The organism is Endozoicomonas sp. ALD068, from assembly GCF_049310145.1.
Taxonomy (GTDB): Bacteria; Pseudomonadota; Gammaproteobacteria; order Pseudomonadales; family Endozoicomonadaceae; genus Endozoicomonas_A.
In genome coordinates, this window is sequence record NZ_JBLYNU010000004.1 from 576,714 (window position 1) to 1,038,086 (window position 461,373).

Annotated in this window: 256 protein-coding genes, 10 tRNA genes, 1 other RNA gene and 1 CRISPR repeat array (2 of these 268 running past the window's edge); of the genes, 144 read left to right on the top strand and 123 right to left on the bottom strand. The window is 47.9% G+C overall.

The window, feature by feature from the left end; translation table 11 throughout:
* From ACO6V5_RS01795 to ACO6V5_RS02045, 51 genes are all read right to left on the bottom strand, one after another.
* A protein-coding gene (locus ACO6V5_RS01795) for a hypothetical protein (RefSeq protein ID WP_422409619.1) crosses the window boundary here: on the bottom strand, window positions 1–3,508 show its 5' portion. Its footprint begins 2,006 nt before the window's first position; the window shows 3,508 of its 5,514 coding nt (coding positions 1–3,508); the start codon lies at window positions 3,506–3,508; the stop codon falls past the left edge of the window.
* A gap of 123 nt (window positions 3,509–3,631) precedes the next feature.
* Entirely contained in the window at window positions 3,632–8,947 is a 5,316-nt protein-coding gene (locus ACO6V5_RS01800; RefSeq protein ID WP_422409617.1) for a hypothetical protein, read from the bottom strand.
* A 150-nt stretch (window positions 8,948–9,097) separates the two neighbouring features.
* Window positions 9,098–15,511, bottom strand: coding sequence for a hypothetical protein (locus tag ACO6V5_RS01805; RefSeq protein ID WP_422409615.1), 6,414 nt, complete (start codon window positions 15,509–15,511; stop codon window positions 9,098–9,100).
* A 266-nt stretch (window positions 15,512–15,777) separates the two neighbouring features.
* Complete coding sequence (locus ACO6V5_RS01810; RefSeq protein WP_422409614.1) at window positions 15,778–19,155, bottom strand: hypothetical protein; 3,378 nt, start codon at window positions 19,153–19,155, stop codon at window positions 15,778–15,780.
* Window positions 19,156–19,238: 83 nt separating this feature from the next.
* Window positions 19,239–25,361, bottom strand: coding sequence for a hypothetical protein (locus tag ACO6V5_RS01815; protein WP_422409612.1), 6,123 nt, complete (start codon window positions 25,359–25,361; stop codon window positions 19,239–19,241).
* A gap of 89 nt (window positions 25,362–25,450) precedes the next feature.
* Complete coding sequence (locus ACO6V5_RS01820) at window positions 25,451–31,282, bottom strand: hypothetical protein (protein WP_422409610.1); 5,832 nt, start codon at window positions 31,280–31,282, stop codon at window positions 25,451–25,453.
* 124 nt (window positions 31,283–31,406) lie between these two features.
* Window positions 31,407–37,832: a hypothetical protein gene (locus ACO6V5_RS01825; protein ID WP_422409608.1), complete on the bottom strand. Its 6,426-nt coding sequence runs from the start codon at window positions 37,830–37,832 to the stop codon at window positions 31,407–31,409.
* Window positions 37,833–37,918: 86 nt separating this feature from the next.
* Window positions 37,919–43,678 carry a hypothetical protein gene (locus ACO6V5_RS01830; protein WP_422409606.1) on the bottom strand — a complete coding sequence of 1,920 codons (5,760 nt, stop codon included), beginning with the start codon at window positions 43,676–43,678 and terminating at the stop codon, window positions 37,919–37,921.
* A 262-nt stretch (window positions 43,679–43,940) separates the two neighbouring features.
* Window positions 43,941–50,579, bottom strand: coding sequence for a hypothetical protein (locus tag ACO6V5_RS01835; RefSeq protein ID WP_422409604.1), 6,639 nt, complete (start codon window positions 50,577–50,579; stop codon window positions 43,941–43,943).
* A gap of 88 nt (window positions 50,580–50,667) precedes the next feature.
* Complete coding sequence (locus tag ACO6V5_RS01840; protein WP_422409602.1) at window positions 50,668–55,677, bottom strand: hypothetical protein; 5,010 nt, start codon at window positions 55,675–55,677, stop codon at window positions 50,668–50,670.
* Window positions 55,678–55,763: 86 nt separating this feature from the next.
* Window positions 55,764–62,075 (bottom strand): hypothetical protein, encoded by a 6,312-nt coding sequence (locus tag ACO6V5_RS01845; protein ID WP_422441914.1) that lies wholly within the window; start codon window positions 62,073–62,075, stop codon window positions 55,764–55,766.
* 81 nt (window positions 62,076–62,156) lie between these two features.
* The gene (locus tag ACO6V5_RS01850) at window positions 62,157–68,474 is read right to left on the bottom strand and encodes a hypothetical protein (RefSeq protein ID WP_422441912.1); all 6,318 of its coding nucleotides are present in this window, start codon (window positions 68,472–68,474) and stop codon (window positions 62,157–62,159) included.
* A gap of 168 nt (window positions 68,475–68,642) precedes the next feature.
* On the bottom strand, window positions 68,643–73,043 hold the full coding sequence (locus tag ACO6V5_RS01855; RefSeq protein WP_422134617.1) for a hypothetical protein: 4,401 nt from the start codon (window positions 73,041–73,043) through the stop codon (window positions 68,643–68,645).
* 9 nt (window positions 73,044–73,052) lie between these two features.
* Window positions 73,053–78,317 carry a hypothetical protein gene (locus tag ACO6V5_RS01860; RefSeq protein ID WP_422409853.1) on the bottom strand — a complete coding sequence of 1,755 codons (5,265 nt, stop codon included), beginning with the start codon at window positions 78,315–78,317 and terminating at the stop codon, window positions 73,053–73,055.
* A gap of 9 nt (window positions 78,318–78,326) precedes the next feature.
* Window positions 78,327–83,657: a hypothetical protein gene (locus tag ACO6V5_RS01865; protein WP_422409851.1), complete on the bottom strand. Its 5,331-nt coding sequence runs from the start codon at window positions 83,655–83,657 to the stop codon at window positions 78,327–78,329.
* A 248-nt stretch (window positions 83,658–83,905) separates the two neighbouring features.
* Window positions 83,906–90,514 carry a hypothetical protein gene (locus ACO6V5_RS01870; protein ID WP_422409849.1) on the bottom strand — a complete coding sequence of 2,203 codons (6,609 nt, stop codon included), beginning with the start codon at window positions 90,512–90,514 and terminating at the stop codon, window positions 83,906–83,908.
* 87 nt (window positions 90,515–90,601) lie between these two features.
* Window positions 90,602–95,965: a hypothetical protein gene (locus tag ACO6V5_RS01875; protein ID WP_422409847.1), complete on the bottom strand. Its 5,364-nt coding sequence runs from the start codon at window positions 95,963–95,965 to the stop codon at window positions 90,602–90,604.
* An 88-nt stretch (window positions 95,966–96,053) separates the two neighbouring features.
* A complete protein-coding gene (locus ACO6V5_RS01880) occupies window positions 96,054–101,972 on the bottom strand; it encodes a hypothetical protein (RefSeq protein ID WP_422409845.1) in 5,919 nt (1,972 codons plus the stop codon).
* A 96-nt stretch (window positions 101,973–102,068) separates the two neighbouring features.
* The gene (locus ACO6V5_RS01885) at window positions 102,069–108,284 is read right to left on the bottom strand and encodes a hypothetical protein (RefSeq protein WP_422409843.1); all 6,216 of its coding nucleotides are present in this window, start codon (window positions 108,282–108,284) and stop codon (window positions 102,069–102,071) included.
* A 290-nt stretch (window positions 108,285–108,574) separates the two neighbouring features.
* Window positions 108,575–115,471 (bottom strand): hypothetical protein, encoded by a 6,897-nt coding sequence (locus ACO6V5_RS01890; RefSeq protein WP_422409841.1) that lies wholly within the window; start codon window positions 115,469–115,471, stop codon window positions 108,575–108,577.
* Window positions 115,472–115,542: 71 nt separating this feature from the next.
* Window positions 115,543–120,333 (bottom strand): hypothetical protein, encoded by a 4,791-nt coding sequence (locus tag ACO6V5_RS01895; protein WP_422409839.1) that lies wholly within the window; start codon window positions 120,331–120,333, stop codon window positions 115,543–115,545.
* Window positions 120,334–120,513: 180 nt separating this feature from the next.
* Window positions 120,514–120,894 (bottom strand): hypothetical protein, encoded by a 381-nt coding sequence (locus tag ACO6V5_RS01900; RefSeq protein WP_422134608.1) that lies wholly within the window; start codon window positions 120,892–120,894, stop codon window positions 120,514–120,516.
* 121 nt (window positions 120,895–121,015) lie between these two features.
* Window positions 121,016–129,490 (bottom strand): hypothetical protein, encoded by an 8,475-nt coding sequence (locus ACO6V5_RS01905; RefSeq protein WP_422441910.1) that lies wholly within the window; start codon window positions 129,488–129,490, stop codon window positions 121,016–121,018.
* A 324-nt stretch (window positions 129,491–129,814) separates the two neighbouring features.
* Window positions 129,815–135,577, bottom strand: coding sequence for a hypothetical protein (locus ACO6V5_RS01910; protein ID WP_422411097.1), 5,763 nt, complete (start codon window positions 135,575–135,577; stop codon window positions 129,815–129,817).
* 152 nt (window positions 135,578–135,729) lie between these two features.
* Complete coding sequence (locus ACO6V5_RS01915; RefSeq protein ID WP_422411095.1) at window positions 135,730–143,610, bottom strand: hypothetical protein; 7,881 nt, start codon at window positions 143,608–143,610, stop codon at window positions 135,730–135,732.
* A gap of 477 nt (window positions 143,611–144,087) precedes the next feature.
* A complete protein-coding gene (locus ACO6V5_RS01920; protein ID WP_422411093.1) occupies window positions 144,088–145,947 on the bottom strand; it encodes a V-type ATP synthase subunit A in 1,860 nt (619 codons plus the stop codon).
* Window positions 145,948–146,037: 90 nt separating this feature from the next.
* A complete protein-coding gene (locus ACO6V5_RS01925; RefSeq protein WP_422134603.1) occupies window positions 146,038–146,739 on the bottom strand; it encodes a DUF2764 family protein in 702 nt (233 codons plus the stop codon).
* Window positions 146,740–146,801: 62 nt separating this feature from the next.
* Window positions 146,802–147,488, bottom strand: coding sequence for an ATPase (locus ACO6V5_RS01930; protein WP_422134602.1), 687 nt, complete (start codon window positions 147,486–147,488; stop codon window positions 146,802–146,804).
* Between the two features lie 51 nt (window positions 147,489–147,539).
* Window positions 147,540–147,989 carry an ATP synthase subunit C gene (locus ACO6V5_RS01935; RefSeq protein ID WP_317145793.1) on the bottom strand — a complete coding sequence of 150 codons (450 nt, stop codon included), beginning with the start codon at window positions 147,987–147,989 and terminating at the stop codon, window positions 147,540–147,542.
* 2 nt (window positions 147,990–147,991) lie between these two features.
* A complete protein-coding gene (locus ACO6V5_RS01940) occupies window positions 147,992–149,800 on the bottom strand; it encodes a V-type ATP synthase subunit I (RefSeq protein ID WP_422134601.1) in 1,809 nt (602 codons plus the stop codon).
* Window positions 149,790–150,446 (bottom strand): V-type ATP synthase subunit D, encoded by a 657-nt coding sequence (locus tag ACO6V5_RS01945; RefSeq protein WP_422134600.1) that lies wholly within the window; start codon window positions 150,444–150,446, stop codon window positions 149,790–149,792. The genes ACO6V5_RS01940 and ACO6V5_RS01945 overlap by 11 nt, the downstream gene beginning before the upstream one ends.
* Window positions 150,447–150,449: 3 nt before the next feature.
* Window positions 150,450–151,853: a V-type ATP synthase subunit B gene (locus ACO6V5_RS01950; RefSeq protein ID WP_422138529.1), complete on the bottom strand. Its 1,404-nt coding sequence runs from the start codon at window positions 151,851–151,853 to the stop codon at window positions 150,450–150,452.
* Between the two features lie 537 nt (window positions 151,854–152,390).
* Window positions 152,391–153,392 (bottom strand): ornithine carbamoyltransferase, encoded by a 1,002-nt coding sequence (gene argF / locus ACO6V5_RS01955; RefSeq protein ID WP_422134598.1) that lies wholly within the window; start codon window positions 153,390–153,392, stop codon window positions 152,391–152,393.
* 512 nt (window positions 153,393–153,904) lie between these two features.
* Window positions 153,905–156,028 carry a hypothetical protein gene (locus ACO6V5_RS01960; RefSeq protein WP_422134597.1) on the bottom strand — a complete coding sequence of 708 codons (2,124 nt, stop codon included), beginning with the start codon at window positions 156,026–156,028 and terminating at the stop codon, window positions 153,905–153,907.
* A 19-nt stretch (window positions 156,029–156,047) separates the two neighbouring features.
* Window positions 156,048–157,964, bottom strand: a complete 1,917-nt coding sequence (locus ACO6V5_RS01965; RefSeq protein WP_422411089.1) for a hypothetical protein — start codon at window positions 157,962–157,964, stop codon at window positions 156,048–156,050.
* Between the two features lie 70 nt (window positions 157,965–158,034).
* The gene (locus tag ACO6V5_RS01970) at window positions 158,035–160,149 is read right to left on the bottom strand and encodes a hypothetical protein (RefSeq protein WP_422411087.1); all 2,115 of its coding nucleotides are present in this window, start codon (window positions 160,147–160,149) and stop codon (window positions 158,035–158,037) included.
* 49 nt (window positions 160,150–160,198) lie between these two features.
* A complete protein-coding gene (locus ACO6V5_RS01975; RefSeq protein ID WP_422411085.1) occupies window positions 160,199–162,241 on the bottom strand; it encodes a hypothetical protein in 2,043 nt (680 codons plus the stop codon).
* 321 nt (window positions 162,242–162,562) lie between these two features.
* Window positions 162,563–164,695 (bottom strand): tetratricopeptide repeat protein, encoded by a 2,133-nt coding sequence (locus ACO6V5_RS01980; RefSeq protein ID WP_422411083.1) that lies wholly within the window; start codon window positions 164,693–164,695, stop codon window positions 162,563–162,565.
* A 66-nt stretch (window positions 164,696–164,761) separates the two neighbouring features.
* Window positions 164,762–166,918, bottom strand: coding sequence for a tetratricopeptide repeat protein (locus tag ACO6V5_RS01985; RefSeq protein ID WP_422441909.1), 2,157 nt, complete (start codon window positions 166,916–166,918; stop codon window positions 164,762–164,764).
* 102 nt (window positions 166,919–167,020) lie between these two features.
* On the bottom strand, window positions 167,021–169,324 hold the full coding sequence (locus ACO6V5_RS01990; RefSeq protein ID WP_422492051.1) for a hypothetical protein: 2,304 nt from the start codon (window positions 169,322–169,324) through the stop codon (window positions 167,021–167,023).
* Between the two features lie 595 nt (window positions 169,325–169,919).
* Window positions 169,920–170,903 carry a transposase gene (locus ACO6V5_RS01995; protein WP_422441907.1) on the bottom strand — a complete coding sequence of 328 codons (984 nt, stop codon included), beginning with the start codon at window positions 170,901–170,903 and terminating at the stop codon, window positions 169,920–169,922.
* A 4-nt stretch (window positions 170,904–170,907) separates the two neighbouring features.
* The gene (locus ACO6V5_RS02000) at window positions 170,908–171,084 is read right to left on the bottom strand and encodes a hypothetical protein (protein ID WP_422492053.1); all 177 of its coding nucleotides are present in this window, start codon (window positions 171,082–171,084) and stop codon (window positions 170,908–170,910) included.
* A complete protein-coding gene (locus ACO6V5_RS02005) occupies window positions 171,060–171,266 on the bottom strand; it encodes a hypothetical protein (RefSeq protein WP_422441905.1) in 207 nt (68 codons plus the stop codon). The genes ACO6V5_RS02000 and ACO6V5_RS02005 overlap by 25 nt, the downstream gene beginning before the upstream one ends.
* Before the next feature lie 93 nt (window positions 171,267–171,359).
* Window positions 171,360–173,783 (bottom strand): hypothetical protein, encoded by a 2,424-nt coding sequence (locus tag ACO6V5_RS02010; protein WP_422412517.1) that lies wholly within the window; start codon window positions 173,781–173,783, stop codon window positions 171,360–171,362.
* A gap of 94 nt (window positions 173,784–173,877) precedes the next feature.
* Window positions 173,878–175,869, bottom strand: coding sequence for a hypothetical protein (locus tag ACO6V5_RS02015; RefSeq protein WP_422412515.1), 1,992 nt, complete (start codon window positions 175,867–175,869; stop codon window positions 173,878–173,880).
* Window positions 175,870–175,936: 67 nt separating this feature from the next.
* Window positions 175,937–178,627, bottom strand: coding sequence for a tetratricopeptide repeat protein (locus tag ACO6V5_RS02020; protein ID WP_422412513.1), 2,691 nt, complete (start codon window positions 178,625–178,627; stop codon window positions 175,937–175,939).
* A gap of 62 nt (window positions 178,628–178,689) precedes the next feature.
* Complete coding sequence (locus tag ACO6V5_RS02025) at window positions 178,690–180,810, bottom strand: hypothetical protein (protein ID WP_422412511.1); 2,121 nt, start codon at window positions 180,808–180,810, stop codon at window positions 178,690–178,692.
* 56 nt (window positions 180,811–180,866) lie between these two features.
* Complete coding sequence (locus ACO6V5_RS02030) at window positions 180,867–183,002, bottom strand: hypothetical protein (protein WP_422412509.1); 2,136 nt, start codon at window positions 183,000–183,002, stop codon at window positions 180,867–180,869.
* Between the two features lie 67 nt (window positions 183,003–183,069).
* Window positions 183,070–185,346, bottom strand: a complete 2,277-nt coding sequence (locus ACO6V5_RS02035) for a tetratricopeptide repeat protein (RefSeq protein ID WP_422412507.1) — start codon at window positions 185,344–185,346, stop codon at window positions 183,070–183,072.
* Between the two features lie 234 nt (window positions 185,347–185,580).
* Window positions 185,581–188,046, bottom strand: a complete 2,466-nt coding sequence (locus ACO6V5_RS02040; RefSeq protein WP_422138516.1) for a hypothetical protein — start codon at window positions 188,044–188,046, stop codon at window positions 185,581–185,583.
* Between the two features lie 69 nt (window positions 188,047–188,115).
* Entirely contained in the window at window positions 188,116–190,209 is a 2,094-nt protein-coding gene (locus ACO6V5_RS02045) for a hypothetical protein (RefSeq protein WP_422412505.1), read from the bottom strand.
* A gap of 272 nt (window positions 190,210–190,481) precedes the next feature.
* Between ACO6V5_RS02045 and ACO6V5_RS02050 the strand changes: the two genes are divergently transcribed.
* Together ACO6V5_RS02050 and ACO6V5_RS02055 are read left to right on the top strand one after the other, a co-directional pair.
* The gene (locus ACO6V5_RS02050) at window positions 190,482–190,685 is read left to right on the top strand and encodes a hypothetical protein (protein WP_422412503.1); all 204 of its coding nucleotides are present in this window, start codon (window positions 190,482–190,484) and stop codon (window positions 190,683–190,685) included.
* 212 nt (window positions 190,686–190,897) lie between these two features.
* The gene (locus tag ACO6V5_RS02055) at window positions 190,898–191,032 is read left to right on the top strand and encodes a hypothetical protein (protein WP_422132603.1); all 135 of its coding nucleotides are present in this window, start codon (window positions 190,898–190,900) and stop codon (window positions 191,030–191,032) included.
* Window positions 191,033–191,077: 45 nt separating this feature from the next.
* On the opposite strand, the gene ACO6V5_RS02060 is transcribed toward ACO6V5_RS02055, so the two are convergent.
* The 6 genes from ACO6V5_RS02060 to ACO6V5_RS02085 all read right to left on the bottom strand — a co-directional run bounded on the left by ACO6V5_RS02060 (window position 191,078) and on the right by ACO6V5_RS02085 (window position 206,416).
* Window positions 191,078–193,036 carry a tetratricopeptide repeat protein gene (locus ACO6V5_RS02060; protein WP_422441903.1) on the bottom strand — a complete coding sequence of 653 codons (1,959 nt, stop codon included), beginning with the start codon at window positions 193,034–193,036 and terminating at the stop codon, window positions 191,078–191,080.
* 740 nt (window positions 193,037–193,776) lie between these two features.
* A complete protein-coding gene (locus ACO6V5_RS02065; protein ID WP_422134580.1) occupies window positions 193,777–196,239 on the bottom strand; it encodes a tetratricopeptide repeat protein in 2,463 nt (820 codons plus the stop codon).
* 79 nt (window positions 196,240–196,318) lie between these two features.
* Entirely contained in the window at window positions 196,319–198,787 is a 2,469-nt protein-coding gene (locus ACO6V5_RS02070) for a tetratricopeptide repeat protein (RefSeq protein ID WP_422413712.1), read from the bottom strand.
* 78 nt (window positions 198,788–198,865) lie between these two features.
* Window positions 198,866–201,307, bottom strand: a complete 2,442-nt coding sequence (locus ACO6V5_RS02075; RefSeq protein WP_422413714.1) for a hypothetical protein — start codon at window positions 201,305–201,307, stop codon at window positions 198,866–198,868.
* 234 nt (window positions 201,308–201,541) lie between these two features.
* A complete protein-coding gene (locus ACO6V5_RS02080; protein ID WP_422411462.1) occupies window positions 201,542–203,800 on the bottom strand; it encodes a hypothetical protein in 2,259 nt (752 codons plus the stop codon).
* Between the two features lie 42 nt (window positions 203,801–203,842).
* A complete protein-coding gene (locus ACO6V5_RS02085) occupies window positions 203,843–206,416 on the bottom strand; it encodes a hypothetical protein (RefSeq protein ID WP_422411464.1) in 2,574 nt (857 codons plus the stop codon).
* Window positions 206,417–206,471: 55 nt separating this feature from the next.
* Between ACO6V5_RS02085 and ACO6V5_RS02090 the strand changes: the two genes are divergently transcribed.
* Window positions 206,472–206,819 carry a hypothetical protein gene (locus tag ACO6V5_RS02090; RefSeq protein WP_422411466.1) on the top strand — a complete coding sequence of 116 codons (348 nt, stop codon included), beginning with the start codon at window positions 206,472–206,474 and terminating at the stop codon, window positions 206,817–206,819.
* Between the two features lie 27 nt (window positions 206,820–206,846).
* Here the strand turns inward: ACO6V5_RS02090 and ACO6V5_RS02095 are convergent, their stop codons facing one another.
* The 5 genes from ACO6V5_RS02095 to ACO6V5_RS02115 form a co-directional block, all read right to left on the bottom strand.
* On the bottom strand, window positions 206,847–209,342 hold the full coding sequence (locus tag ACO6V5_RS02095; RefSeq protein WP_422411468.1) for a PABP-interacting PAM2 motif-containing protein: 2,496 nt from the start codon (window positions 209,340–209,342) through the stop codon (window positions 206,847–206,849).
* A gap of 188 nt (window positions 209,343–209,530) precedes the next feature.
* The gene (locus ACO6V5_RS02100) at window positions 209,531–212,158 is read right to left on the bottom strand and encodes a hypothetical protein (RefSeq protein ID WP_422411470.1); all 2,628 of its coding nucleotides are present in this window, start codon (window positions 212,156–212,158) and stop codon (window positions 209,531–209,533) included.
* Between the two features lie 7 nt (window positions 212,159–212,165).
* A complete protein-coding gene (locus tag ACO6V5_RS02105) occupies window positions 212,166–212,327 on the bottom strand; it encodes a hypothetical protein (protein ID WP_422134572.1) in 162 nt (53 codons plus the stop codon).
* A gap of 20 nt (window positions 212,328–212,347) precedes the next feature.
* Window positions 212,348–214,894 (bottom strand): hypothetical protein, encoded by a 2,547-nt coding sequence (locus tag ACO6V5_RS02110; RefSeq protein ID WP_422411472.1) that lies wholly within the window; start codon window positions 214,892–214,894, stop codon window positions 212,348–212,350.
* 119 nt (window positions 214,895–215,013) lie between these two features.
* The gene (locus ACO6V5_RS02115; protein WP_422134570.1) at window positions 215,014–215,904 is read right to left on the bottom strand and encodes a LysR family transcriptional regulator; all 891 of its coding nucleotides are present in this window, start codon (window positions 215,902–215,904) and stop codon (window positions 215,014–215,016) included.
* A gap of 153 nt (window positions 215,905–216,057) precedes the next feature.
* On the opposite strand from ACO6V5_RS02115, the gene ACO6V5_RS02120 reads away from it, so the two are divergent.
* Complete coding sequence (locus ACO6V5_RS02120; RefSeq protein ID WP_422411475.1) at window positions 216,058–217,956, top strand: amidohydrolase; 1,899 nt, start codon at window positions 216,058–216,060, stop codon at window positions 217,954–217,956.
* Between the two features lie 104 nt (window positions 217,957–218,060).
* On the opposite strand, the gene ACO6V5_RS02125 is transcribed toward ACO6V5_RS02120, so the two are convergent.
* Window positions 218,061–218,924 carry a hypothetical protein gene (locus ACO6V5_RS02125; RefSeq protein WP_422134568.1) on the bottom strand — a complete coding sequence of 288 codons (864 nt, stop codon included), beginning with the start codon at window positions 218,922–218,924 and terminating at the stop codon, window positions 218,061–218,063.
* 406 nt (window positions 218,925–219,330) lie between these two features.
* Here ACO6V5_RS02125 and cas3 point away from each other — a divergent pair, with 406 nt between their 5' ends.
* The 3 genes from cas3 to ACO6V5_RS02140 all read left to right on the top strand — a co-directional run bounded on the left by cas3 (window position 219,331) and on the right by ACO6V5_RS02140 (window position 224,465).
* Window positions 219,331–222,027, top strand: coding sequence for a CRISPR-associated helicase/endonuclease Cas3 (cas3, locus tag ACO6V5_RS02130; protein ID WP_422411477.1), 2,697 nt, complete (start codon window positions 219,331–219,333; stop codon window positions 222,025–222,027).
* A 368-nt stretch (window positions 222,028–222,395) separates the two neighbouring features.
* Window positions 222,396–223,769: an AAA family ATPase gene (locus ACO6V5_RS02135; protein WP_422411479.1), complete on the top strand. Its 1,374-nt coding sequence runs from the start codon at window positions 222,396–222,398 to the stop codon at window positions 223,767–223,769.
* Window positions 223,770–223,772: 3 nt separating this feature from the next.
* On the top strand, window positions 223,773–224,465 hold the full coding sequence (locus ACO6V5_RS02140) for an HNH endonuclease (protein ID WP_422134565.1): 693 nt from the start codon (window positions 223,773–223,775) through the stop codon (window positions 224,463–224,465).
* A 62-nt stretch (window positions 224,466–224,527) separates the two neighbouring features.
* On the opposite strand, the gene ACO6V5_RS02145 is transcribed toward ACO6V5_RS02140, so the two are convergent.
* On the bottom strand, window positions 224,528–224,740 hold the full coding sequence (locus tag ACO6V5_RS02145) for a hypothetical protein (protein ID WP_422137148.1): 213 nt from the start codon (window positions 224,738–224,740) through the stop codon (window positions 224,528–224,530).
* Between ACO6V5_RS02145 and casA the strand changes: the two genes are divergently transcribed.
* From casA to ACO6V5_RS02185, 8 genes are all read left to right on the top strand, one after another.
* A complete protein-coding gene (casA, locus tag ACO6V5_RS02150) occupies window positions 224,683–226,227 on the top strand; it encodes a type I-E CRISPR-associated protein Cse1/CasA (RefSeq protein ID WP_422411482.1) in 1,545 nt (514 codons plus the stop codon). The two genes, ACO6V5_RS02145 and casA, sit on opposite strands and share 58 nt — an antisense overlap.
* On the top strand, window positions 226,228–226,677 hold the full coding sequence (casB, locus tag ACO6V5_RS02155; protein ID WP_422134563.1) for a type I-E CRISPR-associated protein Cse2/CasB: 450 nt from the start codon (window positions 226,228–226,230) through the stop codon (window positions 226,675–226,677).
* 39 nt (window positions 226,678–226,716) lie between these two features.
* A complete protein-coding gene (gene cas7e, locus ACO6V5_RS02160) occupies window positions 226,717–227,808 on the top strand; it encodes a type I-E CRISPR-associated protein Cas7/Cse4/CasC (protein ID WP_422134562.1) in 1,092 nt (363 codons plus the stop codon).
* A gap of 2 nt (window positions 227,809–227,810) precedes the next feature.
* Window positions 227,811–228,476: a type I-E CRISPR-associated protein Cas5/CasD gene (gene cas5e, locus ACO6V5_RS02165; RefSeq protein WP_422134561.1), complete on the top strand. Its 666-nt coding sequence runs from the start codon at window positions 227,811–227,813 to the stop codon at window positions 228,474–228,476.
* A complete protein-coding gene (gene cas6e / locus ACO6V5_RS02170; protein ID WP_422138500.1) occupies window positions 228,463–229,083 on the top strand; it encodes a type I-E CRISPR-associated protein Cas6/Cse3/CasE in 621 nt (206 codons plus the stop codon). The genes cas5e and cas6e overlap by 14 nt, the downstream gene beginning before the upstream one ends.
* Before the next feature lie 31 nt (window positions 229,084–229,114).
* Complete coding sequence (gene cas1e / locus ACO6V5_RS02175; RefSeq protein ID WP_422411486.1) at window positions 229,115–230,035, top strand: type I-E CRISPR-associated endonuclease Cas1e; 921 nt, start codon at window positions 229,115–229,117, stop codon at window positions 230,033–230,035.
* 1 nt (window position 230,036) lies between these two features.
* On the top strand, window positions 230,037–230,324 hold the full coding sequence (cas2e, locus tag ACO6V5_RS02180; protein ID WP_422134558.1) for a type I-E CRISPR-associated endoribonuclease Cas2e: 288 nt from the start codon (window positions 230,037–230,039) through the stop codon (window positions 230,322–230,324).
* Between the two features lie 107 nt (window positions 230,325–230,431).
* A CRISPR array of direct repeats spans window positions 230,432–233,698; the repeat unit is 29 nt; unit sequence GTGTTCCCTGCGCCCGCAGGGATGAACCG.
* A gap of 413 nt (window positions 233,699–234,111) precedes the next feature.
* Window positions 234,112–235,302, top strand: a complete 1,191-nt coding sequence (locus ACO6V5_RS02185) for a Fic family protein (RefSeq protein ID WP_422411488.1) — start codon at window positions 234,112–234,114, stop codon at window positions 235,300–235,302.
* A gap of 470 nt (window positions 235,303–235,772) precedes the next feature.
* On the opposite strand, the gene ACO6V5_RS02190 is transcribed toward ACO6V5_RS02185, so the two are convergent.
* From ACO6V5_RS02190 to ACO6V5_RS02205, 4 genes are all read right to left on the bottom strand, one after another.
* Window positions 235,773–237,032, bottom strand: coding sequence for a hypothetical protein (locus ACO6V5_RS02190; protein ID WP_422413002.1), 1,260 nt, complete (start codon window positions 237,030–237,032; stop codon window positions 235,773–235,775).
* 224 nt (window positions 237,033–237,256) lie between these two features.
* Window positions 237,257–239,500, bottom strand: a complete 2,244-nt coding sequence (locus ACO6V5_RS02195; RefSeq protein WP_422413000.1) for a PABP-interacting PAM2 motif-containing protein — start codon at window positions 239,498–239,500, stop codon at window positions 237,257–237,259.
* 54 nt (window positions 239,501–239,554) lie between these two features.
* Window positions 239,555–241,792: a hypothetical protein gene (locus tag ACO6V5_RS02200; protein ID WP_422134554.1), complete on the bottom strand. Its 2,238-nt coding sequence runs from the start codon at window positions 241,790–241,792 to the stop codon at window positions 239,555–239,557.
* Window positions 241,793–241,982: 190 nt separating this feature from the next.
* Complete coding sequence (locus ACO6V5_RS02205; protein WP_422138494.1) at window positions 241,983–243,842, bottom strand: tetratricopeptide repeat protein; 1,860 nt, start codon at window positions 243,840–243,842, stop codon at window positions 241,983–241,985.
* Window positions 243,843–244,503: 661 nt separating this feature from the next.
* Here ACO6V5_RS02205 and ACO6V5_RS02210 point away from each other — a divergent pair.
* Window positions 244,504–245,034, top strand: coding sequence for a hypothetical protein (locus ACO6V5_RS02210; RefSeq protein WP_422134552.1), 531 nt, complete (start codon window positions 244,504–244,506; stop codon window positions 245,032–245,034).
* A 13-nt stretch (window positions 245,035–245,047) separates the two neighbouring features.
* On the opposite strand, the gene ACO6V5_RS02215 is transcribed toward ACO6V5_RS02210, so the two are convergent.
* The 9 genes from ACO6V5_RS02215 to hpaR form a co-directional block, all read right to left on the bottom strand.
* A tRNA-Pro gene (locus ACO6V5_RS02215) sits at window positions 245,048–245,124 on the bottom strand.
* A 126-nt stretch (window positions 245,125–245,250) separates the two neighbouring features.
* Window positions 245,251–245,589, bottom strand: a complete 339-nt coding sequence (locus ACO6V5_RS02220; protein WP_422134551.1) for a hypothetical protein — start codon at window positions 245,587–245,589, stop codon at window positions 245,251–245,253.
* 71 nt (window positions 245,590–245,660) lie between these two features.
* Window positions 245,661–248,957, bottom strand: a complete 3,297-nt coding sequence (locus ACO6V5_RS02225; RefSeq protein WP_422134550.1) for a PAS domain S-box protein — start codon at window positions 248,955–248,957, stop codon at window positions 245,661–245,663.
* A gap of 81 nt (window positions 248,958–249,038) precedes the next feature.
* Complete coding sequence (locus ACO6V5_RS02230; RefSeq protein ID WP_422138493.1) at window positions 249,039–254,237, bottom strand: hypothetical protein; 5,199 nt, start codon at window positions 254,235–254,237, stop codon at window positions 249,039–249,041.
* Window positions 254,238–254,720: 483 nt separating this feature from the next.
* Complete coding sequence (locus ACO6V5_RS02235) at window positions 254,721–255,827, bottom strand: acyl-CoA desaturase (protein WP_422409373.1); 1,107 nt, start codon at window positions 255,825–255,827, stop codon at window positions 254,721–254,723.
* Window positions 255,828–255,926: 99 nt separating this feature from the next.
* Window positions 255,927–256,901: a formimidoylglutamase gene (gene hutG / locus ACO6V5_RS02240; protein WP_422134547.1), complete on the bottom strand. Its 975-nt coding sequence runs from the start codon at window positions 256,899–256,901 to the stop codon at window positions 255,927–255,929.
* Between the two features lie 941 nt (window positions 256,902–257,842).
* Window positions 257,843–259,369, bottom strand: a complete 1,527-nt coding sequence (locus tag ACO6V5_RS02245) for a Na+/H+ antiporter NhaC family protein (protein ID WP_422134546.1) — start codon at window positions 259,367–259,369, stop codon at window positions 257,843–257,845.
* 276 nt (window positions 259,370–259,645) lie between these two features.
* Window positions 259,646–260,077, bottom strand: a complete 432-nt coding sequence (locus tag ACO6V5_RS02250; protein ID WP_422134545.1) for a cupin domain-containing protein — start codon at window positions 260,075–260,077, stop codon at window positions 259,646–259,648.
* 234 nt (window positions 260,078–260,311) lie between these two features.
* A complete protein-coding gene (gene hpaR, locus ACO6V5_RS02255; protein WP_422134544.1) occupies window positions 260,312–260,734 on the bottom strand; it encodes a homoprotocatechuate degradation operon regulator HpaR in 423 nt (140 codons plus the stop codon).
* A gap of 422 nt (window positions 260,735–261,156) precedes the next feature.
* Here hpaR and mmsB point away from each other — a divergent pair, with 422 nt between their 5' ends.
* Window positions 261,157–262,056, top strand: coding sequence for a 3-hydroxyisobutyrate dehydrogenase (gene mmsB / locus ACO6V5_RS02260; RefSeq protein ID WP_422138491.1), 900 nt, complete (start codon window positions 261,157–261,159; stop codon window positions 262,054–262,056).
* On the opposite strand, the gene ACO6V5_RS02265 is transcribed toward mmsB, so the two are convergent.
* Both ACO6V5_RS02265 and ACO6V5_RS02270 read right to left on the bottom strand, forming a co-directional pair.
* On the bottom strand, window positions 262,057–262,908 hold the full coding sequence (locus tag ACO6V5_RS02265; RefSeq protein WP_422409370.1) for a S1 RNA-binding domain-containing protein: 852 nt from the start codon (window positions 262,906–262,908) through the stop codon (window positions 262,057–262,059).
* Between the two features lie 29 nt (window positions 262,909–262,937).
* Window positions 262,938–263,417: a GNAT family N-acetyltransferase gene (locus tag ACO6V5_RS02270; RefSeq protein WP_422409368.1), complete on the bottom strand. Its 480-nt coding sequence runs from the start codon at window positions 263,415–263,417 to the stop codon at window positions 262,938–262,940.
* Between the two features lie 211 nt (window positions 263,418–263,628).
* On the opposite strand from ACO6V5_RS02270, the gene ACO6V5_RS02275 reads away from it, so the two are divergent.
* The 8 genes from ACO6V5_RS02275 to ACO6V5_RS02310 all read left to right on the top strand — a co-directional run bounded on the left by ACO6V5_RS02275 (window position 263,629) and on the right by ACO6V5_RS02310 (window position 271,938).
* On the top strand, window positions 263,629–265,413 hold the full coding sequence (locus ACO6V5_RS02275) for a hypothetical protein (RefSeq protein WP_422409366.1): 1,785 nt from the start codon (window positions 263,629–263,631) through the stop codon (window positions 265,411–265,413).
* Window positions 265,414–265,681: 268 nt separating this feature from the next.
* Window positions 265,682–266,404: a sulfite exporter TauE/SafE family protein gene (locus tag ACO6V5_RS02280; RefSeq protein WP_422134539.1), complete on the top strand. Its 723-nt coding sequence runs from the start codon at window positions 265,682–265,684 to the stop codon at window positions 266,402–266,404.
* Between the two features lie 382 nt (window positions 266,405–266,786).
* Window positions 266,787–267,818 (top strand): methionine ABC transporter ATP-binding protein, encoded by a 1,032-nt coding sequence (locus tag ACO6V5_RS02285; RefSeq protein WP_422409377.1) that lies wholly within the window; start codon window positions 266,787–266,789, stop codon window positions 267,816–267,818.
* The gene (locus tag ACO6V5_RS02290) at window positions 267,808–268,464 is read left to right on the top strand and encodes a methionine ABC transporter permease (RefSeq protein ID WP_422134538.1); all 657 of its coding nucleotides are present in this window, start codon (window positions 267,808–267,810) and stop codon (window positions 268,462–268,464) included. The genes ACO6V5_RS02285 and ACO6V5_RS02290 overlap by 11 nt, the downstream gene beginning before the upstream one ends.
* A gap of 79 nt (window positions 268,465–268,543) precedes the next feature.
* Entirely contained in the window at window positions 268,544–269,362 is an 819-nt protein-coding gene (locus ACO6V5_RS02295; protein WP_422134537.1) for a MetQ/NlpA family ABC transporter substrate-binding protein, read from the top strand.
* A 286-nt stretch (window positions 269,363–269,648) separates the two neighbouring features.
* Window positions 269,649–270,284 carry a glutathione S-transferase N-terminal domain-containing protein gene (locus ACO6V5_RS02300; RefSeq protein WP_422134536.1) on the top strand — a complete coding sequence of 212 codons (636 nt, stop codon included), beginning with the start codon at window positions 269,649–269,651 and terminating at the stop codon, window positions 270,282–270,284.
* A 326-nt stretch (window positions 270,285–270,610) separates the two neighbouring features.
* Complete coding sequence (locus ACO6V5_RS02305; protein WP_422134535.1) at window positions 270,611–271,075, top strand: ClpXP protease specificity-enhancing factor; 465 nt, start codon at window positions 270,611–270,613, stop codon at window positions 271,073–271,075.
* 260 nt (window positions 271,076–271,335) lie between these two features.
* The gene (locus ACO6V5_RS02310) at window positions 271,336–271,938 is read left to right on the top strand and encodes an NADPH-dependent FMN reductase (RefSeq protein WP_422134534.1); all 603 of its coding nucleotides are present in this window, start codon (window positions 271,336–271,338) and stop codon (window positions 271,936–271,938) included.
* A gap of 326 nt (window positions 271,939–272,264) precedes the next feature.
* On the opposite strand, the gene ACO6V5_RS02315 is transcribed toward ACO6V5_RS02310, so the two are convergent.
* The 5 genes from ACO6V5_RS02315 to ACO6V5_RS02335 all read right to left on the bottom strand — a co-directional run bounded on the left by ACO6V5_RS02315 (window position 272,265) and on the right by ACO6V5_RS02335 (window position 276,702).
* A complete protein-coding gene (locus tag ACO6V5_RS02315; protein WP_422134533.1) occupies window positions 272,265–272,867 on the bottom strand; it encodes a glutamine amidotransferase-related protein in 603 nt (200 codons plus the stop codon).
* Between the two features lie 137 nt (window positions 272,868–273,004).
* Complete coding sequence (locus tag ACO6V5_RS02320) at window positions 273,005–273,577, bottom strand: BON domain-containing protein (protein WP_422134532.1); 573 nt, start codon at window positions 273,575–273,577, stop codon at window positions 273,005–273,007.
* Between the two features lie 71 nt (window positions 273,578–273,648).
* Window positions 273,649–274,233, bottom strand: a complete 585-nt coding sequence (locus ACO6V5_RS02325) for a phosphoheptose isomerase (protein ID WP_422134531.1) — start codon at window positions 274,231–274,233, stop codon at window positions 273,649–273,651.
* Window positions 274,234–274,469: 236 nt separating this feature from the next.
* Window positions 274,470–274,856, bottom strand: coding sequence for a YraN family protein (locus tag ACO6V5_RS02330; protein ID WP_422134530.1), 387 nt, complete (start codon window positions 274,854–274,856; stop codon window positions 274,470–274,472).
* On the bottom strand, window positions 274,828–276,702 hold the full coding sequence (locus ACO6V5_RS02335) for a penicillin-binding protein activator (protein ID WP_422409361.1): 1,875 nt from the start codon (window positions 276,700–276,702) through the stop codon (window positions 274,828–274,830). The genes ACO6V5_RS02330 and ACO6V5_RS02335 overlap by 29 nt, the downstream gene beginning before the upstream one ends.
* Window positions 276,703–276,912: 210 nt before the next feature.
* Here ACO6V5_RS02335 and rsmI point away from each other — a divergent pair, with 210 nt between their 5' ends.
* From rsmI to ACO6V5_RS02455, 24 genes are all read left to right on the top strand, one after another.
* Entirely contained in the window at window positions 276,913–277,749 is an 837-nt protein-coding gene (rsmI, locus tag ACO6V5_RS02340; RefSeq protein ID WP_422409359.1) for a 16S rRNA (cytidine(1402)-2'-O)-methyltransferase, read from the top strand.
* Between the two features lie 79 nt (window positions 277,750–277,828).
* An RNA gene (rnpB, locus tag ACO6V5_RS02345) (RNase P RNA component class A) lies at window positions 277,829–278,207 on the top strand.
* A 435-nt stretch (window positions 278,208–278,642) separates the two neighbouring features.
* Window positions 278,643–279,098 carry a division/cell wall cluster transcriptional repressor MraZ gene (gene mraZ / locus ACO6V5_RS02350; protein WP_422134527.1) on the top strand — a complete coding sequence of 152 codons (456 nt, stop codon included), beginning with the start codon at window positions 278,643–278,645 and terminating at the stop codon, window positions 279,096–279,098.
* Window positions 279,099–279,122: 24 nt separating this feature from the next.
* On the top strand, window positions 279,123–280,055 hold the full coding sequence (gene rsmH, locus ACO6V5_RS02355; RefSeq protein WP_422409357.1) for a 16S rRNA (cytosine(1402)-N(4))-methyltransferase RsmH: 933 nt from the start codon (window positions 279,123–279,125) through the stop codon (window positions 280,053–280,055).
* A gap of 13 nt (window positions 280,056–280,068) precedes the next feature.
* Window positions 280,069–280,365 carry a cell division protein FtsL gene (gene ftsL / locus ACO6V5_RS02360; RefSeq protein ID WP_422134525.1) on the top strand — a complete coding sequence of 99 codons (297 nt, stop codon included), beginning with the start codon at window positions 280,069–280,071 and terminating at the stop codon, window positions 280,363–280,365.
* Window positions 280,362–282,143, top strand: coding sequence for a peptidoglycan D,D-transpeptidase FtsI family protein (locus ACO6V5_RS02365; RefSeq protein WP_422134524.1), 1,782 nt, complete (start codon window positions 280,362–280,364; stop codon window positions 282,141–282,143). The genes ftsL and ACO6V5_RS02365 overlap by 4 nt, the downstream gene beginning before the upstream one ends.
* Before the next feature lie 11 nt (window positions 282,144–282,154).
* The gene (locus ACO6V5_RS02370; RefSeq protein ID WP_422441897.1) at window positions 282,155–283,666 is read left to right on the top strand and encodes a UDP-N-acetylmuramoyl-L-alanyl-D-glutamate--2,6-diaminopimelate ligase; all 1,512 of its coding nucleotides are present in this window, start codon (window positions 282,155–282,157) and stop codon (window positions 283,664–283,666) included.
* The gene (locus ACO6V5_RS02375) at window positions 283,663–285,120 is read left to right on the top strand and encodes a UDP-N-acetylmuramoyl-tripeptide--D-alanyl-D-alanine ligase (protein WP_422409352.1); all 1,458 of its coding nucleotides are present in this window, start codon (window positions 283,663–283,665) and stop codon (window positions 285,118–285,120) included. Before ACO6V5_RS02370 ends, ACO6V5_RS02375 begins: the two co-directional genes overlap by 4 nt.
* Entirely contained in the window at window positions 285,120–286,202 is a 1,083-nt protein-coding gene (gene mraY, locus ACO6V5_RS02380) for a phospho-N-acetylmuramoyl-pentapeptide-transferase (protein WP_422134521.1), read from the top strand. Before ACO6V5_RS02375 ends, mraY begins: the two co-directional genes overlap by 1 nt.
* Before the next feature lie 26 nt (window positions 286,203–286,228).
* Window positions 286,229–287,584, top strand: coding sequence for a UDP-N-acetylmuramoyl-L-alanine--D-glutamate ligase (murD, locus tag ACO6V5_RS02385; RefSeq protein ID WP_422409349.1), 1,356 nt, complete (start codon window positions 286,229–286,231; stop codon window positions 287,582–287,584).
* Window positions 287,581–288,768, top strand: a complete 1,188-nt coding sequence (gene ftsW / locus ACO6V5_RS02390) for a putative lipid II flippase FtsW (RefSeq protein ID WP_422134519.1) — start codon at window positions 287,581–287,583, stop codon at window positions 288,766–288,768. The genes murD and ftsW overlap by 4 nt, the downstream gene beginning before the upstream one ends.
* Window positions 288,765–289,853 carry an undecaprenyldiphospho-muramoylpentapeptide beta-N-acetylglucosaminyltransferase gene (gene murG / locus ACO6V5_RS02395; protein ID WP_422134518.1) on the top strand — a complete coding sequence of 363 codons (1,089 nt, stop codon included), beginning with the start codon at window positions 288,765–288,767 and terminating at the stop codon, window positions 289,851–289,853. The genes ftsW and murG overlap by 4 nt, the downstream gene beginning before the upstream one ends.
* On the top strand, window positions 289,843–291,315 hold the full coding sequence (gene murC, locus ACO6V5_RS02400; protein ID WP_422138480.1) for a UDP-N-acetylmuramate--L-alanine ligase: 1,473 nt from the start codon (window positions 289,843–289,845) through the stop codon (window positions 291,313–291,315). The genes murG and murC overlap by 11 nt, the downstream gene beginning before the upstream one ends.
* 2 nt (window positions 291,316–291,317) lie before the next feature.
* The gene (locus tag ACO6V5_RS02405; protein ID WP_422409347.1) at window positions 291,318–292,346 is read left to right on the top strand and encodes a D-alanine--D-alanine ligase; all 1,029 of its coding nucleotides are present in this window, start codon (window positions 291,318–291,320) and stop codon (window positions 292,344–292,346) included.
* Window positions 292,318–293,091, top strand: a complete 774-nt coding sequence (locus ACO6V5_RS02410; RefSeq protein WP_422138478.1) for a cell division protein FtsQ/DivIB — start codon at window positions 292,318–292,320, stop codon at window positions 293,089–293,091. Before ACO6V5_RS02405 ends, ACO6V5_RS02410 begins: the two co-directional genes overlap by 29 nt.
* Window positions 293,092–293,188: 97 nt before the next feature.
* Complete coding sequence (gene ftsA, locus ACO6V5_RS02415; RefSeq protein ID WP_422137126.1) at window positions 293,189–294,427, top strand: cell division protein FtsA; 1,239 nt, start codon at window positions 293,189–293,191, stop codon at window positions 294,425–294,427.
* Window positions 294,428–294,602: 175 nt separating this feature from the next.
* The gene (ftsZ, locus tag ACO6V5_RS02420; protein ID WP_422134514.1) at window positions 294,603–295,796 is read left to right on the top strand and encodes a cell division protein FtsZ; all 1,194 of its coding nucleotides are present in this window, start codon (window positions 294,603–294,605) and stop codon (window positions 295,794–295,796) included.
* 93 nt (window positions 295,797–295,889) lie between these two features.
* A complete protein-coding gene (gene lpxC, locus ACO6V5_RS02425) occupies window positions 295,890–296,804 on the top strand; it encodes a UDP-3-O-acyl-N-acetylglucosamine deacetylase (RefSeq protein WP_422134513.1) in 915 nt (304 codons plus the stop codon).
* Between the two features lie 348 nt (window positions 296,805–297,152).
* Window positions 297,153–298,088: a M23 family metallopeptidase gene (locus ACO6V5_RS02430; RefSeq protein WP_422134512.1), complete on the top strand. Its 936-nt coding sequence runs from the start codon at window positions 297,153–297,155 to the stop codon at window positions 298,086–298,088.
* Window positions 298,089–298,536: 448 nt separating this feature from the next.
* Window positions 298,537–301,266 carry a preprotein translocase subunit SecA gene (gene secA / locus ACO6V5_RS02435; RefSeq protein ID WP_422409343.1) on the top strand — a complete coding sequence of 910 codons (2,730 nt, stop codon included), beginning with the start codon at window positions 298,537–298,539 and terminating at the stop codon, window positions 301,264–301,266.
* A gap of 136 nt (window positions 301,267–301,402) precedes the next feature.
* On the top strand, window positions 301,403–302,680 hold the full coding sequence (aroA, locus tag ACO6V5_RS02440; protein WP_422409341.1) for a 3-phosphoshikimate 1-carboxyvinyltransferase: 1,278 nt from the start codon (window positions 301,403–301,405) through the stop codon (window positions 302,678–302,680).
* Between the two features lie 179 nt (window positions 302,681–302,859).
* The gene (argJ, locus tag ACO6V5_RS02445; RefSeq protein ID WP_422409339.1) at window positions 302,860–304,077 is read left to right on the top strand and encodes a bifunctional glutamate N-acetyltransferase/amino-acid acetyltransferase ArgJ; all 1,218 of its coding nucleotides are present in this window, start codon (window positions 302,860–302,862) and stop codon (window positions 304,075–304,077) included.
* A 17-nt stretch (window positions 304,078–304,094) separates the two neighbouring features.
* Window positions 304,095–305,075, top strand: a complete 981-nt coding sequence (locus tag ACO6V5_RS02450) for a Nudix family hydrolase (RefSeq protein ID WP_422409337.1) — start codon at window positions 304,095–304,097, stop codon at window positions 305,073–305,075.
* Between the two features lie 51 nt (window positions 305,076–305,126).
* A complete protein-coding gene (locus tag ACO6V5_RS02455; RefSeq protein ID WP_422409335.1) occupies window positions 305,127–306,347 on the top strand; it encodes a hypothetical protein in 1,221 nt (406 codons plus the stop codon).
* Here the strand turns inward: ACO6V5_RS02455 and yacG are convergent.
* Window positions 306,336–306,533 (bottom strand): DNA gyrase inhibitor YacG, encoded by a 198-nt coding sequence (yacG, locus tag ACO6V5_RS02460; RefSeq protein ID WP_422134506.1) that lies wholly within the window; start codon window positions 306,531–306,533, stop codon window positions 306,336–306,338. The two genes, ACO6V5_RS02455 and yacG, sit on opposite strands and share 12 nt — an antisense overlap.
* Before the next feature lie 52 nt (window positions 306,534–306,585).
* Window positions 306,586–307,506, bottom strand: coding sequence for an outer membrane protein assembly factor BamD (locus tag ACO6V5_RS02465; RefSeq protein ID WP_422134505.1), 921 nt, complete (start codon window positions 307,504–307,506; stop codon window positions 306,586–306,588).
* Between the two features lie 346 nt (window positions 307,507–307,852).
* Between ACO6V5_RS02465 and rluD the strand changes: the two genes are divergently transcribed.
* Both rluD and pgeF read left to right on the top strand, forming a co-directional pair.
* Complete coding sequence (gene rluD, locus ACO6V5_RS02470) at window positions 307,853–308,809, top strand: 23S rRNA pseudouridine(1911/1915/1917) synthase RluD (RefSeq protein WP_422409333.1); 957 nt, start codon at window positions 307,853–307,855, stop codon at window positions 308,807–308,809.
* Between the two features lie 64 nt (window positions 308,810–308,873).
* Window positions 308,874–309,614, top strand: a complete 741-nt coding sequence (gene pgeF / locus ACO6V5_RS02475) for a peptidoglycan editing factor PgeF (RefSeq protein ID WP_422138470.1) — start codon at window positions 308,874–308,876, stop codon at window positions 309,612–309,614.
* A gap of 42 nt (window positions 309,615–309,656) precedes the next feature.
* On the opposite strand, the gene ACO6V5_RS02480 is transcribed toward pgeF, so the two are convergent.
* Complete coding sequence (locus ACO6V5_RS02480) at window positions 309,657–311,297, bottom strand: alkaline phosphatase D family protein (RefSeq protein ID WP_422134502.1); 1,641 nt, start codon at window positions 311,295–311,297, stop codon at window positions 309,657–309,659.
* A gap of 215 nt (window positions 311,298–311,512) precedes the next feature.
* Here ACO6V5_RS02480 and ACO6V5_RS02485 point away from each other — a divergent pair, with 215 nt between their 5' ends.
* Entirely contained in the window at window positions 311,513–312,052 is a 540-nt protein-coding gene (locus tag ACO6V5_RS02485) for an MOSC domain-containing protein (RefSeq protein WP_422134501.1), read from the top strand.
* Between the two features lie 100 nt (window positions 312,053–312,152).
* Here the strand turns inward: ACO6V5_RS02485 and ACO6V5_RS02490 are convergent, their stop codons facing one another.
* The gene (locus ACO6V5_RS02490; RefSeq protein ID WP_422138469.1) at window positions 312,153–312,905 is read right to left on the bottom strand and encodes a hypothetical protein; all 753 of its coding nucleotides are present in this window, start codon (window positions 312,903–312,905) and stop codon (window positions 312,153–312,155) included.
* Between the two features lie 173 nt (window positions 312,906–313,078).
* Here ACO6V5_RS02490 and clpB point away from each other — a divergent pair, with 173 nt between their 5' ends.
* The 5 genes from clpB to ACO6V5_RS02515 all read left to right on the top strand — a co-directional run bounded on the left by clpB (window position 313,079) and on the right by ACO6V5_RS02515 (window position 322,856).
* Window positions 313,079–315,649 carry an ATP-dependent chaperone ClpB gene (clpB, locus tag ACO6V5_RS02495; protein ID WP_422409328.1) on the top strand — a complete coding sequence of 857 codons (2,571 nt, stop codon included), beginning with the start codon at window positions 313,079–313,081 and terminating at the stop codon, window positions 315,647–315,649.
* Between the two features lie 243 nt (window positions 315,650–315,892).
* On the top strand, window positions 315,893–316,696 hold the full coding sequence (locus ACO6V5_RS02500; protein ID WP_422138467.1) for a Cof-type HAD-IIB family hydrolase: 804 nt from the start codon (window positions 315,893–315,895) through the stop codon (window positions 316,694–316,696).
* A 284-nt stretch (window positions 316,697–316,980) separates the two neighbouring features.
* Window positions 316,981–318,720, top strand: coding sequence for a hypothetical protein (locus ACO6V5_RS02505; protein WP_422134497.1), 1,740 nt, complete (start codon window positions 316,981–316,983; stop codon window positions 318,718–318,720).
* 337 nt (window positions 318,721–319,057) lie between these two features.
* The gene (locus ACO6V5_RS02510) at window positions 319,058–320,788 is read left to right on the top strand and encodes a hypothetical protein (RefSeq protein WP_422138466.1); all 1,731 of its coding nucleotides are present in this window, start codon (window positions 319,058–319,060) and stop codon (window positions 320,786–320,788) included.
* Window positions 320,789–321,623: 835 nt separating this feature from the next.
* Window positions 321,624–322,856, top strand: a complete 1,233-nt coding sequence (locus ACO6V5_RS02515) for a hypothetical protein (RefSeq protein WP_422134495.1) — start codon at window positions 321,624–321,626, stop codon at window positions 322,854–322,856.
* A 127-nt stretch (window positions 322,857–322,983) separates the two neighbouring features.
* Here the strand turns inward: ACO6V5_RS02515 and rnt are convergent, their stop codons facing one another.
* Both rnt and pyrC read right to left on the bottom strand, forming a co-directional pair.
* Window positions 322,984–323,583, bottom strand: coding sequence for a ribonuclease T (rnt, locus tag ACO6V5_RS02520; protein WP_317146564.1), 600 nt, complete (start codon window positions 323,581–323,583; stop codon window positions 322,984–322,986).
* 92 nt (window positions 323,584–323,675) lie between these two features.
* Window positions 323,676–324,728, bottom strand: coding sequence for a dihydroorotase (gene pyrC, locus ACO6V5_RS02525; protein WP_422134494.1), 1,053 nt, complete (start codon window positions 324,726–324,728; stop codon window positions 323,676–323,678).
* Window positions 324,729–325,284: 556 nt separating this feature from the next.
* On the opposite strand from pyrC, the gene ACO6V5_RS02530 reads away from it, so the two are divergent.
* The gene (locus ACO6V5_RS02530) at window positions 325,285–326,499 is read left to right on the top strand and encodes an argininosuccinate synthase (RefSeq protein WP_422409325.1); all 1,215 of its coding nucleotides are present in this window, start codon (window positions 325,285–325,287) and stop codon (window positions 326,497–326,499) included.
* Between the two features lie 256 nt (window positions 326,500–326,755).
* On the opposite strand, the gene ACO6V5_RS02535 is transcribed toward ACO6V5_RS02530, so the two are convergent.
* The 8 genes from ACO6V5_RS02535 to purM form a co-directional block, all read right to left on the bottom strand.
* The gene (locus ACO6V5_RS02535) at window positions 326,756–329,326 is read right to left on the bottom strand and encodes a hypothetical protein (RefSeq protein ID WP_422409323.1); all 2,571 of its coding nucleotides are present in this window, start codon (window positions 329,324–329,326) and stop codon (window positions 326,756–326,758) included.
* Window positions 329,327–329,374: 48 nt separating this feature from the next.
* Window positions 329,375–330,658: a hypothetical protein gene (locus ACO6V5_RS02540; RefSeq protein ID WP_422409321.1), complete on the bottom strand. Its 1,284-nt coding sequence runs from the start codon at window positions 330,656–330,658 to the stop codon at window positions 329,375–329,377.
* Window positions 330,659–330,771: 113 nt separating this feature from the next.
* Window positions 330,772–332,076, bottom strand: a complete 1,305-nt coding sequence (locus tag ACO6V5_RS02545; protein ID WP_422409319.1) for a hypothetical protein — start codon at window positions 332,074–332,076, stop codon at window positions 330,772–330,774.
* Between the two features lie 98 nt (window positions 332,077–332,174).
* A complete protein-coding gene (gene mltC, locus ACO6V5_RS02550; protein WP_422138462.1) occupies window positions 332,175–333,350 on the bottom strand; it encodes a membrane-bound lytic murein transglycosylase MltC in 1,176 nt (391 codons plus the stop codon).
* Between the two features lie 29 nt (window positions 333,351–333,379).
* Window positions 333,380–333,787, bottom strand: a complete 408-nt coding sequence (gloA, locus tag ACO6V5_RS02555) for a lactoylglutathione lyase (protein ID WP_422134488.1) — start codon at window positions 333,785–333,787, stop codon at window positions 333,380–333,382.
* Between the two features lie 162 nt (window positions 333,788–333,949).
* Window positions 333,950–334,702 (bottom strand): DUF3108 domain-containing protein, encoded by a 753-nt coding sequence (locus ACO6V5_RS02560; protein WP_422409317.1) that lies wholly within the window; start codon window positions 334,700–334,702, stop codon window positions 333,950–333,952.
* Between the two features lie 123 nt (window positions 334,703–334,825).
* Complete coding sequence (gene purN / locus ACO6V5_RS02565) at window positions 334,826–335,491, bottom strand: phosphoribosylglycinamide formyltransferase (protein WP_422134486.1); 666 nt, start codon at window positions 335,489–335,491, stop codon at window positions 334,826–334,828.
* A gap of 406 nt (window positions 335,492–335,897) precedes the next feature.
* Window positions 335,898–336,953 (bottom strand): phosphoribosylformylglycinamidine cyclo-ligase, encoded by a 1,056-nt coding sequence (gene purM / locus ACO6V5_RS02570; protein ID WP_422134485.1) that lies wholly within the window; start codon window positions 336,951–336,953, stop codon window positions 335,898–335,900.
* Window positions 336,954–337,379: 426 nt separating this feature from the next.
* On the opposite strand from purM, the gene ACO6V5_RS02575 reads away from it, so the two are divergent.
* The 5 genes from ACO6V5_RS02575 (at window position 337,380) to ACO6V5_RS02595 (ending at window position 342,494) form a co-directional block, all read left to right on the top strand.
* On the top strand, window positions 337,380–338,354 hold the full coding sequence (locus ACO6V5_RS02575) for a DUF2066 domain-containing protein (RefSeq protein ID WP_422492054.1): 975 nt from the start codon (window positions 337,380–337,382) through the stop codon (window positions 338,352–338,354).
* Window positions 338,355–338,431: 77 nt separating this feature from the next.
* Window positions 338,432–339,499 carry an AI-2E family transporter gene (locus ACO6V5_RS02580; protein ID WP_422134483.1) on the top strand — a complete coding sequence of 356 codons (1,068 nt, stop codon included), beginning with the start codon at window positions 338,432–338,434 and terminating at the stop codon, window positions 339,497–339,499.
* A 66-nt stretch (window positions 339,500–339,565) separates the two neighbouring features.
* On the top strand, window positions 339,566–339,706 hold the full coding sequence (locus ACO6V5_RS02585; RefSeq protein ID WP_422134482.1) for a hypothetical protein: 141 nt from the start codon (window positions 339,566–339,568) through the stop codon (window positions 339,704–339,706).
* Window positions 339,706–340,422, top strand: coding sequence for a DnaA regulatory inactivator Hda (hda, locus tag ACO6V5_RS02590; RefSeq protein ID WP_422411389.1), 717 nt, complete (start codon window positions 339,706–339,708; stop codon window positions 340,420–340,422). The genes ACO6V5_RS02585 and hda overlap by 1 nt, the downstream gene beginning before the upstream one ends.
* A gap of 14 nt (window positions 340,423–340,436) precedes the next feature.
* Entirely contained in the window at window positions 340,437–342,494 is a 2,058-nt protein-coding gene (locus tag ACO6V5_RS02595; RefSeq protein WP_422134480.1) for a hypothetical protein, read from the top strand.
* An 82-nt stretch (window positions 342,495–342,576) separates the two neighbouring features.
* On the opposite strand, the gene ACO6V5_RS02600 is transcribed toward ACO6V5_RS02595, so the two are convergent.
* Window positions 342,577–342,945 (bottom strand): DUF2069 domain-containing protein, encoded by a 369-nt coding sequence (locus ACO6V5_RS02600; RefSeq protein WP_422134479.1) that lies wholly within the window; start codon window positions 342,943–342,945, stop codon window positions 342,577–342,579.
* A 2-nt stretch (window positions 342,946–342,947) separates the two neighbouring features.
* Entirely contained in the window at window positions 342,948–343,292 is a 345-nt protein-coding gene (gene arsC, locus ACO6V5_RS02605; RefSeq protein ID WP_422134478.1) for an arsenate reductase (glutaredoxin), read from the bottom strand.
* 396 nt (window positions 343,293–343,688) lie between these two features.
* On the opposite strand from arsC, the gene ACO6V5_RS02610 reads away from it, so the two are divergent.
* The 3 genes from ACO6V5_RS02610 (at window position 343,689) to ACO6V5_RS02620 (ending at window position 345,927) form a co-directional block, all read left to right on the top strand.
* Window positions 343,689–344,945: a YihY family inner membrane protein gene (locus ACO6V5_RS02610; RefSeq protein ID WP_422134477.1), complete on the top strand. Its 1,257-nt coding sequence runs from the start codon at window positions 343,689–343,691 to the stop codon at window positions 344,943–344,945.
* A gap of 243 nt (window positions 344,946–345,188) precedes the next feature.
* Entirely contained in the window at window positions 345,189–345,662 is a 474-nt protein-coding gene (locus tag ACO6V5_RS02615; protein ID WP_422134476.1) for a TlpA family protein disulfide reductase, read from the top strand.
* Window positions 345,655–345,927, top strand: coding sequence for an acylphosphatase (locus ACO6V5_RS02620; RefSeq protein WP_422134475.1), 273 nt, complete (start codon window positions 345,655–345,657; stop codon window positions 345,925–345,927). Before ACO6V5_RS02615 ends, ACO6V5_RS02620 begins: the two co-directional genes overlap by 8 nt.
* Before the next feature lie 32 nt (window positions 345,928–345,959).
* On the opposite strand, the gene ACO6V5_RS02625 is transcribed toward ACO6V5_RS02620, so the two are convergent.
* Together ACO6V5_RS02625 and ACO6V5_RS02630 are read right to left on the bottom strand one after the other, a co-directional pair.
* Window positions 345,960–346,460 carry a lytic transglycosylase domain-containing protein gene (locus ACO6V5_RS02625; protein ID WP_422134474.1) on the bottom strand — a complete coding sequence of 167 codons (501 nt, stop codon included), beginning with the start codon at window positions 346,458–346,460 and terminating at the stop codon, window positions 345,960–345,962.
* Window positions 346,461–346,563: 103 nt separating this feature from the next.
* Window positions 346,564–348,279, bottom strand: coding sequence for a proline--tRNA ligase (locus ACO6V5_RS02630; protein WP_422411393.1), 1,716 nt, complete (start codon window positions 348,277–348,279; stop codon window positions 346,564–346,566).
* Between the two features lie 157 nt (window positions 348,280–348,436).
* Here ACO6V5_RS02630 and ACO6V5_RS02635 point away from each other — a divergent pair, with 157 nt between their 5' ends.
* A complete protein-coding gene (locus ACO6V5_RS02635; RefSeq protein ID WP_422134472.1) occupies window positions 348,437–348,853 on the top strand; it encodes an HIT domain-containing protein in 417 nt (138 codons plus the stop codon).
* Entirely contained in the window at window positions 348,850–349,068 is a 219-nt protein-coding gene (locus ACO6V5_RS02640) for a SlyX family protein (RefSeq protein ID WP_422134471.1), read from the top strand. The genes ACO6V5_RS02635 and ACO6V5_RS02640 overlap by 4 nt, the downstream gene beginning before the upstream one ends.
* 58 nt (window positions 349,069–349,126) lie before the next feature.
* Here ACO6V5_RS02640 and ACO6V5_RS02645 read toward each other — a convergent pair whose 3' ends face one another.
* Window positions 349,127–349,720 carry a cold-shock protein gene (locus ACO6V5_RS02645; protein WP_422134470.1) on the bottom strand — a complete coding sequence of 198 codons (594 nt, stop codon included), beginning with the start codon at window positions 349,718–349,720 and terminating at the stop codon, window positions 349,127–349,129.
* Between the two features lie 532 nt (window positions 349,721–350,252).
* On the opposite strand from ACO6V5_RS02645, the gene ACO6V5_RS02650 reads away from it, so the two are divergent.
* A complete protein-coding gene (locus ACO6V5_RS02650; RefSeq protein ID WP_317142335.1) occupies window positions 350,253–350,594 on the top strand; it encodes an HU family DNA-binding protein in 342 nt (113 codons plus the stop codon).
* Window positions 350,595–350,792: 198 nt separating this feature from the next.
* Here ACO6V5_RS02650 and ACO6V5_RS02655 read toward each other — a convergent pair whose 3' ends face one another.
* Window positions 350,793–352,052: an OprD family outer membrane porin gene (locus ACO6V5_RS02655; RefSeq protein WP_422411398.1), complete on the bottom strand. Its 1,260-nt coding sequence runs from the start codon at window positions 352,050–352,052 to the stop codon at window positions 350,793–350,795.
* A gap of 689 nt (window positions 352,053–352,741) precedes the next feature.
* Here ACO6V5_RS02655 and ACO6V5_RS02660 point away from each other — a divergent pair.
* From ACO6V5_RS02660 to ACO6V5_RS02680, 5 genes are all read left to right on the top strand, one after another.
* Complete coding sequence (locus ACO6V5_RS02660) at window positions 352,742–353,227, top strand: hypothetical protein (RefSeq protein ID WP_422411400.1); 486 nt, start codon at window positions 352,742–352,744, stop codon at window positions 353,225–353,227.
* Window positions 353,228–353,229: 2 nt separating this feature from the next.
* Entirely contained in the window at window positions 353,230–354,726 is a 1,497-nt protein-coding gene (locus ACO6V5_RS02665; protein WP_422411402.1) for a hypothetical protein, read from the top strand.
* A 177-nt stretch (window positions 354,727–354,903) separates the two neighbouring features.
* Window positions 354,904–355,164 (top strand): FmdB family zinc ribbon protein, encoded by a 261-nt coding sequence (locus tag ACO6V5_RS02670; protein WP_422134466.1) that lies wholly within the window; start codon window positions 354,904–354,906, stop codon window positions 355,162–355,164.
* Window positions 355,165–355,286: 122 nt separating this feature from the next.
* On the top strand, window positions 355,287–357,068 hold the full coding sequence (gene aspS, locus ACO6V5_RS02675) for an aspartate--tRNA ligase (protein WP_422134465.1): 1,782 nt from the start codon (window positions 355,287–355,289) through the stop codon (window positions 357,066–357,068).
* A gap of 98 nt (window positions 357,069–357,166) precedes the next feature.
* Window positions 357,167–357,913 (top strand): YebC/PmpR family DNA-binding transcriptional regulator, encoded by a 747-nt coding sequence (locus ACO6V5_RS02680; protein ID WP_422134464.1) that lies wholly within the window; start codon window positions 357,167–357,169, stop codon window positions 357,911–357,913.
* Here ACO6V5_RS02680 and ACO6V5_RS02685 read toward each other — a convergent pair.
* Window positions 357,910–358,095, bottom strand: a complete 186-nt coding sequence (locus ACO6V5_RS02685; RefSeq protein ID WP_422138450.1) for a hypothetical protein — start codon at window positions 358,093–358,095, stop codon at window positions 357,910–357,912. The genes ACO6V5_RS02680 and ACO6V5_RS02685 overlap by 4 nt on opposite strands.
* Before the next feature lie 340 nt (window positions 358,096–358,435).
* On the opposite strand from ACO6V5_RS02685, the gene ruvC reads away from it, so the two are divergent.
* A complete protein-coding gene (gene ruvC, locus ACO6V5_RS02690; RefSeq protein ID WP_317142327.1) occupies window positions 358,436–358,963 on the top strand; it encodes a crossover junction endodeoxyribonuclease RuvC in 528 nt (175 codons plus the stop codon).
* Here the strand turns inward: ruvC and ACO6V5_RS02695 are convergent.
* Entirely contained in the window at window positions 358,960–359,505 is a 546-nt protein-coding gene (locus ACO6V5_RS02695; protein ID WP_422134462.1) for a carboxymuconolactone decarboxylase family protein, read from the bottom strand. The genes ruvC and ACO6V5_RS02695 overlap by 4 nt on opposite strands.
* A gap of 138 nt (window positions 359,506–359,643) precedes the next feature.
* Here ACO6V5_RS02695 and ruvA point away from each other — a divergent pair, with 138 nt between their 5' ends.
* The gene (gene ruvA, locus ACO6V5_RS02700; protein ID WP_422134461.1) at window positions 359,644–360,255 is read left to right on the top strand and encodes a Holliday junction branch migration protein RuvA; all 612 of its coding nucleotides are present in this window, start codon (window positions 359,644–359,646) and stop codon (window positions 360,253–360,255) included.
* A gap of 63 nt (window positions 360,256–360,318) precedes the next feature.
* Here ruvA and rarD read toward each other — a convergent pair whose 3' ends face one another.
* Entirely contained in the window at window positions 360,319–361,194 is an 876-nt protein-coding gene (rarD, locus tag ACO6V5_RS02705; RefSeq protein ID WP_422134460.1) for an EamA family transporter RarD, read from the bottom strand.
* Window positions 361,195–361,418: 224 nt separating this feature from the next.
* Between rarD and ruvB the strand changes: the two genes are divergently transcribed.
* The 11 genes from ruvB (at window position 361,419) to queC (ending at window position 370,515) form a co-directional block, all read left to right on the top strand.
* Entirely contained in the window at window positions 361,419–362,429 is a 1,011-nt protein-coding gene (gene ruvB, locus ACO6V5_RS02710) for a Holliday junction branch migration DNA helicase RuvB (RefSeq protein ID WP_422134459.1), read from the top strand.
* A 60-nt stretch (window positions 362,430–362,489) separates the two neighbouring features.
* Window positions 362,490–362,954, top strand: coding sequence for a hypothetical protein (locus ACO6V5_RS02715; protein WP_422441893.1), 465 nt, complete (start codon window positions 362,490–362,492; stop codon window positions 362,952–362,954).
* A gap of 63 nt (window positions 362,955–363,017) precedes the next feature.
* Window positions 363,018–363,431 (top strand): tol-pal system-associated acyl-CoA thioesterase, encoded by a 414-nt coding sequence (ybgC, locus tag ACO6V5_RS02720; RefSeq protein WP_422134457.1) that lies wholly within the window; start codon window positions 363,018–363,020, stop codon window positions 363,429–363,431.
* 142 nt (window positions 363,432–363,573) lie between these two features.
* Window positions 363,574–364,248, top strand: coding sequence for a protein TolQ (tolQ, locus tag ACO6V5_RS02725; protein WP_422134456.1), 675 nt, complete (start codon window positions 363,574–363,576; stop codon window positions 364,246–364,248).
* 19 nt (window positions 364,249–364,267) lie between these two features.
* A complete protein-coding gene (gene tolR, locus ACO6V5_RS02730; RefSeq protein WP_422134455.1) occupies window positions 364,268–364,714 on the top strand; it encodes a protein TolR in 447 nt (148 codons plus the stop codon).
* 79 nt (window positions 364,715–364,793) lie between these two features.
* Window positions 364,794–365,615: an energy transducer TonB gene (locus ACO6V5_RS02735; RefSeq protein WP_422134454.1), complete on the top strand. Its 822-nt coding sequence runs from the start codon at window positions 364,794–364,796 to the stop codon at window positions 365,613–365,615.
* The gene (gene tolB, locus ACO6V5_RS02740) at window positions 365,612–367,081 is read left to right on the top strand and encodes a Tol-Pal system beta propeller repeat protein TolB (RefSeq protein WP_422134453.1); all 1,470 of its coding nucleotides are present in this window, start codon (window positions 365,612–365,614) and stop codon (window positions 367,079–367,081) included. The genes ACO6V5_RS02735 and tolB overlap by 4 nt, the downstream gene beginning before the upstream one ends.
* 288 nt (window positions 367,082–367,369) lie before the next feature.
* Entirely contained in the window at window positions 367,370–367,930 is a 561-nt protein-coding gene (locus tag ACO6V5_RS02745; protein ID WP_422134452.1) for an OmpA family protein, read from the top strand.
* A gap of 119 nt (window positions 367,931–368,049) precedes the next feature.
* Window positions 368,050–368,847: a tol-pal system protein YbgF gene (gene ybgF / locus ACO6V5_RS02750; RefSeq protein WP_422138446.1), complete on the top strand. Its 798-nt coding sequence runs from the start codon at window positions 368,050–368,052 to the stop codon at window positions 368,845–368,847.
* Window positions 368,848–369,015: 168 nt separating this feature from the next.
* The gene (gene queE / locus ACO6V5_RS02755; protein WP_422134450.1) at window positions 369,016–369,666 is read left to right on the top strand and encodes a 7-carboxy-7-deazaguanine synthase QueE; all 651 of its coding nucleotides are present in this window, start codon (window positions 369,016–369,018) and stop codon (window positions 369,664–369,666) included.
* Between the two features lie 171 nt (window positions 369,667–369,837).
* Window positions 369,838–370,515 carry a 7-cyano-7-deazaguanine synthase QueC gene (gene queC / locus ACO6V5_RS02760; protein ID WP_422134449.1) on the top strand — a complete coding sequence of 226 codons (678 nt, stop codon included), beginning with the start codon at window positions 369,838–369,840 and terminating at the stop codon, window positions 370,513–370,515.
* A gap of 90 nt (window positions 370,516–370,605) precedes the next feature.
* Here the strand turns inward: queC and ACO6V5_RS02765 are convergent, their stop codons facing one another.
* A complete protein-coding gene (locus ACO6V5_RS02765; RefSeq protein WP_422134448.1) occupies window positions 370,606–371,967 on the bottom strand; it encodes an esterase-like activity of phytase family protein in 1,362 nt (453 codons plus the stop codon).
* Between the two features lie 234 nt (window positions 371,968–372,201).
* Here ACO6V5_RS02765 and ACO6V5_RS02770 point away from each other — a divergent pair.
* Window positions 372,202–372,277 (top strand) — tRNA-Lys (locus tag ACO6V5_RS02770).
* 101 nt (window positions 372,278–372,378) lie between these two features.
* A complete protein-coding gene (gene nadA, locus ACO6V5_RS02775) occupies window positions 372,379–373,425 on the top strand; it encodes a quinolinate synthase NadA (protein WP_422134447.1) in 1,047 nt (348 codons plus the stop codon).
* Window positions 373,426–373,458: 33 nt separating this feature from the next.
* On the opposite strand, the gene ACO6V5_RS02780 is transcribed toward nadA, so the two are convergent.
* The gene (locus ACO6V5_RS02780; RefSeq protein WP_422134446.1) at window positions 373,459–374,913 is read right to left on the bottom strand and encodes a M48 family metalloprotease; all 1,455 of its coding nucleotides are present in this window, start codon (window positions 374,911–374,913) and stop codon (window positions 373,459–373,461) included.
* 387 nt (window positions 374,914–375,300) lie between these two features.
* Here ACO6V5_RS02780 and ACO6V5_RS02785 point away from each other — a divergent pair, with 387 nt between their 5' ends.
* Both ACO6V5_RS02785 and ACO6V5_RS02790 read left to right on the top strand, forming a co-directional pair.
* A complete protein-coding gene (locus ACO6V5_RS02785; protein WP_422134445.1) occupies window positions 375,301–375,543 on the top strand; it encodes a sulfurtransferase TusA family protein in 243 nt (80 codons plus the stop codon).
* An 80-nt stretch (window positions 375,544–375,623) separates the two neighbouring features.
* Window positions 375,624–376,691, top strand: a complete 1,068-nt coding sequence (locus ACO6V5_RS02790; RefSeq protein ID WP_422134444.1) for an AI-2E family transporter — start codon at window positions 375,624–375,626, stop codon at window positions 376,689–376,691.
* Window positions 376,692–376,781: 90 nt separating this feature from the next.
* Here ACO6V5_RS02790 and ACO6V5_RS02795 read toward each other — a convergent pair whose 3' ends face one another.
* A complete protein-coding gene (locus ACO6V5_RS02795; RefSeq protein WP_422134443.1) occupies window positions 376,782–377,249 on the bottom strand; it encodes a peroxiredoxin in 468 nt (155 codons plus the stop codon).
* 286 nt (window positions 377,250–377,535) lie between these two features.
* Here ACO6V5_RS02795 and dapA point away from each other — a divergent pair, with 286 nt between their 5' ends.
* The 4 genes from dapA (at window position 377,536) to ACO6V5_RS02815 (ending at window position 382,239) form a co-directional block, all read left to right on the top strand.
* Window positions 377,536–378,411 (top strand): 4-hydroxy-tetrahydrodipicolinate synthase, encoded by an 876-nt coding sequence (gene dapA / locus ACO6V5_RS02800; RefSeq protein ID WP_422134442.1) that lies wholly within the window; start codon window positions 377,536–377,538, stop codon window positions 378,409–378,411.
* A gap of 113 nt (window positions 378,412–378,524) precedes the next feature.
* Window positions 378,525–379,667 carry an outer membrane protein assembly factor BamC gene (gene bamC, locus ACO6V5_RS02805; RefSeq protein WP_422412284.1) on the top strand — a complete coding sequence of 381 codons (1,143 nt, stop codon included), beginning with the start codon at window positions 378,525–378,527 and terminating at the stop codon, window positions 379,665–379,667.
* A 135-nt stretch (window positions 379,668–379,802) separates the two neighbouring features.
* Window positions 379,803–380,906: a phosphoribosylaminoimidazolesuccinocarboxamide synthase gene (locus tag ACO6V5_RS02810; protein ID WP_422134440.1), complete on the top strand. Its 1,104-nt coding sequence runs from the start codon at window positions 379,803–379,805 to the stop codon at window positions 380,904–380,906.
* A gap of 472 nt (window positions 380,907–381,378) precedes the next feature.
* Window positions 381,379–382,239 (top strand): tetratricopeptide repeat protein, encoded by an 861-nt coding sequence (locus tag ACO6V5_RS02815; protein WP_422134439.1) that lies wholly within the window; start codon window positions 381,379–381,381, stop codon window positions 382,237–382,239.
* A gap of 77 nt (window positions 382,240–382,316) precedes the next feature.
* Here the strand turns inward: ACO6V5_RS02815 and rdgC are convergent, their stop codons facing one another.
* A complete protein-coding gene (gene rdgC / locus ACO6V5_RS02820) occupies window positions 382,317–383,240 on the bottom strand; it encodes a recombination-associated protein RdgC (RefSeq protein ID WP_422138438.1) in 924 nt (307 codons plus the stop codon).
* A gap of 254 nt (window positions 383,241–383,494) precedes the next feature.
* Between rdgC and ACO6V5_RS02825 the strand changes: the two genes are divergently transcribed.
* The 8 genes from ACO6V5_RS02825 (at window position 383,495) to ACO6V5_RS02860 (ending at window position 384,566) form a co-directional block, all read left to right on the top strand.
* Window positions 383,495–383,570, top strand: a tRNA-Val gene (locus tag ACO6V5_RS02825).
* A 47-nt stretch (window positions 383,571–383,617) separates the two neighbouring features.
* A tRNA-Asp gene (locus tag ACO6V5_RS02830) sits at window positions 383,618–383,694 on the top strand.
* 127 nt (window positions 383,695–383,821) lie between these two features.
* Window positions 383,822–383,897, top strand: a tRNA-Val gene (locus tag ACO6V5_RS02835).
* A 48-nt stretch (window positions 383,898–383,945) separates the two neighbouring features.
* A tRNA-Asp gene (locus ACO6V5_RS02840) sits at window positions 383,946–384,022 on the top strand.
* Between the two features lie 70 nt (window positions 384,023–384,092).
* Window positions 384,093–384,168 (top strand) — tRNA-Val (locus tag ACO6V5_RS02845).
* A gap of 49 nt (window positions 384,169–384,217) precedes the next feature.
* Window positions 384,218–384,294 (top strand) — tRNA-Asp (locus tag ACO6V5_RS02850).
* Window positions 384,295–384,364: 70 nt separating this feature from the next.
* Window positions 384,365–384,440 (top strand) — tRNA-Val (locus ACO6V5_RS02855).
* Between the two features lie 49 nt (window positions 384,441–384,489).
* Window positions 384,490–384,566: transfer RNA gene (locus tag ACO6V5_RS02860), tRNA-Asp, on the top strand.
* 230 nt (window positions 384,567–384,796) lie between these two features.
* Here the strand turns inward: ACO6V5_RS02860 and ACO6V5_RS02865 are convergent.
* Window positions 384,797–385,051, bottom strand: a complete 255-nt coding sequence (locus tag ACO6V5_RS02865) for a type II toxin-antitoxin system Phd/YefM family antitoxin (protein ID WP_422412287.1) — start codon at window positions 385,049–385,051, stop codon at window positions 384,797–384,799.
* 74 nt (window positions 385,052–385,125) lie between these two features.
* Between ACO6V5_RS02865 and ACO6V5_RS02870 the strand changes: the two genes are divergently transcribed.
* A complete protein-coding gene (locus tag ACO6V5_RS02870; RefSeq protein ID WP_422412289.1) occupies window positions 385,126–385,749 on the top strand; it encodes a phage terminase large subunit family protein in 624 nt (207 codons plus the stop codon).
* Here the strand turns inward: ACO6V5_RS02870 and ACO6V5_RS02875 are convergent.
* Window positions 385,746–386,129, bottom strand: a complete 384-nt coding sequence (locus ACO6V5_RS02875) for a DUF2237 family protein (protein WP_422134435.1) — start codon at window positions 386,127–386,129, stop codon at window positions 385,746–385,748. The two genes, ACO6V5_RS02870 and ACO6V5_RS02875, sit on opposite strands and share 4 nt — an antisense overlap.
* Window positions 386,130–386,179: 50 nt before the next feature.
* Between ACO6V5_RS02875 and ACO6V5_RS02880 the strand changes: the two genes are divergently transcribed.
* Complete coding sequence (locus ACO6V5_RS02880) at window positions 386,180–386,578, top strand: hypothetical protein (protein WP_422134434.1); 399 nt, start codon at window positions 386,180–386,182, stop codon at window positions 386,576–386,578.
* Window positions 386,579–387,194: 616 nt separating this feature from the next.
* Here ACO6V5_RS02880 and ACO6V5_RS02885 read toward each other — a convergent pair.
* Window positions 387,195–387,629 carry an RNA recognition motif domain-containing protein gene (locus tag ACO6V5_RS02885; protein ID WP_422134428.1) on the bottom strand — a complete coding sequence of 145 codons (435 nt, stop codon included), beginning with the start codon at window positions 387,627–387,629 and terminating at the stop codon, window positions 387,195–387,197.
* 127 nt (window positions 387,630–387,756) lie between these two features.
* On the opposite strand from ACO6V5_RS02885, the gene ACO6V5_RS02890 reads away from it, so the two are divergent.
* Window positions 387,757–388,680: a 1-aminocyclopropane-1-carboxylate deaminase/D-cysteine desulfhydrase gene (locus ACO6V5_RS02890; protein ID WP_422412292.1), complete on the top strand. Its 924-nt coding sequence runs from the start codon at window positions 387,757–387,759 to the stop codon at window positions 388,678–388,680.
* On the opposite strand, the gene ACO6V5_RS02895 is transcribed toward ACO6V5_RS02890, so the two are convergent.
* Window positions 388,673–389,182 carry a DUF2780 domain-containing protein gene (locus tag ACO6V5_RS02895; RefSeq protein WP_422138435.1) on the bottom strand — a complete coding sequence of 170 codons (510 nt, stop codon included), beginning with the start codon at window positions 389,180–389,182 and terminating at the stop codon, window positions 388,673–388,675. The genes ACO6V5_RS02890 and ACO6V5_RS02895 overlap by 8 nt on opposite strands.
* Window positions 389,183–389,287: 105 nt before the next feature.
* Complete coding sequence (locus ACO6V5_RS02900; RefSeq protein ID WP_422412294.1) at window positions 389,288–390,217, bottom strand: DUF1853 family protein; 930 nt, start codon at window positions 390,215–390,217, stop codon at window positions 389,288–389,290.
* A 208-nt stretch (window positions 390,218–390,425) separates the two neighbouring features.
* Between ACO6V5_RS02900 and ACO6V5_RS02905 the strand changes: the two genes are divergently transcribed.
* Both ACO6V5_RS02905 and ACO6V5_RS02910 read left to right on the top strand, forming a co-directional pair.
* Window positions 390,426–391,310 carry an NAD(+) kinase gene (locus ACO6V5_RS02905; RefSeq protein ID WP_422134424.1) on the top strand — a complete coding sequence of 295 codons (885 nt, stop codon included), beginning with the start codon at window positions 390,426–390,428 and terminating at the stop codon, window positions 391,308–391,310.
* A gap of 45 nt (window positions 391,311–391,355) precedes the next feature.
* Window positions 391,356–392,225: a rhomboid family intramembrane serine protease gene (locus ACO6V5_RS02910; RefSeq protein ID WP_422134423.1), complete on the top strand. Its 870-nt coding sequence runs from the start codon at window positions 391,356–391,358 to the stop codon at window positions 392,223–392,225.
* Between the two features lie 3 nt (window positions 392,226–392,228).
* Here the strand turns inward: ACO6V5_RS02910 and ACO6V5_RS02915 are convergent, their stop codons facing one another.
* Both ACO6V5_RS02915 and ACO6V5_RS02920 read right to left on the bottom strand, forming a co-directional pair.
* Window positions 392,229–392,441, bottom strand: a complete 213-nt coding sequence (locus ACO6V5_RS02915) for a hypothetical protein (RefSeq protein WP_422412297.1) — start codon at window positions 392,439–392,441, stop codon at window positions 392,229–392,231.
* 90 nt (window positions 392,442–392,531) lie between these two features.
* Window positions 392,532–392,999, bottom strand: a complete 468-nt coding sequence (locus tag ACO6V5_RS02920; RefSeq protein WP_422138433.1) for a hypothetical protein — start codon at window positions 392,997–392,999, stop codon at window positions 392,532–392,534.
* Window positions 393,000–393,274: 275 nt separating this feature from the next.
* Between ACO6V5_RS02920 and ACO6V5_RS02925 the strand changes: the two genes are divergently transcribed.
* A complete protein-coding gene (locus tag ACO6V5_RS02925) occupies window positions 393,275–393,514 on the top strand; it encodes a hypothetical protein (protein WP_422134421.1) in 240 nt (79 codons plus the stop codon).
* Between the two features lie 362 nt (window positions 393,515–393,876).
* The gene (gene rhuM, locus ACO6V5_RS02930) at window positions 393,877–394,851 is read left to right on the top strand and encodes a RhuM family protein (protein ID WP_422410997.1); all 975 of its coding nucleotides are present in this window, start codon (window positions 393,877–393,879) and stop codon (window positions 394,849–394,851) included.
* 142 nt (window positions 394,852–394,993) lie between these two features.
* Here rhuM and ACO6V5_RS02935 read toward each other — a convergent pair whose 3' ends face one another.
* A complete protein-coding gene (locus ACO6V5_RS02935) occupies window positions 394,994–396,760 on the bottom strand; it encodes a trans-sulfuration enzyme family protein (protein ID WP_422410995.1) in 1,767 nt (588 codons plus the stop codon).
* Window positions 396,761–397,029: 269 nt separating this feature from the next.
* Between ACO6V5_RS02935 and ACO6V5_RS02940 the strand changes: the two genes are divergently transcribed.
* The 5 genes from ACO6V5_RS02940 (at window position 397,030) to ACO6V5_RS02960 (ending at window position 403,419) form a co-directional block, all read left to right on the top strand.
* The gene (locus ACO6V5_RS02940; protein WP_422411001.1) at window positions 397,030–397,284 is read left to right on the top strand and encodes a YeaC family protein; all 255 of its coding nucleotides are present in this window, start codon (window positions 397,030–397,032) and stop codon (window positions 397,282–397,284) included.
* Between the two features lie 10 nt (window positions 397,285–397,294).
* Complete coding sequence (locus tag ACO6V5_RS02945) at window positions 397,295–398,134, top strand: DUF2797 domain-containing protein (RefSeq protein WP_422410993.1); 840 nt, start codon at window positions 397,295–397,297, stop codon at window positions 398,132–398,134.
* 87 nt (window positions 398,135–398,221) lie between these two features.
* Window positions 398,222–400,858 carry an aminopeptidase N gene (gene pepN, locus ACO6V5_RS02950; protein ID WP_422410991.1) on the top strand — a complete coding sequence of 879 codons (2,637 nt, stop codon included), beginning with the start codon at window positions 398,222–398,224 and terminating at the stop codon, window positions 400,856–400,858.
* A gap of 197 nt (window positions 400,859–401,055) precedes the next feature.
* Window positions 401,056–402,120 carry a ShET2/EspL2 family type III secretion system effector toxin gene (locus ACO6V5_RS02955; protein WP_422138427.1) on the top strand — a complete coding sequence of 355 codons (1,065 nt, stop codon included), beginning with the start codon at window positions 401,056–401,058 and terminating at the stop codon, window positions 402,118–402,120.
* 240 nt (window positions 402,121–402,360) lie between these two features.
* Entirely contained in the window at window positions 402,361–403,419 is a 1,059-nt protein-coding gene (locus ACO6V5_RS02960) for a ShET2/EspL2 family type III secretion system effector toxin (RefSeq protein ID WP_422410989.1), read from the top strand.
* A 78-nt stretch (window positions 403,420–403,497) separates the two neighbouring features.
* On the opposite strand, the gene ACO6V5_RS02965 is transcribed toward ACO6V5_RS02960, so the two are convergent.
* The gene (locus ACO6V5_RS02965) at window positions 403,498–404,682 is read right to left on the bottom strand and encodes an RING finger domain-containing protein (RefSeq protein WP_422410987.1); all 1,185 of its coding nucleotides are present in this window, start codon (window positions 404,680–404,682) and stop codon (window positions 403,498–403,500) included.
* A 226-nt stretch (window positions 404,683–404,908) separates the two neighbouring features.
* Here ACO6V5_RS02965 and ACO6V5_RS02970 point away from each other — a divergent pair, with 226 nt between their 5' ends.
* Both ACO6V5_RS02970 and ACO6V5_RS02975 read left to right on the top strand, forming a co-directional pair.
* A complete protein-coding gene (locus ACO6V5_RS02970; protein WP_422134411.1) occupies window positions 404,909–405,229 on the top strand; it encodes a WD40 repeat domain-containing protein in 321 nt (106 codons plus the stop codon).
* Window positions 405,230–405,491: 262 nt separating this feature from the next.
* On the top strand, window positions 405,492–407,303 hold the full coding sequence (locus ACO6V5_RS02975; RefSeq protein WP_422410985.1) for an F-box/WD repeat-containing protein: 1,812 nt from the start codon (window positions 405,492–405,494) through the stop codon (window positions 407,301–407,303).
* A gap of 124 nt (window positions 407,304–407,427) precedes the next feature.
* Here the strand turns inward: ACO6V5_RS02975 and ACO6V5_RS02980 are convergent, their stop codons facing one another.
* On the bottom strand, window positions 407,428–407,991 hold the full coding sequence (locus tag ACO6V5_RS02980; protein ID WP_422134409.1) for a hypothetical protein: 564 nt from the start codon (window positions 407,989–407,991) through the stop codon (window positions 407,428–407,430).
* A 1,089-nt stretch (window positions 407,992–409,080) separates the two neighbouring features.
* Here ACO6V5_RS02980 and ACO6V5_RS02985 point away from each other — a divergent pair.
* The 10 genes from ACO6V5_RS02985 (at window position 409,081) to ACO6V5_RS03030 (ending at window position 427,134) form a co-directional block, all read left to right on the top strand.
* Window positions 409,081–410,880 carry an F-box/WD repeat-containing protein gene (locus ACO6V5_RS02985; protein WP_422410999.1) on the top strand — a complete coding sequence of 600 codons (1,800 nt, stop codon included), beginning with the start codon at window positions 409,081–409,083 and terminating at the stop codon, window positions 410,878–410,880.
* 165 nt (window positions 410,881–411,045) lie between these two features.
* A complete protein-coding gene (locus ACO6V5_RS02990; protein WP_422134408.1) occupies window positions 411,046–412,857 on the top strand; it encodes an F-box/WD repeat-containing protein in 1,812 nt (603 codons plus the stop codon).
* A gap of 146 nt (window positions 412,858–413,003) precedes the next feature.
* On the top strand, window positions 413,004–414,806 hold the full coding sequence (locus tag ACO6V5_RS02995; RefSeq protein WP_422410982.1) for an F-box/WD repeat-containing protein: 1,803 nt from the start codon (window positions 413,004–413,006) through the stop codon (window positions 414,804–414,806).
* A gap of 166 nt (window positions 414,807–414,972) precedes the next feature.
* Window positions 414,973–416,781, top strand: a complete 1,809-nt coding sequence (locus ACO6V5_RS03000) for an F-box/WD repeat-containing protein (protein ID WP_422134406.1) — start codon at window positions 414,973–414,975, stop codon at window positions 416,779–416,781.
* Between the two features lie 56 nt (window positions 416,782–416,837).
* Complete coding sequence (locus ACO6V5_RS03005) at window positions 416,838–417,137, top strand: hypothetical protein (RefSeq protein WP_422134405.1); 300 nt, start codon at window positions 416,838–416,840, stop codon at window positions 417,135–417,137.
* 188 nt (window positions 417,138–417,325) lie between these two features.
* A complete protein-coding gene (locus ACO6V5_RS03010) occupies window positions 417,326–419,146 on the top strand; it encodes an F-box/WD repeat-containing protein (RefSeq protein ID WP_422410980.1) in 1,821 nt (606 codons plus the stop codon).
* A gap of 178 nt (window positions 419,147–419,324) precedes the next feature.
* The gene (locus ACO6V5_RS03015) at window positions 419,325–421,139 is read left to right on the top strand and encodes an F-box/WD repeat-containing protein (protein ID WP_422410978.1); all 1,815 of its coding nucleotides are present in this window, start codon (window positions 419,325–419,327) and stop codon (window positions 421,137–421,139) included.
* Window positions 421,140–421,401: 262 nt separating this feature from the next.
* Window positions 421,402–423,222: an F-box/WD repeat-containing protein gene (locus ACO6V5_RS03020; RefSeq protein WP_422410975.1), complete on the top strand. Its 1,821-nt coding sequence runs from the start codon at window positions 421,402–421,404 to the stop codon at window positions 423,220–423,222.
* 103 nt (window positions 423,223–423,325) lie between these two features.
* Entirely contained in the window at window positions 423,326–425,122 is a 1,797-nt protein-coding gene (locus ACO6V5_RS03025) for a WD40 repeat domain-containing protein (protein WP_422410973.1), read from the top strand.
* Between the two features lie 167 nt (window positions 425,123–425,289).
* A complete protein-coding gene (locus tag ACO6V5_RS03030; protein ID WP_422410971.1) occupies window positions 425,290–427,134 on the top strand; it encodes an F-box/WD repeat-containing protein in 1,845 nt (614 codons plus the stop codon).
* A 133-nt stretch (window positions 427,135–427,267) separates the two neighbouring features.
* Here the strand turns inward: ACO6V5_RS03030 and ACO6V5_RS03035 are convergent, their stop codons facing one another.
* On the bottom strand, window positions 427,268–427,879 hold the full coding sequence (locus ACO6V5_RS03035) for a hypothetical protein (RefSeq protein ID WP_422134399.1): 612 nt from the start codon (window positions 427,877–427,879) through the stop codon (window positions 427,268–427,270).
* Between the two features lie 321 nt (window positions 427,880–428,200).
* Between ACO6V5_RS03035 and ACO6V5_RS03040 the strand changes: the two genes are divergently transcribed.
* The 14 genes from ACO6V5_RS03040 (at window position 428,201) to ACO6V5_RS03105 (ending at window position 456,632) form a co-directional block, all read left to right on the top strand.
* Window positions 428,201–429,994 (top strand): F-box/WD repeat-containing protein, encoded by a 1,794-nt coding sequence (locus ACO6V5_RS03040; RefSeq protein WP_422410968.1) that lies wholly within the window; start codon window positions 428,201–428,203, stop codon window positions 429,992–429,994.
* Between the two features lie 166 nt (window positions 429,995–430,160).
* Window positions 430,161–432,005, top strand: a complete 1,845-nt coding sequence (locus ACO6V5_RS03045; RefSeq protein ID WP_422410966.1) for an F-box/WD repeat-containing protein — start codon at window positions 430,161–430,163, stop codon at window positions 432,003–432,005.
* Between the two features lie 132 nt (window positions 432,006–432,137).
* Window positions 432,138–433,946 (top strand): F-box/WD repeat-containing protein, encoded by a 1,809-nt coding sequence (locus ACO6V5_RS03050; RefSeq protein ID WP_422410964.1) that lies wholly within the window; start codon window positions 432,138–432,140, stop codon window positions 433,944–433,946.
* A 314-nt stretch (window positions 433,947–434,260) separates the two neighbouring features.
* Entirely contained in the window at window positions 434,261–436,093 is a 1,833-nt protein-coding gene (locus ACO6V5_RS03055) for an F-box/WD repeat-containing protein (RefSeq protein WP_422410962.1), read from the top strand.
* On the top strand, window positions 436,083–437,882 hold the full coding sequence (locus ACO6V5_RS03060) for an F-box/WD repeat-containing protein (RefSeq protein ID WP_422441891.1): 1,800 nt from the start codon (window positions 436,083–436,085) through the stop codon (window positions 437,880–437,882). Before ACO6V5_RS03055 ends, ACO6V5_RS03060 begins: the two co-directional genes overlap by 11 nt.
* A gap of 340 nt (window positions 437,883–438,222) precedes the next feature.
* On the top strand, window positions 438,223–440,022 hold the full coding sequence (locus tag ACO6V5_RS03065; protein WP_422441889.1) for an F-box/WD repeat-containing protein: 1,800 nt from the start codon (window positions 438,223–438,225) through the stop codon (window positions 440,020–440,022).
* A 340-nt stretch (window positions 440,023–440,362) separates the two neighbouring features.
* Window positions 440,363–442,165, top strand: a complete 1,803-nt coding sequence (locus ACO6V5_RS03070; RefSeq protein WP_422138412.1) for an F-box/WD repeat-containing protein — start codon at window positions 440,363–440,365, stop codon at window positions 442,163–442,165.
* Window positions 442,166–442,342: 177 nt separating this feature from the next.
* Entirely contained in the window at window positions 442,343–444,148 is a 1,806-nt protein-coding gene (locus tag ACO6V5_RS03075; protein ID WP_422412735.1) for an F-box/WD repeat-containing protein, read from the top strand.
* Window positions 444,149–444,326: 178 nt separating this feature from the next.
* Window positions 444,327–446,129, top strand: a complete 1,803-nt coding sequence (locus tag ACO6V5_RS03080) for an F-box/WD repeat-containing protein (RefSeq protein WP_422134390.1) — start codon at window positions 444,327–444,329, stop codon at window positions 446,127–446,129.
* Between the two features lie 178 nt (window positions 446,130–446,307).
* Window positions 446,308–448,110 (top strand): F-box/WD repeat-containing protein, encoded by a 1,803-nt coding sequence (locus ACO6V5_RS03085; protein WP_422412737.1) that lies wholly within the window; start codon window positions 446,308–446,310, stop codon window positions 448,108–448,110.
* Window positions 448,111–448,613: 503 nt separating this feature from the next.
* Window positions 448,614–450,416, top strand: coding sequence for an F-box/WD repeat-containing protein (locus ACO6V5_RS03090; protein WP_422134388.1), 1,803 nt, complete (start codon window positions 448,614–448,616; stop codon window positions 450,414–450,416).
* Window positions 450,417–450,798: 382 nt separating this feature from the next.
* Complete coding sequence (locus ACO6V5_RS03095; protein ID WP_422412739.1) at window positions 450,799–452,472, top strand: F-box/WD repeat-containing protein; 1,674 nt, start codon at window positions 450,799–450,801, stop codon at window positions 452,470–452,472.
* A gap of 384 nt (window positions 452,473–452,856) precedes the next feature.
* A complete protein-coding gene (locus tag ACO6V5_RS03100; protein WP_422412741.1) occupies window positions 452,857–454,656 on the top strand; it encodes an F-box/WD repeat-containing protein in 1,800 nt (599 codons plus the stop codon).
* A gap of 176 nt (window positions 454,657–454,832) precedes the next feature.
* Entirely contained in the window at window positions 454,833–456,632 is a 1,800-nt protein-coding gene (locus ACO6V5_RS03105; protein ID WP_422412743.1) for an F-box/WD repeat-containing protein, read from the top strand.
* A 179-nt stretch (window positions 456,633–456,811) separates the two neighbouring features.
* Here ACO6V5_RS03105 and ACO6V5_RS03110 read toward each other — a convergent pair whose 3' ends face one another.
* Window positions 456,812–457,087, bottom strand: coding sequence for a hypothetical protein (locus ACO6V5_RS03110; protein ID WP_422441887.1), 276 nt, complete (start codon window positions 457,085–457,087; stop codon window positions 456,812–456,814).
* A 161-nt stretch (window positions 457,088–457,248) separates the two neighbouring features.
* Here ACO6V5_RS03110 and ACO6V5_RS03115 point away from each other — a divergent pair, with 161 nt between their 5' ends.
* The 3 genes from ACO6V5_RS03115 to ACO6V5_RS03125 all read left to right on the top strand — a co-directional run.
* Window positions 457,249–459,057: an F-box/WD repeat-containing protein gene (locus ACO6V5_RS03115; RefSeq protein WP_422134383.1), complete on the top strand. Its 1,809-nt coding sequence runs from the start codon at window positions 457,249–457,251 to the stop codon at window positions 459,055–459,057.
* Window positions 459,058–459,236: 179 nt separating this feature from the next.
* Window positions 459,237–461,081, top strand: coding sequence for an F-box/WD repeat-containing protein (locus ACO6V5_RS03120; RefSeq protein ID WP_422413351.1), 1,845 nt, complete (start codon window positions 459,237–459,239; stop codon window positions 461,079–461,081).
* On the top strand, window positions 461,071–461,373 hold the 5' portion of the coding sequence (locus ACO6V5_RS03125) for an F-box protein (protein ID WP_422413349.1). The gene runs 1,503 nt beyond the window's last position; 303 of the gene's 1,806 nt are visible here — the first part of the coding sequence; its start codon is at window positions 461,071–461,073; its stop codon lies off the right edge, out of view. The genes ACO6V5_RS03120 and ACO6V5_RS03125 overlap by 11 nt, the downstream gene beginning before the upstream one ends.

Below are 461,373 nucleotides of genomic sequence, written 5' to 3' on the forward strand. Positions count from 1 at the left end.
CATCATTTTCGACGGCTCTCCCGGCTGCCTCAAGGGCATCTTTCATTCTCTCAATGTCTGCTTTCCTGACTTCAATCTCAGCTTTCAGACGGGCCTGTTCCCGGGTCTTGCTGCCAGTACTGTCATCACCGTCCGGTTGTAACATAGCCTCCAGTTTTTGATGAGCAGTTTCCAGCTCACTTTCAGCTTCTTCTATTACCCGACTGGCTCTGGCTAGCTCACGATCAAGAACGAATCGGGGTTTAGGTCCCAGGTGAGCCATGTGCTTGTCAAGCTCATCTTCTATGGCTGCGATACGCTCATTAACGGTAGGCTGACCGGCAAGGTAAACTTCATCATTCAGCTCTCGGAGTTTTAGTCCAATCAGACTTTGCTGGTAGATGAGATCTTCATCTTCTTCATAACCCTCGATGTTGAGTGGACGAGCAATTTCATTGTTTGTATCTTTTCTGGAACCTCTATTGTCACAGAAGCCTTCTACTATGTCCCTTAATGCCCGGATTTTTTCTCTCACGGCATTCTTCTGGTCATCCAGGCTGGTATCTTTTTTTAATTCCAGTTTCAGATCATCGGCCAGTTTAGCAACGAAATGCTTGCCTCTTTCTATAGCAGCAGTGTTTTCCCTGATGTCGATGTTCAGCTTGTTCTCTACAGCTCTAAGTATCTCTTTCTGTTCTTCTATGGCTCGCTCATCCACTTCTTCGACAAAAAAGGCGAGAGTCCCATCAATTCCCTCGACTTTTACTCCTCTTATTTGGTACATAGCATCTTCCCAGATGGAATTACCTTTCAGCGTTTTTTCAGTGATTTCATCGTCCTTAAGCCTGGCACGAATCCTGTCAACTCTTTCTGTGTTGTCATCACCTTCATTGGCTTTTATGTTGACTGCTTCTTCTAATTCTTCCAGTATCTCCAGTGCCTCTTTCTCTGCCGCCTGACTGGCCTTTGTCATAGATGTCTGAATTGCCTTGGAAATGGCGTCACGACGGTAATAGACATCGCCCTTACTATTGAGGTCATCCATCTCCAGGGCTTTTTCCACGGCCGCCAGCTTCTCAAGTACTAACGGCATGGCTTTGGGGTGGCCTGGTGTTCTGATGTCTGCCAGTTCCTGTTTCAAATCTGCAAGACTCTGATGCATTGCTTCTATCTGTGGAATGTGTTTTGCCAATGAGTCGTCTTTACTCATTACGATACGCAAAATCGCTGCGATACCGTCTTGCATGAATTTGACGTCGGGTTTTTTCATACCGCCATCATCATTCAGTGTCTGGATTTTCTGAAGCAAACTTTCTTGAATCGGGTTGAGTGGAGCATTCGTTGACTGCAGTTTGTTAAGCAGGTGTTTTTGTTCGTCATTCAGTCTATAAGCATGCTGTATTTCGGCAGTCAGTGACTCAATTCTCTGAAGCAGATGGTCTTCTTGAACGTCAATGTCTGCGTTGTTATCAAAATCCTTAATGTTTAAATGAATAGCGAGGGTTGCATAACGGGCTTTTATTTCAGCTTCGCTGTCAGCCTCTTTTCTGGTGCTCTGTTGCTGAAGGTGTTGGGTCTGGTGGCGGGCTTGCAGATCAGCTTTGTTGATTGGGGCGAGCTGACTTTTAATGGAAGCCGGATCACAGATATCATCAATTTTCTTCAAGAGGCTTTCGACTTGTTCAACTTCTGGTTGGGTGTCATCCCAGTCATCCATGCCAAGTTTTGTTGCTATTTTAGAATGGCGAGCATTTATGGCTTTTAAATTGGCATTAGAAACTTGTTGTTCCAGCAGAGGGAATTGCCTGACCTCCTGCATAAGTGTCTTTACCAGAGTTTTCTGATCTTGCAGCTTAGCAAGAGTCCATGCATGTTTAGCCTTAACTTTCTGATAAATTTGTTGCCATTCCAGTTTTTTCTCATCACTGGCATCGGCTCTATCCGATTCAATCTCTAATTTATATTTGAGCACGAGGAGCTCGGCTTCTGCACTATATAGTTCATCCAGCTTGCTGAACATCTCAGCCATCTGTCTGGCCCTTTCACCCAGAACTTTGGAAACAAACTGTTCGTCGTCGTATAAACCGTCAGTCTTTAATTTGACGACAACGGGTATATGATCGACAATCTTCTGAACAAAATGCTGATTAGTCAGAAGATCTCTGAGTACGGGTTTGAAGCCGAAATGTTTTTCAAGTTGATTGTGCATCCAGATGGGTGTAATGAACGACGAAGCGACTCTGAGGTCTTCCAGTGTGACTTCAAACTCCCTTATTCTATGTTTTTTATCTGGAGTGGCACTGACCAATGCCTGATCGAGAGATTCATAGAATGCAAGCGCACGCATCGCCCGTTTATCATTGTTTGAAAGTGTCGTCGGTTGATCCTGATTGAATACAGCATTCTGCCGCGCAGCAAACTCCTCCAGCACTGTCATCTGCCTGCTTCGAATGACGTACTGGTAGGCTCTGACCTGATGGGTTTTAACTTTTGTTAATACTGCAGGGGAGGGTAGGGGACCCTCAGCTTCCTGCCATAGGTCATAGAGCTTTTCTACAAAAACGACATCATCCGGATTCAGCCTCTGACCATGGAAAACAATCACCTCCCCCGGAGCTTCTGCTACTTCCAGCTTCGGATAACCCACAGGCACAGGATAAGCCCGTGAGCCATCCTTGACGTGTACAACGTAGCCAACGGGTTTGTTGTGTGCCAGCAGTTCATTAAGAGCTTGCTGTTGTAACGCTTCTCCCAGGACATGAACCTGGATATAGGCAGAAGTCGCTGCTGCCAGGAGAGCATCATCATTGACAAAGAGTGAATGGCCCAGACGCTTCAGTTCAGGTGGCCGATCACCCCCTGAGACAAGACGCATGAAGGTACGCCCACCCACTAAAACCTTGTCTACTTCAATGCTGGCCAGGGTAACATAGTGATCACTTTTGCCCAGGTTTCCCGCTCTCTTCTCAGCACCTTCCAGCAGCCAGAGCAGTTGCGCGGATCTGGCGATTTTCGTTAACGGTTCCAATGATTCCATGCCAGTCAATTGAAAACGGACAGCCGCAACTGAATCCGGATCGGTCATTCCGCTTCTGACTTCAATGACCAGTTCTTTTTCTTCAAGATTATGGGTAAACCTGAAGATTTCCTCATCACCCAGCTTCAGGACTTTGGTGTATTTCTGAGCAACGTCATTTTCGCCTGTTTCAAACAGATCAACACTGGAAACACCCCCACAGAAATGAGAAGCAAAACCTATAAAACTTTTAGCCGGCATGGCATAGCCTGCACTGACATCAGTGTAATAAGAGTAGGTGGTCGTAAAAGATCCGGGTATTGGCTGCTGGTCATCACCTAACGTTGGCCGAACAATGATCTCACTCTGGGTAAACTCCACATGTTCATTGTCTTTAATATCGACAGCTTTTGTCTGCAGCCTGCGATCGGCCAGTGTCTGGGTACTAATGATGAAAGAACTGATCGCAACAGCCACTGCAAGGCTTAATGCATTGGGACAAAACTTACTCATTCTACTACCTCAGAGCTGAGAATTTTTATAACGGTGAGCTGTGATTGCCATTGCAGGCGAAGAAGCGACTTTTAATCGCTCGTGGCCGTCAGAGGGCCACGTTTGCAGGTAGAAATATTTCTCTTAATGATCATGAACTTTCTGAATATCGCCTTTTTGCCACTCATAGAAGGCACCCAGAGTGTAGGAGTAAGTGACGCTTTCTGCATGGGAGAACGACCATTTAGGTACATTTTCCCTGAAGTATTTTTCCCAACCATTGTCAAACAGTTTCATGGTGCGATCACGGCGTTCACGAAACTGCAGATAATTTTCGTGTCGAGTCCAGCCATACATACTGTTGTTTGCTTTAACACGACTAGCGTATTCTTCATCCGTTTCACTAAAGCCTTGTGGCAAAGCAATAGCGGTACGTTGCAAATACTCATCGTCCGTTTCACCCACGCCCCGCCAGCGATTAATTTTGTCAAGACTACGTCCAAGAGGTCCACCCAGCCATTGAGTGAGCATCTTGTTGTCGTTCATAAAAAAGTCGAAAGCGAGACTCGACGCCAGTGCGAATCCGAAGGTTTGAGCGTAGGTGAATCCAGATATAAGACTATGAGCGTATGCTCCAACAGTAGCTACCGGACCCAGCACGAGTCCGGCGGTGGCAGAAGCCAGAGTTTTCACTTTTTGTGGCGTCGCCCTGTGCAGCAGCGCTACCTGAATCCCTTGTCCGGACCCCATGGACTTCACTATTTCGGGCACCAGACGGACAATGCTGCGATACCTGTGTGGGTTGGCGTTGACCTGTCTGGCAAACAGCATAGAGCCGGTTTTCAGCAGAATGACTGAGGACGCGGCTTTGCCCAATGGCATGGCCAGTCCGCCCACTTCAGAGATTTGTTCAATACCCCTGTGGTAGGCATATTGCCCGGTTCGGTCAAGATCAACACTATAGCGTTCCAGCCAGTGCTGGAAAGGTGTCAGCATTCTGTGCAGATAATCCCCCCTGTTGGTAAGGTCCAGCAGATAGAGGTACGACATGTTCGAGAGGGACAGCGCGTTAGCCTGCGAGACAGTGTGAGTCGCCAGTAGCGGTTTGTAGCTGGAGAAGTACCAGGTGACAGCCTGTACCAGGAAGGCTGAAGGTTTGACCCAGTATTCCTTTAGCTGCCACTCAACTGTTGCGGCATGAGCCTGCATCAGGGTGTCATGGATAGCCTTGATCAGGTCTGATTCAGACAGGCCGGCAGCACTGGCATAAGGTGTCAGGGTGTCCTGAATATTAGTCAGGAAGGCTGCCGTCCTGCGGCCATTTTCAAAGGCAATATCGTCAAGCACGTAGTTGGCGACGACTGCGGCTGCGTACTCCTTCATGCCGACAATCGACTCTTTCATACCCGCCGGGCCTGTTGCCGTTACGGTCACAGGAGCAAAGACACTTTGCATGAATGCCTCGGCACTCTCATCGGACAGCATCTGGACAACCTTCCTGAATTCAGGCACCTTGACGCCGTGTTTATTACCAAGGAAGTGCTCAAATTCAGCCACTGTCTGATAACCGCCGACACCTCTGACGGTCTTCATATAGTTTTCAAGTTCAACCTTGCTGATCAGGCCTTCACGAAGCAAAACCATGATTTTGTTACCACTGGCAGAACGGGTAGCGAAGTATTCAGAGAAGCTTTTGAGGTCCTCCGGTTCATGCTCAATGAAGTGAATGGCTCTTTTTCCCATACCACGAATTTCGTCGTCGTATTGTTGAGCGCCTTTGCCGATCTCATTTCTGGCCTTGTACACCAGTCTCTGGATTTCTATCAGGGCACCCTGATGCCAATCGACTTTCGTCCTCAGGCTCTTGAAGATTGCCACAATCCGACTGGCCTGATTAAACATCAGATTGTCTCCGGCCATTGCCTGCAAGCGAATCGGTGCAAATTCATCGCCAAAATCGAAAGTTGTAATGTCGCGTATTACCTTACCGCTTTTTGCCGCTGACTCTGCCAGAGCTATTCCGGCTTCCAGAGCTTGTTGCATGAAAGGGTGCTGCTGTATGAAGGCTTCCATAGCGGCCCGAACTTCTGCCTGTTCCGGCGTGTACTGGAAGGAACCGCCGTCATTTTCGACGGCTTTCTCTGCAGCCCTGAGGACTTCCCTCATTCTCTCAATGTTTGCTTTTCTGGTTTCAATCTCACCTTTCAGACGGGTTGATTCCTGATTTGCTGGTGCAGCAGCCCCTCCAGGCATTGCATCGGTTTCATCCATACCTTCCCTGTCGTGCTCACGCAGGAATTCTGTGATCTGAACGTATTTTTTTCTGGCTAACGGCAGTTCACCCGATGCGTTATCGACTTCATTGTGACCATGAGCAGCCAGCCTGCGATAAACTGTCTCTAGCTCAGCTATAGCGTCTTCTATCTCCCGTTTGGCAGTGGCTACCTCTCGATCAAGAACGTATCTGGGTTTAGGACCCATTTGAGCCATTTGCCAGTCAAGCTCATTCTCAATGGCTGCAATGCGCTCGTTAACGTCAGGCAGACCTGCATTCATAACTGCTTCATCCAGCTGTCCGAGTTTTTTTTCAATCAGACTGTTCTGGTCGTCGATAATGGCATCTTCTTCATAATCCTCAATGTTGAGTTGATAAGCCATGTCATTGTTTCTGGCTCTTCTGACACCTTCGTCGTCGCCGGTCTGGTATAGCTCTTCTATTAATGCCTCAATTTTTTCTCTTAGTGCCTCACTCTGTTCAGCAAGGCTGTCATCCTCTGCAAATGCTACATTCAGATCTCGGGCCAGTTTAGCAGTGAAAGCCTTGCCTCTTTCCCAGGCAGCAAGATTTTCACGAGGATGGATGTACAGCTTTTTCTCTACAGCTTGAAGCAGACCTGTCTGTCGTTTTTTGACTTGCTTATCAAGGTACGAATCTTCGACTTTATAGTTAAGAATTGCACAAAGCTTCCTGATTCTGAGATCCTTCTTGTTCAGGGCTGTGCTTTCTTCTTGCCACAGGGCCTGATCTATCTGATCCAGCAAGTGTTCAGGAAGATCTTCGCTGTCAAGTATTGCATGAACCCGGGCAAGTCTTGCTATCTGGCCGTCCTCTTCATAGCTTTTTAGGTTGAGTGCTTTTTCTGCGGCTTCCAGCAGGTCGGCCCGTTGTTTTCTGGCAGGCTTATTCGGGTCGGGGTTTTCGGCTTTATAGTGAAGGTTCGCATGAAGCTTGATGAGTTTGAGATCCTTCATGTCCAGCATTCTGCGTTCACGGTACAAGATAATGGTTTCTATCCCAAACAAAATTCTGTCCAGTATCCTGTTTGAGAGATCACCCTTGTTAAGTACTTTAACAATCCTGGTGAGTCTTGTTTTACTGTAATCCTCTTCATTGGCTTTGATGTTGAGTTCTTTTTCAACCACATCCAGCATGTCCCGGGCCTCTTCCTCTGCCCTCTGTCTGGCGTCTTTGATATATTTCTGGATGTCTTCAGAAATGTACTGACGATGAAGATAGACATCGTCGTTTTGATCAAAATCAGGCATTTTCAGAGCTTTGTGCACGGCACTCAGTGTCTCAATGACTTCAGACCTGATCCTGGGATAGTCTGGTGTTCTGATGTCATCCAGTTCTTTTTTCAGAGCAACTTTTCTGGCACTGATTTGAGAATCTACTAAATTGATCTGAGCCTTCGCTGCCTGAAGACTGCGAATCAGTTGTCCTTCTTGCTCATTCAATGCCTTGTATTTCAGAAGCAGAAGCTCTTGCGGAACGTCAATATCCTCATTGCTATCAAAATTCTCAATGTTTGCAAATCGGGCTTTGCCTGCAACTTCTTTTTCAGCCACTTCGTCAAACTGTTCTGTTACGGCCTCCGCCTGGTGGGTGTCATGAATTTTTAATTTTTCGTTTAGCTCGGCGAGTTGTGCCTCTTTTGCCTGTTTTTCTGCCAGTGCGCAGTCAAATTCAACCCGCTGCCTGAGTGACATGTCGTTGATGACTTTTGAGGCAAACTGTTCGTCTTCACCGGGATTAGCGACCTGCGCCCGGTAGTTATCGCTGATATCGGGGATCTCTTTCTGAATATTCTTAACTAAGTGCGGGTTACTCAGAATATTTCTGAGTATGGGGTTGAAGCCGAAGTTTTTCAGGAGATGATCATAGATCCAGAATGGCGTGATGAGCGACGAAGCGACTCTGATGTGTCCTAACGTTAATTCAAATTCATCGCCATTATCCGGACTGGCACTGATCAATGCCTGCTGGAGAGATTCATAGTATGCAAGCATACACAGTTGAAGCTCCAGCACTATTTCGTTAAATTCAGCACCGGGATTTGCAGCCATGGCCTCGAGCAATTCCATCTGCCTGTTTCGAGTGACGTACAGGTAGCTTTTGACCTTGTCTTTTTTTACCTGTGTTGATACATCAGGGGGAGGGTCGGCATAAAAAACAGGTTCATACCAGTGCTCATAGAGTCCTCTTACAACGGCGATCTCGGTCGGATTCTCCTTCTGACCACGGAAAACAATCTTCTCCCCCGAAGCTTCAGTCACTTCCAGTTTTGGATAACCGATAGGCACCGGGTAAACCTGCCTGTCATCCTCAACGTGTACGATATAGCCGACGGGTTTATGGTACGACAACAGTTTGTTGAGAGCTTTATGTTGTAAATCTTCCCCCAGAATATGAACCTGAGCATAAGCAGAAGTGGCTGCTGCCAAAAGCGCCTCATCATTGACAAACAGCGATTGCCCCAGACGCTGGAGTTCAGGGGGGTGATCGCCCGAAGCAATAAGACGCATGAAGGTGCGCCCGTTCACTGCAACTTTTTTTACTTCAATGGTGGCAAGGGAAACATAGTTATCGCTTGCGCCAAGGTTTCCAGCTCTGCCATGGGCAGCTCTCAGCACTGCGGCCAATTGCTCGGGACTGGCGACTTTCGTTAAGGGTTCTAATGGCTGGATATTGCCTGATTGAGAACGAACTGCCGCAATTGAATCCTGGTCGGTCATACCGCCTCTGACTTCAATGACCAGTTCATATTCTTCAAGGTTATGGGTGAACCTGAAGATCCCTTCATCACCCACCTTCAGGATTTTGGTGTATTTCTGAGCAACGTCATTTTCGTCGGTTTCAAACAGATCAACACTGGAAACACCACCCTCAATGCTGGAAAGAACATCCGTAAAGCCTTCAGAAGGAACCTCATAGCCCGCTCTTGCCTGAGTCTGATCGGGGTAAGTGGTTGTAAAGGATTTAGGTATTGGCTGCTGGTCATGACCTAAAGTTGGCCGAACCATAACCTCACTATGAGTAAACTCCTCATGACTGATGCTCGAAACATCGACAGATTTTGTCTGCAGCCTGCGATCGGCCAGCGCCTGTGTAGCAAGGATGGAAGAGCTGATTGCTACGGCCACTGCCAGGCTAAATGCATTGAGGGGAGCAGTTGTCATTCTACTACCTCAGAGCTGAGTGTTTTTATTGCCGTGAAAAGAGGTTGCTTCACCGTGCGGGGAAGCAACTTTTAAAATCGCTCATGGCTATTCCGGCAAGCTGAAAGGTTCACCAGCCACAGTGGTCTGCTGAGGTTGCAGTGGAAAGCTTTATTGAGAGGCATTTCTCGTATCATGACCGTGAACGTTTTGATCATCGCTCTTTTGCGATTCGTAAAGGGCTCCAAGAGTGTAGAAGTAAGGAATACTTTCTGCGTGGGAGAATGACCATTTGGGCAGTTTTTCCCTGAAGTATTTCTCCCAGCCATTCTCAAACAGCTTTATGGTGCGATCACGGCGTTCACGGAACTGCAGATAATTTTCGTGTCGAGTCCAGCCATACAGGGTGTTGTTTGCTTTAACACGACTAGCGTATTCTTCATCGGTTTCACTGAAGCCCTGAGGCGAAGCAATGGCGGTACGTTGCAAATACTCATCGTCCGTTTCCCCCACGCCTGTCCAGCGATTAATCTTGTCAAGACTCCGGCCCAGAGGTCCACCCAGCCACTGAGTGAGCATCTTGTTGTCGTTCATAAAAAAGTCGAAAGTGAGACTTGACGCCAGTGCGAATCCGAAGGTTTGAGCATAGGTGAACCCGGATATAAGGCCGTGGGCGTATGCTCCAACAGTAGCTACCGGCCCCAGTACAAGCCCGGCGGTGGCAGAAGCCAGAGTTTTCACTTTTTGTGGCGTCGCTCTGTGCAGCAGCGGTACTTGAATCCCTTGTCCGGACCCCATGGACTTCACCAATTCGGGCACCAGACGAACAATGCTGCGATACTTATGTGGGTTGGCATTGTGCTGTCTGGCAAACAGCGCAGAGCCGGTTTTCAACAGAATGACAGAGGACGCAGCTTTACCCAATGGCATGGCCAGTCCGCCCACTTCAGAGATTTGTTCAATGCCACTGTGGTAGGCATATTGCCCGGTTCGCTCAAGATCAACACGGTAGCGTTCCAGCCAGTGCTGAAAAGGTGTGAGCATTCTGTGCAGATAATCCCCCCTGTTGGTCAGGTCCAGCAGATAGAGGTACGACATATTCGAGAGGGACTGAGCGGTGGCCTGCGAGACGGTGTGAGTCGCCAGTAGCGGTTTGTAGCTGGAGAAGTACCAGGTGACCGCCTGTACCAGGAAGGCTGAAGGTTTGACCCAGTATTCCTTCAGCTGCCACTCAACTGCTGCAGCATGAGCCTGCATCAGGGTGTCATGGACAACCTTGATCAGTTCTGATTCAGACAGACCGACAGCACTGGCATAGGGTGTCAGGGTGTCCTGAATATTAGTCAGGAAGGCTGCTGTCCTGCGGCCGTTTTCAAAGGCAATATCGTCAAGCACGTAGTTGGCGATGACTGCGGCTGCATACTCCTTCATGCCGACGACCGACTCTTTCATACCCGCCGGGCCTGTTGCCGTTACGGTCACAGGAGCAAAGACACTGTACATGAATGCCTCGGCACTCTCATCGGACAGCATCTGGACAACCTTCCTGAACTCAGGCACCCTGACCCCGTGTTTATAACCAAGGAAGTGCTCAAATTCAGCCACTGTCTCATAACCGTCGACACCTCTGACAGCCTTCATGTAGTTTTCAAGTTCAACTTTGCTGATCAGGCCATCACGGAGCAAAGCCATGATTTTGTTAGCACTGGCAGAATGGCTCGCGAAGTATTCCGGTAAGCTTTTCAGGTGCCACGGCTGATGCTCGGAAATGCCTGCCGTCCCGGTCACTGAAGCAAAGATATTCTTGATGAACGCCTCAGCATCCTCATTGGTCAGCATCCGGACAACATGCCTGAATTCAAACAGCCCTACGCCCAGTTTATAACCAAGGAAGTACTCAAATTTATCCGATATCTGATAACCTTTGACACCTCTGACGGCCTTTATGTAGTTTTCAAGTTCAACATTTTTGATCAGGCCTTCACGCAGCATAGCTCTGATCTTTTTAGCACCGGCAAAACCGGTAGCGCAGAATTTCGAGAAGCTTTTCTGGTTCTCGGATACATGCTCGACAAAGAGAACGCCCGCTGAGCTTATGCTATGAATTTCGTCGTCGTATTGCTGAGATGCGGTTTTTATCTCATTCCTGGCCCTTTGCACCAGAATCTGAACTTTTTCAATGGCTTTCCGAAATTGATACTCCGCAAGCTTGAAGGGACGTTTCCGGAAGATCGTCTCCAGGCTCTTGAAAACTTCCACAATATGACTGGCCTGCTTAAACGTCAGTTGGTCTCCGGCCAATGCCTGCAAGCGAATCGGTGCAAATTCATCGTTAAAATCGAAAGTCTTGAGGCAGGGTATTGTGTTACCGCTTTCTACTGCTGATTCTGCCAGACCCATCGCTGCTTCCAGGGCTTGTTTTTTAAGGAAGTGCTGATCAGTGAATGTGTGTATAGCTTTCAGAACTTTTGCCTGTTTCGGTGTGTACTGGAAGGGTTCGCCAGAATTTTTGACGGCTTCTTCGGCAGCCTTCAGGACTTTTTCCATTCTCTCAACCTCTGCTCTGGAGGCTGCAATTTTTGCTATCCAGTCTGCATTTTCAGCTGCCTCTCGGGCTTCTTGCTGAAGCAGTTGCCCGATTTTTCCGCCAGTGCCATCATTACCGCCCAGTTGTAACTGTTTGTCTCTCAGGGCATTAATCCGTTGCTCTCTGCTGTCAGAAGTGCCTGGTTTAAGACCGAGGGATATTTCAGTGGGTTCAAGAAGCGCGTCATGATCCTCCAGGTCTTGTTTTGCATTTGATACCGTTTCACTTTTATCATTCAGGTCTGAATTCAGCGGATCCATGTCGATCTTGTTTGAGGTTGCAGACTTCTCATTGACGTCTCCTGATTCGAACAGCTCCTGTTCTTTACGAGCCAGAGTCTCTCGTGCAATAACCTCTGCAGTCATCGCATTGGCTAAATCCGTAGCTTTCTTGTCGTGCTCAAGCAGGAATTCCGTGACCTGACTGTACTTTTCACGGGTAAAAGGCAGCCCACCCCACGCTCTATCGTCTTCAACCGTTGCGTCCCGACCAGGCACTGGATAGGTTTGAATAGAAAAAGTTGCTTCCACCGAATCGGGGTAGCATTGTATCCAGACATTCAGATTTGTTTTGGCTTCCAGTTCCTTAATGATTTCAGCTCGTGCTTCTACACTGTATTCCAGCAGGTTATTTACGATGTCCCTTTTTCGCTCCTGATCGGTTTGCTTGTCACCTGCAGACAGACCCAGGCCGATCTGAAATTGTTTCAATGCCAGATTGAGGGGCGTTTCTTCATCCGGGATATACCGGAGATCAGAAAGGCTACCCACTTTTTTTTGAAAAATAGCTTCGTGCTCAGTTTCAGCTTCTTCTAATGCTCGCCTGGCTGTGGCTACCTCACGATCAAGAACGTATCGGGGTTTAGGTTCCAGGCGAGCCATTTGCCTGTCAAGCTCATTCTCAATGGCTGCAATACGCTCATTAAGGTCAGGCAGACCTGCTCTGAAAAGTTCATCATCCAGCTGTTCAAGTTTTGCCTTAATCAGACTGTTCTGTTCGTCTGTGCCGACATGATCCTCATAGTCCTTCATATTGAGTTGACCTGCAATCTGATGGTTTAAGGTTCTTTTGACGGCTTCATCGCTATATTTTGCGACTACTTTTATCCGTAATTCCTGAATTTTGTTTCTCAGAACCTTCTTCTGGTGAGACAGGTCGGCATCGTCTTCAAACCCTACCTGCAGATCACTGGCCAGTTTAGTTATGAAAGTTTTGCCTCTTTCTTTAGCAGCAGGGTTTTTATAAAGGTCGATATTTAGCTTCTGCTCCAGAGCAATAAGATACTCTTCCTGTCGTATTCTGGCGCGCTGATCCGATTGTTCGATTTTAAAGGTAATACCGTGACGAATACCTGAGAGCACCTGATCCGTCTCCAGCAGACCTCTCTCCAGATCTTCTTTCAGATCTCGCACCACGTCTGGTCTTTCACCTTCCCATAACAGGATCTTGTCCATCTGATCCAGCACGTGATTCGAGATATCACCGCCATCAAATCTGGCACGAACCCTATTCAGTCTTGCTGCTTTGTTATCACCTTGATTGATTTCGATGTTGAGTAATCGTTCCAGGGATTGCAGTATGGCCAGGGCTTCTTCCTCTGACTGCTCTCCGATTGCTCCGATGTGTGCCCGCATTTTTTCAGAAATGGCCTGACGATGGAAATACACATCTTCCTCTTCGGGGAGGGGGTCTTCCTCCAGAGCGCTTTCCACGGCAAGAAGTGTCTCGAATACTTCAGGCAAGACTTTGGGGTGGCCTGGTGTTCTGATGTCTTTCAGTTCATTTTCCAGCTTTGAAAGATCGAAGAGTTTGTTATGCAGCATTGATTCCAGGTTGGTTGGGTCTTCCAGATCTATACCAAGAGTCTCAGCCAGAACGGCTTTTGTCGCCTTGATGAAAGCCTGCTGTATATCGAGTTGATCACCCATTGTCTTAATTTGTTGACGTTGAACTGCCTGTTGAGCGTGCATTGCCATAAGTTTTTCAAGCAGGCATTTTTCCTGATCGTCGACAGCTGCATTGATATCAAAATCCGGAATGTTCAAATGTAAGGCCATGTTTGCATAACGGGCTTTGATGTGTGCTGTTTTTTTGGCCTCTGAGCTGGTGCTTTGTTGCGATTCTTCCAGAGCTTGTTTTTGAAACTCTGTTGTTGCGGCGACCAATCCGTAAATTTCATTAATTCTTTTGCTGATGAGTCTGGCTTGCTCTTCCAGAGGCTGGGTATCATCCCAGTTATCAATACCAAGCTCTGTTGCCGTTTGCGTGTTGCGAGCTTTTGTGGCATCTGTTCTGGCATCATGAACTTGTTTTTTTAGCAATGGAATTTGATCGACATCCCGTTGCAGCGTCTCTATCTGGGTTACCAGAGCATTTATCTTGCCATGAACCTCCGCAAGCTGATCCTCAACATACTGATTTAGTTCCTCCATTCTCAATTCACTTTGTTTTACCAGCACGGCCTCTATTGTCCTGAGCTTCTCCAGCTCGCTTTCCATCTCCAGCAGCTGCCCGATAAAGTCGCCAATGACTTTGGGTTCAAAGCCTTCGTCATGGCCAGAAGAGTCACTAAAAGGTTCATTGTTGGGAGCACCATAATGACTGTTGGGAAAGAGTGAAGTTTCATGAATATCCTGAACAAAGTGCTGGTTAGTCAGAAGATTTCTAAGTACAGGTCTGAAGCCGAAGTGTCTTAACAGTTGAATATGCACCCAGGTTGGCGAGATGTACGCCGAAGTGAATTCAACGTGTTTGAATTTGAATTCAACTTCCTCTGATCCATATGAAGTAGCACTGGCCAGTGCATGCAGAAGATTTTCATAGTATTCAAGCTCGACCACACTATCATCGTACTCTTCACCGAAGTTGAGTCCGGTATCGTGTTTTGCAGCTAAATCCTCCAGTATTGTCATCTGAATGTTTCGAATGATGTGCCGGTAGCTTTTGACCTTGTCTTTTTTAACCCGTGCAGTTGTCTTATGATCATCACCGCCTCCTCCCCAAAAGACCATATAGAGGCGTTCCACAAGAGCCATATCGCTGGGGTTCTGTTTCTGACCACGGAAAACAACAACATCCCCCGGAGTGTCAGTCACTTCCAGTTTTGGATAACCATCAGGGACAGGATAAACCTGTGTCTCATCCTCGACGTGTACAACATAGCCGATGGGTTTATGGTCTGACAGCAGATCTTCCAGGTTTCTCTGTTGTATATCTTTCCCGAGAACATGCACCCGGGTATAGGCAGTGGTGGCCGCTACCAAAAGCGGCTCTTCATCAACAAAAAGTGACTGACCCAGACGCTGCAGCTCAGGAGGCCGGTCGCCTGCGGCGATAAGGCGCATGAAGGTGCGCCCGTCCACCTCAATCTTGTCTACTTCAAGGGTGGCAAGGGCAACATAGTTATCGGCTTCGCCTGGGTTTCCTGCTCTTTCATGCGCACCTCTCAGCACTCCCACCAGATGACCGGGGCTGGCCATTCCGGTAAAGGGTTCCAATGCCCAGGCGACCCCTGATTGACTGCGAACAGCCTGAATTGAATCCTGACGGGTCATACTGTCTCTGACTTCGATGAGCAGTTTCTCTTCTGCAAGGTTATGGGTAAACCTGAAGACCCCCTTATTACCCACCTTGAGGATTTTGGTGTACTTCCGGGCAACGTCATTCTCGTCTGTCTCAAACTGATCAACAATGGCAACGCCACCCTCGATGCCGGAAAGAACGTCTGTGAAGCCTTCAGAAGGAATGTCATAGCCCGCTCTGATTTCAGTCTGATCAGGGAAGGTGGTGGTAAAGGATTTGGCTATTGGCTGCGAGTCATCATCCAACGTTGGCTTAACAATGACCTCGCTACGGATAAACTCCACCTGTTCACTGCCCGAAATATCAACAGATTTTGTCTGCAGCCTGCGGTTGGCCAGTGCGTCTGTAGCAATGATGGAAGAGCTGATGGCAAGGGCCACGGCAAGGCTTAATGCATTGGGGCGGATATTTCTCATTCTGTTACCTCGAAGCTAAGTATTTTTATTACTGTAAAAAGTGATTGCTACGGCAAACGAAATGACAACTCCCAATCGCTTATGGCTGTCAATCACTTATTCGAGTGGCTTCAAGGCTCTTTTACGTTAACGGAGAAATGTCTGTGGGCTCAGAAGGTAAGCTTACACATGTCTCCATAACCGGTGTTTTGTCACTGCTGTGACAATGCTGGTGGTTGTTTGTTGTCTGATTTATTCACCGGCGCTTTCTTATTATTGCCCTGTTGCTACTCGTAGAAGGCTCCAAGAGTGTAGAAGTAAGGAATGCTTTCTGCATGGGAGAATGACCATTTGGGCAAATTTTCCCTGAAGTATTTCTCCCAGCCATCCTCATACAGTTTCATGGTGCGATCCCGGCGTTCGCGGAACTGCAGGTAATTTTCGTGTCGAGTCCAGCCATACAGAGTGTTGTTTGCTTTAACACCGTTTGCATAGTCTGTATCGGTTTCATCGAAGCTTTGAGGCCTGGCAATAGTCGTACGTTTCACATATTCATCTGTCGTTTCCCCCACGCCTGTCCAGCGATTAATCCTGTCAAGACTGCGGCCCAGTGGCCCACCCAGCCATTGAGTGAGCATCTTGTTGTCGTTCATAAAGAAGTCGAAAGTCAGGCTCGACGCCAGCGCGAATCCGAAGGTTTGGGCATAGGTGAATCCTGATAAAAGGCCATGGGCGTATGTTCCGATCGTGGCTACCGGACCCAATACGAGACCGGCTGTGGCCGAAGCCAGGGTTTTCACTTTTTGTGGTGTCACCCTTTGCAGCAGCGGTATCTGAACTCCCTGACCGGAACCCATGGATTTGACTATTTCCGGCACCAGACGGGAAATGCTTCGATACATCTGCGGGTTGGCGTTGTACTGTAGGGCAAACAGCATAGAGCCGGTTTTCAGCAGAATGACGGAGGAAGCGGCTTTACCCAATGGCATGGCCAGCCCGCCCAGTTCAGAGATTTGTTCAATGCCACGGTGATAGGCATATTGACCGGTTCGGTCAAGATCAACACCATAAGTTTCCAGCCAATGCTGGAAAGGTGTCAGCATCCGGTGCAGGAAATCAGCTCTGATGGTCAGATCCAGAAGATAGAGGAATGCTATGTTTGAGAGAGATAGCCCGGCGGCCTGCCGGGAGGTGTGGGTCGCCAGCAGGGGTTTGTAGCTGGAGTAGTACCAGGTCACAGCCTGCAACAGGAAGGCTGAGGGTTTGATCCAGTAATCCAGTAGCTGTCGTGCAACCGTTGCGGCACGGGCCTGCATTAATGTGCCATGGATAATCTTGATGAAGTCTGATTCAGATAGTCCGGCAACATTGGCATAAGGTGTCAGGGTATCCTGAATATTGGTCAGGAATGTTGCCGTCCTGTGGCCATTGTCAAAAGCAATATCATCAAGAACGTAGTTGGCGATCACTGCAGCTGCGAACTCTTTCATGCCGGTAACAGACTCTTTCATACCTGCCGGGCGCGGGGCAGTATCACCCCCGCCCGGCTCTGCCTGCCTGTTTCTCGGGGCATTAATCCGTTGTTTATTGGTTTCAGAAGCGTCTGATTTTAGTCCCACAGACTCTTCAGTCGCTGCTTTTTCAGCGTCTGTAACGGTTGTCTGAAGGTGTCGCTTGACCAGAGCTTCCTGCTGTTCGAGGTGTTTCAGAATGGCCTGTTGACGAGCCTCCGGGGCATCTTCTTCGTCAGAGATCAGGCCGAGCTCAGTTTCCATGTTGTCCAGTCTCTGCGGAGTCTCCTCGTCGTCCAGTTCTGTCTTATACCTTATATGCTGTTGAACAGACTGAAGGCGGGCAACAAGATTATTTTCATTGTCTGGAGCAATACCGAACAGGTCCTCAAGGCCTTCCAGTTTTGTAGTGATAATTCCATAGTCAGGTTGTTCTGTTGCAGCAAGGGTTGTGGCCGTTGCCCGCTTGATTTCCTGAATTTTCTTGCTGATGATTCTGACTTGTTCTCTGGGCAGAAGGTTAGCCCAGTTCTCAATACCAAGCTCTTCTGCCGTTACGCGAAGTAATTTTCTGTTCAGATTCTTGAATTTGGTCTTTTTTGCCCGTTGCTGCTCCAGGTTGTTGTGTAACTCAAGCAGCTGTCTGGCCATGTCAATCATGACTTTGGAAGTAAACTCCTGGTCTTTTCCGGAATCGATCTGCGCTTCATTGATATCGCCGATGATGGGTATCGCCTTGCGAATAATCTGAAAAAAGTGCGGGTTTTTAAGAAGATTTCTAAGTACGGGTTTGAAGTCAAACTGTTTTGCGAGTTGATTACACATCTGGGTTGGCGTGATGACTAATGAAGCGATTCTGATGTGCTCCAGTGTGAACTCAAATTCTTCTGTTCCATATGTTTTATCTGGAGTAGCCAGTGCCAATGCCTGCTGGAGAGATTCATAGAATGCAAGTGAACGCGCCGCCAGTTTATCTTCGCGGGAAAGGATCGTCGGTTGAACTTTGTTAACGCCAGCATTGCGCCGCGCAACAAACTTCTCCAGCAGTGCCATCTGCCTGTTTCGAATGACGAACTCGTAACTTCTGATCTTATATCTTCTAAGCATTGTGATTACTGCAGGGGCGGGGTTATTACCTCCGGACTGTACCCAGAGTTTATAGAGGTTTTCTACAAAAGCGACATCATGGGGATTCAACATCTGACCATGAAAAACAATACCCTCCCCCAGAGCTTCTGTTATCTCCAACTTTGGATAACCCGCAGGCACAGGATAAACCTGTGTGTTATCCTCGAAGTGCTCAACATAGCCGACGGGTTTGTTGTTTGCCAATAGTTCGTTCAGAGCCTGCTGTTGTATATCCTCTCCCAGGATATGAACCTGGATGTAGGCAGAGGCGGCAGCTGCCAGAAGAGCCTCATCATTGACAAAGAGTGATTGACCCAGACGATGCCGCTCAGGGGGCTGGTCGCCCGAAGCGATAAGGCGCATGAAGGTGCGTCCATCCACTGCAACTTTTTCGACTTCGATGGTAGCAAGGGCAAGATAGTGATCACTTGAGCCGAGGATTCCTGTCCTGGTACTGGCAGCTTCCAACAGATCAGCCAGTTGCATGGGGGTGGCGATTTTCGTTAAGGGTTCAAATGGTGGCCTGATATCTAAATGTTCACGAACAAACGCAACTGAATCCTGCTCGGTCATTCCGCCTCTGACTTCAATGACCAGTTCCTCTTCTGCAAGGTTATGGGTGAACCTGAAGATTCCCTCACCATCTACCTTAAGGACTTTGGTATATTTCTGAGCAACGTCATTCTCGCCTGTTTCAAACTGATCAACACTGGCAACGCCCTCATTACCGATACCATAAAGAGCTTCTGTAAAACTTATACCTATAGTGGGACGAGAATAGTCGTCATTTTCTGAAGGCGCGTAGGGATAGGTGGTGGTAAAAGATTTGAGTACTGGTTGCTGGTCATCACCTAAAGTTGGCTGAACCATGACCTCACTGCGGGTATCCTCAGAACCTCCATTGTCCAGAAGCCAGGCATATTTTGTCTGCAGTTTGCGAGCGGCCAGTGCCTCTGTATTAATGATGCAAGAGCTGATTGCAACGGTCACTGCAAGGCTTAATACATTGTGACGGGTATTGCTCATCGATTTTCCTACTTGTCCCACTTCTCATCAGTTTCAAGCTGATCGCCTGAGGCGGCAGTTCGAAAGCTTGATTGATGGGCATTTCACTTCTCAGGAACAGGCACTTTTTTATTATTGTCCTGTTGCCACTTGTAGAAGGCTCCAAAAGTGTAGAAGTAAGGAATGCTTTGTGCATTGGAGAAGGACCATTTAGGCATATTTTCCCTGAAGTATTTCTCCCAGCCATTCTCAAACAGTTTCATGGTGCGATCCCGGCGTTCGCGAAAATGCAGGTAATTTTCGTGCCGCGTCCAGCCATACAGGGTGTTATTTGTTGTAACAAGGTTTGCGTAGGCTTCATCGGTTTCATCGAAGCGTTGGGGCCTGGCAATAGTCGTACGTTTCACATATTCATCTGTCGTTTCCCCCACGCCTATCCAGCGATTAATCCTGTCAAGACTGCGGCCCAGTGGCCCACCCAGCCATTGAGTGAGCATCTTGTTGTCGTTCATAAAGAAGTCGAAAGTCAGGCTCGACGCCAGCGCGAATCCGAAGGTTTGGGCATAGGTGAATCCTGATAAAAGACCATGGGCGTATGTTCCGGCAGTGGCTACCGGACCCAATACGAGACCGGCTGTGGCAGAGGCCAGGGTTTTCACTTTTTGTGGTGTCAGCCTGTGCAGCAGCGGTATCTGAACTCCCTGTCCGGAACTCATGGATTGCACTATTTCCGGCACCAGACGGGAAATACTGCGATACATCTGCGGGTTGGCGTTGTACTGTCTGGCAAACAGCATAGAGCCGGTTTTCAGCAGGATGACGGAGGAGGCGGCTTTACCCAACGGCATGGCCAGCCCGCCCACTTCAGAGATTTGTTCAATGCCGCTGTGATAGGCATATTGGCCAGTTCGGTCAGGATCAACACCGTAGCCTTCCAGCCAGTGCTGGAAAGGTGTCAGCATCCGGTGCAGGTAATCACCCCTGTTGGTCAGATCGAGAAGATAGAGGAACGACATGTTCGAGAGGGACAGCGCGGTGGCCTGCCCGGCGGTATGGGCCGCCAGCAGGGGTTTGTAGCTGCAGAAGTACCAGGTGACAGCCTGTACCAGAAAGGCTGAAGGCTTGACCCAGTAATCCAGTAGCTGTCGTTCAACCGCTGCGGCATGGGCCTGTATTAATGTGCCATGTACAGTTTCGATCAGGGCTGACTCAGATATTCCGGCAGCATGGGCATAAGGTGTCAGGGTATCCTGAACATTGGCCAGGAGGGCTGCCGTCCTGCGGCCATTGTCAAAGGCAATATCGTCAAGAACGTAGTTGGCGATGACTGCAGCTGCGTACTCTTTCATGCCGGTAACAGACTCTTTCATACCTGCCGGGCCTGAGGCGGTAGAGGGCACAGGAGTAAAGGCACTTTGCATGAATTCATCAGCACCCTGATCGGACAGCATCTGGACAACCTTCCTGAACTCAGGCACCCTGACGCCGTGTTGGTAGCCAAGGAAGTGTTCAAACTCAGCCACTGTCTGATAACCGTCGACATTTCTGACGGCTTTTATATAGTTCTCAAGTTCAACCTTGCTGATCAGACCTTCACGCAGCAGACTTATGATCTTGTTACCGCTGGCAGAATGGGTAGCGAAGTATTCCGGGAAGCTTTTCAGGTACCCTGATTGATGCTTAATGAAGTGAACGGCTGCTTTGCCCATGCTGCGAATTTCGTGGTCGTATTCCAGAGCCCCCTTTTTCATCTCGTACCTGGCCCTGCGAACAAGCCTGTCCATTTCTATCAGGTCATTCCCGGGCCGATCTCCAACAGGCTGGAAGGAGGATTCCGGGAAGGTCTTCTTCAGGCTCTTGAAAACTTCCACAATCCCACCGGCCTGTTTAAACGTCAGTTTGTCTCCGACCAGTGCCTGCAAGTAAATCGGTGCAAATTCATCGTCAAAATCGAAAGTCGAAAGGTGTGGTATTTTCTTACCGCTTTCCAGTGCTAACTGTGCCAGACCCATTGTCGTTTCCAGAGCTTGCTTTTTGAGAGAGTGCTGCTCTGCGAAAGCGTTTATAGCGGTCCGAACTTTTACCTGTCCCGGCGAATACTGGAAGGGACCTCCGTCATTTTCGACGGCCTGTTCTGCAGTCTCAAGGACCTCCTTCAATCGCTCAATGTCTGCGTTTCTGATTTCAATTTCATCTTCCAGATAGGCCTGTTCCTGAACCGGATGCCGGACCTTGCCGACAGTACCCTCATTCCTGCCCGTGACTTGAGAGGACTTTTCCCCGGTTAAAAGGAGTTCACCCCCGACTTCATGGGATTCGCTCCAACCATGGGCATTTGCGTAGTCTTGATTGCTACGAAGCCTATTCAGTCTGCCATGAAAAACTTCCAGCTCACTTTCAGCTTCTGCTAATAACCACCTGGCTCTGGCTGCATCACGGTCAAGCAGGTATCGTGGTTTAGTTCCCAGGCGAGCGAGTTGCCTGTCAAGCTCATTATCAATGGCTGCGATACGCGCATTAACGTCAGGCTGATCCGCTTTGAAAACTTCTTCATCCAGCTGTTGGAGTTTTGCTGTGAAACTTTTGCCTCTCTCTTTAGCAGCAGGGTTTTCATGGGGGTGGATATTTAGCTTGTTCTCCAGAACGATAAGGTGACTTTCCTGTTGTTTTCTGGCTCGCTGATCCGATGCTTCGACGATATGATTAAGACGATCACGAATCGTCGTGCGTTTGATATTCACCTCCAAAGGGTTTCCCTCCAGATCTTCCCAGTCTGGCCTGTTATCCCACCAGAGCACCTTGCGCATCTCGTCCAGCTCGTAATTGGAGATATCATCGGCATCAAGCCTTGTTAGAATCCTTTCCAGTCTTACTGTTTTGTAATCAGCTTCATTAATTTTGATGTTGAGTAATCTTTCCACATGGTCCAGTCTGACCCGGACCTCTTCCTCCGACTGCCGTCTGGCCTCTCTGATGTAAAACCGAATATGTTCAGAAATATACTGACGAAGGACATACACACTGTCCATTTGGTTGAAGTAAATGTGCCCCTGGAGGGCCCTTAATGTGTCACGAAATGTCGCCAATACCTCAGGCATGAGTTTGGGATGGCCTGGTGTTTTGATGTCTTCCAGTTCAATTTTCAGCCTTGAAAGCTCAAAGAACCTGTCATTTACCTTTGATTCCAGACTGGTGCGGTCTTGCAGACGGGTGTCTTCGGACGGATCAATACCGAGAACCACTGGCAGAGTGTCTTTTCTGGCTTTGGTGTAAGAATCCTCCCTATTGAGCTTATGACTCATTGCCTTAAGTTGCTGACGCAGACTGTCTTGTTGAGCGTTGATTGCCTCAAGATTTTGAATCAGTTGTTCTTGGAGAACGTCAGGATCTGCATTGCTATCAAAATCCTGAATGTTTAAATATGCGGCAATGTTTGAATAGCGGATTTGCTTTTCTGCGTCTCTTTCAGCATTTGTTCTGGTGTTCTGTTGTTGAATAAGTTGTTGAGCGATCAGGGCCTGGCGTTGATTAAGCTGTTGCTGAATGGTCTGGTGACGGTCTTCCAGATCCTTGCCATTGTCCTGGGGCAGACCGAGCTGACTTTCAATGCTGGTCAGTACACTCTGGATTACCACATTGTTCAGTTCTGCCTTTTGTTGCAGCTGCTGTTGCATGGACTGATAGTAAGCATACAGATCGTTTTCATTGTTCAGTGTAATACCGAGCATGCTTTCCATGGGCGCCAGTCTGGCTTTTACCGCTTCTTCCCATGGCTGCACTGCTGCGGCATCTGTTGCGCCATCTGTTGCAGCAACCGATCTCTTGATTTCAAGAATTTTCTCTCTGATGGCGCTGGCTTGTTTATCCAGGGGCTGGGTATCGTCCCAGTTATCAATACCAAGCTCTGCTGCCACTTGAGTGTTGATATCTGCTCTTTTTTCTGCTTCGGCATCACGAACGTTTTTGTTCATCGTTGTAATCAGATTGATCATCTGCTGCAGTTTCTGTAAGTGGTTTTTCTGTGCTTTCAGGTTTTGTTGATATTGACGCCGAGGTTGTTGTTGACTGACCCGAGGCAATTCCAATCGCAGAAAAAGTTCCTCCAGAATGATCTTTTGACGGGCTTCGGGGTCATCATTGCTATTCGTAACCAAACCGAGTTGACCTTCAACGAAAGCCAGTTGATTCAGGAATACCTCACTGGACTGATCTGCCTGTTGCTGCAGATGATCCAGAATGGACTGAGAGCGGCCACCCAGATTGTTTTCATTGTCCGGAACAATGCCGAGCTGGCCTTCAATTGCTGCCAGTGTTGCTTTCAAATCCTGTTCCCAAGGCTGACCTGATGCAATATAATAGGTTGATTGGCCGGTTTCATGAATTTTTTTTTCCAGAAGTCCGGCTTGTTCTTCTGGTGCCAGAGTATCATCCCAGCCATCAATACCAAGCTTTGCTGCCGCATGGGCGCTGCGAACTTTTGCGACTTCTGCCAGGGCATCTCTGACCTGTTTTTGCAGTTCAGGGATTCGTTTGAGCTCCTGCCGAAGCTGATCTATCATGTTTTTCGTCGTCAGGAAATCTTGACGAAGCCGTTCAGACTCATGCTCAAGTGTCTGTTCGGTTCGCTTCAGTTTCTGTTTTTCCTCATCGCTGGCAATGATCATTGCCGTCAGCCTGTCTTCTAATTTTTTGGCCCTCAGGATGAGTTCGGTCTTACTTGCCTTCAGCTCTTCCTGCGTACTTACTATCTCAAGCATCTGTTCGCTAATGTCGGCCAGGACTTTAGAGGAAAAGGAAGAAAACCTTGTTTCTTCGGCATCAGCAAAGAGATTCATCATTCTGTTGGCGAAGGATATAAAGTTGTGCAAATTCTGAAAAAAATTATAGTTAGTCAGAAGATTTTTAAGTACGGGTTTGAAGCTGAAGTTTTTTATGAGTTGCAACTGCATCCAGATTGGCGTGATGAGCGATGTAGTGATTCTGATGTATCCTGTTGTGAACTCAAATTCATCGGTTCCATCCGGAGTAGCAGCGGTTAAAGCCTGCTGAAAGGCTTCATAGTAGGCAAGCTTAGCCAGTTTATCTTCGTTAAGTTTGACATCGTGCTGTGCAGCCAAATCAGCAGCAAACTCTTCCAACAGGGCCATTTGACTGCTTCTGATGACGTGCCTGTAGCTTCTGATGCTGGCTTTTTTAACCTCGGCAGTGAGCTCCAGAAACTGATGCTGTTCCCAGGGGATATGCTGGCTTTCCACAAAAGCGATATTGGTTGGATTCTGTTTCTGACCACGGAAAACAACTACCTCTTCCGAAGCCTGATCCACTTCCAGCTTTGGATAACCAGCAGGCGCAGGATAAGCCTGTGTGTGATCCTCGACGTGTACAACATAGCCGACGGGTTTATGGTACGACAAGAGTTTGTCGAGCGCTTCCTGTTGTATATCTTCCCCCAGAACATGAACCTGGGCGTAAGCAGAGGTGGCGGCTGCCAGAAGCGCCTCATCGTTAATAAAGAGCGATTGACCCAGACGCTGCATTTCAGGGGGCTGATCGCCCGAAACGATATGACGCATAAAGCTGCGCCCGTTCACTGCAACTTTCTCTACTTCGATGGTTGCAAGGGCAACATAGTCATCAGCTTCGCCAAGACTTCCTGCTCTTTCGCTGGCACCTTTGAGCACTCCGGTCAGTTGTTCGCGATTGGCGATTTTTGTTAAGGGTTCTAATGGTTGAATGTCACCTGATTGAGCACGAACAGCCGCAATTGAATTCTGATCGGTCATTCCTTTTCTGACTTCAATGACCAGTTCCTCCTCTGCAAGGTTATGAGTGAACCTGAAGACACCCTCATCGCCGACCTTGAGAACTTTAGTGTACTTCTGAGCAACGTCATTGTCGTCGGTTTCAAACAGATCAACACTGGCAACGCCAGCCCCGATGCCAGAGAGAACGTCTGTGAAGCCTTCAGAAGGAACCTCATAACCTGCTCTGATTTCAGTTTGATCAGGGTAGCTAGTGGTAAAGGATTTCGGGATAGGCTGCTGATCATGACCTAAGGTTGGCTGAACCATGACTTCACTTTGGGTAAACTCCACCTGTTCATTGACCTGAATATCGACAGACTTTATTTGCAGCCTGCGATCGGCCAGCGTCTGTGTAGCAATGATGGAGGAGCTGATTGTAACGGCCATTGCAAGGCTTAATGCATCGGGGCGGGCATTTGTCATTCTGCTACCTCAAAGTCGAGTACTTTTATTACCGTTATTACCGTGAAAGGTGATTGCAACGACAGGCGAGGATGCAGCTTTTGGTTAAGTTAGTTTGCTGGGGCCGCAGGTAGAAAGTTTGCTTGAGGGGCATTTCTCTTATCATGACCGTGAACTTTCTGATCATCGCCCTTTTGCCATTCGTAGAAGGCTCCAAGAGTGTAGAAGTAAGGAATGCTTTCTGCATGGGAGAAGGACCATTTAGGCACATTTTCCCTGAAGTATTTCTCCCAGCCATTCTCAAACAGTTTCATGGTGCGATCGCGGCGTTCACGGAACTGCAGGTAATTTTCGTGTCGGGTCCAGCCATGCATCCTGTCACTTGCTTTAACGCGGTTTGCATAGGCTGCATCGGTTTCACTGAAGCCTTGAGGCGAAGCAATAGCCGTACGTTGCACATATGCATCCCGGGTTTCACCCACGGCTATCCAGCGATTAATCCTGTCAAGGCTTCGGCCCAGAGGTCCACCCAGCCATTGAGTGAGCATCTTGTTGTCGTTCATAAAGAAGTCAAAAGTGAGGCTCGACGCCAGGGCAAATCCGAACGTCTGAGCATAGGTAAACCCGGATATAAGGCTGTGGGCGTATACACCGGCAGTGGCAATAGGGCCCAGTACGAAACCGGCTGTAACAGAAGCCAGGGTTTTCACTTTTTGTGGTGTCACCCGGTTCAGCAGTGGTACCTGAATCCCTTGTCCGGAACCCATGGATTTCATTATTTCGGGCGCCAGACGGGAAATACTGCGATACCTGTGGGGATTGGCATAGTGCTGTCTGGCAAACAGCATAGAGCCGGTTTTCAACAGAATGCCTGAGGAAGCGGCTTTACCCAGTGGCATGGTCAGTCCGCCCACTTCGGAGATTCGTTCAATGCCACTGTGGTAGGCATATTGTCCGGTTCGGTCAAGATCAACACTATAGCGTTCCAGCCAGTGCTGGAAAGGTGTGAGCATTCTGTGCAGATAATCACCCCTGTTGGTCAGGTCCAGCAGATAGAGGAATGACATGTTTGAGAGGGACAGTCTGGCAGCCTGCGAGAGGGTGTGAGTCACCAGGAGAGGTTTGTAGCTGGAGTAGTACCAGGTCACAGCCTGTACCAGAAAGGCTGAAGGTTTGAACCAGTAATCACTTAACTGATGCTCAACCGCTGCGGTATGGGCCTGTATTAATGTGTTATGGATAGCCTTGATCAGGTCTGATTCGTGCAGGCCAGCAGCAGCGGCATAAGGCGTCAGGGTATCTTGAATATTGGCCAGAAACGCTGCTGTCCTGCGGCCATTTTCAAAGGCAATATCGTCAAGAACATAGTTGGCGATGATAGCAACTGCATACTCTTTCATGCCGGCAACAGACTCTTTCATACCTGCCGGGCCGGTGGCAGTCACGGTTACAGAATTAAAGGCACATTGTATGAATTCCTCAGCACCCTTGTCGGACAGTAACTGGACAACCTTCCTGAACTCAGGCACCTTGATACCCTGTTTGTAGCCAAGTAAGTGCTCAAATTCATCCACTGTATGGTAATCGTCGACCCCTCTGACGGCCTTTATGTAGTTCTCGAGTTCGTCCTTGCTGATCAGACCTTCACGAAGCAAAGCCGTGATTTTGTTACCACTGGCAGAACGGGCAGCGAAGTATTCCGGGAAGCTTTTCAGGCTACCCGGTTCATGTTCGATAAAGTGAATGGCTCTTTTGCCCATGCCATGAATTTCGTCGTCGTATTGTTGAGCCCCACTTCCCATCTCATTTCTGGCCCTGGACACAAGTCTGTAGACTTCTTCCAGGACATTCAGAGGCTGATCTTCTGAAGCCTTGAGAACGGGTTCCGGGAAGCTCGTCTTCAGCCTTGTGAAGATTTCCACAATCCGACTGGCCTGATTAAAAGTCAGGTTGTCTCCAACCATCGCCCGCAAATGAATGGGGGCCAATTCATCGTCAAAATCGAAAGTCGTAATCCAGTGCACTGTCTTACCGCTTTCTGATGCTAATTGTGCCAGACCCAGGGCAGCATCCAGTGCCTGTTGTTTGAGAGAGTGCTGTTCTGTGAAAGCATCCATAGTGGCCCGAACTTTTGCCTGTTCCGGCGTGTACTGGAATGGACCACCGTCATTTTCGACAGCTTCCCTTGCAGCCTTCAGGACTCGCTTTATTTTCTTAATGTCTGCTTCCCTGACATCCATCTCAGCTTCCAGACGGGCCTGTTGAATCAGTTGCCAGATCTTGCCGCCATTACCATCATCACCACCCAGTTTTAGCTGTTTTTTTCTCAGGGCATTAACCCGGTCTTTATAGCTGTCAGATGCCTCTGGTTTGAGACCTGCGGCTTCTTCAGCGGCGTCAAGAGCCGCTCTATGATAATCCCTCAGAGCGTTTTCTGCTTTTGAGACAGCCTGACTTTTCTGCTCAAGGACTAAATCCGGCAGATCGCTGCCTCCAACATTGATCATCTCTTGTCTTTTTCGGTCCAGATCCTCTTGTGCATTCGTCTGTTCAAGCCGGGCATTGGTGAATTCCATACTTCTCCTGTCGTGCTCATGCAGGAATTCCGTGATCTGAGTGTATTTTTTTCTGGTTACAGACAGTTCATCCTCAACTTCATTGGTTTTGTCCAGGGCATGGGTATCCGCATAGGCTGAAATGGCAATATAGTAATCATCTTCTTCCAGTAAACCGAGGTCACTTTTAATCCGAATGTTATGAGCTTTTACGACAGCATGCAGTTTATCAAAGATTTCTTTTCGTCTATTTGCACTGTCTCGTCGCAGAATGCGTTTAATGTCGTCTATTTGCTCTCGAATGGTTTGCTCGCTATCTGCAGGCAGGCCTAATTCAAGCTGAATTTCTTTTATTGCCTGAATGAGAAGCTTTGCGTCTTCATCCACGCTAGCAGTACCGACGTCAGGATGAGCCAGAATTACCATTTTTTTTCGGCAAAGAACGCTCAGTTTGCTGCGAACACCTGCCAGCATTCTTTCAGCTTCTTTTAATATCTTTCTGGCATAGGCAAGATTACGATCAAGGACGTATCGGGGTTCAGGGCCCAGACGAGCCATTAGCTTGTCAAGCTCAATTTCAATGGCTTCAATACGCTCATCAACGTCAGGCCAGCCTGCATTGAAAACTTCGTTATCCAGCTGTTGGAGTTTTGTTCCAATCAGATTGTTCTGGTCGTCTATAGTGGCGTCTTCTTCATAATCCTTAATATCGAGTTGATGAGCCATTTCATTGTTTATGGCTCTTTTGATACCTTCATCAAAAACATTGTGTAGCTTATCCATGGATGTCTGAATTTCGGTTCTTAGAACCTCCTTCTGATCTGACAGGTTATCATTCTCTTCAAATACTATATTCAGATCTTTGGCCAGTTTGGCAATGGAAGCCCGGCCTCTTTTTTTGGCGGCAACGTTTTCATGAGGACAGATACCCAGCTCGAACTCTATAGCGTCGAGCAGATTTATCTGATTTTCTTTGGCTTGTTCATCCAGGTACAAATCTTCAACATTATAGGCAAGACTCGCATGAAGCATCTTTAGTTTGAGACCCCTGTCGTCCAGAGTTGTCCTGGCTTCTTTCCAGAGGGTTTGATGTATCTGATCCAGAATGGATTCCGGTATATTATCGTCATCAATTGCTGCAAGAATCCAGGTAAGTCTTGCTGCCTGGTCATTCTCTTCATTGAACCTGATGTTGAGTATTTCTTCTATTGCTTCCAGCAGTTCCGGTTGTTCTATGGCTCGCTCACCCGGGCCCGATTTTCCAAATTTGTAGCGAAGATGTGCGACAAGCTTTATGAATTTGAGGTCCTTCTCGTCCATAGCTTCGCTTTGATAGGTCCAGAGGGTATTATCTATCTCATCCAGGATGTCATCGGAGAGGTCATCGCCGTCAAGTATTCTACGAACCTTGGTCAATCTTGTTATTTTGTCATCCTCTTCACTGATTTTGATGTTGAGTACTTCTGCTGTGGCTTTCAGAAGGTCCAGAGCAAATTCCTCTAACCGCTGTCTGGCGTTACTGATGAATCTATGCATGTCTTCAGAAATCCCATGGCGACGGATATAAACATCGTTGTTTTCATCAAGATCACTCATCTCAAGGGCTTTTTCCACGTCACTCAGTGTCTCAAGTACCTCCGGCATGGCTTTGGGGTGGCCTGGTGTTCTGATGTCATCCAGCTCTTTCTCCAGCTCTGCAAGTCTGAAGAGCCTGGAATGTAAGGTTGACTCCAGGGCGACGCGTTCTTCTGGTGTGTTATCTTCATTCAGTTCAATACCCAGAGCCGCTGTCAGAACAGATTTTGTGGCTCCGATGAAAGAATCCTCTGTTGCGATCCTGGCCTCTATTGTCTTCAGCTTTTCCAGCTTGCTTTCCATCTCAAGCAGCTCCCCGGCAAAATCGCCAATGAGCCTGGAGGCAAATCTATCGCCTTTGTCAAAAGAATCGCTGGACGGCTCATTATAAAAATAATCGCTATTGGCTTTGTTGAAAACGGGTATTACTTCGTGAGTATCCTGAACAAAATGCTGACTGGTCAGAAAATTTCTAAGCGCAGGTTTGAAGCCGAAGTGTTTAGCGAACTGAATATGCATCCAGGTTGGCATGATGTACAGCGAGGTGAATCCGACGTGTGGCATTGTTAATTCAAATTCATCTGCTCCAATTGAAGTAGCACTGGTCAGTGCCTGCTGAAGATATTCGAAGAATGCAAGCGTCCCCAGTTTCTCATCGTATCCTTCACCCGAGTCAAGTCCGGCATTGTACCGTTCAGCGAACTCCTCCAGCATTGCCATCTGCCTGCTTCGAATAACGTACTGGTAGCTTTTGGCCTTGTCTTTTTTAACCCGTACTGTTGTTTGAGGAGTGGGGGCATTGCAGTCATATTTATCCCAGATGTCATAGAGACCTTCCACAAAAGCGACATCGGTCGGGTTTTGTTTCTGACCTCGGAAAACAATAATCTTTCCCGGAGTCTCAGTCACTTCCAGTTTTGGATAACCAGCAGGCACTGGATAAACCTGTGTCTCATCCTCGACATGTACGACATAGCCTACGGGTTTCTGGTATGACAACAGAGCGTCCAGAGTATCCTGTTGTAAATCATTCCCCAGAACATGGACCTGGATATAAGCAGAGGTGGTAGCTGCTAAAAGCGCTTCATCATTGACAAAGAGCGATTGGCCCAGACGCTGCAGTTTGGGAGGCTGATTGCCTCCGGCGATAAGGCGCATGAAGGAACGCCCGCTCACATCAACTTCGCCTACTTCAATAGTGACGAGGTCAATATAGTTATCAGCTTCGCCAAGGTTTCCCGCTCTTTCATGTGCACCTCTGAGCACTCCGGCCAGTTGTTCGGGACTGGCGATTTTTGTCAGGGGTTCTAATTGCAGGTTGTCACCCAGTTGAGCACGAACCGCCGCAATTGAATCCTGATCGGTCATTCCTTTTCTGACTGCAATGACCAGTTTCTTTTCTGCAAGACTATGGGTGATCCTGAAGACTTCCTCATCAGAGACCTTCAGGACTTTGGTGTACTTCTGAGCAACGTTATTCTCACCTGTTGCAAACAGATCAACGCTGGAAACGCCACCATCAATACCGGGAAAAACGTCCGTGAAACCTTCAGAGGGAACGACATAGCCCGCTCTGGCCTGAGTCTGATCAGGGTAGGTGGTTGTGAAGGATTTGGGTATTGGCTGCCGGTTATGACCTAAAGTGGGTCCAACCATGACCTCACTCTGGGTAAACTCCACATGTCCATTGTCCGAAATATCGACAGATTTTGTCTGCAGTCTGCGACCAGCCACTGCGTCTGCAGCAATGATCGAAGAGCTGATTACAACGGCTACAGCAAGGCCTAACGCATTGAGGTGAGCATTTGTCATTCTACAACCATAGAGCTGAGTACTTTTATTAACGTGAAAAGTGATTGTCACACACACAGAGGAATCAGCTTTTAAGTACTTAATTAAGGTAGTCTGCTGAGGTTGCAGGTGGAAATGAACTTTCTCATCGCCAGTCGCAGAAGGCACTCAGAGTGTAGGAGTATGGAATACTTTCTGCGTGGGAAAATGACCATTTAGGCACATTTTCCCTGAAGTATTTTTCCCAGCCATTCTCAAACAGTTTCGTGGTGCGATCCCGGCGTTCACGGAACTGCAGATAATTTTCGTGCCGGGTCCAGCCATGCATCATGTCACTTGCTTCAACGCGGCCTGCATACTCTGCGTCGGTTTCATTGAAGCGTTGAGGTGTAGCAACAGACGCACGTTTCACATATTCATCGTCCGTTTCACCCAGGCCTGCCCAGCGACTGATCTTGTCAAGAGTTCGGCCCAGAGGCCCACCCAGCCATTGAGTGAGCATCTTGTTGTCGTTCATAAAGAAGTCGTAAGTAAGACTCGACGCCAGAGCGAAGCCGAAGGTTTGAGCATAGCTAAATCCGGATACCAGACCCTGGGCGTATGCTCCAACAGTGGCAATCGGGCCCAGAGCGAGAGCAGCTGTGGCAGAAGTCAGCGTTTTCACTTTTTGTGGTGTTACCCGGTGCAACAGTGTTACCTGAACCCCTTGACCGGAAGCCATGGACTTCACTATTTCGGGCACCAGACGGAGAATACTGTGGTACATATGCGGGTTAGCGTTGTACTGTCTGGCAAACAACATGGAGCCGGTTCTCAGCAGAATGACTGAGGAAGCGGCTTTACCCAATGGCATGGCCAGCCCGCCCACTTCAGAGACTCGTTCAATGCCAATGTGGTTTGCGTATTGGCTGGTTCGGTTAAGATCAATACCATAGCCTTCCAGCCAGTGCTGGAAAGGTGTGAGCATCCGGTGCAGGTAATCACCCCTGTTGGTCAGATCCAGAAGATAGAGAAATGAAACGTTCGAGAGGGATAGCTCGACAGCCTGCCAGGTGGTGTGGGTCGCCAGCAGGGGAGTGTAGCTGGAGAAGTACCAGGTGACAGCCTGTACCAGAAAAGCTGAAGGTTTGACCCAGTAATCATTCAGTTGGTGCTCAACTGCTGCGGCATGGGCCTGCATCAAGGTGCTATCGATAGCTTTGACCAGGTCTGATTCAGCCAGGCCGACAGCATGAGCATAAGGTGTCAGGGTATCCTGAACTTTGCTCAGGAAGGCTGCCATTTTGTGGCCGTTTTCAAAGGCAATATCGTCGAGAACATAGTTGGCGATGACCGCAGCAGCGTAGTCTTTCATGCCAGCAACAGACTCTTTTATACCCGCCGGATCAGAAGCAGTCACGGTCACAGGAGTAAAGGCACTCTGCATGAATTCATCAACCCCTTCATCGGAGAGCACCTGGACAATGGCTCTGAAGCGAGGCAGGTTGACGCCGTGTTTGTAGCCAAGGAAGTGTTCAAATTCATTCACTGTCTGATAACCTTCAACACCTCTGACAGCCTTAATGTGGTTCTCAAGTTCAATCTTGCTGATCAGACCCTCACGCAGCAAAGCTATGATTTTGTTACCACTGGCAGAATGGACAGATAAGTATTCCGAAAAGTCTTTCAGGTCCCGCTCGACATAGTGAATACCTGCCAAGCCCAAGCCGCGAATTTCGTCGTCGTATTCTTGTGCCCCATTTTCTATCTCAGACAATGCCTGGTGCGTCAGAATCCGGACTTCTTCGAAGGCATTCAGGGGTTGACCTTCTTCAGGCTCGGGAGAGGATTCCGGAAAGGTCGTCTTCAAGCTCCTGAAAACTTCCACAATCCGGCTGGCCTGCATAAACGTCAGTTTGTCTCCGGTCAGTGCCTGCAAGCGAATCGGTGCATATTCATTGTCAAAATCGAAAGTCGCAAGAGATGGTGTTGCCTTACCGTTTTCTTTTGCTGCTTTTGTCAGGCCAATGGCGGCTTCCAGAGCTTGTTTTTTGAGAGGATGCTGCTGCGAAAATCTGTGGATAGAATTCAGAACTTTTGCCTGCTTTGGCGAGTACTGGAAGGGGCTACCATCATTTTCGACGGTTTTCTCTGCCGCCTTCAGGACTTCCTTTATTCTCTCAATGTCTGCTTTCCTGGCTTCAATCTCATCTTCCAGACGGACCTGTTCCTGAGTCAGTTGCCGGATCTTGCCGCCGTTACCGTCATGTCCGCCCAGCTGTACCAGTTTGCTTCTCAGGGCATTAACCCGGTGTTCACTGGTGTCAGTGGGGTCTGGTTTAAGACCCACTGCTTTTTCTAAAGGGTCAAGAAACGCTTTATGAAAATCTATCAGGTCTTCTTCTGCTTTTGATAACGCTTTACTTTTCTGCTCCAGGGCTAAATTCAGCAGGGCTATTTCGTTCTTATGGAGGGTTTCAGCGGACTCATCGGTGTTAAGCTCCTCCTTTTTAAGGTCCAGCCTCTGTTGTGTATTCCTCTCGTCAAGCCGTGCATTGCTCACCTTCATGCTTTCTCTGTCGTGAATACGAAGAAATTGCAAAATCTGAGCGTACTTGTCCCGGGTTAAAGGCAGTTCACCCAATGCTTCATACAGTTCATCGTTATTGTCCAGGCTACCAGTATGTTTATTGTCTGCAACGACAGCAGAGTAATCAGCTTCTGCCAGTAAACTGAGGTCGTCTCCATCTGTCAGGATATTGGCATTGGTCAGGGTTTTCAGTTGCTCAAGGATTTCATCTCGTTTTTCTTCGCTGTATTCCCGCAGGTAATGTTTGACGTCCTCCATCCGCTCTTCGGGAACTTGTGCGTCATTTGCAGTCAGACCCAGGTCGGTCTGAAGTTTTTTCATTGCCTGATTGACAATCGTGTTGTCTTCATCAGGGATAGGTTGCAGCTCAGCACGGCTCCCTGCAAATACCACGCGTTTGCCACGCAGCCTGTTCAGTTTGCGATGAACATTTGTCAGCTCACTTTCAGCCTCTTTCAGTGCCCGTCTGGCCCTGGCTGCATCACGATCAAGAACGAATCGTGGCTTAGCTCCCAGACGAGCCATTTGCCTGTCAAGTTCATGATCAATGGCGGCGATACGCTCATTGACGTCAGGCAGGCCGACATTGACAACTTCTTCGTCCAGCCGCTGGAGTTTTGTTTCAATCAGACTGTTCTGGTCTTCGAGGGTGGCATCATCTTTATAGTCCTCAATGTTGAGTCGAAAAGCTATTTCATTGTTCCAGACTCTTCTGGCGGCTTCATCGTCGTAAAGTGCGTTTGATTTTGCGATTAATTCCTGAATTTTGGTTCTCAGGGTATCCTTTCGGTCAGACAGGTTGACATCCATGTCAAATGCTATATCCAGATCTTTGGCCAGTTTGACAGTGAAAACCTGACCTCTTTTTTGAGCGGCAGAGTTTTCGCTAATGTCGATGTTTAGCTTGTCCTCTATAGTTTTTAGCATAGAAGTCTGTTGTCTTATGGCTCGTTCATACGCATCTTCGAAAAAAAAGTTAAGACATCTCTGAAGCCTCCCGGGTCTTGTTTCTCTTTGTTCGTAAGCAGGTGAAATGTCTCCTTTCCAGTAAGGGGAGTCTATGTCATCCAGCATTTTTTCGGTGATATCTTCGTCCTCAAGTCTGGTAAGAATCCTGCCGAGTCTTTCCTGGTTGTCATCATCGTCAATGGCATCGATCTTGAGTATTTCTTCCAGGGTTTCCAGTACGTCCAGCGCCTCTTCTTCTACCTGCTGTCTGACTTGTTCAATGTATGACCGAATTTCCCTGGCAATGGCGTCACGACGATAATACATATCGTCCTCACTACCCTGAATATTCATCGCCAGGGCGTTTTCCAGATCAGTGAGTTTCCTGAGCACTTCAGGCATGGCTATGGGGTGCCCTGGTGTTCTGATGTCTTCCAGTTCTGTTTCCAAATCTGCGAGACTGAATAACCTGTTACGTGTTGCTTCTATCTGTGTGTTGCGTTGTTCTATTGTGCTGCCTTCTTCCATAGGGTCATAAAAGTCTGTCACATAATCTCCAATGAGTTTGGCGTCAATGTCTTCTATGCCCCTTTGAGCAGGCAGTGCCCGGATACTCTGAAAGATATATTCCTGGTGTTCGTCTGGTGAATTGTCCTGATTATCAAGTCTGTCAGGCAGGTCTGCCTGCCGAAGATTCAGTCTGTTAATCTTCCCTAGTTCAGTGTTCAGTGACTGAATTCTCCGAACCAGGCGTTTTTGTTGAACGGCAATATCTGCATTGCTATCAAAATCCTTAATATTTAAATGTACGGCAATGGCGGCATAATGGGCTTTCATTGCAGCTCTTTTTCCAGCCTCTGTACTGGTCTTCTGAAGATGCTGTCGGAATAGAGTTCCCTGCTGATTAAGGTGCTTCAGAATGGCCTGGTGACGAGCTTCCGGTCTAGCTTCACTGAAGCGCACCAGACCGAGCTGACTTTCAACGATAGCCAGCTTGTGGCGGGCCTCGACATTGGTGGCTGCTGCATTTTGTTGCATACAATGTTGAATGGACTGAAAGCGTGCACTCAGATCGTTTTCATTGATCGGAATGATATCGAGCGGGCCTTCCATCGCTGCCAGTTTTACTTTTGCTGCTTCTTCGTCAAACTGTTCTGTTGCGGCCATCACCTGGTTGATTTCATCCAGTTTTATTGAGATGAGTCTGGCTTGTTCTTTTGCTGGTCGGGTATCATCCCAGTTATCAATACCAAGTTTTTCTGCCAGTTGAGCTTTGTAAGCCTTGTTGGCTTCTGCTCTGACATCACGGGCATGTCGTTCCAGGTGCGGGATTCGTCTGACTTCGTGTTGAAGTTTCCGAAGCAGGTTTTCCAGTTCTTCCTGCTCGGCATGAAAATGTAAAAGCTTATTCTCAAGTTGCCGATGGAGATAGATTGCTCTCTGTTTCTCCCTTTCACTGATAGTGACTTCTTCTGATACCAGCCTTAGCAGGCTTACAACCCGGGCGAGTTCGGCTTCTGTTGCCAGATGATCTTCCAGCATGAGTTCCCTCTCAATCAGTTGTCTGGCCATATCGCTCAGGACTTTGGAAACAAACGGGTCGTCGCGAAAAATATCGGTCAGTGGTTCGGAGACACCGGTTATAAGGTTCAGCATGCTCTGAACAAAACGCTGTTTAGTCAGGAGATCTCTCAGCTGGGGTCTGAAGCTGAAATGTTTTGTGAGTTGAATCTGCAGCCAGGTCGGTGTGATGGCTGTCAAAACCACTCTGATGTGTTCCAGTGTAAGCTCAAATTCATCGTTTCCATAAATGCCATAGGGAGTAGCACTGGCTAATGCCTGCTGGAGAGATTCATAGTATGTAAGTGCATGTATCATCCGTTGATCTTCGTCTGCAAGTGTCTTCGGTTGCTCTTTGTTAGCGGTAGCACCATGTCTCGCAACAAACCTCTCCAGCACTGTCATCTGCATGCTTCGAATGACGTACTGGTAGCTTTTGACCTTATATTTTTTAACCTTTGTTACCACTCCGGGGGAGGGGGGATTAACTTCAGCTTTTTTCCAGAGGTCATAGAGGTTTTCTACAAAAGCGATATCATGGGGGTTCAGCCTCTGACCATGAAAAACAATCACCTCCCCCGTAGCTTCTGTCACTTCCAGCTTTGGATAACCCGCAGGCACAGGATAAACCTGTGTGTCATCCTCGACGTTGACAACGTAGCCGACGGGTTTGCTGTGTGCCAGAAGTTCATTAAGGGCCTTTTGTTGTAAGTCCTCTTCCAGCACGTGAACCTGGATATAGGCAGATGCGGCTGCTGCCAGGAGAACATCATCATTGACAAAGAGTGATTGTCCCAGACGTTGTCGGTCAGGAGGCTGATCGCCAGCAGCGAGAAGACGCATGAAAGTACGCCCATTCACTTCAACTTCTTCTACTTGAAGGGTGGCAAGGGGAACATAGTGATGATTTGCGCCGAGGTTTCCTGCCACATAATTGACAGCTTTAAGCAAATTAGCCAGTTGTCCGGGGCTGGCGATTTTCGTTAACGGTTCTAATTCGCTGTTAACTAATTGGTAACGAACAGCCTCAACTGAATACTGATCGGTCATTCCACTTCTGACTTCAATGACCAGATTCTTTTCTTTAAGATTATGGGTGAACCTGAAGGCTGCCTCATTACCCACTTTCAGGACTTTGGTGTATTTTTGAGCAACGCCATTTTCGCCTGTTTCAAACAGATCAACACTGGAAACGCAGCCATCAACATCAGCAAGAACTTCTGTGAAGCCTTTAGAAGGAAAGGCATAGATTGCCCTGTAATCAGTCTTGTCACGATAGGTGGTTGTATAGGATTTGGGTATTGGCTGCTGGTCCTGATCCAGGGTTGGCCGAACCATGACCTCACTGTGGGTAAACTTCACATGTCCATTATTTATAATATCGACGGACTTTGTCTGCAGCTTGCGATCGGCCAGTGCCTGTGGAGCAATGATGGAAGAACTGATTGCAAAAGTCAGAGCAAGGCTTAACGTATTGGGGTGAGCTTTTGTCATTCTACTACCTCAGAGCTGAGTACTGTTTACCGTGAAAAGTGATTTTTACCTCAAGTGGAGAAACGGTTTCTAATCGCTCATGGCTGTCAGTTGCTCATGAAGGCACCCAGGGTGTAAGAGTAAGGAATACTTTCTGCGTGGGAGAACGACCATTTAGGTACATTTTCCCTGAAGTATTTCTCCCAGCCATTCTCGAATAGCATCATGGTGCGATCACGGCGTTCACGGAACTGCAGATAATTTTCGTGTCGAGTCCAGCCATACAGGGTGTTGTTTGCTTTAACACGGCTTGCATATTCTTCATCGGTCTCACTGAAGCCCTGAGGTGAAGCAATAGCGTCAGGTTGCAAATACTCATCGTCCGTTTCCCCCGCGCCTGTCCAGCGATTAATCTTGTCAAGACTTCGGCCCAGAGGTCCACCCAGCCATTGAGTGAGCATCTTGTTGTCGTTCATAAAAAAGTCGAAAGTGAGACTTGACGCCAGTGCGAATCCGAAGGTTTGTGCATAAGTGAATCCGGATATAAGGCTATTAGCGTATGCTCCGAAAGTGGCTACCGGACCCAGCACAAGTCCGACAGTGGCAGAAGCCAGAGTTTTTACTTTTTGTGGTGTCATTCTGTGCAGCAGCGGTACCTGAACCCCTTGTCCGGAACCCATGGACTTCATCATTTCGGGCACCAGACGGACAATGCTGCGATACTTGTGGGGGTTGGCGTTGTGCTGTCTGGCAAAGAGCGCAGAGCCGGTTTTCAACAGAATGACTGAGGACGCGGCTTTACCCAATGGCATGGCCAGTCCGCCCAGTTCAGAGATTTGTTCAATGCCACTGTGGTAGGCATATTGTCCGGTTCGGTCAAGATCAATACGGTAGCGTTCCAGCCAGTGCTGGAAAGGTGTGAGCATTCTGTGCGGATAATCCCCTCTGTTGGTCAGGTCCAGCAGATAGAGGAACGCCATGTTTGAGAGGGACAGTGCCTTAGCCTGTGAGACGGTATGAGTCGCCAGTAGCGGTTTGTAGCTGGAGAAGTACCAGGTGACAGCCTGTACCAGGAAGGCTGAAGGTTTGACCCAGTATTCCTTCAGCTGCCACTCAACCGCTGTGGCATGAGCCTGCATCAAGGTGTCATGGATAGCCTTGATCAGGTCTGATTCAGACAGGCCGACAGCATTGGCATAAGGTGTCAGGGTATCCTGAACATTGTCCAGGAAAGCCGCTGTCCTGTGGCCATTATCAAAGGCAATATCATCAAGCACGTAATTGGCGATGACTGCGGCTGCATACTCCTTCATGCCGACAACCGACTCTTTCATAGCCGCCGGACCCGTTGCCGTTAGAGTCACTGGAGCAAAGACACTCTGCATGAAAGCCTCGGTACTCTCATCGGACAGCATCTGGACAACCTTCCTGAACTCAGGCACCCTGACGCCGTGTTTATAACCAAGGACGTGTTCAAATTCAGCCACTGTCTGATAACCGTCGACACCTCTGACGGCCTTCATGTAGTTTTCAAGTTCAACCTTGCTGATCAGCCCTTCACTCAGCAAAGCCATGATCTTGTTAGCACTGGCAGAACGGGCAGCGAAGTATTCCGGGAAGCTTTTCAGGTCCCCGGGAACATGCTCGATAAAGTGAATGCCCGTTGAGCCTATGTCACGAATTTCGTTGTCGTATTGTTGAGACGCGGTTTTTATTTCATTCCTGGCTCTTCGCACCAGAATCTGAGCTTCTTCAATGGCATTCCGAAAATGATACTCCGCAGGCTTGAAGGGATAATCCCGGAAGATCGTCTTCAGACTCTTGAAAACTTCCACAATCCGACTGGCCTGTGTAAACGTCAGTTCGTCTCCGGCCATTGCCTGTAAGCGAATTGGTGCAAATTCATCATTAAAATCGAAAGTCTTGAGGCAGGGTATTGTCTTACCGCTTTCTACTGCAGATTCTGCCAGACTCATCGCGACTCCCAGAGCTTGTTTTTTCAGAAGGTGCTGCTGAGTGAATGTGTGTATAGCGTCCAGAACCTTTGCCTGTTTCGGTGTGTACTGGAAGGGACCAGCATCATTTTTGACAGCTTCTTCGGCAGCCTCCAGGACTTTTTTCAGTCTCTCAATATCTGCTCCGGAGGCTTCAATTCCAGCTTTCGGGCGGGCCTGTTCCTGAATCAGTTGTTGGATCTTGTTGCCCAATCCTGCATCGACTTCATCAGTTGCGTCCCGGGCATAAGTATCTGAATGGTCTTTAATAGCAATAGTGTAATGAGCTGCTTCCAGCGAAGCGGGGTCGCCAGATATCCGGACGTCCAGATTTGTTTTGGTTCTCAGTTCCGCAACGATTTGATCTCGTATTTCGACACTGAATTCCAGCAGGAAATTTATAATGTCTTCTGCTCGCTCTCTATTAGTTTGCTCCTCACCTGCAGACAGACCCAGTTCGGTCTGATAATGTTTCATTGCCCGATTGAACGTCGTATCGTCTTTTTCTGAAGTATCTTTGAAGTCAGTATGGCTACCCAAAGGTACCAACTGTTTGCGACGAATAGCATCCAGATTGTGATTAGCAGCCTCCAGCTCACTTCCAGCTTCTTCGACTGCCCGCCTGGCTGTCGCTAACTCACGATCAAGAACGTATCGGGGTTTGGGTCCCAGGCGAGCCATTTGCCTGTCAAGAGCATTCTCAATGGCTGCAATACGCTCATTGATGTCAGGCTGACCCACTTTGAAAACTTCTTCATTCAGCTGTTGAAGCTTTTCTCTAATCAGGCTCTTTTGTTCGTTTATGCTGGCATCATTTCTGTAGCCATTAATGTTGAGTTGATCAGCAATTTTATTGTTACTGACCCTTTTAACACCTTTATTGTTATAAGTTTTCTCTACTTCTTTCATTAATTCCTGAAGTCTTTCTCTCAGGGTATCCTTCTGGTCAGACAGGTCGGCATCGTCTTCAAACCCTATACGCAGTTCATTGGCCAGTTTAGCTATGAAAGTTTTTTCTCTTTCCTGAGCAGCAGGGTTTTCATGAGGGTCAATATCCAGCTTGTCCTCCAGAGCGATAAGGTAATCTGCCTGTCGTTCTCTGGCCTGCAGATCCGATTCTTCGACTTTGAAGGTAAGGCCATCACGAATACTGTGGAGTACCACATCCATCCGCACCAGACCCCGCTCCAGATCTTTCTCCAGATCTCCCATCAGATCTGGCCCTTTATCTTCCCACCCGAGGATCTTGTCCATCTGACCCAGCTCGTGATTTGAGATATCACCGCCATCAAGCCTCGAGAGAACCCTTGCCAGTCGTGCTGCTTTGTCATCACCTTCATTGATGTGGATGCTGAGTAACCCTTCCATAGATTTCAGTACGGTCAGGGCCTCTTCCTCTGACCGCTGTCGGGCTTCTCTGATGTATATCCGGATAGCTTCAGAAATGACCTGACGATGGTAATACACATCGTTCTCTTCACGGAGGTTTTCTTTCTCAAAAACGCTTTCCACGGCAAGAAGGGTCCTGGATACTTCAGGCATGACTTTGGGGTGGCCCGGTGTTCTGATGTCTTCCAGTTCGTCTTCCAGCTTTGAAAGCTCGAAGAGCTTGTCATGTACCATTAACTCCAGGTTGGTGCGGTCTTCCAGACTTCTGTCTTCATTCAGATCAATACCCAGAACTGCTGCCAGAGAAATTTGTCTGAGCCCGGTGTAATAATCCTCCATATTGAGCTGCTCACCCATTTTCATAAGTGTTTGAATCAGATGTTCTTGCTGATCGTCAATATCTGTATGGCTATCAAAATCCCTGATGTTTAAATATGCGGCAATAGTCGTAAAGCGTTTTTTTATTTCTGCTACTTTTTTAGCCTCTGAGCTGGTGATTTGTTGCCGGAAGGCTTGCTGATGAGGCTCCAGGTCGTCTTCATTAAGTGGAACAATAATCAGCTTGGCGCCAATTGCCGCCAGATGTTCCTCCAGAGCCTGTTTTTGTGACTGTGCTGTTGCGGCTACCAATCTGAAGATTTCATTAATTTTTCTGCTGATCAGCCTGGCTTGCTCTTCCAGTGGTTGGGTATCATCCCAGTCCTCAATACCAAGCTCTGCTGCTGTTTGAGCGTTGCGAGATTTTGTGGCATCTGTTCTGGCATCATGAACTTGTTTTTTTAGCAATGGAATTTGATTGGCTTCCCGTTGCAGCGTCACTATCCGGTTTGTCAGAGCATCTACCCTGCCATGAATCTTCGCAAGCTCATCCACAAGTTGCTGATTTAACTCCTCCATTCTCAAGTTTTGCCCGATACCTTGAGCGGCTGATGCCAAAAAGCGATCGGTTAATTCACTTTGTTTTGCCAGCAAGGCCTCTATTGTCCTGAGCTTCTTCAACGCGCTTTCCATCTCAAGCAGTTGCCCGACAAAGTCACCAATGACTCTGGCAGTAAAGCCTTCGCCCAGGTCAGGAGAATCATCAGAAAAATCATGCGAACTGGCGAGAAAGATTAAATCATTATGAATATTCTGAACAAATAGCCCGTTAGCCAGAAAATTTCTAAGTACAGGTTTGAAGCCGAAGTGTCTTAACAGTTGAATATGCACCCAGGTTGGCGTGATCAACGGCGAAGTGAATTTGACGTGTTGTGAAGTGAATTCAACTTCATCTGCTCCATCTGAAGTAGCACTGGCCAATGCCTGCTGAAGCCCTTCAAAGTCTGCAAGCTCCTCCACCTCATCATCGACTTCTTCAACGAAGTTGAGTCCGGCATGGTGCTTTGCGGCCAAATCCTCCAGTGTTGTCATCTGCCTGCTTCGAATGATGTACCGGTAGCTTTTGACTTTGTCTTTTTTAACCTGTGCAGTGTCCTTGTTAAAATAATCGGTAAAGCGATAGAGATTTTGCACAAGGGCGATATCGGTGGGGTTCTGTTTCTGACCATGGAAGACAATAATCTCCCCCGGAGTCTCAGTTACTTCCAGTTTTGGATAACCAGCAGGGACAGGATAAGCCCGAGTCTCATCCTCGACATGCACAACATAGCCGACGGGTTTATGGTATGACAGCAGATTTTCCAGGGCATCCTGTTGTATCTCTTTCCCAAGAACATGCACCTGGGTATAGGCAGAGGTGGCTGCTGCCAAAAGCACCTCATCATTGACAAAAAGTGACTGACCCAGACGTTGCAGCTCAGGGGGCTGATCACCCGCAGCGACAAGGCGCATGAAGGTGCGCCCGTCCACCTCAACCTCGTCTACTTCAAGGGTGGCAAGGGCAACATAGTTATCGGCTTCGCCCAGGTTTCCTGCTCTTTCGTGCGCACCTTTCAGTACCCTCACCAGATGATCGGGGCTGGCCATTTCAGTAGAGGGTTCCAATGTCCAGGCGACCCCTGATTGAGCGCGAACAGCCCGAATTAAATCCTGATGGGTCATACTGTCTCTGACTTCGATAAGCAGTTTCTCTTCTGCAAGGTTATGGGTGAACCTGAAGATCCCCTCATTACCCACCTTCAGCACTTTGGTGTACTTCTGAGCAACGTTATTCTCGTCTGTCTCAAACTGATCAACACTGGAAACGCCACCCTCGATGCCAGAAAGAACGTCTGTGAAGCCTTCAGAAGGAATGTCATAGCCCGATCTGACTTCAGTCTGATCAGGGTAGGTGGTGGTGAAGGATTTGGGTATTGGCTGCGAGTCATCATCCAACGTTGGCTTAACGATGACCTCGCTCTGGGTAAACTCCACTTGTTCATTGCCCGAAATATCAACAGATTTTGTCTGCAGCCTGCGATTGGCCAGTGCGTCTGTAGCAATGATGGAAGAGCTGATGGCAACGGCCACGGCAAGGCTTAATGCATTGGGGCGGATATTTCTCATTCAACTACCTCGAAGCTGAGTATTTTTATTACTGTAAAAAGTGATTGTTACGCCAAACGGGATGGCAACTTCCAATCGCTTATGGCTGTAATCACTTATTCGAGTGGCTTCAAGGCTTTTTTACTTTAACGGAGAAATGTCTGTGGGCTGAGAAGGAGAACTCACAGACGGCACCATCACCGATGTTTTGTCACCGGTGTGGTTCTTATGGTAGTTGCTTGTTGCGTGATTAATTCACCGGCACTTTCTTATTGCCCCGTTGCTACTCGTAGAAGGCTCCAAGAGTGTAGAAGTAAGGAATACTTTCTGCATGGGAGAACGACCATTTGGGCACATTCTCCCTGAAGTATTTCTCCCAGCCATTCTCATACAGTTTCATAGTGCGATCCCGGCGTTCGCGGAACTGCAGGTAATTTTCGTGTCGTGTCCAGCCATACATAGTGTTGTTTGCTTTAACACGTTTTGCATAGTCTGTATCGGTTTCACTGAAGCGTTGAGGCTTGGCAATAGCCGTACGCTTTACATATTCAGCTGACGTTTCCCCCACGCCTGTCCAGCGATTAATCCTGTCAAGACTGCGGCCCAGCGGTCCAGCCAGCCATTGAGTGAGCATCTTGTTGTCGTTCATAAAGAAGTCGAAAGTGAGGCTCGACGCCAGCGCGAACCCGAAGGTTTGGGCATAGGTGAATCCTGATAAAAGGCCATGGGCGTATGTTCCGACAGTGGCTATCGGACCCAATACGAGACCGGCTGTGGCCGAGGCCAGTGTTTTCACTTTTTGTGGTGTCACCCTGTGCAGCAGCGGTATCTGAACTCCCTGTCCGGAACCCATGGATTTCAGTATCTCCGGCACCAGACGGGAAATGCTGCGATACATCTGCGGGTTGGCGTTGTACTGTCGGGCAAACAGCATAGAGCCGGTTTTCAGCATAATGACGGAGGAAGCGGCTTTACCCAATGGCATGACCAGCCCGCCCACCTCAGAGATTTGTTCAATTTCATGGTGATAGGCATATTGCCCGGTTCGATCAGGATCAACACCATAAGATTCCAGCCAATGCTGGAAAGGTGTCAGCATCCGATGCAGGTAATCACCTCTGTTGGTCAGGTCCAGAAGATAGAGGAACGACATGTTCGAGAGGGATAGCTCAGCAGCCTGCCAGGTGGTTTGGGTAGCCAGCAGGGGTTTGTAGCTGGAGAAGTACCAGGTGACAGCCTGTACCAGAAAGGCCGAAGGCTTGACCCAGTAATCCGGTAGCTGTCGTTCAACCGCTGAGGCATGGGCCTGCATTAATGTGCCATGAACAGTTTCGATCAGGTCTGATTCAGATATTCCGGCAGCCTGGGCATAAGGTGTCAGGGTATCCCGAACATTGCTCAGGAAGGCTGCCGTCCTGCGGCCATTGTCAAAGGCAATATCATCAAGAACGTAGTTGGCGATGACCGCAGCTGCATACTCTTTCATGCCGACAACAGATTCTTTCATACCCGTCGGGCCAGTGGCTGTGACAGCTACAGGGTCAAAGGCACTTTGCATGAATTCCTCAACAGCCTTGTCGGACAACATCCGGACAACCTCCTTGAAGTTGAGTATATGGACGCCGTGTTTGTAGCCAAGGAAGTGTCCAAATTCATCCACTGTCTGATAACCGTCGACACCTCTGACGGCCTTCATGTAGTTCTCAAGCTCGATTTTGCTGATCAGTCCTTCCCGCAGCAGGGCCATGATCTTGTTGCCACTGGCAGAATGGCTGGCAAAGTATTCCGAGAAGCCTTTCAGATCCTCTGATTCATGTTCGACGAAGTAAATGGCTTTTTTGCCCATGCTGTGTATTCCATCGTCGTATTGTTGAGCCCCGGTTGCCATCTCATTCCGGGCCCTGCCTGCCAGAGCCTGGACTTGTTCAATGACATTCTGAGGCTGATCTTCTGCGGACTCGACAGGGGAGGGCGGGATGTTCGTCTTCAGGCTTTTGAAGACTTCCACCATCTGACTGGCCTGATAAAACGTCAGATCGTCTCCGACCGCCTGCAGGCGAATCGTTGCAAATTCATCGTTAAAATCGAAAGTCGCAAGGCAGGGTATTGGTTTACCGTTTTTGACTGCCGATTCTGCCAGGCCCACTGCGGCATCCAGAGCCTGTTGCCTCAGAGGGTGCTGCCGTATGAAGGTGTCCATATCGGTCAGAACTTTTGCCTGTCTCGGCGTTAGCTGGAAGGGACCGCCATTATTTTCGACGGCTTCTTCTGCTGCCCTCAGGACTTTCTTCATTCTCCCAATGTCTGTTTTCCTGGCTTCAATCTCACTTCTCAGGTCAGCCCATTCCTGGATCAGTTGATTGATCTTGCCGCCACTACCATCATGCCCGCCCAGTTCTATCTTTTTTATTCTCAGGGCGCAAATCCGCTGTTCAAAGGTGTCAGTGGCGTCTGGTTTGAGACCCGCAGCCTCTTCAGCGGCGTCAAGCGCCGCTTGATGATCCACCAGAGCTTTTTGTGCTTTTGATACAGCATCATTTGCCTGCTTCAATATTAAGCCCAGCCTGTCCATTTCGTTCATATACAGGGTTTTAGCTGTCTGATCGATGTCGCCAGCATCAATCATCTCCTTTTCTTTACGATCCAGCTTCTCTTTTGCACTCCACTCTCTAATCAGTGCATTCCCCAATTCAGTGCTTTTTATGAGTTCCTGATTCACGTATTTGTCGATTTGAAGGTACTTTTTCCTGGTTAAAAGCAGTTCACCCAATACTTCATTGTCTTCGTCCTGACCAAGAGAATCTACAGAGGCTGCAATGCCAATAAAGTCATCAGCATCTGCCACTGAACCGAAGTCATCCTTTATCTGGATGACCAGACCTGTTTTGGCCTTCAGCTCATTAAAGATTTCATCCCGTCGTTCTCTACTGCATCCCCTCAGGAAATGCCTGAAGTCCTTTAATTGCTCCTCGGTGGTCTGTTTGTCACCAGCAGCCAGATCCAACTCGATCTGAACTTGTTTCATTGCCTGATTGAGAGTCATGTTCTCTTCATCCGAGAGATCCTGGATGTCAGCAGTGTGTCCCGCAAAAAATATCCGTTTACCACGAAGAGTCATCAGCCTGCGACGAGCGGCTGCCAGTTCACTTTCAGTTTTTTGTATTGTTTGCCTGGCCCTGGCTAGCTCGCGATCAAGAACATATCGGGGTTTAGGCCCCAGCCGGGCCATTTGCCTGTCAAGCTCACTCTCAATGACTGTGATACGCTCATAAATGGTAGGCCGACCTGCTATGCAGAATCCTTCATCTATCTCCCGGAGTTTTTCTTTAATCAGGTTTTTCTGCTCATCCAAAGAAACAGTAACCTTATATTCACCAATATTAAGTTGATGAGCCATTTCATTGTTTGTAGCCACTGTGAAATCTTCACTGTCAAGGAAGTCGCCTACATTTACTCTTAATGCCTGAATTTTGTCTCTTAGTGCATTCTTCTGGTCATTGAGGCTGACACCTTTTTCAAATTCAACTTTTAGATCCCTGGCTCTTGCGGAAATATAATTCTTGAGTCTTTCTCTGGCAGAAGGGTTTTCACTCGTGTAGATGTTCAGCTCCTGCTCTACAGCTTCAAGCATCTTCCTCTGTTGGCCTGAGATACGGGCATCCAAATCCGGGGTGTGGATATGAATGGCAAGACGCTCCATAAGTTTCAAGATTCTGGTTGCACTTTTTTTGCCTGCAGGCGAGACGTTTTCTTTCCAGAGGGTATTTTCCATCTCATCCAGCATGGATTCTGAGAAATCTCCGTCCTTCAGTTTTGCATAAACATTCCCATACCTTGTTGCTTTGTGAAGATCTTTGTTGACCTCGATTTTGAATATTTTTTCTACCGTTTCCAGTATTTTCAGGGCTTCTCTCTCTGCCTCCTGTCTCGCGTTTGTGATGTATGCCTGAATCTCCTCAGAAATGGCGTTACGACGGTAATACAGATCTTCCTCGCTACTGAGTTCATCCATCTTCAGGGCTTTTTCTACGGCAGTCAGTTTCTCAATGACTTCAGGCTCGGCGCCGGAGTGGCCTGATGTTTTGATGTGATGGATTTCTTTTTCCAGCTCTGCAAGCTTGAGGAGCTTGATATGTAATTCAAATTCCAGGTCGCTGAGGATTTCTGGTGAGGTGTCATCACTCAGCTCAATATCGAGCATTGTTGCCAGAAGCTCTTTTTTGGCCCTGTTGTAAGAGTCCTCTGTATCCTGTTGATTAATCGTTGTCTGAACTCTCTGAAGCAGGAGTTCATGTTGAGCAGTGATTGTTCTAAGTTGTTGTTGCAGGCGTTCATTCTGTTCACTCATTGTCTTCAGTTTTTGGAGCAGGTGTTCTTGTTGAAGGTCAGCATCTGTTCTGGTGCTCTGTTGCTGAAGAAGTTGTTTATCAATCTCGGTTTGCTGTTGAATCAGGTGTTGCTGTATGGCCTGACGACGGACTTCCGGGTCCTTTGCGTTATCTGAGACCAGACCGAGCTTACTTTCAATGTCAGTCAGAAAATTCTGGATGACTACATTGTTCGGTTCTGCTTTTTTTTGCAGGTGTCGCTGAGTGTGCTGATAGAAAGCATCCAGATCCTTGCCATTGTTCAGAGTAATACCGAATATGCTTTCAAGGGCGGCCAGTTTTGCTTTTATAGCTTTTTCCCGTGACTGTCCTGTTGTGGCAACTGTTGAGTCATCTTCTGCAGCAACCGGTTTGTCCATTTCAAGAATCTTCTCTCTGATAATTCTGGCTTGTTTTTCCAGTGGCCGGGTATCGTCCCAGCCATCAATAACCAGCTCTGCTGCGAGCCTGGTATTGAAAGCGGCTCTTTCTTTTGCGACGGCATCACGAACCTGTTTGTCAATCATTGGCATTTGATTGATGAGGTGCTGAAAGTTCAGAATGGAGTTTTTCTGTGCTTCGAGGTTTTGTTGATGTTGACGCTGAAATCTTTCTTGCAGAATGACCCCGGCAAACATCGTCCAAAGGTGTTTCCGGATGGTCTTTTGACGGTGTTCCGGAGTATCTTCTTTATTTGCAACCAGACCGAGCTGACCTTCAACGATAGCCAGTTTTTCCCATAAGACCTCATCGGTCTGGTCTGCCTGTTGACCGAGATGCTGCATAATCAACTCATAGCGGCCACCCAGACTGATTTCATTGTATGAAGTAATCCCGAGCCGGCCTTCAATTGTTGCCAGTGTTTCTTTTATAGCCTTTTCCCGAGACAGTCCTGTTGCGGTCACGGATTGTTGCAATTCATGAGTTTTTTCTCTGAGGATTATGGCTTGTTCTTCCAGTGACCGGGTATCATCCCATTTAGCAATACCAAGTATTGCTGGCGCGTGAGCGTAGCGTGCTTTTGTGGTATCGGCACCGGGATCTGATGTTTTCACTGTCTCGACGAGTTCGGCCTCTCTTGCTTTCAGCTTTTCCAGCGTGCTTACCATCTCAAGCATCTGTTCGGCAATGTCGGCCATGACTTTGGAGGCAAACTCTGTGTCTTTGCCAACAGCAAAAGCCTTCATCGCATTGTGGAGTAAAAAATTCTCAATATTCTGAACAAAATTATGGTGGATCAGAAGATTTTTAAGTACAGGTTTGAAGTTGAAGTTTTTTATCAGTTGAAACTGCATCCAGGTTGGCGTGATGACTGACGAAGCGTCTCTGATATAACCCGTTGTGAACTCAAATTCATCGGTTTCATCTGGAGTGGCACTGGTTAATGCCTGCTGAAGAGATTCATAGTATCTAAGCTTCGACAGTGTATCTTGGTTCAGCTCAGCATCATTTTGTGCAGTCAACTCCTCCAGCAGCATCATTTGCCTGCTTCTGATAACGTACTGATAGCTTTTAACCTTGTCTTTTTTAATCTGTGTACTCTGGTCTTCAAATTTATTCCAGAGATCATAGTGGCTTTCCACAAAGGCGATATCGGTGGGATTCTGTTTCTGACCACGGAAAACAATAATCTCCCCCGAAACCTGATCCACTTCCAGCTTTGGATAACCCGCAGGCACAGGATAAACCTGTGTCTCATCTTCGACGTGAACAACATAGCCGACGGGTTTATGGTAAGACAACAGATGATTCAGAGCTTCCTGCTGTAAATCGTCTTTGAGAATATGAACCTGGGTATAGGCAGAGGTGGCTGCTGCCAGAAGCGCTTCATCATTGATAAAGAGCGATTGACCAAGGCGCTGCAACTCAGGAGGCTCAACACCGGCAGCGACAAGACGCATGAAGGTGCGCCCATTCACTTCAACTTCGTCTACTGCAACGGTGGCCAGAGCAACATAGTTATCAACTTCACCAAGGTTTCCTGCTCTTTCATTGGCACCCTTTAGCAATCCTGCCAGTTGTTCGGGACTGGCGATCTTTGTTAACGGATCTAATGGCTGGATGTCACCAGATTGATTTCGAATAGCCTCAATGGAGTCCAGATCGGTCATTCCGTCTCTGACTTCAATGACCAGTTTTTTTTCTGCAAGGTTATGGGTGAACCTGAAGATCCCTTCATTACCGACTTTCAGGATTTTGGTGTACTTCCGGGCAATGTCACTGTCGTCGGTTTCAAACAGATCAACACTGGAGACGCCACCCTCGATGCCAGAAAGAATGTCTGTAAAGCCTTTCGAAGGAACCTCATGCTCGGCCCTGATTTCAGTCCGGTCAGGGTAGGTGGTGGTAAAAGATTTCGGTACTGGCTGCAGGTCATCACCTAAAGTTGGCTGAACCATGACCTCACCATGGGTAAACTCCACATGCTCATTGCCCTGAATATCGAAAGACTTTGTCTGCAGCCTGCGATCCGCCAGAGTCTGTGTAGCAATGATGGAGGAGCTGATTGCAACAACTACAGCAAGGCTTAATGTATTGGGACGAGCATTTGTCATTCTACTACCTCGGAGCTGAGTACTTTTAATACCCTGAAAAGTGATGGCCACGCCAGACGAGGAAGCAGCTTTTAATGGTTCATAGCTGTCAGTGGGTCATGGTTGCAGATAGAGATCCCGATTGAGGGGCATTGCTCTTGTCATGACCGTGAACTTTCTGATCATCGCCCTTTTGCCATCTGTAAAAGGCTCCAAGAGTGTAGAAGTAAGGAATACTTTCTGCATGGGAGAACGACCATCCAGGCAAATTTTCCCTGAAGTATTTCTCCCAGCCATTCTCAAACAGTTTCATGGTGCGATCCCGGCGTTCGCGGAACTGCAGGTAATTTTCGTGTCGCGTCCAGCCATACAGGGTGTTGTTTGCTTTAACATGGCTTGCATAGGCTGCATCGGTTTCATCGAAGCGTTGGGGTCTGGCAATCGTTGTACGTTTCACATAGTTATCTGTCGTTTCCCCGACACCTGTCCAGCGATTAATCTTGTCAAGACTGCGACCCAGAGGTCCGCCCAGCCATTGAGTGAGCATCTTGTTGTCGTTCATAAAGAAGTCGAAAGCGAGACTCGACGCCAGCGCGAATCCGAAGGTTTGGGCATAAGTGAATCCGGATATAAGACCGTAGGCGTATGCTCCGACCGTGGCTACCGGACCTAGCATCAGACTGGCTGTGGCCGAGGTCAGCGTTTTCAATTTTTGTGGCGTCGCCCGGTGCAGCAGCGGTACCTGAACCCCTTGTCCGGAAACCATGGATTTCACTAGTTCGGGCAACAGACGGGAAATGCTGCGATACATTTGAGGGTTGGCGTTGTGTTGTCTTGCAAAGAGCATGGCGCCGGTTCTCAGCAGAATGACTGAAGAAGCGGCCTTGCCCAATGGCATGGCCAGTCCGCCCACTTCAGACACTTTTTCAATTCCGCTGTGGTAGGCATATTGCCCGGTTCGGTCAGGATCAACACCGAAGCCTTCCAGCCAGTGCTGGAAAGGTATGAGCATCCGGTGCAGGTAATCACCCCGGTTGGTCAGATCCAGAAGATAAAGGAAGGACATGTTCAAGAGAGACTGCTCGGCAGCCTGCAGTGTGGTGTGGGTTACCAGCAGAGGTTTGTAGCTGGAGAAGTACCAGGTGACAGCCTGTACCAGAAAGGCTGAAGGTTTGCCCCAGTAGTCATTGAGCTGCTGCTCAACCGCTGCGGCATGAGCCTGCATCAAGGTGCCATGGATAGCCTTGATCAGTTCTGATTCAGAGAGTCCGGCAGCATTGGCATAAGGTGTCAGGGTATCCTGAATATTGGTCAGAAAGGCTGCCGTCCTGCGGCCATTGTCAAAGGCAATATCGTCAAGAAAATAGTTGGCGATGACCGCTGCTGCGTATTCTTTCATGCCGGCAACCGACTCTTTCATAGCTGCCGGGCCAGAAGCGGTTACGGGCACAGGAGTAAAGACACTCTGCATGAATTCATCAGCCCCCTTATCGGACAGCGTCTGGACAACCTTCCTGAACTCGGGCAACCTGACGCCGTGTTCGTAGCCAAGAAAGTGCTCAAATTCATCCACTGTCTGATAACCTTCAGCACCTCTGACAGCCTTTATGTAGTTCTCAAGTTCAACCTTGCTGATCAGGCCTTCACGCAGCAGACTTATGATCTTGTTACCAATGGCAGAATGGGTAGCGAAGTATTCCGGGAAGCTTTTCAGGTCCTCTGATTGATGCTGAATGAAGTGAACGGCTGTTTTGCTCATGCTGCGAATTTCGTCGTCGTATTGTCGAGCCCCTTTTTTCATCCCATGCCTGGCCTTGCGCACAAGCCTGAAGATTTCTTTCAGATCATTTCCGAGCAGAGCTTCGACAGGCTCTACAGAGGATTCCGGGAAGGTCGTCTTCAGGCTCTTGAAAACTTCCACAATCCGACTGGCCTGTTTAAGCGTCAGTTTGTCTCCGACCATTGCCTGCAAGTGATTCGGTGCAAATTCATCGTCAAAATCGAAAATCGGAAGGTAGGATATTGTCTTACCGTTTTCTGCTGCTAATTCTGCCAGACCCATCGCCGTTTCCAGAGCTTGTTTTCTGAGAGAGTTTTGCTTTACGAAGGCGTCCATATCGGTCCGAACTTTTGCCTGTTGCGGCGAATACTGGAAGGGACCCCCGTCATGTTTGACGGCCCGCTCAGCCGCCTTCAGGACTTCCTTCAGTCTCTCAATGTCTGCTTTCTTGATTTCAATTTCATCTTCCAGATAGGCCTGTTCCTGAACCAGATGCCGGATCTTGCCGTCAGTACCATCACCCCCACCCGTGGCTTGAGTGTATTTTTTCCTGGTTAAGAGCAGTTCACCCTCGACTTCATGGGATTCGTCCCGACCATGGGCATTTGTGTAATCTTCACTGCTACGAAGCCTGTTCAGCCGGCGATGAAAACCTGCCAGCTCACTTTCAGCTCTTGCTATTAAGAACCTGGCTGTGGCTGCTTCACGGTCAAGTACGTGTCGTGGTTTTGGTCCCAGGCGAGCGATCTGCCTCTCAAGCTCATCATCAATGGCTGCAATACGCTCATTAACGTCAGGCTGACCCGCTTTGAGAATTTCATCATCCAGCTGTTGGAGTTTTGCTGCAATAAGACAGTCCTGGTCGTCGATCCTGGCATCATCTTCATAATCTTTAATGTTGAGTTGATGAGCAATTTTATTGTTACAGATTCTCCTGGCACTCTCATCTTCATAGAGTTCCTCTACTCTATTCCATAATTCCTCAATTCTGTTGCTTAGAGCATATTGCCGGACAGACAGGCTGGCATCGTCTTCAAACTCTACCTCCAGATCACTGGCCAGTTTAGCTGTGAAACTTTTGCCTCTCTCTATAGTATGAGGGTTTTCATGAGGGTCGATATCCAGCTCGTTCTCCAGAACGATAAGACGACTTGCTTGTTGTTCTCTGGCTCGCTGATCCGATTCTTCGATTATATAGTTGAGACGATCACGAACTGTCATGCGTTTGATATCCATTTCCGAAGAGTTCCCTTCCAGATCCTCCCAGTCTGGACAGTCTTCCCGGCAGATCGTCTCGTGCATCCCATCCAGCTCGTCTTTTGAGATATCACCGGCATCAAGCTTTGTAAGAATCCTTTCGAGTCTTGCTGTTTTATAATCACCTTCATTGATCTCGATGTTGAGTAATCTTTCCACACGGTCCAGCATGGAATGGGCCTTTTCTTCTGACTGCTTTCTGGCCTCTCTGATGTCATGATTTATGCCTATAGAAATGAACTGACGAAGGACATACACACTCTGCTTTTGTTTGAAGTATCTACCCCCTTCCAGAGCTATTAATACCCTACGAATTGTCTCCAGTACCTCGGGCATCAGTTTGGGATGGCCGGGTGTTTTGATGTCTTCCAGTTCAATTTTCAGTTTTGAAAGCTCGGAGAGCTTGTCAATTACCTTTGATTCCATACTGGCGCGGTCTTCAAGACGGGTATCTTTGGCTGGATCAATACCAAGAACCACTGCCAGAGTGTCTTTTCTGAGTTGGGTGTAAACATCCTCTATATCGAGCTGATAACTCATTGCCTTAAGTTGTTGACGCAGACCTTCTTCCCAGGCTTTCATTGTCTTAAATGTTTGCAGCAGGTGTTCCTGTTGAGCGTCAACATTGGTATTGCTATCAAAATCCTGAATGTTTAAATGCATGGCAATGGTTGCATAACGAGCTTTTATTTCAGCATCTGTTCTGGAGTCCTCGTGCTGATAGAGTAAAAAATTTTGAACAAAATTATGGTGGGTCAGAAGATTTTTAAGTACAGGTTTGAAGCTAAAGTTTTTTATGAGTTGACACTGCACCCAGATAGGTTTGATGACTGAGGAGGCGTCTCTGATATGCCTTGTCGTGAACTCAAATTCATCGGTTTCATCTGGAGTGGCACTGGCTAATGCCTGCTGAAGAGATTCATAGTAGGTAAGCTTCGACAGTTTATCTTCGTTCAGCTCAGCATCATTTTGTGCAGCCAAATCAGCAGCAAACTCCTCCAGCAGCTCCATTTGCCTGTTTCTAATAACGTACTGATAGCTTTTAACCTTGTCTTTTTTAACCTGTGTACTCTGGTCTTTAAATTTATTCCAGAGATCATAGTGGCTTTCCACAAAGGCAATATCGCTGGGATTCTGTTTCTGACCACGGAAAACAATAATTTCCCCCGAAACCTGATCCACTTCCAGCTTTGGATAACCCGCAGGCAGAGGATAAACCTGTGTCTCATCCTCGACGTGAACAACATAGCCGACGGGTTTTTGATAGGACAACAGCTCGTTCAGAGCTTCCTGTTGTAAATCGTCTTTCAGAACATGAACCTGAGTGTAGGCAGAGGTGGCTGCTGCCAGAAGCGCTTCATCGTTGATAAAGAGCGATTGCTCAAGACGCTGCAACTCGGGAGGCTCATCGCCAGCAGCGACAAGACGCATGAAGGTGCGCCCATTGACTTCAACTTCGTCTACTGCAACGGTGGCCAGGGCGACATAGTTATCAACTTCACCAAGGTTTCCTGCCCTTTCATTGGCACCCTTCAGCAATCTTGCCAGTTGTTCGGGACTGGCGATTTTTGTTAACGTATCTAATAGCGGGATGTCATCAGATTGATTTCGAATAGCTTCAACCGAATCCTGATCGGTCATTCCGTCTCTGACTTCAATGACCAGTTTTTTTTCTGCAAGGTTATGGGTGAACCTGAAGATTCCTTCATTACCGACTTTCAGGATTTTGGTGTACTTCCGGGCAATGTCATTGTCGTTGGTTTCAAACAGATCAACACTGGAAACGCCACCCTCGATGCCAGAAAGAATGTCTGTAAAGCCTTCAGAAGGAATGTCATAGTCCGCCCTGACTTGAGTACGATCAGGGTAAGTGGTTGTAAAAGATTTCGGTATTGGCTGCTGGTCATCACCTAAAGTTGGCTGAACCATGACCTCACCCCGGGTAAACTCCACGGGTTTATTGCCATGAATATCGAAAGACTTTGTCTGTAGCCTGCGATCCGCCAGAGCCTGAGTAGTGATGGCGGAGCTGATTGCAACGACTACAACAAGGCTTAATGCATTGGGGCGAGCATTTATCATTCTACTACCTTAGAGCTGAGTACTTCTATTACCCCGAATTGATAACCAAGCCAAATGAGGAAGCGGCTTTTAATGGCTCATAGCTGTCAGCGAGTCGTGGTTGCAGACAGAGACCCCGATTGAGGGGCATTGCTCCGATCATTACCGTGAACTTTCTGATCATTGTCCTTTGGCCATTTGTTAAAGGCTCCAAAAGTGTAGAAGTAAGGAATACTTTCTGCATGGGAGAACGACCATTTAGGCACATTTTCCCTGAAGTATTTCTCCCAGCTATTCTCAAACAGTTTCATGGTGCGATCCCGGCGTTCGCGAAACTGCAGGTAATTTTCGTGCCGCGTCCAGCCATACAGGGTGCTGTTTGCTTTAACACGGTTTGCGTAGGCTTCATCGTTTTCATTGAAGCGTTGAGGTGTAGCAACTGTCGTACGTTTTACATAGTTATCTTGCGTTTCACCCACGCCCAACCAGCGATTCATCTTGTCAAGACTGCGACCCAGAGGGCCACCCAGCCATTGAGTGAGTATCTTGTTGTCGTTCATAAAAAAGTCGAAAGCGAGACTCGACGCCAGCGCGAATCCGAAGGTTTGGGCATAAGTGAATCCTGATATAAGACCGTGGGCGTATGCTCCGACCGTGGTTACCGGACCCAGCACCAGACCTGCTGTGGCCGAGGCCAGAGTTTTTACTTTTTGTGGTGTCACTCTGTGTAGCAGCGGTACCTGAACCCCTTGTCCGGAACCCATGGATTTCACTATTTCTGGCACCAGACGGGAAATGCTGCGATACATCTGCGGGTTGGCGTTGTGTTGTCTGGCAAAGAGCATGGCGCCGGTTCTCAGCAGAATGACTGAAGAAGCGGCCTTGCCCAATGGCATGGCCAGCCCGCCCACTTCAGAAACTCTTTCAATTCCGCTATGGTAGGCATATTGCCCGGTTCGGTCCGGATCAACACCATAGCCTTCCAGCCAGTGCTGAAAAGGTATGAGCACCCGGTGCAGGTAATCCCCCCGGTTGGTCAGATCCAGAAGATAGAGGAACGACATATTTGCGAGGGACAGCGCCTTAGCCTGCCGGACGGTATGGGTTGCCAGTAGCGGTTTGTAGCTGGAGTAGTACCAGGTGACAGCCTGTACCAGAGAGGCTGAAGGTTTGACCCAGTACTCATTCAGCTGCTGCTCAACAGCTGCGGCATGAGCCTGCATCAAGGTGCCATGGATAGCCTTGATCAGTTCTGATTCAGAGAGCCCGGCAGCATTGGCATAAGGTGTCAGGGTATCCTGAACATTGACCAGAAACGCTGCTGTCCTGCGGCCATTGTCAAAGGCAATATCGTCAAGAACATAGTTGGCGATGACCGCTGCTGCATACTCTTTCATGCCGACAACCGACTCTTTCATAGCTGCCGGGCCAGTTGCAGTCAAAGTCACAGGAATAAAGGCACTTTGCACGAATTCATCAACACCCTTGTCGGACAGCAGCTGGATAACGGCTTTGAAGTGAGGCAGATTGACGCCGTGTTTGTCGCCAAGGAAATGCTCAAATTCGTCCACTGTCTGATAACCATCAATTCCTCTGACGGCGTTTATGTAATTCCCAAGTTCAATCTTGCTGATCAGTCCTTCACGCAGCAGAGCTATGATCTTGTTGCCACTGGCAGAATGGGTTGCGAAGTATTTCGAGAAGTCTTTCAGATCCCCGGGTTCATATTCGACGAAGTGAATGGCTCTTTTGCCCATGCCGCGTATTTCATCGTCGTATTGTTGAGCCCCGGTTTTCATCTCATTTCTGACCCTGTCTGCCAGAGCCTGGACTTGTTCAATGACATTCTGAGGCTGATCTTCTCCAGGCTCAAAAGGGAAGGGTGGGATGCTCGTTTTCAGGCTTTTGAAGACTTCTACAATACGACTGGCCTGGTTAAACGTCAGATCGTCTCCGATCAGAGCCTGCAAGCGAATTGCTGCAAATTCATCGTTAAAATCGAACGTCGCAAGGCAGGGTACTGTTTTACCGCTTTTGACTGCTGATTCAGCCAGGCCCAGTGCAGCATCCAGAGCCTGTTGCCTGAGAGGGTGCTGCTCTGTGAAGGTGTTCATATCGGCCAGAACTTTTACCTGTCTCGGCGTGAACTGGAAGGGGCCGTCGTCATTTTCGACCACTTCCTCTGCAGCCCTCAGGACTTCCTTCATTCTCTCAATGTCTGCTTTCCTGGCTCCAATCTCATCTTGCAGGTGAATCCATTCCTGAACCAGTTGATGATGCTTGCCACCTTTACCATCACGCCCACCCAGTTGCAGCTTTTTGTTTCTCAGAGCATTAATCCGGTGTTCACGGGTGTCAGAAGAGTCCGGTTTGAGGCCCGCAGTTTCTTCAGTGGCGTCAAGACTCGCTTTATGATGATCCAACAGAGCCTTTACTGCTTTTGATACGGCATCATTTGCCTGCTTCGATATTAAGCCCAGCCTCTCCATTTCGTCCATATGCAGGGTTTTAGCTTTCTGATCGATGTCGCCAGAATCGATCATCTCCTTTACTTTACGATCCAGATTCTCTTTTGCATTCCTCTGTTCAAGCCGTGCTTCCCCCAGTTTAATGTTTTTTCTGTAGTGCTCATTCAGGAATTCCACGATTTGACAGTACTTTTTCCTGTTTATAAACACTTCACCCGATACTTCATTGTCTTCGTCCTGACCATCAGAATCTGGAAAGGCTGCCAGGCTGAAAAAGTCTACAGCGCCTGCCACGGAATCGAAGTCACCCTTTATCTGGATGCTCAGACCTGTTTTGGCCTTCAGTTCATTAAGGATTTCACCCCGTCTCTCTGTATTGTATCCCCGCAGGAAGTGCCTGAAGTCCCTCAGTCGCTCCTCAGGGGTTTGTTCGTCAACAGCAGCCAGATCCAACACTATCTGAATTTGTTTCATTGCCTGATTGAGGGCCATGTTCTCTTCATTCGAGAGATCTTGTAGCTCAGCGGGACGCCCCGCAAACAATATGTGTTTGCCACGTATAGTATTCAGCCTGCGTTGAGCGGCTGCCAGTTCACTTTCAGCTTTTTGTATTGTTTGTCTGGCACTGGCCAGCTCGCGATCAAGAACATATCGGGGTTTAGGTCCCAGCCGGGCCATTTGCCAGTCAAGCTCAGCATTAATGGCTGTGATATGCTCATCAATGGTGGCAAAACCTGATTTGAGAACTTCTTCACAAAGCTGTAGGAGTTTTTGTTCAATTAAAATATTCTGGTCGTCTATGCTGGCATCATCTTTATAGGACTCAATGTTGAGTTGATGAGCGATTTCATTGTTTCTGCTTCTTCTGACATCCTCATTATCAAAGGCTTCGTCTACTTCTGCCAGTATTGCCAAAATTTTGTTTTCAAGAACATACTTGTTTTCAGACAGCTGGGCTTTTCTTCTAAGTATTACCCCCAGATCATTGGCCAGTTTAGCAACGAAAGCCGTGCCTCTTTCATTGGCCTCATCGCCTACGAACCCGTAGATGTGCAGTCTGTCCTCTACAATTTTGAGTATCTTTTTCTGTTCTATTATGGTTACTCTTTCTACTTTTTCGACATAAAAGTCAAGACTCCTCTGAAGGTCCTGGAGTTTTGTATTCCCCATTCTGCTCCAGAATGTGATGTCTTCTTTGCGGAGTGAATGCTCTATCTCATCCACCATGGCTTCTGAGACATCACCGCCGTCAAGTTTTGTTCGAACCCTGGCAAGCCTTGCTGTTTTGTCATCTTCATTATTGACTTCGATTTTGAGCATGTCTTCTACTGTTTTCAGCACCTTCAGAGCCACTTCCTCCTGCTGCTGCCTGGCTTTTTTCATACTTGCCTGAATTGCCTCAGAAATGGCGCGACGACGGTAATACACATCTTCCTGACTAATGAGGTCATCCATATCAAGGGCTTTTTCCACGTCAGACAGTTTCTCCAGTACTTCAGGCATGGCTTTGAGGTGGTCTGGTGTTCTGATGTCTTTCAGTTCTTCATCCAAATATTCAAGACTGCGGAACCTCTTATACATTGCTGTTTTCAGGGCCGGGTGTTCTTCCATCGCGCCGTCATCCAGCCTGATACGTAAAATCAGTGCCAGACCATCTTGCTCAACTTTGACGTCAGGTTCTTCCGCACAGCATTGAGCATTCAGTGCCCGGATTTTCTGAAGCAAATGTTGTTGATCTTCGTTGCGGGTATTGCCCTGGGTATTCAGTGACTGAAATCTGTCAAACAGGCTTTTTTGTTGAAGGTTCAGTATATGTTCACCTTGTAATTGAGCGTTCAGTACCTCAATTCTCCGAAGCAGGTGATCGAGTTGAACATCAATATCTGCATTGCTATCAAAATTCTGAAGGTTTAAATGTGCGGCAAGGGTTGCATAGCTGGCTTTGATTTCAGCCTCTGTTCTGGTGTTCTGGTGCTGAAGAGCCAACGGTGTTGTTTCTATAGAGTCTCCCTCAGGCTGTCCTGTTGCCGGTCCTCTTGCCGGTTCTCTTGCCAACACTGCCTGGTTGATTTCATGAATTTTTATACTGATGAGCCTGGTTTGTTTTTCCGGCGGCTGGCTATCATCCCAGTTTTCAATGCCAAGCTCTTCTGCCAGTCGGGCATTGCGGGCTTTTGTGGCTTCCGCTCTGGCATTTCGAAGTTGTTTTTCCAGCTCCGGGATTCGTTCGACTTTCTGCCGATATTCCCGTAACAGGCTTTGCCCTCTTTCCGTTGCGCCACGAAGCTCTCGAAGATCATGCTCAGCCTGATGCTTAAGCTGAAGTACTATGAGCTTTTGCTTTTCAGTGGTACTGGCTTTCCCCAACATGATCTTTAAGTGGTTGTTTACCTGGGTGAGTTTCCATTCTCTTTTCAGCTGGACTGTCAGTTTCTTTTCCCTCTCAATCAGCTGCCTGGCCATATCGCTCAGGACTTTGAAAGTAAAGCGGTCGTTGTCGTAAGAAAGATCGAGCTGTGATTCGTCGACAACGGGTACAAGACCCATAATACCCTCAACAACATTCTGATTACTCAGAAGGTCTCTCAGTTCGGGTTTGAAGCTGAAATGTTTTGTCAGTTGAATCTGCAGCCAGGTTGGCGTGATGGCAGACGAGGCGGCTCTGATGTTTTCCAGTGTGAATTCAAAATCTACTGTCGTAGTTGCCCGATCTTGGCTGGCACTGGCCAATGCCTGCTGGAGATATTCGTAGAATGCAAGCGCAGATGCCGACCGTTTATCTTCGTTTGTCAGCGTCGGCGGTTGACTTTCGCTCACTTCAGCAGCGTGCCGTGCGGCAAGCTCCTCTAACACGGCCATTTGCCTGCTTCGAATAATGTGCTGATAGCTGTTGACCTTAAATCTATTAATCTTTGCTACCAATGCAGGGGCCAGGTTATTGCCCTCAGCTTCTTGCCAGAGGTTGTGGAGCTTTTCTACAAAAGCGCTATCACGGGGATTGAGCTTCTGACCACGAAAAACAATAACCTCTCCCGAAGCTTCTGCGACTTCGAGCTTTGGATAACCCGCAGGTACAGGAGAAACCTGTGCGCCATCCCCGACGTGTACAACGTAGCCGACGGGCTTGCTGTGTGCCAACAGGTCATTAAGAGCCTGCTGTTGTATATCCTTTCCGAAAACATGAACCTGGAAATAGGCAGAGGTGGCCGCTGCCAGAAGAGCCTCGTCATTGACAAACAGTGATTGACCCAGGCTATGCAGTTCAGGGGGCTGGTCGCCTGATGCGATAAGACGCATGAAGGTGCGTCCGTTTACTGCAACTTTTTCTACTTCAATGGTGGCAAGGGCGACGTAGTGGTCACTGGTGCCGAGGTTTCCTGCCATGTCATTCGCCGCTATCAGCAAGTCAGCCAGTTGATGAGGGGTGGCGATTTTCGTTAACGGCTCCATGCCAAATAGCCCGGGATGTTGTGCTTGAACAGCCTTAACTGAATCCTGATCGGTCATTCCGGCTCTGACTTCAATGAACAGTTCCTTTTCTTGAAGGTTATGGGTAAATCTGAAGACTCTCTCATCACCCACTTTCAGGACTTTGGTGTATTTCTGAGCAAGGTTATTTGCGTCTGTTTCAAACAGATCAACAGTGGCAACGCCACCATCAATATTATGAAGAACTTCTGTAAAACTTATAGTGGGAAGGTGCTGGTCCACTCTGTCTCGAACCTGATAAGGGTAGGTGGTTGTAAAGCATTTCGGTATTGGCTGCTGGTCAAGACCCGGAGTTGGTCGAACCATGACGTCACTCTGTGTATATTCGGTATGTTCATCCACCAGAATCTTGACAGATTTTGTCTGCAGCCTGCGATCGGCCAGCGCCTGTGTGCTAACAATGGAAGAGCTGATTGCAATGGCCACTGTAAGAGTTAGTACCTTGGGATGAGCATTTGTCATTCCACTACCTCAGAGCTGAGTACTTTTATTACCCTGGAAAGTGATTGCCGTACCGGGCGAGGAAGCAACTTTTAAAATCGCTCATGGTGATCTTGAGGTTTCAGATGGAAAGCTTGATTGATGGTAATTTCTCTTATCATGACCGTCTTTCTGATCATCGCCCTTTTGCCATTCGTAAAAGACTCCAAGAGTGTAGAAGTAAGGAATACTTTCTGCATGGGAGAACGACCATTTAGGCACATTCTCCCTGAAGTATTTCTCCCAGCCATTCTCAAACAGTTTCATGGTGCGATCACGGCGTTCACGGAACTGCAGGTAATTTTCATGTCGAGTCCAGCCATACAGGGTGCTGTTTGCTTTAATACGGTTTGCGTAGGCTTCATCGTTTTCATTGAAGCGTTGAGGTGTAGAAACTGTCGTACGTTTTACATAGTTATCTTGCCTTTCACCCACGCCCAGCCAGCGATTAATCTTGTCAAGACTGCGACCCAGAGGTCCACCCAGCCATTGAGTGAGCATCTTGTTGTCGTTCATAAAGAAATCGAAAGTGAGACCCGACGCCAGCGCGAACCCGAAGGTTTGGGCATAGGTAAACCCTGATATAAGACCGTGAGCGTATGCTCCGACCGTGGCTACCGGGCCCAGCACCAGACCGGCGGTGGCCGAGGCCAGGGTTTTTACTTTTTGTGGTGTCGCCCTGTGCAGCAGGGGTACTTGAACCCCTTGTCCGGAACCTATGGATTTCACTAGTTCGGGCACCAGACGAGAAATGCTGCGATACCTCTGCGGGTTGGCGTTGTACTGTCGGGCAAACAGCATAGAGCCGGTTCTCAGCAGAATGACGGAGGAAGCGGCTTTACCCAATGGCATGGCCAGCCCGCCCACTTCAGTGACTTGTTCAAGGTCGCTGTGGTAGGCATATTGCCCGGTTCGGCCAAGATCAACACCATAGCCTTCCAGCCAGTGCTGGAAAGGTGTCAGCACCCGATGCAGGTAATCCCCCCGGTTGGTCAGATCCAGAAGATAGAGGAACGACATATTTGCCAGGGACAGCGCGGCAGCCTGCCAGGCGGTACGGGTTGCCAGTAGCGGTTTGTAGCTGGAGAAGTACCAGGTGACAGCCTGTACCAGAGAGGTTGAAGGTTTGACCCAGTACTCATTGAGCTGCTGCTCAACTGCTGCGGCATGAGCCTGTTTCAATGTGCCATGGATAGCCTTGATCAGTTCTGATTCAGAGAGTCCGGCAGCATTGGCATAAGGTGTCAGGGTCTCCTGAACATTGGCCAGAAACGCTGCTGTCCTGCGGCCATTGTCAAAGGCAATATCGTCAAGAACATAGTTGGCGATGACCGCAACGGCGTACTCTTTCATGTCGGCAACCGACTCTTTCATAGCTGCCGGGCCAGTCGCAGTCAAAGTCACAGGAGTAAAGGTACTTTGCACGAATTCATCAACACCCTTGTCGGAAAGCATCTGGATAACGGCTTTGAAGTGAGGCAGATTGATGCCGTGTTTGTAGCCAAGGAAATGTTCAAATTCGTCCACTGTCTGATAACCATCAATTCCTCTGACGGCCTTTATGTAGTTCTCAAGTTCAATCTTGCTGATCAGTCCCTCACGCAGCAGAGCTATGATCTTGTTGCCACTGGTAGAATAGGTTGCCAAATATTCCGAGAAACCTTTCAGATCCCCAGATTCATGTTCGACGAAGTGAATAGCTCTTTTGCCCATGTCGCGTATTTCATCGTCGTATTCCTGAGCCCCGGTTTTCATCTCATTCCTGGCCCTGTCTGCCAGAGCCTGAACTTGTTCAATGACATTCTGAGGCTGATCTTCAACAGGCTCAAAAGGGAAGGGCGGGAAGCTCGTCTTCAGGCTTTTGAAGACTTCTACAATCCGACTGGCCTGATTAAACGTCAGATCGTCTCCGACGAGTGCCTGCAAGCGAATGGGTGCAAATTCATCGTTAAAATCGAACGTCGCAAGGCTGGGTATTGTTTTACCGTTTTTGACTGCTGATTCTGCCAGGCCCAGTGCGGCGTCCAGGGCCTGTTGCCAGAGAGGGTGCTGCTCTGTGAAGGTGTTCATATCGGCCAGAACCTTGACCTGTTTCGGTGAGAACTGGAAGGGACCGCCATCATTTTCCACGGCTTCCTCTGCAGCCCTCAGGACTTCCTTCATTCTCTCAATGTCTGCTTTCCTGGCTCCAATCTCATCTTGCAGGTGAATCCATTCCTGAACCAGTTGATGATGCTTGCCACCTTTACCATCACGCCCACCCAGTTGCAGCTTTTTGTTTCTCAGAGCATTAATCCGGTGTTCACGGGTGTCAGAAGAGTCCGGTTTGAGGCCCGCAGTTTCTTCAGTGGCGTCAAGACTCGCTTTATGATGATCCAACAGAGCCTTTACTGCTTTTGATACGGCATCATTTGCCTGCTTCGATATTAAGCCCAGCCTCTCCATTTCGTCCATATGCAGGGTTTTAGCTTTCTGATCGATGTCGCCAGAATCGATCATCTCCTTTACTTTACGATCCAGATTCTCTTTTGCATTCCTCTGTTCAAGCCGTGCTTCCCCCAGTTTAATGTTTTTTCTGTAGTGCTCATTCAGGAATTCCACGATTTGACAGTACTTTTTCCTGTTTATAAACACTTCACCCGATACTTCATTGTCTTCGTCCTGACCATCAGAATCTGGAAAGGCTGCCAGGCTGAAAAAGTCTACAGCGCCTGCCACGGAATCGAAGTCACCCTTTATCTGGATGCTCAGACCTGTTTTGGCCTTCAGTTCATTAAGGATTTCACCCCGTCTCTCTGTATTGTATCCCCGCAGGAAGTGCCTGAAGTCCCTCAGTCGCTCCTCAGGGGTTTGTTCGTCAACAGCAGCCAGATCCAACACTATCTGAATTTGTTTCATTGCCTGATTGAGGGCCATGTTCTCTTCATTCGAGAGATCTTGTAGCTCAGCGGGACGCCCCGCAAACAATATGTGTTTGCCACGTATAGTATTCAGCCTGCGTTGAGCGGCTGCCAGTTCACTTTCAGCTCTTTGTATTGTTTGTCTGGCGCTGGTTAACTCGCGATCAAGAACATATCGGGGTTTAGGTCCCAGGCGAGCCATTTGCCTGTCAAGCTCAGCATTAATGGCTGTGATATGCTCATCATCGGTGATAACACCTGCCTTGAGAACTTCTTCATAAAGCTCCTGGAGTCTTTCTTTAATTAAAATGTTCTGGTCGTCTATAGCGGCGTCATCTTTATAGGAATCAATGCTGAGTTGATGAGCGATTTCATTGTTTCTGCTTCTTCTGGCATCCTCATTTCTTCTGACATCCGCATTGTCACAGGCTTGGTCTACTTCCGTCATTAATGCCAAAATTTTGTTTTCAAGAACATCCTTGTTTTCAGGCAGGTAGGCTTTCCTTCTAAGTAATACCCCCAAATCATTGGCCAGTTTAGTAACGAAAGCCGTGCCTCTTTCATCAGCCTCTTCGCGTACAAAGTCGAAGATGTGCAGCTTGCCCTCTACAATTTTGAGTGTACTTATCAGTCGTATTCTGGCCACGCTCTTCATCGCTTCGACATAAAAGTCAAGGCTCCTTTGAAGATCCTGAAGTTTTGTGTTCCCTGTTCTGCTCCGGAATGTGATGTCTTCTTTGCGGAGTGAATGCTCTATCTCTTCCACCATGGCTTCTGAGACATCAACGCTGTCAAGTTTTGTTCGAACCCTGGCAAGCCTTGCTGTTTTGTCATCTTCATTATTGACTTCGATGTTGAGCATTTCTTCTACTGCTTTCAGCAATTTCTGAGCCACTTCCTCCTCTCGCTGCCTGACCTTTGCCAGACGTGCCTGAATTGCCTCAGAAATGGCGTGACGACGGTAATACACATCTTCCTGACTAATGAGGTCATCCATATCAAGGGCTTTTTCCACGTCTGACAGTTTCTCAAGTATTACAGGCATGACTTTGGGGTGGCCTGGTGTTCTGATGTCTTTCAGTTCTTCATCTAAATATTCAAGACTGCGGAACCTCTTATACATGGCTGTTTTCAGGGCAGGGTGTTCTTCCATCGTGCTGTCATCCAGCCTGATACCTAAAATCAGTGCCAGACCATCTTGCTCAACTTTGACGTCAGGTTCTTCCGCACAGCATTGAGCATTCAGTGCCCGGATTTTCTGAAGCAAATGTTGTTGATCTTCGTTGCGGGTATTGCCCTGGGTATTCAGTGACTGAAATCTGTCAAACAGGCTTTTTTGTTGAAGGTTCAGTATATGTTCACCTTGTAATTGAGCGTTCAGTACCTCAATTCTCCGAAGCAGGTGATCGAGTTGAACATCAATATCTGCATTGCTATCAAAATTCTGAAGGTTTAAATGTGCGGCAAGGGTTGCATAGCTGGCTTTGATTTCAGCCTCTGTTCTGGTGTTCTGGTGCTGAAGAGCCAACGGTGTTGTTTCTATAGAGTCTCCCTCAGGCCTTCCTGTTGCCGGTCCTCTTGCCAACAATGCCTGGTTGATTTCATGAATTTTTATACTGATGAGTCTGGTTTGTTTTTCTGGCAGCTGGCTATCATCCCAATTTTTAATGCCAAGCTCTTTTGCCAGCCGGGTGTTGCGGGCTTTTGTGGCTTCGGCTCTGGCAGTTCGAATTTGTTTTTCCAGCTCCGGGATTTCGTCGACTTTCTGCCTGAGTTCCCATAACAGGCTTCGCTCTTTGTCCGTTGCGTCATGATGCTCTCGAATATCATGCTCAGACTGATATTTAAGCTGAAGTACTATGAGCTTTTGCTTTTCAATGGCAGTGGCTTTGCCCAACATGATCCTTAAGTGGTTGTTAATCCGGGTGAGTTTGCGTTCCCTTTTCAGCTGGTCAGTCAGTAGGCTTTCCCTCTCAATCAGCTGCCTGGCCATGTTGCTCAGAACTTTGAAAGCAAAGCGGTCGTTGTCGTAAGAAACATCGGGCGGTGATTCGTCGACAACGGGTACAAGACCCATAATATCCTGAACAACATTCTGATTACTCAGAAGGTCTCTCAGTACGGGTTTGAAGCTGAAGTGTTTTGTCAGTTGAATCTGCAGCCAGGTTGGTGTGATGACGGACGAGGCGGCTCTGATCTTTTCAAGTGTGAACTCAAATTCTATTTCCGTGATTGCCCGATCTTTACTGTCACTGTGCAATGCCTGCTGGAAATATTCGTAGAATGCAAGCGCAGATGCCGACAGTTTATCTTCGTTTGTCAGCGTCGGCGGTTGACTTTCGGTCACTTCAGCACCGTGCCGTGCAGCAAACTCCTCTAACACTGCCATCTGCCTGCTTCGAATAACGTGCCGGTAGCTTGTGACCTTAAATACATTAATCTTTGTTGCCAATGCAGGAGCCAGGTTATTGCCCTCGGCTTCTTGCCAGAGGCTGTGGAGCTTTTCTACAAAGGCGGTATCATGGGGATTCAGCTTCTGACCACGAAAAACAATAACCTCCCCCGGAGCTTCTGCGACTTCCAGCTTTGGATAACCCGCAGGTACAGGAGAAACCTGTGCGCCATCCCCGACGAGTACAACATAGCCGACGGGCTTGCTGTGTGCCATCAGTTCATTAAGAGCCTGCTGTTGTATATCCTTTCCGAAAACATGAACCTGGAAATAGGCAGAGGTGGCCGCTGCCAGAAGAGCCTCGTCATTGACAAACAGTGATTGACCCAGACTATGCAGTTCAGGGGGCTGGTCGCCTGATGCGATAAGACGCATGAAGGTGCGCCCGTTCACTTCAACTTTTTCTACTTCAATGGTGGCAAGGGCGACGTAGTGGTCACTGGTGCCGAGGTTTCCTGCCATGTCATTAGCCACTATCAGCAAGTCAGCCAGTTGATGAGGGGTGACGATTTTCGTTAACGGCCCCATGCCAGATAGCCCGGGATATTGTGCTTGAACAGCCTTAACTGAATCCTGATCGGTCATTCCGGCTCTGACTTCAATGAATAATTCCTTTTCATCAAGGCTATGGGTAAATCTGAAGATGCCCTCATCACCCATCTTAAGAACTTTGGTGTATTTCTGAGCAATGTTGTTTTCGTCTGTTTCGAACAGATCAACAGTGGCAACGCTACCATCAATCATACTAAGAACTTCTGTAAAACTTACTGTGGGAAGAGCAAGGTCCACCTTGTTTTGAACCTGATAAGGGTAGGTGGTTGTAAAGCATTTCGGTATTGGCTGCCCGTCAGGCCCGGGAGTTGGTCGAACCATGACTTCACTATGGATATACTCGGCTTGTTCATTGGCCAGAATCTTGACAGATTTTGTCTGCAGCTTACGATCGGCCAGTGCCCGTGTGCCAATAATGGAAGAGCTGATTGCAATGGCCACTGCAAGACTTAATACCTTGGGGTGAGCATTTGTCATTCCACTACCTCAGCGCTGAGTACTTTTATTACCGTGAAAAGTGATTGCCGTAAAGAGTGAGCAAGCAACTTTTAAAATTGCTCATGGTGATCTTGAGGTTTCAGATGGAAAGCTTGATTGATGGTAATTTCTCTTATCATGACCGTCTTTCTGATCATCGCCCCTTTGCTATTTGTAAAAGACTCCAAGAGTGTAGAAGTAAGGAATACTTTCTGCATGGGAGAACGACCATTTCGGCACATTTTCCCTAAAGTATTTCTCCCAGCCATTCTCAAATAGTTTCATGGTGCGATCACGGCGTTCACGGAACTGCAGGTAATTTTCGTATCGAGTCCAGCCATACAGGGTGTTGTTTGCTTTAACACGGCTTGCGTACTCTTCATCGTTTTCACTGAAACGTTGAGGTGAGGTAATAGCAGTACGTTTCAGATATTCATCTTGTGTTTCACCCACACCAATCCAGCGATTAATCCTGTCAAGACTGCGACCCAGAGGCCCACCCAGCCATTGAGTGAGCATCTTGTTGTCGTTCATAAAGAAGTCGAAAGTGAGGCTCGACGCCAGCGCGAATCCGAAGGTTTGGGCATAGCTAAACCCTGAAATAAGACCGTGGACGTATGCTCCGACCGTGGCTACCGGACCCAGCACCAGACCTGCGGTGGCCGAGGCCAGCGTTTTCACTTTTTGTGGTGTCGCCCGGTGCAGCAGTGGTACCTGAACCCCTTGTCCGGAACCTGTGGATTTCATTATTTCGGGCACCAGACGGGAAATGCTGCGATACATCTGAGGATTGGCGTTGTACTGTCTGGCAAACAGCATAGAGCCGGTTCTCAGCAGAATGACAGAGGAAGCGGCTTTACCCAATGGCATGGCCAGCCCGCCCACTTCAGAAACTTTTTCAATTCCGCTGTGGTAGACATATTGCCCGGTTCGGTCAAGATCAACACTGTAGCCTTCCAACCAGTGCTGGAAAGGTGCGAGCATCCGGTGCAGGTAATCACCCCGGTTGGTCAGATCCAGAAGATAAAGGAATGACATGTTCAAGAGAGACTGCTCAGCAGCCTGTCCGGCGGTACGGGTCGCCAGCATGGGTTTGTAGCTGGAGAAGTACCAGGTGACAGCCTGTACCAGAAAGGCTGAAGGTTTGACCCAGTACTCATTGATCTGCTGCTCAACCGCTGTGGTATGAACCTGCATCAATGTGCCATGGACAGCCTTGATCAGTTCTGATTCAGAGAGTCCGGCAGCATGCGCATAAGACGTCAGGGTATTCTGAATATTGGCCAGAAATGCTGCCGTCCTGCGGCCATTGTCAAAGGCAATATCGTCAAGAACATAGTTGGCGATAACAGCAGCTGCGTACTCTTTCATGCCGACAACAGACTCTTTCATAGCCACCGGGCCAGTTGCAGTCACAGCAGGAAAAGCACTCAGAATGAATTTCTCAACACCCTTGTCGGACAGCAGCCGGACAGCGGCCCTGAAGTGAGGCACATTGACACCCTGTTTGTAGCCAAGGAAGTGTTCAAATTCAGCCACTGTCTGATAACCATCAATTCCTCTGACGGTCTTTATGTAGTTCCAAAGTTCAACCTTATTGATCAGGCCTTCATGCAGCAGAGTTATGATCCTGTTAACGCTGGCAGAATGGGTAGTGAAGTCTTCCGGGAAGGTTTTCAGGTCATCCGGATCACGCCCGAGGTAGTGAATCGCTGATTTGCCCATGCCGAAAATTTCTTTGTCGTATTCTCGAGCCCCGGATCCCATCTCATTTCTGGCCCTGTGCACCAGCTTCTGGACTTCTTCCAGAGGGCAGCGAGGCTCGTCTTCTGAAGCGGGGCATTCCGGGAAGGTCGCCTTCATGTCCCTGAAGATTTGCACGATCCGACTGGTCTGATCAAACGTCAGTTTGTCTCCGACCAGTACCTGCAATCGAAGCGCTGCAAATTCCTCGTCAAAATCGTAAGTCGGAAGGTTGGGTATTGCCTTACCGTTCATTACGGCTAATTCGGCCAGACCAGTTGCAACTTGCAGGGCCTGTCGTTTGAGAGGGTGCTGCTGCATGAATGTTTGGATAGCGTGCAAAACTTCGGCCTGTTCCGGCGTGTACTGGAAGGAACCATCTTCAAGCAGCATGTATTTTGGGATGTCACAGTGAAATCTATCGCGAACTCTGGCCAGTCTTGTTGCTTTGTTATCCTCTTTGTTGACTTCGATTTTTAATATTTCTTCCAGTGTTTCCAGTACATCCAGAGCCTCCTGCTCTGCCTCCTCTACGGCTTTTGTTGTGTATGAATGAATTTTCTCAGAAATGGCGTTACGACGATGATACACATCGTCCTCGCTCTTAAGTCCATCCATTTTCAGGTTTTTTTCTACGGCAGTGAGTTTCTCAAGGGCTTCAGACATGATTTCAGGATGGGCTGGTCTTCGATCAATTTCTTCTTCCAGGTCTGCAATTGCCTTAAGTTGTTGATGCAGACCTTTTTTCTCGGCAGTTATTGTCTTGATTTTTTGAACCAGGCATTCCTGTTGAACGTCAATGTCTGCACTGCTATCAAAATCCTGAATCTCTAAATGTGCGGCAAGGGTTGCATAGCGGGCTTTTATTTCAGCCTCTGTTCTGGTGTGCTCTTGCTGAAGATGTGGTTGAACGAGCTGAGTTTTAACGACTGCCTGTCTGCATGTGTCATCAGTTTTCTCCAGGAGACGCCTGATTTGCTCATCCAGTGGCTGGGTTTCATCCAGGTCGTCTATGCCAGGTTCTATTGCCATTTTAGAGTGGCGAGCATTTATGGTCTTTATTCTGGCCTTAATAACTCTTTTCTCCAACGGAGGAATCCGTCTGACATCCTGCATAAGTTCCCGATGGAGGTTTCCCTGATCTCTCTGCTCATCAAGAACCCTTGCATATTTATCCTTGATTTCCTGGTAGAGTCGTCCCACTTCCAGTTTTTTCTCATCACTGGCATCAGCTTTATTCGATTCAATCTCCAACTTACGTTTGAAACGCAAGAGTATGGCTTTCTCGCTATCTAGTTCATCCAGCTTGCTGAACAACTTAATCATCTGTCTGTTTCTTTCGCCCAGGAGTTTGGAAAAAAAATGTGCGTCGTCGTATAAAGTGTTGAACTTTAATTTGGCGCCAACGGGTATATAATTCATAATCTTCCGAACAAAATGCTTGTTAATCAGAAGATCTCCAAGTGCGGGTTTGAAGCTGAAGTGTTTTGCGAGTTCATTGTGCATCCAGTTTGGTGTGACGACTGACAGAGCGACCCTGATGTGTTCCTGCGTGACTTGAAATTCGTTGATTCCATGTATTTCATCTGGAGTAGCGGTGGCTAATGCCAGATGGAGAGATTCATAGTATGCAAGCGCATGCATCGCCCGTTTATCTTTTTTTGAAAACGTCGTCGGTTGATCCTCGCTTTCTCCAGCATCGTGCTGCGCAGCAAACTCCTCCAGCATCGCCATTTGCCTGCTTCGAATGACGTACTGGTAGCTTTTGACCTTATAGGTTTTAACTGCTGTTAATATTGCAGAGGAGGGGGGAGTACCCTTAGCTTCTTGCCACAGGTCATAGAGGTTTTCTACAAAAGCGATATCATCGGGATTCAGCCTCTGAGTATGGAAAACTATCACCTCTCCCGGGGCTTCCGCTACTTCCAGTTTCGGATAACCCGCAGGCACAGGATAAGCCCGTGAGTGACCCTCGACGTGTACAACATATCCGACGGGTTTGCTGTCTGCCAACAGTTTATTAAGAGCCTGCTGTTGTAACTCTCCTCCCAGGACATGAACTTTGATATAAGCAGAGGTGGCTGCTGCCAGGAGAACATCATCATTGACAAAGAGTGACTGACTCAGGCGCTCCAGTTCAGGAGGCTGATCACCCCCTGAGACAAGACGCATAAAGGTACGCCCATTGACTTCAACCTTGTCTACTTCAATGGTGGCAAGGGTAGTATAGTCATCACTGGTGCCGAGGTTTCCTGCTCTCTCTTCGACAGCTTTCAGCAGTGCGAACAGTTGTCTGGGGCTGGCGATTTTCGTTATCGGTTCCAATGATTCCATGTCAGTCCATTGAGAACGAACGGCCCTGACTGAATCCCGATCGGTCATTCCGCCTCTGACTTCAATGACCAGTTCCTTTTCCTGGAGGTTATGGGTGAACCTGAAGATTCCCTCATCAACCAGCTTCAGGACTTTGGTGTATTTCAGGGCAGCGTTATTTTCATCTGTTTCAAACTGGTCAACGCTGGAAACGCGCCCGTCGAAATCAGAAAGAACGTCTGTAAAGCCTATAGCAGGAACAATATAGCCTGCGCTGACTCCAAACTGGTCAGGGTAGGTGGTGGTAAAAGATCCGGGTATTGGCTGCTGGTCATCACCTAAAGTTGGCCGGACCATGACCTCACTCTGGATAAACTCCACCTGTTCATTGGCTTGAATATCGACAGACCTTATTTGCAGCCTGCGATCGGCCAGTGCCTTTGGAGCAATGATGGAGGAGCTGACGGCAACGGCCACCAGAAGGCTGAATGCACTGGGGCAGGCATTTTTCATTCTACTGCCTCAGAGCTGGCTGGAAAGCCTGATTGGGGAGGTGTTTCTTTTCTCATGAAGGTGAACTTTTTTGTCATCGCCCTGTCGCCATTTGTAGAAGGCACCCAGAGTGTAGGAGTAAGGAATACTCTCTGCATGGGAGAACGACCATTTCGGCACATTCTTCCTGAAGTATTTCTCCCAGCCATTCTCGAACAGCTTCATGGTGCGATCACGGCGTTCACGGAACTGCAGATAATTTTCGTGTCGCGTCCAGCCATAAATCATGTCACTTGTCTTAAAACGATTTGCATATTCTTCATCGGTTTCATTAAAGCGTTGAGGCTTGGCAATAGCTGTACGTTTTACATATTCATCTGTCGTTTCACCCACGCCTCGCCAGCGATTAATCCTGTCAAGACTACGTCCCAGAGGCCCACCCAGCCATTGAGTGAGCATCTTGTTGTCGTTCATAAAGAAGTCGAAAGTGAGACTCGACGCCAGCGCGAATCCGAAGGTTTGGGCATAGGTGAATCCGTATACCAGACCATGGGCGTATGCTCCGACAGTGGCTACCGGACCCAGTACGAGTCCGGAAGCGGCAGAGGCCAGAGTTTTCACTTTTTGCGGTGTCACAGTTTGTAGCAGCGGTACCCGAACCCCTTGTCCGGAACCCATAGAATTGACTAGTTCGGGCACCAGACGAGAAATGCCGCGATACATCTGCGGGTTGGCGTTGTACTGACGGGCAAACAACATGGAGCCGGTTCTCAGCAGAATGACGGAGGAAGCGGCTTTACCCAATGGCATGGCCAGCCCGCCCACTTCAGAAATTTTTTCAATTTCGCTGTGGTAGGCATGTTGCCCGGTTCGGTCGAGATCAACACCATGGTGTTCCAGCCAGTGCTGGAAAGGTATGAGCATTCTGTGCGGGTAATCCCCCCGGTTGGTCAGATCCAGAAGATAGAGGAACGCCATGTTTGACAGGGACAGCGCGGTAGCCTGCCCGGCGGTTTGGGTCGCCAGCAGAGGTTTGTAGCTGGAGAAGTACCAGGTGACAGCCTGTACCAGAAAGGCTGAAGGTTTGACCCAGTAATCATCGATCTGATGCTCAACCGCTGCGGTATAAACCTGCATCAATGTGCCATGGATAGCCTTGATCAGTTCTGTTTCAGAGAGTCCGGCAGCATTGACATAAGGTGTCAGGGTATCCTGAACATTGCTCAGGAAAGCTGTCGTCCTGCGGCCATTGTCAAAGGCAATATCGTCAAGAACATAGTTGGCGATGACCGCAGCTGCGTACTCTTTCATGCCGGCAACCGTCTCTTTCACACCTGCCGGACCAGTTGCATGCACAGGAGCTAAGGCAATTAGTGCGAATTCATCAATACCCTTGTCGGAAAGCATCTGGACAACGGCCTTGAAGTGAGGCAGATTGACGTCGTGTTTGTAGCCAAGGAAATGTTCAAATTCGTCCACTGTCTGATAACCATCAATTCCTCTGACGGCCTTTATGTAGTTCCAAAGTTCAATCTTGCTGATCAGTCCTTCATGCAGCAGAGTCATGATCTTGTTACCACTGGCAGAATGGCTAGCGAAGTATTTTGGGAAGGTTTCCAGGTCATCCGTTTCACGCCCGAGGAAGTGAAGCGCTGATTTGCCCATGCCGAAAATTTCTTTGTCGTATTCTCGAGCCCCGGATCCCATCTCATTTCTGGCCCTGTGCACCAGTTTCTGGACTTCTTCCAGAGGGCAGCGAGGCTCGTCTTGTGAAGCGGGATATTCCGGGAAAGTCGTCTTCAGGTCCCTGAAGATTTGTACGATCTGACTGGTCTGATCAAACGTCAGTTTGTCTCCGACCATTAACTGCAAGCGAATCGCTGCAAATGCATCGTCAAAATCGTAAGTCGGAAGGTTGAGTATTGCCTTACCGTTCATTACGGCCAATTCGGCCAGACCATTTGCGATTTGCAGGGCCTGTCGTTTGAGAGGGTGCTGCTGCATGAATGTTTGGATAGCGTGCAAAACTTCTGCCTGTGCCGACGTGTACTGGAAGGAACCATCGTCATTTTTGACCTCTTCCACTGCAGCCTTCGGGGCTCGTTCTTCAGTGGCTACCTCTGGATCAGGAATGTATCGGGGTTCAGCTCCCGGAGCGATTTGTCTGTCAAGCTCATTCTCAATGACGGCAATACGCTCCTCAACCTCAGGCTGACCCAGCAGATCAACATTTCTATCCAGCCACCGGAGTTCTGTTTCAATGGGCTTTATGATTTCATCACCAAAGTAGTACTTGGTGTTCTTAATGTCGAGTTGACGAGCAATTTTATCGTATCCCTCTCTCGCGAGATCTTCATCGTGACAATAGTGGTCGAGGTGGTATACTTCTTCCTCTAATGCCCGAATACTGGCTTTTAGAGCATTCTTCTGGTCATTCAGGCTGGCACCTTTTTCAAATTCTACTTTTAGAGGCAAAGCCAGCTCAGCAGCAGCCTCCCTGCCTCTTTTTATAGCAGCAGGGTTTTCACTCTTGTCGATGTTCAGCTCGTTCTCTAAAGCTTCAAGCATCCTTATCTGTTGTTTTAAGACACGCTCATCCGGATCCGGGGTTTCGACATTAATGTCAAGAAAATCTACAAGGTTCCAGACTCTTACTTTCTCTACTTTGCTCCAGGTCATGCGTATTTTCCAGATGAAACCTTCCACCTCACGCAGCAAGTATTTTGGGATGCAGCTACGAAGCACACTCTGAACTTCGGCAAGTCTTGTTGCTTTGTTATCATCTCTGTTGGCTTTGATTTTTAATATTTCTTCCAGTGTTTCCACTATATGCAGAGCCTCCTCCTCTGCCACCTCTATGGCTTTTGTTGTGTATGAGTGAATTTTCTCAGAAATGGCGTTACGACGCTGATACACATTCTCCTCGCTGTTGTCCTCGCCCTTCAGGTCGTCCATCTTCAGGGTTTTTTCCACGGCTCTCAGTTTCATGAGTACTTCAGGCCTGACCCTGGGGTGGTCTGGTGTTCGATCTCTTTCAGCGCCTGCGCTGGTGCTCTGTTGCTGAAGAAGTTGTTCGGCGATCTCAGTTTTTTGTTGTTTAATGTGTAGATGTTGAAGTTGATGCTCGAGATCTTGTTCCTGGGCCCAGGCACATTTCAGCCAAAGGAGCTTCCGAATGTTACCCTGGCGGGCCTGGGGTCCATCTTTTTCATCTGGAACCAGACCGAGCTGACCTTCAACGACAGCCAGTTTATCCCGAAATATCTCATCGCTCTGACCTGCCTGTTGTTGCAGATGCTTTAGAATGAACTCAGAGCGGCCACTCAGGTCGTTTTCATCGTATGGAACAATGTCGAGCTGGCTCTCAATCGCTGCCAGCGTTTCTTTATAAGGCTGTTCCCGAAACGGTTTTTTTGCCGCCACCGAATGGAGCTCAAACCATCTCTTGCTGAACAGTCTGACTTTTTCTTCCATTCGCCGGGTATCATCCCAGACATCAGTATCCAGTATTGCTGCGGCAAGGGCGTGGCGTGCTTTTGTGGTATCTGCTATGGCATCACTGAACTGTTCTTCCAGCCACGGGATTTGCTTGATATCCTGCCGAAATTCATGAACCGTGTTTTTCAACACCCGGAACAATTTACGAAGCTCTTTAAACTCAGCCGCAAATTTCTGTCTGATCAGTTCTACTTTCAGTTTATCCTCACCACTGTCAGTGGCACTTGCCATTGTAATGTCATCTGATGTTTTGACTGCTCTGGCGAATTCGGGCACGTTTGCCAGCCGTTTTTCTTGCGTGTTAACCATCTCAAGCAACTGTTCGCTGATGTCATCCTTGACTTTGGAGGAAAACTTTGTTTTTTCGCCAGCACCAAAGTCATCTATCACGTCGGTGTCGTAGGGTATGAGTTTCTGAATATTCCGAATACTCTGAACAAAATTATGGTTAGTCAGAAGATTATTAAGTAAGGGTTTAAAGCTGAAGTTTTTTATCAGTTGAAACTGCAGCCAGGTGGGCGTGATGACTGATGTAGCGGCTCTGATGTGATCTGTTGTGAACTCAAATTCACAGGTTTTATCTGGAGCAGCACTGGTTAATGCCTGCAGAAGAGATTCATAGTAGCCAAGTTTCAGCAGCTTATCATCACCAAGCCTGGCATCGTGCTGTGCAGCCAGGTCAGCAGCGAACTCCTCCAGCAGCGCCATCTGCCTGCTTCTGATGATGTGCTGGTAGTCTTTGACCTTGTATGTTATCACCTTTGCAGGGAGTTCTTTAAATCGATATTCTTCCCGGATGCCAGAGTAGTGGCCTTCCACAAAAGCGATATCGGTTGGATTCTGTTTCTGACCACGGAAAACAATAATCTCTTCCGAAGCCTGTTCCACTTCCAGCTTTGGATAATCAGTAGGCACAGGATAAGCCAGTGTGTCATCTTCGACGTGTACAACGTAGCCGACGGGTCTATGGTATGACAACAGACTGGCCAGGGCTGCGTGGTGTGCTTTTTTCCCCAGAACATGAACCTGGGTGTAGGCAGAGGTGGCTGCTGCCAGAAGCACCTCATCATTGACAAAGAGCGATTGCCCCAGGCGCTGGAGATCAGGAGGTTGATCGCCTGCAGCGATAAGACGCATAAAGGTGCGCCCTTTCACTTCAACCGGGTCTACTTCAATAGTAACGAGGTCAACATAGTCATCAGTTTCACCAAGGTTTCCTGCTTTTTTATATGCACCTTTCATTATTCCGACGAATTGTTTGGTAGTGGCAATTTTCGTTGCAGGTTCTAATGGTTGGATGTCACCTGATTGGGCACGAACAGCTTCAATTGAAGCCTGATCGGTCATTCCTTCCCTGACTTCAATGACCAGCTTACTTTCTGCAAGGTTATGGATGAACCTGAAGACGCTCTCATCACCCACTTTCAGGATTTTGGTGTATTTTTGAGCAACGCCATTGTCGTCTGTTTCAAAAATATCAACACTGTAAACGCTGCCACCAATGTCGGCAATAACGTCGGTGAAGCCTTCGTGAATAACCTTGATGCCATCCATGATCTGAACCTCAATCTGGTCAAGGTAAGTGGTTGTACAGGATTTGGGTATGGGTTGCCGGTCATGACCTGAAGTTGGCTGAACTATGACCTCAGTCTGGGTAAACCCTGTTTGTCCATTGCCCGGAATATCAATAGATCTTGTCAGCAGCCTGCGATCGGCCAGTGCCTGTGTACTCATGATGGAAGCGCTGATTGCAAAGGCCACTGCAAGGCTCAATGCATTGGGACAGGCATTTTTCATTCTACTGCCTCAGAGCTGGCTGGAAAGCCTGATTGGGGAGGCGCTTCTTTTATCATGAACGTGAGATTTTTTATCATCACCCTGTCGCCATTTGTAAAAAGCTCCCAAAGTGTAGGAGTATGGGATACTTTCTGCATGGGAAAACGACCATTTCGGCACATTTTCCCTGAAGTATTTCTCCCAGCCATTGTCAAATAGTTTCATGGTGCGATCACGGCGTTCACGGAACTGCAGATAATGTTCGTGTCGAGTCCAGCCATACATTGTGTTGTTTGCTTTAACACGGTTTGTGTAGGCTTCATCGTTTTCACTGAAACCTTGAGGTGTGGCAATCGTCGTACGTTTCAGATATTCATCTTGCGTTTCACCGGCACCCATCCAGCGATTCATCTTGTCAAGACTGCGACCCAGAGGTCCACCCAGCCATTGAGTGAGCAGCTTGTTGTCGTTCATCAAGAAGTCGAAAGTGAGACCCGACGCCAGAGCGAATCCGAAGCTTTGGGCATAAGTAAATCCGGATATAAGGCCGTGGGCGTACGCTCCGAACGTGGCTACCGGTCCCAGCACCAGACCGGCTGTGGCCGAGGCCAGCGTTTTCACTTTTTGTGGTGTCGCCCGGTGCAGCAGCGGTACCTGAACCCCTTGCCCGGAACCCATGGATTTCACTATTTCGGGCACCAGACGGGAAATGCTGCGATACATCTGCGGGTTGGCGTTGTACTGTCTGGCAAACAGCATGGAGCCGGTTCTCAGCAGAATGACAGAGGAAGCGGCTTTACCTAATGGCATGGCCAGCCCGCCCACTTCAGAAACTTTTTCAATTCCGCTGTGGTAGGCATATTGCCCGGTTCGGTCAGGATCAACACCGTAGCCTTCCAACCAGTGCTGGAAAGGTGTGAGCATCCGGTGCAGGTAATCACCCCGGTTGGTCAGATCCAGAAGATAGAGGAACGACATGTTCAAGAGAGACTGCTCGGCGGCCTGCAGTGAAGTGTGGGTCACCAGCAGAGGTTTGTAGCTGGAGTAATACCAGGTGACGGCCTGTACGAGAAAGGCTGAAGGTTTGCCCCAGTATTCATTGAACTGATACTCAACCACTGCAGCATGCGCCTGCATCAAAGTGCCATGGACAGCCTTGAGCAGTTCTGATTCAGAGAGTCCGGCAGCATTGGCATAAGGTGTCAGGGTCTCCTGAGCATTGGCCAGAAAGGCTGCCGTCCTGTGGCCATTGTCAAAGGCAATATCGTCAAGAACATAGTTGGCGATGACCGCTGCTGCGTACTCCTTCATGCCGGCAAGCGACTCTTTCATAGCTGCCGGGTCGGTCGCAGTCACGGTCACAGGAGTAAAGGCACTCTGCATGAATTCCTCAGCTCCCTTGTCGGACAGCATCCGGACAGCACTCTTGAAGTGAGGCACATTGACACCCTGTTTGTAGCCAAGAAAGTGCTCAAATTCATCCACTGTCTGATAACCGTCGACACCTCTGACGGCCTTCATGTAGTTCCCAAGTTCAGCCTTGCTGATCAGTCCTTCACGCAGCAAAGCGATGATCTTGTTGCCACTGGCAGAATGGCTGGCGAAGTATTCCGGGAAGCTTTTCAGAACGCCTCGCAGATGCTCGACAAAGTCAATGCCTGCTGAGCCCATGCTGCGAATTCTGTTGTCGTATTCTTTTGCCCCTCTTCCTATCCCGTGACTGGCCCAGCAAGTCAGCCGCAGGACTTTATAAGTGACACTCAGAGGCAGATGATTTTCCGGAGGCTCGAAAGGAGGTTCAGGAAAGGTCGTTTTCAGATTTTTGAAAACTTCCACAACCCAACTGGCCTGTGCAAACGTCAGCTTGTCCCCGACCATTGCTCGCAAGCCAATGGGGGCAAATTCGTCGTCAAAATCGATAATTGGAAAGTAGGGTATTTCCTTACCGTTTTCTAATGCTAATTCTGCCAGGCCATTTGCGACTTGCAGAGCCAGTTGTTTGAGAGGGTGCTGTTGCGCGAATATGTGAAGATCGTTGAGAGTTTCTGCCTGTATCGGCGTGTACTGGAAGGGACCGCCATCATCTTCGACGGCTTTTTCGGCAGCCTTCAGGGCTGTTTTCATTTTCTTAATGTCTGCTTTACTGCCTTCATCCTGAGCCTCAGGACTGACCTGTTCCTTAGCCGCCAACAGTTCACTTTCAGCTTCTTTTATTTTTCGCCTGGCTATGGCTACCTCACGGTCAAGAGCGTATCGGGGCTTAGGTTTCGGGAACAGAGCCATGTACCTGTCAAGCTCATTTTCAATAGCTGTGATACGCTCATTAACGGTAGAGCTGCCCGCCTTGAACACTTCTTCATCCAGCTGCAGGAGTTTTGCTTCAATCAAACTGTTCTGGTCGCGGATAGTGGCATCTTCTTTGTAATCCTTAATAGCGAGCTGACAGGCCATTTCATTGTTCCTGGCTCTTTTGATACTTTCATCCTGATAGACTTCGTTGAGTTCATCAATTAATCCCCAAATTTTGCCTGTCAGGGCATCCTTCTGTTCAAGCAGGAAGGCATCTTCTTCAAATGCCACATCCAGATCACTGGCCAGTCTGGCAGTGAAGGCCTTGCCCCTTTTGTTGGCAGCATGGCTTTCACAACGGAAGAAGATATTCAGCTCATGCTCTATGGCTGCAAGCAGTTTTTTCTGTTGTTCATTGCTATGTATATCCAGATACCAATCTTCAACTTTATAGGCCAGACTCGCACCGAGCTTCCTGAGTTTGAGAGCCCTCTCGTCCAGCACTGCGCTGTCTTGTTTCCAGAGGGTTTGATCTATCAGATCCAGAGTCTCCTCTGAGGGATCACCGCCCTCAAGTATGCTATGAACCAGAGCCACTCTTGCTGCTCTGCCGTGCCCTTCATTCAATGTGAGGGTCAGTATTGATTCTACAGCTTCCAGCAGCTGGATCTGTTGCTCTGTGGCTAGCTTATTCGGAGCCGGGGCTTCGATTTTATAATGAAGATGTGCAAGGACTCTTCTGAGTTTGATATCCCTCTCGTCACGAGCTTTGCCATTGTACGTCCAAAGGCTAATGTCTATATCATTCAGAATGTCATCTGAGTGATTTTCGGTGTCAAGTTTCCTGAAAACCCTGATGAATCTTGCCATTTTGTCATCGTCTTTGTTGACGTTGAGGTTGAGTGTTTGTTCTGCGAATTCCAGTAGATCCAGGGCTTCTTTCTCTGCCTGATATCTGGCTTTTCTGATAAGTCTGTCCATGTCTTGAGAAATATCACTGCGACGGAGATAGATATCGAACTCTTTTTTATTACAGGGGAAAGCTATCTCTAATTCCAGAGCTTCTTCCACGTCACTCACTGTCTTCAGGACCAGGGCTTCACGCATGGCTTTGGGATGGCCTGTTCCTGCTTGGGCAGCCGCTGTGCCGATTTCATGAATTTTCTGTCTAATGAGTCTGAATTGTTCTTCTGTTGGCTGGTCATCATCCCGGTTATCAATACCGAGATCTTCTGCCAGTTGAGCGTTGTAAGCTTTTCTGGCGTTTTCTCCGGCATCAATAACTTCTTGCTCCAGCTCTGAAATTCGTGCAAGTTCCCGCTGAAGTTTCTGTGACTGGTCTTGCAGTGTTTTCGTCATTGTACGCATCTGGGCAATCTCATCCTCAAACCGTTGTTTGAGTTGAAGGCTATCGGTATAAGCTCTCTCGACTTTGAGCTTTAACTGGTCTCGAACCTCAATGAGTTTGCCTTCTGTTGCCAGATTGAGCTTTAACTGGTCTCGAACCTCAATGAGTTTGCCTTCTGTTGCCAGATGCTTTTCCAGCAGGAGTTCCCTTTCAACCAACTGCCCGGCCATGTCGCTCAGAATTTTGGCCATAAACGGGTCATCGTGAAACATTTTGGTCAGTGGTTCAGCGAGATTGGGTACAAGATTCAGCATACCCTGAACATAAAGCTGTTTAGTCAGAAAATGTCTCAGTACGGGTTTGAAACTGAAGTGTTTTGCCAGCTGAATCTGCTGCCAGGTTGGCGTGATGGCGTACGAAGCGATTCTGATGTGTTCCAGTGTGAGTTCAAAGGTATCGCTTCCATACATTTCATCAGGAGTAGCACTGGCCAATGCCTGCATGAGATATTCATAGTATGAAAGCGCATGCATCTCCCGTCTATCTTTGTCTGCCAGTATCGTTGATGGGTATTTGCTGGTGCCAGGGTACCTCACAATAAGCCCCTCCAGCACTGTCATCTGTTTGCTTCGAAGGACGTACTGGTAGCTTTTGACTTTATGTTTCATAACCTTTGTTGTTGCTGCCGCTGCCGCCGCCGGCGTGGGGTTATTAAGCTCAGCTTTTTTCCAGAGGTTATGGAGGCTTTCTACAAAAACGACATCTTGCGGATCCTGCATCTGACCATGAAAAACAATAACCTCTCCAGGAGTTTCTTTAACTTCCAGCCTTGAATAACCCGGAGGCACATGAAAAATCTGTTTGTCATCCTCGACGTGGACAACAAACCCGACGGGTTTGCTGAGTGCCAAGAGTTCATTAAGCGCCTGCTGTTGTAACTCCTCTCCCAGGACATGAACCCGGATATAGGCAGAGGTGGCTGCTGCCAGGAGAACATCATCATTGACAAAGACTGTTTGACCCAGACGTTGCAAGTCAGGGGGCTGGTCGCCTGCAGCGATAAGACGCATGAAGGTACGTCCTTCCACTGCAACTTTTTCTACTTCAACGGTGGCAAGGGGAACATAGTGATCACTTTCGCCGAGCTGTCCTTTCAGGGTATCGACACTGTTCAGCACCTCAGCCAGTTCTCTGGAGCTGGCGATTTTCGTCAGCGGTTCTAATGACAGGCTGCAAGATGATTGACTGCGAACCACCTCAATGGAATCCTGATCGGTCATTCTGCCTCTGACTTCAATGACCAGGTTCTCTTCTTTAAGGTTGTGGGTGAACCTGAAGAGTCCCTCATCACCCACTTTCAGGACTTTGGTGTATTTTCGGGCAACGCCATTTTTGCCTGTTTCAAACACATCAACAATGGAAACGTCACCATCGGCATCAGCAAGAGCTTCCGAAAAGCCTACAGAATTAAAGTGATGGCTCAATCTGTCACGAGGCTGAGCAGGGTAGGTGGTCGTGAAGGATTTGGGTATGGGTTGCTGATCATTCCCTAATGTTGGCTGGACGTTGACCTCACTCAGGGTAATCTCCACATGTCCATTGCCCGGAATATCGGCAGCTTTTATCTGCAACTTGCGATCGGCTAGTGCCTGAGCACCAATAAGGGTAGAGCTGATTGCAACAGCCACTGCGAGGCTTAATGCATTGGGACGGGCATTTGTCATTCTACTGCCTCAGAGCTGGGTAGAAAGCCTGATTAAGGGGTTTTCTCTTATAAGTACCTAACCAGTTGGTTTCGCATATTCTGGACGGCGGCTTTTTCCATCCTTCTGCGTTCCAACTCTGGTTGCGTAGCTATGACTACGCGCCCGCCGTTGCGCCTTGAAGGATGAAAAAATCCACTCGCCAGAATATGCGAAACCAACTGGCCAGGTACTTAGTGACTCTTAACTTTTCCATTGTCGCTCATTTGTTATTTGTAGAAGGCTCCCAGAGTGTAGGAGTAAGGAATGCTTTCTGCATGGGAAAACGACCATTTCGGCACATTTTCCCTGAAGTATTTCTCCCAGCTATTCTCAAATAGTTTCATGGTGCGATCACGACGTTCACGAAACTGCAGATAATGTTCGTGTCGAGTCCAGCCATAGATTGTGTTGTTTGCCTTAACACGGCTTGAGTAGTCTTCATCGTTTTCACTGAAACCTTGAGGTGTGGCAATAGTCGTACGTTTTAGATATTCATCTTGCTTTTCACCCGCACCAATCCAGCGATTCATCTTGTCAAGATTACGACCCAGAGGCCCACCCAGCCATTGAGTGAGCAGCTTGTTGTCGTTCATGAAGAAGTCGAAAGTGAGACCCGATGCCAGAGCGAATCCGAAGCTTTGGGCATAGGTAAACCCAGATATAAGGCCATGGGCGTATGCTCCGGCGGTGGCTACCGGACCCAGCACCAGACCGGCTGTGGCCGAGGCCAGCGTTTTCACTTTTTGTGGTGTCGCCCGGTGCAGCAGCGGTACCTGAATCCCTTGCCCGGAACCCATGGATTTCACCATTTCGGGCAGCAGACGGGAAATGCTGCGATACATCTGAGGATTGGCGTTGTACTGTCTGGCAAACAACATGCAGCCGGTTCTCAGCAGAATGACGGAGGAAGCGGCTTTACCCAATGGCATGGCCAGCCCGCCCACTTCAGAAACTTTTTCAATTCCCCTGTGGTAGGCATATTGCCGGGTTCGGTCAGGATCAGGACCAAAGCGTTCCAGCCAGTGCTGGAAAGGTGTGAGCATTCTGTGTAGATAATCACCCCTGTTGGTCAGATCCAGGAGATAGAGAAATGACATGTTGGTGAGGGAAAGCCCGGCAGCCTGTGCGGCGGTATGGGTCGTCAGCAGAGGTTTGTAACTGGAGAAGTACCAAGTGACAGCCTGTGCCAGAAAGGCTGAAGGCTTGACCCAGTATGCATTGAGCTGATACTCAACCACTGCAGCATGAGCCTGCATCAATGTGCCATGGATAGCCCTGATCAGTTCTGATTCAGAGAGTCCGGCAGCGACGGTATAAGGTGTCAGGGTATCCTGAACATTGGTCAGAAAGGCTGCCGTCCTGTGGCCATTGTCAAAGGCAATATCGTCAAGAACGAAGTTGGCAATGACCGCAGCTCCATACTCTTTCATGCCGACAATGGACTCCTTCATAGCTGTCGGGCCAGTTGCAGTCACGGACACTGGTGCAAAGGCACTCTGGAAGAATTCCTCAACACCCTTGTCAGACAGCATCCTTACAACAGCTTTGAAATGAGGCACATTGACGCCGTGTTTGTAGCCAAGGAAATGTTCAAATTGATCTACTGTCTGATAACCGTCGACATCTCTGAAGACTTTTATGTAATTCTCAAGTTCAATCTTGCTGACCAGATCTTCACGCAGCAAAGCGATGATCTTGTTACCACTGGCAGAACGGCTAGCGAAGTATTCCGGGAAGCTTTTCAGGTCCCTCGATTCAAGCTCGACGAAGTGCATGGCTGTTTTGCCCATGCTGAGAATTTCGTCGTCGTATTGAAGTGCCCCTTTTTTCATCTCATTCCTGGCCTTGTGCACAAGCCTGAGGATTTTTTTCAGGTTGCTCCGAGGCAGACCTTCTGGAGGCTCGAAAGGGGGTTCCGGGAAGGTCTTTCTGAGTCTCTTGAAAACCTCCACAACCGGACTGGCCTGTTTAAACGTCAGTGTGTCTCCGACCATTGCCTGCATGCGAATCGATGCAAATTCATCGTCAAAATCCAAACCCGGAAGGCAGGAGATTGTGTTACCGCTTTCTACTGCCAATTCTGCCAGACCCAGCGTGACTTCCAGAGCTTGTTTTTTGAGAGAGTGCTGCTGAACGAAGGCGACCATCTCTTCCCTGACTATTGCCTGTCTCGGTGTGTACTGGAAGGGACCTCCGTCATTTTTTACAGCTTGCTCTGCAGCATCCAGGACCAGCTTTATCCTCTCAATGCCTGCTTCCCTGGTTTCAATTTCACCTTCCAGTCGGGTCCGCTCCTGAAGCAGTTGCTGGATCTTGCCGCCATTACCATCATCCCCGCCGAGGCTGGTCTGACACTCTTCCATTACCTCATTGAGAGCCGTGCCCTGTTCATCCGGGCTATGTTGGAGGTCAGCGCGTCTTTCCGTAAACAACAAGTGTTGGCCTTGAAGCCTATTCAGTTTGCGATGAAAACCTGTCAGCTCACTTTCAGCTTCTGCCAATGCTTGTCTGGCCCTGGCCAGCTCACGATCAAGAACGTATCGGGGTTTAGGTCCCAGGCGTGCCAGTAGCTTGTCCAGCTCATTCTCAATGACTGCAATATGCTCACTAACGTCAGGCTGATCCGTATTGAAAACTTCTTCATCAGCAGTAGAGCTTTCGCTCATGCCAATGTTCAGCTTGTGCCTTACAAATTTTAGCACCGCTTTTTGTTGTTCTATGGCTCGCTCATCTACATCTTCGACGTAAAAAGTTAGACGCTCCTGAAGCCTCTCAAGTTTTAATTCCCTACTTTCGTACGTAGGTGAGATATCATGTTTCCAGAGGCAATAGTCTATATCATGCAGCATTTTTTCGGTGACATCATCGCCCTCAAGTTTGCTACGAACCCTGTCAAGTCTTTCTGCGTTGCCATCACCTTCATTGACCTTGATCTTGATTATTTCTTCTACGGTTTGCAACATATGCAGCGCTTCTTCCTCTTCATTCAGCCTCACTTCTGTGATGTATATTTGAATTCTTTCAGAAGTTGCGTGACGAAGGTAATACACGTCGTCCTCTCTATAAATATCGTCCATCCTCTTACAGCGGTAGTGTTTTTGCATCTTGTGATAGAGGTAGAGGTTAAACATCTTCAGGGCTTTTTCCACGGCAGCCAGTCTTTGAAGCACCACAGGCATGGCTTTGGGGTGGCCGGGTGTTCTGATGTCTTCCAGTAATTCTTTCAAATCTGCAAGACGGTCGTTTTGCTGAACGTCAGTGTCTGCTTTCCTGTCTTCAATCTCACCTTCTAGACGGTACTTTTCCTGAATCAGTGGCTGGACCTTGCCGCCAGTATCATCATGACTGCCCATTTGTAACTGTCTGTTTCTCAGGGCATCAACCCGTTGTTCATCAGTGTCGGTGGGTTCTGGCTTCAGATCCGCAGCTTTTTTTGGTCCCAGGGGTGCCATTTGCCTGTCAAGCTCATCCTCGATGGCTTGGATACGCCCACTAACATCAAGCTGGCCTGCTTTGTAAATCTCAGAACCGACCCGTATGAGTTTATCTATAAGTAGACGGACCTGTTCGTCAATAGTGGCATCATTCTGATAGCCCTCAATTTTGAATCGACGGGCTATTTCATTGTTTATTTCTCTTTTGATACTTTCATCTTCATAGGTTCCGCGTACTACAGCCAATAATTCCCAGGCTACGGTTTTCAGAATTTGCTGCTTCTCAGACAGGCTGATATCTTTTTCAAACTCTACCTGCAGATCATTGGCCAGTTCAGTAGTAAAAGCTTTGCTTTTTTCTATAGCGGCAAGGCTTCTACGAGGGTCGATCTCCAGCTCCCATTCTACGTTCGCAAGATAAGATGACTGTAATTCCTTGACTCGCTCTTCCGATACCTCAACCAGAGACCTGAGGCGCGGATGGATCGATTTGAGTCTGAAATCCCTTCCTCTCTGGTCATCCCGGGTTGTGCCGTAATCCCCCCAGAGGATCTTCTCCATCTCATCCAGGTCGTAAGCTGAGATATCATCGCCATCAAGTCTTTTATGAATCCTCTCAAGTCTTGCTGCTTTGCCATCACCTTCATTGCTGTCGATGTTGAATAATTTTTCTGAGGCTTCCAGTACCATCAGCGCGTTTTCCTCCAGGCGTTCTCTGGCTGCTATGATGTATTTCTGAATGCCTTCGGAGATGATCTGGCGATGAAGACAAACGTCGTCCTCCTCATTGAGGCGGTCGTCCTCAAGGACTCTTTCCACTTTTTTCAGTAAGCTGAGTATTTCTGGCCTGGTTTTGGGAGCCAGTGTTCGATCCATTATTTTTTTCAGCCTTGTAAGCTCGTAAAGCGTCATATTTATTGCCAGTTCCATGGCGTCGAGCTCTTCAGCTGTGGTGTTATCATTCAGCTCAACACCAAGAGTAGCTACCAGAACATCTTCATCGCCAGAGTTATAGATGTTGCGATGATCGCTGCTTCTCTGAACTCTCTGAGGCGGCTGTTCCTGCTGAGCATTCATTGTCTCAAGTTGTTGACGCAGACGTGCTTTTTCATCATTCATCGTCTTGATTTTTTGAATCAGGCTTTCATGTTGAACGAAAACATCCGCATCCTTGTCAAAATCCTGAATGTGTAAACGTGCGGCAATGATCCCATGCTGGGATTTGATTTCAGCTTCTTTTGTAGTATCTGTTCTGAAGCTTCGTTGCTGAAAATTTTGTTGGGCGACCTGAGCTTCTTCTTCCGCAGGGTGTTGTTGAATGGCTTGGTCAGGGGCTTCCAGATCAGCTTCGTTGACGGGGTCCTGACTGATCTGTTCAGCTCTGTGCTGGTCCAACACAGCGGATGATTCTGCTTTTTCTTGCAGATGCTTTTGAATGGACTTAAAGCGGTCAAACAGATCGTTTTCATTGACCGGAGTAATACCGAGCTGGTCTTCAATGGTGGTCAGTTTTGCTTTTACGACGTCTATATTTGACTCTTCTCTTGTCCCGGATGACGTTACCACTGCCTGCAGCAGTTCATAAAATTCTTTTACGTTGACTCTGGCTTTTTCTCCTTCTGTTTTGGCAACATCAACCTCTTGTTTCAGCCATATAACTTGACTGACTTCACGCCGAATTATCTGATTCTGATTTTCCAGATGTTTCAGCCGTATTCTGAGCAGTTCAAGCCTGTCGTCAAAACGGTGCTTTTCTCTCAGCTTTTCCTGACCATTATGAACAGCAATAGCCATTGTTTCTTTGACTTGTTCATTTGCGCGAAGTAATTTTTCATTTAGCTCGCCGAGTTTAGCCTCTTTTGCCCGCAGCTTCGCCAGATTGTTGTAAAACTCAAGCAGCTGTCTGGTCATCATATCGCTCATGACTTTGGAAGCAAACTTTTCGTTTCCCTCAGAAGTATCGATCTGCGCCTGGTTGATATTGCTGATAGTGGGTATCACATTATGAATGTTCTGCATAAATTGCGCGTTAATCAGAAGGTTCCTGAATACGGGTTGGAAACCGAAGTTTTTTACCAGTTGATTATGCATCCAGGTCGGCGTGATGACTGACGAAACGATTCTGATGTGTTTCAGGGTGAACTCAACTTCGTCTGTTCCATGTGCTCTATTTGTAATGACAGTGTTCAATGCCTGTTGCAGAGATTCATAATATAAAAGCGCAAACGTCGACATTTTATCTTCAATTGAAATGGTCGTCGGTTGATCCGTGTTAACACCGGAATCGAGCCGCGCAATAAACTTCTCCAGCAGTTCCATCTGCCTGCTTCGAATGATGTACAGGTAGCTTTTGAAATTATCTTTTTTAACTTGTGTTGTTAATGCCGGGGCGGGGCTCTTAATTTCTAACCAGCGTTTATGGAGGCTCTCTACAAAAGCAATATCATGGGGATTCTGCACCTGACCATAGAAAACAATAATCTCTCCCGGAGCTTCCTTTACTTTCAGCATTGGATAACCCGCAGGCACAGGATAAACCTGTTTGTTATCCTCGACATTGACAACATATCCGACGGGTTTGCTGTATGCCAATAGCTCATTAAGAGCCTGCTGTTGTACATCTTGTCCCAGGATATGAACCTGAATATAGGCAGAGGTGGCTGCTGCCAGGAGAGCCTCATCATTGACAAAGAGTGATTGACCCAGACGTTGCAGTTCAGGGGGCTGTTCGCTTGAAGCGATAAGGCTCATGAAGGTACGTCCATTCACTTCAACTTTTTCTATTTCAATGGTGGCAAGGGCTACATAGTGATCACTTGTTCCGAGGTTTCCTGCTCTGTTACTGGCAGCTTTAAGTACTCCAGCCAGTTGTCGGGGGCTGGCGACTTTCGTTAACGGTTCCAGTGATTGAATGCCAACTAATTGATCACGAACAGCCGCAACTGAATCCTGATCGGTCATTCCGCCTCTGATTTCAATGACCAGTTCCTTTTCTTCAAGGTTATGAGTGAACCTGAAAACACCCTCATCTGCCACCTTCAGGACTTTGGTGTATTTCACAGCAACGTCCTTCTCACCTGTTTCAAACAGCTCAACACTGGAAACGCCACCATCAACACCAGCAAGAGCGTTAGTAAAGCCCCTGGTATGAGCGAAAGAACTCATTTTGACTGTCTGATCAGGGTAGGTGGTTGTAAAGGAATTGGGTACTGGCTGCTGGTCATCGCCTAACGTTGGCTGAACTATGACTTCACTCTGGGTAAATTCCACTTGTCCACTGCAACGAATATCGATAGATTTTGTCTGCAGTTTGCGATCTGTCACAGCCTGTGTGCCAAGGATGGAAGAGCAGATTGCAACGGCCACCGCAAGGCGTAATGCATTCGGGCGAGCATTTGTCATTCTACTACCTCAGAGCTGAGTACTTTTATGACTATGAAAAGCGATGGCCACACCCGGCGGGAAGCAGCTTTTAATTACTTATGGCTGTCAGTGGGTCATGGTTGCAGATTGAAATCCTGATTGAGGGGCATTGCTCTTATCAGGACCGTGAACTTTCTGATTATCGCCCTGTTGCAACTTATAAAAGGCACCCAGAGTGTAGGAGTAAGGAATACTTTTTGCATGGGAAAACGACCATTTCGGTACATTTTCCCTGAAGTATTTCTCCCAGCCATTCTCAAACAGTTTCATAGTGCGATCCCGGCGTTCACGGAACTGCAGATAATGTTCGTGTCGAGTCCAGCCATACATCGTGTTGTTTGCTTTAACACGGCTTGAGTAGTCTTCATCGTTTTCACTGAAGCGTTGAGGTGTGGCAACAGTTGTACGTTTCACATATTCATCTTGCGTTTCACCCACACCAATCCAGCGATTAATCTTGTCAAGACTGCGACCCAGAGGCCCACCCAACCACTGAGTAAGCAGTTTGTTGTCGTTCATGAAAAAGTCGAAAGTGAGGCTGGATGCCAGAGCGAATCCGAAGGTTTGAGCGTAGGTAAACCCTGATATAAGACCATGAGCGTATGCTCCGACAGTGGCTACCGGACCCAGCACCAGACCGGCTGTGGCCGAGGCCAGAGTTTTCACTTTTTGTGGTGTTACCCTGTGCAGCAGCGGTACCTGAACCCCCTGCCCGGAACCCATGGATTTCACTATTTCGGGCACCAGGCGGGAAATGCTGCGATACATCTGAGGATTGGCGTGGTACTGTCTGGCAAACAACATGGAGCCGGTTCTGAGTAGAATGACTGCAGAAGCGGCCTTGCCCAATGGCATGGTCAGCCCGCCCACTTCAGAGATTTGTTCAATGCCAGTGTGGTAGGTATATTGTCCGGTTCTGTCAGGATCATCACCGCAGTTTTCCAGCCAGTGCCGGAAAGGTGTGAGTATTCTGTGCAGGTAATCACCCCGGTTGGTCAGATCCACAAGATAGAGAAACGCCATGTTTGACAGCGACAGATCGGCAGCCTGCCAGGCGCTGTGGGTCGCCAGCAGGGGTTTGTAACTGGAGTAGTACCAGGTGACAGCCTGTACCAGGAAGGCTGAAGGTTTGACCCAGTGATCATTGAGCTGCTGCTCAACCGCTGCGATATGAGCCTGCATTAATGTGTTATGGATAGCCTTGATCAGGTCTGATTCAGACAGGCCGACAGCATTGGCATAAGGCGTCAGGGTATCCTGGAGATGGGTCAGGAAGGCTGCCGTCCTGTGGCCATTGTCAAAGGCAATATCGTCAAGAACATAGTTGGCGATGACAGCGGCAGCGTACTCTTTCATGCCGTCAACAGATTCTTTCATGGCTGTCGGGCCAGACGCGGTGACGGTCACAGGCGTAAAGGCACTTTGCATGAATTCCTCAACACCCTTCTCGGACAGCATCCGGACATCGGCTTTGAAGTCAGGCACATTGACCCCGTGTTTGTAGCCAAGAAAGTGTTCAAAGTCAGCCACTGTCTGATGACCATCGACGTCTCTGACGGCCTTCATGTAGTTCCCAAGTTCAACCTTGCTGATCAATCCTTCACGCAGCAGAGTTATGATCTTGTTACCAGTGGCAGAATGGCTGGCGAAGTATTCCGAGAAGCTTTTCAGGTCCTCTGTCTCATACTCGACGAAGTGAATGGCTGTTTTGCCCATGCTGTGAATGGCTTCGTCGTATTGTTGAGCCCCGGTTTGCAGCTCACCCCTGACCCAGTTCACCAGCAGCTGAACTTCTGCCAGGGCAATCATAGGCATTAATTTTATTCGCCCGGGAGACAGGTGCGCGCAGTTCGTCATCAGGCTCTTGAAGACTTTCACTATCCGACTGGCCCGGGCAAACGTCAGGCCGTCTCCGACCATTGCCCTCAGGCGAATCGGTGCAAATTCATTGTCAAAATCGAAATCCACAAGCGAGGGGCTTGCCTTACCGTTTTCCAGGGCTAATTCTGTCAGACCTATTGCAGCTTCCAGAGCTTGTTTATTGACAGAGTGATGTTTCATGTAGTTTTGCATATCGCTCAGAAGTTTTACCTGCTTCGGCGTGTACTGGAAGGGGCCGCCGTCATTTTCGACGGCTTTCTCTGCAGTCTTCAGGACTTCCTTCATTCTTTCAATGTCGACTTTCCTGTTTGCTATCTCAGCTGTCAGTTGGACCCTTTCCCGATTCAGTTGCTGGATCTTGCCGCCAGTTCCATCATGTCCGCCCAGTTGTACCTGTCTGTTTCTCAGGGCATTAATCCGGTCTTCACAGGTCTGAGTAGAGTCAGGTGTAAGCCCCTCAGCTTCTTCAGTGGCATCAAGATCCGCTGCCACTTGTTTGTTACTAATAGCATTCAGTCTTTGATTAGCAGTCTCGAGCTCACTTTCAGCTTTTTGTATTGCCTGTCTGGCCTGAGCCACCTCACGATCAAGAACGTATCGGGGCCTGGGCCCCAGGCGAGCCATTTGCCGGTCAAGCTCATTCTCGATGGCTGCAATACGCTCATTAGCGTCAGGCTGACCGACATTGAAAACTTCTTTATCCAGCTTTTGGAGTTTTTTTCCAATCAGACGGTTCTGGTCGTCGATAGTGGCGTCTTCTTTATAATCCCGGATGTTGAGTTGATGAGCTATTTCATTGTTCCAGGCTCTTCTGGCAGCTTCATCATCATAGAGTGCCGCTACTTTTTCGATTAATTCCTGAATTTTGGTTCTCAGGGTAGCCTTCTGATCAGACAGGTCGTCATCCTGATCAAAGGCAACATCAAGCTCTTTGGCCAGTTTAACAGTGAAAGCCTTGCCTCTTTCTTTAGCCGCATCGTTGTCATCAGGGTAGATGCTCAGCTCGTTCTCTATAGCTCCAAGCAAACCTGTCTGTTGTTTTCTGATTTGCATATCCAGGTACGAATCGTCGATTTTATAGTTGAGAATCGCACGAATCTTGGTGAGTTTGAGACTGCTCTCGTCCAGAATTGTGCTGTCTTCTTTACAGAGGGTCTGATGTATCTGATCCAGGGTATTTTCATAGCTATCATCGCCGTCAAGTGTTGTATAAACCCGGGCAAGTCTTGCTGCTTTGTCATTCTCTTTATTGAATTTGATGTTGAGTGTTTTTTCTGAGGCTTCCAGCCGGTCGGTCTGTTGTTCAGTGGCTTGCTTATTCGGGTCAGGGGCTTCGAGTTTATAGACCCACCCCCAGGCCCACGAGATGTCACTTATCCCATTCTCTATCTCATCCAGTATCTCATCTGAGAGAAGATCACCGTTAAGTACTATAAAAACTCTGTTGAGTCTTGTTGCTTTGTCATCCTCTTCGCTGACTTTGAGGTTGAGTTCTTTTTCTACGACTTCCAGTATGTCCCGGGCCCTTTTCTCAGCCAGCCGTCTGGTATTTCTGATGTATTCCTGTATGCCTTTAGAAATGTCCTGGCGACGGAGATACACATCGTCGTCTTGATCAGGGTCACCCCGGTGAAGGACTTTTTCTAAGGCACTCAGCTTCTCAAGTACTTCAGGCCAGGCTTTGGGGTGGCCTGGTGTTCTGATGTCTTCCAGTGCTTCTTCCAGTGCCTTGAGCCTGAAGTGTTTGGTATATAACATTGCTTCCAGGGCAGTGTCATCGGGTGTGCCTGGTGGGCTGTATTCGCTCAGCTCAGTGCCAAGGACCGTAGTGAGAGCGCTGGTTTTGACCCTGGTGTAAGAATCCTCAGCAAACTCTTGATCGTGCATTGTCTGAACTTCCTGAAGCAGGCGTTGCTTTTGAGCATTCAATGTATTGATTTCTTCAAGCAGGCTTTCTTGCTGAGCATCAACATCTGCATTGCTATCAAAATTCTGAATGTTTAAATGTGCGGCAATGGTTGCATAGTGGGCTTTGATTTTTGCCTGCAGCTCTGCCTGCGTGTTGTCCAACTCAAGGTCCTTACGGACCATGTTAGCAATGACTTTTTTAACTAAGTTTGTGTCTTCGACAAGGGCAAAGCCCCTCATCAGCAGTTCGTTGAGAATGTCTGTACCTCTTTGAACATTGATAAAAAAATGCCGACTGTTCAGGAGGTCTCTGAGTAGGGGTTTAAAGCTGAAGATTTTTTCGAGTTGAACCAGCATCCAGCCCGGCGTGATGACCGATGTCGTGACTACGATCTGTCCTGCTGTCAATTCGAATTCATCGGTTGCATCCTGACTAACAATGGTTAATACCTGCTGTATAGATTCATAGTATGCAAGTATCGCAAGTTTATCCTGGTCCACTTCAGCATCCTGTTGTACAGCTAAATTGTCAGCAAACTCCTCCAGCAGCGCCATCTGCGTACTTCGAATGACGTACTGGTAGCTTTTGACCTTGTCTTTTTTAACCCGTGCAATCTTGTCATTGTCATTAGCGTCAGATTGTTCAAAGAGGTTATAGAGACATTCCACAAAAGCGACATCGGCCGGATTTTGCTTCTGACCACGGAAAACAATCCTGTCCGCCGTAGCTTCAGTCACCTCCAGTTTCAGATAACCCTCAGGCACAGAGTATACCTGTGTGTTGTCCTCAGCGTGGACAACATAGCCGACGGGCTGCTGGTATGACAGCAAATCCTCCAGAATATCCTGCTGTAAATGTTCCCCAAGAATATGAACCTGGGTATAGGCAGAGGTGGCTGCAGCTAAAAGAACCTCATCATTGACAAAGATCGACTGCCCCAGGCGCTGCAGTTCCGGAGGTTGATCGCCTGCAGCGATAAGACGCATGAAGGTGCGCCCGTTCACTTCAAATTCGTCCACATCAATGGTGACCAGGTCAACATAGTGATCAGCCTCGCCAAGGTTGCCTGCTCTTTCGTACGCACCCTTGAGCACTCCGGCCAGGTGTGAGGGGCTGGCGATTTTTGTTAACGGTTCCAATGATGGGAGGTCATCTGATTGAGCACGAACAGCCGTAATTGAATCCTGATGAGTCATTCCCTCCCTTACCTCAATGACCAGTTTCTCTTCTGCAAGGTTATGGGTGAACCTGAAGACCCCTTCATCACCGACCTTCAGGACTTTGGTGTATTTCTGAGCAGCGTTGTTGTTGTCTGTTGTAAACAGGTCAACGCTGGAAACGCCACCGCTGATACCTGAGAGAACATCTGTGAAGCCTTCGGAAGGAACCTTATAGCCCCTTCTGATCTGAGTCTGATCAGGGTAGGTGGTTGTAAAGGATTTGGGTAATGGCTGCTGGTCATGACCTAAAGTTGGCTTAACGATGACCTCGCTCTGGACGAACTCCACCTGTTCATTGCCCGGAATATCGATAGATTTTATCTGCAGCCTGCGATCGGCCAGTGCGTCCGTGACAGAGATGGAAGAGCTGATTGCAGCGGCCACTGTCAGGCTCAAGGCATTGGGGCGGACTCTTGTCATTCTACTACCTCAGAGCAGAGTACTTTATTACCCTGAAAAAGTGATGGCTACGCCGGACAGGGAAGCAGCTTTTAATGACCCATAGCCTTCAGTGGCTCATGGTTACAGATAGAGATTTTGATTGGGGGGCATTGCTCTTATCATGACCCTGAATTTTTGGATCATCGCCCTGTCGCAACTCATAGAAGGCTCCCAGAGTGTAGGAGTAAGGAATACTTTCTGCATGGGAAAACGACCATTTAGGTACATTTTCTCTGAAGTATTTCTCCCAGCCATTCTCGAATAGTTTCATGGTGCGATCCCGGCGTTCACGGAACTGCAGATAGTTTTCGTGTCGAGTCCAGCCATACAGGGCGTTGTTTGCTTTAACTCGTTTTGCGTAGGCTTCATCGTTTTCATTGAAGCGCTGAGGTGAGGCAATAGCCGACCTTTTTATATATTCATCGTCCGTTTCACCCACGCTCAGCCAGCGATTAATCCTGTCAAGACTTCGACCCAGAGGGCCACCCAGCCATTGAGTGAGGATTTTGTTGTCGTTCATAAAAAAGTCGAAAGTGAGACTCGACGCCAGAGCGAATCCGAAGGTCTGGCCATAAGTGAATCCGGATATAAGGCCATAGGCGTATGCTCCGACCGTGGCTACCGGGCCCAGCACCAGTCCCGCTGTGGCAGAGGCCAGAGTTTTCACTTTTTGTGGTGTCACCCTGGGCAGCAGCGGCACCTGAATCCCTGGTTCGGTAATCATGGATTTGATTATTTCGAATGTTTGGGCATGGGTAAACCTGGATAAAAGGCCGTGGGCTTGCATTCCCAAGGTGGCTGCCGGGCCGAGCACCAGGCCGGCTGTTGAGGCCAGAGTTTTCACTGCTTGTGGTGTCACCCTGTGCAGCTGCGGCAACTGAATCCTTTGTCCGGAACTCATGGATTTGACCATTTCTGGCAACAGACGGGAAATGCTGCGATACATTTGCGGGTTAGCGTTGTACTGTCTGGCAAAGAGCATGGAGCCGGTTCTCAGCAGAATGACTGAAGAAGCGGCCTTACCCAATGGCATGGCCAGCCCGCCCACTTCAGAAACTTTTTCAATTCCGCTGTGGTAGGCATATTGCACGGTTCGGTCAGAATCAACACCGACGCGTTCCAGCCAGTGCTGGAAAGGTATGAGCATCCGGTGCAGATAATCACCCCGGTTGGTCAGATCCAGAAGATAGAGGAATGACATGTTCAAGAGAGACTGCTCGGCAGCCTGCACTGTGGTATGGGTCACCAGCAGAGGTTTGAAGCTGGAGTAGTACCAGGTGACGGCCTGTACCAGAAAGGCTGAAGGTTTGCCCCAGTACTTGTTGAGCTGATACTCAACCGCTGCGGCATGAGCCTCCTTCAATGTGCCATGGATAGCCTTGATCAATTCGGTTTCAGAGAGTCCGGCAGCATTGGCATAAGGAGTCAGGGTATCCTGAACATTGGTCAGAAAGGCTGCCGTTCTGCGGCCATTGTCAAAGGCAATATCGTCAAGAACATAGTTGGCGATGACAGCAGCGGCATACTCTTTCATGCCGTCAACAGATTCTTTAATGCCCGTCGGGCCAGTCCTGGTCACGGTCACAGGGGTCAAGACGCTTTGCATGAATTCCTCTGCACCCTTGTCGGACAGCATATGGACAATGCTGTTGAACAGAGGCAAATTGACACGGTGTCTGTAGTAAAGGAAGAATTCAAACTCAGCCACTCTCTGAAAACCTTCGAAACCTCTGCCGGCCTCCATATCAATACTTCTGACGGCCTTTACGTAGTTTTCAAGTTCAACCTTGCTGATCAAACCTTCACGCAGCAGAGTTATGACCTTGTTACAATTGGCGGAATGGGCAGCCAGGTATTGCGAAAAGTCTTTCAGGTCACCTGGTATGTGCTCGACATAGTGAATGGCTCTTTGGCCCATGCCGAGCACTTCGTCGTCGTATTCCTGGGCCCCTTTTCCCAACTGATTCCTGACCACGTAAACAAGTGCGTGGATTTGTTCCACGATATTCAGAGGCCGATCTTCTTCAGACCAGAAAGGGGGGTCCGGGAAGCTCGTCTTCAGGCTCTTGAAGACTTCTACAATCCGACTGGCCTGATTAAAAGACAGATTGTCACCAACCAGCATCCGCAAATGGACGGGTGCCAGTTCATCGTCAAAATCGAAAGTCGAAATCCAGGGGATTTCATTATCGCTCTCCACTGCCAGTTCTGCCAAACCCAGCGCGGCTTCCAGAGCTTGTTGTTTGAGAGCGTTATGCTGCGTGAAGTCGTCTATGGCGGTCCGTACACTTGCCTGTTCCGGCGTGAACTGGAAGGGACCGCCGTCATTTTCGACGGCTGTCTCTGCCGTCTTCAGGGCTTTCTTCATTGACTCAATGTCAGCTTTCCTGGTTTCAATCTGAGCTTCCAGATGGTCTCTTTCCTGAACCAGTTGCCCAATCTTGCCGCCAGTACCATCATTCCCGCCCAGTTTTAGCTGCCTGTTTCTCAGGGCATCAACCCGGTCTTGACAGGTGTCAGTGGAGTCTGGTGTCAGACCCATGGCTTCTTCAGCGGCTTCAAGAAGCGCCTCATGCTCCGGGTCTTGTTTTACATTGGCTACATCTTTACTTTTCCTGTCATGCTCACGCAGGAATTCTGTGACATGATTATAGTTTTTCCTTGCCAGAGGCAGTTCACCCTGTGTTCCCTCGGTGATATCGCTTTCGTCCAGACCCTTAATCGCCTGATTGAGGACCCTGTTGTCATCCTCCGAGGTATGCTGGAGGTCAGCACGGTTCCCCGCAAATGCCACAGGTTTGCCACGAAGCATATTCAGTTGCTTATAAAGACCCGTCAGCTCACTTTCATCTTCTTTCAGTGCTCGTCTGACATTGGCTAGCTCACGATCAAGAGCGAATCGGGGTTTGGGACCCAGGCGAGCCATTTGCCTGTCAAGTTCATTTTCGATGTCTGCAATGCGCTCATTAATGTCGGGCTGATCGGCATTGAAAACTTCTTCATCGAGCTGTTGGAGTGTTGTTTCAATCAGACTGTTCTGGTCGTCGATAGTGGCATCTTCTTTATAATCCTCAATGTTGAGTTGATGAGCCACTTCATTGTTTCTGGCTCTTCTGACAGCTTCATCGTCGCAGGCTTCATGTAGCTCATCCATTAATGCCTGAATTTTGCCTCTCAGAGCATCCTTCCGAGCAGGCAGGTTGTCATCCTCTGCAAATGCTACCTTCAGATCACTGGCCAGTTTAGTAGTGAAAGCCTTACCTCTTTCTTTGGCAGCAAGGTTTTCATGAGGATTGATACTCAGCTTGAACTCTATAGCATCAAGCATACTTGCCTGTTGATCTCTGGCTTGCTTATCCAGGCACGAATCTTTGGTTTTATAGGTAAGAATCGCACTAAGCTTTTTGAGTACGAGCTCCCTCTCGTTGAGAGCTTCGCTGTCTTTTTGCCAGAGGGCTTCATCTATTTCTTCCATCGTGTATTCAGAGGTCAAGTCTTTGTCAAGTACTTCACGAACCCAGGCCAGTCTTGCTGCCAGGTCTTTCTCTTCTTCCCATGGGATGCGGAGTATTGCTTCTACTTCTTTCAGCAGATTGATCTGTTGTTTTCCGGTCGGGTTATCCGGGTCGGAGTCTTCGAATTTATGATGAAGGTAAGCATGCAGCTTGATGCGTATGAGATCATCCCAATCCAGAGCCCTGCTTTCATAGGCCCAGAGGGTGCCATCTAACTCATCCAGTATCTCAGCCAGTGTGTTATCTGAAAGATCAGCGTTGTTAAGTATTTTAAGAATCCGGGTGAGTCTTGTTGTTTTGTTATCCTCTCCATTGAGGTTGATACTGAGTTCTGCTTCTACGTCTTCCAGTATCCTATATGCTACAAACTCTGCATACTCTCTGGCGTCTCTGATGAATGCCCGCATGTTATCAGAAATGTACCAGCGTTGTTGGTACAGGTCTTCGTTCCGATTATTCTGACTTTGCCGCAGAACTTTTAGTACGGCATTCAGAGTCTTAATTACTTCAGGCCTGATTTTGGGGTGGCCGGGTGTTTTGATGTCAGCCAGTTCTTCTTCCAGCTCTGCAAGCCTGAAGAGCCTGGTGTATACCATTTTTTCCAGGACATCGTCTTCTGGTATGCTGCCGTCACCTGGCTCAATACCAAGAACTGCTGCCAGAGCACCTTTTTTGGCCCTGGCGTGAGCATTCTCTGTATTAAGTTCAACATCCACCGTCTGAGGCTTCTGAAAAAGACTTTCCTGTTCACGAATCAGTTGTTTTTTTTGATCATCCAATGCCTTAATTTTCTGAAGCAAATGTTTTTCCTGATTATTGATATCATCATTGCTATCAAAATCCTGAATGTTTAAATATGAGGCAATGGTTGCATAGCGGGCTTTGATCGCAGCTGCGGTTGCGCGATCTGATGATCTGCTTATCCCGGTGAGTTCGGCCTCTTTATGCTGTAGCTTTTCCCGCAGGCTTTCTATCTCAAGCAGCTTCCCGGTAAGGTCAGCAACGACTTTGGAAGTAAAGCTTTTGTCTTTGCTAAAAGTATCGCTAAACGTTTTGGTGACAATGGGTATAACCTGGTGAAGATTCTGAACAAAATGCCGGTTAGTCAGGAGATTTCTAAGTACGGGTTTGAAGCCGAAGTATTCTGCGAGTTGAAGATGGATCCAGGTTGGCGTGATAAACGACGAAGCGAATCTGAGGTGGGGTATTGTCAATTCAAATTCATCTGCTCCGTCCAAAGTAGCAGAGGTCAAAGCCTGCTGAAGATATTCATAGTATGCAAGCATCGACAGCTTACCATCGTATTCAAACGTCGTTTGTCCGGCATTGTCAGGTCCGTAATTGTGCTGTGCAGCCAGCTCCTCAAGGAGAGCCATCTGCTTGCTCCGAATGATGTACCGGTAGCTTTCGATCCTGTCTTTTTTAACCTGCGCTGTTGCTTCAGGAGGGGGGGCATTGTTATTAAATTCTCTCTTCCAGATGTCAGAGAGAGCTTTCACAAAAGTGACATCGGCCGGGTTCTGCTTCTGACCACGGAAAACAATAGTGTCTCCCGTGGCCTCAGTCACTTCCAGTATTGGATAATTCTCAGGCACAGGATAAGCCTGTGTGTCTTCCTCGACGTGTACAACATAGCCGACGGGTTTGTTGTGTGCTAATAGTTCATTAAGAGCCTGCTGTTGTAAGTTCTCTCCCAGGATATGAACCTGGATATAGGCAGAAGCGGCTGCTGTCAGGAGAACATCGTCGTTGACAAAGAGTGATTGACCCATACTTTGCAGTTCAGGGGGGCGGTCGCCCGAAGCGATAAGACGCATGAAGGTACGCCCATTTACTTCAACTTTTTCTACTTCGATGGTGGCAAGGGCAACATAGTGATCACTGGTGCCGAGGCTTCCTTCTCTGTCGTCGACACCTTCCAGTAAAAGAGCCAGCTGTATGGGGCTGGCGATTTTCGTTAACGGTTCTAATGATCGCAGGCCGCCCAATTGATCACGAACAGCCTTGACTGAACCCTGATCGGTCATTCCGGCTCTGACTTCAATGACCAGCTTCCTTCCTTCAAGGTTATGGGTGAACCTGAAGACTCCTTCATCACCTACCTCCAGGACTTTGGTGTATTTCTGAGCAACATTATTCTCGTCTGTTTCAAACTGATCAACACTGTAGACGCCACTACCAATGCCAGAAAGAACTGTTGTTAAGCTTAAGCAGGGATGGACATAGTCTTCACTTTCCTGAGGCTGATAAGGATAGATGGTGGTAAAAGATTTGGGTATTGGCTGTTCGTCATGACCTATAGTTGGCAGAACAATAACCTCACTCTGGGTAAACTCCACATGACCATTACCCGTAACATCGACAGATTTTGTCAGCAGCCTGCGATCGGCCAGTACCTGTGGACCAACGAGAGACGAGCTGATTGCAACGGCCACTGCAAGGCTTAACGCATTGTGATGAGCATTTGTCATTCTGCTACCTCAGAGGTGAGTACTTTTTATTAGCGCGAAAAATGATTGCCACACCAGGCGAGGGAGCAAGTTACAAACGCTCATTGCTCTCAGTCGCTAATGGATGTCAATTGCCTTGATTCGCTTCAGGCTCTTTGAGGTCTTTGTGGGCTGAGAAGAAAAGGTTGCATCCGGTGCCAACTTCTGATTATCGCCCCGTTGCCATTCGTACAAGGCTCCAAGAGTGTAGAAGTAAGGAAAACTTTCTGCATGGGAGAATGACCATTTAGGCACATATTCCCTGAAGTATTTCTCCCAGCTGTTCTCGAACATCTTCATGGTGCGATCACGGCGTTCACGGAATTGCAGATAATTTTCGTGTCGCGTCCAGCCCAACATATTGTTGCTTGCTTTAACACGGGTTGCATACTCTTCATCGGATTCACTGAAGCCCTGAGGTGAAACGACAGCGGTCCGTTTCACATATTCATCGTCTGTTTCACCCACGCCCTGCCAGCGATTAATTTTGTCAAGACTACGTCCCAGGGGGCCAGCCAGCCATTGGGTGAGCATCTTGTTGTCGTTCATAAAAAAGTCGTAAGTGAGACTGGTTACCAGAGCGAAACCGAATGTCTGGGCATAGGTAAATCCAGATATAAGGCCGTGGGCGTATGATCCGACAGTGGCTACCGGACCCAACACCAGACCGGCGGTGGCAGAGGCCAGAGTTTTCACTTTTTGTGGTGTTACCCGGTGCAACAGTGGTACCTGTATCCCTCCGGAATCCATGGATTTCAGCATTTCAGGCACCAGGCGGTTAATGCTGCGATAGCTATGAGGATTGGCGTTGTACTGTCTGGCAAACAGCATGGAGCCGGTTCTCAGCAGAATGACTGAGGAAGCGGCCTTGCCCAATGGCATGGCCAGTCCGCCTACTTCAGAGATTTGTTCAATTCCATTGTGGTAGGCAGATTGGCCGGTCCGGTCAGGATCAATACCGTAGCCTTCTATCCAGTTTTGAAAAGGTGTCAGCATCCGGTGCAGGTAATCTCCCCTGTTGGTCAGATCCAGAAGATAAAGGTACGACATGTTTGAGAGTGACAGCCCGACAGCCTGCCAGGCAGTATTGGCAACCAGTAAGGGTTTATAGCTGGAGTAGTACCATGTGACAACCTGCGCCAGGGAGGCTGAAGGTTTGATCCAGTAATCCTTTAGCTGCTGCTCAACCGCAGCGGCATGAGCCTGCATCAATGTGTCATGGACAACCTTGATCAGGTCTGATTCAGACAGGTCGGCAGCATTGGCATAAGGTGTCAGGGTATCCTGAACATAGGTCAGGAATGCTGCCGTCTTTCGGCCATTTTCAAAAGCAATATCGTCAAGAACATAGTTGGCGATAACAGCTGCAGTGTAATCTGTTACGCCGGCAACTGACTCTTTTATACCTGTCGGGCCCGTTGCAGCCACAACCACAGGAGTAAAGACACTTTGTATAAGTTCTTCAGCATCCTTGTCGGGCAGCATCCGGATAGTCTTCCGGAATTCTCTTGCTTCAACGCCGTGTTTATAACCAAGGAAATGTTCAAATTCAGCCACTGTCTGATAACCATCAACACCTCTGGCGGCTTTGATATAATTCTCTAATTCAATCTTGCTGATCAGTCCTTCACGCAGCAGACTTATCATCTTTTTGCCACTGGCGGTGTCGGTTGAGAAGTACTCCGAGATGCTTTTCTGGTCCTCTGCTGAATGCTCAACGAAGTGAGTAACCGTTGAGCCTAAGGCGTGAATTACGTCGTCGTATTGTTGGGACCCTTTTCCCATCTCATTGGTGACCTTCTGCGTCAGAGTCTGAATTTCTTTCAGGGTATTCAGAAGTTGAAGTTGATTTGCGAACAAAGAATCGTGAGGGTATTCCAACAAGGTTGTCTTCAGACTCTTGAAGACTTCCGCAATACGACGAGCCTGATTCAGATCGTATCCGAACATTGCGTACAAGCGAATCGGTGCAAATTCATCGTACAACATGAAACCCGACAGGCAGGGGATTGGCTTACCTCTTGCTAATGCTGATTGTTCCAGACTCAATGCGGCTTCCAGCGCTTGTTTTTTGAGAGGGTGCTGCCGACTGAATTTGTGGAGAGCTTCCAGAGCTTCTGCCTGACCTGGCGTGTACTGGAAGGGACTGTACCGGAAGGGACAGCCATCATTTTCGGCGGCTTTCTCGTCGGCCTTCAGCGCTTCCTCCATTCCCTCAATATCTGCTTTTCCGGATTCAATCTCACCTGCCTGACGGGCTATTTCGTACTCATATAAGGTTTTACTCTTCTCATCAATGTCACCGTTCATTACCTGATAGAGAGCCGTGTCGTCTTCATTGTCAGGAAGGGTATTGAGTTTGTGATGAACATCTGCCAGCTCACTTTCAGTTTCTTTTACTACTCGTCTGGCTGTGGCTAAGCCATGATCAGGAACGTATTGGGTTTTACCCAGGCAAGCCATTTGCCTGTCAAGTTCATTTTCAATGGCTGCGATACGGTCATAAATTTTAGGCCGACCCACTATGTCAACTTCTTCATCCAGCTCCTGAAGTGTTTTTTCAATAAGACTGATCTGATCCTCCAAAGGGGCATCGTTCTTATAGCCCTCAATGTTAAGTTGCCGAGCCATTTCATTGTTTGCATCTCTGGTGAGCTCTTCAGTGTCATAATGGGCGTTTACTTTTTCCCTTAATGCTTGAATTTTGTTACTCAGAGCATACTTCTGGTCATTCAGACTGGCGCCTTTTTCAAATTCTACTTCCAGATCCAATGCCAGTTCAGCGGCAAAACCCTTGCCTCTTTCTTTCGCAGAAGGGTTTTCACTGGTGTCGATGTTCAGCTCGTCTTCTACGGCTTCAAGCATCTTTCTCTGTTGCTTTGTGACCTGCCAATCGACATCCGGGGTTTCGACATGAAAGGTAATAAATTTTTGAAGTATCTGAATTTTTTTTGCGATTTGGTATCCAAGTGAGCTTTCAATTTTCCAGATAACAGCGTCTATCTCATTCAGCATGGATTCTGAGACATCACCGCTTTTTAGCTTTCTGCGAACCCTCTCAAGCCTCGTTGTTTTGTGATCATCCTGGTTGACTTCGAGTTTGAATATTTCTTCTACTGTTTCCAGTATTTCAAGAGCCTCCTTCTCTGCATTCTTCCCGGCTTCTGCAATGTATGTGTGAATTTCTTCAGAAATGGCGTTACGGCGGTAATAGACATCGTCCTCGCGATCCAGGTGATCCAACTCCAGGGCTTTTTCTATGGCCGCAAGTTTTTCTTTGAAAGCTTCTTCTTCGGGCTGTCCTGTTGCGACAATACCAGGCACCGCTGTCATTCGAGTGTTGTAATCCTGTCTGGCGGCGGCTATGACTTCACGAACTTCTTTTCTCACAACTTGAGCTCGTTCAATCTCAATCTCAAGGCGCAGTATCGAGTTTTCCCGTTTTTTCAGCTCTAATTCGGTCCGAGCGTCCTGCATCCTGATGTGTTCACGAACAGCCCGGCAACGAAATTTCAGGGTCTTTTCACTATCCGGGACCAGACCGAGCTGACGTTCAATGCCACTCAGACTATCCTGGATTTCCTGATCGGTTCGTTCTTCTTTTCTCTCAACTTGAGCTCGTTCAATCTCCTTCTGAAGGCTCCGTATCGATTTTTTCCGTTTTGCCAGCTCTATTTCGGTCTGAGCGTCCTGCATCCTGATGTGTTCACGAACAGCCCGGCAACGAAATTCCAGGGTCTTTTCACTATCCGGGACCAGACCGAGCCGACGTTCAATGTCGCTCAGACTATTCTGGAATTCCCGGTCGGTTCGTTCTTCTTTTTGTTGCAGGTGTTGTTGAATGGACTGAAGGATAACCGGATCGTCTTCATTAACGGAAATAATATCTCGCTTGCCTGTAATGGCCGTCGGTTTTACGTTTGCAGCTTCTTTATCAGGCTGCTCTGTTGCTGCTACCCATTGCTTGAGTTCAACAATTTTATTTCTGATGAGTCTGGCTTGTTCTTCGACTGGCTGGGCATCATCCCAGTTGTCAATACCAAGCTCTGCTGCCATTTGAGCATTGCGAACCTTTATGGAACCTGTTCTGGCATCATGGACTTGTTGTGCCAGCGCTGGAACTTGTTCTGCTTCCTGCTGAAGTTTCCGTAACCAGTCTTTCTGTAACCAGCTTTTCTGTGCTTCCCGCTGAAGTTTCGCAGTGGTGCTCTGTTGTTTACTTTCAACGATAGCCAGTCTTTTCCGGACTTGTTCATCGGTGACTTCTCTGTTTTGTCGCAGCAGCTGTTGAATGTACTGAAGGTAACCCAGACTGAATTCTTTGACCGAATCAACACCTCGCTCACGTTCAGTGACCGCCGGTTTTGCTTTTACGGTTTTGTCATCAGACTGACCTGTTGCGGTAAATATTGCGACAACCAATCGATTGATTTTACCAATTTCTTTTGCAATGATCCTGAGTTGTTCTTCGTTTGGCTTGGTATCATCCCAGTTATCGATACCAAGTTCTTTTGCCATTTGAGCACTGCGAGCTATTCTGGCTCTTATTCTGGCGCCATGAGTTTTTATTGACTGCTCTGGATTACATTCGACTTCCTGTTCAAGCTTCTGCATCAATTCTTTCTCTTGTGCCCGCTCCTGACGAAGTTGTATAAGCTCCTTGTTAATTTGTTGTTTGAGTTGATCTGCTCTGAGTCTCCCTCTTTCACTGATAGTGTCTTTCTGCGTTTCGAGATTTATCTCTTTTCTAAGATGCCTGAGACTGAGTTCTTTTATTAGCAAGAATACCTGCTTATCATCCATCTCATTCATCTGTCTGGATATGTCGCTTATGGGTTTGGAAGTAAGCTTTTCTATGACCTCAAGAGTATCGTCCTGCAGCTGATTAAGATAACTGTCATCCACTATCTCTTCCTGAATAGTCTGAATAAAGAGTGGGTTAGTCAGAAGATTTCTAAGTGCAGGTTTGAAGCTGAAGCGTTTTTCGAGCCGATTAAGCACCCAGGTCGATGTGAGGACCGGGAAAGCGTCTTCGATCTGTTCTACTGTGAGTTCAAATTCATCTGCTCCATCTGAAGTTGCACTGGTCAATGCCTGCTCAAGATATTCATAGTGTATCAGTGTCCACAGATCCTCTTCGTATTGAAGCGTCGCTTGGCTATCTTCTTCAGTATGTAGCTCTACAGCCAAATTCTCCAGCAGTGCCATCTGCCTGCTTCGGATGGTGTGCTGGTAGCCTTTGACCTTATCTTTTTTGATTTGTGTTTTTGCTGCAGAGGGGGGATTACGGGCCTCTTCCGCCCACATGTTATAGAGCCCCTCCACAAAAGCGACATCGGCCGGGTTTTGCTTCTGACCACGAAAAACAATAACTTCTCCCGGAGTCTCAGTCACTTCCAGTCTTGGGTAGCCTACAGGCACAGGATAAGCTTGTGCATCATCCTCGACGTGGACAACATAGCCAACGGGTTGATGACAGTGCAATAGATCGTTCAGGGCTTCCTGTTGTAAATCTTCCTCCATTACATGAACCTGGGTATAGGCAGAGGTAGCTGCTGCGAAAAGCACTTCATCATTGACAAAGAGCGATTGACCCAGGCGCACTAAATCAGGAGGCTGATCGTTGGCAGCGATAAGACGCATGAAAGTACGCCCTTTCACATTCACTTCATCTACTTCAATAGTGGCAAGGGCAACATAGTTATCCATTTCGCCAAGTTGTCCCGCTCTTTCGTGTGCACCTTTCAGCACTCTGGTCAGTTGTTCGGGGCTGGCAACTTTCGTTAAGGGTTCTAATGACTGGAGGTCGCCTACTTGATTTCGAACTGCTGCAATTGAATCCTGATCGGTCATTCCGTTTCTGACTTCAATGACCAGTGCCTTTTCTGCCAGGTTATGGGTGAACCTGAATATCCCCTCATTACCTATCTTGAGAACTTTGGTGTATTTCTGAGCAACGTCCTTCTCGTCTGTTTCAAACAGATCAACACTGGAAGCGCCGCCAATGCCAGACAGAGTGTCTGTGAAGCCTTCAGAAGGCAGTTCGTAGTCTGCTCTGACCTGAGTCTGATCAGGGTAGGTGGTTGTGCAGGATTTGGGTATTGGCTGCTGGTCATTGTCCAAAGTTTGCTTAACTATGACTTCGCTCCGGGTATACTCTGTATGTCCTTTGTTCAGAATATCAGCGGATTTTGTCTGCAGTTTGCGCTCGGCCATTGCGTCTGTGGCCATGATGGAAGAGCTGATTGCAACGGCCACTGCAAAGCTTAATGCATTGGGGCGAGTATTTGCCATTCTACTACCTCAGAGCTGAGTACTTTTATCGCCGTGAAAGGTGACGCACACCCGGAGCGGGGAAACCTTTTCTAATCGCTTATGGTCAGTCGCTCATCGCTGTTTCGATAAGCCGTTGAGAGAATCTAGTTCACAGTGGCAAATCTGGTAAGCTGCTTGGTAGAATTGATTGGTTTTTTCAGGGAAGGAATACCTCCATACTTTCTGACAGGGTTTACTCGATAGTTTGATCCGAAACAATCCAGTCTGTATTTCTTTGTGCTGATTTCTTTTGGTTGGCTATGAAGGTGTCATTTCCTGACCTTGAGACCAGCTGATGCTGTTTTCACGGCTGTGGAAGGGGGCTCAGGCGCTGCAGCCCCTGACTCGAAAAGGGCACCCAGGGTATAAGAGTAAGGAATACTATCTGCGTGGGAAAATGACCATTTAGGCACATTTTCCCTGAAGTATTTCTCCCAGCTATTCTCGAACAGCTTCATGGTGCGATCCCGGCGTTCACGAAACTGCAGGTAATTTTCGTGTCGGGTCCAGCCATACATCGTGTCGTCTGCTTTAATACGGTTCGCATAGGCTTCATCGGTTTCGGTCAAGCGTTGAGGCAAAGCAACAGCAGTACGTTTCACATATTCACCGTCCGTTTCACCCATGCCTATCCAGCGATTAATTTTGTCCAGGCTGCGGCCCAGAGGTCCACCCAGCCATTGAGTGAGCATCTTGTTGTCATTCATAAAGAAGTCGAAAGTGAGACTCGACGCCAGAGCGAATCCGAAAGTTTGAGCGTAAGTAAACCCGGATAAAAGGCCATGGGCGTATGATCCGGCTGTGGCTACCGGACCCAATACGAGACCGGCTGTGGCTGAGGCCAGCGTTTTTACTTTTTGTGGCGTTACCCTGTGCAGCAACGGAACCTGAACCCCCTGGCGGGAACCCATGGATTTCACTATTTCGGGCATCAGACGGGAAAGGCTGCGATAGCTCTGTGGGTTGGCATTGTACTGTCTGGCAAACAGCGCAGAGCCGGTTCTTAACAGAATGACCGATGAGGCGGCTTTGCCCAGTGGCATGGCCAGTCCGCCCACTTCAGAGATTTGTTCAATGCCGCTGTGGTAGGCATATTGGCCGGTTCGGTCAAGATCAACAGCGTAGCGTTCCAACCAGTGCTGGAAAGGTGTGAGCATTCTATGCAGGTAATCACCTCTGTTGGTCAGATCCAGAAGATAGAGGAATGACATGTTTGCAAGGGACAGTTTGGCAGCCTGCCAGTGGGTATGAGCGACCAGAAGAGGTTTGTAACTGGAGTAGTACCAGGTGACAGCTTGTACCAGAAAGGCGGAAGGTTTCAGCCAGTAATCCTGTAGCTGCTGCTCAACCATAGCGGCATGAGCCTGCATCAATGTGTCATGGATAGCCCTGATCAGTTCTGATTCGGATAGTCCGGCAACATTGGCATAAGGTGTCAGGGTTTCGTTAATATTGGCCAGAAACGCTGCCGTCCTGCGGCCATTGTCAAAGGCAATATCGTCAAGAACATAGTTGGCGACGACCGCAGCTGAGTACTCTTTCATGCCGGCAACCGACTCTTTCATACCTGCCGGGCCAGTTGCGGTGACGGTCACAGGAGTAAAAGCACTCTTTATGAATTCCTCGGCACCCTTGTCGGACAGCATCCGGACAAGGGCTTTGAGGTCAGGATTGACACCGTTTTTGTAGCCAAGGAAGTGTTCAAATTCAGCCACTGTCTGATAACCATTGACACCTCTGACGGCCTTCATGTAGTTCTCAAGTTCAACCTGGCTGATCAAACCTTCACGCAGCAGAGCCATGATCTTGTTACCACTGGCAGAGTGGGCAGCGAAGTAATCCGAGAAGCTTTTCAGGTCCCCTGGTTGATGCTCGACGAAGTGAATGGCTGTTTTGCCCATGGTGTGAATTTCGTTGTCGTATTGTTGTGCACCGGTTTTCATCCCATCTCTGGCTATGAGCACCAGAAAATGGAGTTCTTCCACGACAGTCATAGGGTCATATTCTTCAGGCCGGAGGGGCGGGAAGTTCGCTTTAAGGTTTTTGAAGATTTCTACAATCCGACTGGCCTGAGCAGACGTCAGTTCGTCTCCAACCATTGCCTGCAGGCGAATCGGTGCAAATTCATCGTCAAAATCGAAATGGGGAAGGCAGGGTATTTCCTTACCGTTTTCTACTGCTGATTGTGCCAGACCCAGTGCCGCTTCAAGAGCTTGTTTCTTGAGAGAGTGCTGCTGCACGAAGTCTTCGATTGCGGCCCGAACCTCCGCCTGTATCGGCGTGTACTGGAAGGGACCATCGTCCATTTCGACGGCTTTCCGGGCAGTCTGCAGGGCTTCCTTCCTTCTCTCAAGGTTTGCTTGTCTGGTTTCAACCTCAGCTTCCAGACGAGCCTGTTCCTGAAGCAGTTGCCGGATCTTGCCGCCAGTCCCATCTTCCCCGCCCAGTAGTAGCTTATGGTTTCTCAGGGCGTTAACCCGTTGTTTATCGGTATCAGCAGGTTCTGGTTTGAGACCCAGGGCATCTTCAGTGGCGTCAAGAATCGATTGGTGATGAATGCCGAGAGCGTCTGCTGCTTCCGATAAAGCTGCTTTTTTATCCATAAGCTCTGAATTCAGCCGAGCTATTTCGTGCTCATGTAAGGTTTTAGTCTTTTCATCGATCTCTCCAGATTCAAGAATCTCCTCTTCTCTGACATACAGATTAATTTGTGCAATGTCCTCTTGGACCACTGCATTGCTCAGTTCCAAACTTTTTCTGTCGTGCTCACGCAGAAATCTTGTGACCAGATTGTACTTTTTCCTGGTTAAAGGCAGTTCACCCTCGACTTTATCGGTTTCGTAACGACCACGAGTGATTGCATAGATTGCAATGCGAGTAAAGTAATCCGATGCTTCCAGTAAATTGAGGTCACTAAACGTCGCGATCCGGAAAGCTTTCGTGGCAGCTCCCATTTCATCAAGAGCTTCTTCCATAGAATCAATGTTCGCGGTGCTGAGAGTTTTTGTGGCAGCTCTCAGTTTCTCAAGGGCTTCATCCTCTGTTACTGCAGAGTTCCGGCGCAGGAAATGTCTGATGTCGTCTAATCGCTCTTCAGGGGTTTGCTCATCATCTGTGGTAAGACCAAACCTGATCTGAATTTTTTTTATTGCCTGATTGAAAACCTTTTCGTGTTCTTCCATGGCAACAGGGGTATTGTCAGTTGTGCGCAAAAATAACGGTTGTTTGTGACGGATAGCATCCAGGTTGTGATTAGTCATCTCCAGCTCACCTTCAGCGTCTTTTACCGCCTGCCTGGCTATGGCTAGCTCACGATCAAGAACGTATCGGGGTTTGGGTCCCAGCCGAGCCATTTGCCTGTCAAGCGCATTCTCAATGGCTGCAATACGCTCAGCAACGTCAGGCTGAGGCACTTTGAAAACTTCTTCATCCAGCTGTTCGAGTTTTGCTTTAATCAGACGGCTTTGGACGTCTAAAGTGGCGTCGTCTTTATAATCTTCAACGTTGAGTTGATGAGCAATTTTATTGTTCCACGCTCTCCTGTGATCTTCATCTTCATAAATTTCGCCTGCTTCTTTAACCCGTAATTCCTGAATTATGTCTCCCAGAGTATGCTGCCGGTCAGAAAGGCTGACATCGTCTTCAAACCTAACCTGCAGATCACTGGCCAGTTTAGCTATGAAAGCTTTGCGCTTTTCCATGGCTGCAGGGTTTTTATGAGGGTCAATATTCATCTCGTGTTCTACAGCTAAAAGATATTCTGCCTGTTTTTCCCTGGCTCGCTGATCCGATTCTTCGACTATCAGGGCAAGACGGGCACGGATTCTGTCGCGTCTGATATCACTCCCCTCTGGGGTCTCCAGAGATGCACTTTCATCTTTCCAGAGGAACTTATCCATCTCATTGAGCAGGTATTCCGAGATATCCTCGCCATCACGCTGTATAGTAACCCTGTCAAGTCTTGTGAGGACCCTGTCAAGTCTTGCTGCTTTGTCGTCCTCTTCATTGATTTCGAGTTTCAGTAATCCTTCCAGGGTTTTCAGTATTTTCAGGGCCTCTTCCTCTGAACGTTGTCTGGCTTGTGTGATGTATTTCTGCATGTGCGTGGAAATGTGCTGGCGACGGAGATACTCATCGTGCTCTCCAGGACAGGTAGCCATCTTCAGAGCTTTTTCCACGTTGGTCAGTTTCACAAATACTACAGGCCCGGTCATGGGGTGGCCCGGTGTTCTGATGTCTTCCAGTTCCTGTTCCAGCTTTGAAAGCTCGAACAGTTTGTCATATACCGTTGATTCCAGTCTGGCGCGGTTATCAGGACCGGGGTTTTCGCTCAGGTCAATACCAAGAACCAATGCCAGAGCTTCTTTTCTGGCCCTGGTGTAAGAATCTTCCATATCGATCTGACGACTCATTGCCTTGAGTTGTTGATGAAGACTTTCTTGATGCGTACTTATTTCCCTGAGCTTTTGAATTAGGCGTCCTTGTTGAACGCCAATGTCTTCATGACTGTCAAAATCCCGGATGTTTAAATAGGTGGCAATGGTTGCATAGATGGATCTGATTTCAGCTTCTTGTTTAGCATCCATTCTGATGTCTTGTTTTTGAAACTGTTTCAGAGCAATCTGAGCTTCATGACTCTTAAGGTGTTGTTGAACGGCCTTGCAACGGGCTTCCAGGTCGTTTTTATTATGTACGACCAGGCCAAATTCTTCTTCATAGTGGGTCAGTTGGTTCAGTCTTATCTGATTAGCCCGTTCCAGCTCTTGATACAGGTACTGTTGAATAGACTGAAAGCGGAAATCCAGATCGTTTTCATTGTATGGAGTGATATCGAGCTTTTTTTCAATGGCCGCCAGCTTTTCTTTTATAGCTTCTACCGGAGGCTGTTCTGTTCCGGCATCCAGGCTGTTGATTTCAAGAAGTTTGTCTCTGATGAGTCTGACCTGTTCTTCCATTGGTCTGGTGTTATCCCAGTTATCAATGCCAAGGTATTCTGCCAGTTGAGCGTTGTGATCCCTTCTGGCTGCATCTACGGATTCAAGAACCTCTTTTTTAAGCATTGGCATTTGAGCGATGTTATACCTAACTCTTCGCACATAGTTTTTGTGTTTTTGCAGCTCCACTTCCCGCTCTTTATTCTGCTGAAGACGATGTTCGCCGATCAGAGTCTCCAGTTTCTTGAGCTGTTGAGAGACTTCCTGGTTATCTTTTTCATCGGAAGCCAGAACGAACTGACGTTCAGTAGTCGCTAGCTTTGCCTGTGCAGTCGCAACCCTGAGCCGTCCTGTTTCGACAACCGCTTTGTTCATTTCATGAATTTTCTGTCGGATGAGTCTGACCTGTTCTTCTGGTGGCCGGGTATCATCCCAGTGATCAATACCCAGATCCTTTGCCAGTTCAGTGTTGTAAGCTTTTCTGGCTTCTTCTCTGGCGTCACGAAATTGTTGTTTTAGCGCCGGAATTCGATCGACTTCCTGTTGCAGTTTCCGTGACTGGTCTTGCAGTCTGAACAGCTCTTTAAGAGCCTTTGAAAGTTCATCCTCAGCCTCTTGTTTGAGTTGAAGTGCTCTGAGTTTTTTTTCCTTTTCGCTGGTGATAGCTTTATTCGATGTGATCTGTAAATGGTTTATAACCCGGATGAGTTCGAATTCTTTTCTCTGCAGCTTGTCCAGTTTGCTATACACCTCAATGAGCTGTGTGATGATGTCGCTCTTGACCTTGGAAGCAAACTGTTCGTTGTCCCCAAGAGCAGCGCCCTGCGCCCCGTTGATACTGCTTAAAATGATTGTCGTTTTCTGAATCTTCTGAATAAACAGCTCGTTAGTCAGAAGATTTCTGATTATGGGTTTGAAGCTGAAGTGTTTTATGAGTTGCTCATGCACCCAGGTTGGTGTGGCGACCGACAAAGCACTCCGGATTTGTCCTATCACGAATTCGAATTCCTCTGCCTGATCCGGAGTGGAGCTGGTCAATGCCTGCTGCAGAGATTCATAATACGCAAGCATAACCATTTTATCCTGGTCAGGTTCAGCATCCTGCTGTTCGGCTAACTCCTGCAATAGTGCCATTTGCCTGCTTTGAATGATGTACTGGTAGCTTTTTAGCTTATCTTTTTTTACCGGTATGGTTAATTCAAGGTTGGGGTAATCGGCGTCACCGCCTGCATAGAGACTATAAAGGCCTTCCACAAAAGCGCTGTCGGCTGGATTCTGTATCTGACCATGAAAAACAATCGTCTCCCCCGGAGCCTGTGTCACTTCCATTCTCGGATAACCATCAGGTACAGGACGGGCTTGTGTATCATCCTCAACGTAGACAACATATCCGATGGGCTTCTGATGTGATAAGAGTTTATTCAGCGCCTCCTGTTTTAAACTCTCTCCCTGGATATGGACCTGAGCATAGGCAGAGGTGGCTGCTGCAAAAAGAGCCTCATCATTGATAAAGAGCGATTGACCCAGACTTTGCAGTTCAGGAGGCTGATCGCTCGCTGCGATAAGACGCATGAAGGTGCGCCCGTTCACTTCAACTTTGTCTACTTTAATGGTGGCAAGGGCAACGTAGTCATCAACTTCGCCGAGGTTGCCTGCTCTTTTATTCGCACCGTTCAGTATTGCAGCCAGTTGTTCGGGACAGGCAACTTTCGTCAACTGTTGTAATGATTGTGATTCAGTGCCTTCAGGCCGGGCGCGAACAGCCCTGATAGAATCCTGATCGGTCATTCCTTTTCTGACTTCAATGACCATTTGCTTTTCTGCAAGGTTATGGGTGAACCTGAAGACTCCCTCATCACCTGCCTTCAGTACTTTTGTGTACCTCTGAGCAACATTACTCTCGTCGGTTTCAAATACATCAACACTGGAAGCGCCACCATCAACATCAGAAAGAATTTCTGTAAAGCCTGCTGAATGAACGCGGTAGCTTGCCCTGTCATGAGCCTCATCAGGGTAGATGGTTGTGAAGGATTTGGGTATTGGCTGCTGGTCATCACCTAAAGTTGGCTGAACGATGACTTCACTATGGGTAAACTCCGCATGTCCACTGTCATGAATATCGAAAGATTTTATCTGCAGCCTGCGGTCGGCCAGTGCCTGTGTACTGATGATGGAAGAACCGATCGCAACGGTCACTGCAAGGCTTAATGCATTGTGGCGGACATTTGTCATTCTACTACCTCAGAGCAGGGTACTTGTATTACCGTGAGAAGTGACTGCAGCACCAGGCGAGGAAGTAGCTTTTATTTAAGGCTGTCTGCTGAAGCTGCAGGTCGAAAACTCGATTGGGGGGCATACCTCTTTTCATGACCGTGAATTGTCTGATCACCACCCTTTTGCCATTTGTAAAAGGCTCCAAGAGTGTAGGAGTATGGAATGCTTTCTGCATGGGAAAACGACCATTTAGGTACATTTTCCTTAAAGTATTTCTCCCAGCCATTCGCAGACATCTTCATGGTGCGATCACGGCGTTCACGGAAATGCAGGTAATTTTCGTGCCGCGTCCAGCCATGCATCATGTCACTTGCTTTAATACGGTTTGCATAGGCTTCATCGTTTTCACTGAAGCGCTGAGGCGTAGCAATGGCCGTACGTTTGAAATATTCATCCTGGGTTTCACCCATGCCCAGCCAGCGATTAATCCTGTCAAGGCTTCGACCCAGAGGTCCACCCAGCCATTGAGTTAGCATCTTGTTGTCGTTCATAAAGAAGTCGAAAGTGAGACTCGATGCCAGGGCGAATCCGAGGGTTTGAGCGTAGGTAAAACCGGATAAAAGACCGTGGGCGTATGTTCCGAAGTTGGCTACCGGACCCAGCACCAGACCGGCTGTGGCAGAGGCCAGAGTTTTTACTTTTTGTGGTGTCACCCTGTGCAGCAGGGGTACCTGAACCCCTTGCCCGGAACCCATGGATTTGACTATTTCGGGTACCAGGCGGGACATGCCGCGATACATCTGCAGGTTGGCGTTGTGCTGTCGGGTAAACAGCATGGAGCCGGTTTTCAGCAAAATGACGGAGGAAGCGGCTTTACCCAATGGCATGGCCAACCCACCCAGTTCAGAGATTTGTTCAATTCCACTGTGGTAGGCATATTGACCGGTTCGGTCAAGATCAACACCATAGTGCCCCAGCCAATGCTGGAAAGGTATCAGCATCCTGTGCGTGTAATCACCTCTGTTGGTCAGATCCAGAAGATAGAGGAATGCCATGTTTGAGAGGGACAGTTTGGCAGCCTGAAAGGTGCTAAGGACTACCAGCAGGGGTTTGTAGCTGGAGAAGTACCAGGTGACAGCCTGTACCAGACAGGCTGAAGGTTTGACCCAGTAATCATTGAGCTGCTGCTCAACCGCTGCGGCATGAGCCAGCATCACTGTGTCATGGATAGCCTTGATCAGTTCTGATTCAGAGAGTCCGGCAGCATTGGCGTAAGGTGTCAGGGTATCCTGAACGTTGGCCAGAAACGCAACTGTCCTGCGGCCATTGTCAAAGGCAATATCGTCTAGAGCATAATTGGCGATGACAGCAATTGCGTACTCTTTCATGCCGGCAACAGACTCTTTCATACCCGTCGGGCCAGTCACCGCCACAGCTGCTTTTTTATCTTTCAGGTCTAAATTCAATCCAGATACTTCGTGCTCATGGAAGGTTTTAGTCTTTTCATCGATCTCTCCAGAATCAGGAATCTCCTTTTTTCTGAGATCCGGATTGTTTTGTGCAATATTTTCTTCGACCACTGCCTTGGTCAATTCCGTACTTTTTCTGTCGTGCTCAACCAGAAGTTTTGCGACCGGAGTGTACTTTTTCCAGGTTAAAGTCAGCTCGCCCTCGACTTCATTGGTTTTGTCACGACCATAAGCATCTAAATAGACTTTAAGTGCAGTAGAGAAAGACGATAAATCGTTGCCATTTTCCACCCAGGTGTCCATAGCTTTTATGACAGCCTCGAGTTTTTCAAGCGCCTGACCGATTTCTTCAGTGTCAAATCGCTCTTCTGGGGGAGGGGCATCGCCTGCAGGCAGACCCAATGTTCTGGTGCTCTCTTGCTGAAGCTGTTGCTTTTGTTCAGTGATCTGAGCGACCTGCTCATTAAGGTGTTGCCTGATGGCCTGACAACGGATTTCCGGGTCCTTTTCGTTATCCGGGATCAGACCCAGCTGACCTTCAATGTCAGCCAAATGATTCTCAGCTGCCTGTACCCGATCGGCCTGTTCTGCTTTTAGTCGCTCCAGGTGCTGTTGAAGAGACTGATAGCGGGCATTCAGATCGTTTTCATTGTCTGGAGTAATATCGTGTTTGCTTTCAATGGCCGCCAGTTTTTCTTTTAAAGCTTCTTCCCGAGGCTGTCCCGTTGCAGCAACCGATGTTGAGGCCATTGATGCCGCAGCAGTCGATGTTGGTGCAATTGATGTTGGTGCAATTGATGTTGGTGCAATTGATGTTGGTGCAATTGATGTTGGTGCAATTGATGTTGGTGCAATTGATGATGGTGCAATTGATGATGGTGCAATTGATGTTGGTGCAATTGATGATGGTGTAATTGATGCTGCGGAAATCGTTGTTGGGGTAATCAATGTTGTGATAACCGGTTGCTTGATTTCATGAATTTTCTGACTGATGAGTCTGGCTTGTTTTTCTGGTGGCTGGGTATCATCCCAGTTATCAATACCAAGTTCTGCTGCTATTTGAATGTTGTAATCTCGCCTGGCTGCTGCTGTTGCTTCAAGAACTTTTTTTTTCAGGATTGGAATTCGATCGACTTCCTCCTGAAGATTCTGAATCCAGTTATTCCGTTCTGCCAGCTCTTTTTCGATCTCAGCGTCCTGCTCCCAGATGTGTTGCTGAATGGTCTGGCATCGGACTTCCAGATCCCTGCCTTCAACCGGGATAAGGCCGAGCTGACCTTCAATGTAAGCCATATTATTCAGGATTATCCGATCGGTTAATTCTTCCGGGAGCACACCTTGCTGACAATCAATGTAAGCCAGATTATTCTGGATTATCCGATCAGTTAGCTCTCTCTTTCGTTGCAGGTGCTGTTTAATGGACTGAAGGATACCCAGATCCTCTTCATTAACCGAAGTAATATCTCGCTTGCGGCCAATGACCTCCGGTTTTGCTTTTTCAGCTTCTTCATCAGGCTGTCTTGTTACGGTAATCCGTTGCTTGATCTCATCAATTTTATCTATGATGAGTCTGGTTTGTTCTTCGGGTGGCCGGGTATCATCCCAGTCATCAATACCAAGCCCTGCTGCCATTTGAGCGTTGCGAACTTTTGTGGCTTCTGCTGCGACATCATCGGCTTTTTTTTCCAGCTCCGGGATTCGTTTGGCATCCTCCCGAAGTTCATAAACCGTGTTTTTGATCACCTCGAACGTTTGACGAAGCTCTTTAAGCTCAGCCTCAAATTTCTCACTGAGTCGTTCTGGTTTCATTTTTTCCTCACCGTTGGCAGCGGCCATTGCCGTTGTGCCGTGGCCTAATGTTTTGGCTGTACCGGCGAGTTGCCCGGCGAGTTCGGCCTCTCCTGCCCGCAGCACTTCCGTCGTGCTTGCCATCTCGAGCATCTGTTGGTTAATGTCACCCATAACTTTGGGGGAAAAGGAGGAAAACTTTTTGCCTTCGCCATCAGCAAAGCGCTTCATCGCTGTGTTAATAGAGGATATAAATTTTTGAATATTGTGATTAAAATTATGGCTAATCAGAAGATTTTTAAGTACGGGTTTGAAGCTGAAGTTTTTTATGAGTTGAAACTGCATCCAGATTGGCGTGATGAGCAATGAAGCGATTCTGATGTGTCCTGTTGTGAACTCAAATTCATCGGTTCCATCGGCAATAGCACTGTTTAATGCCTGTTGAAAAGACTCATAATAGGTAAGCTCTGACAGGTTATCTTCGTTAAGTTTGGCATCGTAGTTTTCAGCCAACTCTGCAGCCAACTCCTCCAGCAGTGCCATCTGCCTGCTTCTAATAATGTACTGGTAGCCTTTGATCTTGTCTTTTTTAACCTCTGCAGTGAGTTCTTTATCTGTATATTCTTCCCAGATGACAAGCTGGCTTTTCACAAAAGCAATATCGGTCGGGTTCTGTTTCTGACCACGAAAAACAATTATCTCCTCCGAGGCCTGATCCACTTCCAGCTTTGGATAACCCTCGGGCACAGGATAAGCCTGTGTGTCATCCTCGACGTGGACAACATAGCCAACAGGTCTATGGTACGACAGTAGTTTGTGGAGAACTCTCCGTTGTAGTTTTTCCCCCAGAACATGAACCTGGGCATAGGCAGAGTTGGCTGCTGCTAAAAGAGCTTCATCATTAACAAAGAGCGATTGCCCCAGGCGCTGCAATTCAGGGAGTTGATCGCCCGCAACCACTGGGCGCATAAAAGTGCGTCCGTTCACTTCAACTTTTTTTACTCTAATGGTGGCAAGGGCAACATAGTCATCCCTTGCACCAAGGTTTCCCGCTCTTAGATGGGCACCTTTCAGTGTTGCGGCCAGCTGTTCGGGGCCGGCGACTTTTGTTAACGGATCTATTGGTTGGATGTCACCTGACTGAGCTCGAACGGCCTCAATTGAGTTCTGATCGGTCATCCCTTTTCTGACTTCAATGACCAGTTTTTTTTCTGCAAGATTATGGGTGAACTTGAAGACTCCTTCATCACCTACCTTCAGGACTCTGGTATATTTCTGAGCAACGTCATTCTCGTCTGTTTCAAACAGATCTACACTGGCAACGCCACCCTCTATGCCAGAAAGTACGTCTGTGAAGCCTTCAGAAGGAACGTCATAGCCTGCTCTGACTTCAGTCTGATCAGGGTAGGTGGTTGTAAAGGATTTAGGTATGGGTTGCTGGTCATCACCTAAAGTTGGCTGAACTATGACCTCACTCTGGATAAACTCCACGTGTCCACTGCCCAGAATATCGACAGATTTTGTCTGCAGCCTGCGATCGGCCAACGCCTGTGTACCAAAGATGGAAGAACCGATTGCAACGGCCACAGCAAGGTGCAATGCATTGGGACGAGCATTTGTCATTCTGTTACCTCAGGACTGATTACTTTAATTACCGTGAAAAGTGTTTGCCACATGTGGCAAGGAAGCGACTTTTAATCGCTCGTGGCTGTCGTTTTCCAGAAAGCGACAATGTGTTTCTACCCTCGTCGGGATAAATGGTGGTTTTTAGTTCTTTTAAAAATCTCCGAGTCAGAGCACGAGCTAATCTGCCTCATCGGGATCATAACCTTCCAACTCTCCCTGATCTTCCATTTCATCAAGATTCGGTTCATAGGGAGCCGGTTCCGGAGTACCGGAGTCATCATCATCAAGCATGAACTGTTCAGTGTCGGGTTGATCATCGTCGTCCTCTAGTCCGCTCAAGTCTGCATGGTTCACAGAGGCAAAGCCCAATGCCAATAGAATGGTCAGGAACGAGGCCCCCGAAATTGCAAAAGCCCGGAGCCTTTTGACAGAAAGCCAGTTTATTGGCTCGGGTTTCCCGGGAGCGAAGGAAGCATAAGCCTTGCAATTAAATGTCTCTTTTTCTGAATTGACCCGGGGGGCATTCATTTGAGCTGTTTTTTCAGGAATGGAATACATTGTTTCGTACCTCTTCATAGGGGTGAATCGGTAGCCCAATCAGAGAGAGAAAGCAGTATGAATTTCTTTATACCGGCTTCTTCTGGATGGCTATGAAGTGAGCATCTGCTGGTTTCTGATATCAGAGTTCGTCGCGGGGATTTTTATCGTCTCCCCGATCTTCATCAAGATTGAACGCAAGACCAGCCATTGCTGGATTTACAGCTGCCGGGGATTTCTCAGGCGCTGCAGTGGGTGTCGCGGTTGTTATCGGCACAGGTTCAGAGCTTTCCCTGAATTCATCCAGTATAATGGGTGGAATAACTTCAGTCTTTGTCACCGGAGAAGTCTTCGTGGACTCGGAAAGAAGCGCTTCCACTGAAGTCATCACCGGTGTTTCACGGGGCACTGTCGTGGCACTGCCGGTGGTTGCTTGTTGCCTGGTTGATTCACCGACCTTTTGCCATTCATAGAAGACACCTAAAGTGTAAGAGTAAGGAACACTTTCTGCATGGGAGAATGACCATTTAGGTACATTTTCCCTGAAGTATTTCTCCCAGCCATTCTCAAACATCTTCATGGTGCGATCCCGGCGTTCACGGAAATGCAGATAATTTTCATGACGCGTCCAGCCAGGCATGCTGTTGCTTGCCTTAACACGGTTTACATAATCCTCACCGGTTTCATTGAAGCGTTGTGGCGTGGCAACAGCCGTGCGTTTCACATATTCAGCGTCCGTTTCACCCACACCTCGCCAGCGATTAATCCTGTCAATACCACGCCCCAGAGGACCACCCAGCCATTGAGTGAGCATCTTGTTGTCGTTCATGAAGAAGTCGAAAGCAAGGCTCGATGCCAGAGCGAACCCAAAGGTTTGAGCATAGGTAAATCCTGATAACAGACCCTGGGCGTATGCTCCGGCAGTGGAAATCGGCCCCAGCACGAGGCCGGCTGTGACAGAGGCCAGACCTTTCACTGCTTGTGGTGTCACCCGGTGCAGCAGCGGCACCTGAACGCCTTGTCCGGAACCCATGGATTTTACTATCTCAGGCATCAGGCGATGAATGCTGCGATACCTATGGGGGTTGGCGTTGTACTGTCTGGCAAAGAGCATGGAGCCGGTTCTGAGCAGAATGGCTGAGGAAGTGGCCTTGCCCAATGGCATTGCCAGCCCGCCTACTTCAGAGAATTTTTCAATTTCTCTGTGGTAGGCATATTGCCCGATTCGGTCAAGATCAACACCGTAGCGTTCCAACCAGTGCTGGAAAGGGGTGAGCATCCTGTGCGTGTAATCACCTCTGTTGGTCAGATCCATAAGATAGAGGAACGAAATACTTGAGAGGGCCAGGTCGGCTGCATGCCAGGCAGTGTAGGTCATCAGTAGAGGTTTGTAGCTGGTGTAGTACCAGGTGACAGCCTGAACCAGATAGGCTGAAGGTTTGAGCCAGTATTCATTTAGCTGCTGTTCAACCGCTGCAGCATGTGCCAGCACCAATGTGCTATTGATAATCTTGATCAGCTCTGATTCAGCCAGGCCAGCTGCATTGGCATAAGGTGTCAGGGTATCCTGAACATTGGCCAGGAATGCGGTCGTTTTGCGGCCGTTTTCAAAGGCAATATCGTCAAGAACATAGTTGGCGATAACTGCAGCGGCGTACTCTTTCATGCCGACAACAGACTCTGTCATACCTGTCGGGCCAGCGGCAGTCACAGCCACATTAGCAAAGGCACTCTGCATGAATTCCTCAGCAACCTCATTGTCCAGCCTTTGGACAACAGCTCTGAAGCGGGGCACATTGACTTTGTGCCTGTAGCCAAGAGCGTGTTCAAATTCATCTGCTGGCAGACAGCCATCGATACCTCTGACAGCTTTCATGTAGTTCTCAAGTTCAACCTTGTTGATCAGACCATCACGCAGCAAAGCTATGATCTTGCCACCACTGGCAGAGTGGGCAGCGAAGTATTCCGAGAAGTCTTTCAAGTCCCTTTGCTGGTGTTCGATGCAGTGAATAACCGCTGAGCCTATGCTACGAATTTCGTCGCCGAATTCTTTTGCTCCAATGTTTCTCTCAATCCATGCCCTGGTCGTGAGTGTTTGGATTTCCCTGAGAACATTTCGAGATCGATCTTCTGAAAGCAGGGGGAGCGGGAAAGCTGTTTTCAGGCTTCTGAACATTTCCACAATCTGACCGGCCTGTTGAATCCTCAGTTTGTTTCCGACTTTTGCCCGCAAGCGAATCGGTGCAAATTCATCGTCATAATCGAAACCTATAAAGTCGGGGGGGGTCTTACCGCTATAGGCTGCTGCTTCCTGCAGGCCAATGGCGGCCTGAATAGCTTGTTTTTTGAGAGGGTGTTCCTTCGAGAATTTGTGGATAGCGTCCAGAGCCTTTACCTGTCTCGGCGTGTACTGGAAGGGACCGTCCTCTTCTTCGACGGCTTTCTCTGCAGTCTTCAGGATTTCCTTCCTTCTCTCAATTTTTGCCTTCCCGGCTTTAATCTCGCCTTTGAGACGGGCCTGTTCCTGAATCAGTTGCCGGATCCTGCCGCCGGTGCCGTCGTGCCCGCCAAGTTGTACCTGTTTGTGTCTCAGGGCATTAACCCGGTGTTCACTGGTGTCAGTGGCGTCTGGTTTAAGTCCCACCGTTTTTTCCAAGGGGGCAAGAGACGTTTTATGAAAATCCGTCAGGTCCTCTTCTGCTTTTGATACCTCTTTACTTTTCAGTTTCAGGGCCAAATTCAGCCGCGCTATTTCGTTCTTATGTATGGTTTCAGCCATGTCATCAGTGTTTCTACAACGCTTGATCTCCTCTTTTTTAAGGTCCAGCTTCTGTTGTGCATTCCTCTTTTCAAACCACGCATTGGTCACTTTTAAGTTTTTCCTGTCGTGATCAACCAGAAATTGCCTGACCAGAGAGTTCTTTATCCGGGTTGAAGCCAGTTCACCCAATGATCCACCGAATTTACCGGTCCCGTACAAACCAGGAATTTTTTTGTGCAGATCGACAATAAACTCTTCATGTTCTTCCGTAAAACTGAGGACATTTCCTTTTATCTCAATGTTCCTGTTTGTTTTGGCTCTCAGTTCCTTAACGATGTTATCCCGTTGTTCCTGACTGCATCCCCGCAGGTAATGTTTGACGTTCTCCATTCGTTCTTGAGGGGGCTGTGAGTCACCCGAATCCAGACCCAGATGGGTATGGAATTCTTTCATTGCCCGGTTTATAACCGTTTTTTCTTCATCCGAAAGGTGTTGCTGGCTGGCAAGGCTCCACGCAAATACCAGGTGTTTGTCACCAATCTTATGTAGCTTGCGATGAGCTGAGTCCAGGTCATTCTCGGCTAACTTTATTGCCCATCTGGCCCTGGCAACATCACGATCAAGAACGTATCGGGGTTTAGGTCCCAGACGAGCCATTTGCTTGTCAAGCTCATTTTCAATAGTTGCGATACGCTCATTAACGCCAGACTGACCCGCTTTGAAAACTTCTTCATCCAGCTGATCAAGTTTTGCGCCAATTAGACTCTTTTGTTCGTTTATACTGGCGTGATATCCATAGTTCTCAATGTTAAGTCGATCAGCAATTTGATTGTTACTGATTCTTTTGCCGCCTTCATCGTGATAGATTTCGTTTACTTCTTCTCTTAATGCCTGAATTTTGTCTTTTAGAGCATCCTTCTGGTCAGACAGGTTGTCATCCTGTTCAAACTCTAACTGCAGATCACCGGCCAGTTTAGCCGTGAAAGCTTTGCCTCTTTCTATAGCAGCAGGGTTTTTATGAGGGTTGATCGCCAGCTGGTCTTCTATAGCCAAAAGGTATTCTGCCTGCTTTTCTATGGCTCGCTGATCAGACTCTTCGATTGCAAAGGCAAGACGCTCACGAATTGTGAAGAGTTTGAGATTCGTCTCTGGCAGATCCCCCTTCAGTGCCTCCAGGTCATGTCTGTCCAGCTCACACCAGAGGAGCTCGATCATTTCAACCAGCTTGTAATTTGATATATCACCGCCATCAAGCCTTGTACGAACCCTTTCCAGTCTTGCTGCTTTGTCATCACCTTCATTGCTTTGGAGGTCTAATATTTTTTCCAGGAAATACAGTGATATCAGGGCATTTTCCTCTGACCGCTCTTTGGCTTCTGTGATGAACATCCGTATACCTTCAGAAACAGCCAGACGATGGAAGTATACATCGTCCTCTTTACGGTAAATCACCTCCTGCTCCAGGACTCTTTCCACGGCGCGAAGTGTCCCAAATACTTCAGGCATGGCTCTGGGGTGGCCTGGTGTTCTGATGTCTTCCAGCTCTGTTTGCAGTTCTTTTTCCAACTCTGAAAGCCTTAAGAGCCGGTCTTGTAATGTTGACTGCGGTTTGGCACGATTTTCCAGTGCGGTGTCTTTATTCAGGATTGCCTGATCGGTTAGTTTCAGCATATTCTGCAGGTGCGGTTGAAGGAGCCGATAGCGGGCATCCGGATCGTTTTCATCCTCTGGAGTCATAGCTTGCTTTCTTTCAATGGCCGCTGGTTTTTCCTTTAAAGTTTCTTCCCGAGAATGTAGTGCTGCGGCTCCTGTTGCGATAACCGGTGTTGTGGCAAGAGGCGTTGCGCTAACCGGTGTTGGGGCAATTGATGCTGTTGCAAGAGGCGTTGCGCTAAGCGGTGTAGTGGCAATGGATATTGCGCTAACCGATTGCTTGATTTTATGAATTTTATGGCTGATAAGTCTGGTTTTTTTTTCTAGTGCCTGGGTATCATCCCGATCATCGGTACCTGGTTCTGATGCCCGTCGGGTGTTGTCAGTTTTTCCGACCTCTTCGCCGGTATCACCAGTAACCGGTGTTGGGGCAATTGATGTTGCGGTAACCGGTTGCTTGATTTCTTGAATTTTCTCTCTGATGAGCCTGAATTGTTCTTCGATTGGCTGGGTATCATCCCAGCCATCGATACCAAGCACTGCTGCCAGTTGAGCGTTGTATTTTTGAGTTTTTATTGGAACTGCTGCACGAGCTTCTTTTTTCAGAATTGGAATTCGATCGACTTGCTTCTTAATAAGCTGTAACCATGTTTTGCGTCCATCGTGCTCATCTAGAAAGTTCATAAATTGTTGTTCGATCTCAAGTGATTGCTCCTGAATGCGCTGCTGAAGACCCCGGTGACGGGTTTCAAGGTCATCTTCATTGTCCGGAACCAGGCCGAGCTTGCCTTCACAAAAAGAGAGGTTTTCCCGTATTTCCTGATCGGTTAGTCCTTCGTTTTGTGGCAGTAGCTCTCGCTGTTGAACGAACTCAAGGGTATCCAGATCGTCTCCATTGATCGTAGTCATACTGCGTTTGCCGCCAATAGCGGCCGGTTTTGCTGTTGCAGCTGCTTCATCAGGCTTTCCTGTTGCCGCAACCGATGGTTTCATTTCAGCAATTTTTTTTCTAATAAGTCTGGCTTGTTCTTCGGGTGGCTGAGAATCATCCCAGTCATCAATGGCAAGCTCCGCTGCCAGTTGAGCGTTACGAGCTTTTGTGGCATCTGCTCTGGCATCACGAACTTGTTGTTCCAGCTCTTGAATTCGATCGGTTTCATGCTCAAGTTGATTTTGAACAGGCTGTCGAGCGATCTCGGCTGCCTGCTGCTTAAGGTGCTGGTGAATGGCCTGATGTCGGGCTTCAAGATCATCTTTGTTTTCCGGAACCAGACCAAGATAATTCTCAAAGATAGTCAGCTTTTTCCGTACTTCCGATTTGGGTAGTGTTATTTCATTTTGTTGTAGCCGTTGTTGAATGAACAGAAGGGTGTTCGGATTGTATTGATTGACCGAAGCAATACCGCGCCAGCCACCAATGGCGGCTGGTTCTGCTGTTAGAGCTCCTTCATCAGACTGCCCTGCTGCCGCCATCGATGCGTATATTTCACTAAATTTTTTTACTATGAGTCCGAATTGTTTATCGAGTGGCAGGTTATCATCCCAGTCATCAATACCAAGATTTAATGCTGAAAGAGCGTACTTAGCTTTTCTGCCATTTCTACTGAGAGTATGAACCAGCTTTTTCAGCAATGGAACCAGATCGGCTTTCTTCTGAAGTTTCTCTATCCAGTCTTTCTGTTCATTCTGCTCGAAGTGTTCAGGAATGCTCTGCTGACGGGTTTCCAGCTGGTCTTCATTGGCCGAAATAAGACGACGCTTGTTTCCAATGCCCGCCAGTTGTGCTTTGACCGTTTTTTCATCAGTCTGTTCTGTTACGAAGTCCGGTGGTTTGATTTCCTGAATTTTTTTTCTGATGAGTCTGGCTTGTTGTTCGAGTGGCAGAGTATCGTCCCAGTTATCAATACCAAGTTCTGCTGCCGTTTGAGCGTTGCGATCTTTTGTGGCGTCTGCTCTGGCATCATATACTTGTTCTTCCAGTGGCTGGCTATTGTCCCGGTTATCAATACCAGGCTTTGCTGCCTCTTTAGTGTTGTGTTCTTCTACAATGGCTCTGGCAATACCAACATTTTTTTCCAGCTGCTGAATTCGTTTGGCTTCCTGCTGAAGTTTCTCTAACCAGTTTTTCAGTTCTTCCTGCTCTTGTTGATTCTGACCATGTTGTTTTACGGCCTCAAGTCTCTGCTCCTGAAGGTGCTGTAGAATGGCCTGGTAGCGGGCTTGAAGGTCATCTTCATTGTTCGTAACCAGACCGAGTTGAACTTCAAAGATTGCCAGATTTTTTCGGAATTCCTCACTGTTTTTTTTCAGCTGCTGTTGAACGAATTGCAGGGCACTCAGATTGTCCTCATCCACTGAAGCTATATTGGGCTCGCCACCAATGGCCCCCGGTTCTGCTTTTAAAGCTTCTTCGTAAGACTTTGCTGTTGCAGCGAACGGTCTGTAGATTGCGCGAATTTTTTCTTTAATGAGTCGTTCTTCTATTGGCAGGGCACCTGCTCTGGCATTACGAATTTGTTGCTCCAGGCTGAGAACTCCTTTGACCTCCTGCTGAATTTCTCCTGACGGGTTTTGCAGTTCATCCCTCAATTTACGATTTTCTGCAAGCGCATCCTCAACTTGTCGCTTGAGTTGAAGTGCTCTGAGTTGTTTCTCTACACTGGTAGTGGCCTTCAATGTGAGCTTTAACTGGTCTCTAAGCCGGGTGAGTCTCCTTGCTTCTGTTTGCAGCTCTTCCTGCATGCTTTCTATCTTAACCAGCTGTTTGGAAATGCTGCTGGCAAACTTTCCCTCGACCCCGGGAGCACCGTTGTGGGCCTGGTTGATAGCGGTTACCACTTTCTGAATATCCTGAATAAAGAGCTGATTAGCCAGAAGATCTTTAACTATGGGTTTAAAGCCGAAGTGTTTTTCGAGTTGATTCTGCACCCAGGTTGTCGTCACCCCTGACGAAGCCTGTCTGATGTCTTCTATCGTTAATTCAAAGTCATCGGCTTGATCCGGGCTGGCATTGGTCAACGCCTGCTGGAGAGATTCATAGTATGTAAGCGTAATCAGTTCAGCTCTGCCAACTACAGTATCGTACTGTTCAGCCAACTCCTCCAGCAGTTCCATTTGCCTGTTTCGGATGACGTACTGGTAGCTTTTGACCTTATCTTTTTTTACCTTTGCTGTTACTGGAGTGGGGTTGTTAGCGTCATCTTCTCGCCAGAGGTTGTAGAGGCTTTCCACAAAAGCGATGTCGGCCGGATTTTGTTTCTGAGATCGGAAAACAATAACGCCCCCCCGGACCTCTTCCACTTCCAGCTTTGGATAACCGGCTGGCAAACGATAAGACTGTGATTCGTCCTCAAAATGGAGAACGTAGCCGACGGGTTGATGGTATGACAACAGATCATTCAGGGCTTCCTTTTGTAAGTCTTCCCCCAGAACATGAACCTGGGTATAGGCAGAGGTGGCTGCTGCAAAAAGCGCCTCATCATTAACAAAGAGCGATAGACCCAGGCGCTGAAGCTTAGTAGGCTGATCGCCTGCTGCGATAAGTCGCATGAAGGTGCGCCCTTCTACGTCCACTTCGTCTACTTCAATGGTGGCAAGGGCAACGAAGTTATCAACTTCGCCAAGGTTTCCCGATCTTTCATTGGCGCCTTTCAGTATTGCGGTTAACTGTTCTGGGCCTGCAACTTTCGTTAATGGTTCTAATGGTTGGGTGTCGTCTAATTGAGTTCGAACAGCTGCAATTGAATTCTGATCAGTCATTCCTTCTCTGACTTCAATGAGCAGCTCCTTTTCTGCAAGATTATGGGTGAATCTGAAGACTCCTTCATTGCCAACCTTGAGGACTTTTGTGTATTTTTGGGCAATGTCATTCTCGTCTGTTTCAAACAGATCAATATTGGAAACGCCACCCTCGATGCCGGAAAGAACCTCTGTGAAGCCTTCAGAAGGAACGTCGAAGCCTCCTCTGACCTGAGCCTGATCAGGGTAGGTGGTAGTAAAGGAATTGGGGATTGGCTGCAGGTCATCATCTAACGTTGGCTGAACTATAACCTCGCTACGCGTGAATTCCGCATGTCCATTGTCTGGTATATCGATCGATTTCGTCTGTAGCTTGCGTTCGGCGAGTGCCTGTGTACCAAAGATGGAAGAACCGATCGCAACGGCCACTGCAAGGCTTAATGCATTGGGGCGAGTATTTGTCATTCTACTACCTCAGAGTTGAATGCTTTGATTACCGTGAAAATTGACTGCCAAACCGGGCGAGGGGGGCAACTTTCAATCGCTCATGGCAGTTTCGGTAAGCTGTTGAGAGAATTTAGTTCACAGAGGCTAATCCGGTTAGCTGCTGAGCAAATTTAGTTCACAGTGATAAAGGGCAGTGGCAGTATAATTGAGTGATTTTTCAGGGAAGGAATGCATTAATACCTTTTAGCAGAACTTAATCGACAGACGGGTGTCAAAGAAACCAGTACGTATCGCTTTATACTGGTTTCTTTTGGATGGCTATGAAGGGTTCAGCTGAAGGTTTCACGGCTGCAGTTTTTTTCCAGACGCTGCACTACTTTCGGGAGTTGATGTGGCTTGAAGAGCATTTCTCTTATCATAAAAAGTAGCTGTCTTGCTATCGTCCTGTTGCAATGCATAGAAGGCACCCAGAGTGTAAGAGTAAGGAATGCTTTCTGCGTGGGAGAATGACCATCTAGGCACATTTTCCCTGAAGTATTTCTCCCAGCCATTCTCGAATAGCTTCATGGTGCGATCCCGACGCTCACGGAACTGAAGGTAATTTTCGTGTCGTGTCCAGCCATACAGGGTGCCGTTGGCTTTAACACGGTTTGTATAGTCTTTATCGGTTTCACTGACGCGTTGAGGTGAAGCAACAGTCGTACGTTTCACATAGTTATCTTGCGTTTCACCCACGCCCAGCCAGCGATTAATTTTGTCAAGACTACGGCCCAAAGGTCCACCCAGCCATTGAGTGAGCATCCTGTTGTCGTTCATAAAGAAGTCGTAAGTGAGGCTGGACGCCAGCGCGAATCCGAATGTTTGGGCGTAGGTAAACCCGGATAAAAGACCGTGGGCGTATGTTCCGAAGGTGGCTACCGGGCCCAGCAGCAGACCGGTTGTGGTAGAGGCCAGGGTTTTCACTTTTTGTGGTGTCACCCTGTGCAGCAGCGGTATCTGAACTCCCTGTCCGGAGCCCATGGATTGCACTATTTCCGGCACCAGACGGGAAATGCTGCGATACATCTGCGGGTTGGCGTTGTACTGTCGGGCAAACAGCATAGAGCCGGTTTTCAGCAGAATGACCGAGGAAGCGGCTTTACCCCATGGCATGGCCAGCCCGCCCAATTCGGAGATTTGTTCAATGCCACGGTGATAAGCATATTGCCCGGTTCGATCAGGATCAACACCATAAGATTCCAGCCAGTGCTGGAAAGGTATCAGCATCCGATGCAGGTAATCTCCTCTGCTGGTCAGATCCAGAAGATAGAGGAACGACAGGTTCGAGAGGGATAGCTCAGCAGCCTGCCAGGTGGTGTGGGTAGCCAGCAGGGGTTTGTAGCTGGAGAAGTACCAGGTGACAGCCTGTACCAGAGAGGCTGAAGGCTTGACCCAGTAATCCAGTAGCTGTCGTTCAACCGCTGCGGCATGAGCCTGCATTAATGTGCCATGAACAGTTTCGATCAGGTCTGATTCAGATATTCCGGCAGCACGGGCATAAGGTGCCAGGGTATCCTGAACATTGGCCAGGAATGCTGCTGTCCTGCGACCATTGTCAAAGGCAATATCATCAAGAACGTAGTTGGCGATGACCGCAGCTGCGTACTCTTTCATGCCAGTAACAGACTCTTTCATACCCGTCGGGCCAGTGGCTGTGACAGCTACTGGATCAAAGGCACTTTGCATGAATTCCTCAACAGCCTTGTCGGACAGCATCCGGGCAACCTTCTTGAAGTTGGGTATATGGACGTCGTGTTTGTAGCCGAGGAAGTGTTCAAATTCATCCACGGTCTGATAACCATCGACACCTCTGATGGCCTTCATGTAGTTTCCAAGCTCGATCTTGCTGATCAGTCCTTCCCGCAGCAAAGCAATGATCCTGCCACCACTGACAGAGTGGGCAGCGAAGTATTCCGAAAAGTCTTTCAGGTCCCCTGGTTTATGCTCGACGAAGTGAGTGGCTCTTTTGCCCATGCCGCGTATTCCATCGTCGTATTGTTGAGCCCCGGTTTTTATCTCATTCCTGGCCCTTAGCGCCAGATTCTGGACTTCCTCAATGACATTCTGAGATTGATCTTCTGAATGCCCGAAAGGCAAGCTCGTCTTCAGGCTCTTGAAGACCTCCACCATCCGACTGGCCTGATCAAAGGGCAGATCGTCTCCGACCATTGCCTGCAGGCGAATCGGTGCAAATTCATCGTTAAAATCAAACGTCGCAAGGCCGGGTATTGTTTTACCGTTTTTGACGGCTGATTCTGCCAGGTCCAGTGCGGCATCCAGAGCCTGTTGCCTGAGAGGGTGCTGCTCTGTGAAGGTGTCCATATCGGTCAGAACTTTTGCCTGTCTAGGTGTGAACTGGAAGGGACCGCCGTCATTTTCGACGGCTTCCTCTGCGGCCCTCAGGACTTCCTTCATTCTCTCAATGTTTGCTTTCCTGACTTCAATCTCTCTTTCCAGACGGGCCTGCTCCTGACTCAGTTGCTGAATCCTGCCGCCAGAACCATCATCACCGCCCAGTTTTACCAGCCTGTTTCTCAGGGCATTAACCCGGTGTTCATTGGTGTCAGTGGCGTCTGGTTCAAGACCCATGGTTTTTTCCATGGGGTCAAGAAACGTTTTATGAAAATCGATCAGGTCCTCTTCTGCTTTTGATACCGCTTCACTTCTCTGCTCCAGGGCTGTGTTCAGGCGGGTTATTTCGTTCTTCTGTTCGGTTTCGGCCTTTTCACCGGTGTTTCCAAAACGCTTGATCTCCTCTTTTTTAAGATCAAGACTCTCTTGTGCGTTCCTCTCTTCAAGCCGTGCATTGGTCAACTCCCTATTTTTCTTGTCGTGAATACGCAGTAGTTGCCTGACCCGAAAGTACTTTTTCCTGGCTGAAGGCAGTTCACCCAATAGTTCATCGAATTCATGGGTTTTGTCTTGATCGTGATTATCTCTTCTGCTCCGAATGACAATAAAGTAATCAGCCTCTTCCGGTAAAATTTCGTCATTTTCTTTTATCTGGATGTTGGTATTTGTTTTGCCTACCCGTTGCTCAACGATTAAATCCTGCTTCTCTTTGCTGTGTCCCGACAGGAAATCTTTGACATCCTCCATTATCTCTTGAGGGTGTTGTTCGTTACCTGCATCCAGCGCCAAGTCGGTCTGAGATTCTTTCATTACCTGATTGATTGCTGTGTCGTATTTATCTGAGATATGTCGGAGGTCAGCACGACTCCCGGCAAATAACACGTTTTTGCCACTAAGCCTGTTCAGTTTTCGATGAACATCTGTTAGCTCTGTTTCAGCTTTTTGTATTGCTTGTCTGGCTCTGGCTAGCTCACGATCAAGAACGTATCGGGGTTTGGGTCCCAGGCAGGCCAATTGCCTGTCAAGCTCTGTATCAATGGCTGTGATATGCTCATTAATGCTGACAATACCTGCTTTGGAAACTTCTTCATTCAGCTGTTGGAGTGTTCTTTTAATTAGAAAGTTCTGGTCGTCAATGCTGGCATCATCTTTATAGGCCGCAATGTTGAGTTGAGAAGCCATTTCATTGTTTCTGCGTCTTCTGACATCTTCATCGCCATTGGCTTCGTTTACTTCTGTTATTAATGCCTGAATTTTGTCTCCAACAACATACTTGCTGTTGTACAGGTAGTCATCGTTTTCAATAGTTAATCCCAGCTCATTGGCCAGCTTGGCAACGAAAGCTTTGCCTCTTTCTATAGCTCCATGGTTTATATCGGAGGAGATAAGCAGAACGTGCTCTATCATTTCAAGCAGGTCTTTCTGATGATTAAAGACTCGCGCATCCGTGTTTTCGACATGGTAGGTAAGATACCCTTGAATCTTCCTGAGTTTTGATGCCTTTTTTACGCTCGCAGGTATCATCTTTTCTTTTGAGAGGGCATCTTCTATCGTATTCAGCATGTCTTCTGAGACATCATTGCTGACAAGTTTTGTACGAACCCTTTCAAGCCTTGCTGTTTTGTAATCGTCTTTGTTAACTTGGATTTTGAATATTTCTTCTACTGTTTGCAGTATTTTTAGAGCATCTTCCTCTGCCTGCTGTCTGATTTTTATGATGTATGTCTGAATTTCATCAGAAATGGCTTGACGACGGTGATACACGTCATCAACGCTATCGGGGTCATCCATGTACAGGGTTCTTTCCACAGCGGTCAGTTTCCCAAGCACTCCATCTTTATTGCTATCAAAATTCATGGTGTTTAAATGACTGGCAATGGTTGCATGGTGTGCTTTGACTTCTGCTTCTCTTTCAGCGTTAAGGGCTTTTGTGACATCTGTTCTGATAGTACGAACTTGTGTTTCCAGCTCCGGGATTCGTTGAGCATCCAGCAGAAGTTTCAGTTCCATATTTTCCAGGTATTCCAGTTCGACATGAATCTTTACAAGCTCATCCTTAACTTCCCAATAGCGTTGTTGCAGCTCACCCAGCTTTTCCTTGCGACTGGGACTGGCTACTCCGATTCTGGACTTTAAGTAGTCATGAAGTCCTAAGAGGTCACTTTCTTTTGCATACAGCTTGTCCAGTTTTTTAAGCAGCTGTCTGTTCATGTCTCCTATGACTCTGGCAGCAAACTTTTTGTCCTTCTCATGATGACCGGTTTGCACCTGGCTGTCATGGTTGTTAATGGGTATAACATTCTGAATATCCTGGACAAAATGCGGGTTAATCAGAAGATTTCTGAATACGGGTTTGAAATTGAAGTGTTCTATGAGTTGAGAATGCAGCCATTCTGGCGTGATGACCGACGAAGCAACCCTGATGTGTTCCAGGGTGAATTCAAATTCAGGGACCTGAATCGAACGAGCTGGAGCATTACTGGCCAACGCCTGCTGGAGATATTCATAGTGAGCAAGTGCATCTATTGCCAGTTTATCTTCGTTTGTGAGCGTCGTCGGTTGATCTTCGTGAACGACAGCATCGTGCCGCGCAACATACTCCTCAAGTATTGCCATCTGCCTGCTTCGAATGACGTGCTGGTAGTTTTTGACCTTATGTTTTTCAACCTTTGCTAACACTGCAGGGACGGGGTTATTACCCTCAACTTCTTCCCAGAGGTAATAGAGGTTAGAGAGCTTTTCTACAAAGGCTATATCATTCGGACTCAGCCTCTGACCATGGAAAACAATCTCTTTCCCCGAAGCTTCTGCTACTTCAAGTTTTGGATAACCCGCAGGCACAGGATAAAACTTTGTGTCATCGTCGACGTGTACAACGTAACCGACGGGTTTGCTGTGGGCCATGAGTTCATTAAGAGCCTGCTGTTGTAAGTCCTCTCCCAGGACATGAACCTGGATATAGGCAGAGGTGGCTGCTGCCAGAAGAGCCTCCTCATTGATAAAGAGTGATTGACCCAGACGCTGCAGTTCAGGGGGCTGATCCCCCGAAGCGATAAGACGCATGAAAGTACGTCCATCCACTTCAACTTTTTCTACTTCAAGGGTGGCAAGGGCAATAAAGTGATCATTGGCGCCCAGCTTTCCTTTTCTGTCGTAGACAGCTGCCAGTAACTCATCCAGTTGCTGGGGGGCGGCGATTTTCGTCAATGGTTCTAATGGCTTCTCGTCATGAAATGCACGAAAAGCATTAATTGAATCCTCATCGGTCATTCCGGCTCTGACTTCAATGAACAGTTTCGTTTCTTCAAGGTTATGGGTGAACCTGAAGACTTCCTCATCATCTAACTTCAGGACTTTGGTGTATTTTTGAGCAACGCCATTGTCGCCTGTTTGAAACAGGTCAACACTGGAAACTTTGCCACCAACATTAGAAATTCTTTGTGTAAAGCTTGCAGAAGGAAGGTGATAGTAGTGTTCTCTGTCGATAGTATAAGGGTAGGTGGTTGTAAAGGAGTTGGGTATTGGCTGCTGGTCAGGACCTGGAGTTGGTCGAATCATAACGTCACTGTGGGGAAACTCCTCATGTCCACTGGCCTGAATATGGATAGATTTGGTATGCAGCCATCGATTAGCCAGTGCCTGTGTGCCAGTGAAGGACGAGCCGATCACAGCGATTACAGCAAGGCTTAAAGCATTGGGGCAAGCATTTGTCATTCTACTTCCTCGGAGATGAGTACCCGATTAGTGTGGAAAGTGGTTTCTTACAGGTGTTAATCGGTAGCCCAATCAGAAAGAAACCGGTATGTATCCTTTTATGCCGGTTTCTTTTGGGTGGCTATGAAGAGGTCATCCACTGGTTTCTGATATTAAAGTTCGTCGCGGGGATTTTTATTGTCACCCCAATCTTCATCAAGTTCGAAATCCTTAATCACAGCCTCAATATCAAGATTGTCTTCAGGATCAGCCTTGGCTGCCAAGGTGTCATCAGGCGCTAAAGTCCCTGTGGTGGCCGGTGTGGAGGAAGCAGCTGGAGTTGCTTCAGGCTCTGGCAGGGGAGTTGCCTCCACGGTGTCAGAAGCAACCGTTACACCCGCAGTGACCACCAGCGTCGCACTGGTTGGTGATGTTGTAGTGGTCGGCATTATTGGTACTTCAGCGGTTGTGGTTGTAGTTGTGGCTGCAGGAGTTACCAGTGCAGATTCAGTATTTTTCCATGTATCGTCTTTTTCGAGGTCGTCCATTTCAGCAGCTTGATCAGGCTCTTTCACCGAACTGGTCTCTGTGGGCTCAGAAAGCAGCTCTGCATCGGGAGTCATATACCACTCCTCATTACCATCAAGCTGATCGCCCACGGCTCCGGGCAGAAAGCTTGATTGAGAGGAGGGGCTATCGTGGGCAGAAAGTTGCTTATCATCGCGCTTTTGCCCTTCGAAGAAGGTACCCAGAGTGTAAGAGTAGGGCACACTCTCTGAATGGGAGAATGACCATTTGGGCACATTTTCTTTGAAGTATTTCTCCCAGCCATGCTCAAAGAGTTTTATGGTGCGATCACGGCGTTCGCGGAACTGCAGATAATTTTCATGTCTTGTCCAGCCAAGCATCATGTTGCCCGCTTTAACACGATTTGCATACTCCCCGTCGCTTTCACCGGAGCGTTGAGGTGTGGCAATGGCCGTACGTCTCACATATTCATGGTCCGATTCGCCCACGCCTCGCCAGCGATTAATTTTGTCAAGACTTCGGCCCAGGGGGCCACCGAGCCACTGAGTGAGTATTTTATTGTCGTTCATAAAGAAGTCGAAAGTGAGGCTCGACGCCAGGGCAAATCCAAATGTTTGAGCATAGGTAAAACCGGAGATCAGCCCATGGGCGTAGGCTCCAACAGTAGCTACCGGACCTAGCATGAGGCCGGCGGTGGCAGAGGCCAGACTTTTCACTTTTTGTGGTGTCACCCGGCGCAGCAGCGGTACCTGAACCCCTTGCGCGGAACCCATGGATTTCACTATTTCGGGCACCAGACGGGAAATACTGCGATACATATGGGGGTTGGCATTGTGCTGCCGGGCAAACAGCATGGAGCCGGTTTTCAGCAGAATGACGGAGGAAGCAGCTTTACCCAATGGCATGGCCAGCCCGCCCACTTCGGAGACTTGCTCAATTTGATTATGGTAGGCGTATTGGCCGGCTCGTTGAGAATCAACACCATAGCGTTCCAGCCAGTGCTCGAAAGGTGTGATCATTCTGTGTGCGTAATCACCCCTGTTGGTCAGGTCCAGCAGATAGAGGAATGACATGTTTGAGAGTGACAGCCTGGCAGCCTGGCAGGCGGTATGGGCCACCAGTAGTGGTTTGTAGCTTGAGAAGTACCAGGTGACAGCCTGTACCAGGAAGGCTGAAGGTCTGACCCAGTACTCATTGAGCTGTTGCTCAACCGCTGCAGCATGAGCCTGCATCAATGTGCTGTTGATAATCTTGATCAGGTCGGATTCAGGCAGGCCAGCAATGTGGGCATAAGGTGTCAGGGTATCCTGAACATTAGCCAGAAATGCCGCCGTCTTGCGGCCGTTTTCAAAGGCAATATCGTCAAGAACGTAATTGGCGATGACCGCAGCTGCGTAGTCTTTCATGCCGGCAACAGACTCTTTCATACCGGCTGGGCCAGAGCCGGTGACGGCCACAGGAGTAAAGGCACTGCGCATAAGTTCCTCAGCCCCCTTGTCGGACAGCATCTGAACAACCTTCCTGAACTCAGGCACCTTGACGCCCTGGTTGTAGCCAAGGAAGTGTTCAAACTCATCCACTGTCTGATAACCGTCGACACCTCTGACGGCCTTTATGTAGTTCTCAAGTTCAACCTTGCTGATCAGACCTTCACGCAGCAGTGTTATGATCTTGTTACCACTGGCAGAATGGATCTCGAAGTATTCCGAGAAGCTTTTCAGGTGCCCTGATTCATGTTCGACGAAGTAAATGGCTGTTTCACCCATGCCGTTAATGATTTCGTCGTAATATTTAGCACCTCTTCCTATCTCATTCCTGGCTCGGTGCGCCAGAATCTGGACTTGTTCAATGAGGGTCTGGGGCTGATCTCTCTCAGGCTCGAAAGGAGGAGGGGGGGAGGGGAAGTCTGCCTTGAGGCTTCTGAAAACTTCCAGCATCCGACCGGCCTGATCAAACGTCAGATCTTGTCCGGCCATTGCCTGTAAGCGAATGGGCGCAAACTCATCGTCAAAATCGAAGGTCGCAAGGCAAGGTATTGCCTTTCTGCTCTTTTCTGAAGAGGCTGCCAGACCTATTGCGGCTTCCAGAGCTTGTTTCCAGAGAGAGTGCTGCTGCGTGAAATCGTAAATATCAGCCAGAACTTTTACCTGTCTCGGTGTGTACTGGAAGGGGCCGCCGTCGTTTTCGGCGGTTTGCTCTGCAGTCTTCAGGTTCTCCTTCATTCTCTCAATGTCTGCTTTTCTGGTTTCTATCTCACCTTCCAGGCGGCCCTGTTCCTGAATCAGTCGCTCGATCCTGCCGCCAGTGCCATCTTCCCCGCCCAGTTGCAGCTGTTTTTTTCTAAGGGCATCAATCCGTTGTTCATTGGTTTCAGAAGCGTCTGGTTTGAGACCCACAGCTTCTTCAGTGGCCTCAAGAGCCGTTTTGTGATGTTCCATCAGAGCGATTTCTGCTTTTGATAAAGCATCACTTTTCTGCTTCAGGGCCAGATCCAGCAGCTCTATCTCGTTTTCTATCGCCTCTTTTCTTCGATCCAGGTTCTCTTGCACAGCAAGCCGACGAACCACTTCCGATTCATCGTTGGCGATCAAACATCTCAGGGCATCCCGTTTCTCGATATCGGTAGAGTCTGGTTCAGGACCTGTGGCTTTCTCAGTGGCTGCAATAGCCTCTTTTCTTCGATCCAGGTTCTCTTGCACAGCAAGCCGACGAGCCACTACCGATGCATCGTTGGCGATCAAACATCTCAGGGCATCCCGTTTCTCGATATCGGTAGAGTCTGGTTCAGGACCTGTGGCTTTCTCAGTGGCTTCAATATTCGCTTTATGAGCCTCCTGAACTTTCGATGCTTCTGATTCAGCGTCACTTTTCTGCTCCGGGGTTTGCTTCAGGTCGGTCTGCTCAGGGTCTGTAATCTGCGATTCAAATTCGTTCTCATGTTCGGTTTTAACTTTTTGTTCGATGCCTCCGGCTTTGTTAATCTCCTCTTTTTTACGATCCAGATTCTCTTGTGCAAGCGCCTTTTGATGCCGTGCAGATTCTATGTCCATGCCTTTTCTGTCGTGTACACTCAGGAATTCCGTGACCTGAGTGTATTTTTTTCTGGTTAAAGGCAGTTCACCTAATGTTTCATCGACTTCATTGATTTCGTCCCGGCCATGAATTTTTGCGAAGGCTGTAATGGCAAAATAATCAGCTTGTTTCGGTAATCGGAGGTGATCTTTTATCTGGATGTTCAGGTTTTTTGTGGCAGCCTCCAGTTTATCAATGATTTCATCTCGTCTCTCTGCACCGTCTCTCTGCATAAAGCGGTTGATGTCGTCTACTCGTTCTTCAGTGGTTTGTTCGTCACCTGCAGGCAGACCCAGTTCGGTCTGTATTTTTTCCATTGCCTGATTGAGAGCGCTGTTATCTTCATCCGAGATAGGTTCAATACCATCGCGATTTACCAGCACTAATTGTTTGCGACGAAGATCATTCAGCTTGCGATGAGCACCTGCCAGCTCAGTGTTAGCTCTTTCTATGACTTGCCTGGCTGTGGCGACATCACGTTCAAGAACGAATCGGGGTTTAGGTCCAAGGCGGCCCAATTGCCTGTCAAGCTCATCTTCAATGGCTGCGACACGCTCTTCAACTTCAGGCTGACCTGCATTCATCGATTCTTGATCCAGTTGCTGGGTCAGTTGCTGGAGTTTGCCGTTAATCAGCTCGATCTGGTCGTGGATAGCGGCATCATCTTTATACTCCTTAACGTTGAGTTTACGAGCCAATCGATTGTTAAAGGTTCTTTTGGCAGCTTCATCCCTATAGCCTTTGTGTAATTCATCCATCATTTTGTGAAGTACGGCACCCAGAGCATACATCCGGTCAGACAGGCTGAGATCCTTTTCAAACTCTAACTTCATATCACTGGCCAGCTTGTCAGTGAAAGCCTCGTGTCTTTTATTAGCAGCAGGGTTTTTCTGAGGGTTGATACCCAGCTTTTTCTCAATAGCAGTAAGATAATTAAGCTGGTGTTCTCTGGCTCGCAGATCGGATTCTTCGACTCGAGAGGTCAGATGCTCACGAAGCCTGTCGAGCCGTATATCTCCTTTCTCCGGATCCACCAGCGTTATGTCGTCCGTGAGGATCTTAACCATCTCGTCCAGCTGGTATTCTGATATATCATCACCGTTAAACTTTGAACGAACTGTTTCAAGTCTTGCTTCTTTGCCAGCATATTTGTCGATTTCGAGGTGGAATATTTCTTCCAGTGCTTCCAGTATGTTCAGAGCCTCTTCCTCTGACCTTTTTTCGGCTTCCATGATGTATGTCTTTATGTCATCAGAAATAGCCTCGCGCCGGAGATAAACGTCTTCCTCTCCACCGGGGAGAGTCATCTCCATGGCATTTTCCACGGCACTCAGTTTCTCAATTACTTCAGGCTTGGCTTTGGGATGACCCGGAGTTCTGACGTCTTCCAGTTCTTGTTCCAGTTCTGCAAGTCTGGAGAGCTTCTCATGGACGGTTGACTCCAGAGTGACGGGGTCTTCCTCATTCAGCTTAATACCAAGAACCGCTTCTAAAGCGCCTTTTCTGGCCTCGGTGTAAGAATTCTCTGCATCCTGTCGATCAGCCTCAACTTTATGATGCAGCCGTTCCGGATGGTCTTCCAGTGCCGAAAGTCTTTGAATCAGGTACTGTTTTGAATTCTCCATCATCTTGATTTTTTTAAGCAGGCTTTCTTGCTGTTCATCAATATCTGCATCGCTATCAAAATTCTGAATGTTCAGATGTGCGGCAATGGTTGCATAGCGAGGTTTGATTTCAGCGACTACTTTCGAATCTTTTCTGATGTTCTGCTGCAGAAAGCGTTCTCGATCTATCTGAGCTGCCTGCTGTTTCAGGTGCAGCTGAACAGTCTGGAAACGGGCTTCCAGATTTTTATCGTCAACCGGGAAAAGGCCGAGCTGTATTTCAATGTCTGTCAGCCTGTTTTTTACGACATCATCGGTTACTTCTATCTGCAGTTGCTTGAAGTATTGGGCGGCCTTGTGAATGGAATCAAAGCGGCTAATCAGATCGTTTTCATTGTCTGGAGTCAGTTTGAGCCCTTTTTCAATCTCCGCCATTTTTACTTTTAAAGCTTCAGCCCGCTGTTGTTCTGTTGCGGCAGCTGAACTCTCGATTTCGTTAATTTTCTCTCTGATGAGTCTGGCTTGCTCTTCTGATGGCGTGCTATCAATACCAAGCTCTTCTGCCAGCTGGATGTTATATTTGTCTATGTGTGCTGTTAATGTTATGTGATAGTCTTTTCTCTTATTCAGAGTTTGATCGACTTCCTTCCGAAGATCTGTCAACTGTTTTTTCTGTATTTCCAGCCCCTGCTGATGCTCAAGATGTTTCTGAATGGCCTGGTGACGGGCCTTCAGGTCATCTTTGTTAATCGGCATCAGCCCGAGTTGATCTTCTATAACAGCCAGCGCTTCTTCTTCGGCGAGTTCTGCCCGTTGCTCCATATACTCTTGAATAAACGCAAAGCGGGAACCCAGATCGCTTTCATCGTCCGGAGTAATTCCTAACACGCTTTCAATCGCCGCCAGTTTTGCCTCTGGAGCTTCTTCATAAGACTCTCCTGTTGCAGCGAATGTTGCGGCCACCGCCAGGTTCATTTTATGAATTTTTTTTATAATGAGTCTGATTTGTTCTTCGGATGGCTGGGTATTATCCCAGTTGTCAATACCCAGTTCTGCTGCCAGTTGAGTGTTGTAATTTTTTATGGCCTCTTCTCTGGCATGACTAACTTGTTGTTCCAGCTCTGGAATTCGTTTGACTTCCTGCTTAAGTTGATCTGAATGCTCTTGCAGCTGTTCAATCACTTCACGATTCTCTGCAAGCTGACTCTCAACTTTTTGCTTGAGTTGAACTGCATAGAGTTTTTCTTCCTCACTGATAGCGGCTTTCTCCGACAGGAGTTTCAGCTCGTTTGTAATCTGAGCCAGCTTACCCTCTAAGGCCATATGCTTTGTCAGCTTCATTTCCATCTGAACCATTTGGTTGGCGATGTCGCTCAAGACTCTGGAAGCAAACTCTTCGTTGTGAGCTAAAGCATCGAGCATTAATGAGTCGGCGGTGAGTAGATTACTCAAAATACCCTTAGCAAAACTCTTAATGATTAGATGGTGTCTTAGTGCGGGTTTGAAACTGAAGTGTCTGGCGAGTTGAATCTGCATCCAGGTTGGCGTGATGACAGACGAAGCAACTCTGACCTGTTCCATTGAGAATTCAAATTCATCTGCTGGAGCTGCTGCAGCAGCACTGGCCAATGCCTGCTGGAGATATTCGTAGTGTGAAAGCGCACGAAACGCCTGCAGATCTTCCTCTGTATACGTCACCGGTTGATCTTTGTCAGCTCCGGTAGAGTGCGTCGCTACAAGCTCCTCCAGCAGTGCCATCTGCCTGCATCGAATGGCGAACTGGTAGCTTCCGACCTTATGTTTATTGACCACTGTTGCTGGAGCGGGTTTGTTTGCCTCTGTTTCTACCCAGAGTTTATGGAGGTTTTCTACAAAAGCGACATCTTGCGGATTCAGCCTCTGGCCATGGAAAACAATCACTCCCTCCGAAGCTTCTGATACTTCCAGCTTCGGATAGCCCGCAGGCACAGGATAAACCTCTGTGTCATCTTCGGCCTTTACAACGTAGCCGACGGGTTTGCTGTGTGCCAGGAGTTCATTAAGAGCCTGCTGTTGTAAATCCTCTTCCAGAACATGAACCTGAATATAGGCAGAGGCGGCGGCTGCCAGGAGAGCATCGTCATTGACAAAGAGCGATTGCCCCAGACGATCCAGTTCAGGGGGCTGAACGCCCGAAGCGACAAGACGCATGAAGGTGCGCCCATTGACCTCAACTTTTTCTACTTCTATGGTGGCAAGGGCAACATAGTGATCACTTGAGCCGAGGTTTCCTGCTCTGTCGTTGGCGGCGTCCAGCACATCAGCCAGTTGTATGGGGGTGGCGATTTTTGTTGACGGTTCCAGTGATTTGATGCCATGCGATTGCCATCCTTTACGAATAACCTCAATTGAATCCTGATCGGTCATTCCGCCTCTGACTTCAATGAGCAGTTCGTTTTCTTCAAGGTTATGGGTGATCCTGAATACGCCCTCATTACCCGCCTTCAGGACTTTGGTGTATTTCCTGGCAACATTATTCTCGTCTGTCTCAAACTGATCAACACTGGAAACTGTGCAACGAGTATTATAAAAAATTTCTGAAAAGCTTATAGAAGGATAGAGAAGGTCCTCATTTACTGCAGGCTCATAAGGGTAGGTGGTTGTAATGGATTTGGGTATTGGCTGTTGGTCATCACCTGAAGTTGGCTGAACCCTGACCACACTCTGAGTGAACTCCACATGTCCATTGCCCAGAATATCGGCAGATTTTGTCTGCAGCTTGCGATCGGCCAGTGCCTGTGTGCCAGTGATGGAAGAGCAGATTGCAAAGGTCACAGCAAGGCTTAGTGCATTGGGGTGAGTATTTGTCATTCTAATACCTCAGAGCGGAGTACTTCTGATACTGCGAAAAGTGATTTCCATACCAGCCAAGGATGCAGATTCCGGTCAGTAGCTCATGGCTGTTAATCGCGTATGGCTGTTAATCGCTCATGGCTGTCAATCGCTCATGGCTGTCCCGGTAAGCGGTTGAGAGAATTTGTAAGTACCCAAAACTTTTAGCAGTTAAATGGAGAGCTGCAAGTTCAAGTGTCTAAATATCCAAATTCTGGCCAATGAGCAGGTAAAGATATGAGACCTGTTTCAGCTGTTTCAGAAGATCATTATTGGGAAGGTCTGATGGGAGCCAGTCACGGTTTGTTGTGTTCTCTGAGCAACGAACTGCGAAACAGGAACCTGTCAGGTGACTAACAGTAATCCCCGTCGTCTGGTGGGTGTCAAAAGGGAAAGTGTCAAAAGGGAAAGTGGGCTGAGGCGGTAGCCTCAGCCTAACTGGTGAGCCACTCAGAATCAGGCTGCGGCTGCGGTACTAATGTACTGACTCCTTAACTCTTCGATCTTCTGCAGATAGCCGTTGTATTCAGGGGAACCGTCGTGTGAATAGTTCAGGTTCTTGAGCAGGCCGGTCAGCTTGACGAAGTAGTCACGGGCAACTTCTTTATCCTTGAAGGCGTACTGCTGACTGATCAGGCTCACAACCAGCTCGAAGCAGGCCTGCTGGCGACTCAGTGGGCAACTGCTGTCGACGTCATCAAAGGCGTCCTGCTGGAGGTAAACCATATCCAGGAAGAAAGACTTCTGGAAAGTAACGTAATCTTCCAGAGTAATACCTTCTTCACCGGTCACCTGCATCATCTGGTTAATGCTGTCACCTTTGACAAGCAGAGCCTGCATTGCCTTGACGGTATCGACCCAGTCAGGGGACAGGTTTTTGCTGTACCAATCGGACAACTGATCAAGATAACGGGACCAGGAGATCAGTGGATCTATGGCAGGGTAGAAACGCTTGTAGGCGCGGTCGTAAGACAGCCCCAGAAAAGTTTTGACCGTACTCAGAGTGGCCTGGGTGACAGGCTCCTCGAAGTTACCACCGGCAGGAGATACGGAGCCTACCAGAGTCAGGGAACCTTCGTTTCCTTCTTCGTTACGAATCACACCACAACGCTCGTATACACCTTTAATGGCGGAGTCCATGTAAGCAGGGAAGCCTTCTTCACCCGGAATTTCTTCCAGACGGTTGGAGGTCTCACGCATGGCCTGGGCCCAGCGGGAAGTTGAGTCTGCCAGAGCGAGGACGTTGTATCCCATCTGACGATAGTACTCACCCAGTGTCAGACCCGTGTAGATAGAAGCCTCACGGGCAGCTACCGGCATGGATGAGGTATTACAGATGATGACGGTGCGGTCGATGAGAGAGCCGCCTGTTGTTGGATCTTGCAGGTGCGGGAATTCTTCAATGGTTTCCACCACCTCACCGGCACGTTCACCACAGGCTGTTACAATGACGATGTCGGCATCGCAGTAACGGGAGAAAGAGTGCTGGAGTACCGTTTTTCCGGAACCGAATGGACCGGGGATACAACCGGTGCCACCACGGGCAATGGGGAAGAAAGTGTCCACGATTCTCTGGGTGGTGACCAGGGGAGTATCAGGATACTGACGTTCAGTTTTACCTTTTCTGGACAGGGTTTCAGAAATGGAGTGACGCACTGGCCACTTTTGAACCATGGTCAGGGCAACCTCGTCTCCCATCTGATTGCGCACTTTGGCAACAACGGTATCAACGCTGAAGGAGCCTTCCTGAATCCAGATCACTTCCACTTCACCTTCGGTGTTGAAAGGAATCATGATTTTGTGGGTAAAGCGACCTTCCGGGACCGTACCAAAGGTTTCACCCGCGTGAAGTTTGTCGCCAATCTTGGCCACAGCTGTGAATGCCCATGTCTGACTGCGATCAAGCGCATCAATCTGAACACCACGCTGCAAGAACTTGCCGTGCAGAGACGCCAGTCTTTCCAGAGGGTTCTGCAGACCATCGTAGATCATGGAAAGAATGCCGGGACCCAGTTCCAGTGAGAGCAGCTGCCCCGTTTGGATGATAGCATCACCTACCGCGACACCCCGGGTGTCTTCGTAAACCTGAATATCTGCGATATCACCGCGAACCCTCAGGACTTCCGCCATCAGTTGCTCTTCAACCTGTTCATTGGAACGACGGCCGGGCACCACATAGACGACTTCGTTTTTGGTCAGTGGCTTACTGCCCAGACTCTTGATGGTGATGATATCACCCATTACGGCAACGACTTGGGCAGAGGCTCCGTGGGCCAGTGCCTGCTGTTCCGGTTCTGTGTTTGTCTGTTCACTCATTGGCGTTTTCCAAAAGCTGTTTACTGCTTGCCATGACGATAGAGTCCTCAGGCATCAGAGGGATGCTGTATCTTTTCATGGCTGCTTATATCAGGCTGTCCCCCAGGTACTGGTTCCAGATAGTGGGTGGACAAATTCGCCCAGCGCCAGGTCGGTCAATTCGTTAAAACGTTCCACTGCCTGGTCACCGTCGTAGGCTGTCCAGCGGGCGACCAGGTTCCAGCGCAGAAGATAGATCACAACCGCTTCAAAGTCGAAGCTGTGTTGTCTGCCAGCGTCGTCCAGTCGGCGCCACACGGCTTCCAGCAGGGTTTTCTCCAGTGTCAGATAGTCCTGCTTGTTCAGGCAATCAATAGCCTGTGGAATCCATGGGAAGGCATGCTGAAGGCCCAGTGTCGGGTTGCTCCAGTTGCGACGAATGTAAGCATAGCGGGTACCGAAGCTCCACTGGGGATCGCCCGGTGCCTGCTTGCCCTGCATTTTACGACGCAGTGCTGCCATGACCGTTCTCATGTCCAGCCGCCAGTTGATCAGATCACGCAGAGTCTGGCTGGGAAGTTCTCCATGCAGACGGGCAGCCAGCTTGATCAGGGCTGCCTCGTCTACATCTTCACCCAGGTGGCTCCAGTGCATAAGCTGCTCGACCTTGATCAGGGTATCCTTGTCTTCCTGATTCAACATGGAGAGGCGTCGATCCAGTTGCAGACGGGAGATCGGAGTGATCTTGCTGTCAAACAGTGAATCGATGTGAGGCAGCGAAGTCACCAGGGTGTAATAGGCGTTTTCTGCCATTTCATGCTCCCAAAAAGTCCGGCGTTTTCAGTCTTGACTGTCAACTTCCGACTCTTAACTCATTATTTGACGATACCTTCCAGCAGCGCCCGGAAACGAGGCTGTAGGTGCCTCAGTAAGACAGCAGTGACGGTTTGGTCACTCAGTTCTACTTCGATCTCCTTGTCCTGAAGACGGAATTTGATACCGCTCTGACTGGTCTTGCCTACCGAGAAAGTCACCCCCTCCTGAAGCATTTCAGCAGCCTGACCAGTGACGAAGTCCAACAGAGGACCTTTTTTAACCAGGTCCGGGTTTTTGCGCAGCTCATCAAGACCAATGACCTTGCGAGGCAGGACCACTTCCAGGTTTTTCTCGCCATGCAGGTTATTTTCGCCCGCCACTTCAAGAATCATCTGCTTGAGCACTTCTTCTTTCTCGAGGGAGCCGCTGACCAGGGCGCTGATCTGTCCGGAGAATTTTTCCAACAGGTAATCTTTCAGCTCCAGAACGGCATTACGCTCCGCGAGTTGCAGGGCTTCCTGACCGGATTGGGTGATAAAGTCCGCCTCTTCACGGGCTTTGCTGACAATCATGTCGGCTTTCGCCTGAGCTTCCCGGACCAGCTCGGCGGCATGGCTCTGGGCCTCGCTGACAATCCGGTCAGCCCGCTCACGACCGTCCTGTACGCCCTGATTGCGCAGTTTTTCGATCAGCTCCTGGACGCCAACAGAGACGTTCTGGCCGCCAGGATTCATTGCTGCTGTCATAATTTATTCCTCTGGTTAACAGTCCACCGTCTATTGTTCACAGTCTTCTGATCAGGCCGTGATCTGCTGACCCAGCACCAGAGCAAATACGAATGCGAATACCGAAAAGCCCTCAACAATTGCAGCAGGCGCAATGGAAAGGCCAAAGACTTCCGGTTTGTTCTTGGAGGCATTGATACAAGCGGCAACTGCCTGACCCTGGTAGATAGCAGAGTACATCAGGGCAATACCGGTCAGCAGACCAATACCCAGCAGGCCCGGGGCGCTGTTATCGGAAACACCGATACCGCTGAGGGTGAACATGATTACAATGCCGTATATAACCTGTGATGAAGGCATTGCCGACAGGCCTATAAATTTACCGTAGCCACTTTCAACATCCAGCATGGCACCACAGGCCGCCTGACCAGCGACTGAACAGCCAATGGCTGAACCCACTGCCCCCAGTGCAACCGGTGCAAATACGCCTATCCAGCCCAGGGCCAAGATCAGATTTTCCATGTTTAATCCTCTTGTTTTCTAAAAGATTTGAATGGGTAGCCCTCGTCGGACAGTCCCCAGTTAACGAATTCAATCACGTTGAGACGCATGCCATGTACGACACCGCTCATGATGCAAAGGGAAAAGTTGAGTATGTGTCCCAGCAGCAGAATCAGGCCGCTGAACAGCACGCCAATGACCGGACTGGAATCCAGGGCGTCCATAGCCAGGGTGTTGAAGGTCATTGCCAGGGAGGCACCGGAAAGACCCAGGGCAAACAGACGCATGTAACTCAGCACGTCACCGAAAGCGGAGGTGATGTTATAAATACCTTTCAGGCCGTCCAGACCTCTCAGGCAAAGACTGCCGATGGAGCGAACCGGACGGGTGCTGGTAAACAGGAACACCAGTAAAGCACCTGTGATCAGCCCGGCAGGTCCAACCTTGTCGGCAAAAACAGTCGGCAGAGTACCAGTCGTGCCCAGCCACATTGACAAACCCGAGGCCATAATAATTGCCCAGCCAACCGGGGCGAGCGCATGACTGCTACCCCGGTTGACCACTGCCGTCATGATGTTGGCAATGATCAAATGTGTCACACCGACAAAGACCGACAGTTTCATCATGGCACTGTAGTTGTTCAGGTTGATGACGGCCAGATGACCGAGAATCCCCCCCGATTCTGGTGCCACACCAAAGTAACTGCCAATCAGAACACCCCAGACAACGCCGGCCGCTGACATGAAGTAAGCCAGATTCATCAGGCGTGAACCGGCCTCGGTTTTTTTCAGGTTCTTGCGGAACATGAACACGATGCCACCAAACAGCAGGCTGTACATGGCGTCACTCATGATCATGGCGAAGAACAGTGAAAACGAGTAAAAGACCAGATTGCCCGGGTCCCAGGTACGATAGTTGGGTGTCTGGAAGAAGCCCAATGCATCTGAGCCACCGCCAATGCTGTCGGATTTTGCCAGCAGGGTAGGCGGATTGTCTTCTTCAGAGGGCTCCTCGAAGATCGCCGCAACGCCGTTTTCCAGACAAAAAGCCTCCACCGCTTTTTTCTCCGATACCGCTACCCAGCCCTGAACCAGGAAGAAAGTTCCCTCATCCTGAGTGCCACTGCTGGCTTCTTCCAGGGCAGCCTGGTCCAATCTGGCTGCCACCGTCTGACCCAGCAGATAGTGCCAGCGGGTCAGAGCTTCACGCTCTGCCAGCAGTTCTTCCAGCAGATGCTCAGACTCTTCCAGTTCCGTTTCAAGTCTGGAAAGAGGCACCATACCTACATGGGAACGTGGTACTGGCAGCAGGTCTTCTGCCGGTTCACTGGTAGAAATGACAATCACATAGGCCTGGCGATGGTCCCTGTGAATTTCCTCCCAGGGCAGGTCATCTTCCTTCAGGACTTCGGAGAGAGCCTCCATTTCACCCAAAGGAACGACATAAAACCAGAAGCGCTGGCCATTCAGGTCGGACAGGCTGGGCAAGCTGAACTCTCCCCACTGACGAACTTCACGGATTCGCTCAACCAGTTTGTCACGGGCATCGGACACTTCCCGAACAGAGGTCTTGTTGTCCAGAACCTCGGCAACGACCTGATCAATGCAGACATGGTTTTTGTCTTTGAGCTGTCGACGTGTTCGTGGTGAGCGCTCCAGCCAGGCTATAGCTTCACTGGCCTGTGCCGGTTGCATGCGCAGGCTCTGATCCACGTTGTTATCGGACAGTGGAATCAGGTGCATGCATCCCAGAGTCTGGAGTCCCTGAAGAATCCGGCTTTTGTCTTCTCCGGGCCCGTATAGGGTAATTTTATTCAGCCGTTTAATGGCCATTGACGTCTGCCTCCAGTGATTCCAGTTCACGGGCTCTGGCCAACCTGGCTTCCTGAGCCAGCACTTTACCCTTGGAGAGCTTGGCGTTCATGACGTTGGCACGATCCTGGTCAGACAGGTAGATCTGGATTTTCTGGATACTCTTGCGGGTTTGCGGAATCAGTACCTTGGAAAACAGATTTACCCTTTGGGATGTTGTCCGGGTGGCCTTGTCCAGCTCTTTATGACGCAGCTCGCGCACCTGGTACTCAATGCGCAGACGCACCATCTGCTGAAGCAGTTCAACCAGAAAGTCGACCCAGACCGGCTTGGCCAGGTCACTGTAGGCTTTCAGGCTAATGGCGATGTTCTCTACCCTGGGTACTGCTGTACCCACGATATTCTCATCGATCAATGTGACTCTGGTTACCTTGACCAATCCTTCCAGAGGCACGTCTTCCCGGGCCAGCATCGGGAGCTGTTCCCTGACCAGACGCTCAACGTCCGCCAGATGAGACCGGGTTTCTGCCAGCGCCTCTTCAGCCTTTTTCCGTTCAACCATCAACTGTTGGCGCTTCAATTCCAGTGCCGGCAGATAACGGTTGTAGGTTTTGAGGCTGCGTTTTTCTTTGTTCAGCGAGCTTTTATTGAGGGCTACCTTGGCCATGGTTTAAGCCTCTGTCGCAGCTGTTTCCGAGCCAGACTTTTCAGTGGCCCCGGCGGATTCTCTGGCTTCGTCAAGACCAGGCCAGTACTTGTCCAGCAGGCTCTGTTTGAGCAGGGTTTCTTCGGGTTCAAAACATTCAGCCAGTGTCTGCCAGCAAAGATCCAGGGCTTCTTCCAGACCCATCCGGGCTTCAAGAACCATGAAGCGACTTTTGAATTTTTCACCGAAGGCGATCGCTTTCAGGTCGTAGCTGGACAATTCAAAGGCCATGGCCTGTTTCTGCTGGGCATTCACAGAGTCGGAGTAGAAACGGATCATGGTGTTCATGATGTGAGCATGGTCGTCGCGGGTTTCTTTGCCCTGAATCATCTGTTTCAAACGGGACAGAGAACCGAATGGATCAATGACGCCATTGTGCAGGTAGAACTGACCTTCGGTGATGTAACCGGTGTTATCCGGCACCGGGTGAGTGACATCGTTGCCCGGCATGGTGGTTACCGCGAGGATGGTGACAGAGCCTGCACCCTTGTAATCACAGGCTTTTTCATAACGCTTGGCCAGCTGGGAGTAGAGGTCACCCATGTAACCCCGGTTAGCCGGGATCTTGTCCATTGCTACGCCGATCTCTTTCATGGCGTCAGCGTAGGAGGTCATATCGGTTAGCAGAACCAGAACCTTCTTGCTTTCGTTCACGGCAAAGTGCTCTGCCACTGCCAGCGCCATATCAGGCGTCAGAAGACGTTCAACGGTCGGATCAGAGGCCTGGTTGGTAAACATGACGGTTCGGGAAGATACACCGGCTTCTTCAAAGGTTGTACGGAAGAAGTGGTAATCGTCGAAGATCAGGCCCATGCCAGCAAACACGACCACGTCAGCTTCAGCCTGAATGGCAATACGGGCGAGGAACCGGTTGTAAGGTTCACCGGCCACCGAGAAAATGGGGATCTTCTGTGATTCAACCAGGGTGTTGAATACGTCAATCATTGGAACATTGGTTCGTACCATTCTTGACGCCAGTACACGACGGACTGGGTTTACCGACGGGCCGTCAATTTCAACCTTGGGGTCTTGCTCCAGAGCCGGACCACCATCAATAGGTTCACCGGCACCGTTAAAAATGCGGCCCAGGATGTTGGGAGAATAGGTGGCTTTCATAGGCTCGCCCAGGAAGCAGACGGAGGCATCAGTAGAGAGACCCTTGGTGCCGGCAAATACCTGCAGGGAAACTTCTTCGTGATCAATCTTGATGATCTGGGCCAGGGAATAAACCTGTCCGTTTTGTTCGATCATCGCCAGATCGCCATAGCTGGCCCGGGAATTGCCTGCCGTCAGGTTAGGCACTTGAACGCGAATCAAGTCACCAACAATGCTGAGAATGTTGGTGTATCGCAATAGACTCTGGGGCATTTCTGCTCCTCTATACGGCTTGGGAACTGAAAAATCAGGACGATTGACCGGAAAGCCGGAACTTAATCACCATGTGCCTCTCTTAACCTAAAAAAAGAAACTCATGGTCATGGCGGTTCAGGTCAGGATCAAAGGGCCTCTGGTTAATCATAAGTTATCTGTCGCCTATAAACTTGAGGGGCTGGCGATCAGATACTACCGGGCTGCAGAAGGTTTTGGAGTGATAGCTCCGCAGTCTCTGCAGCAGCCGGGTTGCATTGCAAAATTTACTCAATAGTAGACAATTCCGGACGTTTCAGTCTCGAGACTTTGTCAGGTTCACTCTTGGCACAATAAATATCTCTCTTCGATTACCGTCGTTTTGCTCTGACCGGTCAGGCTCCTAGGAGCCTGACCGAGAATAGACTGCCCTACTGCGGCGGCAGCAAATTGGTCTGAAAATCCGCTTTTGTTCGTCAAATAGCTCGCTATTCTCCTTACAAAACCGAATTTTCATCCTCAATTTTCTGCCGTCCTCGCTACGGGCGCTATTCTCGGTCAGGCTCCTAGTGTAGCCACCATAACGGCCTTGATGGTGTGCATACGGTTTTCTGCCTGATCAAAAACGATGGAGTGTTCAGACTCAAAAACATCTTCCGTTACTTCCAGGCCCGACATGCCGTATTTACTGGCAATCTCAAGGCCAATAGTCGTTTCATCGTTATGAAAAGCAGGCAGGCAATGCAGGAATCGGGCGTCAGGATTGCCCGTTTTTTCAAGCATAGAGGCATTCACCTGATAGGGCGTCATCAGACGTACACGCTCATCCCAGGCCGCTACCGGTTCACCCATGGAGACCCAGACATCGGTATAGATAAAGTCACATTCATGCACCGCTTCTTCTACGGACTGTGTGACGGTGATTCTGGCTCCTGATTTTTCTGCTAATGACTGGCAGCGTTCGAGCAGTTCCTGGGCAGGGGTATAACCTTCTGGTGCGGCAATTCTGAAGTCAACGCCCATTTTGGCACAACCTACCAGAAGTGAGTTCGCCACATTATTCCGGCCATCGCCTGCATAACAAAGCTTAAGTTTGTTCAGGGGGCGCCCTTTGCCATGTTCCAGCATGGTCAGAAAATCTGCCAGAATCTGAGTCGGGTGCCAGTCATCGGTCAGGCCATTCCAAACCGGGACGCCTGAGTATTCTGCCAGTTCTTCAACATGCTGCTGGGAGTGGCCACGAAACTCAATGCCGTCGTACATTCTTCCCAGAACCCTGGCAGTGTCTTTCACAGATTCTTTACTGCCCATCTGTGAGCCACCGGAAATGTAAGTCACATTGGCACCCTGATCAAAGCTGGCTACTTCAAAGGCACAGCGGGTTCGGGTGGACGCTTTTTCAAAAATCAATGCGATGTTGCGACCCTCAAGAAAACGGGGCTCGTTACCGCTTTTTTTGGCCTGCTTCAGCTGCGCTGACAGATCGAGCAGCGAAGCAATATCCTCTTTAGTGAAATCAAGCAGTTTCAGGAAATGGTGGTTGGGCAGTCTGAAATCCATCGTTTTACTCTTGCTTTTTGGTAGGCGCATGGTTACATGCTAAATGCACTGGTCGTATCTTCCGGTGGCACTCCAGACGTAAAGGTACACGATTCCGGGAGGCAATAGAGTATATGCGCAAAAACCGGATGACACTACGTAGAATTACTATTAATGTTGCTGCTCAAAGTAGATAAGGCTCTCGTAATCAGTAAGTACTTACGTTATGTTTTTCATCTAAAGGATTAAAACCCAAGAGCTTCTATTTCTTCACGAGCAATATTGCGCACCACAAAATGCAAACTACCGCTATGTGCTAAAGAGTAGGAGGTCGTTATTTCCGCGAAGGAGGCTGTCGCAAAGGCGGGAATCATTCAGCTCGAGTTAACAAGCTTGCAGTCATACCTGCTGGCGAGTAAACACTCACTCTTTTATATCAAGGTTCGTTACGAAATTGTCCCCTTCAGAGATCGTGTCGTCACCAGAATATACGCAACTAAACCCTCAGTTCTTCAGGCTTTTTTCAGTCTTGGTTACTCTTTGGAAGCTCGTACCTTGTCAAGGGCATCAAATTCGATGCATCGCCAGTATCCGTTTTTTTCTGTCGGTACACGGAAGGGGTCGACAGATCGTGCTCTTGAGAACCATTTATTCCATTCTTGATCACTGGCCCCCATCATCCTGAGACAATGGGCTTTTTGCGAATAAGCTCCAGCATTTGGAGGGTAATTTTTTATGACGGATTCCACAAACTCAAGCGCCTTGTTAAGGTTATCTTTTCCTGCCGCCGCGCCATCTTTGCTTATCTGCTTACAAGCCAGAGCATAATAGTGGATCGAGGTCGCCAGCAATGTGTTGGCACTTTTCGGATACCCGGCAATCATTTCCATAAACCCTACTTGCCCAATGAATAATTTAAACAGTGCCGATTCACATTCATCCGAACGATATCTTGTATAGCAATGCTGAAGCAGTCTTATAGCCGGTTCCGTTTTGCCAGCCGTTTGCCAGAGTCGCGCCAGAGCCAGGTCAATGTCATGATGCCCGGAAGGTTGCCACAGGCTCTCTTCACTATTATCGGGGTGTTTGCCAGTCATGTTCAGCAGCAGTCTTTCAGCCAGTTCATATTTGCCAAGCGACTGCCAGAGTCGCACCAGAGCCAGGTCAATTTCATAATGCCCAAAGGGCTTGCAAAGGACTTCTTCACCGGCATCAGGGTGCTTGCCAGTCATGTTCAGCAGCAGCCTTTCAGCCCACGCAAATTTGCTTCTTCCCTGCCAGTGTCGTACCAGAGTCAGGTCAATTTCGTGGTGCCCGCAGGGCAGGCACAGAGACAGCTCACTGGCATTGGGGTGCTTGCCGCTCATATTCAGCAGCAGTCTTTCAGCCAGTTCATGCTTCTCCATTACCTGCCAGTGTCGCACCAGAGTCAGGTCAGTGTCATAATTCCCACAGAGCTTGCAGAGGGCCTCGACACTGGCATCAGGATGCTTGCCACTCATGTTCAGCAGGAGTCTTTCAGTCATTTTATATTTGCCCATCAGCTGCCAGTGCCGCGCCAGACAGAGGTTGACATCATGATAAGCACAGGGCTTACACAGGGCATCCTCGGTGTCATCGGGGCGTTTGTTGCTCATGTTTAACAGCAGCTTTTCAGTCAATTGATGTTTGCCCATTATCTGCCAGTGTCGCGACAGGCAAAGGTTAATGTCATGGTGCTCACAGGGAGTACAAAGGATTTCCTCAGAGGCATTGAGGGGCTTGCCACTCATTTGCAGCAGCAGACTTTCAGCCGGTTTATGCTCACCCTTACACTGCCAGAGTCTTACCAGAGAAATATTGACGGTATGAAGGTATTTACTTAGTTTCTTTATGGTGCGAGGAAACGTCGATAACCGCAGCTTTTCAGTCAGCTCTGACTTTAAGTTCTGAAGTAGCGGTTCAACCAGCTCATATTTGTACAACAGCTGCCACTGCCTGGTCAGGCAAATATCAACTTCGTAATTGCGGGAAGGTTTGCACAGCGTCTGCACATTAGCATTGGGCTTTTTGTTACTGAGAGCTAAAAGTCGTGCTTCAGCGTGGAGGTTTCTTCCAAGTAGCTGTTCACAGCGGCTCAGGGTTAGATCAAGGTTATGAATGGTTGACGCCCCGTACTCAGTGAAGGTTCCGGTCAATCTGAGTTCTTCCAGAAGATAACAGGCCTCTTTCAGCTTTTCGTAGGTTTGTTCTTTCAACGATCTTGCAAGCCCTATGACTGAGCTTTGGTAGTGGAATTCACCCAGTACGGCCCTGCCATTTTGTATGATCCTTCGGAACATTCTTTCAACATTGATAAAATTTTTTTCTTTTATTAGTTCATCGAAAGCGCTATCGATCTGTTTTTGAATAGCTTCAGGACAACGGGCATTCGCCCTTGTTTGAAACTCCCGGGGAAAGCGCGATTGGAATACAGTTGTTTGCCGGTTCCTGATATTGGAGGGTCTGTTCCAATGTTCCCAGGCACACTGAGCAGGTTGATTAAACACTAAAGCTTTCGGGTCTATGGCAGATGGACGCTTTGTTGCATTATGGTCAGAACCTGAGGCACGATGCTGTAAAGGTTGCGATATTGTTCCGGTCGCAGCGCTGATTGTTGGTGGTAATCCGTAATTCATAGCAATCTAATCTCTCTGGCTATGCCTCTGAATCTGATGGGCATAAAGGTTCATGTTTATTTGCTTGCTCTGTGGGGCTTAACATTTTCTGAAGAGCAGCAGATTCGCAGCTTCGCCAGGACGAATTTTTATTCTTATATGTCCGGCTGGAGTCAAGTAAGTTGGCTTTATTGAAACTGGCTCGCCATACCTCCTCACTGGCGCCCATCATTCTGAGACAGTGGGCTTTTTGTGAATGAGCGCTTGCATTCAGGGGGTACTTCTCCAAAGTTGATTCCACATATTGAAGAGCTTTATTGAGATTATCCTTTCCTGATTTCAGGTCATCATTGATGATCTGTTCACAAGCCAGATTGAAATGATGGATCGAGGTAACCAGCAATGTGTTGGCACTTTCAGGATAATGGCTAATCATCTCCATAAATCCTGTTTGCCCGGCGTACAGACATAACAGAGATAATTGAAATTCATCCGAATGATAAAATTTGCTGCAACGCCAGAGCAGTCTTTCAGCCAGTTCATTTTTGCCCGTCACCTGCCAGATGCATGCCAGGGCCAGGTCAATGTCATGTTGCCCAGAGGGCTTGCACAGGATGTCTTCACTGTCATGGGGGTCCCTGCCACTGATGTTCAACAGCAGCTTTTCAGTCAGTGTATGTTTGCCTATTACCTCCCAGTGTCTTGCCAGAGCGAGGTCAGTGTTATGATGCGCACAAGGTTTGCATAGGTTTTCTTCACTGTCATCGGGATGCTTGTTGCTCATGTTCAGCAGCAACTTTCCGGTCATTTCATGTTTGTCCATCTCTTGCCAGAGTATTGCCAGAGCCAAATTAATCTCATGCTGTGGACAGGGCTTACACAGGCTTTCTTCGCTGCCATCAGGGTGCTTGCCACTCATGTTCAGCAGCAGTCTTTCAGTGCGTTCAGATTTGCCCATCATCTGCCAGACGCGCGCCAGAGCCAGGTCAATGTCACGATGCTCAGAGGGGCTGCACAGTACCTCCTCACTGGCATTGGGATGTTTAACAATCATGCTAAGCAGCAGGTTTTCAGCCCATTCATATTTACCCGTCAATTGCCAGTTTCGAGCCAGAGCCAGGTTTACGGTATGGAGATAGCTGTGCCGTTTTTGTGAAGTGACAGCGGACCGGTTTGAATGCAGCTCTGTAAACAGTGCTTTTCCCATGTTCATCAGAAGTGCTTCAGTCAGCGTGTTTTTTTTCATCAACTGCCACAGTCGGGCATTAGTAATATCTGCGTCAAAATTGCCAGAAGGCGTGCACAGTGCCTGAACATCGGCATCGGACTTCAGGTTCCTCAGCGCTATAAGTCGTGTTTCAGCTTCAAGGTATTTTCCCAGTACCTGTTCACATCGGCTCAGGGTCAGATCAAGGTGATGGATGGTCGAAGCCCTGAACTCGGTAAACGATCCAGTCAACCTGAGTTTTTCCAGAAGAGAGCAGGCTTCCAGCTGTTTTTTTCGGGTTTGCTCTTTTAGCGACCTTGCAAGCCCTATGGTAGCGTTCTGGTAGTCAAATGTGCTTAGTATCTGCTGGTTTTCGTTTAAAATGTTCCGGAATGCTGTTTCTGCATCGATGAATTTTCGTTTTGTCAGTTCTTTGAATGCATCATTGATTCTGCCTTTAATATCCGCAGAGTCTTTTGGCTCGGTCCATTGCGAAAGTGTCTGGGGTATAAGCGTTTGGCATGCCGCTGCCTGTCGGTCTTTAATGTCTGAAAGTTTGACCGAATGCTCATGAACACGCTGAGCATGCGGAATAAATACTGAAGCTTCAGGGTTTAAGGTGTATTTGCTTTTTGTTGTCGAACGGGTTGTTGTCGAACAGGTTGTTGTCGAACTGGCGGCAGCAGCCGAACCAACGGCAGCGCTCGAATGGGCTGCGTTGCTCTTGACTGGCGGTAATCCGTAACTCATAGCAATCAAACTCTGCTGAAAAACTATGCTCTTGGACAGTTAATGGAGATAAAAGTTCATCTTGATCCATTCAGTCTGTGACGTCCCTTATCTTCTGGAGGGCAGCTGATTCCATGATTCGCCAGCAGTCGTTTTTGTCCTTCACTGCACGAAAGGGTTCAAGGAATGTTGATTTTAGGAACAGCTCCCGCCATACAGGCTCTGCTGCACCCATCATTCTCAGGCAGTGTGCTTTTTGCGAAAAAGCGCCTGCACTCGGAGGGTACTTCTCCAATGCTGATTCAACAAGCGCAAGAGCCTTGTTAAGGTTATCGTCTCCTGACTTCGGGCCATCCTTTATTATTTGCCGACAAGCCAGATTGAAATAGTGTAAGGAAGCTGCCAGCAGTTTATTGGCGCTGTCCGGATACAGGGCCATCCTTTCTATAAACACTGATTGTCCAATCGATAAACACAACAGTGCTGATGCACATTCATCCGAACGATACAAGGCGAAGCAACGACTAAGCAGTTTTTCTGCTGACTCATAGTTGCCAGCCTTTTGCCAGGTTCGAGCCAGGGCCAGGTCGAGCTCTTGATTCCCGGAAGGTCTGAACAAGTTGTCCTCACTGTCATTGATGGACTTGCCGCTCATACTCAGCAGCAGTCTTTCACTCCGTTCATGATTACCCGTGACTTGCCAGAGTATTGCCAGCGCCAGATCAATAGCATTTCTGCCAGTGGTCTTGCACAGATTCTCCTCACTGTCGGCGGGGCACTTACCACTCATGTTCAGCAGCAGTTTTTCAGCCAGTTCTTGTTTGCCGATCAGCTGCCAGTGTCGCACCAGAGTCAGATCAATATTACAATGCCCACTGGGCTGGCACAGGGTCTCCTCGTCGTCACCGGGATTCATGCCAGTCATGTTTAGCAGCAGTCTTTCAGCTCGTTCATGTTGGCCTGATATCTGCCAGTGTCGCACCAGAGCCATGTCAGTGTAATAATTCCCACAAGGCTTGCACAGGATCTCCTCACTGTTATCGAGACGCTTGCCACTCATCTTCAGCAGCAGCCTTTCAGTCCGTTTATCTTGGCTCATTATCTGCCAGAGTCGTGCCAGAGCCAGATAAAAATCATATTTTCCAGAGGGCTTTAACGGGATATCCTCACCGTTATCAGGGTGCTTGCCAATCAGGTTCAGCAGCAGTCTTTCAGCCCGTTCGTATTGACCCATCAATTCCCAGAGTAGTGCCAGAGCCAGATCAATATCATTTTTTCCAGAGGGCCTGCAGAGGATCTCCTCACTGTCATCGGGGTGCTTGCGAGTCATGCACAGCAGCATGCTTTCAGCCCATTTGTATTTGCCCATTACCTGCCAGTGTCTTGCCAGAGCGAGATTTACGGTATGAAGGTTTCTACGCAGTGCCTTGACAGTGGGAGCTAGTGAGGTCAATTGCAACCGGGACATCAGCTTTGCTCTCAGTTTTATCAGCAGTGTTTCAGCCAGTGTGTGCTTTTCCATAAGCTGCCATAGTCGTTCATTAGCAATATCAGCGTCAAAATTGTCAGAAGGTTCACACAGGGACAGCTCATCGGCATCAGGCTTTTTGTTTCTCAGTCTCGAAAGTCGTTTTTCAGCATCAATATACTGTCCCAGCGCCTCTTCACATCGGCTCAAGGTCAGGTCAAGGTTATGAATGGTCGAGGCCCCGAAGTCATTGAGCGGTGCTTTCGACCTGAGTTCTTCCAGACAAGAGCAGGCCTCTTTCTGTTTTGAGTAGGTTTGCTCTTTTAGAGACCTTGCAAGTCCAATGACTAAGTTCTGGTGCTCGAATGTACTTAAGCTGCTCTCGTTTTTGTCCAGGATGAGCCGGAAAGCTGCTTCTGCATCTATGAATTTTTTATTTGTCAGTGCTTCGAAAGCCTTGTTGATCGCTTCTGTAATGGCATCAGGACAGGAAACATTCGTCCTTTGCTGAAATGTCCGGGAAGCAAAGGTTTCATCTGCAGTGACCCGCCTGCCAGAAATAGTTGGGAGCCTGTTGGAACGATCATCAATACGTTGAACGCGTTCAGCACGTGGAATGAACACTGGAGCTTCAGGGTTGAGGTTAGAGGTATGCTCTGAACCTGTCGCACGATTCTGTGACGGTTGTGATGTCGTATTGCTTGTGGCGCTGGCTGTTGCTGTAAATCCGTAACTCATGGCAATCAAAACTTCCGGGAAAACTAGGCTCTTGGACAGTTAACGGATATTAAAGTTCCTTGTGATCCATTTGCGCTTTGAGCCCCTGCAGCTTCTGAAGAGCAGTAGCTTCGTTTCTTCGCCAAAACTCAGTTTTACGCACATGCCCACGGTTGATGGCGAGGGAAGTGGCTTTTTTGAAGTATTTCTTCCATTCCTCAACGGTGGCACCCATCATTCTGAGACAATGCGCTTTTTGTGAAAGACCGGCCGCACTGGTGGGGTACTTTTCCAGGAGTGATTCCACAGTCTCAAGGGCTTTACTCAGGTTTTTATTTCCTGACTCCGGTTCATCATTTGTTATCTGTCCACAAGCCAGAGTGAAATAATGGATTGAAGTGGCCAGCAATCTACTTTCACCTTCCGGATAGCGGCTAACCAGTTCCATAAATCCCGGTTGCTCGCAAGATGAGACCAGGAGTGTGAGCTGACACTCCTTGGATTGATATAACTCACTGCAATTTTTAATCAGCCTCTCTGCCAGCCAATGTTTGTCAATCATCTCCCAGACGCGAACCAGAGCCAGATCAATGTCATGACGTCCGCAAGGTTTGCAGAGAATGTCCTCACTGGCATCGGGATGCTTGCCACTCACCTTCAGCAGTAGCTTCTCAGCGAGATGATATTTTTTTGTTGTCTGCCAATATCTCACCAGGGCCAGATCGACAGCATCATGGCCAGAGGGTTGGCACAGAATATCCTCACTGGCATCGGGATGCTTGTTACTCATGTTCAGCAGCAGCTTTCCAGCCCGTTCGTGTTGGTCCGACTCCTGCCAGAGTATCACCAGGGACAGGTCAATCTCAGAGTGCCCGGAGGGTTTGCACAGAATTTCCTCAAGGTTATTGGGGTGTCTGCCACACATACTCAACAGCAGCCTTTCGGCCAATCTGTGTTTGCCCCCATGTTCCCAGTGATACGCCAGAGTTATGTCAATTTTGTAATGCCCACAAGCCTGGCAAAGGAGATATTCACTGGCTTTGGGGTCCTTGCCACTCAGGTTCAGTAGCAGTCTTTCAGTCAGATGATGTTTTCCTGTTACCTCCCAATTTCGTGCCTGAGTCAGATCAATATCAAGCTGTCCAGTGGGTCTGCACAGGGTGCTGTCACTGGCATTGGAGGGCTTGTTACTCATGTTCAATAGCAGTTTTTCAGCCAGGTGATTTTTGCCCGACACCACCCAGTGCACAGCCAGAGCCATGTTAATGTCATGATGCCTGCAGGGTTTGCACAGTATGTCCTCGCTTGCATTGAGGGGCTTACCGCTCATGTTCAGAAGCAGCTTTTCAACCAGTTGATATTTGCCCATTTCCTGCCAGACTATTGCCAGGGTCAGATTCACGTTGCGATTTTCACAAGGCTTGCAGAGCACCTCTACGCTGGCACCCGGGTGTTTGCCACTCATGTTCAGCAGCAGACCTTCAGCCTTTTCATAATGGCTTTTCCCCTGCCAGAGTCGCACCAGAGCAATTTTTACGATATGGAGGTATTTATCCAGTCTTTCGGTAGTTTCAGTGGAAGTTACAGTGGATTGTCTCAACTTCAGCTCAGTTATCAGCTGTTTTTCCATGTTCAGCAGGAGTGTTTCAGCCAGTGTGTGTTTTTTCATAAGCTGCCATAGTCGTGTACTGGCGATGTCAGCGTTAAAATTGTCAGAAGGCTTGCACAGGGTCTCCTCATCGGCATCCGGCTTGATGTTTCTCAATGCTGTAAGTCGTGCATCAGCATCAGCGTAATGTCGAAGTGCCTGTTCACAGAGACTCAGGGTCAGATCAAGATCAGGAATGGTTGAAGCCCCGTGCGCAGTGAACCTTCCCTTCAACCTGAGCTCTTTCAGAAGAGAGCAGGCTTCTTTCTGTTTTTCGTGGGTTTGCTCTTTGAGCGACCTTGCAAGTCCTATCGTCAGGTTTTTCCATTCGCGATCACTCAGTTTATTCTTGTCTTCCTTCAAGATGGTCCGAAATGCTTCTTCTGCATTGCTGAATTTTTGTTTGCTCAGCTCTTTAAAGGCGTCATTGATTTTTGCTCTTTTAGCACTCTTGGGTGGTGTCACACTATCGCTTTGCTGAAACGTTTGTAGTGAAGGGTTTTGGCTTGCCTTTGTTTGCCGGTCCCTGATATTTGATCTGTCAGGATATTGGTGACCACGTTGAGCATGCGGACAACGCGGAATAAACGTTGGAACGTTCGTGCGTGCGGAAGATTGGCTCTTTTCGGTCGCATCCCGATCTGAACCTGACGCACGATACCCTGGCGGTTGTATTGTCGAACTGTCCGTGGTGCCGGTGGTTGCTGTTAATCCGTAGCTCATAAGTCACACAACATACTTGTAAAGTTATGCCTTTGGACAGCAAACGAACAAAAAAGTTCATGCTTACCCAGGTACCTGATCAGGTAATTTTTTAGTGAGACCCCTTAACTTCTGAAGAGCAGTGGCTTCGTTGCCTCGCCAAAAATCAGTTTTACTCCTGTAGGCCCGTCCGGGGTCAAGGGATTCTGCTCTGTTAAACCATTCCCTCCATTCTTGCTCACTTCTACCCAGCATTCTGAGACAATGCCCTTTTTGTGAATAAGCTCCCGAATTGACAGGGTATTTTTCCAGTGCCGATTCAACAATCTCAAGCGCCTTCATAAGGTGATCGCTGCCTGCCTTTGGGTCATCATTTGTTATATGCTTACAAGCCAGACTGAAATAATGGATTGAGGTAACCAGCAAGGTATTGGCACTTTCCGGATAGCGGCTGATCATTTCCAGAAATCCCGCTTTCCCGGCAGACAAGCCCAACAGGGTTAATTGACATTCATCCGAATGATATAACTCACAGCAACGCCTGGATAGTCTTTCAGCCTCTTCAAATTTGCCCATAACGGTCCATAGTCTTATCAAAGCCAGGTCAATCTGTTGATTCCCGGAAGGCTTGAACAGGCTGTCTTCATCGGCATTGAGGTGCTTGCCACTCATGTTCAGCAGCAGACTTTCAGACAGTTCAAATTTGTTCATATTCTGCCAGAGTCGTGCCCGGGTCAGGTCAATGTTATGATGCCCGAATGGCTTGCACAACTCTTTCGCAATAGCTCCGGGGGGCTTGCCAATCATCTTCAGCATCAGCTGTTCAGACCATTGATATTTGCCCATCATTTGCCAGAGTCTCACCCGAGCCAGGTCAATTTCCAGGTTCCCACAGGGGCTGCACAGGCTGTCTATACTGGCACCGGGATGCTTGCCAGTCATGTTCAGCAGGAGTTTTTCAGCGAGTGTATATTTGCCAACAACCTCCCAATATCGCACCAGAGTCAGATCAATCTCATGGTGCCAGCAAGGCTTGCAAAGTTCTTCCTCGCTGGCATCAAGATGCTTGCCACTCATTTTCAGCAGCAGCTTTTCAGCCAATTGATTGTTGCCTACCTGCTCCCAATACCGCATCAGAGCCAGGTCAGTCAGATAATTCCCACAGGGGGTGCAAAGGGTCTCCTCGTTGGCATCAGGGGGCTTGTTACTCATGTTCAGCAGCAGTTTTTCAGTTCGTTTATGTTTGCCGACAGTCTGCCAAAGTCGCGCCAGGGTCAGATCAAGGTCGAACTGCCCAGAGGGTTTACACAGTTCTTCTTCACTGTTATTGGGGTTCTTGCCACTCACGTTCAGCAACAGCTCTTCAGCCAATTTATATTGGCCCGTCTGCTCCCACTGTCGCACCAAAACAATATTTACGGTACGGAGTTTTTGATGCAGTTTTTCAACAGCTGCAGCGGATTGCTTCTGCTGCAGCTTTTCAGTCAGCCTTGTTTTCATATTTAGCAGGAGTGTTTCAGTCAGCGTGTGTTTTTCCACAAACTGCCAAACTCGTGTAATAGTCATATCAGCGTCAAAATCGTCAGAAGGCTCGCACAGTGCTTTCACATCGGCATCGGGCTTTTTGTTTCTCATTCTTAAAAGTCGTGTTTCTGCATCAAGGTATCGTCCCAGTGCCAGTTCACTTCGGCTCAGGGTCAGGTCAAGGTTATGAATGATCGAGGCCCCGAACTCATTGAGCGGTGCCTTCGATCTGAGCTCTTTCAGAAGGGAACATGCTTCTTCCTGTTTAGCCCGGGTTTGTTCATTCAGAGACCTGGCAAGCCCTATGTGCATCTTTTGGTAGTCGTATTGGCTCAGTATGTCCTGGTCTATGCATAAGATGGATTGAAATGCCACTTCTGCACTTCTGAATTTTTGTGTTTTCAGTGCATCGTAAGCGTCATTTATCCTTTTTACCGTATCATCAGGGTATGTTGGTTTCTCTCTCCATCGATGAAACTTCTGAAGTACATCGGTTTTGCGTTCAGTGGCTTGTCGGTCTCTGATATTTGAGGGGGTGTTCCATTGATCAGCACCCTGATTACGAGGAACAAACGGAGCGGCTTCCGGGTTTAAGGTAAATCGACGTTCTGTTGTTACAGAATCTGCATCCTGTGGCGGTTGCGGTGTCGCACTGGTCGCAGGGTTGGTGATTGGAGGTAGTCCGTAACTCATAGCAATCTAAAATGATTGGAAACTTATGCTCTTGGACGGCAAACGGGTCTGAAAGTTCACTGATATCTATCTGACCTGTGAGGCCAGCACCTTTTGAAGAGCGGTAGATTCGTTGCTTCGCCAAAAATGACTTTTAACCTTATATACCCGAGCAGGGTCAATAGCTTCTGCCCTGCCAAAGCATTCTAGCCATTCTTGCTCACTTCTGCCCTGCATTCTGAGACAATGCGCTTTTTGCGAATAAGCTGCCGCATTGGAAGGGTACTTTTCCAGTAACGATTCAAGAATCTCAAGCGACTTATTAAGGTTATCGTTTCCTGCCTCCGGACCTTCTTTTATTATCTGCTCACAAGCCAGTTTGAAATAGTGGATTGAGGTAGCCAGCAGGGTGTTGGCACTTTCCGGATAGTGACTAATCATTTCCATAAATTCGGGCCACCCGGAAGATAGGGTTAAGAGCATATACTCACATTCATTCGTCTGATACAAATCACGGCAACGCCTGAGCAGCCTTTGAGCCCATTTGTTTCTGCCTATCATTTCCCAGGAGCATACCAGAGCCAGATCAATGTCATGATGACCACAGGGTCTGCACAGGCTTTCCTCACTGTCATTGAGAGATTTGTTACAAATATTCAGCAACAGTCTTTCAGTTTGTTCAGGTTTACCCATCACCTGCCAGAGTCGCGCCCGAGCCATGTCAATATCATAATTTCCACTGGGCTCATACAGGATCTCCTCAATGTCACTGGGGTGCGTGCCAATCATGTTCAACAGCAGTTTTTCAGCTCGTTTATATTTGCCTGTATTCTGCCAGTGTCGTACCAGACTCAGATCAATGACATGCCGCCAGCAGGGCACGCACAGGATCTCTTCTCTGGCATCGGGATGCTTGCCACTCATGTTCAGCAGCAGTTTTTCAGCCAATTTATTTTTGCCGATCTGCTCCCAATATCGCACCAGAGCCAGGTCTGTTTGACCATTCCCACAGGGCTTGCAAAGGGTCTCCCTGTTGGCACCTGGATGCTTGCCACTCATGTTCAACAGCAGTCTTTCAGCTCGTTTATGTCTGCCAATTATCTGCCAGAGCCGTGCCAGAGTCAGATCAAGGTCATGATCTCCACACGACCCGCAGAGGGTCTCCTCGTTGTCATTGGGGTTCTTGCCACTTATATTCAGCAACAGTTTTTCGGCCAGCTCATTTTTGTCCATTGTTTCCCAGATTCGCACCAGAGCCAGATCAATGCTTCGCTGGCCAGTGGGTTTGCACAGAATCTCCTCAGGGTCATCGGGACGCTTGTGACTTGTTTTCAGTAGCAGCTCTTCAGACTGGTGATGTTTGTCCATCAACTGCCAGATTCGTCCCAGAGCCACATTGACGGTATCGAGGTATTTACGCAGTTTTGATGTATCAGGAATGTATGGTTTTGACTGCAGCTCGTTAATCAGCTCTGCTTGTATGTTCATCAGGAGTGCTTCAGCCAGCCTGTGTTTGCCCATAGACTGCCATAGTCGGGCATTAGTAATGTCTGCAGCATAATGGCGAGAAGGTTTGCACAGGACCTCCTCATTGGCATTGCACCTTTTCTCTCTCAGTCTCAAAAGTCGTAGTTCGGCATCAAAGTGCCTTCCAAGTGCCTCTTCACAGAGGCTCAGGGTCAGATCAAGGTGATAAGTGGTCGAAGCCCCGAAGCTGGTGAATGTTCCATCTAACCTCAGTTCTTCCAGAATAGAGCAGGCTTCTATCTGTTTTTCGAAGGTTTGCTCTTTTAGCGATCTTGCAAGACCGATGGTTATGTTTTGCTTATCGAATGAACTCAGTATGCCCTGGTTTTTGTGTAAGATGATCCGGAATGCTTTTTCTGCCTCTGTGAAATTTTTGTTATTGAGTATTGCGAAAGCATCACTGACCTCTTCCTCAATAGCTTCAGGAGATGAGCTCTTAGTGCCCGGGTGAAAGGTCCGGGGAGTAACCCCCTGGTATTCAGAGGCCTGACGGTCTGAAAGAGTTGAGAGTATGTTCGAACGTTCTTGTACACCTTGATGAAGTCGCCTGCCTGGAATAAACGTTGGCGCTTCCGGATTTAAGGTAAGCCTGCGCCCTGTTGCTGCAGCCGCATCTGAACCTGACGCACCATACTGTGACCGTTGCGATGCCAAAGTGGTCGTTGAGTTCGAACTTGTGGTAGCACTGGTTGTTGGTAATCCGTAACTCATAGCCATTTAAACTCTCTGGAAAACATTACCCCGTCTGCCTGAAGGTGACACCTTCAGGCAGACGGGGTAGTCGTTGGACAGTCAATGGACAAAAAAGTTCATGGCTATCTACTTAACCTGTGAGGCCAGTAACTTTTGCAGAGCAGTGGTTTCGTTGCTTCGCCAAAAATCAGTTTTAACCTTATATGCCCGGCCGGGGTCGATCATTTCTGCTCTGTTAAACCATTCCCTCCATTCTTGCTCACTGCTTCCCAGCATTCTGAGACAATGCGCTTTTTGTGAATAAGCTCCCGCATTGAAAGGGTATTTTTCCAGTGCCGATTCAATAATCTCAAGTGCCTTCATCAGGTTATCGTTTCCTGACTTCGGACCTTTTTCTGCTATCTGTTCACACGCCAGGCTGAAATAATGGATCGAGGTAACCAGCAAGGTATTGGCACTTTCCGGATAGTTGCTAATCATTTCCATAAATCCTGCCTGCCCTGCAGATAAAGCTAACAGCGTATATTCACATTCATTCGTTTGATACATATCACGGCAACGCCTGAGCAGTATTTCAGCCCATTTATGTTTGCCTGTCTTTGCCCAGACACATACCAGAGCCAGATCAATGTCATGATGACCAGTGGGCTTGCAGAGGCTTTCTTCACTGACATTGAGGGACTTGCTACTCATGTTTAGCAATAGCCTTTCAGTCCGTTCAGGTTTATCCATGATCTGCCAGAGTCGCGCCCGAGTCAGGTCAAGATCATTATGTCCACTGGGCTCACACAGGATCTCTTCAGTGTTATTGGGTTGCATGCCAATCATGTTCAACAACAGTCTTTCACTCAGGTGATATTTGCCCACAACCTCCCAAAATCGCACCAGAGTCAGATCAATGACATAATTCCAGCAGGGCTTGCACAGAATCTCTTCACTGGCAACGGGATGCTTCCCACTCATGTTCAACAGCAGCTTTTCAGCTAATTTATATTTGCCCGTCAGCTCCCAATGTCGAACCAGAGCCAGGTCAATTTCATGATTCCCAGTGAGCTTGCACAGTTCATCCTCGCTGGCACAAGAGTGCTTTTTACTCATGTTTAGCAGCAGCTTTTCAGCTCTTTGATGTTTGTATAACTTCTGCCAGAGTCGCACCAGAATGAGATCAGTGTCATGATGCCCAGAGGGCTTACACAGGACCTCCTCATCGTCATTGAGGTGCTTACAACTCATGTTTAACAGCAGTTTTTCAGCCAGCTTATTTTTGTCTGTCTGTTCCCAGGTTCGCACCAGAGCCAAGTCAATGCCTTGATGGCCAGTGGGCCTGCACAGAATCTCCTCACTGTCATCGGGATGCTTGCGACTCATGCTCAGCAGCAGTCTCTCAGCCCGTTCACGCTTGTCAAAATCCAGCCAGATAATAACCAGAGCCAGGTCAATGTCTTTACGATCGGAGTGCTTGCAGAGCTTGTCCTCATTGTCATCGGAGCGCTTGCCAATCATTTCGAGAAGAAGCTCTTCAGATTGTTGTTGCTTGTTCATCAACGGCCAGATCCTTCCCAGAGCCAAATTGACGGTATCAAGGTATTTACGCAATCTTGCTGCTTTAGGCGCGTATAGTGTTTTCTGCAGCTCGTTAATCAGCTCTGTCTTTATGTTCAGTAAGAGTGTTTCAGCCAGCGTGTGTTTGCCCATAGACTGCCAGAGTCGGGCATTGGAAATATCTGCGGCATAGTAGCGAGAAGACTTGCACAGCTGGTTCTCATCGGCATTGCGATTTTTTCTTCTCAGTCTCAAAAGTCGTCTTTCGGCTGCAAAGTTCCTTCCAAGTGCCTCTTCACAGCGGCTCAGGGCCAGATCAAGGTTATGAATGGTTGAAGCCCCGAACCTGGTGAATCTTCCATCTAGCCGGAGTTCTTCCAGAATAGAGCAGGCTTCTTTCCGTTTTTCGAAGGTTTGCTCTTTTAACGATTTTGCAAGACCTATGGTTATGTCCTGCTTCTCGGATGAACTCAGTAGGCCCTGGTATTTGTGTAAGATGAGTCGGAATGCTTTTTCTGCCTCTATGAAATCTTTATTATTGAATATTGCGTAAGCCTCATTGATATTTTTCTCAATAGCTTTAGAAGAGGGCCTTTTCGCCACTGGTTGAAACGTCCGGGGAGTACGCCCCCGGTATGCAGTTGCTTGCCGTCCTGAAATATTTGAGGATCTGTTCGACGGTTGATGAACATCTTTTAGAAGTTGGGCTCGCGGAGCAAGAGATTTAGCTTCCCGGTCTGAGGTAGATGGTTGTTTTTTTACCGCATCAGCATATGAACCTGACGCACAATACTGAGACGGTTGCGATGTCACAGTGCCCGGACTGGTCGTGGTGCCCGAACTCGCGGCAGCACTGGTTGTTGTTGGTAATCCGTAACTCATAGCCATTGAAACTCTCTGGAAAATGGGTACCCCGTTTGCCTGAATGTGTTGCCTGTAGACAGAAGAGGTAGTTTTTGGACAGTCAACGGACAAAAAAGTTCAGGGTTATCTATTTAACCTGTGAGGCCTGCACCTTTTGAAGAGCGGTGGTTTCGTTGCTTCGCCAAAAAAAAAAAAATAAAAAAAATAAGACACCCATTAAATAAATAAGACATTTAAAAACTGTATTCCCAAAAAAGGATCTGAAAACCAACCGAAAAAAATAAGACACCCATTAAAGAAAAAAAATAAGACATCCATCACCCAAAAATAAAAAAATAAGACACCCATTAAATAAATAAGACATTTAAAAACTGTATTCCCAAAAAAGGATCTGAAAAAAAAGAAAATAAGACACCCATTCAATAAATAAGATATTTAAAAACTGTATTCCCAAAAAAGGATCTGAAAACCTATCTTCGAATAGCCTATCAGCGAGCCACACAGGAGCATTCGACGAACAGAGGCTGCTCGAGCCATGTTCAGACGACACAAACTTATTCCGACTTAAAGTCGAGGAGGGATAAAGAGAAAGTGTTTAATTTCTTAACTGACTTCTACGCTAACTTGTCAGATACAACCGCCTGCAGGCGTTTAAACCTCGAAGCCACTTCTGTCCGGCTTCAAGTGCATAAGCCTTCATCGCCTTCAGACGGCCAACTGCCCGATAAAAACGATTATTCCATTGCATGGTTTTCAGCCACTCATCCGGATCAATTTCCAATCTTTCAAGAATCGGAGGGGTGCACGACGGGATGGAACCTTTCTTGTCTGTTCTGACAATGCGACCACTCCAGTCAACCAGTTCCAGATAGTCGTGAAGAAGGTAGGGAAGGGCAACGTCCGTATTCTGGCCCTGCGAACAAAAAGGTTTCAGGGTCAGCGGCTGTTTTTTAGTCTCAGAATGTGTAACCTGCTCCACGCGTTCCTGAATCGACGTGTAGTCTGATGCTTCCGGTGTTTCTACCTTACCAGCCCGAATCGGATTCAAGTCAACGTAGGTCATGCAGGTCAGTAAGGCTGCTTCGTCCAGCAATGCCTGGCTTTTAAAGCGTCCTTCCCAGAAGCGTCCTTTACACTCGTCTTCTTTGTTGGCCTCACGAGCAAGATGTTCATTCAGGCAGCGCATAAACCAGCTGATATCCGTTAAACGACGCCGGTATTCCTCAGCATATTCATCAATACGGGCCAATTCAGCGCTGCCCAGTTTGTCAGCGGCCAGATGCCTTTGCACCAGAAGTGGGCCTGCGAACAAGGTCGTCCAACGATGAAGCACTTCATTCCGTGACCAGCCTCTGGCAGATGACTGATTGATGTGCAAAACCACATGATAATGATTCGACATGACAGCGTAAGCGCAGACTTCGATAGCAAAGACAGAAACCAGTTCCCGGAGTTTATCCACCACCCACTGGCGGCGATGCTCGTAACTCTTGCCAGTCAGGTGGTTCTCTCCACAGAGGTAAGCCTGACGAACACATCTTGCCATGCAGTGGTAATAAGGCGTTGAGCCGGGATCAATCAGGGTACTGCGAGCTTGGGCCATGAACTCACCTGTCTGGACAAAAAATCAGTTGTAGGTGAAAAGTAGACCAGGTGGATGGTAAAGCAAATTTATGGGTGTCTTTTTTTCTTCCACAGAGGTAAGCCTGACGAACACATCTTGCCATGCAGTGGTAATAAGGCGTTGAGCCGGGATCAATCAGGGTACTGCGAGCTTGGGCCATGAACTCACCTGTCTGGGCAAAAAAATCAGTTGTAGGTGAAAAGTAGACCAGGTGGATGGTAAAGCAAATTTATGGGTGTCTTTTTTTCTTCCACAGAGGTAAGCCTGACGAACACATCTTGCCATGCAGTGGTAATAAGGCGTTGAGCCGGGATCAATCAGGGTACTGCGAGCTTGGGCCATGAACTCACCTGTCTGGGCAAAAAAATCAGTTGTAGGTGAAAAGTAGACTAGGTGGATGGTAAAGCAAATTTATGGGTGTCTTTTTTTCTTTTTTTAAACTTTGAGACTGCGCAACTTCAGCAGAGCGGTGGCTTCGTTGTTTCGCCACAAATCAGTTTTCTCTTTATAAAGCCGACCGGGGTCAAGGGATGCTGCTTTTTCAAACCATTCCCTCCATTCTTGCTCACCTCTACCCAGCATCCTGAGACAATGCGCTTTTTGCGAATAAGCTCCCGTGTATAGAGGGTACTTTTTCAGTATTGACTCAACAATCTCAAGCGCCTTTTCAAGGCTATCCTTTCCTGACTCCGGGTCGTCATTTGTTATCTGCTTACAAGCCAGGTTGAAATAGTGGATCGAGGTGACCAGCAAGGTATTGGCAGTTTCTGGATAGTTGCCAATCATTTCCATAAATCCTGCTTGCCCCGCAGAAAAACATAACAGCGTATATTCACATTCGTTCGTATGATATAAGTCACAGCAACGCCTGAGCAGCCTTCCAGCCCATTCATGTTTGCCCATCATCTCCCAGAGTCGTACCAGAGCCAGGTCAATGTCATGTTGGCCAAAGGGTATGCAAAGGCTTTCTTCACTGTCATTGGCGGACTTGCCACTCATGTTCAGTAGCAGTTTTTCAGCCAGCTCATGTTTTTCCAGTTTTTCCCAGAGTAGCACCAGAGCCAGGTCAATGTCGTTATGGCCACAGGCCCTGCATAGTTCTTGTTCACTGGCACAGGAGGACTTGCCACTCATGTTCAACAGCAGTTTTTCAGACCATTTATATTTGCCCATGACATCCCATTGTCGCACCAGGGTCAGATCAATGACATTTTTCCAGCAAGGCTGAAACAGAATCTCTTCACTGGCACCGGGTTGCTTGCCACTCATGTTAAGCAGTAGTCTTTCAGCCCGTTCATGTTTGCCCATTATCTGCCATAGTCGTGCCAGAGCCAGATCAATGTCATGATGACCAGAGGGTTTGCACAGGCTTTCCTCACTGTCATTGAGGGGCTTGGCACTCATGTTCAGCAGCAGTCTTTCAGCTCGTTCAGTTTTATCCATATCCTGCCAGATTTTCGCCCGAGCCAAGTCAATATCATGATGTCCGCTGGGCTCACACAGGATGTCCTCATCGTCATCGGGGTGCTTGTGAATCATGTTCAACAGCAGTCTTTCACTCAGGCTATGTTTGCCATTAGCCGCCCAATGTCGCACCAGTGTCAGGTCAATTTTACGCTGCCAGCAGGGCTTGCAGAGAATCTCTTCACTGGCATCGGGATGTTTGCCACTCATTTTCAGCAGCAGCTTTTCAGCCAATTTATTTTTGCCTGTCAGTTCCCAATGCCTTACCAGAGTCAGATCAATGTCATGCTTACGGCAGGGTTTGCACAGTTCTTCCTCGCTGGCACCGGGGCGCTTACCACTCATGTTCAGCAGCAGCTTTTCAGCACGGTTATTTTTGCCTTTTATCTGCCACAGTCGTACGAGGGTCAGGTCAGTGTCAAGATGCCCACAGGGCTTGCACAGAGCCTCCTCACTGTCATTGGGATGCTTGCGACTCATGATCAGCAGCAGTTTTTCAGCCGATTCATGTTTATTCATCACTTCCCAGAGTCGCACCAGCGCCATATTTACGCTGTCGAGGTATTTCTGCAGCTTTGGTGCAATTGCAGCGGAGGGTTCTGACTGCAGCCTTTCGATCAGATCTGCTTTGACGTTCAGCAGGAGCCTTTCAGCCTGAGTGTTTTTGCCCATAGACTGCCACAGTCGGGCATTATTAATATCTGCGGGATAATAGCGAGAAGACTTGCACAAGGCTCTCTCATCGGCATTGGGACTTACTCTTCTCAGTTTCAAAAGTCGTGTTTCAGCCTCAAGTTGCTTTCCGAGGGCCTCTTCGCAAAGACTCAGGGTCAGGTCAAGGTTACAAATGGTCGAAGCCCCAAACCAGCTGAGTTTACCTTCCAACCTGAGTTCTTCCAGAAGAGAGCAGGCTTCTATCTGTTTTTCGCGGGTTTGCTCTTTTAGTGATCTTGCAAGCCCTACGGTTGTGTTCTCCTTTTCGAACGTAGTCAGTTCGCCCCAATTGTCGGTTAAGATGATCCGGAATGCTTTTTCTGCACCTATGAAATTTTGATTATTGAGTATTGCGTAAGCACTATCGATCTCTTTTGCAATCAGTTGTGAAGAGGCTTCCCTGACAGCTGGTTGAAACGGACGGGAAGTAGACTTCCGGTTTGCAGTTGCTTGTCGTTCTGAAATATTTGCAGTCCTGTTCGAACGTTTGTGAACACCATGATGATGCGGAGCACCTGGAATAAACGTTCGAGTTCTCCTGTTAAAGGTAAATCCAGTCTCTGTTGTCGCAGGGGTATCAGTACCTGACGCACAATCCTGTTTCGGTTGTGATGCCGTAGTGGTCGAGGTGCCCGAACTTGCGGCGGCACTGGTTGTTGTTAATCCGTAATTCATAGCCATTTAAACTCTCTGGAAAGCGGTACACCTGTCTGAATGTAACAAGTTCAGGCAGTGGGGTAATGGTTGGACAATCAATGGACATAAAAGTTCACGCTCATGTCTGAACCAGTACCTTTTGAAGAGCCGCGTATTCGTTGCTTCGCCAGGCGTCCGTTTTACCCTTATATTTGCGGGCGGAGTCAAGGGCATTGGCTTTTTGGAAGTATTCCCCCCATTCTTGCTCATTTTTCCCCATCATTCTGAGACAGTGCGCTTTTTGTGAATAAGCTCCAGCAGTCGGGGGGTACCTCTCAAGTGTTAATTCCACATGCTCAAGCGCCTTAATGAGGTTTTCCTCTCCTGACTTGGGACTGGCTTCTGATATCTCCTTACACGCCAGTGCAAAATAATGGATTGAGATAACCAACAACTGATTGGCACTTTCCGGATACCTGTTAATCACCTCCATAAAGCTTGCTTTCCCGACAGATAAGGACAAATGTGATAATTCACATTCATCGGAATGGTATAAGTCACAGCAACGCTCAATCAGTTTTTCAGCCTGTTTATCTTTGTCGATCATCTGCCAGAGGCGTACCAGAGCCAGGTCAATATCATGATCCCCGCAAGGCATGCACAGACTGTCCTCACTGTCGTTGAGGTGCTTGTTGCTCATGTTCAGCAGCAGCCCTTCAGTTAGATGATGTTTGTTCTCTATCTCCCAATGCAGCGCCAGAACCAGGTCAATGTCATGGTTTCCACAGGGCCTGCAAAGTTCTTCTATAGCGGCATCGGGGCGCTTGTTACTCATGCTCAACAGCAGTTTTTCGGCCCGTTGATATTGGCCCATTAGCTCCCAGAGTCGTGCAAGAGCCAGATCAATCTCATGTTTTCCAGAGGGCTTGCACAGGATCTCCTCAGTGTCATCGGGGTGCTTGTAAATGACATTGAGCAAGAGTTTTTCACTCAGTTGATGTTTGCCTGTCTCCTGCCAGAGAAGCGCCAGAGCCAGATTGAATTCGGGGTGCACAGAGGGTGTACAGAGGCTCTCGATACCGTCTTTGGAGTCTTTGCCACTCATGTTGAGCAGCAGTTTTTCAGCCCATTCATATTTACCCATCACCTGCCAGTGTCGTACCAGGTCTATGTCATGATGCCCAGAGGGTTTGCAAAGGGTCTCGATACTTTCATCGAGGTGCTTGCCACCCATGTTCAGCAACAGATCTTCAGCCCGATCATATTGGCACTGCTCTTGCCAGTGCCGTACCAGGGTTATATTTACGCTATCGAGGTAATTATGCAGTTTTTCTACTATGGCAGCGTGTGGATTCGACTGCAGCTTATTAATCAGTCCTGCTTTCATGCCCAACAGCAGTTTTTCTGCCAGCTGGTATTTTCTCATATGCTCCCATAGTCGTGCATTAGCGATATCAGCGTCAAAATAGCCAGAGTGCTGGCAAAGTGTCTCCTCGTTTGCATCGGGCTCTTTGTTTCTCAACCTTAAAAGTCGTGCTTGCGCATCATGGAACCGTCCAAGTGCCTGTTCGCAGAGGCTCATGGTCAGATCAAGGTTACGAATGGTTGAAGCTCCAGACTCGGTGAACGTACCATTCACCCTGAGTTCTTCCAGACGAGTAAGGGCTTCTTTCTTCTTTTCCGAGGTTTGTTCTTTCAGCGATCTTGCAAGCCCTATGACGGTTCTCTGGTGGTCGAATTCATTCAATGGTTCATCTTGCAAGATGGTCTGGAATGCTGCTTCTGCATTTATGTAATCTTGTTTTTTTAATAGTTTGAAAGCGCTATTGATCCTTTTAGCCGTTTCAGGACAGGATTTATTCACCCTTTGGTGGAACGTCCCGGGAGACGGCCTCTGGTATGCCTTTGCTCGCCGGTCCAGGATATTTGAGGGTGCGCCCGGATCTTCCTGAACAGGTTGCATCCGTGGAACAAACGCTGGCGCTTTCGGGTTTAATTTAAACGGAGGCTTTGTTGTTTCAGTGGTGGCATTTGAACCTGAGGCACAATATTGCAGCGGTTGAGGTGTGGCAACGGTTGCGGTGCACGAAAGGGGCGCGGAACGGGTTGTTGTTGGTAATCCGTAATTCATAGCCTCATTAATTCCCTGAAACTTACACTTTTTGACAGGCAGTGGACGTAATAAAGTACAAGGCCATCTAACCTGTGAGACCTCGTACTATCTCAAGAGCAATGTATTCATTCCTCCGCCAGAAATCAGCTTTCCCCTTTTGGGTTCGGCTGTAGTCAAGGGCTTGCGCTCTAGCAAAACATTCTGTCCATTCTTGCTTACTTCGACCCAGCATCCTGAGACAATGGGCTTTTTGTGAATAAGCTCCGGCATTCGGAGGGTACTTTTGCAACGCTGATTCAACCTGCTCAAACGCCTTTTCAAGGTTATCCTTTGCAGACTCCGGGCCGTCTTTTTTTATCTGGTCACAAGCCAGGGTGAAATAATGGATCGAGGTAGCCACCAGAGTATTGACACTTTCCGGACAGCGGCTGATCATTTCCAGAAATCCCGCTTTCCCGGTAGATAAGCACAACAGGGTTAATTGACATTCATTCGAATGATATAACTCACAGCAACGCCTGGTCAGTCTTTCAGCCTCTTCACATTTGCCCGTAGTGTCCCATAGTCTTACCAAAGTCAGGTCAATCTGTTGATTCCCGGAAGGTTTGCACAGGCTGTCTTCATCGGCATTGAAGTGCTTGCCACTCATGTTCAGCAGCAGCCTTTCAGACAGTTCAAATTTGTTCATTTTCTGCCAGAGTCGCGCCCGAGTCAGGTCAATGTCATGATGCCCAAATGGTTTGCACAGCTCTTCTGCAATAGCTCCGGGGGGCATGCCAATCATGTTCAGCATCAGCTTTTCAGACCATTCATGTTTGCCCATCATTTCCCAGAGTCTCACCAGAGCCAGGTCAATTTCCATGTCCCCACAGGAGCTGCACAGGCTGTGTATATTGGCATTGGGGTGCTTGCCAGACATGTTCAGCAGCAGCTTTTCAGCCAGTTTATATTTGCCCGCCAGCTCCCAATGTCGTGTCAGAGTCAAATCAATTTCACGATTCCCACAGAACTTGCACAGTTCTTCCTTGCTGTCACCGGGGCGCTTTCCACTCATGTTCAGCAGCAGCTTTTCAGCCAGTTTATAGTTGCCCGTCAGTTCATAATGTCGTGCCAGAGCCATATCAATTCCACGATTCCCAGAGAGCTTGCACAGTTCTTCCTCGCTGTCACCGGGGCACTTTCCACTCATGTTCAGCAGCAGTTTTTCTGCCAGCTCTTGTTTGTTCATTACTTCCCAGAGTCGCACCAGAGCCATATCAATTTCACGATTCCCACAGAGCTTGCACAGTTCTTCCTCGCTGTCACCGGGGCGCTTTCCACTCATGTTCAGCAGCAGCTTTTCAGTCAGTTTATATTTGCCCGTCAGCTCCCAATGTCGTGCCAGAGCCATATCAATTTCAAGATTCCCAGAGAGCTTGCACAGTTCTTCCTCGCTGTCACCGGGGCGCTTTCCACTCATGTTCAGAAGCAGTTTTTCTGCTAGCTCTTGTTTGTTCATTACTTCCCAGAGTCGCACCAGAGCCAGGTCAATGTCACGATGGTCAATGGGGTTGCATAGAATCTCCTCACTGTCATCGGGACGCTTGCGACTCATGTTCAGCAGCAGTCTCTCAGCCCGTTGATAGTTACCCCTCACTTGCCAGATTCGCACCAGAGCCAAGTCAATGTCGTTGTGGCTGGTGGAGTTGCACAGAGTCTCCTCACTGTCATCGGGATGCTTTTGGCTCATGCTCAGCAGCAGTCTCTCAGCCTGTTCATATTTACCCTTTGCTTGCCAGACTCGCACCAGAGCCAGGTCAATGTCTTTATGACCAGAGTGCTTGCAGAGCGTGTCTTCACTGTCACCGGAGTGTTTGCCAACCATCTCCAGCAGCACTTCTTCAGCCATTTGATGTTTGTCCATCAACTGCCAGATTCGCCCCAGAGCCAAATTGACGGTATCGAGGTATTTACGCAGTTTTGATGTATCAGGAGAATAGGGATTTGACTGCAGCTTTTTGATCAGTTCTTTTTTTATGTTCAGGAACAGTGTTTCAGCCAGAGTGTATTTGCCCATAGACTGCCACAGTCGGGCATTATTAATATCTGCGTTATAATAGCAAGTAGGTTCGCACAAGGTTTTCTCATCGGCATTGCGGCTTTTTTTTCTCAGTCTCAACAGTCGGGTTTCGGCATCAAAGAGTCTTCCAAGTGCCTCTTCACAGAGGCTCAGGGTAAGATCAAGGTTATAAATGATCGAAGCCCCAAACCTGGTGAATTTTCCATCTAACCTGAGTTCTTCCAGAATAGAGCAGGCTTCAAGCTGTTTTTCGCAGGTTTGCTCTTTTAGCGATCTTGCAAGTCCTATGATCACGTTATGCTTGTCGAACGGATCCGGTATGTCATGCTTGCCGTGTAAGATGACCCGGAATGCTTTTTCTGCATCTATGAAATTTTTATTGTTGAGCATTGTGTAAGCGCTACTGATCTCTTTTTTAAGAGCGTCAGGAGGGTAGGTCTTCGCCTCTGGTTGAAACGTCCGGGGAGTAGGTCTCTGGCATGCAGTTGCTGACCGGTCTGGAATATTTAAGGGTCTGTTCGAATGCTGATGACCACGATGATCTCCATGAGGAAGTTGCGAACGTGGGATAAATGTTTCAGCGTTCGGATTCAAGGTAAATTTTCGCCCTTTTGACGCACCGGTATCTGAACCTGATGCAGAATACTCTGACGGCTGTGATGTCGTGGTGCTTTTAGAACTGGTCGAGGCAATTTTTGTGGGTAATCCGTAGCTCATGGCCAAATGACCTTCCTGGGAACTTACGCTCTTGGACAGTCAATAGACATAAAAGTTCATGCTTATGTCTGAGCAAATACTTTTTGAAGAGCCGCGTATTCGTTGCTTCGCCAGGCGTCCGTTTTACCCCTATATTTTCGGGCGGAGTCAAGGGCATTGGCTTTTTGGAAGTATTCCCCCCATTCTTGCTCATTTTTCCCCATCATTCTGAGACAGTGCGCTTTTTGTGAATAAGCTCCAGCAGTCGGGGGGTACCTCTCAAGTGTTAATTCCACATGCTCAAGCGCCTTAATGAGGTTTTCCTCTCCTGACTTGGGACCGGCTTCTGATATCTCCTTACACGCCAGTGCAAAATAATGGATTGAGATAACCAACAACTGATTGGCACTTTCCGGATACCTGTTAATCACCTCCATAAAGCTTGCTTTCCCGACAGATAAGGACAAATGTGATAATTCACATTCATCGGAATGGTATAAGTCACAGCAACGCTCAATCAGTTTTTCAGCCTGTTTATCTTTGTCGATCATCTGCCAGAGGCGTACCAGAGCCAGATCAATATCATGATTCCCGCAAGGCATGCACAGGCTGTCCTCACTGTCGAAGAGGTGCTTGTTGCTCATGTTCAGCAGCAGCCCTTCAGTTAGATGATGTTTGTTCTCTATCTCCCAATGCAGCGCCAGAGCCAGGTCAATATCATGGTTTCCACAGGGCCTGCAAAGTTCTTCTATAGTGGCATCGGGGCGCTTGTTACTCATGTTCAGCAGCAGTATTTCTGCTTGTTTATGTTTGTTCAACTTCTGCCAGAGTCGAACCAGAGTCAGGTCAATGTCATTATGTCCACAGGGCTGACACAAGGTCTCCTCATTCACATCGGGGTGCCTGACACTCATGCTCAACAGCAGTTTTTCGGACCGTTGATATTGGCCCGTTACCTCCCAGAGTCGTGCAAGAGCCAGATCAATATCATGTTTTCCAGAGGGCGTGAACAGGATCTCCTCAGCGTCATCGGGGTGCTTGTCAATCAGGTTGAGCAACAGTTTTTCACTCAGTTGATGTTTGCCTGTCACCTGCCAGAATTGTGCCAGAGTCAGATCAATTTCATGTTTTCCAAAAGGCGTGCACAGGGTCTCCTCATTGTCATCGAGGCACTTGCCACTCATGGCCAGCATTAGTCTTTCAGCCAGCTCATGTTTACCCTTTACTTCCCAGAGTCGCACCAGGGCCAGGTTCACGTCATTATGACGGGAGGGCTTGCACAGGAGCTCGATACTGTTACCGGGGTACTTGCCACTCATGTTGAGCAGCAGATCTTCAGCCCATTCATATTGGCCTGTCTCTTGCCAGCATCGCGCCAGAGCTATATTGACTTTATGGAGGAAATCTTGCAGTTTTTCTGCAAGCGCTGCGTGCAGGTTCCACTGCAGCCTGACAATGAGCCCGTATTTCATGCTGTGCAGCAGTTTTTCAGTCAGCTGGTATTTCCTCATAAACTGCCATAGTCGTGCATTAGCCATGTCAGCATCAAAATAATTAGAATGCTGGCAAAGGGTTTCTTCATCAGCACCGGGCTTTTTGTCTCTCAGTTTCAAAAGTCGTGCTTCAGCATCAGGGTTCTTCCCAAGTGTCTGTTCACAGAGACTCAGGGTCAGATCAAGGTTACGAATGGTTGAAGCCCCGAATTCGTTTAACTCTCCAGTCAACCTTAGTTTTTCCAGATGAAAACAGGCTTCTTTTTGCTTTTCACAGGTTTGCTCTCTGAGTGATCTTGCCAGCCCTATGATTGATCTTTGGTAGTCGGATGTTCTCAGTAAGTCCGCGTATTCTTGCAAGATGGCCCGGAATGTGTTTTCCGCGTCAATGAAATTTTGGTTCATCAATAAATCGAAAGCGCTATTGATCTTTTCACTGGCCGCTTCAGGAGATGTCCTCTTCACCGATGGGTGCAATGTCTGGGAAGAAAGTGTCAGGCACGCAGTTGTTTGTCGGCGATTAATAGTTGTGGGTGTGTTCGAAAGTCGATCAACACCAGAAGCACGAGGAATAAACGGTGGAGCTTTCGGGTTTAATTTAAATGGAGGCTTTGCTTCCTCATTGGAGTCAGTAAAGCGATTTTGCGCCGGTTGCGATGTCGTACCGGATGCGCAGTTGTAGGTTGGTGGTAATCCGTCATTCATAGTCATGAAACTTCCTCTGAAACTTGTGCCATTGGACAGTCAATGGATATAAAAGTTCATGCTTATGTCTGAGCCAGTACTTTTTGAAGAGCCGCGTATTCGTTGCTTCGCCAGGTATCCGATTTACCCTTCTGTTTTCGGTTGGAGTCAAGGGCTTGGGCTTTTTGGAAGCATTTCCTCCATTCTTGCTCATTGGCGCCCAGCATTCTGAGACAGTGCGCTTTTTGTGAATAAGCTCCCGCAGTCGGGGGGTACCTCTCAAGTGCTAATTGCACATGCTCAAGCGCCTTAATGAGGTTTTCCTCTCCTGACTTCGGACTGGCTTCTGATATCTGCTTACACGCCATTACAAAATAATGGATTGAGATAACCAGCAACTTATTGGCACTTTCCGAATACCCGTTAATCACCTCCATAAACTTTGCTTTCCCGGCAGATGAGGACAGATAGGATAATTCACATTCATCCGAATGGTATAATTCACAGCAACGCTCAATCAGTCTTTCAGCCTGTTTACCTTTGTCGATTAGCTCCCAGAGGCGTACCAGAGCCAGATCAATATCATGATTCCCGCAAGGCATGCACAGACTGTCCTCACTGTCGTTGAGGTCCTTGTTGCTCATGTTCAGCAGCAGCCCTTCAGTTAGATGATGTTTATTCACTATCTCCCAATGCAGCGCCAGAGCCAGGTCAATGTCACGGTTGCCACAGGGCCTGCAAAGTTCTTCCATAGCGGCATCGGGGCGCTTGCCACTCATGTTTAGCAGCAGTATTCCTGCTTGTTTATGTTTGTTCAACTTCTGCCAGAGTCGAGCGAGGGTCAGGTCAATGTCATGATGCCCACAGGGCTGACACAAGGACTCCTCTCTCTCATCGGGGTGTTTGAGACTCAGGTTTAACAGCAGTATTTCAGCCCTTTGATATTCGCCCATCTCCTGCCAGAGTCGTACAAGAGCCAGATCAATCTCATGTTTTCCAGAGGCCTTGCACAGGATCTCCTCAGCGTCATCAGGGTGCCTGGAAATCATATTGAGCAGCAGTTTTTCACTCAGTTGAAGTCTGCCTGTCGCATGCCAGAGAAGCGCCAGAGACAGATCGAGTTCGGGGTGCTCAGAGGCTGTACAGAGGATCTCGATACTGTCTTTGGAGTCTTTGCCAATCATGTTGAGCAGCAGTTTTTCAGCCCATTCATATTTGCCCATCACCTGCCAGTGTCGTACCAGGTCTATGTCATGATGCCCAGAGGGCTTGCACAGGGTTTCGATACTTTCAGCCAGGTGCTTGCCACCCATGTTTAGCAGCAGATCTTCGGCCCGATCATATTGGCACACCTCTTGCCAGTATCGCACCAGAGCTATATTTACACTATCGAGGTAATTATGCAGCCTTTCCACTATGCCAGCGTGTGGGTCCGACTGCAGCTTTTCAATCAGCCCTGCTTTCATGCCCAACAGCAGTTTTTCAGCCAGCTGGTATTTTCTCATATGCTGCCATAGTCGTGCATTAGCGATATCAACGTCAAAATAGCCAGAGTGCTGGCAAAGTGTCTCCGCGTCTGCATCGGGCTTTTTGTTTCTCAACCTTAAAAGTCGTGCTTGCGCATCATGGAACCGTCCAAGTGCCTGTTCGCAGAGGCTCATGGTCAGATCAAGGTTACGAATGGTTGAAGCTCCAGACTCGGTGAACGTACCATTCACCCTGAGTTCTTCCAGACGAGTAAGGGCTTCTTTCTTCTTTTCCGAGGTTTGTTCTTTCAGCGATCTTGCAAGCCCTATGACGGTTCTCTGGTGATCGAATTCATTCAGTTGTTCATCTTGCAAGATGGTCCGGAATGCTGCTTCTGCATTTATGTAATCTTGTTTTTTTAATAGTTTGAAAGCGCTATCGATCCTTTTAGCCGTTTCAGGACAGGATTTATTCACCCTTTGCTGAAACGTTCGGGGAGACATACACTGGTATGCCTTTGCTCGCCGGTCCAGGATATTTGAGGGTACGCCCGGATCTTTCTGAACAGGTTGATCAGGTTGCATCCGTGGAATAAACGCTGGCGCTTTCGGGTTTAATTTAAACGGAGGTTTTGTTGTTTCAGTGTTAGCATTTGAACCTGAGGCACAATATTGCAGCGGTTGAGGTGTGGCAACGGTTGCGGTGCACGAACGGGTCGCGAAACGGGTTGTTGTTGGTAATCCGTAATTCATAGCCTCATTAATTCCCTGAAACTTACACTTTTTGACAGGCAGTGGACGTAATAAAGTACAAGGCCATCTAACCTGTGAGACCTCTTACTATCTCAAGAGCAATGTATTCGTGCCTCCGCCAAAAATCGGCTTTCCCCTTTTGGTTTCGGCTGTAGTCAAGGGCTTGCGCTCTAGCAAAACATTCTCTCCATTGTTGCTTACTTCGACCCAGCATCCTGAGACAATGGGCTTTTTGTGAATAAGCTCCCGCATTCGGAGGGTACTTTTGCAACGCTGATTCAACCTGCTCAAGCGCCTTTTCAAGGTTCTCCTTTGCAGACTCCGGGCCGTCTTTTTTTATCTGGTCACAAGCCAGGGTGAAATAATGGATCGAGGTAGCCACCAGAGTATTGACACTTTCCGGACAGCGGCTGATCATTTCCAGAAATCCCGCTTTCCCGGTAGATAAGCACAACAGGGTTAATTGCCATTCATTCGAATGATATAACTCACAGCAACGCCTGGTCAGTCTTTCAGCCTGTTCACATTTGCCCGTAGTGTCCCATAGTCTTACCAAAGTCAGGTCAATCTGTTGATTCCCGGAAGGTTTGCACAGGCTGTCTTCATCGGCATTGAAGTGCTTGCCACTCATGTTCAGCAGCAGCCTTTCAGACAGTTCAAATTTCTTCATTTCCTGCCAGAGTCGCGCCCGAGTCAGGTCAATGTCATGATGCCCAAATGGTTTGCACAGCTCTTCCACAATAGCTCCGGGGGGCATGCCAATCATGTTCAGCATCAGCTTTTCAGACCATTCATGTTTGCCCATCATTTCCCAGAGTCTCACCCGAGCGAGGTCATTTTCCATGTTCCCACAGGAGCTGCACAGGCTGTCTATACTGGCATTGGGGTGCATGCCACAGATGTTCAGAAGCAGCTTTTCAGCCAGTTTATATCTGCCCGTCAGCTCCCAATGTCGTGCCAGAGCCAAATCAATTTCACGATTCCCAGAGAGCTTGCACAGTTCTTCCTCGCTGTCACCGGGGCGCTTTCCACTCATGTTGAGCAGTAGTTTTTCAGCTCGTATATATTTGTATTTCCTCTGCCAGCGCAGTGCCAGACCGAGATCAATATCATGATGCCCAAAGGGTTCACACAGGAGCTCCTCATTGTCGTCGGGTCTCTTGCCACTTATGTTCAGCAGCAGCTTTTCAGCCAGCTCAAATTTGTCCAATTCTTCCCAGATTCGCACCAGAGCTATGTCAATGGCAGGATCGCCAGTGGGGCGACAGAGAATCTCCTCACTGTCATCGGGATGCTTGCGACTGATGTTCAGCAGCAGCCTCTCAGCCCGCTCATGCTGGCCCAACGCCCGCCAGATAAACGTCAGAGCCAGATCAACGTCTTTACGATCAGATTGCCTGCAGAGTACGTCCTCATGGTCATCGGGGCGCTTGCCAATGATTCCGAGCATCAGGAGTTCAGCCTCTTGATGTTTGTCCATAAACTGCCAGAGTCGCACCAGGGCTATATTGACGGTATCGAGGTATTTACGCAGTTTTGATGTATCAGGAGAATAGGGATTTGACTGCAGCTTTTTAATCAGTTCTTTTTTTATGTTCAGGAACAGTGTTTCAGCCAGAGTGTATTTGCCCATAGACTGCCACAGTCGGGCATTATTAATATCTGCGGCATAATAGCGAGAAGGTTCGCACAGGGTTCTCTCATCGGCATCGAGCCTTTTTTTTCTCAGCCTCAACAGTCGGGTTTCGGCATCAAAGTGTCTTCCAAGTGCCTCTTCACAGAGGCTCAGGGTCAGATCAAGGTTATAAATGGTCGAAGCCCCGAACCTGTTGAGTGTTCCATCTAACCTGAGTTCTTCCAGAATAGAGCAGGCTTCCAACTGTTTTTCGCAGGTTTGCTCTTTTAGCGATCTTGCAAGCCCTACGGTTACGTTCCGCTTTTCGAATGGATCCGGTATGCCATGTATGCTGTTTAAGATGACCCGGAATTTTTTTTCTGCATCAATGAAATTTTGATTGTTGAGCATTGCGAAAGCGCTATTGATCTCTTTTCTAAGGGCTACAGGAGAGTAGGTCTTCGCCTCTGGGTGAAACGTCCGGGGAGTAGGGCGCTGGCATGAAGTTACTGGCCGGTCTTGAATATTTGAGGGTCTGTGCCAATGTTGATGACCACGATGAGGAAGTTGTGAACGTGGAATAAACGTTTCAGCGTTTGGATTTAAGGTAAATTCACGCCCTTTTGCTGCACCGGTATCTGAACCTGACGCACAATATTGAGATAATTGCGATGTCGTAGTGCCCGAACTCGCTGGAGCGTTAGTTGTAGGTGTTGGCCCGTAACTCATAATGATATAGATTCCCTGAAAATCTATGCTAAGTACCTGACCAGTTGGTTTCGCATATTCTGGCGAGTGGATTTTTTCATCCTTCAAGGCGCAACGATGGGCGCGTAGCCATAGCTACGCAACCAGAGTTGGAACGCAGAAGGATGGAAAAAGCCGCCGTCCAGAATATGCGAAACCAACTGGTTAGGTGCTTATTGGACAATCATCAGGCATAAAAGTTCAAGGATGTTTTTTTTATTCTTTGAGATTCGATAACTTCTGGAGGGCAGCGGCTTCCCTGCTTCGCCAAAAATGAGTTTTTGCCCTGTATGCCCGGCTGACGTCGAAGGCTTCCGCTCTATCAAACCATTCCCTCCATTCTTGCTCATTTTTCCCCAGCATTCTGAGACAGTGCGCTTTTTGTGAAAAAGCTCCCGCACTGGGAGGGTATTTCTTCAGTGCCGATTCCACAATTTCCAGAGCCTTATGAAGGTTATCTTGTCCTGACTCTGGACCTGTATCGATTATTTGCTTGCAAGCCAGGTTGAAATAATGGATAGAGGTAGCCAACAGGGTATTGATCGTTTCCGGATAGTGGCTAATCATTTCCATAAATCCTTCTTGCCCGGCAGATTGGCTGAGTAGTGCCTGTTCAAATTCATTCGAATGATATAATTTACAGCCTTGCTTAAGCAGTCTTTCAGCCTGTTCATGTTTGCCTATCCTCCCCCAAAAGCGTGCCAGAGCCATATCAACGTTATGATTGCCAGAGGGTTTGCACAGGCTGTCTTCAGTGTCATTGGCGTGCTTGCTGCTCATGTTCAGTAGCAGGAGTACAGTCCATTCGGGTTTATCCATGATCTCCCAGAGCATCGCCTGAGCCAGATCAAAATCATGATTCCCACAGGGCTTGCAAAGGATCTCCTTACTGCCATCGGGGTCCTTGCCACTCATGTTCAGCAGCAGCCTTTCAGAGAGGTGATATTTGCCCGTGACCTCCCAGTGTCGCATCAGTGTCAGATCAATTTCCTGCTGCCAGCAGGGCTTGCAGAGAATCTCTTCACTGGCACCGGGATGCTTGCCACCCATGTTCAGCAGCAGCCTTTCAGCCAGGTTGTGTCTGCCCTCCATCTGCCAGAATCGAGCCCGGGTCAGGTCAGTGTCACAATGCCCGGAGGGCATGCACATTTCTTCCTCACTGGCACCGGGTCGCGAACCGCACATGTTCAGCAGAAGTTCTGAAGACTGTTTAAATTTGCCCATTATCTGCCAGAGCCGCACCAGGGCCAGGTCAATGTTAGCTTTCCCAAAGGGCTTACACAGAACCTTCAGACTGTCATTGGGGTGCTTGCCAATCATGAGTAGCAGCAGTTTTTCAGCCAGCTCATGTTTACGCGTTTCTTCCCAGAGTCGCACCAGAGCCAGGTCAATGTCATGATTCCCGGAAGGTTTGCAGAGAGTGTCCTCACTGTCATCGGGACGTTTGTTACTCATGTTCAGCAGCAGTCTCTCAGACTGTTCATATTTGCCCATTAACCGCCAGAGTACCGACAGAGCCAGGTCAATGTCTTCACACTTGGTGAGCTTGCAGAGAATGTCCATATAGTCATCGGGGTGCTTGCCGCTCATGTCCAGCAAGAGGTCTTCAGCCAGTTGATATTTCTCCATCAGCTGCCAGAGTCGCGCCAGGGCCATATTGACCTTACCGAGGTATTTACGCAGTTTTTGTGCCGCAGGAGAGTCCGGTTTCGACTGCAGCTTTTTAATCAACTCCTCTTTTATTTTCAGGAGGAGTGTTTCAGCCAGCCTGTGTTTGCCCATAGACTGCCACAGTCTGGCATTAGTAATATCTGCAGCATAATAGCCAGAAGGCTTGCACAGGGTCTTCTCATAGGCATTGGTGCTTTTCCGTCTGAGCCTCAAAAGTCGTGTTTCGGCGGCAAAGTGCCATCCAAGTGCCTCTTCACAGAGGCTCAGGTTCAGATCAAGGTTGTGAATGGTCGAAGCGCCAAACTTATTGCATGTGCCATCCAATCTGAGCGCTTCCAGAAGAGAGTAGGCTTCTAGCTGTTTTTCGTTGGTCTGTTCTTTCAGCGCTCTTGCAAGCCCTATGGTCGTGTTCTGTTTGTTGAATGGACTCAGATTGCCTTGGTATTTCTTTAAGATGACTCGAAATGCTTTTTCTGCGTCTGTGAAATTTTGATGTCTCAGTATTGCGAAAGCACTATTGATCTCTTTTCTAATAGCTGCAGGAGAGGGGGTCTTTGCCTCTGGATAAAGCGTCCTGGGGGTAGACCTTTGGTAAGCTGATGCCTGCTGGCCTGAAATATTTGAGGATTTGTTCGAATGTTGATGAACACCCTTTGCCAGTTGAGCGCGTGGAGCAAGAGGTTTAGCTTCCCGATTTGGGGCAGATGGCGGCTTTTTTGCCGCATCGGCATAGGAACCTGACGCACAATACCGTGACGGTTGCGATGTCGTAGCAGGCTGGCAGGCAGATGCCTGCCGACCTGAAATATTTGAGGGACTGGTCGAACGTTGATGAACAACTTGTGGAAGTTGAGCCGGTGGATTGAGAGATTTAGCTTGCTGATTTGAGCTAGATGGACGTTTTTTTGCCGCATCGGCATAGGAACCTGACGCACAATATGGAGACGAGTGCGATGTCGTAGTGCTCGAACTCACTGGAGTGCTGGTTGTTGGTGTTGGCCCGTAACTCATAATGATGGAGATTCCCTGAAAATCTAGGCTGTTGGACAGTCATCAGTCATAAAGGTTCAAGGGCGTTTTTTATTCTTTGAGATTCGATAACTTCTGAAGGGCAGCGGCTTCCCTGTTTCGCCATAAATGAGTTTTAGCCCTGTATGTCCGGCTGGAGTCAGAGGCTTCCGCTCTATCAAACCATTCCCTCCATTCTTGCTCACTTTTCCCCAGCATTCTGAGACAGTGCGCTTTTTGGGAAAAAGCTCCCGCAATCGGTGGGTACTTTTTCAGTGCCGATTCCACAAATCCCAGAGCCTTATGAAGGTTATCTTGTCCTGACTCAGGGTTATCCTGAATGATCTGCTCACAAGCCAGACTGAAATAATGGATCGATTTAGCCACCAAGGTATTGGCACTTTCCGGATAGTAGCTAACCATTTCCATAAATCCTTCTTGCCCGGTTAATAACTTTAATAGTGTGAGTTCAAATTCATTCGAATGATAAAATTCACAGCCACGCTTAAGCAGCCTTTCAGCCCGTCCAAGTTTGCCGGTATTCTCCCAGCAGCGTGCCAGAGTCAGGTCAATGTCGTGATTGCCAGAGGGCTTGCACAGGCTGTCTTCGTCGTCACCGGGGTGCTTACCACTTATGTTCAGCAGCAGTCTTTCAGTCCGTTCAGGTTTATCCATCATCTCCCAGAGCCGTGCGAGAGCCAGGTAAAGAACATCATGACCACCGGACTTGCCCGGGATCTCCTCACTGTCATTGGGTTGCCAGCCAATCATATTCAACAGCAGTCTTTCAGAAAGTTTATATTTGCCTGTAAGCTGCCAGCATCGCACCAGAGCCAGATCAATGTCATGCTGCCAGCAGGGTTTGCACAGAATCTCTTCACTGGCGTCGGGATGCTTGCGACTCATGTTCAGCAGCAGCTTTTCAGCCAGTGTATATCTGCCCGTCAGCTCCCAAAATCGAACCAGAGCCAGGTCACTTTCACGATTCCCACAGAGCTTGCACAATTCTTCCTCGCTGTCACCGGGGCGCTTTCCACTCATGTTCAGCAGTAGCTTTTCAGTTCGTATATATTTGTATATCCTTTGCCAGAGTAGTGCCAGAGAGAGATCAATGTCATGATGCCCGCAGGGCTTGCACAGTTCTTCCTCGCTGTCACCGGGGCGCTTTCCACTCATGCTCAGCAGTAGCTTTTCAGTTCGTATATATTTGTATTTCCTCTGCCAGATTAGTGCCAGAGAGAGATCAATGTCATGATGCCCACAGGGCTTGCAAAGTTCTTCCTCGCTGTCACCGGGGCGCTTTCCACTCATGTTCAGCAGTAGCTTTTCAGCCAGCTCAAGTTTGTTCATTTCATCCCAGGTGCGCATCAGAGCCATGTCAATGGCACGATGGCCAGTGGGGCGACACAGAATCTCTTCACTGTCATCGGGATGCTTGCGACTCATGTTCAGCAGCAGTCTCTCAGCCCGCTTATGCTTGCCCAACGCCCGCCAGATAAACGTCAGAGCCAGATCAACGTCTTTATGATCAGATTGCCTGCAGAGTATGTCCTCATCGTCATCGGGGCGCTTGCCAATGAGGTCGAGCATCAGAAGTTCAGCCTTTTGATGTTTGCCCATCAACTGCCAGAGTCGCATCAGGGCCATGTTGACGGTATCGAGGTGTCTACGCAGTTTTGATGTCGCAGGAGAATAGGGTTTTGACTGCAGGTTTTTAATCAGTTCTGTCTTTAAGTTCAGTAACAATGTTTCAGCCAGAGTGTATTTGCCCATAAGCTGCCAAAGTCGTGCATTACTGATATCTGCGGCATAATAGTGAGAAGGTTCGCACAGGGCTCTCTCATTGGCATTGCGCATTTTTTTTCTCAGTCTCAACAGTCGGGTTTCGGCATCAAGGTGTCTTCCAAGTGCTTCTTCACAGAGGCTCAGGCACAGATCAAGGTTACTAATGGTCGAGGCTCCTAACCTGGTAAGTTTTTCATCTAACCTGAGCTCTTCCAAAATAGAGCAGGCTTCCAGCTGTTTTTCGTGGGTTTGCTCTCTTAGAGATCTTGCAAGCCCTATGGTTGCTTCCTGCTTGTCGAAGCGACTCGGTATGCCATGCTTGCCGTTTAAGAGGGTCCGGAATGCTTTTTCTGCATCTATGAAATTTTGATTGTTGAGCATTGCGTAAGCGCTTTTGATCTCTTTTTTAAAAACTTCAGGAGGGCAGGTCTTCGCCTCTGGGTGAAAGGTCCGGAGAGTAGAACTCTGGTCTGCAGTTGCTGGCCTTGAGGGTCTGTTCGAATCTTGATGACCACCATGAGGAAGTTGTGAACGTGGAATAAACGTTTTAGCGTTCGGATTTAAGGTAGATCTACGCCCTTTTGATGCACCGGTATCTGAGCCTGACGCACAGTACCCTGACGGCTGAGATGTCGTAGCAGGCTGGCAGGCAGATGCCTGCCGACCTGAAATATCTGAGGGACTGGTGGAACGTTGATGAACAACTTGTGGAAGTTGAGCCGATTGAGTTAGAGATTTTATTTCCCGATTTGTGGTGGATTGACGGTTTCTTGCCGCATCGGCATAGGAACCTGACGCGCAATATGGAGACGATTGCGATGTCGTACAGCTCGAACTGGCTGGAGCGCTGGTTGTAGGTGTTGGCCCGTAACTCATAATGATGTAGATTCCCTGAAAATCTATGCTAAGTACCTAGTGCAGCTAAGCTCTGATATCCATACACCCCTCGTTCCCACGCAACAGAGGGTGTCGCAAAACCCGTTCCCCTCCCGTCATTTCCGGCCTCACTCCCGTCATTCCCGCGAAGGCGGGAATCCACACAGACTCATCACCAGAACCATACTGCCCGGTGTCCCCCTGGCCTTTTCATCCGCGAGAAGGCAGAGACCCGCTGTTGGCGCTGGATTCCCGCCTTCGCGGGAATGACGACCTCAGAGTATCGGAACGAGTGGCCTGTATGGATATCAAGGCTTGGCTGCACTAGGTACTTATTCGACAGTCATCAGTCATAAAGGTTCAAGGATATTTTTTATTCTTTGAGATTCGATAGCTTCTGAAGGGCAGCGGCCTCCCTGTTTCGCCAAAAATGAGTTTTCGCCCTGTATGTCCGGCTGGAGTCAAAGGCTTCCGCTCTATCAAACCATTCCCTCCATTCTTGCTCACTTTTTCCCAGCATTCTGAGACAGTGCGCTTTTTGGGAATAAACTCCCGCACTCGGTGGGTACTTTGTCAGTGCTGATTCCACAAATTCCAGAGCCTTATGAAGGTTATCTTGTCCTGACTCAGGGTTATCCTGAATGATCTGCTCACAAGCCAGGCTGAAATAATGGATCGAGTTAGCCAGCAAGGTATTGGCACTTTCCGGATAGCGGCTAATCATTTCCATAAATCCTTCTTGCCCGACAGATAATTTTAACAGTGTGAGTTCAAATTCATTCGAATGATAGAATTCACAGCCACGCTCAACCAGTCTTTTAGCCCGTCCAAGTTTGCCTGTAATCTCCCAGCAGCGTGCCAGAGTCAGGTCAATGTCATGATTGCCAAAGGGCTTGCACAGGCTGTCTTCGTCGTCACCGGGGTGCCTACCACTTATGTTCAGCAGCAGTCTTTCAGCCCGTTCAGGTTTATCCATCATCACCCAGAGCGTCGCCAGACCCAGATCAATATCATAATTTCCACAAGGCTTGCAAAGGCTCTCCTCACTGCCATCAGGGTCCTTGCCACTCATGTTAAGTAGCAGTCTTTCAGAGAGGTGATATTTGCCCGAGACCTGCCAGTGTCGTACCAGTGTCAGATCAATTTCCAGCTGCCAGCAGGGCTTGCACAGGATCTCTTCACTGGCGCCGGGATGCTTGCGAATCATGTTCAGCAGCAGCTTTTCAGCCAGTTTATATTTGCCCGTCAGCTCCCAATATCGCATCAGAGCCATGTCAATTTCACGATTCCCACAGGGCTTGCACAGTGCTTCCTCGCTGTCGCCGGGGCGCTTTCCACTCATGTTCAGCAGTAGCTTTTCAGTTCGTATATAGTTGCATTTCCTCTGCCAGAGTAGTGCCAGAGTGAGATCAGTGTCATGATGCCCACAGAGCTTGCAAAGTTCTTCCTCGCTGTCACCCGGGCGCTTTCCACTCATGTTCAGCAGTAGCTTTTCAGCCAGCTCAAATTTGTCCATTTCATCCCAGGTTCGCACCAGAGTCATGTCAATGGCACGATGGCCAGTGGGGCTACACAGAATCTCCTCACTGTCATCGGGATGCTTGCGACTCATGTTCAGCAGCAGCCTCTCAGCCCGCTCTTGCTTGCCCAACGCCCGCCAGATAAACGTCAGAGTCAGATCAACGTCTCTATGATCAGATTGCCTGCAGAGTATGTCCTCATCGTCATCGGGGCGCTTGCCAATGATGTCGAGCATCAGGAGCTCTGCCTTTTGATGTTTGTCCAGCAACTGCCAGAGTCGCCCCAGGGCCATATTGACGGTATGGAGGTATTTAGGCAGTTGTGCTGTAGCAGGAGAGTAAGGTTTTGACTGCAGGTTTTTAATCAGTTCTGTTTTTATGTTCAGTAATAGTGTTTCAGCCAGAGTGTATTTGCCCATAGACTGCCACAGTCGGGCATTACTAATATCTGCGGCATAATAGCGAGAAGGTTCACACAGGGCTCTCATGTCGGCATCGCGCCATTTTCTTCTCAGTCTCAACAGTCGAGTTTCGGCATCAAGGTGTCTTCCAAGTGCTTCTTCACAAAGGCTCAGGGTCAGATCAAGGTTATTAATGGTCGAAGCCCCGAACCTGGTAAGTTTTTCATCTAACCTGAGTTCTTCCAGAATAGAGCAGGCTTCCATCTGTTTTTCGCAGGTTTGCTCTTTTAGAGATCTTGCAAGCCCTATGGTTGCTTCCTGCTTTTCGCACCGATTCGGTATGCCATGCTTGCCGTTTAAGAGGGCCCGGAATGCTTTTTCTGCATCTGTGAAATTTTGATTGTTGAGCATTGCGAAAGCGCTTTTGATCTTTTTTTTAAGAATTTCAGGAGGGCAGGCCCTCGCCTCTGGGTGAAACTTCAGGGGAGTAGCGCTTTGGTATGCAGTTGCTGGCCAGTCTGGAATATTTGAGGGACTGTTCGAATGTTGATGACCACCATGAGGACGTTGCGAACGTGGAATAAACCTTTCAGCTTTCGGATTTAAGGTAGATCTACGCCCTTTTGATGCACCGGTATCTGAACCTGACGCACAATACTGTGACGGCCGAGATGTCTTAGCAGGCTGGCAGACAGATGCCTGCCGACCCGAAATATTTGAGGGATTGGTCGAATGTTGACGAACACCTCGTGGAAGTTGAGCAGGTTGAGTAAGAGATTTAGTTTCCCGATTAGAGGTAGATAGACGTTTTCTAACCGCATCGGCATAGGAGCCAGACACACAATATTGAGACGATTGCGATGTCGCAGTGCTCGAACTGGCTGGAGCGCTGGTTGTAGGTGTTGGCCCGTAACTCATAATGATGTAGATTCCCTGAAAATCTATGCTCAGTACCTGGCCAGTTGGTTTCGCATATTCTGGCGAGTGGATTTTTTCATTCTTCAAGGCGCAACGACGGGCGCGTAGCCATAGCTACGCAACCAGAGTTGGAACGCAGAAGGATGGAAAAAGCCGCCGTCCAGAATATGCGAAACCAACTGGTTAGGTAGTTATTGGACAGTCATCAGTCATAAAGGTTCAAGGAAGTTTTTTTATTCTTTGAGATTCGATAACTTCTGCAGGGCAGCGGCCTCCCTGTTTCGCCAAAAATGAGTTTTCGCCCTGTATGTCCGGCTGGAGTCAAAGGCTTCCGCTCTATCAAACCATTCCCTCCATTCTTGCTCACTTTTTCCCAGCATTCTGAGACAGTGCGCTTTTTGGGAATAAACTCCCGCACTCGGTGGGTACTTTGTCAGTGCTGATTCCACAAATTCCAGAGCCTTATGAAGGTTATCTTGTCCTGACTCAGGGTTATCCTGAATGATCTGCTCACAAGCCAGGCTGAAATAATGGATCGAGTTAGCCAGCAAGGTATTGGCACTTTCCGGATAGCGGCTAATCATTTCCATAAATCCTTCTTGCCCGACAGATAATTTTAACAGTGTGAGTTCAAATTCATTCGAATGATAGAATTCACAGCCACGCTCAACCAGTCTTTTAGCCCGTCCTAGTTTGCCTGTAATCTCCCAGCAGCGTGCCAGAGTCAGGTCAATGTCATGATTGCCAGAGGGCTTGCAAAGGCTGTCTTCGTCGTCATCGGGGTGCTTACCACTCAGGTTCAGCAGCAGTCTTTCAGTCCGTTCAGGTTTTTCCATCATCTCCCAGAGCATCGCCAGAGCCAGATCAAAATCATTGTTTCCACAAGGCTTGCAAAGGCTCTCCTCACTGTCATCGGGGTCCTTGCCACTCATGTTAAGCAGCAGTCTTTCAGAGAGGTGATATTTGCCCAAGGCCTCCCAGTATCGCACCAGTGTCAGATCAATTTCCTGCTGCCAGCAGGGTTTGCACAGGATCTCTTCACTGGCGCCGGGATGCTTGCGACTCATGTTCAGCAGCAGCTTTTCGGCCAGTTTATATTTGCCCACCAGCCCCCAAAATCGCACCAGAGCCAGGTCAATTTCACGATTCCCACAGAGCTTGCACAGTGCTTCCTCGCTGTCACCGGGGCGCTTTCCACTCATGTTAAGCAGTAGCTTTTCAGTTCGTATATAGTTGTATTTCTTCTGCCAGAGTAGTGCCAGAGTGAGATCAGTGTCATGATGCCCACAGGGCTTGCACAGTTCTTCCTCGCTGTCTCCGGGGCGCTTTCCACTCATGTTCAGCAGTAGCTTTTCAGCCAGCTCAAATTTGTCCATTTCATCCCAGGTTCGCACCAGAGTCATGTCAATGGCACGATGGCCAGTGGGGCTACACAGAATCTCCTCACTGTCATCGGGATGCTTGCGACTCATGATCAGCAGCAGCCTCTCAGCCCGTTCATGCTTGCCCAACGCCCGCCAGATAACCGTCAGAGCCAGATCAACGTCTTTATGATCAGATTGCCTGCAGAGTATGTCCTCATCGTCATCGGGGCGCTTGCCAATGATGTCGAGCATCAGAAGTTCTGCCTTTTGATGTTTGTCCAGCAACTGCCAGAGTCGCCCCAGGGCTATATTGACGGTATCGAGGTATTTAGGCAGTTGTGCTATAGCAGGAGAGTAGGGTTTTGACTGCAGGTTTTTAATCAGTTCTGTTTTTATGTTCTGTAACAGTGTTTCAGCCAGAGTGTATTTGCCCATAGACTGCCACAGTCGTGCATGAGTAATATCTGCGTCATAATAGCGGGAAGGTTTGCACAGGGCTTTCTTATCGGCATCGCGCCATTTTCTTCTCAGTCTCAACAGCCGGGTTTCGGCATCAAGGTGTCTTCCAAGTGCTTCTTCACAAAGGCTCAGGGTCAGATCAAGGTTGTTAATGGTCGAAGCCCCGAACCTGTTGAGTGTTCCATCTAACCTGAGTTCTTCCAGAATAGAGCAGGCTTCCATCTGTTTTTCGCAGGTTTGCTCTTTTAGAGATCTTGCAAGCCCTATGGTTGCTTCCTGCTTCTCGAACCGATTCGGTATACCATACTTGCCGTTTAAGATGGTCCGGAATGCTTTTTCTGCATCTATGAAATTTTGATTTTTGAGGATTGCGAAAGTGCTTTTGATCTCTTTTTTAACCGCTCCAGGAGGGCAGGTCTCCGCCTCCGGGTTAAACGTCCGGGGAGTAGAACTCTGGTATGCAGTTGCTGGCCAGTCTGGAGTATTTGAGGGTCTATTCGAATGCTGATGACCATGATGAAGTTGCGAACGTGGAATAAACGTTTCAGCGTTTGGATTTAAGGTAAATTTATGCCCTTTTGATGCACCGGTATCTGAACCTGACGCACAATACCCTGACGGTTGTAGTGTCGTAGCAGGCTGGCAGGCAGATGCCTGCCGACCCGAAATATCTGAGGGATTGGTGGAACGGTGATGAACAACTTGTGGAAGTTGAGCCGGTTGAGTAAGAGATTTAGTTTCCCGGCCTGAGGTAGTTAGAGACTTTTTTGCCGCATCGGCATAGGAACCCGGCGCACAATATTGAGACGATTGCGATGTCCTGATGCTCGAACTCACTGGAGCACTGGTTGTAGGTGTTGGCCCGTAACTCATAATGATGGAGATTCTCTGAAAATCTATGCTGTTGGAAATGTTGGACAGTCATCAGGCATAAAGGTTCAAGGAGGTTTTTTTATTCTTTGGAATTCGACAACTTCTGAAGGGCTGCGGCTTCCCTGTTTCGCCAAAAATGAGTTTTAGACCTGTATGTCCGGCTGGAGTCAAAGGCTCTCGCTCTAGCAAACCATTCCTTCCATTTTTGCTCATTTTTCCCCAGCATTCTGAGACAGTGCGCTTTTTGCGAATAAGCTCCCGCACTTGGTGGGTATTTCTTCAGTGCTGATTCCACAAATTCCAGAGCCTTATGAAGGTTATCTTGCCCTGACTCCGGGGTGTCCTGAATGATCTGCTGACAAGCCAGGCTGAAATAATGGATCGAGTTAGCCAGCAAGGTATTGGCACTTTCCGGATAGTGGCTAATCATTTCCATAAATTCTTCTTGCCCGGTAGAAAACTTTAACAGTGTGAGTTCAAATTCACTCGAATGATAGAATTCACAGCCACGCTCAACCAGATTTATAGCCCGTTCATGTTTGCCTGTAATCTCCCAGCAGCGTGCCAGAATCAGGTCAATGTCATGATTGCCAGAGGGCTTGCAAAGGCTGTCTTCGTCGTCATCGGGGTGCTTACCACTTATGTTCAGCAGCAGTCTTTCAGTCCGTTCAGGTTTATCCATATTCTCCCAGAGCACCGCCAGAGCCAGATCAAAATCATGGTTTCCACAAGGCTTGCAAAGGATCTCCTCACTGCCATCAGGGTCCTTGCCACTCATGTTAAGCAGCAGTCTTTCAGAGAGGTGATATTTGCCCAGGACCTCCCAGTATCGCACCAGGGTCAGATCAATTTCCTGCTGCCAGCAGGGCTTGCACAGGATCTCTTCACTGGCGCCGGGATGCTTGTGACTCACGTTCAGCAGCAGCTTTTCAGCCAGTTTATATTTTCCCGTCAGCTCCCAAAATCGCACCAGAGCCAGGTCAATTTCACTATTCCCACAGGGCTTGCACAGTGCTTCCTCGCTGTCACCGGGGCGCTTTCCACTCATGTTCAGCAGTAGCTTTTCAGTTCGCATATATTTGTACATCCTCTGCCAGAATACCGCCAGAGAGAGATCAATGTCATGATGCCCACAGAGCTTGCACAGTTCTTCCTCGCTGTCACCGGGGCGCTTTCCGCTCATGTTCAGCAATAGCTTTTCAGCCAGCTCAAGTTTGTCCATTTCTTCTTCCCAGGTTCGCGCCAGAGCCATGTCAATGGCACGATCGCCAGTGGGTCTACAGAGAATCTCCTCACTGTCATCGGGATGCTTGCGACTCATGTTCAGCAGCAGCCTCTCAGCCCGCTCTCGCTTGCCCAACGCCCGCCAGATAAACGTCAGAGCCAGATCGATGTTTTTATGATCAGATGGCCTGCAGAGTATGTCTTCATCGTCATCGGGGCGCTTGCCAGTGATTTCGAGCATCAGAAGTTCAGCCTTTTGATGTTTGCCAATCAACTGCCAGAGTCGCATCAGGGCCGTATTGACGGTATTGAGGTGATTACGCAGTTTTGATGTAGCGGTAGAGTGGGCTTTTGACTGCAGGTTTTTAATCAGTTCTGTTTTTATGTTCAGTAACAATGTTTCAGACAGAGTGTATTTGCCCGTAGACTGCCACAGTCGGGCATGAGTTATATCTGCGGTATAATAGCGAGAGGGTTCGCACAGGGCTCTCTCATCGGCATCGCGTCTTTTTCTTCTCAGTCTTAACAGTCGGGTTTCGGCATCAAAGTATCTTCCAAGTGCCTCTTCGCAAAGGCTCAGGTTCAGATCAAGGTTACCAATGCTCGAAGCTCCGAACCTGTCGAGTGTTCCATCTAACCTGAGTTCTTCCAGAATAGAGCAGGCTTCCATCTGTTTTTCGCGGGTTTGCTCTTTTAGCGATCTGGCAAGCCCTATGGTTACTGTCTGCTTGTCGAACGGATTCGGTATGCCATGCTTGCTGTGTAAGATGGCCCGGAATGCTTTTTCTGCACCTGTGAAATTATGATTGTCGAGCATTGCTAAAGCGCTTTTGATCTCTTTTTTAAGAGTTTCAGGATGGCAGGTCTTCGCCTCTGGGTGAAAGGTCCGGGGAGTAGAACTCTGGTATGCAGTTGCTGGCCAGTCTGGAGTATTTGAGGGACTGTTCAAATGTTGATGACCACCATGAGGACGTTGCGAACGTGGAATAAACGTTTCAGCGTTTGGATTTAAGGTAAATTTACGCCCTTTTGATGCACCGGTATCTGAACCTGACGCAGAATACCCTGACGGTTGCAATGTCGTAGCAGGCTGGCAGGCAGATGCCTGCCGACCCGAAATATCTGAGGGACAGGTGGAACGTTGATGAACAGCTTGTGGAAGTTGAACCGCTTGAGTAAGAGATTTTATTTCCCGATTTGAGGTGGATAGACGTCTTTTTACCGCATCGGCATAGGAACCTGATGCACAATATGGAGACGATTGCGATGTTGAAGTGCTCGAACTGGCTGGAGCGCTGGCTGAAGGTGTTGGCCCGTAACTCATAATGATGTAGATTCCCTGAAAATCTATGCTGCTGACATGTTGGACAGTCATCAGTCATAAAGGTTCAAGGAAGTTTTTTTATTCTTTGGAGTTCGATAACTTCTGAAGGGCAGCGGCCTCCCTGTTTCGCCAAAAATGAGTTTTAGCCCTGTGTGTCCGGCTGGAGTCAAAGGCTCTTGCTCTATCAAACCATTCCTTCCATTCGTGCTCATTTTTCCCCAGCATTCTGAGACAGTGCGCTTTTTGGGAAAAAGCTCCCGCACTCGGAGGGTATTTCTTCAGTGCTGATTCCACAAATTCCAGAGCCTTATGAAGGTTATCTTGTCCTGACTCCGGGTCATCCTGAATGATCTGCTTACAAGCCAGGTTGAAATAATGGACCGAGTTAGCCAGTAAGGTATTGGTACTTTCCGGATAGTGGCTAATCATTTCCATAAATCCTTCTTGCCCGGTAGGTAACTTTAATAGTGTGAGTTCAAATTCAATCGAATGATAGAATTCACAGCCACGCTCAAGCAGTCTTTTAGCCCGTCCAAATTTGCCTGCATTCTCCCAGCAGCGTGCCAGAGTCAGGTCAATCTCATGATTGCCAGAGGGCTTGCACAGGCTGTCTTCGTCGTCACCGGGGTGCTTACCACTCATATTCAGCAGCAGTCTTTCAGTCTGTTCAGGTTTATCCATCATCTCCCAGAGCATCACCAGAGCCAGATCAATATCATGATTTCCACAAGGCTTGCAAAGGATCTCCTCACTATCATCGGGGTCCTTGCCACTCATGTTAAGCAGCAGTCTTTCAGAGAGGCGATATTTGCCCGAGACCTCCCAGTATTGCACCAGTGTCAGATCTATTTCCAGCTGCCAGCAGGGCTTGCACAGAATCTCTTCAGTGGCGCCGGGATGCTTGCGACTCATGTTCAGCAGCAGCTTTTCAGCCAGTTCATATTTGCCCGTCAGCTCCCAAAATCGAACCAGAGCCAGGTCAATTTCACGATTCCCACTGAGCTTGCACAGTGCTTCCTCGCTGTCACCGGAGCGCTTTCCACTCATGTTCAGCAGTAGCTTTTCAGTTCGTATATATTTGAATTTCCTCTCCCAGACCAGTGCCAGAGAGAGATCAATGTCATGATGCCCACAGAGCTTGCACAGTTCTTCCTCGCTGTCACCGGGGCGCTTTCCACTCATGCTCAGCAGTAGCTTTTCAGCCAGCTCAAGTTTGTCCATTTCATCCCAGGTTCGCACCAGAGCCATGTCAATGGCACGATGGCCAGTGGGGCTACACAGAATCTCCTCACTGTCATCGGGATGCTTGCGACTCATGTTCAGCAGCAGCCTCTCAGCCCGCTCACGCTTGCCCAACGCCCGCCAGATAAACGTCAGAGCCAGATCAACGTCTTTATGATCAGATGGCCTGCAGAGTATGTCCTCATCGTCATCGGGGCGCTTGCCAATGATGCCGAGCATCAGAAGTTCAGCCTTTTGATGTTTGTCCATCAACTGCCAGAGTCGCATCAGGGCCATGTTGACGGTATCGAGGTGTTTACGAAGTTTTGATGTAGCAGGAGAATAGGGTTTCGACTGCAGGTTTTTGATCAGTTCTTTTTTTATGTTCAGGAACAGTGTTTCAGCCTGAGTGTATTTGCCCATAAGCTGCCACAGTCGGGCATTACTAATATCTGCGACATAATAGCTAGAGGGTTCGCACAGGGCTCTCTCATCGGCATCGCGCCTTTTTCTTCTCAGTCTCAACAGTCGAGTTTCGGCATCAAGGTGTCTTCCAAGTGCTTCTTCACAGAGGCTCAGGCACAGATCAAGGTTATTAATGGTCGAAGCTCCGAACCTTGTAAGTTTTCCATCTAACCTGAGTTCTTCCAGAATAGAGCAGGCTTCCATCTGTTTTTCGTGGGTTTGCTCTTTTAGAGATCTTGCAAGCCCGATGGTTGCTTCCTGCTTGTCGAACTGATTCGGTATGCCATGTTTGCCGTTTAAGATGGTCCGGAATGCTTTTTCTGCATCTGTGAAATTTTGATTGTTGAGCATTGCGAAAGCGCTATTGATCGCTTTTTTAAGAGCTTCAGGAGGGCATGTCTGAAACGTCCGGGGAGTAGAACTCTGGTATGCAGTTGCTGGCCTTGAGGGTCTGTTCGAATGTTGATGACCACCATGGGGAAGTTGCGAATGTGGAATAAACGTTTCAGTGTTCGGATTTAAGGTAGATCTACGCCCTTTTAACGCATCGGCATAGGAACCTGACGCACAATAGCGTGATGGCTGAGATGTCTTGGCAGGCTGGCAGGCAGATGCCTGCCGACCTGAAATATCTGAGGGATTGGTCGAATGTTGACGAACACCTTCTGGAAGTTGAGTTGGTGGATTGAGAGGTTTAACTTCCCGACTTGAATTAGAAGGACGTTTTTTTGCCGCATCGGCATAGGAAACTGGCGCACAATACTGGGACGATTGCGACGTCGTAGTGCTCGAACTGGCTGGAACGCTGGCTATAGGTGTTGGCCCGTAACTCATAATGATGTGGATTCCCTGAAAATCTATGCTTAAGTACCTGGCCAGTTGGTTTCGCATATTCTGGCGAGTGGATTTTTTCATCCTTCAAGGCGCAACGACGGGCGCGTAGCCATAGCTACGCAACCAGAGTTGGAACGCAGAAGGATGGAAAAAGCCGCCGTCCAGAATATGCGAAACCAACTGGTTAGGTACTTATTGGACAGTCATCAGTCATAAAGGTTCAAGGATGTTTTTTTATTCTTTGAGATTCGATAACTTCTGAAGGGCAGCGGCCTCCCTGTTTCGCCAAAAATGAGTTTTAGCCCTCTGTGCCCGTCTGAAGTCAAAGGCTCTCGCTCTATCAAACCATTCCCTCCATTCTTGCTCACTTTTCCCCAGCATTCTGAGACAGTGCGCTTTTTGGGAAAAAGCTCCCGCACTCGGTGGGTATTTTTTCAGTGCCGATTCCACAAATTCCAGAGCCTTATGAAGGTTATCTTGTCCTGACTCCGGGTCATCCTGAATGATCTGCTCACAAGCCAGGCTGAAATAATGGACCGAGTTAGCCAGCAAAGTATTGGCACTTTCCGGATAGCGACTGATCATTTCCATAAATCCTTCTTGCCCGGTAGGTAACTTTAATAGTGAGAGTTCAAATTCAATCGAATGATAGAATTCACAGCCACGCTCAAGCAGTCTTTTAGCCCGTCCAAATTTGCCTGTATTCTCCCAGCAGCGTGCCAGAGTCAGGTCAATCTCATGATTGCCAGAGGGCTTGCACAGGCTGTCTTCGTCGTCACCGGGCTGCTTACCACCCATGTTCAGCAACAGTCTTTCAGTCTGTTCAGGTTTATCCATCATCTCCCAGAGCATCGCCAGCGCCAGATCAATATCATGATTTCCACAAGGCTTGCAAAGGATCTCCTCACTGTCATGGGGGTCCTTGCCACTCATGTTAAGCAGCAGTCTTTCAGAGAGGTGATATTTGCCCGAGATCCCCCAGTGTCGCACCAGTGTCAGATCAATTTCCAGCTGCCAGCAGGGCTTGCACAGGATCTCATCACTGGCGCCGGGATGCTTGCGACTCATGTTCAACAGCAGCTTTTCAGCCAGTTCATATTTGCCCTTCAGTTCCCAAAATCGAACCAGAGCCAGGTTAATTTCGCGATTCTCAGAGAGCTTGCACAGTGCTTCCTCGCCGTCACCGGGGTGCTTTCCACTCATGTTCAGCAGTAGCTTTTCAGTTCGTATATATTTGTATTTCCTCTGCCAGACTAGTGCCAGAGAGAGATCAATGTCATGATGCCCACAGGGCTTGCACAGTTCTTCCTCGCTGTCACCGGGGCGCTTTCCACTCATGTTCAGCAGTAGCTTTTCAGCCAGCTCAAGTTTGTCCATTTCTTCCCAGGTTCGCACCAGAGCCATGTCAATGGCACGATGGCCAGTGGGGCGACACAGAATCTCCTCACTGTCATCGGGATGCTTGCGACTCATGTTCAGCAGCAGCCTCTCAGCGCGCCCACGCTTGCCCAACCCCCGCCAGATAAACGTCAGAGCCAGATCAACGTCTTTATGATCAGATCGCCTGCAGAGGACGTCCTCATTGTCATCGGGGTGCTTGCCAATGATGTCGAGCATCAGAAGTTCAGCCTTTTGATGTTTGTCCATCAACTGCCAGAGTCGCATCAGGGTCATGTTGACGGTATCGAGGTATTTACGCAGTTTTGATATAGCAGGAGAATAGGGTTTTGACTGCAGGTTTTTAGTCAGTTCTGTCTTTAAGTTCAGTAACAATGTTTCAGCCAGAGTGTATTTGCCCATAAGCTGCCACAGTCGTGCATTACTAATATCTGCGGCATAATAGTGAGAAGGTTCGCACAGGACTCTCTCATTGGCATCGCGCATTTTTTTTCTCAGTCTCAACAGTCGGGTTTCGGCATCAAGGTATCTTCCAAGTGCTTCTTCACAGAGGCTCAGGCACAGATCAAGGTGACTAATGGTCGAAGCTCCGAACCTGTTAAGTTTTCCATCTAACCTGAGTTCTTCCAGAATAGAGCAGGCTTCTATCTGTTTTTCGCGGGTTTGCTCATTTAGAGATCTTGCAAGCCCTATGGTTGCTTCCTGCTTGTCGAACCGGTTCGGTATGCCATGTTTGCCGTTTAAGAGGGTCCGGAATGCTTTTTCTGCAGCTGTGAAATTTTGATTGTTGAGCATCGCGAAAGCGCTATCGATCGCTTTTTTAAGCGCCTCAGGAGGGCAGGTCTTCGCCTGAAAGGTCCGGGGAGTAGAACTCTGGTATGCAGTTGCTTGCCTTGAGGGTCTGTTCGAATGTTGACGAACACCATCTGGAAGTTGAGTCGGTGGATTGAGAGGTTTAGCTTGCCGATTTGAGGTAGATGGAGGCTTTTTTGCCGCATCGGCATAGGAAACTGGTGCACAATATTGAGGCGATTGCGATGTCTCAGTGCCCGAACTGGCTGGAGCGCTGGTTGAAGGTGTTGGCCCGTAACTCATAATGATGTAGATTCCTTGAAAATCTATGCTGTTGGACAGTCATCAGTCATAAAGGTTCAAAGAAGTTTTTTTATTCTTTGAGATTGATAACTTCTGAAGGGCAGCGGCTTCCCTGTTTCGCCAAAAATCAGTTTTACTCCTCTGCAATCGGTTGGGGTCAAGGAAGTTGGTTTTTTGGAACCATTGCTTCCATTCTTTCTCGCTGGCACCCATCATTCTGAGACAATGCGCTTTTTGCGAAAAAGCGCCTGCACTCGGGGGGTACTTTTCTAATGCTGATTCAACAAGCTCTAGCGCCTTGTTTAAGTTATCTTTTCCTGACCCCGGGACGTCCTCTGCTATTTGCTCACATGCCAGTCTGAAATAATGGATCGAGCAAGTCAGCAGGGTATTAGCACTCTCCGGATACCTGCTGATCATTGCCAAAAATCCTGCTTGCCCGGCAGATAAGCTCAACAGTGATAATTCACACTCACTCGAAGGGTATAAATCACAGCAGCGTGTGATCAGTTCTTTAGCCCATTCATATTTGCCAATTCTCTGCCAGTGTCGTACCAGTGTCAGATCTATAACATTATTCCCGCAAGGCATGCACAGATGGTCGTCACTGTCATCGGGGTGCTTGTTACTCATGTTCAGCAATAGCCTTTCGGCCAGATAATGTTTGTCCATTAACTCCCAAAGTCGCGCCAGAGCCAGGTCAATGAAATGATTCCCGCAAGGTTTGCACAGGCTGTCTTCGCTGGCATTGGGGTGCTTGCCACTCATGTTCAGTAACAGTCTTTCAGTCAGGTAATATTTGTCCATTGACTCCCAAAGTCGCGCCAGAGCCAGGTCAATGAGATGATTACCGCAAGGTTTGCAGAGGCTGCCTTCATCGGCATCGGGATGCTTGCCACTCACGTTCAGTAACAGCTTTTCAGTCAGGTAATATTTGTCCATTAACTCCCAGTGTCTCGCCAGGGACAGGTCAACGGCATGATTTCCACAGGGCCTGCACAGTTCTTCCTCACAGGCACAAAAGTACTTACCACTCATGTTCAGCAGCAACTTCTCAGACAGTTGATATTTGCTCGTATTTTGCCAGAGTCGCACCCGAGCCAGGTCGATGTCTTGATTCCCGGAAGGTTTGCACAGGGTGTCTTCATCGGCATCGTCTTCATCGGCATTGTCTTCATCGCCATTGTGCTGCATGCCAATCATATTCAGCAGTAGCCTCTCGGACAGTTTATTTTTACCGATACGTAGCCAGAGTCGCACCCGAGCCATATCAATGTCATGATTTCCTGAAGGCCTGCACAGGCTGTCTTCATCGGCATTGGGATGTAGGCCAATCATGTTCAGTAGCAGCCTTTCAGAGCGTTCATGTTTGCCCATTAGCTGCCCGAGTCGGATCCGGGTCAGGTCAATTTCCTGATTCCCACAAGGTTTGCAAAGGCTGTCTTCACTGGCATCCGGGTGCGTGCCGCACAGGTTAAGGAGCAGTCTTTCAGCCAGTTGATATTTGCCCGCCAGCTCCCAATGTCGCACCAGAGTGAGGTCGATAATAGGATGCCCAGAGGGCTTGCAAAGGCTGTCTTCACTGTCATGAGGATGTTTGTGGCTCATGTTTAGCAGCAGTCTTCCAGACAGTTCATGTTTGTCCATATCCTGCCAGAGGCGAACCTGAGCCAGATCAATAATATGATTTCCGGAGGGCTTGCACAGGTAGTCACAACTCTCATCGGGGTGCTTGCCACAAGTGCTCAGCAGCAGTCTTTCAGCCAGCTTATGTTTGCCCATAATGATCCATAGTCTTGCCAGAGCCAGGTCAATGTTATGATCTCCTGTGGGCCTGCAGAGAATGTGCTCAGTGTCCTCAGGATGCTTTTTGCTCATTTTCAGCAGCAGTCTTTCGGCCTGTTTATGTTTACCCATATCCTGCCAGAGACGCACCAGAGCCAGGTTGATGTCATCATGGGCGGAGGGCTTGCAGAGAATGTCCTCACTGTCATCGGGATGTTTGCCCATCATATCCAGCAGCAGGCTCTCAGACAGTTGGAATTTTTCCAGATGCTGCCAGAGTCGAGCCAGAGTCAAATTTACGGTGTGGAGTTTTCTGCGCAAGTTTTTTACATCATATGGATTCAACAGCAGGCTATTAATCAGCCCTGCTCTCATGTTCAGCAGGAGTTTTTCAGACAGCGAGTATTTGTGTAAATGTTGCCATACCAGGGCCATAGTAATATCTGCGTCAAAATTGCCAGAAAGCGCACACAGGGCATTTTCATTATCATTGAGCCTTTTGTGTCTCAACGTCAAAAGTCGTGCTTCTGCGTTCAGTTGCAAACCAATTTTCTCTTCACAAAGGCTCAGGGTCAGATCAAGGTTATGAATGGTTGAAGCCCCAAATGCATTAAGCGGTCCTTTTGATCTGAGTTGTTTCAGAATATTGCAGGCTTCTATCTGTTTGTTAACTGTTTGCTCTTTTAGCGACCTTGCAAGCCCTATGATTATGTCTCGATAACCGAACTGGTTTTCTATGCCCTGGTTTTCGCTTAAGAGGGTCCGGAATATTTCTTCTGCTTTTATGAAATTTTGTTTTTTTAGTGCTTCGTAAGCGTTATCAACCTTCATTGCAGTTTCTTTGGAATAATTTTTCCTCCTCTGTTTTTGAAACGTCTGAGGAGGAATGTTCTGGCCTGCAGTCGTTTGTGGGTATCTGACAGATAAGGGTGTGTCCGGACTTTGCTTAACCTGTTCAGAGCGTGGAATAAACGGTTCTGCATTCGGATTTAAGGAAGATTTATTCGCTTCAGGCGTTGCTGCCGGAGCGCTGGAACTGACCGCAGTGCCGGTCGTCGGTGTTGGTCCATATGCCATAGAACTATTACATTTTTGTAAAACGGTGCTCCTTGGACAGCAAACGGACATTAAAGTTCATGGTTGTTCGTCTATATTGATAGCCTGCAAGGTTCGCACTTTCCGGACAGCGGCTCATCATTTCCATAAATCCTTCTTGCCCGGCAGATGGGCTTAAGTTATCAGGCATATCAGGGGTGTCTGTTTACTCTTTGAGATCCCGTAACTTTTGAAGAGCAGAGGATTCTTTGCTTCGCCAAAAATCAGTTTTACTCCTATGCAATCGGTTGGAGTTAAGGAAGTTGGCTTTTTGGAACCATTGCTTCCATTCTTTCTCGCTGGCACCCATCATTCTGAGACAATGCGCTTTTTGCGAATAAGCGCCTGCACTGGGGGGGTACTTTTCCAATGCTGATTCAACAAGCCCGAGCGCCTTGTTTAAGTTATCTTTTCCTGACCCCGGGACGCCCTCTGTTATTTGCTCACATGCCAGTCTGAAATAATGGATCGAGCAAGTCAGCAGGGTATTAGCATTCTCCGGATACCTGCTGATCATTTCCAAAAATCCTGCTTGCCCGGCAGATAAACTCAACAGTGCTAATTCACACTCACTCGAAGGGTATACATCACAGCAGCGTGTGATCAGTTCTTTAGCCCATTCATATTTGCCGGTTCTCTGCCAGAGTCGAACCAGTGTCTGATCTATAAGATAATTCCCGCAAGGCATGCACAGACGATCGTCACTGTCATCGGGGTGCTTGCTACTCATGTTCAGCAATAGCCTTTCGGCCAGATAATTTTTATCCATGAACTCCCAAAGTCGCGCCAGAGACAGGTCTATGAGATGATTCCCGCAAGGTTTGCACAGGCTGCCTTCGTCGGCATCGGGGGGCTTGCCACTCATGTTCAGTAACAGCCTTTCAGTCAGGTAATGTTTGTCCATGAACTCCCAAAGTCGTGCCAGGGAGAGGTCAGTGAGATGATTTCCACAGGGCCTGCAGAGTTCCTCCTCACTGGCACATAAGTACTTACCACTCATGTTCAACAGCAGCCTCTCAGACAGTTCATATTTGCTCATATTTTGCCAGAGTCGTACCCGAGCCAGATCAATGTCATGATTCCCGGAAGGTTTGCACAGGGTGTCTTCACCGGCATCGGGCTGCAGGCCAATCATATTCAGCAGCAGCCTCTCGGACAGTTCATCTTTGCCGATAACTTGCCAGACTCGCACCCGGGCCATATCAATGTCATGATTCCCTGAAGGCCTGCACAGGCTGTCTTCATCGGCATTGGGGTGCAGGCCAATCATATTCAGTAGCAGCCTTTCAGACCGTTCATGTTTGCCCATTAGCTGCCCGAGTCGCATCCGGGCCAGATCAATTTCCTGATTCCCACAAGGTTTGCAAAGGCTGTCTTCACTGGCATCCGGGTGCGTGCCACACAGGTTAAGCAGCAGTCTCTCAGCCAGTTGATATTTGCCCTCCAGCTCCCAATGTCGCACCAGAGTGATGTCGATAATAGGATACCCAGAGGGCTTGCACAGGCTGTCCTCACTGTCATGAGGATGCTTGTGGCACAGGTTCAGCAGCAGTCTTCCAGACAGTTCATGTTTGTCTATTTCCTGCCAGAGGCGTACCAGAGCCAGATCAATAACATGATGCCCGGAGGGCTTGCACAGGTAGTCCCAACTCTCATCGGGCTGCTTGCCACAAGTGCTCAGCAGCAATCTTTCAGCCAGCTTATGTTTGCCAATAATTATCCATAATCTTGCCAGAGCCAGGTCAATGTCATGATCCCCAGAGGGTCGGCAGAGAATGACCTCAGTGTCCTCAGGATGCTTTTTGCTCATTTTCAGCAGCAGTGTTTCGGCCTGTTTATGTTTACCCATATCCTGCCAGAGAAACACCAGAGCCAAATTAACGAGATGGAGGTGTCTGTGCAATTTTTGTACATCGTATGGATTCAACAGCAGGCTATTAATCAGCTCTGCTCTCATGTTCAGCAGGAGTTTTTCAGACAGCGAGTATTTGTGTAAATGTTGCCATACCCGGGCCATAGCAATATCTGCGTCAAAATTGCCAGAAAGCGCACACAGGGCATTTTCATTATCATTAAGCCTTTTGTTTCTCAACATCAAAAGTCGTGCTTCCGCGTTCAGTTGCAAACCAATTTTCTCTTCACAAAGGCTCAGGGTAAGATCAAGGTTATGAATAGTCGAAGCCCCAAATGCATTAATCGGTCTTTCTGATCTGAGTTGATTCAGAATATTGCAGGCTTCTATCTGTTTGTTAACCGTTTGCTCTTTTAGCGACCTTGCAAGCCCTATGATTATGTCTTGATAGCCGAACTGACTTTGTATGCCCTGGTTTTCGCTTAAGAGGGTCCGGAATATTTCTTCTGCTTTTATGAAATCTTGTTTTTTTAGTGCTTCGTAGGCCTTACCAACCTTCATTGCAGTTTCATCGGAATAATCTTTTATCCTCTGTTTTTGAAACGTATGAGGAGCGATGTTCTGGACTGCAGTCGTTTGTGGGTATCTGACAGATAAGGGTGCTTCCGGACCTTGCTTAACCTGTTCAGAGCGTGGAATAAAGGGTTCTGCATTCGGGTTTAAGGAAGATTTACTCGCTTGGGGTGTCGTAAATGTCGGAGCGCTGGAACTGACCGTGGCGCTGTTGGTTGATGTTGGTCCGTATGTCATTGCAATACATCTCTGTAAAACGGTGCTCCTTGGACAGCAAACGGACATTAAAGTTCATGGTTGTTCGTCTATATTGAGAGCCTGCAAGGTATTCGCACTTTTCGGATAGCGGCTCATCATACCCATAAATCATTCTTGTCCGGCAGATAGGCCTGAGTCATCAGGCATAAAGATTCAAGGATGTCTGTTTACTCTTTGAGATTCGATAACTTCTGAAGGGCAGCGGCTTCTTTGCTTCGCCAAAAATCAGTTTTACTCCTCTGCAATCGGTTGGGTTCAAGGAAGTTGGCTTTTTGGAACCACTCCTTCCATTCTTTCTCCCTGGCCCCCATCATTCTGAGACAATGCGCTTTTTGCGAACAAGCGCCTGCACTCGGGGAGTACTTTTCCAATGCTGATTCAACAAGCTCGAGCGCCTTGTTTAAGTTATCTTTTCCTGACTCCGGGACGCCCTCTGTTATTTGCTCACATGCCAGCCTGAAATAATGGATCGAGCAAGTCAGCAGGGTATTAGCATTCTCCGGGTGCCTGCTGATCATTTCCAAAAATCCTGCTTGCCCGGCAGATAATCTCAACAGTGCTAATTCACACTCACTCGAAGGGTATACATCACAGCAGCGTGTGATCAGTTCTTTTGCCCATTCATATTTGCCGATTCTCTGCCAGAGTCTTACCAGTGCCAGATCTATATGATGATTCCCGCAAGGCATGCACAGACGATCGTCACTGTCATCGGGGCGCTTGCTACTCATGTTCAGCAATAGCTTTTCGGCCAGATAATTTTTATCCATGAACTCCCAAAGTCGCGCCAGAGACAGGTCTATGAGATGATTCCCGCAAGGTTTGCACAGGCTGCTTTCGTCGGCATTGGGGTGCTTGCCACTCATGTTCAGTAACAGCCTTTCAGTCAGGTAATCTTTGTTCATGAACTCCCAAAGTCGCGCCAGGGACAGGTCAGTGAGATGATTTCCACAGGGCCTGCAGAGTTCCTCCTCACTGGCACATAAGTACTTACCACTCATGTTCAGCAGCAGCCTCTCAGACAGTTCATATTTGCTCTTATCTTGCCAGAGTCGCACCCGAGCCAGATCAATCTCATGATTCCCGGAAGGTTTGCACAGGCTGTCTTCATCGGCATCGGGCTGCAGGCCAATCATATTCAGCAGCAGCCTCTCGGACAGTTCATCTTTGCCGATAACTTGCCAGACTCGCACCCGGGCCATATCAATGTCATGATTCCCTGAAGGCCTGCACAGGCTGTCTTCATCGGCATTGGGGTGCAGGCCAATCATATTCAGTAGCAGCCTTTCAGAGCGTTCATGTTTGCCCATTAGCTGCCCGAGTCGCATCCGGGCCAGATCAATTTCCTGATTCCCACAAGGTTTGCAAAGGCTGTCTTCACTGGCATCCGGGTGTGTGCCACACAGGTTAAGCAGCAGTCTTTCAGCCAGTTGATATTTGCCCTCCAGCTCCCAATGTCGCACCAGAGCGATGTCGATAATAGGATGCCCAGTGGGCTTACACAGGCTGTCTGCACTGTCATGAGGATGCTTGTGGCACATGTTCAGCAGCAGTCTTCCAGACAGTTCATGTTTGTCCATTTCCTGCCAGAGGCGTACCTGAGCCAGATCAATAACATGATGCCCGGAGGGCTTGCAGAGGTAGTCCCAACTCTCATCGGGGTGCTTGCCACAAGTGCTCAGCAGCAGTCTTTCAGCCAGCTTATGTTTGCCCATAATTATCCATAATCTTGCCAGAGTCAGGTCAATGTCATGATCCCCAGAGGGCCGACAGAGAATGTCCTCAGTGTCCTCAGGATGCTTTTTGCTCATTTTCAGCAGCAGTCTTTCGGACTGTTTATGTTTCCCCATATCCTGCCAGAGACGCACCAGAGCCAGGTTGATGTCATCATGGGCGGAGGGCTTGCAGAGAATGTCCTCACTGTCATCGGGATGTTTGCCCATCATTTCCAGCAGCAGGCCCTCAGACAGTTGGAATTTTTGCATAAGCTGCCAGAGTCGAATCAGAGCCAAATTTACGAGATGGAGGTGTCTGCGCAATTTTTCTACATCGTATGGATTCAACAGCAGGCTATTAATCAGCGCTGCTCTTATGCTCAACAGGAGTTTTTCAGACAGCGACCATTTGTGTAAAAATTGCCATATTCGGGCCATGTTAATGTCTGCGTCAAAATTGTCAGAAATCGCACACAGGGCATTTTCATTATCATTGAGCCTTTTGTTTCTCAACATCAAAAGTCGTGCTTCCGCGTTCAGTTGCAAACCAATTTTCTCTTCACAAAGGCTCAGGGTCAGATCAAGGTTATGAATGGTCGAAGCCCCAAATGCATTAAGCGGTCCTTCTGATCTGAGTTGATTCAGAATATTGCAGGCTTCTATCTGTTTGTTAACCGTTTGCTCTTTTAGCGACCTTGCAAGCCCTATGATTATGTCTTGATAGCCGAACTGACTTTGTATGCCCTGGTTTTCGCTTAAGAGGGTCCGGAATATTTCTTCTGCTTTTATGAAATTTTGTTTTTTTAGTGCTTCGTAAGCGTTATTAACCTTCATTGCAGTTTCTTTGGAATAATTTTTTATCCTCTGTTTTTGAAACGTCTGAGGAGTGATGTTCTGGCCTGCAGTCGTTTGTGGGTATCTGACAGATAAGGGTGTGTCCGGACTTTGCTTAACCTGTTCAGAGCGTGGAATAAACGTTTCTGCATTCGGGTTTAAGGAAGATTTACTCGCTTCAGGTGTTGCTGCCGGAGCGCTGGAACTGACCGCAGTGCCGGTCGTCGGTGTTGGTCCATATGCCATAGAACTATTACATTTTTGTAAAACTGTGCTCCTTGGACAGCAAACGCTCATTAAAGTTCATGGTTGTTCGTCTATATTGAGAGCCTGCAAGGTTCGCACTTTCCGGATAGCGACTCATCATGTCCATAAATCCTTCTTGCCCGGCAGGCTGGCCTGAGTCATCAGGCATAAAGGTTCAAAAATGTCTGTTTACTCTTTGAGATCCCATAACTTCTGAAGAGCAGCGGATTCTTTGCTTCGCCAAAAATCAGTTTTACTCTTTTGTAATCGGTTGGGGTCAAGGAGGTTGGCTTTTTGGAACCATTCCTTCCATTCTTTCTCGCTGGCACCCATCATTCTGAGACAATGCGCTTTTTGCGAACAAGCGCCTGCACTTGGGGGGAACTTTGCCAATGCTGATTCAACAAGCTCGAGCGCCTTGTTTAAGTTATCTTTTCCTGACCCCGGGACGTCCTCTGTTATTTGCTCACATGCCAGTCTGAAATAATGGATCGAGCAAGTCAGCAGGGTATTGGCATTCTCCGGTTGCCTGCTGATCATTTCCAAAAATCCTGCTTGCCCGGCAGATAATCTCAACAGTGCTAATTCACACTCACTCGAAGAGTATATATCACAGCAGCGTGTGATCAGTTCTTTTGCCCATTCATATTTGCCGATTCTCTGCCAGAGTCGTACCAGTGCCAGATCTATATGATGATACCCGCAAGGCATGCACAGACGATCGTCACTGTCATCGGGATGCTTGCTACTCATGTTCAGCAAGAGTCTTTCAGACAGGTACAGTTTGTCTGTTTCCTCCCAATGTCGCGTTATAGTCAGGTCTAGTTCCAGATTTCCACAGGGGCTGCATCGTTCTTCCTCAGTGGCATAGAGGTGAGTACCTCTCATGTTCAGCAGCAGGCTTTCAGCTAATTTATTTTTTCCCGTTATCTCCCAGAGTCGAACCAGGGCCAGATCAGCTTCATGATTCCCGGAAGGCGTGCAGAGCCTGTCTTCATCGGCATTGGGATGCTTGTGACTTATGTTCAACAGCAGCCTCTCAGACAGTTCATATTTGTTCATATTTTGCCAGATTCGTGCCTGACACACGTCAATGCTATGATTCCCGGAAGGCGAGCAAAGGGTGTCTTCATCGGCATTGGGGGGCTTGCCTCTCATATTCAGTATCAGTCTCTCAGACCATTCATATTTGCCCATCAGCTGCCAGAGTCGCATACGGGTGAGGTCAATTTCCTGATTCTCACCAGGAGTGCAAAGGGTGTCTTCACTGGCATTTGGGTCTATACCACACATGTTGAGCAGCAGTCTTTCAGTGAGGTTATATTTGCCCGCCAGCTCCCAATGTCGTGCCAGAGTGATGTCGATAACATGATTTCCAAAGGGCTTGCACAGGGTGTCTTCACTGTCATCGGGATGCTTGTGGCTCATGTTCAGCAGCAGTCTTTCAGACAGTTCATGTTTGTCCATATCCTGCCAGAGACGCAGCAGAGCCAGATCAATGACATGTTGCCCACATGGCCTGCAAAGGATGTCCGAACTCATACCAAGGTGCTTGCCACTCATATTCAGCAGCAGTCTCTCAGCCCGATCATATCTACCCATCTTCTGCCAAAGCCGCACCAGAGCCAGATCAATTTTACGATGATCAGAGGGGGTGCAAATAATCTCCTCACTGGCATAAGGAGGCTTGTTACTCAGGCTCAGCAGCAGTCTTTCAGATTGATAATTTTTGTCCATCACGTTCCAGAGTCTTGCCAGCGCCAGTTTAATGTCATGATGGCAGGGACGGTGCAGGAACTCCTCACTGCCATTGGGGGCTATACCAATCATGCTCAACAGCAGACCTTCAGCCCATTCATTTTTACCTCTCTCCTGCCAGAATATTGCCAGAGTCATATTAACTGTATGGAGGTTTTTATGCAGTTTTTGTAAGGCGTAAGCGGATCGGACCGACCGTAAATTAATAGTCAACACTGATCGCATGTTAAGCAGGAATGTTTCAGTCAGTGTGTGTTTTTCCATAACCTGCCACAGCTTGCTATTAGCCATATCAGCGTCAAAATTGTCAGAAGGCTGACAGAGGCTCGCCTCATCAGCATCGGGATTTATGTTTCTCAGTCTCAAAAGTCGTGCTTCAGCATCAAGGTACCTTCCAAGTGCCATTTCACATTGACTCAGGGTCAGATCAAGGTTTTTAATGGTTGAAGCCTTGAGCGCGGTGAGCTTTCCTTTCAACCTGAGTTTTTCCAGAAGATCGCAGGCTTCTCTCTTTTTTTCATAAGTTTGCTCTTTTAGCGATCTTGCAAGCCCTATGGTTGTGTTCTGCTCTTCTAACAGGGTCAGCTTGCCCTGGTTTTCGTTTAAGATGGCCCGGAATGTTGCTTCTGCATTTATGAAGTCCTTACCTTTTAATGTATCGAAACCGCTACTGATCTTTTCTTTAATCGCTCGTTGAGTCGCTTCAGGGCGAGAGCTATTTGCTCTTTGGCCAAACCTCCGGGGAGTAAACGTTGGGTATTCAGTCGCTTGTCGGCGCCCGATATCTGGAGGTGTGTTCGTACATTCCTGAACACCTTGAGCGCGTGGCATAAACGGTCGAGCTTCCGGGTTTAAGTCAGATTTACGCTTTGGTGCATTATCGGTACTTGAACCTGACGAATAATACCGTGATGGTTGCGATGTCGTAGTGGTACTTGAACTGGCGGCATGGGTTGTTGTTGGTAATCCGTAACTCATAGCAATAGAACATCCAAAGAAATCTATGCCATTCGACAGTAAACAGGCATAAAAGTTCATGGTTATCCAGTCCGGAGTTCTTGATTCCGCTATTTCTCTGGAGTGTGAGTACCTTGCAACTAGCGGAAATTACTCTTGGCAAATACCTGTAATGCAGATTTAACAGCTGCAACTTCCGGATAACGTTCTAATTCCGGAGGACAATAAAATGATAAATGTACCCGAAGCGCGTTAGCCAGTTCATTAACATTGAGTTGCACCAACTGACCACTTTGCAACAAAGGCGCAGCTAAAGAGTGCTCCAGGATCGCCCACCCGTCTTCAAGCAGTAGAGTCAGTAGTACATCATTATTACTCACTAAGCATACATGGGTAGAAATGGAATAAAGTTCAGGATTACTATTATGGTGGTTTTCGCTTAAGTATTGCGTGGCCAGTTCAAGCTCATCCATTTGAATACAATCTCGCTTTGCCAGTGCGTGCTCAGGATGACAATAAAAACCGTGTTCACTGGTACCCAGATTAATAAAACTGAAGGTACGCTCAGGCATGTTTCTAAGCCGGCTTTGCATAATGGCAACACAATGCTGGTTGCTCACTAACGCGTCCAGCGTCTCATCCCGGTTTCGATGCAACCAATGCAGGCGCAACATCGGAAACTGATCCCTGACTGATTGATTAACCACTCTTATCAAGCTATTGGGTACCAGGTTGTCATGGTAAACAATCAGAGATTCAAGTGCCTGTTTGTAGCTGTCGATCATTCGGCGATAGAGAAGATTACTGTTTTTAACCAGCACCTTTGCTTGACGATAGAGGGCATCAGCTTCGTTTGTTGCCACGGCTTTCTTTCCCTCAATGGCAAACAAACGGATTGCAAAACTGTCTTCTAACGCCTTCACTTGCTCACGAATGGTGGTTCTGTCTTTGTGCAGTTTCTTTGCTGCTTTGCTGTAGCTGGCTTCTTCAAACGTGGCGCAAAATGCGGCTAAGTGCTCGTATGAGAACATTTATCTTTCTCCTGCTGCCCATAAAAAATGAATGTAATTGCCCATCATAATGCATTTATCATGGCCGTTTAATATTGCTATTTTTTGCATCTTGCCTTTTGGTGGAGTGGTTAACCCGGGGATGCTCTGCCTTTTTCATTGACGGTTTGTAATATGAAAAATATCTTCAAAGTTTCCGCATTAACTGTGTCCTTATCCATCCTGGCAGGGTGCTCAATCGGAGGGGGTCCAGATGAGTCTGTTACCAGCCCCATCACTGTATTTGTCTCCAATGACATCATTACCCTCTCAGAGACCATTAAAGACAAACCCACCGCCATTGCAGTTCAGGACGGGAAGGTTATCAATATCGGCCATCAGGAAGCGTTGATAGAAGCCTACAAAAACGAAAGTAATCTGGTGGTAGATACACAATACATCGATAAAACGATTCTGCCGGGTTTTGTCGAGCCTCATATGCATATCTGGATGAGCAGTCTGTTACTGAGTATGGATTTCATCACCCCCGCAGACTGGGCATTCCCCTGGGGGTATGTGAATGGTGTCCAAAATGAGAAAGCCTACTTTGACCAGCTTGCTCGACTGGAACAGTCTCTGCCTGAGAACGAACCTCTTATTACCTGGGGATATCACAACTATTTTCATGGTCAGAACATGAGCAAAAAGGCCTTGAATAAGCTCTCCGAAACCCGGCCAATCATTGTATGGCACCGTAGCTTTCACGAGGTTTATTTTAACGATGCTGCCCTTAAGATGCTGGGCTGGAAGGAAACGGATTGGAAGAAAAAACAAATATCCCAGCTTAATTGGGATAAAGGTCATGCCTACGAGACGGGTCTGAAAGCGATCATGAACGAGCTCTTTATGTATTTCTTTGACTCGGGACGATTTGCCAAAGGGGTTAAACGCACTAAAGACTATGTCCATTCAGGTGGTATCACCACGGTGATTGACCCGGGTGTCCTGCTCTCTGCGCAGATGTATAACGAAATGGTGGATGTCTTGACCAATGATACCTTTCCGATGGACTACTGGTTGATCCCGGCAGGCAATTTCACCTACATGCTATCGCAAAATGATGCCGAAAAAGGCAAAGCCATGGCAGAACAACAAACCCGGACCTACAAAGAATCTGACCAAATCAATTGGCTGCCAAAGTACGTCAAATTATTTTCTGACGGGGCAATGTATAGCCAGTTAATGCATATGAAAGATGGCTATACCGATGGCCACAAAGGCGAATGGATCCAAAAACCGGAAGAACTCGAAGACAGCATGAGGCCTTACTGGTACGACGATTACACGGTTATTGTCCATGCAAATGGTGACCTCGGGTTTGAAACCGCTATCGATATTGTTGAAACGCTAAACAATGAAGCGCCCAGAGAAGATCACCGAACCGGATACCACCACCTGGGCTTTACCGGCAAAGACGATATTACCCGAGCCGTTGACCAGGGCGCCAACTTCAGCGTTAATCCTTACTACACCCACATACTGGGTGAGCTTTATAGCGTGCACGGAATCGGGAAAGAGCGGGCGGAAACCATGTCCCGTGGCCAATCGTTCATTGATGCAGGCGGTGTACTTTCCCTACACTCTGATGCACCCATGGCACCGGCGCAGCCACTGAGCCTGGCTTGGGCAGCAGTTAACCGCTTAGGCTTATCCGGCAGTAGAACACTTGGGCCTCTGGAGCGGATCAGTGTCGAAGAAGCACTCAAGGCCATCACTATCAACGCGGCCTATACTGCCCGCTTAGAAAACCAGATTGGCACCATTGATGTCGGGAAGTACGCCAACTTCACTGTATTGGACGAGAGCCCGTTTGAAGTCGATCCGAAAGATCTGAACAAGATCACCGTCTCAGCCACAGTCTACCGGGGAGAGCCTGCGCCGGTTAAACACAGTAATGCCGGTCTGGATATGACCTTTCGCTCCCACAAGGCAGTGAGAGTAATTAATAGGCTTTCAGCCAGAGATGGTTCAGGGGATTTCTGCACCACCAGTATTGAGATGCAGCGCAGTGCGCTGGGAGTGGTAGAGCATTAACTGAACCATAAGGCTCCAATATCACCAGGCTGCTGTACCGGGTGCCCTGCGCGAGCGGGGAAGGGTATTCCCCTGCCTGGTATTTAAGCCGATTTGGCGCAGGCTTAATCGGACAATAGTGGTAATTCAGCGGAAATCGCCATGGAACATTCATGTTTGCGTTTCATATAGAGCTGTGCAGTATTGTCCCAGATGACGTCTGCAAAGATACTTTTGTCAAGGTTGTCGTCTACCTGACATTTTATGGAATAGGCCTCAGAAGGTTTGGCAGTCCCCCATGGAATCTTGTAATAGTCACCATTAGCGCTTCTTGTCCATAAATTCTCTATTAGCGATGTATCATCACTCTCTGTTGATTCGCCAAAGGTGGCTGAAAATAAAAGACCCTCCTCTGAACGCAGAGAAAAAGTGTCGTTCCCATTTACTTTTTTGACAGTCATTGAGCCATAAGATGTATTGTATTTGTCGAAATATTTGAGAACATATTTCATTTTCAATGAATCAGTATGTGCTTTGATTGCCAGATATGAGCCTTTGCTGAGTTCCAGCATCCAGATAGCCTCGGTGTAAACTAATTGAAAGAAGTTAGGCAATGGAATCTTGAAGGCGCTATCAATGTTAATGGTGACCACCAGCATAGCGCAGCTTACTCGTTCCGGTGAGTCTGCCGACGACACGAATTGAAAAGCCTCACCGGCCAGCTCAATAGCCTTGTCCCGGGGAACGGAGCCTTTTATAAAGAATCCCACATACTCACTGCCCACAAAAGAATACCCAGGTTCCGGTTCAACCTTGTCTTTTGATACCGAAGGGGCGCTTGACGGGTTACATTCAGTCGCTGCCCCCGGGTCTTTATGACCCGAACATTCGTCAGCACAGGAGCCACTCACCTGCATGAGCAGAGAGACAAAAGCCAGTGCCAACAACTTGAAGAGCTGATAATAATGATAAAAAGCCAGACGAAACATAATGACAACACCAAAGTAAAATCATGAAGCGAGCTAAAGTCATTAGCGCGTGTAAATTGCTACACTGACCGACAGCTTTAAAGAGTAGACGATGATAAAAGTCAGAAGGTGTAGATTGGGTAAGATTCTTAATCTGCGAATTCGGTGGGGGTATTAGGAAAGGCTGGGCTTGTCGTCTGGTTTTCAGGCTCATGTTTGTTTTGTCAGACCCCGAACCTAAAAAAACAGTGGGTTCGTTGTTAAGTCAATGCCCTATTGACCATAACAAACGTGCAGCCTGTTCACTTGCTTTCAAAAACTACAGTGGGAGTTGGGGTTGAAAGGTTATGAACTGTTGATGTTTATCATGTTACTCATATAGCCTGCCCCTATAATGTGAAACTCTTGTCAGAAAGTGGAAGCAGGCATGTCTTTCTATAACTATTGGGGCAAAGCAGGTAATCAATCTGAAGGTGATAATGCCAGTTATCATTTGTTGGTTTATCACTGTTTGGATGTGGCTGCGGTTGCGAAGGTTTGGTGGCAAGCATCTGCGTCACTCCGCCGTCAGTTTTGTCATCAAAGTGGCCTGCCAGATCAACAGACTCGGGCCTGGCTACTTTTTTTTATTGCCTTACACGACCTGGGCAAATTTGATATCCGTTTTCAATTAAAAGCAAAGGATGTCTGGCGGCAGGTTAATCCTGAGACAAATTGCTTTAAGCCTGACTTTCTTCAAGAAAACATTAATGATTATTATCACGGGCCCTCCGGTGTTTATTGGTTGTATCAAGACTGGCAGGATCGTTTTGCAGGTGAGCAGGATGACAGTTATATTTTTTGTGATGATGACGAAAACGAAAGCTGGCGAGCGTGGTTTAGTTGGCTTGGACCGGTTGCAGGGCATCATGGAACCCTGGCAGATAACTCCGACAAAGATGACTGCAGCTTTGGTTTTTCACCGGGTATGGTCAGTGCCCGGGGGTTGGAATCACTGCAACAGGCTCGACAGGATTGGTTGAAAGCACTTGAGTCTCTATTTTTAAAACCCGCCGGGCTGACACTGGAAGATGACCCGCCAGTTCTGGCTGATGGCACTTTGCTGGCTGGTTTTTGTTCGGTTTCTGACTGGTTGGGTTCAGCCAGTGATGAGGGTGATTTTGAATTTCAAAGCCAGCCGACAGGTGATCTTCAGGAGTGGTTTGAATCGCGTCTGACGATCGCCAGACGTTTGCTTCGTCGAGCAGGAATTACTGGTTATCAAGCCCGTGACAATCCTGCTATTCAGAACTTGCTTGAGAAAGGGTATCAGCCGCGACAAGTTCAGTGTCTGGTGGATCAGCTACCGCTCACTGAAAGCTTAACATTAATAGAGGCCTCAACCGGTTCAGGAAAAACAGAAGCTGCGCTGGCTCATGCCTGGCAATTAATCCAACAGAATCTTGCCGATAGTATTGTCTTCGCACTGCCGACTCAGGCAACAGCCAATGCTATGTTGGGGCGTATTGAAAAGGCCGCACTCATTATTTTTAAGGGGGAAATCAATGCGGTGTTATCTCATGGTCGGGCTGGATTTCAGCAGGATTTTATCGATCTCAAACAAGCAGCCAATTCGCACCCTGCACAGGGGGAAAAGGAAGCCAAAGTTCAATGCGCGCAATGGCTGGCCGAAAGTAAAAAAAGAGTTTTTTTAGGACAAATCGGCATTTGTACCGTAGATCAGGTGCTCGCTTCAGTGTTGCCGGTGCGACACAGGTTTGTTCGTGGGTTTGGTATTGGGCGCAGTGTTCTCATCATCGATGAAGTGCATGCTTATGATGCCTATATGTACGGCCTTTTGGAGGAAGCATTGAAACAGCAGCGGACTGCGGGCGGATCGGCCATTTTGTTGTCTGCAACCTTGCCAGATTATCAAAAGCGGCAACTCATGGAGGCATGGGCAGGAAACACAGTGCCCAGCCATTTTGAAAACCCCGTTGATGCACCTTATCCGTTGATAACCTGCTATGGGCATAAGCAGCAATACTTCTCTCTAGACACCCGACAGCAGCCCACCAAAACGCATGTCAATATCGAACTGCAAACCGTATCCGAGTTGTTGCCTGATGATGACTTGTTGGAGCAAATGATTACTGCCGCAGAGCAAGGGGCTCAGGTCTGTTTTATCTGCAATCTTGTTGATGTAGCACAGCAGTCTCTAAGACAGTTACGGGAAAAAGCAGCTGGGCGACTGAGTGAAGACCAGCTGATTCTGTTTCACTCTCGCTTTGTGTTTGCTGATCGTCAGAAGAAAGAGGACAAAGTCCTTGATCTGTTTGGCCCCGATGGTAAGCGACAGCAAGGGCATATATTGGTCAGTACTCAGGTTTTTGAGTGCTCTATTGATGCTGATATGGATTGGATGATTACTCAACTTTGTCCCGTCGACCTGTTATTCCAGCGCTGGGGTCGGCTGCATCGACATCAAAACAAGCACAATCGTCCTGACGGATTTGATCAACCTCTCTGTACTGTGTTGGTGCCTCCGGAATCTGAAGATTATCAGCTGCATGAGCTTATATACGGTGATAGTCGTATACTTTGGCGAACTCAACAGTTATTGGTTGACTCAGGAAATATCGTTGAATTTCCTGATGCATACCGGAAATGGATTGAGTCGGTTTATGATAAAGAAGATTGGGGGAGTGAGCCTGATTGGGTTATGAAATCTCATCAAGATTTTGCTGGTCATCAGCAAAGCCAACGTATGGGCGCAAAAGTATTAATTAAATCCGCGATGAATACGCTGGCAGACACTGATGATAAAATTTCTGCAGTTACCCGTGACGGTGAAATGAATCTGACATTGGTTCCAGTTATTTCCAATGCTAAGGGTGAACGTTGCCTACTGGATGGTTCGGTGGTTGATGAGTTGGATAAAAGTAACCGTTTTGAAAAAATTAGCCTTAACAGTCTTGGAATACCAGCCGGTTGGAACAAAAATGAAGGGCAGTTGCCCGATATGGATGATGGCGGATTAATATGGCTGGAAATGAAAGCCGACGAACAAGGCTACCGAGGGTATTGGGGGGAGACAGAGTACAGCTATTCTGCAGAGGCTGGTTTTCAGCGCATAAAAAAATGAGGCATCCCCGCGGGCGCGGGGAACAGGGTAGTGAACTGAGCTTTATTTAAACAAACTATGGTTCATCCCTCTGTGAGAGGGAACTTCCATTATATAACATCGGCTCTTTTTGGTGGAGTTGTTATCAGAAAGATATTGTAGAATCGCTGATTGTCGGAAGTCCTGTTACCTCAGGGGTTTATATCATCTTTCCTTAGTCTGACCTGCATACAGAACTAAATACATTTTTCACTAAAGTCAGTAACCTTTGTGAGTTTATTAGACATACGAGCACAAAGGGTTGTTAAGGGTTATGATTGAGGTCTCTGGTTTATCCAGAGCCATTGTTTAGCAAGGTCTGACAAGGGTTCACAGGTTCAGGTGAATGTATGAAGATACGCGAGCTCAGGCTCAAAAACTTTCGGAAGTTTGAGGACTCGGTCTTCAAGTTTAATACTGATACGAATGTCTCAGTTCTCATTGGTGATAATGCAACCGGTAAAAGCGCCATTCTTGATGCTCTGTCCATTATGATGGGGAGTTATCTGCTGGATTTTAAAGCTGGTGTAGGGCGGCATATCCGTAAGGAAGAGGTACGGCTAAAGCAGATCAATCTGGGTGATACGGTCACTCTTGAGCCGCAGTGGGACGAAGGGGTTTCGCTTTCTTGTCGTGCCTCTCTGACCGAGTTAGCCAGTAGTAATGATTCATCTCTTCTTGAAGACCTGCGCTGGACTCGGGAACTGAAATCCGAGAAAGGTAAAACCACCCGTATTCTGGCAAAGAACATTGCCAAAGTGGGGAAAGATGCCAGAGCCAGGATGGAAAAAGGCGAAGAAGTCCTGTTGCCTGTTTTTGGCTACTACGGCACTGGTCGTCTCTGGCATATCAAACATGTTGTAAAGCTGACGAAGCCTGAATCCAGATCGGCGGGCTATCGTGATTGCCTTGATCCGGCTTCCAGCCACAAGTTGTTTCTTAGATGGTTTGCTCAGTTGGAGCAGGCTTCGTTCCAGAAGGGTAAAAAATTCGGCGTGCTCGAAGCGGTTCGTAAGTCGATTCAATATTGTATACCTGAGTGCAGGTACTTTTATTTTGATATTGAACTGCAACAGCTGATGATTGAGCTGGAAAACGGACAGCTATTCAGCTTCGATAATCTTAGTGATGGTTATCGTAATACTCTGGCTATAGTGGCAGATATAGCACACAGAGCGGGTCGCCTGAATCCTCATCTGATGGATAGAGCCCCATTAGAAACTCCCGGCATTGTGCTGATTGATGAAGTCGATTTACATCTGCATCCCAAATGGCAACGTCGGGTATTAAATGATCTGCGGGAAGCATTCCCGAAAGTGCAGTTTATTGTTACTACTCACTCTCCTTTTATCATTCAATCTTTACGACCCGGTGAAGTGATTGACTTAAACTCTGTTCTGCCCACGGATGAAAGCTCTGAAACAGCGTCACCTGCACCAACTGAGCCATTCAGTGATCAGAGTGTTGAAGATATTGTGGAAAGGGTGATGGGTGTTGAGGTGCCTTCTCGGAGTCAGCGTTGGCAGGCAATGAATGATACCGCTAAAAAATATTACACGTTGCTTCAGCAAGCGAACGGTGCCTCAAAGGAAGAAAAAGAGCAGTTAAAGCAGGAGCTGGACGAGCTGAGTGCACCCTTTAGTGATAATGTGGCTTACCATGCCTTTCTTGAGATGGAGCGAGTCGCAGCCGGTCTGAGCAAAGGAAAAGCTGTTGAGGAGTAATTCATGAGGCCAGTGGATAAGGGGGCTGAGCCTCTGGATGCGAACGGAAATCCAAAGCAATTCAGTCAATACCAAAATGCCCGAAGAGATTTAATTGAAAGACTGGGTGGTTATTGCTCTTATTGTGAAATGAAGCTTGACGCATCTTTGGCAGTTGAACATGTTCTGTCGAAAAAACATCACAAAGATTCGGCGTTGTCCTGGTCAAACTTTCTGCTGGGTTGTACGAATTGCAATTCAACCAAGGGTGATCATGATCCGCTTATAAACAGCTGCTTCTGGCCTGATGCAGATAATACTTTCAGAGCTTTTGAGTACTCAGAGGACGGGGTTGTTCGCCCGAATCAGTCACTCTCTGACGCTGAAAGAGAAAATGCTATGCGAACTATCCGACTAACTGGCCTGGATAAAACGCCTTTGCAAGCAACAGCTTCTGATCGTCGCTGGCAACAGAGAAGAGAAGTCTGGCATATTGCCCAGCGAGCCAGGCAACGGTTGCAGCGCAATGACAATGAAGACTTCAGGGATCAGGTGGTTGAAACGGCTGTTGGTCATGCTTACTGGAGCATCTGGATGACTGTGTTTGCGAATGACAGTGATATGCTCAATCGTCTGATTCGTGCTTTACCGGGTACTGCTCAAAGTTGTTTTGATACAGATGGTCATCCTGTATTAAGGCCAGGCGGTCAGATATAACAGCTTTAAACCATCTGATCGCTCTGACGTTTTATATAAACGAACTACTTGAATAATATCATCTAGGCTTTATTATGATCTTCATCCTGTAGCAGGTTGTTGTGGTTGTTGGGCTGGCTTGAAGCAGGCGTTACGATTTTGAACTCTTCAATGACCATGGGCTTGCTGCGCAAACCTTGGTTTTTACACTGGTTGTCATTTGGAGAGGCATGAAAAATTGAAGCCATTTTCATTACTTGACCAAGCGTGGATTCCCCTTCATTACGAAGGAACACGGCTCTGGGTCACCTATCAGCAACTCTTATGTGGGGAGAAAAAAGGTAAACTCTGCTTGCCCCGCGATGATCTGGAGCTGGCTGGCGTTCAGCTATTGGTAGCCATAACTCAGGTTTGCTTTACACCAGCCGATCGAAAGGAACTGCTGGCCCGGCTCAAAAAGCCTTTGTCTACCGATGAGTTTCTGAAGGGGGTGAAGGATAAAAAGGACTGGTTTGATCTGAATCACCCAGTTACACCCTTTATGCAAATCCGTGGGGTTAAGGCGAGTAAATCGACCCCAATGGATAAGCTGCTGGCAGGTGTAGCAGATGGAACCAATAAACCCTTTGTTAATCCTCATGGATTGGCGGAAGGACTCTGTGGTAGCTGTACGGCGATCGCCTTGTTTAACATGGCTAACAACTGTCCCAGTATGGGCGGTGGCTTCAAGGGAAGCCTGCGCGGTAGCACTCCAATTACGCAACTGATTACCGAGCCTGTTACGCAACTAATTACCGAGCCTGATCTGCGTAGAACAATATGGTTGAATGTGCTGCATCAGGAGCGTTTGAGTAATATTGTTATGCCCTGGTATCAGGCTACTGCACAACAAGCTCCAAACTATGTTGATCCTGTCAAAGCAGGAGAAAAAATTCGAGCAACGAACATCGGTCTTGCCCGCGGTCTACTGTGGCAACCCGCACATTTTGAACTCTTGCCTGCTGAAGACACAGGTTGCTGCAGTGTCTGTAATGTCACTGCTCCGTTGTATAAGGGTTTTAATAAAGCCAAATTTAATTACACAGTGGAGGGTAACTGGCCGCATCCACTGTCAGCCCGAACCTTCAAGATTGTCAAAGGCAAAAAAGAAGAAAAGTTTCCGTCGTTTACCACCACCGCACCTGGCTGGACTCAACTAAGCCGTCTGGTTGTGGCAATGGAATCCAGTAAAGAAGGACAAATTCCTGCTCCTGTACTGTTACAGATCAGGGATGACGGGTTGATCAAGCAGAAGCACTTACGATTTGTTATCGGCGGTTATAGAAACAATCAGGCAACGGTACTGGAACGGCGCCACGAGTTTTTCAGTCTGGCGGATGGCTGGGCTGAACACGGCGAGGTGATCCACTATATCATAAAGACAGGTCTGGCTTACAAAACGGCTTTGCGCAAGGCGCTCTATCTCTTTTCAGAAGGTATTAAAGATAAAAACAAAGAGATCAAAGGCTCTGGTGTTAATCTCTGCCAGTCGGGTGACGACCTCTACTTCCAACAAACAGAACAGTGGGTTCGGGACTCCTTTGCTGATATCAATTTCAAGGAGCCACTACCCACTATAGATTGCCTGCGCGTTCAATTAAAACAAACAGTATTGCAATTGTTTGATCAGCTCACAAAACCCTACCGGCAGGAACCCAAAATGCTCAAAGCACTGGCATTGGCCCGGCGCAGCCTGAATAAATCACTGGCTGAACTTCAGGCTGTGGTGACAGAGGAGAATTAAATGCAACCTTCTAACAAAAAGTCTCAGGATTTCATCCAGCTGTGGAATCGTTATGTCGATTTGAGTGCTGGTAATAAAGCCGAGTTACGCAGGGTTTCGACACCCGATGCTCTCATTGAAGTTCCCGCCTTTTACCGGTTAACACGCGGTTATGCCAGCCATAAAAATATCCGGCGGTTGGTTTACTGTCTGCCATATCTGCAACATCAGGTTGGTGGTGATTCACTGGGTAAAGCTCTGGCTGTGGCAGGTGTCAGAGAAAAGCGCCTGTTCGTGATCATTCGTTCACAGGAACCTAATGATCTGATTCAGTTGCGGAGGTTATTGCAACAGGTAAACCCAGTGGTCGACTTTTATCAAACAGCCTGGTTGCTGCTGCGCTGGAATAATCCTGAACAAAAGCAAAAATTGCTGGAAACTTTCTTTCTGCATCAGAAAGAATCCTCCTGAATCATTTTCTTTTTACACGACATTTAAAAGGACAATCTTATGAATAAGAACTTCATTAACTTTCATATCCTGATTTCCCATAGCCCATCCTGCCTTAACCGGGATGACATGAATATGCAGAAGTCGGCTATTTTCGGTGGTAAACGGCGGGTGCGTGTTTCCAGCCAGAGTTTGAAGCGAACCCTGCGTAAAAGTGATTATTATCGGGAGCATCTTGGTAACCCCAGCCAGCGGACAAAACAGCTGGGAGAATATCAGGATTTTGTTGTTGAACAGTTAAAAGAGCGATTTGCACCGGATTTAATCAAAAAGGCTTTGGCCTGGGTATCCGGTAAAAAAGACATCGAAACGAGCACCAAAGGTGATGCCGTTGCTCCCTGGGTTGTGGAAGAAATTGCTTATGTATGTGAACAGATTCAATCCCCTGAAAATGAAGGGCTGGATGAAAAAAAACTGCAAAAGCTGATTGAAAAAGACAGTCAGGGATTCCGACAAGCTGTGGGACAAGCGGTGGATATCGCTCTGTCTGGGCGGATGGCGACTTCAGGGCTGATGAGTGCGGTAGGCAAAGTGGACGGTGCCCTTGCTGTGGCCCATTCCATCACCACCCATGCAGTTGATGCTGATATCGATTGGTTCACTGCCGTTGATGATTTGCAGGAAATGGGATCGGGCCACCTGGATACCCAGGAATTTTCCTCTGGCGTTTTTTATCGTTATGCCAGCCTGAACCTTCAGCAGTTACAAAAAAATCTGGGTGACGCTTCCCGTGAACAGGCGCTGGAAATTGCTGCCCATGTATTGCATATGCTTGCTACTGAAGTGCCTTCTGCCAAACAACAAAGTTTTGCTGCCCATAATCTGGCTGATCTGGCACTGGTTAGTTTTTCTGACCAGCCACTGTCACTGGCCAACGCCTTTGAAAGTCCTGTGAAGGAAAAAGGAGATGGTTTCCGCCGTCCTTCTATAAAGGAACTCCATGACTATTGGAAAAAACTGACAGTAAGGTTTGATCTGGATGATAGCTGTGCCGAATTTGTGCTTGAAGATGTTGAAGTTCCTCAAGGTATTAATGCTGTTGAGTCCTTATCCGTACTGAAGCAATGGGTTCAAAACAATGGTGAGGACTAATTATGCGACAGTATTTGATTCTGAAGCTGGAAGGTCCTTTGCAAAGCTGGGGTAAACACAGCTTTGAAGGATTGCGACCATCGGAGGCTTTTCCGGGGCGCAGTGCCTTGTTGGGGCTTCTGGGAGCCTGCCTTGGTATTGACCGTGAAGACTTTGAAAGGCAGCGCCAACTGGCGACGAGTGTCGGCTTTGCAGTGCGTATTGATCAGGGCAAACACAGGCCGATAAAAATGACTGACTATCACACCGTTAAGGATGCACGGGAGGATTATCAGGGGCTGAAAAGCCATCAGACCATTCAGACCTGGCGTGAGTATTGGCAGGATGCCAAATACACTGTTGCCATCTGGAATCTGGCAGAAGCCAGTATCTCTCTGCAACAATTGCAGCAAGCCGTTCGCAAACCCATCTTCACTCCAGTACTGGGCCGACGCAGCTGTCCATTGGTTCGACCCTTGTTTGAAAATATGATTGAAGCCGAAGATGCGCTAGCCGCACTCATAGAAATTGAACCTGTAGCCGGTACGGTCTACAACGAAGAAAAATCAGGCAGCCGCCAGCTTCAGCTCAGGGATGTCCCCATCACTGAACAGCCAAGGCAGTTTGCTAATCGGAGAGTCCATGTGCAGGTGCTGACGAAAGAGGAGGGATGTGATGTATCTGGCTAAAGTGCATATTTCCCCCGCAAAGAGTAATAATGCTTACGAACTTCACCGGGCTTTATGGCAATTGTTTCCTGATCGACCGGATGACAACCGTACCTTTCTGTTTCGTGTAGAAAGCTGGAGTCATGCAACCGGGGCTCAGGTCTTAATGCAATCACTCTCAAAACCAGCTGATGGCAGTGAGCATGCTCGTTGTCTGGCGACCAAAGCAGTTAATTATAAATTCCAGGAAGGTCAGCAACTGCGGTTTCGGCTGCGATGTAATCCGGTTAAGGCGGTTAAGGATGAGCGTAAAGGTACGGTAACTCGTAACGGTAGAACACATATTCGTTCGGTCAGAGTACCTTTGTTCAGAGAAGAAGAGCAGCAGCAATGGCTGAAAAGTAAACTCAAACGGGCTGGTGCCCGCTTACAGGCGGTCAATATAGTGCAGGAAAATCCAATTTACTTTCGTAAAACACGGGAAATGCGCAGTGGCAAGGTGCAGCCGGTGCTGTTTGAGGGTGTATTACTGGTGGTCGAACCATCAGCATTACAGAAGGCTGTGGCTGAAGGCATAGGGCCTGCAAAATCCTTTGGCATGGGGCTGATGAGTCTGGCTGCCTGTTAAGTCTGAAATCTAACGATAACAGAGAGATTAGATGTCGTTTATCCCACTAAAACCCATCCCAATCAAAGACCGGCTCTCTATGGTATTTGTCAGCAAAGGTCGAATAGATGTCCGTGATGGCGCTTTTGTTGTAGTTGATGAAGTCAACGGTGACAGAAAACATATCCCTGTGGGTTCTGTCGTTTGTATTATGCTCGAGCCGGGTACACGAGTATCACATGCTGCTGTCAAACTTGCGGCAACGACCGGGACACTCTTGATTTGGACGGGTGAGTCCGGTGTACGACTTTATTCTGCCGGACAGCCGGGTGGAGCAAGGTCAGATAAATTGCTTTATCAGGCAAAACTGGCTCTGGATGAAGAACTGAGACTGAAAGTCGTTCGCAAAATGTTCGAATTTCGTTTTGGCGAACCAGCCCCTTCTCGCCGTTCAGTGGATCAACTGCGAGGCATAGAAGGTGCCAGGGTCAGAAAAACGTATCAGCTAATGGCAAAACAATATGGTGTGGAATGGAAGGGGCGAAGTTATGACCCAAAGGATTGGGCGTCAGGTGACACCATCAACAAATGTTTAAGTGCTGCTACAGCCTGTCTTTATGGCGTTACTGAGGCGGCAGTGTTAGCGGCGGGTTATGCACCAGCCATTGGATTTATTCATTCTGGTAAGCCCAAAGCATTTGTGTATGACATTGCTGATCTGTTCAAATTTGAAACAGTAGTGCCTGTCGCGTTTCAGATTGCTGCCAAGGGTACTCATAACCCAGACAGGGATGTACGTATTACCTGTCGCGACAGTTTTCGTAAAACACGACTACTAAAAAAGATCATACCCACTATTGAAGAGATTCTGGCGGCAGGAGAAATTACGCCACCTCCACCGCCAGAAGATTCACAGCCACCGGCGATTCCTGAGCCTGTTTCTATTGGTGACACAGGTCATAGGAGCAGTTGAAATGAGTATGTTGGTTGTGGTGACTGAAAATGTACCACCAAGATTAAGAGGAAGGTTGGCCGTCTGGCTTCTGGAAATTCGAGCTGGCGTATACGTTGGAGATGTATCTATGAGAATCAGGGAAATGATATGGGAGCAAATAAATGCGCTGGCTGAAGATGGCAACGTGGCCATGGCCTGGGCCACCAACACAGAATCCGGATTTGATTTTCAAACTTACGGCACGAACAGAAGAATACCTATTGAAGAAGATGGTTTAAGGCTGGTTCTTTTTCAATCGGGAGAGTAATTAATCCGTTCTTTAACAATGGAATATTTACAGTGATTTTTTGATGAATTCGCTGGTGGAAATTTTAGGTATTGTAACCTTTTGATTTAATGGTGTATTTTTTTAGGGTGTTCCCTGCGCCCGCAGGGATGAACCGGATCAATAGTAGGAATGTCGGGATTATCTTCAGTGTTCCCTGCGCCCGCAGGGATGAACCGCTGAATGTCCTTCCTTACGCAGGTCAGTACGAGTGTTCCCTGCGCCCGCAGGGATGAACCAGCTTGTTCAAAAACAAATTCAGGTACCCAAACAGTGTTCCCTGCGCCCGCAGGGATGAACCGCTGAGCCTGAAGCTGACCAAGCCGGTCTGGTAGTGTTCCCTGCGCCCGCAGGGATGAACCGGACGGCTCCCGCCTGGCGACACCGTTGGTGTGGTGTTCCCTGCGCCCGCAGGGATGAACCGATACTACAACCCTTCCACCCAAACAGAAGCAAGTGTTCCCTGCGCCCGCAGGGATGAACCGATCGAACTCACCATACCCGACACAAAACAGCTGTGTTCCCTGCGCCCGCAGGGATGAACCGGTCGGAAACCGAAACCCAATGCCCAGAAAAAAGTGTTCCCTGCGCCCGCAGGGATGAACCGGCCGTGGCATTGGAATCAGCCCATTCCTGAAGGTGTTCCCTGCGCCCGCAGGGATGAACCGACGCCTTGTTTCTGAATCCCTTGAACAACTTAGTGTTCCCTGCGCCCGCAGGGATGAACCGGTAATACGGGGGTAAATTCTAACAGCATGCCGGTGTTCCCTGCGCCCGCAGGGATGAACCGGCTGAGATAATGTCTGCAGCCATCGCCTTTACGTGTTCCCTGCGCCCGCAGGGATGAACCGCTTGATGTTGGCGGGGTATTTGCCAGTGTGCGGTGTTCCCTGCGCCCGCAGGGATGAACCGGGCATCCGCAGCACTGGCAGTGCCTGCAAAGAGTGTTCCCTGCGCCCGCAGGGATGAACCGTGATTACTTCTCAAATGATGGCCTGTACTTCTGTGTTCCCTGCGCCCGCAGGGATGAACCGGCATATGGCTGGAACAAGATACGTTCATTTACGTGTTCCCTGCGCCCGCAGGGATGAACCGCGGCGCTACCGGCTCCGATCCCGATCACATCGTGTTCCCTGCGCCCGCAGGGATGAACCGTAAGCGCAACGCTCAAAACCTACAGATAGAGCGTGTTCCCTGCGCCCGCAGGGATGAACCGTTTTGAGATAATTTTACCGAACATATTTTTTCGTGTTCCCTGCGCCCGCAGGGATGAACCGCGCAGGCTTTACCATTATCAGGTACAACCATGGTGTTCCCTGCGCCCGCAGGGATGAACCGAACGGCAAATCAGTTATGGCAGCGGGTACTGGGTGTTCCCTGCGCCCGCAGGGATGAACCGGGTTGAAACCAGCGGACGTGTCTTGATGCGTTCGTGTTCCCTGCGCCCGCAGGGATGAACCGTCTGGACACTCTTTATAGGATTACATTCTTGTGTGTTCCCTGCGCCCGCAGGGATGAACCGCCCCATGTTCCAAGCGCAGCGCGGTAGGCAATGTGTTCCCTGCGCCCGCAGGGATGAACCGTATAAAGTTGAGAAAGAGTACCGGAAGAGACAGTGTTCCCTGCGCCCGCAGGGATGAACCGCCTACCCACTTTGGACGGGTGAGGTTTACCAGGTGTTCCCTGCGCCCGCAGGGATGAACCGCATCCCCATTATTGCTTATTTTCCTTCCTCCTGTGTTCCCTGCGCCCGCAGGGATGAACCGCCTAAATGAAGTTCTGGCGGCCACCTTCACAAGTGTTCCCTGCGCCCGCAGGGATGAACCGGTTACATTGAGGCTAACCGTCGGCTCTTGAAACGTGTTCCCTGCGCCCGCAGGGATGAACCGAAAAAATAGCCTTCACCGGGTGAAAAGAGGTGGTGTTCCCTGCGCCCGCAGGGATGAACCGATCACAAGCCTCATCCTCAACCCGTTCACTGTGTGTTCCCTGCGCCCGCAAGGATGAACCGCTCTGCATACCAAATTAATGCCTTATCAGGTAGTGTTCCCTGCGCCCGCAGGGATGAACCGTACGCCCTGATATGTAGCGGCAGGGTGAATTGGTGTTCCCTGCGCCCGCAGGGATGAACCGCCTTCATCAGCCCTACCCTCATAAACTCTGGCGTGTTCCCTGCGCCCGCAGGGATGAACCGAAGCTCTACGCGTCATCCGGGAAAGAGTGTGAGTGTTCCCTGCGCCCGCAGGGATGAACCGTACCCACTGCGTCTACTGTTCAGACTTCTCAAGTGTTCCCTGCGCCCGCAGGGATGAACCGGAATATCGAAAAGATTACTATTTGGCCTCCGTGTGTTCCCTGCGCCCGCAGGGATGAACCGCGGCGGCTTACCGTCTTTCTAGTGATCGTTTGGTGTTCCCTGCGCCCGCAGGGATGAACCGCTACCTTTAGCGTAAGAGGTAGCTTAGAAATGGTGTTCCCTGCGCCCGCAGGGATGAACCGTTCAATTTGCGACGGGTGAAGGTGGGATTTAGGTGTTCCCTGCGCCCGCAGGGATGAACCGTTTTACATTGTGGTGGAGTCTGAATAATGGAAGTGTTCCCTGCGCCCGCAGGGATGAACCGTATTCCTCCTTTTAATGGGCAAATCTCGAATAGTGTTCCCTGCGCCCGCAGGGATGAACCGGACTTCAGCATGTTTCTTATAGAACTTACGACGTGTTCCCTGCGCCCGCAGGGATGAACCGTAGCCTCAATAAACACTTCAAGATTGTCAATAGTGTTCCCTGCGCCCGCAGGGATGAACCGCCATTGGAGTCTGCATCGGCTGTATTGCTATAGTGTTCCCTGCGCCCGCAGGGATGAACCGAGAATGACACTGACAACACAAAGGTTACATAAGTGTACCCTGCGCCCGCAGGGATGAACCGGTTTTGAAAAAAACAGCGGTATTGCTGGAGCTGTGTTCCCTGCGCCCGCAGGGATGAACCGCCATGGCAGAGAACATGGTGGACCCCTGGCAGCGTATTCCCTGCGCCCGCAGGGATGAACCGTCTTCTATTACATGGCCTGTGATGGTGATAAAGTGTTCCCTGCGCCCGCAGGGATGAACCGCCTGATGAGTTTTGGTGGCGTAGGCAGCTGGGGTGTTCCCTGCGCCCGCAGGGATGAACCGGGCCTGCGCGACTATCCCTGCCTGAAAGTGCAGTGTTCCCTGCGCCCGCAGGGATGAACCGGACCACGACATCACCCACGCCTGGCTGCAGGCGTGTGTTCCCTGCGCCCGCAGGGATGAACCTCGTAATCTTGAGGCCGATGATCTCCTTGGGATGTGTTCCCTGCGCCCGCAGGGATGAACCGCACTAAAACTAAAGGTGTCCAAATATTTCTTAAACTGGAAACGTAAACTTAGAGTTAATATCCCAGTTGTGATTATCAAGCCTCCAGCGACCTTAAACTGGCAATTCGAATTTGAGTGGTTTGGTGGTGTTATTCTTCATATACGTCGCTGATCATGTTTTTTATGGAGTCTCAGATTCAAGTCTGCCTTCCTGATTGGCTGATCCACTGGCACGTGAGAGAGTTTGCTTTTAATGCGTTAAGTAAGTAGGTTACCCCAAAGCGGTGCCCCTTCTTGGTTCGATCATTGGCAAGCCTCTATTCCGGAATTTTTACTCTATCAAAAACCGGCAAAAAATAATGGAAAATATCCATAAAACCCTTTGTTTAGCTATGCTAGACTGGAAAAAAGATCGGCAAAAAGATCGGCAAAAATGACTTCCATAACACCATTTTTACTTCAGGATAGTGCTCCAGGGGAGCTACAAGATGCTGCGGTTGAGCTGATGCAACTTGATGCAGCACTCAATGCCCATATACCTGAATCTCTCAGAGAGTCGCTCAAATTTATGCTTAGAGTTGTAAACTCTTTCTACAGTAACCGCATAGAAGGAAATCCAACTCAGCCAGCAGAAATACTAAAGGCACAATTAAACAAAGAAAAAGATTTAAAAGATGATTTATTTGAAATAAAGCATCATATTGAAGTTCAAAAATATTTAAATCAAAAGTCGTTAGATAGAAATGAAATTTGCACTGTTGATTTTTTAAAAGAACTTCACAGATCCTTTTATGAAGGGATGCCTAAGAAATTTCTTGAGATTGACAACGAAGAAACCGGTGAGAAAATCAACATTCAACCTGGTAAGTTTCGCACAAGAGATTTTCATGTAGGAAAACATATTGCTCCCGAATACCAAGAACTCACACGCCTTCTAAACTGGTTTTCGAACGCTTACAGCCCAGATAGGATTTTTGGGACCAACCGCATTTTTGCTGCTGCTGCCTCACACCACAGACTAATGTGGATTCACCCCTTTATGGATGGAAATGGTAGAGTGGGCAGGCTATTCACAGATAACTATATGAAACACTGTGCCAACCTTGGTGGGTATGGTTTGTGGTCGATTAGCCGTGGTTTTGGCAGGGATGTTGACTCTTATTACCAAGCTCTTGCAGCAGCTGACATGGAGCGACAGGGTTCAAGTGATGGCAGAGGGATGCTATCAGATAGAGGCTTATTAAAATTCATGACCTATTTTATTGAAACCGCATTGGATCAAGTTAAGTTCTTTTATGAACTACTCGACCCTAAACGCTTGGTTGAGCGAGTAGATATTTATTTTGAAATGAGAAACAGGCAGGCTATAACAGGCTTGGGTGGTAGCCATCTTCCAAAAATGAGGCCTGAAGTTAAGACAATATATAAAGAACTGCTGACAACAAGAACAGGCGAATTAGAAAGAACTGAGATACAAGGAATGTTCAATCTTGGAGAGAGAACAATAAGAACTATTTTATCTCAAATGGTCGATGAGCGTTTGGTCAGCGCCCCTCCCAGAAAGCCAGTATCTCTCTCTTTGTCTCCAAACTCAGTGGATATCCTGTTCCCAAGATTGTGGTAAATCATTGCACGTGTAAGCGTAACCGCCGCTAAAGTGCTTCTGTTAACCGTACGACCATGGCTAAATGATTGGGCGGTTAGAGCATCTTAGGAATAAAGCAGCCTGTTGCTACTGGCTATGACGCTTAATTGGCATTGGCTGCTAGCAGCCTGTCGGACTTAAGACTGTCCTACACGGCAACTGCTCCTGCGTTGCTCTAGCTCCTGCATCCATGCAGTCGTGCGGTTGCAATAAATTGGTCTAAAAATCTCTGTTTCTTCGTCAAATAGCTCGCTATTCTCCTCAGAAACAGAGATTTTTATCCTCAATTTCTTGCAATCCTCGCTACGGACGCTTAAGTCCGACAGGCTGCTAGTTCGAGAGGTATGAAAAAGTGTTCCCTGTGCCTGCAGGGGTGAACCGCCATGCCTCTCAGAATGACACGTTTATATTTGCTCTCATGTCATGCACCTTAAAAAGGGCTCTGCTGATTAGCCAGGAGATAGCTTCAACTGCTCCAATTCACATTCATCCAACTGATACAATTCACTGCATCGTTTCAGCAGCCTTTCAGCCAGTTCATGTTTACCCATTACTCGCCAGAGATTGATCAGAGCCAGATCAATGTCACGGTTTTCAGAGGGGATGCACAGAATGTCTTCACTGGTACTGAGTTGCTTGCCGCTCATGTTCAGCAGAAGTCTCTCAGTCTGTTGATGTTTGCCCATCAGTGACCAGAGTCTCACCAGAGCCAGATCAGTGTCACTCTGTTCAGAGGGGGTGCACAGAATGTCTTCACTGGCATTGGCTTGCTTGCCGCTCATGTTGAACAGCAGCCTTTCAGCCAGTTGATATTTGCCCACTAGCCCCCAGTGTCGCACCAGTTTCAGATCGATGTCATGATGCCCGGAGGGTTCGCTGTCTTCACTTGCATTTTCGTGCCTGTCACTCATTTTTAGTAGCAGTCTTTCAGCCTGCTCATATTTGCTCATCACTTGCCATATTCGCACCAGAGCCATATTAACGGTAGGGATGTGCTTACTCAGTCTTTGCACAGAGGGAGCGTGTGGTTTTGACCGCAACCTTCTGGTCAGCTCTGTATTTATGTTCAGAAGAAGTGTTTCAGTCAATGTGTGTTTGTCCATAGACTGCCAAAGTCGTGCAATAGTAATATCTGCGTTGAAATTCCCTGAAGGTTCGCACAGGGTCCTGTCATTGGCATTGGGCTTTATGTTTCTCAATGCTAACAGTCGTGCTTCAGCGTTAAAGTACTCTCCAAGTGCCTCTTCACAACGACTCAGGGTCAGATCAAGGTTATGAATGGTCGAAGCCCCGAACTCAGTGAATGATCCAGTCAACCTGAGTTCTTCCAGAAGAGAGCAGGCTTCTATCTGTTTTTTGCGGGTTTGCTCTTTTAGTGACCTTGCCAGCCCAATCACTATGTTTTGGTAGTGGAACAGACTCAGTATGTCCTGATCTTCGTTTAATATGATCTGGAACACTTTTTCTGCATTTGTGAAATTTTGTTTTTTTAGTTCTTCGAAAGCTTTATCGATCCTCTCTCTGGTGGCTTCAGGGTATGAGGGCCTGGCACTTTGCTGGACTTTGGTATTTGAGGATCTGTTCGAATGTTCATGAACACGCTCATTAATTGATGAAGATTCCGGGTTTAAATTGGATCGGCTCTTTTTTGTTGTTTTTGTTGCACTACTGGCCGCAGCGCCAGTTTTTGGTTTTATTACATACCTCATATCAATAGAACTTCCATGGAAAAGTTAATCTGTTGGACAGTAAACGGTTGTGAAAGTTCATGTTTATCTATTTATCTTGTCAGATTTTTTTTTCTTATGAGCGGGGTAGCGGATTCGTTGCCTGGTCAAAAATCAGCAAGACAAAAGGCGATGAAGCTCGTTATCACCATGAGTCGGAAGAGCTATAAAACTCATACCTCCAGATAATCAGCGGGGACAGAGGTTCATGTTTGCTTTGTGAGACTTTTCATCTTAGCCAGGGCAATGGCTTCTTTGATTCGCCAATGATCGGTTTTATCTTTATGTTGCCGGATGGGTTCAAGGGATCGGGCTCTACTGAACAATGCTTTCCATACTTGCTCACTGGCACCCATCATTCTGAGACAATGCGCTTTTTGTGACACCGCACTTGCATTTGTGGGGCTCTTCGCCAATGCTGATTCTACAAGCTCAAGAGCGTGTTTGAGGCTATCACTTCCTGATTCAGGGCCACTCTTTATTATTTGCTCACGTGCCAGGATGAAATAATGGATCGAAGTCAACAGCAGTGTGTTGGTATTTTCCGGATACCGGGCAATCATGTCCATAAATCCTGCTTGCCCGAGATGAAAGTTCAAGAGTGACAATTCACATTCAGTTGAATGATAGAGTTGACAACAACTCTCAATCAGTCTCATGGCCTGTTGAGATTTGCCCACTATTTCCCAGTGATGTGCCAGAGTAAGATCAATATCATGATGCCCGGAGGGTTTGCACAGCTCTTCCTCACTGGCATCAGGGCACTTGCCACTCATGTTCAGCAGCAGTCTTTCAGCCCATTTATGTTTATTGCCTTCCATCAGCTCCCAGAGTCGTACCAGAGCCAGATCAGTCTCGTTATTTCCAGAGGGTTTGCACAGGACTTCCTCAGTGGCATCAGGGGGCTTGTTACTCATGTTCAGCAGCAGTCTTTCCGCCCATTCATGTTTGCCATCTATCGTCTCCCATAGGCGTGCCAGAGTCAGGTCAACTTTATGATTTCCAGAGGGCTTGCAAAGGACTTCTGTATCGGCATCAGGGTGCTTGCCACTCATGTTCAGCAACAGTTTTTCACAGCATTTATCCTTGTCCATTATTCGCCAGAGTATTGCCAGAGCCATATCAACAAGATATTTTCCAGAGACCTTGCACAGGACTTCCTCACTGGCATCAGGGTGCTTGCCACTCATGTTCAGCAGCAGTGTTTCAGCCAGTTTATATTTGCCCATCACCTCCCAGTGTCGTGCCAGGGTCATATTGATGTCGTCATTCTCACAGGGGCTGCACAGGACTTCCTCACTGGCATCAGGGTGTTTGCCACTCATGTTCAGCAGTAGCTTTTCAGCCAGTTTATTTTTGTCCATCAACTGCCAGAGTCGCACCAGTGCCAGATCGGTGTCATGCTTGGTGGTCTGACACAGACTGTCCTCATCGGCATTGATGCGCTTGCCACTCATGTTCAGCAGCAGTTTTTCAGCCAGTTTGTATTTGCCCATTATTTCCCAAATTCGCACCAGGGACAGGTTGGTGACATGATCCTCACAGGGCCTGCACAGAGTGTCTTCACTGGCATTGGGGTGCTTGTTACTCATTTCCAGCAGCAGTTTTTCACTCTGTTCATGTTTGCCCTGCGCCTGTAAGAGTCGCACCAGAGCAATATTGGCGTTATGGAGGAATTTACCCAATTTTTTTTTAGCGTTGGCGGATGGGCACGACCGACGCTTTTGAGTCAGCTCTGCCACGACTTTTAGTAGCAGTCCATCGGCCAGCTTGATTTTGTTCATAGTCTCCCATAGCAGGGCCAGGGCAATATCAACGGTGTAGTTGCCAGAGGGCTCACACAGTGCCCTCTCGTTGGCTTGAGGCTTTTTGTTGCTCAGCATTAAAAGTCGTTTTTCAGCCCTGAGGTGCCTCCCCAGCGCCTGTTCGCATTGGCTCAGGGTCAGCTCAAGATGGGTAACGGTCGACGCTCCGAATGGATAGAATGTTTCATTTGATCTGAGCTCTTCCAGAAGAGAGCAGGCTTCTAACTGTTTTTCGCGGTTTTGTTCTTTTAGCGACCTTGCAAGCCCCAGCAGTACCTCATGTCGCTGGTATTGATTCAGTGACTCCATACAGTTTTTCAAGATGGTACGAAACGCTTTTTCTGCCGTTGCGTATTTGCGGTCTTTGAATTCTTGGTAAGCATTATCAATCATGTCTGAATAAGGGCCAGGACCTTTCTTCTGACTGAGTTGTTGAGACCTCAGGGAAGAAGGTTTCTGGTTTACCGTTGTATGCCGGTCTCTGATATTTGCGGGTGAATTCCAATGTTGCTCAGCACTCTGAACACGTGGAATGAACGCTGGCGCCTCGGGGTTCAATTTAGATTGTGGCTTTGATGTTATGGAATCTGCAAGGGCCGAACTTGTATTGGCTGTGGCGCTGGTTGGAGTTAGTCCGTGATTCATAGCGATATAACTCTCATGGAAACATGCTCTTTGACTGTTCACAGGGACAGAAGTTCATTTTAACTCTGCGCGACCTCGCACCTTCCGAAGAGCTGCGGTTTCTGCACTTCGCCAATGATCGGTTTTATCTTTATGCTCTCGACTGGGTTCAAGGCGACGGGCTCTTTGGAACAATCCTTTCCATACTTGCTGATCGGCGCTCATCATTCTCAGACAGTGCGCTTTTTGCGACACCGCGCCCGCATTTGTGGGACACTTCTGCAATGCTGATTCTGCGAACTCAAGAGCTGTTTTGAGAGTATCTTTTCCTGATTCCGGGCCACCCTCTGTTATCTGCTCACATGCCAGGATGAAATAATGGATCGAAGTCGTCAGCAGTGTATTGGCATTTTTCGGATACCGGGTAATCATTTCCATAAATCCTGCTTGCCCGACATGGAAGTTCAACAGTAACAATTCACATTCAAGCGAATGATAGAGTCCACTGCAACGTTCAATCAGTTTCCTGACCCGTTGAATTTTGCCCACTGCTTTCCAGTGACGCGCCAGAGCCAGATCAATATCATGATTCCCGGAGGGCTTGCACAGGTCTTCCTCACTGGCATCAGGGCTCTTGTTACTCATGTTCAGCAGCAGTCTTTCAGCCCGTTCATGTGTGCTCTCTGTCATCTCCCAGAGTCGCGCCAGAGCCAGATCAATTTCTTTATTTCCACAAGGCTTGCACAGGGCTTCCTCAGTGGCGTCAGGGGGCTTGCCACTCATGTTAAGCAGCAGTCTTTCAGCCCATTCATGTTTGCCATCTGTCATCTCCCAGAGTCGCATCAGAGCCAGGTCAATTTTATGATCTCCTGTGGGCCTGCAAAGGACTTCCGCATTGGCATCAGGGTCCTTGCCACTGATGTTCAGCAACAGTTTTTCACTCCATTCAATGTTGCCCATCACTCGCCAGAGTATTGCCAGAGCCAGATCAATAGCAAACTTTCCAGAGATTTTGCAGAGGTGTTTCTCACTGGCATCAGGGTGCTTGCCACTGACGTTCAGCAGCAGTTTTTCAGCCAGTTTATATTTGCCCATCACCTCCCAGTGTCGTGCCAGGGGCAGATTGAGGTTTTCATGCTCACAGGGGCTGCACAGGACTTCCTCACTGGCTTCAGGATCCTTGCCAGCCATTTTCAGCAGCAGTTTTTCAGCCAGTTTATGTTTGTCCATCAACTGCCAGAGTCGTACCAGTACCAGATCAATGTCATGCTTTGTGGGCTGACACAGACGGTCCTCATTGGCATCGGCGCGCTTGCCACTCATATTCAACAGCAGTTTTTCCGCCAGTTTATATTTGCCCATTACCTCCCATATTTGCACCAGGCTCAGGTTGATGTCCAGATGCTCACAGGGCCTGCATAGAATGTCTTCGCTGGCATTGGGGGGCTTGCCACTCATCTCCAGAAGCAGGTTTTCAGCCCCTTGCTGTTTGCCCATCCGCTCCCAGAGTAGTACCAGAGTCATATTTGCGTCGTGGAGGTATTTGCAAAATTTATTGGCAGCGCGAGCGGATAGACGTGACTGAAGTCTTTGAGTCAGTTCTGCCAGGATTTTCAGTAGCAGTGTTTCAGCCAGCTTGCGTTTGTTCATAATCTCCCATAGCCGGGCCAGTGCAATATCAACGTTATAATCCCCGGAAGGCTGACACAGTGCCCACTCGTTGGCATTGGGCTTTTTGTTGCTCAGAATTAAAAGTCGTGTTTCAGCCTTGAGGTACCTTCCCAGCGTCTGTTCGCATTGGCTCAGGGTCAGCTCAAGGTAGGGTATGGTCGAAGCTCCGGATTGAGAGAATGTTCCATTTGATCTGAGTTCTTCCAGAAGAGAACAGGCTTCTAACTGTTTTTCTTGGGTTTGTTCTTTTAGCGACCTTGCAAGCCCCATCAGTACAGAATGGCGCTGAAATTGACTCAGTGTCTCCTCAGAGTTTTTGAGGAGGGTCCGAAATGCTTTTTCTGCCGTTGTGAATTTGTGTTTTCTGAGTTCTTTGTAAGCATCATCAATCATGCCTGAATAAGCGTTATGATGTTTTTTTCTGTGTTGTTGAAACGTCGGCGTAGAAAGGTCCTGGCTTGCAGTTGCTTGCCGGTCTCTGATATTGGCGGGTGGATTCCAATGTTGCTGAGTACTCTGAGTACGTGGAATAAATGCTGGCGCCTCAGGGTTCAATGTAGATTTTGGCTTTGATGTTGTGGAATCTGCAGGGCTCGTGCTTGTATCGGCTGTGGTGTTGATTGGGGTTAAACCGTGACTCATAGCTATAACTTCCATGGAAATCTTTGCCTTTGGACAGCGAGCGGACATGAAAGTTCATGGTTATCCGGCCTTTGACTCTTGAATCAGTGCATGGAGGGCATAAATAGTGGTGACAAATAATCCGGGCCGGGTGTCAGGGTAAACAGGTCCTTTTCTCAAAAGGCCTTGAATTGCTTGTGATAATTTGCGTTCATGTTTGCCCCATGGAGCTACGCACTTTTTGAAGAGCACTGGCTTCGATGCTCCGCCAATAATCAGTTTTATTCTTCTGCGCCCGGGAGCTGTCGTGGTGTCCTGATTTATCAAACCAATACTTCCATTCTTTCTCACTGGCACCCATCATTCTGAGACAATGGGCTTTTTGTGAAAAAGCGCCTGCATTTGGAGAGTACATCTCTATTATTGCTTGCACTGACCTCAGGGCCTTATTGAGGTTGTCCTGTCCTGACTCCGGGCCATCGTTCATTATCTGCTGACAAGCCAGAATGAAATAATGGATTGAGGTAGCCAACAATGTGTTGGCATTTTCTGGATAACCGGCAATCATTTCCATGAACTCTGCCTGTCGAGCAAGTACGACCAATAGAGTTAATTCGCATTCATTCGAATGATATAATTCATCGCAGCGCCTTAGCAGTTTCTCAGCCTGTTCATATTTACCCGCTCTTTGCCATTGTCTTGCCAGAGCCAGATCGACGTTATGAAGCCCAGAGGGCTTGCACAGGACTTCCTCAGAGGCATCAGGGTGCTTGCCAATCATATTCAGCAGCAGTCTTTCAGCCAGTTTATGATTACCCACCATCTCCCAGCATCGCACCAGAGCCAGGTCAATATCATAATGCCCGGAGGGCTTGCACAGGCTGAACTCATCGTCACCGGGGTGCTTGCCAGCCATTTTCAGCAGCAGTCTTTCAGACTGTTCGTATTCGCCAATCTCCTGCCAAAGTCTTATCAGAGCCAATCCGGTAACATAATGAGCAGAGGTTTTGAAGTGGCTCTCCATACGGCTACCCGGGTTGTTTCTACTCATGTTAAGCAGCAGTCTTTCAGCCAGTTTATATTTGCCCATTGCCTGCCAGTGTCGCGCCAGAGTCAGGTTGATTTCATGATCTTTACAGGGGGTGCAGAGGCTTTCCTCATTGCCATCGGGGTTCTTGCCACTCAAGTTAAGTAGCAGTCTTTCGGCCTGTTCATGTTTTTCCATCACGTGCCACAGACGCACCAGAGCCAGATTAATGTCATCATGTTTACGGGCCTTGCGTGGGGTTTCCTTACTATCATCGGGATGCTCTCCACCCATGTTAAGCAGCAGTCTTTCAGCCAGTTTATATTTGCCCATTACCTGCCAGTGTCGCACCAGAGCCAGGTTGATTTCATGATCTTTACAGGGTTTGCAGAGGCTTTCCTCACTGCCATTGGGGTTCTTGCCACTCATGTTCAGCAATAGTCTTTCACAGGCTTTATGTTTCCCTGTCAGCTGCCAGTTTCGCGCCAGAGCCAAATTGACGATGCGTATATATTTATGCAGTTTGTTGACATCGGAACTGAATGTGTCTGTATGCAAGCTGTCATTCAGCGCTGCTTTCATTTTCAGTAATAGCGTGTCGGTCAACTTGTATTTGCTCATAATCTGCCAGTGTCTGGCTGCAGCAATATCAATTTCGAAATTGCCACCAGGCTCGCACAGGGTTTCCTCATCGTCATCGTGCTTTTTGTTTCTCAGAGCCAATAGCCGTGCTTCAGCCTTAAGGTGTTGCCCAAGTCCCTGTTCACAGCGGCTCAGGGTCAGATCGAGGTTATGAATGCTTGAAGCCCCGAATTCATTGACTGATCCTTTCTGTCTGAGTTGTTCCAAAAGGGAGCATGCTTTTTCCTGTTTTTCACGGCTTTGTTCTTTTAGCGATCTTGCAAGCCCTATGGTTACGTTTTTGTAGTTGAACGGACTCAGCCTTTTTTCTTGCAAGATGGCACTGAATACTGCTTCTGCATCGCTGAAACGTTGGCGATTCAGTGCCGTGAAAGCCTCATCAATCCTTGCTTGAATGGTCAAGGGTGCCTTTTTTTCCCGGGGGTGAAGCCTCTGAGGAGAAAGCCTTGAGTGTGCTTTTGCTTGCCGAACTTTAATATCTGAGGGCGTGTTCCTACGTTGAAGAGTGCATTGAGACGGTTGAGTCCGTGGAATAAATGGAGCAGCCTCCGGATTCAAGGACGATGGGCTCTTTGTTGCCGTCTTATCAGTATCAGAATCTGGCGCGTAATGCTGTGAAGGTCCTGGTACCTCACCGGCCAAAGCGATGGTAGGCGTTAATCCATAACTCATAGCAATCTAATCTTCGTGGAAATCTGTGCTTTTCGACAGTCAATGGACATAAAAGTTCACAGTTATTCAACACGGCTATCTTTATTGGCATGCTTTCCTGGGCATCATGAAAAAAGCTGCTCGTCAGTTTGATCACTTGTTGGTGGGGTTGAAAGCGGACCGGTCAGGAATAATGAATTATTTGAATCTGAAAATGCAGAGAATGGAACTATCATTTATTTTTATGGTCTTAATTTATGGGAAGCAAATTTAATTCTTTCGACAGATTATCAATCCCAAATATCCAATGGATTTTGTCAGTTGCACTATCGCAAATGTCAGGGAAACTGATTCTCTTTAAAGATAAAGTAATTTGAACGATTCATAGTTTAGAAAAAGGAGGTACCTTGAGATGAATATAAATAATCAAGCAGCCGGTCATCCAATTGCTGATCAAGGCACACAGGCAGAACCAGAAACGGGTTCAAGTGTTGGTCAATTCCTGACGAGGTCCGTAAAAAAATTATCCATCAGAAATATTTTCTGGGATGTTGATCAGTATAATAAATACTCCAATGATGGAAAGTTTTATATACAACAACGAATGGCGTTAATCCCTCCATTGACTGTTTCCGCTTTCTGTTTTTCTGTTGCGAAATATATGTCATGTAGTAATTTAGGGATTGCGGTCGCAACCGCAGCTGGGTGGTTAGCTGGCTCTCAGATAAGTCACTCGATCGGGAAAGAGTTTTTTAAGGAACTTGATCGATTAGAATCTGAAGCTATTCGAAATGCAGTAGTTGCTTTTCAACCTCAGCGGGACTACATCGATGAAGACTTAGAGAATCCTCCACCATCCTATGAAGAATGTGTGCCTGATAACACAGTTCGTCAAAGAGTAAATCGCTCTGATGGTTCAAGCTCACAAACAAACGTGGAATAGTGTCCGGAAAAACTGGTCGGAGCGAGAGGATTCGAACCTCCGACCCCCACAACCCCATTGTGGTGCGCTACCAGGCTGCGCTACGCTCCGACTTTCGCTTTGGGGTTTCTGAAAGTGCCCCGCTGACGAAGCCGTATATTAACCTGTCGACCTTATTTTGCAAGGGGTATCTGCGACGGATTCGCTCCAGCCGCGTGTCGGCAGCCCGTCCTCTGCTCAGTGCAGGGTTTCGTCTTTGATGCTATGAAATCTGGCCAGTACTTCGTGCATCATTCTCATTTTCTTCATAATGCCCTCAATCGTGGCTCTCTGGTTTTCAGGTTCCATAATGGGCAGACTTTCAATTTCGTCATTTAATTCGATCAGATAGGGCAGAAAACGGTTAGCGGAGGCACTGAAGCCTGAGTCCTTCTGAAAAATGGCAGAAAAGTTGCCTTTCTCTTGTTTTTGCAGAATCTCCAGCTGTTCATCGGCATTGAGTGCCAATGTGTAGATGTCTTTCAGGGTGAGAGTCAGTTTGGCCTGAATTTCCTGAATAATTGAAGTTGAATTCATGGGTTACTCGATGGGATTAATAATGGCGCAGTATAGGTTAATACTGAGCTCTGTTGTAGTGATTTGCACCTTCAGACCGGGCTCTCTGAAGACTGGCTCTGCAGTTGCTCGTAGAACTTTTCCAGCTCGTCCACATCACAGGCCTCGGCAATTTGCAGAAGGTACTGGCAATAGGTCTGCAAATGTGCTTCTTTGAACTCATCCGTTATGGACGTCAGTTCTTGTATATCACCGAATTCAAGCACCCGGGAGACCTTTCTCAGCAATGCTTTTTTATGAGTCTCATCCAGTTGCGGCAGTTCAGAAACTTCTGCTTTATCGGCGGCTACGCGAGACTTCCTGATATCCAGATTCAAAAGGCTGGCCACTACTTGTAGCAGGTAATTCACCTTGAAGGGTTTGGCCAGCACGCCGTCAAATCCTGCCTGCTTGAGTCTTGTCTGGATGTCAGAGCCTGCGCTGGCGGTCACAGCGATCACTTTCAGGTTTTTCAGCTCGGGATTCAGACGGATATGTTTGAGTGCTTCCATTCCATCCATTTTGGGCATTCTGATGTCCATCATAACCAGCTCCGGTTTCTGGATTTCCAGGCGAGCCAGAGCTTCCAGTCCATCACTGGCCTGCAGGGTTTTGAAGCCGGCTTCTTCCATGATGACTTTAAGCAGGTCACGGTTTATTTCCAGATCATCAACAATCAGTGCGGTGTAGGTCTGATTGTCAGCCAGTATCAGTTCCACCTGGTCGGAAGAAAAAACATTATCGGTATCCAGCGCCGGAACTTCTTTCAACGGGATCGAAAACCTGAAGCTGCTACCCTGGCCGACATGGCTGGTAACAGTCAGGTCATCTCCCATGGCTTTAACCAGGTGGCGACTAATAGCCAGACCCAATCCGGTGCCTCCTGACTTCAGGCTTTCATCCAACTGTCTGAAGGGGTCAAAGATAATTTCAAAATTATCCGGATCAATGCCTACGCCGGTATCTTTCACTGAAAAGCAGAGTCGTTCATCCACCGAATCAATGCGGATTTCAACGGAGCCTTCTTCGGTATATTTAATGGCGTTGCCCAGAAGGTTGGTCAAAATTTGCCTTAGCTTGACATCATCAACTTCTATCCACTCCGGAACCTGCTCATCAATGGTCAATATTAACTGTAAATCTTTATACTCTGCCCTTGGGACAAAAAACTCCCGGGTTTCCAACAGCAACCGTCTGAGGTTAATTGATACCGGGTGCAGGTCCACACCCTGAGTCTCAATTTTAGTAAGATCAAGAATGTCGTTAATCAGGGTTAGCAGATGCTGGCCACACCGCTCAAGAATGGCCAGCTTCCGGTGCTGTCCGGGGTTCAGTCCTCCTGACCGCTGTAACACCTGCGCATAGCCAATGACACCATTCAATGGTGTTCGTAACTCATGACTCATGCACGACAGGAACAGGCTTTTTGAGCGACTGGCGGTAATCGCTTCGTCCCTTGCTCTCAGCAGGGCCAGCTCAATCTGTTTGCTTTCCGTGATATCCCGGATGACAACGTATATAAGAATACCGTCGCGGGTAATCAGTGGATTACTGGTTAACTCTGCTGGAAAGGTGCGCCCACGTCGGTCAACGGCTTCTGTCTCCCGACGAAACAGTTGTGTTCGCTTCCAGGCTCTTTCTAGCAGAGGGCTGATCAAAGGATGGTTCTCCCGGGATTGAGGAGGAACAAGCAGAGAAAGGGGCATATTGATAAGGTCATCGCGAAGGAAGCCCAGTAGTTCGACAGCTCTGGTATTGACCATGACGATAATGCCATCCGGATTCAGGATGATCATGGCATCTGGTGCAGAATCCAGCAAAGCCTTGAATTTAAGGGTATCACTAACCCGTTCAGTGACATCATTGGCCAGTCCTTCAATCACTCTTTGCTGTCCGGAAGTCATGGCGTTCCAGAACAGTTCAATCCTTCGGGACTGTCCCTGTTTATTCTGGATATCCAGTTCAAAAGCTTCTACCGGCTCTCCTCTCAGTGCTTTCTCAAAATTGACTTTGTAGTTGCAATTGCCCGGATCGTGACTCAAAAAGTTCTCCAGTGGGCCGGAAAACTCTTCACTGCGATAGCCCAGGACCGATTTCACCGAACGACTGATATGAACAATTTTGCCGTCAGTGTTGAGCTGGAAATAAAAGTAGCGTCCTTTCAACCCCTGAACGATATGCCCCATATTGTTGGCTCTGGCCTGGTGCAGGGCAAGGTCCCTGGCATCAAGCCACTGAGTCAGTTTTACAAATGAACGGGCCAGGGAGCCGGCTTCGTCCCTGGAGTGGGTGTCGGGCAGTTCAACAAGCTTATGATGCTCGATAAAGTTATCCATGCAGGATTTCAGGGTAATCAGGGGGTTGGTGATTTTTTTGGAGGCATAGCAGATGCCACCCAGAATCAAGAGCAGGGAGATCAGCATAATAGCAATGTCCAGCAAGGCTATGTCGAGCACTCCCTGGAGAGCATGTTGTCGACTGACTGAGGTATAGAGCCACCACTGGGAAGAAGACACCGGGGCACCGAAGAACCAGTATTCTTTTTGATACTGAGGGTTTGGCAGCCAGGCCCGGAAGGTCTCGGCCCGCCCGGAATCAATCCACTCCTCGATCTTGTTGCCGAACCCTTCGATACCATAAACTTCACCGGTCTGGCGCAGGTTTTTATGGCCAAAGCGGTTCGCCTGAATGCTGTCGCTGTAGAGGTAGTCACCGCTGCGGTCGACCATATTGAATTTCCAGAGGTTGATCCCGATATTGCGTCCTTCAAACAGCTTTGGATTGATGACATCGTGAACCATACGATTGATATCAACATCCAGTTTAAGCAGATGCCCATCGCCCTTTTGAGAGCTCGGGACAATAAAACTGACCAGTCTCTTGCCGGTTTTGGCATCCCGATAGAGCTTGCTCCAGTAGTCATTCTGTTTGAGCAGCTGCAGCCAGTTGCTGCCCAGTTCGGTGGGCGGCATTGCGGGCAGTTGGGTGGGTTCTGCCTTGTTTTTGCGTTTATTGATACACGCTGAAGTCGCTATATTTTTAGTGTCAATCCAGCAGACTCTGGTCAGGAAGGGGCTGGAAGCGAGAATACTGTGTAGCAACGGGTAGGTCGGGTAGCTTTCAGTCTGTAATAAACGAATCTGGGCTTTAGCCTGGGACATGATCTCCTGAGTGTAGGCATCGAGGGTACGGGCAAAGTGCACAATGTTGTTGCGCATCTGTATCTCTATCTCATGGGAGGACTCCTTGAAAGAGGTATAGATGTGCAAGGCACTCAGCAGGTTATAGAAGAGTGTGACGGGCACTACGGTGAAAAGAATGATTTTTTTTCGAATAGAGGGTTTGACCACGCCCTGCCTCAAGCAAAATCTTAGCAACCTGTTCAGAATAGCCAAGGGAGATGAAGTTGGCGGCTAAATGTTTCGTTTCCATCAACCGTCTGAGACGTTATGCACGACCAGAGTCATAATAATCACCAGCCAGCGAACCCAGTAAATTCCTTCAAGTACACTGGGTGCCCTTGTTGCCATCAGACTTCCATAGTCCCCGGGCAGGTAATCTTCAGGGATCTCAATGCCATCATTGTCAGAGTAATCGCTCCCGAATGCGGACAGGGGAGGCGGGGATTCAGGCTCGGTTTTTATGTCAATGAGAGAGATAACAGGCTGTTGTTCAGAAGAGGAGTCCTTCGTTTTAAGGCTTACCGCTGGAGCTAATGTCTTCGGTTGCGGTGTTCGCACAACAGGCTGCCAGTGATTGCCAGCGTTTATGAAATTGTCTGCGATCAGTGGCGCTTGCAGATTGCCATGGAACAGTGTGATGGTGCCCCGATCATCAAGCCATTCTGCGATCTGCGAGGAGTCATGGCTGGGCACCGGCATCGCCCCAAGGGCGGGGTTGCCAGCCATTGCCGGTATAAACATGGCACCCAGCGGGTTTTGAAAGTTGTGAACGGCAGGAGTAACAATCATGACGTTCAGCGGCGTATTCGCTGCGCGTAGCAAAGGCATCAGAAGGTGTTCTACGACATTGTTATCCCCCCACATATGTTGTCCCGGCTGAATAGGCGTAAGACCCTGAAGCATCTGTAAGCCAGCCTGAGTGGGGTTGTCCATGAGATCGTCAAGGGCCTGGGCTCCCAGTCCGAGAAACAAAATATAAGGCGTTAACCTGGAGCCATCCTGATGCCATTGGTTGCTCAGATGCTGAACCAGGTCATTAATCAGTTGTATTTGTTGGGTTTGACCGGCAAAAACCGCTAATTGGTTAATCAGGTCCGCTAACAATAGATCAAGAGCGGTATTGTTACCTGAATGGGTGATCAGCTGATTCAAGAGGGACCATAGTTCATCGCTATCCATGGTGTCGAGTGTGTCCAGGGTCTCCTGGTAGCTCGCAGGCAGATGTTCACGAAGGTGTCTGGGCAGATGGCTCAGGAATCCTTTGAGCGTATTCTTGAGCAGGGGAGTATCATTAAAGAGCAGGTGTCTCAGCTGGAACAGAAGATGATGGCTGATTACATTGTTTTTTAAAGCCAGAAAGATAATGTTTCGAAACAGGCCGGCAATAATTTGAGAATTCATGCCATCAGGTCGGGTTAATACCAGTTTTCTCAGCAGGGCGATGATATGGTCAATGAGCTTACTGGCAGTTTCAGGCCTCATATTCAACAAGTGAACCAGGCTGTTGTAGAGGCAGAAGTGGTCTGGAGCTACGTTTACAGTTTGCCATCGTTGTGATTTCAGGGCATTGACAGCCTCTTGTTCCAGCTGATTCAGGTTCGCCTGTAATGCAGCCTGCCGGGCTCTGAGCCGGGTCAGTTCTGCCAGTGATAATTCCGTGACTCCCCGTTGTTCCAGCTCTATGTATTCATGGGGGGTCAGGGGAAGGTTTTCCGGTTTGGTTCGCTTAAAAGGGTGGAACGACTGCGAAGTCAGGGGGGGGGGTAATTGATCCCGCAACATCTGGTTATCGGTGAGAGTTTTTCTTCTGTCTCTTTTACTTTTGACGGATTCAGGCAGTTTGAGGGTGAACCATCGATCTTCATCGCTAACACTTAAAATCCTGAGGAGATAGTCGTAATTTCTGTTCTCAACAATCCATTGGTTTAATTGTGCAAGGGGGATGCTCACCTGTTTAACCTGACTCAATTTTTCGGACTCGTGAGGACTAGGGCTTGACTGAATCACGATGATTCTGGGCGGTGAGGGTGGAGGTGCGGAGTGATAGGTGGCACCGGATATCGTTTCATCAATAGATGAGGAAAAGTCAATAATCACCAGAGGTTTTGGCTCGCGACTCTGATTTCTATGCTCCATGACTTCCTTGATCGCTTGAATCAGCGTGTCCCTGTGGGTGTAACTTGGAAATTGCACTTTGTCATGGCTGGATATTAGTCTGAGCTCTCTGGCCAGGTAGTGACGTTCATAAACCCGGGGTCTTAAACGCAATCTGACGGTTTCCGGCAGTGGGTAAACCGCAGAAATGGGAAAGGAAGTATTAAGATTATTCAACGCTTTGGCCCAGCTCTGGGATTTCAGTCGGCTATAGGCCTCAGGAAAGGTCGTGGCTTCCGCCTGCACGACGTCCATAGGGTAAACACCCCATTTTTTCATCAGCTCGGCAAGGCCTTTTCGGCTAAGGCTAATGGCCCCGTTTCCTGTTGTCAGTAATTCACTGGCCGGGGACGGCTGTGTCAGCTCTACCCGTTTTGATTGTTGGCTGACAGGAGAACTGCTTCTTTTTACAGGCGCATTGTCCGGTTCATCGATGACCATATAATCCCGTTCCTGCTCTGTGGCAGAAGCGCATTCATCAGTAAACAGAGGAATACGGGGATCGGATAAAATTTCCCGGATGAGTACCTCAAGCAGGGAGTCGTTGGCCAATAGCGGTATTTTATCTTCGAAAGCTTGCTCTCCTAGTGCGCGGTACAGGGTGGCTTGTATTTTTTCTGAATACTTCTGATTGACCTGTTGTATCCACTCATCTTTTTTGATGGTATCAAGCTGTTTCTGCTCGCCTTTTGACAGGGGTGGCTGGTGACGGTTTACCAGGTGCGACCAAAAAAGTTGTTGTAGTTTGCTGAATCCCTTTTTGAAAGCTTTCAGGCTGTCTTCATAAATTTCATTGGCACGAACCGCTTGTAATTCAAATAATTTATTAGCCGGCAAGCCTGGCCATTGATTCCTATGCAGGCTTTGGAGTCGACTTGAGTAAAAGTGGTTGACTCTTCGAATGAGGTAGTCTCTTTCGATTCTTTTTAACTCGCCTTCATGTTTTTTTCTTTGTTCTTGCTCATGCTCGGGTATCCTGCCGACCATGATATGCCAGTTGATAAGTCGGCTTAATTTTGCTTCATCGACCAATGTGCGGTCGGCCGCTACCGAATTGACCAGTGTTCTCAGAAAGTCGCTGGCCACCTTACTGGGCTCACTATCATTCGTCTGATTGGCTTCCAGTTCAGAGAAGCGACTTTCCAGCGCTTTTGAAAAATCATCCCGGTATTTTTTGTCCACGATACGCAACCACCAGTCCTGTTGATAGTCAACGGGTAGATAGAGCTGATGATTGAACTGTTCAGGTCGCATCTCTCTGGTCAGTTTTAAAAGGTAGTGGTGAAGCTTTAGCTTGAGATTATTTCTCGAGCTATTGTTTCGATACTGAATCACACTCTCAGCCGTAATTTCATCGGGATCAAAGAACAGTCGGTCCAATGGCAGTTTACCGGCATCAAACTGTGGAACGGGGCCCTGACGCAGGTAGTCCATATAACGTCGACTGAGTTCCGGGCTGGATTGCCACTCATCCAGAAGCATCACACGCGTTCGGTCTACCAGCTCTGGCATGATCTCATACGCCATATCGCCGGCGTGATAGGCAATGTTTGCCAGCGATTTAACAATCAGCTGTTTGGCATCAGCCCAGTTTTTAATCTTCTCTTGATACCCCTGGTAGGGGTTGTAGCCCAGGATGTAGGTGAGCAATGCAGCTTCAGGGCCGCCATCGAAAAGCAATTGATCAAATAACACTAGAGAGCAGGGATGAAAATCCGTTAGATCAGCCTGAGTGATCACGTCACGAAGGTATAGGTTGTTTCTTTTCCACTCCTTACGGTATGAAAAGCCAACGGCAAAGTTATCGGGTTTGGCATCGCAGCAGATTCTGTGGGCACAATCTTCGTTGCCCAGTTTAACCAGGTTTTTATAGATGGCGGCGATTACAGCATGCAGAATGCGGCTAACCGCTTCTGCGTATCCCATCTCGTGAACTTCACCAATGCTGCCCTGGGATTTGATTGACATGGCAATTTCATCAGGGCCAAAGTCCAGCAAACCTTCGATGAAATTTTGGGCCAGTTCATCTTTTTTCAGGTGACGCTGGATCATGTAGATGGTAAAACCCTCTCTGGCTCTGATCCTCAGAAGCCGGGTGGGCTCGAGGTTGACACCCAATTCCTTGTAAAGCTTCAGTGCTGCTTCGTGGGTTAGCAGAAAATTGTCAGCGTCCCTCTTGTTCGTGTAACCGGGGAAACGTCGCAAAGCCAGGCCGGGCAGAACATCGAGGGTAAAAACAACAGAAAACTGGCCTCTTCCAATCACTCGGGCATCGGCATGTCCTATAGACTTGTATGCTGATGAAACGTCTACGCTCATTTCGTCCTCGACATTAAGGAATTCAGCATGGATATTTTGTTCAAAGACCTGAAGGAACCTCTGATAGTCAACATCTCTGAGTGTGGAAGTATAGGGAGCGCCTGATAATTCTTGCTCAACAGGATTATTGAAAATGCTTCTCGGGTCATAAAAGTGGCTCGCTGTCCTCAGGTCATGGATGCTCTTTTCGTCTTCCTGAGTCTCAAACTCTACGCAGACCTCACAGGTTGAGTTTTGACTGTTGATGTAGTGACAGAAAAAGGTTTGGTCGGGTTTGTGTTCTGGCTTGAGCATGGCTGCAGTGTGAGTTGCATCATAGGGCACAAGAATAAACGTTCTCTGCTTGGGCCTGGGGTCTCCGGTTCTGTGGTTCTGTACCCTCATTCTGACACTGAGCAAAGTCTCATCGTCCAGATTAAACGTAATGGGACTTCCGCTCGCACTCAGTTGCCTGAAGGTAGAAAGTCCCATTCTTTGAAATGGCGGGCCATTGACCAGAGTATGGTTCTGGTAGTCAATGCGCCAGGAAATAAAGTGTTGGCTGCTACCCAAAAATGGGTTGCTTGCAGACAAGGAATGAAGTTCGAAAGCGTCAGGAGACTTGGGTGATCCCAGCAAAGGGCTACCCACAGGAGTAGAACTCAGTTCAGGGTCGATGAGCATATATTCTGTGCGATCAATACGAGAGCGCAGTATATGCACCCGCCAATATTGATTACGGGTGGTAGAGGTCTCTCTCGAACTCTGGGCAATATCTCCCAGCATTTTGAAATAATGTTCATACTTTTTGACCTGTTCGACATTTTCCAGAAGGCTGCCCGAGGAAGCTGAAGCTAACGTCGAAGAGAAAAGAAGGAAAACTACGAATTTGGTATATTTGTTCCAATAATTACGGGACAGAAACAGGTTAAGGAAGAGCACATAAACCGTGATCTTTCCCAGAATAGCCATGGATCCCGAAAATAATTTAGTCAATTTACCGCAGATAGTTCAGTCGTTATTTATTGATGCCTGGCCTTTAGCTTGCCTTTAGAAAGTTTCCCTTCGGTTCTGCTACCTAATGCCACGTGTATCCTTGAACGGTCAAAAATTTATATTTATGAACACTCCAGATTAGACCAGTCTTTCACCGAATAGGATTGTAAATGTTTAATTTATTTTTTGGTTCGTTACTCAAGTGACTTTTTAGCAAACTTTTAAATACTTTAACGAAACTCACGGAATTCTCCGTCCGTAGCTTCTTATCGGGAGCTTAGCCACCTTTGGCAGTCTGGATGGAAATGGTTTATGGAGGACCGAAGCCTGCAAGGGCTTTGAAGAGAGGTTGGAAAGTGTCCCGGATAGTGGTGAGGTGTCAGTGCACCGGGCTTGTCGAAGGTTGTGGCGAAGATTGTGGCACTCTGCTTCAACAAACCTGGCGCGAGCTAACGCCTGGTTGGCACTGGTATATTTTGATGATCAGGTTAACAGACCTGCACGAGCCAGTTGCCAGCGTTTTTGCTGTTCCTGCATGGACGATTTCATCTCTTCATATTGCTTATGAAGCTCTGAGCTTTCCCAGTTCTGTTTCAGCTCCCGGGCTTTGTGTTCAACCCACTTCTGACGAAGTTTGTTCCAGTCATGCCAGGTGCTGCTCACCAGTTCATACTGTTCTTCCAGCTTTTGCAGGGCAATCTGGCATGTCAGTTTCTGGCTGGCATATTTGTACTGCATATCGATCCGGGCTTTTTCAATCCGATAATCACTGACCCGCTTCAGTTTGCCAGTCAGGCCGATTTTCGAGAAGCCGAAGATCAGCCACTTGGTGGGATCAAAATGCCACCAGCGTATGCCGTTGCGGTAATCATACTGAAAAATATGGTGGTAGTTGTGATAACCCTCACCCCAGGTCACCAGAGCCAGGATGCCGTTATCCCGGGCGGTATTTTTATCGGTGTAAGGGCGCTTGCCCCAGATATGAGCCAGAGAGTTGATAAAGAAAGTGAAGTGATGACTCAGCACCAGTCTCAATACCCCGCCCAGAAGAAGCATGGCAATAATATCGCCCATCAGCAATCCTGCCAGTGTTGGTATAAACAGGTTCATCAACACTACCAGTGGCACATAGTATTTATGCTGCCAGACTACAATGGGGTCTCTTTGCAGGTCCTTGATATTAGAAAAATCACCGGCTTTTGGGTCATAGTCACGAAGCATCCAGCCAATGTGGGAGAACCAGAAACCACGACTTGCAGAGTAGGGGTCTTTGTCGTGATCGTCGACAAAGGCGTGGTGGCGGCGATGACCAGAAGCCCAGTTCATGATGCTGTTCTGAATCGCCATGGCACCCCAGATTGCAAACCAGAGGCGCACTGACCAGTGAGCTTCATAGGCCTTGTGAGACCAGAGGCGATGGTAGCCAGCAGTGATAGCAGTGCCATTAAACATCAGGATTAAGCCGGCAACGATCCATTCACGGAGTTCAAAACCATGGGTAATACCGTACCAGGGAACAAGGGTGACCATGGCAAAAAACGTTAGCGAAAAAAGTAACGTGGTCACCCAAATGCGACGGGGTTTCTCCATTATGCGCTCATAAAGTCTTTGTCTAGGAGTCTTGATTCTCGCACAATGTTGCCAAGCTGTTAAGGCGTAATAGTCGCTGTGATCCCTGGTGCATACTTTTTATTCGTTGGGTTGATCGGTGAGTTGATTAATCAACCAGGCAGCCAGTCTGGCTGTGCGCAGGTCTTGATCAAATTCAGGGTTGTATTCAGCAATATCCATTACCCTGACTTTTGCGCAGTCCTTGATGGTCTGCAGAAGGGTTGCTGTCAGGTCCAGTGGAATGCCCCTTACAGCCGGAGCACTGACCCCCGGAGCCTGGTAAGAGGGAAAGGCATCCAGATCAATGGTTAAATAAACATGATCCACCATAGAGGTGAAACAAGTGAGTTCTTCGATCAGAAAATCCAGGTTATCCCGATGAATCTGATCATCGGTGATGTAAGCCACATTGAGCGCATCGGCCCGTTCGAACAACGCCTGAATGTTACTGCTGCGGCTGATACCAAGACACAGACAGTGAAAATCGAGATTCTGATGCTCGCAGAACTGAGCCATCTGCCAGAAGGGGGTTCCGGAACTGGCGCCTTTCTCTGGCTTTCTCAGATCAAAGTGGGCATTAAAATTGATCACGCCAATATTCAATCCTTTGGGGGTCTTGTGATCCTGGGTCAGAAAGTCTGCCAGACCTTTAAAGCTTCCCCAGGCTATTTCGTGTCCCCCCCCCAGACCAACAGGCAGCAAGCCTTCCATGAGGGCTTTCACCAGTGTTTGACTGAATTGATTCTGTGCACCCTCCAGATCGCCATCCTGACAGTGGACGTTACCCAGCTCATAAAGTCCATCGTCCCGGTTCCAGGGGAGATTGGCGAGGCATTTTCGAATCAGGTCCGGGCCATTGGCGGCACCCACCCTGCCATGATTGCGCCTGACGCCTTCATCACAGGCGAGCCCCAGCAATGCCAGGCCGCTGGAGCCTGAGTGTTCTGAGAAGGGTTTAATCTTCTGGTGCCAGCGTTGTGTCTGCTGCGGGTCGCCATCGTAATCTACCCATCCGTTCCAGATTTCGGGTTCTACAGGTTTTAACTCAGACATGAGAAGTAGGCACTCTTACTGTGAAATACCGCCCCTTAGGGCTTCAGCAGCATTCAGTGATCCGGGGAGGCGGTAATACCGGTTCAAAGCTGTTTTTGTCTCAGGCTCCCGGCATCATCTGGTTTCACCGTTACGAAGCGCGAGCGAAAGTTTTTCTCCGAAGAGGCAGGCTACCAGCACCATGGGTATGTCTGACTCTCGAGGTTTTTCAACTGGAGGGAGTCGTGGTTTGTTCAGAAAATAAAAAGCTACTCGCAATAATGTAGCAACTGTGGCGCTGTTCTCCACTGATTTCGTGCCTTCTTCACGGCTCTCACATTAAACAATCTTCAAGAATTGTAACTTCAAACTCATCTGACACACCCGGATTGTCGGAAAGAGACAGTCGTACATTACTACGGTCATTTTGATTCCTGTCCAAGAATTGCAACTTTATACCAAACGGAACCAATACGAATTCGAAGCGTTTGAGCTTCAACATCGAAGCTTTCGATCTTAATCCGTGTGCTCAGATACCTCCCACCACACCTGTGTGCCATAAAATGCAGATCATCCAGTTTAAAAATGGTTGCCGTCTCACAAGAACATGATTCATAAGATAAGGGAGACGTAACTTTGTAGACCTGGTATGCGTATACAGGTAATGATATAAGAAAAACTGATGCCAAAAAGAGCTTTCTTAAACTCATCTAACACACCTGAATTGCTAGGAGCCTGACCGAGAATAGACTGCCCTACGCGGTAACTGCTCCTGTGTTTCTCTAGCTCCTGCATCCATGCAGTCGTGCGGTTGCGATAAATTGGTCTAAAAATTTCTCGCAATCCTCGCTACGGTCGCTCAAGTTCGACAGCTAGGTTGATGAGCGCCTGGAATGAACGTTTACCTGCCGGATTTCGACGCATGAGCTCTCTGCAGGGTTGCTTTGCTGACTGTAAAAGACTTATGCAAAAAAATAGGCGGTTGCTGTCCATAAACAAGCCGCTAGTGAAGCAGCAAATATTGCCGGAATGATCTGAGACTTAACATGATCCATCAGGTCACAGCCAGTGGTCATCGAGCTTAATATGGTTGTGTCAGATATAGGTGAACATTGATCTCCGAACACACTTCCGTTCAATACTGTGGCGAAACATACCATCATAAACAGCTTTGGATTTGCTAATGACTGTGATTGCGCGATGGCCCAGGCAAGAGGCATGGTAAGGGGGAAGGTGATTGCATAGGTTCCCCAGCTGGTACCCGTTGAAAAGGCAATGATCATAGTCATCAGCTGTAAAATTACCGGCAATAACCAATAGGGAAGCTGCTCGCCGAGTAGCGACACGACATATGATCCTCCGCCAACTTCCTTGCTGATACTGCCAATGATCACCGCAAGCATCAGGATGACCGAAGCAACCACCACACCTTTTAACCCATCACCAAAACCTTCAACGACATGGGTTAATGACATACCTTTAGCGATGGCAATGGAAGCAGAGAGCAATAAAGCGACTCCGAAGGCCCAGTTAACTTTTGGAGTGCCCAGGTAGATGAACGTTAAGACAGCGATAGCAATCAGACTGACCAGAGGAATAATGAATTCCAGAACATTCGGCCTGTAATTTTCGGGGACTTTCGGTGTTTGTAGTTCGGTGGTGCTGAGGGGTGTTGCACCTGGAGCGTCCAGCTGACCGGTTTCCAGAGCCCTTCTATGTGCCTTTTTCATGAGGGAACCGGAAAAACAAGTAATATTCAGACACAGTAAAAGTGTTCCGGTAACGGCCAAAATACTATAAAAGCTGAAAGGCACACTGCTAAAGAAAAAAGCTAAACGATCCGCTTCCGTTGCCAGAAATGATACACCGGGCACAAAAATTAATGCCTGCACGTAAGTAGGCCACGCGTTGAATGCCAGTACAGAAGCAATGGGAGAAGCCGTTGAGTCGACAATGTAACTCATTTCTTCATGGCTGACTTTCGCTTTATCAGCAATCGGACGTATAGTAGTACCTACCAGTACGGTACTTATTGTCCCCCCCTGGAAAAAGAGAACACCCAGTAGCCAGGCGACTATTTTTGCGGAACGTTCACCCTTTACAAAGTGTTTGGTCATAAAGGTGGCAAATGCCTGTGCAGCGCCCGTTTTGGACCAAACCCCCAAGAGGCCGCCAAGAAGCCATAAATACAGCAATAGTATTGATGCAGTGCCTTTTTTAGCCAGGTTGGGAATAATCACTTTGTCAGTCAAATCGTATTGACCGAGCATAATTGCACCAACAATGATGCCACCCAATAAGGCTGTTAGTGGCTCTCTGGTGATCAGGCACAAGGCTATTGTTACTAATCCGGGAAGAAGCGACCAAAAGCCATAATGAAAAGTCGGCTCGAGCAATTCGTGATTGCCTTCATATTTGTGGCTAACATTAACTGCAGCCAAAACCCCTAACACAAAGATTATCAACGCAAAAACATTATAATTCTTCATTGACTATACCTTTTTTGCTAAAAGAGCTCAGATGGATTCAAGCAATAAGTGCAATAGCCTGCTCAGTTTAGACCTTAGCCGGGTTCGTCTATCGAGAAACTTTTCTGGCATAATTTCTGGTGTGGCTCTTGTGTTCAGCTTACAGGGGGCGGCAGAAGCGATCGCTCTGGCCGGTTGCGGAATCGGGTCAATCAGTGCAAGAAACGTCGTGCTGCCGGAGGATCGTCATTTGAGTGGTTTGCAGGCAGCGGCTGCTTCAGCGCGAGAACTCACAGGTTATTGTTCTTCTTCTTCTTTAAACACCGTTATAGCCTGGCCTTCATCACCGGCATAAACAACAACGATTTCTGCAGGCTCATCCGATGTGTTCACTCCGTAATGCCACTCATCTACCATCTCAACCAGCGCATCACCGGCTTTCAAGTTCAGTTGCTTGCCATCAGACAATCGAATCACCGTTAATTCACCTTTAACCAGGTAGCCTGCATTGATAACAGGGTGCTTGTGAATGGGCAGTCTTGAGCGTGGGGCGATGGTAATACGCAGTACACGGACTTCAGGGTTCTCAAGGATGACACTTTTCAGAAGGGTACCATCCCAGCTGCTTGTGCTGTGAGCCAGCACTTCAGTAAAGACTCGCCCAGCAGAAAAAGTGAAAGAACTACCAAGAGTCAGAAATAGAACCGCGCTTCTGAAAACGGTTTTCATTATGATTTTACTCTGGGGAAGTTTAATAATTTTACATCAAATAAAGATGAATTCTGACCTGTTCAGGTGCAGGGGGGGTGGCAGTTTTAATTATCCTTATGCAGGCACAGTAGTCTATTTGTTGATATTGATCAGTGCGATATCGACAGGGGGGGGGATTTGTAGCCCTAAGGACATAACTGACAGGCTTATTCAGCCGATATCCTGCCGATCACAAAATTAAAATAACAGATCTCAGTTGGTCAACAGACTGACTTCATCAAGCAGTTCTTTCAGTCGCTCCATTTTTTCCTGACTTAAACCCTCGGTTAGACGGCTATAACTGTTTTCCACCATAGGGGTCATCTCGTCCAACAGTTTCCTGGCTTTAGGAGTAGCTTTGACCAAAATACGTCTATGGTCTTCTGATGATTTGCGGCGGCTGACATAATCCTGTTGCTCAAGACGCTGGATAATGCCTGTCAGACTCGGGCTCAGAATGCAGCAGGCATCAGCCAGCTGTTTGGTCTCCATCTCGTCGGTGTCGTTCAGAACCCGCATCACGCGCCATTGCTGTTCGGTAATGGAGTGTTCTTGCAGCATGGGACGGAAGAAGCTCATGGCAGCCTCTCTGGCCTTAAGCAATTTGAGTGGTAGAGAATCTTCGTACTTGCGCATCGTGTTCAGTTTACAGCTAATAACTATGATTGGCGGATTGTGTGCATCTTGTTCAGGATAATCAAGACAATGATGTAATTAATTACACCGTATTTATCCGTACTCGAAAAAATCTACAGGTAATCATAGTCGTTTCTCTAAAGGGGGGATGTGGCCGGAGTGTTCGCTTTCATGGGGGGTGTCGGAAATATATAGGATTGTACACGTGCGGATGAGTATATTCTGAAGTACAGGCTCCTGGCCTGATAGTGTGAAAAATAATCAATGGGTGTGCAGTTCTGGACGATACTGATATATTGAAGCAGACTTCAGGTCGTTAAATACCTGGGTTTTAGTTTCAATCGGAATCCTGCATATTATATGGGTATCACTCTTTTTGATTGCGCTGACATGACAACAACAAACACCCGGGAGTGCTGATCATGGCAACGGTAGCCTTTATCGGTCTTGGTAATATGGGAGCGCCCATGGCGGCTAATCTGATCAGGGGCGGTCACGATGTGAGTGTATTTGACCTTGTTCCCGAGGCAGTGAGTTCTCTGGCCACTCTGGGAGCGAGAGCAGCAGCCAGTGCAGAGCAGGCATGTTCCGGAGCCGGGTTTGTTATTTCTATGTTGCCCGCCAGTAAGCATGTAGAAAGTCTCTACCTGGATCAGGGTTTGCTGGATTCCGCTCCCACTTCTGCCATTCTTGTCGACACCAGTACCATTGATGCGGACACCGCCAGAAAGTTGTCGGCTGCTGCTGCCGGGAGAGGGAGGTCAATGATTGATGCGCCTGTGTCCGGTGGCGTTGCTGGTGCGACTGAAGGTACTCTGTCGTTTATGTGCGGAGCCGCCGACCCTGAAGTGTTTGAAAAGGTGAAACCGATACTTCTGGACATGGGTAAGAATGTTTTTCTGGCCGGTGGACCAGGAGCTGGTCAAGTGGCCAAAGCCTGCAATAACATGTTGTTGTCCATCTCAATGATTGGTACCTCGGAGGCGCTTAATCTTGGAACCAAAAATGGCCTTGACCCAGAGGTACTTTCCAACATCATGCTGGCCAGTTCAGGAAAAAACTGGGTACTGGAGGTTTATAATCCATGTCCTGGTCTGATGGAAAACGCTCCGGCCTCCAGGAATTATGAGCCGGGATTTATGAGCGAGCTGATGTTGAAAGATCTTGGTTTGGCAATGGCGGCTGCCACTAGCAGTGAGGCTATGACCCCTTTGGGTGGCCTTGCTTATGAGCTGTATAACCGCCATGTTTCCGGGGGAATGGGCAAGAAAGATTTTTCCAGTATCTTCCGGGCCATAGAAAGCTTGCAGCCAGAAAGTTAATCACTGGCTGCTGCGGATACCGGATGTTTCAATTTTAATAAGACGCTGCTTGTATAGCCCACCCAGCGCCATTTTAAAGGCACGTTTGCTGGCTCCGAAGACCCGTTTGATTTCAGCAGGATCGGTTTTATCGTTCATAGGAAGAAAACCTCCGGCAACTGCCAGTTTGTCCATAATCTGTTGACTGAGAGAGTCCAGCGCCTGTTGATCAAAGCCGGGCTTTTTCAGACAGAGGTCTATTTTTCCATCCGGTCTGATACGCTTGATATAACCCTGTACTTTATCACCCGGTTTGACTGAGTCGTTTGCTTCCTGGCTGAAAAGCAGTCCCTGGTGTCTGTTATTGATAATGGCCATATAGCCAAGGTCGGTTTTATCGTAAATCAAAAGGGATACAGGTTGGCTGTTCTGGTACTCTCCTGCTGAGCGATCAATGAACTTATGCAGCCTTGAGGATCCTGCGATGCGTCTTGTTTCTTCGTCCTGGTAGAGATAGACAACATAGCGTCCACCTTCACGCATACGGGTTTTTTGTTCACGAAAGGGGACCAGCAGATCCTTGCCCAGATTCCAGTCCAGAAAGGCTCCAATCGGATTGACTTCTTTGACTTTCAGCGCTGCAAACTCACCAACACAGGCCAGTGGTGTTTCTGTCGTTGCGATCAAATGGTCGTCGGAGTCAAGGTAGACAAAGACATCCAGTTCATCTCCAATATTGCAGTCTGCAGGGACATGCCTTTTGGGTAGCAGGATTTCATCAAACTGTCTGCCATCCAGAAATACGCCGAAGCCTGCTTTACCGACGACTTTCAGGCGATTTTTCTGGCCAACTTTAACGTATTTTCCGGACATATCTGTGCCTTTGAGCGAAAGGTGAGAAGTCAGAGTTTTTTCTCCCAGAACAGGGCGTGTCCGAGCTGTTCATCCAGTTCGAAACCCGAGAAGCCAAGCTTTCGGTAAGCAGCCTGTGCCACACGATTCCCTTCCACAACTTCCAGCGTGATTTTGCAGCACTCTTTTTCTCTGGCGATCTGTTCAATTTTTTCGAAAAGTTTTCTGCAAAGGCTTTGACCTCTGAATGACTCATTAACGACCACATCATGGATATTGATCAGAGGTTTGCAGGCAAAAGTAGAAAATCCTTCCAGACAGTTGGCCAGAGCGGCTGGTTGTCCATCAACCAGACAAAGCACCGAAAATGTGAAAGGACGTTTTGACAGTTCCTGAATCAGATGTTCTCTGGTGAAGCTGCTTAGTGGCATTCCTCCACCCATCGGGTCTCTGGCGTAGTGGTCGAGCAATTCAATAATGGCCTGACCATGATCAGGGTTTGAATAATCGGCTACGAAAATATCGGGCATGAAAATGACTTCTGGTAGATAAAGCTAAACAATCAGGAAAAGTATTCTTGCATAACGGGCCTTGAATGGATAGCAGTCTGACAGGGTTCCGAGTCATCTTATCAAGTAACAGTGAAGAGTAACTTCTGTGGCTCATGGCCCGGAACTTTTTATTCTCTACCGGGTCAAAATTATAACGAATAACGAGAAATCTAACATGGAGCTTAGAATTATGACCCCTTCCTGTGTTGCCGGGGCAAGCGGATACCCGGCGTCTTTAAGGCCTGAAAATACTGCGCCAAGTCGCGTTGGTGCTATCTGGCGCACCATCACCGGCGCATTCAGATGTGTTGGCTGCACGAGTGATGATGCTGTATTGCCCGGTAACCAGAGATATTCAGCAAGTCCTCCAACGGATTTGAAGGACAGAGACGTTAAAGGAATATCTTCAAACCCCCTGGATTTACCAGGCACTGATGACCATGCAAAGGCGTTTAAAGAAGTTGTTCGCAGAATTAAGACAGACCAACAATCATTGATCATGGAAAAGGTTAATGCCATTACCAAAGATCATCTCAAACAAATTGTCCAGTGTTGTCGCAAGCCAGAACAAATCACTGATGAACACCTCAGCTTTTTTAAAACTGATACCTTTGCCTATGCAGCGCTCCGTGCATTTCGGGAAAAGAAAATCAGCGGCAATGAATTTGCAACCCTGGTCACCCTGCAGGGCGTTTACCTGGAAGGTATCCGGAATATAAAATCATTTGAAATTGTTCATCACAAGCTGTTTGACGGTAACAGAAACGCTAATGAAGCCAACTGGGGCATCATTGCGCTTTCACTAGAAAGGTCAAAGTGGTTTTTTAACGGTTCTTCTTTTGATGTGAGTTCCATCATCGAGAAAATGAAGCGTTTGCTTGAAAAAGCACCTCCGGTTGAGGCAAGTTTCTGGAGCTGCACGTATCCGGATTCCTCAGATAAAGACAAAGGGCTGCGTACGATGTATAAAGTCCTGTCAAACAGAAGCTTCAACGTTTTATTAGTTGACTGGTGGTGGACTGGTTGGGTGATATGCCCATCCATCACGTTGCGACAGGCTTTTATTGACAGTTTTTGTCAGGAAGAAGCCCATAAAATCAATCCAGTGATCGGGGCCAGTTCGCTTGAAGATATCAGAACCGGCGGGCTGAAAGGTTTCAGAGACATGGCTATACCGTTTCCTGGTCACCCTTTGCCAAAAACTGCTGACCACATAGTTGCTCGATGGATTCTCGAGTTTATGCAGCATGATTTTTATCATGCAGTGCGAGCCAGTATGTTAAAAAATGCGGATATCCATTTAATCATTGCCATTGCCGATGTTGTGAGAAAGATCAAAGCATCCTTCAACAATGAGTACCACAGGGTAACCCGGCTTTTTCAGCAGCGGGAAAAAGAATTTGAACACTCTATTTCCAACCAGCTACAGAAACAACGAAGCAGAATGAGAAAAGATTGGCAGAAGAGTGAAGAGGTGGTCAGTATAAAAAATACACTCGAATATCTGAAACGGACCAGAAAAGCCCTGGGCCAGTTTGCATTTAACCTTGATGATCTGGATACCCATAAACCAACGTGGAATATAAGTTCGTATAATTATGATAAAGAACGATGCAGAGAGCACTTGTCAAATATTCTGCTTCAATTGAACAGCGGTTCGGGAAAACCCTGGAGTGAGTTACTGAGTGAAACCGATGCTGGTATTGTCGGTCAGTGCATTATTCCGATGATTTCCGGTAATTTGTCTAATCCCCTGGAGTTGTATAATCATTTCTGTCGCAAGATTGATTCGGAAATAAGTTCTGGTGCCAAAGATCATCTCTCAAAAGAAGAGAAGCAGAAATACGTAGCCAGAAGTAAAAAGTTGATTGAGCCGCTGAATCCATCGGTTAAACCGGATCAGTCGCAATGGCCAACTTTTCTTCGGGAAGCAATGAAAAATGGAGTGCATATTCCAGGCTCAGGACTCGTTTAATGGAGTGCATATTCCAAACTCCGAGCTTGATTAATGAATAAATGAAATTATGCAATTTGTTGATTTTTTTTGATTGAACGTACAATCAATTAAAACATCTGGTACGGTCAGCGCCTGACCCGGTGACTTTCATACAGGCAGTTGTTTGGATGGTAAACGTCTACTGTCGTGCTAAACCCCTTATGGGTATAAATGACAGTGGATTCTGTACATAACAAACGGTTATATTTATATCCCCTTTCGATATATTTGATATTTCTGTGATGTTATGGATCTGAGCCTATACCCGCAATTAATAGCCATGGTCGTTGTTTTCCTGGGAGCTTTGATCCAGGGCATGATTGGTTTTGGTATGGCAGTGGTAGCCGCTCCCATTCTTTTTGTTGTTGCGCCATCTCTGGTGCCGGGCACTCTGATCTGCATGGCAATGTTGCTGTCTCTGTTGACGGTCAGAAAGTATCGGGGGGCACTGGATCTGGCAGAGATGAAGTATGCTGTGGCTGGCAGAGTTCCGGGCTCACTGCTGGGAGCTTATCTTCTGGTAGTGGCCTCCAGAGAGCATATGAGCCTTTTTATAGGTGTGGCTGTTCTTATGGCTGTCATTGTGAGTCTGTTTTCTGTAAAAGTTCGGGCAACCAGGTCCAGTTTGTTTGTTGCCGGTGTTATTTCTGGCATCACAGGTACAACATCATCTATTGGCGGACCTCCGATAGCTCTGGTCATGCAGAATGAAACCGGGGACAAAATTCGGGCCAGCATGTCCATTTATTTTGTTTTCAGCAGTGCGATCTCACTGATATTTTTATCAGCAGGTGGCATGGTGGGGCTCGATGACTTTAAGGATGCCCTGATGCTGGTTCCACCCGTATTGTTGGGGAGTAAAATTGCTTCCCATCTATCTCACCGGATTGATCAAAGAATGATTCGCCATGCCTTGCTGGTTCTTTGCAGCATTGCCGGTGTCAGTGCTATTGCTTCCGGTGTTCGATAATCGATCTTTTCAGGTCATGCAGAGCCTGCGTGCTCTGCTGGTAGCGGCTGGTTGACTTTAGTTTTGGTGTCTATTACGATCCTAGGGATGCGCTGATTTGTCTTGGCTTGCGGGCGCTATAGAAATACCGCTAAAAGAAGGGTTTATGAACGAATTCATGAAAAACCACTCTGTTTAGCACAGGGTGGTTTTTTTTTGCCCTTGAAAAAGAGGTCGTTTAATCGATCTGAAGGCTGAAACTTTCGAGTGGGCAGCAGATACCTGATCAGGTATTTATAACCAGCTCTCACGCAACCCGCCAAGGCAGAAGAACTGATTGAACTGACTGAGTATAACTCAGGCAGTCATGCACTGATTGTATCTGAATCAGGCAGGAGTGATGATGATAGAACTGAAAAACCTTACCAAGGTGTTTAAAGCGGGAGGCAAGGAGGTCAGGGCTCTGGATGACATTAATCTCAGTGTCCCGGAAGGGTCAATCTACGGTGTGATTGGCTCAAGTGGTGCTGGCAAGAGTACGCTGATTCGCTGTGTCAATATGTTGGAGCACCCCAGCTCGGGTCAGGTCATAGTGGACGGTCAGGATCTTACTCATCTGGCCGGAAAGGGCCTGCGCCTGGCTCGTCACAATATAGGGATGATTTTCCAGCACTTCAATCTACTGTCGAGCCGAACGGTTTATCAGAATATTGCTCTGCCACTGGAACTGGCCGGTGCCAGTAAGTCTGAAATAGAAACAGCGGTGGCTCCCCTGCTGGATTTGACCGGTTTGAAAGAAAAGCGGGACAGCTATCCATCCCAGCTTTCAGGAGGGCAGAAACAGAGGGTGGCTATTGCCCGTGCCCTGGCCAGTAAGCCCAGAGTTCTCCTGTGTGATGAAGCTACCTCGGCACTGGATCCTCAGACTACGCGATCGATTCTGGCACTTTTGAAGGATATTAATCGTGAGTTGAAAATCACTGTGTTGATTATTACTCACGAGATGGATGTTGTTAAAACCATTTGTGATCGGGTTGCGATACTAAGTCATGGTCAGCTGATAGAAGAAAATGATGTCGAATCTTTTTTCCTGAATCCAGAAACGGAACTGGCGAGAGAGTTTGTCCGCAGTGCTATCCACGAAAAGCCGGCGGCTGAAGTGGAAAGTCGTTTTCAATCAGAGCCAAAAGAAGGCTCAAGGCCGGTTGTGCGGATTACCTTTGTCGGGCAGCGGGTAGTGGAGCCCCTGATTACCCGGGCGGCGAAGCGGTTTGGTACTGATTTTGTCATTCTGCAAGCTGACATTGAAACCGTTCATGGTAAGTCCATGGGGTTTCTGATGGTAGAAATTATGGGCGAGGAGTCAGACGTTGAGGCTTCCATGAAATTTCTTAAAGACAATGTGCAGGTGGAGGTAGTGGGCTATGTCAGCTGATTCCTGGCTTCTCCTGGGGAAGGCGCTTTGGGAAACCCTTTACATGACAGTAGTTTCTGGCGGACTCAGTTTCCTCTTTGGTATTCCGTTGGGTGTGTTGCTATATATTACCAAGCCCGGACGTATTAAAGAAAATGCAGCTTTAAACTCAGTGCTGGGTGCCGTCGTTAACGCTACACGTTCTGTGCCGTTTATTATACTGCTGGTAGCGATTATTCCTCTGACTCGCCTGCTGGTAGGAACCTCTATCGGGACAACGGCCGCGATTGTGCCGCTGACCCTGGCAGCTATCCCTTTTGTTGCCCGTATTGCTGAAGGTGCTATCAATGAGGTGCCTTCTGGACTGGTGGAGGCAGCCCAATCCATGGGCGCAACGCCTTTGCAGATTGTCAGTCGGGTATTGTTGCCCGAAGCACGTCCCGGGCTGATTAATGGTATGACCATTACTCTGGTGACCCTGGTCAGTTATTCGGCCATGGCGGGAGCCATTGGCGGTGGTGGTCTTGGTGACCTGGGTATCCGCTATGGCTACCAGCGTTTTGATGGCGTCATCATGCTCGCCACTGTGGTGGTGCTTATTGTGCTGGTTCAGTTGATACAGAGCATTGGCGACCGTTTGCAAAATTATTACGACAGAACTCGCTGAGTGTTTGTGAATTAAACCATTGCATGGGACAGGTTGTTTCAGTGCTTTGTCCCGAACTGGTTGAATGGAGAAGTGAAGAATGTTTGCAGTCAATAAATTAAAAGCACTTGCAGGCGCAGTGCTTATGGTCGCCAGTGTCCTGCTGGCGGGGTGTGGCTCTGAGAATTCCCCGGAAGGTCCTTTGAAGGTAGGCGTTATGGCAGGTCCGGAGGCTGACGTTATGAAAGTGGCCGCTGACATTGCTAAAAAAGATCATGGAGTGGATGTTGAATTGGTCGAATTTTCTGATTACGTCTCTCCCAATGTGGCTCTGGCAGATGGTTCTATTGATGCTAATGCCTTCCAGCACAGACCTTATCTGGACAGCATGATTCGTGATCGTGGTTTCAAGCTGGCGGCTGTAGGTAATACTTTTGTGTATCCGATTGGCGCATACTCCAGAAAAATCAAGGATATCAGCGAGCTCAAAGATGGAGCCAAAGTGGCTATTCCAAACGATCCAAGTAATGAAGGCCGTACACTGATCCTGCTGGATAACAGGGGCTTCATTAAACTCAAAGACGTCAGTAATCTTGAAGCGACACCGGCTGATATTGTTGAAAATCCTAAAAACCTTCAGTTCATTGAGTTGGATGCTGCCCAACTGCCTCGCTCTCTGGATGATGTTGACCTGGCTTTCATCAATTCAACCTACTCTGTGCCTGCAGGTCTGCTGCCAGGGCGAGATGCACTGCTGGTTGAAGGTAAGGACTCACCTTATGTCAATCTGATTGTGGCACGTGAGGATAATAAAGGGGATCCTCGCATTCAGACTCTGGTTGAGTCTTACCATACTCCGGCAGTGGAAGAAAAAGCCAGGGAGTTGTTTAAAGGCAGTGCAGTTCCTGGCTGGAAGTAATTTGTTTTCCTCAAAAGATCTTGAGTAGCTTGTGAGAAAGCCCGCTGATTTCAGAGGGCTTTAGCTTGTTTGTTCGGATTTTTAGGGTTGTTCTCTGGGTTATTTGCTCTTGTTTTACGAAAGTTTCCGTGGTGCCTATTCCGCAGGGCGTAAAGTTTGCTAAGATAACCCGTTATTTTCTTGTGTCGGCCCGTCAAGTCAGCGCTGCTCATCCGAATTATGGGATCGAATGAGTAAGCTGGCTCGCTCGGGAGCTCTTTTCCTTTGCATGAGGCGGGGGTACTTCATGGCTGTAGTTGCCAAAAAGTCATCCATGATTTTTTTCTCGGATCCATCTGACCACTACTGTCACAGGGTTCGTATTGTTCTGGCCGAAAAAGGGGTCGCGGTAGATATTCAGGATGTGAACCCTGAAAATCTGCCTCAGGAACTGTCTGATCTCAACCCGTATAATAGTCTTCCAACTCTGGTTGATCGTGAGCTGGTGCTTTATGAGCCGAGCGTCATGATGGAGTATCTGGATGAGCGTTTTCCTCATCCACCACTGTTGCCGGTTTATCCGGTCAGCCGTGCCCAGAGCCGTCTGATGATGCACCGCATCCAGAAAGATTGGTGCAGCCTGGTAGATGCTATTACGGATCCAAAAACCAAAGAGACGCCTGCGGCCCGTGCTCGTAAAGAGCTTCGTGAAAGCCTGTTGTCCGTAGCGCCTATTTTTGCTGAAAAGCCATTCTTTATGAGTGATGAGTTCACCCTGGTGGACTGCTGTGTAGCCCCAATTCTCTGGAGGCTTCCCGCGATGGGCATTGAACTGCCCAAGCAGGGGCAGGCGATCCTGGATTATGCTGAACGTTTGTTCGAGCGCGAATCCTTCAAAGAAAGCCTGTCTGAAATTGAAAAAGAGATGCGTGAAACTCTTTGATTTGAACTAGACCCTGGCAGTCTGGCTGCCAGGGCTAAATAATCTGGCCAAGCAGCCATGAGCTGAGAGTATCTTCGAATCTTTGACTGTCAGACGATTGTTCCAGGCAGCCGATGCTCTTGGCAGATTAGAAGTGTTTTCTCTGTTTCAGGGGCTGTCGCAAAAATGGTGCACTTCGCCGATACGGTGTTAAAAAGTGACCTGCTTTGCTTGCTGCTTTTCGAAACCCTTATCCACGGAGAGGGTCAGGGGACTTCTTCTATAGTGGCTATTGATGGCTCCTGGGTCAGACAGTTGTCGGGAGTTAGTCTGGATGGAGACATATTATGACAATGACCAGCAGTCGCCCTTATATTGCCAGAGCAATCTACGACTGGATTCTTGAAAATGACTGCACCCCATACATTCTGGTGGATACTGCTCGTAAAGGGGTAGAGGTGCCCAGAGAGTATGTTAAGGATAATCAAATAGTCCTCAATATTTCCCCGGCAGCAGTGCGTGCCATGCATATGGGAAATGATGTTATTACCTTTGATGGTCGCTTTGGTGGTGAGGCATTGACCATAGTGGTTCCTGTTGAATCGTTGATGGCCATCTATGCCCGTGAGAACGGTCAGGGTATGGTATTTGAAGTTGAGCCTGTTGCCGAGTCGGAAGAGCATGTGTCTCCTCATTTTGAGCTGGAGGCTGTGTCGGGTCCGGAGTCTCAGGAAGCCTCCGTTGAAAAAGAAGAGCGGTCCGAAAAAACTCCCCGTAAGCCTGGCAAGCCGAATCTGAAAGTTGTTAAGTAAGTCGGGGCTTAAAACTCTGCGGTTTATTTTTTGGTTTGGTTTTTCTGACCAGGCTGGCTTCGCTTTAGCAGGGTGTTCTGGTTATTATTTCCCGGTGTTTGGTAATCGGAATAGTTATACCAGTCGTGCTTTCTAACTCCCGTGATGAGCGTGAGGCGTCATAGCCTTAGCTATGGCGACGTCGCCAACGCAGGATTAAGGCTCAAATCTTCAGCCCAACAGGGAGTTAGAAAGTTCGATTGGTATTAGAAGAGGTGTTGATGAACCTGGCTATTATTAGCGGAAGCCACCGTAAGGAATCCCAGAGTGCTCGTATCAGTCATGTGCTCAAACTGCGTGCACAGGCACTGGCGCTGTTTGATCAGGTAGATATTCTTGATCTGGCAGAAAATCCTCTGCCATTGTGGGATGAGTCCATCTTTTCTGGCAATAAAGAGTGGAAGTCCCTTTTGGCTCCCTGGAAAGCCAGATTAAACGACAGTGATGCGATTATAGTGGTGTCGCCGGAGTGGAATGGCATGGTTCCTTCAGGTCTGAAAAACTTTTTCCTGATCTTCGGGGCGCAGCAGTTAGGACATAAGCCAGGCCTGATCACAGCTGTGTCTGCTGAGCAGGGCGGTTCTTATCCCGTTATGGAGTTGCGCTCAAGCAGCTATAAAAATTGTCGTCTCTGCTACATTCCAGATCACCTTATTGTACGAAATGTGGCTTCTGTTATGACGGGTGAAGATGCAGAAGCTGATCGCCAAATGCAAGAGCGTATGGATTACAGTCTTGTTGTCCTGAAAGAGTATGCACTTGCGTTGAAAGGTGTGCGTGAAAGCGGTGTTATTGATCACAAGACTTTCCGGAACGGTATGTGAGTTTCATTCAGAGTGCGTTCATTGCGCTCTTCCCCCTCCTCTTCGGTGGTTATTCTCTCGTCTGAAAATGTGCACTTGATAGGCTGAGAAATCCCGGATTTTTGGTTGCAGGTCTGAAATCCTTTTCTAAGCTATGGTCATGGTTATACAGGAGTGTTTTATGAAGCGCAGCAGTCTGCTTCTCATTCTGGCTATCATCGTTCTCCTGATCGGACGATCAAGCCCTGTTACCAAAGATAGTCGTTCAATTACGACGAAAGACGCTCCTCGTATGAATCTTATGGATTCTTTTTCGGAACTCTGCAGTAGTCTCTTGGTTGAGCTCACTAGCCTTTATTCTGTTTGGACGCCCATCTCATAAAGTTTAAAAAAAGCTGCTTGCCGTTATCGCCGGACACTTCAGGGTGAAACTGTACGCCAAGTATCGGGCGGTCATTGATGCTGATCGCTTCTACGTCGTAAAACTCCGACTCTGCCAGGATCCTTGTGTTCGCTCCTGCCTGAATGCCCTCGCAATGATCCTCTTTAAAGAGAGGGAGTGCTGGAAGGTCTTCAAAAAGGCCATGCTTTTCAAGAATAATGATGCTGTCTTGATCTCGTCTTTCCTGTCCCCTGAAGACTTGGCCACCATGTATCAGGGCGATTGCCTGATGACCAAGGCATATACCGAGGGTGGGTGGGAGAGGTTCCCGAAGGAATTCAAATTGTTGCATTAACGCCTCTGTTTTCTCAGGGCTGTCAGTAAACAGGAATGGACCGCCGGAAATAATGACGGCTGTTGCCTGTTTGAAATTGAATTGATTGGCGCTTTTCAAAGCAATAGTTTTGGAAGCTGTGCCCAGACTGGAAAGGGTCTTTTTTATCTCGGGAGTTGTGTTACTGCCGCAATCAATAACGATGACCTGGTTGGTTTTGATCTGATTCATCATACTCTCGGGAAATAAGGATGAGCGTTTATCAGGGGCTTTATACCAATTGAACTTTCTAACTCCCTATTGCGCTGAAGATGTCACTGGGAAGAAATAAAGGAAGAGGGAGCAAGGCGCAAGGCTTTCCCCTCATTCGATTACTGAATATATTCAAAGACTTTGACTATTTTCTGAACACCGCCAGTGTTTCTGGCAATATCCACTGCTGCCTGTGCCTGTCTGGGAGTAGTCAGTCCCATCAGGTAGACAGTGCCTTTTTCTGTATTGATCTTGATGCGGTCTGCAGAAACTTCTTCACTCTGGATCAGGTTCGCTTTAACCTTGGTGGTCAGCCAGGAGTCATTGCTCTGTTCAAGCAGGCTGGCATTACTGCCCAGAGTGAGTTCGTTGTAGACCTTGTCAACTTCTTTCACATTCCCGGCGGTTTCTTCTGCAAGGCGCTTAAGTTCATTACTGGATACCTGTCCGATTAAAAGCACGGTGCCATTGAAGCTGACGATTTTAATCCGGCTGTCTTTAAACCGTTCATCGGCTTTATTAATGTTAACGGCGGCTATGGTTTCGATGGTCTGGTCGTCTATCAAGTTGCCCCATGAGCGTTCAGTGGGGTCTGTTCGGATGGGGTCTTCATTGACGCTGCCGACAATGGTCGCACAGCCCCCCAGCAGAAAGAGTGAGCTAGTTAAAATCAGAGCGTTTAAACGCTTCACCTTGTTACCTCCTGGTGGGGGATGAATTAAACGTAGTCAGTCTTATAGTCAAAATAGTCTTTCATCGAGACTTACTCTCCGGAAAACAGGAACTCATCGACCAGGTCACACAGGCAATGAACGACCAGTTTATGAACTTCCCGAATACGTGGAGAGCTATTATCCGGAACCCGGATTTCAATATCTTCCGGATGCAGTAATCTCGCCATATCGCCACCGCTTTTACCCGTCAGGGCAATGACCTGGATATCGCGATCATGAGCGGCCTGAATAGCTTGAACGATATTGGGACAATTGCCCGATGTCGAGATCGCTAAAAGAATGTCGCCTTGTTGCCCCAGTGCCCTGATTTGTTTTGAGAAAACTTCGTGAAAGCTGGTGTCATTAGCGATTGAGCTTAATATCAAATTGTCGGCGCACAGAGACATGGCTGGTAATGAAGGTCTTTCTCGTTCATAACGATTGAGCAGCGCGGAAACAAAATGCTGGGCATCTCCTGCGGAGCCGCCGTTTCCGCAGGCCAGGATTTTTCCTTCGTTAAGAAGGGTTTGCACCATAAGCTCGGATGCCTGGGCGATCAGGGGAGGCAAACAGTCAGCGGCACGAATTTTGGCGTCAATGCTGTCTGAAAAATGTTGTGTAATGCGCTCATGCATGTCTCAAAATCCCGAATAGTTCGACGCCGTGCGTTTCGCAACTGGCATTTTCTTTCGCTATGGGCATTAGAAAACCGTGAAAGCCTCATGAGTTCATGGCTAGCCAGGTACTTAATAGATCAGTTAGTTTACCGTGATTTTTTTTTCATTACCCCTTTTAAATACCATCATCCATTGGGGAAGTTAAGAGCGAGTGATGTTTACGCATTTTATCAGTTGTCAGGTTGCATACAGGTTTAAAAAATACCTTTGATCCATTCTATAGGCTTTTCGGAGTTTGCGTCATCATGGATGGATGCATTTTTGAGCAAAAGTGCATCGAAGCGGCAAAGCCTGTGCTGGTGGTTCGAGTGCAGGGCGAGAAAGTGATTGGCTGCTTTTCTGATTTTATTTTGCTTGCGGTAGGTAATGGACTCGGCAGCTGAACCAAATTGTGACTGTGATCTGAATCGGACTTCTACAAAAACCAGTGTTTCTTTTTCGAGCATGATCAGATCTATCTCTCCTGCTTTGCAGGCATAGTTTCTATTGACCAGCTTCATGCCCCGGGCTTTGAGGTATTCCAAAGCCCGGTTTTCTGCGCAAAGCCCCTTATTATTGAGAAGCTTTAATTGCCAGAACATCAGCTTTCCTTTGAATCGAAACAGGCAGTGCTCTCAGTCGACCATCCCGGAAGATTTGCCAGGAAAGCTCCCTCACCACATGGTGTTTGTTGTTAATGCTAAGCATGCCTGTCAGTCCTTCCAGACGACTGCCTGGCAGACTGGCAAGTTGTTGCAGGCGGGGATACAACTTAAAAGCGTCAGCTCCCATGGCGTAAAGACTGCCATACTGGCCTTTTGAGCTGCTCCAGGTGGCTTTTATATTGGACTCGAGACTGCTTTTCTGGCCAGGCAGGTACCAAGTCATTACAGGGATTCTGAGGTTGTTCAGATCCTGATCTCTGCCAGGGTCGACTCTACCGGAGTATGCGCTGGAAGTGGCATAAACAGGCAGCTTGCCAGCGAACTGGTAAGAGAGGGCAGGCTTGAGCTGGCGAGCTTCCTTGGGGTGGGAAGGCATGTAGATCATGTCAATATCGTGTCTTCTGCGGGGAGTAAAGCCCAGTGGCTCTCTCAGAACTCTGCTCAACTCTTTGGCGCGTTTCTGGCTTTCGTCAACCAGCAGCGCCTGACCAGCCAGTTGGCTGAATTCGGTCTTGTTGTTGAATTTAGTAACACCGGCCACCTCGCCACCGAGTTTTGTCCATTCGGACACAAAGCTGTTGGTGGCTCTGTCACCCCATGAAGTCTCCGGGCGAAGTATCAGTACACGATGGTGTCCATCCAGAACGCCGCGACGGGCCACAGCTCTGCCTTCATCTTCGATGGATAGACCGTACTCGAAGAAGCTGTTCTTTTGTCCGGGGTTGCTCCTGCTGTCTTCGAGGTTGTTCAGTGCAAGAATTGTAAGGTTGTCGGGCGTATTTTCTTTTAACAGGCCGACGTTAGTTTTATCCAAAGGACCGATGATCAGTTTGGCACCTTCATTTTTGGCTTGGTTAGCCAGCTCGACAACGTTCTTGCCGTGAGTGTCCAATATGCTCACTTCGGGTAGGGTCTCATCAGCAAGATTCTGGTGATAAGCAGCGAGAAAGCCGTCGCGAATGGCTCTGCCTGCAGAGGCCAGTGGGCCGCTGACAGGAAGAAGAAGAGCAATTTTGTCGGGCTGCTGAGTGTTGGCTGTCTGAAGCGCACTGATGTCTTTCGGCAGGTAGGTTGTTGCAGGGTGGCCAGGCCAGCGAGTTCGCCAGTGGCTCAAGTCGGCCAGTTGCTCGCTCACGGATTTGCCCGGGCGGTAAATCAGGGCAAGTTGCAGCCAGCCTTTCATGGTTTTGTTGTTAGTCTGACTGTCCAGGCTGATCAGGCGCTTTTCAGGTGCGTTAAGCAGGGTTTCCCAGAAGGCGTTGCGGCTTTTGGGTTGTTGGTCGAGTTCACTTATGTTGGACAGCATGCTCCATTCATCCAGCGCTGCAACGTACTCCCCGAAGCGGTTATACGCGCGTGCTTTGAGGATATGGCTTTGATCCAGAAGCCCGGTATTGCTGCTGTTAATGACGACAGCTCGATCCAGCCAGACAAATATTTCCCGGTTCTGCCCTGCCTGCTCAGCAATGCGGGCTCTTGCCACGGCCACTTCTGCTTTCAGAGTCTCGGGTAGCTCTTCATAATTCAGGCTGTCCAGAATGGTTTTTGCTCTGCCCATCTGGTTGTTGATCAATTGCCCGGCGGCCTTGATTTTGAGTCTTGCGCTCTCCGGAAATGAGCTGCGTTCGGCTCGTTCCAGCAGTTGGTCTGCTCCTTCCGGGGCCAGTTCGTGGGTGGGTGCAGGCAGTTCAGCAACTTTGCTGGGCTGCAATGAGCACCCCGTAAGCACTGCGCTGATCAGCAGTGTATTGATGAGAATGCGTTTGGAAAGGTTCTGGCTCATAAAATCGGAGTCAACGACCGAACTGTTTTTGATCTCCCTATTCTACCTCAACAGGGTCATTGCGTCAGCCTGATGGACGTGGTTTGAGAAATCAGTTAGCTAAGGATTCTGTCAACGACGATATGATAAGAGTAAACTCATGGTCGTTTGATTCTTAATACTTCCCTTGCTATGAACGACCTTCATACTGGATAAACTGGCTGGCAGGATATGTCTGAAAGTGCACTTTTTGTTGTTTCGACCCCCATTGGTAATCTCGATGATATGACACCAAGAGCCATTGAGGTGCTGAAGCAGGTGTCAGTGATTGCGGCGGAAGATACCCGACACAGTCGCAAGTTACTCAATCACTTCGGGATCGATACCCCCATGATTCCCTGTCATGAGCATAATGAACGGCATCAGGCAGAGGTGTTGCTGGCTCGATTGCAGCAGGGTGATTCTGTGGCATTAATCAGTGATGCCGGAACGCCCCTGATTTCAGACCCGGGTTTTGTATTGGTGCGAATGGTCAGGGAGCAGGGTATTAAAGTGGTGCCTGTGCCAGGTGCCTGTGCGCTTGTGGCGGCTCTCTCGGTCAGTGGTTTGCCAACAGACAGGTTCTACTTTGAAGGCTTTCTACCGGCCAAATCCTCTGGTAGGAAGAAAAGGCTCGAAGCGCTGGGTGCGATGACCAATACATGGGCTGTGTACGAATCTACACACCGAATTCTGGATAGCCTTGCTGATTTTCGGGAAGTGTTGGGTGGAGACCGGTACGTTGTGTTGGCCAGGGAGTTGACCAAAACATTTGAGACGGTGCTGGCGGGCAAGGTAGAAGCGTTGGAGAAAATACTGCAGGAAGACTCCAATCAGTGTCGTGGCGAGTTTGTGGTTTTGGTAGAGGGGGCTGAGGAGCAGAAGCAAGAGGCTGTTGATCCTGAAACCGCTAAATTACTGCAACGGCTGCTGCAGGAGTTGCCCGCTAAAAAAGCCGCTGCCGTGATTGCTGATGTTTCCGGGTATCGCAAGAAGCAGCTCTATGAGCTGTCACTCGCAATGAAATAAGTTGTAATTGATTCAGATAATAAGTTTGTGAAATGAACGAATTGCAGTGAGGGGAATCATTCGGTAGTATTCGCCGCCTCGAGTTGGCCGGGCAGTCGCTGTCAGTTACTGTTTCAGTATCTGGTGGAGGAAAGTCCGGGCTCCAAAGGGTACGGCGCCAGGTAACGCCTGGGGGGCGAGAGCCTACGGAAAGTGCAGCAGAGAGCAGACCGCCTAAGTCACCATGCGGTGACCGGTAAGGGTGAAAGGGTGTGGTAAGAGCGCACCGCGTGACTGGTAACAGTTCACGGCATGGTAAACCCCGCCTGGAGCAAGACCAAATAGGAATCCTGAAGGTGTGACCCGCACTGGATTCGGGTAGGTTGCTTGAGGTGTCTGGTGACAGGCATCCCAGATGAATGATTGCCCAGACCTGTCTTCAGGTTGGACAGAACCCGGCTTACAGGCCAACTCGAGATTTACTTTTTCTTCCGCTATCCATTACCCGAATCTAACCGGAAACGGCTTTTTCAGGTGTCACTGACCGGTCAGCAGATCGCTGGTGCTTTGGGTATCAAAATCGTCAATTGTCTGAAATTTTTACAATTTTTTTCGGGCGCTTTTCCTGCTTCATGGGCTTAAACAGCTCTCCTCTTCAAGCTGCTCATTTTTATGCACTTTTTTAATGCAGGGCACTGTGTGTGAGGTCTCTGGAGGAGTCAATTATTTGACCCATCAGACAGATTCTGACCTTGACGTGGGTTTTTCAGGTTTCTATAGTGTGCTTCAGTGGAGTAAAGTGGATAAATGTGGAGTTAAGTGTGCATTACGTGGAGAAAAGGGATGTCGGTTAACACGTTTTCTCTTCGGACTGTGGCCTGCCATTCTGGCTGAATTGACTAGAGGGAAGCGGTTTGTTTCGTGGGGTTAATGCCATCAACCTCGATGCCAAAGGGCGTCTTGCAATACCTACCCGTTATCGGCAGGTGTTGAAAGATCGTTGTGAGGGCAGTCTGGTGGCGACCATTGATACCGATGAGCCCTGTCTCCTGATTTATCCACAGGATGAGTGGGAGGCTATTCAGGCAAAGATTGAAGCCCTGCCCAGTTTTCATCCGATGACACGCCGAATACAAAGACTTCTTATTGGTCACGCTACCGACATTGATATGGATGGCAGTGGACGAGTTTTAGTGCCTCCCTTGCTCAGGGATTATGCGGGTATGGATAAGCGCTGCATTTTGCTGGGACAAGGCAAAAAATTTGAACTGTGGGATGAAGCCTGCTGGAACCAGAGACGAGATGATTATCTTCACGAAGCCAGTGGGTCCGCTGAAGTGCCGGCTGAGCTCCAGTCTTTGTCCCTCTGATGGGTATTTGCCCGGACAAGATAGATGACATTGCAAGAGCAATTAGATCAGCATATTACTGTGCTGCTAGAAGAAGCGGTTGAAGCTTTGGTTACAGATCCTGACGGGCTCTATGTCGACGGGACATTTGGTCGTGGCGGTCACAGTCGTGCAGTCCTGGAAAAGCTGTCTGACAGAGGCAGGCTGGTAGGCATCGACAAGGACCCGAGAGCGATCGCTGCAGCCCGGGAGCTGGCTGAAACGGATAGCCGTTTTTCCATTTATCATGGCTCTTTTGCTGATTTGGAAGAGGCCCTTGATGGTCAGAAAGTAGAAGGTGTTCTGCTTGATCTGGGGGTTTCTTCGCCGCAGTTGGACAACGCCGAGCGAGGTTTCAGCTTCATGCAGGATGGTCCGTTGGATATGCGGATGAATACCACGCAGGGAGAAAGTGCAGCTGACTGGATTAATCGTGCGCAAGAGCAAGAAATCAGCAAGGTGATCTGGGAACTCGGCGAAGATCGTTTTTCGCGCAGAATTGCCCGGGCCATCGTCAGGGAAAGGGAAGGAGAGCCTATTACGACCACGAAACGTCTGGCAGGAATTATTGCTTCTGCCAGTCCTTCCAGAGAGAAGAACAAGCATCCGGCTACCCGTGCTTTTCAGGCCATCCGCATCCATATCAATCGCGAACTGGATGATCTGGTGGATTGTCTGGATGCTGCATTGGAAGAGCTCAAACCAGGTGGGCGTCTGGTGGTTATCAGTTTTCACTCACTGGAAGACAGGATTGCCAAAAGGTTTATCAGAAAACAGTCCAGAGGCGATGAGTTGCCGCGCTGGATTCCGGTGACGGAAGATCAGCTTAACAAACGAATGCGGCCCGTCGGTAAAGCGATCAAGCCCGGCGAGCAAGAGGTCAAAGCTAATCCAAGAGCGAGGAGTGCCGTCATGCGAATTGCTGAGAAGCTAATCTGACAAGGCTGTAAAAATGGACAGACAACCGCTGCAGGCTTTGTTTCGCAAATCTGGTTTAGTCAGTGTGATGTTGCTGGCCTGTGTTCTTGTGTCAGGGGTGGCTGTGAGCTTTGTCAAGCATGAAAACAGACTGCTTCACAATGAACTTCAACAGGCGTTTGAGCAGAGAAACAAAGCCCAGGTTGAATGGGGGAAGTTGCTTCTGGAGCACAGTTCCCTGACCAGTCCGGGGCGAGTGGAAAGAATTGCAAGGGATGAATTGAACATGGAAGTGCCTGATGCTGGAAGTATAAAAATGGTGATGCCGTGAAGACTGCAGCAAGACCGGCCAGTGCCAGCAGGAAAAAACAGGCTGGCGAGGAAAAGGCTCTGCCTTACCGCTGGCGAGTAAAGCTTTTGCAGATCTTGTTTATAATGGCTGGCCTGGTGATTGGTTATCGTCTCGTAGATCTTCAGGTTTTAAATCGTCATTTTCTTCAGAGCGAAGGTGATAAACGCGCTGTTCGCCATGAGTCCATACCGGCTCATCGGGGCGTCATATTTGATCGAAACGGTAAGATTTTGGCGGTAAGTGCCCCTGTGATGACCGTATGGGCTGACCCTCAGGACTTGATCAAGGCACCAGAGCACTGGCATAAGCTGGCATTTGCGCTCAAGGTTGATGAAAGCTGGCTGGCAAAAAAGGTAACAAGCAACGCAGCAAAGGAATTTATCTATCTTAAACGTCAGATGACACCGGAGCAGAGTGAGAAAGTCGAAGCTCTGAAAGTGCCCGGCGTGCATATTCTTGACGAACAGCGACGTTACTACCCTATGGGTGAAGTGACGTCGCATCTGGTGGGCATTACCGGTATTGATGATAAAGGTCAGGAAGGGCTGGAGCTGGGATATGATCATTGGTTAACCGGCTCCGAGGGAACTCGCAGGCTGCTGAAAGATCGCCGGGGTCGCCTTGCCAGAGAGGCCGAACTCGTGAAAAGCGCCCAACCCGGTAAGGAATTGATGCTCAGTATTGATTCCAGGCTCCAGTATATGGCTTATCGTGAGCTGAAAAGTGCTGTAGAAAAGGCCAAAGCCACAGCCGGCTCGCTGGTGATGATGGATGTCCAGACCGGAGAGATTCTGGCTATGGTCAATCAGCCGTCCTACAACCCGAATAATCGTACCGGGCTTCAGCCTTACCGAATGAGAAACCGGGTGATGACTGACCTGGTGGAGCCGGGCTCTACTCTCAAGCCTTTTACTGTCGCGGCAGCCATGGAGACCGGCAAGTATGATCGCTATACCCGGATTAAAACCGGCGTTGGCTACATGCGTGTTGGACAAAATGCGGTTAAGGATGTCAGGGGGTTTGGAACCATTGATGTCGAAACTGTTTTGAAAAAGTCCAGCAATATCGGCGTGAGCAAGATGGCACTGGATATCGGTGTCGATAAGGTTGTAGATCTGCTGCGCCGCGTAGGTATCGGGCAGAGCCCGGGAACGGGTTTTCCCGGAGAGAGGGCTGGGTTTCTCCCTTACAAGGATCGCTGGAGCGACATTGAAGTGGCTACCCTGTCCTTTGGTTATGGCTTGACAGTCACGCCATTACAGCTGGCGCAAGCCTATTCTGTGCTGGGGTCTGGTGGCTTACTCAGGCCAGCATCACTGATCAAGCGTGATGTGGCACCTGATGGTGTTCGGGTTATGGATGAAGATGTAGCACACGATGTTATGGAAATGCTTGGCAAAGTGGTGGGTAAAGGAGGGACTGGTTGGCGCGGTGCCGTCAAGTCCTACAATGTGGGTGGCAAAACGGGAACGGTTAAAAAAGTGGGTGGCAGTGGCTACCTTGAAGATCGTTACGTGGGTCTCTTTGCCGGTGTGGCTCCTGTGGGAAATCCTCGCATTGCTACTGTTGTCATTATTGATGACCCGGCTGGTCAGGATTACTACGGTGGCGTCATAGCCGGCCCGGTGTTTTCCAGGGTCAATGGTCAGGCTTTGCGGATGCTGGGTGTCAGACCCAGTGAAGAAAAGGTACTGACAGCTAAAAGACCCGGTCTGGAGCAGACCGGAGTTATGAAAATGAAACAGGATGGAACATGACCTCGTGTCAAATGACGTCTTTAAATGAAGTGCTGGCGGAGCTGAATCATCCTCCACTGGATGAAGACAAGACCCTCACAGGACTGACCCTCGACAGCCGCAAGCTGATCGGGGGTGAGCTGTTTCTGGCTGTGCCAGGGCTGAGTTCTGACGGTCGGGCGTTTATTGGTGCGGCCTTGGAGGCGGGCGCCTCTGCAGTGCTGGTTGATTCAAGTGGGGAGTCATTTTCTGAGACTGAATTTCTGGTCGGTAAACCTGTTATTTTTATCGAAAACTTAAAAACGCACATTAGCTTTCTTGCCGATCGATTCTATCGACAGCCGTCCACAAAGCTGAAGCTGATTGGCGTGACAGGAACCAATGGCAAAACCTCAACCTGTTGGTATGCAGCGCAGCTACTCTCTCTTCTGGGTGAGCCTTGTGCGGTGATGGGAACCCTGGGTAAAGGTCTTCCAACTGAGCTGGAACCCTGTCTGAATACTACTTCAGACCCTGTATCGACACAGGGCTTTATGGCTGAACTGGTGAGCAGAGATGTGTCTTCCATGGCCATGGAGGTTTCTTCTCATGGGCTGCATCAGGGGCGCGCAGATCAATTAGCGTTTGAAGTAGGCGTTTTTACAAATATCAGTCGTGATCATCTTGATTATCACAAAACGATGGACGCTTATGCAAAAGCCAAGGCTCTGCTTTTTGCCAACGGTCGTGTCAAAAAAGCGGTGATTAATCGGGATGATGACTATAGCGAACTGATGCTGTCCAGTTGTTCCGGTGTTACTGAAGTGTTTACTTTCTCTATGACCTCTGATCATGCAGATATTACGGCTCGAAATATCCTCCTGGATTCAGGTGGAGTCAAGGCTGACCTTCATACGCCATGGGGTAAGGGACAGTTGAGGACGACTCAGCTGGGTCGTTTCAGTCTCGAAAATCTTTTGGCTGTTATCGGGGCGGTATGCTGTCAGGGTTATTCCCTGGAGCGAGTGCTTGAAAAGGTCCCTCAACTGAGCACTGTACCGGGAAGAATGCAAAGGTTGGGTGGTGGTCAGAAACCGGTGGTAGTGGTGGATTATGCTCATACTCCGGATGCCCTGGTGAGTGTCCTGAAAGCATTGAGAGAGCACGGCGCTGCAAAATTAATTTGTGTCTTTGGTTGCGGTGGTGATCGTGATCGGGGTAAGAGGCCGCTTATGGCCCGAGCTGCTATCGAGGGTGCAGATGAAGTGGTCGTGACCAGTGATAATCCCAGAAGTGAAGATCCGGAAGAAATAATCAGAGATACACTGGCAGGAGTTGACCTGACTGGTATGCCAGTGACATCTGTCAGCAATCGCGCAGAGGCTATTCGACAGGCTGTCAACAAGGCTGCTGTCGGCGATATTGTTGTTATCGCAGGCAAAGGACACGAGGATTATCAGGAGGTCAACGGCGTCAGGCATCACTTTGATGACAGTGAAGAAGCTGCAAAAGCCTTGAATCTCTGGCAGCCATCAACGTGTTCAGCCAGTGAGAGGGTAATATGATTCGTCCATTTACCCTTTCTGAAATAACCCATGAGCTTCAGGGGATTCTTCTGAGGGGGGATTCTGGTGCTGATACCACTATAACCGGTATAAGCATTGATACCAGAACCCTCGAGCAAGGTAATCTTTTTGTCGCCATCAAGGGCCCTCGGTTTGATGGTCATGCCTATGCGGATCAGGCTGAGGTTGCAGGCGCTGCGGCGGTCGTGGTTCAGGTGCCAGTTCCAGGTCTGGGAATTCCCCAGATTCAGGTCCAGGACACTGATCAGGCACTGGGACGACTGGGGCAGTTTATTCGTGAGTGTTTTCATGGCCCTGTCGTGGCAGTAACAGGAACCTGTGGCAAGACATCGGTCAAAGAGATGCTGGCCTCTGTCTTCGAGCAGGTTGGTAAGGTTCTGGCAACCCGGGGGAATTTAAATAACGCTTATGGTGTGCCTCTGACCCTGTTCAGGCTGGAAGCAGATCAGCAGCATGCAGTGATTGAGTTAGGAACCAGTTCCCCTGGAGAGATTGATTACATCACTCGCCTGACCGAACCGGATGTTGCCATCATTACCAATGCCTCAGAGAACCATCTCAAAGATTTGTTAACGCTTGAGGGCGTTATTCATGAGAAGGGTTTTATTCTCGACGGTCTCAAAAAAAATGGTATTGCCGTGCTGAATTTAGATGATCCCAGCTTTCAACGCTGGAAACAGAGGGCTTTGAGACAGCCTGATCGAAAAGTGTTGTCCTTCAGTCTGAATAAGCGAGAAGCCGATGTGTTTGCCTCAGAGGTGTCTTCAACGTCTGAAGGTATGAGCTTCAGGTTGCATGTTGTTCAGGGAGGCATCGAAAAAGAGGCAAACGTGAAGCTGTCTTTCTGGGGGAAACATCAGGTTCAGAATGCCTGTTGTGTGGCCGCAGCGGCGTCTGCTGTCGGACTAGGGCTGGACATTATTGTCAGTGGATTGGAAAATGCCCGGCCTTATCAACAAAGAGGGACCCGTTACCCCCTGTCGGAGGGCCTTCTGATCATCGACGAAAGTTATAACGCCAGTCCTATTGCCACTCTTGCTGCCATCGACCAGCTGGCAGACTGCGAGGGTAAAACCATCATGGTACTGGGGGACATGCTGGATCTTGGTGAGGTGAGTGCAGCCCGGCATGTTGATGTAGGTGAGTATGCTGCTACCCGGCATATTGATTGTTTTGCTGCCTATGGTGAGGCGACTGTCGCCTCTGTTGATGCATTCAGTCGTGAACTTCGCGGGGCTCAGCGAGGCATGAAGGCAAAACATTTAAATGACAAAGAGGCTCTCTCGAACTGGGTAAGAAGTCGGATAAAGGCGTTCAGAGAGCAACAGGCGGATTGTCCCATCACGGTTCTCGTCAAGGGATCGAATGGAATGAAAATGTTGGATGTAGTCAGATCCCTGGTGGGATCAGAATTTAAGGGAGAGCGCTGCTGATGCTGCTCTGGCTTGCGGAATTTCTAACGCAATACTATCACGGCTTTGCCGTTTTTAAATACCTCACACTCAGAGCTATTCTGGGTGTGCTTACTGCATTGGGAATGGGGCTCTGTCTCGGGCCCTATATGATTCGTCGGCTGAGCTACCACCAGATTGGTCAGGCAGTGCGTGATGATGGTCCACAATCTCACCTCAGCAAGGCTGGAACCCCGACTATGGGTGGGGCATTGATTCTGGTTTGTATTGCAGTCAGTACGCTACTATGGGCCAATCTGAGCAATCGCTATATCTGGGTAGTTTTACTGGTAACAGCGGTATTCGGAATTGTTGGCTGGGTGGACGACTACCGTAAGGTGGTGGAAAAAAATTCAAGGGGCCTGCCAGCGCGCTGGAAGTTTTTCTGGCAGTCGGTCGCTGGATTGGGAGCAGCTGTCTTCCTTTACGCTACGGCTAATTCACCGGTAGAGACCAGTCTGATTGTACCTTTCTTCAAAAATATCGTCATTGATCTTGGGCCCTTTTTTATTGTACTGGCTTACCTGACCATTGTCGGTTGCAGTAATGCTGTGAATCTGACAGATGGTCTGGATGGTCTGGCGATCATGCCTACCGTTCTGGTGGCTTCTGCACTGGCAGTTTTTGCTTATGCCAGCGGTCATGTGAATTTTGCCCAGTACCTGCTCATTCCTTTTGTGCCTGGCTCGGGAGAGTTGGTGGTTTTTTGTGCCGCTATCGGTGGCGCGGGTCTGGCGTTTCTCTGGTTTAATACCTATCCCGCACAGGTTTTTATGGGGGATGTAGGTGCTTTGGCTCTCGGAGCAGCATTAGGTGTACTGGCAGTCATTGTGCGTCAGGAAATTGTGCTGGTCATTATGGGGGGGGTTTTTGTGATGGAGACGGTATCGGTGATTCTCCAGGTGGCTTCGTTCAAGCTCACCGGGCGCAGAATATTCCGTATGGCTCCACTGCACCATCATTTTGAATTGAAGGGTTGGCCTGAGCCCCGGGTGATTGTCCGCTTCTGGATTATTACCCTGATTCTGGTCCTGATTGGTCTTGCGTCACTGAAGATTCGTTAACACACTTTGCTCGGGAAAAAATCCGCGTGTCAGCACTGATAAGCTCAAATCGTACAAGGGTAGTCGTAGGACTCGGCAAGACCGGAATGTCCTGTGTGCGATATCTTGCTGAAAGACAACGCCCATTTAAAGTGATGGATACCCGGAATAACCCGCCAGGCATAGACGAACTCAAAACTGCTTTTCCGAATGTTCCTGTCCATCTGGGTGGATTGAACACTCAGTGGCTGAATGGAGCCGATGAGTTGATTCTCAGTCCCGGTATTGCTCTGGCTACTCCTGAGATTGCTGAGGCTGTAAGTAGAGGTGTTGAAGCCGTTGGTGATATTGAGCTGTTCTGTCGCGAGGTGAATAAACCTGTCGTTGCCATAACTGGCTCTAACGGCAAGAGCACGGTCACAACTCTGCTGGGAGAGATGGCTCAAGAGGCCGGTTTGGGTGTTGCTGTGGGTGGCAATATTGGTACTCCAGCTCTTGAGCTTCTTGAGAGAGAAAATGTCGATCTCTATATCCTGGAATTGTCCAGCTTCCAGCTGGAAACCACTCATTCTTTACGTGCAGCCGCCGCGACGGTACTGAATATCAGTCCTGATCATATGGATCGTTATAAGACCATGATGGACTATCATAAGGCAAAGCAGCGTATATACCGTGGTTGTATACATGCGGTATACAACAAGCAGGATGCTCTGACTGTGCCTCTTCTTCCCCAGGCTACTCCCGCAACAGCGTTTACTTCCGGCAAGCCTGATTTACACGACTATGGCCTGATCGGGGATGAAGAAGGTATGTGGCTTTGTAAAGGTGTCGAAAGACTCATCAATACAGCGGTCATGAAGTTGCCGGGTCGTCACAATCAATTGAATGCACTGGCTGCCCTGGCCCTGGGTGAGTCAGTGGGTATCCCGATGACACCCATGCTGAAGACTCTGAGCCGCTTCACAGGTCTTTCTCATCGATGCCAATGGGTAGCGGAAAAAAACGGTGTGGTCTGGATTAATGATTCCAAAGCCACCAATGTCGGTGCATCGGTTGCGGCCATTGAAGGTCTGGGTGAGACCCTGACCGGAAAAATTGTTCTCATTGCCGGTGGGGACGGCAAGGGGGCAGATTTTAATCAGCTGAAACAGCCATTACAAAAGTTTGGTCGTGAGCTTGTGCTGATAGGGCGTGACGCACCTGATATCGATAAAGCCGTCAATGGCGTTATCCCGGTTCAATATGCTGAGGGTCTTGCTGCTGCAATAGATCGTGCCTTCGAGGTCAGTGAAAGCGGTGATGCTGTCCTGCTGGCTCCCGCTTGTGCCAGTTTTGATATGTTCGAAAGTTTCGAGCAGCGTGGCGATAGCTTTATGACTCTGGTCAGGGAGCGTCTTGCATGACTCTACACCAGAAGTTTCTCAGCGAAATAAGATCGCCTTTTACAGGCCGCCGTGGCAGTGTTCTTGATCTGCCGCTGCTGGGTGCTGTGCTGGGACTTCTTGTGATTGGTTTGATTATGGTCAGTTCCGCTTCTATGGAAGTGGCGGGCAGTCTTTATTCCAATCCGTTTTATATCCTCATCAAGCAGGCTTTTTTTGTTTTCGTCGGACTGTCGCTGATGGGTGTCATTTTGATGGTTCCGGTGACAACTATTGAGAAATACAGCTGGCTTTCACTTTTTGGTGGTCTGGGGCTGCTGCTGGCTGTGTTGGTTGTGGGTCGGGAGGTCAATGGCAGTGTTCGCTGGATTCCTCTGGGCTTTTTCAATCTGCAGGCATCAGAAGCGGCCAAATTGATGATTGTCGTTTACCTTGCGGCCTACCTGGTGCGTCGGTTGGAGGAAGTCAGAACCAGATGGACAGGCTTTTTCAAGCCTATGACTATTCTTTTTGTCTCATCTCTACTGTTGCTGATGGAGCCAGACCTTGGAGCGCTTGTGGTGTTGATGGGCGCTTCCATGGGAATGATTTTTCTGGCAGGCGCCAGACTCTGGCAATTCGTTATTCTGTTCCTGGTGCTGGTTGGGTCTATTGCCGCCCTGATTGTTTTTGAACCTTATCGCATGGCACGCCTGGCTTCTTATATGGACCCCTGGGCCAATGCTTTTGGTAGTGGCTATCAGTTGACTCAGTCCCTGATTGCTTTTGGGCGAGGTGAATGGTTTGGTGAGGGATTGGGTAATAGTCTGCAAAAGCTGTTCTATTTACCGGAAGCTCATACAGATTTTGTCTTTGCCGTTCTGGCTGAAGAGTTTGGTGTCCTTGGAGCAGTCTCTGTCCTGACTCTGATTCTGTTTATTTCCTGGAGAGCGCTGCAAATCGGTTACCGGGCAGAAGCAAAAAAACTACTGTTTCATGGCTACGTTGCCTATGGAATCGGCTTGTTGTATAGCAGTCAGGCGTTGATCAATATTGCTGTAAATACCGGGTTGCTGCCCACAAAAGGTTTGGCCTTGCCTCTGATCAGTTATGGGGGTAGTAGCCTGTTGATAAACTGCCTGGCTTTTGGATTGTTGCTGCGGATTGATTATGAACGACGGCAGTTTAATGTCACAACAGATAATAAAAGCAGGGGAGTGTCATGAGTACTACTGACAAACCTACTGTTTTAATAATGGCGGGTGGTACCGGTGGGCATATTTTCCCGGCGCTGGCCACTGCCAGAGAACTTGAGAGGCGTGGCTACACTATTCACTGGTTGGGTACGGCCAACAGTATGGAAGCTGAACTGGTGCCGCGCCACGGATTTGAAATCAGCTTTATCCCGGTCACCGGATTGAGAGGTAAAGGCTTGAGCTTTTTACTAAAAGCGCCCTGGAAGCTCGCTGTTTCACTGTTTCGTGCCTTGAAAGTGATTCGAAGCTGCAAGCCTGTGTGTGTTCTGGGAATGGGTGGCTTTGCAACAGGACCGGGTGGGGTGGCCGCACGTTTGTCGGGTGTTCCCCTGGTGGTTCACGAGCAGAATGCGATTGCAGGCTTCACGAACAAGGTTTTATCAAGAGTTGCCCGCAAAGTATTGTTGGCTTTTCCCGGTGCTTTTGGTCCAGAGAGTGGCTCTGGCAAATTTATTCTGACCGGTAATCCGGTGAGAGCCGATATTGCAAATCCGGATTTACCTTCCCAACTGAATGGCAGGGCTCTAAGGCTGTTGGTGGTTGGTGGCAGTAGTGGCGCTGTAGCCATCAACGAGCTGGTTCCAAAAGTACTCACCCGGTTTAAAGGTCGCTTCGAGGTTTGGCATCAAACTGGCAGAAATAATCTCGATGCTACCCGTGAGTCTTATCGTGCTTTGGGTGTGGAGGGGCGCGTAGAACCCTTTATCGATGATATGGCTGGTGCCTATGAGTGGGCTGATCTGGTGATTTGTCGCTCTGGAGCCCTCACCGTTTCAGAGCTGGCGATGGCCCGAAGAGCGGCCCTGCTGGTGCCTTATCCCCATGCTGTTGATGATCATCAAACGGTCAATGGTCAGTACCTGGTTAATCAGGGGGCCGCCATGATGGTGCAGCAGAAAGAACTGAGCGAAACCTGTCTGATCAATATGTTAGAGAATTTTGTGGGCAATCCTGAGCAGCTGGTGACTATGGCCAGGGCTGCAGGCAGTGTCGCCAGGCCTATGGCGGCTGTGGAAGTAGTTGATCATTGTCTGGAGGTGGCTCATGCCCGCTAATAAGCCTATTTTTCCTGTGGCTCCTATACCTGAAATGCGTCGTATAAAAAATATTCATTTTGTTGGCATAGGTGGTTCGGGCATGTGCGGCATCGCAGAAGTGCTTAAGAACCAGGGGTATCAGATCTCTGGATCAGATATTCAACGCTCACCGGTAACCCAACGTTTGGAAGATCAGGGAATTAAAGTCTTTATTGGTCATCAAGCTGCGAATGTTGAGGGGGCGGATGTAGTGGTCACTTCTACAGCAGTCGCTTCGGAGAATCCGGAAGTGGTTACGGCAAGAGAGCTGCGTGTACCCGTAGTCCCCAGAGCTGAGATGCTGGCGGAACTGATGCGCTACCGTCATGGTATCGCAGTGGCAGGCACCCACGGCAAGACTACCACGACCAGTCTGTTGGCCTCGGTGTTGGGCTATGGTGGTCTGGATCCTACTTTTGTGATTGGCGGTCGTCTGAATTCAGCCGGTACCAATGCCAAGCTGGGAGGCAGTCGCTACCTCGTGGCAGAAGCGGATGAGTCAGATGCATCTTTCCTGCATCTGCAACCGATGGTTTCTATTGTCACCAACATTGATGCAGATCATATGGCTACCTATGAAGGAAGCTTTGACAAGTTAAAGAAAACCTTTGTGAGTTTTCTTCACAACCTGCCATTTTATGGTCTGGCTGTGGTCTGTACAGACTGCCCTGTGGTAAAAGAACTGTTACCATTAATTAAACGACAAGTTATTACTTATGGTGAAAGTGAGGGGGCCGATTTCCGGGCTGTTAATATTCAGCAAAAGGGTATGAAGACCTCTTTTGAGCTGGAGCGGAAATCTAAAGGCAATAAAAAGGTAAAAGTTGAGCTGAATATTCCAGGTCGTCACAATGTTCTCAATGCACTTGCCACTTTTATAGTTGCATCGGATGAAGGAATGCCTGATGAAGTGATCTGTGAAGGACTCAGGCAGTTCCAGGGTGTTGGCAGACGATTCCAGGTGCAGGGGTACTTTCAGACTGAGTCTGCCCAGATGATGCTCGTTGATGATTATGGGCACCACCCGACAGAGGTGGCGGCAACGATCAAGGCTATCCGCGCTGGATGGCCAGACAGGCGGCTGGTTATGGTTTATCAGCCACACCGCTATTCGAGAACCCGGGATCTTTACGAAGATTTCGTTGAGGTGCTGTCCCAGGTGGATGTCTTACTTTTGATGGAAGTCTATCCGGCAGGAGAAGAGCCGATTCCGGGTGCAGATACACGAAGCCTCTGTCGAAGTATTCGTCAAAGAGGCCAGCTGGAGCCTATCTTTATCTCCAGTCCTGATGAAGTTAGTACTGTTTTGCAAGGTGTTGTTGAAGACAATGACCTGGTTTTGACCCAGGGGGCCGGAGATATCGGTGCTTTGGCTGTGAGACTGACAACAGAGCTGGGTGAAAAACTGGACGATATAATTCAGGACGGAAAGGTAGCTTAAAGATGTATAGCCAGGACCAGGGTCAAGTTGCCATTGATGCAGACAGTTATGAGCTAAAAAGAGTATTCGGTAAAGTCGCGGTATTACTGGGTGGTTGTTCAGCTGAGCGGGAAGTAAGTCTTGCATCCGGTAAACGAATCTTTGAAGCCCTGAAAACCAGTGGCATAGATTGTTGTCTTATTGATCCAATCGAGGGGCTGGTCTCACAGCTGGTGGAACAGAAGCCTGATCGCGTTTTTATTGCTTTGCATGGTCCCCGCGGTGAGGATGGTACGGTGCAGGGACTGCTTGATCAAATGGATATTCCTTATGCGGGCAGTGACATTATGTCTTCAGCATTGGCCATGGACAAATACAGAAGCAAACTGCTCTGGCAAGCGGTTGGTTTACCCACCCCGGACTTTATGCTGATTGAGCAGGCTGAAAACCTTGATTGCTGTGCAGAGATATTGCCGGCTTTTGTAAAGCCCAGTCTGGAAGGCTCCAGCGTGGGGATTACCAGGGTTGATCGGGAGCAGGATCTGCTGCCAGCCTGGGAGCAGGCTTCAAAATACGGTGGTTCTGTGCTGGTGGAACAGTTTATTGATGGTCCTGAATATACGGTCGCGATTCTGAATAGTCAGCCCTTGCCTGCTATTCGAATCGAATCGGCAGAGTCTTTTTATGACTATGACGCTAAATATGTTTCAGGAAATACTCAATACCACTTACCCAGTGGTCTGTCTGAAAGCAAGGAGCAAGAACTTCAGGCTCTGGCACTGACCGCTTTCGAAACACTGGGTTGCTCTGGTTGGGGTCGAGTCGACTTTATGCAGGACGAAAGAGGACGCTTCTGGCTGCTTGAGGCAAATACTGTACCTGGTATGACTGAAACGAGTCTTGTTCCTATGGCCGGAAAGTCAGTGGGTTTGAGCTTTGAAATATTGGTTCTGGAGATTCTGAAGTCGTCCCTGTTACCGGCTCGTCAGAAAGAGGGTGGAGGAATAAAGGGAAGCAAAGAGCTTGTTCAAACTGAATCAGAAGCCACTTGACGACTCTGGCAGGCGCGGTCGTGGGGCGAGTCGGGGAATAGAGAAAAAGCTGGCTCGGCCCGGATTGTGGAGACGCTGGTTAGGATTGACTGTCATCTGTGTTCTGGCCGTGTCTTTGCTCTGGATTTGGCCGACATTGATGATGTGGGTTAATCAGCCGATAGCACGGGTGGAAGTGCGTTCTACGTTCAATTATCTGGAACGTGGTGATGTTGAAAAACAGCTGGCCCCCTGGTTGGTCAATCGGTTTTTTTACCTTGACCTGGAAGAGATGAGAAGGGCAGTCCTGGATATGCCCTGGGTAAGGGAAGCCAGTCTGCGACGTGAGTGGCCGGATACTCTGATCGTCAGTCTGGAAGAGCGAAAACCGATTGCCCGTTGGCAGGATGACGGTTTGATTGATGAAGACGGAGAAGTTTTCAGACCGGGATCTCTGGAGGCCTTCAGTAAGCTGCCAAAGCTGTCAGGGGTGGAGGATCGTTCTCAGGATGTAATGCAGCAATACCTGGCGTTTAGTCAGGTGATCAGGCCCCTGGGAGTTGCTGTTAGAGAGTTGCGGCTCAGTACAACGGATTCCTGGTGGCTGAAAGTAGATCACGTTGATGTCAATCTCGGGCGTGATCGCAGAATGGAAAGATTGCAGCGTTTTATCAGGTTGTATTATGCAAGACTCGATGATCGCTGGCAGGATGTAAAGCGCGTTGACTTGCGCTATTTGAATGGGGCTTCGGTGGCCTGGAAATAGTCATGAAAACGTCATTATGCGTTTTCGTGGCAACACTGGAGTAGTGGGTTCGGCGCACTGACTATTTTGGTCAGAGTGGTTTGGGATGATAGATGCCATGACAGCGGCAGATAACGGAAATTTAATAGTCGGACTCGACATTGGAACTTCCAAAGTTGTAGCGATCGTCGGTGAGATAACCGCAGATGGCCAGCTGGAAGTGATCGGGATCGGCTCACATACCTCACGGGGTCTGAAGCGTGGTGTTGTTGTCAATATTGACTCTACAGTCCATGCCATAAAAAGGGCTGTGGAAGAGGCTGAGTTGATGGCCGGTTGTCAGATTCACTCCGTTTACGCCGGCATCGCAGGTAATCATATACGCAGCCTGAACTCCCACGGAATTGTTGCTATCAGGGAGAGAGAGGTTACCAGTGCCGATATTGACAGGGTGATTGATGCCGCCCAGGCTGTTGCTATTCCGGCAGATCAGCGAATTCTTCATATTTTGCCTCAGGAATATGTGATTGATACCCAGGAAGGTGTGAAGGAACCATTGGGCATGTCAGGAGTGCGTCTGGAAGCGAAAGTGCATCTGGTGACCTGTGCTGTCAATGCAGCGCAGAATATTGAGAACTGTATTAAACGATGTGGTCTTGAAGTAGACGACATTATTCTGGAGCAGTTGGCTTCGAGCTATTCAGTGCTTTCAGAAGATGAGAAAGAGCTCGGTGTGTGCATGGTTGATATTGGAGGTGGCACCACCGATATTGCTATCTTCACTGAGGGAGCCATACGACATACGGCAGTTATTCCTATAGCGGGTGATCAGGTCACCAATGATATTGCCATGGCTCTGAGAACACCCACTCAGCATGCTGAAGAACTTAAGATCAAATATGCCTGCGCTCTTACCCAGCTGGCGCGTGCTGAAGATATGATCAAGGTTCCGAGTGTTGGAGACAGGGCAGCCAGAGAGCTGTCTCGACAGTCGCTGGCAGAGGTGGTTGAGCCAAGATACGACGAGCTGTTTACACTGATTCAGGCGGAATTGAGACGAAGTGGTTTTGAAGATCTCATTCCGGCCGGTATCGTGCTGACGGGTGGTACGTCCAAAATGGAGGGTGCCGTAGATCTGGCAGAAGAAATTTTTCACATGCCGGTCAGGCTCGGCATGCCTCAGGCCATTCAGGGGTTGACAGATGTCGTTTGTAATCCTATTTATGCAACAGGTGTCGGCCTGCTTCACTATGGTTTGAAAGCTCAACAGGAAGGGCGAAGGGAAACGGCCAGTTTCAGCAGACAGGAAGAAAGTCTGTTCAATCGGCTTAAAAAATGGTTTCAAGGTCAATTCTGATTGAGGGTTGGGTAGCAATCAACAGAATTAATCCTGCAGAAGGCAATGGCTTGATTGTCATTGGCTAAACAGGAGCACACTGCATGCAGGGTGTTCCTGCAGGAAAGTGATTGAAGTTTAATGGCATTTAATATTCAGAAAATATCCTGTTTACGGTGACAGAAAGGAGAGAGCCATGTTTGAACTGGTGGATAATGTTCCGCAGGAAGCGGTGATAAAGGTTGTAGGCGTAGGTGGCGGTGGCGGTAATGCAGTTTGCCACATGTTGAACAGTCGGCTGGAAGGTGTTGAGTTTATCTGTGCTAATACGGATGCCCAGGCTCTGAAAAAACAGCACCTTCAGGCTCATACCCATCTGCAACTGGGAGCCAATATTACTCGTGGCCTCGGGGCTGGAGCAAATCCGGAGGTCGGTCGTGATGCAGCGATGGAAGACAGAGACCGTATTTCTGAAGTGTTGGCGGGCTCTGACATGGTTTTCATCACTGCCGGTATGGGAGGAGGTACAGGTACCGGTGCTGCTCCGGTTGTGGCTGAAATTGCCAGAGAGATGGGGGCTCTGACCGTAGCGGTGGTGACCAAGCCGTTTTCTTTTGAAGGTCGCCGCAGAATGACAGTGGCTGAAGAGGGGCTGAATCAGTTAAAAGAGAGCGTAGACTCCCTGGTCTGTATTCCTAATGAGAATCTTCTGCCTGTTTTGGGTCGTGATGTCAGTTTGCTGAACGCTTTTGGTGCAGCAAATGACGTACTGCTGGGCGCAGTTCAGGGTATTTCAGAATTGATTACCCGTGACGGCCTGATTAATGTTGACTTTGCTGACGTCCGGACTGTTATGTCTGAAATGGGCATGGCTATGATGGGTACAGGTTCAGCCACAGGCAGCAACAGAGCGATTGAAGCGGCCGAGCGAGCTATCCGAAGTCCTCTCCTGGAAGACGTCAACCTTCAGGGGGCTCGCGGAGTGTTGGTTAATATTACTGCTGGTCTCGATCTTTCTGTGGGTGAATTTCATGAAGTGGGTGACACTGTTCGTGAATTTGCTTCCGATAATGCCACCACTGTAGTAGGTACAGTTATCGATCCGGAAATGACGGATGAATTAAGAGTGACTGTTGTTGCCACTGGTCTGGGAGACAGCGACGAAAAGCAGGAACAGTCCCTTAAGGTGGTTGATGGTTCCAAGCCAAGGGCGACCCGTCCAGACGGTACCCTGAACCTCAAGGAGCTTGATATTCCTCCTCATGTTCGCAAAAAAGCAGCTGAACAGCCCGAGGTAGAGGAAGCTGAAAAGCCCCGCAGGCAAGCACCATCAACTGACAATGTGGATTACCTGGATGTACCGGCGTTTTTGCGCCGACAGGCTGATTGAATCAATGACCGGTTGTGTCATGTGTAACTTTTGTTACAATAAGTCGTTGAATTCAAATAACAGGGGCCTTTGAGGTCGCGGAATAGCGTTATCATGATCAGACAGCGTACCCTGAAAAATATTATTCGAGCTACGGGAGTGGGGTTACATTCCGGTGAAAAGGTCTATTTGACTCTTAAGCCGGCTCCCGTCGATACCGGCATTATCTTCTGTCGCACAGATCTTGATCCTGTGGTGGAAATTCCTGCTCGTGCAGAAAATGTCGGAGAAACTACCCTGTGTACCTCTTTGCAGAAAGACGGTGTTCGGGTAGACACCGTTGAACACCTGCTTTCGGCAATGGCTGGTCTGGGAATCGACAATGCTTATGTCGAATTGAGCGCCCATGAAGTTCCGATCATGGACGGTAGCGCGGGACCTTTTGTTTTCCTTATCCAGTCTGCTGGTATTCAGGAGCAGGAGGCAGCCAAGAAATTTATCCGTATCAAGAAAGAAGTGGCCGTCACTGATGGTGAGAAAACAGCTACTTTCAAGCCTTATGACGGCTTCAAAGTCAGTTTTACTATCTATTTTGACCACCCTGTTTTCAAAGGTCGTTCACAGACCTCTGAGATTGATTTTTCCAGTACTTCTTTCGTAAAAGAAGTCAGCCGTGCCCGTACCTTCGGATTCATGCGTGACGTTGAGTATCTGCGTTCACAGAATCTGGCTTTGGGAGGCAGTGTTGACAACGTTGTAGTGGTTGATGACTACCGTATTCTGAACGAAGACGGATTGCGCTACCATGATGAGCTGGTTAAACACAAGATTCTGGACGCCATCGGTGATCTGTACCTATTAGGTAATAGTCTGGTTGGCCAGTTCGTTGGCTACAAGTCCGGACACGAATTAAACAATAAGCTGGTCCGTTCTCTGCTGGAGAATGAAAAAGCCTGGGAAGTAGTGACATTTGAGGATACTGAAGTGGCACCGATTTCCTACCTTAAGCCGGCTGCGGTTACTGCTTAACTCATATAGTCACCTTTCATTGAAGGTCGCAGAAGCGACCTTTTTTGGAATCTATGCTGGTTAAATGAGGCATCTGGTTTTTAAAGATTTACCTGAATCTGAAAACCATCAAGAGTGAAGAAAACAAGAATGTGGGAGAACGACAGCAAAGTGACTTTTTTACCAGGGTCAAATATTGCTGACATGGTTGTGTCGATTCTTCATGACTGAATAGCGCTATCCTGTTTCAAGACAGGATGTGGATATGACGCTCTATCGCCTTTTGCATTGAAGCCCGGGTGATGAGCAGTTATTTCCATGATAATGAGTTAATAAGGTTGAATCATTGGGAGTACAGGGCTTCCTAGAATGAAAGTCATTGTTGTAAAGCAAGATCACTCTCGAACACAATCGTTCAGAGTCACAAGCAAGCGGCTGGCACTGGCTGCTTTTTCGGCGGTTTTTCTCTGCATGATGCTGGGTGGAGGTATTACCTATCTTTTCCTCAATTCGAAATCTGGCGTTGTCCTGACTGAAGAGGGCCTGCAAGAATGGCGGACAGTCCTGAGCGGACAGAGAAAAGAAGTTGAAAATGTTCGTCTTGCTGCAGAACGTCAAATTGATGCCCTGACCATTCGTCTGGCAGAGTTACAAGGGCGGATTACCCGACTGGATGCTGTTGGCGAGAGACTAACCATTGCTGCGAAACTGGATGATGGCGAGTTTTTCTTCGATGAAGTGCCAGCTATTGGTGGCCCGGAAGCGCTGCCTTCCAATGAATCTATCTATTCAATGCCCCCGCTTATTGATGCTATTGATCAACTTTCTGAGCAGATAGACAGCAGAGAGCAGCAGTTTGATATTCTGACCAGCCTGGTCTCTAACAGGACCATGAGTAATGATGTCTTTGTGGCAGGGCTTCCTGTCAAGAAAGGTTGGCTTTCTTCTCGTTTTGGTCAGAGAGCAGATCCTTTTACCGGAAAATTATCCTGGCATTCAGGTATTGATATGGCCGCTGTAAATGGTTCTGACATTATTGCTGTGGCTGCCGGTGTCGTGACCTGGTCAGGTGATCGCTCTGGCTATGGGCTTATGGTTGAGGTTAACCATGTTAATGGCTATGTGACACGATATGCGCACAATTATTCCAACGAAGTCAAGGTGGGCGACATCGTTACTCGAGGTCAGGTTATTGCTAAAGTAGGAAGCACAGGTCGTTCAACAGGGCCGCATGTTCACTTTGAAGTGATTCGCAATGGTAAGCATGTGGATCCACAGCGCTACATTTATCGGGCAAGCAAATGATCTTTCCTGACAAGAACAAAGCGCTCCTCATATTGCTGGTATTTCCGATCCTTTTTCATGACTTGTTTTTTCGATGAATCTCACTGCCCGATTATTCAGTGCTGATCCTGCGAGTTGTCAGCGAAAAAGTAGCGCTCTTCCCTTGAAAGACTTCTTTCCAGTCCCTATATCCTTTACTGATGAGTGTAAATGTCTGTAAGGTTTGGATTTTTCTGCCTTTAATCCAGATTGTTGCAAACGTCTGGCGTTGACGTCAGTCAATAAAAAAACCATCTTAAGCTTTACGTTTATGGCTTATAAAACATTAAGGGCCAGATTTATAGCTAATATGGATGAGACTTTTGTGTGATTGTCATAGAATATTTGGCTGTTCTTAAGCTTGTCTGCCCACCCGGGATTGTCGGCAAGAGAGGCAGCCCCGGAATCAGAGTGAGACTGTAACCAATCTATGTTAGCTTCGTTAGTCAAAAAAATTATCGGCAGCCGGAATGATCGCCAGCTGAAACGCATGGGCAAGCTGGTCAAACAGATCAATGCTCTGGAAGATCAACTGTCTGGTCTCAATGATGAAGAGCTCAGGGGGCGGACTCAGTCCCTCAAGGATCGCTATCAGCAAGGCGAAAATCTTGATGACTTGTTGCCCGAGGCCTTTGCTGTCGTCAGAGAGGGCAGTAAACGCAGCATGGGCATGAGACATTTTGATGTCCAGCTGATCGGTGGCATTACTCTTCACGAAGGTCGCATCGCCGAGATGAGAACCGGTGAAGGTAAGACACTGATGGCGACACTGCCTGTTTACCTGAATGCCATCACAGGTAAGGGTGTTCATGTTGTTACCGTTAATGACTATCTTGCTCGTCGAGACGCCCAGTGGATGAGTGCTCTTTATGAGTTTCTTGGCCTGACAGTCGGAGTAGTCGTTCCCCAGCAGTCTCCTGAAGAGAAAAGGGCTGCTTATCAAGCTGACATTACCTACGGAACCAACAATGAGTTTGGCTTCGATTATCTTCGTGACAATATGGCGTTTCGCAAGGAAGATAAGTTTCAGCGTGAATTGCACTATGCTGTTGTCGACGAAGTGGACTCCATCCTGATTGATGAAGCCCGAACGCCACTCATTATTTCCGGTCCGGCGGAAGATTCCTCTGAACTCTACAAACAGATGAACAAACTGGCTCCTCAGCTGAAAAAACAGGAAGAAGAACTCGGAGAAGGTGAAGAGCCAACCGGTCATTACCTGCTGGATGAAAAGACCCGTCAGGTTGAGCTGACCGAGATCGGCCATTTGTTTATTGAAGAGCAATTGCAGAAGCTGGGACTCCTGCCTGAAGGAGAGAGTCTCTATTCTGCCCATAACCTGAATATGCTTCATCATGTGAATGCAGCGTTGAAAGCTCATGTCCTGTTCATGCGAAATGTTGAGTACATTGTGGCCGACGGCGAAGTGCTGCTGGTTGATGAACACACGGGAAGAACCATGCCGGGCCGTCGTCTCTCTGAAGGTCTGCATCAGGCACTGGAGGCTAAGGAAGGACTGAATATTCAGGCTGAGAGTCAGACCCTGGCCTCGACAACCTTCCAGAACTACTTCCGACTCTACGAAAAGCTTTCTGGTATGACCGGTACAGCGGATACAGAAGCTTTCGAGCTTCGCCAGATTTATGGTCTGGACGTTATTGTTGTCCCGACCCATAAACCAATGGTACGTGAGGATGGTAACGATCTGGTTTATCTGACCATTGAAGAAAAGTACGAAGCGATCATTGCAGACATCAAGGAAACCGTTCAGCAGGGGCGTCCTGTTTTGGTGGGTACTGCATCTATTGACGCTTCCGAACTCTTGTCCAATGCCTTGAATAAGGCCAGGATCCCTCACAATGTTCTTAACGCCAAATTTCACGAGAAGGAGGCCGAGATCATTGCCCAGGCGGGGCGTCCGGGTGCTATTACTATTGCTACCAACATGGCGGGTCGTGGAACTGACATAACCTTGGGTGGTAGCTGGGAGGCCGAGCTATCAGCCGTTAAAAATCCAGATCAGCAGCAGGAAGACCAGATCAAGTCTGAATGGCAGAAGCGCCACAAGGCCGTTCTGGCAGCCGGTGGTCTGCATATTATCGGTACTGAACGTCATGAATCCCGCCGTATCGATAATCAGCTGCGTGGCCGGTCCGGTCGTCAGGGGGACCCGGGTTCTTCCCGTTTTTACCTGTCTCTGGAAGATAACCTGATGCGTATCTTTGCCTCTGACCGGGTGAAGAACTTTATGAAAGCACTGGGTATGGAAAAAGGTGAAGCTATCGAGCACCGAATGGTGACCAATGCGATTGAAAAAGCCCAGCGCAAGGTTGAGGGTCGTAACTTCGATATTCGAAAGCAGTTGCTGGAATATGATGACGTCGCCAATGATCAGCGCAGAGTGGTCTACAAACAGCGTGATGAGCTTCTGAATTCTGAAAACGTGCAATCCAGCATTGATAGCATGAGATCTGAAGTGGTCAACGATGTCATTTCCCAGCACATCCCACGCGAGAGTCTTGAAGAGCAATGGGATGTGAAAGGTCTTGAGCAGAAGCTTGGGGCTGAACTGGCTATCCATTTGCCGATCCAGAAGTGGCTGGATGAAGATGACAAGCTGGAAGAAGAAGGTCTGAGAGAGAAGATTCTGGCTGAGGTCATCTTCAACTACAAGCAGAAAGAAGAACTGGCGGGTGGCGAGTCCCTGAGGAACTTCGAGAAACATATCCTGTTGCGTGTACTGGATGACAAGTGGAAAGAACACCTTGCGACCATGGATCACCTGCGTCAGGGCATCCACTTAAGAGGTTATGCCCAGAAGAACCCCAAGCAGGAATACAAACGTGAAGCCTTTGAGTTGTTCCAGTCCATGCTGGAAGATATCAAAACGGACACCATTCGTATCCTTTCTCATGTTCAGGTTCAGCAGGATGACAAAACCGAGGAAATGGAGGAACAGCGTCGTCAGGAACTGATTCGTCGTATGCAGTTTCAGCATGAGCAGGCGCATGTTATGGAAGATCATTCAGGGAAAGAAGGTGAACTGCCAGAAGGTGTAACCGAACCTTTCGTTCGAGAAAGTCGCAAAGTCGGTCGAAATGAACCCTGTCCCTGTGGCTCCGGCAAGAAGTATAAACAGTGTCACGGTAAAATAGTTTGATATTGACCCGTTATTTTAAAGAAAACAGGCCGCTTTGCGGCCTGTTTTCTTTTATGGACTGTTTTAAACCGGCTGATTTATCGAGGCATTGGGGTATAATTAATTTTTACTATCATTCGGCCAGTTAAGAAGTCCAATGGAGCAACTTGTTTTAAAGCCCATTTCCCGCGTGCAAGGGGAAGTCTCTATTCCTGGCTCAAAAAGCCTGTCCAACCGTATTTTACTGCTTGCTGCACTGGCAGAGGGTACAACCACCATCACCAATCTTCTGGATAGCGATGACGTTCGCTATATGCTGAAGGCTCTGAAAGCAATGGGTGTCCAGTATCGACTGTCAGATAACAATACAGTTTGCAAAGTCATCGGACTGGCTGGCCCGCTCGGTTCTGGTGAAAGCCTGACTCTGTTTTTGGGAAACGCCGGCACTGCCATGAGGCCATTGACGGCAGCCTTGTGCCTGGGGCAAGGAGAATACACCCTGACGGGTGAACCCCGAATGTATGAGCGACCTATCGGCGATCTGACTTCCTGTCTTGAGCAGGCCGGTGCAAACATCGAGTACCTGGGTGAGAAAAACTTTCCACCTCTGAAAGTCCTTGGTTCGGGCCTGAAGGGAGGAGAAGTCAGCATCAGGGGAGATATCTCCAGTCAGTTTCTGACAGCAATGCTCATGGCAGCACCATTAGCATCAGATAAAACGGTCATCACGATTGAAGGTGAACTGGTTTCCAAACCCTATATCGATATCACTCTCTCGGTTATGGAGCGCTTTGGTGTTAATGTCCAGAATAATGAATACCAGAACTTCGTCGTAGAAGGGAGGCAGGCTTACCGATCCCCGGGTGAAATTATGGTAGAAGGAGATGCTTCCTCGGCTTCTTACTTTCTGGCAGCTGCAGCAATCGGAGGTAAGCTGAAAGTTCATGGAACCGGTAATGCCAGTGTGCAGGGCGATGCCCGATTTGCTGAAGTACTGGAGCAAATGGGCGCTAAAGTCACCTGGAGTGACAACTGGATTGAAGTAGAAAAAGGTGAGCTTAAAGGTGTGGATATTGATCTGAACCATATCCCAGACGCAGCCATGACCATTGCTACTACTGCTCTGTTTGCCAGGGGCCAGACGGCTATTCGAAATATTTACAACTGGCGGGTCAAAGAGACTGACCGGCTTTCAGCGATGGCGACCGAGCTTCGTAAAGTGGGAGCTGAAGTTGAAGAAGGTGAAGATTACATTGTGATTAATCCCCCTGAGCAGATTCAGTCTGCAGTCATTGATACCTATGATGATCACAGAATGGCCATGTGTTTTTCCCTGGCGGCATTCGGTGGCAGTCCAATTACCATCAATGATCCTGGCTGCACCTCAAAGACCTTCCCGACTTATTTTGAGATATTTGAAAAAATCGTTGGATAATGAATAACAAAATGTAAATGGTTAGCTATAAGTGTATTTCGCACAGGGTCAGTTGAATCAATGCTCTCTGACCCGATTCTCTGTGTCCGTTATCAGGATTATTCAACCCGGGGGGTAGCCGGGTTGAAGGGATGGCGTGGGCAGCGAATTGGAATGAAAAAAGAGGAGATGGAGAAACCATGGCAGTAGGATCAGGAAGCTGGCCGGAAATGCATCCAGTAAAAGGCTTTCGTCTGGGGACAGCAGAGGCAGGTATCAGGAAGCAGGATCGTAAGGATCTTGTGATTATGAACTGGGATCAGGGTGCTTCTGTTGCCGGTGTTTTCACTCTAAACCGTTTTTGTGCTGCTCCGGTCCATCTGGCCAGGCGTCGCATTAACCGTTTGCCTGAGTATTTTGTTATTAATACTGGCAATGCTAATGCGGGTACCGGTGAACAGGGAATGGCGGATGCCACCGAGGTCTGTCGTGCATTGGCTGAATTTGCCAGGGTGCAGGAAGATCAGGTGCTGCCTTTTTCAACCGGTGTGATTGGCGAGCCTCTCCCTGTTGGCAAAATTGTTTCTGGCCTGCCCACTGCTTTCTCGGATTTGAGTGAAGATGGCTGGCACAGAGCCGGAGAAGGCATACTGACGACCGATACCCGCCCCAAAGGTGCCAGCCGACAGTTTGAAGTTGACGGTAAACGTTACACGGTAACGGGAATCAGCAAAGGGTCGGGCATGATCAAGCCGAATATGGCCACCATGCTGGCTTTTATGGCCACAGATGTTTCCGTAGATGAGACTGTTTTACAAAGCCTTCTGTCTGATGCTGTTAATTTGTCGTTCAATAGAATTTCAGTAGATGGTGATACTTCCACCAATGATTGCTGCATGCTGGTAGCCACGGGCAAGGCCGGAAATGAATCCATAATGCAGTCTCAGGGGTCTTTGTACCAAGCTCTGAAAGAGGCTGTTGAAGAGGTAGCTATGACACTCGCACAGGCTATTGTCAGAGATGGAGAAGGCGCTACCAAGTTTGTAACCATTCAGGTTGAACAGGCGAGCAGTGTCGTTGATGCCCTTGAAGTTGCTTATACCATTGCCCACTCTCCACTCGTCAAGACTGCATTATTTGCCAGTGATCCGAACTGGGGCAGGATTCTTGCTGCGGTGGGAAGAGCTGAGATCGAAGAGCTAAAGATTGATAAGGTTTCCATCTGGCTAGACGACGTTTGCATTGTGCAAGATGGGGGTGTTGCCTGCTCTTACACCGAAGCGGAAGGTGAGCGTGTAATGAATCAGGAAGAGATACTGATCCGTGTTCAGCTGGGGGCAGGTACTATCACGGAAACACTCTGGACTACTGATCTTTCCCATGAGTATGTTCGAATCAATGCTGAATATCGAACTTGAAAACAGGGCAGTAGGTGATGTCTTCAGAAAATCAGGCGAGTGTCAGGAAGGTGGTGCATGTTGCGGTGGCAGTTATTCGCGGGGATGATGGACGAATTCTTATAGCACGGCGACCGAATGATAAGCACATGGGTGGCTACTGGGAGTTTCCGGGTGGCAAGGTGGAAGAGGGAGAGTTCGTTACGGCAGCCTTGAATCGTGAACTTAAGGAAGAACTGGATGTTGAGGCAAATCAGTTCCGAAAGTTGATTTCGATTCGGCATGATTACCCGGACAGGTCTGTCTGTCTCGATACCTGGTGGGCGAACGATATCATTGGCCAGCCTCGTGGTAATGAGGGTCAGGAGATCCGATGGGTCGATCTGAAAGAGTTACCCGAGCTGAACTTTCCTCCGGCTAATGGTCCCATCGTTACGGCAGTCCTGTTACCAAATCGCTATATGATCACCGGTAAGTTTGATGTGGCTGCTGAGCTTCTGGAAAAAGTGAGTTACCAGCTTGAGCAGGGAGTAGAGCTGATACAGTTTCGGGCTCCATGGCTGGATAAAGGAACCTATCAGCATTTAGCCAGAGAGCTGCATCACCTTTGTCGGGAAACCGGGGCCAGCTTGCTTCTTAAAGGTGAGCCTGAACTACTGGCCAATAGCTGGTGTGACGGTATCCATCTTACCTCGAAACAGCTTCAGCAGGAGGGTGTTGATTGGCGAAGTGCTTCTCGTTCTGGTCAGTGGCTGGCAGCTTCCTGTCATAATCAGGAACAAATCGATCGGGCGGTATCACTGGGTGTCGATTTTGTAACACTCTCTCCGGTTATGTCGACACAGGCGCATCCGGGCTGTGAAACCTTAGGAATGGAAAAAGCTGCAGAGCTGACAGAGCGTTGCCCATTGCCTGTGTTCTGGTTGGGGGGGATGCAGCTTGCTGATCAGGAGCAGTTCATAGACCGGGGAGCCCAGGGGTTGGCTGCCATCGGTGCTTTCTGGTCGCTAACTTATTGAGGCCGTATACTAGTCTTAATTTAAGATTAAAGACTTCTTGCAGGGAAGCAAATGTCTCACTCTAATATCGGACCTGGTGGCAACAAATCAACATCAGTTTTGCCCGCTGATTCAACATTCCAATCCCCGTCAACTGCTGGCAGTGACTCACTGGGTAGAACAGTAGGTTCACTGGGGAATCTGCCTGGTACCGAAGGGCTGGATGAAGAGGCCTCAATGCTGGGGCAGCGTCCTGTTCAGGATCGGGCGGTTGCTTATTTCGAAGAGACCGGGCAGGTTGGCATAAATATTCTTCCATCCATTAATGACAGGCCCTTTGGTGAATATTGGGAGGAGCTCCCCGGACAGGTCTACCGGGGAGTTGTTGATCACCGGTTCATGCGGATCAAAACAGATTCGAGAGGGGCCGGGAGAGAATCAGATTCTACTAAAGCTGGAAAAAAGGAAGAGTTTTGGCATGTCAAAACACTCGGGTATGAATCGGGTGCTGAAAAGTTTAAACGGTTGCTGCAAAAAGTGATCCACCTGATCACTGGAAAATCTTACAAAGCCCGTTTTTATGATGATCGAAAAGTGTTGGCCCAAAGGGAGTGCCTTGCTGCCGAAGCCTACAAACAAGTGATGGGTTACGGGCAAGAGTACATTCATCGCTACAGTCTGGACGAAAAAAATCAGGATCATTGTGTAGCTTCTAAAGACCTGAAAGGCTTCTACCCTGGCAATACCTTCTTTCAACAAACATTATTCCCTTCTATTTGTCAGTTTACTGATGATCATAACCCGGTTACCAATCTTGTCATGAGGCGATTTCTTCTGGGCGATCAGGACTATCTGAAACTTGATAATTACCTCTTCAAGCATGCCGAAGATGACGAGCTGCTGACTGGTAAGTTAATCAGTATTGATTTCGGTATGTCCTTTTATAATCGATTTTCCCTCCCCAGGAACTGTTCCATTGATGAATTTAGCCAGAGGCTTTTGCGTCCTTCAAAATTGCACAGGTTTCAATATCGAGGTAAGAAGACACTATTGACAATGGTTGAGCAGATGCCGCCAGAGCAAGTGGGAAGATCGATAAAGTTAGCTTTGGAGAGAATTACCAGACTGTCGGATCAGCAGTTGAGCGAGCTGGCTGAACATATGCACCAGCCAGAGCTTCGTGAGGTAATGTATCAAGTCCTCAAGTTCAAACGCTCTCAGGCAGAAGCCCTGTTGAACCTGAGATCCTGGCCTGTGAAACCAGGAGCTGGTGGGGGCTCATCAGTGCTTTAAATGGTCATCAATGTCGCTGGTCATCAGATCATCGAAAGCAGGGTTTCCGGGTATCGAACGCTCTTCATTCGCCCAGGCTCCAAGATCAATCAGCTTGCATCGTTGGGAGCAGAAGGGTCGAAACCCGTTTTCTTTCTTCCATTCTACTTTTTTGCCGCATTTCGGGCACTTCACAGTTGTTGGCATTGAATTACTAAACCAGAAGGTGGAGTGGCCTCCTGCTGGAAGCCACAGGGAATTACTGTTTGTTCCCGGGAGGTTGGGGAGCAACCGGGGTCTGCGCTTTCTGCTTTTCAATACCTGAATCACCCAGCAGGCCAAAGGTCACGGTATAAAGCAGCGAGGGATCGACATCACCGAAGGACTGGTAGCCGATGAATTCACCCTGTTCATTGAGTAGATTCGAATTCGGGAAATTCAGCTTTAAGACCTCAAGGGTTTCATTCGCGGGCTCTATCAGGCCCAGTCGCTGATAACCTTCCACCATGATACCCAGTGCGGGTTCTACCGCCGGGGTCTTCTGCATATTTTCAACAACATACTTGCCACGGTTCACAGCCGCTACATAGGCTTTGCGTTTCAGGTAGTAATTGGCTGCATGAATCTCATAATCAGCCAGACGATTTCTCAGGGCTACCATCCGCTGACGGGCATCTGGTGCGTATTTGCTGTCCGGGTAGCGCGTCAGCAATTCACGAAACTCATTGAAGGATTGGCGAGCCTGACCAGGATCACGCTTTGTGTTGTCTAATGGCAGGTAGCGCTCGATGAGACCCATGGAGGCCGTGTTAGAAGCCAGACCTTTCATATAATAGGCATAGTCTGCATTGGGGTGCTGCGGGTGCAGGCGAAGGAAACGATCCGCTGCTGCTCTGGCGGCTTCAGGCTCTACATTCATGAAATAGGCATAAACCAGGTCCAGCTGAGCCTGTTCTGCAAAAGAGCCGAAGGGGTAGCGTGACTCCAGTGTCCGCAGATACTCTACAGCCTTTGTATAACTCTGGTTATTCAGGGACTGGTTGGCCATCTGGTAGAGTTCGGCCTCAGTCAGGGATTCCGGAAGCGTCTTTTTTTCGGGGCTTGATGAGCATCCTGCCAGAACCACCGCAGCAAGGATCAGAAATATCAGGCGCGAATATGTGGTTTTCAGTATTGTCATGGTATTTACAGTTTCCGTACTCCGGCATGATTGTGAGGAAATAGGGTGTACAGGCCTCCCCTGAACTTATAACAGGGAGGCAGGCCGATAAAGTTTTGAGCATAGCTCAGCCAGACCTGATGATGTGATAAACTACCCGCCTTTGATCAACTAATTTAAACACAGTCCGCTGTAAAACGAAAAGAAACTGGTTCTATTAATAATCATTCAACTGCTTTCGGGAGGTTGGAGATTTTTATTAACCTGTTCCGGTGCAGCATCTGGCCTTCGGCGGCTGAGATTTTTTGTCCGGGAGCAGGGTCGGGAATAATGCCCGCTCAGGCTCCTGTTACTTGAGAAGTAGTTAATGAGTGAGCGGATCAATCAGCAGGTCGTCGTACCTGATGAACTTGGGAGCAAGAGACTGGACCAGATTGCAGCCAGCTGCTTTCCGGACTTTTCCAGGGCACGCCTTCAGGAGTGGATCAAGAATGGCGATCTGCGAGTGGATGGCCAGAAGAGAAAGCCTAAAGACAAGCTGGTCGGTGGCGAGAAGCTGACTCTCAGCGTTGAAGTCGATGATGAAGAACGTTGGGAACCTGAAGATATTCCATTGAATATCATTTACGAAGATGATGTCATCCTGGTCATTAATAAACCGGTGGGACTGGTCGTTCATCCTGCGGCAGGAAATTACTCAGGTACCTTGTTGAATGGCTTGTTATATCATTATCCGGAGATAGCCTCTGTACCCAGGGCCGGAATCGTGCACCGTCTGGATAAAGATACTTCAGGACTGATGGTGGTAGCCAAAACTCTGGCCGCTCATACCGATCTGGTGGCTCAGCTTCAGGACCGAAGTGTCAGTCGAGAGTATGAGGCCGTGACTCAAGGTGTTATGACGGCGGGCGGGACGGTTAATGAACCCATTGCCCGTCACCCGACCCATCGTCTTCGTATGGCGGTGGTGCCCGGTGGCAAAGCCTCTGTAACTCATTACCGGGTTCTGAAGAAGTTTAATGCTCATACCCATGTCCGCTGTAAACTGGAAACGGGCAGAACTCACCAGATCAGAGTGCATATGAGCTATATTCGCTTCCCGCTGGTAGGGGATGATCTGTATGCTGGCCGTCTGAGAATTCCCAAGGGGTGTTCTGCCATCCTGGAAGAGACTCTGAGGAGCTTCAAACATCAGGCGCTTCACGCCAGAAAGCTGGGTCTTATGCACCCGGTGTCCGATGACTACATGGAGTGGGAAGCGCCCTTACCGGATGACTTTTCAGCGCTTCTGGAAGTATTAAAAGAAGATGTTAAAGAGTCCTGAGCAGGATTTGCTGTTTTATGAGTGAACTCATGCTCCCAGGGCGTTGCAATAGAGAGAACTGAACATGTCTGAAGATCGTTACCTGCTCCCGGACTGGTCTGCGCCAGAAGGTGTCAGGGCTTTTGTCACCCTCAGAACCGGCGGGTACAGTCAGGGAGCTTTCAGCAGCTTCAATCTGGGGCTGCGGTCTGGTGATGATCCTGATGTGGTAGCAAAAAACAGAGCATTGCTCGACGACCATTATCAATGGCGGTACAGGCCGCAGTGGCTCAAACAGGTTCATGGTACTGATGTAATAACGGCCCAGCCGGATAACTCAGAAAGAGAAGGTGATGCGGTTTGGACAGATAAGCAGGGGTTGCCCTGTGTCGTCTTAACTGCAGATTGTCTTCCGGTTATTTTTTGCAACTCGTCCGGCACCCGTGTTGCCGTTTCTCACGCCGGTTGGAAAGGGCTTCAGGCTGGTGTACTGGAAGCCACAGTTAAAGCTATGGGCGATGAGCCTGGCCAGGTGATGGCCTGGTTGGGTCCAGCTATCAGTCAGTCTCATTTTGAAGTGGGACCTGAAGTTCGCGACGCTTTCCTGAATTCTGATCCGCAAATGGAAACGGCTTTTATTCCCGGTCAGGGTGATCGCTGGTATGGGGATCTCTATGAACTGGCAAGGCTTCGGTTACATAAATTGGGTGTAACAGAAGTCAGTGGCGGCAATTTCTGTACTTATAAGGAAAATGACCGTTGGTTCTCTTACCGAAGGGATGGCGTCCAGTCCGGACGTTTAGCCACAGCGGTCTGGATTGAATAAGCAGGAAGAGCTCTCAATGAGAGTTCTTCCTGTCATTGACAGCTAGCTGTAATAGCGCTGCCTCAGTCCTTCAAATAAATTGGCCAGATCAGGCGCTGGTGCAGGTGACTCTGCGGGAGCGCTTTCTGACCAGGATCTGTGGATATGATTGGCATCATCATTCTGCTTATAAACTCTCTTCAGGTAGTGGTTGTAGTTTCTGCTGGCAACAGTGTCTACATGATACCAGTGGGCTTTCGTTCGACTATGAGTGATATCCAGCAGCACATAGCCTTTCTCGCTCTGGTTGGTCCATTTAAGGTTTGGCAGAGCACCGTCAAGGGCCGCTGACGCTATTTTGGCAAGACCCGTCTTTTCAGAAAATCCGGATGTAACTGCGGGGGTTCCAAATTCTCCACCCAGTGCGCCAAAACCTGAAATCCGTCCGTAGTGAGGGAAGCGCGGTTCAGGTGCCAGATCAAATGCCCACGAGCTGTGAGTATCACCGGTCAGTACCATCAAGTTATTAATGCCCTGATTTTGAATATGATCAAACAGACGCTGTCGGGATGCCTGATAACCATCCCATTGATCCATAAGGATAGGAAGGTCCGGATTGAGAGTGAGCTGTGACATCATGACCTGCTGTCCCAGTGCCCGCCAGCGAACCCCTTCATTCATGGATTGACTTAAGCCATTATGCAACCATTGTTCCTGATCTGCTCCCAACAGGCTTCTTGATGGATCTTTAGCGGCTTTGGCATTCAATGGCAGAGCCTGCCGGTCTCTGCCAGTCAGTCGGGTATCCAGCATAAAGAGATCCATCAGGTCACCAAAGCGGAACCTTCGATAAATGGTTCTTTGTCCAAACTGGTCAACAATACCACTCTCTCTGATAGGCATCCATTCAAAGTAAGCCTGAATTGAATCATTGCGGCGTGATTCCCAGGCTCCTTCACCCAGGTTATGGTTTTGAGCTCCACCTTGCCATGAGTCATTGGCGGATTCATGATCGTCCCAGACGCAGATGAAAGGATGCTGACGGTGAACTTCCTGCAAATCCGGATCGGATCGATACTGGGCGTAGCGTTGTCGGTAGTCCTGAAGTACTGTTATTTCTTTCGCAGGAATCGGGTTCCGGCCAAGGCCGTTGTTTGTCCCATAACCACCAGGACCATACTCATAGATGTAGTCTCCAAGGTGCAGTACGGCATCCAAATCAGGTCTTCGGGCTATTTCCCGGTAGACGTTAAAGTAGCCCGCCGGGTAGTTGGAGCAGGAGCAGAATGCCAGTCGCAGACTGTTCAGGTGGCCTTCTGGCAAGGTTCGTGTTCTGGCCACCGGCGAAGGTTTTCCATTGGAAAAGAATCGGTAGTAGTAAACAGTGCCAGACACCAGACTGTCTGCATCAACCTTAACGGTGTAGTCAACATGTGGTCCGGTAACGCCTTCGCCGGACCGGACTATCTGGTTCATCTGCGGGTCAAGGGCCATTGCCCAGGAATAGGGAACGATAGCCTGTTGAAAGTCCGGGTCTGCATCGGGTGTGATCCGGGTCCAGAGGATCACTCTATCAGCCAGAGGATCGCCACTGGCTACTCCGTGCTGAAAAGGTTGGTGGCTGCTCGCAAACGTCTTGAGCAACGGCAATGTAGCAATCCCCAGGGCGGCTCCCTGAAAGAAACGTCTTCTTGTTATAGCCATATTCAATCCATGACAGGTGTTTTTTAAAATTGTCATGGCAGGATAAAAGCGCAATGTGTCAGTATGAAGAAGGTTTGTTGACAAAGTCTGAGAAAGAGCAAAAATCAAAATGGGTTGTTAATCAAAAACCAAAGCCGTTGATCTGATCTGTTGTCGAATGTCTGTTTCGAGTGATTCATGGCTGACGAGATTTCGAAGCAGGGCTGGCTTAAAAAATGAAACTCACTGCGATCTGCATTGGTAAAACAAAGCGTCATAAAATACGTGGCCACGATGTCACAACGGCTTACCTGAAGTCTGAAGTGCGGGGTTCGGTAAAGGTTCATGCCAGTGGTATTGAGGGCAATGAGGTGGCAGTTCATAACGATCACATCTACGCCGTTTCAACAACCACTTATGATTACTGGAAAGATCGTCTGGGTGGCAACGATGAAGACTGGCCAAAGGGTCGTTTTGCCGAAAATCTTATCATAGACGGACTGGACGAGGTCGCCCCCAGCCGACCCAGAAGTGCCTACATGCACGAGACTCTGGCGGTCGGAGACAGCTTGCGCGTGTCATCTCCCCTGGGTCAGTTTACCCTTGCTCGTGGCAACCCAAAACCTGTCGTTTTGTTTGCGGGCGGGATTGGCTTGACCCCGCTTCTGGCCATGCTGAAAGCACACACTTCTGTCAAAAACTACCCACCTGTATTTTTCTTTCACGCCGTTCAGGATGGCCTTCATCATGCTCTGCTGTTCAAGACCCGGTTCTGAAAAGGTCACAATCACGCTGCCCTTGAACACAGACAATGGTTTTGATCCTGTTGAAGACTGATGGCAACCTGTCTCGACGTCCAGCTATACCGGTTTGGGTTCAGCGATAGAGCTCTTGATATTTTTTAATTATTCCTGATCGATAGTCAACCGAGTATACCCTGAACTTATCTGAAGAGGTGCTGTAGGCGGCCTCTGGACAATAGGAAAAGCCTGCCAGTGCGCCATCCTGGTCAAATATTGCAACAGTGTTATTGAAGTACCAGTGCCGCAAACTTGCAGGCAGGTGATTGTTCAGGGAGAGTATGTAGGATTGTCTGGTGATGTTAGGTTTTAACCAACGCTTTTGCCATTGCCAGTGAACATCATTCCAGTCTCCGGTCATTGCAAGACACTTCCAGAGAGGCGTCCACCAGATTGGGGTTGCCTGTTTGGAAACTTTGGCAATGCTTTTATTTTCCGGGTGCTCTTCTAAAATGATCGTTACTATCTGTTTCTCATCAATGTTTTTTTTTAGGCTTCTACCTGATTGCCAGTCATGTTGATTGAAACCTTCCCAATAACTGAGTTCCTGCGGGCTTCTGTAGATGGTGTAATTGCCAAATCCACCGTGTTTTGCGCAAGGAACTGAAGTGGTGACCTCTTTCTCTCCTGTTACAACGCCAAGACAAAAGCCGGTCGAAGAAAAGCCATCGTAAATGACAACGAGACTATCTTCCGGGTTGGGGGAGGTTGCCATTGCCTGAAAAGAAAGGGCGAATAGAAATGAAGATGTCAGAAAAAACCTTGCATACAACGGATTAGATGGGACTGGCTGACGTTCTTTATTGTTTGGGTTCCATAACTTTTTCATAATATTGAAGACTATCTCGGATTAAATCAAAACCTCTCAATCTAGCAGACATCAGGATATTAGCCAGTTCACGGGGGGCAGGAAAGCCAGCTCTTGAAAAGATCGATTCTGCCGCAATATAGGATTACAGAAGCAGCCCTATCGGCAAGTAATAAAACGCGGGAGAACTCACTATGCGAGCAGACAGACTGACCAGTAAGCTGCAGTCCGCATTGTCAGATGCTCAGTCACTGGCTGTGGGTAAGGATCACAATCAGATAGAACCTGTCCACCTGTTAATGGCGCTGCTTAATCAGCGGGGTGGTTCTATCAAGCCTCTTTTGAGTCAAGTGGGCTTTAATTTGCAGCAGCTGGCTGATGAGCTCGAGAAGCTGCTTGATCAGGTTTCAGTCATTAATAATCCAACCGGCGATATTCAACCGTCACAGGAAACCATTCGCTTGCTTAATCTGGCCGATAAACAGGCTCAGAAAAGGGGGGATCAGTTTATTTCCAGTGAAACTGTCCTTCTGGTGATGATGGACGGGAGTTCGTCAGTTTCCCGTGTCCTGAAAGGGCAGGGGGTGAGTCAGCAGGCTCTGGAAAATGCCATCAACAATCTCAGGGGAGGCGAATCCGTCAATGATCCCAATGCTGAAGATAATCGCAATGCTCTGGCCACCTACACCATTGATCTAACTGAGCGTGCTGAAGCAGGCAAGCTGGACCCTGTCATTGGCCGGGACGATGAGATAAGACGCATTGTTCAGGTGCTGCAACGCCGTACCAAAAATAATCCGGTGATTATTGGCGAGCCCGGTATTGGTAAAACTGCCATTGTGGAAGGGCTGGCTCAAAGAATTATCAATGGTGAAGTGCCTGACGGTATCAAGGGTAAAAGGCTTTTGTCGCTTGATATGGGGTCGTTGATTGCCGGGGCCAAATTCAGGGGTGAATTCGAGGAGCGCCTGAAGTCGGTACTCAATGAGCTGTCCAAACAGGAAGGGCAGATCATCCTGTTTATTGATGAGCTCCACACTATGGTAGGTGCCGGTAAGGCAGAAGGTGCCATGGACGCCGGTAATATGCTTAAACCCGCTCTGGCCCGGGGTGAACTCCATTGTGTTGGAGCGACGACACTGGATGAATACCGGCAATATATCGAAAAAGACGCAGCGCTGGAGCGTCGATTCCAGAAAGTACTGGTGGATGAGCCTACAGAAGAAGACACTATTGCTATCTTGCGTGGTCTGAAAGAGCGTTATGAGGCCCACCACGGTGTTGACATTACCGACCCGGCCATTGTCGCTGCCGTAAAACTCTCCCAGCGCTACATCACTGACAGGCAACTGCCCGATAAGGCCATCGATCTGATTGATGAGTCAGCCAGTCGTATACGGATGGAGATGGATTCCAAGCCAGAAGAAATGGATCGCCTGGAGCGTCGTCTGATTCAACTGAAAATCGAACGGGAAGCACTTAAAAAAGAAGACGACAACGCATCCAAAGAGAGGCTGGTACTCTTGGATACAGAAGTGGGCCGCCTTGAGAGAGAGTACTCAGACCTTGAAGACATTTGGAAGGCCGAGAAAGTCGTCCTTCAGGGGTCTCAGAAGTTACGGGAGGAGCGTGAGCAATTACTCATTGCCCTGGAAGCTGCACAGCGTTCTGGTGATCTCGCCAAAATGTCAGAAATTCAGTATGGCCAGCTTCCCGAGCTGGAAAAGAAGCTGGCTGAAGCGGATGCTGCCAAGTCAGGTGGAGAAACCAAGCTGCTTCGCAACCGGGTCACGGATGAAGAAATTGCTGAAGTGGTCTCTCGCTGGACTGGAATACCTGTTTCCAAAATGCTGGAAGGTGAGCGTGAAAAGCTCTTGAAGATGGAAGACGCACTTCATGGTCGTGTAATTGGTCAAGACGAAGCAGTAGTTGCTGTTTCTAACGCTGTACGCCGCTCAAGAGCAGGCCTGGCCGATCCCAACCGACCTAATGGCTCCTTCATGTTTCTTGGGCCAACCGGTGTGGGTAAGACAGAACTTTGCAAAGCGCTGGCGGCATTTCTGTTTGATACAGAAGACGCTATTGTTCGCATCGATATGTCCGAGTTTATGGAAAAACACTCTGTTGCCCGCCTGCTGGGAGCGCCTCCCGGCTACGTGGGGTATGAAGAAGGGGGTTATCTGACAGAGGCTGTTCGCCGTAAACCCTATTCGGTGGTGTTGATGGATGAAGTAGAAAAGGCTCACCCGGACGTTTTCAATATTCTCTTGCAGGTATTGGAGGATGGTCGTTTAACTGATGGCCAGGGAAGAACGGTAGACTTTAAAAATACTGTGATTGTCATGACTTCCAACCTCGGCTCTGATGTTATTCAGGCCATGCAGGGTGAAGATTTTGAAGCATTGAAATCAACGCTTATAGATGTAGTGGGAGCTCACTTCAGGCCTGAATTTGTCAACCGTGTCGATGAGCTGGTGGTCTTTCATCCCCTGACAGAGAGTCAGATAGAAGGCATTGCGGCTATTCAGTTAAGCCGACTGAACAAACGTCTTGCGGAAAATAGTCTGTCCCTGGAAGTTTCTGATGAAGCAATGAAAAAACTGGCTGAAGTGGGCTTTGATCCTGTGTACGGAGCCCGTCCGTTGAAACGGGCCATACAGCGCAGTATCGAGAATCCTCTGGCAGAATCCATACTGTCAGGTCAGTACTCTCCCGGTGATGTCATCAAGGCAATACTTACAGAGGGTGAGATTACGTTTGAGTAATGCTCTTCAGTCGAGGCCGCTATCCAGCGGCTTCCTTTTTTTGTTATTCCTTCAGGGTTAACCCCTCTGCGTGTAGCAGTCTGGGGATAGTTAGCTCATTAACTTTCGTAGATGCGCCTATTGCCATAAAGTGAGACAAGTGTGCATAATTACAGGGGCTAAGCCACCTGTTTTGTCTGTTCATCACTGTGTCATGAAATAGCATCAGGATACAGATAAAACGTACTCTCTTATGAGGTATACATGTATCCCGTTGTTGTCTCAGACCTTGATGGTACCCTTCTTAATGACCAGCACCAGCTGGCACCTCGCACCAAAGAAGTTATTCGTCGTTTAAGCAATCAGGGAATCCGTTTTGTTTTTGCCACGGGCAGACATTACCTGGATGTTGAAGAGATAAGAGCACAGCTGGACATCGATATGTTCACCATTACTTCTAATGGCGCACGAGCACACAACCCCAAGGGAGAGACGATTGTCAGTCATGATCTTAATCCCAGGTTTATTCAGCCCTTAATTGCGCTTGGCCGTCAATACAGTGATACCGTTTTTTTGAGTGTGTACAGCGAAGATAAGTGGTATGTCGAGCAGCATCATGAAAGCTTGTTGGAGTTTCATAAAGACACAGGCTTCAGCTACACTGTGCAGGATCTGGATACGATTCCTGTCGACAAGATTATCAAAGTGTTCTTTGTAGCCAAAAAGCATGATGAGTTGCTTGATCTTGAGCGGGATATTCATGAAACCTTTGGTGACTCGGTGAATATGGCTTTCTCTCTGGATACCTGCCTTGAAATCATGGCGCCAGCGGTGAGCAAAGGTGCAGCTCTGGAAGAAGTCATGAAACTCAAAGGTCTGGAGCCCAAAGACGCAGTAGCTTTTGGTGACGGCATGAACGACGTTGAGATGTTACAGGTGGTAGGCAAAGGACTGGTTATGGGGAATGCGACAGAGCGTTTGAAAGCGAAACTGCCTGATCATCAGGTGATTGGCCAATGCAATGATGATGCTGTGGCTCAATACCTCGAAAATCATTACCTGAATTGAGTTGCGAACAAGCTCACCGGTGTCCCGGTGAGCATTAATCAATGCCTTTACGAAATTCTTTCGAAACAGCCAAAAAGCACTGAAAATCATTATCAAAAGTCATGTTTTGGCTAGCTCTGACTGGAATCTCAAGTTCCACTTGTGATATTGCGGTAAATGCTCAAATTGTGTTCATTTCTAACGCGAGCAAATTTCTCGAACGATTTAAATATCCCGGAGTCAGGTAAATCTGAGTTTCTTGTCTAGAATAATTTCTTCATTTCTATTTCAAGCTCAGGTATCTCATGACTTTTGTTTTTATTGTGCCTATCTTGCTTTTGTCGTGTAGTAGTCAGGCTTCAGTTCCTCTCGCTTCATCTTTCGTTTCCGGCGACAGTGTCGAAGCAATTCTTGCTTCTTTCTTACCTGATCCCATTCGTCTACCAAAATCTGACGTTGCCCAGCTGTTGCTGTTACAAAAGGGTAAAAAAGGCTCGATAATCAGTTTGCCTGTCTCTGAAAGGGATCGGCTGCAGCCGAATAAAGGTACAACGTTTACTGGCTATCCATTCGAATTAAACCGTTATGGCAATGAAAACAAGGAACAGTCTAAAACCGGGGGTAAATCTCCGCCACCGCAGCAAGAGCAACAAAGCAAAAAGCAAAGCGAGAAAGGGCAGGGCGGTTCTGGCTCTTCTGGCTCATCAGGCTCTGGTGCCGCATCAGCATCAGCTTCCGGTAACGATGAGAGTCATGCCAGGCATCTTGAAAAACTGAAAGAAATCCTCAAAGCCGCTGAAAAGTCATTGAAAACAATGGATCAGAAAAAAAATATTGATGAGTTTCATGCAGAATTGAAAAGATTGTATGCGGAATCCCCCGATATTTTGAAGGAGAAGGGCTCCCTGGAGAGTGGTGAACACCGTTGGAAAGCGATTTTGAGGTTGCTTAAGCTTCATTTTCCCAACAAGATGGAAAAAGGTGAAATGTCACACGTTTTACTTGAATATCCTGGTCTAGCGAGCCTGCCAGAAGAAGTGATCAGATTTTTTGCCAGACAGAAGCTGACAGAACCTGCATTAGCTGAAAGTTTGCCCAAACAGTTGTTAGTTGACAGCATTGTGGATGCTGCCAGCCCGTCAATCCTGAGGTATATACAAGCTCATCTGGGCTACCCCTATTGTCTTCAGCAGCTGATTGGGCTATTTATAACCCAGCTGTCTTTAGTGGCAACGGGTGAATCTAAAGAGTTTATTTTTCAGGATCATACAGGGGGGCAAGTTAGTGTTTTTTCTATCCGGAAAAATGCTAAAGGACGTTATCGTGTTTTTGTCGTTGATGGTTTAAGTGTTGTTAAGCGTTGCTACGAAGATCAGGTCTATTCATCTCTACCACATTTTGTCATTTTCGCTTTGGCACTGGCTTTAAAATATCATGGCTTTACTGATTCCCGATTTTACTTCCTGTCTCAACGTCAGGCTGGTGACTTTGGCTCTGAATCATTCATGCTGCACGACCTGGAAACATTGTTGCAATCCCCTATGGTGACTGGTAACGGTTATTATGCGGATAAAGAACCTATTCCTAATGACAAAGTAGCCATGTTTTCGTTGCAAATAACATTTGACGAGAGTGCTGAGCAACTCGGTCGATTGCGAGTCAATGGGGAGATTAAGTATTTTACGGACACAGCAGATAAACCTGAACTTAATGCACATGACCTAAGCACCCTTATTATTATGTCGTTGCAAACCTGGGTTACAATGGGGCTGGAACCAGATTTGTTTAAATTTTATCAGTTGCGTCAGTTTCCTCAGAGGTTTGCACATCTGACCCAAGGGCAGCAGCGACTAAAGCGATTGCTTGAGAAATTCCCTGAAGAACGGCAAAAAGAGGTGGAACAGGTAGTTGATGAAACACGGGGCTTGTTGTCTGGCGATGATGGAGTCTGCAATAACAATGCTAATCTGGCTGCTACCCTGCTGTGGATGAAAATGAACATTGAGTTGCTGGAAATGAACAACCGTCCCGGGCAGGAAGAATAAACAAGATATCCGTAAGTTCACCATCATCGGTTATGATCAATTTCATAGCATGAAATTAACTCAACCTTCGTGATTTGTTCAAGTAGTTGCCATAAGCAGCTCTCACAAAAAATCCGGTACCGCTTCACCTGCCACTCAGGTGTCCAAAGTCGTCTTTTAGCTAACTCTGAGACTGGACATCTCAGATTCTGCTTGTGATAGTGGGATAAATACTCAAATTGTACTCATTTTTAACCTGAGTGAATTTTTCGAACGATTTAAATATCATGGAGTCAGCAAAATCTGAGTTTCTTTTCTAGAATGATCCTTTTATCTTTACTTGAAGCTCCGGTATTTTATGACTATCGTCTTTATTCTGCCTGTCCTGCTTTTGTCGTGTAGTAGTCAGGCTTCAGTTCCTCTCACGTCATCATTCGTTTCCGGCGACCGTGTCGATGCAATTCTTTCTTCTTTCTTACCTGATCCCATTCGTCTACCAAAATCTAACGTTGCTACTCTGTTGCTGTTAAAAAAGAGTAAAAAAGGCTCAATAATCAGTTTGCCTGTCTCTGAAAGGGATGGGTTGCAGCCGAATAAAGGTACGACGTTTACTGGCTATCCATTCCAATTAAACCGTTATGGCAACGAAAACAAGGAACAGTCTAAAACCGACGGTAAATCTTCGCCACCGCAGCAAAAGCAACAAAGCAAAAAGCAAAGCGATAAAGGGCAGGGCTCTTCTGGCTCCTCAGGCTCCGGTGCTGCATCAGCATCAGCATCAGCTTCCGGTAACGATGAGAGTCGTGCCAGGCATCTTGAAAAACTGAAAGAAATCCTCAAAGCCGCTGAAAAGTCATTGAAAACAATGGATCAGAAAAAAAATATTGATGGCTTTATTGCAGAATTGAAAAGATTGTATTCGGCATCCCCTGATCTTCTCGAGGAAAAGGGGTCACTGGTGAGCAGGAAATACAGCTGGAAAGCGATTCTGAGGTTGCTTAAGCATCATTTTTCCGACAAGCTGGAAGAAGGTGAAATGTCGCACGTTTTACTCGAATATCCCGATATTGAGGGCCAGCCAGAAGAATTAATCAGATTACTTGCCAGAGAAGTGCTCCCGGAAACTGAATTACCTCAGGAGGTGCCCAAAGAGACGTTAGTTCACTTCATTGTGAATTCTGTCAATCCGATAACTCTATGGTATATGCAAACTCATCTGGGCCATCCTCAGTGTCTTCAACAGCTGCTTAGGTTATTTATAACCCAGCTACCGCTAATGGCAAAAGGTGAATCTAAAAAGTTTATTTTTCAGGACCATACGAGTCACATTAACGTTTTTTTTATCCGGAAAAATGCTAAAGGGCGTTATCGTGTTTTTGTCGTTGATAGTTTAAGTGTTTTTAAGCGCTACGACGAAGGTCAAATTTATTCGCCCCTGGCACATTTTGTCACTTCAGTTTTGGCACTGGCGTTAAAATATCATGGCTTTACTGATTCCCGGTTTTACTTCCTGCCTGAACGTCAAGGTCCTAACCTTGGCAGTGAGTCATTCATGTTGCACGACCTGAAAACGTTGTTGGAATTCCCCATGTTGGCTGGTAACGGTTATTATTCGGACAAAGAACCTCTTACTAATGACAATATGTTCAGGTTTTTTTTGAACATAACGTATGATCCGGAAGGTGAGCAACTCGGTCGATTGCGAATCAATGGGGAGATTAAGTCATTTACGGACACAGCAGATAAACCTGCAATTGCTACACATGACCTGAACACCCTTATTCTTATGTCGCTCCATACCTGGACTACAACGGGTCTGGAACCAGATTTGTTTAAATTTTATCAGCTGCTTCAGTTTCCCCAGAGGTTTGCACATCTGACCCAAGGGCAGGAGCGACTGAAGCGATTGCTTGAGAAATTCCCTGAAGAACGACAAAAAGAGGTTGACCAGGTAGTTGATGAAACACGGGGCTTGTTGTCCGTCAGAGGTGGAATCTGCAATAACAACACTAATCTGGCCGCTATTCTGCTGTGGATGAAAATGAATATTGAGTTACTGGATATGAACCCTCCTGGGCAGGAAAAATAAAAAAGATTTCAGGAAATTCGCCATCAATGGCAATGATCAATTTTATACCATGAAATTAACTCAGCCTTGATGACTTGTTTGAGCGGTTGCCATAATCAACTCTCTCAAAAAATCCGGTAACGCTTCACCTGCCACTCAGGTGTCCAAAGTCGTCTTTTAGCTAACTCTGAGACTGGACATCTCAGATTCCGCTGGTGATAGTGGGGTAAATACTCAAATTGTACTCATTTTTAACCTGAATGAATTTCTCGAACGATTTAAATATCATGGAGTCTGCAAAATCTGAGTTTCTTTTCTAGAATGATCTTTTTATCTTTTCTTGAAGCTCCGGTATTTTATGACTATCGTTTTTATTCTGCCTGTCCTGCTTTTGTCGTGTAGTAGTCAGGCTTCAGTTCCTCTCACTTCATCATTCGTTTCCGGCTACAGCATCGATGCAATTCTTTCTTCTTTCTTGCCTCCCATTCGTCTACCAAAATCTAACGTTGCCCCGCTGTTGCTGTTACATAAGAGGAAAAAAGGTTCGATAATCAGTTTGCCTATCTCAGAAAGGGGTTGGCTGCAGCCGAATAAAGGTACGACGTTTACTGGCTATCCATTCCAATTAAACCGTTATAGCAACGAAAACAAGGAACAGTCTAAAACCGACGGTAAATCTCCACCACCGCAGCAAGAGCAACAAAGCAAAAAGCAAAGCGATAAAGGGCAAGGCAGTTCTGGCTCTTCAGGTTCCTCAGGCTCTGGTGCTGCATCAGCATCGGCTTCCGGTAACGATGAGGGTCATGTCAGGCATCTTGAAAAACTGAAAGAAATACTCAAGGCTGCTGAAAAGTCATTGAAAACAATGGATCAGAAAAAAAATATTGATGACTTTAATGCAGAATTGGAAAGACTGTATGCCAAATCCCCCAATCTTTTGAAGGAGAAGGGTTCCCTGGAGAGCGCTGGATACCGTTGGAAAGCGATTCTGAGTCTGCTTAAGCATCATTTTCCGGGGAAGCTGGAAAAAGGTGAAATGCTACACGTTTTAATTGAATACCCCAAGCTAGAAAGCCTGCCAGAAAATTTAATCAGATTATTTGCCGGACGTGCGTTTCCGCAGCTTGTTTTACCTGAAGGGATGCCCAAAGAGTTATTAATTGACACGATTCTGGATGTTGCTAGCCCGTTAACTCTGAAGCTTATGCAAACTTACATTGGCTTCCCTCAGTGTCTTCACCAACTGGTTGGGTTGTTTATAACCCAGCTGCCATTGATGGCAATAGGTGAGACTAAAAACTTTATTTTTCAGGAGCAAACAGGCCATGTTAACGTTTTTTCTATTCGAAAAAATACTGAAGGGCGTCATCGCGTTTTTGTGGTTGATAGTTTAAGTGTTTTTAAGCGTTACTACGAAGATCAAGTTTATTCGAACTTGGCGCATTTTGTCACTTTAGCTTTAACACTGGCGTTAAAATATCATGGTTTTACTGACTCCCGGTTTTATTTCCTGCCTGAGCGTCAGGCGAGTGGCTTTGGCTGTGAGTCATTCATGCTACACGATCTCGCAACATTGTTGGAAGCCCCCATGTTAGCTGGTAACGGTTATTATGCGGACAAAGCCCCCCTTAGTAATGACAATATGGTGAAGTTTTTTTTGCAAATAATGTATCAGGTGGATGCCGAACAACTTGGTCGATTGCGACTCAATGGGGAGATTAAATATTTTACAGACGCAGCAGATAAACCGGCATTTGATACCCATGACCTGAACATCCTTATTATTATGGCGCTCCGGGCTTGGGAGGTGTCTGGGCTGGAACCGGATTTGTTTAAATTTTATCAGTTGCTTCAGTTTCCCCAGAGGTTTGCACACCTGACCCAAGGGCAGCAGCGTCTAAAACGGTTGCTTGAGAAATTCCCTGAAGAACGACAAAAAGAGGTGGACCAGGTAGTTGATGCAACACGGGGCTTGTTGTCCGGCAATGGGGGAGTCTGCAATAGCAACATTAACCTGGCTGCTACTCTGCTGTGGATGAAAATGAATATTGAGTTGCTGGAAATCAACCAGCCCGGGCAGGAAGAGTAAACGGAATATCCGGAATTTCGCCATCAACGACTATTCACATCATGAGATTAACTCAGCCCTGATAATTTGGTCGAGTGGTTGCCATAAGCCACTCTCTCAAAATTCCGGAAACGATTTATAAGCCTCTTTATAACCAGCCGCCCAGATCCTTCCAGCGGTTGACGATAGAGCAAAATAGCTCGGCAGTTTTCTCTGTGTCATAACGGGCAGAGTGGGCTTCACCCTTGTCGAAATGAATCTCTGCGGCCTCGCAGGCTCTGGCCAGCACGGTCTGCCCGTATGCCAGTCCGGACAGGGTGGCTGTATCAAAGCAGGAGAAGGGATGAAAAGGGTTGCGTTTGATATCACAGCGCTCTGCTGCGGCCATCAGAAAGCCAAGGTCAAATGATGCATTATGACCCACCAGCACTGCCCGGTTACAACCCTGTTTTTTAACTTCCTTGCGCACTGTTTTGAAGATACCGTTCAGTGCCTGCTCTTCTTCTGTGGCAATGCGAAGCGGGTGGAAGGGATCAATACCGATAAACTCTATCGCCGCCTGTTCAATATTGGCGCCTTCAAATGGTTTGATATGGAAAGACTGAGGCTTACCGGGGTGCACATAGCCGCTTTCATCCATTTCAATGACCACAGCTGCAATTTCCAGCAGGGCATCGGTGGCGGAATTGAAACCTCCGGTTTCTACATCCACCACAACAGGCAAAAAACCACGAAAGCGGTTGGCCATCAAATGGCTATCATCGACCACGGAATCTCCTTAATTCATTCAGAGTCAGTGGAAAGTCAGCCTTCTGAGGGCTGACTTTCCGGTCTTCAGTGTTAGTCCTGGGTTTGTAAACGCCAGTTCAGGGTTTCGCCTGCACGCAGAGGAATCACCTGATTGTCGCCCAGGGGGATAGACTCTGGCAATTGCCATTCTTCTTTAATCAGGGTTACAGAAGCCTGGTTTCTGGGTAGACCGTAAAAATCCGGACCAAAGTGGCTGGCAAATCCTTCCAGTTTATCCAGTGCATTCATGCTCTCAAAGGCTTCAGCATACAATTCCAGAGCTGCCGGTGCGGTATAGCAACCTGCACAGCCACAGGAGGTTTCTTTTGCATCTACCGTATGAGGTGCAGAGTCGGTGCCAAGGAAAAATTTCGGATTGCCACTGGTTGCGGCTTCCAGCAAGGCCTGCTGGTGGCTATTACGCTTCAGGATTGGCAGGCAGTAATAATGGGGGCGAATGCCTCCTGCCAGCATATCGTTGCGATTGTAAAGCAGGTGGTGTGCAGTAATCGTGGCGGCGACATTGCTGTGGCTGCTTTTGACAAATTCGACCGCATCAGCGGTGGTGATGTGTTCCATGACCACTTTCAGGTCAGGGTGCCGAAGAGTAATGTCTCGCAGGTAACGATCAATGAAAACTTTTTCACGATCGAAGATATCAATGTCTTTGTCAGTGACTTCAGCATGTACCAGCAGCAGCAGGCCAACCTCAGCCATGGTCTTCAGACTTTCCTCAATATTGTTGATATCAGTGACACCTGAGTCAGAGTTGGTGGTCGCTCCGGCTGGATAGAGCTTCAGAGCTTTGACATCGCCTCTGGCCTTGGCTTCACGAACCATTTCGGGGGTGGTGTTATCCGTCAGGTAAAGTGTCATCAGTGGTTCAAACTGACTACCAGCAGGCGCATGCTCAAGGATTCGGGCCTTGTAAGCGGCAGCATCATCGGCGTCCAGTACCGGTGGACGCAGATTAGGCATGACAATAGCCCGGGTAAAGTTTCTGGCTGCTGAACGCACTGTTTCAGCCAGGGCTGCGTCGTCTCTCAGGTGGATATGCCAGTCATCAGGACGTGTCAGGGAGAGCTTTTCTTTCGCTATGGGCATTTGCGTCATCTTCTGAAGAGTACCTGTTCCGGAAAAGAAAGGTTGACTGCTAAGTAGCAACAGTTTAATCGTGTTTTTATCTTGAGTCCGCTAAATACAGCACGGGATGATCAAAAAAGCACGTGAATAAAATGGAGTAGATTGGAGAGTTCAGGAGACCCCCTTCACCGGGCTAGCATCGTATCTAAAATCATGCAGGCTTGGTAGTAATATTTGCCGTTCAGAGCATGCCCTTCGATCAATTTGCAGGACTTCAAAGGCGTTGATTTTCAGTTGTTTGCACATTTTCGGTCTTTATCAGTTCAGGTGAAGTGCTTTTGAGATTCCCCGGTCTGGAAAATAGGGAAGCATTCGAGAATAATGGTGTCCGCTCTGTGGCTATCGGAAGTCGGTTGGGTAATTTCCACATCGGGCTTTCAGAGTTAAGAGGTAGCCATAAAAAATGGGAATATTGAATTAATATGTAGATTTTTTGAATAAATATTGATTTTCAATTTTGGATCATCAATACTCTTCAATCAATCAGGTTTACCGTATCGGGAATTGGGAGTGCACGGTGAAAGAGATCAAAAAAGTGGTACTGGCCTATTCGGGTGGACTGGATACCTCAGTCATTGCCAAATGGCTGGAAGATACTTATCAGTGCGAAGTTGTTACATTTACTGCGGATCTGGGTCAGGGTGAAGAAGTTGAGCCTGCCAGGGCCAAAGCAGAGGCACTGGGCATCAAAGAGATCTATATCGAAGATTTGCGTGAAGAGTTTGTTCGGGATTTTGTGTTTCCGATGTTCCGGGCCAATACCATCTATGAAGGCGAGTACCTGCTGGGTACTTCTATTGCCCGTCCTCTTATTTCCAAGCGTTTGATTGAAATTGCCAATGAGACGGGAGCCGATGCTATCTCCCACGGTGCTACCGGCAAGGGTAATGACCAGGTGCGTTTTGAACTGGGCGCTTATGCTCTGAAGCCAGGTGTACAGGTAATAGCTCCGTGGCGTGAGTGGGATCTGAATTCCCGTGAAAAACTGCTGGCCTATTGTGAAGAGCACGGTATACAGGTTGAAAAGAAGAAAGGTAAGTCTCCTTATTCTATGGATGCCAACTTGCTGCACATTTCATACGAAGGTGGCATCCTGGAAGATCCATGGGCTGAAGCCGAAGAGGATATGTGGCGCTGGAGTGTAGCTCCGGAAAATGCCCCGGATCAGCCACTGTATCTTGAGCTGACCTATAAGAAAGGTGATATCGTTGCCATCGATGGTCAGGAAATGACGCCCGCAACCGTTTTGACTTACCTGAACAAGGTGGGTGGAGAGAATGGTGTGGGTCGTCTGGACATCGTTGAGAATCGTTATGTCGGTATGAAGTCCCGTGGTTGCTACGAGACTCCGGGTGGAACCATCATGCTGAAAGCGCACAGGGCAATTGAGTCCATTACTCTTGATCGTGAAGTGGCACACCTGAAAGACGAACTGATGCCCAAGTATGCGAAACTGATTTACAACGGCTACTGGTGGTCTCCCGAGCGTGAGATGCTTCAGAAGATGATTGATGAAAGTCAGGGTTGCGTCAATGGTGTCGTACGTCTGAAACTCTATAAAGGTAATGTAACGGTTGTTGGTCGTCAGTCTGATGACTCCCTGTTTGATGAGAATATTGCCACCTTTGAAGATGATGCCGGTGCTTATGATCAGGCAGATGCTGAAGGCTTTATCAAGCTGAATGCATTGAGGCTGAGAATTGCTGCCAATAAGGGGCGTAATCCTGGTTAATTGAGTGAGTAAAATGTTGCTTTTTGAACTCAGTTCATCACCCGCCCCCTACTTCGGGTGTCCTAAAGCTTTCTAAAGCTTTGGTTCCCATGCCCCAGAGGCTGTCGCAAGAGTGCGAGCAAGGCTGAGACAAGGCAAAAAGTGGCAAAAAAGCGCAGTTTACAGCGAGTAAATGAGCATTTTGAGCCACTTTTTAACGCGGTATCAGCGAAGCGCGGCACTTTTGCGACAGCCTCGAAAGGGCTAGATCAGGCCGTTACTTGTGCATTTTACCTTCTGGATTGCTGAATTCATCGTTCTGGACCGCATCAACATGTTTGCGTTTTCGATGCATTCTTTTATGACAACAAAGTGCTTGTGCATTGTCACAGATCTTTCCGCATGGTCGCAGTTGGCCATCTTTCCCAATCATCTTTTCGTAACAGGTTTGTTGCCCGGTGTGCTCTCTTCTTTTATGATCCGACAGGGCTTTAGGATTCTTGCAGACCGTCCCGCATAGCTGAGGCTGGCCATCCTTCCTGATCACTTTTACGTCACAGGTCTGTTGCCCGGTGTGTTTTATTTTTTTGTGATCCGTGAGGGCTCGAGAATTCCTGCAGACCGTTGCACATGGCCGCAGCCGACCATCTTCCCCGGGCACTGCTACATTACAGGTTTTTTGTCCGGTGTGATATCCGGCTTTGTGATCTGACAGGGCTTTACCGTTCTTGTAGATCCTTCCGCATGGTCGCGTCTGGCCATCCTCTCCGACCACGATTTCGGCACAGGTTTTTTGCCCGGTATGGCGTCTTCTTTTGTGTTCTGACAAGACTTGAACACTTTTACAGAGCACCCCGCATGGCTGCGGCTGGCCATCTTCCCCGACCGTGGTTACGTCACAGATTTTTTGCACGCCGTGGTTTCTTTTTTTGTGATCCCGCAGGGTGCGAGCATGTAAGCAGACCTTACCGCATGGTAGCGGCTGACCATCTTTTCCAGCCACGATCGCGTCACAGATTTTTTGCTGATGGTCGTATTTGTTTCTGTGACCCGATGAGTCTTGAGGGTTTTTGCAGACCGTCCCACAGGAATCAGGCTGGCCGTTCTCTCCGACCAGGGTTTCGCCACAGGTTTGTTGCCCGGTATGGTGACTTCTTTTGTGATCTGACAAGACTTGAACACTTTTACAGAGCGTCCCGCACGGCTGCGGCTGGCCATCTTCCCCGACCAGGGTTACGTCACAGGTTTTTTCCACGCGGTGGTATGTTCTTTTGTGTTCCCGCAGGGAGCGAGCATGTAACAAGACTCTTCCGCATGGCTGCAGCTGACCATCCTCTACGGCCACGATCGTGTCACAGATTTGTTGCCCAGAGTGGCATCTGTTTTTGTGTTCCGACAGGTCTTGAGCGTTCTTGCAGACCGTCCCGCATGGACCAGGCTGGCCATCCTCCCTGACCAGGGTCACGTCACAGGTTTTTTGCCCGGTGTGAAATTTGCTTTTGTGAGTCGACAGAGTTGGAGAGTTTTTGAAGATCTTTGCGCATGGCCGCAGATAACCATCCTCTGAGGCCACGATCTTGTTACAGATGAATTGCCTGTGGTGGTGCTTGCTTTTGTGACCCGACAGAGCCTTTTGGCAATGGGCAGTGGCTTCGAGAGCAAGGCAATCATTCTCTGGTATTGCCAGATCATCACTGACTGGTCCGGTAGATGCATTTGTATAGGCAGCCCCTGCGCTCATTGAGTCTAAAGCGAACCCATTCAGGGCGACCTCGTCCAGGGCGACCCCGTCTATAGGGTTGCAGTTATTAGCCGGGTTGACATCAATGTCATGCGCCTCTGTCTTAAATACTTTATCAGAATCAAATACTGGAGTGTCAGGGCAATTACCCAATAACCTGAAAATTGAGTTGTTTTGAGAATATGTAGTGTTTGGAGGATCAAAATAGTCCATGCAAATAAAACAGTATCCATTGACCAAATGAGAGCAAAAGCTATTTTCGGCTATCGAAACTTCTTCGATATCCAGCGTCCGTTCTGCGCGCCCCCCGGGATCGGATAATGGTCGGAATTGACAAACGCCATGACAGGGATGGATGAAACAATTTAAACCCAAAGTATGTGAGTCTTGATGAGGGCCTCGGTTACCGCCCCGATAGTCAGTATTCTGAGGGGCAATAAAAGAGCCTGCAGTGCGGGTGTTGGCTTGCGGAGCTTGCTGGTTGGACGATTCTGACGGCTGGTATTGATGTTGGTCGTGTCCGGAGCCAAACGTTACAGTAATGGCCTGATGCGGATGATCATGACTCGGCGCTTGTTGTTCTATGGCGTTAAACAGTGGTGAATCGGCGCTCCAATAGCTTTGCAAAAGCCAATCGACTAATGCAAGCACTTCTGGAGATAGCCGTGAAAAAGGGGATCTCAAGGGAGTCTTTTTGATGGTCAGGATCAGTTTGTAATCAACCAACATATGAGTGGCGAAAAGCAATGGCCAGGAAATCGACTCAATAAGGGGCGTTTTTACCCCATCACCATCGGGTCTCTGTGGTTTGTCATCGGGCGGTGAACCTGCTTCTGCATAGCCGCTTGAGTCGGTGATGTCTGATGATGAGCTGTGCCGTTCAAGCTTTATAGAGAGGCTCTGTTTTTGAAAGCCTGTATGCTGTTCAAACTCGACCAGCAAAGGTTTTGTCAGTGGTTTGGCCTGACAGATGGCAGGCAATGACAGGAACAGCAAAAATGGTGCTACAAAGAGTGGGTGTTTAATAATTCTATCCTTGCTATCCGGTTTCAGGAAGAAAAAATAGATCACCCTATGAAATAGAGTGTTGCAAAAAACCAGGTTCACATGCTCCAGCTCCGGGGCTCTGGGTTTCTCTCAAGTTGTCGATACAGGTTATTCTTTTCTACATTTCTCAAATTCACTTTTTGCAAATTGATAACCGGGAGCATCAGGAGCATAATAGAGTTCATTAAATAAGTCTTCGGTTTTAATCCTTGCTGACTCCCCAGACGTCCAGTGACCTTCAAATCTATCTTCACTGCCAGTTTGTGTTACTGTGAATAACACCTTACCCCTGTAGTAGACGAGATACCAAGTATCGCTATAGCCATCATGGATTGAGTAGTTACAATTTGAGTCAGTCACTTCCGGACCTTGTGAAATATCGGAAGGGTCAAGATGTTCAAGTAATTCAATGGCATTCCTGAATACCTGAATATCCGGGGTAGGGGATTCGACTTTATAATGCGCATCGTTTTCAATGAGAATAGTTATTAACGTATTCATGTGCTCTATGATTTCTGAAACAATGTCATCTGCTGTTGTGTTTGATTCATCAATTTCGATGTCAGGCACGGCGTTAGCAAGTGACTCAGAATACTCGTCTACTTCCTGTAACCTGTTTTTTTTCGCCTTTTGTCCTGTCGAACTTTCTGTGGAACTCAGCTTCTCTTCCTCACTACTATTGGATGCCTGTCGGAGTTTACAAACGCCATGACAGGAATCGACGTAACACTCCAAACCTAAAGTATGCTGGTCTTGTTCAGGGTCTTCTTTATCTTTGTTACATAAAGACGACAATAGTCTTTTGATAGAACCTGTAACATGGCTGGTTGCCCCTAGGGCTTGCCGACCCGATGATTCTGATGGTGGGTTTTGTTGGTTGCTTTGTTGTTTGTTTTGTCCTGGGAGCGTCATAGTGGTGATCGTAAACGGGTCATCCCGACTCAGTTGATCCATTGGGTTAAACAGCAATGAATCGGGGGTCCAATAGCTTTTTAAAAGCCAGCCGACAGCGACAAACACTTCTTCAGGTATCCATGAATAAGTTTTGCCCCTCAGGGCAGGGTTCCTGGTGTTCAGGGCCCATTCGTATGCAACCAGCACGTTAGAGGCGTAAAGCAATGGCCATGAAATAGACTCAATAAAGGTCATTGGTAGCCCGTAAACGCCAAGTTTGTGTGGTTTGTCATCAGGCGGCAAAAAAACTGCGTAGACATTTGTGTCGGGAAGGTGCTTCCGATTGTCCGGCAATGAAATAAGGCTGCGCTTAACAGAAAAGCTCTGAGTGTTCTGTTTATGCTCGACAACAAAATGTCTTGTTAACGACTCTGCCTGACAGATGGTAGACAAAGGCGAAAGCAACAACATCAGTGCAGCAAAGAACGTTTGTTTCAATGTTCGATCCATGTGTTACTGGTTTTATAGTTGGAAATTCCTGCTGTGTTGTCCATTGCAACGCTTTGGAATAGAGCTGTCTTGATCATCAGCCTTCTTATGCACCTGAACATTCACAGGAGTTGTTTGCAGTTTACCTGACTGCTCTGTTTTTTCCTTTGTTCCTCAAATTCCCTTTTTGCAGATTGGTAACCCGGGCCATCAGGTGCATAATATAATTCATTAAATAAGACTTCGGTTTTAATGCTTACTGAAATCCCACATGTAAGAGCAGATGCAAAGCTTGTTTTATTTGCAGTGCGTATTATAGCGAACAGCATCTTGCCTCTGTAATAGACGTGATAATAAGCATAGCCATCGATATCGTCATCGCTATCGCTATCACCATAGGCATGATTGAGGTGATAGGCATTATAGAAATCAATCTCTGGATAGAGACTAAACGGTTCCAAGTCTGTTGAAATATCGGAAGGGTCAAGTAATTCAAGTATCTCGATGGCATTCTCAAATGTCTGAATATCCGGAGAAGGGGAATTCGCGTTGGCATGCACATCGTTTAACGTGTGATTAAATATTAATCGATTAATGTGCTTTATGATTTGTGAGACAAGCACACCTGCTTTGCTCGCGACTTTTGCGACAGCCTCATGGATCTCTGGTTTAAGGGGATGTTCAGCTAGCTCACTACTATTGGATGATTGTCGGAGTTTACAAACACCATGACAGGAATTGACGAAACAATCTAAACCCAACGTATGCTGGTCTTGTTCAGGGCTCTCATTACCATCGTTAGAGCCAGACGACAGGGTGTTGGTGACAGAGCCTCTGACATGGCTGGTTGTCCCTGAGGCTTGCTGGCCAGATGATTCTGATGGCGGATTTTGTTTGTTGCTTTGTTGTTGGTCACTTTGTTGTTTGTTTTCTCCGGGGAGCGTCATAGTGTTGATCGTAAACGGATCATCCCGACTCAGTTGATCCCTCGGGTTAAACAGCAATGAATCGGGGTTCCAGTAACTTTTTAAAAGCCAGCCGACAGCGACAAATACTTCTTCAGGTATCCATGAATAAGGTTTGCCTCTCAGGGCAGGGTCCCTGGTGGTCTGGATCAGTTCGTATGCAAGCAGCACGTTGGTGGCGTAAAGTAATGGCCAGGAAATGGACTCAATAAAGGTCATTGGTAGCCCGTAACCCCCAGCTTTGTGTGGTTTGTCATCAGGCGGCAATAAAACTGTATAGCCTTTTGTGTCGGGAAGGTGCTTCCGATTGTCCAGCAACGAATTCAGGCTGCGCGTAACAGAAAAGCTCTGAGTGCTCTGTTTATGCTCGACAGCAAAACGTCTTCTTAACGAGTCTGCCTGACAGGTGGCAGACAAAGAGAAAAGCAGCAACAGGAATTTCGCAAAAAACGATCGTTTCATTATTCGATTCGTACATTACTGATTTTGGAATAAGGAAAGGTAGAGCAGGGCAGTGGCAATTCAAGAAAGTAAGTGTGTTTTGCCGTCAAAAACTAAATTCAGACATCACCGTTGTAAAAGTCTTTCTGAGCTTTGGTGACTTTTTTCAGATAGTTTCTTGATTCCTGTCTGGGGTGTTTGCGGGTGAGAGACCAATACGCTTCTTCTGGTTCCATCTCATTGAGGATTTCTATAGCCCGGGTGCGATTGGAATGGAAGGTTTTCAAAACATTGCCTGTTCCACCGTTGTAGGCAGAGATAATAGCGTAATGCTTTACCAGTGGATCTCTGACATTTTTCAGATAGCGGGTTTCAAGAAGGTGCAGATAAGCGGTGCCTGCATCAATATTGTTAAACGGGTTGAAAAGATAGTGTCTGCTGGGCTGTCCACTGCGACGTTTGACCAGCTTGAAAACATCTCTTCCTGCCGTTGATGGGATAATCTGCATAAGACCGTAGGCATTAGCATGGCTCACCGCGTAGGGGTTGAAACTGCTCTCTGTCCTCATGATCGCATAGATCAAACTTTCCTTAATCTTGTATCTTTGCGACATCTGTCGAACGATACCGGCGTATTGATACTGTCTTTTGATCATATGGTCGCCAACCAGATCAAGATCAACAGAGTAAACGGTACCCTTGCTGCTGGCACGAGTGGTTAACTGATGGTCGATCAGGTAGTCGGCAAACTGACTGGCCCGCCACTCCCAGCGTATGGGCTGCCCCTGATGGTCCACGACCTGTCCATAAAGCATGGGCTCTTCCCCGATGGGGACGGCTTTGTCGCTGAACAGGTCAACTTCATCAGGATTGTAAGGCGTCAGCAGGGTGACAATAATCGCTTGTTTCAGGTCTTCTCTATCCAGCGTTTCAACGTGAACCTTGCCCTGTTCGAAGTTAACAAATACCCGGGTGCGGTAATGGTTGGTGTATTTGACGTATTCCTTCCTGCTGGCACTTTTTTCGTCACCCCAGTTAACACGGGCCTCTGTTGACAGAATCCTGACCAGGGCTTCAAAGGCGATTACATCTTTCTGGATACTCTTGACGGCCTTAACCGTTGAGTAGACTTCAGCTGCAGGTCCACCCAACTCTCGAACCACAACATCAGTCGCATAGTTAACAGCTGAATGACTGGAGCAGCCTGAAAGCAGAGGGAACATCAGGCAGAGGGCAGCTATTCTCTGAGTCTTTTTGCTAGAGGTATCGGAAGGTTTTTCAGGATTGTCTGGCATTGACTGGTTCACTTCCCTGTGTTTTTTCCTTATCCCTGAAGTCCCCGGGATGCGCTTTTGTTCTGGATCATTTCGATTTTGTAGCCATCGGGGTCTTCTACAAAGGCGATCTCTGTCGTTCCGCCCTTGACCGGACCCGGTTCACGGGTGATCTTGCCACCGTTGGCACGGATGCTCTCACAGGTTGCATAGATATCATCAAAGCCAATGGCTATATGACCAAAACCCGTACCAGGGTCATAGTCACTGGTACCCCAGTTATACGTCAGTTCAATAACGGCCTGTTCTGATTCATCGGCATAGCCAACAAAAGCCAGAGTGTATTTGTATTGCTCGTTATCGTGCTTTCGAAGCAGTTTCATACCCAGGATATCAGTATAAAAAGCAATGGAGCGATCAAGGTCGCCCACTCGAAGCATAGTGTGGAGAAGTCTCACGGAAAGCTCCTGACATTGAGGTAAAGGAGTGTTGCAACAGAAGCCGCCATTTTATCGGAAACCCGAAGCAACAGACAGCGGGTTCGTTATATCCGTAACACAAAACCAGATAGTCTTTTATGAAGCCTTTGTATCGGGACTGGCTGAGATCCCCCGCAAGATCTATTTGGATGGCTTGGGAGTAATTCCTTTAATCGTTTTGCCATCCAGTTCACCACCTTTGAACTGAATCAGATAGTCTGAGCCGTTTTCTTTCTGATGCAGTTGCACAAGAACATAATCCCAGTCTTTGGCAAACCAGATCCAGGTCTCGCGGTCTTTATCTTCGCGAACCACTTTTACACGGGTCGTATTGAGTGGGCCGGCGGGTGTATTCAGTATTTCATCGGCTTCAATCACAAACCGCCTCTCGTAGACTTCATCATCCTCAACAATCGGGTAAACCAGCTCTTTTTTTTCAGCCTTCAAGTCCAGCCGAAGTTGAAGCTGGTATGAGAGAGGGTCCTGGGCGCCAGATTTAAATGAGATCTTTGATTGTTTCTCAGCCTGCTGCCAGGAGGCTTCCATGGATTTCCAGTCAAATCGGGCAGTTTTAGCCGGTTTGCTACCTATTCCCTTTCGCTCGTACTGGTAATCCTGGGGAAGTGCCTGACCCTTTTGTAGATTGAAGCGACTGGTTTCATCCAGACTGATGGAAGCAATGATGACCGATGCACTGGCCCCAAAATCCAGAACCCACTGGTCGCCCTCTTTTTTCAGACTGCGTGTACCTGAGCCACTGATACCGGAAACTTCCGCTTTATACTCCGCTGTGAATGGCTTTAACGTAGCTTCTGTGGGCTGTGCAATGGAGGGAGTGCTGGCGATCAAAAGGCCAGAAGCCAAAATGGCTGAGACGGTCTTGAAAGGGGTCATCAGGATAATTCCTTTTTAAGGGAATACCTCCTGCCAGGAACAGCGAGGTATTCACAGCTTATGGCCACTCATCAATGAAACCGTTTTTAATGCTCGAATCAACAAGAAAAGTCTAAAACGGAATCAGTTTGCCGTGGCGATACTTTTTTCAGATATACGATATCCTTGAGGGCCAAGCGGCTTTTTGTCAAGTAATATGGCATCGTTCTGGATTGTTATCCGGCCAGAAACAATCCAGTCTATAGCCTTGGGATAAAGGTGGTGTTCCATGACCTTGACTCTCTGTTCAAGCGTCTTCGCTGTATCAACATCAGTGATATCCAGCGTCGCCTGCATCACAACAGAACCACTGTCCAGCTCTTCCGTGACATAGTGAACCGATGTTCCATGCTCTTTGTCACCGGCATCCAGTGCTGACTGATAGGTATTCAAACCTTTATGCCTGGGGAGCAGGGAAGGGTGTATATTGATCAGTTTTCCCTGATAGCGCTTAACAAAAGCACGGCTGAGTATGCGCATATAGCCTGCAAGTACAACCAGGTCAGGTTTAAACTCATCAATACGTTGCACCAGCTCAAGATCAAATGATTCCCGGCTTGAGAAACCTTTGTGGTCAAGGCTAAAGGTGTCAAGCCCCGCTTTCCGGGCTCTCTCCAGGCCATAGGCATCAGGACGGTTGCTGAGCACCCCGACCACCTGATAGCAATACTGTTTCTGCTGATCAAGAATGGCCTGTAAAGTGGTACCACTGCCCGATAGCAATACGACGACTCGATGGTTATCCGTCATTTCCGCTCTCAAGATTTTTATCTGCTTTGGTAAAAGGCTTGAAGAACACTAGGAGCCTGACCGAGAATAGACTGCCCTACTGCGGCGGCAGCAAATTGGTCTAAAAATCCGCTTTTGTTCGTCAAATAGCTCGCTATTCTCCTCACAAAACCGAATTTTCATCCTCAATTTTCTGCCGTCCTCGCTACGGGCGCTATTCTCGGTCAGGCTCCTAGGAGCCTGTCGGACTTAAGACTGTCCTACTGCGGTCGCGATAAATTGGTCTAAAAATTCCTGCTCCCTCGTCAAATAGCTCGCTATTCTCCTCGGAATCAGAAATTTTTATCCTCAATTTCTCGCAATCCTCGCTACGGACGCTCAAGTCCGACAGGCTGCTAGGAAAATGTTGATCAAGCCTTTTTTTACCTTAACGGTAAACGACTTTGTCACCAGAACCTGATTCCATATGACCGATGATGAAGGCCTCTTCACCCAGTTCATTCAGTCTGGCTACGGCCTGTTCAGCCTGTAATTGAGGAACACAGACCACCATGCCAACACCGCAGTTGAAGGTCAGGTACATTTCTGACTGGGCAATGTTGCCCGCTTGCTGCAGATGTTTGAAAACTTCCGGGATTTCCCAGCTTTTGGTGTTAATGACGGCGACACAGCCTTCAGGAATAACCCTTGGCAGGTTTTCAGTCAGACCGCCGCCGGTAATATGTGCCATGGCATGGACTGGCAGTTCTTTCTGGAGCTGTAGTAAGGGTTTGACGTAGATTCGGGTTGGAGCCATCAGGGCTTCAGTCAGTGGCTTGCCATCAACTTCACTGCTCAGGTCTGACTGGCTGACTTCCAGAACCTTGCGGATCAGGGAGTATCCGTTAGAGTGCGGGCCGCTGGATTTCAGGCCAATCAGAGCATCGCCGGCGGCAACTTTGCTGCCATCAATGATATTGGACTTTTCAACGACACCAGTGCAGAAGCCCGCCAGGTCATAGTCTTCGCCCTGATACATACCGGGCATTTCTGCGGTCTCACCACCAATAAGTGCGCAGCCAGCTTGTTCACAGCCTGCACCAATACCGGTAACGACCTGCTCAGCAACGTCAATATTGAGTTTTCCGGTTGCGTAGTAATCCAGGAAAAACAGGGGCTCGGCACCAGAAACCAGCAGGTCGTTGACGCACATGGCCACCAGATCAATACCAATGGTATCGTGCCTGCCCAGATCCATAGCCAGTTTCAGCTTGGTGCCTACACCATCAGTGCCGGCAACCAGAACCGGCTCTTTATAACCTGATGGTATCTGGCACAGGGCACCGAAGCCTCCCAGGCCGCCCATGACTTCGGGACGTGAGGTGGCTTTGGCTACATGCTTGATGCGATCTACCAGGGCGTTGCCTGCCTGGATGTCGACACCTGCGTCTTTATAGCTCAGGGAAGAAACAGGGGAATTTGTATCGCGGTCGCTTTTGCTCATCGGAGATGTATCCGCACCGTGGAATCTAAAGTGGATTGATCAGAGCGCGCATTCTAACGTAACCCGAAAAAATCATAAAGCCGCCTGCTATTGCTCAGGTTTTATGGTTGGCCTCCTGTTGTTTTAGAAAGATTTTCTACAAAACCAGAAAGTTATGGCAAAATGAAGGGATAATCGGCTCCGGGCGTTTCGTCTGGGTAATTAGTACTCTTTACAAAGATATGCAGTCTTGTCGGAAGTCGCTGACATCTGTAAACCGGCCTTTGGCTGTATTGATGTTTATGACGGTTTGTTCACGAAGAGTGCCTGTTTTTGATTCCGGACATTATGTATAAAACATGCAAGCTGGAACGATTGTTCCCTCTTTCCAGGCTGATATTCACCCTTCTTTTGGCCCTGTTGTCTTTTCAGCTGCCTGCTGCAGAGATGAGCGGACTTTATCGTGTCGGTGTACCTGTCACCAGCCAGGGTAATGAGGAAAGGGAAACAGCCATTAAGCGGGCTCTGTCTGAGGTCCTGGTTAAAGTAACCGGGCAGCGCAGTACCCTCAGTAATGAGGGGGTGTTACAGTCACTTAAGAATGCCTCTGCGCTGGTTCGGAGTTTTGGTTATGAACGCCGTGATACCGAGTCAGGACAGCAACTTTTTCTTCAGGTGCGTTTTAATGAAGCGGCAGTTAATCGACTGCTGCGAGAAAATGATTTGGGGATCTGGGGTTCCAACCGACCAGATACCATTGTCTGGTTAGCCATTGAAAAGCAGGGAGGCAGGCAGATTCTGAGAGAATTGGCAGACTCACCTCTGGTGAATAATCTGGAGCATGTTATGGCTGCCCGCTCATTGCCTGTGACTCTCCCTCTTATGGACTTTGAAGACAGTGCTGCGATTTCTGATGTTGATGTCTGGGGACTGTTTTCGGACAAGTTGGCTCAGGCGTCAAGAAGATATGGCTCTGAGGCTGTATTAGGGGGGCGTCTGAGTGAAATGCGCGGACGCTATAATGGCCGCCTGGTTCTTCTCTTCAAAAATCAGCAGTTTGATGCCACAGTCCAGGACCTCTCTGCAGAAGGACTGGCTCTGGCTATTGCTGATCTTATTGGTAATTCCCTCTCCCGGCACTATGCAGTCATCTCTGGTGGCAGCAGTGTCAATCCGATGCTGGAAGTGGAGGGTATTGACAGCACACAGGACTATGCAGGATTAATTAAATACCTGAAAGGTTTGACGGCGGTGAGGGATGTGATGGCAGTCAAGGTCGGCGGTAATAAAATCCAATTGGAGCTGTTAATTGATGGTACGCTTAGTCAATTATCGGATGCTATTGCCCTGGGACGAAAGATGAGAGCGACTGGTACTGATGAGGTCAACCAGACGTTGCAATACCGTTGGCTGGGAGGCTGACAGGAAGTCAGATATTAAATTCCGGAGTGCGTTTTTTGCATGCACCCTGCAAGGCGAGTTGCAATAGAAGGAAGAAAATGACCAGACAGCAACAGTGGATGCTAGCAGGCATCGTATTGGTTGGCGTAGTGCTGATTAATTTTGTCGGGGCGGTCATGACACCCTTTGCGATCAGTGCTGTGCTTGCCTATTTAGGCGATCCGCTGGTTGATCGTTTGGAAAGACTGAAGCTCTCCCGGTCACTTTCGGTGGCACTGGTTTTTCTGGTGATTTTTACTTTTCTGGTACTGATGCTGCTCATTCTGGTACCGGCATTATTCCAGCAAGTTAAAACCCTTATGCAGTTGCTTCCGGTCTGGGAAGAGTGGCTCAGAATCAATGCCATCCCAAAACTGGTTGAATACACTGGTCTGGACCCTGAGTGGTTTGATATCAGTCATCTGGTCAAGGCGATGGCGGGTGAGTGGCAAAAAGCTGGTGGGCTTCTGGCTCAGCTGGGTCGTTCAGTCACCAGCTCGAGTCTGGCAGTAATAGGTTTTCTTGTGAATCTGTTCCTGGTTCCGGTTGTGACTTTTTACCTCTTGCGCGACTGGGATCATATGATGGAACATATCCGTTTAATGCTACCTGTCAACCTTGAACCTATTGTGGTTGAACTGGCCAGTGAATGCGATGAAGTCTTGGGTGCTTTCCTCAAGGGTCAACTTATGGTCATGCTGGCCCTGGGGTTGATCTACGGTATAGGACTCTGGGCGGTAGGCCTGCAGTTTGCGTTGTTGATCGGACTACTGGCGGGGCTGGTCAGTATCATTCCTTATATGGGGTTTGTGGTTGGTTTCACCACAGCCATCATAGTGGCTATTTTTCAATTTGACAGCTACCTGCCGTTACTTTTGGTGACCGGTGTGTTTGCCCTGGGACAGGCTCTTGAGGGGTGGGTGTTGACACCTTATCTGGTGGGTGACCGGATTGGTTTGCATCCGGTGGCTGTAATCTTTGCGCTGATGGCAGGTGGGCAGATTCTGGGCTTCGTCGGGATGCTAATAGCACTGCCATTAGCAGCCATTATTATGGTACTCTTGCGTCATCTGCATCGAAATTATAAGGCGAGCCACCTGTATAATGCTGGTGAGCCGAGGGAGTAAGGTGATCTATGCCCGCAGCGAACAGAAATTCATTTTGCCATGCCATTCAGACGAGGGATAAGTGAAATGATTTTGTTGCAGCTGTCTCTTGCAGATTCAATCAACCCGCTGAAGCTGGCATTTTTCAATACAAATGCTGCAACAGAGGGTTCGGAATGTCTATCCATTGTTAAGGTTGAGCGGCATTTCCCGCTCAAGGCTATTTAATGTCGTATATGAGCCAGCCTGTGCAATTACCGCTCAGTGTTCAGATCAGGGACGATGCCACCTTTGAAAATTTTTTCAGCGGAGATAATGCTGCGCTGGTCAACATTCTGGATATGGATCAGCGGGTCAGTGGGATAGACTCAGAACAGTTTATCTATCTCTACGGAGCTCCCGGCGTTGGTTGCAGTCATCTTCTTCAGGCTGCCTGTCATCAGGTTGATCGCAGAAAAGGTCGTAGTATCTATCTGCCTATGAAAGAGCTTGTTCACTATCCTTCAAAGCTGCTGGAGGGCATGGAAAGACTGCAACTGGTGTGTGTTGATGATGTGAATGCTGTAGCAGGCATACCAGAGTGGGAAGAAGGTCTTTTTGATCTGTTCAATCGCCTCAGGGATTCCCGGACTCGCCTGCTGGTGGCGGCTGATTGCCCACCCAAAAGACTTTCTATCCTGTTGCCTGACCTGGTCTCGAGACTAAGCTGGGGCCTGGTGTTTCAGGTTCAGCCTCTCAGCGACAGGGACAAAGTGTCGGCATTGCAGCTTCGGGCTCACCTGCGCGGGCTGGATATGAATGAAGATGTGGCCCGGTATATCATATACCGCAGTAACAGGGATATGGGGCATTTATTCAAGATGCTGCAGAAGCTGGACAGTGCTTCATTGAGGGCCAAAAGGAAGTTGACCATACCCTTCGTCAAACAAGTCATGAATTGGTAATCAAGAGAAGAAGTATGCAAACCCAGAAGCCGGCTATCCGGTTTGTGCTCTTTGTCGTTGTTATTCTGGCCATTCTGCTGTTTCTGATTTCAGTGATGCTAATGGTTCCTGGTCGGTATACAGACCAGCTGCTCCAGCAAATAGAAAATCAAACCGGGGTTGAAGTCCTTCCCGTTAAGAAAGAGTACTCTTTCTTATCCGGTAAATTCCTGCTCACCAATCCGGAGCTCAGAATCTCGCCCGGAATTACTCTTAAGTCAGAATCTATGGTTGTCAATGTTGCCTGGACTTCCCTGTGGAAACAAGCCATTGACCTGGATCGAATCGACTTTAAAAAGCCCGGAATTTTTATTGATCTGGCGATCATCGGTCAGAAACCACCCATGCCCAACCTTTATCAATTTCTCAGGGAAACGGAGCAGTTTGTTTTCGAAGACGGATCGATGAGGGTCGTGAACTCCGAACAGACCGGTTCCAGTAAAGTGGTCAGTATTGATTTCAGTAAAATGGAGCTGAAAACCTATCGTCCTGATCAAATAGATGTTGAAGTTGTCAGGGATTCAAGTCACATCAAGTGGTCACTGGGTGGTATTATTGATTTAAAGAAACTGGCACTGTCTGGTCAGTTATCCATTGATGAGCTTCCACTGGCTGATGTTGTCAGCCAGAACTTTCTTGAATGTTCAAATTGTTCGCTGGAAGGCCGCCTTTCGACAGACTTATCTGTTGAATGGTCCGAGGATCACGGGGTGGAACTGACTGGCACGGCGAAAGTGCTGGAGGGTGAATATCGTGATTTGAACTCCGGTCTTGATCTGGGCTGGAAAGAATTATTTGCAGAGGGTTTCCAATTCAGATCCCGGAAAGCTTTTGTCGAAGACCTTTCATTCAGGGGTGGCTTGTTGACGATCAATGGCAGTCCTTTGGAGCAAGTCGCAAAAACGCTTAATCGTTCATTATCCGCTGATGGTTCTGTACCATTCACCGTAAAAAATATCGAATTCAATGGCGCTGTCCAGTCATCCCAAAAGCAGAATCGTAAACTATTCAGTAACAGTCGGGTGGAGCTGGCAGTGATGAATCCGGAACAATTCACCTTTCAGCTCAATGGGCAATGGCTTGAGCGTGTTCCACTCTCTATGAAAGGCAGTGTCGATCTGAAGAATGCAGTAACCTCGAGACTTAACATTGCTGCCAGGGATGTGGATTTGTCTTTGCTGCCTGTTTCAGATCGGTCTGTTGCCGGATATGATCTGGCCGGAAGTCGTGTTAACCTTAATCTTACTTCCTCTGCAGGAGGAGGCAGCAAGGGCAAGTTGACTTTTTCAAAGCTTACAGGCAAGCCTGTCAAGCCTGAGCTGGATATCAATCACGTGAAAGCTTTGATGGCTAACCCTCAGTCCATTATTTCCATAGACGTTACGAATCGCGACGAGCTGTCGCCGCAGGTTGCGGCAGCGGAAGCTACGAGGGAGGCATGGGAGCGTGTGCTGGAACAGCCCCTGCAGTACCTTTCCAGCCAGGCCGGTATCAAGCCAATTTTATCCGGTGATATACAGATGCCGTCGGGTAAGGCTGTGTTGACAGAAAACGACAAAACACAATTGAAGGGCTGGGGTCGAGTGCTCAGAATAAGGCCTGAACTCAGTCTGTCTCTGAAAGCAATAGCCAGCAAGAATAAAGATTGGCCCAGTCTCTCCAGGGCAGAGCTTGAGTCCGATCTGGTTGAACTCTATTCGGCCATCCATCAAACAAAGCCGGGAGAGGTGACAGAGATTCCGGCTGACGTCAGAGGGCATTTGATTGAGCAAATGTATCTCAGGGCCCACAATCGAAAATTACCCGAAGTGGGTGATGCCAGTCAGAGCAAGCGTATCAAAGAGGCAGAGCAATGGCTGTTGATAAACTGGCCAGCGAATCAGGAAAAAATGAATAAGCTGGCCACTGACCGTCTTAATCTGGTTTATGATTTTCTGCGGAATGAAGGTGTCAGCGAGAAACGTATCATCAGCAGTCCACCCTCAACGGTGGAAGAGGCCGGTTCAGCCATCGAAGTTCAGCTGTCCTATTAGAATCGGTTGACGAAAAATAAAGCTCTTGCCAACGCAGGAGCTTTTTTTTGAGAAGAAAAAGGTCGGTCTTTCTGGGAAAGGTTCAGTCAGCGGGCTGATTGTTTAACTGCCCCTGCCAGCGGGTAAACATCATGGCAGATACAAACAGCGCACTGCTGAATGCGGTAATCAGCCATCCATGTATGGAGTTTTTGATAAACCAGGCGTCAAGCACACCGCTGATAAAGTAAAAACAGAGAATGAAGCATAACCAGGCCGATGCCCTTGGCTGTCGCCTGATCAACCCGTAAAGAGGTAGCAACAGTGGAACAATCGTGAAAGACGCAATCATCCATAGCGAATTTTGAGGTGGGTGCAGCCAGAGCACTTTTGCGATCTGCGAAGCTAGCAGGCAGAAGTAGAGTAGCAGGCTCAGCCGATAGCATAGCCTGGCTTTTTGATTCAGGTCCACGATTAAAGGATCTCCAGAACGGATTCTGGCGGGCGACCGACACGCGCCCGACCGTTGCTTACGACGATGGGTCTTTCAATCATTTTGGGGTAGGCAATCATTTTTGCAATTTGCTGCTGCTCTGAAAGTTCCTGGCCTTTGATGTGGTCCTTGTACTCCTGTTCGCCCTTGCGCATCAGTTCTTCGGGGCTCTTACCGAGTTGTTTCAGAATGTCAGTCAAAGCGGCTTCGCTGGGCGGGGTATCCAGGTAAAGCACTACCTCAGGGCTGATACCTTTTGCTTCGATCAGGGCCAAAGTCTGTCTGGACTTTGAGCAGCGGGGGTTATGGTAAATCGTAACGCTCATATGGCTTTGCTCTCGAACTATTTTCATAACAGGCAGTTGTTTCGACAGGCTGGTGCCTGAAGTATTATTTCTGTGATGGGAAGATTATCGTTGAATGGGGTTCGGTGCAATTGAAGTCATGTAGCCCGCAAATATTCTGTAAATTCACACACTTCTAACCAAATCAACCCTATAATTCTCCACCGATTACTGTCAGAGCTGGCTGGTGGACGCAGATCTAACAATAAACCCTTTCCAAGAGTGCCACACCCGAAGAGCGGAGTGAAAAAATTAATGCCGCGGTTGAGGGGATACTGAATGGCTTTCCTCCGGGGCATAAGAACTGATACGCTTCTCTGAGCTGGAGCCTGGCTAAAAATCCTCGGGTCAGGCTCTTTTCAATATCAGGGATTCGTTATGCCAGACTCGCTTTTTTCCACTTCTTCACAGGCTCAATATGTTCAGTGGCTCCGTGCCTATTTCCTGTCTGTCTCTGATACTTTCTTTAAGCACCGTTGCCTCAATAACGCCGCTGCTCTGACTTATACGACACTGTTTGCTGTGGTGCCGATGATGACGGTTACTTATAGCATGTTATCGGCTATTCCTTCTTTCCAGGGGGTTGGCGAGATGGTTCAGAGTTTTATATTCAGTCACTTTGTTCCGACAGCGGGCGAGCAGATCCAATCTTATCTTTCCAGCTTTTCCCAGCAGGCTCGAAAGTTGACTGGCTTGGGCGTTGCCTTCCTGGTGGTCACGGCATTCATGATGCTCAGGACCATTGATGGTGCCATTAATCAGATCTGGCAGGTAGACAGGGTTCGCCGGGGAATTGCCGGCTTCCTGCTCTACTGGGCGATTCTGAGCATGGGGCCCTTCCTGCTCGGTGTTGGTTTTGTGCTGACATCTTATCTGGCGTCCCTTAAGCTGATAGCTGATACCACTGCCTATCTTGGGGTTGATCAGTGGCTCTTACGTTTAACTCCCATTCTGTTGAGCAGCATTGTTTTTACTTTACTCTATATGGCTGTACCCAATCGATATGTACCTTTTCGTCACGCTTTTACAGGAGCGCTGATCGTAGCTTTTTTGCTTGAAATGGCAAAGAGTGGTTTTGCTCTGTTTATTACTCTGTCACCGTCGTATCAATTGATCTATGGTGCTTTTGCGGCCGTTCCCGTGTTCCTGCTTTGGATTTATTTAAGTTGGATACTGGTTCTTTTTGGTGCCGTACTGGTCAGGAGTTTCGCTTTATCCAACCAGACCCGGAACGAGGCGCTTCCACCTTTAATGGGTGTTCTGGTGATCCTGAACGGATTTAATGAGCAGTTTCAAAAAGGATTGAGTTTCAAGCTCGAACAGCTGCACCAGTCGGGATGGAATCTCTCTCTTGAGGATTGGGAGCTATACACCAGCTGCCTGTTGGAGGAGGGAGTGGTCAGTAAAAATGATCTGGGTGAAATGATACTGGCCAGGGATCTCAGACATCTGGAACTCAATAACCTTTGTCAGCAGCTCCCCTGGTCATATCCATCGGATCAGCAGCTGGAGTCTGTTGTGACTCAGGATAAGCCTGTATGGTATGGTCAACTGGTTGATCGACTGAAACAGTTGAATGAACAGCAGCGGGTTGTACTCGATTGCCCTTTGGATGACCTCTTTACTGAATCCTGAAAATACTGACCTCAGTCAAAATTTCATTTAATGAATGTGATCGTTTAGGTTTCATGCACAGCCGCAAGCTGATCATCAGGCTTTCGTAACAGGTGTTACCAGTCATTGCCCGTTGTTTTGAATCCTTGATGTCTGTTATTGCCATTATTTTTGTGTTGCAGTCTCGCTCCAACAGGCTTCCGTGCGACTTTATGAGATATTCCAGCTAGAATCAGAACAAACTCATCACAGGGTCTGAGGCTAATGCGACAATTTTTTTTCCGCTTCTTTCCGTTGGTACTGACCACTCTGTTTCTGTCTGCCTGCTCTAAACCGGATTTGACAGATACTCAGGGAAAAGGCGTTTTTCTCAAAGATGATAAGGGTCGGTGGACTGCTATAAACATCTGGGCCCACTGGTGTGGGCCCTGTCGTGAAGAGATTCCGGAGCTGAATGCCCTGGCCAGTGACGGAAAGGTTCAGGTTCTGGGGTATGATTTTGATGACAGTCAGGGAAAAGAACTGATAAAAAAAGCCAGAAATATGGGTATTCGGTTTCCTGTTATTACCGAGAGTCCATTGGTGTTGCTGGAGACCAGAAGTCCTCAGGTATTGCCTGCGACCATGATTGTTAATCCACAGGGAAAACTGATAGAAATATTGTATGGGCCTCAGACAAAGGAAAGCCTTGAAGAGAGCATCCGGGTATTGATGAATATGGTTGATGAAAATGGCTAATCAGTGCAGACGTGCAATGGTTGAGGGGAGGGTGCAGGGCGTCTGGTATCGCGGCTCAACCCAGCAAGAGGCCAGAAAGCTGGGGATTACCGGATGGGCAAAGAATTTGCCAGACGGGAGGGTTGAAGTTTTAATGTGTGGTGAAGAGAGAGAGCTGGACAAGCTGGAAGCCTGGCTGCAAAGCGGTCCTCCCATGGCTCGAGTTACTGGCGTTAGTGTTTCCCTCGAACCTGAACAGGAGTTTTCCGAATTTACTACGGGCTGATCAGGTGCCGACATAGTTTTATGAAGTACATCTCAGTCATTGCGCCAGTGACGATCCCAGTTTTTATACACTCGCTCCGGGTACCAGGTTTTGCCAAGGCTGCCATTGTAACGGGCTAATGCCCGGGTCAGGTTGCCTTTTTCCTTTTCCAGATAATAACTGAGAATATGGCTACCATATTTCAGGTTGGTCTCTACGTCGGTCAGGTTATCTTGTGGGCGGCCAATGACGTCTTTCCAGAATGGCATAACCTGCATAAGGCCCTGGGCTCCGGCAGAAGAAACAGCAAATCGGTCAAAAGAGGATTCTGTCTGAATTAATGCCAGCACCAGTTCGGGGGAGAGTTTAGCGGCAGTGGCCTTTTTGTGAATTTTTTTGAGCAGCTCCAGGCGCTGTCGCGGACTCTGATGTTTCATGAACGGCGTTAGCCGACTGGACATATCGACCAGCCAGACTTCTGCCTCGAAACGATCTGAAAAGCTCTCAGTGCTGCTGAGAGCCTCTTCAAGATAGATCCGAAGCCCTTCATCCACTTTTTGCTGACTCCAGCCGGTTGTCGGAGTCAACAAAAGTGCGAGGGTGAAACCTGTAATCAGGCTGTTTTTATTATAAAACGACGGCCGTTTGATAAACGGTTCAGGCCAGACGTTCCTTAAGAAAGTCGGAAATTTCACTGAGTGCCACGTCTTCGCGATCTGCTGCCCTGCGATATTTGTATTCTACCTGACCGTTTGCCAGCCCTCTATCACTCAGGACCACCCGGTGTGGAATACCGATCAGTTCCATGTCGGCAAACTTGACGCCCGGACTGGCTTTACGATCATCCAGAAGGACGTCGTAGCCCGCTTCAGTCAGTTCCTTATAGAGGTTCTCGGCGGCTTCCCGAACGGCTTCAGACTTCTCAATCTTCAGACCAATAATGGCGATCTGGAAAGGCGCAATGCTTGCGGGCCAGATGATTCCCCGATCGTCATGATTTTGCTCAATGGCGGCTGCGACGACCCGGGAAACGCCCAGCCCGTAGCAACCCATTGCCATAGTCACGGCTTTTCCGTTTTCATCCAGAACGGTCGCGTTCATTGACTCAGAGTATTTGGTGCCCAGTTGGAAAATATGGCCCACTTCGATGCCGCGCTTGATTTCCAGGGTGCCCTTACCGCATGGGCTGGGATCGCCTTCTACAATATTTCTCAAATCGGCGATGCGGTCGAAAGATGCGTCTCTCTCCCAGTTGATACCTAATTGATGTTTGCCATCTGTGTTGGCGCCAGCCCCAAAGTCAGACATGACCGCAACTGTGCGGTCAACAATACATGGGATACTGATGCCAACAGGGCCCAGAGAGCCGGGTCCGGCTCCCATGACGGGCTTGATCTCTTCTTCTGTTGCAAAGCGCAGAGGTGCTGCAACTTCAGGCAGTTTTTCCGCTTTTATTTCATTCAGTTCATGATCGCCACGAACCATCAGGGCAACAAAGTCCGCTTCTGATTCTTCGTCTGCTGCAACAATCAGAGTCTTGACCGTCTTCTCAATGGGTAGATCAAATTGCGCAACCAGGTCTGCAATGGTTTTTGCTTCGGGGGTATCGACCAGGCGTATTTCTTCAGACGGAGCTGCTCTCTCGTGAGCAGGTGCCAGAGCTTCTGCTTTTTCAATGTTGGCTGCGTATTCACTCTGGTTGCTGAAGACGATGGCGTCTTCTCCAGATTCGGCCAGGACATGAATTTCGTGTGAGGCGCTGCCACCGATGGAGCCCGTATCCGCTTCTACAGCCCTGAAATTGAGGCCCAGACGAGTAAAGATACGGTTGTAGGTATCGTGCATGTTTTCGTATTCACGACCGAGGCATTGGTCATTGGAATGGAATGAATAGGCATCCTTCATAATGAACTCTCGACCACGCATCAGGCCAAAACGTGGGCGGATTTCATCACGGAATTTGGTTTGGATCTGGTACAAATTCATGGGCAGCTGTTTGTAGCTGCTGATAGTGTCTCGAACCATATCGGTGATGACTTCTTCATGAGTAGGACCAATGACGAAATCGCGCTGATGACGGTCTTTAAATCTAAGCAGTTCGGGGCCAAATTGATCCCAACGTCCGGTTTCCTGCCAGAGTTCAGCCGGTTGCACGGCAGGCAGCAGGACTTCCTGTGCGCCAGAGCGGTTCATCTCTTCACGAACAATGTTCTCTACCTTCTGGAGAACGCGCAGACCCATCGGCATCCAGCTGTAGAGACCGGATGCCAGTTTACGGATCATGCCTGCTCGCAGCATCAGCTGATGGCTGACGACGACGGCATCAGAAGGTGTTTCCTTGAGGGTGGAGATCAAGGATTGACTAGTACGCATGTGCTCAGTTATCCGATTATCAAAACGCAAAAGTGGCATATTACTACGGTTGTGCAGAGACGTCATGGCTACTGAGTGAATCACAGTCGAATTTCACCGGCAGGTTAGCTATAGTGCTGCAAATTATTACTGGCAACTCGGCTTAATCGGAGTAATTATGAGCGAATTTCAGCTGGATAAGAGGCTGGATAAGGACTGCTTTGTCATGGGGGATCTGCCCCTCTGCCGGGTTTTGCTGATGAATGACAGTCAGTATCCCTGGTTTATTCTGGTACCCAGGGTGGCAGGGGTTTATGAAGCTTTTCATCTTGATGAAGAGCAGCAGCTACAGCTGGCCTGTGAGTCGTCATTGACGGCAGCCATTCTGAATGATGTCTTTGAGGCGGATAAAATGAATGTAGCGTCTCTGGGTAATGTTGTGAAACAGTTGCATGTTCATCATATTGTCCGTTATGAAAGTGATGTTGCCTGGCCAAACCCTGTTTGGGGCAGGTTGCCAGCCAAGCCATACGGGCAGGCGCAGGTCGCTGAGATCAAAAAGAAGCTGGAATCATTATTCAGCTGCTTTGAATGAGTGGGGGGAGTGAAATGAAAGAGGAATTGATTGAGCTGCAGACCCAGCTCAGTTTTCAGGAAGATACCGTTGCCCAGCTTAATGAGGTGGTCACCCGTCAGCAGCAGGAGATTGATCGTTTGAAGCAGGAAATGATTCAGCTGAAGAAGCAATTAATGGCTATGGCCAGCTCTCGGTTGGAAGAACAGAAGGAGACTGCTCCTCCTCATTATTAATAAGGGTCAGAAGCCTGAACGGGGCCGGAAAGAGCCCCATTCATTAAAAGTATTGATGTTAGCGGCCTTTGGGTGCAGCAATCACGTCTTCTGCCTGCAGTCCCTTATCTTTTTCCACCACGATAAATTCTACCCTTTGCCCTTCAGACAGTGTCCGGTGACCCTCTCCACGTATCGTGCGGTAGTGGACGAAGACATCTTCACCACTATCCCGGGTAATAAAGCCGAAGCCCTTTGAAACGTTGAACCACTTGACGGTGCCTGTTTCTCTATCGGAATCTACGATTTCCATTGGGCTTGTGGGGTTGAAGGATCTCAGGTTGATTACGACGTGCAGCAGAACCCCGGCAACGAGGAGTAGTGAGGATGGAATCTCAGGTGTCTGGTGAGAAAATATTGCCCAGCCACTGAGTGCAGTCGCTGCAATCAGCATAACTGAAGCCATTGCCTGCAAAAAGGATTTCTTGCCACGATAGACTGTCAGATAGCAGCCAAGGCAGAGGTGAATCAGTGCGGCAGTGAGCAGCAGCATGGTAGCTGAGGCGATAGCCAGTGCGCCACCCAGCAGCACATTGAGGACAGACCCCTCCACAATTAATGCTGCCAGTGAAAGGATGCCTAAGATCATGTGGATAAATTTAAGATGTTTCAAGTGCTGAGTCCTTTTGGTTGTTATGTGTGTGACTGTAAAAATATGCCGATTTCAGGCATTACTGCATTAAAAAGCGCCTTAAACCGGTAAAACATCAATAAAGCTCTTTGCTGCAAGCTCTCTATGAAGTGACTGCCTCCCGAAATTATGGGAATGCTTTGAAATCAGTAATGCGGTCAATTCAGCGCGCAAACAAACGGGCAACAAAAAGCCACAGCGTAACACTGCTGTAAGGATTAATGTAACGTCATTGTGCTTCTATCTCAAACTCTTTCTATGCCCCTTATATAGAGGGCTATGGCAATGCTTAAAAGGGTGTAAAAAAGACTACCACTGTAAAAAATCACTTGTTATAGTGATTTCAGATGTTTCAAAAGTCTGGTTTTGCAGGCTCTCTGAGGTTAGGGAAGTTTAATGTCCGATTTTTCGGACTTGCCTCGTGAAACATTAAATCAGCCTGGTGAAGTGGCAGATCACAATCCGCTGGTGCGGAAGGTAACCTACAGGGAAAATCCATCAGGAGAGTAATTGTATGGCAGCGAAGAAAGCCACAGCTATCAAGGATAAGTACAGTAAAACCCAGATTCTTGCTGATATTTCAGAGAGTACCGGTTTGAGTCGGAAAGAAGTGGGCGCTGTGCTGGAAGAGTTGGGAATACTGGTAGAACGTCATATCAAGAAGCGGGGCTGTGGCGAGTTCACTCTTCCGGGACTGCTCAAGATCGTGACCAGGAAAAAACCTGCTCAGAAAGCCAAGAAAGGCGTACCCAATCCATTCAAGCCTGGCGAGTTAATGGATGTGCCCGCCAAGCCGGCCAGTATTCAGGTCAAGGTGCGTCCTTTGAAAAAGCTCAAGGAATACGCCGCTTCGTGATGACGCTGGTGTTGACTCTTTGAGTTTTTTTCAGTCCTTCAAGGGAGGTACTCAGCCTCCCTTTTTAGTGTCTGATGTATTTGTTTAGCAATGATTGCCTTTTGATGGGGTGCTGTTTAAGTCGGTTTGCTGCTTTCGGCAATAAAAAAGCCCCTGCATGTGCAGAGGCTTCATAAGGTTGCTTTTCTGATGGTTAGATCAGAATACAGCGACGTTGTACTTCAGGATCACGCGTGTGTCTGTAGCAACAATGTCATCAGCACTGCCTGATGGTTCTTTTGTATTTTTAGCGTATCTCAGGCGAGCGGTCAGACCTTCAACTTGAGGGATTGCATAGTTGATGTCAATGTTGTATTCAGTCTCGTCTTGAGTCTTCGTGTCGCCCATGACATAAATACCTTTGACGCTCAGACCGTCAACAATGCCTTCAAAGTCGTAGCCGGCAGAGAAGCCCCAGGCTTTTTGACCATTGTCATCGAAGTCAGAGATCTGTATGGAGTTGTAACCGAAGTAGCCAGTGTCATCATCACCGCCACTCCAGCCAACTATGTAGCTACCAATATCTGTGCTTTCAACTTTAGTGTATGCAACGCCAAAGTCAGCATGACCCACGCCTGCCTCTAATTTCAGGCCGTAGGTATATTGGCTATTGTCCTTGTCAGCTTTTTTGTTATCACCTGTCCGGCTGACTTGTCCATACTGACCGGCCACACCCACTTCAACACCTTCAATTTCAGTAGAGAAGCTGGCTTCACCCAGATATTTTTTGGCAAAGTTGCTCTGGCTTGCATAGTCGGCGCTCAACTCCAAACCGTTGCCAAAGTCATAGGCTCCACCTAGTGTCATTACTGCTTCACTGTCACCGTCGTCGCCTGCTTCGTAATCTTCAAAGCCTGACGCGGTTTTACCATTACCTTTCGTGATCCAGGCAGTGTGAGCAGACAAGCCGGATACGGTGACGTCTGCGTAGAAACCTTCGCTCAGGCTTGGCAGAACACGGCTGTCAGAGTCGTTGACTAGAGGTGTGTCTAGGAACATGCGTCCGTATTTCGCTACACCCATGTCGAACAGGTTGAATTTGATTGCGTAGGATGTTTTGCCGTAGCTGTGGGAATCGCCATTGCCGTCAACCCTTAGCAGGCCGGGATTTTTAAGGCTCTCATCAATGAGATCGATGTTAGAGGCGCCCAATTTCAGAGAGTAGTAAGCACCCAAGTCCAACCCAACGATGTTCTCAAAATACCCAGACGAGAAGTCAAGACGAACACCCTGCGCCCACTGAGAATTAGCGTAATCCACAGTGTCGCCACTTTTGGTTGGTTCTTTGTCAGCGGTTTTGGCTTGATAGAAGTTGCGCAACTCCAGGTTCAGGCTTGATTCGTCCAGGAAGGCGTTAGCCTGAGCAGAGGTAGCCATAAAAATGGCAGCACTCAGTGCACTGATTTGTGCGAGTTTCATTAGTGTTCAGCTCCTTGCTGCATTCGATGTGTGTTCTAGCCCTGGTTTCAAAAATCCTTGTACTGCTCGGACGGAATGTACTGCGAAACCTCCCCATAGGGCTAAGAGTGATTCTTATACAATCCTTAACAGGATGCAACAGGGTTTAGAAAAATCTCACATCTTTTGTACAAGCGTTTAGCGGGGCCGCATCCTTGTATGATAAAGCTATCCAGCAATCCCGCCCCAATAAGGCACCGACTGTATAACCGACATCGAGGTGAGTAACAGTCATGTCCTCGTACTCATAGAAGTGCCGCAGAACCGGACATGAACAGAGTCTTGCTCAATTCTGGCAACGCCTATGATATTTTTCCAGACCTAATATGCCACAACTATCTCCATCAGCCGACTTGCCAGCTAAACGAATGACAACATCAGAGCAGCACTCATCGTAGTTATAACGACAAGTTTCAAACGTAAGAAGACATGAAACTTGAAATTATCAGGCCCAGCCCTTTTTGATTAAGTGTTTAGGCAATATGAGTACTTGAGTAAAACAGCGATCTGATATTTTGCAAATCATCTTAATGAATAAAAATTAGTTCTTTTAATTTCTTTTTGTTGGTTTGACAGGATTAATGAATGAAAGTCAGAAAAAAATGAATGTTTATAATGAATTGAGATCATTTGTTTTTCAGGGATGAAATATGAACAGCTTGCAGCAAAATGCTGAAGCAGGAAAAGACCTTTGGCTGACTTATTTAAGACGGGGCGGAACGATACGTGAATTAAGAGGGCTGGATCAGGGGCAGATGGAAGCCATCTATCAGCTTGGATTCAGTCATTTTGGTATTGGTCACTACGCAGAAGCTCTTAAAGTCTTCCGTTATCTGGCTCTTCTGGATCATCGCAGTTCTCGTTACTATCTGGGAATAGGGTTGGCGCTTCATCATTTAAACCAGGATGCAGCTGCAATCCCCGCACTGAGTTATGCCGAAAGGTTGGATAATGAAGATCCTCGTCCTTCAATTTGTATGACGGAGTGCTTTATTCGTCTGAAAAATCGAAAATTGGCGGTGAAAGCACTATCAAATGCAGCGAAAATTCTGAAATCATCCAAAGGGTGGGAAGAAGAGCGAAAGCAGGCCAAACAACTAAAGCACTATCTTATAGAACCTTCAGGGAGGAAGTGACTATGAATCCAGTCGATCCCAATTCCGGAATATCCCAGACTCCTGTGCAACAGAGTGGGCAGGTATCTCAAACTCCAGCACAGGCGCAGGTGAGCCAGGGATTCAGTAATTCGAATTCGATTTCCAGCTCGCAAAATAGCAATAGCGGTCAGGCGGTCAGTGTCAGTCCAGATCAGCCAGGCGTCTCCAATGCCGACAGTCGTGACTTTCTCCAAAAAGCTTTTGACGCCAGACTGGATGGCTTCAGGGCAGCAGTGCATGAATTCAATCGTCGCTTCAATGCTGAGGATATAGATATTAGTGACACTCAGTCACTCATTCTTATTGTTAAAGGGATGATCAGTGATGCTCAGGCTATGGTGAGTGCTGCTTCTATCGATCAGAATTTCAGCAATCGGGTCTATCAGCAAAGCAGGAGGGAGGATAGTGCAGTCAATGCCCTTAATCTGAGAGAAACTATTCGATCCAGAACCAGGGATTTAAATGACATAGCGGCTCAGCGGGAAGTCTATGCAGAACTCCTGGCCAGCAAAAATCTTCATAAAACCCTGAAAGAGGCTGAATTGGCCAGTGCTCAGTCCAATCAAGCCGGTAACAATAGCAGCGGTGGTCAAATAAACCGGTTGATGAATGAAATTACAGCGCTCGACTATCAAATTGCAGGTGTTGCCACAGAAATCAGTGCTCTGAGCCAGCAGATGAAGACATTGGAAGCCAGTAATACCGCAGATCATGCCGCATTACTCAGAGCTAACAGACAGCTGAACACAGTGACGTCAGAGTTTGTGCGTGTTAACAGTCTGCTGGGGCGAATTCGTCAGCGGTTCGATCCTGCTGCTATGAAAACCGGTGAAGAAGGTGTGCAAGCCGTAAAAGAGCTCGAACAGAGGGCTCAGAAAGAGCAGGTAAGGGAGTTCAGAAGAAGGGAGCAGAGCGAGGACGGAGTAAAGTCGCTGGATAAAGAGCACAAAGAAGGTGAAATCCGGTCAGAGGATGACCGGATTGAGCTTGAGGAGGGTGCTAATCAGTTTCTTGCCACTGAGGATCTGGAGACTCTGCAACAGGTATTCTCTCCCTCTGACCCTGCAGAGCTGAGAAGTGCTGTTCAGCTCCTTGACGATAAACCTCAGGCAAGAAACTCTCCTGCAGTGGAAGAAGGGTTCGCTATTGCTTTGCATAGCGTCCCCTCAGAAAAGGCGCTGGAGGATGCAGTCAACCCTGCAGCGGAGACTCACCGGGGTGATAATCTCAGTTTTGAAGGTGCAAGCAGTCCTCAGGTTTTTGCCCGCCTCTGGATGGAATCAAAGCTGGAAGAAGGTCAGGAAACTCAGGATGTGAAAGAAGATCACCTCGATGAAGTGGCTGAGAATGTGGATGCTCAACGCAAGAGTGTTGCTGAGCATCTGCAGGATTTTGAGTCGATTCTACTGGAAGTCGCTGAGTCGCTGGAAAAGCAGCAGGAGGCAGCTGTTCAAATCAGCAAAAGTAATCGAGTTTGAGAGCAACGGGGAGGGGCTCCCTTCCTCGTCTTTCGTAAAGTCTGCACAGTCATCGAAAATATCCCTGATCCCGTCTCTATTTTCTGATTATTGGTCTGGACACTATCTGGTGAAAATCAAGGGTTCAGGTATAATGCCCCAGTTCTGACAATGGCAAACAAAGGATAGACAGATTCAATGCCGATCTACGAATATCAGTGCGGAAGTTGCGGTGGTGTGCAGGAAGTGATTCAGGCGTTCAGCGATGCACCTCTGACTGACTGTGGTGTCTGTGGTGAGCCTGAATTGAAAAAACTGTTGAGTGCCCCGGCCTTCAGGCTGAAAGGTGGCGGCTGGTATGAAACAGACTTCAAGAGTGGCAATAAGAAGAATCTGTCCTGCAATGATAATCAGGGCCCTGCCAAGGGCTCGGGCGGCGCTGCAGCCGCCAGTGAATAATTCGGTCATTTGAGCGCTGAGGTTGTGCTTCACCCGGAGTGACTCAAAACCATAAATTCAGGCACAAAATTTCAGATAATTCTGTGCTGAACCTGAACAGCCCCCCAGTTTCGAGGTATGTTATGCGCAGCCATTATTGCGGCGAACTGAATCTCTCCCATGACGGGCATGAGGTTACCCTGTGTGGATGGGTACACCGACGTCGCGACCATGGTGGTGTGATCTTCCTGGATATGCGAGACCGTGAAGGTATCGCCCAGGTTGTTATTGATCCTGACACCGAAGAGGCGTTTGCTCTCGCTGATAAAGCACGCAGTGAATATGTGCTGAAAATCACCGGATTTGTACGCCCCCGTCCCCAAGGCACTGTAAACACCAATATGGGCACCGGTGAAATTGAGGTGTTGGGTAAGCAGGTAGAAATCCTGAATGAAGCCCAGACACCGCCTTTCCAGATCGAAGGCTACACCGATGTAGGTGAAGAAGTTCGTCTGAAAAACCGTGTTATTGACCTGCGTCGTCCGGAAATGCAGGAAAAAATGATCCTTCGCAGCAAGCTGACCAGTGCTGTTCGCAGCTTTATGGATGAGCAGGGTTATCTGGATGTTGAAACCCCTGTTCTGACCCGTGCGACCCCGGAAGGTGCCCGCGATTACCTGGTACCCAGTCGAACTCACGAAGGTAAGTTCTTTGCGCTGCCACAGTCTCCCCAGCTGTTCAAGCAAATGCTGATGGTGGCAGGTTTTGATCGTTACTATCAAATTGTAAAATGCTTCCGTGACGAAGATCTGCGTGCTGACCGTCAACCAGAATTTACTCAGATCGATATCGAAACCTCCTTCATGGACGAGTCCAGGATCATGGGTATGGCTGAAGACCTGGTTAAGACCACTTTTAAAAAGGTAGGTGGTGTTGAACTGGGTGAATTCCCGCACATGACTTTTGCACAAGCCATGAACCTTTATGGTTCTGATAAGCCAGACCTGCGTATCCCTCTGGAACTGGTGGACGTTGCTGATCTGATGGCCGGCGTTGAATTCAAGGTCTTCAAAGGACCGGCTGAAGATCCGAAGGGGCGTGTAGCCGCACTGAAAGTACCCGGTGGAGCTGAACTTTCCCGTAAGCAGATTGATGACTACACCCGGTTTGTCAGCATCTACGGTGCCAAGGGTCTGGCCTGGATCAAGGTCAATGAAATCGAAAACGGCGCAAACGGTCTTCAGTCTCCGATCATCAAGTTCCTGGGCGACGATGTCACCATGAAGATTATGAAGCGTCTGGATGCCAGCAATGGCGATATCGTCTTCTTTGGTGCAGACAAAGAGAAGGTAGTCAACGAAGCTCTGGGTGCATTGCGTTGTAAGGTCGGTGCTGACCTGAATTTGTATACGAAAGAGTGGGCGCCACTGTGGGTTGTTGACTTTCCAATGTTTGAAGAAACAGACGACGGTGAACTGACCGCGCTGCACCATCCATTCACAGCGCCAACGACTTCACCTGAAGAGCTTGAAGCAAATCCTGCTGAAGCGCTTTCCCGTGCCTATGACATGGTTATCAATGGCTATGAAGTCGGTGGTGGTTCTGTTCGTATTCACAACCAGGAAATGCAGCAGACAGTATTTCGTATCCTGAAAATTGAGGAAGAAGAGCAGCAGGAAAAGTTTGGCTTCCTGCTGGACGCTCTTAAATACGGTGCGCCTCCCCATGGTGGTCTGGCGTTTGGGCTTGACCGTCTGGTTATGCTGCTGTGCGGGACCGATAATATTCGTGACGTTATTGCCTTCCCGAAAACTCAGTCCGCAGCCTGTCTGCTGACTCAGGCTCCGGGCGAAGTGGATGCCACCCAGCTACGCGATCTGAATATCCGTATTCGTCGTGATCCGGCGTCTGCAACCAGTCACTGAGCGTCTGCGGCTGTTCCAGAAAACGTCTGCGACCATTTTATAAATTGCTGAGGCCGGTTTTTACCGGCCTGTTCAAGAAGAGATAAAGGGTATTTTCTATGGCAGGTCATAGTAAATGGGCCAATATCAAACACCGTAAGGCGGCTCAGGACGCCAAGCGTGGCAAAATCTTCACCAAGATCATTCGTGAGTTGGTGGTGGCGGCCAAGCAGGGCGGTGGGAATATCGAGGATAACCCCAAGCTGCGTCAGGTGGTTGACAAGGCTCTGGGTGCCAATATGACCCGTGACACCATCAACAGGGCGATTGCTCGTGGTGCCGGTGGTGATGACGATTCCAACATGGAAGAAGTGACCTACGAAGGTTATGGTGCTGGCGGTATCGCGGTGCTGGTGGAATGTCTGACAGACAACCGTAACCGTACCGTTGCAGAAGTACGCCATGCTTTCTCCAAGCATGGTGGTAATCTGGGTACTGACGGTTCTGTAGCCTACCTGTTTGAGCGTAAGGGGCAAATCTTCTTCGAACCGGGTCTGGATGAAGACACTGTCATGGAAGCTGCTCTGGAAGCCGGTGCCGAAGATGTACTGACTAACGACGATGGCTCCATTGAAGTGGTCACTGAGTGGACTGAGTTCATGGCAGTAAAAGAAGCTATTGAAGCTGCAGGTTTGAAACCAGCGGGCGGCGAAGTAGCGATGATCGCTTCTACCCGGACTGAACTGGACAAAGACGGTGCTGAAAAAATCATGAAGCTGGTGGATCGTCTCGAAGACCTGGACGATGTGCAAAATGTTTACACTAACGCTGACATTCCTGCCGAAGTGATGGCGCAGCTGGACTAAGTTGTTCTGTCGGTGTGAAGAGCCTCGATAACGAAAGTGTCGGGGTTTTTTTGTTTCTGTTCCGGAGATACCAGCCCGGCTGGAATATCTGTGAACGCCCAGACATTGAAGCCTACCAGCAGCATAAACAATAGAATAATGATGCCTGTGATAATCATTAATGTTTTTAGCAGGTCGGACATTAATCGTTTCCGGATCATCTTGTGGAGTAAAACAGTCTTGAGCAAGAACAATGATCTTTGCGGTTCTCGCCACGAAAGTATTACCAGAGAAATACTAAGCTGCTTCTATCGTTACTCACAGGCAAATTTGGTAATTCAGTGTTCTTGAATTGTAAGTTTCTGATACCCACCGGCACCGCTGGTATATTGTATGGGTGTACAGTATCCTTTTGACATAACCATGACTTTGAACCCTCGCCTGTCAGATTTTTTTGGCAGAAGCTGTCGCACTCATTGACCCCGGGGGGCATCAAACGCTGTCATTGAAAATAGCGACATCTGACTTGAGAATACATTCTGAATGGCCATCCTGATGGGGATAGATCCGGGCTCAAGAATTACCGGCTATGGATTAATTGAAGAAGTAGGCAATAAAACACATTATGTGGCGTCCGGTTGTATTCGCATCCGGGAGGCGCCTCTACCTGAGCGCTTGCAGCAGATTTATGAAGGCATCAGCACTTTGATCGAACGTTACATCCCGCAGTCCGTTGGTGTGGAGCAAGTGTTTATGTCCAGAAATGCTGATTCGGCACTGAAACTGGGTCAGGCCAGGGCTGCGGCCATTGTGGCTGTGGTTAATCACAATATTGAGGTGTCGGAATACTCTGCCCGGCAGGTCAAGCAGGCTGTGGTTGGTAAAGGCTCTGCGGATAAGTACCAGGTAAAGCACATGGTGAAGTCGATCCTTGACTTGAATGATACCCCTCAGGCCGATGCTGCGGACGCTCTGGCGGTTGCTCTTTGTCATGCTCATACTCGTTCCAGTCTGGTCAGGATGGCGGGTGCTACGGGTACTCGACGTCGTCGTCTTACGGGGCAGTCTTAGTTTGGGTGGACACAAAGGTGAAAGGAAGCAATGCAAAACACCAGATCCAGGATCTGTTGTGGCGTGTAGATTTTCTTCAGTTCTTTCCAGTTCTCCGGACTTATGATCTGTTCTTTGTAGAGTTCTTCAGTGGTTTTCAGTAACAGGCGTTGTTTGTTGTCCCAGCCCGGTGCCAGATGGCCACGGGAAACCATTTGTACATCACTGGCTTTCAGTCCCGTATCCAGTGCACATTGAGCAATATCCGGGATCAGGTGTCTGGTATTGCAAATGTACGCACTTCTCAGGGCAACCAGAGCGCGATCTCTCATCGGGAGGCTGCTGTAGCCTTGTATATAACTGATGAAGCTGCGAGCAGGCTTATCAAGCTCAGGTGAGTTTGCCGGGCGTCCCGGGAAATCTTCCTTTAACAAAGATTTTTGTGACTTGATGAAAGGGATGGGAATAGGGCCACCGGATACAGCTGGGTGGTATTCACTGGCCAGGCCAGCCTCGGGCAGGATCTGCCAGAGTGATCCCAGAAATGTGCGAAGTTTCTTCAAGGGGGCAGCTCCTTCAGATCATCGAATTGAACTTCTCTTAGTGATTAGAGAGTGACAATTCTCAGGAGTTCTACGCCCTCGTCGTATTGTTAGGCGTTCTGACCTTATAGTCAGAAAATAAAAGATTTGGAAAACAGGATGATTGGAAGAATTCGGGGCCTTCTGGCTGACAAACAGCCCCCTCATTTGCTGATAGAGACCCATGGTATCGGGTATGAAGTGGAAGCTCCGATGTCGGTTTTTTATAAACTGCCGGACGTTGGTCAGGAGGTCGTGTTATATACCCACTTTGTAGTGCGCGAAGATGCTCAGCTCCTATACGGTTTTAGCAATCGTGATGAGCGGGAGTTGTTTAGAACTCTGATCAAGGTCAATGGGGTTGGTCCCAAGCTCGGACTGACCCTGTTGTCCGGTATAGAAGCTGATGCTTTTGTGCGCTGTGTGCAGGAAGGTGATAGTGCCACTTTGGTGAAGTTGCCGGGTGTGGGTAAAAAAACAGCCGAGCGGCTGATTGTTGAAATGAAAGATAAGCTGGATCGTTGGCAGTCAGCACCTCTGCTGGAAGGTAAGCCTCTGGTTGCCGGTGGCGAAATGGCTGCCGAAGCAAAAGATATTGAACAGGAAGCCGTCAGTGCTCTGGTGGCTCTGGGTTATAAACCCCAGGAAGCCGGCAAAGTCATTGGTAAGTTGCTCAAGGATGGCATGACCAGTGAAGAGCTGATTCGTCAGGCTCTGAAAAGTATGATCTGATAACACCGCGTCTTATTTAAAAGGTGAGACGATTGAGTCTCACCTGCTTGTCTGCTTTGTAGTTTACCGGATGAACTTCCTGACCGAGTCAACGCAGATGGCTGCCGTTGCCAGCCAGATAAAGCTATAGCTGAGCCACTGCTGTAAGGTGAAGACTTCTCCGAGAACGGTGACAGCCACCACAAATATCAAAGCAGGCTCCAGGTAGCTCAACAGGCCAAACAAACTGACAGACAGATGCCTGGAGGCGTTGATGTAGCAGATCAGTGACAGGCTGCAGAGTAGCCCCAGACCTGGCAGCAGATACCAAAGAGTGACGGAATGGGTCAGGTTTTGCATAAAACTCTGATCACTCATCAGTATGAAAATACCAGCCGGAAGGAACAACAGGTGCTCAAAAAGCAGGGCTGGCAAGGTATCGACCTGCAAAGGTTTACGGATGATGAAATACACCGGATAAAGTCCGGCCACTGCCAGGCTGACCCAGGGTAATGAGCCCTGTTGCCAAATCATGGCAAGCACGCCTAATGACGCGGACCCCATGGCAAAGTAATGAGCCTTGTTCAGTCTCTCGTTAAATACCAGCTTGCCGGTTAATGCCAGGGTGAGTGGCAGCAAAAAATAGCCAAGGGAGAGATCCTGTGTTTTATCATTCACGGGGCCCCAGACAAACAGCCACCACTGAAAGCCAACAATCAAACCACCCAGGGATAGCATCAGCACAGTTTTCCGGCAGAGAAAAACCGCCCTGAAGCCCCGGAGCCGGTCCATGCGATAGCAGACCATTGTCAGGCAGAGAGCGCTGAAAATGACCCTGTTCCAGAACAGGGTATTTCCGGACAGCTTAATAAACTGTACATAAATGGGCACAAGCCCGAACATCACGGAGGCCATGACCGAGTTAGTCAGGCCTTTTCCAGAAACCAAATGTGTATTCATTCTGAGTACTTCCTTTAATCAGAATTTAAAACAGAGAGTATAGGAGTCCGATGACTCCGAAGTTTAAAAGGTAATGCACCCCCGGGCAGCTAAGTGCTCGCAAGTGCTCTTTTTACGTTCAGAGTGCTTGGACGATTAAATGTAGCGTTTTGTTCCCAAAGCTGGATTATTTTTTTAACAGACTGGAGATGGTACGCTGAGAGTAATGGTAGACGAGCTAGAACATGATTGAAGCAGATCGATTGATATCCTCCTCAGAACGCCCTCTGGAAGAGGTGCTGGATCGGGCTATTCGCCCGGTAAAACTGGCTGATTATGTGGGACAGCCAAAAGTCAGGGAGCAGATGGAAATTTTTATCCAGGCTGCAAGACTTCGTAATGATGCCCTTGATCATACCCTTATATTCGGACCTCCGGGGCTGGGTAAAACCACGCTTTCCCACATCCTTGCCAATGAGATGGGCAGCAATATTCGAACGACTTCTGGCCCGGTGCTGGAAAAAGCGGGTGACCTGGCAGCTCTTCTGACCAATCTTGAGCCCAATGACATTCTGTTTATTGATGAAATTCACCGCCTCAGTCCGGTAGTGGAAGAAGTATTGTATCCGGCGATGGAAGATTATCAGCTGGACATCATGATCGGTGAAGGCCCTGCTGCGCGATCTATCAAGCTGGACCTGCCTCCCTTTACCTTGGTGGGAGCGACAACCAGGGCGGGTCTGCTGACGTCTCCGCTCCGGGATCGTTTTGGTATTGTACAGAGGCTGGAGTTTTATAATATTGAGGACCTGACTTATATCGTAGAACGTTCTGCCGGAATTCTCGGGGTGGGGATTGATAAGGAAGGTGCAGGAGAGATTGCCCGACGCTCCAGAGGAACGCCCAGAATTGCCAACCGATTGCTGAGAAGGGTGCGTGATTTTGCCGAAGTAAAGGGGAATGGTGTGATCCACAAGGAGACGGCCGATGCCGCATTGAATATGCTGGATGTTGATGCCAGCGGTTTTGATCATATGGACAGACGGCTGCTGTTGGCCATGATCGAAAAGTTTGATGGTGGGCCGGTCGGGGTAGACAGTCTGGCGGCTGCCATCAGTGAGGAGAGGGATACCATCGAAGATGTCCTGGAGCCTTATCTTATTCAACAGGGCTATATGATGAGAACCCCCAGAGGGCGGATGGTCACCAAGCACGCATACTTGCATTTTGGGCTTGACTACCGGATAGAAGAATAAGTCTTTCCGGTTTAATATCTGGATCGTTCTTTTGAAAAACGAGTGGCTAAGGAAACGCTGATGCTCATGAGAATTTTGGGAATCTACTGTCTATTTGTTCTGTCGCTCACTGCTCTGAGTGGTTGTCAGACTATTACTACGGAAGCGGCGCCAATGCGTCCAGGGCTCTACTCTGCACCTTTCTCTGTCTCGGAGGCAAGTTGCTCGCAGGTGCTTCATGGTTCCAGCCAGCTGCCGATTGATCTGTATCATGCCGGAGTCTGCTTCGAGCAGGGAGTGGGTACAACAGCTTCCTTAGCCCAGGCTGTTGAGCGTTACTCCATGGCGGCTCGATGGGGGATTCCGGAAGCCACCCAAGCCTTGAAACGTTTGCACAAACCCGTTCCAGCTCCTGATTTGCTGCAACGCAGAACAGAGCAGGAACAACGCCTGAACAAGCAGAGACTGGATGAGGAAAAACTCAATAAAGGCTCCTATCCTCCGCCTCATAATTTCCCTCATTGTGGTCGTTCATCGTGTTATTAACTTGCCAGGGTATCGGCGTCTCTGGCAGTCTCTGATCTGGTTTAATGTTATGTGTACTGCTCTGTGACTGATACCTTTTCTATTCCCATTCGAGTCTATTATGAAGATACCGATGCCGGCGGCATCGTATATCACGTCAATTACCTGAAGTTTATGGAGCGAGCCAGAACCGAATATCTGCGAACTACCGGTTATGACCACCAGAAGTTGTTGAAGGAAAAGAAGCAGCTGGTAGTGGTTGATGCTTCTGTTCAGTTCAAACACATTGCCCGGTTGGATGACTCTCTTAACGTGACTGTCGCAGTTGAAAGTATGGGTAAAGCCAGGATGGTTTTTCTGCAACAGTGTTTTCGTGAAGGTCTTTTGATATGTGAAGGTCGGTTTGTGGTGGCTTGCCTGAACAGTCAGAGCAGAAAACCCACAGCGATTACAGAATCCTTACGGAATAAATTAAGTCCTGACAGCAATTCGCCCTGAGATTGGTGGTACTATCCATAACTGCCTGTTTATCATGAAAATGCAGTCACAGCGTCTGGCCCGATTCCAGAATGATTGTCGATGATCATTTCTCTAACAAGTATTAATCAAATTAAAAGCGAGGTTTTCAGTGGCAGATAGCATGTCCATTTGGTCACTGGTAGGCAATGCCAGTTGGATCGTTTTACTGGTGCTGATACTGCTGGTGGTGGCATCTGTTGTTTCCTGGGTGATGATCGTTCAGCGTGGCGTACTCATTCGTTCCGCTCAACGCAATATGACGGCCTTTGAAGATCGCTTCTGGTCGGGGATGGATCTGACCCAGCTCTATAAAGAGCTGGACAAAGAAGAAGACCTGGGTGGTCTGGAATTGGTTTTCCGTTCAGGCTTTAGTGAGTTTTCCCGCATGCGTTCTCAGGGTACTGGAGAGGCTGATGCTGTCATGGAAGCCACACAGAGAGCCATGAGAGTGGCCATCTCCCGTGAGCAGGAAAAACTGGAAACGCATCTGCCCTTTCTGGCCAGTGTCGGTTCGACCTGTCCTTATGTTGGTCTGTTCGGTACCGTAGTCGGCATTATGAACTCTTTCCGTGGGCTGGCAAATGTGCAGCAGGCCACTCTGGCATCGGTTGCTCCTGGTATTGCTGAAGCCCTGATGACGACAGCGGTTGGTCTGGTAGCTGCGATTCCTGCGGTGGTAGCTTATAACCGTTACGCATCCAGAGTGGAAGCCCTGCTGTCGAACTACGAGACCTTTGCGGATGAATTTTCCAGTATTCTTCATCGTAAGGTTCACAGTCGTCACAGTGCAGGCTAAGGGAGCGAGTAAAAAAATCATGGCTCGATCCAGAACCCGGCGCAAGCCGATGTCAGAAATCAACATGGTGCCGTTTATCGACATCATGATGGTCATGCTGGTGGCCTTTATGGTCAGTGCCCCGATGCTGACTCAGGGGGTAAAGGTAGAACTTCCGAAGGCAACCAGTAATCCGATGCCACTGCCTGATGATGCCAAGACTCTGATTATCTCTGTCCAGTCCGATGGCAAGTTCTTTATTGATCTGGGCGGTCATCAGGAAAGTGCCAAAGGAATGGATGAAATCAGTGAGAAGGTAGGTAAGGTTCTTTCTGCCAGTCCCGAGACCCGGGTGTTGATAAAGGGGGATCGTAAAGTTGACTATGGCTCAGTGGTTGAGCTGATGGCCAGATTACAGGGAGTAGGTGTTAATGATGTGGGATTGATTACAGATCCTGCGTTGCTCAATGAACGGACGAAGCGCTGATGATAGAAAGTGTTATCCCCTGGTTTGACTGTCAGTCAGAACAAATCATGATCATGGTGTTGTGGAACGCAGGGCTGTAATGAAGAAAATTCCATTGATCGGTGCTTTATTGAATCATAAGCTTTTTCAGGGTTACGGGTTTGCAGTGGTGTTTTCCTTACTGCTGCACGTTCTGATACTGGGTCTGGTGTCCTGGGACTGGTCAACTGCAGATGAGTTGAGGATTGTAGCGCCAAAAAGTATCAAAGCCAGTGTCGTTGAAATTGCCCAGCCAAAGCCAATACCGCCAGCGCCCAAGCCTGTTGTAGACAACTCGGCACAAAAAGCTCGTGAGCTTGCTGCTCAGAAGCGCAAAGAAGAAGCCCGCCGACAGGCAGAAATTAAAAAACAGAAAGAGCTGGCTCTGAAAAAAGAGCATGCAGCCAAAGAGAAAGCAAAAAAGGAAAAAGCAGCTCGTAAAGAACAAGAGCGACAGCAGCGTCTGGCTGAAGAAAACAGGAAGAAAAAGCAACAGGAAGCGTTACTCAGACAGCTTGAGCAGGAGCGGGTTGCCCGTGAACAGGCTCAGGCAGTTGCTGCCGAGCAGGCAGAACAAGAGGCTGGAGAAGTAGCTTACTACTCCGAACTGCTGAAAAACCTTATTGCCCGGAACTGGAACCGACCGCCCAGTGCCCGTAACAATATGGTGGCTCTGGTTCAGCTCAGTCTGTCGCCTTTTGGTGACTTGCTGGAAGTAAGGTTGCTTGAAGGCAGTGGTAATGATGCCTATGATCGTTCTGTCGTACAGGCGATACAGAGGGCGGCGCCTTTTCCTGAATTGAAAAAGCTGGAACGGCGTGTGTTCGATAATAAATTCAAGCGCATTAACTTTAGGTTCAGGCCAGAGGATCTGGTGAGATGAAGCAACAACTGCAATGGTTTTCTGCCGGATTGTCGGGCAGCTTTAAAAGTAAGCAGACTGTCTTCAGGGAAGACACCTGTCGTCGTGTTTACCTATTAATCTCTTCTGCAATATTTTCATGGTTCCGAAGTAGGAGCGTTTTGGTCTCATCTCTGTTTGTTGCCCTGCTGTTATCAATGCAGAGTGCTCAGGCCATTCTCACAATCGAAGTAACCCAGGGTAATGACAAGGCCGTCAAGGTGGCAGTACCACCCTTCAGCTGGAATGGTAAGAAAATTCTGCCCGAAGATATGGCTTCTGTTGTAGAAGATAACCTTCATTTCAGCGGCCTGTTTGCAGCTTTGCCCAGAAAGGATATGCTCAGCTTTCCATCCAGTGCCAAAGATGTTGTTTACCGTGACTGGAATATACTGGGTGCTTCCTACCTGGTTACCGGAGAGGTTAAACAGGAAGGCAATACGTTTGAAGTGGACTATCAGCTGTTTGATATTGTTCGCCAGAAAAGCATTATGAAAGGCAGGGTTCGAGGCGATGAAAGTCAGCTGCGCGGGTTGGCTCATCATATCAGTGATGCGATATACGAAAAGATCACCGGTATTCCCGGCGATTTCTCGACCCGAATCATGTATGTCACTGCTGATCGTAAAAGTGCTGAACATACGGATTACAGTCTAAACTATGCCGATGCCGATGGTCAGCGCCAGCGCGAGATACTTCGTTCAAGAGAGCCTATACTGTCACCGAGCTGGTCACCCGACGGCAGTCGTGTTGCCTATGCTTCTTTTGAAACCGGTCGTCCGGCTATCTATATTCAGGAACTGGCTACCGGTAAACGTCAGAAGATAACTGACTTCAAAGGGTTGAACAGCTCTCCGGTATTTTCTCCTGATGGCAGGCAGTTGGCACTGGTTCTGTCCAAGGAGCAGAATCCGGACATTTATGTGATGGATCTGGCCACTGACAAACTCAGTCAGATTACATCACATTTCTCGATTGATACTGAGCCAGACTGGATGCCAGATGGGAAAAGTCTGATCTTTACATCTAACCGGGGAGGCAGTGCCCAGATTTATCAGATCGGTCTTGACAGGTTGTCGAACGGTACTGTGGTTGCTGAAGGCAAACCTAAACGGCTGACGTTTACTGGTAAATTCAATGCCCGTGCTAAAGTATTCCCTGATGGTAAATCTCTGGCACTAGTCCATAAAGGTCAGGGAGCCACAGAATTTAACATCGCCATTCTGGATCTTGATACTGGACGACTGCGTCAGCTTACGTCTGCCCGGTTGGAAGATTCGCCCAGTGTTTCCCCTGGGGGCCGTCGTCTAATCTATGCGGTATCGGGAGGCAAAAACGGGGAGCTTGGCATTGTTACAGCGGATGGTCGGGTAAAATATCGCTTGCCATCGGCGGAGGGTGATGTCAGAGAGCCGGTTTGGGGGCCATCAATAGCTACACAGCGCTAAATCGGGTTGGATTGGTTCGCTGGAGTCAGTCGAACTTGGCATTCGAGCATAAAATTCAGTAGAGTGAGCCAGCTCTTCAAATGGTCTTGTGCGAATAGTTAATTTATTCAATCAAATTCATCTGTAGCGCTGGACGCTCTTTCCGGATTTCAGGCCGAAGAAGTTGCAAGTTCAGCTGACCCCCTTGGTATTCGGGCTAGTCCGGAGTCTGCAGTTCTGATACTGTACTGCATCAATCAATACATTGATTTTGATTTACCAACATTGAACGAACAATTGGAGCTTGTCATGCGTTTTGCCAATTTTGTCAAAGCCACCGCACTCACTGCCACTGCACTCTGGCTGGCTGGTTGTGCCTCTACAGGTGGTCAGAGTACTTCTGATGTTGAATCTAACACTGACTTCGCGACTGAAGAAGTTGTGATTGAAACCTTCCCTGCTTATAGCCCTGCTGTTCAAGCCGTAATTGATAGCGGTGAGATTCAGGCTACCCCTGAAGAGATCGAACAATTGCTGGCGCATAAAACTTATCACTTTGCTTTTGACAGCTCTAAGCTGAAAGAGAGCGATTATAAGGCTCTGGACGTACAGGCTATTTATCTGAATTCCTCTGAAGGCCGTGGCAAGAAAATCACCATTCAGGGTAATACGGATGAGCGCGGAACTCGCACATATAACCTGGCTCTGGGCGAGCGTCGTGCTAATGCAGTTAAGAACTACCTGGTCAGCAAGGGTGTATCTCCAAGCCGCATTGAAGTGATTAGCTTTGGTTTTGAGAAGCCTCTGGACCCGGCTCACAATGCAACTGCCTGGGCTATGAACCGTCGTGCTCACATTGTGATCAACTGATGGCCATAGTTTTAGAAAAATATTGATTTCATAATGCAGCCATGGCCCATTCACTGGTGCAAAGCCCTTGGGTGGGCAGCATTTCAGACTCATGGCTGCCCGACAGGGAATGAGACTGAATGCCTCTGAAACGATCTGTTTGCTCTGCTTTTGTTGTTGTCGGCCTGGCCTCTTATGTTCAGGCAGAGGTGCCGGTGGTGGACTCCCAGCCTTCTGGAAATGCTTATTCTGTCAAGAGTTCACAAACTCGTGAATCGACTTCAGTGGCATCATCGGCAGGAGGTACTGCCCACTTATTGAACCTGGTGGATGAGCTTCGTCAGGAGACCATGACCCTCAGAGGGCAGTTGGAAGAGCAGGCTTATCAGATCAGGCAGCTGCAGAAAGAGAACCGGGAGCGTTACCTGGATCTTGATCAGCGCATTTCTCGTCTGGGTGACTCTTCTGGTGAGGCGCCTGCTGCCGCAGGAGGCGCTTCAAACTCCCCGGTGACTTTACCTGCTATCGGTAACAAGCCTTCAGTGTCTGAGACTGGTGCCCGCGAGGAAGCTGCTTATCAGGCTGCTTTCTCCCTGATCAAGGACAAGCGTTTTGATGAGGCTATTACGGCCTTGAAAAAGTTGTTGAAAGACTATCCCAAAGGTCAGTTTTCGGATAATGCCCAATACTGGTTAGGTGAAGTTCAGATGGCTCAGGGCAAATACAAGGAAGCTCTGGGCGACTTTCAGTCTCTGATTGACAATTATCCGGACAGTCCGAAAGTATCTGACGCTACCTACAAGCTGGGTCGTATTCTTGATTTGCAAGGCGAAAAAGACGCTGCCAGGAAACACCTTGAATCAGTGATCAGTCAATACCCCGGCAGTGCTGCTGCCCGATTGTCAGATACCTATCTCAGGAATATGTCCGATTCCTGATTAATTCTGCCTGCCTCCGGGTGGGCGTCGACTCTGTTTGGGTATTTCATCCATTTCCTGTTTTCTCCCTTGAGGGGATCTTGCATTCTGCTCGGGCAGTTAAACCAAAATTGACTTAAGTAGGATGGGCTCCTAGTATTGCCGACCTGAATGTCTGGTGAGAGCTCAATGACTGCTGATACCCTCAGAATTACTGAAATTTTTCACTCCCTGCAGGGAGAGTCCCGTACCTCGGGCCTGCCTACAGTGTTTGTCCGTCTGACGGGCTGTCCACTTCGTTGTGTCTGGTGTGATACCGAGTACTCATTTCACGGTGGCACCCGTATGTCTCTCGACGAGATCATAAAGGAGGTAGACGACTATGGCGCTAAATATGTCTGTGTAACAGGCGGTGAACCTCTTGGGCAGCCAAATTGTCTGCCTCTGCTTGAGCAGCTGGTAGACAAAGGCTATGAAGTATCACTGGAAACCAGTGGTGCTCTGGATGTTTCCCTGGTGGATGAGCGAGTGGTCAAAGTGCTCGACCTCAAGCCACCGGCATCTGGTGAAAGTCACAGGAATCTGTACGAGAATATTGAACACCTTACCGCTAATGACCAGGTTAAGTTCGTCATTGCCAATCGGGAAGATTATGAGTGGTCGGTCAGTAAAATGTTGCAGTACAACCTTGCGGGCCGGGTGTCAGATGTACTGTTTTCTCCCGTCAACGACCAGTTGGCTCCTGATCGGCTGGCTGACTGGATCATCTCAGACAAGCTTCCGGTTCGGTTTCAGGTGCAATTACATCGCGTGATCTGGGGCGACAAAGCCGGTGTTTGAGTCAAAATCCTAATCAGGTAGGCTGCAAGCTATTTAAGTTAACTCGTAAGCGTTTTATAACAGTCTGGTCAGCGCTGGATCGTCGATTGTCGCGAGCGTCGCTGTAACCCTCGACTTGGCCGCATTTATAGAAAAGCAGGCCATGAGCGAAGAAAAATAGGAATAAAGAGCATGACAAAAAAAGCAGTCATTTTACTGTCCGGTGGTCTGGATTCTTCCACAGTACTCGCCATTGCCAGAGATCAGGGATATGAGTGCTATACCGTCAGCTTTGATTACGGTCAGCGACACAGAGCAGAACTCGAAGCCTCTATTCGTGTTTCTGAGGCATTGGGTGCCAGGGATCATAAAACCCTGAAACTGGACTTGCGTGATCTTGGTGGCTCTGCTTTGACAGATGATGATATTGATGTCCCTGAGGATCTGGGCGAGGGTATCCCTGTAACTTATGTACCAGCACGAAATACTGTATTTCTTTCTCTGGCACTGGGTTGGGCTGAAATTCTCGGTGCCCGGGACATTTTCATTGGCGCTAATGATGTAGATTATTCCGGCTATCCGGATTGTCGTCCTGAGTACCTCGAGGCTTTCGAGAAAATGGCTAACCTGGCCACCAAAGCGGGAGTTGAAGGGGATCACTTTCATATCCGCGCTCCACTGCTGGAGCTGACCAAGGCTGAGATCATAAAGGAAGGCAGTCGTCTGGGGGTTGATTACGGGATGACCGTTTCTTGTTATCAGGCTGACGAACAAGGTCGCGCCTGTGGTGTCTGTGACAGCTGCCGCTATCGTAAAAAGGGCTTTGCCGAAGCCTCTGTCGCCGACCCAACGCCTTATGTAGAATCTTGAGTGATCCAACCTGACCGCTGAACGTTTGCAGGTCTGTTCAAGTTCATACTGTCGTTCTCAAGCCAGTCCTGAGTAAGGCAGTCAGGAGATCTATTGCATCTTGAACAGTTTTTCAGGCACTCTGAAGAAGATAACATCAGTGCTTCTTGGCTTGGGAAAATTGGCACCATTATCGCCAACCAGAACCAGTAGCCTGCTGTCGTCAGTCCCGTGAGGTCCAATCGTCACCCCTTCGATATTGATTCTTTTAAAGTCCGGGAAGGTTTTTTCAAAATCCCGGGTGCTCAGCAGAAGCTTCTTTCTCAGTAAGGGCAGAGACGTATTAGCAGTCTCTTTCGGTTGCTCTTCTGGACAGGTGCATTTATTGCCCTGGGTTGGGGGAAGAGGGTTATCCAGATCAACCAGATAAACTTCCGTGTATGTATAGTTTACGGTTTTTCTGTCGGCTTTCCTGATGAAATTTTTTTCGATGACAAGAAACTGGTGATTGTTGACGGCCTGGGCGTCGCTGATGCTCTGTACAATGACGTCTACCTCGGGGTTGTAAAGCTCTGCAGGAACAGAAGTGGGCTGATAGTGGTATTGAATGTCTGGTTTCACAGAAGCTGAAACCTGATGGACCGCTTCAGCCATTGAGAAACGCAATACCCGACCAGGTACAGGGCCTTTATGATGTTGTTCATCCTGAAGAATCCCCTGTTCAGATATAGCAAGATAATCAGGGGTTCCCGGAAGGTGGATGACAGTTTCGAAGCCCCGGTTTCGCTTGACCCCCTTTTTATTGGGGTCTTCACTGTGCCAGTTGAACTGAGTGTCATAGATGCCGGGTACCCAGTGAGGTATCTTCCAGTCAAAGCGCCAGCCGATATTGGAAAATTCTCTGGGGTATTGGTATGCGCCCAGAAGAGATCCGTCTCTTCCTACTTTCAGAAGAGAGCTGTGAATATTCCATCCAGGGAATCGAATCCAGGGGCAGACCAGGTTGAACAGAAAGGTCGCGTTTTGTTCCGAAGCGACCAGAAAAGCACTGTCGCCAAGAAAGTCAAAGCCTTCTGTATCAATATGCCCATGGGTTGTCCAAAAAACAGAGTCATTAGGTTCAATGACAACTTCTCTGACCCGTCTGCCAGACTCTTGCAGGAAAGTACCTTTGCTTTTTGGAATGCCTTTCCTGGTAATCAGGGTTTCTTCCGGGATGAGATAGTATCGGGGCAAGCCGTTTTTGTTGTAATAGTTGGGAATGGCCCCGGTATCATCTGAAAGCAGAATGAATTGATTGTAGGCTTTGTCGTAACGGATGGAAGAAATTCCCAGGATTGGCTGATCTTCACTGTAATCCAGCTTTTTACTGCCGAGAAGCATTACTCCGTTCTGGCTGGCAATGGCAGCTTCAGAGGATAACAAAGCGTAGGTAAAAAAAAGGGAGAGAGGCCATAATCCTTTGGATGACATGAGGCTACCTTAGTTAAAGGAGGTTTATAGAAACTGGTATAATCCTAGTCTAAATTCAGGACGTTACCGGAGGGTCAACTGGTCAGTTTTAGTGGAATACTTCAGGGTTGGAATCATTCGCAGATGAGTATTCAGTGACTAAACAGATGCGTTAGCGCCTGATACCTGACAGGCAGGGAAGGCTGAAGAAAAAACTTGCAAGATTTAACCGACTGAGTAATATGGCGCCGCGTCGGGTCGTTAGCTCAGTTGGTAGAGCAGTTGGCTTTTAACCAATTGGTCGTAGGTTCGAATCCTACACGACCCACCAACTCCTCTTCTCTTTTTCCCGGCTGTCTGAATCTTTCATTTGTGTTAAAATCGCGTGGATTTGCCTAATAATGTCTTCTAGAGACTTTCAGAACAATTTTTATGAGTGTACTTAGTGATAGAGCATTTGTTCAGGAGCATCTCGGTAGCGCACCCGTTCAGGGCCTGGACGAAGCAAAAGAGCAAGCACTGAAGCAGAAAGTGCGAGAGCTTCTGGAACAGGAAAACGCTGTTCTTGTTGCTCATTATTACACTGACCCTGTCGTTCAGGCGCTGGCCGAAGAAACCGGTGGTTATGTAGCGGACTCCCTGGAAATGGCTCGCTTTGGACGTGATCACTTTGCGGATACTCTGGTCGTTGCTGGCGTTCGCTTTATGGGTGAGACTTCCAAGATTCTCAGCCCTCAAAAACGTGTTCTGATGCCAACGCTGGAGGCAGAGTGCTCTCTTGATCTTGGCTGTCCGGTCGATGAGTTTTCGGCTTTTTGTGATCAGCACCCCGATCGTGAAGTGGTTGTCTATGCCAATACATCTGCGGCGGTAAAAGCACGGGCTGACTGGGTTGTGACTTCCAGTTGTGCTGTGGACATCGTTGAGCATCTGATGGATCAGGGCAAAAAAATCATCTGGGGGCCGGATAAATATCTGGGCAGTTACATCCAAAAGAACACCGGGGCAGACATGCTGCTCTGGAACAGTAGCTGTATCGTTCATGAAGAGTTCAAGGCCAGGGGTATTGAAGACCTCAAACGGGTTTACCCGGATGCTGCGATTCTTGTGCACCCTGAATCACCAGACTCTGTTGTCCAGGTGGCAGACGTCGTTGGTTCTACCAGCCAATTGCTGAAAGCCTCTCAGGAAATGCCAAACTCAACCTTTATCGTGGCAACGGATCGAGGTATTTTCTACAAAATGCAACAGGCTTCCCCAGACAAGTCTTTTGTAGAAGCTCCAACTGCGGGTAGCGGTGCTACCTGCAAGAGTTGTGCCCATTGTCCGTGGATGGCAATGAACTCTCTGGAAGCACTGGTTCAGTGTCTGGAAAAACCAGGCAAGTTGAATCTGGTGAATGTCGATGATGAGTTGCGAGAGAAGTCTCTGATTCCTCTGAATCGTATGCTCGACTTCACGGCATCACTATCAGCCTGAGGTATGGCCGCCGACAATGACGGCCTTTTCTGATCAGCTTTTTTCAAGTTTCTTACGATATTCGAATATGTCGTTTAACTTTTTGTCGATCTTGGCTCTCAGGGCGTAATTATCTCCCACCATTTTTCGAGCAAACTGAAGGTGCTTGATGGCATCGTCAAGATTGCCTGTTAAGAAGAAGTACTCTGCCCGAGCCTGGTGTAAGCCCAGAATGTCATCGGACTGACCCTGGGCTTCCGCCAGTTCATACCAGATATCCGGGTCGTCGGGTCGACTGCGACTCAGTTTCAGAAGAAGGTCTCTGGCTTCGCTGAATTTTTTTGCCTGAATCAGAATATCCGCTTTGGTCGCCATCAACGGATAGTTATCCAGATGAATTGAAAGCGCCGCATCCAGTCGTTTAATCGCTTCATCGGATTTTCCGGTAACTGATTCGAGTCTGGCCTGAGCCATAATCAAATGCAGGTTGCGAGGGTGTTTCTTCAGCAGCGCAGTCAGTTCTTTTTCTGCTGTTTTGTAATCTCGTGCTTCAATGCTCGCCAGTGCAAGACCATAGCGGGTAATGTCTTCCGAGCTGGTATGACTGGACTCCAGCTCCTTCTGTAACTGATGTGCGTAACGGGCCGGATCTTCGGTGCTGAGTACGAACAGTCTCATTCGAATTAAAGAATAATCAAGGCTGCTGCCCTGGGAACCCTTGGAAGGCAATTGTGCAGCTCTGGCTCTGGAGTCTGAAATACGGTTGTCGGTAACAGGGTGCGTCAGTAGAAACTCCGGAGGTCTGCTTTGATAACGCCTGGACTTGTTCATGTTCTCAAATATTTCAGGCATGGCCTGAGGATCAAAGCCCGCCCTGGCAAGAGTCAGAATGCCAATATTGTCTGCTTCGCGCTCAAATTGTCTGCTGAAGCGCAAACGACTGGACTGGATGCCGGCCATCGTTGTTGATAGTGCTGCGGCACCTACTTCAGTTCCTGCTGTTGCCATCAGGACAACCGATGCAAGAACAGCGGCAGCGGTCGGCAGGCTCTTGTTTTTGGCGTCTTCAACATTTCGGGCGTAATGGCGCTGGCTCAGGTGTGCTAATTCGTGAGCGAGTACGGCAGCAAATTGAGCTTCTGTGTCCGCGTTGAAGAACAGTCCGGAGTTGACGCCGATGATTCCGCCCGGTGCTGCAAAAGCGTTCAATACGCTACTGTCTATCACTATGGTGTTTAATCGGTGATCTTTAATCTCACTGAATTCAGCCAGGCGATAGGTGAGTCTTTCGAGGTATTCCTTGACCTCGGGGTCACTCACCGTACGGGTTCGGCTACGTATATATTTCAGATAAGTCTGTCCCAGCTCATACTCCTGTTGAGGCGAGACGACTGCGGAGGTGCTGTCCCCCAGTCTGGGCAGTTCAATTGGGGCCGCGCTTACCACTGCGGAAGAAGTTCCGAGCCAGGTGCTTAGCAGGGCTGCCATCAGGAAACCCGGTTGCTTCATAGAATATCCATACTCGTATAATCTGCGGTACACTGTATCGTCATAGAGGTGCTGGCTCAAACAGCCGTGAAAAAAAACATAGTATTTTACGGCCTCCTTACCTTTCGGGTGAGGCCGGAAGTGCGTTTATCATGACTGGCAACTTCTGGCGATGGAAAGAGCAGTCATCTCTCTATTCTACAGGTCAGCGACGTTTGCACCAGAGCCTTTTAGTGAGAGTCGGGTGTGGTAACAACTTGCCTGCCGTTTTTGGGCAAGTGTATGCATGGCACTTGGAAACATTTTTACACTGTAAGCGCTTTACTGGTTTATTAATTATCAGTCAGTGCAGCATAACATTGGCAGCAGAGTTCCTGTACAGCTGAATTTCAGCTTCGCTGAGGGAGAATGAGTTTCATTATGATAGAAGTGGATGTTGAACTGGATCTGAAGGGAATGAGTTGTCCGCTCCCTCTGCTCAAAGCCAAGCAGGCGCTCAGTAAAATGGATCAGGGCGAAGTGTTGCGGATTCAGGCCACAGATCCGGGCTCGGTTCGGGATTTTGCCAGCTTTGCCTGCATCAGTGGTCATAAACTGTTGGCCAGTGATGAAGCTTCAGGGGTATTTATCTTTACTCTCGAGCATAAATAAGATCGGATTGTTAATATCCCGAGCCTGACTGACAATAGACAACCTGGTCAGTTTTCTGAGTAAGTCATAAGGAAGAAAATATGCTGGATATCATCAGGGATTGGCTGAACCGTTACCTGTCAGATCATGAGGCTCTGGTGCTACTGTTGATGCTGGTGACCGGGTTTTTGGTCATCATCTTTATGGGGAATATGTTGGCCCCGCTGCTGGCGGCAATGGTATTGGCCTTTTTGATGCAAGGTGTGGTGAACTTACTCGAAAAATGGGGGGTACCCCATCTCCTGGCCGTCAGCCTCATTTTCACTCTCTTTATGGCGGTTCTGCTTATTTCAATATTCCTGTTGATTCCATTGATCTGGCAGCAAGTCACCGGCTTACTGAATGAGCTGCCGAATATGGTGAGGCAGGGACAGATGATTCTGAAAGAATTGCCAGAGCTCTATCCAGCCTTTATTTCGGAATCCCAGACAGCGGCTCTCAGTAGTGCTATCAATATGCATCTGGCCAAGTTCGGACCCTGGGCGTTGTCGTTCTCTATCTCCAGGTTGCCTGGTGCCCTGGGTATCCTGGTTTATCTGATTCTGGTGCCCATCCTGGTATTCTTTTTTCTTAAGGATAAAACTGAACTGCTCGGCTGGATTGGTAACCGCTTACCTATGCGGCGTCGCCTGATTATTCAGGTGGCGGATGAAATGAATGACCAGATTGCCAACTACATACGGGGTAAGGTTATTGAAATTTTGATTGTTGGTGGAGTCAGTTTTGTGGCTTTTGCCTGGCTGGGGTTGAACTATGCCGTTCTGCTGTCTGTGCTGGTGGGCTTTTCAGTAGTGGTTCCCTATATCGGTGCCACTGTGGTTACCATTCCTATTGCCCTGATTGGTCTGTTTCAATGGGGTGTGGGACATGAGTTCATGATGCTGATGATTGTGTACGGCATCATTCAGGCTCTGGATGGCAATGTTCTGGTTCCCCTGCTGTTTTCCGAGGCGGTTAACCTGCACCCGGTTGCTATTATTGTTGCGGTTCTGGTGTTTGGGGGAGTCTGGGGCTTCTGGGGAATATTCTTTGCTATTCCGCTGGCGACCCTGCTAAAGGCAGTGATGAATGCCTGGCCCAGTGTGCATGATGTGGAAAAGGTCAGCTAGCTTTTCATCAATACAACGAAACCGGTCCATCTGATTATCATTGGAATATTTCTTTGAGGGCCATCACGGATAGATGGCCCGTTTGGATGATTAACCCAGTGCCTGAGTAGCCTGTAGAACGTCTTCTACATGGTTTTTGATCCGTACCTTACGCCACTCGTGTTGCAGGGTGCCCTCACGATCAATGAGGAACGTGCTGCGCTCAATTCCCATGTACTCTTTGCCGTACATATTCTTTAACTTGATGACATCAAACAGTTTGCAGAGTTCTTCGTCCGGATCGGAGATCAGCTCGAACGGGAACTCATGTTTAGCCTTGAAATTTTCGTGAGATTTCAGGCTGTCACGGGAGACACCGAAAATCAGGGTGTCAGCTTCCTGAAATTCCTGGAACAGATCCCGGAAAGTCTGGCCTTCACTGATGCAGCCCGGAGTGTTGTCTTTGGGGTAGAAATAGATGACGACCTTCTTGCCTTTCAGTTCGGACAGGGTGACGGTGGTGTTATTGGTTGCCTGGGCGGTGAATTCCGTAACGGGTTGGCCTAGGGTAAAACTCATTGTTCTTCCTTCGATTCTCTTGTCTTTGATAGTAAGTCTGAATAGTAAACGGTTGTCTCTGCTTCAGCTGGCTTTAATAGATGTCAGAATTTTATATTCAGCCACAAAAACGGCCAGATCAACAGATTGTTTTCAGATGCAGCGAACCTGTAGCATAGTGCGAATGACTGACAATGGTCTATAAAGCTGGACTGAGTCGGGCAGAATGTCAACGCTGCTCTTGTTAATGCCGGTGCGCGTCAGTAACATTATGCACAGCTTATGACTGATCTCTTGGAGTGGATAGATGATTACCGGTAGCCTTGTAGCGCTTGTGACCCCGATGCAGGACGATGGAGAGCCGGACTGGGAACGTCTCCAGAAACTGGTTGAATTTCATATAGAGGAAGGTACTGATGGCATCGTGGCAGTGGGTACTACCGGAGAATCTGCTACTCTGACCGTGCAAGAACACTGCGAAGTGATTAAACGGATTGTCAGACAGGTTAGTGGCCGTATTCCGGTGATTGCCGGTACCGGAGGAAATTCTACCCAGGAAGCTGTTTTATTGACAGCAGAGGCAAAAATCCTGGGAGCTGATGCCTGCCTGCTGGTGACTCCTTATTACAACAAGCCAACCCAGGAAGGTTTGTACCTGCATTATAAAACCATTGCTGACTCTGTGGCCATTCCTCAGATTCTCTATAATGTACCCGGTCGTACCGCCGTGGATATGTTGCCTGAAACTGTGGCGCGTCTTTCCGGTCACGAAAATATCGTGGGTATAAAAGAAGCCACCGGCATTGTCGAGCGTGGCATCCAGATTCGTGAACTGTGCGGTAATGACTTTGCTATATACTCCGGTGATGACGCTACCGGCATGGAGATGATGTTGCAGGGCGCTAACGGTGTTATTTCTGTAACCAATAATCTGGCTCCTCGGAAAATGCATGAAATGTGTGTAGCGGCTCTTAATGGAGATCGCGCTACAGCCGAGGCGATTAACGCTAAACTGGACGGATTGCATCAGAATCTGTTTGTTGAGGCGAATCCGATTCCTGTGAAATGGGCGTTGTCGGAAATGGGACTGATTGGAGAGGGCATACGCCTGCCACTGACGCCCTTGTCCGAAGGTTGCCACCCGGTTCTACGTGAAGCCTTGAAGCAGGCTGAACTGATTTAATTATTCAAGGGACCAGGCGTTGAGCCTGATCCCGGCACCTGATTATGACTGAACCCGGGAAACGAAGGTATCATCCGGGGGATTGTTATGGAGCTTTTCAGAATGGAGATCGTATGTCGCGAGTGATGAAAACCTTGCCGGTTATGGCCTGTGCTCTGGCACTGGCAGGTTGTTCCAATCCATTCGGCAAGGAGGGTTATTTCCGGGATAAATCCGGTGATTATACTCAGGCACGGGTGACCAGGTCGCTGGAAATACCTGAGCAGATGAATGCAGAGCCCATGGTGGAATCCTTGTCTATTCCGCCCATTTCTGCGGACCACTCGCAACTGGAATCCGATTTTGATGTGCCCAGACCTGACCAGCGCCTGACTCAGGAAGCAGGTGGCGTCTATACCATCGAAAGGGCAGGTGATGAAGAGTGGTTGCTGGTGGGGCATTCGCCCGGTGAAGTCTGGCCAAAAGTTCTGGCTTTCCTGGAAGAAAACAACATTCCGGCCAGATCCCGGGATGTCAAACAGGGCGTTCTTGAAACAGAGTGGACTGATCTGGGCAAAGACCCGGAAAAAGGTTATGTCTCCCGTGCCTTCAGTAAGTTGATGGGTGCTGAGGTGACCGGTCCTGTTGAAGATCGTTTCCAGTTCGAAGTGCGCCAGGGTGTGAAACCAGATTCCTCTGAGGTGCGTTTGAAGATCAAGTCTCGCGCCGTTCCTGAAGAAGGCCAGAGAATCACCACTGAGCCAGGGTGGAACAACTTTGCTGGGCGCAGTCAGAAGATGGTTGACAGTATATTGAATGAACTGCTGCTGTTCATGGTGCGTGATGGCAGTGAAAAATCCGTCTCTTATCTGGCTCAGGATCTGAATCTGGGCAACCTGGCTGTTATGGAGCAGGACGGTGCTGGTAATCCGCTACTGAGAATGGATCAGCTCTCCTATGCCCGTAGCTGGTCTGCTGTTGATGCTGCACTGCAACAGGCTGGGGTGGATGTGACCGATAAGAACCGCTCCGCAGGTATTTTCTACCTGCAGGTAGATCCTGAAGGAGTGGTCAAAAAAGACAAAGAATCCAGTGACTGGTTCAGTGGTTGGTTTGGCGGCGATGAAAAGAAAGAGGCACCCAAGGATGTTCTGTTAATGAGAGTTTCAGAATTGAATGGGGTCGTCAGGGTCTCGGTAGAAAAGGATGCCAATACCTCAGCACCTGCCGAGATCAGTCGTAAGTTGCTGAATCTTGTGAAGGAAAACCTCAAATAGGGTAGAATCGCATTGTAAAAGCCAGTCTCCATGACTGGCTTTTTTGTTTTGTTTGCCAGGCAACGAAACAGTTCCATGGAGCGGCTCCTGTTCGCTTCAGTTGATTGTCCATTAGTAGAATGCAGGATGTTGGCAATGAGCTTTGCTGATAAAGTACTGGCCGTAAATAACGACCTTCCTATTCGAACAGAGCTTCCCGTGCACTCAGGTAAGGTCCGCTCTGTTTATTGGTTGACAGAGGCGGACAGCCGTCGTCTGATCAGGGAAAAGGGCTATGATGTAGCCGGTGATACGCCTCTGGCTATCATGGTGATTTCTGACCGGATGAGTGCCTTTGACTGCATCTGGAAGGGTGAAGGAAACATGCAGGGTGTACCCGGAAAAGGGGCTGCCCTGAATGCGATCTCCAATCACTGGTTCAAATTGTTCAGGGAATCGGGGCTGGCTGACAGCCACATACTGGATATTCCCCATCCCTTCGTCTGGATCGTTCAAAAAGCCCGGCCAGTGATGATTGAAGCGATCTGTCGTCAATACATTACAGGATCCATGTGGCGTGCCTACAGCAAGGGTGAGCGTGATTTCTGTGGTATCCGGCTTCCGGATGGTCTTGAGAAGGATCAGAAATTACCGGATTTGCTGATAACACCTTCCACCAAGGGTATTCTGAAAGGGATTCCCGGTGTGCCGGAGGTGGATGATGTTAATATCACTCGTGCTGACCTTGAGGCAAATTACAGGTCTTTTAACTTTCACAAGCCTGAAGATATTGATCGTTATGAAAGGCTTCTTAAAGAAGGCTTTGATGTCATTTCCGAAGCCCTTGGCAAGCTGGATCAGGTGTTTGTGGATACCAAGTTTGAGTTTGGGTATGTCGCCACTGCCAGTGGTCAGGACAGGCTAATTTACATGGATGAAGTAGGAACACCGGATTCATCCAGAATCTGGGACGGTGCGTCATACAGAGTGGGTAAGGTGGTGGAAAACTCCAAGGAAGGTTTTCGCCAACAGTTGCTGAATTATTTTCCTGACCCTGACATTCTGCTCAACAAGGACAGAATGCACGAGCGACGGGCCCTGGCCGAAGAAAACGAGCTGCCTCAATCCATTATGATGGCTGTATCCAGAACCTATCTGGATATTGCTGAGCGCATTACAGGCGAGCCTGTTCAACTCTCAGACAGCCCCAAAGCCGAAATTGTAGCCATTCTCAAGGATCAATATGGTTTGATTGATTAAAGGTTTTAGTCGGGCGTTCTTCAGTCGTTTGAGCCGGTTGACGGGGGTTGGCCGCTTAATAGCGATTGGTTATTAGCGAAAACCTGCGGTATGACGGTAATTTGCCCTCTTTTTTCAATAGATGATCTGAATAAGGCTTACGTCATCTGTTTTTTATGCACAAATGTCAAGCCCTTGACGTCAAAAAAACGCATCGGGTCTAAGTAATTGATTTTATAAGGATGAGTTGTAACTTGTTGAAAATTAAAGAAAAATAATTGATCAAAAAGTGATCGATTTGTATGTGAGGCAGTAAGAATCAGTCTTTCTGAATGATTTGGCAGGTTCTTCCACAAAGTTATCCACAGATTTTGTGGGTAAGATTGCAGTAATGCTTCACTAACAAGTCATATGAGCTGCCTTTAATGCCCTTTATGACAACTTTTTATTAAAGAATGCTGCGCTCCTGACGAGGCGGCTAGAGAATCTGAGTATGAACGAATTGCCGAATATTGTTGATCTGACAGAAGAAAATGTTCGAGAAGTATTAGTTGAACAGTCGGCCCAGCGACCGGTGCTACTGGATATCTGGGCTGAGTGGTGTGAGCCCTGCAAAAGTCAGCTACCGATTCTGGCCAATCTGGTAGAGAGCTATCAGGGTAAGTTTTTGTTGGCCAAACTGGATGCAGATCAACCTCTGGGTCAGCAGTTAATGGCTCAGCTGGGTGTCCGCAGTGTCCCGACACTGGTTTTCTTCCATCAGGGACAACCTGTGCAGGTGTTGTCCGGTTTACAGACTGAGGTGGCTCTGAAAGAAGTGCTGGATCCTTTGACAATGAGCCCTGTGGAGCGTATCCGTTTGCAGGTCGATCAGTTGATTGACGAGGGGCAGCACGAGCAGGCGCTGCTGCTGTTGCAGCAGATTTTACAGGAAGAGCCCGAAAATCAGGCGCTTCAGGTACTTCAGGTTAACCTTCTGCTGGAACTGGATCGTGTTGACGATGCCAAAGCCTTGATGGCTGCACTGCCTGCCGATGCCGCAGGCATTGCCCAGCCCAGGGCGAAGCTGGCTTTCTATGAGATGGTGGTCCGGGCACCGCAAATGGCAGAACTGGAAGCTCGCCTTCATGATGATGAAAACGATCATGAGGCTCGTTATCAGCTTGCTATCCGTCAGGTGATTGCCGATGACAATGAGCAGGCCCTGGAAAACCTTCTGTTGATTGTCAGAACAGACCGTACCTTCCGTGAAGACGGAGCCAGACTGCTAATGCTAAAGGTTTTTGATCAGCTGGGGGCTGGAGACCCATTGGCCAAGCGTTATCGTGGCAAGCTGTTTGGGTTGATGCATTGACGGATTAGTGAGTTGGTATGAGTTGGGCTTCCTGTGAAGGGAAGCCCGGTGGCGGGTTTTCTTACCTGAACCGTCGCTTAAGATTCAGTTGTCCCTTCTGTAAGTCCGCCTAGCGCCTCTGCCAGGTCATTGATCAGCTTTCTCAGGGAAAGGCTCATGACTGCGAAATCGGCATCGAATTGTTCCGCCGCAGTTTCTGCTTCTACTTCGTCCAGTTGATCCTGGATCACTTCAGTGAACTTCAGCTTTCGTACAATCAGATCATCACTGAGCACAAAAGTTTGTGCTTCATCCCATTGCAGGGACAATTTGCTCACCTGCATGCCGCCCTCCAGGTGAGCCTGAATTTCTTCTGTGATCAATGCCTGCCGACGGACATTGATTTGCCCACCCTCATCACCAGGCTCTCGCAGGTCGCATTCGTCACCCAGAATAAAGGGGGCTGGGACAGCAGGGTTTTCTGAAAGCCATTGTGTCATGGACGCTGAGGGCAGGTTCTTTAAGGGGGGGTTAATAACCGGCAGGCTACCGAGGCATTCTCTCAGACAGCTGGTCAGTTCTTCTGCTTTCTTGAAAGAAGAAGCATCCACAACCAGCCAGCCCTCTCTTGTATCCATGTAAGCGAACGTTTTCTGATGTTTGGTGAAAGCTCTGGGCAGTAGCTCCATCATAATGTCGTCCTTGAGCGCTTTTTTTTCCTTACTGAACACTTCCCGTTGTTCTTCCTGTTCTATCGTTTCTATTTTTTCTTCCAGGGCATCTTTGATAACACTGGCGGGAAGAATCTTTTCCTCTTTCTTGGCGCAGATCATGACAAAATCACCACTGGTGTGAGTCAGCATATCTCCATGGCGACCCAAAGGTGGCACCCAGCCATAAGAGCTGATGTCCTGACTGTTGCAGCCACGAAAGCGTTTTTCAGAGAGCTTTTCTTCCAGCTCTTCACTGTTCCATGCAATGGGTTTGGTGAAACGATAGAAAATCAGGTTTTTAAACCACATGATTGAGTCCATGCAAAATTGAGTGCCTGCATTATACGCATCAGGCTTACGCTAAGTGAGAGAATGTGTGTTGTTTTCGGTATTGAGTATTCATAAAGCTGCTTTAACCGGGAAGGTTTCTCGTAGCCTCAATATCCTTTTGCAATGCTATGTTATCGATACTTATAAAAAAAGTGTCTAAAGGCGGTTGCGTGAGGTTCGGTTCGCTGCTTATAATGCGCCGCGTTGTTGAGAGACACACGGTCATGACCGAAGGGTGATTAGCTCAGCTGGGAGAGCATCTGCCTTACAAGCAGAGGGTCGGCGGTTCGATCCCGTCATCACCCACCACTTTGAATGTTAAGACGCAAAGTGGCAGGTTAATTGAGCTGTATAGCGGACCGGTAGTTCAGTTGGTTAGAATGCCGGCCTGTCACGCCGGAGGTCGCGGGTTCGAGTCCCGTCCGGTCCGCCATCTGATTCAGGATGCAGTAGTCGATGATTTCTTTTTCATTACTTCTCTCAATCAGGACTTGAACGACAAATGTCTTCATGTATAGTCGGTACCGACTCGTCAGCCAGGGGTCGTTAAAAAATACTTTGGGTGATTAGCTCAGCTGGGAGAGCATCTGCCTTACAAGCAGAGGGTCGGCGGTTCGATCCCGTCATCACCCACCAGTTTTTATAGAGAGCAGTGATTAAATGTGCTCTTTATTAAATGAATGCGGACCGGTAGTTCAGTTGGTTAGAATGCCGGCCTGTCACGCCGGAGGTCGCGGGTTCGAGTCCCGTCCGGTCCGCCAGGTTTCTTGATTGAAAGCAAAGATTGTACGACAGGCGCAATCGATCTCTGAAGCGAAAAGCTTCAGATCAGGGTGATTAGCTCAGCTGGGAGAGCATCTGCCTTACAAGCAGAGGGTCGGCGGTTCGATCCCGTCATCACCCACCAGATTTATAGAGAACAGTGATTAAATACTGTTCTTTATTAAAAAGAATGCGGACCGGTAGTTCAGTTGGTTAGAATGCCGGCCTGTCACGCCGGAGGTCGCGGGTTCGAGTCCCGTCCGGTCCGCCAGGTTTCTTGATTGAAAGCAAAGATTGCACGACAGGCGCAATCGATTTCTGAAGCCAAAAGCTTCAGATCAGGGTGATTAGCTCAGCTGGGAGAGCATCTGCCTTACAAGCAGAGGGTCGGCGGTTCGATCCCGTCATCACCCACCAGATTTATAGAGAGCAGTGATTAAATACTGTTCTTTATTAAAAAGAATGCGGACCGGTAGTTCAGTTGGTTAGAATGCCGGCCTGTCACGCCGGAGGTCGCGGGTTCGAGTCCCGTCCGGTCCGCCATATTCAAGAATCTAGTGATTTTTGTCGCTAGGTTTTTTTCGTTGTTTAGCCCTAAAAAATACGGTTTTTTCACTCCTGCCTGAGTTTTCATCCCCCACCTTTAGCCGGACAGCTTATCTTTCGGGACTCTGGGGTTCTCCAAGCGTTTATGCAGCTTGGCTTTGAACTGTTCTCTCACCGTGGAGTTGAGTTTCTGTCATTCTTTCCACGCCAGTGCAGAAAAATCCAGCTCATAGGTCATCAATATTTACCCGAATCCTCTCATCATTTTTGCGTTCTTCGACGATGGCAGCGAGTTCCAGGTCGTCCAAAGCATCGAGCATGGCTTCATAAAGATGGGCTGGTACCGCATAAAACACGGGTTGATTGCGATTCAGGATGGCCACGGTTTCACCATTGGCTTCTTTCAGAATGGCCATCGGGTTCTTTTTTAGTTCGGATATCCCGGCACTGACGTCAGCGAGAATAGGATGGACTGAGGCCATAGCAAGCTCCTTTTACGGTTCATTAAAAGATCAAATAATAGACCTATTAATAGATTTCTTCAAAGGTTGTTTAAATGGTTAATAGCCTGTCAGTCAAAAGTCCATATTTTGAAGGCTTCTTCAAAGGGCTGAGGCCAGACACTCGCCTGACCGTTTCCGAATGGGCTGATCAAAAGCGGATTCTTCCAGCAAAAGCCACCAAAGAAGCAGGACGCTGGCGAACTTCCCGCACACCGTACCTGAAAGAGATCATGGATTGTCTCTCACCATCGTCACCTGTTGAGCAGGTGGTATTTATGAAAGGTGCCCAGGTGGGCGGCACTGAATGTGGCAATAACTGGCTGGGCTATGTGATTGACCATACGCCGGGTCCGATGATGTATGTGCTGCCCACGCTGGATATGGCAAAGCGAACCTCCAAGCAGCGCATTGCTCCGATGATCGATGAAATGCCAGTTAAGGGTTCATCTCAGGCAGGCAAACCTATCGCCACATTTCCCAAAACCAAAAACAAGAAAGGGGTCTACCTGACATTGGTTGGCACCGATACTGCTATCCGTGAGCTATTCACCACTGGGCAACGCTTCACTCCAGAGGCCCGAAATATCAGCTTCAGTGAAACCCGGTTATATATTGCCCCAAGCAATGCCCATCTTTCGTTTGCTGACTTGCAGCTACACATTGAAGTCGTCGTTTAATAACAATCCAATGCCATCTGCTCCAGCGTCGCCAAGTCAACCATTTCAAGCGCTGCCATATTGGTCGCAGCCAGGTAAACCGGCGGAGCGACACCTGCCTTATGAGCCTCCACCCAGCGACTTACGCACAGACACCAACGGTCACCGGCTTTCAGGCCGGGAAAGCCAAACGCAGGATTAGGTGTGATGAGGTCGTTACCTTTGGACAGGGAAAATTGCAGGAACTCATCGGTCATCCGGGCGCAGACCGTATGACTGCCGGAGTCCTGTGGACAGGTATGGCAATATCCGTTCCGAAAGAAGCCAGTCATTGGACTCTGACAACAAACCTCTAACTGTCTACCAAGCACATTGAGCTGTTCAAACAGCATTTCTAACATGTAAAACCCTCCCATGATTAACCCATGGCCTACAAGATAGGAGAAAAACCATGTCTAGGATAGATCGTAGTTTTATTGGTGCCGGAAGCATCTACCTCAAACCTGCCGATGGCAGCGCGCCTCTGCTGCCCGTTGGTAACGTCAGCGAGTTCAAGTTCAGTTTTGAAGAAGATAAAAAGGAACTGAAAAACTACCTGGGCGGTGGCGGTAACCGAAACACTATCAGCCGGATCTCGTCTATTTCTGCCAGCCTCACTGCCCACGACTTTACGGCAGTTACCGATGAACCCCACACGTCTTTTGGTGTGGCTGATGAACTGATCCCGTTCGATAAAATGCCTGACCTGACCAAGACCATTACGGTTAAGGACAGTCTGAGTACCACTTTGGTAGTAGGCGTTGACTACACACTGACCAAAAGCCGGGATCAAAGTCATTGCAGGCTCTAAAATGGCAACTTAGAAGTTGCCGCCGTCTTCTATTATCGAGTATCTCAATATTTTCTATGCATGTCCCCGGTTTGATATAACTTTTGGATCATCCGAATCAACACTGGTAACGGTTAAAATCAATGATTCCGAAATAATTGGACATCCTTATATTTGACAAACTAACATTTTTTATTTTTTTCCTTCATATGGACGTCCTATTTTTTTCACTTAACTCTTGCCAGTGGGTGGCAAGGGTCAAAAAATCAACAGAGCAGGGGAACTTAACACCTTTCAGGCTCACATCCCGTGCTGTGAGATAGAAATCGTAAAATTGAACGTTGCGCTCGTTTCGGCTCATTGACGTGGCATTTGATGTTGTTGACTGGGATGAAGATTTTATAACTTTGAACGTTGGTACGCTATACACCAACTACTGATATTTCAGTGGATCTATTTATAAAAATTTGAAATATGGCTGTTATCAGAAAATTCTGCAAACGGTTCCCCACCCACCGCCATACATAAAAACGATTATCTTTGGGTAGTCGTTTTTTTTATTCACAGATGGCCAGGTTTCAGGCGAAAAAAAAGCTAGTACTGAACCAGCTTTTTTGGAAGCGGAACGTGCTTTTTGTCAAAAGCGACGACCGCCTTCACGATTACCACCAAAGCCACGACGAGCGCCGCCGTTGTTGTTGCGGGGACGTTCGGTTGCGATACTGACGCGGATGCTGCGACCCGCCACATCCTGACCATCCAGAGCAAGAGCTGCTTCTGCAGCATCTGCGGAACTGAAAGTTACGAAAGCAAAGCCACGAGAACGACCGGTTTCACGATCAAGGATAATTTTCGCCTCCTCGATTTCGCCGAAGGCACCAAAAGCCTCTTCCAGATCTTGTTCTGTTGCGGCGAAGGCCAGGTTACCAACGAACAGTTTGTTTGCCATTTTTCCTCTATCTCCGGGGACGCTGTAGCTGCTTTTCTGCGACCTTTCAAAGCACCAAGTGTCGTTGGAGACACTGTCTTTTCGGGTATCAGGTAAGAGTACAATGTTTAAGTGAGATTCCATTGTAGCACGTAGATCAGTGGAATGAAGGCTTGTTATATTTATTATTTATTACTGATATCGTTTGTATCACTGGCATATTGCGCCATCTTCGTTTACTCAGAGTTAAACCAGAAGAGCAAACAGGGTTATGTGTTTTTTAAATCTTATTGGTAATAGTGTACCTGTTGAAAGAATAAATACTTATCTCGTAGGTAATTGCCCTATTGCTGTTGATATCCTTCGCCTTGATCAAGTTGATCCGCTAATCAGCGGTAACAAGTGGTTCAAGCTTAAATACTTTCTCATTGAAGCGCATTCAAGAAAGATCAGAACACTTTTAAGTTTTGGTGGCGCCTGGTCTAATCATCTTCATGCTATGGCGGCCGCAGGTTATCGGTCTGGCTTTCAGACAATAGGCATTATTCGCGGTGAGAAACCGGCTAAACCTTCTGCCATGTTGCAGGATGCAGAACGCTGGGGTATGAGACTGATCTATGTCAGTCGTGCTGATTATAAGAAGCGATACGAGACTGAGTATCAGCAGGCGCTTTTAAAACAACTGTCGCTCTCTCTGGATCAGCTGATGATTGTTCCCGAAGGAGGCTCGGGCGAAGAGGGTGTCAGGGGATGTGAGGATATTCTTGACGCAGGCTCCATCCGGGCTTCGGAATATGATGAGATCTGGCTCGCCTGTGGTACCGGAGCCACCATGGCCGGCATTATTCGCAGTGCAGGCAGTGACACCCGCGTGAGGGGGGTTGCCGTGCTCAGGGGAGCAGGCTTTCTGAAGGATGATATTCAGCAGTATCTCTCCCCGGCCGCAACACGATGGAATCTTGAGCTCGATTACCATTGTGGCGGCTATGGCAAAACCACCCCCGGTCTTATTCAGTTTATTCTGGAATTCGAGCGGGAAACCGGAGTCCCTCTGGACCCGGTTTATACGGGTAAACTATTTTTCGCTCTGAAAAAGATGGCCCAATCGGGAGGGCTGTCGGGGATCAGCAGGCTGCTACTCATTCATACCGGCGGCCTCCAGGGGCGTCGTGGCTTCAGGGAGTGGGCTACTTGAATTTATTAATCAGCGAGCCCACAGTGTCGGTTATCCCCGAAGGAAGAGCCGAACTTAACAGCCCGGCGGCTTTGCCACTGGGGCTAGCCTTGAGATAATCGATCAGTATGGTTGAAAACTTCGAAATCATCTCGTCCTTCAGACCCAGTTTTGTAAACTGCTGACTCAGGGTGTCGAAATTGCCCAGTAAACTGGAACTGCTTAACAGCGACGATGAGTTTTTGTCATGGGTCACTTCCGGAGCTGCCTTTAATAAGTCCGATGTTTCCGGTAGAGCTTCCTTGATTACACTGAAGTCTTCTTTTGATAATTGGGAGTTGGCTAACTGAAGAAGGGCGCCTGCACCTCCTTCGGCCTGGAACTTGCTGACATTTAGTTGGCTGGTCAGGGTATCAATCAACCCCATGGCATGACTTGCCGGTGATTGCAGAACAAAAAGAGTGGCAAGAATGAAGAACAGCTTACTGCAGAAACGGTTGATGAAGAAGCTCCGGCGTTTCATAAAACAATACCCTATTAGCAAAAGTAATCCTTTTAATTATTTATCAATGCCGATAAATAGTTGTTACAAATTGTTATATAAAAATGATTGGTTAACAAGAGTCGTTTATATTTTGGCGGCTATTCTCGCCCTGGCTTCCCAGTCATCGGGCACCACAAAAAAACGACTGTTTTCACACAGTTCACCCTCTTTTTTATGGCATCGAACCACCATTTGAGGGCGGGCACTGTTGGATAGTTGCAGTTGCAGGCGCTTGATCAGTTCGTCTCCGGAGAGATGAGTCGCTGTATCAGACAGGCCTCTGTAGGACGATAGCCAGAGCGATTTTGGCAGAGGCAGGTAGCAGACTTCGCCTTCCTCGAGTTCCAGCCAGGACGACAGCTGATTAAAGGGTAGCCAGTGTCCTCTCGGATGATAAACAGAGCAATCTTCCGGGGGTGGGCAGATGCCTGTGACCGGATAAAAAAGGTATCCCTGAAAAAGTATTTCCGTCTCTATCCCTGAGATATCCAGAGCGTTGAGTGCACGTTGTCCAGCCAGCGTCTGTGAAAGCGTAATCTGATGGTGCAACATATGGTTGAGCTTCTTGTCCATGCGGTCGTGCAGACCTGGTCCAATCCAGTGGTGCCATGGGCTGGCCGAGTGAGTGTGGGAGGGAAGACCCAGGTAGTACTTGACGGCGAGTTCCCGGTGAATAAAAACCTCGTCCTTGAGGGACTTGAGAATCAGGTCGAACTCACCCAGTGTCTGGTGATTATTCTGAATCTGAAGATTGCAGGCAATCAGCTGATAGTTTTCTGAATGTCTGAGGATGTATTGCCAGAGTGATTCATAATAGATACCCAGCAGATGACTCCGTCGCTGACGCAGAATCTCTACTAGCTCTGAATAGCCAGAGCCTGTAATCTGGGCATTATGCACCGGGCAGGTTGCCGGGCAGATAAACCTCGCATCATAATCAGGGTTAATGATGGAAGGGCTGCTGAGTAACCATTGCACATCCCGGGCTATCTGCTGATGAGAGAGGCGAATCATTTTTGGCAGTTCATGGTGTCCGAACGATGGCTTTGAATAATAAAATGATGGCTGATCATTGCCGACTGTGAGAAGCCGACAGGTGATGAATAAGAGTAACAGATTCAAATCGGTGTGTTTACATTCAAAGGATAACAACGGTCACCCAATCCTGGGTGTGGTGTCATCCAGGCAGGATAAATTCACCAACGATAAGTGATTTAGACCGATGGAAGAATTCAAGCAGGTTGGGATTACCGGGCGTCAGGGTAAGGCCCATATCGAAGACACCTTGAAGCGTCTGACCGATTTTCTGCAGTTGCAGGGAGTGACTGTATCTCTGGATGAGCAATTGTCGGGCCTTTTGCCGGGGCATGGTTTTCAGGTCTGCGACCGGGCGAGCATGGGTAAAACCTGTGATCTGGTGGTAGTCATCGGAGGTGACGGCAGTTTATTAGGAGCAGGCAGAGAGCTTTCTGTCCATGATGTTCCGGTAGTGGGTGTCAACCTTGGACGTTTGGGCTTTCTGACCGATGTTTCACCCGATGAGCTGGAAACCTGTATTGGCGAAATGCTCAATGGCCATTACCGAATGGAGAAGCGGTTTCTGCTGGAAGCCAAGGTTGAGCGCCAGGGTCAAACCATTGGTTGTGGCGATGCTCTCAATGATGTGGTGCTGCATCCGGGGGTGTCCACCAAGATCATAGAGTTTGAATTGTTTATTGAAGACCAGTTTGTCTATCGCCAGCGTTCTGACGGTCTGATTATGGCAACGCCTACAGGCTCAACAGCTTATGCTCTGTCGGGTGGTGGACCCATCATGCATCCAAAGCTGGATGCTATTGTGCTGGTCCCCATGTATCCTCATATGTTGACTAACCGGCCCCTGGTTGTGGATGGTAACAGTCAGTTGAAGCTTGTGATTCATGAAGGCAATGAAATCCATCCACGCATCAGCTTTGACGGGCAGGTGGATATCGAGCTGATGCCTGATGATGTCATCCTGATTCGTAAAAAGAAGCAAAGTCTGAGATTGTTGCATCCTTTAAATCACAATTTTTACGAAGCCTGTCGATCCAAATTAAGATGGTATCCCAATGAGGATGCAGAGTGACATTTTTGTCTACAATTACCTGTTTGAGCATTACAAGAGTTGACTATGTATAGGGCGCTTGAGCTTTCTGCACATAAGGATTTGAGTGCATTGTCCTACTTTCTTTACCGGCAGGGAGTGCCCCACAGAATTACCGAGGAATCCGGGAAACAGGTACTGTGGACCCAGAATGAGCAGCAGGGAGAAGCGGTAGAAAAGTTTTACCGAGACTGGCAGTCCGGAGAACTTGAGCTGGAAGTGGCGCCTCCCCGAAGAGGACCTGAAGTGGGAAACTTTTTCAAAAACATTCCCTGGAAACGCTTTCCCTTCACCTTCCTGATTCTTGCGATTTGTCTGGTGGTGGCTGTCCTGACTCATCTGGGCGAGAATATTCAGGCTATTTCCAGTTTCACCTTCGTAGACTTCAAGCTAGCTAATGGCTACATCTATTATGCCACTCTGGAACATACTCTGGAGAGTCATCAATACTGGCGTCTGATCACTCCGATCTTCATTCATTTCGGGATTCTGCATCTGGTGTTCAATGCCCTGATGTTCTATGTGCTGGGTGGCAGAATCGAAATGCATCAGGGCGGTATCCATCTGCTGGGGCTGGTTTTGCTGACCGGGGTTCTGTCAAATTTTGCCCAATATGCCATGTCAGAGGGGTCTGTGCTGTTTGGTGGCCTTTCCGGTGTGGTGTACGGTCTGATGGGTTACAGCATGGTACGTGAAAGGCTTGACAAAAGTTTTTATATGGGACTGCCACCGGCGATCTACGGCTTTATGCTTGTCTGGCTGGTGATTGGTTATACCGGTGTTCTGGGGCCATTGCTGGGACAGATGGCAAACGCTGCACACCTCGGAGGACTGGTATCCGGGGCTTTATTGGGTGGGCTGGCCGCTTTGATGTTCAAGTCCAGAATTAAGACTTAATGGTTAAGGAGGGGGCTGGCCTGGGTGCTGTCGGTTGCCGTCGGCAGAGCTCGAATGCAGAAGGCTGGTGAAAGAAGCTGCAGGTTCGATGATTGTTTCTGATACCTCCCCGAAATAAGTCGTTTGCGAGGAACTGATACCCAGGGTCTCGTTATAAGAATCTGCCAAGTCCTGCTGTGCCTCCATGCCCGCTACAAAATCCGGTGATTGTGCCAATGATGACAGGTCTCCTCTGCAAAGTGGGCAGGACCATCGTGTTTCTGCCGTCCTCGCTACGGGGTCGCCTAGACGGGCGCTATTCTCGGTCTAGTGATCATAACTGACCCAGACTTTAATCTTGCTGCTATCGCTATTGTCAATCCATAACAATCCGTCTGGATCTGCATCTTCGCCTATCGTTGCATAGGGATCCTGATGCAAATCTTTAAACCACAAAAGTTGGGCTGATCTTCCAGAGTGATTTTTGCTTTTTACCTTGAACAGCACGGAAGCCCAAGACCTGTCACAGATCCCCGTATCAACGTAATGAATATTCATAGTTTGTCCGTTCTCATAACCCGGAACCGTCTGCACAGAGGCCGGTGAGACATAATCAACGCATGCATCCGATGGATCCTGCACTGGCTTAGCTATGTAAACATCTTTATCGGTCCCGATTTTCTGTAAGAATTCTATGTGCCCGAAACCATCGGAAGAAGCATCCGGGGAAGAGAGTAAGAACACAGCTACCAATAGCGCGGGCAGAAAGCTTTGGCTTGTCTTTTGCTTCAACATAATCGAACCTACTGCCGTATAACGACAGTGAGTATTCTAGGACACTCTGGTGTTTTTGCTAGCAGCCTGACCGAGAATAGACCGCCCTACTGCGGCGGCAGCAAATTGGTCTGAAAATACGCTTTTGTTCGTCAAATAGCTCGCTATTCTCCTCACAAAACCGAATTTTCATCCTCAATTTTCTGCCGTCCTCGCTACGGGCGCTATTCTCGGTCAGGCTCCTAGTGCAGCTAAGCTCTGATATCCATACACCCCTCGTTCCCACGCAACAGAGGGTGTCGCAAAAGCCTGGTTCCCCTCCCGTCATTTCCGGCCTCACTCCCGTCATTCCCGCGAAGGCGGGAATCCACACAGACTCACCACCAGAACCATACTGCCCGGTGCCCCCCTGGCCTTTTCATCCGCGAGAAGGCAGAGACCCGCTGTTGGCGCTGGATTCCCGCCTTCGCGGGAATGACGACCTCAGAGTATCGGAACGAGTGGGCTGTATGGATATCAAGGCTTGGCTGCACTAGCAGCCTGACCGGCAATGTATTCAGATTATGCTTTATGGAAAAGACCCGATCCGGAGAACCTGTCCCCTGATGCGGTGCAAACTCGACAATAAAACGTCTTGTCAGCTTTTCGGCCTGACAAATAACAGACAGCGAAAGCAGCAATAATAGAAGCACCGTAGAAAGTGTTTTTACCATCATTATCCAGACATCTTTTCTTTCTGTTTGTGCAAAGTAGACTAACAACAAGAACAAGTGTTTATTTCTGTCAAAAACCAAAGGTTGCAGCAGGTAAAAGTTTGTTGAGAATAAAATGGCAGGTACCTTGGCGTCATCAAAGGCTATTCTTGATCACGCATTGAATAATAAATTTGGGACAAACAATGAGTGAACTATTAATCTACCAGGCTGGTAACGGCAATATACAAGTCAAGCTTTCCGAGAAAACCGTCTGGCTAAGCCTGAATCAGATGGCAGACCTGTTTGATAGAGATAAATCGGTGATTTCGCGCCATTTGCGTAATATTTTTCATGATGAGGAACTGGTACGTGAGCAAGTAGTTGCAAAAAATGCAACAACTGCCAACGACGGTAAAACGTATCAGGTGGAGTATTACAATCTCGATGCCATTATTTCTATTGGTTATAGAGTCAACTCTAAAAAAGGCACTCAGTTCAGGCAGTGGGCTACAAAAGCTCTGAATGATCACCTTACTCACGGTTTCTCCATCAACCAGCAACGTTTTGAAGAAAACGCCAAAGAGTTGGAAGCTGCTTTAGCGCTGATTCGCAAAGCAGCAGCAACGCCGGAACTGGAAGCAGAGGCGGGCAGGGGGCTGGTTGAAATTGTCAGCCGGTATACTCAGACCTTTCTCTGGCTGCAACGCTACGATGAGGGCTTATTGAACGAACCGGCAGGTCAAACCGGCGGCACCCTGGTCGATGAGCATCAGGCCATGGCATCATTACATGAACTGAAAAAGCAATTAATTCAGCGAGGCGAGGCCACAGAGCTGTTTGCAAAAAACAGGGATGATGGTTTGGGCGCATTATTGGGAAATCTTGAGCAGACGACTTTCGGTGAACCTGCCTACCCAACCGTAGAGAGCAAAGCAGCGCACTTGCTCTATTTTGTGGTAAAAAACCACCCGTTTGTGGATGGTAACAAGCGCAGCGGTGCTTTCCTGTTTGTAGACTTTCTGTATCGCAATGGTCGCCTTATGAACGAGGAAGACCAACCAGTGATTAACGACACAGGTCTTGCAGCGTTGACTCTGTTGGTTGCAGAGTCAGACCCGAAACAAAAAGATATCCTGATACGCTTGATTATGAACATGCTGACTCCTGAGGCAGCCTGACTATAAATGACTTCACTTTCAACTGAATCTGTCAATACTCCACGCTGCTTCAACAGTTCAGGAACAGGATGAAAAGAATCCATTATGGCCCTTTCATCCAGCTTTGTTCTCTGTTCCTTCAGATATAATTGAATCGTCGTTTTTATTCTTTGCTCATAAATTCCAGATGTCTGGAATGCACATCCAGATGGGTCTCCCGTATCGTTTTATCCAGTTCTTCGTCTGACATAAACTGTTCGGAGAATCCCGGCATCACCGGGTCCAGATGAAGTTTTGCACACGCCTTGAACTGTCTTATCAGATCTCTCGGGTTTTCATCGCCCATGGCGACACGAATAGTGGTCAGAAAAATGCCCGCCTCTCTCTGGGCGGATTCGTCCATTTCTGAATGAGACGTTAAGGCCGGACAGAGTACCAAAGTATTGCTCTGACCAAGGCTGACCATATGACCAAAAGCCGGTTCCAGGGCATCAAAGAAACGGATGAAAGCTTCTCTGGGAATCCGGGCTTTCTCCATATCAATACTGAACAGCGGGCTGGGCAGGCCGAGATAGAGCTGCTGTTCCCGCAAGTCTGAGTTAGGGTGGCTGCTCAGGGCATGGCTGTTGACCTGGATCTGGTCGTGGGCATTAAGATAGTGACTGAACACCAGAGTATTAATGCACTTGGATAGCATTCGGTTTTCCAGGGTTTTCAGACCATTGATAATGTCCAGAGATTTATCGGCATCCAGGAAAGCGCCCTTGATGTAGTACACGTCCCAGAACAGGGTTTCATGCCAGCTTACGCCTTCATGCTCAGTGTTCTTGGGCAGGAACATACGACGGCTTTCAGCAACGATACCACCTGCAGTGGCGCTGCCAGAGCCGGAGATGTCTTTGGTGTAACTGTGGATGACCCAGTCAGGTCGCTTGCTCTTGTCCTTATTGCGCAGTGGGCGATGAAGGAAGGGCGTGGCCAGAGTTGAATCGAGAGCCACCAGATAACTTTTCTCATGACTTTTTTTACAGATGCTGGCGACATCAATCACATTGCCGTGGGGATTGCAGGGGGATTCCAGATAAACCAGGATTTTTTTGCCATCTTTCAGGGCTGACTTATATTTCTCTTCGACCTGTTTGAGTTTCTCACTGAATGCTTCGCCAGAAAATCCGTCAAACCATTCCAGCTTGACGGCCATGCGGTCAGGGCGGGCATAGAAATCCTGCATCAGCTGGAAAGTACCGCCATAAACATTGCGGGAACTGAGCAGAATGTCGCCATGCCTGAGCTGGTTTGCCAGCAGGGCATCAATCGCAGCCATACCGCTGTTGAAGTTCCAGGTCATGTAGTCACCGGCATTTTCTCCTGCTTCCAGAGCGGTCAGGGTGTTGGCCAGAGAGATCGATGTCGGGTTGAGCAGGCGGCTGTAAATCGGGTGAGTGCTTTCCTTGCCGTTAAAGGCATCTTCGACCCACTCGGTACAGGCATAGAGATAAGTGGCAGTCTTTACCACGGCGGGCGTGGCCGAGAACAGGGCGCCGACATTGGCAAACAGAGGGTAGTCACCTTTGACAACCCGGCTGCTGACATCCATTCCCAGGGCATGATAATCCTGCTTCATGCTGGGTTGCAGCATGTCGATCAGCTTGGCCAGCTGGAAACAGAGAAACTTTTTGGCATTAAAGTGGCTGATTTTGTCCGACTCAGGCAGTGAGGCTATGGCCTGACAAAGGCTCTCGAACTGGCTGATATCGGAACCTGCCTGGTAAAGACTGCTGGCGGCACTGAGTAAAGATTGGCCAAAGGGCGTGTCAGGTTGAATACCAAAATGTTGAAGCTGCTCAGCGGCCAGTGCATCGGCATCCTGAGCCCGGGTAGTGTTGCGAATGGGTGACAAACGCTGCATAACAGGAATCTGGTTATTCATGAGTGTGTCCTCTTTATTAAGAAAATGCCCCGACTTCGTGATACAGAGCTAGTGGCACTTTCCACTTAAGGCTTTTTTTATCGGGAATTACAGCAAACATCCCGGTAAGGTGATGCAGACTGCGTTTTTTCGCTTGTGGCGATTTGATAGTATTATCCTTCCATATTTGTTTTGCCTTGTAACGGGCTAAAAAGCCTGAAAGGCAAAATTCTTTTCCTGGATTGCTAACTGTCCACCAGGAACTATTCAGATGAGGATAAGTGGATTTGATGCAGCTTAAAGACTTTCTGGCCCAGATGACGCCAGAAATTTACCAGAACATGAAACAGTCGCTGGAGCTGAGCCGCTGGCCCAATGGTGACAAGCTGACACCAGACCAGAGAGAAGGCATCCTGGAGGCTCTGATCGCCTGGGAGCACGATAACCTGCCCGAAGAAGAGCGCATTGGTTACATGCCTGTGAATTGCAAAAGTGCATCCGGACAGGATGCGTCTGAAACCACCATTCTGCGCTTTAAAGACTGAGGTATAGAACTTGACTCAACCTCTGAGTGGCGCACTGCGCAAAATGGAATCGCTACTGAAAGAAGGCCAGCCGGTGGAGTACCAGCTGCCTTTGGGCGATGATCGACTGCCCCTGAATGAACTGATGGGAAAAAAACTGACCCTTGAATACCAGGGCGAGATCAACTGCTGCCACTGTGGCCGCAAGACCAGGAAAAGTTTCAGTCAGGGCTTCTGTTATCCCTGTTTCAAAAAGCTGCCCCAGTGTGACAGCTGTATTATGAGCCCCGAAAAGTGTCATTATCATGAAGGCACCTGTCGGGATGCCGCCTGGGGTGAAAAGTTCTGCATGACCGATCATGTCGTCTATCTCGCCAACTCCTCGGGTCTGAAGGTCGGTATCACCCGCGCAACTCAGGTACCCACCCGCTGGGTGGATCAGGGGGCGACCCAGGCCCTGCCTTTTGTCAGAGTCTCTACACGACAGCAGTCTGGTTTAATCGAAACCCTGTTCAAGGCCTTTGTGAATGATCGAACAAACTGGCGTGCCATGTTGAAAGGGACGGCAGAACCTCTGGATCTCAAAACACAGGCCAGTGATCTGCTGGAGATGAACGCTTCACGGCTGGAAGCGCTTCAGGAACAGTTTGGATTACAGGCCATAACACCGGTGGCCGATCCGGAAGTCGTTGATATTCGCTATCCCGTCGAGCAATATCCTGTCAAAGTGACTTCTATGTCCTTTGATAAAAAACCGCTTATTGAAGGCGTACTGCTGGGCATCAAGGGGCAATACCTGATCCTTGATACCGGTGTCATCAATATTCGTAAGCACACTTCTTATCAAGTCAACGTATCAGTTGCAGCCTGATCGGCATGGAGAGGAAACATACCTCTCTCCCTATTGAGCCAAAAGCTCTAACAACAAAAGCACGGCCATGGTAAAGGAAGGTTGAAAATGAAAGACGCCCAACCCAGAGCTATTTACCTGAAAGATTATCAGGCTCCGGATTATTGGATTGACACCACTGACCTGACCTTCGACCTGTTCGAAGATCACGCACTGGTGACCTCGGTACTCGGCTTGCGCCGAAATGAAGATCGTGGACAAGATACCCCCGACCTGACTCTGGTTGGTATCGACCTGGAGCTGGTCAGTGTCTTTATTGACGGTTCCGAACTGACCTCTGATCAGTACATCCTCGGTTCTGAAAGCCTGACTGTACCGGTCACCCGTCTCTCATTCTCTCTGACGGTTGTGACCCGTATTCGTCCTCAGGAAAACACTTCTCTGGAAGGACTGTATAAATCCAACGGCATGTTCTGCACCCAATGCGAAGCAGAAGGCTTCCGCAAAATTACCTACTATCTGGATCGTCCGGATGTTATGTCCAAATTCACTACCAAGGTGATTGCCGACAGAGGCCGTTACCCGGTACTGCTGTCCAATGGTAATGATATTGCCCGTGGCGAGTTTGAAGGTGGACGACACTGGGTGACCTGGGAAGACCCGTTCAAAAAGCCCAGCTATCTGTTTGCCCTGGTAGGCGGTGATCTGGAAATGGTGGAAGATAGTTTCACCACCATGCACGGCAGGGAAGTAGCACTGCGTATTTTCACCGAGTCTCACAATATCGACAAATGCAACCACGCCATGCTTTCTCTGAAAAAGTCCATGAAGTGGGACGAAGAGGTGTATGGTCGTGAATACGATCTGGATATCTTCATGATCGTAGCGGTAGATCATTTCAACATGGGGGCGATGGAAAACAAGGGTTTGAACATTTTCAACTCTTCCTGTGTACTGGCAAGCCCCGATACGGCTACTGACGCCAGTTATCAGCGTATAGAAGCGATTGTTGCCCATGAGTATTTCCATAACTGGTCTGGCAACAGGGTCACCTGTCGTGACTGGTTTCAGCTGAGTCTTAAAGAAGGCTTCACTGTATTCCGTGACGCTGAATTTTCGGCAGATATGAATTCACGGGGCGTCAAGCGGATTGCAGACGCTGCGGTAATGAAGACGGCACAGTTTGCTGAAGATGCAGGCCCCATGGCTCATCCTATACGCCCACAGTCATTTATCGAGATCTCCAACTTTTACACCCTGACCGTTTACGAAAAGGGTTGTGAAGTGGTTCGGATGATTCAGACCATTGTCGGTAAAGACCATTTCCGCAAAGGTTCAGACCTGTACTTCGAACGTTTTGACGGTGAAGCAGCGACCTGTGAAGACTTTGTAAAAGCCATGGAAGAGGCTTCCGGCGTTGACCTCGGTCAGTTTCGTCATTGGTATAACCAGGCGGGAACGCCGGTTGTTACCGTGACCGACAGTTTTGATCAGGCGTCAGGTCGGTACACTCTGACAATAGCTCAGAGTTGTCCGGCCACTCCGGGTCAGGAGACTAAGCTGCCTTTTCATATTCCTGTGGCTGTTGCCCTGCTGGACAAGGATGGCAAAGCCCTGCCACTGAACGAAGCCGGTGAGACTGAACGGGTTCTGCATGTTACAGCGGCTGAAGACACCTGGACATTCGAAGGACTGACTGAAAATCCATTGCCGTCTATTCTGAGAAACTTCTCTGCGCCCGTTCGTGTCAAATACGATTACCGTCGTGAAGATCTGGTTTTCCTGATGAAGTACGACAGCGATAGTTACAATCGTTGGGATGCAGGTCAGCGTCTGGCCACTGCGGTTATTGAAGATCTGGTCGACGGACTGCTGAAGGACAAAGAAACCGCGATTGATTCAAGGCTGGTTGATGCCTTCGGTGTCGTGCTCGCCGATGAAGAGCTGGACAAAGCGGTTAAAGCAGAAATGTTGAAACTGCCCTCTGAAGCGAGTCTGGCTGAGCAGGCGGAAGAAATTCACCCTCTGCAGATCTGTGAATCCAGAAGTCGTGTTCGCAAAGCCATTGCCGAGGCTCACAAAGATAAACTGCTGGAGCTTTATCAAACTCTGCACCTGAAGGGTGAGTATCGCCCGCAAGCCGGAGATATTGCCAAACGTACCCTGAGAAATATCTGCCTCGGCTACCTGGTTGAACTGGAAGACGACAGTCTGCAACAACTGGCTGAAGATCAGTACAAGAATGCCAGCAATATGACCGACCTGCGTGCAGCCATGGGCGCCGTCATTAATTCCAGTTTTCAGAGTCGGGAAACCATTGATTCTCTGCTCAATGACTATCTGGATCGTTATAAAGATGACGCAGTGGTCATGGACAGCTGGTTTATGCTGCAAAGCAGCAGCCCGTCTCTGGGCACTCTGGAGCATCTAAGGTCACTTCAGGAGCATGAATCTTTTGACCGCACCAGCCCGAATAAGCTGAGAGCATTATTGGGCGGATTTACCAGCGGGAATATGAAGCAGTTCCACTCAGGCACAGGCGAAGGCTATGAGTTCCTGGCAGACTGGGTCATCACCCTTGATAAACAGAACCCGCAAATCGCTTCTCGTCTGATGACGCCATTGACACGCTGGAAGAAATACCAGCCAGCTATAAGGGAACGCATGAGAAAAGCGCTGGAGCGGATCAAGGCAGTACCTGATCTGTCTACCGATATTTATGAAGTAGTCACCAAGAGTTTGTGATCTCTACCTCTTTCTACCCTGCTGCCGAGTTGGAAGCAGGGTGGAACCCATTTAACGGACACCCTGCCTGCGACAACAATCTTCACTTTTTCCTGAACAGAGCAACAGCTGCGGAACTTATTAGCACTTTAGTGCTCTATATATATAGTGAGCAAATGGATCATGGTAACTAAAAAAAAGAAGGGGGGGGGCGCGCAATGGATCAAATCAAATTAGGTGTTCTGTCGGCACTTTCACATTCGTGGCACAATCATTCAGAATCCTTGATGTCAGTCAGGGCTATAACATCCCTTGTTAATGGCATCAAGGCATGTTTTGGTGGTTATTCTGTCAGCATTTTGCACTCTACCAACACAAAACTGATGAAAGAGCATCCTGATGCATGGTTTACTAAAGCACTCCATAAACCATTAAGTGCTTATAATATTAACATCCCGCTAGCCTGCGAGGGATCAACTCACTATGTTAAAAACAAGGTAAATCAGCTGCATGATCAAGGGCGAAGTCTTCAGGTTAAACTTGCCTTCCAGGAGGATGGTATTAGTGTTCCAATCCCCATCTATGACTCCGACAATTCCCAGTTCCCCACAAACCTTAATTTTCAAGTCCATCGCTCTGATAATGACACCATAGCACCAGGGAAAGAGATAGCCTGCCGTCATTTCGCTTGGGCTTATGCCAGAAGAGTCTTTGGTCGGCGGAAGGATTTTGAAATAATAAATACCCCAGAAAAAATACAGTTAACCTTTGCAAATACAGCTGATGATCCATTAAGAGAGTCATACTATCTTCCAGTTAGATTGGCAGATGGTCAAATGACTAAGAGAGCCTGTTTTGCTGACTTGTATTATTTTCATAAAGGCAAGTTTGCAGAAGCTCTTACAGGGCTGGTAGAAAAGTACTGGAATATGTCGGACAGTGATGAAAAGAATTTTTTTTTCCGTTCCCGAGAACATGGAAGATTTTCTCACTCAATGGCCCTGAGATTAAAGAAGCAGAATGGATGCATGAAGGTTATTTTTTACGACCCTAACGCCACACTCAGGCACAAAACATTCCTTCTCTCGGAACCAGGTTTGGCTGCATATATCGCCGGTGAAGATCTTCAAGCCAGCTTCCTCTCTTATGGAGTGCTTATGAATATTGATGATAGGAAGAAATCTTATGATGAAAGTGATATCCGGAGTTTTGGTGGCTCACTGAAGAGTAATCATTTAATGATAGATCCTGGGCATGAGACTCATGCTGTATTAAGGGGATAGTGGAAATAAGTATTCGGAAAATAGTACTTTTGTTTCAGATAAGTAACTATACAGGCACTTGATATTATCCAAAGATTTATAAGGTAATTATAAATTTTTTGGCGATTTATAGAGGTTTGTTTTGAGTTGGGTTTCAGGTAAACACTGGGTGTTATTTAATTTTTCATTTAATTTGAACTTACTGGCAAGTTTGAACTCTAAATTGATCATGATTGTTGATAATGAAAGGAATATCATGAAATGGATCAGATTAATCTTGGTGTTCAGTCGGCACTTTCACATTCCTGGCACAGACATTCAAAATCCTTACTGCCAGTCAGGGCCATAACATCCCTTGTTAATGGCATTAAGGCATGTTTTGGTGGTTATTCTGTCAATGCTTTGCGTTGTCTTACCACAAAGCTGATGAAAGAACACCCTGATGCATGGTTTACTAAAGCACTCCACAAACCATTAAGTGCTTACAACATTAACATCCCGTTAGCCTGCCAGAGATCAACTTGCTATGTTGCCAACAAGATAAAACAACTGCATGAAAAAGGGCGAAGCCTTCAGGTTAAACTTGTTTTCAAACAGGATGGTTCTATCGTTCCAATTCCTATGTATAACTCTGATGATTCCTGGTTTCGAAAAAACCTCAATGGTCAATTCTGCCGGTCTGACAATGACATTAGAGCACCTGGAGAAAAAATAGTCTGCCGACATTTTGCCTGGGCTTATGGCAAAAATGTATTTGGCCGAGGGAAAGATACTTTTGAAAGAATAAATACCTCAGAAAAAATACAGTCAACCTTTGCAAATACATCTAATTTTCCATACGAAGTAGTAGACTACTCTAAATATGGAATATTTGCTGATGGATATTATTTCCTTGAGGGAAAGTTTTCTGAGGCTCTTACAGGGCTGGTAAAAAAATATTGGAATATGTCGGCTGGCGCTGAAAAGAACTTTTATTTTCGTTCACAAAACGATGGCACAATTGACCACGCAATGGCCTTGAGATTAAAGAAACAGGATGGATGCATGAAGGTTATTTTTTATGACCCTAACGCTACACTCATGCACAGAACAATCCTTCTCTCGGAGCCAGATTTGGCTGCACACATTACCGGCGACGATCTTCAAACCAGCTTCCTCTCTCACGGAGCACTGATTAATATTGATGATTTTAAGAGATTTTCTAATCAATGTGATGTTCAGTGCTTTGGTGCCTCGCCCAATGTGATGAGTCGTCATATACAAATAGCAATTGGACATTATCCCGAAATACCACGGTGGAAAATGGGTGGCTTTAGATAGATCACTCTGCAGGTAATGCACCCAATCACCTGAGTTAATTCGTGGTGATCGGGTGTCACCCGGTTAAGCTTCTTCAGATCAGAATAAGAAACTATCGGTATCCAAATCCCCAGAGGGAATTTCTGACCTGCTTTCACTAACAGGGCGTTGAGAGCTGGGCGTGATACAATCTGGGACTGCAGTTTCTCCCCGGCTATTGGAATGAAAATCGTCGACAGTATCAACCTCCCACCTCTCAAAAGCTCCCATCCGAGATGATTGATTAAATGCTAAAAATTTTTCAGAAGGGGTTGTTTCGAATAACTTCTTATATTCAAAACCCTTTTTTTCCAGCTCCTGTTTCAATCTATCCCAGCTAAAAGATTTAGTAGATGGATCGAAAATGGTGCGAAGAGGCACGGAGTTATGTTCGTCATTGATGAAAATAGCGTTGTATTTCCATAAATCATAATGATAGATGTATAGATCTGTGCTGAGGTCAAAAATGGCTGGATGCGTTTTTTTCAGGCTGATAAATAATAAATCGGTTCGCATGTCTTCCAGAAGATTTGTGAAAGCAGCTTCTGGAGTTTTCGCTTTGTTAATATCTTCAGCCCAATAGGAGAATTCGCCCTCGGGCTCGTTGGGTTTGAGCTGCATAAAAAGCACAATCGCTGGTTTCTCGTGAAGGTGTACTAATCGGGTTGTTACGCAATATTTTTCATCATAATGCACATGAGTGGCTTTGTACTTTTTTTCAGCAAATGACTCACGGAGCCATTCAATAATTGGAGCATGGTTGTTCTCCAGAAAGTTTTCTGCCGCTTGATATGGGAAAGTTGCAAGAGGATAAGGGCAGAGCGCTTTCTTGCCGGAGCTAATCGAGGCATTGGCACCTACCACAGAACAAAGGTTTTCAGCGCATTCCAGTGGCAAATCTTCTCTTAATGATGTGCTATTTTGGTAAATTTTAATCGTTGAAGGACTGGCATGATCCCTGCAATGAGGACAGGACTGTTTGTTTAATTTAGTAACGCATTCTGAATGGTACACATGGAAGCATGGCAACAAGGATAATGGTTTGATTTCAGTATTGGTGAAAAGATCCAGGCATATACTGCACTTACCTTGAAGAGCAGCTTCTACTCGCCGAGATGACTTTGTAGCTTGAAGTTGGTGCCCCTTAAAGTTTGCATTATTAGCTGGAGACGTTGATTCCGAAGTATGGGCTTTAGTCTCAGGCATAGCGTATTTGGGCTCTGTGCCAGTGCTGATGTTATTCATGTTGTACCTCACTTATCTAATTGGTTAATTTTATGACTATTTTCACAAGAAAAAGTTCCTAACCGGGCATACAGAAGGTTTCGTTCTAATAGAGGTATGGCCGACAGTTGGGGGGGGCATGCAGCCAAAATGCTTCTAACTGGCTGTTTTCGTTGATGAAAAATACAATTTTTCTTTTTTGAGGCAGTGTGTCGAAGAAAAGGTCATCAAGTGGTTCCAAAGGACTGTGATCGTCAGTGATGATGGCACGGCGAAAATCAGTAGCCTGCAGACCGATGGATCATGGAAACTAAAAGCCAACATTGTCCACCAGGATAAGGTTCTCTCTGCCAGCTTCAGTGCCGATGCTTGCCATGTGGTGACCGCCAGTATCGATGGTGTCGTAAAAATTTATGGCCTGCAGGCCAATGGCTCATGGCTGCAAAAAGCCGCCATTCAAAAAAAGACAGAATTCACCGCAGCCAGCTTCAGCGCCGATAGCCGCAATGTGGTGACCGTCAGTCGAGATAACAAGGTGAGAATCACTGAACTACGCAAGAAGGATTGATGGTTGAATGAGCGTAGACAACTTTTTCGTATGTAAACGCAGAATCTTTATATTGTGCTTCCTTATATTCTTTATTGCGAAAAACTGTGCTGTTGGATAATAAGCTTCTTGAAACTAGATTTCCTGATTTTTCTTGGGGGGAGTGGTGATTGTATTTTGAGTTTTTTAATGGAACTTTTATTTCAAAATCGAATCCAATTTACAGCATCAATTTTGAATGCCCTCTTTAACCGGGGAGATAGTAACTCAGGAGAAACCCAGCATGGACTCTAACGCTAACATTTCCAGCACAGTCGCTTCACTCTCGCTACAGCCTGTGGACACTCCAATAGAGAGCGAGCCATCGGGTGTTAGTGCGGGCAGATCCATCGCTCTACCTGATAAGGACATTGAGAAAACAGTTTCATTGCACTCTTTGCCCGAAGAATTACAAATTAAAATTTTTCGTTTGTTGGAGTTTCGGGATATTATCGGTTTACAACAGGTATCTACTCACTTTAACAATCTTATTAAAGACGATCATTCCTTGGAAAAGGCATGGTATCGCCGGTTTTCTTTACAACACCAGGATCAATTAAAGAAAATCCTTCCGACAAAGGATAAAGAACAACTCCGTAATTGGCTGCGACCCTTTACGAAAGATGAAGCGTTAGTTGAATCACTCATCAATCACCGGGAGAAAGTTTATTTTCCTGCTTTGTTCCATTTCAACAAAGCTAGACTGATGTCTCAATACAAAAAGTATTATTTGGATACACAAGCGGTCATTGCTCATAATGGCAGTCCGAACCGAATCGAATTTAGCACCGATGGCCGCCATTGGCTCACCAGCAGTATAAATGGCGAGGTGAAAATCATTGCTCAGAAGGGCGATGGGTCTTGGGAGCAAAGACTCACCCTTTCCCATGAAAACGGTCTCATATCAGCCGTCTTTAGTGCCAATGGCAAGCACTTGGTGACCATCAGTGTCGATGAAACGGCGAAAATCTGTAGTCAGGGTGATGATGGGCGATGGGAAGAAAAACTCACCATTTCCCATTCACATTACAGTTGGTCCTACTCAGCCACCTTCAGTGCCGATGGTCGTCATTTGGTGGTTGCCAGTGACTTTACTGCGGCGAAAATCTATGGTCAGGAAGTCGATGGATCATGGGTAGAAAAACTGACTCTTGCCCATAATCTGACAATCGCCTCAATCACCTTTAGCGCCGATAGTCGCCGAGTAGTGACGGCCAGTGTTGATAAAACTGCGAAAATCTACGTTCAGAAGAGTGATGGTTCATGGGAAGAAGAAACGACTATTTACCATGATGAAACTGTCCAATCCGCCATCTTTAGTGCGGATGACCAGCATGTGTTGACTGTCGGTCAAGATTACAAGGCAAAAATCCTCAGCCAGAAGCTCAATGGATCATGGGTAGATAAAGTCACCATTTCCCATGACCGACTGATCAACTCGGCCACTTTCAGCACCGATGGTTACCGAGTGGTAACGGCCAGTGAGGATAGTACGGTGAAAATCTATGGTCTGAAGACCGATGGAGCATGGGAAGAAGAAGCTAATATTTTCCATGATCACTGGGTCAACTCAGCCAGCTTTAGCACTAACGGCCGCCATGTGGTGACCACCGATCGTAATAACACGGTGAAAATCTACGGTCATAAGGACGATGGATCATGGGAAGAAAAGCTCACTATTTTCCATGATGAAAATATTATCTCAGTCATCTTCAGCCCCGATGGTTGCCATGTCCTAAGCAGCTGTAAGTATGGTACCAGGAAAATCTCTGGCAGGAAGGCTGATGGATCATGGGTCGAAAAAGCCATCATTTGCTATGGAGATTCTTTTCGCCCAGCCGTTTTCAGTACCGATGGCCGCCATTTGCTTACTACCCATTTAGATGGAACGGCAAAGATTCATGGTCAGGAGATTGATGGATCATGGGTCGTAAAAGCCATCCTTTCCCATGATTGTTCGATCGAATTAGCCACTTTCAGCACCGATGGTAACCATGTATTGACTTTCAGTAGTGATAATAGAGTGCGAATTAATAAACTACGGATGAGTGAATGATTGATTACTGTGACAAATAAAAGGGGCGCCATTCTGGTTGTGAAAGACAAAAAGACAAGCCTTCCTACAGAGGATAAAGAACAACCCCGTAATTGGCTGCAACCGCGTACGAAGTCTGCGTTTTTTACCCACTTTGACCTAACTCCTCAATCTCTTCTTTTATTTCTTGAAGCTTATCTGTTAGTCCTAATTCAGTAAATGAGTTTATAACCTCAGTATTCTCATTAAGTATTTTCAACACCATGAGCAAGACCTTCTTTAAGTCTTCATTCAAACCTTTGTTTCTTTGCAAACCCTCAAGAGTTCTATCAAGTACACCACCTGGCCCGGTAAATGGGGAATCGCTAGCAAAAGTACTTAAAAGATTAGACGGAGTATTGCCAACGCCGGCTTCTACCAAGTTCCATAATTGCCCTAAATATATATCTTTCGGATCTATCGGGTTAGGTTGACCTTCACTTAAAAGCACTGCTCTCATCATTCTAACTGACGCAATCATTGTTGAAAGCCTGGATGATTCACAAGCATCCAAAAGCATTGTATGACTAGCTTCGCTTTTTTTAAATGATATCGTTAAAGCTTTGTCATTCAATGAGATGAGGCGAGTAGCAGTTGAGAGGACTGTTGCCCTTGAATAACAAGAAAGTAAACATATTAATAACACTAAAATCGTATTTGTGAGTCTCATACTAAATTAGTCTCAAATTTACATTACGATGAAAAAGTAGCATTGGATACGTGGAAAAGCAAAGCACCTGAATCAAATTCACCGTTTGCGTCCTTATCTCGATTTTTAGTAGTTATTGGGCCTTATCCCCAGCCTGTCGAAGCGAAGAATAAATAAGGAGATAAATCAAAAATAGAAAAAGTCTGGTCACGCAAAAATTTTATAAATTAGAAACTAATTTATAATTCATCTTGCTTAAGATTCACCGCAACGGCTCAAACTTTTACTTTGGTAATAGCGGCAAACTCAATAAAGCGTTGAAAAACGACTGCATAGGTTTTAAAAGACACACAATGTCATCTCACCAAAGTTATTCAGTAAAAATGATGAAGTATAAGACCAAAAAAATGAATCAAACAGTCAAAATAAACGACTACAATAATTTAACTCACAAAACCATAATTGAGCTGTACTTATGAGCCTTCAAAGCCTTGATTCGCCCAACAGCACGATAGAATCGATTATTGCAACTCATGATTCTTAGTCATTCGTCTGCATCGATTGCAAGCCTTTTCAGAACAGGAGTATGCATTCTGATATAGAGCCTTTTCCGTCTTTTCTTACCGCTCTTCCACTCCAGTCGACCGTTTCCGGGTAATCATGAAGAATTTAACATCCTTCTCCATCTGAATACGGTGTTCCAAAACCCGGTTCCCACGCTGAAACATGGGAGCCAGAATTTTGCGACAGCCTCGATTCAGGTGGGGGAGAATGGCAATCAGCACTTAACTCCAATTAATGAACTTTTATTTCGAAATCTACTCTTAAGTACTCAACCATACGAAATCATATTTTCTGACTTATTGTTCAGGCACTCGCGGCAACTGCTCCTGCGTTGCTCTAGCTCCTGCATCCATGCAGTCGTGCTGCGTTGCAACTCTGGTCACATAGTTTGCTATGTTCCCGTCGTTGCGCCTTGCAGAGCACCTGCCCAATAAGCCAGAAGTATTCGATTCCGTATGGCTGAGTACTTATTAATTGCATCAGTTTTGAAAGCTCTTTTTTAATTGATTGAAAGTTCTAACATAGGAGAAACCAGGTTTGGATTCTATGAATAGTGAATCCGGCGTAGCCGGTTCAGTCTTGCTGTCAGATGGTTACGCTCGATTGGAGGGAAAATCATCAGGTGTCAGTAAAGTTAGATCCATCGCTGTACCCGACAAAGAAATACAGAAAACTGCTTCATTGCACGATTTGCCCGAGGAATTAACCGTCAAAATTATTCGTTTGTTGGAACTTCGGGATATTGTCCGCTTGCAACAGGTATCGACTCACTTACACAGGGTAATTAACGACAATCATGCTCTGGCAAAGGCATGGTTTCAGCGGTTTTCTTCACCTCACCAATATCAATTAAAGACAAGCCTTCCTGCAGAAGATAAAAAACAACTCCGTCTTTGGTTGAGGCCGTTTACGAAGGATGAAGCGTTAGTCGAATCACTCATAAAATGCCGAAAGAAAGTTTATTTTCCTGCTTTGTTTTATTTCACCAAAACTGGGCTAATGTCTCAATGTAAAATATTTGATTTAGAGAAAAAAGCTACCATTGCCCACTATGACCGTGTCAGATCGGCCAACTTCAGCGCGGATAGCCGTCATGTGGTGACCGCCAGTAACGACAAAAAGGCGATAATCTATGGCCAGAATGACAATAAGCGATTATGGGTAAAAGAAGCCACCATTTCCCACGATGGTGACGTCAACTCAGCCATATTCAGTGCCGATGGCCGCCACGTGTTGACGATCAGTAAGGATCGCACGGCGAAAATCTATGGGCAGGGAGTCGGTGGGTCATGGGTACATAAACTCACCATTTCCCATAATGGTTTCGTCATCTCAGCCTCTTTCAGCCCGGATGGTCTGCACTTGATAACCGGCAGTATCGACCGCACGGCAAAAATTATTAGCCAGAAGGATGATGGATCATGGGAAGAAAAGCTCATCATTTCCCATAATTACCGGGTCGACTCTGTCACATTCAGCTCTGACAGCCGTCGTGTGATGACCGGCAGTTTCGATAACACGGCGAAAATTTATGGTAAGAGGACTGATGGATCATGGGAGGAAGAAGCCTTCATTATCCATGATCACTGGATCCAGTTAGTCGCTTTTAGCGCTGATGGTAGCCATGCGCTAACCGCCGGTGATGATCACAAGGTGAAAATCCACCACCTGGAAGAGAATGGATCATGGTTAGAAAAAGTGACCATTTCCCATGATAACTACGTGGAGTCAGCTACCTTCAGCGTCGATGGCCATCATCTGGTGACGGGCAGTTTGGATAACACGGCGAAAATCTATGGTGAGAAGACTGATGGCTCATGGGAACAAGAAGCCATTATTTCCCATAATCACTGGGTTGCATCAGCCAACTTAACTGCCAATGGCCGCCATGTGGTGACCGTCGGTAGAGATTACAAGGTCAAAATCCATAGCCGGCAGGTCAATGGATCATGGGTAGAAAAGCTCACCCTGTCCCATAATGATTGGATCAACTCAGCCACCTTCAGCCCTGATGACCGCCATGTGGTGACCGCCAGTATGGATGGCACGGTGAAAATCTGTGGCCTTAAGATCAATGGATCATGGGAAGAGAAACGCACCTTTTTCTGTAATGATTGGGTCAACTCTGCCACCTTTAGCCCCGATGGTTGCCATGTGGTAACCGCCAGTGATGACTGCACGGTGAGAATCATTGGCCAGCAAACTGATGGATCATGGGTCGTAAAAGCCATCCTTTCTCATAAACGTTCAATCAAATCAGCCACTTTCAGCGCCGATGGTAACCATGTATTAACTATCAGTAGGGATAATAAAGTGCGAATTATTAAACTACGGATGAGTGAGTGATGGTTTCCTGTGACAAATAAAAGGGGCGCCATTCTGCATGTGCTGAAAGACAGAAACTCAGGACAGCATTTTATGAACTTTTATTTCAAAATCGACTCTAATTTGCTTCATCAATTTTGAACCTCCTTATCAATCTTCGGTAACACTAACCAGGAAAAATCAGTGATGGAAGCTGCAAATAATAAATCCAGCATGGTCGGTTATTCCTCGGCCCTAACCAAGTTCGCGCGTTCGGCACCCGAACCATCGGGTTACACTGCGGGCAGGTCTGTCGCTGCAGCTGAAAAAGAAATAAAGAAAACACCCTCATTGAACGATTTGCCCGAGGAATTAACCATCAAAATTATTCGCTTGTTGGAACTTCGGGATATTGCCCGTTTGCAACAGGTATCGACTCACTTACACAGGGTTATTAAAGATAATCATGTTCTGGCAAAGGCATGGTATCAGCGGTTTTCTACACCGCATCAATATCAATTAAAGACCAGCCTTCCTGCAGCAGATAAAAAACAACTCCGTTGTTGGCTGAGGCCGTTTACGAAGGATGAAGCGTTAGTCGAATCACTCATAAAATACCGAAAGAAAAGTTATTTTCCTGCTTTGTTTCATTTCACCAGAACCGGACTGATGTCTCGATGTAAAACATTTAATTTAGAGAAAAAAGCTACCATTACCCACGATGACTTTGTCAGTTCAGCAAGCTTCAGCGCCGATGGCCTTCATGCGTTGACCGCCAGTAACGACAAAAAGGCGAAAATCTATGGCCAAAAGGACGATGAATCATGGATAAAAAAAGCCACCATAGCTCACGCCTTTCAAGTCACCTCAGCCAAATTCACTGCCGATAGCCGCCATGTGTTGACCGCCAGTGTTAACACTTCGAACATCTATGGTCAGGGAGTTGGTGGGTCATGGGTACATAAACTCACCATTTCCCATAATGGTTTGATCTGCTCTGCCTCCTTCAGCCCTGATGGTCGCCATGTGGTAACTGGCAGTTGCGACCACACGGCGAAAATCATTAGCCAGAAGGATGACGGATCATGGGAAGAAAGGCTCACCCTTTCCCATAATCACTGGGTCAACTCTGTCTTCAGCACCGATAGCCGTCATGTGATGACCATCAGTTTCGATCACACTGCGAAAATCTTCGCACAGAGAGACGATGGATCCTGGGAAGAAAAAATCATCATTCATCATAATGGCTTGATCCAGTCAGCTACCTTTAGCGCGGATGGTCACCATGTGGTGACCGTCAGTGGTGATCACAAGGCGAAAATCCACCATTTGGAAGAGAATGGATCATGGTTAGAAAAAGTGACCATTTCCCATGATCAGCGTGTGAACTCAGTTGACTTCAGCGCCGATGGGCAACATCTGGTGACGGCCAGTTTGGATAACACGGCGAAAATCTATGGTGAGAAGACTGATGGCTCATGGGAGCGAGAAGCCACTATTTCCCACGATGACTGGGTCTTAACAGCCAACTTAACTGCTAATGGCCGCCATGTGCTGACCTTGGGTGGAGATAACAAGGTCAAAATTCATAGCCGACAGGTTGATGGATCATGGAAAGAAAATGTCACCATTTTCCATGATGACTCTATCAACTCAGCCGCTTTCAGCCCTGATGGTCAGCATCTGGTGACCGCCAGTAATGATCGCACGGTGAGAATTTATGGCCTGAAGGTCGATGGATCATGGGAAGAAAAACGTACCTTTTACCACAATGATTCTGTCAACTCTGCCACCTTCAGCTCCGATGGTCGCCATGTACTAACTGCCAGCGATGACTGCACGGCGAGAATCATTGGCCAGCACACTGATGGGTTATGGGTCGTAAAAGCCATGTTTTCCCATAAACGTTCAATCAAATCAGCCACTTTCAGCGCCGATGGTTACCATGTATTAACTATCAGTAGCGATAATAAAGTGCGAATTATTACACTACGGATGATTGATGATTGTGACAAATAAAAGGGGCGCCATTCTGCATGTGCTTAAAGACAGAAACTTTTAAGTCCATGTTTTGAACTTTTATTTCAAATCCAACTCTAATTTTCTCCATCAATTTTGAACCTCCTTGTTTATCGACGGCAAGACTAGTCCAGGGAAAATCAGGTATGCATAGCGCAAATAACAACTCCGGCGTCGTTGGATTTTCCTTGCCTCCAACCAAGCTCACACGATCGGGCGGAGAACCTTCTGGTGACGGAGCGGGCAGGTCTATCGCTGTCGTTGAAAAAGAAATAAAGAAAACAGCCTCATTGCACGATTTGCCCGAGGAATTAACCGTCAAAATTATTCGTTTGTTGGAACTTCGGGATATTGTCCGCTTGCAACAGGTATCGACTCACTTACACAGGGTAATTAACGACAATCATGCTCTGGCAAAGGCATGGTTTCAGCGGTTTTCTTCACCTCACCAATATCAATTAAAGACAAGCCTTCCTTCAGAAGATAAAAAACAACTCCGTCTTTGGCTGAGGCCGTTTACGGAGGATGAAGCGTTAGTCGAATCGCTCATAAAATACCGAAAGCAAGCTTATTTTCCTGCTTTGTTTCATTTCGCCAAAACTGGACTTATGTCTCAATGTAAAATATTTAATTCAGAGAAAAAAACGACCATTGCCCATCGTGATATTGTCAGATCAGCCAACTTCAGCGCCGATAGTCGTCATGTGGTGACTGCCAGTGACGACAGAAAGGCGAAAATCTATAGCCAGAATGACAAGGGAAAATGGGTAGAAAAAGCAACTATTGCTCACAATTTTGATGTCAACTCAGCCACCTTCAGTGTCGATAGCCGTCATGTGGTGACTCTCAGTTTCGATCATACGTCGAAAATCTATGGTCAGGGAGTCGATGGGTCATGGGTACATAAACTCACCATTTCCCATAATAATTTCATCAACTCAGCTTTCTTCAGCCCTGATGGTCGTCATGTGGTAACCGCCAGTGACGACCACACAGCGAAAATTATCAGTCAGAAGGATGATAGATCCTGGGAAGAAAAGCTCACCCTATCCCATAATGATTGGGTCAACTATGCCACCTTCAGCGCCGATAGCCGTCATGTGTTGACCGTCAGTGCCGATCACACTGCGAAAATCCTCCACCTGCGGGACGATGGATCATGGGAAGAAAAAGTCACCATCTCCCATGATCATTGGATCAGATCAGCCACCTTTAGTGCTGATGGTAGCTATGCGGTGACCGTCGGTGATGATCGCAAGGCGAAAATCCACCACCTGGAAGAGAATGGATCATGGTTAGAAAAAGTGACCATTTCCCATGATGACTTTGTGCAGTCAGCTACCTTCAGCGACGATGGCCATCATTTGGTGACGGCCAGTTTGGATAACACGGCGAAAATCTATGGTGAGAAGACTGATGGCTCATGGGAACGAGAAGCTACTATTTCCCATGTTTACTGGGTCACTTCAGCCGCCTTCAGTTCTGATGTCTGCCATGTGGTGACCGCCAGTGAAGATAAGAAGGTCAAAATCCATAGCCAGCAGGACAATGGATCATGGAAAGAAAATGTCACCATTTCCCATGATGGCACTGTCAACTCAGTCACCTTCAGCCCTGATGACCGCCATCTGCTAACCGCCAGCAACGATGGCGCGGTGAGAATCTTCGGCCTGAAGGACGGATCTTGGGAAGAAAAACGTACCTTTTACCACAATGATTCTGTCAACTCAGCCACCTTTAGCCCTGATGGCCGCCATGTGGTAACTGCCAGTGACGATTGCACTGCGAGAATCATTGGCCAGCACACTGATGGATCATGGGTCGTAAAAGCCATCCTTTCCCATAAATGTCCGATCATATCAGCCACTTTCAGCGCCGATGGTAACCATGTATTGACTATCAGTAGGTATAATAAAGTGCGAATTATTAAACTATGGATGAGTGAATGATTCTTTGCTGTGATAAATAAACGGGGCGCCATTCTGCATGTGCTCAAAGACAGAAACTCAGGACACCACTTTTTGAACTTTTATTTCAAAACCGACTCTAATTTGCTTCATCAATTTTGAGCCTCCTTATCAATCGTCGGTTACTCTAATTCAGGGAAAATCAGTGATGGATGCTGCAAATAATAAATCCAGCATGGTCGGTTATTCCTCGCCCACAATCAAGTTTGCGCGATCGGCATTAGAACTATCGGGTTACAGTGTGGGCAGGTCTGTCGCTGTCGCTGAAAAAGAAATAAAGAAAACACCCTCATTGCACGATTTGCCCGAGGAATTAACCCTCAAAATTATTCGCTTGTTGGAGCTCAGGGATATTGCCCGTTTGCAACAGGTATCTACCCATTTACACAGGGTTATTAAAGACAACCATGCTCTTGCAAAGGCATGGTATCAGAGGTTTTCTTTGCCACACCAATATCAATTAAAGACGAGCCTTCCTTCAGAAGATAAAAAACAACTTCGTCTTTGGCTGAGGCCGTTTACGGAGGATGAAGCGTTAGTCGAATCACTCATAAAATACCGAAAGAAAGTTTATTTTCCTGCTTTGTTCTATTTCACCAGAGCTGGACTGATGTCTCGATGTAAAACATTTGATTTAGAGAATAAAGCAACCATTGCCAACCGTAACCGTATCAGATCAGCCAACTTCAGCGCCGATAGCCGTCATCTGGTGACCGCCAGTAACGACAGAAAGGCGAAAATCTATGGTCAGAATGATAATAAGCGATTATGGGTAAAAGAAGCCGTCATTTCCCACCATGGTCACGTCACCTCAGCCACATTCAGTGCCGATGGCTACCATGTGGTGACCGTCAGTGTGGATAACACGTCGAAAATCTATGGTCAGGAAGTCGGTGGGGTATGGTTGCATAAACTCACCCTTTCCCATAATGGTTTTATCGGCTTAGCCTCCTTCAGTCCTGATGGTCGCCATTTGGTAACTTGCAGCGACGACTTCACGGCAAAAATTATTAGCCAGGAGGATGATGGATCATGGGAAGAAAAACTCATCCTTTCCCATAATAATTGGGTCACATCTGTCGCATTCAGCTCGGATAGTCGTCATTTGATCACTGCCAGTTTTGATAACACGGCAAAAATCTATGGTGAGAAGACTGATGGTTCATGGCAAGAAGAAGCCTCCATTACCCATGATCACTGGGTCTTATCAGCCACCTTCTCTGCCAATGGCCGCCATGCGGTGACCGTCGGTGGTGATTACAAGGCGAAAATCCACCATCTGGAAGAGAACGGATCATGGTTAGAAAAAGTGACCATCTTCCATGATTACCGTTTGCAATCAGCTACCTTCAGCGCTGATGGCCACCGTATGGTGACGGCCAGTTTCGATAGGACGGCGAAAATCTATGGCGAGAAGACTGATGGATCATGGGAACATGAAGCCACCATTACCTATAATCACTGGGTCGAATCAGCCAGGTTAACGGCCAAAGGCCACCATGTGGTGACCGTAGCCAGAAATGGCAAGGTCAAAATTCATAGTCGGCAGGTCAATGGATCATGGCAAGAAAATGCCACCATTTCCCATGATGGCACCGTCAACTCCGCCGCCTTCAGCCCTGATGATCGTCATTTGCTGACCGCCAGTAACGATGGCACATTGATAATCTTCGGCCTTGAGCTCAATGGATTGTGGAAAGAAAAGCGCACCATTTCCCATGATGGTCTGATCAACTCTGCCACCTTTAGCCCTGATGGTCGCTATGTGGTAACCGCCAGTGATGACTGCACGGCGAGAATTATTGGCCAGCACACTGATGGATCATGGGTCGTAAAAGCCATACTTTCCCACAAACGCTCGATCAAATCAGCCACTTTCAGCGCCGATGGTAACCATGTATTGACCATCAGCAGCGATAATGAAGTGCGAATTAATAAACTGCGGACGAGTGAATGATGGTTGACTGTGGCAATTTATTTCGCAACCGACTCTAATTTACTCCACGTAACACCGTGAAAATCTTTGGCCGGAAAGACGATGGACTATGGGAAGAAAAGCTCACCATTTCCCATGATGGCCGTGACATCTCAGCCATCTTCAGTGCCGATGGCCGCTACCTGCTGAGCACTCATATAAACGGAACGGCAAAAATCCATGGTCAGGAGATTGATGGATCCTGGAGCGAAAAAGTCATTATTTCCCATGATGAATCGATCATATCAGTCGGCTTTAGCGCTGGTAGCCAATACGTCATTACGATCACGAAAAATAACAACGTGCATTTTAATAAATTATTGATGAAGCTGGATTAAAACAATAATTGATTGTTTGCTGTGAGAAATTAAAGGGACTCAATCCTGCCTGTGCTGAAAGACTGAAAGTTTATTAGTTGCATTTAAGACCCTCTAATGAACTTTTACTTCAAAACCGAGTCTGATCAACCGTATCAATCTTTAATGATCTTTTTACAGGAAGAATATTAACAAAGGAGAAATCAGATTTGGATCCTACGAATAATAAATCCAGTATGGCTGGTTCGCTCTCGCTGTTAATCAATCGCACTCAGTTGGGGGAAGAACTATCTGGTATTAGTGCGGATAGATCCGTCACTATACCTGAAAAGGAAAAAAACAAAAAATCTTTATTGCTCTATTTTCCTTTCGAAATAACAATCAAAATTATTCGTTTGCTGGAGTTTCGAGATGTTACCCGCTTACAGCAAGTTTGTACTCACTTTAACAATGTCATTAAAAACGATTATGCTCTGGAAAAGGCATGGTATCGTCGGCTTTCTTCACCACATCAATATCAATTAAAGAAGATTCTTCCTATAAAGGATAAAGAGCAACTCTGTAATTGGTTGCGACCGTTTACGAAGGATCAAGCGTTAGTCAATTCACTTGTAGAACAGCGAGAGAGAGCTTATTTTCCTGCTCTCTGCCATTTCACCAAAGCTCGACTGATGTCTCAATACAAAAAGTATTATTTAGTTACAGAGGCTGTCTTTGCTCATCATAGCCAGGTGTACTTTGACACCTACAGCATCGATGGTCGCCATTTGTTGACCGCCAGTAGAGATGGTGAGGTGAAGATCATTAGTCAGAAGGTTAATGGGTCATGGCAGTGTACGCTCTCCTGTTTCCATGGAGACGATATCAGATTAGCCAGCTTTAGTGCCGATGGCAGCCATTTGGTGTTTGGCAATTACAGAGATGATAGGTTGAAAATCTTTGGTCAGGGAGACGATGGATCATGGAAAGAAAAGCTCACCATTTCCCATGATGATTGGTTCGAATTTGCCGTCTTAAGTGCCGATGGTAGTCATTTGGTGACTGATGTTTTCGGAAAGGGGGTAAAAATCTATAGTCAGGAAGACGATGGATCATGGGCAGAAAAAGTCACTATCTGCAATGTCTCATTGGTCAAAGCAGCCACCTTCAGCGCCGATGGTCGCTTACTGTTGACGGCCAACTGTGATAAAACCGCGAAAATCTATTGTCAGAAGACCGATGGCTCATGGGAAGAACAAACCACCGTTCGCCATCATGACTTTCTCAAGTCGGCCATTTTTAGTGCTGATGACCGCCACGTGTTGACCCTCGGTGGTCATTACAAGGCGAAAATCCATGGCCAGAAGGTCGATGGATCATGGGTAGAAAAAGTCACCATTTCCCATAAACGATTGGTCAACTCAGCCACCTTTAGCGCCGATGGTTGTCGAGTGGTGACGGCCAGTGACGATGAAACTGCGAAAATCTTCGGTCAGAAGACCGATGGCTCATGGCAAGAGGAAGCCTCAATTTCCCATGATTACGGCGTCAGATCAGCCACTTTTAGCCACAATGGCCGCCATGTGGTGACCATCAGTCTTAACAAGGCGAAAATCTGCGGCCAGAAGGACGGTGGATCTTGGGAAGAAAAACTCACCATTTCCCATGATGGCAATATTATCTCAGCCATCTTCAGCCCGGATGGTTGCCATGTGTTAACCAGATGCAGAGATGGTACCAAGAAAATATCTGGCAAGAAGGTTGATGGATCATGGGTCGAAAAAGCCATCATTTCCCGTGATAATCCGTTTAACCCAGCTATCTTCAGCCCCGATGGCCGCTTAGTGCTGACCACCCGCAAAGATGGAACAGCAAGGATCTATGGTCAGGAAATTGATGGATCATGGAGCGAAAAAGTTATTATTTCCCATAATGATTGGATCACAAGAGTCGGCTTTATGGCTGGTGGCGACTACGTGGTGACGATCACTAGCGATCACATAGTGCGAATTAATAAGTTAAGAATGAAGTTGGATTCAAGCAATAATTGATCGTTGACTGTGGCAAATAAAAGGGACGCCATTCTGCATGCGGCGAAAGACAGAAACTTCGTTAATTGTACGTAAGACCCTGTTTTGAACTTTTATTTCGCAACCGACTCTAATTTACTCCATCAATTTAAAAAGTCCTTGTTAATCGAGGGGAGGACTCATTAAGGAGAAGCCAGATATGGATATCAAGACTAGCAACTCAGGCATGACCGGTTCGCCATTGCCCTCAACCAAGGTGGCACGGTTCGGCGGAGAACGATCTGATTTTGGTGCTGGCAGCTCCATCGTTGCAGCTGACAAAGAATTAAAGGAAACAGCTTCATTACTCGATTTGCCCGAGGAGTTAACCATCAAAATTATTCGCTTGTTGGAGTTTCGGGATATTGTACGTTTACGGAAGGTCAGTACTTACTTTAACAGGGTTATTAAAAATGATTATGCTCTGGAGAAAGCATGGTATCAGCGGTTTACTGCTCAAGACCAAGATCAATTAAAGACAATCCTTTCTGTAGAGGATAAAAAACAACTTTGTCTTTGGCTACCGCTGCAGCCCTTTACAAGTAATCAAGCATTAGTCAACTCACTTATAAAGAAACGAAAGATTTCTTATTTTCCTGCTCTGTTTTATTTCACCAAAGCTCGACTGATGTCTGAATGCAAAACATTTAAAGCAGTTACAAAAGCGATTATTGACCATGATTACTCGGTCACGTCAACCCGCGTCAGCCCTGATGGTTCCCACATTGTGACAGCCAGCTTCGATAATACAGCGAAAATTTATAGTCAGAAGACCAATGGATCATGGGTAGAAAAAGCCATTATTTCCCATGATGGCTGTGTCTACTTTGCCATCTTCAGCCCCGATAGCTGCCAGGTGGTGACCGCCGGACGCGATGGTCAGGTAAAAATCCATGATCTGAAGGCTGATGGGTCATGTGTACATAAACTCACTATTTTCCATAATGCTACGATCAGCACAGTTGACATCAGTCCCGATAGTCGTCACCTGGTGGTCGGCAGTTGGGATCATACTGCGAAAATTTGCAGTCAGAATGACGATGGATCCTGGGAAGAAAAACTGACCATTTTGCATGATCATAGGCTCTTCCTGGTCACCTTCACTGCCGATTGCCGTCATCTAGTGACCGTCAGTATGGATAAAAAGGCGAAAATCTATGGTCAGAAGACCGATGGGTCATGGGAGGAAGAAGCTACCATTTCTCATAAAGATATTATCTACCAGGCCAGCTTTAGCAACGATAGCCGTCTTGTGGTGACCGCAGGCAGTGGCAAGGAGGTAAAAATCCATAGCCAGAAGGCTGATGGTCAATGGGAAAAAGAAGTCATCATTTTGCATGACGAATGGGTCTACTCAGCCAACTTCAGCGGCGATTCTCGCCGCGTGGTGACCGGCAGCAGAGACGGCACAGCAAAAATTTTTCGTCGGAAGGACAATGGCTCGTGGGAACAAGAAGCCACCATTTTCCACGATCGTTGTATCGAGTCGGCCATCTTTAGCCCTGATGACCACCATGTAGTGACCGCCAGTGACGATAACACCGCAAAAATCTTTAGTCTGAAGGACGATGATGAATCATGGGAAAAAAAGCTCATCATTTGCCATGATAAAGCTGTTACCTCAGCCATCTTCAGCCCCGATAGCCGTCATGTGGTGACCGCCAGTAAAGACGGCAAGGCGAAAATCTGTGGTCAGAAGGCTGACGGATCATGGGTCGAAAAAACCACCATTTCCCATGAATGTGTGGTCGATTCAGTCAGCTTCAGCGCCGATGGCTGCCAAGTGCTGACTACCAGTAAAGATGGAACGGCAAAAGTCTATGGTCTCAGGAAGAATGGATCATGGGTCGAAAAAGTCATCATCTCTGGCAAACGTCCGATCAAATCAGCCAAATTCAGCGCCGATGGACATCACCTTGTGACCAATTCGTACGATAATAAGGTGCGAATTATTAAACTACAGAAGAATAAATGATTGTCTGTGTGCTGTGACAAATAAAAGGGGCGTCATTCTGCATGTATTGATATACAGAAACTTTTTAAGAGCATTTTTTGAACTTTTATTTCAAAATCGATTCTAAGCTACTTGATCAACTTTGAGCGTCCTTGTTTTTGCGGCGTTACTAACTTTGGAAAAACCAGATATGCTTTATGATGTTAATAAATCAGGCATAGTCGGTTCCTCCTCGACTCCAACCAAGCTCGCGCGATTAGAGGGAGAGTCACCTGGTGTCAGTGTGGCTAGATCCGTCACTATACCTGACAGAGAAATTAAGAAAACAGTTTTATTGCACGATTTGCCCGAGGAATTAACTATCAAAATTATTCGCTTGTTGGAACTTCGGGATGTTGCCCGTTTACAACAGGTATCGACTCAAATAAACAGGGTTATTAAAAGCGATCATTCTCTGGCAAAGGCATGGTATGAAAGGTTTCCTTCTTTACATCAATATCAACTTAAGAAAATCCTTCCTGCCAATGATAAAGAACAACTTCGTAGCTGGCTGCGACCATTTACGAAGGATGAAACGTTAATTGAATCACTCATAAAAAGCCGTAAGAGCGTTTATTTTTCTGCTTTGTTCCATTTCACCAGAACTGGACTTATGTCTCGATGTAAAACATTTAATTTAGGTACAAAAGACACCATTTCAAATAATTGGGTCATTTCAGAAACCATCAGCGCGGATGGCCGCCATTTGGTAGCGTTCTTCGACTGTGATCATAAAAAGGTACAAGTATATGGTCAGGAGGTCGATGGGTCATGGCTAGGAAAAGTGACCATTTCCCATGATGACTGGATCGACTCAGTCACCTTCAGTGAAGACGGTAGCCATGTGGTGACCCTCAGCAGTTTGGCTAAAAAGGTGAAAATCCACGGTCAGAAAGCCGGTGGTTCATGGGAAGAAAAAGCCACCATTGCTCATGATGAATACATCAACTCAGCCTCTTTCAGCCCGGATGTCTGCTATCTGGTAACCGCCAGTAACGATAACACGGCAAAAGTCTATGGTCAGAGCGGCGATGGCTCATGGCAACAAAAACTCACCATTTCCCACAACGATTGGATCAACTCAGTCTGTTTCAGTGCAGATAGCCACCATCTGGTGACCGTTAGTTGCGATAACACGGCAAAAATTTATGGTCTGAAGGTCGATGGGTCATGGGGAGAAGTAGCCATCATTTCCCATACTGGTTGGGTCTCTTTAGCCACCTTTAGCCCCGATAACCGCCATCTGGTGACCGTCGGCGATGATTTTATGGCCAAAATTCACTGTTTGAAGGACGATGGATCATGGGAAGAAAAAGCTATCATTTCCCACGATACCTGGGTCAACTCGGTCACTTTCAGTGCTGATGGTTGCAAAGTGGTGACCACCAGTAACGATTACACAGCGAAAATCTTTGGTCTCAAGACGGGCGGGTCATGGGAAGAAGAAGTTACCGTTAACCACGATCACGAGGTCACCTCAGCCACCTTCAGCCCCAATGGCTGCTATGTAATTACCATCAGTAACGATCACATGGTGAAAATCTGTGGTCTGAAGGTTGATGCTGTATGGGAAGAAAATGCCACCATTTCCCATGATGACTTTATCAAGTCAGCGATCTTCAGCGCCGATGGACGCAGTGTGGTGACCGCCAGTATAGATGGAACGGCAAAAATCTATGGTTTGAAGGCCGATGGATCATGGTGGGAAGAAGTCACCATTTTCCATACCTCTTCGGTCAACTCAGTCGCCTTTAGCCCTGATGGCCGTCATGTGGTGACCGCCAGTAAAGATCGAACAGCAAAAATCTATGGTCAGGAAATTGATGGATCATGGGTCAAAAAAGCCATCATTACAGAGAATGGTTCGATTGACTCAGCCACTTTTAGCGCTGACAGTCACCATGTAATGACTACCCGTTCTTTTGCACCCGTTGACCAGCTGTTGAAGAAGTATACGTTCACTGCTTTTCCAGGATCCATAAGCCCGCCCTGTAGGGGACAATTTCGGGACGTTACAAATAAAAGGGACGCCATTGTGCATGCGCTGAACTTTAATGGCACTTAAGACAATGTCATGAACTTTTATTTAAAAACCGAGTCTGATTTGCTGACTTAATTTTTAACGCCCTTTTTAATCCGGGGAAAATGCTTACCAGGAGTCACAAGGTTTGGAAGCTACCGATAATAAATCCACCAGGTTTGGTTCACTCTCGCCGTCAACTAATCGTGATCAACCGGAGGGGGAGGGATTATCCGGTGTCAGCGCAGGCCGGTCCGTCGCTATACCTGATAAGAGAAAAACGAAAAAATCTTTATTTTTCGATTTACCTATTGAAACAACCAATAAAATTATTGGTTTGTTGGAGTTTCGAGATGTTACCCGCTTACAGCAGGTTTGTAATTACTTTAACTGGGCTGTTAAAAACGATCATGCACTGGAAAGGGCCTGGTACCGCCGGTTTCCTATACCACACCAGGATCAATTAAAGAAAATCCTTGCTACAAAGAATAAAGAACAACTCCGTCATTGGCTGCGACCGTTTACCAGGGATGAAGCGTTCGTTAAATCACTCGTAAATGATCGAGAGAAAGTTTATTTTCCCGCTCTCTTTTATTTCACCAAAGCCCGGCTGATGTCTGAATACAAAACCTATAATGCAGTCGGAGAAGTCGAGATTACCCATGAAATCGGTGTGTATTCAGTCACCTTCAGTGCCGATGGCAGCCGCCTGATGACCGAGGGAGGCGATGGCGTGAAAATCTACGGCCAAAAGGCCAATGGATCATGGGAAAGAGAAATCTTCATTCCCCACGAAGACAATGTTGAATTGGCCATCTTATGCGACGATGGCAGCCACCTGGCGATCGCCACTTTTGATTATAGGGTAAAAATCTATGGTCAAGTCGATGGGGTATGGGCACAGAAACTCGCCATTTCCCATGATGACGATTGCTCCTCAGTTGCTTTCAGTGCCGATGGCCGCCATTTAGTGACCTCCGGCCATGATAAGACGGCGAAAATTTGTGTTCAGGGAGACGATGGGACATGGGAAGAAAAACTCACTATTTCCCATGATGAATGGGTTGTCTCAGCCACCTTCAGCGCCGATAGTCGCCATTTGGTGACCGCCAGTTGCGACAAGACTGCAAAAATCTATGGTCAGAAGGACGATGGATCCTGGGAAGAAGAAGTCACCATTTTCCATGACGCTAGTATCATATCAGCCGACTTCAGCCCCGATAACTGCCATGTTGTGGCTGTCGGTGTCGATTACAAGGTGAAAATCGTTTACGGATCATGGGGAACAGAAGCCTCCATTGACCATGATGACAGGGTGCGCTCAGCCACCTTTAGTCCCGATAGCCGCCATTTGGCAACGACCGATATGTTTAAAACGGCGAAAATCTGCGGTCAAAAGGACGATGGGTCATGGCAGGAAGAAGTCATCATTACCCATAAGGACCATGTCAAGTCAGCCGTCTTTAGCCCCAATGGCCGCCATGTGGTAACCGCCAGTTGGGACAAGACTGCAAAAATCTACGGTCAGAACGACGACGGATCATGGGAAGAAAAGTGCACTATCCGCCATGGTGACCGTGTCCTCACAGCCATCTTCAGCCCCGATGGTCGCCATGTGGTGACGGCCAGTCTCGATCACACGGCGAAAATCTACGGTCTGAAGACTGACGGATCCTGGATCGAAAAGGCCACTATTTCCCATCTGGGTGCTGTCAAATCAGCCATCTTCAGCGCCGATGGACGCCTTGTGGTGACCACCAGTTCGGATGGTAAGGCAAAAATCTATGGTCAGAATACTTTTGAATCCTGGGTAGAAAAAGCCATCGTTACCCATAGACATAAAGAATCGACCGAAGTAAATCGCCTTAGCGCCAGTGGCCACCATCTGGTGGCACCCCTTAACGATAACTGTGTGATCATTTATAAACTGTCGATGAATGATTGACTGTTTGCTTTCAGAAGTAAAAGGGACGCCATTGTGCCTGTGCTGAAATGCAGAAAAATTTTTAAGACCTTGTTTTGAACTTTTATTTCAAAATTGATTCTAATCTACTTCATCAATTTTGAGCGTCCCTGTATTTTGGGGCATTACTTACTTTGGAAAAACCAGATATGCTTTATGCTGCTAAAGAATCAGGCATAGTCGGTTCATCCTCGACCCCAACCAAGCTCGCACGATTAAAGGCAGAGTCGCCTGGTGTCAGTGTGGGTAGATCCGTCACTATACCTGACAGAGAAATCAAGCAAACAGTTTTATTGCACGATTTGCCCGAGGAATTAACCATTAAAATTATTCGCTTGTTGGAACTTCGGGATATTGCCCGTTTACAACAGGTATCGACTCACATAAACAGGGTTATTAAAAACGATCATGCTCTGGCTAAGGCATGGTATGAAAGGTTTCCTTCATTACATCAAGATCAACTTAAGAAAATCCTTCCCGCCAATGATAAAGAACAACTTCGCAGTTGGCTGCGACCATTTACGAAGGATGAAACGTTAATTGAATCACTCATAAAAAGCCGGAAGAGCGTTTATTTTTCTGCTTTGTTCCATTTCACCAGAACTGGACTCATGTCTCGCTGTAGAACATTTAATTTAGTTACAAAAAACACCACTTCAAATAGTTGGGTCATTTCAGAAGCCTTTAGCGCCAGTGGCTGTCATCTGGTGGCGTACGGCTGTGATCATAAAAAGATGAGAGTCTATAGCCGGGAGGTCGATGGGTCTTGGGTAAGAAAAGTAACCATTTCCCATGATGACTTGATCGACTCAGTCTCCTTCAGTGCAGATGGCAGCCATGTGATGACCCTCAGCAGTTCGGATGGCAAGGTGAAAATACATGGTCATAAAGCCGATGGCTCATGGGAAGAAAAAACTACCATTTCCCATGATGACTACACCAACTCAGCCTCTTTCAGCCCGGATGGCTGCTATCTGGTAACCGCCAGTAACGATAACACGGCAAAAGTCTATGGTCAGAGCGGCGATGGCTCATGGGAACAAAAACTCACCATTTCCCATAATGATTGGATCTACTCAGTCTGTTTCAGTGCCGATAGTCACCATTTGGCGACTATCAGTTGCGATAACACAGCAAAAATTTATGGTCAGAAGACAGATGGATCATGGGGAAAAGAAGCCACCATTTCCCACGGTAAATGGGTCACCTCTGCCAGCTTTAGCCCCGATGACTGCCATGTGGTGACCGTCGGCGATGATAACATTGCGAAAATCTTCAGCTTTCAGCTCGATGGATCATGGGAAGAAAAGGTCGCAGTTTCCCACGATCTCTGGATCAGCTCGGTCACATTCAGTGCTGATAGTCGCAGAATGGTGACCACCAGTAACGATTGCACAGCGAAAATCTTTGGTCTCAAGACGGGTGAGACATGGGAAGAAGAAGTTACCATCAACCACGATCACAGGGTTAACTCAGCCAGCTTCAGCCCCAATGGCTGCCATGTAATCACCGTCAGTAACGATAACAAGGTGAAAATCTGTGGTCTGAAGGTTGATGGATTATGGGAAGAAAAAGCCATCATTTCTCATGATGACTTAATCAACTCAGCCACCTTCAGCGCCGATGGACGCAGTGTGGTGACCGCCAGTAAAGATGGAACGGCAAAAATCTATGGTCTGAAGGCCGATGGGTCATGGAGGGAAGAAGTCACCATTTTCCATGCTTCCTCGGTCAACTCAGCCTCCTTTAGCCCCGATAGTCGCCACGTGGTGACCGCCAGTAAAGATCGGGCAGCAATAATCTATGGTCAGCAGATTGATGGATCATGGGTCAAAAAAGCCATCATTGTACAGAATGGTTCAATTGACTCAGCTGCTTTTAGCGCTGACGGTCACCATGTAGTGACTACCCGTTCTTTTGCACCTGTTGACCAGCTGCTGAAGAAGTATACGTTCAGTGCTTTTCCGGGATCCATAAGCCCGCCACCTTTGTAGGGGACAATTTCGGGACAAAGCTTGATATGAAAGGCTGAATAGGTGGCCGATAGCAGGTACTATGCAAGCCTGGTACCTAAAGCAGTCACCTTTCGTGCAATACACCCATTTACTGGCAATTTTGTTCAGGCTGTTAATGTAACGCTGCGCTCATTAAGTCCAACGTTATTTTGTGCTCACTTTCCAAGCCAGAACTAGTACACTTTGTTAAAAAAAGCTCATCATTTTTCAACAAATTGTAGAATTTTGATAAAAAATCTTTTGCCTTTTCGCTGATTTCTTTATCTTCCAGCTTGTCTATGTCAGAAAAAGTTACAGTTTGGCAGTCATCATATACTTCTCCTGTTTCATGAAATGGAAAGTAACCCACTCCTTCACAAAGAGATATTAACTGATCTAAATTCTGCTCCTCATGTTGCAAAGAACATTCAGGCACACGGCGAAGCAGTCGTTCTTTCATTTTTCTTGCATAGAACTTTTTTGAAGAAACTGCTCTTGGCTGCTCTCTGGCAAGTAATGAAGCGCGGTATAGATCTAGCATCTCGAGATTTCTATTCAACACGGAATGAGAAAAAGTGTATAAGACCTGTCCAGTTAGTCGAAACTCTTTTAAATGTAACTCATCAATGAGGGTGGTCAGACTGTTGAACGCATTATAGAGCGGTGATGCATTGGCATTATATGTGTAAAAAACAGAAATAATAAAAATAATTCGAGTGATTGCAATGGCTCTGTGATTTTTCATGTGCTTCAGGTTTCTTTACTTTGAAAACTAACCCTGAAAGGTAGCACTTTTTTATTATTCTGCAGGAAGACAATAGCGCTGAAGTCAGCACTAAGTACTCAGCCATACGAAAAGTCCACCATTGCCTGGCTCTCAGGGTCAACTCAGCCAGCTTCAGCACCGATGGAGACACCATTGGGCATGCGCTGAATGACTGAAGCTTCTTGAATGGCACTTAAGGTAATGTCAGGAACTTTTATTTCAAAACCGAGTCTGATTTACTGTCTTAATTTTTAACGCCCTTTTTAATCCGGGGAGAATGCTTACCAGGAGGAATAAGGTTTGGAAGCTACGGATAATAAATCCACAATGGTCGGTTCACTTTGGCCGTCAACCAGTCGCGCTCAATCGAAGGGAGAATTATCGGGTGTCAGTGCGGGTAGGTCCATCGCCATACCTGTAAAGAAAGAAACGGAAAAAAATTTATTTTTTAATTTGCCTTTAGAAGTAACAACACGAATTATTCGCTCGTTGGAGGTTCGGGATGTTGCCTGCTTACAGCAGGTTTGTCATTACTTTAACGGTATTATTAAAAACGATCATGAACTGGAAAGGGCCTGGTATCGACAGTTTTCCTCACCACACCGATATCAATTAAACAAAATTCTTCCTGCAAAGGATAAAGAACAACTTCGTAATTGGCTGAGACCGTTTACGAAGGATGAAGCGTTAATCGAATCAGTCATAACACAACGAGAGCAAGTTTATTTTCCTGATCTATTCTATTTCACCAAAGCTCGACTGGTGTCTGAATGCACAAGGTTTAAAGTAGATAGAGAAATCTTCATTAGCCATTATGAAGATGTATTCTCAGCCATCTTTAGCGCCAATGGAACCCGCTTGGTGACTGGCGGTAGCCATGGGGCGAAAATCTGTGGTCAGAAGGCCAATGGGTTTTGGGAAGAAGAAATCTTTATTTCCCATGTCACCAATGTCAGATCAGCCACCTTCAGTGCAGATGGTCGCCATGTGGCGACCGCCAGCAAAGATCGAACGGCAAAAATCTATGGTCAGGTCGATGGGTCATGGGAAGCGAAACTTACCATTTCCCATGATGATTGGGTTAACTCAGCCACCTTCAGCGCCGATAGTCGCCATTTGGTGACCGCCAGTATGGATACAACGGCGAAAATCTGCGTTCAGGGAGCCGATGGATCATGGGAAGAAAAACTCACCATCTCCCATGATGATTCTGTCAACACAGCCAGCTTCAGTCCGGATGGCTGCTATGTGGTGACGGCCAGTGACGATAACACGGCCAAAATCTATTGTCAGAGGACTGATGGATCATGGGTAGAAAGAGCCAACATTTTTCATGATAAGTTTGTCCTCTCAGCCACCTTCAGCCCCGATAGCCGCCATGTGGTGACTGTTGGTTACGATCACAAGGTGAAAATCGTCTATGGATCATGGGCGTCAGAAGTCTCCATTGATCATGATGATACGGTCACATCAGCCACTTTTAGTGCTGATAGCCGCCATCTGGTAACGGCCAGTTACGATAAGACGGCGAAAATCTTTGGTCAGAAGATCGATGGTTCATGGGAAGAAGAAACCGTTATTTTCCATGATGACCGTGTTAACTCAGCCGCGTTCAGTCCTAAAGGCCGCTATGTAGTCACGGCAAGTGACGACAAAACAGCGAAAATTCATGGTCAGAAGGGCGACGGATCATGGGAAGAAAAGCGCATTATTTATCATGATGACCGTGTCCTCTCGGCCATTTTCAGCCCCGATGGCCGCCATGTGGTGACGGCCAGTCTCGATTACACGGCGAAAATCTATGGTCTGAAGACTGACGGATCTTGGGTCGAAAAGGCCATCATTCCCCATCTAAGTTTTGTCGAATCAGCCACTTTCAGTGCTGATGGCTGCCTTGTGGTGACCACCAGCTCAGATGGGAAGGCAAAAATCTATGGTCAGGATACTTTTGGATCCTGGGTAGAAAAAGCCATCGTTACCCATAGACACAGAGATTCGACCAAAGTAAATCGCCTTAGCACCAATGGCCACCATCTGGTGGCGCCCTTTGACGATAACAGCGTGATGATTTATAAGCTTTCGATGAATGATTGACTGTTTGCTTTTAGAAATAAAAGGAACGCCATTTTGCATGTGCTGAAATACAGAAACTTTTTAAGACCCTGTTTTGAACTTTTATTTCAAATTAGATTCTAATTTTCTTTATCAATTTTGAACGTCTTTGTTTATCGGGGCGGTACTAACTCAGGAAAATTCAGAGATGCTTTCTGATGCTAATAACTCAGGCTCAGTCGATTCATTCTCGACCCCAAACAATCTCGCACAATCAGAGGGAGAGTCATCGGGTGTCAGTGTGGGTAGAACCGTGGCTGTAGCAGATACAAACCTTAAGAAAACCGTTTTATTGCACGATTTGCCCGAAGAATTAACCATCAAAATTATCCGCTTGTTGGAATTTCGGGATATTGCCCGTTTACAACAGGTGTCGACTCACTTAAACAGGGTTATTAAAAACGATCATGCTCTGGCAAAGGAATGGTATCAACGGTTTCCTTCAGCACATCAATATCAACTTAAGAAAATCCTTCTAAACACAGATAAAGAACAACTTCGTAACTGGCTGCGACCGTTTACGAAGGATGAAGCGTTAATTGAATCAATCATAGAAAAGCGAGAGAACGTTCATTTTTCTGCTTTGTTCCATTTCACCAAAACTGTACTGATGTCTCAATGTAAGACATTCAATTTAGATACAAAAGCGACCATTTCAAAATATTGGGTTTTTTCAAAAGCCTTCAGCGACGATGGCCGCCATGTTTTGGCGACCAATTGTGATAATAAGAAGGCGAAATTGTATGGGCAGGAGGTCGACGGTTCATGGGCAGAAAAAGCGATCTTTCCCCAAGATTACTGGATCATGTCAGCCACCTTTAGCGGAGATGGTAGTCATCTGGTGACCTTCAGTGGTTTTGAAAACATGGTGAAAATCCATGGACAGATAGCCGATGGCTCATGGGAAGAAAAAGCTACCTTTTCCCATGATGAATGTCTCAACTCAGCCTCCTTCAGCCCAGACGGATGCTATGTGGTAACCGCCAGTAACGATAACACGGCAAAAATCTACGGTCAGAGCGTCGATGGCTCATGGGACCATAAACTCACTCTTTCCCATAGTGGTTGGATCAACTCAGCCTGTTTCAGTGCCGATAGCCAGCATCTTGTGACTGTTGGTTGCGACAACATGGCAAAAATTTATGGTCAGAAGACCGATGGAACCTGGAGAGAAGAAACCACTGTTTTCCATAATAATTGGGTCACCTCAGCCACCTTTAGTCCCGATGACCGCCATTTGGTGACCGTCAGCAATGATAGTAGGGCCAAAATCCTCAGCTTCGAGGTCGATGGATCATGGGAAGAGAAAGTCACCATTTCCCACGATCGCTGGATCAGCTCGGTCACTTTCAGTGCTGATAGTCGCAGAGTGGTGACCACCAGTAACGATTACACAGCAAAAATCTTTGGTCTCAAGACGGGTGGTTCATGGGAAGAAGAAGCCACCATTTCTCACCATCTCAGGGTCGAATCGGCCACCTTCAGCCTCGATGGCTGCTATGTAATGACTGTCGGTGACGATGACGTGGCGAAAATCTGTGGTCCGAAGGCTGATGGATCATGGGAAGAAAAAATCACCATTTCCCATAATGACATTATCGAATCAGCCACCTTCAGTGCCGATGGACGCCGTGTGGTGACTGCCAGCAGAGATGGAACGGCAAAAATCTATGGTCTCAAGATCGATGGATCATGGAGAGAAGAAGCCATCATTTCCCAGGATAACTGGATCAACTCAGCCTCCTTCAGCTCCGATGGCCGCCATGTGGTGACCGCCAGTATTAATGGAACAGCCATAATCCATAGTCAGCAGGTTGATGGATCATGGGTCGAAAAAGCCATCATGATACAGAACACTAAGATTCACTCAGCTACTTTTAGCGCTGACAGTCACCATGTGCTGACCACCAGTACTTTTGCACCCATCGACCAGCTGCTGAAGAAGTATACGTTCAGTGCTTTTCCACGATCCATAAGCCCGCCGCCACCTTGATCACTTTTCTTGAAACTTCGAACAGGGTTTTATAGCAATCGAACTTTTATTTCAAAATTGACTCAAAGTTCCTGCGTCAAATTCGAACGTCCTTTTCAATCGAGGGTAATACTAACTCAGGGTAAATCAGGTATGGATAGTGTAAATAATAAATCCGGCATGGTTGGTCCATGCTCGCCTCCAACCAAGCTCCTGCGATCGGAGCGAGAACCCTCTGTTGTCAGTGCGGGCAGGTCTGTTACTGTAGCTGACGAAGCAATAAAGAAAACAGCTTCATTACAGGATTTGCCCGAGGAATTAACCATCAAAATTTTTTGCTTGTTGGAGTTTCGGGATATTGCCCGTTTACAACAGGTCTCGACTCACTTTTATGGGGTTATTAAACGCAATCATGTTCTGGCAAAGGCGTGGTATCAGCGGTTTTCTTCACCATACCAATATCAATTGAAGACAACCTTGCCCACAGAGGATAAAAAACAACTCCGTCACCGGCTGCGACCATTTACAAAGGATAAAGCGTTAGTCAAATCGCTCATAAAAAAACGGAAGAAAACTTATTTTCCTGCGCTGTTTTATTTCACCAAAGCCCGACTGATGTCTGAATGCGAAACCTTCAGAGTAGTTAAAAAAGTTACCATTACCCACGATATCTGGGTCAACTCAGCCACTTTCAGCTCTAATGGCCGCCATATTGTCACGGCCAGTCTTGATAACACGGCGAAAATATATGGCCAGAAGGACGACGGGAAATGGGTAAAAGAAAGGACTATTATGCATGATCACTTTGTCGACTCAGCCACCTTCAGTGCAGATAGCAGTCATCTGGTGACCGTCAGTGGTTGGGATAATAAGTTGAAAATCCATAGCCAGAAGGCCAATGGGTCATGGGAAGAAAAAGCCACCATTTCTCATGGTGACTATATCAACTCAGTGACCTTCAGCCCCGATAGTTGCCATCTGGTGACCAGCAGTCAGGATAATACGGCGAAAATCTGTGGGCAAAAGGACGATGGATCATGGGAAGAAAAAATCACCATTTTGCATGATAACTGGCTCAACCCGCCCACCTTCAGCCCCGATGGCCGTCATCTGGTGACTATGAGTAGAGATAAAAAGGCGAAAATTTATGGTCAGAAGACCGATGGATCATGGGTAGAAGAAACCACCCTTTCCCTTGATCACAATGTCCACTTAGCCAGCTTTAGTGCTGATAGCCGTCTAGTGGTGACCGCCGGTACAGGCAACAAGGTACAAATCCATAGCCTGGGGGCTGATGGTTCATGGGAAAAAGAAGTCAATATTTTGCATGATCGCTGGGTCACTTCAGCCAATTTCAGCTCCGATGGTTGCCGTGTGGTGACCGCCAGCAGAGATGGCAAGGCAAAAATCTGTGGTCAGAGATTCAACGGCTCATGGGAAAAAGAAGTCACCATTTTGCATGATAATTGGGTCAACTCAGCCTGCTTTAGTCCCGATGACCGCCATGTGGTGACTGCCAGTAAGGATCGCAAGGCGAAAATCTGTAGTCAGAAGGACGATGGAGTCTGGGAAAAAAAGCTCAGCATTTCCCATAATGACGATGTCATCTCCGCCACCTTCAGCCCCGATAGCCGCCATGTGGTGACTGCCAGTATGGATGGCAAGGCGAAAATCTGCGGTCAGAAGACTGACGGATCATGGGTCGAAAAAGCCATCATTTCCCATAGAGATGGGGTCAAATCAGCTACCTTTAGTGACGATGGCTGTCATGTACTGACCGTCAGTCGGGATGGAACAGCAAGAATCTATGGCCACAAGACCGATGGATCATGGGTCGAAAAAGTCATTATTTCCCGCAAAAGCCGGATCAACTCAGTTACTTTCAGTGCCGATGGATACCACTTTGTAACCGTATCTGACGATAACAAAGTGCGAATTAATAAATTAAAGAGGGATAAATGATTGTTTGTTTAGTGTGACAAATAAAAGGGACGCCATTCTGCATTCGCTGAAAGATAGAAACTTAAGACCCTGTCAGGAACTTTTATTTCAAAGCCGCCTCTAATTGTTTTTATCAATTTAGAACCTCTTTGTTAAGAGGGTGTCGCAAAACTCTAACAACTCGTTCCCACGCTCTGCTTGGGAATGCATACCTCCCCTGAAAAGCGGACTCTGCAGCGCGAGATGGGTATGGGTTCCCACGCTGGAGCATGGGAACCAGAGTTTTGCTACACCCTCTTAATCGAGGGGAGATAATAGCTCAGGGGAAATCAGATATGCATTCTGAGTTTAGTCACTCCGGCATATCCGGCTCGTACTCGCTACCGGCCAATCTGGCAAGACCGGAGGGTGAAGAATCTGCTGTCATGGCCTGCAGGTCTGTCACTTTACCTGACACAGAAATAAAGAAAACCGCTTCATTGCAAGGTTTGCCCGAGGAAATAACCGTCAAAATTATTCGCTTGTTGGAACTTCGGGATATTGCCCGACTGCAACAGGTGTCGAGTCACTTGTACAGGGTTATTAAAAACGATCATGCTCTGGCAAAGGCATGGTATCAACGGTTTTCTTCACCACATCAATATCAACTAAAGAAAATCCTTCCTGCACAGGATAAAGAACAACTTCGTAATTGGCTGCGGCCGTTTACGAAGGACGAAGCCTTAGTAAAATCACTCATAAAATATCGAAAGACAGTTTGTTTTCCTGCTTTGTTCCATTTCACCAGAACTGGATTGATGTCTCGATGTAAAACATTCCATTTGGATACAAAAGCTACCATTGCACATAATATTGGGGTCTCATCAGCCGTCTTTAGCACCGATGGCCGCCATCTGGTGACGGCCAGTTACGACGACACGGCGAAAATATATGACCAGGAGGACGATGGTAAATGGGTAGAAAGAATCACCATTTTTCATAATCATTTTGTCGGTTCTGCCACTTTTAGTGCAGATGACCGCCACGTGTTGACCGTCTGCGGTTGGGATAACAAGGTGAAAATCCATGGTAAGAAAGCCGATGGGTCCTGGGAAGAAAAAACCACCATTTCCCATGAAGACTTCGTCGTGTCAGCTACCTTCAGCCCGGATGGCTGCTATGTAGTGACCGCCAGCAACGATAACACGGCAAAAATCTATGGTCTGGGCGTTGATGGGTCATGGGAGCAAAAACTCACCATTTCCCATAATCACCAGATCAACTCAGCCACCTTCAGCGCTGATAGCTTTCATGTAGTAACCGCCAGCTACGATATGACGTCAAAAATCCTTAGCCGACAGACTGATGGGTCATGGCAAGAAAAAGCCATCATTTCCCATGATAGCTGGATCGAATCAGCCACTTTTAGCGCCGATGACCGTCATTTGGCGACCATGAGTCGCGCTTTCGAGGTGAAAATCCACAGCCAGGAGAACGATGGATTATGGCAAGAAAAACTCACTATTTCCCACGCTCGCTGGGTCAGCTCAGTCATATTCAGTCCTGATGCCAGCCGTCTGTTGACCGCCAGTTGGGATAAGACGGCGAAAATCTTTGGTCTGAAGGCCGATGGGTCATGGAGAGAAGAAACCACCATTTCCCACAGTCTCGGTGTCCATTCAGCCGCCTTTAGTCCCGATGGCAGCTACACAGTAACCGTCAGTGCGGATAAAACGGCGAAAATCTGTGGTCCAAAGGATGATGGATCATGGGAAGAAAAAGTCACCATTTCCCATCCTAACTCAATCATCTCAGCCACCTTCAGTGCCGATGGACGCAGTGTGGTGACCGCCAGCAAAGATGGAACGGCAAAAATCTATGGCCTGAAGACCGATGGATCATGGCAGGAAGAAGTCACCCTTTCCCATGATTCCCGGATCAATACAGCCTCCTTTAGTCCCGATGGTCGCCATGTGTTGACTGCCACTCGCGATGGTTCGGTAAAAATCTATGGTCAGCAGATGGATGGATCATGGATCGAAAAAGCCATCATTTTCAATGAGGGTTCGATTGACTCAGCCAGCTTTAGCTCTGATGGCCATCATGTGGTGACCACCTGTACCGATGGCCGGGTGCAAATTTATAGGCTAGGGGCGTCTGATTCAGGAGAAACCAGACATGCATCCTAATGCTGACAACTTTGGCGTAGTCGATTCAACCTCGCTACCACCTGTGAGCACTTCATTGGGGGAAGAACCGTCGGGTGTCAATGCGGGCAGGTCCGTCACTGTGCCTGAAAAAGAAATAGAGAAAACCGCTTTATTGCACGATTTGCCCGAGGAATTAACCCTCAAAATTTTTCGCTTTTTGGAACTTCGGGATATCATCAGTTTGCAACAGGTATCTACACACTTAAACAGGTTTATTAAAAACGAATATGTTCTGGAAAAGACGTGGTATCGCCGGTTTTCTTTACCACATCAATATCAATTGAAAAAAAGCCTTCCTGTAAAGGATAAAGAACAGCTCCGAAATTGGCTGCGACCGTTTACGAAGGATCAGGGATTAGTCGAATCACTCATAAAACACCGAAAGGCCGTTTATTTTCCTGCCCTGTTTCATTTTGCAAAAGCCCGACTGATGTCTCAATACGAAAAGTATAATGTCGATACAGAGGCCGTTATTGCTCATGAAGACAGGTTGAACTCAGCCAACTTCAGCCCCGATGGGAGCCACCTGGTGACGGCCAGTGACGATGCAACGGCGATAATCTATGGTCAGAGGGCCAATGGATCATGGGTAAAAAAAGGCATCATTTGCCATCAAAACATTGTCAAATCTGCCATCTTCAGCGCCGATGGCTGCCATCTGGTGACTGTCAGTTGGGATTGTAGGGCAAAAATCTATAGTCAAATCGATGGGACATGGGAAGAGAAGCTCACCATTTCCCATGATGATTTCTTCTCAGTCACCTTCAGTGCCGGTGGCCGCCATTTGGTGACCACCAGTGAGGATAACACGGCGAAACTCTGTGTTTTGGGAGACGATGGTACATGGGAAGAAAAACTCACCATTTCCCATGATGATTGGGTCAGCTTTGCTGCCTTCAGCGCCGATAGTCGTCATTTGCTGACCGCCAGTTTTGATAACACAGCAAGAATCTATAGTCAGGAAGCTGATGGGTCATGGGTAAAAAAAATCATCATTTTCCATGACCAACGGATCAACACAGTTACCTTCAGTGCCGATAGTCACCGTGTGGTGACAGCCTCTAACGATGGCACAGTGAAAATCTATGGTCAAAAGGACGATGGCTCATGGGAAGAAGAAACCATCATTTCCCATGATCACCATGTCAACTCAGCTACCTTTAGTGCCGATGACCGCCATGTGGTTACGGCCAGTGAAGATAACACGGCGAAAATCTGTGGTCTGAAGGACGATGGATCATGGGGAGAAGAAACTGTCATTTCCCATAATCGCTATGTCAACTCAGCCGCCTTCAGCCCCAACAGCTGCCATGTGTTGACGACCAGTCACGATAACACGGCGAAAATCTTTAGTAAGAAAGACGACGAATCATGGGAAGAAAAACGCACTATTTCCCATGATAACTATGTCAGCTCTGCCACCTTCAGCCCCGATAGTCGCCATTTGGTGACGGCCAGTAACGATGGCATGGCGAGAATCTATGGTCTGAAGACTGACGGATCCTGGGTCGAAAAGGCCGTCATTTCTCATTTGAGTGCCGTCAAATCAGCCACCTTTAGCGCCGATGGCCGCCTTCTGGTGACCACCAGTACAGATGGAAAGGCAAAAATTTATGGTCAGGATATTAATGGATTATGGGTAGAAAAAGCCGTTGTTGCCCATAGAGGTTTGGCCCAATCAACTGTCCTCAGTGCCAATGGCCACCATTTGGTCTCACCCTTTCCACATAACTATTTGAGAATTTATAAGCTATCTATGAATACTTGATTATTGGCTGTGATAACAAAAGGAACGCCATTGCGCATGTGCTGAAAGGCAGAAATTTCTTTAGTGGCACTTAGCAACCTACTTATGAACTTTTATTTCAAAGCCGACTCTAAGTACCTAACCAGTTGGTTTCGCCTATTCTGGACGGCGGCTTTTTCCATCCTTCTGCGTTCCAACTCTGGTTGCGTAGCTATGGCTACGCGCCCGTCGTTGCGCCTTGAAGGATGAAAAAATCCACTCGCCAGAATATGCGAAACCAACTGGCCAGGTACTTAACTGACTTCATCAATTTTCAATGTCTTTGCTCAGCGGAGAGGTGAAGACTTAAGAGAAACCAGATATGTATTCTGACGTTAATCATTCCGACATAGCCGGTTCACCTTCGCTACCACCTCTGAGCAGTTCATTGGAGGAAGAACCGTCGGGTGTCAATACGGGCAGGTCCGTCACTGTGCCTGAAAAAGAAATAGAGAAAACCGCTTTATTGCACGATTTGCCCGAGGAATTAACCCTCAAAATTTTTCGCTTTTTGGAACTTCGGGATATCATCAGTTTGCAACAGGTATCTACACACTTAAACAGGTTTATTAAAAACGAATATGTTCTGGAAAAGACGTGGTATCGCCGGTTTTCTTTACCACATCAATATCAATTGAAAAAAAGCCTTCCTGTAAAGGATAAAGAACAGCTCCGAAATTGGCTGCGACCGTTTACGAAGGATCAGGGATTAGTCGAATCACTCATAAAACACCGAAAGGCCGTTTATTTTCCTGCCCTGTTTCATTTTGCAAAAGCCCGACTGATGTCTCAATACGAAAAGTATAATGTCGATACAGAGGCCGTTATTGCTCATGAAGACAGGTTGAACTCAGCCAACTTCAGCCCCGATGGCAGCCACCTGGTGACGGCCAGTGACGATGCAACGGCGATAATCTATGGCCAGAGGACTGATGGAACATGGGCAAAAAAAGGCGTCATTTCTCATCAAGGTGGTGTCAGATCTGCCATCTTCAGTGCTGATGGCCGCCATGTGGTGACCGCCAGTTGGGATCACACAGCAAAAATTTATGGTCAAGTCGATGGGGCGTGGGAAGAGATGCTCATTATTTCCCATGATAACGATGTTACTTCAATTATCTTCAGTGCTGATGGCTGCCATTTGGTGACCGCCAGTAAGGATAAAACGGCGAAAATCATTGTCCTGGAAGACGATGGGTCATGGGAAGAAAAACTCACCATTTGCCATAGTGGTTGGGTCCACTTAGCCAGCTTCAGCGACGATAGTCGTCATTTGGTGACTGTCAGTTACGATAACACGGCAAAAATCTTCTGCCTGCGGGACGATGGATCATGGGAAGAAAAAGTCACCATCTCTCATAATTATTTGATCAGATCAGCCGCCTTTAGCGCGGATAGTAGCTGTGTGGTGACGGCCTCTATCGATGAAACAGTGAAAATCTATGGTCAAAAGATCGATGGCTCTTGGGAAGAAGAATCCATCATTTCCCATGACCACTGGGTCAACTCAGCTACCTTCAGTGCTGATAGCCGCCATTTGGTTACGGCCAGTAACGATAAAACGGGAAAAATCTGTGTTCACAGGGACGATGGATCCTGGGGAGAAGTAGCTGCCATTTCCCATAAGGGCAATGTTGACTCAGCCGCCTTCAGCCCCGATGGCCGTCATGTGGTGACAACAAGTAGCGATAAAACGGCGAAAATCTTAAGTAAGAAGGACGACGGATTATGGGAAGAAAAACGCACCATTTCCCATGGTTACGGTATCAGGTCAGCCACCTTCAGCCCCGATGACTGTCATGTGGTGACTGCCGGTAACGATGGCAAGGCGAAAATCTATGGTCTGAAGACTGACGGATGCTGGGTCGAAAAGGCCATCATTTCCCATGAAGCTTCACTCAAAACAGCCACCTTTAGTGTCGATGGCTGCCTTGTGATTACCACCAGTATGGATGGAACGGCAAAAATTTATGGTCAGTGGGCTAATGGGTCATGGATAGAAAAAGCCGTTGTTACCCATAGAGGTATGGCCAAAACTGTCCTCAGTGCCGATGGCTACCATTTGGTTTCACCTTTTCTCTTTGACAATTTGAGAATTTATAAACTATCGATGAAGAACTGATTGTTTGCTGTGATCAATAAACGAACGCCATTGCGTATGTGCTGAAAGGCAGAAATTTCTTTTAGTGGTATCTAACAACACTCTGTGAACTTTTATTTCAAAGCCGACTCTAAGTACCTAACCCGTTGGTTTCGCCTATTCTGGACGGCGGCTTTTTCCATCCTTCTGCGTTCCAACTCTGGTTGCGTAGCTATGGCTACGCGCCCGTCGTTGCGCCTTGAAGGATGAAAAAATCCACTCGCCAGAATATGCGAAACCAACTGGCCAGGTACTTAACTGACTTCATCAATTTTGAATGTCTTTGCTTATCGGAGAGGTGAAGACTTAAGAGAAACCAGATATGTATTCTGACGTTAATCATTCCGACATAGTCGGTTCACCTTCGCTACCACCTGTGAGCATTTCATTGGAGGAAGAACCATCGGGTGTCAATGCGGGCAGGTTCGTCACTGTGCCTGAAAAAGAAATAGAGAAAACCGCTTTATTGCACGATTTGCCCGAGGAATTAACCCTCAAAATTTTTCGCTTTTTGGAACTTCGGGATATCATCAGTTTGCAACAGGTATCTACACACTTAAACAGGTTTATTAAAAACGAATATGTTCTGGAAAAGACGTGGTATCGCCGGTTTTCTTTACCACATCAATATCAATTGAAAAAAAGCCTTCCTGTAAAGGATAAAGAACAGCTCCGAAATTGGCTGAGACCGTTTACGAAGGATCAAGCGTTAATCGAATCACTCATAAAACACCGAAAGGCCGTTTATTTTCCTGCCCTTTTCCATTTCGTCAAAGCCCGACTGATGTCGCAATGCGAAAAGTATAATGTCGATACAGAGGCCGTTATTACTCATAAAGACATCGTGAACTCAGCCACCTTCAGCGCCGATGGTAGCCATCTGGTGACGGCCAGTGACGATGCAACGGCGATAATCTATGGTCAGAGGGCCAATGGCTCATGGGTAAAAAAAGGCATCATTTGCCATCAAAACATTGTCAAATCTGCCATCTTCAGCGCCGATGGCTGCCATCTGGTGACTGTCAGTTGGGATTGTACGGCAAAAATCTATAGTCAAATCGATGGGACATGGGAAGAGAAGCTCACCATTTCCCATGATGACGCTATCACCTCAGTCAACTTCAGTGCCCTTGGCCGCCATTTGGTGACCGCCAGTAAGGATAATACGACGAAAATCTGTTTTCAGGGAGACGATGGGTCATGGGAAGAAAAACTCACCATTTTCCAGGACGATTGGGTCCGCTGTGCCGCCTTCAGCGCCAATGGTAGTCATTTGTTGACCGCTGATCACAATAACACGGCGAGAATCCACGATCAGGAAGTCGATGGATCATGGGCAAAAAAAATCACTATTTTTCATGACCTACGGATCAACTCAGTCACTTTCAGTGCCGATAGTCACCGTGTGGTGACAGCTTCCACAGATGGCACAGTGAAAGTCTATGGTCAAAAGGACGATGGCTCATGGGAAGAAGAAATCATCATTTCCCATGATGAGAAGGTCAACTCAGCTACCTTTAGTACCGATAGCCGCCATTTGGTAACGGCCAGTGAAGACAGCACAGCGAAAATCTGTGGTCTGAAGGACGATGGATCATGGGGAGAAGAAGCTTTCATTTCCCATAGGAGCTATGTCAATTCAGCCGCCTTAAGCCCCAATGGCAATCATGTGGTGACGACAAGTCACGATAACATAGCGAAAATCTGTAGTAAGAAGGGCGACGGATCATGGGAAGAAAAACGCACTATTTCCCATGATAACTATGTCAGCTCTGCCACCTTCAGCCCCGATAGCCGCCATTTGGTGACGGCCAGTAACGATGGCATGGCGAGAATCTATGGTCTGAAGACTGATGGATCCTGGGTCAAAAAGGCCATCATTTCCCATCTGAGTGTTGTCACATCAGCCACCTTTAGCGCCGATGGCCGCCTTGTGGTGACTACCAGTACAGACAGAACGGTAAAAATTTATGGTCAGGATAGTAGTGGATTATGGGTAGAAAAAGCCGTTGTTGACCATAAAGGTTCGCCCAAATCAACTGCCCTCAGTGCCAATGGCCACCATTTGGTTTCGCCCTTTCGCCATAACAAATTGAGAATTTATAAGCTATCTATGAATACTTGATTATTGGCTGTGATCAATAAAAGGGACGCCATTGCGCGTGTGCTGAAAAGCAAAAATTTTTTGGTGACACTTACAACCTGTTATGAACTTTTATTTCAAAGCCGACTCTAATTGACTTCATCAATTTTGAAATTCTTTGTTAATCGGGGGGGGATAGTCAATCAGGAGAAACCAGATATGTATTCTGAGGTTAATCATTCCGACATAGCCGGTTCACCTTTGCTACCAGATGTAAGCACTTCATTGGCGAAAGAACTAACGGGTGTCAGTGCGGGTGGCAGGTCCGTTGCTGTGCCTGAAAAAGAAATGGAGAAAACCGCTTTATTGCACGATTTGCCCGAGGAATTAACCCTCAAAATTTTTCGCTTTTTGGAACTTCGGGATATTGTCAGTTTGCAGCGGGTATCTAAACACTTAAACAGGTTTATTAAAAGCGAACATGTTCTGGAAAAGACATGGTATCGCCGGTTTTCTTTATCACATCAATATCAATTGAAAAAAAGCCTTCCTGTAAAGGATAAAGAACAGCTCCGAAATTGGCTGCGACCGTTTACGAAGGATCAAGCGTTAATTGAATCACTCATAAAACACCGAAAGGCCGTTTATTTTCCTGCCCTGTTTCATTTCGCAAAAGCCCGACTGATGTCTCAATACGAAAAATATAATGTCGATACAGAGGCCGTTATTGCTCATGAAGGCAGGGTGAACTCAGCCACCTTCAGCCCCGATGGTAGCCACCTGGTGACGGCCAGTGAGGATGCAACGGCGATAATCTATGGCCAGGGGACTGATGGAACATGGGCAAAAAAAGGCGTCATTTCTCATCAGGGTGGTGTCAGATCTGCCATCTTCAGTGCCGATGGCCGCCATGTGGTGACCGCCAGTTGGGATCACACAGCAAAAATTTATGGTCAAGTCGACGGGACGTGGGAAGAGATGCTCACCATTTCCCATGATAACGATGTTACTTCAATTATCTTCAGTGTTGATGGCTGCCATTTGGTGACCGCCAGTAAGGATAAAACGGCGAAAATCTTTGCGCTGGAAGACGATGGGTCATGGGAAGAAAAACTCACCATTTGCCATGGTGCTTGGGTCCACCTGGCCACCTTCAGCGACGATAGTCGTTATTTGGTGACTGCCAGTTACGACAACACAGCAAAAATCTTCTGCCTGCGGGACGATGGATCATGGGAAGAAAAAGTCACCATCTCCCATAATTGTTTGATCAGATCAGCCGCCTTTAGCGCTGATAGTAGCTGTGTGGTGACGGCCTCTAACGATCACACAGCGAAAATCTTTGGTCAAAAGATCGATGGCTCTTGGGAAGAAGAATCCATCATTTCCCATGATCAATGGGTCAACTCAGCTACCTTTAGTGCTGATAGCCGCCATTTGGTAACGGCCAGTGAGGATAACACGGCGAAAATCTTTGGTCTGAAGGACGATGGATCCTGGGGAGAAGAAGCTGTCATTTCCCATAAGGGCAATGTTGGCTCAGCCACCTTCAGCTCCGATGGCCGTCATGTGGTGACAGCAAGTAGCGATGAAACGGCGAAAATCTTTAGTATGAAGGACGACGGATTATGGGAAGAAAAACGCACCATTTCCCATGAATACGGTATCAGGTCAGCCACCTTCAGCCCCGATAACCGTCATGTGGTGACCGCCTGTAGCGATGGCATGGCGAAAATCTATGGTCTGAAGACTGACGGATCCTGGGTCAAAAAGGCCGTTATTTCCCATGTAGGTTCACTCAAAACAGCTACTTTCAGTGCTGATGGCGGCCTTGTTTTGACCACCAGTCTGGATGGAACGGCAAAAATTTATGGTCATTGGGCTAATGGTTCATGGGTAGAAAAAGCCGTTGTTACCTATTTAGGTTCTGTCAAATCAACTGCCCTCAGTACCAATGGCCACCATTTGGCTTCGCCCTTTCACCTTGGCGAATTGAGAATTTATAAGCTATCGATGAATCATTGATTGTTTGCTGTGATCAATAAAAGGGACACCATTGCGCATGTGCTGAAAGGCAGAAATTTCTTTGGTGGTAATTAACAACCTATTATGAACTTTTATTTCAAAGCCGACTCTAATCGTTTTCATCAATTTTGAATGTCTTTACTAACCGGGAAGTGTGAAAACTTAAGAGAAAACAGATATGTATTCTGACGTTAATCATTCCGACATGGCCGGTACACCTTCGCTATCACCTGTAAGCACTTCACCAGGGAAAGAACCACCGGGTGTCAATGCGGGCAGGTCCGTCACTGTGCCTGAAAAAGAAACAGAGAAAACAGCTTTATTACACGATTTGCCCGAGGAATTAACCCTCAAAATTTTTCGCTTTTTGGAACTTCGGGATATTGTCAGTTTGCAACAGGTATCTACACACTTAAACAGGTTTATTAAAAACGAACATGTTCTGGAAAAGACATGGTATCGCCGGTTTTCTTTATCACACCAATATCAATTGAAAAAAAGCCTTCCTTTAGAGAATAAAGAACTGCTCCGAAATTGGCTGCGACCGTTTACGAGAGATCAAGCGTTAGTCGAATCACTTATAACACACCGAGAGGCTGTTTACTTTCCTGCCCTTTTCCATTTCACCAAAGCCCGACTGATGTCTCAATGCGAAAAGTATAATGTCGATACAGAGGCCGTCATTGCTCATAAAGACAGGGTGAATTCAGCCACCTTCAGCGCCGATGGTAGCCAACTGGTGACGGCCAGTAACGATGCAACGGCGAAAATCTATGGTCAGAGGGCCAATGGATCATGGGCAAAAAAAGGCGTCATTTATCATCAAGACGGTGTCGGATTTGCCATCTTCAGTGCCGATGGCCGCCATGTGATAACCGTCAGTTGGGATTGTGCGGCAAAAATCCATAGTCAAATCGATGGGACATGGACAGAGAAACTTGGCATTTTCCATGATGGCAGTTTCTCCTCAGTCACCTTCAGTGCCGATGGCCGTCATTTGGTGACCGTCAGTGAGGATAACACGGCGAAAATCTGTGTTCAGGGAGACGATTGGGCATGGGAAGAAAGACTCACCATTTCCCATGATACCCGGGTCCACTTTGTCACCTTCAGCGCCGATAGTCGTCATTTGGTGATCGCCAGTCACGATAACACAGCAGGAATCTATGGTCAGGAAGCTGATGGATCGTGGGTAAAAAAAATCACCATTTCCCATGACCGACTGATCCAATCAGCCACCTTCAGCGTCGATAGTCACCGTTTGGTGACAGCCTCTGACGATGGCAAAGCGAAAATCCATGGTCAAAAGGACGATGGCTTATGGGAAGAAGAAACCATCATTTCCCATGATTGCCTTGTCAACTCAGCTAACTTCAGTGCCGATGAACGCCATTTGGTTATGGCCTGTGTGGATAACACGGCGAAAATCTTTGGTCTGAAGGACGATGGATCATGGGGAGAGGAAGCCATCATTTCCCATAATAGCTATGTCAACTCAGCCGCTTTCAGCCCCAATGGCAGCCATGTGGTGACGACAAGTTTCGATAAAACGGCGAAAATCTTTAGTAAGAAGGATGACGAATCATGGGAAGAAAAACGCACTATTTCCCATGATCACTATGTCCGCTCAGCCACCTTCAGCCCCGATAGCCGCCATTTGGTGACCGCCAGTCACGATGGCATGGCGAGAATCTATGGTCTGAAGACTGACGGATCCTGGGTTGAAAAGGCCATTATTTTTCATCTGGATGTTGTCATTTCAGCCACCTTTGGCGCCGATGGCCGCCATGTGGTGACCACCAGTACAGATGAAACGGCAAAAATTTATGGCCAGATGACCGATGGATTATGGGTAGAAAAAGCCGTTGTTGCCCATAGAGGTTTGGCCAAATCAACTGCCCTCAGTGCCAATGGCCATCATATGGTTTCGCCCTTTCGCCATAATAAATTGAGAATTTATAAGCTATCGATGAATCATTGATTGTTTGCTGTGATCTATAAAAGGGATGCCATTGCGCATGTGCTGAAAGGCAGAAATTTCTTTTAGTGGCATCTAACAACATACTGTGAATTTTTATTTCAAAGCCGACTCTAACTGACTTCATCAATTTTGAATGTCTTTGCTCATCGGAGAGGTGAAGACTTAAGAGAAAACAGATATGTATTCTGACGTTAATCATTCCGACATAGCCGGTTCACCTTCGCTACCACCTGTGAGCATTTCATTGGAGGAAGAACCATCGGGTGTCAGTGCGGGCATATCCGTCGCTGTGCCTGAAAAAGAAATAGAGAAAACCGCTTTATTGCACGATTTGCCCGAGGAATTAACCCTCAAAATTTTTCGCTTTTTGAAGCTTCGGGATATTGTCAGTTTGCAACAGGTGTCTACACACTTAAACAGGTTTATTAAAAACGAACATGTTCTGGAAAAGACATGGTATCGCCGGTTTTCTTTACCTCACCAATATCAATTGAAGAAAAGCCTTCCTGTAGAGGATAAAGAACAGCTCCGAAATTGGCTGCTACCGTTTACGAAGGATCAAGCGTTAGTCGAATCACTCATAAAACAGCGAAAGGCCGTTTATTTTCCTGCTCTCTTTCATTTCGCCAAAGCCCGACTTATGTCTCAATGCGAAAAGTATAATGTCGATGCAGAAGCCGTTATTGTTCATCAAGACAAGGTGAACACAGCGACCTTCAGCGCTGATGGTAGCCACCTGGTGACGGCCAGTGACGATGCAACGGCGATAATCTACGGCCAGAGGGCCAATGGTTCATGGGAAGAAGAAACCATCATTTCCCATAACCGCGATATCGTATCAGCCCTCTTTAGTGCCGATGGCCGCCATGTGGTGACCGAAAGTGTCGTTGGAACGGCAAAAATCCATGGTCAGGTCGAGGGATCATGGGCAGAGAAACTGAGCATTTTCCATGATGGCAGTTTCTCCTCAGTCACCTTCAGTGCCGATAACCGCCATCTGGTGACCGCCAGTTCGGATAACACGGCGAAAATCTGTGCTCAGGGAGACGATGGGTCATGGGAAGAAAAACTCACCATTTTCCATGATGGCTGGGTCGAATTTGCCATCTTCAGTGCCGATAGTCGTCATTTGGTGACCGCCAGCTACGATCACACAGCAAGAATCTATGGTCAGGAAGTTGATGGATCATGGGTAAAAAAAATCACCATTTCCCATGACCGACTGATCCAATCAGTCACCTTCAGCGCTGATGGTCGCCGTGTGGTGACGACCTCTACCGATGGCACAGCGAAAATCTATGGTCAAAAGAACGATGGCTCATGGGAAGAAGAAATCATCATTTCCCATGATGACAGGGTCAACTCAGCTACCTTTGGTGCTGATAGTCGCCATTTGGTAACGGCCAGTGAGGATAACACGGCGAAAATCTATGGTCTGAAGGACGATGGATCATGGGGAGAAGAAGCCAGCATTTCCCATAATCGCAATGTCGATTCAGCCGTATTCAGCCCCAATGGCAGCCATGTGGTGACAACAAGTTATGATGACACGGCGAAAATCTATGGTAAGAAGGACGACGGATCATGGGAAGAAAAGCGCACCATTTACCACGGTCACGGTGTCATCTCAGCCACCTTCAGCCCCGATGACCGTCACCTGGTGACCGCCGGTTTTGATGGCAAAGCGAAAATCTATGGTCTGAAGGCTGACGGATCCTGGGTAGAGAATGCCATCATTTCCCATGAGGCTTCACTCAAAACAGCCATCTTCAGTGCCGATGGTCGCCTGGTGGTGACCACCAGTAAAGATGGGACGGCAAAAATTTATGGCCAGATGACCAATGGATTATGGGTAGAAAAAGCCGTTGTTACCCATGAAGGTACGGCTGAATCAACTGCCCTCAGCGCCAATGGCCACCATCTGGTTTCGCCCTTTCGCCATAATAAATTGAGAATTTATAAGCTATCGATGAATCATTGATTGTTTGCTGTGATCTATAAAAGGGATGCCATTGCGCATGTGCTGAAAGGCAGAAATTTCTTTTAGTGGCATCTAACAACATACTGTGAACTTTTATTTCAAAGCCGACTCTAAGTACCTAACGAGTTGGTTTCGCATATTCTGGACGGCGGCTTTTTCCATCCTTCTGCGTTCCAATTCTGGTTGCGTAGCTATCGCTACGCGCCCGTCGTTGCGCCTTGAAGGATGAAAAAATCCACTCGCCAGAATATGCGAAACCAACTGGCCAGGTACTTATACCAATCGTGCTTTCTAACTCCCGTGATGAGCATGGAGATTTGAGCACTAAGACAAGGCGGCGTGAGGAGTCATAGCCTTAGCTATGGCGACGATCGGCAACGCAGGATTAAGGCTCAAATCTTCAGCGCAATAGGGAGTTAGAAAGTTCGATTGGTATTAACTGACTTCATCAATTTTGAATGTCTTTGCTCATCGGAGAGGTGAAGACTTAAGAGAAAACAGATATGTATTCTGACGTTAATCATTCCGACATAGCCGGTTCACCTTCGCTACCACCTGTGAGCATTTCATCGGAGGAAGAACCATCGGGTGTCAGTGCGGGCAGATCCGTCGCTGTGACTGAAAAAGAAATAGAGAAAACCCCTTTATTACACGATTTGCCCGAGGAATTAACCCTAAAAATTTTTCGCTTTTTGGAGCTTCGCGATATCATCAGTTTGCAACAGGTCTCTGCACACTTAAACAGGTTTATTAAAAACGAATATGTTCTGGAAAAGACATGGTATCGCCGGTTTTCTTTACCTCACCAATATCAATTGAAGAAAAGCCTTCCTGTAGAGGATAAAGAACAGCTCCAAAATTGGCTGCGACCGTTTACGAAGGATCAAGCGTTAGTCGAATCACTCATAAAACACCGAAAGGCCGTTTATTTTCCTGCTCTCTTTCATTTCGCCAAAGCCCGACTTATGTCTCAATGTGAAAAGTATAATGTCGATGCAGAAGCCGTTATTGTTCATCAAGACAAGGTGAACTCAGCCACCTTCAGCGCTGATGGTAGCCACCTGGTGACGGCCAGTGACGATGCAACGGCGATAATCTACGGCCAGAAGGCCAATGGATCATGGGAAGAAGAAACCATCATTTCCCATAACCGCGATATCGTATCAGCCCTCTTTAGTGCCGATGGCCGCCATGTGGTGACTGAAAGTGTCGTTGGAACGGCAAAAATCTATGGTCAGGTCGATGGATCATGGGCAGAGAAACTGAGCATTTTCCATGATGGCAGTTTCTTCTCAGTCACCTTCAGTGCCGATAGCCGCTATCTGGTGACCGCCAGTACGGATAACACGGCGAAAATCTGTGCTCAGGGAGACGATGGGTCATGGGAAGAAAAACTCACCATTTTCCATGATGGCTGGGTCGAATTTGCCGTCTTCAGTGCCGATAGTCGTCATTTGGTGACCGCCAGCTACGATCACACAGCAAGAATCTATGGTCAGGAAGTTGATGGATCATGGGTAAAAAAAATCACCATTTCCCATGACCGACTGATCCAATCAGTCACCTTCAGCGCTGATGGCCGCCGTGTGGCGTCGACCTCTTCCGATGGCACAGCGAAAATCTATGGTCAAAAGAACGATGGCTCATGGGAAGAAGAAACCATTATTTCCCATGATTACCATGTCAACTCAGCTAACTTCAGTGCCGATAGCCGCCATTTGGTTACGGCCAGTATCGATAAAACGGCGAAAATCTGTAGTCTGAAGGACGATGGATCATGGGGAGAAGAAGCCATCATTTCCCATAATCGCAATGTCGATTCAGCCGTATTCAGCCCCAATGGCAGCCATGTGGTGACGACAAGTTATGATGACACGGCGAAAATCTATGGTAAGAAGGACGACGGATCATGGGAAGAAAAACGCACCATTTACCACGGTCACCGTGTCATCTCAGCCACCTTCAGCCCCGATGACCGTCACCTGGTGACCGCCGGTTTTGATGGCAAAGCGAAAATCTATGGTCTGAAGGCTGACGGATCCTGGGTAGAGAATGCCATCATTTCCCATGAGGCTTCACTCAAAACAGCCATCTTCAGCGCCGATGGTCGCCTGGTGGTGACCACCAGTAAAGATGGAACGGCAAAAATTTATGGCCAGATGACCAATGGATTATGGGTAGAAAAAGCCGTTGTTACCCATGAAGGTACGGCTGAATCAACTGCCCTCAGCGCCAATGGCCACCATCTGGTTTCGCCTTTTCCCGATAATATTTTGACGATTTATAAGCTATCGATGAAGGATTGATTGTTTGCTGTGATCAATAAAGGGACGCCATTGCGGGTGTGCTGAAAAGCAGAAATTTCTTTAGTGGCACTTTACAACCTATTATGAACTCTTATTTCAAAGCTGACTCTAAGTACTCAACCATACGAAATCATATTTTCTGACTCATTGTTCAGGCACTCGCGGCAACTGCTCCTGCGTTGCTCTAGCTCCTGCATCCATGCAGTCGTGCTGCGTTGCAACTCTGGTCACATAGCTTGCTATGTTCCCGTCGTTGCGCCTTGCAGAGCACCTGCCCAATAAGCCAGAAATATTCGATTCCGTATGGTTGAGTACTTAACAGACTTCATCAATTTTGAATGCCTTTACTCATCGGGGGGTGAAGGCTTAAGAGATACCAGATATGTATTCTGACATTAATCATTCCGACATAGCCGGTTCACCTTCGCTACCAGCTGTAAGCACTTCATTGGCGCAAGAACCATCGGCTGTCGGTGCGGGCAGGTCCGTCGCTGTTGTTGACAAAGAAATAGAGAAAACAGTTTTATTACACGATTTGCCCGAGGAATTAACCCTCAAAATTTTTCGCTTTTTGGAACTTCGGGATATTGTCAGTTTGCAACAGGTATCTACTCACTTAAACAGGTTTATTAAAAACGAACATGTTCTGGAAAGGACATGGTATGGCCGGTTTTCTTTATCACATCAATATCAATTGAAAAAAAGCCTTCCTGTAGAGGATAAAGAACATCTTCGAAATTGGCTGCGACCGTTTACGAGAGATCAGGCGTTAGTTGAATCACTCATAACACACCGAGAGGCCGTTTATTTTCCTGCCCTTTTCCATTTCGCCAAAGCCCGACTGATGTCTCAATACGAAACGTATAATGTCGATATAGAGGCCGTTATTGCTCATGACGATAAGGTGAACTCAGCCACCTTCAGCGCCGATGGTAGGCACCTGGTGACGGCCAGTGACGACGCAACGGCGATAATCTATGGCCAGAGGACTGATGGAACATGGGAAAAAAAAGGCGTCATTTCCCATGACGATGTTGTCAAATCAGCCCTCTTTAGTGTTGATGGCCGCCAACTGGTGACCGCCAGTAAGGATAACACGGCGAAAATCTGTGTTCAGGGAGACGATGGGTCATGGGAAGAAAAACTCACCATTGTCCATGATGCCCGGGTCCACTTTGCCGCCTTCAGCGCCGATGCCAGCCATTTGGTGACCGCCAGTGTCAATAACACAGCAAGAATCTATGGTCAGGAAGTCGATGGATCATGGGTAAAAAAAATCACCATTTTTCATCACCAACGGATCAACTCAGTCACCTTCAGTGCCAATAGTCGCCGTGTGGTGACAGCCTCCAACGATGGCACAGTGAAAATCTATGGTCAAAAGACCGATGGTTCATGGGAAGAGGAAACCGTCATTTCTCATGATCATAAGGTCAACTCAGCTGCCTTTAGTGCCGATGGCCGCCATTTGGTAACGGCCAGTGAAGATAACACAGCGAAAATCTACGGTCTGAAGGACGATGGATCATGGGGAGAAGAAGCTGTCATTTCCCATAGGAGCTATATCAGCTCAGCTGCCTTAAGCCCCAATGGCAGCCATGTGGTGACGACAAGTTACGATTACACGGCGAAAATCAACAGTAAGAAAGACGACGGATCATGGGAAGAAAAACGCACTATTTCCCATGATGACTACGTCAGCTCAGCCACCTTCAGCCCCGATAGCCGCCATTTGGTGACGGCCAGTGACGATGGCATGGCGAAAATCTATGGTCTGAAGACTGACGGATCCTGGGTCGAAAAGACCATCATTTCCCATCTGGGTGTTGTCACATCAGCCATTTTTAGCGCCGATGGCCAGCTTTTGATGACCGCCAGTTGGGATCGTACGGCAAAAATTTATGGTCAGTATATTAATGGATTATGGGTAGAAAAAGCCGTTGTTGCCCATAGAAGTTTGGCCAAATCAACCGCCCTCAGTGGCAATGGCCACCATTTGGTTTTGCCCTCTCTCCATAACATTTTGATGATTTATAAGCTATCGATGAAGCATTGATTGTTTGCTGTGATCAATAAAAGGAACGCCATTGCGCATGTGCTGAAAGGCAGAAATTTCTTTAGTGGCACTTTACAACCTATTATGAACTTTTATTTCAAAGCCGACTCTAAGTACTCAACCATACGAAATCATATTTTCTGACTTATTGTTCAGGCACTCGCGGCAACTGCTCCTGCGTTGCTCGAGCTCCTGCATCCATGCAGTCGTGATGCGTTGCAACTCTGGTCACATAGCTTGCTATGTTCCCGTCGTTGCGCCTTGCAGAGCACCTGCCCAATAAGCCAGAAATATTCGATTCCGTATGGTTGAGTACTTAACAGACTTCATTCATTTTGAATGTCTTTGCTCATCGGGGGGGGGAAGACTTAAGAGAAACCAGATATGTATTCTGACGTTAATCATTCCGACATAGCCGGTTCACCTTCGCTACCAGCTGTAAGCACTTCATTGGCGCAAGAACCATCGGCTGTCGGTGCAGGCAGGTCCGTCGCTGTTGTTGACAAAGAAATAGAGAAAACAGTTTTATTACACGATTTGCCCGAGGAATTAGCCCTCAAAATTTTTCGCTTTTTGGAACTTCGGGATATTGTCAGTTTGCAACAGGTATCTACTCACTTAAACAGGTTTATTAAAAACGAACATGTTCTGGAAAGGACATGGTATCGCCGGTTTTCTTTACCACACCAATATCAATTGCAAAAAAGCCTTCCTGTAGAGGATAAAGAACACCTTCGAAATTGGCTGCAACCGTTTACGAGAGATCAAGCGTTAGTTGAATCACTCATAACACACCGAGAGGCCGTTTATTTTCCTGCCCTTTTCCATTTCGCCAAAGCCCGACTGATGTCTCAATACGAAAAGTATAATGTCGATACAGAAGCCGTTATTGCTCATAATAACTGGGTGAAATCAGCCACCTTCAGCACAGATGGTAGCCACCTGGTGACGGCCAGTAGCGATGCAACTGCGCTTATCTATGGCCAGAGTGCCAATGGATCATGGGAAAAAAAAGGCATCATTTTCCATCAAGAGGGCGTCAGATCTGCCATCTTCAGCCCCGATGGTCGCCATGTGATGACCTGCAGTTGGGATTTTACGGCAAAAATCTATGGTCAAGTCGATGGGACCTGGGTGGAGAAACTCACTATTTCCCATGATCATTGGCTCAACTCAGCCACCTTCAGCGCCGATAGCAGCCATCTGGTGACCGCCAGTAATGATGAATCGGCGAAAATCTGCGTTCAGGGAGACGATGGCACATGGGAAGAAAAGCTCACCATTTCCCATGATGATAGGGTCAAATTGGCTGCCTTCAGCGCCGATGGCCGTCATTTGGTGACCACCAGTCACGATAACACGGCAAGAATCTATGGTAAGGAAGTCGATGGATCATGGGTAAAAAAAATGACCATTTTTCATGACCAACGGATCAACTCAATCACCTTCAGTGCTGAAAGTCGCCGTGTGGTGACAGCCTCTGAGGATGGCACAGTGAAAATCTATGGTCAAAAGACCGATGGCTCATGGGAAGAAGAAACCATCATTTCCCATGATGACTGTGTCAATTCAGCCACCTTTAGTACCGATGGCCGCCATGTGGTGACGGCCAGTAAAGATGACACAGCGAAAATCTGTGGTCTGAAGGACGATGGGTCATGGGGAGAAGAAGCGATCATATCTCACAATTCCTATGTCAACTTAGCCGCCTTCAGCCCCAATGACCGCTATGTAGTGACGGCAAGTTACACTAGAGCGAAAATCTGTATTAAGAAGGACGACGGGTCATGGGAAGAAAAACGCACTATTTCCCATCGTGACTCTATACGCTCAGCCACCTTCAGCCCCGATAGCCGCCATTTGGTGACGGCCAGTGACGATCGCATGGCAAAAATCTATGGTCTGAAGACTGACGGAACCTGGGTAGAAAAGACCATCATTTCCCATCTGGGTATTGTCATATCAGCCACCTTTAGTGCCGATGGCCGCCTTGTGGTGACTACCAGTACAGACAGAACGGTAAAAATTTATGGTCAGGATATTAATGGATTATGGGTAGAAAAAGCCGTTGTTGACCAAATAGGGTTGCCCAATTTAACTGCCCTCAGCGCCAATGGTCACCATCTGGTTTCGCCCTTTTCCCATAACGTTTTGACGATTTATAAGCTATCGATGAAGCATTGATTGTTTGCTGTGATCAATAAAAGGGACACCATTGCGTATGTGCTGAAAGGCAGAAATTTCTTTAGTGGTTCTTAACAACCTATTATGAACTTTTATTTCAAAGCCGACTCTAACTGACTTCATCAAAATTGAAATTCCTTGCTAATCGGTGGGAATAATCAACCAAGAGAAACCAGATGTATTCTGATGTTAATTATTCCGACATAGCAGGTTCCCCTTCGATACCAGCTGTAAGCACTTCATTGGCGAAAGAACCGTCGGGAGTCAGTGCGGGCAGGTCCGTTGCTGTGCCTGAAAAAGAAATAGAGAAAACCGCTTTATTACACGATTTTCCCGAGGAAGTAACCCTCAAAATTTTTCGTTTTCTGGAGCTTCGGGATATTGTCAGTTTGCAGCGGGTATCTACTCACTTAAACAGGTTTATTAAAAACGAACATGTTCTGGAAAGGACATGGTATCGCCGGTTTTCTTTATCACATCAATATCAATTGCAAAAAAGCCTTCCTGTAGAGGATAAAGAACAGCTCCGAAATTGGCTGCGACCGTTTACGAGAGATCAAGCATTAGTTGAATCACTCATAAAACACCGAAAGGCCGTTTATTTTCCTGCCCTTTTCCATTTCGCCAAAGCCCGACTGATGTCTCAATACGAAAAGTATAATGTCGATACAGAGGCCGTTATTGCTCATAGTGACCAGGTGAAACCAGCCACCTTCAGCCCCGATGGCAGCCACCTGGTGACGGCCAGTGAGGACGCAACTGCGCTTATCTATGGCCAGAGTGCCAATGGATCATGGGAAAAAAAAGGCATCATTTCCCATCAAAGTGGTGTCAGATCTGCCATCTTCAGCCCCGATGGTCGCCATGTGATGACCTTCAGTTGGGATTTTACGGCAAAAATCTATGGTCAAGTCGATGGGACTTGGGTGGAGAAACTCACTATTTCCCATGATGATTGGATCAACTCAGCCACCTTCAGCGCCGATAGCAGCTACCTGGTGACGGCCAGTGACGATGCAACGGCGAAAATCTGTGTTCAGGGAGACAATGGGTCATGGGAAGAAAAACTTACCACTTACCATGATGATTGGGTCAACTTTGCTGCCCTCAGCGTCGATGGTCGCCATTTGGTGACCGCCAGTGACGATAACACGGCCAGAATTTATGGTCAGGAAGTTGGTGGATTGTGGGTAAAAAAAATCACCATTTTTCATGACCAACGGATCAACTCAATCACCTTCAGTGCTGAAAGTCGCCGTGTGGTGACAGCCTCTGAGGATGGCACAGTGAAAATCTATGGTCAAAAGACCGATGGCTCATGGGAAGAAGAAACCATCATTTCCCATGATGACTGTGTCAACTCAGCCACCTTTAGTGCCGATGGCCGCCGTGTGGTGACGGCCAGTAAAGATAACACTGCGAAAATCTGTGGTCTGAAGGACGATGGGTTATGGGGAGAAGAAGCCATCATATCTCTTAATTGCTGTGTCAACTTAGCCGCTTTCAGCCCCAATGACCGCCATGTAGTGACGGCAAGTTTCACCAGAGCGAAAATCTATAGTAAGACGGACGACGGATCATGGGAGGAAAAACGCACTATTTCCCATCGTGACTCTATCCACGTAGCCACCTTCAGCCCCGATAGCCGCCACTTGGTGACGGCCAGTGACGATCGCACGGCGAAAATCTATGGTCTGAAGACTGACGGATCCTGGGTTGAAAAAACCATCATTTCCCATCTGGATATTGTCTTGTCGGCCACCTTTAGCGCCGATGGTCGCCTTGTGGTGACCAGCAGTACAGATAGAACGGCAAACATTTATGGTCAGGATATTAACGGATTATGGGTAAAAAAAGCCTTTGTTGAGCAGACATGTTTTCCCACATCAACTGCCCTCAGTGCCAATGGCCATCATTTGGTTTCGCGCTTTCGCCATGACAAATATAGAATTTATAAGCTATCGATGAATCATTGATTGTTTGCTGTGGTCAATAAAAGGAACACCATTGCGCATGTGCTGAAAGGCAGAAATTTCTTTGCTGGCATTCAATAACATAGTATGAACTTTTATTTCAAATCCGAGTCAAACTCACTTTATCAATATTGAATATCTTTGCTCATCAGAGGGTGTCGCAAAACTTCAACAGCTCGTTCTCACGCTCTGAAGTCGTCATTCCCGCGAAGGCGGGAATCCAGCGCCAACGGTGGATCTCTGCTTTCTCGGGGATGACAAGGCCAGGGGGACACCGGGCAGTATGGTTCTGGTGGAGAGTCAGTGTGGATTCCCGCCTTCGCGGGAATGACGAGAATGAAGCCGGGAATGACGAGAATGAAGCCGGGAATGACGAGAATGAAGCCGGGAATGACGAGAATGAAGCCGGCAATAACGGGAGTCAGCGCGTTCCCGCGCCGGAGAGAGTTTTGCGACACCCTCTCTGCGCGGGAATGCATACCTCCCCTGAAAAGCGGACTCTGCAGCTCGAGATAAGTATGGGTTCCCACGCAGGGACCCACAGGGCCTAAAAGCATGGGAACCAGAGTTTTGCGACAGCCTCATCAGGGGGAGGGTGAAAACTTAGGAGAAACCAGATATGTATTCTGACCTTAATAATTCCGACATAGCCGGTTCGCCTTCACTTCCACCTGTGAGCACTTCATTGGGGGAAAAATCATCAGGTGTCAGTGCAGGCAGGTCCGTCACTGTGCCTGACAAAGAAATAAAAAAAACAACTTCATTGCCCGATTTGCCCGAAGAAATAATTATCAAAATTGCGCGTTTGCTGAAATTTCGGGATATCGTCTGTTTACAACAGGTATCTACTCACACATACACTGCCATTAAAAACGATCCTGTACTGGAAAAGGCATGGTTTCGCCGGTTTTCTTCACTGCACCAATATCAACTAAAGAAAATTCTACCTGTAGAGGATAAAGAACAGCTCCGTAGTTGGCTGCGACCGTTTACGAAGGATGAAACGTTAGTCGAATCAATATTAGAACACCGAAGTTATGATTATTTTCCTGCTCTGTTTTATTTCACCAAAGCTCGACTGATGTCTCAATGCAAGATGTTTAATGTAGATACAAAAGTGATCCTTAACCATTCTGGTTTTTGGGGTGGTGTGTTCTCAGCCACCTTCAGCGCCGATGGCAGCCACCTGATAACGAGGTGCGCAGACGGAAAGGCCAGAATTTACCATAACAATGGATCATGGGATAGAAAAGCCATTATTCCCCATAGAGATGAGATCGTGTCAGCCATCTTCAGCGCTGATGATCGCTACGCAATGACCGTCAGTTTCGATAAAACGGCAAAAATCTATGGTCAGGTCGACGATGGGTCATGGGAAAAGAAACTCACTATTTCCCATGGTGATTGGCTCAACTCAGCCAACTTCAGCGCCGATAGTCGCCATTTTGTGACTGCCAGTAAGGACCAAACGGTGAAAATCTGTGTTCAGGGAGATGATGGATCATGGGAAGAAAAACTCACTATTTCCCATGATAATTGCTTTGACTTAGCCATCTTCAGTGCCGATAGTAGCCATCTGGTGACCACCAGTTACGACGATTACACAGCAAAAATTTATGGTCGGGGAGTCGATGGATCATGGGAAGAAAAATTCACCATTTTCCATAGCCTGTGGATCAACACAGTCAACTTCAGTGCCGATGGCCGTCATCTGGTGACTGCCAGTGACGATGGCACAGCGATAATTTATGGTCAAAAGGCTGATGGCTCATGGGAAGAAGAAACCATCATTTCCCATGATCACAGGGTCAAGTCAGCCATATTCAGTGACGATGGCCACCATGTGGTGACCGCAAGTAAGGATCATACGGCAAAAATCTATGGACAGAAGAGCGACGGCTCATGGGAAGAAAAGTGCACTATTAACCATGGTCGCCATATCCTCTCAGCCAACTTTAGCCCCGATGGCCGCCATGTTTTGACCGCAAGCAAAGATCATACGGCAAAAATCTATGGCCAGAAGAGTGATGGTTCATGGGAAGAAAAGTGCACTATTAACCATGGTCGCCGTGTCCTCTCAGCCAACTTCAGCCCCGATGGCTGCCATCTGGTGACGGCCAGTAAAGATGGCACAGCGAAAATCTATGGTCTGAAGACTGACGGATCCTGGGTCGAAAAGGCCATCATTTCCCATGAAGCTTCACTCAAAACAGCCACCTTTAGTGTCGATGGCTGCCTTGTGATTACCACCAGTATGGATGGAACGGCAAAAATTTATGGTCAGTGGGCTAATGGGTCATGGATAGAAAAAGCCGTTGTTACCCATAGAGGTATGGCCGAAACTGTCCTCAGTGCCGATGGCTACCATTTGGTTTCACCTTTTCTCTTTGACAATTTGAGAATTTATAAACTATCGATGAAGAACTGATTGTTTGCTGAGATCAATAAAGGGACACCATTCTGAATATACGAAAGGCAGAAGTTTTTTTTAGTAGCAATTAACAACCTATTATGAACTTTTATTTCAAAGCCGACTCTAATTGACTTCATCAATTTTGAATATCTTTGCTCATCAGGGGCAGGGTGAAGACTTAAGAGAAACCAGAGATGTATTCTGAAGTTAATCATTCCGACATAGCCGCTTCACCTTCACTTCCATCTGTGAGCACTTCATTGGGGGAAGAACCCTCAGGCGTCAGTGCAGGCAGGTCCGTCACTGTGCCTGACAAAGAAATAAAGAAATCAACTTCATTGCACGATTTACCCGGGGAAATAATCATCAAAATTGCGCGCTTGCTGGAATTTCAGGATATCGTCAGTTTACAACAGGTATCTACTCACACACACACTGCCATTAAAAACGATCCTGTACTGGAAAAGGCATGGTATCGCCGGTTTTCTTCACTGCACCAATATCAACTAAAGAAAATTCTACCTATAGAGGATAAAGAACAGCTCCGAAATTGGTTGCGACCGTTTACGAAGGATGAAACGTTAGTCGAATCAATATTAGAACACCGAAGTTATGATTATTTTCCTGCTCTGTTTTATTTCACCAAAGCTCGACTGATGTCTCAATGCAAAACGTTTGATGTAGATACTGAAGTCATCATAGACCATGATGACTTTGTGAAATCAGCTAATTTCAGCGCCGATAGTCGTCATGTCGTGACCGCCAGTTATGACAAAACGGCAAAAATCTTTAGCCAGAAGGCCAATGGATTATGGGAAGAAAAAGTGACCATTCCTCATAATCATTGGGTTGAAGCGGCCACTTTCAGCCCCGATAGCCGCCACGCCTTGACTTTCAGTTGGGATAACACGTCAAAAATCTATGGTCAGGGAGTCGATGGGTTATGGAAACATAAACTCACCATTACCCATGATGGTTTGATCGCATCAGCCACCTTTAGCTTTGATGGTCTCCATGTGGTAACCGCCAGTGACGACTTTAAGGCAAAAATTATTAGCCAGATGGCTGATGGATCCTGGGAAGAAAAACTCACCATTTCCCATGATGATTTCGTCAGGTTTGCCATTTTTAGCCCCGGTAGCCGTTTTATGATGACCGTCAGTTACGATCACACGGCGAAAATTTTTTGCCAGGGAGACAATGGAGCATGGAAAGAAAAAATGACTATTTTTCATGATTACTGGATCCGTTTAGCCACTTTTAGCGCCGATGAAGGCCGTCTGGTGATCGTCAGTTGCGACAGCAAGGTGAAAATCTATGACCAGATGGCCGATGGATCATGGCAAGAAAAAGTTACTTTTTTCCATAATTACTTTATCAACTCAGCCACCTTCAGCGCCGATGGCCGCCATTTGTTGACGGCCAGTGAAGATAATACAGCGAAAATCTGTGATGAAAAGGCCGACGGCTCTTGGAAAGAAACCATCATTTCCCACGATGACGAAGTCAACTCAGCCACCTTCAGCCCCGCTGGCGATCATCTGCTGACGGTCAGTAGAGATGGCAAGGTGAAAATCTATTGTCTGGAGGCCGATGAATCATTGGAACATAAAACCACCCTTTCCCATGGTAGCGATGTCGTCTCAGCCCTCTTCAGTGCCGATGGTCGTCATGTTGTGACCGCCAGTGAAGATGGCACAGCGAAAATCTCTGGCAGGAAGTCTGACGGTTCATGGGTTGAGAAAGCCATCATTTTCCATAAAGCTTCGGTCACCTCGGCCACCTTCAGCGCTGACGGCCGCCATGTGTTGACCACCGGTGAAGATGGAACGGCAAAAATTTATGGTCAGGAGACTGATATGTCCTGGGTCGAAAAAGTCATCATTTCCCATAATCATTCGATTAGATCGGCCACCTTTAGCGACGATGGCCACCACGTGATGACCCTCTGTAGTGATAACAAGGTGCGAATTGACAGGCTACGGGGGAATGATTTAATCGGGGTTAAAAACTTAAGAGAAACCAGATATGTTTTCTGACGTTAATCATTCCGACATAGCCGGTTCACCTTCGCTACCAACTGTGAGCACTTCATTGGGAGAAGAACCATCGGGTGTCAGTGCAGGCAGGTCCGTCACTGTACCTGACAAAGAAATAAAGAAAACAATTTCATTGCACGATTTGCCCGAGGAAATAATCGTCAAAATTGCGCGTTTGCTGGAGTTTCGGGATATCGTCAGTTTACAACAGGTATCTACTCACACATACACTGCCATTAAAAACGATCCTGTACTGGAAAAGGCATGGTATCGCCGGTTTTCTTCACTGCAT

Excerpts from the sequence above, each read along its gene's own strand:
- ACO6V5_RS02000 (WP_422492053.1), bottom strand. The coding sequence starts at position 171,084 with ATGGCCCAAGCTCGCAGTACCCTGATTGATCCCGGCTCAACGCCTTAT.
- murG (WP_422134518.1), top strand. The coding sequence starts at position 288,765 with ATGAGTACTACTGACAAACCTACTGTTTTAATAATGGCGGGTGGTACC.
- ACO6V5_RS02270 (WP_422409368.1), bottom strand. The coding sequence starts at position 263,417 with ATGCCCGATATTTTCGTAGCCGATTATTCAAACCCTGATCATGGTCAG.
- ACO6V5_RS02095 (WP_422411468.1), bottom strand. The coding sequence starts at position 209,342 with ATGACATACGGACCAACATCAACCAACAGCGCCACGGTCAGTTCCAGC.
- ACO6V5_RS02765 (WP_422134448.1), bottom strand. The coding sequence starts at position 371,967 with ATGTCATCCAAAGGATTATGGCCTCTCTCCCTTTTTTTTACCTACGCT.
- argJ (WP_422409339.1), top strand. The coding sequence starts at position 302,860 with ATGGCAGTAGGATCAGGAAGCTGGCCGGAAATGCATCCAGTAAAAGGC.
- ACO6V5_RS02745 (WP_422134452.1), top strand. The coding sequence starts at position 367,370 with ATGCGTTTTGCCAATTTTGTCAAAGCCACCGCACTCACTGCCACTGCA.
- ACO6V5_RS02015 (WP_422412515.1), bottom strand. The coding sequence starts at position 175,869 with ATGAATTACGGATTACCAACAACAACCCGTTCCGCGCCCCTTTCGTGC.
- ACO6V5_RS02120 (WP_422411475.1), top strand. The coding sequence starts at position 216,058 with ATGAAAAATATCTTCAAAGTTTCCGCATTAACTGTGTCCTTATCCATC.
- ACO6V5_RS01885 (WP_422409843.1), bottom strand. The coding sequence starts at position 108,284 with ATGGCAAATACTCGCCCCAATGCATTAAGCTTTGCAGTGGCCGTTGCA.
- tolQ (WP_422134456.1), top strand. The coding sequence starts at position 363,574 with ATGTCCATTTGGTCACTGGTAGGCAATGCCAGTTGGATCGTTTTACTG.
- ACO6V5_RS02285 (WP_422409377.1), top strand. The coding sequence starts at position 266,787 with ATGATAGAACTGAAAAACCTTACCAAGGTGTTTAAAGCGGGAGGCAAG.
- ACO6V5_RS02880 (WP_422134434.1), top strand. The coding sequence starts at position 386,180 with ATGTCTAGGATAGATCGTAGTTTTATTGGTGCCGGAAGCATCTACCTC.
- ACO6V5_RS02960 (WP_422410989.1), top strand. The coding sequence starts at position 402,361 with ATGGATCAGATTAATCTTGGTGTTCAGTCGGCACTTTCACATTCCTGG.
- ACO6V5_RS02875 (WP_422134435.1), bottom strand. The coding sequence starts at position 386,129 with ATGTTAGAAATGCTGTTTGAACAGCTCAATGTGCTTGGTAGACAGTTA.
- ACO6V5_RS02295 (WP_422134537.1), top strand. The coding sequence starts at position 268,544 with ATGTTTGCAGTCAATAAATTAAAAGCACTTGCAGGCGCAGTGCTTATG.
- arsC (WP_422134478.1), bottom strand. The coding sequence starts at position 343,292 with ATGAGCGTTACGATTTACCATAACCCCCGCTGCTCAAAGTCCAGACAG.
- ACO6V5_RS01925 (WP_422134603.1), bottom strand. The coding sequence starts at position 146,739 with ATGGCAGAAAACGCCTATTACACCCTGGTGACTTCGCTGCCTCACATC.
- ACO6V5_RS02245 (WP_422134546.1), bottom strand. The coding sequence starts at position 259,369 with ATGAAGAATTATAATGTTTTTGCGTTGATAATCTTTGTGTTAGGGGTT.
- ACO6V5_RS02480 (WP_422134502.1), bottom strand. The coding sequence starts at position 311,297 with ATGGCTATAACAAGAAGACGTTTCTTTCAGGGAGCCGCCCTGGGGATT.
- argF (WP_422134598.1), bottom strand. The coding sequence starts at position 153,392 with ATGGATTTCAGACTGCCCAACCACCATTTCCTGAAACTGCTTGATTTC.
- ACO6V5_RS02275 (WP_422409366.1), top strand. The coding sequence starts at position 263,629 with ATGACCCCTTCCTGTGTTGCCGGGGCAAGCGGATACCCGGCGTCTTTA.
- ACO6V5_RS02305 (WP_422134535.1), top strand. The coding sequence starts at position 270,611 with ATGACAATGACCAGCAGTCGCCCTTATATTGCCAGAGCAATCTACGAC.
- ACO6V5_RS02900 (WP_422412294.1), bottom strand. The coding sequence starts at position 390,217 with ATGATTCGCCTCTCTCATCAGCAGATAGCCCGGGATGTGCAATGGTTA.
- mltC (WP_422138462.1), bottom strand. The coding sequence starts at position 333,350 with ATGCCAGACAATCCTGAAAAACCTTCCGATACCTCTAGCAAAAAGACT.
- pepN (WP_422410991.1), top strand. The coding sequence starts at position 398,222 with ATGAAAGACGCCCAACCCAGAGCTATTTACCTGAAAGATTATCAGGCT.
- ACO6V5_RS01805 (WP_422409615.1), bottom strand. The coding sequence starts at position 15,511 with ATGAGAAATATCCGCCCCAATGCATTAAGCCTTGCCGTGGCCCTTGCC.
- ACO6V5_RS01820 (WP_422409610.1), bottom strand. The coding sequence starts at position 31,282 with ATGACAAATGCTCACCTCAATGCGTTAGGCCTTGCTGTAGCCGTTGTA.
- ACO6V5_RS02490 (WP_422138469.1), bottom strand. The coding sequence starts at position 312,905 with ATGAAAAAGTTATGGAACCCAAACAATAAAGAACGTCAGCCAGTCCCA.
- ACO6V5_RS01880 (WP_422409845.1), bottom strand. The coding sequence starts at position 101,972 with ATGACAAATGCTCATCACAATGCGTTAAGCCTTGCAGTGGCCGTTGCA.
- lpxC (WP_422134513.1), top strand. The coding sequence starts at position 295,890 with ATGATCAGACAGCGTACCCTGAAAAATATTATTCGAGCTACGGGAGTG.
- cas2e (WP_422134558.1), top strand. The coding sequence starts at position 230,037 with ATGAGTATGTTGGTTGTGGTGACTGAAAATGTACCACCAAGATTAAGA.
- ACO6V5_RS02885 (WP_422134428.1), bottom strand. The coding sequence starts at position 387,629 with ATGGAATCTCACTTAAACATTGTACTCTTACCTGATACCCGAAAAGAC.
- ACO6V5_RS02375 (WP_422409352.1), top strand. The coding sequence starts at position 283,663 with ATGATTCGTCCATTTACCCTTTCTGAAATAACCCATGAGCTTCAGGGG.
- ACO6V5_RS03030 (WP_422410971.1), top strand. The coding sequence starts at position 425,290 with ATGCTTTATGCTGCTAAAGAATCAGGCATAGTCGGTTCATCCTCGACC.
- ACO6V5_RS02220 (WP_422134551.1), bottom strand. The coding sequence starts at position 245,589 with ATGAATTCAACTTCAATTATTCAGGAAATTCAGGCCAAACTGACTCTC.
- ACO6V5_RS02995 (WP_422410982.1), top strand. The coding sequence starts at position 413,004 with ATGCATAGCGCAAATAACAACTCCGGCGTCGTTGGATTTTCCTTGCCT.
- ACO6V5_RS02655 (WP_422411398.1), bottom strand. The coding sequence starts at position 352,052 with ATGAAACTCGCACAAATCAGTGCACTGAGTGCTGCCATTTTTATGGCT.
- purN (WP_422134486.1), bottom strand. The coding sequence starts at position 335,491 with ATGACGGATAACCATCGAGTCGTCGTATTGCTATCGGGCAGTGGTACC.
- ACO6V5_RS02615 (WP_422134476.1), top strand. The coding sequence starts at position 345,189 with ATGCGACAATTTTTTTTCCGCTTCTTTCCGTTGGTACTGACCACTCTG.
- ACO6V5_RS01995 (WP_422441907.1), bottom strand. The coding sequence starts at position 170,903 with ATGGCCCAAGCTCGCAGTACCCTGATTGATCCCGGCTCAACGCCTTAT.
- ACO6V5_RS02990 (WP_422134408.1), top strand. The coding sequence starts at position 411,046 with ATGGAAGCTGCAAATAATAAATCCAGCATGGTCGGTTATTCCTCGGCC.
- ftsL (WP_422134525.1), top strand. The coding sequence starts at position 280,069 with ATGGACAGACAACCGCTGCAGGCTTTGTTTCGCAAATCTGGTTTAGTC.
- ACO6V5_RS02670 (WP_422134466.1), top strand. The coding sequence starts at position 354,904 with ATGCCGATCTACGAATATCAGTGCGGAAGTTGCGGTGGTGTGCAGGAA.
- ftsZ (WP_422134514.1), top strand. The coding sequence starts at position 294,603 with ATGTTTGAACTGGTGGATAATGTTCCGCAGGAAGCGGTGATAAAGGTT.
- ftsA (WP_422137126.1), top strand. The coding sequence starts at position 293,189 with ATGACAGCGGCAGATAACGGAAATTTAATAGTCGGACTCGACATTGGA.
- cas6e (WP_422138500.1), top strand. The coding sequence starts at position 228,463 with ATGTATCTGGCTAAAGTGCATATTTCCCCCGCAAAGAGTAATAATGCT.
- queE (WP_422134450.1), top strand. The coding sequence starts at position 369,016 with ATGACTGCTGATACCCTCAGAATTACTGAAATTTTTCACTCCCTGCAG.
- ACO6V5_RS02315 (WP_422134533.1), bottom strand. The coding sequence starts at position 272,867 with ATGATGAATCAGATCAAAACCAACCAGGTCATCGTTATTGATTGCGGC.
- hutG (WP_422134547.1), bottom strand. The coding sequence starts at position 256,901 with ATGTCTGAGTTAAAACCTGTAGAACCCGAAATCTGGAACGGATGGGTA.
- ACO6V5_RS01840 (WP_422409602.1), bottom strand. The coding sequence starts at position 55,677 with ATGATAAATGCTCGCCCCAATGCATTAAGCCTTGTTGTAGTCGTTGCA.
- ACO6V5_RS02045 (WP_422412505.1), bottom strand. The coding sequence starts at position 190,209 with ATGCTCAACAATCAAAATTTCATAGATGCAGAAAAAGCATTCCGGACC.
- ACO6V5_RS01870 (WP_422409849.1), bottom strand. The coding sequence starts at position 90,514 with ATGACAAATGCTCGCCCGAATGCATTACGCCTTGCGGTGGCCGTTGCA.
- ACO6V5_RS01980 (WP_422411083.1), bottom strand. The coding sequence starts at position 164,695 with ATGAGTTACGGACTACCTCCAATCACCAACCCTGCGACCAGTGCGACA.
- ACO6V5_RS02250 (WP_422134545.1), bottom strand. The coding sequence starts at position 260,077 with ATGAAAACCGTTTTCAGAAGCGCGGTTCTATTTCTGACTCTTGGTAGT.
- ACO6V5_RS02080 (WP_422411462.1), bottom strand. The coding sequence starts at position 203,800 with ATGAGTTACGGGCCAACACCTTCAACCAGCGCTCCAGCCAGTTCGGGC.
- ACO6V5_RS03100 (WP_422412741.1), top strand. The coding sequence starts at position 452,857 with ATGTATTCTGACGTTAATCATTCCGACATAGCCGGTTCACCTTCGCTA.
- ACO6V5_RS02005 (WP_422441905.1), bottom strand. The coding sequence starts at position 171,266 with ATGGCCCAAGCTCGCAGTACCCTGATTGATCCCGGCTCAACGCCTTAT.
- aroA (WP_422409341.1), top strand. The coding sequence starts at position 301,403 with ATGGAGCAACTTGTTTTAAAGCCCATTTCCCGCGTGCAAGGGGAAGTC.
- pgeF (WP_422138470.1), top strand. The coding sequence starts at position 308,874 with ATGTCTGAAGATCGTTACCTGCTCCCGGACTGGTCTGCGCCAGAAGGT.
- ACO6V5_RS02610 (WP_422134477.1), top strand. The coding sequence starts at position 343,689 with ATGCCAGACTCGCTTTTTTCCACTTCTTCACAGGCTCAATATGTTCAG.
- tolB (WP_422134453.1), top strand. The coding sequence starts at position 365,612 with ATGAAGCAACAACTGCAATGGTTTTCTGCCGGATTGTCGGGCAGCTTT.
- ACO6V5_RS01920 (WP_422411093.1), bottom strand. The coding sequence starts at position 145,947 with ATGAGTGAACAGACAAACACAGAACCGGAACAGCAGGCACTGGCCCAC.
- ftsW (WP_422134519.1), top strand. The coding sequence starts at position 287,581 with ATGACTCTACACCAGAAGTTTCTCAGCGAAATAAGATCGCCTTTTACA.
- tolR (WP_422134455.1), top strand. The coding sequence starts at position 364,268 with ATGGCTCGATCCAGAACCCGGCGCAAGCCGATGTCAGAAATCAACATG.
- murC (WP_422138480.1), top strand. The coding sequence starts at position 289,843 with ATGCCCGCTAATAAGCCTATTTTTCCTGTGGCTCCTATACCTGAAATG.
- ACO6V5_RS02485 (WP_422134501.1), top strand. The coding sequence starts at position 311,513 with ATGAAACTCACTGCGATCTGCATTGGTAAAACAAAGCGTCATAAAATA.
- ybgF (WP_422138446.1), top strand. The coding sequence starts at position 368,050 with ATGCCTCTGAAACGATCTGTTTGCTCTGCTTTTGTTGTTGTCGGCCTG.
- ACO6V5_RS01910 (WP_422411097.1), bottom strand. The coding sequence starts at position 135,577 with ATGACAAATGCTTGCCCCAATGCTTTAAGCCTTGCTGTAATCGCTGTG.
- ACO6V5_RS03070 (WP_422138412.1), top strand. The coding sequence starts at position 440,363 with ATGTATTCTGACGTTAATCATTCCGACATAGTCGGTTCACCTTCGCTA.
- rarD (WP_422134460.1), bottom strand. The coding sequence starts at position 361,194 with ATGAATACACATTTGGTTTCTGGAAAAGGCCTGACTAACTCGGTCATG.
- ACO6V5_RS02780 (WP_422134446.1), bottom strand. The coding sequence starts at position 374,913 with ATGAAGCAACCGGGTTTCCTGATGGCAGCCCTGCTAAGCACCTGGCTC.
- ACO6V5_RS01940 (WP_422134601.1), bottom strand. The coding sequence starts at position 149,800 with ATGGCCATTAAACGGCTGAATAAAATTACCCTATACGGGCCCGGAGAA.
- ACO6V5_RS02575 (WP_422492054.1), top strand. The coding sequence starts at position 337,380 with ATGAGCGGACTTTATCGTGTCGGTGTACCTGTCACCAGCCAGGGTAAT.
- ACO6V5_RS02955 (WP_422138427.1), top strand. The coding sequence starts at position 401,056 with ATGGATCAAATCAAATTAGGTGTTCTGTCGGCACTTTCACATTCGTGG.
- ACO6V5_RS02895 (WP_422138435.1), bottom strand. The coding sequence starts at position 389,182 with ATGAAACGCCGGAGCTTCTTCATCAACCGTTTCTGCAGTAAGCTGTTC.
- ACO6V5_RS02595 (WP_422134480.1), top strand. The coding sequence starts at position 340,437 with ATGCAAACCCAGAAGCCGGCTATCCGGTTTGTGCTCTTTGTCGTTGTT.
- ACO6V5_RS02935 (WP_422410995.1), bottom strand. The coding sequence starts at position 396,760 with ATGAATAACCAGATTCCTGTTATGCAGCGTTTGTCACCCATTCGCAAC.
- ACO6V5_RS02965 (WP_422410987.1), bottom strand. The coding sequence starts at position 404,682 with ATGAATAACATCAGCACTGGCACAGAGCCCAAATACGCTATGCCTGAG.
- ACO6V5_RS02450 (WP_422409337.1), top strand. The coding sequence starts at position 304,095 with ATGTCTTCAGAAAATCAGGCGAGTGTCAGGAAGGTGGTGCATGTTGCG.
- hpaR (WP_422134544.1), bottom strand. The coding sequence starts at position 260,734 with ATGCGCAAGTACGAAGATTCTCTACCACTCAAATTGCTTAAGGCCAGA.
- ACO6V5_RS01875 (WP_422409847.1), bottom strand. The coding sequence starts at position 95,965 with ATGACAAGAGTCCGCCCCAATGCCTTGAGCCTGACAGTGGCCGCTGCA.
- ACO6V5_RS02070 (WP_422413712.1), bottom strand. The coding sequence starts at position 198,787 with ATGAGTTACGGGCCAACACCTTCAGCCAGCGCTCCAGCCAGTTCGAGC.
- ACO6V5_RS03065 (WP_422441889.1), top strand. The coding sequence starts at position 438,223 with ATGTATTCTGACGTTAATCATTCCGACATAGCCGGTTCACCTTCGCTA.
- ACO6V5_RS02465 (WP_422134505.1), bottom strand. The coding sequence starts at position 307,506 with ATGACAATACTGAAAACCACATATTCGCGCCTGATATTTCTGATCCTT.
- mmsB (WP_422138491.1), top strand. The coding sequence starts at position 261,157 with ATGGCAACGGTAGCCTTTATCGGTCTTGGTAATATGGGAGCGCCCATG.
- secA (WP_422409343.1), top strand. The coding sequence starts at position 298,537 with ATGTTAGCTTCGTTAGTCAAAAAAATTATCGGCAGCCGGAATGATCGC.
- ACO6V5_RS01850 (WP_422441912.1), bottom strand. The coding sequence starts at position 68,474 with ATGACAAATGCTCACCCCAAGGTATTAAGTCTTGCAGTGGCCATTGCA.
- ACO6V5_RS02085 (WP_422411464.1), bottom strand. The coding sequence starts at position 206,416 with ATGAAGGTTGATAACGCTTACGAAGCACTAAAAAAACAAAATTTCATA.
- ACO6V5_RS02195 (WP_422413000.1), bottom strand. The coding sequence starts at position 239,500 with ATGAATCACGGACTAACTCCAACCAGCGCCACAGCCAATACAAGTTCG.
- ACO6V5_RS02235 (WP_422409373.1), bottom strand. The coding sequence starts at position 255,827 with ATGGAGAAACCCCGTCGCATTTGGGTGACCACGTTACTTTTTTCGCTA.
- ACO6V5_RS02910 (WP_422134423.1), top strand. The coding sequence starts at position 391,356 with ATGTATAGGGCGCTTGAGCTTTCTGCACATAAGGATTTGAGTGCATTG.
- cas1e (WP_422411486.1), top strand. The coding sequence starts at position 229,115 with ATGTCGTTTATCCCACTAAAACCCATCCCAATCAAAGACCGGCTCTCT.
- ACO6V5_RS01865 (WP_422409851.1), bottom strand. The coding sequence starts at position 83,657 with ATGACAAATGCCCGTCCCAATGCATTAAGCCTCGCAGTGGCTGTTGCA.
- ACO6V5_RS02010 (WP_422412517.1), bottom strand. The coding sequence starts at position 173,783 with ATGGCTATGAATTACGGATTAACAACAACCAGTGCCGCCGCAAGTTCG.
- ACO6V5_RS02185 (WP_422411488.1), top strand. The coding sequence starts at position 234,112 with ATGACTTCCATAACACCATTTTTACTTCAGGATAGTGCTCCAGGGGAG.
- ACO6V5_RS03115 (WP_422134383.1), top strand. The coding sequence starts at position 457,249 with ATGTATTCTGACCTTAATAATTCCGACATAGCCGGTTCGCCTTCACTT.
- clpB (WP_422409328.1), top strand. The coding sequence starts at position 313,079 with ATGCGAGCAGACAGACTGACCAGTAAGCTGCAGTCCGCATTGTCAGAT.
- ACO6V5_RS02200 (WP_422134554.1), bottom strand. The coding sequence starts at position 241,792 with ATGAGTCACGGTTTAACCCCAATCAACACCACAGCCGATACAAGCACG.
- ACO6V5_RS02135 (WP_422411479.1), top strand. The coding sequence starts at position 222,396 with ATGAAGATACGCGAGCTCAGGCTCAAAAACTTTCGGAAGTTTGAGGAC.
- ACO6V5_RS02140 (WP_422134565.1), top strand. The coding sequence starts at position 223,773 with ATGAGGCCAGTGGATAAGGGGGCTGAGCCTCTGGATGCGAACGGAAAT.
- ACO6V5_RS02110 (WP_422411472.1), bottom strand. The coding sequence starts at position 214,894 with ATGAGTTACGGATTACCAACAACAACCCATGCCGCCAGTTCAAGTACC.
- ACO6V5_RS02660 (WP_422411400.1), top strand. The coding sequence starts at position 352,742 with ATGAACAGCTTGCAGCAAAATGCTGAAGCAGGAAAAGACCTTTGGCTG.
- ACO6V5_RS02985 (WP_422410999.1), top strand. The coding sequence starts at position 409,081 with ATGAATAGTGAATCCGGCGTAGCCGGTTCAGTCTTGCTGTCAGATGGT.
- ACO6V5_RS02890 (WP_422412292.1), top strand. The coding sequence starts at position 387,757 with ATGTGTTTTTTAAATCTTATTGGTAATAGTGTACCTGTTGAAAGAATA.
- ACO6V5_RS02505 (WP_422134497.1), top strand. The coding sequence starts at position 316,981 with ATGACTTTTGTTTTTATTGTGCCTATCTTGCTTTTGTCGTGTAGTAGT.
- yacG (WP_422134506.1), bottom strand. The coding sequence starts at position 306,533 with ATGCCAACAACTGTGAAGTGCCCGAAATGCGGCAAAAAAGTAGAATGG.
- ACO6V5_RS02785 (WP_422134445.1), top strand. The coding sequence starts at position 375,301 with ATGAGTTTCATTATGATAGAAGTGGATGTTGAACTGGATCTGAAGGGA.
- ACO6V5_RS01960 (WP_422134597.1), bottom strand. The coding sequence starts at position 156,028 with ATGAATTACGGATTACCACCAACAATCAGCGCTGCGACCGGAACAATA.
- ACO6V5_RS03045 (WP_422410966.1), top strand. The coding sequence starts at position 430,161 with ATGCTTTCTGATGCTAATAACTCAGGCTCAGTCGATTCATTCTCGACC.
- ACO6V5_RS02665 (WP_422411402.1), top strand. The coding sequence starts at position 353,230 with ATGAATCCAGTCGATCCCAATTCCGGAATATCCCAGACTCCTGTGCAA.
- ACO6V5_RS01860 (WP_422409853.1), bottom strand. The coding sequence starts at position 78,317 with ATGAAAAATGCCTGTCCCAATGCATTGAGCCTTGCAGTGGCCTTTGCA.
- rnt (WP_317146564.1), bottom strand. The coding sequence starts at position 323,583 with ATGGCCAACCGCTTTCGTGGTTTTTTGCCTGTTGTGGTGGATGTAGAA.
- ACO6V5_RS01900 (WP_422134608.1), bottom strand. The coding sequence starts at position 120,894 with ATGTATTCCATTCCTGAAAAAACAGCTCAAATGAATGCCCCCCGGGTC.
- ACO6V5_RS01810 (WP_422409614.1), bottom strand. The coding sequence starts at position 19,155 with ATGAGCAATACCCGTCACAATGTATTAAGCCTTGCAGTGACCGTTGCA.
- ACO6V5_RS02310 (WP_422134534.1), top strand. The coding sequence starts at position 271,336 with ATGAACCTGGCTATTATTAGCGGAAGCCACCGTAAGGAATCCCAGAGT.
- ACO6V5_RS02560 (WP_422409317.1), bottom strand. The coding sequence starts at position 334,702 with ATGACCCCTTTCAAGACCGTCTCAGCCATTTTGGCTTCTGGCCTTTTG.
- ACO6V5_RS01905 (WP_422441910.1), bottom strand. The coding sequence starts at position 129,490 with ATGACAAATACTCGCCCCAATGCATTAAGCCTTGCAGTGGCCGTTGCG.
- ACO6V5_RS01945 (WP_422134600.1), bottom strand. The coding sequence starts at position 150,446 with ATGGCCAAGGTAGCCCTCAATAAAAGCTCGCTGAACAAAGAAAAACGC.
- ACO6V5_RS02040 (WP_422138516.1), bottom strand. The coding sequence starts at position 188,046 with ATGAGTTACGGGCCAACACCAACAACCAGCACTCCAGTGAGTTCGAGC.
- rdgC (WP_422138438.1), bottom strand. The coding sequence starts at position 383,240 with ATGTGGTTTAAAAACCTGATTTTCTATCGTTTCACCAAACCCATTGCA.
- ACO6V5_RS02500 (WP_422138467.1), top strand. The coding sequence starts at position 315,893 with ATGTATCCCGTTGTTGTCTCAGACCTTGATGGTACCCTTCTTAATGAC.
- bamC (WP_422412284.1), top strand. The coding sequence starts at position 378,525 with ATGTCGCGAGTGATGAAAACCTTGCCGGTTATGGCCTGTGCTCTGGCA.
- ACO6V5_RS01950 (WP_422138529.1), bottom strand. The coding sequence starts at position 151,853 with ATGCCCCAGAGTCTATTGCGATACACCAACATTCTCAGCATTGTTGGT.
- ACO6V5_RS03035 (WP_422134399.1), bottom strand. The coding sequence starts at position 427,879 with ATGAAAAATCACAGAGCCATTGCAATCACTCGAATTATTTTTATTATT.
- rhuM (WP_422410997.1), top strand. The coding sequence starts at position 393,877 with ATGAGTGAACTATTAATCTACCAGGCTGGTAACGGCAATATACAAGTC.
- cas3 (WP_422411477.1), top strand. The coding sequence starts at position 219,331 with ATGTCTTTCTATAACTATTGGGGCAAAGCAGGTAATCAATCTGAAGGT.
- ACO6V5_RS02280 (WP_422134539.1), top strand. The coding sequence starts at position 265,682 with ATGGATCTGAGCCTATACCCGCAATTAATAGCCATGGTCGTTGTTTTC.
- ACO6V5_RS03105 (WP_422412743.1), top strand. The coding sequence starts at position 454,833 with ATGTATTCTGATGTTAATTATTCCGACATAGCAGGTTCCCCTTCGATA.
- ACO6V5_RS02075 (WP_422413714.1), bottom strand. The coding sequence starts at position 201,307 with ATGAGTTACGGGCCAACACCTATAGCCAGCGTTCCAGCCAGTTCGAGC.
- ACO6V5_RS01930 (WP_422134602.1), bottom strand. The coding sequence starts at position 147,488 with ATGACAGCAGCAATGAATCCTGGCGGCCAGAACGTCTCTGTTGGCGTC.
- ACO6V5_RS02815 (WP_422134439.1), top strand. The coding sequence starts at position 381,379 with ATGAACGAATTGCCGAATATTGTTGATCTGACAGAAGAAAATGTTCGA.
- ACO6V5_RS01830 (WP_422409606.1), bottom strand. The coding sequence starts at position 43,678 with ATGAGAAATATCCGCCCCAATGCATTAAGCCTTGCCGTGGCCGTTGCC.
- purM (WP_422134485.1), bottom strand. The coding sequence starts at position 336,953 with ATGAGCAAAAGCGACCGCGATACAAATTCCCCTGTTTCTTCCCTGAGC.
- ACO6V5_RS02430 (WP_422134512.1), top strand. The coding sequence starts at position 297,153 with ATGAAAGTCATTGTTGTAAAGCAAGATCACTCTCGAACACAATCGTTC.
- ACO6V5_RS02100 (WP_422411470.1), bottom strand. The coding sequence starts at position 212,158 with ATGGCATATGGACCAACACCGACGACCGGCACTGCGGTCAGTTCCAGC.
- ACO6V5_RS02510 (WP_422138466.1), top strand. The coding sequence starts at position 319,058 with ATGACTATCGTCTTTATTCTGCCTGTCCTGCTTTTGTCGTGTAGTAGT.
- ACO6V5_RS03090 (WP_422134388.1), top strand. The coding sequence starts at position 448,614 with ATGTATTCTGACGTTAATCATTCCGACATAGCCGGTTCACCTTCGCTA.
- ACO6V5_RS03015 (WP_422410978.1), top strand. The coding sequence starts at position 419,325 with ATGGATATCAAGACTAGCAACTCAGGCATGACCGGTTCGCCATTGCCC.
- ACO6V5_RS02190 (WP_422413002.1), bottom strand. The coding sequence starts at position 237,032 with ATGAGGTATGTAATAAAACCAAAAACTGGCGCTGCGGCCAGTAGTGCA.
- ACO6V5_RS02065 (WP_422134580.1), bottom strand. The coding sequence starts at position 196,239 with ATGAGTTACGGGCCAACACCTACAACCAGTGCTCCAGTGAGTTCGAGC.
- ACO6V5_RS01915 (WP_422411095.1), bottom strand. The coding sequence starts at position 143,610 with ATGACAAATACTCACCCCAATGCACTAAGCCTTGCTGTGACCTTTGCA.
- ACO6V5_RS02790 (WP_422134444.1), top strand. The coding sequence starts at position 375,624 with ATGCTGGATATCATCAGGGATTGGCTGAACCGTTACCTGTCAGATCAT.
- ACO6V5_RS02980 (WP_422134409.1), bottom strand. The coding sequence starts at position 407,991 with ATGAGACTCACAAATACGATTTTAGTGTTATTAATATGTTTACTTTCT.
- ACO6V5_RS03080 (WP_422134390.1), top strand. The coding sequence starts at position 444,327 with ATGTATTCTGACGTTAATCATTCCGACATGGCCGGTACACCTTCGCTA.
- ACO6V5_RS01815 (WP_422409612.1), bottom strand. The coding sequence starts at position 25,361 with ATGACAAATGCCCGCCCCGATGCATTAAGCCTTGCAATGGCCGTTACA.
- ACO6V5_RS02325 (WP_422134531.1), bottom strand. The coding sequence starts at position 274,233 with ATGCATGAGCGCATTACACAACATTTTTCAGACAGCATTGACGCCAAA.
- ACO6V5_RS02105 (WP_422134572.1), bottom strand. The coding sequence starts at position 212,327 with ATGCCTGATGACTCAGGCCAGCCTGCCGGGCAAGAAGGATTTATGGAC.
- dapA (WP_422134442.1), top strand. The coding sequence starts at position 377,536 with ATGATTACCGGTAGCCTTGTAGCGCTTGTGACCCCGATGCAGGACGAT.
- ACO6V5_RS02290 (WP_422134538.1), top strand. The coding sequence starts at position 267,808 with ATGTCAGCTGATTCCTGGCTTCTCCTGGGGAAGGCGCTTTGGGAAACC.
- ACO6V5_RS02735 (WP_422134454.1), top strand. The coding sequence starts at position 364,794 with ATGAAGAAAATTCCATTGATCGGTGCTTTATTGAATCATAAGCTTTTT.
- ACO6V5_RS02810 (WP_422134440.1), top strand. The coding sequence starts at position 379,803 with ATGAGCTTTGCTGATAAAGTACTGGCCGTAAATAACGACCTTCCTATT.
- ACO6V5_RS01825 (WP_422409608.1), bottom strand. The coding sequence starts at position 37,832 with ATGACAAAAGCTCACCCCAATACGTTAAGCCTTGCTCTGACTTTTGCA.
- ACO6V5_RS02680 (WP_422134464.1), top strand. The coding sequence starts at position 357,167 with ATGGCAGGTCATAGTAAATGGGCCAATATCAAACACCGTAAGGCGGCT.
- ACO6V5_RS02300 (WP_422134536.1), top strand. The coding sequence starts at position 269,649 with ATGGCTGTAGTTGCCAAAAAGTCATCCATGATTTTTTTCTCGGATCCA.
- ACO6V5_RS02035 (WP_422412507.1), bottom strand. The coding sequence starts at position 185,346 with ATGAGTTACGGGCCAACACCTACAACTAACGCTCCAGCGAGTTCGGGC.
- ACO6V5_RS02715 (WP_422441893.1), top strand. The coding sequence starts at position 362,490 with ATGCTCATGAGAATTTTGGGAATCTACTGTCTATTTGTTCTGTCGCTC.
- ACO6V5_RS02455 (WP_422409335.1), top strand. The coding sequence starts at position 305,127 with ATGTCTCACTCTAATATCGGACCTGGTGGCAACAAATCAACATCAGTT.
- rluD (WP_422409333.1), top strand. The coding sequence starts at position 307,853 with ATGAGTGAGCGGATCAATCAGCAGGTCGTCGTACCTGATGAACTTGGG.
- ACO6V5_RS02630 (WP_422411393.1), bottom strand. The coding sequence starts at position 348,279 with ATGCGTACTAGTCAATCCTTGATCTCCACCCTCAAGGAAACACCTTCT.
- ACO6V5_RS02335 (WP_422409361.1), bottom strand. The coding sequence starts at position 276,702 with ATGAGCCAGAACCTTTCCAAACGCATTCTCATCAATACACTGCTGATC.
- ACO6V5_RS02795 (WP_422134443.1), bottom strand. The coding sequence starts at position 377,249 with ATGAGTTTTACCCTAGGCCAACCCGTTACGGAATTCACCGCCCAGGCA.
- casB (WP_422134563.1), top strand. The coding sequence starts at position 226,228 with ATGCAACCTTCTAACAAAAAGTCTCAGGATTTCATCCAGCTGTGGAAT.
- ACO6V5_RS01965 (WP_422411089.1), bottom strand. The coding sequence starts at position 157,964 with ATGAGTTACGGATTACCGCCAGTCAAGAGCAACGCAGCCCATTCGAGC.
- ACO6V5_RS02580 (WP_422134483.1), top strand. The coding sequence starts at position 338,432 with ATGACCAGACAGCAACAGTGGATGCTAGCAGGCATCGTATTGGTTGGC.
- ACO6V5_RS03060 (WP_422441891.1), top strand. The coding sequence starts at position 436,083 with ATGCATCCTAATGCTGACAACTTTGGCGTAGTCGATTCAACCTCGCTA.
- ACO6V5_RS02650 (WP_317142335.1), top strand. The coding sequence starts at position 350,253 with ATGGCAGCGAAGAAAGCCACAGCTATCAAGGATAAGTACAGTAAAACC.
- ACO6V5_RS02585 (WP_422134482.1), top strand. The coding sequence starts at position 339,566 with ATGATTTTGTTGCAGCTGTCTCTTGCAGATTCAATCAACCCGCTGAAG.
- ACO6V5_RS02090 (WP_422411466.1), top strand. The coding sequence starts at position 206,472 with ATGTTCTGGCCTGCAGTCGTTTGTGGGTATCTGACAGATAAGGGTGTG.
- hda (WP_422411389.1), top strand. The coding sequence starts at position 339,706 with ATGTCGTATATGAGCCAGCCTGTGCAATTACCGCTCAGTGTTCAGATC.
- ACO6V5_RS01970 (WP_422411087.1), bottom strand. The coding sequence starts at position 160,149 with ATGAGTTACGGATTTACAGCAACAGCCAGCGCCACAAGCAATACGACA.
- ACO6V5_RS02405 (WP_422409347.1), top strand. The coding sequence starts at position 291,318 with ATGTATAGCCAGGACCAGGGTCAAGTTGCCATTGATGCAGACAGTTAT.
- ACO6V5_RS03085 (WP_422412737.1), top strand. The coding sequence starts at position 446,308 with ATGTATTCTGACGTTAATCATTCCGACATAGCCGGTTCACCTTCGCTA.
- ACO6V5_RS01990 (WP_422492051.1), bottom strand. The coding sequence starts at position 169,324 with ATGGCTATGAGTTACGGATTACCAACAACAACCAGTGCTGCCGCGAGT.
- ACO6V5_RS02020 (WP_422412513.1), bottom strand. The coding sequence starts at position 178,627 with ATGAGCTACGGATTACCCACAAAAATTGCCTCGACCAGTTCTAAAAGC.
- ACO6V5_RS03095 (WP_422412739.1), top strand. The coding sequence starts at position 450,799 with ATGTATTCTGACATTAATCATTCCGACATAGCCGGTTCACCTTCGCTA.
- ruvA (WP_422134461.1), top strand. The coding sequence starts at position 359,644 with ATGATTGGAAGAATTCGGGGCCTTCTGGCTGACAAACAGCCCCCTCAT.
- ACO6V5_RS03055 (WP_422410962.1), top strand. The coding sequence starts at position 434,261 with ATGCATTCTGAGTTTAGTCACTCCGGCATATCCGGCTCGTACTCGCTA.
- ACO6V5_RS02640 (WP_422134471.1), top strand. The coding sequence starts at position 348,850 with ATGAGTGGGGGGAGTGAAATGAAAGAGGAATTGATTGAGCTGCAGACC.
- ACO6V5_RS03120 (WP_422413351.1), top strand. The coding sequence starts at position 459,237 with ATGTATTCTGAAGTTAATCATTCCGACATAGCCGCTTCACCTTCACTT.
- ACO6V5_RS02050 (WP_422412503.1), top strand. The coding sequence starts at position 190,482 with ATGCCTGCCGACCTGAAATATCTGAGGGACTGGTGGAACGTTGATGAA.
- ACO6V5_RS02940 (WP_422411001.1), top strand. The coding sequence starts at position 397,030 with ATGCAGCTTAAAGACTTTCTGGCCCAGATGACGCCAGAAATTTACCAG.
- pyrC (WP_422134494.1), bottom strand. The coding sequence starts at position 324,728 with ATGCCCATAGCGAAAGAAAAGCTCTCCCTGACACGTCCTGATGACTGG.
- ACO6V5_RS03050 (WP_422410964.1), top strand. The coding sequence starts at position 432,138 with ATGGATAGTGTAAATAATAAATCCGGCATGGTTGGTCCATGCTCGCCT.
- mraY (WP_422134521.1), top strand. The coding sequence starts at position 285,120 with ATGCTGCTCTGGCTTGCGGAATTTCTAACGCAATACTATCACGGCTTT.
- ACO6V5_RS01935 (WP_317145793.1), bottom strand. The coding sequence starts at position 147,989 with ATGGAAAATCTGATCTTGGCCCTGGGCTGGATAGGCGTATTTGCACCG.
- ACO6V5_RS02030 (WP_422412509.1), bottom strand. The coding sequence starts at position 183,002 with ATGAATTACGGATTACCAACAACAACCCGTTTCGCGACCCGTTCGTGC.
- ACO6V5_RS01985 (WP_422441909.1), bottom strand. The coding sequence starts at position 166,918 with ATGGCTATGAGTTACGGATTACCAACAACCAGTGCTACCACAAGTTCG.
- nadA (WP_422134447.1), top strand. The coding sequence starts at position 372,379 with ATGAGTGTACTTAGTGATAGAGCATTTGTTCAGGAGCATCTCGGTAGC.
- aspS (WP_422134465.1), top strand. The coding sequence starts at position 355,287 with ATGCGCAGCCATTATTGCGGCGAACTGAATCTCTCCCATGACGGGCAT.
- cas7e (WP_422134562.1), top strand. The coding sequence starts at position 226,717 with ATGAATAAGAACTTCATTAACTTTCATATCCTGATTTCCCATAGCCCA.
- ACO6V5_RS02060 (WP_422441903.1), bottom strand. The coding sequence starts at position 193,036 with ATGCTCAACAATCAAAATTTCACAGATGCAGAAAAAGCATTCCGGGCC.
- ACO6V5_RS02870 (WP_422412289.1), top strand. The coding sequence starts at position 385,126 with ATGGTTAATAGCCTGTCAGTCAAAAGTCCATATTTTGAAGGCTTCTTC.
- ACO6V5_RS02865 (WP_422412287.1), bottom strand. The coding sequence starts at position 385,051 with ATGGCCTCAGTCCATCCTATTCTCGCTGACGTCAGTGCCGGGATATCC.
- ruvC (WP_317142327.1), top strand. The coding sequence starts at position 358,436 with ATGGCCATCCTGATGGGGATAGATCCGGGCTCAAGAATTACCGGCTAT.
- ACO6V5_RS03075 (WP_422412735.1), top strand. The coding sequence starts at position 442,343 with ATGTATTCTGAGGTTAATCATTCCGACATAGCCGGTTCACCTTTGCTA.
- ACO6V5_RS02330 (WP_422134530.1), bottom strand. The coding sequence starts at position 274,856 with ATGTTCTGGCAATTAAAGCTTCTCAATAATAAGGGGCTTTGCGCAGAA.
- ACO6V5_RS02635 (WP_422134472.1), top strand. The coding sequence starts at position 348,437 with ATGAGCGAATTTCAGCTGGATAAGAGGCTGGATAAGGACTGCTTTGTC.
- ACO6V5_RS03000 (WP_422134406.1), top strand. The coding sequence starts at position 414,973 with ATGGATGCTGCAAATAATAAATCCAGCATGGTCGGTTATTCCTCGCCC.
- ACO6V5_RS02265 (WP_422409370.1), bottom strand. The coding sequence starts at position 262,908 with ATGTCCGGAAAATACGTTAAAGTTGGCCAGAAAAATCGCCTGAAAGTC.
- rsmI (WP_422409359.1), top strand. The coding sequence starts at position 276,913 with ATGTCTGAAAGTGCACTTTTTGTTGTTTCGACCCCCATTGGTAATCTC.
- ACO6V5_RS02370 (WP_422441897.1), top strand. The coding sequence starts at position 282,155 with ATGACGTCTTTAAATGAAGTGCTGGCGGAGCTGAATCATCCTCCACTG.
- ACO6V5_RS02545 (WP_422409319.1), bottom strand. The coding sequence starts at position 332,076 with ATGAAACGATCGTTTTTTGCGAAATTCCTGTTGCTGCTTTTCTCTTTG.
- ACO6V5_RS02685 (WP_422138450.1), bottom strand. The coding sequence starts at position 358,095 with ATGTCCGACCTGCTAAAAACATTAATGATTATCACAGGCATCATTATT.
- ACO6V5_RS02210 (WP_422134552.1), top strand. The coding sequence starts at position 244,504 with ATGAATATAAATAATCAAGCAGCCGGTCATCCAATTGCTGATCAAGGC.
- rsmH (WP_422409357.1), top strand. The coding sequence starts at position 279,123 with ATGACATTGCAAGAGCAATTAGATCAGCATATTACTGTGCTGCTAGAA.
- ACO6V5_RS02920 (WP_422138433.1), bottom strand. The coding sequence starts at position 392,999 with ATGTTGAAGCAAAAGACAAGCCAAAGCTTTCTGCCCGCGCTATTGGTA.
- ACO6V5_RS01835 (WP_422409604.1), bottom strand. The coding sequence starts at position 50,579 with ATGACAAATGCTCGTCCCAATACATTAAGCCTTGCTGTAGTTGTTGCA.
- ACO6V5_RS02620 (WP_422134475.1), top strand. The coding sequence starts at position 345,655 with ATGGCTAATCAGTGCAGACGTGCAATGGTTGAGGGGAGGGTGCAGGGC.
- ACO6V5_RS02125 (WP_422134568.1), bottom strand. The coding sequence starts at position 218,924 with ATGTTTCGTCTGGCTTTTTATCATTATTATCAGCTCTTCAAGTTGTTG.
- ACO6V5_RS01895 (WP_422409839.1), bottom strand. The coding sequence starts at position 120,333 with ATGACAAATGCTCGTCCCAATGCATTGCACCTTGCTGTGGCCGTTGCA.
- ACO6V5_RS01855 (WP_422134617.1), bottom strand. The coding sequence starts at position 73,043 with ATGAAAAATGCCTGCCCCAGTGCATTCAGCCTTCTGGTGGCCGTTGCC.
- ACO6V5_RS02115 (WP_422134570.1), bottom strand. The coding sequence starts at position 215,904 with ATGTTCTCATACGAGCACTTAGCCGCATTTTGCGCCACGTTTGAAGAA.
- queC (WP_422134449.1), top strand. The coding sequence starts at position 369,838 with ATGACAAAAAAAGCAGTCATTTTACTGTCCGGTGGTCTGGATTCTTCC.
- ACO6V5_RS02905 (WP_422134424.1), top strand. The coding sequence starts at position 390,426 with ATGGAAGAATTCAAGCAGGTTGGGATTACCGGGCGTCAGGGTAAGGCC.
- ACO6V5_RS02025 (WP_422412511.1), bottom strand. The coding sequence starts at position 180,810 with ATGACTATGAATGACGGATTACCACCAACCTACAACTGCGCATCCGGT.
- ACO6V5_RS01800 (WP_422409617.1), bottom strand. The coding sequence starts at position 8,947 with ATGACAACTGCTCCCCTCAATGCATTTAGCCTGGCAGTGGCCGTAGCA.
- ACO6V5_RS01845 (WP_422441914.1), bottom strand. The coding sequence starts at position 62,075 with ATGACAAATGCTCATCCCAAGGTACTAACTCTTACAGTGGCCATTGCA.
- ACO6V5_RS02975 (WP_422410985.1), top strand. The coding sequence starts at position 405,492 with ATGGACTCTAACGCTAACATTTCCAGCACAGTCGCTTCACTCTCGCTA.
- cas5e (WP_422134561.1), top strand. The coding sequence starts at position 227,811 with ATGCGACAGTATTTGATTCTGAAGCTGGAAGGTCCTTTGCAAAGCTGG.
- ruvB (WP_422134459.1), top strand. The coding sequence starts at position 361,419 with ATGATTGAAGCAGATCGATTGATATCCTCCTCAGAACGCCCTCTGGAA.
- ACO6V5_RS01890 (WP_422409841.1), bottom strand. The coding sequence starts at position 115,471 with ATGACAAATGTCCGCCACAATGCATTAAGCCTTGCAGTGACCGTTGCG.